The 404177-nt window shown below is 59.0% G+C and carries 360 protein-coding genes, 7 tRNA genes, 1 pseudogene and 2 riboswitches (1 of these 370 cut by a window edge); of the genes and pseudogenes, 139 read left to right on the top strand and 229 right to left on the bottom strand.

Annotated elements, in window-relative coordinates; genetic code table 11:
- The 5 genes from AC2D8U_RS08630 to AC2D8U_RS08650 all read left to right on the top strand — a co-directional run.
- Window positions 1–2720: the 3' portion of an amidohydrolase family protein gene (locus tag AC2D8U_RS08630; RefSeq protein ID WP_484618633.1), read on the top strand. The gene continues 298 nt to the left of window position 1, outside the view; the window shows 2720 of its 3018 coding nt (coding positions 299–3018); its start codon lies off the left edge, out of view; its stop codon occupies window positions 2718–2720.
- Window positions 2721–2735: 15 nt separating this feature from the next.
- Window positions 2736–3986 carry an amidohydrolase family protein gene (locus tag AC2D8U_RS08635; RefSeq protein ID WP_484618634.1) on the top strand — a complete coding sequence of 417 codons (1251 nt, stop codon included), beginning with the start codon at window positions 2736–2738 and terminating at the stop codon, window positions 3984–3986.
- Between the two features lie 51 nt (window positions 3987–4037).
- Window positions 4038–4397, top strand: a complete 360-nt coding sequence (gene rcsF, locus AC2D8U_RS08640; protein WP_484618635.1) for an Rcs stress response system protein RcsF — start codon at window positions 4038–4040, stop codon at window positions 4395–4397.
- On the top strand, window positions 4394–5089 hold the full coding sequence (tsaA, locus tag AC2D8U_RS08645) for a tRNA (N6-threonylcarbamoyladenosine(37)-N6)-methyltransferase TrmO (RefSeq protein ID WP_484618636.1): 696 nt from the start codon (window positions 4394–4396) through the stop codon (window positions 5087–5089). The genes rcsF and tsaA overlap by 4 nt, the downstream gene beginning before the upstream one ends.
- A gap of 70 nt (window positions 5090–5159) precedes the next feature.
- Entirely contained in the window at window positions 5160–5729 is a 570-nt protein-coding gene (locus AC2D8U_RS08650; RefSeq protein WP_484618992.1) for an acyltransferase, read from the top strand.
- A 36-nt stretch (window positions 5730–5765) separates the two neighbouring features.
- Here AC2D8U_RS08650 and AC2D8U_RS08655 read toward each other — a convergent pair whose 3' ends face one another.
- Entirely contained in the window at window positions 5766–7358 is a 1593-nt protein-coding gene (locus AC2D8U_RS08655; RefSeq protein ID WP_484618637.1) for a CHASE domain-containing protein, read from the bottom strand.
- A gap of 175 nt (window positions 7359–7533) precedes the next feature.
- Between AC2D8U_RS08655 and AC2D8U_RS08660 the strand changes: the two genes are divergently transcribed.
- A complete protein-coding gene (locus AC2D8U_RS08660) occupies window positions 7534–9249 on the top strand; it encodes a proline--tRNA ligase (RefSeq protein WP_484618638.1) in 1716 nt (571 codons plus the stop codon).
- A 159-nt stretch (window positions 9250–9408) separates the two neighbouring features.
- Window positions 9409–10530, top strand: a complete 1122-nt coding sequence (locus AC2D8U_RS08665) for a patatin-like phospholipase family protein (protein WP_484618639.1) — start codon at window positions 9409–9411, stop codon at window positions 10528–10530.
- Between the two features lie 30 nt (window positions 10531–10560).
- Here AC2D8U_RS08665 and AC2D8U_RS08670 read toward each other — a convergent pair whose 3' ends face one another.
- The 19 genes from AC2D8U_RS08670 to rpsB all read right to left on the bottom strand — a co-directional run bounded on the left by AC2D8U_RS08670 (window position 10561) and on the right by rpsB (window position 33105).
- Entirely contained in the window at window positions 10561–12504 is a 1944-nt protein-coding gene (locus tag AC2D8U_RS08670; RefSeq protein WP_484618640.1) for a cation:proton antiporter domain-containing protein, read from the bottom strand.
- Window positions 12494–13852 (bottom strand): tRNA lysidine(34) synthetase TilS, encoded by a 1359-nt coding sequence (gene tilS, locus AC2D8U_RS08675; RefSeq protein ID WP_484618641.1) that lies wholly within the window; start codon window positions 13850–13852, stop codon window positions 12494–12496. The genes AC2D8U_RS08670 and tilS overlap by 11 nt, the downstream gene beginning before the upstream one ends.
- Window positions 13849–14808, bottom strand: a complete 960-nt coding sequence (gene accA, locus AC2D8U_RS08680) for an acetyl-CoA carboxylase carboxyl transferase subunit alpha (protein WP_484618642.1) — start codon at window positions 14806–14808, stop codon at window positions 13849–13851. Before accA ends, tilS begins: the two co-directional genes overlap by 4 nt.
- 35 nt (window positions 14809–14843) lie before the next feature.
- The gene (gene dnaE, locus AC2D8U_RS08685; RefSeq protein ID WP_484618643.1) at window positions 14844–18341 is read right to left on the bottom strand and encodes a DNA polymerase III subunit alpha; all 3498 of its coding nucleotides are present in this window, start codon (window positions 18339–18341) and stop codon (window positions 14844–14846) included.
- A gap of 130 nt (window positions 18342–18471) precedes the next feature.
- Complete coding sequence (gene rnhB / locus AC2D8U_RS08690; RefSeq protein ID WP_484618644.1) at window positions 18472–19050, bottom strand: ribonuclease HII; 579 nt, start codon at window positions 19048–19050, stop codon at window positions 18472–18474.
- Complete coding sequence (gene lpxB / locus AC2D8U_RS08695) at window positions 19047–20294, bottom strand: lipid-A-disaccharide synthase (RefSeq protein WP_484618645.1); 1248 nt, start codon at window positions 20292–20294, stop codon at window positions 19047–19049. Before lpxB ends, rnhB begins: the two co-directional genes overlap by 4 nt.
- Entirely contained in the window at window positions 20278–21048 is a 771-nt protein-coding gene (gene lpxA, locus AC2D8U_RS08700) for an acyl-ACP--UDP-N-acetylglucosamine O-acyltransferase (RefSeq protein WP_484618646.1), read from the bottom strand. The genes lpxB and lpxA overlap by 17 nt, the downstream gene beginning before the upstream one ends.
- 4 nt (window positions 21049–21052) lie before the next feature.
- Entirely contained in the window at window positions 21053–21502 is a 450-nt protein-coding gene (gene fabZ / locus AC2D8U_RS08705) for a 3-hydroxyacyl-ACP dehydratase FabZ (protein WP_484618993.1), read from the bottom strand.
- 21 nt (window positions 21503–21523) lie between these two features.
- A complete protein-coding gene (gene lpxD, locus AC2D8U_RS08710; protein WP_484618647.1) occupies window positions 21524–22558 on the bottom strand; it encodes a UDP-3-O-(3-hydroxymyristoyl)glucosamine N-acyltransferase in 1035 nt (344 codons plus the stop codon).
- 3 nt (window positions 22559–22561) lie between these two features.
- The gene (locus AC2D8U_RS08715; RefSeq protein ID WP_484618648.1) at window positions 22562–23065 is read right to left on the bottom strand and encodes an OmpH/Skp family outer membrane protein; all 504 of its coding nucleotides are present in this window, start codon (window positions 23063–23065) and stop codon (window positions 22562–22564) included.
- 49 nt (window positions 23066–23114) lie between these two features.
- On the bottom strand, window positions 23115–25607 hold the full coding sequence (gene bamA / locus AC2D8U_RS08720) for an outer membrane protein assembly factor BamA (RefSeq protein ID WP_484618649.1): 2493 nt from the start codon (window positions 25605–25607) through the stop codon (window positions 23115–23117).
- 31 nt (window positions 25608–25638) lie between these two features.
- The gene (gene rseP / locus AC2D8U_RS08725) at window positions 25639–26982 is read right to left on the bottom strand and encodes a sigma E protease regulator RseP (RefSeq protein WP_484618650.1); all 1344 of its coding nucleotides are present in this window, start codon (window positions 26980–26982) and stop codon (window positions 25639–25641) included.
- On the bottom strand, window positions 26982–28172 hold the full coding sequence (gene ispC / locus AC2D8U_RS08730; RefSeq protein ID WP_484618651.1) for a 1-deoxy-D-xylulose-5-phosphate reductoisomerase: 1191 nt from the start codon (window positions 28170–28172) through the stop codon (window positions 26982–26984). The genes rseP and ispC overlap by 1 nt, the downstream gene beginning before the upstream one ends.
- Before the next feature lie 3 nt (window positions 28173–28175).
- Window positions 28176–29036, bottom strand: a complete 861-nt coding sequence (locus AC2D8U_RS08735; RefSeq protein WP_484618652.1) for a CDP-archaeol synthase — start codon at window positions 29034–29036, stop codon at window positions 28176–28178.
- A gap of 142 nt (window positions 29037–29178) precedes the next feature.
- Window positions 29179–29925 carry a polyprenyl diphosphate synthase gene (gene uppS, locus AC2D8U_RS08740; RefSeq protein WP_484618653.1) on the bottom strand — a complete coding sequence of 249 codons (747 nt, stop codon included), beginning with the start codon at window positions 29923–29925 and terminating at the stop codon, window positions 29179–29181.
- Between the two features lie 92 nt (window positions 29926–30017).
- Window positions 30018–30575: a ribosome recycling factor gene (gene frr / locus AC2D8U_RS08745; protein ID WP_484618654.1), complete on the bottom strand. Its 558-nt coding sequence runs from the start codon at window positions 30573–30575 to the stop codon at window positions 30018–30020.
- A gap of 30 nt (window positions 30576–30605) precedes the next feature.
- The gene (gene pyrH / locus AC2D8U_RS08750; protein ID WP_484618655.1) at window positions 30606–31331 is read right to left on the bottom strand and encodes a UMP kinase; all 726 of its coding nucleotides are present in this window, start codon (window positions 31329–31331) and stop codon (window positions 30606–30608) included.
- A 69-nt stretch (window positions 31332–31400) separates the two neighbouring features.
- A complete protein-coding gene (tsf, locus tag AC2D8U_RS08755; protein WP_484618656.1) occupies window positions 31401–32273 on the bottom strand; it encodes a translation elongation factor Ts in 873 nt (290 codons plus the stop codon).
- Between the two features lie 103 nt (window positions 32274–32376).
- A complete protein-coding gene (rpsB, locus tag AC2D8U_RS08760) occupies window positions 32377–33105 on the bottom strand; it encodes a 30S ribosomal protein S2 (RefSeq protein ID WP_484618657.1) in 729 nt (242 codons plus the stop codon).
- 268 nt (window positions 33106–33373) lie between these two features.
- On the opposite strand from rpsB, the gene map reads away from it, so the two are divergent.
- The 3 genes from map to dapD are packed head-to-tail and all read left to right on the top strand — an operon-like array spanning window position 33374 to window position 37617.
- Window positions 33374–34168, top strand: a complete 795-nt coding sequence (gene map / locus AC2D8U_RS08765; RefSeq protein WP_484618658.1) for a type I methionyl aminopeptidase — start codon at window positions 33374–33376, stop codon at window positions 34166–34168.
- A 32-nt stretch (window positions 34169–34200) separates the two neighbouring features.
- On the top strand, window positions 34201–36774 hold the full coding sequence (glnD, locus tag AC2D8U_RS08770; protein WP_484618659.1) for a [protein-PII] uridylyltransferase: 2574 nt from the start codon (window positions 34201–34203) through the stop codon (window positions 36772–36774).
- A gap of 18 nt (window positions 36775–36792) precedes the next feature.
- Window positions 36793–37617, top strand: coding sequence for a 2,3,4,5-tetrahydropyridine-2,6-dicarboxylate N-succinyltransferase (gene dapD, locus AC2D8U_RS08775; protein WP_484618660.1), 825 nt, complete (start codon window positions 36793–36795; stop codon window positions 37615–37617).
- 79 nt (window positions 37618–37696) lie between these two features.
- Here dapD and AC2D8U_RS08780 read toward each other — a convergent pair whose 3' ends face one another.
- The 4 genes from AC2D8U_RS08780 to AC2D8U_RS08795 form a co-directional block, all read right to left on the bottom strand.
- Window positions 37697–39124, bottom strand: coding sequence for a PTS transporter subunit EIIC (locus AC2D8U_RS08780; protein ID WP_484618661.1), 1428 nt, complete (start codon window positions 39122–39124; stop codon window positions 37697–37699).
- The gene (locus AC2D8U_RS08785; RefSeq protein WP_484618662.1) at window positions 39124–39597 is read right to left on the bottom strand and encodes a flavodoxin; all 474 of its coding nucleotides are present in this window, start codon (window positions 39595–39597) and stop codon (window positions 39124–39126) included. Before AC2D8U_RS08785 ends, AC2D8U_RS08780 begins: the two co-directional genes overlap by 1 nt.
- A 198-nt stretch (window positions 39598–39795) precedes the next feature.
- Entirely contained in the window at window positions 39796–40548 is a 753-nt protein-coding gene (truC, locus tag AC2D8U_RS08790; RefSeq protein ID WP_484618663.1) for a tRNA pseudouridine(65) synthase TruC, read from the bottom strand.
- Window positions 40545–40874, bottom strand: coding sequence for a YqcC family protein (locus tag AC2D8U_RS08795; RefSeq protein WP_484618664.1), 330 nt, complete (start codon window positions 40872–40874; stop codon window positions 40545–40547). The genes truC and AC2D8U_RS08795 overlap by 4 nt, the downstream gene beginning before the upstream one ends.
- A 105-nt stretch (window positions 40875–40979) precedes the next feature.
- On the opposite strand from AC2D8U_RS08795, the gene AC2D8U_RS08800 reads away from it, so the two are divergent.
- Window positions 40980–41990 carry a DUF3549 family protein gene (locus AC2D8U_RS08800; RefSeq protein ID WP_484618665.1) on the top strand — a complete coding sequence of 337 codons (1011 nt, stop codon included), beginning with the start codon at window positions 40980–40982 and terminating at the stop codon, window positions 41988–41990.
- 4 nt (window positions 41991–41994) lie between these two features.
- A complete protein-coding gene (locus tag AC2D8U_RS08805; protein WP_484618666.1) occupies window positions 41995–42405 on the top strand; it encodes a DUF3301 domain-containing protein in 411 nt (136 codons plus the stop codon).
- A gap of 1205 nt (window positions 42406–43610) precedes the next feature.
- Here the strand turns inward: AC2D8U_RS08805 and AC2D8U_RS08810 are convergent.
- On the bottom strand, window positions 43611–44243 hold the full coding sequence (locus AC2D8U_RS08810; protein WP_484618667.1) for a GNAT family N-acetyltransferase: 633 nt from the start codon (window positions 44241–44243) through the stop codon (window positions 43611–43613).
- A 78-nt stretch (window positions 44244–44321) separates the two neighbouring features.
- Here AC2D8U_RS08810 and AC2D8U_RS08815 point away from each other — a divergent pair, with 78 nt between their 5' ends.
- Complete coding sequence (locus AC2D8U_RS08815) at window positions 44322–44552, top strand: DUF2789 family protein (protein WP_484618668.1); 231 nt, start codon at window positions 44322–44324, stop codon at window positions 44550–44552.
- 2 nt (window positions 44553–44554) lie between these two features.
- Here the strand turns inward: AC2D8U_RS08815 and AC2D8U_RS08820 are convergent, their stop codons facing one another.
- Window positions 44555–44938, bottom strand: a complete 384-nt coding sequence (locus AC2D8U_RS08820) for a DUF3192 domain-containing protein (RefSeq protein WP_484618669.1) — start codon at window positions 44936–44938, stop codon at window positions 44555–44557.
- 158 nt (window positions 44939–45096) lie between these two features.
- Between AC2D8U_RS08820 and AC2D8U_RS08825 the strand changes: the two genes are divergently transcribed.
- From AC2D8U_RS08825 to exaC, 3 genes are all read left to right on the top strand, one after another.
- Window positions 45097–45390 (top strand): hypothetical protein, encoded by a 294-nt coding sequence (locus AC2D8U_RS08825; RefSeq protein ID WP_484618670.1) that lies wholly within the window; start codon window positions 45097–45099, stop codon window positions 45388–45390.
- Between the two features lie 69 nt (window positions 45391–45459).
- Window positions 45460–46242 carry a Zn-ribbon-containing protein gene (locus AC2D8U_RS08830; RefSeq protein WP_484618671.1) on the top strand — a complete coding sequence of 261 codons (783 nt, stop codon included), beginning with the start codon at window positions 45460–45462 and terminating at the stop codon, window positions 46240–46242.
- 80 nt (window positions 46243–46322) lie between these two features.
- Window positions 46323–47843 (top strand): acetaldehyde dehydrogenase ExaC, encoded by a 1521-nt coding sequence (gene exaC / locus AC2D8U_RS08835; RefSeq protein ID WP_484618672.1) that lies wholly within the window; start codon window positions 46323–46325, stop codon window positions 47841–47843.
- Window positions 47844–47890: 47 nt separating this feature from the next.
- Here the strand turns inward: exaC and syd are convergent, their stop codons facing one another.
- Window positions 47891–48523 carry a SecY-interacting protein gene (syd, locus tag AC2D8U_RS08840; protein ID WP_484618673.1) on the bottom strand — a complete coding sequence of 211 codons (633 nt, stop codon included), beginning with the start codon at window positions 48521–48523 and terminating at the stop codon, window positions 47891–47893.
- A 67-nt stretch (window positions 48524–48590) separates the two neighbouring features.
- Between syd and queF the strand changes: the two genes are divergently transcribed.
- The 4 genes from queF (at window position 48591) to AC2D8U_RS08860 (ending at window position 52709) form a co-directional block, all read left to right on the top strand.
- Complete coding sequence (gene queF, locus AC2D8U_RS08845) at window positions 48591–49445, top strand: NADPH-dependent 7-cyano-7-deazaguanine reductase QueF (protein ID WP_484618994.1); 855 nt, start codon at window positions 48591–48593, stop codon at window positions 49443–49445.
- Between the two features lie 221 nt (window positions 49446–49666).
- Window positions 49667–51019 (top strand): prephenate-dependent tRNA uridine(34) hydroxylase TrhP, encoded by a 1353-nt coding sequence (trhP, locus tag AC2D8U_RS08850; RefSeq protein ID WP_484618674.1) that lies wholly within the window; start codon window positions 49667–49669, stop codon window positions 51017–51019.
- Window positions 51020–51022: 3 nt separating this feature from the next.
- Complete coding sequence (locus AC2D8U_RS08855; RefSeq protein ID WP_484618675.1) at window positions 51023–51274, top strand: YfhL family 4Fe-4S dicluster ferredoxin; 252 nt, start codon at window positions 51023–51025, stop codon at window positions 51272–51274.
- 133 nt (window positions 51275–51407) lie between these two features.
- Window positions 51408–52709, top strand: a complete 1302-nt coding sequence (locus AC2D8U_RS08860) for an anaerobic C4-dicarboxylate transporter (protein WP_484618676.1) — start codon at window positions 51408–51410, stop codon at window positions 52707–52709.
- Here AC2D8U_RS08860 and AC2D8U_RS08865 read toward each other — a convergent pair.
- Window positions 52704–54833, bottom strand: coding sequence for a methyl-accepting chemotaxis protein (locus AC2D8U_RS08865; protein ID WP_484618677.1), 2130 nt, complete (start codon window positions 54831–54833; stop codon window positions 52704–52706). The genes AC2D8U_RS08860 and AC2D8U_RS08865 overlap by 6 nt on opposite strands.
- A 109-nt stretch (window positions 54834–54942) precedes the next feature.
- Complete coding sequence (gene ubiT, locus AC2D8U_RS08870) at window positions 54943–55323, bottom strand: ubiquinone anaerobic biosynthesis accessory factor UbiT (RefSeq protein ID WP_484618678.1); 381 nt, start codon at window positions 55321–55323, stop codon at window positions 54943–54945.
- 133 nt (window positions 55324–55456) lie between these two features.
- On the opposite strand from ubiT, the gene ubiU reads away from it, so the two are divergent.
- Both ubiU and AC2D8U_RS08880 read left to right on the top strand, forming a co-directional pair.
- On the top strand, window positions 55457–56452 hold the full coding sequence (gene ubiU, locus AC2D8U_RS08875) for a ubiquinone anaerobic biosynthesis protein UbiU (protein ID WP_484618679.1): 996 nt from the start codon (window positions 55457–55459) through the stop codon (window positions 56450–56452).
- A 10-nt stretch (window positions 56453–56462) separates the two neighbouring features.
- Window positions 56463–57359 carry a U32 family peptidase gene (locus tag AC2D8U_RS08880; protein ID WP_484618680.1) on the top strand — a complete coding sequence of 299 codons (897 nt, stop codon included), beginning with the start codon at window positions 56463–56465 and terminating at the stop codon, window positions 57357–57359.
- Window positions 57360–57363: 4 nt separating this feature from the next.
- On the opposite strand, the gene AC2D8U_RS08885 is transcribed toward AC2D8U_RS08880, so the two are convergent.
- The gene (locus AC2D8U_RS08885; RefSeq protein ID WP_484618681.1) at window positions 57364–58035 is read right to left on the bottom strand and encodes a hypothetical protein; all 672 of its coding nucleotides are present in this window, start codon (window positions 58033–58035) and stop codon (window positions 57364–57366) included.
- Window positions 58036–58248: 213 nt separating this feature from the next.
- Here AC2D8U_RS08885 and AC2D8U_RS08890 point away from each other — a divergent pair, with 213 nt between their 5' ends.
- Entirely contained in the window at window positions 58249–59784 is a 1536-nt protein-coding gene (locus AC2D8U_RS08890) for a methyl-accepting chemotaxis protein (RefSeq protein WP_484618682.1), read from the top strand.
- 132 nt (window positions 59785–59916) lie between these two features.
- Here AC2D8U_RS08890 and AC2D8U_RS08895 read toward each other — a convergent pair whose 3' ends face one another.
- From AC2D8U_RS08895 to metA, 8 genes are all read right to left on the bottom strand, one after another.
- The gene (locus tag AC2D8U_RS08895) at window positions 59917–61062 is read right to left on the bottom strand and encodes a flagellin (protein WP_484618683.1); all 1146 of its coding nucleotides are present in this window, start codon (window positions 61060–61062) and stop codon (window positions 59917–59919) included.
- A gap of 311 nt (window positions 61063–61373) precedes the next feature.
- The gene (locus AC2D8U_RS08900) at window positions 61374–62159 is read right to left on the bottom strand and encodes an SDR family NAD(P)-dependent oxidoreductase (protein ID WP_484618684.1); all 786 of its coding nucleotides are present in this window, start codon (window positions 62157–62159) and stop codon (window positions 61374–61376) included.
- A 3-nt stretch (window positions 62160–62162) separates the two neighbouring features.
- Window positions 62163–63065, bottom strand: coding sequence for a 3-hydroxyisobutyrate dehydrogenase (gene mmsB / locus AC2D8U_RS08905; protein ID WP_484618685.1), 903 nt, complete (start codon window positions 63063–63065; stop codon window positions 62163–62165).
- Window positions 63062–64189: an enoyl-CoA hydratase/isomerase family protein gene (locus tag AC2D8U_RS08910; RefSeq protein ID WP_484618686.1), complete on the bottom strand. Its 1128-nt coding sequence runs from the start codon at window positions 64187–64189 to the stop codon at window positions 63062–63064. Before AC2D8U_RS08910 ends, mmsB begins: the two co-directional genes overlap by 4 nt.
- A gap of 41 nt (window positions 64190–64230) precedes the next feature.
- A complete protein-coding gene (locus tag AC2D8U_RS08915) occupies window positions 64231–65388 on the bottom strand; it encodes an acyl-CoA dehydrogenase family protein (RefSeq protein WP_484618687.1) in 1158 nt (385 codons plus the stop codon).
- A gap of 101 nt (window positions 65389–65489) precedes the next feature.
- The gene (locus tag AC2D8U_RS08920; protein ID WP_484618688.1) at window positions 65490–66983 is read right to left on the bottom strand and encodes a CoA-acylating methylmalonate-semialdehyde dehydrogenase; all 1494 of its coding nucleotides are present in this window, start codon (window positions 66981–66983) and stop codon (window positions 65490–65492) included.
- Between the two features lie 60 nt (window positions 66984–67043).
- On the bottom strand, window positions 67044–68228 hold the full coding sequence (locus AC2D8U_RS08925) for a thiolase family protein (RefSeq protein WP_484618689.1): 1185 nt from the start codon (window positions 68226–68228) through the stop codon (window positions 67044–67046).
- Window positions 68229–69183: 955 nt separating this feature from the next.
- Window positions 69184–70119 (bottom strand): homoserine O-succinyltransferase MetA, encoded by a 936-nt coding sequence (gene metA / locus AC2D8U_RS08930; RefSeq protein ID WP_484618690.1) that lies wholly within the window; start codon window positions 70117–70119, stop codon window positions 69184–69186.
- Window positions 70120–70258: 139 nt separating this feature from the next.
- Between metA and AC2D8U_RS08935 the strand changes: the two genes are divergently transcribed.
- The 3 genes from AC2D8U_RS08935 (at window position 70259) to AC2D8U_RS08945 (ending at window position 72378) form a co-directional block, all read left to right on the top strand.
- Window positions 70259–70984: an SDR family NAD(P)-dependent oxidoreductase gene (locus AC2D8U_RS08935; protein ID WP_484618691.1), complete on the top strand. Its 726-nt coding sequence runs from the start codon at window positions 70259–70261 to the stop codon at window positions 70982–70984.
- A 120-nt stretch (window positions 70985–71104) separates the two neighbouring features.
- Window positions 71105–71995, top strand: coding sequence for a CAF17-like 4Fe-4S cluster assembly/insertion protein YgfZ (gene ygfZ, locus AC2D8U_RS08940; RefSeq protein WP_484618692.1), 891 nt, complete (start codon window positions 71105–71107; stop codon window positions 71993–71995).
- A 185-nt stretch (window positions 71996–72180) separates the two neighbouring features.
- Window positions 72181–72378 (top strand): DUF4250 domain-containing protein, encoded by a 198-nt coding sequence (locus AC2D8U_RS08945; protein WP_484618693.1) that lies wholly within the window; start codon window positions 72181–72183, stop codon window positions 72376–72378.
- 26 nt (window positions 72379–72404) lie between these two features.
- Here AC2D8U_RS08945 and AC2D8U_RS08950 read toward each other — a convergent pair whose 3' ends face one another.
- From AC2D8U_RS08950 to prfB, 7 genes are all read right to left on the bottom strand, one after another.
- Window positions 72405–73010, bottom strand: a complete 606-nt coding sequence (locus tag AC2D8U_RS08950) for a glutathione S-transferase N-terminal domain-containing protein (protein ID WP_484618694.1) — start codon at window positions 73008–73010, stop codon at window positions 72405–72407.
- Window positions 73007–73750, bottom strand: a complete 744-nt coding sequence (locus AC2D8U_RS08955; RefSeq protein WP_484618695.1) for a ferredoxin--NADP reductase — start codon at window positions 73748–73750, stop codon at window positions 73007–73009. Before AC2D8U_RS08955 ends, AC2D8U_RS08950 begins: the two co-directional genes overlap by 4 nt.
- 102 nt (window positions 73751–73852) lie before the next feature.
- Entirely contained in the window at window positions 73853–75100 is a 1248-nt protein-coding gene (locus AC2D8U_RS08960; RefSeq protein WP_484618696.1) for a dicarboxylate/amino acid:cation symporter, read from the bottom strand.
- Between the two features lie 384 nt (window positions 75101–75484).
- Complete coding sequence (locus AC2D8U_RS08965) at window positions 75485–77140, bottom strand: VRR-NUC domain-containing protein (RefSeq protein WP_484618697.1); 1656 nt, start codon at window positions 77138–77140, stop codon at window positions 75485–75487.
- 144 nt (window positions 77141–77284) lie between these two features.
- Window positions 77285–78538, bottom strand: coding sequence for a hypothetical protein (locus tag AC2D8U_RS08970; RefSeq protein ID WP_484618698.1), 1254 nt, complete (start codon window positions 78536–78538; stop codon window positions 77285–77287).
- Window positions 78539–78897: 359 nt separating this feature from the next.
- On the bottom strand, window positions 78898–80397 hold the full coding sequence (lysS, locus tag AC2D8U_RS08975) for a lysine--tRNA ligase (RefSeq protein ID WP_484618699.1): 1500 nt from the start codon (window positions 80395–80397) through the stop codon (window positions 78898–78900).
- A 26-nt stretch (window positions 80398–80423) separates the two neighbouring features.
- A protein-coding gene (prfB, locus tag AC2D8U_RS08980; RefSeq protein ID WP_484618700.1) for a peptide chain release factor 2 occupies window positions 80424–81522 on the bottom strand; the annotation gives its coding sequence in 2 pieces (ribosomal slippage) (window positions 80424–81446 and window positions 81448–81522; 1098 coding nt in all).
- Between the two features lie 235 nt (window positions 81523–81757).
- Here prfB and AC2D8U_RS08985 point away from each other — a divergent pair.
- Entirely contained in the window at window positions 81758–83626 is a 1869-nt protein-coding gene (locus tag AC2D8U_RS08985) for a methyl-accepting chemotaxis protein (RefSeq protein ID WP_484618701.1), read from the top strand.
- Between the two features lie 37 nt (window positions 83627–83663).
- Here AC2D8U_RS08985 and AC2D8U_RS08990 read toward each other — a convergent pair whose 3' ends face one another.
- The 4 genes from AC2D8U_RS08990 to AC2D8U_RS09005 all read right to left on the bottom strand — a co-directional run bounded on the left by AC2D8U_RS08990 (window position 83664) and on the right by AC2D8U_RS09005 (window position 88302).
- Entirely contained in the window at window positions 83664–85037 is a 1374-nt protein-coding gene (locus tag AC2D8U_RS08990; RefSeq protein WP_484618702.1) for a hypothetical protein, read from the bottom strand.
- The gene (locus tag AC2D8U_RS08995) at window positions 85034–85420 is read right to left on the bottom strand and encodes an SET domain-containing protein (RefSeq protein WP_484618703.1); all 387 of its coding nucleotides are present in this window, start codon (window positions 85418–85420) and stop codon (window positions 85034–85036) included. The genes AC2D8U_RS08990 and AC2D8U_RS08995 overlap by 4 nt, the downstream gene beginning before the upstream one ends.
- A 212-nt stretch (window positions 85421–85632) precedes the next feature.
- The gene (locus AC2D8U_RS09000; protein WP_484618704.1) at window positions 85633–87513 is read right to left on the bottom strand and encodes a methyl-accepting chemotaxis protein; all 1881 of its coding nucleotides are present in this window, start codon (window positions 87511–87513) and stop codon (window positions 85633–85635) included.
- 258 nt (window positions 87514–87771) lie between these two features.
- Window positions 87772–88302: an RNA polymerase sigma factor gene (locus tag AC2D8U_RS09005; protein ID WP_484618705.1), complete on the bottom strand. Its 531-nt coding sequence runs from the start codon at window positions 88300–88302 to the stop codon at window positions 87772–87774.
- Between the two features lie 441 nt (window positions 88303–88743).
- Here AC2D8U_RS09005 and AC2D8U_RS09010 point away from each other — a divergent pair, with 441 nt between their 5' ends.
- Both AC2D8U_RS09010 and AC2D8U_RS09015 read left to right on the top strand, forming a co-directional pair.
- Window positions 88744–90882: a phosphatidylinositol-specific phospholipase C domain-containing protein gene (locus AC2D8U_RS09010; protein WP_484618706.1), complete on the top strand. Its 2139-nt coding sequence runs from the start codon at window positions 88744–88746 to the stop codon at window positions 90880–90882.
- 507 nt (window positions 90883–91389) lie between these two features.
- On the top strand, window positions 91390–92556 hold the full coding sequence (locus tag AC2D8U_RS09015; RefSeq protein ID WP_484618707.1) for a Ca2+-dependent phosphoinositide-specific phospholipase C: 1167 nt from the start codon (window positions 91390–91392) through the stop codon (window positions 92554–92556).
- Between the two features lie 436 nt (window positions 92557–92992).
- Here the strand turns inward: AC2D8U_RS09015 and AC2D8U_RS09020 are convergent, their stop codons facing one another.
- Both AC2D8U_RS09020 and AC2D8U_RS09025 read right to left on the bottom strand, forming a co-directional pair.
- Window positions 92993–95686 carry a TonB-dependent receptor gene (locus tag AC2D8U_RS09020; protein ID WP_484618708.1) on the bottom strand — a complete coding sequence of 898 codons (2694 nt, stop codon included), beginning with the start codon at window positions 95684–95686 and terminating at the stop codon, window positions 92993–92995.
- A gap of 431 nt (window positions 95687–96117) precedes the next feature.
- Window positions 96118–98253, bottom strand: coding sequence for a metallophosphoesterase (locus tag AC2D8U_RS09025; RefSeq protein WP_484618709.1), 2136 nt, complete (start codon window positions 98251–98253; stop codon window positions 96118–96120).
- A 328-nt stretch (window positions 98254–98581) separates the two neighbouring features.
- Between AC2D8U_RS09025 and AC2D8U_RS09030 the strand changes: the two genes are divergently transcribed.
- The 4 genes from AC2D8U_RS09030 (at window position 98582) to serA (ending at window position 102644) form a co-directional block, all read left to right on the top strand.
- Entirely contained in the window at window positions 98582–99115 is a 534-nt protein-coding gene (locus AC2D8U_RS09030; RefSeq protein ID WP_484618710.1) for a glutathione peroxidase, read from the top strand.
- 128 nt (window positions 99116–99243) lie between these two features.
- A complete protein-coding gene (locus tag AC2D8U_RS09035; RefSeq protein ID WP_484618711.1) occupies window positions 99244–100695 on the top strand; it encodes a coniferyl aldehyde dehydrogenase in 1452 nt (483 codons plus the stop codon).
- Window positions 100696–100700: 5 nt separating this feature from the next.
- Window positions 100701–101273: a TetR/AcrR family transcriptional regulator gene (locus tag AC2D8U_RS09040; protein WP_484618712.1), complete on the top strand. Its 573-nt coding sequence runs from the start codon at window positions 100701–100703 to the stop codon at window positions 101271–101273.
- A gap of 138 nt (window positions 101274–101411) precedes the next feature.
- Window positions 101412–102644 (top strand): phosphoglycerate dehydrogenase, encoded by a 1233-nt coding sequence (serA, locus tag AC2D8U_RS09045; protein ID WP_484618713.1) that lies wholly within the window; start codon window positions 101412–101414, stop codon window positions 102642–102644.
- Between the two features lie 376 nt (window positions 102645–103020).
- Here the strand turns inward: serA and ompW are convergent, their stop codons facing one another.
- Window positions 103021–103650: an outer membrane protein OmpW gene (gene ompW, locus AC2D8U_RS09050; protein WP_484618714.1), complete on the bottom strand. Its 630-nt coding sequence runs from the start codon at window positions 103648–103650 to the stop codon at window positions 103021–103023.
- A gap of 182 nt (window positions 103651–103832) precedes the next feature.
- Between ompW and AC2D8U_RS09055 the strand changes: the two genes are divergently transcribed.
- Window positions 103833–104726 carry an aldo/keto reductase gene (locus tag AC2D8U_RS09055; RefSeq protein ID WP_484618715.1) on the top strand — a complete coding sequence of 298 codons (894 nt, stop codon included), beginning with the start codon at window positions 103833–103835 and terminating at the stop codon, window positions 104724–104726.
- A gap of 140 nt (window positions 104727–104866) precedes the next feature.
- Here AC2D8U_RS09055 and AC2D8U_RS09060 read toward each other — a convergent pair whose 3' ends face one another.
- The 4 genes from AC2D8U_RS09060 to AC2D8U_RS09075 form a co-directional block, all read right to left on the bottom strand.
- On the bottom strand, window positions 104867–105274 hold the full coding sequence (locus AC2D8U_RS09060; RefSeq protein ID WP_484618716.1) for a YbaY family lipoprotein: 408 nt from the start codon (window positions 105272–105274) through the stop codon (window positions 104867–104869).
- 108 nt (window positions 105275–105382) lie between these two features.
- Window positions 105383–106744: an alanine/glycine:cation symporter family protein gene (locus AC2D8U_RS09065; RefSeq protein WP_484618717.1), complete on the bottom strand. Its 1362-nt coding sequence runs from the start codon at window positions 106742–106744 to the stop codon at window positions 105383–105385.
- 152 nt (window positions 106745–106896) lie between these two features.
- Window positions 106897–106985: riboswitch (glycine riboswitch) on the bottom strand.
- Window positions 106986–106987: 2 nt separating this feature from the next.
- A riboswitch (glycine riboswitch) is annotated at window positions 106988–107091 on the bottom strand.
- A 101-nt stretch (window positions 107092–107192) separates the two neighbouring features.
- A complete protein-coding gene (locus AC2D8U_RS09070; protein WP_484618718.1) occupies window positions 107193–108050 on the bottom strand; it encodes an acyl-CoA thioesterase domain-containing protein in 858 nt (285 codons plus the stop codon).
- A 77-nt stretch (window positions 108051–108127) separates the two neighbouring features.
- Window positions 108128–109033, bottom strand: coding sequence for an SDR family NAD(P)-dependent oxidoreductase (locus tag AC2D8U_RS09075; protein ID WP_484618719.1), 906 nt, complete (start codon window positions 109031–109033; stop codon window positions 108128–108130).
- 199 nt (window positions 109034–109232) lie between these two features.
- Here AC2D8U_RS09075 and AC2D8U_RS09080 point away from each other — a divergent pair, with 199 nt between their 5' ends.
- The gene (locus AC2D8U_RS09080; protein ID WP_484618995.1) at window positions 109233–110114 is read left to right on the top strand and encodes a 1,4-dihydroxy-2-naphthoate polyprenyltransferase; all 882 of its coding nucleotides are present in this window, start codon (window positions 109233–109235) and stop codon (window positions 110112–110114) included.
- Window positions 110115–110293: 179 nt separating this feature from the next.
- Here AC2D8U_RS09080 and AC2D8U_RS09085 read toward each other — a convergent pair whose 3' ends face one another.
- A complete protein-coding gene (locus tag AC2D8U_RS09085) occupies window positions 110294–112213 on the bottom strand; it encodes a propionyl-CoA synthetase (protein ID WP_484618720.1) in 1920 nt (639 codons plus the stop codon).
- Window positions 112214–112405: 192 nt separating this feature from the next.
- On the opposite strand from AC2D8U_RS09085, the gene AC2D8U_RS09090 reads away from it, so the two are divergent.
- The 10 genes from AC2D8U_RS09090 to AC2D8U_RS09135 all read left to right on the top strand — a co-directional run bounded on the left by AC2D8U_RS09090 (window position 112406) and on the right by AC2D8U_RS09135 (window position 121109).
- Window positions 112406–112798, top strand: a complete 393-nt coding sequence (locus tag AC2D8U_RS09090; protein ID WP_484618721.1) for a MerR family transcriptional regulator — start codon at window positions 112406–112408, stop codon at window positions 112796–112798.
- Between the two features lie 10 nt (window positions 112799–112808).
- Entirely contained in the window at window positions 112809–113966 is a 1158-nt protein-coding gene (locus AC2D8U_RS09095; protein ID WP_484618722.1) for an isovaleryl-CoA dehydrogenase, read from the top strand.
- A gap of 20 nt (window positions 113967–113986) precedes the next feature.
- Window positions 113987–115594: a carboxyl transferase domain-containing protein gene (locus AC2D8U_RS09100; RefSeq protein ID WP_484618723.1), complete on the top strand. Its 1608-nt coding sequence runs from the start codon at window positions 113987–113989 to the stop codon at window positions 115592–115594.
- A 97-nt stretch (window positions 115595–115691) separates the two neighbouring features.
- Window positions 115692–116495: an enoyl-CoA hydratase-related protein gene (locus tag AC2D8U_RS09105; RefSeq protein WP_484618724.1), complete on the top strand. Its 804-nt coding sequence runs from the start codon at window positions 115692–115694 to the stop codon at window positions 116493–116495.
- Complete coding sequence (locus tag AC2D8U_RS09110; RefSeq protein WP_484618725.1) at window positions 116492–118447, top strand: acetyl/propionyl/methylcrotonyl-CoA carboxylase subunit alpha; 1956 nt, start codon at window positions 116492–116494, stop codon at window positions 118445–118447. The genes AC2D8U_RS09105 and AC2D8U_RS09110 overlap by 4 nt, the downstream gene beginning before the upstream one ends.
- Window positions 118444–118563, top strand: a complete 120-nt coding sequence (locus tag AC2D8U_RS09115) for a biotin/lipoyl attachment domain-containing protein (RefSeq protein ID WP_484618726.1) — start codon at window positions 118444–118446, stop codon at window positions 118561–118563. The genes AC2D8U_RS09110 and AC2D8U_RS09115 overlap by 4 nt, the downstream gene beginning before the upstream one ends.
- Complete coding sequence (locus tag AC2D8U_RS09120; protein WP_484618727.1) at window positions 118560–118679, top strand: biotin/lipoyl-containing protein; 120 nt, start codon at window positions 118560–118562, stop codon at window positions 118677–118679. The genes AC2D8U_RS09115 and AC2D8U_RS09120 overlap by 4 nt, the downstream gene beginning before the upstream one ends.
- A gap of 112 nt (window positions 118680–118791) precedes the next feature.
- Complete coding sequence (locus tag AC2D8U_RS09125) at window positions 118792–119715, top strand: hydroxymethylglutaryl-CoA lyase (RefSeq protein WP_484618728.1); 924 nt, start codon at window positions 118792–118794, stop codon at window positions 119713–119715.
- Window positions 119716–119727: 12 nt separating this feature from the next.
- Window positions 119728–120447, top strand: a complete 720-nt coding sequence (locus AC2D8U_RS09130) for a CoA transferase subunit A (RefSeq protein WP_484618729.1) — start codon at window positions 119728–119730, stop codon at window positions 120445–120447.
- 2 nt (window positions 120448–120449) lie between these two features.
- Window positions 120450–121109: a CoA transferase subunit B gene (locus tag AC2D8U_RS09135; RefSeq protein ID WP_484618730.1), complete on the top strand. Its 660-nt coding sequence runs from the start codon at window positions 120450–120452 to the stop codon at window positions 121107–121109.
- Between the two features lie 98 nt (window positions 121110–121207).
- Here AC2D8U_RS09135 and AC2D8U_RS09140 read toward each other — a convergent pair whose 3' ends face one another.
- The 6 genes from AC2D8U_RS09140 to AC2D8U_RS09165 all read right to left on the bottom strand — a co-directional run bounded on the left by AC2D8U_RS09140 (window position 121208) and on the right by AC2D8U_RS09165 (window position 130346).
- Window positions 121208–123322 carry a tetratricopeptide repeat protein gene (locus AC2D8U_RS09140; protein ID WP_484618731.1) on the bottom strand — a complete coding sequence of 705 codons (2115 nt, stop codon included), beginning with the start codon at window positions 123320–123322 and terminating at the stop codon, window positions 121208–121210.
- A gap of 228 nt (window positions 123323–123550) precedes the next feature.
- On the bottom strand, window positions 123551–124696 hold the full coding sequence (locus AC2D8U_RS09145; RefSeq protein WP_484618732.1) for a flagellin: 1146 nt from the start codon (window positions 124694–124696) through the stop codon (window positions 123551–123553).
- A gap of 308 nt (window positions 124697–125004) precedes the next feature.
- Window positions 125005–126150 (bottom strand): flagellin, encoded by a 1146-nt coding sequence (locus tag AC2D8U_RS09150; protein WP_484618733.1) that lies wholly within the window; start codon window positions 126148–126150, stop codon window positions 125005–125007.
- Window positions 126151–126453: 303 nt separating this feature from the next.
- Window positions 126454–127710: a glutamate-5-semialdehyde dehydrogenase gene (locus tag AC2D8U_RS09155; RefSeq protein WP_484618734.1), complete on the bottom strand. Its 1257-nt coding sequence runs from the start codon at window positions 127708–127710 to the stop codon at window positions 126454–126456.
- Window positions 127707–128828, bottom strand: a complete 1122-nt coding sequence (proB, locus tag AC2D8U_RS09160; protein WP_484618735.1) for a glutamate 5-kinase — start codon at window positions 128826–128828, stop codon at window positions 127707–127709. Before proB ends, AC2D8U_RS09155 begins: the two co-directional genes overlap by 4 nt.
- Window positions 128829–129056: 228 nt before the next feature.
- Entirely contained in the window at window positions 129057–130346 is a 1290-nt protein-coding gene (locus tag AC2D8U_RS09165) for an NCS2 family permease (RefSeq protein WP_484618736.1), read from the bottom strand.
- A gap of 88 nt (window positions 130347–130434) precedes the next feature.
- Between AC2D8U_RS09165 and AC2D8U_RS09170 the strand changes: the two genes are divergently transcribed.
- Window positions 130435–130581, top strand: a complete 147-nt coding sequence (locus AC2D8U_RS09170; RefSeq protein ID WP_484618737.1) for a hypothetical protein — start codon at window positions 130435–130437, stop codon at window positions 130579–130581.
- Between the two features lie 525 nt (window positions 130582–131106).
- Here AC2D8U_RS09170 and AC2D8U_RS09175 read toward each other — a convergent pair.
- A complete protein-coding gene (locus tag AC2D8U_RS09175; RefSeq protein WP_484618738.1) occupies window positions 131107–132627 on the bottom strand; it encodes a M17 family metallopeptidase in 1521 nt (506 codons plus the stop codon).
- 207 nt (window positions 132628–132834) lie between these two features.
- Between AC2D8U_RS09175 and AC2D8U_RS09180 the strand changes: the two genes are divergently transcribed.
- Entirely contained in the window at window positions 132835–134304 is a 1470-nt protein-coding gene (locus tag AC2D8U_RS09180; RefSeq protein ID WP_484618739.1) for an aminoacyl-histidine dipeptidase, read from the top strand.
- 54 nt (window positions 134305–134358) lie between these two features.
- On the opposite strand, the gene AC2D8U_RS09185 is transcribed toward AC2D8U_RS09180, so the two are convergent.
- From AC2D8U_RS09185 to dinB, 6 genes are all read right to left on the bottom strand, one after another.
- Window positions 134359–134931 carry a GNAT family N-acetyltransferase gene (locus AC2D8U_RS09185; RefSeq protein ID WP_484618740.1) on the bottom strand — a complete coding sequence of 191 codons (573 nt, stop codon included), beginning with the start codon at window positions 134929–134931 and terminating at the stop codon, window positions 134359–134361.
- On the bottom strand, window positions 134928–136649 hold the full coding sequence (locus AC2D8U_RS09190) for a sugar phosphorylase (protein WP_484618741.1): 1722 nt from the start codon (window positions 136647–136649) through the stop codon (window positions 134928–134930). Before AC2D8U_RS09190 ends, AC2D8U_RS09185 begins: the two co-directional genes overlap by 4 nt.
- Window positions 136646–137869, bottom strand: coding sequence for a glycosyltransferase family protein (locus tag AC2D8U_RS09195; protein WP_484618742.1), 1224 nt, complete (start codon window positions 137867–137869; stop codon window positions 136646–136648). Before AC2D8U_RS09195 ends, AC2D8U_RS09190 begins: the two co-directional genes overlap by 4 nt.
- Before the next feature lie 10 nt (window positions 137870–137879).
- A complete protein-coding gene (locus tag AC2D8U_RS09200; protein ID WP_484618743.1) occupies window positions 137880–138674 on the bottom strand; it encodes an HAD-IIB family hydrolase in 795 nt (264 codons plus the stop codon).
- 289 nt (window positions 138675–138963) lie between these two features.
- Window positions 138964–139371: a hypothetical protein gene (locus AC2D8U_RS09205; protein WP_484618744.1), complete on the bottom strand. Its 408-nt coding sequence runs from the start codon at window positions 139369–139371 to the stop codon at window positions 138964–138966.
- A gap of 139 nt (window positions 139372–139510) precedes the next feature.
- On the bottom strand, window positions 139511–140545 hold the full coding sequence (gene dinB / locus AC2D8U_RS09210) for a DNA polymerase IV (protein ID WP_484618996.1): 1035 nt from the start codon (window positions 140543–140545) through the stop codon (window positions 139511–139513).
- A 302-nt stretch (window positions 140546–140847) separates the two neighbouring features.
- Between dinB and AC2D8U_RS09215 the strand changes: the two genes are divergently transcribed.
- Both AC2D8U_RS09215 and AC2D8U_RS09220 read left to right on the top strand, forming a co-directional pair.
- Window positions 140848–141369 (top strand): GNAT family N-acetyltransferase, encoded by a 522-nt coding sequence (locus tag AC2D8U_RS09215; RefSeq protein ID WP_484618745.1) that lies wholly within the window; start codon window positions 140848–140850, stop codon window positions 141367–141369.
- A 537-nt stretch (window positions 141370–141906) separates the two neighbouring features.
- On the top strand, window positions 141907–142269 hold the full coding sequence (locus tag AC2D8U_RS09220) for a hypothetical protein (RefSeq protein WP_484618746.1): 363 nt from the start codon (window positions 141907–141909) through the stop codon (window positions 142267–142269).
- A 242-nt stretch (window positions 142270–142511) separates the two neighbouring features.
- On the opposite strand, the gene nqrM is transcribed toward AC2D8U_RS09220, so the two are convergent.
- The 14 genes from nqrM to AC2D8U_RS09290 all read right to left on the bottom strand — a co-directional run bounded on the left by nqrM (window position 142512) and on the right by AC2D8U_RS09290 (window position 156692).
- A complete protein-coding gene (nqrM, locus tag AC2D8U_RS09225; protein WP_484618747.1) occupies window positions 142512–142757 on the bottom strand; it encodes a (Na+)-NQR maturation NqrM in 246 nt (81 codons plus the stop codon).
- A complete protein-coding gene (locus AC2D8U_RS09230; protein WP_484618748.1) occupies window positions 142754–143800 on the bottom strand; it encodes an FAD:protein FMN transferase in 1047 nt (348 codons plus the stop codon). Before AC2D8U_RS09230 ends, nqrM begins: the two co-directional genes overlap by 4 nt.
- Before the next feature lie 24 nt (window positions 143801–143824).
- Window positions 143825–145048 carry an NADH:ubiquinone reductase (Na(+)-transporting) subunit F gene (gene nqrF / locus AC2D8U_RS09235; RefSeq protein WP_484618749.1) on the bottom strand — a complete coding sequence of 408 codons (1224 nt, stop codon included), beginning with the start codon at window positions 145046–145048 and terminating at the stop codon, window positions 143825–143827.
- Between the two features lie 34 nt (window positions 145049–145082).
- Window positions 145083–145691, bottom strand: coding sequence for an NADH:ubiquinone reductase (Na(+)-transporting) subunit E (gene nqrE / locus AC2D8U_RS09240; RefSeq protein WP_484618750.1), 609 nt, complete (start codon window positions 145689–145691; stop codon window positions 145083–145085).
- A gap of 9 nt (window positions 145692–145700) precedes the next feature.
- A complete protein-coding gene (locus AC2D8U_RS09245; protein ID WP_484618751.1) occupies window positions 145701–146330 on the bottom strand; it encodes an NADH:ubiquinone reductase (Na(+)-transporting) subunit D in 630 nt (209 codons plus the stop codon).
- A complete protein-coding gene (locus tag AC2D8U_RS09250; RefSeq protein WP_484618752.1) occupies window positions 146323–147102 on the bottom strand; it encodes a Na(+)-translocating NADH-quinone reductase subunit C in 780 nt (259 codons plus the stop codon). Before AC2D8U_RS09250 ends, AC2D8U_RS09245 begins: the two co-directional genes overlap by 8 nt.
- Window positions 147095–148321, bottom strand: coding sequence for an NADH:ubiquinone reductase (Na(+)-transporting) subunit B (locus tag AC2D8U_RS09255; protein WP_484618753.1), 1227 nt, complete (start codon window positions 148319–148321; stop codon window positions 147095–147097). Before AC2D8U_RS09255 ends, AC2D8U_RS09250 begins: the two co-directional genes overlap by 8 nt.
- On the bottom strand, window positions 148321–149664 hold the full coding sequence (locus tag AC2D8U_RS09260; RefSeq protein WP_484618754.1) for a Na(+)-translocating NADH-quinone reductase subunit A: 1344 nt from the start codon (window positions 149662–149664) through the stop codon (window positions 148321–148323). Before AC2D8U_RS09260 ends, AC2D8U_RS09255 begins: the two co-directional genes overlap by 1 nt.
- 437 nt (window positions 149665–150101) lie before the next feature.
- Window positions 150102–152234, bottom strand: a complete 2133-nt coding sequence (locus tag AC2D8U_RS09265; protein WP_484618755.1) for a TonB-dependent receptor family protein — start codon at window positions 152232–152234, stop codon at window positions 150102–150104.
- A 342-nt stretch (window positions 152235–152576) separates the two neighbouring features.
- Window positions 152577–153086 (bottom strand): S-ribosylhomocysteine lyase, encoded by a 510-nt coding sequence (gene luxS, locus AC2D8U_RS09270; protein WP_484618756.1) that lies wholly within the window; start codon window positions 153084–153086, stop codon window positions 152577–152579.
- A 73-nt stretch (window positions 153087–153159) separates the two neighbouring features.
- The gene (locus tag AC2D8U_RS09275) at window positions 153160–154260 is read right to left on the bottom strand and encodes a TRAP transporter substrate-binding protein (RefSeq protein ID WP_484618757.1); all 1101 of its coding nucleotides are present in this window, start codon (window positions 154258–154260) and stop codon (window positions 153160–153162) included.
- Window positions 154261–154274: 14 nt separating this feature from the next.
- Window positions 154275–155642 carry a TRAP transporter large permease gene (locus AC2D8U_RS09280; protein WP_484618758.1) on the bottom strand — a complete coding sequence of 456 codons (1368 nt, stop codon included), beginning with the start codon at window positions 155640–155642 and terminating at the stop codon, window positions 154275–154277.
- Entirely contained in the window at window positions 155639–156181 is a 543-nt protein-coding gene (locus AC2D8U_RS09285) for a TRAP transporter small permease subunit (protein WP_484618759.1), read from the bottom strand. The genes AC2D8U_RS09280 and AC2D8U_RS09285 overlap by 4 nt, the downstream gene beginning before the upstream one ends.
- A gap of 229 nt (window positions 156182–156410) precedes the next feature.
- Window positions 156411–156692 carry a MerR family transcriptional regulator gene (locus AC2D8U_RS09290; RefSeq protein ID WP_484618760.1) on the bottom strand — a complete coding sequence of 94 codons (282 nt, stop codon included), beginning with the start codon at window positions 156690–156692 and terminating at the stop codon, window positions 156411–156413.
- A gap of 231 nt (window positions 156693–156923) precedes the next feature.
- Between AC2D8U_RS09290 and AC2D8U_RS09295 the strand changes: the two genes are divergently transcribed.
- Entirely contained in the window at window positions 156924–157472 is a 549-nt protein-coding gene (locus AC2D8U_RS09295) for a nucleotidyltransferase family protein (RefSeq protein ID WP_484618761.1), read from the top strand.
- A 275-nt stretch (window positions 157473–157747) separates the two neighbouring features.
- Here AC2D8U_RS09295 and rsgA read toward each other — a convergent pair whose 3' ends face one another.
- From rsgA to AC2D8U_RS09310, 3 genes are all read right to left on the bottom strand, one after another.
- Window positions 157748–158833, bottom strand: coding sequence for a ribosome small subunit-dependent GTPase A (gene rsgA / locus AC2D8U_RS09300; RefSeq protein WP_484618762.1), 1086 nt, complete (start codon window positions 158831–158833; stop codon window positions 157748–157750).
- Between the two features lie 101 nt (window positions 158834–158934).
- Window positions 158935–159447: a GNAT family N-acetyltransferase gene (locus tag AC2D8U_RS09305; protein ID WP_484618763.1), complete on the bottom strand. Its 513-nt coding sequence runs from the start codon at window positions 159445–159447 to the stop codon at window positions 158935–158937.
- 71 nt (window positions 159448–159518) lie between these two features.
- A complete protein-coding gene (locus tag AC2D8U_RS09310) occupies window positions 159519–160697 on the bottom strand; it encodes a MerR family transcriptional regulator (protein WP_484618764.1) in 1179 nt (392 codons plus the stop codon).
- 655 nt (window positions 160698–161352) lie between these two features.
- Here AC2D8U_RS09310 and AC2D8U_RS09315 point away from each other — a divergent pair.
- Entirely contained in the window at window positions 161353–161775 is a 423-nt protein-coding gene (locus AC2D8U_RS09315; protein ID WP_484618765.1) for a hypothetical protein, read from the top strand.
- A 716-nt stretch (window positions 161776–162491) separates the two neighbouring features.
- On the opposite strand, the gene AC2D8U_RS09320 is transcribed toward AC2D8U_RS09315, so the two are convergent.
- The 4 genes from AC2D8U_RS09320 to AC2D8U_RS09335 form a co-directional block, all read right to left on the bottom strand.
- Window positions 162492–163592: a S41 family peptidase gene (locus AC2D8U_RS09320; protein WP_484618766.1), complete on the bottom strand. Its 1101-nt coding sequence runs from the start codon at window positions 163590–163592 to the stop codon at window positions 162492–162494.
- An 852-nt stretch (window positions 163593–164444) separates the two neighbouring features.
- Window positions 164445–166853, bottom strand: a complete 2409-nt coding sequence (locus AC2D8U_RS09325; RefSeq protein ID WP_484618767.1) for an ABC transporter permease — start codon at window positions 166851–166853, stop codon at window positions 164445–164447.
- Window positions 166846–167538: an ABC transporter ATP-binding protein gene (locus AC2D8U_RS09330; RefSeq protein ID WP_484618768.1), complete on the bottom strand. Its 693-nt coding sequence runs from the start codon at window positions 167536–167538 to the stop codon at window positions 166846–166848. Before AC2D8U_RS09330 ends, AC2D8U_RS09325 begins: the two co-directional genes overlap by 8 nt.
- 12 nt (window positions 167539–167550) lie before the next feature.
- Window positions 167551–168816, bottom strand: coding sequence for an efflux RND transporter periplasmic adaptor subunit (locus AC2D8U_RS09335; RefSeq protein ID WP_484618769.1), 1266 nt, complete (start codon window positions 168814–168816; stop codon window positions 167551–167553).
- 216 nt (window positions 168817–169032) lie between these two features.
- Between AC2D8U_RS09335 and AC2D8U_RS09340 the strand changes: the two genes are divergently transcribed.
- Together AC2D8U_RS09340 and AC2D8U_RS09345 are read left to right on the top strand one after the other, a co-directional pair.
- Complete coding sequence (locus tag AC2D8U_RS09340; RefSeq protein ID WP_484618770.1) at window positions 169033–170430, top strand: sigma-54-dependent transcriptional regulator; 1398 nt, start codon at window positions 169033–169035, stop codon at window positions 170428–170430.
- Entirely contained in the window at window positions 170420–171733 is a 1314-nt protein-coding gene (locus tag AC2D8U_RS09345; protein WP_484618771.1) for a sensor histidine kinase, read from the top strand. Before AC2D8U_RS09340 ends, AC2D8U_RS09345 begins: the two co-directional genes overlap by 11 nt.
- A 246-nt stretch (window positions 171734–171979) precedes the next feature.
- Here the strand turns inward: AC2D8U_RS09345 and AC2D8U_RS09350 are convergent, their stop codons facing one another.
- Window positions 171980–172276, bottom strand: coding sequence for a BolA family protein (locus AC2D8U_RS09350; RefSeq protein WP_484618772.1), 297 nt, complete (start codon window positions 172274–172276; stop codon window positions 171980–171982).
- 13 nt (window positions 172277–172289) lie between these two features.
- Window positions 172290–172913: an alpha-ketoglutarate-dependent dioxygenase AlkB family protein gene (locus AC2D8U_RS09355; RefSeq protein WP_484618773.1), complete on the bottom strand. Its 624-nt coding sequence runs from the start codon at window positions 172911–172913 to the stop codon at window positions 172290–172292.
- Between the two features lie 38 nt (window positions 172914–172951).
- Here AC2D8U_RS09355 and AC2D8U_RS09360 point away from each other — a divergent pair, with 38 nt between their 5' ends.
- The 5 genes from AC2D8U_RS09360 (at window position 172952) to AC2D8U_RS09380 (ending at window position 177173) form a co-directional block, all read left to right on the top strand.
- Window positions 172952–174073 (top strand): methyltransferase, encoded by a 1122-nt coding sequence (locus AC2D8U_RS09360; RefSeq protein WP_484618774.1) that lies wholly within the window; start codon window positions 172952–172954, stop codon window positions 174071–174073.
- Window positions 174074–174141: 68 nt separating this feature from the next.
- Window positions 174142–174705 carry a YajG family lipoprotein gene (locus AC2D8U_RS09365; protein ID WP_484618775.1) on the top strand — a complete coding sequence of 188 codons (564 nt, stop codon included), beginning with the start codon at window positions 174142–174144 and terminating at the stop codon, window positions 174703–174705.
- 10 nt (window positions 174706–174715) lie between these two features.
- Window positions 174716–175309 carry a peptidylprolyl isomerase gene (locus AC2D8U_RS09370; RefSeq protein ID WP_484618776.1) on the top strand — a complete coding sequence of 198 codons (594 nt, stop codon included), beginning with the start codon at window positions 174716–174718 and terminating at the stop codon, window positions 175307–175309.
- Between the two features lie 9 nt (window positions 175310–175318).
- The gene (locus tag AC2D8U_RS09375) at window positions 175319–175642 is read left to right on the top strand and encodes a DUF4156 domain-containing protein (protein ID WP_484618777.1); all 324 of its coding nucleotides are present in this window, start codon (window positions 175319–175321) and stop codon (window positions 175640–175642) included.
- Window positions 175643–175760: 118 nt separating this feature from the next.
- Entirely contained in the window at window positions 175761–177173 is a 1413-nt protein-coding gene (locus AC2D8U_RS09380) for an AmpG family muropeptide MFS transporter (RefSeq protein WP_484618778.1), read from the top strand.
- Between the two features lie 199 nt (window positions 177174–177372).
- On the opposite strand, the gene AC2D8U_RS09385 is transcribed toward AC2D8U_RS09380, so the two are convergent.
- Complete coding sequence (locus tag AC2D8U_RS09385; RefSeq protein WP_484618779.1) at window positions 177373–177948, bottom strand: sugar O-acetyltransferase; 576 nt, start codon at window positions 177946–177948, stop codon at window positions 177373–177375.
- Window positions 177949–178088: 140 nt separating this feature from the next.
- On the opposite strand from AC2D8U_RS09385, the gene AC2D8U_RS09390 reads away from it, so the two are divergent.
- On the top strand, window positions 178089–179042 hold the full coding sequence (locus AC2D8U_RS09390; RefSeq protein ID WP_484618780.1) for a LysR family transcriptional regulator: 954 nt from the start codon (window positions 178089–178091) through the stop codon (window positions 179040–179042).
- 133 nt (window positions 179043–179175) lie between these two features.
- On the opposite strand, the gene AC2D8U_RS09395 is transcribed toward AC2D8U_RS09390, so the two are convergent.
- Window positions 179176–179661 (bottom strand): YajQ family cyclic di-GMP-binding protein, encoded by a 486-nt coding sequence (locus AC2D8U_RS09395; RefSeq protein WP_484618781.1) that lies wholly within the window; start codon window positions 179659–179661, stop codon window positions 179176–179178.
- A 97-nt stretch (window positions 179662–179758) separates the two neighbouring features.
- Between AC2D8U_RS09395 and AC2D8U_RS09400 the strand changes: the two genes are divergently transcribed.
- On the top strand, window positions 179759–180127 hold the full coding sequence (locus tag AC2D8U_RS09400; RefSeq protein ID WP_484618782.1) for a VanZ family protein: 369 nt from the start codon (window positions 179759–179761) through the stop codon (window positions 180125–180127).
- Complete coding sequence (locus AC2D8U_RS09405; RefSeq protein WP_484618783.1) at window positions 180112–181008, top strand: ketopantoate reductase family protein; 897 nt, start codon at window positions 180112–180114, stop codon at window positions 181006–181008. Before AC2D8U_RS09400 ends, AC2D8U_RS09405 begins: the two co-directional genes overlap by 16 nt.
- Before the next feature lie 53 nt (window positions 181009–181061).
- Here AC2D8U_RS09405 and sigZ read toward each other — a convergent pair whose 3' ends face one another.
- Entirely contained in the window at window positions 181062–181595 is a 534-nt protein-coding gene (sigZ, locus tag AC2D8U_RS09410; RefSeq protein ID WP_484618784.1) for an RNA polymerase sigma factor SigZ, read from the bottom strand.
- Between the two features lie 395 nt (window positions 181596–181990).
- Between sigZ and AC2D8U_RS09415 the strand changes: the two genes are divergently transcribed.
- A complete protein-coding gene (locus AC2D8U_RS09415; protein WP_484618785.1) occupies window positions 181991–183193 on the top strand; it encodes a MalY/PatB family protein in 1203 nt (400 codons plus the stop codon).
- A 72-nt stretch (window positions 183194–183265) separates the two neighbouring features.
- Here the strand turns inward: AC2D8U_RS09415 and AC2D8U_RS09420 are convergent, their stop codons facing one another.
- The 5 genes from AC2D8U_RS09420 to pomA form a co-directional block, all read right to left on the bottom strand.
- Window positions 183266–183871 carry a peroxiredoxin C gene (locus AC2D8U_RS09420; protein WP_484618786.1) on the bottom strand — a complete coding sequence of 202 codons (606 nt, stop codon included), beginning with the start codon at window positions 183869–183871 and terminating at the stop codon, window positions 183266–183268.
- A gap of 266 nt (window positions 183872–184137) precedes the next feature.
- Complete coding sequence (gene aroG, locus AC2D8U_RS09425; RefSeq protein ID WP_484618787.1) at window positions 184138–185190, bottom strand: 3-deoxy-7-phosphoheptulonate synthase AroG; 1053 nt, start codon at window positions 185188–185190, stop codon at window positions 184138–184140.
- Between the two features lie 182 nt (window positions 185191–185372).
- Window positions 185373–186827, bottom strand: a complete 1455-nt coding sequence (gene thiI / locus AC2D8U_RS09430) for a tRNA uracil 4-sulfurtransferase ThiI (RefSeq protein WP_484618788.1) — start codon at window positions 186825–186827, stop codon at window positions 185373–185375.
- A gap of 174 nt (window positions 186828–187001) precedes the next feature.
- Window positions 187002–187943 (bottom strand): flagellar motor protein MotB, encoded by a 942-nt coding sequence (locus tag AC2D8U_RS09435; protein ID WP_484618789.1) that lies wholly within the window; start codon window positions 187941–187943, stop codon window positions 187002–187004.
- Between the two features lie 5 nt (window positions 187944–187948).
- The gene (gene pomA / locus AC2D8U_RS09440; protein WP_484618790.1) at window positions 187949–188713 is read right to left on the bottom strand and encodes a flagellar motor protein PomA; all 765 of its coding nucleotides are present in this window, start codon (window positions 188711–188713) and stop codon (window positions 187949–187951) included.
- Window positions 188714–188902: 189 nt separating this feature from the next.
- On the opposite strand from pomA, the gene xseB reads away from it, so the two are divergent.
- Genes xseB through dxs form a run of 3 tightly spaced genes read left to right on the top strand, consistent with a single transcriptional unit; the run spans window position 188903 to window position 191909 of the window.
- Entirely contained in the window at window positions 188903–189136 is a 234-nt protein-coding gene (xseB, locus tag AC2D8U_RS09445; protein ID WP_484618791.1) for an exodeoxyribonuclease VII small subunit, read from the top strand.
- Between the two features lie 2 nt (window positions 189137–189138).
- Window positions 189139–190020: a (2E,6E)-farnesyl diphosphate synthase gene (ispA, locus tag AC2D8U_RS09450; RefSeq protein WP_484618792.1), complete on the top strand. Its 882-nt coding sequence runs from the start codon at window positions 189139–189141 to the stop codon at window positions 190018–190020.
- Between the two features lie 23 nt (window positions 190021–190043).
- Window positions 190044–191909 (top strand): 1-deoxy-D-xylulose-5-phosphate synthase, encoded by a 1866-nt coding sequence (dxs, locus tag AC2D8U_RS09455; RefSeq protein ID WP_484618793.1) that lies wholly within the window; start codon window positions 190044–190046, stop codon window positions 191907–191909.
- Window positions 191910–192258: 349 nt separating this feature from the next.
- Here the strand turns inward: dxs and AC2D8U_RS09460 are convergent, their stop codons facing one another.
- Window positions 192259–192873 (bottom strand): transglycosylase SLT domain-containing protein, encoded by a 615-nt coding sequence (locus AC2D8U_RS09460; RefSeq protein WP_484618794.1) that lies wholly within the window; start codon window positions 192871–192873, stop codon window positions 192259–192261.
- A gap of 330 nt (window positions 192874–193203) precedes the next feature.
- Here AC2D8U_RS09460 and AC2D8U_RS09465 point away from each other — a divergent pair, with 330 nt between their 5' ends.
- Window positions 193204–193824 (top strand): LysE family translocator, encoded by a 621-nt coding sequence (locus AC2D8U_RS09465; protein WP_484618795.1) that lies wholly within the window; start codon window positions 193204–193206, stop codon window positions 193822–193824.
- Between the two features lie 241 nt (window positions 193825–194065).
- Here AC2D8U_RS09465 and AC2D8U_RS09470 read toward each other — a convergent pair whose 3' ends face one another.
- The 6 genes from AC2D8U_RS09470 to AC2D8U_RS09495 all read right to left on the bottom strand — a co-directional run bounded on the left by AC2D8U_RS09470 (window position 194066) and on the right by AC2D8U_RS09495 (window position 200356).
- Window positions 194066–194473 (bottom strand): hypothetical protein, encoded by a 408-nt coding sequence (locus AC2D8U_RS09470; RefSeq protein ID WP_484618796.1) that lies wholly within the window; start codon window positions 194471–194473, stop codon window positions 194066–194068.
- 23 nt (window positions 194474–194496) lie between these two features.
- Window positions 194497–196056 carry a glutamate--cysteine ligase gene (gene gshA, locus AC2D8U_RS09475; protein ID WP_484618797.1) on the bottom strand — a complete coding sequence of 520 codons (1560 nt, stop codon included), beginning with the start codon at window positions 196054–196056 and terminating at the stop codon, window positions 194497–194499.
- Between the two features lie 75 nt (window positions 196057–196131).
- The gene (locus tag AC2D8U_RS09480; RefSeq protein WP_484618798.1) at window positions 196132–198972 is read right to left on the bottom strand and encodes a M16 family metallopeptidase; all 2841 of its coding nucleotides are present in this window, start codon (window positions 198970–198972) and stop codon (window positions 196132–196134) included.
- A gap of 23 nt (window positions 198973–198995) precedes the next feature.
- Window positions 198996–199433, bottom strand: a complete 438-nt coding sequence (locus tag AC2D8U_RS09485) for a YqaA family protein (RefSeq protein WP_484618799.1) — start codon at window positions 199431–199433, stop codon at window positions 198996–198998.
- Entirely contained in the window at window positions 199430–199870 is a 441-nt protein-coding gene (gene nsrR / locus AC2D8U_RS09490; protein ID WP_484618800.1) for a nitric oxide-sensing transcriptional repressor NsrR, read from the bottom strand. The genes AC2D8U_RS09485 and nsrR overlap by 4 nt, the downstream gene beginning before the upstream one ends.
- 96 nt (window positions 199871–199966) lie before the next feature.
- Window positions 199967–200356, bottom strand: coding sequence for a hypothetical protein (locus AC2D8U_RS09495; protein ID WP_484618801.1), 390 nt, complete (start codon window positions 200354–200356; stop codon window positions 199967–199969).
- A 141-nt stretch (window positions 200357–200497) separates the two neighbouring features.
- Here AC2D8U_RS09495 and AC2D8U_RS09500 point away from each other — a divergent pair, with 141 nt between their 5' ends.
- Window positions 200498–200671, top strand: a complete 174-nt coding sequence (locus tag AC2D8U_RS09500; protein ID WP_484618802.1) for a hypothetical protein — start codon at window positions 200498–200500, stop codon at window positions 200669–200671.
- 2 nt (window positions 200672–200673) lie between these two features.
- Here the strand turns inward: AC2D8U_RS09500 and AC2D8U_RS09505 are convergent, their stop codons facing one another.
- The 14 genes from AC2D8U_RS09505 to recA form a co-directional block, all read right to left on the bottom strand.
- Window positions 200674–201804 (bottom strand): sodium ion-translocating decarboxylase subunit beta, encoded by a 1131-nt coding sequence (locus tag AC2D8U_RS09505; RefSeq protein ID WP_484618803.1) that lies wholly within the window; start codon window positions 201802–201804, stop codon window positions 200674–200676.
- 8 nt (window positions 201805–201812) lie between these two features.
- Window positions 201813–203609, bottom strand: coding sequence for a sodium-extruding oxaloacetate decarboxylase subunit alpha (gene oadA / locus AC2D8U_RS09510; RefSeq protein ID WP_484618804.1), 1797 nt, complete (start codon window positions 203607–203609; stop codon window positions 201813–201815).
- On the bottom strand, window positions 203606–203851 hold the full coding sequence (locus AC2D8U_RS09515) for an OadG family transporter subunit (RefSeq protein WP_484618805.1): 246 nt from the start codon (window positions 203849–203851) through the stop codon (window positions 203606–203608). Before AC2D8U_RS09515 ends, oadA begins: the two co-directional genes overlap by 4 nt.
- 583 nt (window positions 203852–204434) lie before the next feature.
- Window positions 204435–204511, bottom strand: a tRNA-Arg gene (locus tag AC2D8U_RS09520).
- 153 nt (window positions 204512–204664) lie between these two features.
- A tRNA-Arg gene (locus tag AC2D8U_RS09525) sits at window positions 204665–204741 on the bottom strand.
- Window positions 204742–204799: 58 nt separating this feature from the next.
- Window positions 204800–204876 (bottom strand) — tRNA-Arg (locus AC2D8U_RS09530).
- A 58-nt stretch (window positions 204877–204934) separates the two neighbouring features.
- Window positions 204935–205011: transfer RNA gene (locus tag AC2D8U_RS09535), tRNA-Arg, on the bottom strand.
- A gap of 78 nt (window positions 205012–205089) precedes the next feature.
- A tRNA-Arg gene (locus AC2D8U_RS09540) sits at window positions 205090–205166 on the bottom strand.
- A gap of 4 nt (window positions 205167–205170) precedes the next feature.
- Window positions 205171–205260, bottom strand: a tRNA-Ser gene (locus tag AC2D8U_RS09545).
- A 215-nt stretch (window positions 205261–205475) separates the two neighbouring features.
- Window positions 205476–205673, bottom strand: a complete 198-nt coding sequence (csrA, locus tag AC2D8U_RS09550) for a carbon storage regulator CsrA (protein ID WP_484618806.1) — start codon at window positions 205671–205673, stop codon at window positions 205476–205478.
- Window positions 205674–205775: 102 nt separating this feature from the next.
- Entirely contained in the window at window positions 205776–206996 is a 1221-nt protein-coding gene (locus AC2D8U_RS09555; protein WP_484618807.1) for an aspartate kinase, read from the bottom strand.
- An 11-nt stretch (window positions 206997–207007) separates the two neighbouring features.
- Complete coding sequence (alaS, locus tag AC2D8U_RS09560; RefSeq protein WP_484618808.1) at window positions 207008–209629, bottom strand: alanine--tRNA ligase; 2622 nt, start codon at window positions 209627–209629, stop codon at window positions 207008–207010.
- A 146-nt stretch (window positions 209630–209775) separates the two neighbouring features.
- Complete coding sequence (locus AC2D8U_RS09565; protein WP_484618809.1) at window positions 209776–210231, bottom strand: regulatory protein RecX; 456 nt, start codon at window positions 210229–210231, stop codon at window positions 209776–209778.
- A gap of 9 nt (window positions 210232–210240) precedes the next feature.
- The gene (recA, locus tag AC2D8U_RS09570) at window positions 210241–211284 is read right to left on the bottom strand and encodes a recombinase RecA (RefSeq protein WP_484618810.1); all 1044 of its coding nucleotides are present in this window, start codon (window positions 211282–211284) and stop codon (window positions 210241–210243) included.
- A gap of 149 nt (window positions 211285–211433) precedes the next feature.
- Between recA and mutS the strand changes: the two genes are divergently transcribed.
- Window positions 211434–214019 (top strand): DNA mismatch repair protein MutS, encoded by a 2586-nt coding sequence (mutS, locus tag AC2D8U_RS09575; RefSeq protein WP_484618811.1) that lies wholly within the window; start codon window positions 211434–211436, stop codon window positions 214017–214019.
- Window positions 214020–214086: 67 nt separating this feature from the next.
- On the opposite strand, the gene rpoS is transcribed toward mutS, so the two are convergent.
- From rpoS to rlmD, 13 genes and pseudogenes are all read right to left on the bottom strand, one after another.
- Entirely contained in the window at window positions 214087–215082 is a 996-nt protein-coding gene (gene rpoS / locus AC2D8U_RS09580; protein ID WP_484618812.1) for an RNA polymerase sigma factor RpoS, read from the bottom strand.
- 76 nt (window positions 215083–215158) lie between these two features.
- Window positions 215159–216013, bottom strand: a complete 855-nt coding sequence (locus AC2D8U_RS09585) for a peptidoglycan DD-metalloendopeptidase family protein (RefSeq protein ID WP_484618813.1) — start codon at window positions 216011–216013, stop codon at window positions 215159–215161.
- Between the two features lie 56 nt (window positions 216014–216069).
- Window positions 216070–216708, bottom strand: coding sequence for a protein-L-isoaspartate(D-aspartate) O-methyltransferase (locus AC2D8U_RS09590; protein ID WP_484618814.1), 639 nt, complete (start codon window positions 216706–216708; stop codon window positions 216070–216072).
- Entirely contained in the window at window positions 216705–217451 is a 747-nt protein-coding gene (gene surE, locus AC2D8U_RS09595) for a 5'/3'-nucleotidase SurE (protein ID WP_484618997.1), read from the bottom strand. The genes AC2D8U_RS09590 and surE overlap by 4 nt, the downstream gene beginning before the upstream one ends.
- 216 nt (window positions 217452–217667) lie before the next feature.
- Window positions 217668–218657: pseudogene (gene truD, locus AC2D8U_RS09600) on the bottom strand (tRNA pseudouridine(13) synthase TruD); the annotation flags it as partial.
- Complete coding sequence (gene ispF / locus AC2D8U_RS09605) at window positions 218650–219123, bottom strand: 2-C-methyl-D-erythritol 2,4-cyclodiphosphate synthase (RefSeq protein WP_484618998.1); 474 nt, start codon at window positions 219121–219123, stop codon at window positions 218650–218652. The pseudogene truD and the gene ispF, both read right to left, overlap by 8 nt.
- A 14-nt stretch (window positions 219124–219137) precedes the next feature.
- Window positions 219138–219821, bottom strand: a complete 684-nt coding sequence (ispD, locus tag AC2D8U_RS09610) for a 2-C-methyl-D-erythritol 4-phosphate cytidylyltransferase (RefSeq protein WP_484618815.1) — start codon at window positions 219819–219821, stop codon at window positions 219138–219140.
- A 24-nt stretch (window positions 219822–219845) separates the two neighbouring features.
- Entirely contained in the window at window positions 219846–220130 is a 285-nt protein-coding gene (gene ftsB, locus AC2D8U_RS09615; RefSeq protein WP_484618816.1) for a cell division protein FtsB, read from the bottom strand.
- A gap of 219 nt (window positions 220131–220349) precedes the next feature.
- A complete protein-coding gene (gene eno / locus AC2D8U_RS09620; RefSeq protein ID WP_484618817.1) occupies window positions 220350–221645 on the bottom strand; it encodes a phosphopyruvate hydratase in 1296 nt (431 codons plus the stop codon).
- A gap of 67 nt (window positions 221646–221712) precedes the next feature.
- A complete protein-coding gene (gene pyrG / locus AC2D8U_RS09625; RefSeq protein WP_484618818.1) occupies window positions 221713–223350 on the bottom strand; it encodes a CTP synthase in 1638 nt (545 codons plus the stop codon).
- Window positions 223351–223481: 131 nt separating this feature from the next.
- Complete coding sequence (gene mazG / locus AC2D8U_RS09630; protein WP_484618819.1) at window positions 223482–224285, bottom strand: nucleoside triphosphate pyrophosphohydrolase; 804 nt, start codon at window positions 224283–224285, stop codon at window positions 223482–223484.
- Window positions 224285–226480, bottom strand: a complete 2196-nt coding sequence (gene relA / locus AC2D8U_RS09635) for a GTP diphosphokinase (RefSeq protein ID WP_484618820.1) — start codon at window positions 226478–226480, stop codon at window positions 224285–224287. The genes mazG and relA overlap by 1 nt, the downstream gene beginning before the upstream one ends.
- An 18-nt stretch (window positions 226481–226498) precedes the next feature.
- Window positions 226499–227860, bottom strand: coding sequence for a 23S rRNA (uracil(1939)-C(5))-methyltransferase RlmD (gene rlmD / locus AC2D8U_RS09640; RefSeq protein WP_484618821.1), 1362 nt, complete (start codon window positions 227858–227860; stop codon window positions 226499–226501).
- Between the two features lie 88 nt (window positions 227861–227948).
- Here rlmD and barA point away from each other — a divergent pair, with 88 nt between their 5' ends.
- Together barA and AC2D8U_RS09650 are read left to right on the top strand one after the other, a co-directional pair.
- On the top strand, window positions 227949–230651 hold the full coding sequence (gene barA / locus AC2D8U_RS09645) for a two-component sensor histidine kinase BarA (protein WP_484618822.1): 2703 nt from the start codon (window positions 227949–227951) through the stop codon (window positions 230649–230651).
- Window positions 230652–230662: 11 nt separating this feature from the next.
- Entirely contained in the window at window positions 230663–231271 is a 609-nt protein-coding gene (locus tag AC2D8U_RS09650; protein ID WP_484618823.1) for a YjaG family protein, read from the top strand.
- 123 nt (window positions 231272–231394) lie between these two features.
- On the opposite strand, the gene AC2D8U_RS09655 is transcribed toward AC2D8U_RS09650, so the two are convergent.
- The gene (locus AC2D8U_RS09655; RefSeq protein ID WP_484618824.1) at window positions 231395–232651 is read right to left on the bottom strand and encodes an amino acid permease; all 1257 of its coding nucleotides are present in this window, start codon (window positions 232649–232651) and stop codon (window positions 231395–231397) included.
- A gap of 28 nt (window positions 232652–232679) precedes the next feature.
- The gene (trpR, locus tag AC2D8U_RS09660) at window positions 232680–232970 is read right to left on the bottom strand and encodes a trp operon repressor (protein WP_484618825.1); all 291 of its coding nucleotides are present in this window, start codon (window positions 232968–232970) and stop codon (window positions 232680–232682) included.
- Between the two features lie 375 nt (window positions 232971–233345).
- On the opposite strand from trpR, the gene AC2D8U_RS09665 reads away from it, so the two are divergent.
- The 6 genes from AC2D8U_RS09665 (at window position 233346) to AC2D8U_RS09690 (ending at window position 240247) form a co-directional block, all read left to right on the top strand.
- Window positions 233346–234134: a PHP domain-containing protein gene (locus AC2D8U_RS09665; RefSeq protein ID WP_484618826.1), complete on the top strand. Its 789-nt coding sequence runs from the start codon at window positions 233346–233348 to the stop codon at window positions 234132–234134.
- A gap of 387 nt (window positions 234135–234521) precedes the next feature.
- Window positions 234522–234860, top strand: a complete 339-nt coding sequence (gene hpf, locus AC2D8U_RS09670) for a ribosome hibernation-promoting factor, HPF/YfiA family (protein ID WP_484618827.1) — start codon at window positions 234522–234524, stop codon at window positions 234858–234860.
- A 222-nt stretch (window positions 234861–235082) separates the two neighbouring features.
- Window positions 235083–236975: a chorismate mutase gene (locus AC2D8U_RS09675; RefSeq protein ID WP_484618828.1), complete on the top strand. Its 1893-nt coding sequence runs from the start codon at window positions 235083–235085 to the stop codon at window positions 236973–236975.
- A 173-nt stretch (window positions 236976–237148) separates the two neighbouring features.
- Window positions 237149–239128 (top strand): SDR family oxidoreductase, encoded by a 1980-nt coding sequence (locus tag AC2D8U_RS09680; RefSeq protein ID WP_484618829.1) that lies wholly within the window; start codon window positions 237149–237151, stop codon window positions 239126–239128.
- Between the two features lie 11 nt (window positions 239129–239139).
- Complete coding sequence (locus AC2D8U_RS09685; protein WP_484618830.1) at window positions 239140–239640, top strand: DUF2505 domain-containing protein; 501 nt, start codon at window positions 239140–239142, stop codon at window positions 239638–239640.
- 1 nt (window position 239641) lies between these two features.
- Window positions 239642–240247 (top strand): TetR/AcrR family transcriptional regulator, encoded by a 606-nt coding sequence (locus AC2D8U_RS09690; RefSeq protein WP_484618831.1) that lies wholly within the window; start codon window positions 239642–239644, stop codon window positions 240245–240247.
- Between the two features lie 33 nt (window positions 240248–240280).
- On the opposite strand, the gene AC2D8U_RS09695 is transcribed toward AC2D8U_RS09690, so the two are convergent.
- From AC2D8U_RS09695 to ffh, 12 genes are all read right to left on the bottom strand, one after another.
- Window positions 240281–241201 (bottom strand): alpha/beta hydrolase, encoded by a 921-nt coding sequence (locus AC2D8U_RS09695; RefSeq protein WP_484618832.1) that lies wholly within the window; start codon window positions 241199–241201, stop codon window positions 240281–240283.
- 10 nt (window positions 241202–241211) lie between these two features.
- Complete coding sequence (locus AC2D8U_RS09700) at window positions 241212–242636, bottom strand: wax ester/triacylglycerol synthase family O-acyltransferase (protein ID WP_484618833.1); 1425 nt, start codon at window positions 242634–242636, stop codon at window positions 241212–241214.
- 31 nt (window positions 242637–242667) lie between these two features.
- Window positions 242668–243021 carry a phasin family protein gene (locus tag AC2D8U_RS09705; RefSeq protein WP_484618834.1) on the bottom strand — a complete coding sequence of 118 codons (354 nt, stop codon included), beginning with the start codon at window positions 243019–243021 and terminating at the stop codon, window positions 242668–242670.
- A 26-nt stretch (window positions 243022–243047) separates the two neighbouring features.
- A complete protein-coding gene (locus AC2D8U_RS09710) occupies window positions 243048–243482 on the bottom strand; it encodes a phasin-related domain-containing protein (protein WP_484618835.1) in 435 nt (144 codons plus the stop codon).
- 198 nt (window positions 243483–243680) lie between these two features.
- Window positions 243681–243956, bottom strand: coding sequence for a polyhydroxyalkanoic acid system family protein (locus AC2D8U_RS09715; protein WP_484618836.1), 276 nt, complete (start codon window positions 243954–243956; stop codon window positions 243681–243683).
- 30 nt (window positions 243957–243986) lie between these two features.
- A complete protein-coding gene (gene tyrA, locus AC2D8U_RS09720; protein WP_484618837.1) occupies window positions 243987–245123 on the bottom strand; it encodes a bifunctional chorismate mutase/prephenate dehydrogenase in 1137 nt (378 codons plus the stop codon).
- Window positions 245123–246199: a 3-deoxy-7-phosphoheptulonate synthase gene (locus AC2D8U_RS09725; RefSeq protein WP_484618838.1), complete on the bottom strand. Its 1077-nt coding sequence runs from the start codon at window positions 246197–246199 to the stop codon at window positions 245123–245125. Before AC2D8U_RS09725 ends, tyrA begins: the two co-directional genes overlap by 1 nt.
- A gap of 629 nt (window positions 246200–246828) precedes the next feature.
- On the bottom strand, window positions 246829–247176 hold the full coding sequence (gene rplS, locus AC2D8U_RS09730) for a 50S ribosomal protein L19 (RefSeq protein ID WP_484618839.1): 348 nt from the start codon (window positions 247174–247176) through the stop codon (window positions 246829–246831).
- Between the two features lie 30 nt (window positions 247177–247206).
- Complete coding sequence (trmD, locus tag AC2D8U_RS09735) at window positions 247207–247953, bottom strand: tRNA (guanosine(37)-N1)-methyltransferase TrmD (protein ID WP_484618840.1); 747 nt, start codon at window positions 247951–247953, stop codon at window positions 247207–247209.
- Window positions 247954–247969: 16 nt separating this feature from the next.
- The gene (gene rimM / locus AC2D8U_RS09740; RefSeq protein ID WP_484618841.1) at window positions 247970–248500 is read right to left on the bottom strand and encodes a ribosome maturation factor RimM; all 531 of its coding nucleotides are present in this window, start codon (window positions 248498–248500) and stop codon (window positions 247970–247972) included.
- 23 nt (window positions 248501–248523) lie between these two features.
- Window positions 248524–248775, bottom strand: a complete 252-nt coding sequence (gene rpsP / locus AC2D8U_RS09745; RefSeq protein ID WP_484618842.1) for a 30S ribosomal protein S16 — start codon at window positions 248773–248775, stop codon at window positions 248524–248526.
- 168 nt (window positions 248776–248943) lie between these two features.
- Window positions 248944–250311: a signal recognition particle protein gene (gene ffh / locus AC2D8U_RS09750; protein WP_484618843.1), complete on the bottom strand. Its 1368-nt coding sequence runs from the start codon at window positions 250309–250311 to the stop codon at window positions 248944–248946.
- Between the two features lie 238 nt (window positions 250312–250549).
- Between ffh and AC2D8U_RS09755 the strand changes: the two genes are divergently transcribed.
- Entirely contained in the window at window positions 250550–251338 is a 789-nt protein-coding gene (locus tag AC2D8U_RS09755) for a cytochrome C assembly family protein (protein ID WP_484618844.1), read from the top strand.
- Window positions 251339–251434: 96 nt separating this feature from the next.
- The gene (locus AC2D8U_RS09760; RefSeq protein WP_484618845.1) at window positions 251435–252703 is read left to right on the top strand and encodes an HlyC/CorC family transporter; all 1269 of its coding nucleotides are present in this window, start codon (window positions 251435–251437) and stop codon (window positions 252701–252703) included.
- 64 nt (window positions 252704–252767) lie between these two features.
- Here AC2D8U_RS09760 and acpS read toward each other — a convergent pair whose 3' ends face one another.
- The 11 genes from acpS to rpoE all read right to left on the bottom strand — a co-directional run bounded on the left by acpS (window position 252768) and on the right by rpoE (window position 261608).
- Window positions 252768–253160 carry a holo-ACP synthase gene (acpS, locus tag AC2D8U_RS09765; RefSeq protein WP_484618846.1) on the bottom strand — a complete coding sequence of 131 codons (393 nt, stop codon included), beginning with the start codon at window positions 253158–253160 and terminating at the stop codon, window positions 252768–252770.
- A complete protein-coding gene (pdxJ, locus tag AC2D8U_RS09770; RefSeq protein WP_484618847.1) occupies window positions 253160–253894 on the bottom strand; it encodes a pyridoxine 5'-phosphate synthase in 735 nt (244 codons plus the stop codon). The genes acpS and pdxJ overlap by 1 nt, the downstream gene beginning before the upstream one ends.
- A complete protein-coding gene (recO, locus tag AC2D8U_RS09775; RefSeq protein WP_484618848.1) occupies window positions 253872–254591 on the bottom strand; it encodes a DNA repair protein RecO in 720 nt (239 codons plus the stop codon). Before recO ends, pdxJ begins: the two co-directional genes overlap by 23 nt.
- A complete protein-coding gene (era, locus tag AC2D8U_RS09780; protein WP_484618849.1) occupies window positions 254578–255483 on the bottom strand; it encodes a GTPase Era in 906 nt (301 codons plus the stop codon). The genes recO and era overlap by 14 nt, the downstream gene beginning before the upstream one ends.
- A complete protein-coding gene (gene rnc / locus AC2D8U_RS09785) occupies window positions 255480–256157 on the bottom strand; it encodes a ribonuclease III (protein WP_484618850.1) in 678 nt (225 codons plus the stop codon). Before rnc ends, era begins: the two co-directional genes overlap by 4 nt.
- Entirely contained in the window at window positions 256154–257071 is a 918-nt protein-coding gene (gene lepB, locus AC2D8U_RS09790; protein WP_484618851.1) for a signal peptidase I, read from the bottom strand. Before lepB ends, rnc begins: the two co-directional genes overlap by 4 nt.
- 3 nt (window positions 257072–257074) lie before the next feature.
- Window positions 257075–258868: a translation elongation factor 4 gene (gene lepA, locus AC2D8U_RS09795; protein ID WP_484618852.1), complete on the bottom strand. Its 1794-nt coding sequence runs from the start codon at window positions 258866–258868 to the stop codon at window positions 257075–257077.
- A 154-nt stretch (window positions 258869–259022) separates the two neighbouring features.
- Entirely contained in the window at window positions 259023–259460 is a 438-nt protein-coding gene (locus AC2D8U_RS09800; RefSeq protein WP_484618853.1) for a SoxR reducing system RseC family protein, read from the bottom strand.
- A gap of 12 nt (window positions 259461–259472) precedes the next feature.
- Window positions 259473–260414, bottom strand: coding sequence for a MucB/RseB C-terminal domain-containing protein (locus AC2D8U_RS09805; RefSeq protein WP_484618854.1), 942 nt, complete (start codon window positions 260412–260414; stop codon window positions 259473–259475).
- A 6-nt stretch (window positions 260415–260420) separates the two neighbouring features.
- Window positions 260421–261029 carry a sigma-E factor negative regulatory protein gene (locus AC2D8U_RS09810; protein ID WP_484618855.1) on the bottom strand — a complete coding sequence of 203 codons (609 nt, stop codon included), beginning with the start codon at window positions 261027–261029 and terminating at the stop codon, window positions 260421–260423.
- Window positions 261030–261608: an RNA polymerase sigma factor RpoE gene (rpoE, locus tag AC2D8U_RS09815; RefSeq protein ID WP_484618856.1), complete on the bottom strand. Its 579-nt coding sequence runs from the start codon at window positions 261606–261608 to the stop codon at window positions 261030–261032.
- A gap of 195 nt (window positions 261609–261803) precedes the next feature.
- On the opposite strand from rpoE, the gene nadB reads away from it, so the two are divergent.
- The gene (gene nadB / locus AC2D8U_RS09820) at window positions 261804–263414 is read left to right on the top strand and encodes an L-aspartate oxidase (protein ID WP_484618857.1); all 1611 of its coding nucleotides are present in this window, start codon (window positions 261804–261806) and stop codon (window positions 263412–263414) included.
- On the opposite strand, the gene AC2D8U_RS09825 is transcribed toward nadB, so the two are convergent.
- The 6 genes from AC2D8U_RS09825 to nhaA form a co-directional block, all read right to left on the bottom strand.
- Window positions 263401–263832 (bottom strand): protein YgfX, encoded by a 432-nt coding sequence (locus AC2D8U_RS09825; protein WP_484618858.1) that lies wholly within the window; start codon window positions 263830–263832, stop codon window positions 263401–263403. The two genes, nadB and AC2D8U_RS09825, sit on opposite strands and share 14 nt — an antisense overlap.
- The gene (locus tag AC2D8U_RS09830) at window positions 263810–264091 is read right to left on the bottom strand and encodes an FAD assembly factor SdhE (RefSeq protein WP_484618859.1); all 282 of its coding nucleotides are present in this window, start codon (window positions 264089–264091) and stop codon (window positions 263810–263812) included. Before AC2D8U_RS09830 ends, AC2D8U_RS09825 begins: the two co-directional genes overlap by 23 nt.
- 33 nt (window positions 264092–264124) lie before the next feature.
- On the bottom strand, window positions 264125–265318 hold the full coding sequence (locus AC2D8U_RS09835) for a Bcr/CflA family multidrug efflux MFS transporter (RefSeq protein ID WP_484618860.1): 1194 nt from the start codon (window positions 265316–265318) through the stop codon (window positions 264125–264127).
- Between the two features lie 66 nt (window positions 265319–265384).
- Window positions 265385–266296, bottom strand: coding sequence for a transcriptional activator NhaR (gene nhaR, locus AC2D8U_RS09840; protein ID WP_484618861.1), 912 nt, complete (start codon window positions 266294–266296; stop codon window positions 265385–265387).
- A gap of 17 nt (window positions 266297–266313) precedes the next feature.
- Window positions 266314–266691 (bottom strand): hypothetical protein, encoded by a 378-nt coding sequence (locus tag AC2D8U_RS09845; RefSeq protein WP_484618862.1) that lies wholly within the window; start codon window positions 266689–266691, stop codon window positions 266314–266316.
- 21 nt (window positions 266692–266712) lie between these two features.
- Window positions 266713–267882 carry a Na+/H+ antiporter NhaA gene (nhaA, locus tag AC2D8U_RS09850; protein WP_484618863.1) on the bottom strand — a complete coding sequence of 390 codons (1170 nt, stop codon included), beginning with the start codon at window positions 267880–267882 and terminating at the stop codon, window positions 266713–266715.
- Window positions 267883–268324: 442 nt separating this feature from the next.
- Here nhaA and AC2D8U_RS09855 point away from each other — a divergent pair, with 442 nt between their 5' ends.
- Window positions 268325–269176: a thymidylate synthase gene (locus AC2D8U_RS09855; RefSeq protein ID WP_484618864.1), complete on the top strand. Its 852-nt coding sequence runs from the start codon at window positions 268325–268327 to the stop codon at window positions 269174–269176.
- A gap of 72 nt (window positions 269177–269248) precedes the next feature.
- On the opposite strand, the gene lgt is transcribed toward AC2D8U_RS09855, so the two are convergent.
- The 3 genes from lgt to rppH all read right to left on the bottom strand — a co-directional run bounded on the left by lgt (window position 269249) and on the right by rppH (window position 272914).
- Window positions 269249–270043: a prolipoprotein diacylglyceryl transferase gene (gene lgt / locus AC2D8U_RS09860; RefSeq protein WP_484618865.1), complete on the bottom strand. Its 795-nt coding sequence runs from the start codon at window positions 270041–270043 to the stop codon at window positions 269249–269251.
- Between the two features lie 91 nt (window positions 270044–270134).
- Window positions 270135–272378, bottom strand: a complete 2244-nt coding sequence (ptsP, locus tag AC2D8U_RS09865) for a phosphoenolpyruvate--protein phosphotransferase (RefSeq protein WP_484618866.1) — start codon at window positions 272376–272378, stop codon at window positions 270135–270137.
- Window positions 272375–272914 carry an RNA pyrophosphohydrolase gene (rppH, locus tag AC2D8U_RS09870; protein ID WP_484618867.1) on the bottom strand — a complete coding sequence of 180 codons (540 nt, stop codon included), beginning with the start codon at window positions 272912–272914 and terminating at the stop codon, window positions 272375–272377. The genes ptsP and rppH overlap by 4 nt, the downstream gene beginning before the upstream one ends.
- A gap of 623 nt (window positions 272915–273537) precedes the next feature.
- Here rppH and mutH point away from each other — a divergent pair.
- Both mutH and AC2D8U_RS09880 read left to right on the top strand, forming a co-directional pair.
- Complete coding sequence (gene mutH / locus AC2D8U_RS09875) at window positions 273538–274206, top strand: DNA mismatch repair endonuclease MutH (protein ID WP_484618868.1); 669 nt, start codon at window positions 273538–273540, stop codon at window positions 274204–274206.
- Window positions 274207–274393: 187 nt separating this feature from the next.
- Window positions 274394–275437: an adenylate/guanylate cyclase domain-containing protein gene (locus AC2D8U_RS09880; RefSeq protein ID WP_484618999.1), complete on the top strand. Its 1044-nt coding sequence runs from the start codon at window positions 274394–274396 to the stop codon at window positions 275435–275437.
- On the opposite strand, the gene AC2D8U_RS09885 is transcribed toward AC2D8U_RS09880, so the two are convergent.
- From AC2D8U_RS09885 to AC2D8U_RS09895, 3 genes are all read right to left on the bottom strand, one after another.
- Entirely contained in the window at window positions 275385–276290 is a 906-nt protein-coding gene (locus AC2D8U_RS09885) for a hydrogen peroxide-inducible genes activator (protein ID WP_484618869.1), read from the bottom strand. The two genes, AC2D8U_RS09880 and AC2D8U_RS09885, sit on opposite strands and share 53 nt — an antisense overlap.
- A 52-nt stretch (window positions 276291–276342) precedes the next feature.
- Entirely contained in the window at window positions 276343–276978 is a 636-nt protein-coding gene (yfbR, locus tag AC2D8U_RS09890) for a 5'-deoxynucleotidase (protein WP_484618870.1), read from the bottom strand.
- Between the two features lie 80 nt (window positions 276979–277058).
- Entirely contained in the window at window positions 277059–278432 is a 1374-nt protein-coding gene (locus AC2D8U_RS09895; protein ID WP_484618871.1) for an ATP-binding protein, read from the bottom strand.
- Window positions 278433–278619: 187 nt separating this feature from the next.
- On the opposite strand from AC2D8U_RS09895, the gene AC2D8U_RS09900 reads away from it, so the two are divergent.
- Both AC2D8U_RS09900 and queG read left to right on the top strand, forming a co-directional pair.
- Entirely contained in the window at window positions 278620–279618 is a 999-nt protein-coding gene (locus AC2D8U_RS09900) for a DUF4097 family beta strand repeat-containing protein (RefSeq protein ID WP_484618872.1), read from the top strand.
- Window positions 279619–279645: 27 nt separating this feature from the next.
- The gene (gene queG / locus AC2D8U_RS09905; protein ID WP_484618873.1) at window positions 279646–280776 is read left to right on the top strand and encodes a tRNA epoxyqueuosine(34) reductase QueG; all 1131 of its coding nucleotides are present in this window, start codon (window positions 279646–279648) and stop codon (window positions 280774–280776) included.
- Between the two features lie 3 nt (window positions 280777–280779).
- On the opposite strand, the gene AC2D8U_RS09910 is transcribed toward queG, so the two are convergent.
- On the bottom strand, window positions 280780–280989 hold the full coding sequence (locus tag AC2D8U_RS09910) for a dodecin (protein WP_484618874.1): 210 nt from the start codon (window positions 280987–280989) through the stop codon (window positions 280780–280782).
- A gap of 168 nt (window positions 280990–281157) precedes the next feature.
- Between AC2D8U_RS09910 and AC2D8U_RS09915 the strand changes: the two genes are divergently transcribed.
- Together AC2D8U_RS09915 and AC2D8U_RS09920 are read left to right on the top strand one after the other, a co-directional pair.
- Window positions 281158–281562: a (deoxy)nucleoside triphosphate pyrophosphohydrolase gene (locus AC2D8U_RS09915; protein ID WP_484618875.1), complete on the top strand. Its 405-nt coding sequence runs from the start codon at window positions 281158–281160 to the stop codon at window positions 281560–281562.
- A gap of 121 nt (window positions 281563–281683) precedes the next feature.
- Entirely contained in the window at window positions 281684–282583 is a 900-nt protein-coding gene (locus AC2D8U_RS09920; protein WP_484618876.1) for a 1,4-dihydroxy-2-naphthoyl-CoA synthase, read from the top strand.
- A gap of 48 nt (window positions 282584–282631) precedes the next feature.
- Here the strand turns inward: AC2D8U_RS09920 and AC2D8U_RS09925 are convergent, their stop codons facing one another.
- The 4 genes from AC2D8U_RS09925 to AC2D8U_RS09940 all read right to left on the bottom strand — a co-directional run bounded on the left by AC2D8U_RS09925 (window position 282632) and on the right by AC2D8U_RS09940 (window position 287052).
- Entirely contained in the window at window positions 282632–283756 is a 1125-nt protein-coding gene (locus AC2D8U_RS09925) for a PilT/PilU family type 4a pilus ATPase (protein WP_484618877.1), read from the bottom strand.
- Between the two features lie 105 nt (window positions 283757–283861).
- The gene (locus AC2D8U_RS09930; RefSeq protein WP_484618878.1) at window positions 283862–284554 is read right to left on the bottom strand and encodes a hypothetical protein; all 693 of its coding nucleotides are present in this window, start codon (window positions 284552–284554) and stop codon (window positions 283862–283864) included.
- Between the two features lie 179 nt (window positions 284555–284733).
- A tRNA-Gly gene (locus tag AC2D8U_RS09935) sits at window positions 284734–284807 on the bottom strand.
- Between the two features lie 82 nt (window positions 284808–284889).
- Entirely contained in the window at window positions 284890–287052 is a 2163-nt protein-coding gene (locus AC2D8U_RS09940) for a S46 family peptidase (protein WP_484618879.1), read from the bottom strand.
- A gap of 216 nt (window positions 287053–287268) precedes the next feature.
- Between AC2D8U_RS09940 and AC2D8U_RS09945 the strand changes: the two genes are divergently transcribed.
- Window positions 287269–287901: an esterase/lipase family protein gene (locus AC2D8U_RS09945; RefSeq protein WP_484618880.1), complete on the top strand. Its 633-nt coding sequence runs from the start codon at window positions 287269–287271 to the stop codon at window positions 287899–287901.
- Here AC2D8U_RS09945 and AC2D8U_RS09950 read toward each other — a convergent pair.
- Entirely contained in the window at window positions 287877–288113 is a 237-nt protein-coding gene (locus tag AC2D8U_RS09950; RefSeq protein ID WP_484618881.1) for a YgjV family protein, read from the bottom strand. The two genes, AC2D8U_RS09945 and AC2D8U_RS09950, sit on opposite strands and share 25 nt — an antisense overlap.
- Before the next feature lie 164 nt (window positions 288114–288277).
- Between AC2D8U_RS09950 and AC2D8U_RS09955 the strand changes: the two genes are divergently transcribed.
- Complete coding sequence (locus AC2D8U_RS09955; protein WP_484618882.1) at window positions 288278–289072, top strand: NRDE family protein; 795 nt, start codon at window positions 288278–288280, stop codon at window positions 289070–289072.
- On the opposite strand, the gene AC2D8U_RS09960 is transcribed toward AC2D8U_RS09955, so the two are convergent.
- Both AC2D8U_RS09960 and AC2D8U_RS09965 read right to left on the bottom strand, forming a co-directional pair.
- Window positions 289069–289758, bottom strand: a complete 690-nt coding sequence (locus tag AC2D8U_RS09960) for a pseudouridine synthase (RefSeq protein ID WP_484618883.1) — start codon at window positions 289756–289758, stop codon at window positions 289069–289071. The two genes, AC2D8U_RS09955 and AC2D8U_RS09960, sit on opposite strands and share 4 nt — an antisense overlap.
- A 102-nt stretch (window positions 289759–289860) precedes the next feature.
- On the bottom strand, window positions 289861–290613 hold the full coding sequence (locus AC2D8U_RS09965) for a class I SAM-dependent methyltransferase (protein WP_484618884.1): 753 nt from the start codon (window positions 290611–290613) through the stop codon (window positions 289861–289863).
- A gap of 328 nt (window positions 290614–290941) precedes the next feature.
- Between AC2D8U_RS09965 and ggt the strand changes: the two genes are divergently transcribed.
- Both ggt and AC2D8U_RS09975 read left to right on the top strand, forming a co-directional pair.
- Complete coding sequence (gene ggt, locus AC2D8U_RS09970; protein ID WP_484618885.1) at window positions 290942–292648, top strand: gamma-glutamyltransferase; 1707 nt, start codon at window positions 290942–290944, stop codon at window positions 292646–292648.
- Between the two features lie 46 nt (window positions 292649–292694).
- On the top strand, window positions 292695–293138 hold the full coding sequence (locus AC2D8U_RS09975) for an SRPBCC family protein (protein ID WP_484618886.1): 444 nt from the start codon (window positions 292695–292697) through the stop codon (window positions 293136–293138).
- Window positions 293139–293277: 139 nt separating this feature from the next.
- Here the strand turns inward: AC2D8U_RS09975 and AC2D8U_RS09980 are convergent, their stop codons facing one another.
- Window positions 293278–294060 carry a ParA family protein gene (locus AC2D8U_RS09980; protein ID WP_484618887.1) on the bottom strand — a complete coding sequence of 261 codons (783 nt, stop codon included), beginning with the start codon at window positions 294058–294060 and terminating at the stop codon, window positions 293278–293280.
- Between the two features lie 123 nt (window positions 294061–294183).
- The gene (locus tag AC2D8U_RS09985) at window positions 294184–295530 is read right to left on the bottom strand and encodes a sodium/glutamate symporter (RefSeq protein WP_484618888.1); all 1347 of its coding nucleotides are present in this window, start codon (window positions 295528–295530) and stop codon (window positions 294184–294186) included.
- Between the two features lie 348 nt (window positions 295531–295878).
- Between AC2D8U_RS09985 and AC2D8U_RS09990 the strand changes: the two genes are divergently transcribed.
- The 5 genes from AC2D8U_RS09990 (at window position 295879) to AC2D8U_RS10010 (ending at window position 301666) form a co-directional block, all read left to right on the top strand.
- On the top strand, window positions 295879–296283 hold the full coding sequence (locus AC2D8U_RS09990; protein WP_484618889.1) for a hypothetical protein: 405 nt from the start codon (window positions 295879–295881) through the stop codon (window positions 296281–296283).
- Window positions 296283–296828 (top strand): class I SAM-dependent methyltransferase, encoded by a 546-nt coding sequence (locus AC2D8U_RS09995; protein WP_484618890.1) that lies wholly within the window; start codon window positions 296283–296285, stop codon window positions 296826–296828. The genes AC2D8U_RS09990 and AC2D8U_RS09995 overlap by 1 nt, the downstream gene beginning before the upstream one ends.
- Before the next feature lie 15 nt (window positions 296829–296843).
- On the top strand, window positions 296844–297134 hold the full coding sequence (locus tag AC2D8U_RS10000; RefSeq protein ID WP_484618891.1) for a hypothetical protein: 291 nt from the start codon (window positions 296844–296846) through the stop codon (window positions 297132–297134).
- 85 nt (window positions 297135–297219) lie between these two features.
- Window positions 297220–297879: a bifunctional tRNA pseudouridine(32) synthase/23S rRNA pseudouridine(746) synthase RluA gene (gene rluA / locus AC2D8U_RS10005; protein ID WP_484618892.1), complete on the top strand. Its 660-nt coding sequence runs from the start codon at window positions 297220–297222 to the stop codon at window positions 297877–297879.
- 187 nt (window positions 297880–298066) lie between these two features.
- The gene (locus tag AC2D8U_RS10010) at window positions 298067–301666 is read left to right on the top strand and encodes a S8 family serine peptidase (protein WP_484618893.1); all 3600 of its coding nucleotides are present in this window, start codon (window positions 298067–298069) and stop codon (window positions 301664–301666) included.
- A 56-nt stretch (window positions 301667–301722) separates the two neighbouring features.
- Here the strand turns inward: AC2D8U_RS10010 and asnA are convergent, their stop codons facing one another.
- A complete protein-coding gene (asnA, locus tag AC2D8U_RS10015) occupies window positions 301723–302700 on the bottom strand; it encodes an aspartate--ammonia ligase (RefSeq protein WP_484618894.1) in 978 nt (325 codons plus the stop codon).
- A gap of 164 nt (window positions 302701–302864) precedes the next feature.
- Between asnA and asnC the strand changes: the two genes are divergently transcribed.
- Both asnC and arcA read left to right on the top strand, forming a co-directional pair.
- Complete coding sequence (gene asnC, locus AC2D8U_RS10020) at window positions 302865–303326, top strand: transcriptional regulator AsnC (protein WP_484619000.1); 462 nt, start codon at window positions 302865–302867, stop codon at window positions 303324–303326.
- Between the two features lie 538 nt (window positions 303327–303864).
- A complete protein-coding gene (gene arcA, locus AC2D8U_RS10025; protein WP_484618895.1) occupies window positions 303865–304587 on the top strand; it encodes a two-component system response regulator ArcA in 723 nt (240 codons plus the stop codon).
- Window positions 304588–304885: 298 nt separating this feature from the next.
- Here the strand turns inward: arcA and AC2D8U_RS10030 are convergent, their stop codons facing one another.
- Window positions 304886–305239 (bottom strand): Hpt domain-containing protein, encoded by a 354-nt coding sequence (locus tag AC2D8U_RS10030; RefSeq protein ID WP_484618896.1) that lies wholly within the window; start codon window positions 305237–305239, stop codon window positions 304886–304888.
- Between the two features lie 164 nt (window positions 305240–305403).
- Between AC2D8U_RS10030 and AC2D8U_RS10035 the strand changes: the two genes are divergently transcribed.
- Complete coding sequence (locus tag AC2D8U_RS10035; protein ID WP_484618897.1) at window positions 305404–308769, top strand: SPOR domain-containing protein; 3366 nt, start codon at window positions 305404–305406, stop codon at window positions 308767–308769.
- A 203-nt stretch (window positions 308770–308972) separates the two neighbouring features.
- Window positions 308973–309899: a GTP cyclohydrolase FolE2 gene (gene folE2, locus AC2D8U_RS10040; RefSeq protein ID WP_484619001.1), complete on the top strand. Its 927-nt coding sequence runs from the start codon at window positions 308973–308975 to the stop codon at window positions 309897–309899.
- 417 nt (window positions 309900–310316) lie between these two features.
- Here the strand turns inward: folE2 and glnE are convergent, their stop codons facing one another.
- Entirely contained in the window at window positions 310317–313169 is a 2853-nt protein-coding gene (gene glnE, locus AC2D8U_RS10045; protein WP_484618898.1) for a bifunctional [glutamate--ammonia ligase]-adenylyl-L-tyrosine phosphorylase/[glutamate--ammonia-ligase] adenylyltransferase, read from the bottom strand.
- 100 nt (window positions 313170–313269) lie between these two features.
- On the opposite strand from glnE, the gene AC2D8U_RS10050 reads away from it, so the two are divergent.
- Window positions 313270–314178: a DUF350 domain-containing protein gene (locus AC2D8U_RS10050; RefSeq protein WP_484618899.1), complete on the top strand. Its 909-nt coding sequence runs from the start codon at window positions 313270–313272 to the stop codon at window positions 314176–314178.
- A 50-nt stretch (window positions 314179–314228) separates the two neighbouring features.
- Window positions 314229–314942 carry a potassium channel family protein gene (locus AC2D8U_RS10055; protein WP_484618900.1) on the top strand — a complete coding sequence of 238 codons (714 nt, stop codon included), beginning with the start codon at window positions 314229–314231 and terminating at the stop codon, window positions 314940–314942.
- On the opposite strand, the gene AC2D8U_RS10060 is transcribed toward AC2D8U_RS10055, so the two are convergent.
- Window positions 314918–315787, bottom strand: coding sequence for a CYTH domain-containing protein (locus AC2D8U_RS10060; protein WP_484618901.1), 870 nt, complete (start codon window positions 315785–315787; stop codon window positions 314918–314920). The two genes, AC2D8U_RS10055 and AC2D8U_RS10060, sit on opposite strands and share 25 nt — an antisense overlap.
- 227 nt (window positions 315788–316014) lie before the next feature.
- Between AC2D8U_RS10060 and AC2D8U_RS10065 the strand changes: the two genes are divergently transcribed.
- The 4 genes from AC2D8U_RS10065 (at window position 316015) to putA (ending at window position 322194) form a co-directional block, all read left to right on the top strand.
- A complete protein-coding gene (locus tag AC2D8U_RS10065; RefSeq protein WP_484618902.1) occupies window positions 316015–316692 on the top strand; it encodes a TIGR00153 family protein in 678 nt (225 codons plus the stop codon).
- A gap of 42 nt (window positions 316693–316734) precedes the next feature.
- On the top strand, window positions 316735–318003 hold the full coding sequence (locus AC2D8U_RS10070) for an inorganic phosphate transporter (protein ID WP_484618903.1): 1269 nt from the start codon (window positions 316735–316737) through the stop codon (window positions 318001–318003).
- A gap of 196 nt (window positions 318004–318199) precedes the next feature.
- Window positions 318200–318787, top strand: a complete 588-nt coding sequence (locus tag AC2D8U_RS10075) for a TIGR04211 family SH3 domain-containing protein (protein WP_484618904.1) — start codon at window positions 318200–318202, stop codon at window positions 318785–318787.
- Between the two features lie 230 nt (window positions 318788–319017).
- Window positions 319018–322194 carry a bifunctional proline dehydrogenase/L-glutamate gamma-semialdehyde dehydrogenase PutA gene (gene putA / locus AC2D8U_RS10080; RefSeq protein ID WP_484618905.1) on the top strand — a complete coding sequence of 1059 codons (3177 nt, stop codon included), beginning with the start codon at window positions 319018–319020 and terminating at the stop codon, window positions 322192–322194.
- 61 nt (window positions 322195–322255) lie between these two features.
- Here the strand turns inward: putA and AC2D8U_RS10085 are convergent, their stop codons facing one another.
- Window positions 322256–323221 (bottom strand): general secretion pathway protein GspB, encoded by a 966-nt coding sequence (locus tag AC2D8U_RS10085; RefSeq protein WP_484618906.1) that lies wholly within the window; start codon window positions 323219–323221, stop codon window positions 322256–322258.
- Complete coding sequence (locus tag AC2D8U_RS10090; protein WP_484618907.1) at window positions 323221–324834, bottom strand: ExeA family protein; 1614 nt, start codon at window positions 324832–324834, stop codon at window positions 323221–323223. The genes AC2D8U_RS10085 and AC2D8U_RS10090 overlap by 1 nt, the downstream gene beginning before the upstream one ends.
- A 101-nt stretch (window positions 324835–324935) precedes the next feature.
- Here AC2D8U_RS10090 and AC2D8U_RS10095 point away from each other — a divergent pair, with 101 nt between their 5' ends.
- Entirely contained in the window at window positions 324936–326177 is a 1242-nt protein-coding gene (locus tag AC2D8U_RS10095; RefSeq protein WP_484618908.1) for a multifunctional CCA addition/repair protein, read from the top strand.
- A gap of 47 nt (window positions 326178–326224) precedes the next feature.
- Here AC2D8U_RS10095 and AC2D8U_RS10100 read toward each other — a convergent pair whose 3' ends face one another.
- The 3 genes from AC2D8U_RS10100 to folB are packed head-to-tail and all read right to left on the bottom strand — an operon-like array spanning window position 326225 to window position 327888.
- Window positions 326225–327019, bottom strand: a complete 795-nt coding sequence (locus tag AC2D8U_RS10100; protein WP_484618909.1) for an undecaprenyl-diphosphate phosphatase — start codon at window positions 327017–327019, stop codon at window positions 326225–326227.
- Between the two features lie 24 nt (window positions 327020–327043).
- The gene (gene folK / locus AC2D8U_RS10105; protein ID WP_484619002.1) at window positions 327044–327535 is read right to left on the bottom strand and encodes a 2-amino-4-hydroxy-6-hydroxymethyldihydropteridine diphosphokinase; all 492 of its coding nucleotides are present in this window, start codon (window positions 327533–327535) and stop codon (window positions 327044–327046) included.
- Window positions 327535–327888: a dihydroneopterin aldolase gene (folB, locus tag AC2D8U_RS10110; RefSeq protein ID WP_484618910.1), complete on the bottom strand. Its 354-nt coding sequence runs from the start codon at window positions 327886–327888 to the stop codon at window positions 327535–327537. Before folB ends, folK begins: the two co-directional genes overlap by 1 nt.
- A gap of 119 nt (window positions 327889–328007) precedes the next feature.
- On the opposite strand from folB, the gene plsY reads away from it, so the two are divergent.
- Window positions 328008–328604 (top strand): glycerol-3-phosphate 1-O-acyltransferase PlsY, encoded by a 597-nt coding sequence (gene plsY, locus AC2D8U_RS10115; RefSeq protein ID WP_484618911.1) that lies wholly within the window; start codon window positions 328008–328010, stop codon window positions 328602–328604.
- 138 nt (window positions 328605–328742) lie between these two features.
- Here the strand turns inward: plsY and tsaD are convergent, their stop codons facing one another.
- Window positions 328743–329765, bottom strand: a complete 1023-nt coding sequence (tsaD, locus tag AC2D8U_RS10120) for a tRNA (adenosine(37)-N6)-threonylcarbamoyltransferase complex transferase subunit TsaD (RefSeq protein ID WP_484618912.1) — start codon at window positions 329763–329765, stop codon at window positions 328743–328745.
- Window positions 329766–329947: 182 nt separating this feature from the next.
- Between tsaD and rpsU the strand changes: the two genes are divergently transcribed.
- The 4 genes from rpsU (at window position 329948) to rpoD (ending at window position 334412) form a co-directional block, all read left to right on the top strand.
- Complete coding sequence (gene rpsU, locus AC2D8U_RS10125) at window positions 329948–330163, top strand: 30S ribosomal protein S21 (protein WP_298441470.1); 216 nt, start codon at window positions 329948–329950, stop codon at window positions 330161–330163.
- A gap of 2 nt (window positions 330164–330165) precedes the next feature.
- The gene (locus tag AC2D8U_RS10130) at window positions 330166–330609 is read left to right on the top strand and encodes a GatB/YqeY domain-containing protein (protein WP_484618913.1); all 444 of its coding nucleotides are present in this window, start codon (window positions 330166–330168) and stop codon (window positions 330607–330609) included.
- Window positions 330610–330704: 95 nt separating this feature from the next.
- Complete coding sequence (dnaG, locus tag AC2D8U_RS10135) at window positions 330705–332483, top strand: DNA primase (RefSeq protein WP_484618914.1); 1779 nt, start codon at window positions 330705–330707, stop codon at window positions 332481–332483.
- 99 nt (window positions 332484–332582) lie between these two features.
- Window positions 332583–334412 (top strand): RNA polymerase sigma factor RpoD, encoded by a 1830-nt coding sequence (gene rpoD / locus AC2D8U_RS10140; RefSeq protein WP_484618915.1) that lies wholly within the window; start codon window positions 332583–332585, stop codon window positions 334410–334412.
- 98 nt (window positions 334413–334510) lie between these two features.
- Here the strand turns inward: rpoD and AC2D8U_RS10145 are convergent, their stop codons facing one another.
- A complete protein-coding gene (locus AC2D8U_RS10145; RefSeq protein ID WP_484618916.1) occupies window positions 334511–335308 on the bottom strand; it encodes a crotonase/enoyl-CoA hydratase family protein in 798 nt (265 codons plus the stop codon).
- A 105-nt stretch (window positions 335309–335413) separates the two neighbouring features.
- Between AC2D8U_RS10145 and AC2D8U_RS10150 the strand changes: the two genes are divergently transcribed.
- Genes AC2D8U_RS10150 through AC2D8U_RS10160 form a run of 3 tightly spaced genes read left to right on the top strand, consistent with a single transcriptional unit; the run spans window position 335414 to window position 337832 of the window.
- A complete protein-coding gene (locus tag AC2D8U_RS10150; protein ID WP_484618917.1) occupies window positions 335414–336376 on the top strand; it encodes a response regulator in 963 nt (320 codons plus the stop codon).
- Between the two features lie 2 nt (window positions 336377–336378).
- Window positions 336379–337344, top strand: coding sequence for a sensor domain-containing diguanylate cyclase (locus AC2D8U_RS10155; RefSeq protein WP_484618918.1), 966 nt, complete (start codon window positions 336379–336381; stop codon window positions 337342–337344).
- Window positions 337341–337832 (top strand): GNAT family N-acetyltransferase, encoded by a 492-nt coding sequence (locus AC2D8U_RS10160; RefSeq protein WP_484618919.1) that lies wholly within the window; start codon window positions 337341–337343, stop codon window positions 337830–337832. Before AC2D8U_RS10155 ends, AC2D8U_RS10160 begins: the two co-directional genes overlap by 4 nt.
- A gap of 38 nt (window positions 337833–337870) precedes the next feature.
- On the opposite strand, the gene AC2D8U_RS10165 is transcribed toward AC2D8U_RS10160, so the two are convergent.
- Both AC2D8U_RS10165 and chrA read right to left on the bottom strand, forming a co-directional pair.
- The gene (locus AC2D8U_RS10165; protein ID WP_484618920.1) at window positions 337871–338032 is read right to left on the bottom strand and encodes a hypothetical protein; all 162 of its coding nucleotides are present in this window, start codon (window positions 338030–338032) and stop codon (window positions 337871–337873) included.
- 44 nt (window positions 338033–338076) lie between these two features.
- Window positions 338077–339246 carry a chromate efflux transporter gene (chrA, locus tag AC2D8U_RS10170; protein ID WP_484618921.1) on the bottom strand — a complete coding sequence of 390 codons (1170 nt, stop codon included), beginning with the start codon at window positions 339244–339246 and terminating at the stop codon, window positions 338077–338079.
- A 151-nt stretch (window positions 339247–339397) separates the two neighbouring features.
- Between chrA and AC2D8U_RS10175 the strand changes: the two genes are divergently transcribed.
- The 5 genes from AC2D8U_RS10175 to AC2D8U_RS10195 all read left to right on the top strand — a co-directional run bounded on the left by AC2D8U_RS10175 (window position 339398) and on the right by AC2D8U_RS10195 (window position 345425).
- On the top strand, window positions 339398–340780 hold the full coding sequence (locus AC2D8U_RS10175; RefSeq protein WP_484618922.1) for a sensor histidine kinase: 1383 nt from the start codon (window positions 339398–339400) through the stop codon (window positions 340778–340780).
- Window positions 340777–341409 carry a winged helix-turn-helix domain-containing protein gene (locus tag AC2D8U_RS10180; RefSeq protein WP_484618923.1) on the top strand — a complete coding sequence of 211 codons (633 nt, stop codon included), beginning with the start codon at window positions 340777–340779 and terminating at the stop codon, window positions 341407–341409. The genes AC2D8U_RS10175 and AC2D8U_RS10180 overlap by 4 nt, the downstream gene beginning before the upstream one ends.
- A gap of 123 nt (window positions 341410–341532) precedes the next feature.
- Window positions 341533–342939, top strand: coding sequence for a sensor histidine kinase (locus tag AC2D8U_RS10185; protein WP_484618924.1), 1407 nt, complete (start codon window positions 341533–341535; stop codon window positions 342937–342939).
- Window positions 342936–343583 (top strand): winged helix-turn-helix domain-containing protein, encoded by a 648-nt coding sequence (locus tag AC2D8U_RS10190; protein WP_484618925.1) that lies wholly within the window; start codon window positions 342936–342938, stop codon window positions 343581–343583. Before AC2D8U_RS10185 ends, AC2D8U_RS10190 begins: the two co-directional genes overlap by 4 nt.
- Window positions 343584–343733: 150 nt before the next feature.
- The gene (locus AC2D8U_RS10195) at window positions 343734–345425 is read left to right on the top strand and encodes an Ig-like domain-containing protein (protein ID WP_484618926.1); all 1692 of its coding nucleotides are present in this window, start codon (window positions 343734–343736) and stop codon (window positions 345423–345425) included.
- Window positions 345426–345534: 109 nt separating this feature from the next.
- Here the strand turns inward: AC2D8U_RS10195 and AC2D8U_RS10200 are convergent, their stop codons facing one another.
- From AC2D8U_RS10200 to AC2D8U_RS10210, 3 genes are all read right to left on the bottom strand, one after another.
- Window positions 345535–345996: a hypothetical protein gene (locus AC2D8U_RS10200; protein WP_484618927.1), complete on the bottom strand. Its 462-nt coding sequence runs from the start codon at window positions 345994–345996 to the stop codon at window positions 345535–345537.
- Window positions 345997–346226: 230 nt separating this feature from the next.
- The gene (erpA, locus tag AC2D8U_RS10205; RefSeq protein ID WP_484618928.1) at window positions 346227–346577 is read right to left on the bottom strand and encodes an iron-sulfur cluster insertion protein ErpA; all 351 of its coding nucleotides are present in this window, start codon (window positions 346575–346577) and stop codon (window positions 346227–346229) included.
- A gap of 52 nt (window positions 346578–346629) precedes the next feature.
- Window positions 346630–347382: a DUF6776 family protein gene (locus AC2D8U_RS10210; RefSeq protein WP_484618929.1), complete on the bottom strand. Its 753-nt coding sequence runs from the start codon at window positions 347380–347382 to the stop codon at window positions 346630–346632.
- A 62-nt stretch (window positions 347383–347444) separates the two neighbouring features.
- Here AC2D8U_RS10210 and AC2D8U_RS10215 point away from each other — a divergent pair, with 62 nt between their 5' ends.
- The 7 genes from AC2D8U_RS10215 (at window position 347445) to AC2D8U_RS10245 (ending at window position 355629) form a co-directional block, all read left to right on the top strand.
- Window positions 347445–349115, top strand: coding sequence for a chloride channel protein (locus AC2D8U_RS10215; RefSeq protein ID WP_484618930.1), 1671 nt, complete (start codon window positions 347445–347447; stop codon window positions 349113–349115).
- Between the two features lie 529 nt (window positions 349116–349644).
- Window positions 349645–350589, top strand: a complete 945-nt coding sequence (gene pyrB / locus AC2D8U_RS10220) for an aspartate carbamoyltransferase (protein ID WP_484618931.1) — start codon at window positions 349645–349647, stop codon at window positions 350587–350589.
- A 13-nt stretch (window positions 350590–350602) separates the two neighbouring features.
- Window positions 350603–351067 carry an aspartate carbamoyltransferase regulatory subunit gene (pyrI, locus tag AC2D8U_RS10225; protein WP_484618932.1) on the top strand — a complete coding sequence of 155 codons (465 nt, stop codon included), beginning with the start codon at window positions 350603–350605 and terminating at the stop codon, window positions 351065–351067.
- A 242-nt stretch (window positions 351068–351309) separates the two neighbouring features.
- Window positions 351310–352599: a glutamate-1-semialdehyde 2,1-aminomutase gene (gene hemL, locus AC2D8U_RS10230; protein WP_484618933.1), complete on the top strand. Its 1290-nt coding sequence runs from the start codon at window positions 351310–351312 to the stop codon at window positions 352597–352599.
- A gap of 160 nt (window positions 352600–352759) precedes the next feature.
- The gene (locus AC2D8U_RS10235) at window positions 352760–353587 is read left to right on the top strand and encodes a hypothetical protein (protein WP_484618934.1); all 828 of its coding nucleotides are present in this window, start codon (window positions 352760–352762) and stop codon (window positions 353585–353587) included.
- A 339-nt stretch (window positions 353588–353926) separates the two neighbouring features.
- Complete coding sequence (locus AC2D8U_RS10240; RefSeq protein WP_484618935.1) at window positions 353927–354484, top strand: hypothetical protein; 558 nt, start codon at window positions 353927–353929, stop codon at window positions 354482–354484.
- A 257-nt stretch (window positions 354485–354741) separates the two neighbouring features.
- The gene (locus tag AC2D8U_RS10245) at window positions 354742–355629 is read left to right on the top strand and encodes a 5'-methylthioadenosine/S-adenosylhomocysteine nucleosidase (protein ID WP_484618936.1); all 888 of its coding nucleotides are present in this window, start codon (window positions 354742–354744) and stop codon (window positions 355627–355629) included.
- 104 nt (window positions 355630–355733) lie between these two features.
- Here AC2D8U_RS10245 and AC2D8U_RS10250 read toward each other — a convergent pair whose 3' ends face one another.
- Together AC2D8U_RS10250 and AC2D8U_RS10255 are read right to left on the bottom strand one after the other, a co-directional pair.
- Entirely contained in the window at window positions 355734–357338 is a 1605-nt protein-coding gene (locus AC2D8U_RS10250) for a methyl-accepting chemotaxis protein (RefSeq protein WP_484618937.1), read from the bottom strand.
- A gap of 181 nt (window positions 357339–357519) precedes the next feature.
- Entirely contained in the window at window positions 357520–357921 is a 402-nt protein-coding gene (locus AC2D8U_RS10255; protein WP_484618938.1) for a hypothetical protein, read from the bottom strand.
- Between the two features lie 430 nt (window positions 357922–358351).
- Between AC2D8U_RS10255 and AC2D8U_RS10260 the strand changes: the two genes are divergently transcribed.
- Together AC2D8U_RS10260 and AC2D8U_RS10265 are read left to right on the top strand one after the other, a co-directional pair.
- On the top strand, window positions 358352–359704 hold the full coding sequence (locus AC2D8U_RS10260) for an ammonia-forming cytochrome c nitrite reductase subunit c552 (RefSeq protein ID WP_484618939.1): 1353 nt from the start codon (window positions 358352–358354) through the stop codon (window positions 359702–359704).
- Window positions 359705–359794: 90 nt separating this feature from the next.
- The gene (locus AC2D8U_RS10265; protein WP_484618940.1) at window positions 359795–360208 is read left to right on the top strand and encodes a hypothetical protein; all 414 of its coding nucleotides are present in this window, start codon (window positions 359795–359797) and stop codon (window positions 360206–360208) included.
- Window positions 360209–360255: 47 nt separating this feature from the next.
- Here AC2D8U_RS10265 and AC2D8U_RS10270 read toward each other — a convergent pair whose 3' ends face one another.
- On the bottom strand, window positions 360256–360636 hold the full coding sequence (locus tag AC2D8U_RS10270; RefSeq protein ID WP_484618941.1) for a hypothetical protein: 381 nt from the start codon (window positions 360634–360636) through the stop codon (window positions 360256–360258).
- A gap of 592 nt (window positions 360637–361228) precedes the next feature.
- Between AC2D8U_RS10270 and AC2D8U_RS10275 the strand changes: the two genes are divergently transcribed.
- Complete coding sequence (locus tag AC2D8U_RS10275) at window positions 361229–361723, top strand: NlpC/P60 family protein (RefSeq protein WP_484618942.1); 495 nt, start codon at window positions 361229–361231, stop codon at window positions 361721–361723.
- Window positions 361724–361795: 72 nt separating this feature from the next.
- Here AC2D8U_RS10275 and AC2D8U_RS10280 read toward each other — a convergent pair whose 3' ends face one another.
- Window positions 361796–363421: a methyl-accepting chemotaxis protein gene (locus AC2D8U_RS10280; protein WP_484618943.1), complete on the bottom strand. Its 1626-nt coding sequence runs from the start codon at window positions 363419–363421 to the stop codon at window positions 361796–361798.
- Between the two features lie 256 nt (window positions 363422–363677).
- Between AC2D8U_RS10280 and AC2D8U_RS10285 the strand changes: the two genes are divergently transcribed.
- The 3 genes from AC2D8U_RS10285 (at window position 363678) to AC2D8U_RS10295 (ending at window position 367256) form a co-directional block, all read left to right on the top strand.
- Window positions 363678–364427, top strand: a complete 750-nt coding sequence (locus tag AC2D8U_RS10285) for a ribonuclease H family protein (protein WP_484618944.1) — start codon at window positions 363678–363680, stop codon at window positions 364425–364427.
- Between the two features lie 295 nt (window positions 364428–364722).
- Window positions 364723–366198: a glutamate-cysteine ligase family protein gene (locus AC2D8U_RS10290; RefSeq protein ID WP_484618945.1), complete on the top strand. Its 1476-nt coding sequence runs from the start codon at window positions 364723–364725 to the stop codon at window positions 366196–366198.
- Window positions 366195–367256: a M14 family metallopeptidase gene (locus AC2D8U_RS10295; RefSeq protein WP_484618946.1), complete on the top strand. Its 1062-nt coding sequence runs from the start codon at window positions 366195–366197 to the stop codon at window positions 367254–367256. Before AC2D8U_RS10290 ends, AC2D8U_RS10295 begins: the two co-directional genes overlap by 4 nt.
- Here the strand turns inward: AC2D8U_RS10295 and AC2D8U_RS10300 are convergent.
- Window positions 367253–369490, bottom strand: coding sequence for a patatin-like phospholipase family protein (locus tag AC2D8U_RS10300; protein ID WP_484618947.1), 2238 nt, complete (start codon window positions 369488–369490; stop codon window positions 367253–367255). The two genes, AC2D8U_RS10295 and AC2D8U_RS10300, sit on opposite strands and share 4 nt — an antisense overlap.
- A gap of 151 nt (window positions 369491–369641) precedes the next feature.
- On the opposite strand from AC2D8U_RS10300, the gene AC2D8U_RS10305 reads away from it, so the two are divergent.
- On the top strand, window positions 369642–370103 hold the full coding sequence (locus tag AC2D8U_RS10305) for a ferritin-like domain-containing protein (protein ID WP_484618948.1): 462 nt from the start codon (window positions 369642–369644) through the stop codon (window positions 370101–370103).
- Between the two features lie 80 nt (window positions 370104–370183).
- Here the strand turns inward: AC2D8U_RS10305 and AC2D8U_RS10310 are convergent, their stop codons facing one another.
- From AC2D8U_RS10310 to AC2D8U_RS10325, 4 genes are all read right to left on the bottom strand, one after another.
- Entirely contained in the window at window positions 370184–370729 is a 546-nt protein-coding gene (locus tag AC2D8U_RS10310; RefSeq protein ID WP_484618949.1) for a hypothetical protein, read from the bottom strand.
- 187 nt (window positions 370730–370916) lie between these two features.
- Complete coding sequence (gene gndA / locus AC2D8U_RS10315) at window positions 370917–372428, bottom strand: NADP-dependent phosphogluconate dehydrogenase (protein ID WP_484618950.1); 1512 nt, start codon at window positions 372426–372428, stop codon at window positions 370917–370919.
- A gap of 894 nt (window positions 372429–373322) precedes the next feature.
- The gene (locus AC2D8U_RS10320) at window positions 373323–374156 is read right to left on the bottom strand and encodes an MOSC domain-containing protein (RefSeq protein ID WP_484618951.1); all 834 of its coding nucleotides are present in this window, start codon (window positions 374154–374156) and stop codon (window positions 373323–373325) included.
- Between the two features lie 2 nt (window positions 374157–374158).
- Window positions 374159–375088 (bottom strand): LysR family transcriptional regulator, encoded by a 930-nt coding sequence (locus AC2D8U_RS10325; RefSeq protein WP_484618952.1) that lies wholly within the window; start codon window positions 375086–375088, stop codon window positions 374159–374161.
- An 83-nt stretch (window positions 375089–375171) separates the two neighbouring features.
- On the opposite strand from AC2D8U_RS10325, the gene AC2D8U_RS10330 reads away from it, so the two are divergent.
- On the top strand, window positions 375172–375630 hold the full coding sequence (locus AC2D8U_RS10330; RefSeq protein WP_484618953.1) for a PACE efflux transporter: 459 nt from the start codon (window positions 375172–375174) through the stop codon (window positions 375628–375630).
- Between the two features lie 122 nt (window positions 375631–375752).
- Here AC2D8U_RS10330 and AC2D8U_RS10335 read toward each other — a convergent pair whose 3' ends face one another.
- The 5 genes from AC2D8U_RS10335 to AC2D8U_RS10355 form a co-directional block, all read right to left on the bottom strand.
- On the bottom strand, window positions 375753–376028 hold the full coding sequence (locus AC2D8U_RS10335) for a helix-turn-helix domain-containing protein (RefSeq protein ID WP_484618954.1): 276 nt from the start codon (window positions 376026–376028) through the stop codon (window positions 375753–375755).
- Between the two features lie 24 nt (window positions 376029–376052).
- Window positions 376053–376436, bottom strand: a complete 384-nt coding sequence (locus AC2D8U_RS10340; protein ID WP_484618955.1) for a PAS domain-containing protein — start codon at window positions 376434–376436, stop codon at window positions 376053–376055.
- Window positions 376437–376913: 477 nt separating this feature from the next.
- Entirely contained in the window at window positions 376914–377663 is a 750-nt protein-coding gene (locus tag AC2D8U_RS10345; RefSeq protein WP_484618956.1) for an SDR family oxidoreductase, read from the bottom strand.
- 85 nt (window positions 377664–377748) lie between these two features.
- Window positions 377749–378210, bottom strand: a complete 462-nt coding sequence (locus tag AC2D8U_RS10350) for a YaiI/YqxD family protein (protein ID WP_484618957.1) — start codon at window positions 378208–378210, stop codon at window positions 377749–377751.
- Window positions 378211–378230: 20 nt separating this feature from the next.
- Window positions 378231–378974, bottom strand: coding sequence for a cyclic nucleotide-binding domain-containing protein (locus tag AC2D8U_RS10355; protein WP_484618958.1), 744 nt, complete (start codon window positions 378972–378974; stop codon window positions 378231–378233).
- A 192-nt stretch (window positions 378975–379166) separates the two neighbouring features.
- Between AC2D8U_RS10355 and AC2D8U_RS10360 the strand changes: the two genes are divergently transcribed.
- Window positions 379167–379781, top strand: coding sequence for a hypothetical protein (locus tag AC2D8U_RS10360; protein WP_484618959.1), 615 nt, complete (start codon window positions 379167–379169; stop codon window positions 379779–379781).
- A 99-nt stretch (window positions 379782–379880) separates the two neighbouring features.
- Window positions 379881–380759: a mechanosensitive ion channel family protein gene (locus AC2D8U_RS10365; protein ID WP_484618960.1), complete on the top strand. Its 879-nt coding sequence runs from the start codon at window positions 379881–379883 to the stop codon at window positions 380757–380759.
- Window positions 380760–380818: 59 nt separating this feature from the next.
- Here the strand turns inward: AC2D8U_RS10365 and AC2D8U_RS10370 are convergent, their stop codons facing one another.
- The 6 genes from AC2D8U_RS10370 to dusA all read right to left on the bottom strand — a co-directional run bounded on the left by AC2D8U_RS10370 (window position 380819) and on the right by dusA (window position 385758).
- Window positions 380819–382279, bottom strand: a complete 1461-nt coding sequence (locus AC2D8U_RS10370; RefSeq protein WP_484618961.1) for a catalase — start codon at window positions 382277–382279, stop codon at window positions 380819–380821.
- A gap of 330 nt (window positions 382280–382609) precedes the next feature.
- Window positions 382610–382990 carry a hypothetical protein gene (locus AC2D8U_RS10375; protein WP_484618962.1) on the bottom strand — a complete coding sequence of 127 codons (381 nt, stop codon included), beginning with the start codon at window positions 382988–382990 and terminating at the stop codon, window positions 382610–382612.
- 96 nt (window positions 382991–383086) lie between these two features.
- Window positions 383087–383596 (bottom strand): hypothetical protein, encoded by a 510-nt coding sequence (locus tag AC2D8U_RS10380; protein ID WP_484618963.1) that lies wholly within the window; start codon window positions 383594–383596, stop codon window positions 383087–383089.
- Window positions 383597–383958: 362 nt separating this feature from the next.
- Window positions 383959–384195 carry a PspC domain-containing protein gene (locus AC2D8U_RS10385; RefSeq protein WP_484618964.1) on the bottom strand — a complete coding sequence of 79 codons (237 nt, stop codon included), beginning with the start codon at window positions 384193–384195 and terminating at the stop codon, window positions 383959–383961.
- Window positions 384195–384569, bottom strand: a complete 375-nt coding sequence (locus AC2D8U_RS10390) for a hypothetical protein (protein WP_484618965.1) — start codon at window positions 384567–384569, stop codon at window positions 384195–384197. The genes AC2D8U_RS10385 and AC2D8U_RS10390 overlap by 1 nt, the downstream gene beginning before the upstream one ends.
- A gap of 214 nt (window positions 384570–384783) precedes the next feature.
- A complete protein-coding gene (gene dusA / locus AC2D8U_RS10395; protein WP_484618966.1) occupies window positions 384784–385758 on the bottom strand; it encodes a tRNA dihydrouridine(20/20a) synthase DusA in 975 nt (324 codons plus the stop codon).
- Between the two features lie 290 nt (window positions 385759–386048).
- Between dusA and AC2D8U_RS10400 the strand changes: the two genes are divergently transcribed.
- The 3 genes from AC2D8U_RS10400 to AC2D8U_RS10410 all read left to right on the top strand — a co-directional run bounded on the left by AC2D8U_RS10400 (window position 386049) and on the right by AC2D8U_RS10410 (window position 391888).
- Window positions 386049–388514: a penicillin acylase family protein gene (locus tag AC2D8U_RS10400; RefSeq protein WP_484618967.1), complete on the top strand. Its 2466-nt coding sequence runs from the start codon at window positions 386049–386051 to the stop codon at window positions 388512–388514.
- Between the two features lie 226 nt (window positions 388515–388740).
- Window positions 388741–390546: an AMP-dependent synthetase/ligase gene (locus AC2D8U_RS10405; protein WP_484618968.1), complete on the top strand. Its 1806-nt coding sequence runs from the start codon at window positions 388741–388743 to the stop codon at window positions 390544–390546.
- A gap of 238 nt (window positions 390547–390784) precedes the next feature.
- Window positions 390785–391888, top strand: coding sequence for a phosphoribosylaminoimidazolesuccinocarboxamide synthase (locus AC2D8U_RS10410; RefSeq protein WP_484618969.1), 1104 nt, complete (start codon window positions 390785–390787; stop codon window positions 391886–391888).
- A 110-nt stretch (window positions 391889–391998) separates the two neighbouring features.
- Here AC2D8U_RS10410 and AC2D8U_RS10415 read toward each other — a convergent pair whose 3' ends face one another.
- From AC2D8U_RS10415 to AC2D8U_RS10465, 11 genes are all read right to left on the bottom strand, one after another.
- Window positions 391999–392241 carry an HP1242/YdcH family protein gene (locus AC2D8U_RS10415; protein WP_484618970.1) on the bottom strand — a complete coding sequence of 81 codons (243 nt, stop codon included), beginning with the start codon at window positions 392239–392241 and terminating at the stop codon, window positions 391999–392001.
- Between the two features lie 127 nt (window positions 392242–392368).
- The gene (locus AC2D8U_RS10420) at window positions 392369–392857 is read right to left on the bottom strand and encodes a GNAT family N-acetyltransferase (protein WP_484618971.1); all 489 of its coding nucleotides are present in this window, start codon (window positions 392855–392857) and stop codon (window positions 392369–392371) included.
- A gap of 51 nt (window positions 392858–392908) precedes the next feature.
- Window positions 392909–393907 carry a murein tripeptide/oligopeptide ABC transporter ATP binding protein OppF gene (oppF, locus tag AC2D8U_RS10425; RefSeq protein ID WP_484618972.1) on the bottom strand — a complete coding sequence of 333 codons (999 nt, stop codon included), beginning with the start codon at window positions 393905–393907 and terminating at the stop codon, window positions 392909–392911.
- Window positions 393904–394875 carry an oligopeptide ABC transporter ATP-binding protein OppD gene (gene oppD, locus AC2D8U_RS10430; RefSeq protein ID WP_484618973.1) on the bottom strand — a complete coding sequence of 324 codons (972 nt, stop codon included), beginning with the start codon at window positions 394873–394875 and terminating at the stop codon, window positions 393904–393906. The genes oppF and oppD overlap by 4 nt, the downstream gene beginning before the upstream one ends.
- Window positions 394876–394884: 9 nt before the next feature.
- Window positions 394885–395790, bottom strand: coding sequence for an oligopeptide ABC transporter permease OppC (gene oppC / locus AC2D8U_RS10435; protein ID WP_484619003.1), 906 nt, complete (start codon window positions 395788–395790; stop codon window positions 394885–394887).
- A gap of 10 nt (window positions 395791–395800) precedes the next feature.
- On the bottom strand, window positions 395801–396727 hold the full coding sequence (gene oppB, locus AC2D8U_RS10440; RefSeq protein ID WP_484618974.1) for an oligopeptide ABC transporter permease OppB: 927 nt from the start codon (window positions 396725–396727) through the stop codon (window positions 395801–395803).
- Window positions 396728–396775: 48 nt separating this feature from the next.
- Window positions 396776–398398, bottom strand: coding sequence for an ABC transporter substrate-binding protein (locus AC2D8U_RS10445; RefSeq protein ID WP_484618975.1), 1623 nt, complete (start codon window positions 398396–398398; stop codon window positions 396776–396778).
- A 413-nt stretch (window positions 398399–398811) separates the two neighbouring features.
- Window positions 398812–399243, bottom strand: coding sequence for a secondary thiamine-phosphate synthase enzyme YjbQ (locus AC2D8U_RS10450; RefSeq protein ID WP_484618976.1), 432 nt, complete (start codon window positions 399241–399243; stop codon window positions 398812–398814).
- 98 nt (window positions 399244–399341) lie between these two features.
- A complete protein-coding gene (gene alr / locus AC2D8U_RS10455) occupies window positions 399342–400418 on the bottom strand; it encodes an alanine racemase (RefSeq protein WP_484618977.1) in 1077 nt (358 codons plus the stop codon).
- Window positions 400419–400421: 3 nt separating this feature from the next.
- The gene (gene dnaB, locus AC2D8U_RS10460) at window positions 400422–401831 is read right to left on the bottom strand and encodes a replicative DNA helicase (RefSeq protein ID WP_484618978.1); all 1410 of its coding nucleotides are present in this window, start codon (window positions 401829–401831) and stop codon (window positions 400422–400424) included.
- 373 nt (window positions 401832–402204) lie between these two features.
- Window positions 402205–403431 (bottom strand): hypothetical protein, encoded by a 1227-nt coding sequence (locus AC2D8U_RS10465; protein ID WP_484618979.1) that lies wholly within the window; start codon window positions 403429–403431, stop codon window positions 402205–402207.
- Window positions 403432–404177 lie beyond the last annotated feature (746 nt).

Raw genomic sequence — 404177 nt, forward strand, 5'->3', positions numbered from 1 at the left:
AATACGGCATCCACAGCGAATTTGACTATCCCGATAGCAGTCAGCCGATATACCAATATCAACGCCCTGGGGCATTTCACCCCAATCCCGCCATTCACAGTGAACAAAACTGGTCTGAACATTTCCTGGCCGACCCTCAGCAAGCACAGGACTGGCTCGACAATGGCTTTACCTCGGTACATAGCGGCGGTCAGGATGGCCTGTTTCGAGGGCAGGGGTTTGTCACCTCACTTGCCCCCGTCGATCCCCAGCGTCTCATCTACCAAAATCTCAGTGGCCATTGGCTCTCCTTCGACAAGGGCAGTTCACCGGTCGAATACCCCAAGTCGCTGATGGGCAGCATCGCCCTCATACGCCAAACCTTGAACGATGCCCGCTGGCACCAGCAGCAAAGCCAGAAACCAGGCCATCGCCAACAGCCCGGCCTGACACCATTGGCGGACTTCGACGAGCAGCCTCTCTGGTTTGCCAGCCAGAGTCTGCTGGATCATCACAGGGCCCTGACCCTGTTTGACGAGTTTGGTGCCAAGCCCATCTTGCTGGGCACTGGCCTGGAGTTTGAGCGGCTCGCCCCCCTGCAAGCCCATCAAGCCCAGTTGATCCTGCCCCTCTACTTTGCAACCAAGCCTCAGCTAGACAACCCGGATGACGCACTGGACCTTACCCTGACTCAACTTCGTCATTGGGAACGCAGCCCAGGCAATGCCGCCGCCGTGGCCGAGGCCGGGCTGAGTTTTGCCCTGACCCAACACGGGATAGACGCCAAGGAGTTCTGGCCAAGGCTGCGCACCGCCATGCACCACGGCCTCAGCCCCGAGCAAGCGCTGGCCGCCCTGACGACCACGCCAGCAAGGATGCTGGGACTGGAGCAGGAACTGGGCCGTCTGGCGCCAGGCCTTCGCGCCGATCTGGTGATCAGCCGAGGTGATCTCTTCACCGATGGCACCCTCAAGGGCCTGGTACTGCAGGGTCGGTATCATCCATCGAATGATGCCAGACCCGATCCGCTCAGTGGTGAGTACGCCCTCACTCTGGAGGAGCATCAACCACTGCTGGTGCTGTTTGAAGAGGAGGGAGAGCTGGTAGGCGCCCTGGAGCAGGGCGAAGCGCGCCTGCCTCTGCAGCGTTTGACCACAGATGCCGACGGCCTGCAGTTTTTGGCCCAAATGGATGCTTTAGGTTACTCAGGGATCAGCCAGTTTCGACTGAGGCGACAGGGTGACGACCTGGTCGGTGAAGTTCACCTGCCCGACGGCAGGGTGCTGCCCCAACGTGCCCGCTACCAAGGTCAAACAGAGACGCCAGTGACCCAGACCGAGTCCACTCCCCGCCCTTATCGGTCTCGGCTCACCCGGCCCAATGTCGCTTTCGGCCTGATGGAGCAGCCCAAGGCGAAAACCCAGATGATCCGCAACGCCACAGTGTGGACATCAAGCGATGCCGGGATCCTGGAGAACACCGACGTACTGCTCCAAGAGGGACAGATCCAGGCGATAGGCACCGATCTTCCCCTCCCACTGGCGGCCGAGGAGATAGACGCCAGCGGCCTGCACCTGACAGCAGGGATCGTCGACGAGCACTCCCATATCGCCCTACAGGGGGGCGTTAACGAGGCCAGTGATAACATCACCTCAGAGGTGCGCCTCGGCGACGTGCTGGATCCCAATGATATCCATATCTACCGGGCCCTGACCGGTGGGGTAACCACGGTCCAGCTGCTGCACGGCAGTGCCAACCCCATCGGCGGCCAATCGCAGATCATTAAGCTGCGCTGGGGCGAAGATCCCGAAGGGCTCAAGTTCCGCGAGGCACCAGCCACCATCAAGTTTGCCCTGGGGGAAAACGTCAAACAATCCAACTGGGGAGACCATTTCACCGAGCGTTTTCCCCAGACCCGTATGGGCGTTGAAGCCCTCTATGGTGACGCCTTTCAGGCGGCACGGGAGTATCGTCAGGCACAGACGAATTACCAGCAACTGCGTCGCAGTCAAAAACGCACGACCCTGGCTCCTCGCCCCAACCTGCGGCTGGACGCGCTGGCCGAGATCCTCGAAGGAAAACGCCATATTCATGTCCACTCCTATGTGCAATCGGAGATCCTGGCCCTGCTCGATCTGGCCCAGGCACTGGATTTTAAGATTCAAACCTTCACCCATGTGCTAGAGGGCTACAAGGTCGCCCCCGAGTTGGCCCTGGCTGGCACGACGGCCTCCACCTTTGCCGACTGGTGGGCCTATAAGTTTGAGGTCTATGATGCCATCCCGCAGAACGCCTGCCTGATGACCGAGCAGGGGATCCTGACCAGCATCAATTCCGACAGCCGGGATCTGATCCGCAAACTGAATCAGGAGGCCGCCAAATCCATGATGTACTGCAATATGCCAGCAAAGCAGGCCTGGGACATGGTCACCATCAATCCGGCCAAACAACTGAAGGTGGATCATCTGATCGGCTCCATCGAAGTGGGCAAGCAGGCAGATCTGGTACTCTGGGACGCCAACCCTCTCTCGGTCTACGCGCGCGCGCGAACCACCTGGGTGGACGGCAAGATCTATTTCTCCCGTATTCGGGATCAGCAAGAGCGCCTGGCCACCGCCGCCGAGCGAGCAGCGTTGATCCAGAAAGTGCTCGAGGATGACTCTCCGATCGTTCAAGGAGAGTCTCTGAGTCCCCCGCCGACCCCGGCCTGGCATTGTGACAGCCTCGCCCACCGCCACTGATCAAGGAGGATCACCATGCGATGCCTATTCACCCTGCTGTTTGGCTTAATAACCGCGACCGTCCAGGCCGACTCCCTCATGCTGCGCAACGCTACGGTCCACACCGGCGAACAGATCCTGGCGCAGACCGATGTGCTGATCCAGGGCGACACCATTATGGCCGTAGGCAGAGAGCTGCCCCTGCCCGATAACGTCCCGATCGAAGATCTCAGCGGTCAGCACCTTTACCCCAGCCTGATTGCCCTGACCGTCCAACTGGGCCTGGCGGAGATCGATATGGTACGTAGCACGGTGGACAGTGCCGAAACCGGTGCTATCAACCCACAGCTGCGCGCAGCCACCGCCTTCAACCCCGATTCTGAGATCCTGCCCACCCTCAAGGCCAACGGCATCGGCTATGCCCAGATCACCCCGGTAGGAACGCAACTGGCAGGCCAATCCGCCCTGCTGGCGCTCACGGGCTGGAACCTGAGGGACATGCTGCGCGAGGCCGACACCGGCATACACCTCTACTGGCCAGATCCCAGGCGGCCCCAGGGCAACGCACAAGATCCAAAGGAGATACGCGACGGCTACTTGCAGGCGCGCAGGGATCTGGAGGCCATCTTTGCCGATGCCCAGCGTTATCGACAAGCACTGACGGCGGATCCCACCACGCTCCGCGACAGTCGCTGGCACGCCATGCTGCCCCTGCTTCGGGGCGATATGCCCCTGTATGTTCATGCCCAGGACAAGCGTCAAATTCAGGATGCCTTGATCCTAACCGAACAACAGGGGCTGAAAATGATATTGGTAGGTGGCTACGATGCCTATCTGTTAACCGCAGCCCTGAATGATGCCGGCGTCAGCGTGATCTATACCCACACCACGGATCTGCCCAGGCGTCAGGATGATCCCTATGATCTGCCGTTTCGGATCCCCGCCATGCTGCATCAGGCAGGGGTGCCATTCGCCCTGGCCTGGCCTGGAAGTTGGGAAAGCCGTAACCTCTCCTTCGCCGCAGGACAGGCGGTGGCCTACGGCCTTCCCAAAGAGATCGCCGAAGCCGCCATCACCCGGATCCCGGCACAGCTACTGGGGCATAACGAACTGGGACGAATCGAGCCCGGTGCCAGGGCCAGCCTGATCGTCAGCCGAGGGGATCTGCTGGACATGAGCCAGGCCGGGGTAACCCGCATGTGGCAAGATGGCGTTGAAGTGGATCTGCAAAATCGCCACAGCCGCCTCTACCGCAAGTACCGGGGACGCCTTCGGCCACAGCAGTAAAGCATAAAGGCTGGTACAATCTGACTATTATTCCAAGCTTGATAGATCCTTATGCGCCTGCTTCCCATAGTGCTCCTGCTGCTGACCGGCTGCAGCAACAACTTCAGTGTCTCCAGTAACCTGGATCCGGACAACTTCGATGGCTATTTTGCCGCAGGAAGGGTCAAACTGCTGGACGAGATACCGGCCAATGCCACACTGCTGGGCCTGGTCGAAGGGCAAAGCTGTCAGGCCGGGCCACAGTACCCCACCCCAACCCCAGAGGAAGCGCGCACGGACATGCGCCGAAAGGCGGCACAAAAGGGTGCCAATGGCGTCTACCTTGAGCTGTGTACCGAGTTGGAGCCCGGCGATCAGGGCTGCCTCGCCCTGATGGTGTGTTACGGTCAGGCCCTGGAGTTACCCCAATGACCCTGGCGATTGAGCCGATAGCCCTGTGCCGCTCCCCTTACAAACAGAAATTTGCCATCCCCCGCCAACCCAACCTGGTACCCGCTGCCATTGGTCGGCTCGAACTGCTGGGGGAGTGCAACCGGGCCGAATGTCTGCGCGGCCTGGAGCAGTTTTCGCACCTCTGGCTCCTGTTTGCTTTCCACGAAAACCTGGCACAAGGTTGGAAACCCACGGTGCGTCCTCCGCGTCTCGGCGGTAATACCCGCATTGGTGTCTTTGCCAGCCGGGCCACCTTCCGTCCCAACGGACTGGGCATGTCCGTCGTAAAACTTCATCGGATCGGACAGGAGGGCAAACAGCATTTCGTTGAGGTGGCCGGATTGGATCTGCTCGACGGTACCCCGATCTACGATATCAAACCCTATATTCCCTATTCAGATTCGGTCCCCGAAGCCATAGGTGGTTACGCCGCCGAGGCCCCGGCTCCTATGCCAATGCGGGTGCTTGCCCGGGCCGAAGAGGCCATGGCGTCAGCGGAACGCGCCCATCCCGGCTTCACCGCTCTGGCCGAGCAGGTGCTGGCCCAGGATCCGCGCCCGGCCTACCAAAAGGAAGCCGGACGCGAATACGGGGTGCAACTGCACGACAGGGATCTGCGCTGGCAGGTGATCGACGACTGCAACTGTGTCACTGACGTGGCTAAGCTCTGACGGGAACCCGATGGTGAGTGACGACACACTGCAGCGTTACCGCGCTCAGCACCAGAAGCGCCTGGCCTGGATGCCCTGGCTTTACTACCGATTGAAGGCCAAACACCTCAGTTGGGCCAAACCCTGGCAACAGAGCTTGCAGGCAGAATTGTGCGCCCTGGAAACCGTGCAATTTGGCACCGACTGCTTTATTGCTCCGGATCTGGCCCTGTTCGCCGAGCCCGGCCGGGACATCACCTTTGGTGATCGCTGCATGATCGCCGCGGGCTGCTTTATCCACGGTCCCATCCGCTGTGGCAATGAAGTCAGTATTAACCATGGATGCAGCCTGGATGGCGGACGGGCAGGGATAGAGATCGGCGATCAAACCCGTATCGCCCATGAGGTTTCCATCTACGCCTTTAATCACGGCATGGCCCTGGATAAACCCCTCTATCAGCAAGGGGTCGATTCAAAAGGCGTACGGATCGGCAGGGATGTCTGGATCGGGGCCCGAGTCGGGATCGTCGACGGTGTCACCATCGGGGACCATGCGGTGATCGGCATGGGCAGCGTGGTCACCCGGGATATCCCCGCCTACGCCAAGGTCGCGGGCAATCCCGCTCGGATCATCGGCGACCGACGGGACGAGCCGGGCTAAGGCTGCGACGCTCTGGCGATCGGCAAGGCTCGCCCGTTATATCTCCTGTGGTTCCACAACCTTCAGGCTGGGCTTGTCGCCATAACACACCACCCGGTTGCGTCCATCGGCCTTGGCCCGATACAGGGCTTGATCCGCCAGCTCAACGAGATGCTGCCGCTCTCCCTTTCCCCCAGGGATCAAGGTGGCGACGCCAATGCTGATGCTCACGATCCCAAGCTCCCCGCCAAATTCGTGCCGGATCTGTTGAGACAGCACCGCCTCACACAGGGCACCGCCGAGCACCGCCATGTTTTCCGTGCATTCTGGCAGAAGCACAGCAAACTCCTCACCACCATACCTGGCCAGCAGATCCTTGGGCCGATTCAACCTCTGACGCAGTGCTTGGGCGATGCTGCGCAATGCCTGATCCCCTGCCCGATGACCATAGTTGTCGTTGTAAGCCTTGAAGTGATCCACATCCAGTAACATCAGGCACAGCGGCCTGCCAGAGCGACAGCCCGCCTCCCACTCATGTTTAAGCCACTCATCAAACTGCCGCCGATTGGCGACCTCGGTCAACCCATCGGTCAGCGACAGATGCACCAGCTGCCGATTGGCCTCATTCAACTCCTCGGTACGTGCTTCCACCAGTTGGCTGATCGCCTCCTGACGACGCACCAAACTCAAGACAATGAAAGTGATCAGCACAGTGGCCAGGCAGCCGCCAATCCCGAGGATGTAGGCCATATAACTGATCTGCTCGCTGTAGAAGTGGGGTTGTGGGCGCGCTTTCAGACGCCAATGGCGGCCACCGATCGCCGGCAGGGAGACATCCACCTCATGGGCACGCATGCTCTCGTCAAAAGCCCCGATGGTCATCAATTCATTGCCATCGGCCGAGTCATCCAGCAGACGATAGTCCACCAAACTTTGCTCCCGGCTAAAAAAGCTCGATGCCAACATATCCTCGATACGAAAAACGCCAAGGACAAATCCTTTGAGCAGAGAGCGGCGCTGCTCCAGAGTGCTAGGTTGCTCCCCATAGATAGGGACCAGTACCAGTACGGCATTTTGCACGGCCAGATCCTGCACCAGCTGTATTGACTCGCTGACCACGATCTCCCCCCCGTCCCGACCCCGCAGCAAGGCCGCCAAGCGGCGGGGCTCCGATCCCAGATCAAAGCCAAACGCCTGCTCATTGGTGGCCATCGGCGCAACATAATAGACGGGGAAATACCACTTGCGGGCTCGGGCACGAACCAGGGCATCATGCTGCAGTTCGGTAAAGACAAAGGATGGGTATTGGCCGTGCCACGCCTGCTCCATCGCCTGACGCTGCTCATGGCCAATTTTCGGCACCCACTCCAGCGCTTTAATCTCGCGCTTGCGAGCCAGGATCCCTTCGGCCACTCGGCCAAACTCTTCCGCGGTCACCTCATCGGAGCCCTGAAACAGTGCGGAGATCTGATAGAGCGAATTGAACGCACTGGTGATCCGCCAGCCCAACACATCCGCCTGGGAGTGGACCAGTTGATCGAGCTCTTCATCCAGCATGCTGTGCTCGGTGAGGTAGATCCGCTGTGCCAGGGCGAGGACTAATCCCCATCCCAGTACGACAGCGAGAATAAAAAGAACCAGACGACGCATCGCTTCCTTGCCCGCAGAATCTCGTAACTATCGTCAAAGCCTAGCTATTTTAACAATTAACCGCCAATTGTTTGTCCAGGGAAAAGCCCGCCCCCGGCGCTGTTTCGGCATAGACTTGTGTTTCTGGGCTGATAAAATAGTCGGCTGAATTTTTTCCCTAGGTGAATGACAGCAAATGCGTACCAGTCAAACCCTGGTCTCCACTTTGAAAGAGACCCCTTCCGACGCCGAGATCGTCAGCCACCAGCTGATGCTGCGCGCCGGCATGATCCGCAAACTGGCCTCCGGCCTCTACTCCTGGCTGCCCTCCGGCCTGCGCGTCTTGCGCAAGGTGGAGAACATCGTGCGCGAAGAGATGGATCGCGCCGGTGCGGTGGAAACCCTGATGCCTGTCGTTCAGCCTGCGGATCTGTGGCAGGAGACCGGCCGTTGGGATGACATGGGGGCAGAAATGCTGCGCCTCAAAGACCGTCACCAACGTGATTTCGTGCTGGGTCCAACCCACGAGGAAGTGATCACCGACATCGTGCGCAATGAGGTGAAGTCATACAAACAGTTGCCGATCAACCTGTATCAGATCCAGACCAAGTTCCGCGACGAGCGCCGTCCCCGCTTTGGTGTGATGCGCGCCCGGGAATTCACCATGAAGGACGCCTACTCCTTCCACCTGGATCAGGCCACCATGGACGTGACCTACCAGTCCATGTACGCCGCCTACTGCCAGATCATCGAGCGCATGGGGCTGGCCTACCGTCCGGTACTGGCCGACACGGGTGCCATCGGTGGTAGCCATAGTCACGAGTTCCAGGTATTGGCTCAAAGTGGCGAAGACGCCATCGCCTACAGCACAGAGAGCGACTACGCCGCCAACATCGAGAAGGCCGAAGCGCTGGCCCTGGGTGAGCGCGGTGAGCCGACCATCGAGATGACCCTGGTGGACACGCCGAACGCCAAGACCATCGATGAGCTGGTCGAGCAACACGGTATCGCCATCGACAAGACCGTCAAAACCCTGATCGTCAAGGCCTCCGATGAGATCGAGGCCGATCTGGTGGCCCTGATGGTGCGTGGCGATCACGAGCTCAACGAAGTGAAGGCGGAAAACCTGCCGCAAGTGGCCAAGCCGCTGACCTTCGCCACCGAGGAAGAGATCCGCGCCGCCATCGGTGCCGGCCCTGGCTCCCTGGGCCCGGTCGAACTGAAGCTGCCCTTGATCGTCGATCGCTCTGTGGAAACCCTGAGCGACTTCGGTGCCGGTGCCAACATCGATGGCAAGCACCACTTCGGCATCAACTGGGAGCGCGATGTGGCACTGCCAGAAGTCGCCGATCTGCGTAATGTGATCGCCGGTGACAAGAGCCCCTGTGGCCAGGGCACCCTGGAGATCGCCCGCGGCATCGAAGTGGGCCACATCTTCCAGCTGGGCACCAAGTACTCCGAGTCCATGAACGCAACCGTGCTCAACGAGCAGGGTAAAGCCACTCCGCTGATCATGGGCTGCTACGGCATTGGGGTGTCCCGCCTGGTGGCTGCCGCCATCGAGCAGAACCACGACGATCGCGGGATCATCTGGCCGGATGCGATCGCCCCTTACCAGGTGTCCATCATCCCAATGAACATGCACAAGTCCCATCGCGTGGCTGAGCTGGCCGAGAAGCTGTACACCGAGCTGAGCGCCGCCGGCATCGAAGTGCTGTTTGACGATCGCAAGGAGCGCCCGGGCGTCATGTTTGCCGATCACGAACTGATCGGCATTCCCCACAACATTGTCATCGGCGAGCGCGGTATCGACGCCGGCAACATCGAGTACAAGTCCCGCCGCAGTGGTGAGAAGTCCGATGTCGCCATCGATGACGTGGTGAGCTTCATCCAGCAGCAACTGGGCGCCTAAAGCACCGACTTGCCCGCATCAACCGGCCCTCGTGGCCGGTTTTTTTATATGCCTTCCCCGGCTTGGGTTCCTCCCGTCCCTGCCCGTTCTCTTTTCTTCTGCGTGGAACTTGCCCATACTCAAAGAAAATCAGTTGCTTGAGCAGGAGCACAGAGAACCATGGAGCAACAGGAGCGCAACCGGTTTGGCCTGCAACTGAGCGGCGGTGGGGCCCGCGCCGCCTACCAGGTTGGTGTATTGAAAGCGGTGGCCCGTTTCTATCCGCGCAACCACGGGCTACCCTTCCCCATCCTCTGTGGCACATCGGCCGGTGCCATCAACGCCGCTTCTCTGGCCTGCTACGCCAGCTGTTTTCACCTTGGCGTCCGCAAGCTTGAATATATCTGGCGCCACTTTCGCACCGAGCAGGTTTACCGGGCCGATCCCGGCGGGATCAGCCGCCAGCTGTTACGCCTGGTCCGGCGGCACCCGCAGCAGCCACCCAGCCTGTTTGATAACCGTCCGTTGAGGCAGCTACTAGAGACGATCATTCCCCTGGAGCGGATCGACAATCACATCGAGCAGGGCTACCTGAGGGCCATCACGGTCTCCGCTACCCGCTACTACCAGCCCAGCTCCGTGAGTTTCTACCAGGGAATGCCTGCCATCGTGCCCTGGCAACGCGCCCGACGCTTTGGTCAACCCTGTCAGCTCAGCATCGATCACCTGCTCGCCTCCTCCGCCATTCCCTTTATCTTCCCCTCGGTTCGCCTGGCCAACGACCATTATGGTGATGGCTCGGTGCTGCAGATGTCTCCCTTGAGTCCCCCCATTCATCTGGGGGCGGAGAAGATCCTGGTGATCAATCTGGACAGCCCGCACCGGACCTTGCCCCTGGAGGTACGACGTCGTGCCCCGGACAGCAGCGATCTAGCGGGTCATATGCTCGATACCATCTTTTCCGATACCCTCAATTCCGATCTGGAACGGCTGGAGCGGATCAACCGCAGCCTGACCCTGATCCCGGAAAAACAGCGTCGCAGTCAACCCTTGAAACTGATCGAGACCCTGGTGCTCAAGCCTTCCAAGGATATTGATGTCATCGCCCGTCGGCACTATGCCCAACTGCCTCTGGCGGTGCGCTGGATGATGAAGGGGATTGGGGTCGATGGGGAGAGCGAGTCCAGCCTGCTCAGCTACATGATGTTTGAGTCCAGCTACTGCCAGGAGCTGATCGAACTGGGTTATCAGGACACCCTGGCACGTCAGGGCGAACTCTTGCACTTCTTTAGGCTGAACTAGGCGATGCTCCGACGCCATCGCCCTACGCCTTCAATCTCCTTCTAGGAGACGCCGCTCCGCCCGCTCCATTTTAGTCGGCGGCCCCTGTAACAGCAGCACATCACCGGCCCGTAACTGCAGCTCCTCACTCAACTCCAGGCGGTGCTCATCCCGGCGCACCGCTTCGATGCTGATCTGCCAGTGGCCCAGGGAGATCTGCTGTAGGGGGCGTCCCACGGCCCAGGCTTCGGTGGTCAGGACCACGGCATGCAACTGCTCCGGTGTGAACTCTTCTCCACTGAAGAAGCCATGCAGCGTCCGGTAGTGGCGGCGACGCTCCCGCTCCAACCGCTTGAGGATAATGGGCAGGGGAACATTGAGTCGATGCAGCACCTGAGAGACCAGCATCAGGCTGCCCTCCAGAGATTCGGGGATCACCTGATCTGCACCGGCACTGCGCAACGCCTCAAGCGTGGTGTCATCCCGGGTACGCACCAGCACCGGCAGGTCCGGTGCCAGGTTTCGAATGCAATCGAGCTGGTTGAAGATGGTGCGACGGTTGTCATAGGTGATCACCGCCATCTTGGCCCTTAGGATCCCGGCATCCTTAAGGATCTCCCCCCGGCGCCCGTCACCAAAGATCACGGGCTCTCCCCCGCCCCGGGCTTCTCGCACCCGTACCGGATCCAGATCCACCGCCTGGTAGGCGATCCCCTCCCGCCGCAGGAAACGGGCCAGGGTCTGCCCCACCCGACCATAGCCCAGCAGCAGGACGTGATCCCCCAGGGTGGTCGGCTCGTGCACCTGGCCATTGCCCGTCATGCGCTCCCCCCCACCGAGCACGCCCTTGGCCAGATCGATGCAGCGATTGATCAGGGTCGGAGCCAACGCCATGGAGAGCACCCCCACCACCACCAGCAAATTGGCCAGCGTGGGATCCAGCACCTGCCAGGTCAGTGCCAGGCCGATCAGGATAAAACTGAACTCGCCGATCTGGGCCAGGCAAAACCCGGTGGCCAGCGCATCCTTACTCTTCTCACCGATCCACATCGCCATCAGTGCTACCAGCACCGCCTTGGCGAGCATAATGCACGGCAACAAGATCAGCAGCAGCCCCCAGTGTTGGGCCACCAGAGAGAGATCCAGCAACATCCCCACGGAGACAAAAAAGACCCCCATCAGTAGATCGCGAAACGGTCGAATATCTGCCTCCAGCTGCTGGCGATACTGACTCTCCCCCAACAGCATGCCTGCCAGAAATGCGCCCAGTGCCATGGAAAGACCGAGCCACAGGGTGATAAAACCGGTGGACAGGGCCACCACCAGAGTGGTCAGCACAAACAGTTCATCGGAGCGAGTGCTGGCGATCTGATCGAAGATCCTGGGCAGCAGGTAGCCACCGGCCCACAACAGGGCGGTAAACACCGCCCCGGCTTTGAACAGGGCCCAGCCCAGCTCCAGCAGCAGGGCACCGCCCTCCTTGTCCGAACCCAGCAAAGGGATGGCGATCAGCAGGGGGATCACCGCGAGATCCTGAAACAGCAAAACGGAAACCGAGAGCTCCCCATGGCGGCGGTTAAGCCAACCCAACTCATCCAGTTGTTTCAGGACGATGGCCGTCGATGAGAGGGCAATGGCAGCCCCCACCACGATGGCAGCGCGCAGTTCAACCCCCAGTGCCAGGGCGATAAGGCCCGCCAATGTCCCTGTGATCAACACCTGGGCCGATCCTAGACCAAATACCCGGCTGCGCATCGCCCAGAGCCTGGGCAGGGAGAACTCCAGGCCCAGGGAAAACATCAAAAATACGATCCCAAGCTCAGCCACCAGGTGGATCTGATCCGTCGTCAACCAAGCCAGCCCCTGGGGACCAGCCAGCAAGCCCAGGCCCAACCAGGCCAGGATCACCGGCAGGCCCAGCCGCCGCGTGACCCACAGAGCCACAATGGCCATCACCGCCAGCAACAACCCCAAACCTAACCAGCTATCCAGCATTCAGGGATCCTCTTCCTTGATCATCAATGCGCTCAGGCAACCAGCCCACGCCCTGCTCCGTCACCGCCGACTGCTCCAGCCACAGCCCCAATGCTGCGACGACGGTGTCATCGTAACAAAGCAGCGCAACCCGATCCCGCTGCCAGGGCGGGATCCCGTATTCCTGCCACAACTTCTTCAAACTGCGCGACCCGCTGCGCCCGGCCGGTTGCAACCGCGTACTGCCGGGCAAACCATAGCGCACCCATACCCTCTGCCCGGGTTCGGGCAATGCGATCCTGGGGCCCTGCTGACACGTTCGCATTTGCCAATGCTCGCCGTTGGCCAATGGTTGAGCGCCCCACTCCTCCCGGGGCGGTAACCCGGGACGCTGCGCCGCCAGCAGATAGATCCCATCCCGGTAACGCCGCAGACGATGAGAGGCCCAGTCGATCTGCGGTGCCCCATCTTCCCGGGCACTCCACAGCTGGGCCATCTGTACCAGCTGGGCCCGGCTGGGCATCAGGGCCCCCTGGCTGGCCAACCAGAAACGCAACAGGTTGTTGCGCCGGGCCAGGCTCAGGGAGGCACTCGCACTCACACTCAGGCCACCACAGGGCAACCGAGCCCGGCTCAGATCCGTTTGTGCCAGCTCATCACACAACTGCTGCTGCTCGGCACACAGCTCGGCACTGCGGGCCACATTGGCCTTAAAACCGGGCCATCGCGCCTGTAACTGGGGCAATACTTGATGGCGCAGAAAATTGCGATCGAAACGGGGATCCCGATTGCTCTCATCCTCGACATGCTCCAACGCCAGGGCGTGTGCCGCCGCCTCGATCTCGGCGCGTTCGAAGCCGAGCCAGGGGCGCAGCAGGGTACCGGTTGCAAAAGGCGTGGCGCTGGGCATGGCAGAGAGCCCCTTGGGCCCGCTGCCCCGCTTAAGCGCCAGCAGCAGGGTCTCCGCCTGATCATCCAGATGGTGCCCGGTCAAAAGCAGATCCTTTGGACCCATATGCTGGGCAAAGATCCGGTAGCGGGCGGTGCGCGCCGCTGCTTCGATGCTGATCCTGGGGCCGCTCTCCAGGGTCGCCCGCACCACGGTCAGGGGCAAACCCAGCCGCTCGGCGCTACGGTGACAGTGTGCCACCCACTCATCGGCCCGCTCCGACAAGCCGTGATGCACATGGAGCAGTCGACAGGAGTTTTCAGGGTGAGCGTGCTGCCAACGCACCAGCAGGGTCGCCAGCAACTGAGAGTCCACCCCACCCGAATAGGCTAACCATACTCGAACGCCGTGGTTCCCATTGAATGCCGTATCGAGGGCAGAAAAAAGCGCGGCCTCTAGCCGCGCTGTTTCGTTACTCATCGGCAGTAGCCGTAACCCATCAGGCGCTCATAGCGCTGGGCCAGCAGGGTATCGATGTCCATCCCCTGTAGCACGCCCAGGTCATCCTCGAGGCGGGCCTTGAGATTTGCCGCCATCCCCTGAGGATCCCGGTGCGCGCCCCCCATGGGCTCACTGATGACATTATCCACCAGACCCAGCTCGTGCAGACGGGCTGCGGTGATCCCCATCGCCTCGGCAGCCAGTGGCGCCTTGGCGGAGTCCTTCCACAGGATGGAGGCACAGCCTTCCGGTGAGATCACCGAGTAGGTGGAATACTGCAGCATGTTCACCCGATCACCGACGCCGATGGCCAGGGCGCCGCCAGAGCCACCTTCACCGATCACGGTACAGATGGTCGGCACCTTCAAACCGGACATCACCAGCAGGTTCTTGGCGATCGCCTCGGACTGACCGCGCTCCTCGGCACCGACGCCCGGGTAGGCCCCTGGGGTGTCGATAAAGGTGAAGATCGGCAGCTTGAAGCGCTCGGCCATCTCCATCAGGCGCAGCGCCTTACGATAACCTTCCGGGCGCGGCATGCCGAAGTTACGACGGATCTTCTCCTTGGTATCGCGACCTTTTTGCTGGCCGAGCACCATTACGGGCTGACCGTTGAACCGGGCGGTACCGCCGACAATGGCTTCATCGTTGGCGTAGGCGCGATCCCCGGCAAACTCATCGAACTCGGTAAACAGCAGATCGATGTAGTCCTGGGTATAGGGACGCTGCGGGTGGCGAGCCATCTGCGATACCTGCCAGGGCTCCAGATCGGAAAACACTTTGCGGGTCAGCGCTTCGCGCTTCTCTTCCAGTGCTTGGATCTCCTTGGCCAGATCCATATCCAGATCGCCGTTCTCGGAGACGTTACGCAACTCCTCGATCTTCGCCTGCAGCTCAGCTATCGGCTGCTCAAATTCCAAAAAATCCAGACTCATGTTCCTACTCGCAGCTTAGGGGCTGGCCTGCCCCTTTAAAATGTTAATGTGATCCGATCCTGCCCCAGCAGCTTCTCCAGCCCCTGCAGCAGGTCATCGCCGGGCACCACCCGGTAACGATCACCCAATTCGAAGACACCGTGTGCACCCGGTCGCTGATACTGCACCTGTACCGGGCAGCCACCATTGCCGTGTTCACCTATCAGCGACTTCAGCTCAGCCAAAATCTCCGGCTGAGCCTTAGATTGATCCAGTTTCAATACCAGGGCTTTGGCATATCGCTCTCGCGCCTGGCCGATATCCAGCACCTCTTTGGCAGACATTTTATTGCCGCCGCTGAACTGATCAAAGCTGACCTCTCCCTCAACCACCAGAATATTGTCTGTTCCGATAAGATCCTGATATTTTTCCACCCCTTCGGAGAATAACATGACTTCCAGGCGGCCGGACTTATCGTCGATGGTGAAGATCCCCATCTTACTGCCGCGCTTGGTGATCATGATGCGCGAGGCGATCACCAGACCGGCGGCACGAATACTCTTGCCGCGTCCCGTGGGGCTTACATCCTTAAGGCGGCTGGATGTGAATTTCTTTAACTCTTTAAGGTATTGATTGATCGGATGACCGGTCAGATAGAGGCCCAGGGTCTCCTTCTCTCCATCCAGCCATTGCTTGTCCGGCCAGGCTGGCACCTTAACGAAGGAGTGATGCGCCTCATCCGCATCGGGCGTCAGAGAGCCAAACAGGTCATCCATACCCTGGGCAGCATTACGGGCGTTCTGGGCTGCGGCCTTGATCGCCTCTCCCAGGGTCGCCATCAAGGTCGCTCGATGGGGCGCACCATCGGGCAGGCGCGGCCCGAGATTGTCCAGAGCACCCGCCAGGATCAACTTCTCGATGGTGCGACGGTTCACCTTCTTGAGATCAACGCGATCGCAGAAGTCGAACAGATCGGTGAAGTTGCCGCCCTGCTCCCGGGCTGCCAGGATCTCCTCCACCGGGCCTTCACCCACGCCCTTGATGGCACCAATGCCGTAAACGATCTCCTCCGCCTCGTTAACGTTGAACTTATACAGACCCTGGTTCACATCCGGCGGCAGCACCGGCAGTCCCATGCGGTTGCACTCATCGACCAGGGTCACCACCTTATCGGTGTTGTCCATATCTGCCGACATCACCGCCGCCATGAAATAGGCCGGGTAGTGAGTCTTCATCCACAGGGTCTGATAGGAGACCAGGGCGTAGGCGGCGGAGTGGGATTTGTTAAAGCCGTACCCGGCAAACTTTTCCACCAGATCGAAGATCTTCATCGCCAACTCGCCGTCGATGCCGTTATCGACGGCCCCCTGCTCGAAGGTGGCCCGCTGCTTCTCCATCTCCTCGGGTTTCTTTTTACCCATGGCCCGGCGCAACATGTCGGCGCCCCCAAGGGTGTAACCGGACAGGACCTGGGCGATCTGCATCACCTGCTCCTGATAGAGGATAATCCCGTAAGTCGGCTCCAGGATCGGCTTGAGAGATTCGTGCTGCCAGGTGGCATCCGGGTAGGAGACCTCCTCCCGGCCATGTTTACGGTCGATAAAGTTATCCACCATGCCCGACTGCAACGGCCCCGGCCGGAACAGGGCCACCAGGGCGATCATGTCCTCGAAGCAGTCCGGCTTGAGCCGGCTGATCAGCTCTTTCATGCCGCGGGATTCGAGCTGGAACACCGCCGTGGTTTCCGAGCGCTGCAGCAGATCGAAACACTTCTGATCCACCAGGTTGATACTCTCGATCCGCACCGGCTTCTTGCCCGCCTTCTCCAGCGCCGGATTGAGCATATCCAGTGCCCACTGAATGATGGTCAGGGTTCGCAGCCCGAGGAAGTCAAACTTCACCAGACCGGCGGTTTCCACGTCGTTTTTATCGAACTGGGTCACCGGGTTCTTGCCTTCGTCATCGCAATAGAGCGGGGCAAAGTCGGTGATCTTGGTGGGCGCGATCACCACGCCCCCTGCGTGTTTGCCGGCGTTTCGCGTGGTGCCCTCGAGCTTGCGACAGATGTCGATCAGCGCCTTGACCTCCTCATCGCCGTCATAGCTCTCCTGCAGCTGAGGTTCAACGTCAAAGGCCTTTGCCAGGGTCATACCGGGATCCCCCGGCACCAGCTTGGAGATCCGATCGACGAAGCCAAAGGGATGACCCAGTACCCGACCCACATCGCGGATCACCGCCTTGGCCGCCATGGTGCCGAAGGTGATGATCTGAGACACCGCATCGCGGCCATACAGTTCGGCGGTGTGATCGATCACCTCATCCCGCCGATCCATACAGAAGTCCACATCGAAATCGGGCATGGAGACCCGCTCCGGGTTCAAGAAACGTTCGAACAGCAGATCGTATTCCAATGGATCCAGATCGGTGATCTTCAGTGCATAGGCCACCAGAGAGCCGGCCCCCGAGCCCCGCCCGGGTCCTACCGGAATGTTGTTGTCCTTGGACCACTGGATAAACTCCATTACGATCAAGAAGTAACCTGGGAATCCCATGTTGTTGATCACTTCCAGTTCGATCTTCAGGCGCTCGTCGTACTCGCCCCGCACCTCGGCCCGTTTGGCCTCGTCCGGGAAGAGGAACTCGAGGCGCTCTTCCAGCCCCTCCTCCGACACCTTGACCAGGTAATCCTCGATCTTCAGATCCCCGGTGGGGAAATCCGGCAGGAAGTATTCGCCCAAACGCACCTTGACGTTGCAGCGCTTGGCGATCTCCACGCTGTTTTCCAAGGCCTCGGGGATGTCCTCAAAGAGGATCTCCATCTCTTCGGCGCTGCGTAGATACTGTTGATTGGAGTAACGCCGTGGTCGGTTGGCATTATCCAGGGCAAAGCCATCGTGGATACAAACCCGGATCTCGTGGTTATCGAAATCCTCTGCCTCCTTGAACACCACCTCATTGGTGGCCACCAAAGGCAGATCCCGCTCGGTGGCCAGGGCCACGGCCTCATGGAGATAGGTTTCCTCATCGGGGCGGCCGGTGCGGATCAGCTCCAGGTAGTAGCGGTCGGCAAAGTGGGTCTCATAGAACCCCAGCATCTCTCTCGCCAGGGCATGGTTGCCCTTCACCAGCAGCTTACCCACGTCCCCCTCGCGACCGCCGGAGAGCAAGATCAAGCCTTCGTTGTACTTCTCGAGCCAGGCTTTATCCAGCACCGCCCGCCCGCCGACATGGCCACGAAGATAAGCCTCACTGATCAGCTCGGTAAGATTCGCGTATCCGGTATTGTTCATGGCCAAGGCGGTGATCCGGCACTGCTCATCCCCCAGCTCGGGCACCAGCATCCAGAAGTCGGCCCCGATGATCGGCTTGATCCCGCTCTTATGGGCGCCACCGAGAAACTTAACCAGGCCACAGAGGTTGGTCTGATCGGTCAGCGCCACCGCTGGCATCCCCAGCTCGGCGACCGCCTTAACCAGGGGACCTGTCTTCATCAGGCCATCCACCATGGAAAAGTCGGAGTGAACCCTGAGGTGAACAAATTTCGGATCGGTCATGAGTAACTCTTTTGGTTCCCCCCAGCCAGCACCGGCATGGGAAGGCAACAAAGGGCGCAGTGCGCCCTTAATCAATTCGATGTGATACTTGTACCTGTGTCAGGCAGCAAGATCACGGCACTATCGCCGGCTAAGCTTCCAGGCCCAGCGCCCGCCGCACCGGCTTAAAGCTGGTTCGATGCTCGGCAATGGCACCGTGTTCAGCCAAGGCGGCCAGGTGATCTTTGGTGGGGTAGCCCTTGTGTTTGGCAAACCCATACTGAGGGTAACGACCATCCAGCGCCACCATCTCGGCATCCCGCACCACCTTGGCCAGGATGGAAGCGGCGCTGATCGCCGGCTCCTTGTCATCCCCCTTGATCAGCGCCTCGGCGTCAATCCCACCAAAATCGGGACAACGGTTACCATCCACCCGAACCAGGGTCGGCGTCAACCCCAGCCCGGCGACCGCGCGCTGCATCGCCAGCATGGTGGCGTGGAGGATATTCAGCTCGTCGATCTCCGCGACACTGGCCCGTGCCACGCACCAGGCCAGCGCCTTCTCCTGGATCTCTCCATAGAGCGCATTGCGTTTTTTTTCCGACAACTTCTTCGAATCCGCCAAGCCCTCGATGGGATTATTGGGATCCAGGATCACCGCCGCAGTGACCACATCGCCAACCAGGGGACCACGGCCCACCTCGTCGACACCGGCAATCAGTTGAGTCATGCTTCGCCTTTCTTAGATTCAAGGCCGTCCTGGCCATTGGGATCGGTACTGCTCCCTGCCTGATCAGCGTCTACCGGGCACAGAGCCAGGACGGCGTCGGCGGCACGCTCGGATGCATTACAGCGGATCTGCTCATGCAGCTGAGAGAAACGCTCAACCAGCGCGCTGGGATCCAACGTCAATTTCTGTTCGACCTCGGCCACCACCTTATCGACGGTGCAATCATACTGCAGCAGCTCTGGCACCAGATCTTCACCGGACAGCAGGTTCGGCAGTGCGACCCGATCAACCGACATCATCGCCTTGGCAATATGATAGGTCAGGGTCGACACCTTGTAGGCCACCACCATGGGCCGTTTCACCAGCATCGCTTCCAGGGTCGCCGTGCCGGAGGCCAGCAGGATCGCATCGGACGCCGCCATCACCTCCCGGGAGCGGCCATCCACCAGCACCAGCTCCGGCGGCTCACTCATATCATCCAGCAAGGCCTGCCACTGACTGCGCCTGTGCTCGTTGGCCAGGGGCACCACTATGGTCAGATCCGGCAGGCGCCGCTTGAGCTCGGCAGCCGCCTCGAGAAAGACCGGGCCGATACGGCTCATCTCCCCCCCGCGACTGCCCGGCAGCATGGCCAGCACCTTGCCTGCCGCTGCCAGCCCCAGTGCCTGGCGAGCGGCCTTCGCATCGCTCACCATGGGGATCTCATCAGCCAGGGTATGGCCGACGAACTCACAGCTGACCTGGTAACGATCGTAAAAAGCCTTCTCAAACGGCAACAACGCCAAGACCTGGTCCGTCGCCGCATCGATCTTAAAGATCCGTTTCGGCCGCCAGGCCCACACCGAGGGACTGACATAATGCACCGTGGGAATGCCAGCGTCTTTGAGATCCTTCTCCACCCGCAAGTTGAAGTCCGGCGCATCAACGCCGACAAAGACATCCGGCTTGAGTGCCGTCAGGCGCTCAACCAGTTGTTTCTTGATCGACAGCAGCCGGGGCAAACGGCCCAGTACCTCCACCAGGCCCATCACCGCCAGTTCCTCCATGGGGAACCAGGAATCGAGCCCCTGCTCGATCATCAGGGGACCGCCGATCCCCACCAACTGGGCATCCGGGTAGCGGGCACGGATCGCCTTGAGCAAACCGGCACCTAAAATATCGCCGGAGATCTCTCCGGCGACGATGGCAATGGTCAATGGGCGCTTAGCCAGTGGCAGACCATCCACCTTAACGCACGATCCCACGACTGGATTGCTCAACGAAATCAGCCATTAGGGAGACTTCCGGATGCTCGGCCGCCATCGCCTTGAGCTGTGGCAAGGCCTCAGCCGTGGTCAGGCCGCTGCGGTACAGCACCTTATAGGCCCGGCGAACCGCTAAAACGGCCTCCTTGGAGAAGTTGCGTCGCTTAAGACCCTCACTGTTGATGGCCCGAGGTGCCGCACTCTGGCCGGACACCATCACATAAGGTGGCACGTCTTGCAGCACCAAAGAGCAGCCTGCGGTAAAGGCATGGGCGCCAATATGCACAAACTGGTGAACCCCGGTCATGCCGCCAAGAATGGCATAATCATCCACCTTCACATGACCTGCGATGGAGGCGTTATTGGCCAGGATCACATGGTCGCCAACAACACAGTCATGGGCCACATGGGTGTAGGCCATAAACAGGTTATCGGATCCGATCTTGGTCAAACCTTCATCCTGTACCGTGCCCCGGTGAACGGTACAGCACTCGCGAAACACGTTGTTGTCACCGATCTCAACTCGAGTGGGTTCACCCTTGTACTTTTTATCCTGGCACTCCTCACCGATGGAGGAGAACTGGAAAAATTTGTTGCCCTTGCCAATTTTACAGGGGCCCTTGATCACCACATGAGAGGCAATCCAGGTATCGTCCCCGATCTCGACATCGGCACCGATGTAGGAAAAGGGCCCAACCGTCACGTTGTTTCCCAGCTTGGCATCCGGGTGGATCACAGCATTGGCATCAATCACGTCGTCAGATCTCTCGTTTGGCACACATCAGATCGGCACTGCAAACCACCTTGCCATCCACCAAAGCACGGGCAGCAAAGAAGCCAATACCACGGCGTTCTTTCACCGCTTCGACTTCCAGCACCAGGGTATCCCCGGGTACTACTGGAGATTTGAAACGGGCATTATCGATCCCGGCGAACAGGTACAGGCTGTTGTCGGACTTGCCATGGGTTTTAAACGCCAAAATGGCCGACGCTTGCGCCAAGGCTTCCAGGATCAATACACCCGGCATCACCGGCATATTTGGGAAGTGCCCCGGGAAGAAGGGTTCGTTGTAGGACACATTCTTCAACGCTGTCAGTTTTTCGCCCGGGGTATAGTCCAGCACGCGGTCCACCAGGACAAAGGGGTGGCGGTGTGGCAGGTAGTCCAGGATCTCCCGGATCTCCATGGTGTTCAGTTGCTCTGACAAAGCGGTTACCTCAGGCATCAATCAATCATCTTCGCTGGCCTGCTTAGCCAGCTGTTTTTCTAAAGTGCGAAGGCGACGGTACATGTCGTCAAGTTGACGCACTCGCACACTGTTCTTGCGCCACTGCTTGGCTTCCTGCAATGGCGGGGTTGAGGCATAAAGCCCCTTGTTTTTTAGGCTGCCGGTCACGCCGGACATGCCGGAGATATGGGTGCCATCGGCGATCTCGATATGGCCAGCAACGGCACTGTTGCCCCCCATGATGCAGTACTTACCTACCTTGGTACTGCCCGCGATCACGGTGGCACCGGCAATAGCGGTATGCGCACCCACCACGACGTTGTGGCCAATCTGCACCAGGTTGTCGAGGATCACGCCATCCTCGATGATGGTGTCATCCAGCGCCCCGCGATCGACACAGGTATTGGCACCGATCTCGGCGCCATCGCCAATGACCACACGGCCCACCTGGGGGATCTTGACCCAGCGCCCCTTATCATTGGCATAACCGAAGCCATCGGAACCAATAACGGCACCGGAGTGCAGGATGCAATCCTGGCCCAACACAACGCCATGGTAGAGAGTAACATTGGCCCACAAGCGGCAGTTGGCACCGATGCTAACACCCAGGCCGACAACACAACCTGAACCGATCTGCACGTTATCACCGATCACGGCTCCCGCCTCGATCACCGCATTGGCACCGATACTGACGTTGTCCCCCAACTGGGCGGACTCATGGATCACTGCACTGGGGTGGACCCCCTCAGCGGTGGCCGGTGTGGTATCCAGCAGGCGAGCAACCAGGGCAAATCCCATATAGGGGTTGTCCATGATCAGGGCATTGCCGTCGTAGCCTTCAGCATCCTGCTCAGACAGGATCACGGCTCCGGCCTGAGACTGGCCCAATTGGCTACGATATTTGCTGTTGGCCAGGAAAGCGATGTGATGCGTTTGGGCTTGTTCTAACGTCGCGACACCCTCGATGAGGGTGTCGCCATTGCCCTGCAGGCGGGCGCTCAAGGCGTCCGCCAACGTTGCCAGGGTCATGCTCATGAATTAGTTGCCTTTGGTCACTGCTTCAAGAACTTTAGCAGAGATGTTATGCGCTTCATCGGCAAACACCACGCTACGGGCTTCCAGGATAATGTCGTAACCGTCGGCTTCGGCCACGGCATTGATCGCATTTTGCACCTGCATCAGAATGTTACGCTGTTCGTCGTTCTGACGCTTCTGCATATCCTCTTCCAGCGCCTGCCCCTTCAGCTGCAGATCAGCCTGCAGGGACTGACCCTTACGCTCCATTTCGGTCTTCTGTGCATCGGTCATCAGGGCCGCATCTCTTTGCATCTTCTCGGCCAGTTCCTGCAACTCCTGCTGCAGTTTCTGGACGGAAGCGATGCGCTCGGCAAAGTCCTGCTCCATGCGCTGGCCAATCGCTTCGCGCTCAGGGTGTTGAGCCAGGACGGCGCCCATGTCGATCACGGCAATTTTTTGCGCTGCGTGGGCTGCGGGTACCAGGGTCGCCAGCAACAAAGCGGCAGTCGCGATTACTTTTTTCAAGGTCTTGCTCCTATTGCAATTCATTTTTGTTCAGACGGACGGCGTTCGATCAGAAAGTCCGGCCGATATTAAAGGTAAAGACTTCAGTCCGGTCACCATCGTACTCCTTGAGCGGCCAGGCCAGGCTGAAGACCATAGGGCCCATCGGCGAGATCCACTGGATCGACAGGCCGTAAGAGGCACGGAATCGTCCTGGATCGGAGTAATCCTGCAGCTTATCAAATTGGTTTTCCGGCAGGAACCGATAGAAATCGTAATCAAACTCCGTGTCCCAAACATTACCGGCATCCACGAAGAAGGAGGTGCGTACCGTGTTGGCATAGGCCTCATCCAAGAATGGCGTCGGCACGATCAACTCGGCACTCAGGGTGCCAATGGCGTTGCCCCCCACGGAGCGAGCATTATCCACCGAGATGGTGTCCGGGTTTCCGGGCAAGCCACATCCGCCAATATCGCCCGGCAGAGGAATACAGGGAAGATCATCACTCACCAGATAGAAGGCTCGAGGGCCCACCGAGTTGGTGCGGAAACCACGCAGGATGGTGGAGCCACCGGCGTAGAAGTTCTCCCAAAACGGCATGATCTGATCGTGTTCAACCCCATTGTTATCGTAGGTGCCGTAGCCATTGCCATAACCCAGTCGCCCTCGGGTCAGGAACACCCAGCGATGGTTATTACTCAGCGGCATATAGAAACTGGTATCGAAATTCAGCTTGAAGTACTGGTTGTCACTGCCCGGTACCGTGGTCTTGCCGCTCAACCTCTGGTTATTCCCTGCGGTGGGGAACATTCCCCGGTTCAAGGTGCTGCGACTCCAGTTGGCATTGAACTCGAAATTATCGAACGCCAGGGTATCCGCCCCGTTGCCGCCATAGATATTCTGAAACTTCAGAACCTGCTGATATGGAGACACTTCGGACAGTTCGTTGTGGCGGTAACCGACACCGACGCCAAGGCGGTTGTATTCATTCAGCGGCCAGGAGAGATCGAACGCCACCCCGTAGGAATCGTTCTTATAGGATTCCAGGTAGTACTGATCCGCATCAAAGGCCGACCAGTAGACGCTGCCACCGGCGCTCACCCCATGCTTGGTAAAGTAGGGATCATGGTAAGAGAGGTTAACGTTCTTGGAATAGGAGTTGGTATTAACGTTGATGCCAACATTGTTACCACTGCCCAGGAAGTTGGACTGAGACAGGCCCAACTGCAGACTCAGCTTGCTTTCGGTACCGTACCCCACACCAAAGGTAAAGGAGCCGGAAGGCTGCTCTTTCACCTGGTAGGCCACATCCACCAAGTCATCCGAGCCAGGTACCGGTGTCGTCGTAGACTCGACGGTTTCAAAGAAACCCAACCGGTTGAGACGCTCCTTGGAGAGCTCGACGTTACGGCTGTTGAGCCAGGTCCCCTCCATTTGGCGCATCTCTCGACGCAGGACCTGATCTTTGGTCACATGGTTACCGCTGAAGTCTACCTTGCGTACATAGATACGCTTGCCCGGATCGACATTGATGTTGAGGGTCACCTCGTTGGTCTCATCGTTGATGTCGGGGTAGGTCGTAACTTGTGGGTAGGCATAGCCAAAACGGCCCAGGAAGGTGCTGATCATCTCCTCGGAGAAGGTCACCTGGGCACCATTGTAGAGGGCACCCTCCTTTAACGGCACCAGACGCTCCAGGATCTCACGTTTGTCCAGCAGTTCACCGGTCAGGTTCACATCCTTGATGGTGTATTGCTCACCTTCATCAATGTTCACCGTAACGTACAGCCCCTTCTTATCCGGGGTCATGGCCACCTGAGTGGAGTCCACCCGGAAGCGGATGTAGCCGCGATCCTGATAGTAGGAGGTCAGGGTTTCCAGGTCCCCTTCCAGCTTCTGTTTCTGGTAACGACGATCCCCAAACAGATCCCACCAGGCCTTGTAATCTTTCAGCTCGAGACGGCCGATCAATTCGTCGTCCGGAAACACCGTATTACCGACAATGTTGATCTGCTGGATATCGGCCGCATCGCCCTCCTTGAACTGGAGCTTCAGCTCCACCCGGTTACGGGGAAGGTTGACGATCTGGGCCTCGACCTTGGCGTTGTATTTCCCAACGCCATAGTAGAAGTCCTGCAGACCCTTTTCGATCTCGGTCAGCAGGGTGCGATCCAGGGGTTCGCCCACCTTAACGCCGGAGCTGTTAAGGCTCTCCTGCAGCTGTTCGTCTTTGATGTCCTTGTTGCCATCGAGCACGATGTTGGAGATGGTCGGGCGCTCGCGCACCGTCACCATCAGGGTTCCACCGTCCCTGTGTACCTGGACGTCATCAAAGTTGGAGGAGCGGTACAGAGATTTGATCGCCTGCTGCAGAGAAACGGCATTGAGCTCGTCTCCGACCTTCACGGGCAAATTCAACAACGCGGCCCCTAAAGCAACCCGCTGCAATCCCTCAATTTTGATGTCTTCTACGACAAAAGGCTCGAAGCCTGCCGCCTGGCTTACCCCACTAAAGGTCGCCCCGACAAGCAGCATCGACGCCATGATTTTATTTAGTCTCATAGACGCGATTTTTTGTTTTTCCCTGAAGTCCCTAAAGTCGGGCAACATCGTTGACAATGGCGATGGACATCAACAACAGAAGCAGCGCCGAGCCGATCCGGAAACCGATCTCTTGTGCCTTTTCAGGCACGGGTTTACCGGTGAAAAGTTCAATAAAGTAATAGAGTAAGTGACCACCATCAAGTACCGGAAGCGGAAACAGGTTGATGATCCCCAAATTGACACTGAGTAAGGCCAAAAACCCGAGAAAATAGACCAGGCCGACCCCGGCACTGGCCCCGGCCCCCTGGGCGATGGCAATAGGCCCCCCAAGGTTGTTGAAAGAGAGGTCACCCGTGATCAGCTTACCAAAGGTTCCCAGGGTCAGGGTGGTCAACTCCCAGGTGCGGCTCACAGCCCGCACCAGAGATTCACCCACACCGTAATGCAGCTCAACCCTGTAGGCCTCAGGCCAAGGCTCCCGGAGCGGTGCCACCCCAAGCTTGCCCACCAGTTGCCCCTCTTCCAGCACGCTGCGTGGTGTCACCACCAGTTGCAAACGCTCTCCGTTGCGTTCGACCTCAAACTCCAAAGCTTGTTCCGGCGAGCCGGAAACTTTGCTGACAAAGTCATCCCACTCCAGTGCGACGCCATCCACTTGGGTGATGCGATCATCCACCCGCAAGCCGGCAGCGTAGCCAGCCCCTTCCTCATCGACATAGGCCAATTGGGTGGTGATCTTGGGCGTCCACAAATTCAATCCGAGACTGGTCGTCAGGGGTTCCTTGTCGGGATCGACCTGCCAATCCTGAGTGTCCAGGACCAACTGGGAGGCACGGCCCTGTAGTTCATAGGTCAGGGGGATCCGCTCGGCGCCAATCTCGGCCGCCAGGGCAAAATTCAACGCTTCCCAGTCCAGCGTCTCCCGACCATTGACCGAGGTGATCACCGCGCCACCAGGCAACCCGGCCTTGGCGGCAATAGAATCAACCTGAGGCGTCGACATGACAGGCTTAACCGAGGGAACCCCGGCCAGAAACATCACATAAAAGAGGACAATGGCCAAAGCAAAGTTGGCCAGTGGACCCGCCGCCACCACGGCGATACGTTGCCCAACCGGCTTGCGATCGAAGGCCTGCTCTTCCATGCCGGCAGGCAGATCGTCCACCCGCCCGTCAAGCATCTTAACGTAGCCCCCCAGGGGGATCATGGCGATCACATATTCGGTACCATCGGCCCCGACACGTCGCCAGATCGGCTTACCAAAGCCGATAGAGAAACGTTCTACCTTGACGCCACAGCGCCTGGCCACCCAGAAGTGACCAAACTCATGTACGGTAACCAGGAGCCCCAGGGCAACCAGAAAGGCCCCCAGGTTCCACAAAAATCCAAGCATTAACGTCCTCGCTTGACCCAATCGCTGGCGAGCGTTCGAGCCTGGGTATCCAGATCGGACAAGGCATCCAGTGCCGTCCTGGCGGACAAGTCCGCGTGGTCCAGACAGTACCCGTTTACCCGGGCAATGTCACTAAAGCCGATGCGTCGAGAGAGAAATGCCTCGACCGCTATCTCATTGGCCGCATTAAGCACTGTGGTGGCCTCCTGACCCTGATGGCAGGCTGCAATGGCCAGCTCCAGGCAGGGGTAACGGCGCAGATCCGGTGCTTCGAAGCTCAACTGTCCGACCTTGAAAAAGTCCAGAGGTTCCACGCCAGCCTGGATCCGCTGTGGATAGGAGAGTGAATGGGCAATCGGCGTTCGCATATCCGGCTGTCCCATCTGGGCCAATACCGAGCCGTCTTTGTACTGCACCATGGAGTGGATCACGCTTTGCGGATGGATCACCACCTGGATCTGCTCGGCGCTGGCATTGAACAGCCAGCGCGCTTCCACATACTCCAGCCCCTTGTTCATCATGGTGGCGGAATCGACGGAGATCTTACGCCCCATGGACCAATTGGGATGGGCGCAGGCCTGCTCCGGAGTAATGGTATCGAAACTGCTCAGATCCCGAGTACGAAACGGCCCGCCAGATCCCGTCAGTAGCAGATGGGAGATCCCGTGGCCAGCCAGATCACAGTGCCCCAGGTTCTGCTGTACCGACTCGGGCAGACTCTGAAAGATAGCATTATGTTCAGAGTCCACCGGCAACAGGGTGGCACCACTCCTTGCAACCGCATCCATAAACAGCTGACCGGAAACCACCAGGGCCTCCTTATTGGCCAACAGGATCCGTTTACCCAGTTTGACCGCGGCCAGGGTCGAGGCCAAACCTGCTGCACCCACAATGGCCGCCATGACGGTATCCACCTCGGGCAGCGAGGCCATCTCCACCAGGGCGGCTTCTCCGGCATGCACCTGGGTTGACACCTTGCCATGCAGGGCTTCCCGCAGCGCCAGGGCCGCCGACTCATCCACCATCACCGCATGATCCGGTGCCAAGTCCAGGCACAGCTTGGCCATCGCCTGATGGTTACTGTGTGCCGTCAGCACACAGGCTCGATAGAGATCGGGGTGCCGCCGCATCACATCCAGTGTGCTGGTGCCGATAGAGCCGGTGGCACCGAAGATCGCCACATTTTGCATCCGTTACATCCCAAACAGCAGGTAGAGGAGGGCAAAGACCGGCATTGCCGCCGTCACGCTGTCGATGCGATCCAACACACCACCGTGACCGGGCAACAGGCGACCACTGTCCTTGATGTTGGCCGCACGCTTGAACATGCTCTCTGCCAGATCGCCCAAGGCGGAGGCAAAAGCGGTCACCATTCCCAGGATAATGGCTTCTACCAGGCTCAAGGACTCCAGCATCTGCCAACCCACCAGGCTGAGCACGATACACACCAACATGCCACCCATCAGCCCTTCCCGGGTCTTACCCGGGCTTACCTGCGGGATCAGCTTGTTCTTGCCCACGGACTTACCGACGAAATAGGCACCGGTATCCGCCCCCCAAACCAGCAGCAACACAGCCATGACCAGCCAGGCACCGTCGATCCCGCCGCTCAGTTCGGCAGGCATCCCCTTAAGCGCCAGCAGGGCGGCAAAACAGGGCAGCAGAGTCAGCTGGCCAAACAGAGATTTGAGTGCCGGACTCTGTTGCCAGTAACGACTGCTGTGCGGGAAAGTCAGAACCAGCAGCAAGGCCAGCAGCCACCAGATCCCACCAAGGGCCAACAGGCCAAAATAGAGTGGATGCAACTGGGTGCCTACCCAAACCATCTCGCTGGGAACCAGCAAAAGCAGGGCGACAAGCAACACGGCCATGGCCGCACCATACACCCATTTTGCCTGGGCGATACCGGGCAGCACAAAGGCCCCCCACTCCCGTCCCGCCAGCACAATAACCAGCGCCAAAGCAATGGCAAATCCAGCCAGCGGCAGCATAAAGATCCCCGCCAGGGCCACAGGTAACAGCAGCAGTGCCGTCAGAATACGTTGCTTAAGCAAACAAAACCTCGATCATTCTCAATTGGGTAGGGGGCCCGCCGTTACAGTGTAGGGCGTTTCGGACCCGCCGTGATTCCATGATGTGTTGTAGTGTCAGTGCAGGCGCCCTGTTTTGACAACCTGCCTGTGATCCCAAACCGGATCACACACTAACCTGGGCACCGGTCTTCCCAAACCGGCGCTGGCGACTGGCATAGGCATCCAGCGCTTGGTTGAAGGCCTGATCGGAGAAATCCGGCCAGAGCACATCGGTAAAGTGAAGTTCACTGTAGGCGCACTGCCACAACAGGAAATTACTGATCCTTTGTTCGCCCCCGGTACGGATCAGCAGATCCACCTCGGGCAGTTCGGCCAAACACAGCAGACGCCGCATCATGGCTTCATCGATCTCATCGGCACGACAGTGACCTTGCTCGACCAATGAAGCCGCCTTTTGGGCCGCCTGCACCAGATCCCAACGGCCGCCATAATTGGCCGCGATGTTCAAGATCAGGCCATCACAGTCGGCGGTCGCCGCTTCGGCATCGCGGATCCGTTGCTGCAGTTTAGGCTCAAAGGCGCTGGTATCACCGATCACGCGCAAACGGACATTGTTGCTCTTAAGCAACTTCACTTCACGACGCAGTACGGTGGTAAACAGGCGCATCAGCAGGGCCACTTCCCGAGCAGGGCGTTGCCAGTTCTCGCTTGAGAAGGCAAACAAGGTCAGGGCTTCCACCTCAGACTCGCGACACAGGCGTACCACTTCCCGCACGGATTTGACTCCGGCACGGTGGCCTACGACCCGCAGTCGGCCCTTCGCCTCAGCCCAACGCCCGTTGCCATCCATAATGATGGCGATATGGCGGGGCCGTGCTCCCTCACTTTGTCCTGATCTCGTCTCAGACATGGATAGCGTCCCGCAAATCATCTTTTAAATACACAAACGCCGCGTAGGATACCACTACACGGCGTTTTTTCTAAGCGACAGGCTATGAATGATTAGACTTCCATCAGCTCTTTTTCTTTGTCTGCGGTGATCGCATCGATCTCTTTGACAAACTTGTCGGTCAGCTTCTGAATATCATCCTCGCCACGACGCGCATCGTCCTCAGAGATCTCTTTCTCTTTTTCCAAAGACTTGATGTCACCATTGGCATCACGACGGATGTTACGAACGGCTACACGACCATTTTCCGCTTCACCACGCACCACTTTCACCAACTGCTTACGACGTTCCTCAGTCAGCGGCGGCAGTGGGATGCGCAGAACCGCACCGGCAGAGGAGGGGTTCAGCCCCAGATCTGAGCTCATGATCGCCTTCTCGACGGCCTGGATCAGGGACTTGTCGAATACGGTCACTGCCAGGGTACGGGAATCTTCGGTGGTCACATTCGCCACCTGCTTCAGCGGGGTGTCGGCACCGTAGTAGGAAACGGAGATGCCATCCAGCAGGCTTGGGTGGGCACGACCGGTGCGCACCTTGGCCATCTGAGTACGAGTGGCTTCCACACTTTTCGCCATGCGGGTTTCTGCGTCTTTTTTGATCTCGTTAATCACGGGATATCGTCCTATAGCTTGATATGGGTCTTATTCGCTGATCAGGGTGCCAAGTTTTTCACCCATCACCACACGGCGCAAGGCGCCTGGCTCGTTCATGTTGAAGACCATGATCGGCATTTTGTGGTCGCGGGCCAGAGTGAAGGCGGACAAGTCCATCACTTTCAACTCTTTTTCCAGCACTTCTTGGTAGCTGAGCTTATCATATTTCACCGCTTCCGGGTTCTTAACCGGATCATCGGTGTACACCCCGTCTACCTTGGTCGCCTTGATCACGACATCGGCTTCAATCTCCACACCACGCAGACAGGCTGCGGAATCTGTAGTGAAGAAGGGATTTCCGGTACCGGCGGAGAAGATCACCACACGGCCGGACTTGAGCAGGCTGATCGCTTCCGCCCACTGGTAATTGTCACATACGCCGTTCAACGGAATGGCGGACATCAAACGGGCATTCACATAGGCACGGTGCAGCGCATCGCGCATCGCCAGGCCATTCATCACGGTGGCCAACATACCCATGTGATCGCCCACCACGCGGTTCATACCGGCTTCTGCCAAGCCTGCGCCACGGAACAGGTTACCACCACCAAGAACCAAACCTACTTGGACGCCCAGTTCGACCAGCTCTTTGACTTCCTGAGCCATACGGTCAAGGACCTTGGGATCGATTCCGAACCCTTCTTCGCCCATCAGGGCCTCACCGCTGAGTTTCAGCAAAATTCGACGAAATGCAGGTTTTGGATTGGTGCTCATAATATTTAAATCCTGGTGCTAAAAGACCGCAGCGGCTGCTGCGGTCTGAATTTTGGAACAAGTCAGCAATTATTGCTTAGCCGCGGCTACCTGGGCAGCAACTTCAGCAGCGAAATCGACTTCTTCTTTCTCGATGCCTTCACCCACTTCCAGACGTACGAAGTTGATGACGTCAGCGCCTTTCTCTTTCAGCAGCTGACCAACGGTCTTGGACGGATCCTTAACGAAAGGCTGGCCGGTCAGGGAAACCTCACCGGTGAACTTGCGCATACGGCCTTCAACCATCTTCTCGGCAATCTCTTTTGGCTTGCCGGAGTTCATGGCGATCTCAACCTGGATCTCACGCTCTTTGGCAACCACCTCTTCGGAAACGTCTTCTGGCTTCACGAACTGAGGGGAGCACGCAGCAACGTGCATGGCGATGTCTTTAGCCAGCTCTTCGTCACCACCGTTCAGTACGGCAACAACACCGATTTTGCGACCGTGGATGTATGCACCCAGGTTGTCGCCTTTCACGATCTCGGAGCGACGAACGTTCATGTTCTCACCGATCTTGGCAACCAGTTCGGCACGAACGGTGTCAACGGTGGAGTCGTTCATCGGGGCGGCACGCAGCACTTCGATGTCGGTGATCTCACCGGCCAGAGCGATATCGGCAACGCCGTTCGCCAGCGCGTTGAAAGACGCATCCATGGCTACGAAATCAGTTTCGCAGTTCACTTCAACCATCGCAGCAACACCGTCGTTTTGCTTGATGATGATCACGCCTTCAGCGGCAACACGGCCCGCTTTCTTGGCGGCTTTAGCCAGACCAGACTTACGCATGTTCTCGATGGCCAGCTCGATATCACCGTTGGTTTCTACCAGGGCTTTCTTACAATCCATCATGCCAGCGCCAGTGCGCTCGCGCAGTTCTTTTACCAGGGAAGCAGTTACTGCCATTGTCATATTCCTCAAGACAAATGTCTGATTTAGAAAAAGGGGCCCTTGGGCCCCAATTTAACCAAAAAATCTTGGTACTCTGGGGGGATAAACCCGGCCCAAATTACTCGGCTTCTACGAAACCGTCTTGCTCAGCTTGAACAACCAGATCTTGACCACGGCCGTCTTTAACCGCTTGAGCCACTGCACCGGTGTACAGTTGGATCGCGCGGATGGCGTCGTCGTTACCCGGTACGATGTAGTTCACACCGTCTGGGTTGGTGTTGGTATCAACGATAGCAACAACTGGGATACCCAGGTTGTTGGCTTCTTTGATGGCGATGTGCTCGTGGTCAGCACCGATCACGAACATTACGTCCGGCAGACCGCCCATGTCCTTGATACCACCCAGGGACTTGTCCAGCTTGGTCATTTCACGAGTGCGCATCAGCGCCTCTTTCTTGGTCAGCTTTTCAAAGGTGCCGTCCTGAGACTGAGCTTCCAGATCTTTCAGACGCTTGATGGACTGACGAACGGTTTTCCAGTTGGTCAGCATGCCGCCCAACCAACGGTTGTCAACGAAGAACTGGTCACAGCTCTGAGCCGCTTCTTTAACCGCCAGGCCTGCTGCGCGCTTGGTACCAACAAACAGAACTTTACCGTTCTTGGAGGCAACGTTGCTGATGAAAGCCAGGGCTTCGTTCATCATAGGAACGGTGTGTTCCAGGTTGATGATGTGAACCTTGTTACGAGCACCGAAGATGAACGGCTTCATCTTTGGGTTCCAGTAACGGGTTTGGTGACCGAAGTGCACACCGGCCTTCAGCATGTCGCGCATGGAAACAGTAGCCATGATAATTCTCTCTTAAATTTGGGGTTAAGCCTCCACGTACTCCATAGTCCGACCCCGAAGGGCACCCCGCACTATGTGCCGGTACGTGTGTGGTTTATGAGTTAACTTTAACGATATAATGACGCTCATTACGTCAAGCCAGACCGGACGAGCAACGCCGCCTGGAATGTGCCGGACACAGAGAGTCGGCGCGCTTTATACCATAATGCGCCGACGAGCTCAAATCCCCAGAGCACGGCAACGTCCATCGAACTGAAAGAGTAGACCAATGAGTATCGTCATCAAGACCCCAGAGCAGATCGAAAAAATGCGTGTGGCGGGCCGCCTGGCCGCCGAAGTCCTTGAGCTGATCGCACCGCACGTGCAAAAAGGGATCAGCACCGAGGAGCTCAATCAGATCTGTCATGACCACATCACCAAGGTGCAGGGGGCCATTCCAGCCCCGCTCAACTACCACGGTTTTCCCAAGTCCACCTGCATCTCCATCAACGAGGTGGTGTGTCACGGCATTCCGGGGCACAAGAAGCTCAAGGAAGGGGACATCGTCAACATTGACATTACGGTGATCAAAGATGGCTACCACGGTGACACCTCTAAGATGTTCATCGTCGGCAACACCTCACCCCGTAACAAAAAACTGGTCGAGATCACCCAGCAAGCCCTCTACGCAGCCATTAACACTGTCAAGCCCGGCGCTTGCCTGAGCGAAATTGGCGCCGCCATTCATCCCATTGCGGATCAAAACGGTTTCTCCGTGGTTCGTGACTTTTGCGGCCACGGGATCGGAGCCGAGTTCCACGAGGAGCCGCAGATCGTCCACTACCGCAATAAGGCCACGCTGGAGCTGAAGGCGGGCATGTGCTTCACCATCGAGCCGATGATCAATGCCGGCGACTACCGCTGCAAAGTCAGCAAGAAAGACGGTTGGACCGCGACCACCAAAGATGGCCAGCCTTCCGCCCAGTATGAACACACCCTGCTGGTCACGGAGGATGGCTGTGAAGTCCTGACCTGGCGTGCCGAGGAAGAGGGAAAACTGCCCCAGATCATTCGTCACGCTTAATCCGAGTTTTGTCTGCAGTTCGAGGTCTAAGGATGGACAATCAACAACTAGTCACCCACAGCAAGGCACAACTGGCCTCGCTGGATCAGCAACAGCTGAGTCAGTATTACGATGGCGAAGCAATTGGCGTCCTGCTGGGCGCCCGAGCCAGTGCCATTGATGCCCTGTTGCAGAGTCTTTGGCAACAGTTGGGGCTGGATCGCCTCCCGCTGACCCTGCTCGCCGTCGGCGGCTATGGTCGGGGGGAACTGCATCCGCGCTCCGATATCGATCTGCTGATCCTCACCGCCGAGCAACTGACGGCGAGCGAGGAGGAGCGACTGGTGCAATGGCTTACCCTGCTGTGGGATGCCAGACTGGAGATCGGCCACAGCGTCCGTACCGTCGATGAAACCCTGACTCAGGCCTTGGGAGATATCACCATCGCCACCAACCTGCTGGAATCCAGGTTGTTGTGTGGTGATGTCCACCTCTACCAAGATCTGCAGCAACGCCTTCAGCAACCAGAGTTCTGGCCCAGTGCCGAATTTTTCCAGGCTAAGTACGATGAGCAGAAGGCGCGTCATGACAAGGCCACTCCGTTTGATCTGGAGCCCAACCTCAAGTCCTGCCCGGGAGGACTGCGGGATATCCAGACCATCACCTGGGTCGCACTGCGCCACTTTAAGGCGAGTTGCCTGGCAGAGCTGGTCAGCCACGGCTATCTGACCCCCGAAGAGCTGGAAGAGCTCAATACCTGCCGGGACTTCCTCTGGCGGTTGCGTTTCGCGTTGCATACGGTGGCCGGTCGAGCGGAGGATCGTCTGTTGTTTGATTACCAACGGGACGTTGCTGGCCTGATGGGTTATAACGACGCCACCCAGTTGGCGGTCGAACAGTTGATGAAGCGCTACTACCGCACAGTACGGGCAGTGCGTGAGCTCAATCAGATGCTCCTGCTGCTGTTCAAACAGGCTACCCTCGGCCGGGGTGCCCTGCCCGATCGCCAGCGCCATACCGAGCTATTTGACCGCCGCGGCCACTATATCGAGGCGCGGCACGATGCGGTTTTTGCCCAACCCGAGCATATTCTGCAGCTGTTTCTGGATGCGACTCAGCACCCGGAGATCGACACCATCTCCGCCTCCACCCTGCGACTGCTGCGAACGGCACGTCGAGCACAGGTCAGACCCCTGGCGGACCTGCCCGAGTGCCGTAAACGCTTTATGGCAATCCTGCGTCACCCCCATGGTTTTAAGGCACTGTCCCTGATGCACCGTCATGGCATTTTGGGCGCCTACCTCAAACCCTGGCAGCAGATCACCGGTCAGATGCAGTTTGATCTGTTTCACGCCTACACGGTGGATGAGCATACCCATCGCCTGCTGCAGTTTATCGAGCGCTTCTCCAGTCCAGAGCATAAAACCATCTTCCCCTTGGGCAGTGTGCTGATCGATCAGCTTCCCAAGAAGGGCCTGCTGGTGCTGGCCGCCATCTTCCATGATATCGGTAAAGGGCGAGGAGGCGATCACAGCGAATTGGGGGCCGAAGAAGCCCTGCGATTCTGCCAGCAACATGAGATGAACGAACACGATGGCCGTCTGGTTGCCTGGCTGGTCGAACAGCATCTATTGATGTCGGTGACCGCGCAACGGCGGGACATCACGGATCCCCAAGTGATCGAGACCTTTGCCGACAAGGTCAAAGACCAGATCCAACTGGCCTATCTCTACTGTCTGACGGTGGCGGATATCTGCGCCACCAACGATTCACTGTGGAACAACTGGAAAGGCTCCCTGCTACGGGAACTCTATCACGCCACCCGGGAGCGTCTGCTCAACGGCATGGTGGTGCCGGTCGATAGCCGGGCCCGGATCCGCGAACATCAGGCTAAGGCCCGTAATCAGCTATTGCGCCAAGGCTTCGACCCTGATCAGATCGGTGCCCTCTGGCAACGCCTGTCCGCGGACTACTTCCTGCGCTTTACCCCGGCACAGATCCAGTGGCACAGCGAGCACCTACTGTGTCAGCCAAACGAGCCCTATCAGGTACAGCTCTCGGTACATACCACCCGGGGCGGCACCGAGTTGTTCGTCTATGCCCCGGACAGCCCGGGTCTGTTTACCCGGGTAATGGCCGTTTTGGATGCAAAGAAGCTCTCGGTACATGATGCCCAGATCTTCACCACGCGAGACGGCCACGCCCTGGACAGCTTCGTGATCCTTGAACATGACGGCACCCCGGTGCAAAATCCCTCCCGCATTGCCAGCATCCGCAAAAGTTTGTTGCAAGCACTGCGAAGGGAATCCACTCCGAGCCGAGCCCTGCGCCCGCTGCCCCGTCGACTGCGCTCCTTTAGCGTACCGACCCGAGTGAAATTCCTCAGCAGCCAACGCAAGCGCAGCTCAATGGTCGAACTGGTCACACTGGATCGACCGGGCCTGCTGGCCCAGATCGGCCAGGTATTCGAACAATGTGGTATTGAGGTCCAGGCGGCGAAGATCACAACGGTCGGCGAGAAGGCGGAAGACTTTTTCCTGCTCACCACCGCATCAAGCCAGGCCCTCAGTCCCAACGAACAAGTCCAACTCCAGCGCGCCCTGTGCGATGCGCTGGAGCAGGCATAACCCTTTAAGGAGTCCTACATGACCGAACTGCAACAACGCATCGAAGCCGCATTTGAACAGCGTGCCGAGATCACCCCGGCCAACGCCGATGCCGCCCTGGTGGCCGACGTCCAGCGTGCTCTAGCCCTGCTGGACAGCGGTGAAGCCCGTGTCGCCGAGAAAGTCGACGGTCAGTGGGTCGTCAATCAGTGGCTAAAAAAAGCCGTACTGCTCTACTTCCGCCTGTTTGACAATCAGGTGATCGAAGGCGGTGAAACCCGCTTCTTCGACAAGGTCCCTATGAAGTTTGCCGGCTACGATGACGCCCGCTTCCGTGCCGAAGGGATGCGTGTTGTCCCACCAGCCTCCGTGCGCCAGGGTGCCTTTATTGGTAAAAACACCGTGTTGATGCCCTCCTACGTCAACATCGGTGCCTTTGTCGATGAAGGTACCATGGTCGATACCTGGGCCACCGTTGGCTCCTGCGCCCAGATCGGTAAAAATGTCCACCTGTCTGGCGGCGTTGGGATCGGTGGCGTTCTTGAGCCACTGCAGGCCAACCCCACCATCATCGAAGACAACTGCTTTATCGGTGCTCGCTCCGAAGTGGTTGAAGGGGTGATCGTCGAGGAGGGCAGCGTGATCTCCATGGGCGTGTACATCGGTCAGAGCACCCGGATCTTCGATCGCGAAACCGGCGAGATCCACTACGGCCGTGTACCTGCGGGCTCCGTAGTTGTTTCCGGTACCTTGCCCTCCAAGTGTGGTACCTGTGATCTGTACGCAGCCATCATCGTTAAGAAGGTGGATGCCAAGACCCGTGGCAAGGTCGGCATTAACGAGTTGCTGCGCAGCGCCGAATAAACCGGGATCCCAAAAAAACGCCTCCAGATCTGGAGGCGTTTTTTTTGCTTTCACAGCCCAACTGCCCCGCTCCCTCGGCTCAAACGGGATTCTTAGCGATCGCCTGTTGCAACCTGGCTCGCAGGGTATCAGCCTGAGGGCCCACCACCAGTTGTACGCCCTCCCCATGGCGGATCACCGCCTTGGCCCCCAGTCGCTTGAGCAAGCCAGGATCCAGTCGTTCAGGATGGTACAGCGACAGACGCAACCGGGTCAGGCAGGCATCCAGTGTTTTCAAGTTATCGCCCCCTCCCAGTGCAGCAAGCACGCTCTCCAAAGGGGCCCGGGCAAAGCGTGCCTTATGTTTACGACTCCGGCCTGGTGTTAGCAGGCCATAACGAACGATGGCCCAACGAAACAGCAGGAAATACCCCAAGGCGTAGAACGGACCGAGCCACAAGAGGTGTTCCGCCTCGCGGCTCAGATGCCAATAGAGGGTGAAATCGATCATTCCCTGGGAGAACACCATGCCATGATGCACTCCCACCGCCATGGTCAGGAGATAGGCCAGCCCGGTTAACAGCGCATGGAGCAGAAACAGCACTGGCGCCACAAACAGGAAAGCAAACTCCACCGGTTCCGTCACGCCGGTCAACCAGCAGGTCAGTGCCGCCGACAGCATGATCCCCCCAGTCTGTCTCCGCTGCCTGGGCTCGGCGGTATGCCAGATCGCCAACGCCGCCGCAGGCAACCCCCACATCTTGATCAAATATCCGCCCGCCAGGTGCCCGGCATCCGGATCGCCCGCCAGGAATCGGGGGATCTCCCCCGTGACCAGATAATCACTGGCTGCCGAGTATTGCCCAACCTCGTAAAAGAAGGGCAAGTTCCAGATATGGTGCAGCCCCAAGGGGATCAATAATCTTTCCACCAGACCATACAGGCCCCAGGCCAACATGGGTTGCTGATACAAGGCCCAATCGGAGAAATGATCCAGCCCCGCCTGCAGCATCGGCCACAAGAGCGCAAGGAGACCTCCCACCCCCATTCCCGCCAGAACATTAAGCAGAGGCACTAACCTTCGGCCAGAAAAAAAGGCCAGGATCTCCGGCAACTCTGTGTCATGAAAACGCTTGTAGATCAGGCTTGTCACTAGGCCAATCAGCACGCCGCCCAGCACACCGGTATTAAGAGTCTCAAATCCCAACACCTGCTGAGTGGTCCAACCATAATGAGCCGCCAGTACCGCCATCGCCGCCAGCATGGCGCCATAGCCGGTCACCGATGCCAAGGCCGCCGTGCCATCCTGATGGCTGAAGGTCAAGGCTACCGCCACGGCAAACATCAGTGGCAGGAATTCAAAGACCGCAGCGCCGCTGTATAGAAAAAACTGACCCAGAAGGGGAGGAATAAAGGGGATGGGACTGGTCCCCAGGCCCACCAATAATCCGGCTACCGGCAGTACGGCAATAGGCACCATCAAGGCTTTACCAATCCGCTGCAGTCGGTGGAACCAGGGGGTATGCATTAATCCACCGAAACACTCAGTGGCGACAGTTGTTGCAGCCATTGGGGCAACCAGGTTAGAGCTACCCGCTCCGGCTCCATGGTTTCGATGGCATCGATCTGCAGTCGCTCACCGATCCGCTGTGCCCCTAATTCACTGAGGAGTTCATCAAACTGACGACCACCACCACAAAAAGTGTCGCCATAACTGCTGTCACCCAACGCAATCACCCCATACCTTAAACCCGGCATGTAGGGGGAACGTTGCCTAAGCTCCTCAAACTGGGTAGCAATATTATCCGGCAGATCACCGGCCCCTGTGGTCGAAGTCACCACCAGCAGAGGCCCTTCGGTCCATTTACTGAGCTGTGACACCCAGTCGTCAGTGAGCCAGCACACCTCGCAGCCCGCCGCCTTCAAAGCGACCTCGACTTCCTGTGCCACAGACTCGGCAGCACCATAAACACTGCCTACGATCAGCGCAATTGACAACATTCACACAACCCACTTGAAACTTTACTGCATCCAACTTACTGTAAGGTCCCAACGGACGCAATATGACTCTTGGGAACCCTCCGATGCAACAACGCAGCCTACGTCGCCGCCAGATCCATCGACAGGTCCATGTCCGACGTCGTGTACGTCGCAATCTCTTCTTTGTGACGGAACAGCGACAGGCCGCCCCGGTGCCACTTAATCGTCCAAAGCCCTGATCCGATACTTTTCAGGCTCCAAAGGCCAGCCAAACCGCTCCAGCAGCGGCTGCCACTGCGCCTCCAGTTCACACTCAATCCACATCGGCTCCCCGGTCACCGGGTGAGTAAAGCCCAGCGCTTTGGCCACAAGCCAAAGGCGTTGAAGCCCAAACTCATCCCGATACAGCTTGTTGTGATGGCGACAGCCGTGAGTAGTATCACCGATGATGGGGTGTCTCAGGTGTGCCATATGTCTGCGCAACTGGTGTTTACGCCCCGTTTGGGGTTCCAACCGTACCAGGGTGTAGCGAGCACTGGGATAACGGCTGACCGGAATGGGCAGTTCAGCGTAACGCAGCGGTTGATAATGACTTATCGCATCCTGGGCAGGCTTATCCTTATCGGCATGCTTGTCAGCAATGTCATCCAGCTCCTCTTTCAGAGGGTAGTCCAGCACCCCGCCCTCATTAAGGTACCCCCGGCACAATGCCAGATAGGTCTTCTTAACCTCATGGGCAGCAAATTGCTCTGATAGGGCCCGTGCCACCTCTGCACTCTTGGCAAACAGCAGCACTCCCGAGGTCGGCCGGTCCAGCCGGTGAACCGTAAAAACATGACAGCCAACCCGATCCCGAGTCATCTGCATGGCAAACTCCGTTTCCCTGCGAGCCAGCCAGGTTCGGTGAACCAGCAACCCCGATGGCTTATGCACCGCCACCAGATGTTCATCTTCATGCAGGATGGTGATCATGATCGTGTCCCTTGTGCCAATACTGAGTCCAACTCCGCGATCTTACCGATCACCGCTAAACACTCTGGGCGCTGGCCAAATACCTCTTCCGCCATAGGGAGGATACAGACCTGAGTCGGCAGAGCCTCTCCGGCCGCCATCATGGTCCGCAAACGGGGCAGGAGCACAAACTGCAACCACTGCTCAAAAGTGAGGGTATCAACGCAAAAGGGAAGACGACTGGCCAACGCCTTAGGACTCGGCTGACCCTCCTGCCACAGATCGGCATCCTGCATCAATTGCTCAAGATCCGACAGGATCCGGGCCACGGCACTGAGATCGTGCATAATTTCTCCGGTTGGAAATGCTGGGCCCGGGATCATACCATCGCGCTGCAGTCCCCCCTATAATGGTTTACCCCCGACATCCTGAGCCCCAAGGCCACTGAGTTCATGGAAAGCATCACCACATTAGATCAGTTTCTGGTCCAGGCTGGCACCCAATACCAAGTGTATGAACTGGGCCGCCGAGTTACCCCATTATCTTCCCAGCTTTTCCAACAATTTGAAGCCGGGACGCTGGCCTATCCTTACCCCAGAGCCAACCACGCCTGGCTGGGAGTGGTGTTCTGGCAGCCTGGAGAGCCGCACTTTGTCTGGTTTCTCAAACTGCCACTGGATGAGCAGGGATTAATCCGTCCGGCAGCTCGCAGCCAGTTTCTGCAGATGGTGATGGATGCCCTGGGACAAAACCCGGCAGCGCCATTAGGACAGGAACAGCAGGAGCGGCTGAACAACAACCCGTTCACCTTTACCCCGGCAGAAGAAAAAATGGCGGTGTTCCACGCTCTCACCCGTCAACATCTGGTCCAGCCCCCCAGCGCTCACTTCGACAGGGTACAGAGTTACCTTTGCGGCGAACGAGAGTGGGATCAGTGGCAAGATCTTGGGCTGCAGGGGATGGCCGATCAGGTCTGCCGCGCCCAACCGTCCGAAGGCCCTCAGATAGCAGGTGCAATCGCAGCGATGCCCTATGGCCCGCTGCAAGCACTGGCCAGCGTCACTGAACATACCACGCAGTCAGACGTCGTCGCCGATGCCTGGCTCAAACGTGCCCAAACCACCCCTAACCCTCAAGAGCGCCTGGTGGCCCTTCGGGCTTTGGCTGGCTGCCCACTGCAACGTCAACTGGGGCTCGACCTTCTGCTGAAACAGTCACACCTGGAACAAGAAGCTTTGATCGCCATTGCAGCACGCCTCTGGCAGGGCCTAGATCCACAACGGCTGAACCTTTTTCTTGAGCACCTGGCAAGCTACCCGGGCGAACTGTTCAACCGACTGTTTAGCGATCTGATCGCCATTCCCCAGCTGCGCCCGGCCTTGCTAACGAAGTTGCAAGCGGCCAAACACTCCCCTCAACTGACCCAAGCCATCGAGCTTTTGCGCCAAAGCCTGCGAGGATAACACCATGTTCAACCTGTTCGATCTCATGCTGTTACTGGCCTGTGGCCTGATCGGCATGCTGTTTTGGCAGCTCCGTCAGATCTCTGAAGCCGCTTTATTCCATGCCCAACGTCTGTGTCGACAGCGCCGCCTGCAGCTGCTCAACGTAGCCCGCCGCCGTGCTCGCCTGGGCAAACTGCCCGGCGGCGGACTGGGCTGGCACACTCGTTACGACATTGAGTTCAGCACAGATGGTCTCAACAGCCTGACCGCCCATCTGGATTTCCTCGGCAACCGGCTTAAGGACACGCAACTGCCGCTCTACCCTGAGCCCGAATGGCATGAAGCGCCGCAAAGCCATGGGCGGATCGGCATGGGGAGCTGTGGCGGTGGCAGCTGCGCCCCAAAGAGCAACTGCAAGACAGGTTGCCGATAGAAAGATCACAAACCGTCCGTTTGGATCTTAAAACAAAAAAAGAACCGCAACAGCTGCCTGTTGCGGTTCGGGGTACTACCTTTACGCTAACATCCAATGTTAAATTTGTGCTCCCTGCACCATCCTTGCGTACAACTGCTCCTTGCGCATTCCTTTAGCCGATCCTTCAGCTTCCCTGTACTCCAGTGCCCGGCTCCTGCCTCTTGTTCAACCCTGAACGCTCCACCCTGGCATCCTGCCTTTCCCTGGTGATTGCACCTTCACTGTACTGGCATCCATTCCACGATCACTTCCTGTGACCGAACACTCTCCGTCCTGGAGATCTCCTGTGTCGTCCCTGAAGATCAACGATCGAGCCTTCCAGCATCCTGCCAACAAACCTCAACCGCGATGTATCAAACTGGTTCCGACGAATAAAGTTTAGTTGAGCAAGTCCCTGGCAGAAACCACCTCAAAAACAATAGGGTCATAGGTTAATCCTAAAATGCCGCAGAGAAATCCGACTCATCCATTTAAAAACAATAGCTTACATAAACTTAGACAGTGATCGTCCGCCAACGGGATGGACTATCTCTTACAAGGCAAACAGAGATGTTAGACAGGGTTCACATCGTCTAGTACCTACAGGAAAAATACATGTATAACTTGGTGATTTATGAGCATAAAAATGGGCCGCAACCTAGGTTGCGGCCCTTTACTCTTTGTCAAGCCATCCCGCTTAAATTCGTGCCAATCCCTGGCCCGTCCCTGCGTTAAACCACAATCCTTGTCTCATCCTTGGCTGTTCCATCAGCAGTCCCTGTACCCTGGGGTACGGCCATCCTGGCTGAGGTACCTTCCTGGCCCTCTTTACCTCGTAAGAGGCTTCCATCCTTGTGGCAAAGTTCCAACTTGCCCAGACCTTCAAACCAACCCCACTCCCTGTGGTGATCGTCTCCAGTCCCTCACTCGACCGTCTGCCGACTCCTTGTCAGCGAGTCAATCCAGTAAGCGCATCAAATCCCTTGATACAGTCCATTCTAATGGGCCCCTCATGCCGTTCAACCCGGCCAGGGCACGCTGATCTCATACAGGCTCAAATAAGATGTTAAGAAAACACCTCAAGTGTTTGCAAAACTTTATATTTAACAATTAAAACACAAGCATCACCCTCAAGGCTATAAGAATTTTCCCCTCAAGAAAAAGGTCAATTTCTTACATCCGCCTCAGCCTTTGTCCCCCAAGGAAAGGTCGGTACGATACAACCGCCCCTCAACTCGCCCCACATGCACGGTTGAAACAACATCAAAACCCAGGCGCTCGAACATGGGCTGGAGCTCAGGCCAATAGATCATGGTAGCCATCGCCTCCAGTTGAGCTTCCCGAGCCGAAGACAATAATGCGCCAAGCAACGCCTCACCGAACCCCCGACGCTGATAGGTGGGGGCTATCGCGAAGAAGGGCAACAAGCCTGTTCGAGAGAGTTCCAATTGATCCAGGATCTCCTGCTCTCGCGCCATCCACTGTCGCGCACCGTGCCAGCCGGTCCCCAGTGCCATCTTCAAGCGCCAGTTCCACATTCGCCCCTGCCCTAGGGGGTACCCCTCGGTGAGCAGGCAACCGACGCCAATCAGGGTGCCCGCCAACTCCAAGCCAATGAAGCGCTGATTGTGTTGCCACAACTCCTGCAACTCCTCCCGGATCGCGGCCCGCAGACGCTGCTCATAGTTATCACTGGGGAAAATGGAACGAAAAAAGGGATCATCCCGGTAGGCATTGAGTAACACGGACGCTGCGATCCTCAAATCGTCAGCAGACAACTGGCGCACCTTAGGCTCAGCGGTGAGGGCCGGATCCATAGCAGGACTCCCTTAAAAACTTGATCTCTACAAACATCGGTCAAAACTTAACCCAATTGCAAGTAAAGAGTGACTGAGATGGATACCACCCCAAACGATCTGACCCACCTGTTTGCCCAGCTAGGGCTGGACCCTGAAACCACAGCGGTTGATCAATTCCTTTGTGATCACAGTTTGCAACCCTACCAGACACTGGAGGAAGCGCCGTTCTGGTCTGATTCTCAAAAAGCCTTTATCAGAGAAGAAAAAAGAAGGGATGCCGAGTGGTCTGAAGCCATCGACATCCTCGATACGCTCTTACGAGGCTGAGTTTACAAGGTCACGGACTGACGAAATGCCGTGTCCCCCCAGCCGGTCACGACACCATCCTGGAACACCACTGGGGTGCATTCATCTTTACCCGTTACCCCGTCACTCTTATTGCGATGAGTACGGTAGAACAGGACTTGCACCACGCCACCCTGTTCGCGATACAGCTCGTTGTAATCCGCCGTCCCCATGATCTCACGTACCTGAGCGACCGACATGCCCAAAGCAACCTGCTCCAAATTCCGGCGGTTCTGGGTTTGCTGGGACTCCCAGCTGCCGATGCTGTCCGGCTCCCGGTGGTGCTTTCCGCCGACGGCCACCACACAACCGTTAAGCGCCGTTACTGAAACCAAAATCAAAGTGGCTGCCATCAATTTGTTTTTCATCTCAAACTTCCTGTTATCACTGGTAGAGACGAAGATTAAACACAGATCGTGCCAATTGATATTTACCTATTAATATCAGCAGGTTAAAACTATACCTTTGCTGCCCACCGGCGAATAAGGCAAACTATTGGGAAATTTCACCACACAAGGAGGCCGCCATGGAACTTGAGATCCGTGCCGCCCTGACCCGCATGGCCGAACAGGGGCTGCCCCTCACCACCGCCGTGTTAAAAAAACACACAGGCCATCAGTACCCGTTACCCATTTTGATCAATGCCTTGCGCGCCTGGAAAGCACAGCCTCAGCCGGTCAGCGCAGCCGAGATGGCCACCGAGTCAAGCTCACCAGAGCAAGCCCGGTTAGATCTCAACGGACTCCAGCAGCAACTGCATGCCCTGCAACAGGAGGTGGCTCAACTGCGTGCCGAGGTTGCCGCCCTGAAGGCCCGCTAAGCCGGTTGATTGGCGCGGCGCCATCGCCCCGCTATACTGTCGCCCCTTTTGCTCACCACCGGAGATCCCATGTTCCTTGCCGAAGTCCGTTTTGAATGCTTTGCCGACACCACCCTGACCGCGGTGGAGCGGGCCATCAATGGCCTGATGGAGGCATGGCGCCATAACGGCCAGGTGCTGGGACGGGAGTTTCCCCTGGTGCAAAACGAAGCGGAGTTTCGACTGCGGGTGATGTGTCCAGGGGAAGACAGCCTGCACAGCCGCCACAACTCCCCCTGGGCCAAAGAGCAGTTAACCGCCCTGACCGAGGCCAAACTGCTGCAACCGAGAGTCAAGCTGCTGGGCCGGGACATCAATGCCGACCACTGCGCCGAATTCGCCCCAACGGAATGGCAGGTGCTCTACACCACCTTTGTTCACAGCTGCTCACCGATCCGAGATGGCAATACTTTTCAGCCCGTCCCCCTCTATAAGCTGCCCGCGACTTTTAACGGCGATCACAAAGCCCTGGTGAAGTGGCAAACCGAGTGGCAAGCCTGCGACGAGTTGCAGATGGCAGGCAGCGGGGCCGTGGAATTTGCCGCCCTGAACGAGATCGCTTCGGTGGACAGCGTGCTGTTCCGTCGAGGTTGGGATCTGCGCGGTCGACTGGAATACCTGACCCAAGTTCCCACCTACTACTACCTCTACCGCGTCGGCGGTGAAAGCCTGGAGCGTGAGCGCCAACGCCCCTGCCCCCGCTGCGGCAACCCGGACTGGTTGCTCGAGCAGCCACAGCACGATCTGTTTGCCTTCAAGTGCGATGCCTGCCGGATTGTCTCCAACCTCTCCTGGGATCTGCAAAAAGGGTAACGTTCGACCAAGGTCGAATTAAGTTTCGGTGTTAACGAGCGCAGCTTGATGGTTTGCTTGCCCAACGACAAGGAAGCGTCATGATCTACGCCAAACCCGGCACCGAGGGTGCCCTGTTCCAATTTCAATCCCGCTACGACAACTACATCGGTGGTCAATGGACACCACCGGTCAATGGCCGCTATTTCGATGATCCCTCACCGGTCGACGGCTCACTGATCGCCCAGGTCGCCCGCTCCGACGGCGAGGATATCAGCCTGGCTCTGGATGCCGCCCACGCCGCCCAGCTCAACTGGGGCCAAACCAGTCCCACCGAGCGCAGTAACCTGCTGCTGAAGATCGCCGATCGCATCGAGCAGCACAGGGAAACCCTGGCCTATGTGGAGACCTGGGAAAACGGCAAGGCGATCCGCGAGACCCTCAATGCCGATCTGCCCCTGTGCATCGACCACTTCCGTTACTTTGCCGGGGCGATCCGGGCTCAGCAGGGCAGCATCGGCGAGATCGACGCCAACACCACGGCCTACCATTTCCACGAGCCCATAGGTGTGGTGGGTCAGATCATCCCCTGGAACTTCCCCCTGCTGATGGCCGCCTGGAAACTGGCTCCGGCCCTGGCGGCGGGCTGCAGCGTGGTCCTCAAGCCCGCCGAGCAGACTCCCATCTCCATCCTGATCTTGATGGAGCTGATTGGCGATCTGCTGCCACCTGGGGTGGTCAACATCGTCAACGGCATGGGAGAGGAAGCGGGTCAGGCTCTGGCCACCTCGGATCGCATCGCCAAACTGGCCTTTACCGGCTCTACGGCCGTCGGCCAGCACATCATGCGCTGTGGCGCCGAATCGCTGATCCCTGTCACCCTGGAGCTGGGGGGGAAATCCCCCAACGTCTATTTTGAAGATGTGATGGCCGAGGACGATGCCTTCTTCGACAAATGCCTCGAAGGCCTGTTGCTGGGCTTTTTCAATCAGGGCGAGGTGTGCACCTGCCCGTCGAGAGCACTCATTCAGGAGTCCATCTATCCGCAGTTTATCGCCAGGCTGCTGGAGCGGGCCAAGGGCATCCGCCAGGGCAACCCGCTGGATACCGAGACTCAGGTGGGGGCCCAGGCTTCCCAGGAGCAGTTTGATAAGATCCTCTCCTACATGGAGATCGCCCAAAGCGATGGGGCCGAATTCCTGCTCGGCGGTCAGGCCGCCGACGTGGGCACCGAGTTGGCCAATGGCTTCTATGTGCAACCTACCCTGCTCAAGGGGGAGAACCACATGCGGGTATTCCAGGAGGAGATCTTTGGCCCGACACTGGGGATCACCACCTTCAAGGATGAGGCCGAGGCCCTGGCCATCGCCAACGACACCAGCTATGGCCTCGGAGCTGGCGTCTGGACCCGGGATCAAAACCGGGCTCAGCGCATGGGCCGCGGGATCCAGGCCGGCCGCGTGTGGATCAACTGCTATCACCTCTATCCGGCCCACGCGGCTTTTGGCGGTTATAAAAAGTCCGGGATCGGCCGGGAGACCCACTTGAGTGCCCTATCGAACTATCAGCAGACCAAGAACCTGCTGGTCAGTTACGATCCCAACCCCCTGGGCTTTTTCTAAACGGCTGGTCGAAACGATTGCGGGGGCCAACCGGCCCCCGCAGTGCATTAGCGCTTATTACCGAGCAGATGACACCACATCTGTTTGATCCGGGCGATGAAACCCGGCTTGGTCTCAACAATCGGCTCCGGCAAGATCTCAGGCAATTTTACCCGGGGGGAGAGCCGTTCCAGCAGTTCATCGAGACTAACTGCCAACTGGCGGTGAGGCTTCTGACCTGGGATCTCCAGCCAGACGCTGCCATCCTCATTATCCAGCACCAGCATCTCCTCGCCTTCGCCCAGTAAACCGATAAACAGGGTGACCGGCTGCTTGAGCTTACGCTTCATCATGATGTGGCCGATCAGGTTCTCCTGCAGGTAGGCCACATCCTCCTCACTCCACACCTGCAACAACTCCCCCTGGCCAAAATCGGCGTCAAACAGCAGGGGGCCAGCGTAATAGGCCCCGTAGAAACGGGCCAACTGTGGATGCAGTTCCAGATCCAGGGCCTGGGCGATGTTGGCAAAATCCGTCCCAGGCTCCTGGGCTACCGCCTGCCACAGGGCTCGTCCCTCGCTATCCCTGCCCTTGAGCGCAGGTCCACCTTCCGTTTTATCACAGGCGGGCAGGTGACCCAGGCTTCGCTGCCAGGCCTGTTGATGGCGTTCGATAAACTGGGAAAGGACGGAAGCGGACATGAATGGACTCTTTAATGAACGAAATACGGTAAACTGGTCCGATATTGTGCCACGAATTGAGACGCTCATGTCACACCACGATCCCTATCAGGGCGCCGATGCCCTCTCTGGCCTGACCCTGGGCCAGTCCACCCAATACAAAGATCAGTATGATCCGGCCCTGCTGCAAGCCGTCCCCCGCAGCCTAAACCGGGACGCCATTGCGCTGACCGACACCTTGCCCTTCCACGGCGCCGATCTGTGGACCGGGTTCGAACTGTCCTGGCTCAATGCCAAGGGCAAGCCCCAGGTGGCCATCGCTCATTTCCGTCTGCCCGCCACCAGCCCCAACCTTGTGGAGTCCAAGTCGTTCAAACTCTACCTCAACAGCTTCAACCAGACTCGCATCGACTCGGTCGAGGCCTTGACCGCCATGCTGAGCCGGGACTTGTCCGCCTGTGCCGGCGGTGAAGTCGAGGTCAGCCTGGTGCTGCCCAAAGCGTTTTCCCAGCAGCCGCTGGTGGAACTGGAGGGGGAGTGCATCGATGAGCTGGATATCGAGGTGGACAACTTCGAGTTTAATCCCGAGTACCTGGCCGACGCGGCCCAAGGTGAAAGGGTTACCGAAACCCTGCGCAGCGATCTGCTCAAGTCCAACTGTTTGATCACCTCCCAGCCGGACTGGGGCAGCGTGATGATCCGCTACCAAGGCGCACAGATCGACCGGGAAGCCCTATTGCGCTACCTCATCAGTTTCCGCCAGCACAACGAATTCCACGAGCAGTGCGTGGAGCGGATCTTTATGGATCTGAAACGCTATTGCGGCTGCGAAAAGCTGACGGTCTACGCGCGCTATACCCGTCGCGGTGGCCTGGACATCAATCCATTCCGCTCGGATTTCGAACCGGTACCGGACAGCAACGCCCGCCTCGCTCGACAATAACCGTTGCGGTGGCTGAAAGCCCCCTGGCTGCGCTCAGATCCCCGTCGGCCACACACCAGACCGACAACTGAGCGCTCCCAGTAACCCAATCGCCTGGCGACTCGATGCCAGGTACAGGGGGGAACGGGGGGAACCGCACCGCCGCGTAACTTGTCTACATTTGCAACAGGGTCGGGCCAGCAGTAGAATGCCCGCCGCACCAAATGCCCCCGAGGACTCCCATGTTGAAACCCGAACTTCTTTCCCCCGCAGGAACGCTGAAGAATATGCGCTACGCCTTTGCGTATGGCGCCGACGCCGTCTATGCCGGCCAGCCCCGTTACAGCCTGCGGGTGCGTAACAACGACTTTAACCTCGAAAACCTGGCCACCGGGATCGAGGAAGCGCACCAGTTGGGGAAAAAGCTTTATGTGGTCTCCAACATCTCTCCCCACAACGCCAAGCTGAAAACCTTTATTCGCGATCTCACGCCCGTGGTCGAGATGAAGCCGGATGCCCTGATCATGTCCGATCCCGGCCTGATCATGATGGTAAAGGATCAGTGGCCCGATCTGCCGATCCACCTCTCCGTACAGGCCAATGCCATCAACTGGGCCTCGGTCAAGTTCTGGCAACGCCAGGGGATCGAACGGGTGATCCTCTCCCGGGAGCTGTCCCTGGATGAGATCGAAGAGATCCGCATGCAGTGTCCTGAGATGGAGCTGGAGGTGTTTGTCCATGGCGCCCTGTGCATGGCCTACTCCGGCCGCTGCCTGCTGTCGGGCTACATCAACAAGCGCGATCCCAACCAGGGCACCTGCACCAACGCCTGCCGCTGGAAATACGACGTACACCAGGCCAAGGAGAACGAAGCCGGGGATGTGGTCGCGGTGGATCCCACCCTGGGTGCCGGTAAGCCGTCGAATGAAGTGGTACTGCTGCAGGAGGCCAACCGACCGGGCGAATACATGCCGGCGTTTGAAGATGAGCACGGCACCTACATCATGAACTCCAAGGATCTGCGTGCCATCCAGCACGTGGAGCGCCTGACCAAGATGGGCGTGCACTCGCTCAAGATCGAAGGTCGCACCAAGAGCTTCTACTACGTCGCCCGCACCGCCCAGCTGTACCGCAAGGCGATCGATGACGCCGCCGCTGGCCGTCCGTTCGATCCCAGCCTGCTGGCGGGCCTGGAGTCCCTGGCCCACCGGGGCTACACCGAGGGGTTCCTGCGCCGCCATACCCACGACAGCTACCAGAACTACGATTACGGCTACTCCGTCTCCGACAAGCAGCAGTTTGTCGGCGAATTCACCGGTGAACGCAATGGCCAGGGCCTGGCCGAAGTGCTGGTGAAAAACCGTTTCGAAGTGGGCAACAGCGTCGAACTGATGACCCCCCAGGGCAACCTGAACCTGAAGCTGGGTCATATTGAAAACCGCAAGGGCGAAAGCGTCGACGTGGCCCCAGGCAATGGACACACCATGTACCTTCCGGTCGCCGAGGAGCTGGATCTGTCCCACGCCATCCTGATGCGCAACCTGGACAAGGGCCAGGATACCCGCAACCCGCAGGCCAAGGCGGAGAAGGCGTAAGTTATGGCACTGAAGATCCTCGACACCTGCATCAACTGCGACATGTGTGAGCCTGAGTGTCCCAATGCCGCGATCACCATGGGTGAGGAGATCTACGAGATCGATCCGGACCGCTGCACCGAGTGCGTCGGCCACTACGACAAGCCGACCTGTGTCAGCGTCTGTCCCATCGACTGCATCGATCCGGATCCGGAGCATGCCGAAGATCCCGACACCTTGATGGCCAAGTTTTTGATCTTAACAGGCAAAGCCTGATCCAAACTGGCCATAACCGGCAATTGGCAACCATACTTCGAGGGCGCATGCACAGCATGCGCCCTTTTTGCACCTCTGGTGAGCTAACAGCTCATGGCTATCAGCTTTTAACTGCCACTATCGAGGAGACACCATGGTCTGGCTGGAACTACTGATCGTCTTGCTTGCCATCGTCCTGGGTGCCCGCCTGGGCAGCATCGCCATCGGCTATGCCGGGGGGCTGGGGGTCCTGGCCCTGGCGGTGATCGGCACGCCCCCGGGAAAGATCCCGGTGACGGTGATCCTGATCATCATGTCGGTGATCGCCGCCATCGCCGCCATGCAACTGGCCGGTGGCATGACCTATCTGGTTCACCTGGCGGAGCGTCTGCTGCGCCGCCATCCCCGCCACATCACCTTCTGGGCCCCTGTCGTCACCTACACCATGACCCTGCTGGCGGGTACAGGTCATACCGCCTTCTCCACCCTGCCGGTGATCACCGAGGTGGCCAAAGAGCAGAGGATCCGCCCCTCACGCCCCCTCTCCATCGCCGTGGTCGCCTCCCAGATCGCCATCACCGCCTCGCCGGTCTCCGCCGCCGTGGTCGCCCTCGCCGCCATGCTGGAGCCGGTGGGGATCAGTTACCTGCAGTTATTGATGATCACCATTCCCACCACCTTTCTGGCCTGCCTGGTGGCCGCCTTCGTCGCCGATCGCCAGGGTGTGGAGCTGCTGGACGATCCCGTCTACCAGCAGCGACTGGCGGAAGGGTTGATCATTGTGCGCAATGCCCGTACCGAGCCCCCGCTGCCCCCAGGGGCAAGGCGCTCGGTCGGGATCTTCGCCCTGGCGATCCTGGCCGTGGTCAGCTACGCCACCCTCACCAGCCCGGCACTGGGACTGGTGGAGGTTCCCCTGTTGGCTCGGGACCAGGCCATTATGGTGATGATGCTCACTGCGGCGACGGCCATCGTCTACAGCTGCCCTATCGAGCCTGAGCTGATCGTCAACCAGTCCACCTTCAAGTCCGGCATGAGCGCCTGCATCTGTGTTCTGGGGGTCGGCTGGCTCGGCGACAGCTTTGTCTCGGCGCACATCGAGGAGATCAAGGCCCTGGCGGGTGATCTTATTCAGGCTCGTCCCTATCTGCTGGCCATTGCACTGTTTTTCAGTTCGATGCTGCTCTACTCCCAGGCTGCAGCCACCATCGCCCTGTTTCCTGCCGCCATCAGCCTGGGCGCACCGCCCCACGTTCTGGTCGCCTCCTTTGCCGCCGTCAGTGCCCTGTTTGTCCTGCCCACCTACCCCACCCTGCTGGCCGCGGTGGAGATGGATGACACAGGCTCGACCCGGATCGGCAAATATGTCTTCAATCACCCCTTCCTGCTGGTTGGTCTCACCGCCATTTCCGTGGCCGTGGCACTGGGGTTTGTCTGGGGCGAACTGCTGCTATAAAGGATCGCGCACGGCCGAGTCACGCGTTGACAAAACGAAGCGATCAACCTGGCTATCCAGTCGAGCAATGGCATTACGGACAATGGAGGTACGCCGGCTCAGCTGGGCAGCGCCCAGGACCAGATCCTCACAGGATTGCTGAGCCTGCTGCGCCGTCTCGGCATGGTTCTGGCTGCTTTGCGCCAGCGAGGACATGGCCGCAAACAATCCCTCGGCGGTCTCACTGAGTTGACGATTAGACTCGCCGTCATCGTCCTGTTCAGCCCCCTGATCCACCGCCTGCACGCCCCGCTCCATCGACAATACGGCCGCCTCAGACTCCTGTCGCAGGCGTTCCATGATGGTACCGATATGACAGGCCGCCTCTGAGGTTTTCGTCGCCAATTGGCGCACTTCCCCCGCCACCACGGCAAATCCGCGTCCATGTTCACCGGCCCGGGCCGCCTCAATGGCAGCATTGAGTGCCAGCAGGTTGGTCTGAGAAGTGATATTGCCAATCAGCTTAACGATGTCATCAATCTGCCCCATCTGGGCATTGACCTGCTTCACACTATGGGAAGAGCTTTGCACTATCGCTTTAACCGACTCAGTGCTGGCCTGGGCCTGTTTATGCTCCTGCTGTGCCCGGATCACCGCCTCCCGCATCTGAGCCTGCATCTGGTGTGCACTGTCAGTGGCCTGGCCGATATCACCGTACTGACGATCGGACAGGGAGAGCAGGGCCTCGATGGCGCTGGTTGTCTGCTGAGTCGATTCATCGACACGCTGGCAGCGCCGCACCATCGACTCGCTGGCCTGTTTCACTTCGTTGGACGCCCAGACCATCTGTCCCATGGCCCCCTGCAGGTTGTCGATCAAGCTGTTGATCCAACGCCCCAGCTCTGCCGACTCATCCTGGGCCTGACTCGAGCGCGTCACCCTCTGGGTCAGATCACACTCCCCCTCCGCGATCTTCTGTAGCACTGAGGTCATCTCAGTTAACTGGCTGGCCAGGGGGCGAAAGGCCCAGAGATGTAATCCCACACTGGCCAGCAGCAACATCAGCAGGACCACCCCAACGGCACCACCGCTCCCCAAACTGAGGCTCTGCATCAGCCACAAAGAGAGCATCATGGTCAGTCCCATCGTCAGAGTGGCCCGTTTCAACAGGGTATGAGCCAGCGAGCGATGACGGTACACCTCCTCGAGATCGGCCTCACACATCATCCCCCAGCGGTCCGGTGAGCCGGGCAGGGTAAAGGTGATCCCCTTTCCGATCACGGGGATATGCCGATAATCCGAATAGCCTGGATATTGAACAAACAGATTCTGCCCCTTGGCGATGGTTTCCCTTACGCCGGGATGCAGTTGGCCGGTTGCCGGATCAGTAAAACGGAGCTCGAGCTCGGTATGGGCGCAGATCTGTACCCGGCCCCACTGAGTGTGGATCCCGGACTTGAGGTTTTCACCATGGCTAAAGGTACTGTCCTCAAAGCGAGAGCGGGATAACGCCGTGCCGGGCAAAATGCTGGGATCCAACTGGGACTGAACCATAAACACATAGTTGTCGCCGGATTCCGGGTAGATATGGCCCGCTTCTCGCTGGATCAGATCCCCCAGCACATCATTAGGCACCCGCGCACACAAACAGCCCTGCTCTGAGGGCAGGGGCAAGTAAAACATCAAGGTGACGGCATCGTGAAAGCGGGAGCTGGACGGCCCCAGCGCCAGGGTCCTGGGATCCACATAGGGGCCATGCAGAAACGGGCTCTCCAGGCCACGACGGACCAGGGTAGAGGGCAGAGGAGGAGCGGCCCCGGTTGCACTGGTATGGCGCACCTCTCCACTGGCATCGACCAGAAACAGTTCACTGATGTCACCGGCTCGACCACACAACTGGGCCAGGGTTTCGCCCTGCTCCGCTTCCGGCTTGCTACCCAGATAGAGGGCGGCATCCTGGAGAAACGCCCACTGGCTTTCGGCCCAGCCTTGCAAGAGCCTCACCCGATTGTGGGCAAAGCTGTCAAAGCTCTGCTCCAGCAGGGGGATACGATGACGATTAAGCCAGCAGGCTTTGCCCAGCTGCCACTTGCCACTTGCTCCAAAATAGGGCAACCAGCCCCGTTCCTGTGCAGATAAATGCATGTTTTTGCTTCCTTTCTTATTCTTGTTTGACCTAAGAAAACAGGCAAAAAACAGGCCAACTCCCTCTCTTTGCTCCCTCAGCCGCGCTGCGGCAAGCCGAGCCTGGCCATCAGTGACGACACAGGGGCAGGGAGAGGGGATACCGCCCCAACAGGCTTTTCACCTCCAGGGCCAATTCTGTGTCCCCCTCCATAGCCAGTTTGCGTTGGAAAAACAGGGCATCGCCATCCGCCCTGCCCAGCCCCACCTGGAGCAGGGCCGGCACAGAGCCGCTCAACTTGGCCTGGGCATGACCATCGGGCCAGTTCAGGGTAAGACGGCCCTGCTCTAACCCCAGCTGGAGGGGCCAGGGCAGACCGAAAGCCCCAAGCTCGACGGCTCGCCCATTAAGAAAATCCATCTCCCCGGCATCGATGGCGACGGCAAAGTGCCGCTGCAAAAAAGGGAGCAGAGTCATACGCAGGGGAGTCAAAGGCGGTTGCACGTTCACAAATTTCCTAATTTCAGTGAGTTATGTAGAATAATAACCAAGTGGTCGAATAAAATACCCGCACCACATCAAGAAATCACTTCACCGGGACTGATAAAGTTTACCGGCCCATAACAAGAACAGCACCTGACTCATGGAACTCCTTGCCCCCGTTGGTACCCCGGCAGGCCTCGCGCCCACCCTGGACGCCGGCGCCGACGCCGTCTACGTCGGCCTCAAAGACGACACCAATGCCCGCCGCTTTGCCGGGCTGAACTTCACTCCGGATCAGTTGGCCGACGCCGCGGCCCTGTGTCGCCAGCGCCAGCGCCAGCTCTATGTGGCGATCAATACCTTTCCCCAACCGGGCCAGGAAGCACGCTGGCATCGAGCCGTCGATGCCGCCGCCCAGTCCGGGGTCAGTGCGATCATCCTGGCCGATCCCGGCCTGCTGGCCTATGCCGCCAGTCACCATCCAGATACCGAGCGTCACCTGTCGGTCCAGGCCAGCGCCGCCAACCTGCCCAGCCTCGAGCTGTTCCACCGGGAGTTTGGGATCACCCGGGCCGTCCTGCCGCGGGTGCTGGACATCCTGCAGATCGAGCAGATCGCCAGCGCATCACCGGTAGAGTTGGAGGTGTTTGCCTCAGGTAGTCTATGTGTCATGGCGGAGGGGCGTTGCCAATTGTCCACCTGGGTCAGTGGCCAATCCCCCAACAGCGGGGGGGCCTGCTCACCGGCCAGTCAGGTGCAGTGGAAAGAGGGCCCTCAAGGCCGCGAAGTCCGCCTCGGCGGTGCCCTGCTGGACCGGGTTCCGCCTGGCCAGCCAGGCGGCTACCCCACGGTCTGTAAAGGCCAATACCTGATCGACGGTGAAGCCCAGCACCCCATCTCCAGCCCTTGCTCATTGTCGACGCTGCCTCTGCTGCCCCGCATGGCCAAGATGGGGATCACCGCCCTGAAGCTCGAGGGACGCCAGCGCAGTCCCGCCTACAGTCAGCAGATCACCCGGGTCTGGCGCCAGGCGATCGATCGCCTGGTACAGGATGGGGAAAGTTACCGCTGTGATCCCCGTTGGCAGGAACAACTGCGCCTGCTCTCCGAGGGGCAGACACTGACCACGGGTCCATACCTGTCCGGCTGGCAATAAGGGGATCGCCATGACACACACCATCAAATTGAGCCTGGCCCCAAACTGGTGGCCCATGACGCGACAGCAGCAATACGATTGGCTCGACCTGGCGAAAGTCAGTCCTGCCGAGCGTATCTATCTGGGAGAAAGCGTCTGCAGCCTGCGGGACCGGCTCGCCCCACGTACCCTGCTCGAGCAGGCACAAAAGCTCACTGACAGTGGCAAGGAGGTGATCCTGACGAGCCTCAGCCTGGTGGCTTCCAAGAAAGATCTGGCCCTGCTGCAGGCCCTATGTCGCCAGGATCGGTTCGCCATCGAAGCCAACGATATGGCGGCCGTAGCATTGGCCCGCCAGTATCGCCTGCCCTTTATCGCCGGTGCCGGACTGAATATCTACAACCTGGATGGGATCCGCTGGCTGCTCAAACTGGGCATGACGGGTTATCAACCTCCGCTGGAGATGGCAGCTCAGACTCTGGCAACCCTGATGGAGCAGTGCCAGAGTGCTGGGATCCGTGAACGCTTCAGCCTGGAGCTCATGGGCTATGGCCGCCCGCCTCTGGCCGTCTCGGCCCGGTGTGCGACCGCCCGGGCTGGCGGTCGTAACCGCCAACGCTGTGAGACCCTGTGTCAGCAGACGGGGGCTCAGATCGCGCACACTCTTGAGCGGCAACCCCTGATGACTCTTAATGGGGTGCAGATCCATGGCCATGAAGCGATGGATCTCCTGGGGGAACTTGCCCTGTTACGACAACTGGGCGTGGACTGGCTGAGGATCGATCCCGGCCCCGAGGGCGCACAACCCTGGTTGGCCGATCTGCACCGGGCACTGGCGGAGTCAGCCGACGCCTATACCCCACCTCAACCTGGGGTCCGTCACTTCTGGCAACGTCAGGCCGGGGAGGTTGCCCTGTTTGGAGATTGAGCCTTCATAGCTGGCTTCGGCGCTGTATCAGGACCAACACGTAGAGCAGCCAGATCCCGACAAACAGCACCAACAGCCAGCCCGTCAGGGCTGGCCACCAGATCCAGGGCCGCTCGGTGCCAAACAGGCCGTAGGCGTAGCGATCGGTCAATACCAGTTTCCGCTCGGGATCCAGCAACAGGGAGAGGGCACAACCGGCAGCGGCCAGGGCAGGCAAGACCCCCCAACGAGGTGGGATCTCAGTGAGAATGGCAAAACAGTAGAGCACGGCACAGATCGGGGTCATGACATACAACGCCGTCATGGCGTAACTGTGCAACATGCCCACGTTCACTGGAAACAAACCACAGGCTGACAGACTTAACGACAGAAGGATCCCGGACAGGTGCAAAGAGAGTGAAATGGGTGCACTGCGCCGGATCCAGCCTCGGGAGCTGAAACTGATCACCAGAGCCAAGCCACCAAAGAACAGCCCACCATTGACCAGCACCGCCAAAGGCGATGATCCATAGCGCCCCAGCTCCGACAGGGTATGGGTCAGAAAACTAAACTTCTCCCCCGCTTCCCCCCGATAGGCCCAGGCCGCCAATATTGAGGGCAACACCAACATGGTGAGCCCCATGATCCCGACCCGGTTAGCCAGGCGCAGCAGAAATTGATCGTCCGTCACCGCCATGGTGCACCACTTTCCTCTCGGCAGTAAATTTTACAACGCTCTACTGTATCGCCGCCCCGGGAAAAACACAGCCTTTTCTCCCAAATAGTGCGCTTTCCCCACTCGGACCATGGCACATGGTGCATGCACAAATCGAAAAACGAGATCCCAGACGGTCTTTTTGATATTTTGAGAGCCTGATCAAGGCCTGTGGTGACAATGGACGGAATTCACATGAGCGCAAAAAGACGCAAGGGAGAGATCCTGGTTGGAGAGGAGCAGGAACTGGTCTCAACAACGGACCTGCGTGGTTACATCACCTACGCCAACCGGGATTTCATTGAAGTCTGTGGCTACAGTGAAGCAGAGCTGGTGGGTAAGAATCACAATCTGGTGCGTCACAGGGACATGCCCAAGGCCGCCTTTGCCGATCTCTGGGATCGATTGAAGCAGGGGCAAGCTTGGCGCGGCGTCGTCAAAAATCGAGCCAAGGATGGTCGTTTCTATTGGGTCGATGCCTTCGTAACGCCCATCTTTGAAAATGGCCAGATCACTGGTTATCAATCGGTTCGACGCAAACCCAGCCGTACCCTGATCGCCAGGGCTGAACACCTGTATGGGCGTATCCAACAGGGAAAAACACTGCCAAGGGAGTGGAGTCTGGCACTGCGTCGCGCCATCGCCATTGGCGCCTGCAGCGGCATTTTGGCCTTGGGGATGATAGTGATCTCCCCCTGGATTGCCCTGCCGGCCAGCGTAATGATGCTGCTTTGTATCGGCTTGTTCTATAACGAAGCGGTCAAGGTTCCGCGAACTCTGGATGCACTGCAACGACGCTATGACAGCGTCAGTCGACGAGTCTACTCAGGTACCGGCAGTGCCAGTGTTCTGGAGTTCCAACTGCTGTTAGATCAGGCCAAGATGCAGGGGGTGCTGGGCCGCAGCGCCGACAGTGGCCGGCGCCTGTCCAGCTCCGCCGATGCACTGGTGGGGATCGCCCACCAGACACGGGATGGCATCGATCAGAAACACCACAGATTGGAGCAGATCGCCGCCGCCGTCGAACAGATGAACGCCACCATTGGTGAGATCGCCAGCCATGCTCAAGGCAATTCAGAGCGGATCCACAAGACTTCACTGCACTGCCAGACGATCCAGTCAGAGATGATGGACAGCTCTTTGCAGATCCGGGAGTTAGCCAGCTCCGTAGCAACCGCGGCCTCCCGAGCTGGTAGCCTGCATCAGGAAGCCAATCGGGTGGCCGAAGCGATGAAGGAGATCGATGGCATCGCCGAGCAGACCAACCTGTTGGCGCTCAACGCCGCCATCGAGGCGGCCCGGGCCGGCGAGCAAGGGCGTGGCTTCGCCGTGGTCGCCGACGAAGTTCGGGCCCTGTCGAGTCGGACCCAGCAGGCCACCACCGCCATCCAGTCCAGCGTTCAGGGCATGAACGAGACCCTCTCCTCCTGGGTGGTTCAAATGCAGCGTAACAGCGAGCAAGCGGGCTCCTGTGCCGAACAGGCACACCAGGGTGCCGATCAGGTCGCCCAGATCTCTCAGCAGGTCCAGGGGGTCGAGTCTTCCGCCGTACAGACCGCCGTCGCCGCCAAAGAGCAACGCCAGGCCGCCGCAGAGATCGCCCACAATATCGACGGGATCACCCAACTGACCCACCAGGTACTGCAGCAAGCCGAGCTGGTAGAAAGCACCGCCGAAGATCTGCAGCAGGAGGTCGCGGCCCTGTCTCAGCTGCATCGAACCTTTGGTTAGTGACCCGCAACAAAGCACGGCAGGGAACTGCTGACCGCTGACCGCTAACCGCTAACCGCTAACCGCTAATAGCTACTCGTCCCCCATGCAAAAGGCCACCTTTCGGTGGCCTTGGTCGTTACCCTTTTCTGCTTACAGCAGGGAGAGGGCCAGCTGAGGGATCTGGTTGGCCTGGGCCAGCATGGCGGAGCCGGACTGCTGCAGCACCTGGTTCTTGGTCAGCTCGGCGGTCTCCTTGGCGAAATCCACGTCCTGAATACGGCTGCGGGCGTCGGAAACGTTCACCTGGATGTTGCCCAGGTTGTTGATGGTGTGAGCAAAACGGTTTTGTACCGCCCCCAGCTCGGCACGCCCGTCATCGAGCTCAGAGATGGCATTATCAATGGCCATCACTGCCGCCTGGGCCCCCGCCGCAGAAGTCAGATCCAGGGCGCCGATGTTGTAGGAGTCATCTGCCCCCACAGTCAGGGATCCGGCAGAGGTACCGCCAGTGATATCGAGATCCGAGGTGCCGGTGCCATTGTTGGTGATGGAGCCAGCCATCACGACATTGCCATTGTCATCCAGAGCGGCTGCCACATCCAGGTGGCTGAGTTCGGCGTTGATGGCATCCACGATCCCTGCCGCATCCGAGACGCCAGCCAGGGAGACGGAGATGGTGCTTGCCGCACTGGTGGCATCGGTATAGGTGAACTCCAGATTGTTAGAGCTGATCAAGGTGGCCACGTTAGACGCAGCTACCACGGTCCCTGAAACCGCCTTGCTCTTATCCAGATCGGCGGCACCGATGGCATCCAAAGAGAGGGAGATGGTTTCGTTGGCGTAGGAGCCCACCTGAAACTGCTTGGTACCATAGCTGCCATCCAGCAACGTCTGGCCACCGAAGGAGGTGGTGTCGGAGATCCGGGTCAGTTCGTCCTGCAGGGCTACCATCTCTTTCTGGATGGAAGCACGGTCCTCGGCGGAGTTGGAGCCGTTGGCGGACTGCAGGGAGAGATCCCGCATCCGCTGCAGAATGTTGCTGGACTCCTGCATCGCCCCTTCGGCGGTCTGGGCAATGGAAACCCCATCGTTGGCGTTGCGCATCGCCACATCCAGACCACGGACCTGGGAAGTCAGACGGTTGGAGATCTGCAGACCGGCCGCATCATCCTTGGCGGAGTTGATCCGCAGACCAGAGGAGAGGCGCTCCATGCTGGTTTGCAGGTTGGTGTTGGAAGTGTTCAGGTTGCGCTGGGCGCCCATCGAAGTGACATTGGTGTTTACTGTGACAGCCATTGCTAAAATCCTCTTTCTGCTGATGGCCGTACCTTAGGGTATTGGCCGTTGTTCCACTCTCCCCCTTAGATATCGCCTCCGCTCGAGATTGCTTTAACACTTTTTTGATCCTTTCTTAATAACCACAAGAGAGCACCGAATCGCGGCCGATATACAACCGCCTCGCACAGCAAGATCCACCCGCAAAACAAGAGGGCATCAGCCGAGGTCTCTCCCCGTTGTACTCGCGAGCAAGATATGACACTACAAAGACCGTCGAGTCGATAAGAAAAAAGATCACATGTCATTAACAGGGCAAAGCAAACTTCCGCTTAAAGTCGAAGCCCTCCGTCGATCTCAAACACCCGCCCGCTGAAGTAATCGTTTTCGATGATGTGTTGGACTGCAAAGGCGACCTCGTCGGGTTCTCCTATACGGCCCAGAGGAACCCTCTGGGCCAAGCGTTCCAGTGCCTCGGGTTTCATCGATTGCGTCATCTCCGTGGCCACGATGCCCGGGGCAATGGCACCGGTGCGAATGCCATAACGAGCCAACTCCTTGGCCCAACTGACGGTCATGGCTACCACAGCAGCCTTGGAGGCCGAATAGCTGGTTTGGCCCATATTGCCCGCACGGGCCAGGGAGGAGATGTTGATGATCACCCCCCGGCATTGCCTGGCCTTCACCTGTGCCCCAGCCCTTTCGGCCATCTGCGCGGCCGCCTCGCGGCCACAAAGGAAACTGCCGGTCAGGTTCACATCGATCACCGACTGGAAACGGCTGAGGGCCAACTTCTCCTGCACTACGCCTTCCTTAACCTTGATCAGTAAGCCATCCCGCAATAGCCCAGCATTGTTGATCAGCACGTCCACGCCTCCCAGATCGGCGGCAATCGCAGAAAACACCGCTTCCACTTGCTCCTCCTGGGTAATGTCCAGCGGATAGCCAAATGCCTGCACCCGCTCCCGTTGAAGTTCACTCACCGCCCAGGCCAGGGCATCTTCATTGACATCGAGCAGGACGACTTTGCCCCCCTGTGCCCCCAGGCGACGAGCCATGGCCATCCCCAGCCCTCCGGCACCGCCGGTGATCACCACCACTTTGCGATCCAGCTTCATGGGCTATTCCTTAGTGCTTAAGAAAGTTTCAAAGATGGAAGAGAAGTCTTTCTTGCCTTCGCCTCGACGAGCATGCTGACGGTACAACGCCGTGGCCAGGGACCCCATGGGCGTGGCACTGTGACTGGCCGCCGCCGTGTCCATGGCCAACCCCAGATCCTTCACCATCAGATCCACCATAAAACCGCCCTGATAACCCTTACTGGCAGGCACCTCGTCCATCACCGTGGGACAGGGGTTGTACTTCTCCAGGGCCCAGTTACCTCCGGAGCTGACCTTCATAATGTCCGACAACACCTTGGGATCCAGGCCATGATCCCGGCCCAGCTGCAGCGCCTCGCTGGTGCCGATCATCAGTACCGCCAGCAGCATATTGTTGCAGATCTTGGCGATCTGGCCGGCACCCGGGCCGCCAGCATGGAAGATGTTCGCCCCCATGTCCGCCAGCACAGGACGCGCACGCTGGTATCCCGCCTCACTGCCGCCACAGATGAAGGTCAGGGTGCCTGCCGCCGCCCCGGCGGTCCCTCCTGAGACCGGCGCATCGACGAACTCCAGCCCCGCCACCGAGGCCGCCTCATTAACCGCCAGGGCACTGGCGGCATCGATGGTTGAGCAGTCGATCAGCAAGGTATCTGGCGCAGCCTTGGCAATGAGCCCGCGACCTGACTCCTCCCCAAGATATAGCTGGCGTACATGCTCGCCCGCCGGCAACATAGTGATCACCACTTCGGCTCCGGCTACCGCGCCACAACTGGTGTGGCAGGGGATCGCCCCTTGCTCGGCCAACTGATGAATGAGCGCCCCGTTGAGATCAAACACCCGAACGGTGTGGCCCGCCTTCACCAGGTTGCGTGCCATGGGGGCTCCCATATTGCCCAGGCCGATAAATGCAATCGTACTCATACTCCCTCCTCTGAGAGTGACGCCAGGGGGTGCTGATCGAACGGCGAGGTGTGAACCCTCGCCATCACCTCCGCCCCGATCTGATCCAGCTCGGTATAACGCCAGTGCGGCGCCCCATCTTTGTCGATCAGCCGGGCACGCACCCCTTCGACAAAATCCCCCAGCTGTGCCAGGCGAACCGCCCAGATCAGCTCCTGCTGGAACGCCTGCTCCAGGGTAAGATCCGCGCAGGCCGTGAGTTGATGCCAGATCAACTGGGCCGTCAGGGGACTGCCTGAAGCAAAGGTGTCCCGCGCTCGACACAACCACGCCTGCTCACTGTGTAAGCCGCTAAGTCGCTGGACCACCTCAACCAGGCTGTCCCCCGCCATCAGGCTGTCGATCAGCCCCTGATGTTCATGCAGGGTACTGGTGGCCATGGCGCCCCTGTCCTGCTCCTCAATACCCCTCAGATAGCTTGACAGCAGATCATGGTTGGCCAACACATCATGGTGCCAGCCCAGGGTGGTGAGCGCATCAAGCAGGCTATGACGGCGCGACGCACTGACACAGAGATCCGCCAGGCCCACGTAACGAGCATCGGCCCCGTTCATGCTGTACCCGGTCAGGGCCAGAAAGCGGCCGCAGTAGCCCGGCATGCGATTGAGGAACCAGGTCCCCCCCACATCCGGGAAGAGGCCAATGGTGATCTCCGGCATGGCGATGCGGGAGGTGTCGGTCACCAGGCGATGACTGGCCCCGGCCATCAAGCCCAGGCCGCCTCCCATGACGATCCCGCTGCCCCACAGCACAATGGGTTTTTGATAACGGTGGATCAGATGATCCAGCCGATACTCCCGGCTGAAAAAGGCCTCCACTTCGTCGCTGAGTTCACCGGAATGGGCGCAAGCCACGTTATAGATGGCCCGAATATCGCCCCCGGCGCAAAACGCCTTGTCACCGGCCCCTTCCAGCCAAACGCAAACGATCCGCGGATCCGACGCCCACGCCATCAACTGCTCGGTGAGGCTGTCGACCATGGCCAGGGAAAGGGCATTCAAAGACCGCTCATTGTTGAGGGTGGCAACACCAATCCTGTGGCCACTGTCCGTCTCTAGGGTACGATAAAGTACGGGTTCGCTCATGGACTCTCCTTTGTATTCGCCGTGGGCTCTATGCGCTTGTCCTAACGGATTGGAGCCGAGGCATCATCGAGCAACCGGCGCGCCACGATCAGGCGCATGATCTCATTGGTCCCCTCCAGGATCTGATGCACCCGGAGATCTCGAACGTGACGCTCAAGCGGATACTCTCGAATATAACCGTAGCCCCCATGGATCTGCAGCGCCTCGTTGCACACACGAAACCCCACATCGGTGGCAAACCGCTTGGCCATGGCGCAGTAGGCGCTCTTTTCCGCATCCTCCCTGTCCAGCTTGAACGCCGCCAACCGCACCAACTGACGAGCCGCCACCAACTCGGTGGCCATATCCGCCAGCTTGAACTGCAGGGCCTGAAACGCCGCCAGTGGCTTGCCGAACTGCTGCCGCTCCTTCAGGTAAGTCGTCGCCCGGTCCAGTGCCGCCTGGGCCGTTCCCAGGGAGCATGCCGCGATATTGATGCGCCCCCCATCCAGCCCCTTCATGGCAAAGGTGAATCCCTGCCCTTCCCGGCCAAGTAAATTGGCCACCGGCACACGCACCTGCTCAAAGATCACCTGCCGGGTCGGCTGGGCATTCCAGCCCATCTTCTCTTCGGCTTTACCATAGAGGATCCCTTCGGCATCTGCCGGTACTGCGATGGCGGAGATCCCCTTAGGGCCGGGCTCGCCGGTACGGCACATCACCAGCAGCAGATCCGTCTCGCCAGCGCCGGAGATAAACATCTTGCTGCCACTGATCACATACTCATCGCCTTCGCGCACCGCCTTGGTGCTCAGGCTGGCCGCATCTGAGCCACTGCCGGGTTCAGTCAGGCAGTAGGAGGCCAGCTTCGCGCCAGTGGTTAGCCCCTCGCACCAGAGGGCTTTGAGCGCATCGCTGCCCCAGCTGGCCACCATCCAGGTGACCATATTATGAATGGTCAACATCGCCGTGGTCGCGGTACAGCCGGCGGACAAAGCTTCGAAGATCAAAGCGCTGTCGAGCCGGGTCAGACCCAGGCCGCCCTCGGCCTGCGGTGTGTAGAGGCTGCAGAACCCCAGCTCACCGGCCCGCTGGATCACCGCCTTGGGAAAATAGTGGTCTTTATCCCAGGCCGCCGCATTGGGGGCTAACTCTCCCTCGGCAAACTGGCGGGCGAGATCGACAAAGGCCAGCTGTTCATCGTTCAAATCAAAATTCATGCTCGCTCCTCAAGGTCAGTGAGAGCACTACTGCCAGTGCCGGCATCGCAGAAGACTGACTCCCCTTGTACGCCCAGCCCCCTGTGCTCACTGCGCCAATGCTATTTCAAGGCGATGGTCAGGTTCTGCCCATCGACGATGCCACTCTCGGGCCAGCGTGCCGTCACCGTCTTGGTCTCGGTATAGAAGCGAACCGCCTGCTTGCCGTAGGCGTGCAGATCACCAAAGAAGGAGTTCTTCCAGCCGGTGAATGAAAAGAAAGGCAGGGGGACCGGGATGGGTACGTTGATCCCCACCTGGCCCACCTCGATCTCGTGCTGGTACTTGCGCGCGGCAGCGCCGGAGTTGGTGAAGATGGAGGTGCCGTTACCATAGGGACTGGCGTTCACCAGGGCGATGGCATCGGACAGACTCGCGACCGTCATGCAGCACAGCACGGGACCGAAGATCTCTTCCCGGTAGATCCGCATATCGGTGGTGACATCGCGAAACAGCGTAGGCCCCACCCAGTTGCCGGCTTCAAACCCCGGCACGGTAAAGTCAGAGCCATCCACCAGACAGGTCGCCCCCTGCTCCTTGCCCGACTGGATCAGCGCCAGCACTCGGGCCTTGGCCTGGGGGTTGATCAGGGGGCCAAAGCCCGCGTCGGGATCGTCCCACAAGCCGGGGCGGACCTTGGCCACCTCGGCGGCCACTTCGCTGATCCACGCCTCACTCTTTCCGACAAACACCGCCACGGAGATCGCCATGCAGCGCTGACCCGCAGCCCCCACTGAAGCCCCGACGAGTTGGTTGATCACCGTCTGCTTATCCGCATCCGGCATGATCACCATATGATTCTTGGCCCCGGCAAATGCCTGGACCCGTTTTAGATGATCGGTACCGGTTTTATAGACGTGCTGTCCAACGGGCACAGAGCCGACAAAGGAGATCGCCTTGATCTGGGGGTGAACCAATAGATGATCCACCGCCTCCTTGCCACCGTGCACCACATTGAGCAACCCCTTGGGTGCCCCAGCCTGTTCAAACAGTTCGGCCAGGCGCATTGGCGTCATGGGATCCTGCTCGGATGGCTTGAGCACAAAACCGTTTCCGCAGGCGATGGCCATGGGAAACATCCACAGGGGGATCATGGCGGGGAAATTAAAGGGGGTGATCCCGGTACACACCCCCAGAGGCTGGATATAGCTGTAGCTGTCGATCCCCCGAGCAACATTCTCCACCGTCTCGCCCATCATCATGCTGGCGATGTTGGCCGCTTGCTCCACCACTTCGATCCCCCGCCAGACATCGCCCTTGGCATCCTCAAGGGTCTTACCTGTCTCCTTGGCAAGGAGGGTGGCCAGCTCTTCGTGATGCGCCTTAAGCAGATGCTGATAGCGCAGCATCACCCGGGCCCGTTCGGAAACGGCGACCTCCTTCCACTCCCGCTGTGCGGCGGCAGCGGCAGCCACTGCCCGGTGGATCTCGCCTTCGGTGGCACACGTGAGCTGGGCGATGGGGGTGTTGTTGGCAGGGTTGGTGACGGTGATCACCGCCGAACCTGTACCGGCCGTGTACTCACCGCCGATCAGATGATGGATCTGTCTTGTCATCTTTTTTCTCCCAGAAAAAACGCCGGATCCGGGGTGCAGCCCGATCCGGCGGTGACCCTGTTACACCAGCTCGATGGCCATCGCGGTGGCCTCACCTCCGCCGATACACAAAGACGCCAGGCCGCGCTTGAGGCCGCGGGCCTGCAGGGCGTGGATCAGACTAACCAGAATTCGCGTGCCAGAGCAGCCGATGGGGTGGCCCAAGGCACAGGCGCCGCCATTGACATTAACCTTGGCGCTGTCCAGCCCGAGCTCAGAGATCGCCAGCATGGTCACCATGGCAAAGGCTTCATTGATCTCAAACAGATCCACCTCGTCTACGCTCCACTCTAACTTGTTCAGCAGCTTGTTCACCGCGCCAACCGGGGCCAAGGTAAACTCAGAGGGCTCCTGACTGTGGGTGCTCTGCCCGACGATCTTGGCCAACACAGGCATGCCATTGGCTTCGGCATAGGCCTGAGTGGTCACCACCACGGCAGCGGCGCCGTCGGAGATGGAGCTGGAGTTGGCGGCCGTGATGGTGCCATCTTTGGCAAAGGCGGGACGCAAGCTGGGGATCTTGTCGGGACGGGCGTTACCGGGTTGCTCATCGATGGCAACCGTCACCTCACCCTTGCGGGTTTTGATGGTCACCGGCTCGATCTCCGCCTCAAAAGCCCCGGCTTCGATGGCCGCATTGGCACGCCGCAGGCTCTCCAGCGCATAGGCATCCATCTGCTCTCGGGTCAGGCCAAAGGCATCCGCCGTTTTCTGGGCAAAACCACCCATGGCACCGCCGGTGTAAGCATCTTCCAGGCCATCAAACATCATGTGATCCAGCACCTGGCCGTGACCCATGCGCAGGCCGCCCCGGGCCTTATCCAGCAGATAGGGGGCCCCGGACATGCTCTCCATACCACCCGCGACCACGACCTCGGCGCTACCAGCCTTGATCAGATCATGGGCCATCATGACGGTCTTCATGCCAGAGCCGCACACCTTGTTGACCGTGGTGGCACCCACAGACAGGGGCAGACCTGCCCCCAGCGTTGCCTGACGGGCGGGCGCCTGGCGCAGACCCGCAGGCAGCACACACCCCATCAGGACTTCATCGACCTGCTCGCCGGCGATCCCGGCCCGTGCTAGGGCAGACTTGATCGCCGTAGCCCCCAGCTCGGTGGCCTTTACTGCACTCAGGCTGCCCTGGAAGCCCCCCATGGGGGTCCGGGCCGCCGCTGCGATAACAATAGCTGCTTCCTTAGCCATTCCTACTCTCCAATGTAAATCAGTTGTTATGAGCGTACTTCAAATGTGACGTTTACGGCAACGTAAACCCTCTGCCTGCACCGCAGAGAGTTGATTGACCAGGTGTCACCTCTTCGTGACAGTTTCCTGCCGGTCTGGGAGGAGCCGGGCAGGAAACTCAGGGAGAGGATCAGCGGTGCAGATGACAACACGATGGCGACCGTGCTGATCCGACCAGTCTTGGCCCTCTCCATCTCTATTGAGACAGTATTATCAATAACATACCAATATAAGTTCGTCTCGCATAAGTGGTAACAATCGGTCGATAATTGCTCTGCAGCTTTAAGGCGAAGATCTCGGGAATCTACGCAGCTTTCCCCAAGGAACCCTTGACTCCTTCGAGAAGACGATGGACGACGGCATGATCCGCTGAGATCTCTGAGTCCAGCCATTCCGCTCCTCACCTGACTGATCAGCAAGCTGTTATTGACCCTGCAATGCCTTACGTCCAACACCAAGCGGCTCCATTGCGCAACCCGCTACATGACCCACACCCTTAGAAAGTTTCCATTGCTCTTCAAAACCATTGACCGACTGGCTGTCAGGTAAAGGCGATTGAGGTATTACGGGCTGGCAGATAAATGACAAGCAGATGTGGACGGGAGCTATGCTGCCGAAGGCGGGCTGTCCAACAAGCATGAATAAGATGGAAAGTCACAGCCTGTGGGGCGAAAGCTGACAATGGAGCTTAGGCATAATGGGGATTGGCGCGGCACAAGGAGCATCCCGTCAGGGCAAGGGCTCAAAGCCCTTACCCCCTGAAAACCCTTTAACCGCCAGGACAGGCCACTGACTAGCCGATCACCTAAGGCACGGTTTCGCTCAACCTCACCTTCGGCACACCAGGCCGTCTTGGGCCAGGCCCTTTTACAAACACAGGGGCTCCGCAGACAGAAAGGCTCAGGAAGGCCCCCCGTTACTCCCAGGGGGTCATCGCTTCCATGTCGTTCAGATCAAACGGCGTCTGCTGGTAGACGTAGTAGTTAAGCCAGTTGGAGACCAGCAAGGCACCATGAGCGTGCCAGCGGGCGTGAGGATTACGGGTCGGATCATTCTCTGGAAAATAGTTTTGCGGCACCTTGGGCTGTAATCCCGCAGCCAGATCACGTCGGTACTCATCCTGCAGCGTGGTGCGAGTGTATTCAGGATGACCGGTGACAAACAGGTTACGGTTGTTGTTACCGACCACCAGGTAGGCCCCTGCCTGATCCGACTCAGCTAAGACTTTGAGATCCGGGTGGGCCTTGAGTTTGTCGAGAGAGACCTGGGCAAATCGGCTGTGAGGCACCCAGAACTCGTCATCGAACCCCCGCAAAAGGGGAATATGCTCATGCACGCGCTGATGCTTGAACACGCCGGAGATCTTTTCATCCCTTAAATAACGCTTAAGCCCGTACAGGTGGTACAAGGCGGCGTGGGCAGCCCAACAGAGGAAAAGAACCGAGGTGGCATGCTGCTGGGACCAGTCGATGATGGCCCGGATCTCATCCCAATAGTTAACGTCCTCGAACTCCAGATCCCCCAGGGGAGCGCCGGTAATGATGAGGCCATCATAATTGGTCTCTTTAACCTCGTCGAAATCCCGATAAAACGCATTCATATGATCGCACGATGTGTGCTTGGAAGGACGGGAATGGATCCGCAACAGCTCCACATCCACCTGCAGTGAGGTGTTTCCCAGCAACCGAAGCAGCTGAGTTTCCGTTTCAATCTTGTTCGGCATTAAATTGAGGATCAAGACCTTCAGCGGACGAATATGCTGAGCCAGCGCCCGGCTCTCAGACATCACAAAAATATTTTCCCCACGCAATATCGCGGACGCGGGCAAACTATCGGGCACTTTAACTGGCATGCAAACTCCTCCTAAGTTCAGAAGACATTAGTTATATCAAGACATCTGGACGTCTACAACCCCGGATGTCTGTTACCTGACTTGTTCGCCTCGGTCGGGATCACTATCATCCAGTGATCGCAATAGAGGGAAACCCACCATGAAACAACTGAGTGCCATCATTATCGGCGCCAACTCCGGCCTCTCCCAGGCGCTCGCCATGCAACTGGCCAAAGACAAGGTGCGCCTCGGCTTGATGGCAGCAGACATCGACGTCCTGGCACCGCTGAAGCAGGCCCTCGGGCCAGAAACCGAACTGGTCAATATCGACATTTTCGATCCCCAGGCGAGCCGGGCTGCCTTCGACGCTCTGTGGGAAACCCTCGACGGACCGGCCCTGGTTGTGATCAATACCGCCGCGTCCGGCCTGGATCTGTCCCTGCCCTACGCCCTGGATCGGCAGATCAACGCGGTCAATGTCGAAGGTTTCACCGCCCTGGCCAACGCGGCCTTTAATAAGATGGTCGAACAGAAGTATGGCCAACTGGCTGCCCTGACCTCCATCGCGGGCGAACGAGGCGGCCCCCAGACCGCCTTTCATGCTTCCAAGGCCTACCAGCAAAACTATCTCCAGGGGCTGCGTCTGCACGCGCAAAGGCTGAAACTGCCTATCACCATCAGCGACATCCGCCTGGGTTATATCGACAAGATGCAGGGGCGGGGCAGCAAGGCCTGGGGGGCCCCGTTGGAGAAAGTCGCCAGTCAAGCCGTTAAGGCCCTAAAGCGAGCCAAGCCCACCGTATACGTCACTCGACGCTGGCGCCTGATCAGTTGGTTAACCCGGCTCCTGCCGGAATTCATCTATAACCGACGAAAGTACAAATAAGATCGGAGCAAAGTCGGATCTGCGTTATCGGACCGAAACCACAAAGCCGATGACGCAAGCCCGTGAAACACGCTAAGATCGAGCGCTATCGATAGACGGACGTTTAAGGTTGTGACCCAAGTGACCAAGCCTACTCTTATTCCCCTAAGCTCACTGGGCGTGCTACGCGCCCGGGGCGATGATCGCCAATCCTACCTGCAGGGACAGTTGACCTGTGATCTGATCAAGTTACCCAGCAACGAGTGGCACTTTGGTGGCCACTGCGATCCGAAAGGCAAACTGGTCGCCGCGTTCCGTTGGCTGCATTACGATGACTCGATCCTGCAGCTGCTCCCCGAAGATCTGCTTCCGGTGGAGCACACGGCCCTGGGAAAATACGCCGTTTTCAGCAAAGTGACGTTCGATGACGCCAGCGCTGACTTTGCCCTGTATGCCCTCATGGGGGAAAGAGCCACTGCTCTGCTGGCCGATTGGCAGGGAGAAGGCAACCTCAAGCAGCATGGTGAGCTGCGAGCCCTGATCGATGCTGACAGGGCGATCCTGCTGTGCCCCGCTGATACCGCCCTGCCCGATCTCATCGCCACCCTGCCTCGCGGCGAAGAAGCTGACTTTCTCGCCAGTGAAGTCAGTGCTGCGCGTCCCTGGATGGGTGCCGAACACAGTGGCGAGTTTGTCCCTCAAATGCTCAACCTGGATGCCCTGGGGGGGCTGCAATACGACAAGGGGTGTTACCTAGGGCAGGAAACCGTGGCGCGGATGCACTTTCGCGGAGGCAACAAGCGAGCCCTGTATGTCCTCAGCGGCCCCGCTACGCAGGCGGAGACCCTGGAACTGCAGATCGGTGATAACTGGCGTCGTGCTGGTACCATCGTTGCGCGCCAGACCGTGGGCAACACCCTGTGGTTAACCGCAGTACTGAGCAAGGAGTTGGAAGCGGACTGTCGATTCCGACTGGGAGACAGCGAAATGCTCCTGCAGCCGCTGCCCTATCCGCTCTACGGGCAGGCCTAAAGAGGGCGGCCACTGAGCCGCACCCTTGACTCAGACTCTCCAGGGACCCCTTGCTTGGTGGTTGTCCTAAACCCTCTCAATCATCCGCTTGGGCCTACATCGATGGGCACAGGGATGACAAACTTTCCCTTGCCGAGTGACGCTCAAGCAACAACACTGAGGGAAAGTCATGACAAGGAGCAGGTATGGAGATCACGCGACCCGACCGACTGGACCCACAAATACTGCTGGGGATCGTCAACGAAAAGCTGCGCCTGGGCAGCGGTAACCTGGCCGATCTCGCTGCCGAACTGGAGATCGACAGCTTGGCACTGGAGCAACGCCTCTCCGCCATCGGCTTCCACTACCACAGGGACTGCAACCAGTTCCGCCGAACGGGCTAAAGCGCAAAACACCCAAGGCCCAAAACTTAAGGGGCCGGCACTGCCTGTGTCGGTGCGGTGATCTCGGCAATGGGTGTACGATGGGAGTCCAACCAGGGCGCCAGCTGAGGCGCCCAGCTTCGCCAGGGCAGTTCGGGATGACGAAAATCCAGATACTCAAGCAGCGCTAACAAACGCAACTCGAGTACCGGTGGTGTCACCTTTCGTTGGCCCCAGTCCCGCTCAGCCTGACAGAGTCCTATCTTCAAGGTGTCCACATGGCGCTGCCGCCATACGGGGGAGCCGCTACCCTCGAGCTCCCGACCCTGCTCTACCTGCAGGGCCACCGCCGCATCGGTCAGGCCCAGCAGCAGGGTATCGAGTTGAAGCAGGCCCCAGTTACCCGCCATAAACCGGTGAAGTTCGCCACCACCGTAACGATCATCGAGATACCGACCGATCAGTTGGCTGTCGTAGAGTGGGCCTGCATCGGTCAACAGACAAGGGATCTTACCCAGGGGGTTACTGCGCCGAAGCAGGGGCTCCTGTTCGAAGGGATCGACCAGGATCTCCTCACAGCAGATCCCAAGCTGGCGCACGATCATACGGATCACCCGAGCAAACGGGGAAGTTTCAGAGTAATAGAGGATCACCAGTATTTCTCCATGGTGATCTGGCCGGGTGTCCGGCGCAGATTTTTACGCAACCCCATCCCTTCCAGCACCGCCAGAGTTTCTCGGATCATATCTGGGTTACCGCAAATCATGGTTTGACTGCGGGCCGGTTTGATCGGCACACCCACCTTCTCTTGAATAGCCCCCTGGGCAAGAAGTTGGGGGATCCGGCCCTGCAATGCGCCCTCGAAGGGCTCTCGACTGACAATGGGTACAAAGTGAAAAGCATCTGGGTGCGCCTGCTCTAGTGCTCGGATCGGCTCAAGGTAAGCCAGATCCTCACCATAACGTACGGCATAAACCAGGATAAATCGCTCATAACGATCCCAGCAATCTTCACTGTGGAGGATGGACAGGAAAGGGCCGACGGCAGTCCCCGTGGCGAACATCCACAGCTCCCGCCCGGCAGGCACCTCATCCAGGGTCAGGAACCCACTGGGCCTGGGCGTCACCATCACATTATCACCCACCTGAAGATCCTGCAGGTGAGGCGACAACTGCCCCTCCTCAACATTCACCGCCAGGAACTCCAATATGGGCTCGTGGGGAGGATTAACATAGGAATAGGCCCGCTGCACCCGCTCGCCATCCTGTTCCAATGCCAGCTTGCCAAACTGACCGGCAACAAAAGGCTCAACCTCTGCGTCCACCTTGAGCGTAAACAGGCGGTCATTCCAATCGATGCGTTCCACTACCGTACCCTGGATCCAAGTGCTCATGCCTATCCTCGCTGACTGTTCCTTATACAGTAAGCATACGCTCCCGGCAGAAAAAGAAAAACCCCGCTTAAAAGCGAGGCTTATTCATCACAAGGTGGAGCGTCAGGCGAGGCTGGCCTGCTTGGCAGTGGCCCGGGTTTCGCTGCGATCCACCATGGTAACCACGGCCGCATCGCCGACCACATTGGTGGACGTCACAAACATATCAATGATGCGGTCAACGGCGATGATCAGGCCAAACGCGGCTTCCACCGGCAACCCCATCTGGTGGATCAATACGCCGATCATTACAGCACCGCCACCAGGCACACCACCAGCTCCCACGGAGAGCAGGAATACCGCCGCGATCAGTGCTGGCAGCTGCTCCATGGTGATCGGCACATTAAACGCATTAGCCAGGAAGAAGGCGGCAATGGTGATGTAGATGGAGACCCCACCCATGTTCATGGTAGCGCCCAGGGGTACCCCGAAGCCCGCAGTAGCCTGGGACACACCCAGCTTCTGGGTCAGGGTCCGCATGGTCACGGGAATGGATGCGTTGGAACTGGCACAAGAGAGGGAGAACATCATCTGTTCGCGGGTCTTGCGACGGAACTCAGCTGCCGAGATATCGGTCGTCATGCCCACGACCAGAGGGTAAACCCCAAACAGCCAGATCAGCAGCAGGGCCACAACCAGCCCGATGTAGCCAGCAACCGAGACAAACGTAGCGGCTTCCAGGGTTGCCCCCAGTTTCAGCATCAGGGCGAACACACCGTAAGGGGCCAGGCTCATCACCAGAGTAATGGCCGTCATCATGATCTTGTTGGCCTTGCGGAACGCATGACCAACACCGTCCATCTCACTGCCCAGCATCTTGAGAACAAAACCCAGCATCAGGGCCATAAAGATGATCTGCAGCATATTGCCAGACGCGAAGGCCGCCACAGGATTACGGGGAATGATATCCATGATCAGCGCCGAGATACTCGGCAACTCGGTCGCACTGATGGCCAGTTGGTCCACCTGAGGCAACACGACACCAGTGCCCGGACGCAGGATCAAAGCCACCACAAGCGCCACGCCGATCGCCAGGATGGTGTTGACGATATAGAGCCCAAACGTCTTGCCCCCCAATCGACCAAAGCTTTGCAAATCAGGCAGTTGAGAGATTCCGCTGACGATGGAGACAAACACCAGGGGAACCACCAGCATCATGATCAGGCTAACAAACATGCCGCCTGCCATATCGGCCAACCCTACCAGAGAGGTCAGCAAGGGCGCATAATCGAGCCACTGCAGGCCAGCACCGAGCAAAAGCCCGGCAAATAGCCCAATGAATATTTTTTTCGACAGTGAGTTAGATGGCATTTTAATTCCTATTTCACGGAGCGGGTGGCACAAACATCCCTTGGCCCTAGTCGCTGGCTTGATCCCTGCCAGTCTTCTTGTTTGAAGCCAGATGATTGTACTGGCATCCCGACACCTAAGGCAGCACCTTTTTTTCAACCGAAAAAAGTGTTACCGCCGGAAAAACAACCAAAACACTAGATAAAAATACCGCCAAAATCAGGAAAAGCAGAATAACCCACCAACAATTGGCGGGAGTGCAACACACAACCCCAATTGAGACAAGAGTCACACCCCTGCATCTTGTGACCACTTCACCCCCAAATGTGACAAACAACAAGGCAAATAGTCCACCAAATGAGATAAAAGTAGCGAACTAAACCAAAATAAGGTAGCCCAGCAATGCTATGAACTGCACTCTTCTGAAGCTTTGAGCCCTGTTGCAGGTTTGCTCTCCAGTTGTAACACCCAGGCCGATTGGCCACTGGCATTGAGGATCTCCAACCAGCGACGCTGATTGTCCCGCAAACGATCTCCCGGCCCCTTGATCTCCACCCAGTGCACCCCCTCATCGTTGCACACCAAGAGATCGGGCATGCCCGAACGGTTTTGCCGCAAATCAAACAGCAGGTGGCGGATCAGCGCGACCCAGGTCGCTCCCCCAATCCGCGTCGCAGCCATGCACAGCAACTCGCGGCTCAGGCGTTGAGGCTGCAGCAAGGTACAGCGCAACGAAGCGTAGCGCTCAAAGCAAGAGAGCAGTTCACGGACGAAAATGGCCTGGGGCAGGCTGGCCCACCGAGCCAACGCCCGTTCTATCTCCCTGTAGCGACGGGCTACAAACAAGGGATGAAACAGATCCAGCGGCCCAGACTGAAAAGGCTGCACAAAGGCACCGGGCAGGGGAGCAAAGATCACTGGCCAAAGGATCAATGCCGCAATGCCTGGGATCAGGCTGTTTTCGCAATGCCAAGCCACTTGCCCTTGTGCAACAAGCGCCTTAACGATCCTGCTCTCAACGGAGCCCTTTCCCTCGGGCAGCCGGCCTCGACGCACGGGGGGTTGGTAAAGCTCGGGCAACGCCAATGCCAAGGGCCGCTTCCGCCGCAACCGTCCGAGAAAACGCAGACCCAGAGCACGTTGCGCCTCCGTTTCCGGCCGAGCCCATAGCGACAGTGCCAATGCCAAGGCCTCATCATACCTCTGTGTTCCATACAACAGCCGAAGACGACGCTCCCGGCCCAGCTCATTGTGGCACTGACGCAGCCAATGCAACGCCTTGTCCCATTCTCCCTGACGCTCCCACTGTCGTGCCAGCTGTGCCAGCAAGGCCTGGCGATACCGCTCCAGGGTGGCATTCCTCTGGGGCTTGGACAGCAGAAGGAGATCCTTGTCCTGAGGCACATCGCCTTCACTCCAGCGCTGAGCCAAAGCGACCATAGCAAGATAGTGCTCACACTCGGCCGGCTCCTTAAGAGGAAAGTCGTTATAACTCAGTGAAGTAGAAACATAAGCCTGTGCGCCGATATCGGCCAAGACAAACTCGGTCAGGCTCTGCCGGGCATTGGCAAAGAACAGCAGTTGCAAACGCATCAACATCTCCCGCCCCTGCAGCGCCACCAACTCCCCTGGGGGCTGGGGCCACCACTCGTGCCATCGGCGGGCTGGCAGCCTTTCCAACTCTGTCTGCATTTCCCCCTTGCGCTGAGACCGAGTCCCGGACAAAACCGGAAGCCGTTTCAGCTCCGACAGCGACAGGTACGCCGCCATCTCACGTCCACAGAGCCGGGGCGCAGGCCTTAATAACTTTGTAGCAAAGAGTTGGGAGAGGGCTTCATCCCGATCGAGGATCTCGGCATAAGCCAGTTGCTCGGTACGAAAATAGGGGCCCTTGCGTCCCAGCAGGCGCAGATAGAGGCACAGGGCAGGAACCGGCAAAGACTCCAGTTTCTCCAGCCAGAGCGTCAATTCAGCCCCCATCAGGTGGCGACGATAACGGCGAACATGCTCGGCAACAGCGAGAAAGTGGCGGCGATAGTAGTCTGGCGGCAGTGGCAGCATGGTTCCCCTTCGAGCTCAACGACGCTAAGCCCGGCTCATTGACACCGGACAGAGAGGACAGTATGCCAAAGTTCAAAGAGGATGCGGCTCTCGCCGCTCAAAAGGGGTCAGCCGGTATTGAGGAGCCGGTCAGAGAAGTGGGCGCTACAGCGCCAGGGGAAGCGCCTCATCCTGGTTCATTGCCGCTTCCGATGACCCAATTTCAAGATCGTCGAGTACTAAGGCGTCAGGCTCGACCCTCTCCATTTCTGGAGCACCGACTGTTGCCTCACCCTGTGTTTGGTCGAGCGCCTGCTGGCTACCTTGAACTGAGACACTCTGCTCCACAGGCTTTGGCTTTATGGCACTTTGCTGCTTCGCTTCCGGCTCTCCGTCGGCGCGCTCCTCCAGAGTCCTCATCATATCACTCGGTACTGGAGCAATAACCGGTGGCGATTCATGGCGTTGTAACGCCTCCTGCAATAACTGTAACTGCTGCTGCAAAGGGAACTCACGAATGTCCTGCATTGCCAGGCTTTTTGCCAACTGAGCGATCTGGCTCTCCAAGGCCAAAAGATAGATCTCTCGTCCCGCCTTATCTTGATTGTCGAGCTGCTGCAGATCATTTCCCAGATGATGGGCATGGGCCACGGCAAAGCGAGTCGCCTCGGCCTGTCGGGCAATCTCTTCAAGCTCCCGAGGCGTCGACTCAATAAAGGCCCAGGACGACTCCAGGATCGCTTGCGCACGCTCGAAAGTCTGCGGTGCGCTCTGATCCAACCCCTGCCCCTTGAGCGCCCCCAAGGACTCACGATGGGGCGTCAAGTAGAGGTTACGCACCGTGGTAACCTCCAGCACATGCTGTTGTCTCAGCAGATCCGGCTTGCCACTGCGCACCCGGGAAAGACGACCGGATGCAACGGCATCAACCAACCCCTTCAGACGCTGGTCGAGATGTTGATATTGACTGGCATGCATCTCATCCGCCCCCAGGGAGCGCAACACATCCCGATTGGAAAACGCTTCGTCGAGGTGTTCCAGCGCCTGCTCTCGCACTGCCTGAGCCTGCTCAAAAGCCTTTTCCGCATCCTGCAGCGCATCCTCGGCCGCCTGCAAACGGTTTCGAGTGCTGAACACCCCTAGGCGCTCGAACATGCGCAACGGCTCTGTAGAAAACAGCTGGTACTGGGCCTGGGCATCCCGCAAGGCATCTCGACCTCGACGCACTGCCGAGGTGGCAAACCACGCCAGATCATCATCCTGAGCCAAAGGCTCCAACTGCGCGATCCGTCCCGCCACGTCCTCCACCAACGCCTGTTGCTGATCCACGGTCTGCTCCAGCTCAGCCTGGGATGGGCCACTGGCACACCCGGATAACAGGATGGCAAGGAGACAAAGGGGGAGTAGCAAGGATCTCACGGGCAAGAATACTCAATCAAAAGGCTCTGGGATGGCCCAGTCTACTCATTGCGCCCTCCAGGCTCCAGCCCGGATCGCAATTTGCCGATCTTGATCGGGCATTCTCGTTAAATCGTTCGCAGCATTCCCTAAAAGGCACTTCGTTATCTATGCCACTCTCTCCTTAGGTTATGGAAAACAATGAGATAGTTATGAAAATGCCTTCGAAGGCAATACTTGCTCCGACTCGATCTCCTCTGCCATAGATGAAGAACACTCGATTTCCCGTGCTCCTCCTTCAAATCGAGCTAATGCCAATGCCTTAAAGATGCATAAAAAAAGCCCGCATCTGCGGGCCTTTTTAAACAAAGAGCGGATCGTTAGCCCTGCGGGCGCATCGCCGGGAACAGGATCACGTCACGAATGGTGTGGGTGTTGGTAAACAGCATCGCCAGGCGATCGATACCAATGCCCTGACCCGCCGTTGGCGGCAGACCGTGCTCCAGTGCCGTGATGTAGTCTTCGTCAAAGTACATCGCCTCATCATCACCGGCATCCTTGGCATCCACCTGGGCCAGGAAACGCTGCTTCTGATCTTCGGCATCGTTGAGCTCGGAGAAGCCGTTGGCCACTTCGCGGCCGCCGATGAAGAACTCGAAGCGATCAGTGATGAAGGGGTTGTGATCATTACGACGAGCCAGCGGTGAGATATCCGCCGGGTACTCGGTGATAAAGGTCGGCTGGATCAGCTTAGGCTCGGCGGTTTCCCCGAAGATCTCCTCCAGCAACTGGCCACAGGTCCAGAAGGACTCGACGTAGATATCCAGTGACTTGGCGATGGCAACCATGGTGTCACGATCCTGCACCTTGTCGTAGTCCAGTGCCTGGATCTCGGCATGATCCGGATTGTACTGCTTGATCGCATCCAGCATGCTCAGACGCGGATACTTGCCACCAAACTCAACGGTTTCATCGCCGTACGGCATCGCCGTGGAGCCCAGGATCTCCTGTGCCACGGTGGACAGCATCTCCTCGGTCAGATCCATCAGGTCGTTATGATCCGCGTACGCCATGTAGAACTCCATCATGGTGAACTCGGGATTGTGACGCGGTGACAGGCCTTCGTTACGGAAGTTGCGGTTGATCTCGAACACGCGATCGAAACCGCCGACCACCAGACGCTTGAGGTACAGCTCAGGGGCGATACGCAGGAACATCTGCTGATCCAGCGCATTATGATGGGTGATAAACGGACGGGCGGACGCGCCGCCAGGGATCACCTGCATCATCGGGGTTTCCACTTCCATGAAGTTCTTGGACTCCATAAAACGGCGGATCCCGGCGACCAGCTTAGAGCGGATCTGGAAGGCACGACGGGAGTCTTCATTGACGATCAGATCCACGTAGCGCTGACGGTAACGTTGCTCCTGATCGGTCAGGCCGTGAAACTTCTCAGGCAGGGGGCGCAGCGCCTTGGTCAGCAGCTGGTACTCACCCATGTCCACGTACAGATCGCCCTTGCCGGACAGGTGCAGCTGCCCCTTGATGCCGATGATGTCACCGATATCCAGGCCGCCGATGGCTTTCAGTTCTTTCTGTACGTCTTTGGAGGCATAGCCCTGAATACGGCCGGAGACGTCCTGGATCGCCAGGAAGGGACCACGCTTGGCCATAATACGACCGGCGATGGAGACAATGTGTCCCGCTTCCGCCAGCTCTTCTTTACTCTTATCGCCGAATTCCGCCTGCAGATCCGCCGCCTGATGGGTCGGGCGCCAGGTGTTGGGGTGACCGTTGGCATCACAACCTTTGCGGATGGTATCCAGCTTGGCGCGACGCTCGGCGATCAGCTTATTTTCGTCTTGTACTTTATCTGTCATTTCAATCAATCCTAACGGGCCGCTCTTTACAGACCGGACTTGAGGCTGGCCTCGATAAAGCGATCCAGATCGCCGTCCAGTACCGCCTGAGTGTTGCGAGTCTCTACACCGGTGCGCAGATCCTTGATACGGGAATCATCCAGCACGTATGAGCGGATCTGGCTGCCCCAGCCGATGTCGGACTTAGCGTCCTCGGCGGCCTGCTTCTCGGCATTCTGCTTTTGCAGCTCCAGCTCAAACAGCTTGGCTTTCAGCTGCTTCATCGCCTGATCTTTGTTCTTATGCTGAGAACGCTCGTTCTGACACTGCACTACGGTGTTGGTCGGCAAGTGGGTAATACGCACCGCAGATTCGGTGGTGTTAACGTGCTGACCACCCGCCCCGGAGGCACGATATACGTCGATCCGCAGCTCCGCCGGATTGATATCGATGGCGATGTTGTCATCCACTTCGGGGTAGGCAAAGGCGGACGAAAACGAAGTATGGCGACGGCCACCGGAATCAAACGGGGATTTACGCACCAGACGATGCACGCCGGTTTCGGTACGAAGCCAGCCGTAGGCGTACTCGCCCGAAATTTTCACCGTTGCCCCTTTAATGCCGGCAACATCGCCGTCGGAAGCCTCGATGATCTCGGCTTTGAAGCCCTTGGCTTCGGCCCAGCGCAGGTACATGCGCAGCAGGATATTACACCAATCCTGTGCCTCGGTACCGCCGGAGCCAGCCTGCAGATCCAGGTAGGCGTCATTGGCATCCTGAGGGCCAGAGAACATGCGGCGAAACTCCAGTTTGGCCAGCTGGGCTTCAAGCCCCTCCAGCTCAGACTGGGCTTCGACGAAGCTGTCCTCGTCTTCCTCTTCCACCGCCAGCTCAACCAGCTCGCCAACGTCTTCCAGACCCTGATCCAGGTTGTCGATGGTTTCGACCACGGCTTCCAGCTCGCTACGCTCACGGCCCAGCTTCTGAGCCCGCTCCGGCTCATTCCATACGTCGGGCTGCTCCAGCTCCGCGCTTACCTCTTCCAGACGCTCTTTCTTGGCATCATAGTCAAAGGTACCCCCTAAGGAGCTCTGTCCGCTCAGACAGATCCTTGATGCTATTCAGCACCGGATTGATTTCGAACATGGGAATCCTACTTCGAACAATTGAAAACGTGACAACGCAAACGGGAAATTTTAACTGAAATCGACCCGTCATGCACAGCTCAGAACCCGAACAATGCGCACAAGTTTTCGCCAATCACATCACGTTCCCATGAATCTCCCTCAAGTTTTGCCTCTTGCCACCGATAAGAGGTCCAAATAATCGCTCGGCGCCATGCGAGCCAACCTTGCCCCTCCCAGAATTAAGATCCCTAGTGATGCGACTACACTCTCTGAAATACAAGATTGCTGGTGCCGTCGGCTTTCTGATGATCCTTGGCGTCACCACCGTGACCCTGCTCTCCTATCGAAACGATGTTCAGGCACTCCAGCACCAGATAGACCGTGAAACCCATGCCTACGGTAGCCAGTACGTGGCGAAAGCCAGCCAGTGGTTGGCCGGCCAGCAAGCCATTATTCGCGCCCTGAGTCATCAGGGCGGTTTGGCACCCGAGGGGAGCCTGGCCCTGGCTCTGGAGGCCGGTCAGTTTGAATCCGTCTATTTTGGCCGGGATGACGGTGCCATGTTCGATGCCGACACCAGTCTGGATCTGAGCGAGTATGATCCCCGCCAGCGCCCCTGGTACCAGCAGGCCAAACAGGCGGGTAGGCCGGTGATCACCGCCCCCTACCTGGATCTGGAGTACAACATCCTGGTCGTCACCCTGGCCTTCCCTGTGGAACGTGGCGTCTATGGTGCCGATCTGGCGCTCACCACCCTCTCTCAAGACCTCGCCTCCCTGTCGCTGCCTGCCCAGGGCGACGCCATGTTGCTCGACAAGGCGGGAATGATCGTGGCGCACTCCGATCCCCAGTGGAGTCAACAGCCCCTCCATCGTCTGGACCCCAACCTCCATACGGCCCAGTTGGCCCAACTTCATGGCCGCGACACCCTCACCTATGTGCCATTGAACCAAGGCGGCTCGGCGGGCCTGTGGAGCGCCCCGGTGCCCGGTACCGAGTGGTCACTGGTCCTGATGCTGGATCAGCACACCCTCCTGGCCCCGATCAGGGCCCTGACGGTGAAAAAGGTGATCACCAACTACGCAGCCCTGGCGATGGTCCTGGGGATCTTGCTGTGGCTGGCTGGACGCCTGACGGCCCCGCTCCGGCAGGTCTCCGGCGCCCTGGCTCAGATCGCCGATGGCGATGCGGATCTGACCCTGCGCCTGGACATCAAGCAAAAGGATGAAGTGGGCCAACTGGCCAGCCACTTCAACCGCTTTGTCCAGAGCCAGTCCAAGCTGATCAGCCATCTGCGTGATGTCGCGGCCGAGGTGGAACAGGAAGCCGAAGCCACCGCAAACGGCAACCGGGAAGCCAGCGGCGCACTGGGGCAGCAGCAGAATCAGCTGCTCCAACTGGCGACCGCCATCACCCAGATGTCTCAATCTACCCAGGAGATCGCCCACCATGCCGAGCAGACCGCGGCGGCGGCCCAGCAATCCAGCACCCGCTCCGAGCAGGGTAAAAGCCTGGTCAAGGAGAGCAGCGATACGGTGATCGCCCTGGCGGGCGAGATCGGAGAAGCCACCGAGGTGGTGGAGCAGCTCAATGACCACGCCCAGTCCATCTCCGGGATCCTGGCCACCATCCAGGGTATCGCCGAGCAAACCAACCTGCTGGCGCTCAATGCGGCCATCGAGGCGGCGCGGGCGGGGGAGCAGGGCCGAGGCTTCGCCGTGGTCGCCGACGAGGTGCGTCTGTTGTCCCAGCGCACCCAGCAGTCCACCGAGGAGATCCAGCGCACCATCGAAACTTTGCAGGCCAGCACCGACAGCGCCGTCAGCCAGATGCGTTGCAGTCGCACCATGGCAGATAAGAGTGTCGACGCCACCCAAGAAGCCAACCTGGCCCTAGCAGAGATCACCGAAGTGGTTGGCCTGATCAGCGACATGGCGACCCAGATCGCCACCGCCGTCGAGGAGCAGACCCAGGTGTCTGCGGAGATCCACAACAATACCACCGTGGTGGCCAACGTCAGTCGCGAATTAACCGGTCAGACCGAACAGCGTCAACAACAGGCGGACCGGCTCAAGCAGCGTGCCGATGAGCTTAAATTTGAGATCGGTCGCTTCCGGATCTGACAAAACGGGTCCCGACGAGCGGGACCCGCTTCATCCCTCAACCATCACGCCGAAGTAAACTGCGAAAACGGAAGTTCTTCACCTTGTAGATCCAGATCAAGATCCCCGCATTAACCGCGACCAGGATCAGAGGAAGGTAGAGGTGGAAATTGTACAAACGGTTTTCCCCCAACAGGGAAAACTCCTTGGGCACCTGGAACTGCACCAGCATATCGAAATAGTCCTTGAAGAAGCTGACGATGGTCAGCATCTGGATCAAGGTGATCACGAACAGGATATTGGATTGTCTAAGACTCAGTGACTGGATGCTGTAGCTGACTTTCCGCTCGACAAAGTCCTTGTTGATCGCCATCGAGCGTTCCAGCTCTGCCTCGTCATTATCCAGGGACCAAAACCCTTCAATATAAACAAAGGACTGATGCAACCAGGGCTTCAAAGCGCTCTTATATTGCATCTTGCGAACGATCCCTATCTCGTACGCCATCACCAATGAATCGAACTTGGCCGATTGCTCTCGAAGGCGACCGTTGGACACATCAGCAGACAAGCCGACCAGGGATTTAACCAGGTAATCTTTGTAAAACCTCATTATAAACCAATAGCTTTGCTGAAATAGCATCAAGGGAACCAGCATCTCTCGCTCGTGCGGAGTCAAGCCGCAGACGCTGGTATAACTCCAGCCATAATGCACCAGATGCAAAGAGGAACTGTCCAGGGAAAATTTTTCCCCCTTGTGCTCTCCCTCCTCCAGTCGATGGATCGTCAATAACGACTCAGGCTTCTCAAAATCGCGCCATGGTCCATAGTTGGTCATGATGTGCGCCGTGTTCTCAGGAATGCTTAGCTGCTCAGCCAGCACAGGTTTATCCAGCAAGGTGGCCAGAAAGCTAGCCACCTGCTTTTTGCACACCAACTGGCTCCCAGCCAGCCAGTCTCGTCCCTGGGCGTCATTGCAAAGACTGCGGATCAGGCCGGGTAATTCTTCCACCCGCTGCCACTGAGGATCCGCGTCATCCTGGAGCTCGAACGCGACATTCAACACAATGGAGAAAGTGGTTTTGTTGATCAGCACCAGATCATAACTGCAATGGTGAAGGTACTGGCGCCAATCTCCGGCCAACTGCTGATGAAACCGTTCCCCCAGCAGTTGATGCAGCTCTGGCAGTTGCTCTCGGCTGTTGAGCAGCAAAAAACGAATATCGATAAACTGCCCCTGGGTTTCATTCTCCAGAGCGCCGATCCAGTCATAGGATGAGGAGGGGAGCGTGGCCAAATCAAGGTGTGAGGGCAGCGCCGCCAAGGCTTCCGCCCCATTGAGCAGAGGGAAGATCGCCAACCATAATTCATCCTCCAGCCGCAATGGCTGGATCACCTTGATGTGGATACGATTGTCTGTCTGAGAAAGCGTCATAGATAGCTGGCTCCATGCATCTGCCAATACGCCTCAGGTAAGGGCTCATCACGATAATCCAGGGTCAACTCTTCACCCGGCTCAATGGCCTGACGTGCCAGGATCTCCATCGACTCACGCTGAATCTTGAGATTTGGGGTACGACTGTGATTGATGAATCCGTACTTGGTCCGGATCGCCCTGAGCAACAACATATCCCCGGGCAGGGCATTCCACTCATACTCGATGGCGAACCGGTCATCCCAGGGGATCTTCTGCCCATCGAGCCGGCCCAGCACCCGTCCCGGCTCGATGGGCCGCTTGGCAAAGAGTCCTTGTCCATGGATAGGGCTCGGCTGGATCTCACCCGCCTCTATGTTATCGACCACGTACTCGCGATGCATTCCGCTCTCCCTGTCTGAATCCCTAGAAAAACTTCATGCTAATGAGGCATCTATCAAAAGTCACCTGGTTCCCCTATCGGGCTTAGCGATATCGAAGTGCCCTGCCGCAATCTCCGTACCTTGAACAAGCCAAGGGTACCCGGCTAGCGCTGCTGCTCCCCCAGGATCAAAAAACCCCCGCGAATGCGGGGGCTGTAGGTCAATGCAAACGTTCAAAGACGGAACTGACTGATCCGCTCGTTGAGCGTACTGGCCTGATCCAACACCTTGTTCGCATGCTGCTGGCCCCCGTCTGCGGCACCACTCAAGGCCTGACTCACATCTGCGATCCCCGTGATGGAACGGTTGATCTCGCCGGCGACCTGGGTCTGCTCCTCCACGGCCGTGGCGATCTGTGCCGCCATATCCGAGATCATCTCCCCGGCCTGGGCGATCTCATCCAGTGCCCGATTAGCCGCTTCCGTATCCGCCACACTGTTGTGAGCCAAAGCCTGGCTGGATTCCATCTGCTTCACCGCACTTTGTGTAGTGGCCTGCAAAGTTTCGATGGTGCGCTGGATCTCCTCGGTGGACTGCTGGGTGCGCTGGGACAGCAGGCGCACCTCGTCGGCGACCACGGCGAAGCCTCGACCCTGCTCGCCCGCCCGCGCCGCCTCGATGGCCGCATTGAGCGCCAGCAGGTTGGTTTGCTCGGCGATCCCCTGGATGGTGGCCAGGATCCCGGAGATGGACTGGGTATGATCCCTCAGGTCATTGATGATGGTCATCGCCTGCTCAATCTCCTGGGCCAGATGCTGCACCGTACCGCCGCTCTGGTTCACCGTCTGCTTACCCTGCTCCGTACTCTGAGCCGTCTGCTGGGCTGCAGTCGCCGTCTGCTCGGCATGACGGGCGATCTCCTGGGTCGACTGGGTCATCTGGGTGATGGCGGTCGCCAACTGGCCAATCTCTCCCCCCTGCTGCTCGATAACCACCGCAGACTGTGCCGCCGTATCCAGGCTCGACTGCGCCCCTTCGGTCACCACGCCACTGATCTCATGGATCCCCAGCATCAGCTTATGTTGATTGTCGATAAAGCGATTGAAATGGCCCGCCAGTACTCCCAATTCATCCTGCCGGCGACTCTCCAGCCTCTGGGTCAGATCCCCCCGACCATCGGCAATCGCCTCCAGCGCCGATGACACCTCCTCCAAAGGACGCAGCAGACGCCCCATCAGGAAATAGAGCAAGCCGATGATCAGCAAGAGGCCAAAGGAGATAACGCCAATCCGTGCCTTTAAACGATTGACCACAGGTGCCATCAAGGATTCTTTGTCCAAGATCATGACCAGTGACCAGTCCAGTCCCGGTACCGGTGCGGCAAACACGTAACGCTCCCTCTGGTCTTGCCTGAAGGTCACGGTCAGCAACTGCTGCTGCCGTATCGCCTGGCGCAGCAGCGTCAGATCCAGCGCGCCATCGAGACGATGCAGAGGCTGGTGGCGCAGTTGCGCCTCGGGAGCCGTCACCAGGGTTCCGTCGTTCATCATCATCAGTGCCATTCCGGCTCCGGGTAACTGGACACTGGCGATATCGTGCTCCAGCTCCTCCAGGGACAGATCACCGGCCACAACACCATGGCCCACCGGCTCAGCCAGGGTGATCACCATCTGGTTGTACGCCAGATCCAGATAAGGGGGGGTAACGATCGGTCCGCCCTGGCGCATGGCCTGCTGGTACCAGGGACGTGTCCGGGGATCATAGCCCGTGCGATCGATCGCCGGATCCGAATCCAGCATGGCGCCATCCGCCTGCCCCAGGTAGGTAAGCTCAAAGTCGCCGGCAGTCTGGGCAAGCTGCAAACTCTCCAGCGCGTTACTGCCCATATGCTGACCCAGGGCATGGATCACCTGCTGACGATCCGTCAGCCAGTCCTCAACGTTATGGCCAAGTTGCTCCGCCAGTGCCAAGGTTTCCCGCAGCAACTGTTGTTCAGTGGCCTCATACTCCCGGTCGATACTCCAGAAAGACAGGCTAAGAACGGTCAGCATCATCAAGCCACCCACGGCGGCGACAATACGGTATTTCAGGGATAGGGCAGAAAGATTAATCATGGCAAGGTCTACAAATTAGCGATAAGCCAAAGCAGCGACCAAAAGCCTTCAGTTCTGACCCGAGATACAACATTTATGATTCAAATCAAATAAATAACATGGAGATCGAGACCCAGGAGTAGGTATGAAAGACCGCTAGGCCTCAGTAAACCTCAGCGACCTCAATCCGAACCGATCCCAGCCACCGGAGCAAGGCTTGTGGCCAGCACAGTTCCTATTACGGCAGTGAATACGGGCCGCAGGGCCTGCCTCAATCCATTAGTCCCTCCGCCTTTGACGGCACAGGCTCAAGGCCGCAGACAGGTATCGGTTTACCTGAAACCGGGAGATCTTCAATCGATGGCCAATCTCCTCATGGGTCATGCCATCTCGCTTGCGAAGCAACAGGACGGCACGCTGGAGCGGCGTCAACGCCTGCAACCGCTGCATAAGATCCGCAACCTCGAAGCTGGCTTCCATGCGCCGGGAAAAAGCATCGTCGATCAGGATCTCACTGTCCATCTCGTCCAAGCTGAACGCCTGGGGACGGTGAGATCGGCTTATGTGCATCTCCTTCACCAGATTGGCCGCTATGGTCATCAGGTAAGCCTCAGGTTTCTCTATCCGCTCAGGTTCAGGGATCCGGTACAGCCTCAAAAAGGCCTCCTGGGCGATATCACTCGGCTCCACGCCATCCCCCACCCGGGTCCGCAAAAAGCGCAATAACTTGGGCTGGCAGGTCCGAACCAGCGCCTCAATATCCCAAACCGCCGACTCAGAGTCGGCAATTCGACCTCGAAATACAGACACAGGCATGCTCACAAAAATCGCCACTTCACTCGAAGGAAGTGTTTAGCGAGGTAAAGTCAGGTGGGCAAATGTATCTGAAATGTGTGACGTTTTTGTGGAATGTTGGCGTTTCCAAACAAAGCCTGCGACCGCCAGGTTCGAACTGATGAAAATGCCCCCTGAAGAGCTCCAGCCAGTCGGACCGATCCCTGGCTGAACGAAGCTTTTTAATGCTCGACGGCAAACCCCGTATCTCACCGGCCGAGTGCCCTTCTCCCCTGCCATCCGTCGATAAACCCACCGCTCTCCTGGTGACCGGTGAAGGCCCCGGCACCGACGACCCTCGCGCCGAGATGAAGTTTTCATTTCACATCAGCCAGCTTTCTTCCGTGATCCCCTCTAATAGAGAGTGACCGCCGGAGTGCGCCGTCACCTTCACTTCACTCAAGGAGGAGTCAGATTATGATCCACTCACGTTACCTGCTTGGCCTGCTTGCGCTCTGCGCAACCCATGCCTGGCCCAGCATTCCGCCAAAAGAGCAACGCCCGCAAGATCAAGATCTGGTGTGCGTCTACAGCGAAAAAAACTTCGAGGGAAACGAGCTGTGTTTTTCCAGCAGCATCCCGGATCTAACCCAGCACTCAGGCTGGAATGACCAGATCTCGTCAATTCGACTCTACGGAAACTTGGGGATCCGAGCCACCGAACACGTTAATTACTACGGCCATGCCACCCGAATCTATCAGGATGCCGCTGAATTCTACCTGCTTAACAACGCCATCAGTTCCATCGAGGTGTACCAAAAACCGAAGGATTACTTCTGCTTTTATACCCACCTGGGCTTCTATGGCACCCCGGTCTGCTATGACGCCGGGGCAGAGCGCGCAAACCTGGCCACTCAGGCCGGTGGTATAAACAAGGATATCGACGGCGTCTTTATTGTTGGTAATGTCGAGTTGGATCTCTATCAATACGGCAATTACAGCGGCTCGAAAAAAACGATCACACGCAGTGTGGGCGATCTGGGCAGCTGGCGAAACACCCCCTCCAGCTTCAAGTCCCGAAATAAGATCACCCCCAAACCCGGTTACATCGAGGTGATGAAGCTGCAAAATGAGGTGGCCAAGCATGCACGCCTCTACGAAGGAAACTGGCTGGGCACCCACAACTCTTACTCCAGCCCCAACTACTACTCGGTGCCATCCGGCGCCAACCAGTGGGGAACCATGAGCGAGCAGATGGACGCAGGGGCTCGGCATATTGAACTCGACCTGCATAACGGTTACCGGATCCTTCACACTCCCGACGGTCTGCTGTTCTCAAACGGCACCTCAGCCGAGCGGATCGTCGCCGAACTGAAAAACTGGCTCCATGCCAACCCGAATGAGTTCCTTTTCATCAAACTGGAAGTGCATGCCACGGACATCGTCCAACGCTGGTTCGAAACCCTGCTCAAACACACCTTTACCAATTGGCTCTATCAGAGTGGCAACAATTGCGCCGCCGCCCCAGCTCACCTGACGGTGAAAGATCTGCTGGCAGAAGGGACAAGGGTCTACCTGTATAACAATGCCGACTCCTGCCTGAGCATCCCCAACACCATGCACCCCAGGGTAGCATCCGACTGGAAACACGATCACGACTTCAACGCCGGCTGCCCCGGGTTTGCTCCCGATCTCGGTGCTGGCGCTTTCAGCCACACTCTGGAAGATCGCCGTTCCCCCTATAACAAGAGCATGCCTGAAAAGCAGATCCTGTCCGCCCTGCAGTGTGGGCTGAACTACGTTGGCAGGGACCACCTGAGCTATAACGACAAGAGCTTTTTTAACGCCTCAACTTATCTGCACGATCCCTCCCTCGACACTTTTTCTCCTCCGAGCAGTGACCACTACGGGGCACTGGAGATCCGTCGCTCACTGGAGGGAAGGGTGCAGTTCAGACCCGGCATGGACGGCAGCCGGACACGCCGTGCGGTTTGTAAAGATGAGCAGGGGCACATGTTTGTCACGGCTTCGACCACCCACTTCCACCAGGCTAACGCCGCCTGCCGCAATGAGGGCGGCCCCGGAGCCTTTTTCTCCCTCCCCAACAACGCACGCGATGTAAAAAGCCTCAGCCAGGGCTTTGCCGATGGCACCCTGCTCTGGGTCAATATGAGAGGAGATAACGGACGCTGGCAGGTCGGTGAACAACCACGCCTGAAAGGAAACTGGAGCCAGATCGTCAGTCAAAAAACCGGCAAGTGCCTGCACGTCAACCCTTCGGCGAACTGGAAGCTGGAAACCCGGGCCTGTTCAGATACGAGCGCCTACCAGCGCTTTATCTACGACAGCTTTGCAAGGCAGATCCGCCTGTACCACTACGACTACTGCCTGGATGTCTATCAAGGCAAAAACCTGAAGCAGCAACCGATCCATGCCTACTACTGCCACCAGGGCGCCAACCAGCAGTGGACACTGGATGAGGGCAGGGAGCGGATCCGCTCCAGTCTGTCTGGCACCTCACGCTGCATGGACGTCGATCAACAAAAGAACGATGAGATCACCCTGTGGGACTGTCATGACACCAGCCTAGATCAGCGCTTCAGCCACAGCCTGTAACGTCCCACCCCAAGCCCCCTCTCTTGAAGAGTGCCAGGTTCGCACTGAGTGCCGAACCTGGCGAGCGATTGTCCGGACAGCGCTTCATCGGCATCAACCGCCGATATATGAAACTTTGGTTTCAATCTGCACAACTTGCCGAAGCTCACCACTCTTTCCAGAGGTAGGCGCAAAACCGCAACGGCTTAAAAGAGCCCGGGGCGCCTCTCCAATTCCGTCTCTGCAGGTAAGATCATGTCAGTTCTCCGTCGGCGTAAGGCCGATCCGGCTCTGCCGAAAGCCGCCATCAAGGTCGCTGTTCAGAGCCTCTCCTCCGTGGCTTTGTACGAGCGGTTTGCCGATCGGTACCAGTGCCTCAGCCACCGGTACCGATCGGCCGAGCACTCTCCAGCATTCGGGCCGAAGGCGGCTCCAAGCCAGCCTCGATGCCCCGATGCGACACTCCCTTTTTCGTGTATTACTCAACCGGCCGTTCAGCGGCGCGTCTTTTATATATGGAGTTTTCTGATGCGATACCAACACGGCGTTTGTCTCCTACTCATTAGCCTGCTGCTGGCGGGCTGCCAAAACCGGGTGCCAGAACAACAGGGTGAGATCCAGGGGGCGGTGGGTGCACTAAGGCTCAACCAGATCCGTTACATCACGACTCACAACGCCTATCATCAGCCCCTGTCCCCCCAGGAGGAGCAAGCCTATTACCACACGCTGCTTGCCAGCCTGGGGGAGGAGCAGGCGCTGCGAACGGTGCGCAGATACCAGTACCGTCATTCCACCCTCACAGCCCAATTGGAGATGGGGATCCGCAGCCTGGAGCTGGATCTCCTTTACGATCCCGAAGGAAACCGCTATGGCGTGCCGACACTGCATCAACAACTGGCCCAACAGGGAGAGCCTCTGGCCCAGCCCTATGATCCCGAGGGGAAGTTAAGCCAATCCGGATTCAAGGTGATGCACGATGCCGACACCGACTTTCGCAGCAGCTGCCTGCTACTGAGGGACTGCCTGAGCGAGATCAAGGCCTGGTCCGATGCCCACCCGGATCACCTCCCCCTGGCCCTGCAGTTTGAGGGTAAACCGTGGCGCAGCCCTGACGGTGACCAACACTTTGCTCGTTCCCAGTGGCTGGCGGCCGAGCAAGCGGTGCTGGCCCACTTTCCCCGCTCACAACTGCTGGCCCCACGAGACGTACAGGGCACCTACGACAGCCTCGAACAGGCCATTGCAGCCCAAGGCTGGCCGAGCCTGGGAGAGCTCAAGGGCAAGGTGTTTATCTCCTTGATCTGGCCGGCGCCCAGCATGGCCAGCTACGCCGAGCTGAGCCGGACTCACCCGAACCAGGATCCCCTGTTCTGGGTGTTCAGCGACCTCGACGCCCCCCATGCCTTTACCGGTCTGGTGCGCTACATGCGTGACCATCAGCAAGCGGAGCAATCTCGTGACGCGATCACTCAGGGGCAGCTGCTGCTGGGTGTCGCCGACAGTGGGCTGGTTGAGGTGCGCAGCGGCGACACCGCACGGCGCGAACAGGCGCTGATCCAGGGCGCTCACTTCATCTTTACCGATGCCCCCGTGCCCATCGAGGGTCTGAGTGACTACCAAGTGCGCTTTGATAACCGTCAAGGCTATGTGGACTGCCATCCCCTCACCTTTGAAGGTACCTGCCCGATCCAATAAGCGGGCCAGCCACCAAGGCATACCGGCTTGCGCCGGCTCGGCGGTGAGCGCATCGTTCTCACCGAGCCGGCGCGAGTGGGGCAATCGCAACAAACCGCGACAAACCGCGGCAAAACCATCCCCCTTTCCTCGCCCCCTGCCTCGCCAAATATCGGCCCCCCTGCCCTCTGGCAACGCTGGGGCTCCCACAGGATCCAATGCTCAAAGACACATCGCAGCTTTTGAGGCACCACTTCGCAGCAGATCCGGCAAGGGCAAACGGAGCCCATCACCGTATGGAGCAACATGAGGCAGGGTGAATCGCTGCCACTGAGCGCAACCTAAGCGACCACATCCTGGTTCTGACCGCACCTGTGCATTTCACCTTTCGACTGAGAGCAGAGGCAAAAAAAGCCCCGCCGGAAACCGGCGGGGCTTTGATTCATCAAGCCTCAGCTCAGAAACGATAGGTCAGGCCAACCGCATAGTTGCGGCCGCTGGTAGCCGTGGAGATAGCCCGACCATCGGTCTGCAGGACTATCGCCTCATCCGTCAGGTTGGTGGCTTCAAATGCCAGCTTAACGCGCTCGGTCAGGTTGTAGTGGGCCTTGAAATCCACAAACAGGGTATCGTCATAGCCCACCACCTCGTTACCCGCGCTGCCTGAGCCGATGATGTACTCATCCCGATAGGCGCTGGAGATCCGTGCGCCAAAGTCCTTGGTCTCATAAAACAGGGTAATGTTATTGGACCACTTGGAGAGCCCAGGAGGAGTCACTATGGTGGCGGTGCCGCCAGGATAAATGGTCGCCTCACCGTCGGCATAGGTCAGGTTGACGTTCATACCGGTATTGGCCAGCAGACCCGGCAGGAAATCGAAGATCACCTGACTGGAGAGCTCCACGCCCTGGACATAAGCATCATCGCTGTTCACCGGCTTGGTGATGGTGAAGGTGGTGTCACCATCGTAACGGGGATCCGAGTCCAACAGGTGCAGCGGATAGCCGGTATCCTTATAGGCCATCTGCTCGGTATGGTTGACGATAAAACCTTCCATATCCTTGTAGAACACGGAAGCTGCCAGCGTCACGGAATCGCCATAGTACTCCAGTGCGGCATCAAAGGAGTCCGCCACAAAGGGATCCAGCCCAGGATTACCGGCGACAATGCTGTTGTCGGCCACGGTGATGCTGGCCGCAGCACGAATGCTGCCCAGATCCGGACGAGAGATATTACGGTTGGCCCCGAAGCGCAGCAGCGTCTGCTCATTGAGCTCGAACACCAGGTTCAGGCTGGGCAGGAACTTGCCGTAATCGTTTTCGAAGCGAACATATCCAAGCTCCCCCTCGTTACCGGGAACCTCCCCACTGGAGATCTGCTCGGTCCTGAAATACCGTCCGCCGACGTTACCGCGCACCGGGATGCTGCCCAGCTCGGCCCTCCAGTTGTATTGCAGATAGGTCGCCCAGGTGCCCTCCTCGATCTCATAGGCGGTACCGGGGCGGTTGTGGGAGCTATCCAGCTGGCGACTGATGATCCCGTTGGCTTCCAGGATCTCAAAGATCGCACCGTTGTTGCCGATCACATAATCCTGCTCCATGGGAATGTCGGTCAGCATAAAGAGGTCTTTGACCCGTTCATTGTACGGCTGCAGGCCATCAACCCGATCGCGCCGCTCCCAGCCACTGTTCTCGTACTGCTTGTAATGCACCCCAAAATCGATGCTCTGATCCAGGCCAAACTCGTAGTTGAAGTCCAGCTTGGCCGTGCTGTAGCTGTTGTCGATGGCGTCCTCACGGGCGTCCGCACGGAACAGATGGTACGCGCTGGTGTCGGTCACATCGTAGCCAAAGTCATAGCTTGCCCCCGGACCCCGGCGCCAATCGAAGGTCACATTATGATCGGTGGACTCCAGGAAGATCTTGTCGTGGGTCGGAGAGTGGTACTCCGACTGGGAGTACCCCAGCAGCAGGTTGGCACTGAGACTGTCGGTCAGCCACGCCTTGCTGTTCCATGAGAACTGGCTGAAAGTGGACTCGCTGTAGTTTTTCTGGGACTCGGTGCGCATGTCCATATTTTCAAACTCGGCATAGGCCAGACCGCCACGGCCATCAGTGATCGCATCCACCAACACAGCGTCACCCGGGTTACCACCGGCCAGGGAGTTGGTGCCAGCCATGGCCAACTGATAGTGCACCCGGTCATTGGAGAAGGTGCCGTAGAGGATATCCAGGTCCATCGCCAGGCGATCGCTTGGCTGCCACTGAAAGGCGGCGGTCAGCCCCAGACGCTCTCGCGTGTTGCCCCAGCTGCCGATGTTGCCCCCCTGAGGCACAAACAGCTCTCCGGCAAGCAAGGCGTCACGGATCTCAGGATCCACATCGGGGCCAATATTTTGCTCCTGAAACGGAATGCTGTTCATCCAGCCCCAGACGGCATTGCCCATCTCGACGGTTTCGATCTCGGAGTAGGCCACGGAAAACAGGGCGCCAAAGTCGCCCCACTGATTGGAGATCAAACCAGCCAGACGCGGCCCGGTGTCCTGGGTCAGATCGTTGTACAGGCCCTTGACACTGAGCGCCCCCTGCCAGCCTTCATCGGCATAGTCGAACGGCTTGGCCGTGTAGAGATCCACCGTACCGGCGATCCCCCCTTCGTCCATCTGGGCATCTGTGGTCTTGACCACATCGATTCGATTAAACAGCTCAGAAGCAAACACGCTGAAGTCAAAATCCCGGGTCCGGCTGGCACCACCACGCTGATCATTGCCCGAGTCGGTGGTAAACAGCGCCTCCATGCCGTTGAGGCGGGTCCGGGTAAAGTTCGGTCCGAGACCACGCAGGGAGATCTGTCGACCCTCGCCTGCGTCCCGCGAGATGGAGACGCCGGAGATCCGCTGCAACGACTCCGCCAGGTTCAGATCCGGAAAGTCACCAATATCTTCCGACACTATGCTCTCCTGGGTACCCGCGGCATCACGTTTGAGGGCCTGGCTGTACTTGAGGCTGCTGCGATAGCCCTTGACGCTGATCACTTCGATATTCTCATCCCTCTGCTCGCCGGATCCGGCAAACACAGTCGCACTAAAAGAGGCAGTAACAAGACCGGTAATGGCAGCGGCAACTGCAGCACTCACCTGATTGAGCTTCATGGAACGTCCTTTTCGATTTTTTAATTAAATGGTGCGATCCCGCAATCTCCCTCCAGACTCGAGCGGAGAACCGCCAGCCTAAAACGAAGATGCGAATCGACCTGCACTACCGAACAAGACACCCGTAACAGGAAAAGTTGCGCAGATTGCAACCAAAGGTTCACATATTAACAATCAAGCAAGATTCGGATGCTCAAGCACCTCCCTTTTCCGGTCGGTGCGACGCCAGTGAGCGGGACTCACCTGTGTCCCCCAAACCGCACACGATGGAAAAGAGTCAGCCCGACGGTAAGCCGGGCTGTTCAGAGGGAGGGAAGGGTCTCACTGAGCGCATGCGTTCCCGCACGACACAGGATTGAATGCCGGGCCAGACGCCAGATTGTGCTGCTCAAACAGTCATCCTGTGGGCTTCCTCCTGCCCCCCTTGGCTTTCATCGGCGCTTCACCCGCTGTTCACTCAGATCCGTGAGCGTCCCAGCGGCCATATCGATACGAAAATGATCCGACGCTTCGCCACTGGCAAAGCGCTCCAGAATGGCAAGCAGGCTGGTAAAGCGCTGCTTGAACAGGTCGCCGACCCGCTGATGAGGGGCGACAACCACCTCGGGGGCAATCTCGTGCTGCATAGTGGCCAGCGCCTCCGACAGCAGGCGGTACTGCTGCAGCCGCTCAAACTCGATATCGCGAAACGCCAGTTCATCGGCGTTGCGCAGTCGATAGAAATCCACCGCCAGCGCCATCCCATCCCACTCTTTTAGCGCACTCAGCTCCCAGCCCTGCAACTTGGCCAGCCGGTGGGCCCGGCCAATGGCTGCCGCCCAGTCATTGAGGAAGGCCATCAGTTTGAGATCATCGGCAGCACAGTCGCTGACGCCCAGATCCATGAAGGTCACCACCGCCTGCAGCTCACATAAGGACACATCGGTACGCAGCTGCGACAGGATCAGCATGGAGCGACCATCCAGGCGCATCAGCATCTCCCGCAGCGCCTGTGGCCACTCCTCGGGCAGAAAGCGCAGACGGGTCAGCTCGCGAATGTGCCAATCGGTCAGCTCATAGTAGCTTCGGGCCGACAGGATCCCCCGATCCCAGATCGGCTCACTGCCCGTGGCCAGCAGAAAGTCATGCTCCTGCTCATAGTGCTCAAACAGTTCGTCGAAGCGCGGCACCTGCTCAATCACCACGGTCTCCACCTCCACCTGGCCGCCCGGTGCAAGGGTTAGCAGCTTATAGGCCGGCACATACCCGGCCAGTGACGGCGCCTGGATATTAAACAGGGTGTGTTCACGGCCATGGATCTGATAACGCTTCACCCCGGTATCATTAAAGTGCATATGGCCACCGACGTGGACCGTCAACCCTGTCATCGCCAGGGCACGGCTGGTGTCAGCCTCAGGTTTGCGCTGCAGTTGGAAACTGCCCTCGCCAAACAGATCGGCGATCGTCTCTGAAGCCCCGTCGTAAAAGTCGGTCATGGGGAAGTGGCTAAAGGCGATCACCGTCTTGCCCTGTTCGGAGGCTCGAGCGGTGACATCGGCAATCCAGTCGATCACCTGCAGCTTGTGGCTGAGCATCTTGTTGTAGCCCGCATTGCCTGAGCCATCATAGTCATTGGGATCCCCCTCCCCCCGGCCGTCGGCCTTGGGCAGATAGACATTGGCGTCAATGGCCAGCAGCCAGAGCCCGGGCACCGGCTCCACCAGGTAGCTGGCGTCCGGTACTCGGGAGCAGGCCGAATAGTGAGCCATTCTGTAATCTCCGCCTGTGCCCTCGTGGCAGATCTCATACTGACGGCGCTCAAATGCCGCATCGGCCATGGCCGCCTCGTAACGGTAACCGCCATCGCGCAGGGCGGGATCGCTGTAGGGGGTCTCGAAATAGTGGTATTCGGGCTGAGGATAGAAGCCGTGGGGGCCGAGGATCGCCATGATCTCGGCATAGCCCCACTCCTTGACCTCCTCTGAGCAGAGGGTGGGCAAGCTGCCCGGGCCAGCCAGCTTTGACCACTCCCCGCTGTAGTCCTCGCACTCGGCCACCGCGCCTCGGCTGAAGATCCGCTGAGCCTGGCCGCCCTCCCCCAGGTAATCGGGCTTACCATTGGGGCGGGCAAAAGGGCGGACCGGATCGTGATTGCCCGGCGCGGCAAAGAACACCAGGCCATGCTCGGCGGTGTAACGATCCAGCACCTTGGCCAATCCCCGGAGATGCACCGGCTGACCATCGTCGCTGAAGTCTCCCGGCAGCGCCACATACTTCACCCCGCGCGCCACCACGTCATCCAGCGCCGCCAGCAGGGCAAAGTAGTTCTCATTAAACAGCCGGGTGGAGGTGAGCTGGCTGAGCATGGTCCGTATGGTCGCCCCCTGACCACTGTGGCGATTGGCGAGCCCGGCAAAACTGCCATCGGCAAAGTTGCCATAGACATCGTGAAAGTGGATATCTGGCATAAAAGCCACCTGTACAGATTCCATCAGGGGTGCGGAAACCTGGGCTTTAGGGGCCGGCTCACGGCTGCATTGAACCAGGAAAGCAGCCGCAGCCAAGGGCAGGATATAACGCAGGAACATGAAAACAGCCTCGAGTGAGAAAAGCGAAGAAAGTAATGCAAAAAGCTTTCAAAATAATGACTTGAACATGTCAGTAAGAAAAACCAGGCAGCTTTGCAGGAAAGACGCGACCCTCTCCGCCTCTTACCCTTCCGCTCACCCAGCCCTGATCTGCGACGACGCCAATCCCCTTGCCGGCCTGGAGAGTGAGAGCCCATAAAGGCTCCCATCGGAGTTGGCCACCATTGTCCGCCACGCTCGGACCTGCCATAGTCGACCTGACGAGGGTGTGAACCACAAGGTCACAACCCACGTATAGGAAAAGGATAAATCACACGGAGTGTCCCCCATGAAGCCCTGGTTGACTTTCACCGCCCTGCTGCTCATTCACAGCCCCCTGGCCGCCCAGTGCCCGGACTGGCTCAACACCGAAAAACGTCGACTGCACGCCAAGGAGAATGTCGATCTCTGCAGCCTGACCGAAGGAAAGGCCGTGCTGATCGTCAATACCGCCAGCCACTGTGGCTTTACCCCTCAGTTCAAACAACTGGAGGCCCTGCATCAGGAGTACGGCCCTCAGGGCCTGGTGATCCTCGGCTTCCCCTCTGACGATTTCTTTCAGGAGGCCGACGAGGAAGCCGAGACCGCAGAGATCTGCTACAAAAACTACGGGGTCAGCTTCACCATGCTGACCCCGATCCCGGTGCGCGGCAGCGACGCCGACCCCATCTTTGCCGAATTGGCCCGCCAAGGCGGGGCCCCAAAATGGAACTTCTACAAGTACTTGGTAGACAGCAACGGACAACTGGTGGACTACTGGTCTCCCCGCACCAAGCCCGACGACAAGGCGATCACCCAGGCGATACAACAACAGCTGAAGTAACGTGACTCAGGGCCAGCCGGCACCGCCCTTGCACTCACAGGGAAAAGCCGCTAGCTTCTGTTCAAAATGCGACCGACTAATCAGTCGGTTTCATTATCCTTAAATGGATGCAACCAGAGGAAGCCGCAATGAGTCAGCCCCAACCCAGTGAACTCGCCATAACAACGCCCGTTGCCCCGATCGCGGACGACCTAAGTGCCCTGCTGGCCCGTCAGCGGCAGGCCTTTCGCGATCTCCCCATGCCAACGCTGGCTGAACGCCTGGACAAGCTGGAGCGGTTGCAGCAGGGGCTGGTCAAACACCGGCAGGCTTTGGCCGATGCCCTGAGTGCGGATTTCGGCTATCGCAGCCCGTTCGACTCGGTCATGGCCGATATCCTGCCCTGCCTCAACCAGATAAAGTACACCCGACGCCAGCTTAAGCGCTGGATGAAGCCATCACGTCGCAAAGCGGGTCTGATGCTGGCCCCGGCCAAGGTAGCGGTGCACTATCAGCCGTTAGGGGTGGTCGGCATAGTCGTCCCCTGGAATTTTCCCGTCTACATCGCCCTCTCACCCTTGATCACCGCCTTGGCGGCCGGTAACTGCGCCATGATCAAGATGTCCGAGTTCACTCCCGCCACCAATGCCATCCTCAAATCCATGTTATCTGAGCTGTTTGAAGAGGCGGAAGTCGCGGTCGTCGAGGGGGAAGCGGAGCGCGCCGCCGCTTTTTGTGCCCTGCCATTCGATCACCTGATCTTCACCGGCTCCACCGCCGTTGGCCGCCATGTGTTGCGGGCGGCCGCCGATAACCTGGTGCCCGTGACGCTGGAGTTGGGGGGCAAATCACCGACCCTGATCGCCCCGGATATGGAGATTGAGGACGCCATCGGCCGGATCATCTGGGGCAAAAGCCTGAACGCTGGACAGATCTGCGTAGCACCGGATTACATCCTGCTGCCCGAAGGCAAACAGGATGCCTTCATCCAGGCCTATCGCGACCGGTTTGCCCGCCTCTACCCGGACGGACTGGCCAGCCCGGACTACAGCTCGGTGATCAACACTCGTCAATACCAGCGACTGCTCGACACCCTGGAAGATGCCCGGGCTCAGGGCGCAAGGATCACCCCTGTGTGCACAAGGGCCCAGGATGATGACAATCACCGCCTGGCACCGCACCTGTTAACGAACGTTCACGACGGCATGCGCGTCATGCAGGAGGAGATCTTCGGCCCCCTGCTGCCCATAGTGACCTATACACACATCGACGAGGCCCTGGCCTATATCCAGGCACGGCCTCGGCCCCTGGCGCTCTACCTGATGAGCTTCGATCAGGCGCTGCAACAGCGGGTCCTGACGCAAACCCATGCCGGTGGCGTCACTTTCAACGATACCCTGGTCCATGTGGCAGCAGAAGATGCCCCCTTCGGTGGAATAGGCCCGTCGGGAATGGGCCACTACCATGGCTTCGAAGGGTTCCAGACCTTCTCCAAGGCCAAAACCGTCGTCAGCCGGGGGAAATTCAACGCCGGTGCCCTGGTGCATCCCCCCTATAACACCTGGCTGCACCGCCTGCTGGTGAAACTCCTGGTGCGCTGACAAGCATGGCCAGCAAGAAACAACGGATCCTGGACACGGCCCTGCTGTTGTTCGTACAGCAGGGGATCGAAGCCACCGCCACCGCGCAGATCGCCCGAACCGCCGGGGTGGCGACCGGCACCCTGTTTCACCACTTCCCCAGCAAGGCGGTGCTGGTCGAGCAACTGCATCGCGAGATCAAAATCCAGTTGGCAGACACCATGGCAGAGGCATTGGCACTGAGCCCGGCTGCCCCATTGCAACTCCAGGCCCGCCAGGTCTGGCAACGAGCGCTTGACTGGGCACTGGCCCATCCCCAGGCCCTGCAATTTGTCGGACAGCTCTACCACAGCCCGGCGCAGGATCCCGCCCTGCCGAGGCAGACCATGGCCGAGATACTGGGCTTCATTCCCCGCCTGTTGATACAGGGCCAGCAGGCAGGCCAGATCAGTCCCATGCCGATAGATCTGCTCCTGGCCCTGTGTCAGAGCCATTTTCTCAGCGCCGCGACGTTTTTTATCCAGGCACCGGACAAGGCCGAACTGGCCGATTATCGCGATGCCGCCTTCGACAGCCTGTGGCGCCTCCTGAGCCCCTGAATCGGCCACTGAAGAGGGGTCCATCTCGATCCCATATGTATAAATTACTGCTTTAAATACATCGATGTAACGGTCGATCAAAATCACATAAAATCGGGTATTCTGGGCGGCTCTTTAGGGAATTGAGAGTCGCTGTCCATGAACCAGTTATCGCTGCACAAAGATAAAATCAACGTTCTGCTGCTGGAGGGGGTCCACCCCCGTGCCCGTGAAGTGTTCGTCAACGCTGGCTACAACAACGTTGAGGTATTGACTGGCTCGCTGTCTCAGGAGGAGTTGAAGGAGAAGCTACGCAACGTCCACTTCGTCGGGATCCGTTCCCGTACCCAGTTGACCGAAGAGGTGTTGGCCGGAGCCCAGAAACTGGCCGGGATCGGCTGTTTCTGTATTGGCACCAACCAGGTGGATCTCAACACCGCTGAACTGGCGGGCATCCCCGTATTTAACGCCCCCTTCTCCAACACCCGCTCCGTGGCTGAACTGGTACTGGGTGAGATCCTGCTGCTGCTGCGCGGGATCCCGGAAAAGAATGCCCTGGCCCACCGGGGTGTCTGGAAGAAATCCGCTTCCGCCAGCTATGAGGCCCGCGGCAAGGTGCTGGGGATCATCGGCTACGGCCACATCGGCACCCAGTTGGGGGTCCTGGCAGAAAGCCTGGGAATGCGCGTGGTCTTCTATGATATTGAAAACAAGCTGCCTCTGGGCAACGCCCAGCAGATCAATACCCTGGAAGCCTTGCTGGGTCAGGCCGACATCGTCAGCCTGCACGTACCGGAAACCCCGGATACCAAGAACATGCTCGCTGGCCCCCAGTTGTCCGCCATGCGCGATGGCAGCATCCTGATCAACGCCTCCCGGGGTACCGTGGTGGAGATCCCTTCCCTGTGCGAGGTGCTGGCCAATGGCAAGCTGGCCGGTGCCGCCATCGATGTGTTCCCGGAAGAACCCAAGTCCAACAACGAGGAGTTCTTCAGCCCGCTGCGGGAGTTTGACAATGTCCTGCTGACCCCCCACGTCGGCGGTTCGACTCAGGAAGCCCAGGAAAACATCGGCATCGAAGTGGCCTCCAAGCTGGTCAAGTACTCCGACAACGGTTCCACCCTGTCGGCGGTGAACTTCCCAGAGGTATCCCTGCCCCTGCACCGGGATTGCTCCCGCCTGCTGCACATCCACCGCAACGTGCCCGGCGTGCTGAACCAGATCAACCAGGCGTTTGCCGCCAAGGGGATCAACATCAGCGGCCAGTACCTGCAGACCACTGCCCAGATCGGCTATGTGGTGATGGACGTGGAAACCGAGTACGCCGAGGAAGCGCTGGCGGAGATGAAGCAGATCCCGGGCACCATCCGTGCCCGCACCCTGCACGGCTAAACCGGCTCGCTTGGTAACAACAAAGCCCTCCAGATGGAGGGCTTTTTGTTTTTATGCTTTCCAACCTCGGTACCCGGATAAAGCCTGGGTTCTAGGGAATCGCCTAGGTCCTAGGAAAGCGCCTGGGTTCTAGGAAAGAGCCTAGGTTCTAGGAAAGAGCCTAGGTTCTAGGAAAGAGCCTAGGCTCTAGGAAAGAGCCTGTGCCTTGATGCTCTACCTAGTACCCAGTACCCAGTACCCAGTACCCAGTACCTAGCACCTAGTACCTAGCACCTAGCACCTGCTCTTCCTAGTATCCAGCACCCAGCACCTAGAACCTAGAACCTAGAACCTAGAACCTAGAACCTGCCCTTACTAGCACCTGGTACCTGGCACCTCAGAACTTGTAACCCACAGAGACCATGTAGACCCAGGGATCGATGTCGGTCTTGATCGATTGCTGAGCCCCACCGAGCTTAAAATTCACATCGGTACCGATATCCAGGTACCAGACCGAGGCGTTCACCAGCCAGCTGTCATTCAGCTGGTAGTCCAGCCCGGCGTGGGCGGCAAAGCCAAAAGAGGTGTCCAGATCCAGATCGGTCAAGGCTCCCCCCAGATCATTAGTGAACTTCTCATCGAAGAAGAGCGTCATATTGACCCCGGCGCCGACATAGGGGCGCAGGGCGCTGTTGCTGCTGCCGAAGTAGTACTGGGCCATCAGGGTGGGCGGCAGGTGTTTGAGCTTGGCAATATTCCCCAGTCCCGGCAGGCTCACCTTATGGCTGAACGGGGTGGCTGCCAGCAATTCCACACCAAAGTTATCCGTGTACATATAGGCAAAGTTGAGTCCCAGCTGGGTATTGTTATCCACCCCAAACTCCCCGTTACCGGCCACATCTTGGGAGCTTTCATCGGGAGCCACGGTGGCCGAGCCGGCGCGGACAATGATATCTCCGGCCTGGTGGGCCAGGGCGGGCAGGGTAACGGCAGCCAGGATGGCGGCAGACAGCAGACGCAGTTTCATATCTTCACTCCATGAATCGGGCGCATCACATGACGCAGCACATTAAATACGCCCCTACCCTATTCTCCATAGCGACTTCAACTATTGATTAAGAACAAGTTTTTGCGACGAGCATCACGCCAAAGGGGATTTACCTGAGGCAGATCAAATTTTATCCTTGCAGGGACCCTAAGGAGGGGCTTATGAAGAATGCACAACTGCAGGGACTGACCTTGTCACGCTTTGTCGCCGGCTACTGGCGCCTGATGGAGTGGGGGATGACCCCCCAGCAGCGACTGGCCTTTATCGAGGGACACCTGGAGCTGGGGATCAGCAGCTGCGATCATGCCGACATCTACGGTGATCACCAGTGTGAAGCCGCCTTTGGCGAGGCATTGAGACTCAAGCCCGGGCTGCGCCACCAGTTGCAGCTGATCAGCAAATGCGGGATCTGCCTGCCTGGCAGTCAAGGGTACGATCTGCCCCACTACAACACCAGCGGCGGCCATATCCTGAACCAGGTCGAGCAAAGCCTGAGTCAGTTGGGGACCGATTACCTGGATCTCTTGCTGATCCATCGGCCCGATCCCCTGATGAATGCCGACGAAGTCGCCCAGACGTTCGAGCGCCTGCACCGTGATGGCAAGGTGCGTCACTTCGGTGTGTCCAACTTTACCCCGTCCCAGTTTCAGCTGCTGCAGTCACGCTTGAGCCTGCCGCTTGTCACCAACCAGATCGAGATCTCCCCGCTGCAGATGCACCCCCTGCACGACGGCACTCTGGATCATCTGCAACAGCATAGGATCCGCCCAATGGCCTGGTCCTGTCTGGGTGGCGGCCGACTGTTCAGTCCAGCGGATCCCCTGGCGCGACGGATCCGCCAGGAGTTGCAACAGATCGCCGGTGAGATTGGGGCCGCTGGCATCGACCAGGTGCTCTACGCCTGGCTGCTGGCCCTGCCCTGTGAGCCACTGCCGATCCTCGGCAGCGGTAAACTCGAGCGCCTGGCCCAGGCCGTTCAATCCTGTCAGTTAAGCCTCACCCGGGAGCAGTGGTTCCGGATCTGGGTCGCCGCCAGCGGCCATGATGTACCTTGAACCTGACGGTTAGCTGACAGCTGACAGTCGTTAGCCAGATAAAACAAAGCCCCCGAGTACGAGGGCTTTGTTGCTTTCGGGCTTTGGCTTTTGCTCTGGCTCTTAGCTAGTAACTCATCGCTAAAAACTAAAAACTGCTCTCAATCCACCGCTTCCACCAATACCGTGGTGTTGAATACGCCGTTGTTGATCACCGGGAACGGTCGCTGGGTTCGCAGCAGGGTCGCGTTATTGATCCGTACCGCCGCCCAGACGACATAATTGGCCCTGGGATCCACCCTCTCCTGAGGAATGGCGAAGAAGAAGGGCACCGGTAACTTGGCCACTTCGTAATCTCTTTGCTCCAGGATCACCCCGGGATTATCGGCATCGATCACCGCCACCAGGATGCTGGAGTTGGCCGGCAGCAGGCTCGCCTCCTTGAAGGTCACCACACCGCTGACGCGGACATATTGCTCCCTGGGCTCCTCGACCGTGACGCAGGCGCTGATCATCGCCGCCATCACCCCCAGCAGGGCCAAACGGGCGACAACAATAACCTTTTGCATATTCTTATCCTTCCAGTCTTGTTGCCACCTGTTATATCAACTGCTTGAAAGGGCGACAAGCCCGGCTCTCTTTAGCTGAGATCTCGCCCACTCCTTGCCACGGCTGTTTTACTGAGCTTCAGCCGGCTGACCCTGCCAATTCAGGCCAGCCAGGTACTCTCGGGTGTCGGCAATGATCTCTTTACGCAACAGCAGCAGGGCAATCAGGTTCGGCACCGCCATCAGGCCGTTGACCACGTCGGCCAGCAACCAGATCATATCCAGGTGCAGCAGCCCCCCCATCGCCACCAGGGCAACGAAGACCCAGCGGTAGGGCTTACGCCCCTTTTCACCGGCCAGGAACAACACGGCACGCTCACCGTAGTAGCACCAACCCAGGATAGTGGTAAAGGCAAAGAACAACAGGGCAATGGTCACCACCTTCTCGCCAATAAAGGCGGACAGGCCACTGGCAAAGGCGGAGGAGGTCATGGCCGCACCTGCGGCTTCCCCCTGCCAGGCGCCGGTGAGCACCAACGCCAGGCCGGTCAGGGTACAGATGATCAGGGTATCGAAGAAGGGACCGGTCATGGACACCAATCCCTGCTCCACCGGCGACTTGGTCTTCGCCGCAGCCGCCGCCATGGGAGCACTCCCCAGGCCCGCCTCGTTGGAGAAGACGCCGCGGGCGATCCCCATCTGAATGGCGTACATCACGGTTGCACCGGCAAAACCACCCCCGGCGGCCACCGGGTTAAAGGCGCTTTCCAGGATCAGGGCAAACGCCGCCGGAACGGCACTGAAGTTCAGGCCTACCAGGGCCAGACACGCCAGCACATAACCGATGGCCATGGTGGGAACCAGGGCACTGGCTACCTTGGCAATGCGTTTCACACCACCGATGATCACCGCACCGACCAGCAGAGTCAGCACCACCATGGTGAGGTTACGGGGTACCGAGAAGGCAATCTCGGCGCCATCGACGATGGCGTTCACCTGGGGGAAGGTGCCGATCCCGAAGAAGGCCACCATCAGGGCAAACACGGCGAAGATCTTGGCCAGCCACATCTGGCCTGTACCCTTGGCGATGTAGTACATGGGGCCACCGACCTTTTCGCCACGCTCATCGGTTTCCCGGTATTTCACCGCCAGCATACACTCGGCGTACTTGGTGGCCATGCCAAACAGGCCCGCCATCCACATCCAGAACAGGGCACCGGGGCCACCCAGCTTCACAGCCGTGGCGACACCGACGATATTCCCGGTACCTATGGTGGCGGCCAGGGCCGTACACAGGGCCGCGAAGCGACTCACATCACCCTGGGCATCGTCTTTGCGAAACATCAGTTTGAGGGCCAACGGCAACTTGAGTAACTGGATCAACCCGAGGCGGGCGGTGAAATAGATCCCGGTGCCGACCAGGAGTATGAGTACCGGCGGTCCCCAGACCCAGGAGCTTAGGGTATTAAGAATGGATTCAATGGCTTGCATAATGCGTTTCCCTCAAGTGTGACAACATAACAACACAAAGAGGAGAAACCATGATGGACCAGGCCGACGGGGATCCCGCCTGCGCCTGCGGTTAAAGCAGCAGTGCAGCAACGGCCAGCACCGACGTCGTAATGAGCGCCGGCCGTCTGTCACCTCTGTCCTTTTGCCTGAGCGTTTCACGCCGTTCACGGGGAACGGCACTTGCGCCTTCGGCGTCCAAATCAATGGATCTCTCCAGAGGCTCGTCCAGTATCAGTCCTCGTCAGCCTAGGCTGACACCTGAAAGATTTACTTCTTCGGTGGGCGTAACGTCATTCGACGCCGTGCCTCTCTCCTGATACCTTCATCCGAGTTTCTTAGGCCTCAACCTAAGAGCCGAAAATACTAACAAAAAAAACGATGCTCTAACGCACCGTTTTCCGTTCCAGTTCACACTTCGGTAACCCAGTCAGTTGCGATAGCGGATCAACCCCTCCTGCTGCGCACTGGCGACCAGGTCTCCCTGCTGATTAAAAAACTGGCCTCGGACCAATCCGCGGGCATTGACCGTCGTGGGGCAGTCGATCTGAAACAGCAGCCAGTCATCGAAACGGAATGGCCTGTGGTACCACATGGCATGGTCGATGGTTGCCAGCTTAAGTCCGGGCGTGAAAGGGGTCATGCCGTGGGGCTTGCAGGCCGTAGCCAGGAAGTTCAGATCCGAAGCATAAGCCATCAGGCAACGATGGATATGCGGCTCGTCCGGCAAGGGCTGATTCGCTCGCATCCAGACCTGGCGTACCGGCTTGGTGTCTCGACCCATCTGGCGTGGATCCTCCACCACCCGAACCTCGATGGCCAGGTTCTCCAGAAATTTTTCCACCAGACTCGGCGGCAACTTGTCCCGCATCATCTCGGTCAGCTCCTGCTGGCTGGGGTAGACCAGGGGATCCGGTGCCTGCGGCATCGCCGTTTGATAGTCCAGGCCAGGTTCCGGTGCCTGAAAGGAGGCCGTCATAAAGAAGATGGGGCGACCGTGCTGGATCGCACTCACTCGACGAGCACTGAAGCTGCCCCCGTCACGCAGGTTCTCGACATCATAGATCACCGGCAACGACAGATCGCCGGGACGCAGGAAATAGGAGTGAAAAGAGTGCACATCCCGCCCCTGGGGAACCGTTCCCTGAGCCGCTGACAGCGCCTGCCCCAACACCTGACCACCAAACAGATGGCCGAACCCCAGATCCTGGCTTTCGCCCCGGTACAGATCATCATCCAGGCGCTCCAGGGTCAGCAGATTGACCAGGCGCTGTAACACTTCAGACATGCATACACTTCCAAAAAAACGTGAGAACGCCATACGCTAACGCCCTCTGAGTTGAATTGCCAGCCCTGAGCTCGCTGTCAATGGCGTTGCCGCCCCAGGGAGCGGACAATCAGTTGCAGGCGGGCACGGAAGCTTGGAAAGGTTCTCGACTTGGGCATCTGTTTCAAGCGCTTCCATTCCTGCACATAGCGCTCTGGTCGTAGCTGCGACATGGGCAGGTACAGCCCCTCAGTTTCCTGCATGGAAGCCAGGGATACATGCCCACCGCCCGCCAAGACGATCTCCCCATTCGGGGCCTGCTCCGACAACAGCCACAGCAAGGGGGGAACAATGAGATCCGGGGTCATCTCATCACTGCCTTCGGGCAGGGTAAAGTTGCGCGTCAACCGACTGTAGCAGGAGGGACACAAGGCATTGACCCGGATCCCATCCTGCTCACAGGTACGGGAAAGGCTCTGCATCAGGCCCAGGTTGGCATTATTGGCCGCGGTATAACCGATCAGCCGTTCATCCCCGTAGAGGGAGGAGAACGCCGAGGTGATCAGCACCCGACCACTGCCCTGCTTCTGCATCTGTGGCCAGACCGCCTGAACGGTTTCCAGGGTGGCAAAGTGGACCAGCTCCATCTGCAGGCGATAATCCTCACTGCTTGAACCCAGGCCATCCTGCTCCAATAGCGTTCCGGCATTGCACACCAGGCCATCGATACGGCCAAACTGCGTAACGGTTTGCGTGATCAGGCGCTCCAACTCGGTCCGATCCCGCACATCCAGGCAGTGACCAATAGCCTCGCCCCCCATATCCTCAATCAAGTCGACCACATCGTGGACAAACGTCGGATCCCGCCCCTCACCGCGCCGATCGCAACCAAGATCCACCGCCACGATACGGGCCCCCCGGGCGGCCAATGCCAAGGCATAGGCACGCCCCAGTCCCCTTCCCGCTCCGGTGATCAGAATGACTCGATCTGAGAATTTGAGCATCCCTGCCCCCTAACAGTTTTTGACTTGTTTGCAACCTTCTCTCAACAGGGCGAAATTTACTGTGATCTATCAACAAAAACAATGCATTCAATAGCGATTTCGGCGTGACAAGGATCCCCCTCCCCGGCGAGCAAAAACGGGTACAATATGCCCATTGATGAGCCATTCCAAACAGGATCCCCCTGTCTCCACCATGAAAATGAACTACTGGATCATGGCGATCCGCCCTCGAACCCTGCCCGCCGCCATCGGTCCACTGCTGCTGGGCAATGTGCTGGCCCATGCCCATGGCACCTTCACCTGGGCCATTGCGGCCAGCTCCATGCTGTGTGCCATCCTGCTGCAGATCGGGGTCAACCTGGCCAATGACTATTTCGATTTCAAAAGTGGCGTCGATACCGATCAGCGCCTAGGGCCTACCCGAGTCACCCAATCCGGCCTGCTCAGCCCCACCGAGGTACGCAATGCCATGATTGGCTCGCTGTTCGCGGCGGTATTGGCGGGCCTGTACCTGATCGTCGTCGGCGGCTGGCCAGTGGCAGCCATGGCGGTGTTCGCCGTCACCGGTGCCCTGTGCTACTCAGGGGGTCCCTACCCCATGGCCTCCCACGGCCTGGGTGAGATCGCCGCCTTCATCTTCTTTGGCCTGCTGGCCGTGGTCGGGGTCTACTACATCCAGGTGGGTGAGGCGGCCCCGACAGCCTGGCTACTGGCCAGCACCGTTGGCCTGTTCAATGCCGCCATCATGCTGGTCAATAACACTCGGGATATTCGCACCGACGAAGAGGCTGGCAAGCATACCCTGGCGGTTCGCATCGGCCAGGAGCGGTGCCGTCGGCTGTACCGGGCGTTGGTGATGCTGCCCTACCCCGTATTGATGCTGATGTGGCTGCTCGGCCCCCTGCCTGGTGTGGTGATCCTGCTGGCCGGCTGCTCCTTCCCCATGGCCAGGATCCTGGCGGCAGAGTTTGCCCAAACCGAGGGAGCCGCCCTCAACCCCCTGCTGGGTAGCACCGCCAAACTCACCCTGCTCTACAGTGTCCTGATCTCCCTCGGCCTACTCATCGCCGAGTTAGGCTAGTCATTAATCAGGCCCACAAAAAACACCGCACCCTGAAGAAGGTTGCGGTGTTTTTTTATTGGGCTCAGAGCCTAAATCATCGTGCCGAACTGTGTGACACCCGAGCAACGGTGAGTGCTCTCAGGTTTGGGGAGCTGGGCGCTTAGATCCTAAGAGGATCGATCTAGGCCAACCAGGCTTTACGCTTCCACCTGGGCATGACCATACCCCATGCGATTCAATGCGCCACGCACCAGATCCAGGGTGGTGGGATCCTCTATGGTGGCGGGCACCACATACTCCTGGCTGTCGGCGATCTTGCGCATGGTGCCCCGCAGGATCTTGCCGGAGCGGGTCTTGGGCAATTTGCTCACCACGGAAACCAGCTTAAAGGCCGCGACCGGACCGATCTCGGTGCGCACCAGGGCGATCAGCTCGTCATACAGCTGCGCTTCGGCCAGGTCGACGCCCGATTTGAGCACCACCAACCCCAGAGGCACCTGGCCCTTGAGCTTATCGGCCACCCCGATCACCGCCACCTCGGCCACCGCCGAATGCTGAGACAACACCTCCTCGAAGCGACCGGTGGATAGCCGGTGGCCCGCCACATTGATGATGTCATCGATGCGACTCATGATGTAGAGGTAACCGGCCTCATCCTGGTAACCGGCGTCGCCCGTCAGGTAGTAGCCCGGGTAACGCTCCAGGTAGCCCGCATGGTAGCGGGCATCGTTTTGCCACAGGGTAGGCAGGGTGCCCGGCGGCAGAGGCAGCTTCACCGCGATGGCACCACTCTCCCCCGCGGCCACCGGCTCTCCCGCCTCGTCCAGCACCTCGACCTGGTAGCCGGGTACCGCCAGGGCGGGCGAGCCGGGTTTGATCGGCATCGGCTCGACCCCCATCAGGTTCGCGCAGATCGCCCAACCGGTCTCGGTCTGCCACCAATGATCCACCACGGGCACGCCCAGTTGTCCCGCCGACCAGTTCAGGGTATCGGGATCACAACGCTCGCCAGCCAGGTAGAGTGCTTTGAGGCTGCTGATGTCGTACCGTGCCAGATATTCGGTCTGCGGATCTTCCCGCTTGATCGCCCGCATGGCGGTGGGTGCGGTAAAGAAGCTCTTGACCCGGTACTGCTCGATCACCCGCCAGAAGGCACCGGGATCCGGCGTCCCCACAGGCTTGCCCTCGTACAGCACGGTTGTGGCTCCCACCAGCAGCGGCCCGTACACGATGTAGGAGTGCCCCACCACCCAGCCCACATCGGAGGCCGCCCAAAAGCAGTCCCCCGGCTCGATGTCGTAGATCGCCTTCATGGACCAGGCCAGGGCCACGGCATGACCCCCATTGTCCCGCACCACCCCCTTAGGGGTCCCCGTCGTGCCCGAGGTATAGAGGATATAAAGTGGGTCCGTCGCCGCCAACGGGACACAGGGGGCTGGCTCAACGCCTTGCTGGGCCTGGTACCAGTCCAGATCGCGGCCAGGCAGCAGATCCGCTTCGCACTGCATCCGTTGCAGGATCAGGCAGCCCTGGACGGCATGGGTTGCCAGGCTCAGCGCCTCATCCAGCAAAGGCTTGTAGGGCACCACCCGGCCCGGCTCCACCCCACAGGAGGCAGACAGCACCAGCTTAGGCTTGGCATCGTCAATGCGGGTCGCCAGCTCGGCAGCGGCAAAGCCGCCAAACACCACGGAGTGGATGGCGCCTATACGGGCACAGGCCAGCATGGCGTACACGGTTTCCGGCACCATGGGCATGTAGATCACCACCCGATCTCCCTGGGTTACGCCCATCTCCCTCAGGGTACCGGCCAGTTTTGCCACCTTGGTTTGCAACTCGCTGTAGCTGATCCCATAACGGGTATCGGTCACCGGGCTGTCGTAATGGATGGCGATCTGTTCACCCCGGCCCGCTTCGACATGACGGTCCACCGCGTTGTAACAGGTGTTGAGCCGAGCGCCTTCAAACCAGCGATACAAAGGCGCAGCACTGTCATCCAGCACCCGGTCCCAGTCCCGCTCCCAGTGGATCCCTTGGGCCGCATCCGCCCAGTAGCCCGCTGGATCCTGCTGAGCCTGCTGCTGCAGTGCTCGAGTCTTATCACCCACCTGTGCCATACCCGCTCCCCTGTGCTGTCCTGCTGATGGAATGGGCTCATTTCTAGCACAGGGCAAAAAGTGACCACATTAGACCTATGGCTATCCATCCTGAATGGCACTCGGAAAAAGTGAACAGAACGTCACAAACTTTACCTTTACGTAAACTTCCATTATGTTTTTGACATGCTTCCACTTATGAATTGAATCACCATGCCTGAGCGTGCCACCACCTACTCCATCAGCGAGTTGGCCCGAGAATTTGATATCACCACCCGCAGCATCCGCTTCTATGAAGATCAGGGCTTGCTCAAGCCTGCGCGTCGAGGCCAGACCCGGATCTACAACCTGCAGGACAGGGTCCGGCTTAAATTGATCCTCAGAGGGAAACGCCTGGGGTTCTCCCTGGCGGAAACCGGCCGACTGTTTGAGCTGTACGACGCCGATCGCACCAGTCGCCAGCAACTGCATACCATGCTCAGCCTGATCGAAGAGAAGAAACGAGATCTGCAGCAGCAGATGGATGACATCAAGGTGGTGATGATGGAGCTCTCCTCGGCGGAAGAGCAGTGTCAGCAGGCGCTGCGCGCCTTAAGCCAGGATTAGGGGTCACACCATGTACATCAATCCCTTCAACTTTGGCCTGGGCGAAACCCTGGATCTGCTGCGCGACAGCGTACGCGATTTCGCCCAGGGGGAGATCGCCCCGTTAGCCCGTCAGATAGATAAAGACAACGCCTTCCCCGATGCACTCTGGCCCAGGCTGGGAGCGATGGGCTTGCTGGGCGTCACCGTCTCGGAAGAGTACGGCGGCGCGAATATGGGCTACCTGGCCCATGTGCTCGCGATGGAGGAGATCTCCCGGGCCAGCGCCTCGGTGGGCCTCTCCTACGGCGCCCACTCCAACCTGTGCGTGAACCAGATCTTTCGTAATGGCACCCCGGCCCAGCGGGCCAAGTACCTCCCCGGCCTGATCTCTGGCGAGCAGATCGGCGCCCTGGCCATGAGTGAGCCCGGCGCGGGCTCGGATGTGGTGTCGATGAAACTGACCGCCCGCCGCATGGGCGATCGCTACATCCTGAACGGCACCAAGATGTGGATCACCAATGGTCCGGATGCCGACACCTGCGTCGTCTACGCCAAGACCGATCCCAAAGGGGGGACCAAGGGGATCACCGCCTTTATCGTCGAGCGGAGCTTCCCCGGCTTTTCCCAGGCCCAGAAGCTCGACAAGCTGGGGATGCGTGGTTCCAACACCGGGGAGCTGGTGTTTCAGGAGTGCGAAGTGCCCGCCGACAACGTACTGGGGGCCCAAGGAGACGGAGTCCAGGTACTGATGAGTGGGTTGGATCTGGAGCGCGTAGTGCTCTGTGGTGGCCCGCTGGGGATCATGGCGGCCTGCCTGGATATTGTCCTGCCCTATGTCCAGCAGCGAGAGCAGTTTGGCCAGGCCATCGGCCAGTTCCAGCTGGTGCAGGGCAAACTGGCCGATATGTACACCCGGGCCAATGCCGCCCGCAGTTACGTCTACGCCATGGCGGCCGCCTGTGATCGCGGCACGATCAGCCGCAAGGATGCCGCCGGGGCGATCCTCTACAGCGCCGAGCTGGCCACCCAGCTGGCTTTGGATGCCATCCAGCTGCTCGGCGGCAACGGCTACATCAATGACTATCCGACCGGTCGATTGCTGCGCGATGCCAAGCTCTATGAGATCGGCGCCGGCACCTCGGAGATCCGCCGCTGGCTGATCGGCCGAGAACTGATGAGCGAATAAGCGGGCACAAGGAGCGCCAAGTGAGCCAGATCCCTTCCCATTACAAGGCCACGGATCCCACCAACCAGGCCCGTCACCAGGCCATGAGCGCCCTGGTGACCGATCTGCACGACACTCTGGCGACGATCCTGCCCGGCGGCCCCAAAGCGGCCCGGGACCGACACACCGCCCGGGGTAAGCTGTTGCCCAGGGAGCGGGTGGAGCGGCTGCTCGATCCGGGTGCCCCCTTCCTCGAGATCGGCCAGATGGCCGCTTTTAAGGTGTATGAAGAATCGGTTCCCGCCGCCGGCGTGATCGCCGGGATCGGCCGGGTGAGCGGCGTCGAGTGCATGATCATCGCCAACGACGCCACGGTCAAAGGCGGCACCTACTATCCCCTAACGGTGAAAAAACACCTGAGGGCCCAGGCGATCGCCGAGCAATGTCACCTGCCCTGTCTCTATCTGGTGGACTCGGGGGGGGCCTTCCTGCCGCGCCAGGACGAGGTGTTTCCCGATCGGGATCACTTCGGCCGGATCTTCTTCAACCAGGCCCGAATGTCAGCCCTGGGGATCCCCCAGATCGCCGTGGTGATGGGTCTGTGCACCGCCGGGGGCGCCTATGTCCCGGCCATGGCGGACGAATCCATCATGGTGCGGGATCAGGCCAGCATCTTCCTGGCGGGGCCGCCCCTGGTCAAGGCGGCCACCGGCGAACAGATCAGTGCCGAGGCCCTGGGCGGCGGCCGGGTGCATACCGAGATCTCCGGAGTCGCGGACCACCTGGCCGACAACGACGAACACGCCCTGCAACTGGCTCGCAGTGTGGTGGCCCGGCTCAACGGGCACCAGCGTGGCCCCCTGCACCCGGCGCCGATCAAGCCGCCACGCTACGACGCCAGGGAGTTATACGGCATTGTCGGCACGGACCTGAAAAAACCGTTCGAGGTACGGGAGGTGATCGCCCGCCTGGTGGACGACTCGGCATTTGACGAGTTCAAGGCCCGCTACGGCACCACCCTGGTGTGTGGCTTTGCCCGACTGCACGGCTACCCGGTGGGGATCCTCGGCAACAACGGGATCCTCTTCTCCGAGTCGGCACAGAAAGGGGCGCACTTTATCGAGCTGTGCTGCCAGCGCGGCATCCCCCTGCTGTTTCTGCAGAACATCACAGGCTTCATGGTGGGACAGAAATATGAGCATGAAGGGATCGCCAAACACGGCGCCAAGCTGGTCACCGCCGTCGCCTGCGCCAATGTGCCCAAATTCACCCTGGTGATCGGCGGCAGCTATGGCGCCGGGAACTACGGCATGTGTGGCCGGGCTTTTGAACCTACCCTGATGTTCAGCTGGCCCAACGCCCGAATATCCGTGATGGGGGGCGAACAGGCCGCCAATGTGTTGGCTCAGGTCAAACAGGATCAACGAGCAGCCCAAGGCGAGCCGTGGCCCGATGCCGAGCAGGCGGCTTTTAAGGCCCCCATCCTTGAACAATATGAACGCCAGGGCCATCCCTACTACGCCTCGGCCCGCCTGTGGGACGACGGGATCATCGATCCCGCCCAGAGCCGAGACGTCCTGGGGTTGGCCCTCTCCGCCGCCAATAACGCCCCGGCTCGGGAAACCCGCTTCGGTGTGTTTCGAATGTAGGGATCTCTGATAGCTGATAGCTGATAGCTGATAGCTGATAGCTGATAGCTGATGGCTGATAGCTGATGGCTGATAGCTAAGATGAAAAGGACACTGGATGACGTACGAGACCATCAAGGTGCAGCAGCAGGGCCGGATCGCCCGACTCACCCTGGCCCGGCCACAAAAACACAACGCCTTCGACGCCGGGATGATCGCCGAGATCACCCAGGCCCTGAGCCAGTGGAAGGATGCGCCCCCGAGCCTGCTGGTGCTGAACGCCGAGGGCAGGCACTTCTGCGCCGGGGCCGATCTGGCCTGGATGAAAGCCCAGGCCACTCTGAGCGATAGCGATAACCTGGCAGACGCCCAGCGCCTGGCTCAAATGCTTGATCTCCTCTACCACTTCCCGGCGCCGGTACTGGCCTTGGTGCAGGGCGCGGCCTATGGCGGCGCCCTGGGACTGGTGGCCTGTGCCGACATGGTGCTGGCCAGTCGCGGGGCCCGCTTCTGCCTGTCCGAAGTCCGCCTGGGTCTCATTCCCGCCACCATCAGTCCCTATGTCAGCCGAGCGATCGGCCCCCGACAGCTGCGGCGCTATGCCCTCAGCGCGCAACCCATGGATGCCGATACCGCCCTGAGCCTGGGCCTGGTGCATCAGCTGTGTGATGATCTCGATGCCGACGGCCAGATCCTGATCGACCAACTGCAACACAACGGCCCCGAGGCACTGCGCGCCTGCAAGGCTCTGCTGCTGGCCATCGAGGAGCGGCCACTGGATCCCTCCCTGAGCCTGGAGACCGCTCAATGGATCGCCCGGGTGCGCGCCGGCAAGGAAGCCCAGGCCGGCCTGGCGGCCTTCTTCGACCAGCGCCCGCCCCCCTGGCAGAAGGAACCAGGAGGGTCGGAGGAATGCCAATGAGCCTGAGTAAAGTCCTGATCGCCAACCGGGGGGAGATCGCCTGCCGGGTGATCCGCACCTGTCGACAACAGGGGATCTCGACCGTCGCCATCTATTCTGATGCGGATCGCCACAGCCTGCATGTCCAGCAGGCGGACGAAGCCTTTCGCCTGGGCCCTGCCCCTGCCAGTGAGTCCTACCTGCGCGGCGACGTCATCCTTGAGATCGCCCGGCAATCCGGCTGTGATGCCATCCATCCAGGCTACGGCTTCCTGTCGGAAAATCCCGATTTTGCCCGGGCCTGCGAAGCGGCCGGGATCACCTTTATCGGCCCCCCCGCCGAGGCCATCGACAAGATGGGCTCAAAGAGCGCGGCCAAAGCGATCATGCAGGACGCCGGGGTTCCCATGCTGCCGGGCTACCATGGGGATGATCAATCCGACGCGCGCCTGGCCGAGGAAGCAACCCAGATCGGTTACCCCCTGTTGGTCAAGGCAGCCTTTGGCGGGGGGGGCAAGGGGATGCGGATCGTCGAGTCCGCCGAGGCCCTGCCTGCCGCCCTGGCCAGCGCCCGGCGCGAAGCCCAGTCCGCCTTCGGCGATCCCCAGCTGCTACTGGAGCGCTACCTGGAAACCGCCCGCCATGTGGAGGTGCAGATCTTTGCCGACCGCCACGGCCACTGCCTCTACCTGTCCGATCGGGACTGCTCCATCCAGCGCCGCCACCAAAAGGTCTTGGAGGAAGCCCCGGCCCCCGGCCTGTCCAACCGGCTACGCCAGGCGATGGGGGAGGCCTCGGTCCGTGCCGCCCAGGCCATAGACTATATTGGCGCCGGCACGGTGGAGTACCTGCTGGATCCCCAAGGCCGCTTCTACTTTATGGAGATGAACACCCGACTCCAGGTCGAACATCCGGTGACTGAAGCGGTAACCGGGCTGGATCTGGTGGCCTGGCAGTTGGAGGTAGCCAGCGGCGCCCCCCTGCCCCTGCAACAGGCGCAGATCTGCCCCCGGGGCCATGCCATCGAAGTCCGCCTCTACGCCGAAGATCCCCAGCGCGACTTCCTGCCCGCCAGCGGTACCTTGGCACAACTGGACTGGCCCGAATCCTCGCCCGGGGTGCGGATCGAGACCGGCGTTCAGGCGGGGGATGAGATCAGCCCCCACTATGATCCCATGATCGCCAAGATCATCGCTCAGGGCGATGACCGTGATCAGGCGAGGGTGCGACTGGTCCAGGCCCTGCGTCAAACCCGCCTGGCCGGGGTGATCACCAACCTCAGCTTCCTGCGCCATATTCTGCAGCACTCGGCCTTTCAGGCTGCCGAGCTGAGCACTGGCTTTATTCCCCGATATGAGGAGGAGCTGCTGGCCCCACCTCAGGACCGGGAGCTGGCCGCCTGCGCCTGTGTCCTGCGAGGGCTCCACGACTCCCATGACAAGGCACTGGCCATGCCCCTGGGCTGGCGTCTCAATGCCCCGGCCCGGGTGCGCCAGGTGTTGGAAGATGAGCACGGTGAACGCTATGAGATCCAGCTCACCCAGGACGCCGAAGGCCCCTGGCGAGATCAACAGGGCCGCCGCCTGATCTGGGTTTATGCCGAGGGTGAGTTGTGCCTGGAGTGTGACGGAACCCTGTTGCGCTGGCCCTTCCAGCGTAGCGATGACGACGCCATAACGGTGCAGTTGAGTGATGGTCCTCTGCGCTTCCACCCCTATCGCTATCGGCCCGACCAGGATCAGGCCGATGCCACCAAGGCCCTGCAGGCGCCGATGAATGGCACCCATATTGCCAACCTGGTGTCGGTCGGCGAGCGGGTCAGCAGCGGCACGCCCCTGGTGGTCATGGAAGCCATGAAAATGGAATACACCCTCACCGCCCCCGTCGATGGAGTGATCACCGCCTTGCCCTTTAACAGCGGCGATCCCCTTGAGGAGGGAACACCTTTGATCTCGATGGAAGCTAGCCGATGAATGCCGAATACACCCTCAACGCCCCCGTCGATGGGATGATCACCGCCTTGCCCTTTGACAGCGGCGATCCCCTCGAGGAGGGAACGCCTTTGATCTCGATGGAAGCGAGCCGATGAATGCCGAATACACCCTCACCGCCCCCGTCGATGGGGTGATCACCGCCTTGCCCTTTAACAGCGGCGATCCCCTTGAGGAGGGAACACCTTTGATCTCGATGGAAGCTAGCCGATGAATGCCGAATACACCCTCACCGCCCCCGTCGATGGAGTGATCACCGCCTTGCCCTTTAACAGCGGCGATCTCCTTGAGGAGGGAACACCTTTGATCTCGATGGAAGCGAGCCGATGAGGCCACGCCATGTCAGGATCGTCGAGATGGGGCCCAGGGATGGACTGCAACATGAGCAGACCGTCTCCCTGGAGGAGCGTATCGCCCTGGTGGAAGCCCTCTCCCAGACCGGCCTGACCCAGATCGAGGCGGGCAGTTTTGTCTCCCCAAAGTGGGTGCCACAGATGGCGGACAGCGCACAGCTCTTTGGTCGGATAGGTCGACAAAAAGGCGTTTGCTACAGTGCATTGACCCCGAATCTGCAAGGATTCGAGGCGGCGCTTGCCGCCGGAGTGGACGAAGTGGCCGTGTTCGGTGCCGCCTCTGAGACCTTCAGTCAGCGCAACATTCACTGCTCCGTGGCCGAGTCTCTGAACCGGTTCAAGCCGGTGATGAGCGCCGCCAGCGATGCCGGCATACGGGTCCGGGGCTATGTTTCCTGCACCCTGGGCTGTCCCTATGAAGGCAGTATTGCCCCGGTTCGAGTGGCCGAAACGGCCCAGCTCCTGTATCAGCTGGGCTGTTATGAGATCTCCCTGGGCGACACCATAGGCACGGGCACCCCGGACCGTGCCGTGGCCATGGTGCAAGCCGTCGCCAACCATGTCCCCATGGACAAGCTGGCGCTGCATTTTCATGACACCTACGGCCAGGCCCTGGCCAACGTGGCGGCCTGCCTGGAGCTGGGCGTCGCCACTGTGGATGCCTCGGTAGCCGGGCTGGGGGGATGTCCCTATGCACCGGGGGCCAGCGGCAACCTGGCCACGGAAGATCTGATCTACCTGCTGGACGGCCAGGGGATCCGCCACGGCGTCGATCTGGATCGACTGATCGCCGCCGGCCAGATGATCTGTGATCGACTCGGCCGCGCCAACGGCTCCAAGGTCGCCCGGGCTTACCAGGCGAAACGAGGCAGGCAATGCCCGCCAACCCCATCCTAAGGGAGGAACCCAATGTCCGGTTTTGACAAAGTGGTCCACAGCTATGAACAGGCGATGAGCGGCCTTACCGACGATATGACCGTCATCGCCGGCGGCTTTGGCCTGTGTGGTATTCCCGAGGGCTTGATCGCCCAGATCCGGCGCATGGGCACACGGGGCCTGATCCTGGTATCGAACAACGCGGGAGTCGATGACTTTGGCCTGGGTCTGCTGTTGCAGCAGCGCCAAGTCAAAAAGATGATCGCCTCCTACGTGGGGGAGAACGCCCTGTTTGAGCAACAGCTGCTGTCCGGCGAGTTGGAGGTGGAGTTGACCCCGCAGGGCACCCTGGCGGAGAAGATCCGCGCCGGTGGGGCCGGCATTCCCGCCTTCTATACGGCGACCGGTTACGGCACCCCGGTGGGTGAGGGCAAGGAGGTCCGGGAGTTTGGCGGCCGCCACTATATCCTGGAGGAGTCCATCACCGGCGACTTTGCCATCGTCAAAGGCTGGAAGGCGGACCGCTTTGGCAATGTGATATACCGCCACACGGCGCAGAACTTCAATCCCCTGGCGGCGACGGCGGGACGGATCACGGTTGTGGAGGTGGAGGAGATCGTCGAGCCCGGCGAACTGGAGCCTGGCGCCATCCACACCCCCGGGATCTATGTCGACCGGGTGATCCTGGGCCAGTTTGAAAAGCGCATCGAAAAACGCACGGTTCGCACCATGCAGCCGGGAAAAGGAGCATAACCATGGCACTGACCCGAGAACAGCTGGCCATGCGGGTGGCCCAGGAACTCAAAGATGGCGACTACGTGAATCTTGGGATCGGCATTCCCACCCTGGTGGCCAACTATGTGCCCGAAGGGATCCAGGTGATGCTGCAGTCGGAAAATGGCCTGTTGGGCATGGGCCCCTTCCCCACAGAGGAGGAACTGGATGCGGACATGATCAACGCGGGCAAGCAGACGGTGACCGCCATCCCCGGCGCCGCCATCTTTCACTCGGCGGACTCCTTCGCCATGATCCGCGGTGGCCATGTGGATCTGACCGTGCTGGGAGCGTTCGAGGTGGATGTCGAGGGTAATATCGCCTCCTGGATGATCCCCGGAAAACTGGTCAAGGGGATGGGCGGGGCCATGGATCTGGTGGCCGGCGCCGACAACATCATCGTCACCATGACCCACGCCGACAAACACGGCAACTCCAAACTCTTGCCTCGCTGCACCCTGCCGCTGACGGGCAAGGGTTGTATCCATAAGGTGGTGACCGATCTGGCCTATCTCGAGATCCACGACGGCAAGTTCCACCTCAAAGAGCGCGCCCCCGGCGTCAGCGTCGAGGAGATCGTCGCCAGGACCGCCGGCGAATTGGTGCTCCCCGCTCACGTTCCGGAAATGCGGTTCGACTGAGTCACTCACACCCCATGGGGACAGAAACGCAAGCGGGCCATCATGGCCCGCTTGTTGCCCTTAACGGCTCATCCCCTAGCGGCTCAGCCCCTAACGGATCACCCCGGAAAGTCCCGCCGGATCTGCGCCACCATGGCATCGACCACAGGCTTCTTATCCTCCATCATCGGAGGATACTCGAAGAAGTACTCGCGGTTTTCCTCGCGGCTCCCACCAAAGTAGGTGGTGGGTCTGCTGAAGTCGCTCTCCTCACTCCAGGCGTACAGCACGTAAGTCGGCACATGGGCGGCAATGGCCAGACGCGCCACCGCCGTGGTCGGGGTGAACACCAGATCCAGCGCCTGACACACCGCCGCGGTGGCGGCAAAGTCGTTTTTCAGGTCCAGACCGTCCAGTTGCACCACCTTGAATCCGGTAAGTTTCTCCAGCTTCTTCAACTCTTTGCGACAATCGCCATACTGCAGGTTGTAGAAGGTGGCATTCGGAAACTGGCGCATAAAGTGGGCCAGCTCATAGAGATCCAGATAGTGGACATTACGCTGGGCACTCAGGTTGCCCGAGCGCCAGGAGAGGCCGATCTTCAGCTCCCCGCCCTGCTTGGCGGCCGCGACCTTCCCCTGCCAATGGGATGCCAGCGACTCCGGCGAACGGATCCAGGGGGCAATCCAGCTTTGCCCGGTCTCGCCAAACTGGTGCTGCTGAATGCTGCCCATCAGCAAGAAGCTGTCACACAGTTCTAGCGTCTCGGCTGGTACCTCGCTCATCAGGCTGACACAGTTGGGGGGCACGGGCACCGGGATCACAGTGGGGAAGGCCGCCAGGATCAGGGGCACCAGGCGCTCATCACAAACGTAGTGCACCTGGGCGCAACGAGGCACCAGGTAGGCCAACGCCCCCAGGTACATCAGCTCATCCCCCACCCCCTGCTCCCGAAGCACCAGGACCCGGCCATCGCGGCTCTCTGGACGCCAAAGCGGCAGGGGAAAGCCCTCTGGGGCCTTGAAGCGCTTGCCCAGATCTAAGCCGGTTTCATGGTTGTCGAAGTACTCCGCCCACTGATGACGCGCCCGCTGCAGAAAAGAGCGGTTCCAGCGGATCTCCTCCGGCTCATAACCCAGGGCCAACAGCTGCTCCAGGCCCTGCTCATACTCGGCGATCGCCCCCATGCGATAAAGCACCACGGTTCGATACACCTGCAACATGCGAACTCGGGCCGCGTGGTCCACATTGGAGCCCAGGGCCTGCTCCAGTAACCGGCGCGCCTCCAGCAACCCTTCCGGACTGTAGTTCTGCTTCACATGCATCTGCTGATAGAAGGCCTGGGCTTGGAAGAAATCGGTATCGCCATCAGCGCCAAAGAGCCGGACCATCTCCTTCACCGCCTTGAGCGCCCCGGCATACTGGGCCTGCTCAATGGACATGGCCAGGTAGAGGGTTTCGATCTCGCGGTGGCGCTGCTTGTAGCGACGACGATACTGGGCGCAGTGGCTCAGCCCCTTTTCAAACTGCTGGCTCTTAAAGCACAGGCGGATCAACAGCAGATTGGCCTTAAGGCTGTCCGGATGTTGATCCACCAGCTTCTGCGCCTGGTAACTCGCCTCGGTGATCTTTTCCTGCTCAAACAGGCACACCGCCAGGCGAAACAGGGCCTCGGGCTCGTCCCGCTGGATCACCAGAACGGTATTGAGCAAGTTCACCGCCAGCTCATACTGCTGGGCGTCCATCAACTGATCCACCGCCTCCAGGGTCTGCTGGATCTCGCCATCCATGGGCGCCTGGGTAGCCTGAGTCTGGGCGACGGCCTGCCTGGCCTCACGCACCGTACTGCGCTCTCCCAGGGCCTGGGCGATCTCGGCGCGGTACTGCAGGGCGGTTTCATTCTCCGGCAACTGGGCGAGCAGCTGATCGTTGATCTGACGGGCTTCGAGGTTCTTTCCCTGGGCCATCAGCACCTGGACCAGGGAGAGGATATTCTGCCCATCCCCGGGATCCAGCTCATTGATCCGGCGCAGTCGGGCCTCACACTCGGCATAACGCTGCTCTTCAAAATCCAGCACCGCCAGCACCTGCAGCACCTGGGTATGATCCGGCAGCTTCTGCTGCACCGACTCGAACAGGTGACGGGCGGCGCTTCGCTCGCCCTCTTGGTAGCGCTGTACCCCAAGCTCAAAAGCCTGCTCCAGGGTCATATTGGTTTGGGTCTCTTGCGACATGCTTCGTCCTAGTGCCTGACTGACAGGAATAAGTTCGAGTATGCTGCAAGTATTGCGCCAGAGTTTGGGCCCTCGGCTTAGCGCCGTTTAGGGCTGATGAGTCGGCCAAAGCGGCAACCCCGCGCCGCTATGCCTCAAAAACTTGCCGCCCAGGATGCATAAAGCCCACCGGGAAGTCCCGGTGGGCTTTATCGACGGGCCAAGTGCCGAAAATCGGCTAGGCACAGATCACAGCAGGGAGAGGGCCAGCTGAGGGATCTGGTTGGCCTGGGCCAGCATGGCGGAGCCGGACTGCTGCAGCACCTGGTTCTTGGTCAGCTCGGCAGTCTCTTTGGCGAAATCCACGTCCTGAATACGGCTGCGGGCGTCGGAAACGTTCACCTGGATGTTACCCAGATTGTTGATAGTGTGGCTGAAACGGTTCTGCACCGCACCCAGATCCGCACGGCTATCGTCAATCTGGGAGATGGCGCTGTCGATCGCCTTCACCGCCGCCTGGGCGCTGGCATTGCTGGTCAGGTCCAGGGTGCCAATATCGAAAGAGTCATCCGCCCCCACCGTCAGAGTACCTGCACTGGTGCCTCCGGTGATCTCCAGATTAGACGCCCCGGTACCGTCATTTTCGATGGAGCCAGCCATTACCACATCACCGTCGTCATTAAGCGCTACGGCGACATCCAGATCTTTGAGACCGGCATTGACCGCATCCACCACATCCGCGGCATTCTTGGCATCGGCCAGATCGATGGCGATCACATTATCGACCCCTTCGGCATCGGTAAATGTGAACTCCAGATCATTGGCGGCGATCAGGCTGGCCACGTTGGCATCAGCAACCACAGTGCCGGACACATCCTTACCCTTTGCCAGATCACCAGCTGCGATGGATCCCAAAGAAAGAGCGATGGTTTCGTTGGCGTTGGAGCCCACCTGGAACTGGCGGGTGCCGTAGCTGCCGTCCAGCAGGTTCTGGCCACCGAAGGAGGTGGTGTCGGAGATCCGGGTCAGTTCGTCCTGCAGGGCCACCATCTCCTTCTGGATGGAGTCACGATCTTCCTGGGAGTTGGAGCCGTTGGCGGACTGCAGGGAGAGATCCCGCATCCGCTGCAGGATGTTGGTGGACTCCTGCATCGCCCCTTCGGCGGTCTGAGCGATGGAGATCCCGTCGTTGGCGTTGCGCATCGCCACGTCCAGGCCGCGAACCTGAGAGGTCAGACGGTTGGAGATCTGCAGACCGGCAGCATCATCCTTGGCGGAGTTGATGCGCAGACCGGAGGAGAGGCGCTCCATGCTGGTTTGCAGGTTGGTGTTGGAGCTGGTCAGGTTGCGCTGTGCACTCATGGAGGTCACATTGGTATTCACGGTTACAGCCATGGGCGTATTTCCTTATTGTGGTAAGACTTCGGGACGCCTCGGCCAAAGCCGGCCACCGCTGCTGACGCAGCCACATCCCCTTTACACCCGGCTTTTCGGCACCAGCTTCAGCCTCTTAAGAAAAAAATGCAGAAACTCCCCGACTTTTACCTCGGTTCAACACGGCCCCAACCCAATGGCAAGAAATCCACCAAACCCAACACGAATTGCGATCACGCCGGTAACCAGGAAAGGATGCAAAAAGAACACCCCCAAGGGGCCAAGCCCGATGGGGGTGTGTTAAGGGGGTAAAACTCGGCGCAGTACGCTTACAGCAGGGAGAGGGCCAGCTGAGGGATCTGGTTGGCCTGGGCCAGCATGGCGGAGCCGGACTGCTGCAGCACCTGGTTCTTGGTCAGCTCGGCGGTCTCCTTGGCGAAATCCACGTCCTGAATACGGCTGCGGGCGTCGGAAACGTTCACCTGGATGTTACCCAGGTTGTTGATGGTGTGGCTGAAACGGTTCTGCACCGCACCCAGATCCGCACGGCTATCGTCGATCTGGGAGATGGCGCTGTCGATCGCCTTCACCGCTGCCTGGGCGCCAGCGGCGGAGGTCAGATCCAGGGTGCCAACGTCATAGGAGTCGTCTGCCCCAACGGTCAGGGTGCCAACTGAAGTACCAGCAGTGATCGCCAGGTTGGAGGCCCCGGTGCCATCATTTTCAATGGAGCCAGCCATCACGACATCGCCGGCATCATTCAGTGCCACGGCCACATTCAGATCTTTCAATTCCGCATTAATGGCATCCACCACATCGGCCGCATCACTGGCGTTGCTCAGATCAACCCCAATGGCGGTGGCAGCGCCGTCCGCATCGGTAAAGGTGAACTCCAGGTTGTTGGAGCTGATCAGCGTGGCCACGTTGGCATCGGCGATCACAGTACCGGACACATCCTTACCCTTGGCCAGATCCCCGGCGCCGATGGCATCCAGGGAGAGGGCGATGGTTTCGTTGGCGTTGGAGCCCACCTGGAACTGGCGGGTGCCGTAGCTGCCGTCCAGCAGGTTCTGGCCACCGAAGGAGGTGGTGTCGGAGATCCGGGTCAGTTCGTCCTGCAGAGCCACCATCTCCTTCTGGATGGAGCCGCGATCTTCGGCTGAGTTGGAGCCGTTGGCGGACTGCAGGGAGAGATCCCGCATCCGCTGCAGGATGTTGGTGGACTCCTGCATCGCCCCTTCGGCGGTCTGAGCGATGGAGATCCCGTCGTTGGCGTTGCGCATCGCCACGTCCAGGCCGCGAACCTGAGAGGTCAGACGGTTGGAGATCTGCAGGCCGGCGGCATCGTCCTTGGCGGAGTTGATGCGCAGACCGGAGGAGAGACGCTCCATGCTGGTTTGCAGGTTGGTGTTGGAACTGTTCAGGTTGCGCTGAGCAGACATTGAGGTGACGTTGGTATTTACCGTTACAGCCATGATGTTACTTCCTTAAGAGTGTATACAACGGAGTAAGTGCTACGAACGACGCCTCAGCCGGCATCTCTTACCCTTACGCTCACTGTTTCGGCTTGTCACCAACCTTCTTTAATCAAAAATGCGATCTTTTTGTCACTTTCCACCAACGACCACAATGAGTTACGTTCACATCCCTGTGGCTAACCCCAAATCACCTTGCGCCCCGGATCCCCGCGAGGGCAACTCGCACCTGTGTCACCTGCCGCCAGGTACAAAAAAAAGGAAGGGGCTCCCCTTCCTTTTTCGCTCGTTCAAACCGAACAATCAGCTGCGCGCGGTGTAGTGCCCCTGGCCGATCCACTTGTAGGTGGTCAGGGCATCCAGCCCCATGGGCCCCCGGGCATGCAGCTTCTGGGTGCTGACCGCCACCTCGGCGCCCAGACCAAACTGGCTGCCATCGGTGAAACGGGTGCTGGCATTGACGTACACGGCCGCCGAGTTGATGGCAGCGACGAAGCGCTCGGCGGTGGCGATATCATCGGTAAGGATGCTCTCGGAGTGCTCACTGGAGTGGGCACGGATATGGGCGATCGCCCCCTCCACGTCCTCCACCACCTTGATCCCCAACACCAGCGCCAGCCACTCCTGGCTGAAATCCTGGTCGCCGGCCGGTTGGGCCGCTTCCCCCAGGATCTCCTTGGCCCGAGGGCAGGCCCGCAGCTCGACGCCCAGATCCGCCAGCCGTTGCGCCAGCTCGGGCAGCAGGACCTCGGCGATCTGCTCATGCACCAGCAGGGTATCGAGGGCATTGCAGACCGTGGGTCGCTGCACCTTGGCATTGATCACCAGATCGGCCACCTTGTCGAGCTGCGCGGCCTTGTCGACAAACATGTGGCAGATCCCGATCCCGCCGGTGATCACCGGAATGCGGGACTGCTCGACACAGAGACGGTGCAGGCCGGCACCGCCCCGGGGGATCAGCATATCCACATGGCTGTCGAGTTGCAGCAGGGCGCTAACCAAAGCCCTATCCGGGTTATCGATCAACTGAACCGCCTCGGTCGGCAGGCCGCAACTGGCCAGGGCGGCATGGATCGCCTTGAGCAGGGCACGGTTGGAGCGCACCGTCTCCTTGCCACCACGCAAGATCGCGGCATTGCCGGTCTTGAGTGCCAGCACGGCCACATCGACGGTCACATTGGGACGGGCCTCGTAGATCACCCCCAGGACGCCCAGAGGAATGCGGCGACGGGAGAGACGCATGCCGTTATCCAGCAGTTGGCTTCCCAACTCCTGGCCGACCGGATCGGCCAGGGCGATCACCGTGTCGATATCGGCGCAGATCGCCGCCAGGCGCTCCGGCGTCAGCAGCAAGCGATCCAGCATGGCGCCGGTGAGGCCCGCCGCCTCGGCGGCGGCCATATCCTCGGCGTTGGCGGCGAGGATCGCCGCCTGATCGGCCAGCAGCTGATCGCGGATCGCCACCAGCAGCGCATTCTTGTCTTGTGCCCCCAGGCCCAGCATGGTGTAGCTGGCTGCCCGGGCGGCTTGGCCCATGGCCAATAAAGGGTTGTCCGTCATAACACCACCAAATCGTTTCTGTGGATCACCGCCGGCCCGTAGCTAAAGCCCAGGAGGGATCCGATATCACTGGAATGTCGCCCCTTGAGGCGCTCAATGTCGCTGGAGCCGTAGCGGCTGATCCCCCGGGCCACCGGCGCCCCATCGGGGCCGGTCAACAGCAGGGTGTCGCCCCGGACAAACTCGCCTTCGACCGAGATCACGCCCTTGGCCAACAGGCTGGAACCCTTTCGACACAGGGCGTCCACCGCACCGGCATCCAACCTCAGGGTACCGCAGGGCGGCGGACCGGCCAGGATCCAGCGCTTGCGACCATCCAGGGCACAGCCCTGTGGCACAAACCGGGTACCCAGGGCTTCACCCTGGCACAGGCGCTCGATCACCCCTTCCGCATGGCCACTGGCCACCACGGTCTGGATCCCGGCGCGCATCGCCACATCCGCCGCCTGCAGCTTGGTCGCCATCCCCCCGGTGCCCAGGTTCGTGCCACTGCCTCCGGCCAGGGCCCGCAGGGCATCGTCGATCTGTGCTACCTGGGGGATCAGCTTCGCCTCCGGGTTGCCTCGGGGATCCGCATCATACAACCCCTGCTGATCGGTCAGCAGCAACAGGGTATCCGCCTGGGCCAGCAAGGCCGCCAGGGCAGACAGGTTGTCGTTGTCCCCCACCTTGATCTCGGCGATGGCCACCGCATCGTTTTCATTGATCACCGGAATGATGCGGTTATCCAACAGGGCCTGCAGGGTATCCCGGGCGTTGAGGTAACGCTCCCGATCGTCCAGATCGGCCCGGGTCAGCAAGATCTGACCCACATGCAGGCCATAAAGATTAAACAGGTTTTCCCAGGCCTGGATCAGCTGGCTCTGGCCCACGGCGGCCAGCATCTGCTTGCTGGCCAGGGAATCGGACAGCTCAGGAAAGCCCAGATGCTCCCGACCGGCGGCGATGGCCCCCGAGGTCACCAGGATGATCTCCACGCCCGCCTGGTGCAGGCGGGCCATCTGCCGAACCAACTCCACCATATGGGCCCGATCCAGCTTCGGACTCCCGGAGGTGAGCACACTGGTGCCCAGCTTCACCACGACGCGGGACGGCCGTGTGGGCAAAGTGTTAGCCATAGTTTATCGCTCTTTCAGTTTGATCCCTCAAAGTTACCCGCAAAGCCGCTCAAAACCTAGGGCACGACCCAGTTTTATCCCTCATAAGATAATAATTATTTGATCTGAGTGCCCCGCCAGCTCACACAGCACAGCCATTGCAGGTGCGAAAGTCATAAAAAAACGCCGCAGGGTATGCCCCTGCGGCGTCTTGCTCGAAAGCCGATAACTTTCCTGGCGTAAAGGCCCTTACAGGAAGGCGTACTTCAGGATAAAGCCGATGGCCAGCACGGCAACCGGCAGGCTGATCTCGCGGTGACGACCGGACAGCAGCTTCACCGCGGCGTACGTGATAAAGCCGATGGAGATCCCGTGGGCGATGGAGAAGGTCAGGGGCATCATGATGGCGGTTACCACAACCGGGGCCGCCTCGGTCAGATCATCCCACTGAACGTTCACCAGGCCGGACATCATCAGGATGGCCACGTAAACCAGGGCACCCGTGGTGGCGTAGGCCGGAACCATGCCCGCCAACGGGGAAAGGAACAGACAGGCCAGGAACAGCAGACCCACCACCACGGCGGTCAGGCCGGTACGACCACCGGCGGCGACGCCTGCGGTGCTTTCCACATAACTGGTGGTGGTGGAGGTGCCCATAAAGGCGCCCGCCAGGGTGGCGGAGGAATCAGCCAGCATGGCGCGGTTGGCGCGAGGCAGGCGCCCCTGCTCATCCAGCATGCCGCCACGAGAGGCCACGGCCACCAGGGTTCCTGAGGTATCGAACAGGTCAACAAAGAGGAAGGCGAAGACCACGGCCACCATGGACACTTCCAGCGCCCCCATGATGTCCAGCGCAGCGAAGGTCGGCGCCACAGACGGTGGCATGGAGACCAGCCCGGTGTACTCGACCTGGCCAAACAGCAGGGACAAGGTGGTGATCGCCAGGATGGACAGCATCACCGCGCCCTTCAGGCCAAAGTGCACCAGGGCGATGATCAGTACAAAGCCCAGGGCCGCCATGGCGGGACCGAAGGCGGTTACGTCACCCAGACCCACCAGGGTGGCCGGGTTGGCCACGATGATCCCGGCATTCTTCAGGCCGATCAGGGCCAGGAACAGGCCGATACCGGCCGCAATGCCCAGGCGCAGGGCCACTGGGATGGCATTCATCAACCACTCTCGCACCTTAAGCAGGGAGAGCAGCAGGAACAGCACACCGGACAGGAACACGGCCCCCAGGGCGGTCTCCCAGCTGTGCTGCATATCCAGCACCACGGTGTAGGTAAAGAAGGCGTTCAGGCCCATACCCGGAGCCAATGCAATGGGATAGTTGGCAACCAGGCCCATCACCATACAACCGATAAAAGCCGCCACACAGGTGGCAACAAACACGGCACCATGATCCATGCCGGCGTCCGCCAACATCGGCGGGTTCACAAAGATGATGTATGCCATGGTCAGGAAGGTGGTCAAACCGGCAATCACTTCCTGTCGCACGCTGGAGCGGTTCTCGTTGAGCTGAAACAGCTTTTCTAGCATTTTGAGACCTTTTGTCGTCTGATTTTCTTGTAGGGTTTATGAGTTTTTTTCAGCCAAGGCGGGGCCTAGGGCGGAATGGGGCGGCATTATGAGCGCTTTTTCCAGCCCAAGCCAGAAGTGGATTAAAACCAACAGAAAACACAGCGATTTTTTTATAGAACAATGGGTTCACGTCTCAAATAATAAAAAATCCCATCCCAAAGCAAAAAAAAACGCCAGCAAAATGCTGGCGTAAGGAAGAGAATTTCTTTAAAACCGAGCACCCCAAAAACGGACGCTCAAAAGGTTGATAGCGCAGTTACGACGAGGTCTTCATAGCAAACACGATACCCTTGCTCCAAGAAGCGCAGTACCAGGTGTTATACAAAGTCACGTCGTAGGAAAACGGATAGTTCATGCGTTACTCCAGAAAAAGGTAAAAAGATGACAAAAATCCGAAGGTGCGGTTCCCTGGCGCAAACTCGGTTCCATGGAGTCATCGATACTCAGTTCCTTGGAGAGGCAACGTCTTCCTGACAAGCACAGTGTCGACAGCGGGTTGTCTGTTGACGGTTGCTAATGTACCAAAATGTAGTTTTATTACAAGCCTGGATGACGATTTTTTACGTAAATTCCACTTTTTGACGGTAAAACCCTTCCTGGGTGGATTAAAGTTACATAAATCGAACAAGTGTTGAGCGTTTTCGACCAGGGCAGTTAAAGCCGGGGGAAACAGCCGCTCGACCAAAAGCCAACGGATACCCAGTGATGACCATAAGGTTCAATGATCCAGCAGTTGAGCCAGCAGGGTGGCCACGGGAACCGCCGTGGGCTTGCCATAGAGGGGATCCCGGGATTCCACCGCACTGCCCGCGATATCCAGATGCAGACAAGGAAGGGGCTTATCACTGCCCAGACCATGTTCCTCAAAGCCACCGGCCTGCAGCAAAAATGCCATGGGGAACTGGTGGCCCCGGGCGATATTGACCGAGGCACCGTTGTTGGAGGAGAGCAGATCTTCCGACGGCGAACGAGCCTTCACCTGAGCAAAATCCTCCCGGCGCAGGCGTGACAACTCGAAGGGCTCGCCCCACTGCTCCGAGATCGCCTGCAGCTCCCCCCCCAGCGCCTGCTCCCGAGCCACCGCATTCTCGATCACCGCACTGTAGGGACCATAGCTGCGCACCACGTGGCCGGTCAGCGTGGCCAGAGAAAAAATCACCGGATCGGGGACCTTAACCGCCTCCTCTCGAAGATGAGAGAGCAGATCGGCCAGCACCAGGCGCCCCTCCGCATCCGTATTACCGATCCGCACCCGCTTGCCAGAGTGACCCGTGATGATCTGATCCGGGACTATCGCATCGCTGCCGATGCTGTTACGGACCAGCCCCAACTCAGCGACGACTCGGATCCCTTTGGGCTTCAACTGGGCCAGCGCCACCATCAAACCGGCAACCGCCGCGGCTCCGCCCTTATCTCGACTCATGCCCGCCATGGCCCCGCCAATCTTGAGATCGGCCCCACCGGTATCGAAGGTGACCCCTTTCCCGGCCAGGAACCAGTTGCGGGCAATCACTCCCTCCCCCGCATATTCCAACCGCACAACCCTGGGCCGGTGGCGTTCGATCCCCGCAGAAGCCTGGCCCACCGCCCACAGCAGAGGGTACTCCTGTTGCAGTTGCTTGGTGTCACTAATCACTTCGATGCGCACAGCAGTGTCATCAAACAGGTTCTGGCAGTACTCGGCGAAGGCCGGGGGGGCCATCTGCTCCGGATCGCCCCCGCACAGATCCCGGGCGGCAATGCGCCCCATCTCCAGGGCGTTGGCCCGGGCGCTATGCTCCAGCCCCAAGATCCCCAGCACCAGCTCAAACCCGTCCGCATCAAAGGGCCGGTAGATCTCCTGTCCGACTCCCAGCATTGCCACCGCCATTGCCTCGCTGTAGCGCAGCGCGTCAGTGACTTCATCCACAATCACCAGCGGGCGCCGGGCACCGGCCCTCAGCGCCAATCCGATCCCGGCCGCCCCCGCCTCGGCGAAACGTCTGACATCCTCATAGTCGCCGTCCAGATCCCCGGTGGGCGCCAACACCAGGCGCCCACCGGCCAGTCCGGGGGCCAACAACATCACGGCTTCTCGGCCGATACGACGGTCCAGGCTGGCGGCGTGTTGGATGAGTTGACGCACCTCGGGATACGCCGCCAGCTCGAAACCGTCGCCGATCACCACCAGGGCATCCCAATCCCCCTGCCCAAACAGGGCATCCCGCTCCCCAACCGCCTGCCAGACTATTTTGCTCATCACTCTAATCCCTTAAGTTCAAAACCATGATCACTGCCTCAACATAGCAGTTTGCGTGTCGACAGGGCCATGGAATGAAACGGCATTACCCGCACTGCACCGCTCGGACAGCGCTTAATTAGTCGCCCTTGGGCCTGTGCTACACTGGCGCCCACTCACACTTGGTACTGATGCAGACGCGCAGCGGCGCGCAACAAGGAGCCTGCTATGTCCACCTTAAGCACCCTCTCCCCCCAAGGCCTGTGGCAATGGTTTGACACCATCTGCGCCATTCCCCACCCCTCAAAAAGGGAGCTTGCCCTGAGGGATCATATCCAGCAATGGGCCGAGCAAGCGGGGATCGCCAACCAGCTGGATGCGGTGGGCAACCTGATCCTGCGCAAACCCGCCACCGCCGGTCGTGAACGGCAAAAAGGGGTGATCCTGCAGGCCCACCTGGATATGGTGCCGCAGAAAAACTCCGGCACTGCACACCGTTTCGATCGGGATCCGATCCAGCCCTACATCATCAGTGAGAGCGATGGTGACTGGGTCACCGCCCGAGACACCACCCTGGGTGCCGACAATGGTATCGGCATGGCCTCGGCCCTGGCGGTATTGGCCGCCGACGATATTGAGCACGGCCCCCTGGAAGTGTTACTGACCATAGATGAAGAGGCGGGCATGACCGGGGCGTTTGGCCTGGAAGCCGGGCTGCTTGAAGGGGAGATCCTGATCAACACCGACTCCGAAGAGGAGGGTGAGGTGTATATGGGGTGCGCCGGTGGCATCGATGTGCAGCTGGAGCTACCCATCGTCCGAGAATCGGTTCCAGCAGGTTACCAAACCGTCGAACTGGCCCTCACCGGCCTCAAGGGGGGGCACTCCGGGGTGGATATCCATACGGGTCGAGGCAATGCCAACAAGCTGCTGGCCCGTTTCCTCTTTGGCCACGCCGATGAACTGGGCCTGCGCCTGGTGAAGATCCAGGGAGGCTCCCTGCGCAACGCCATCACCCGTGAGGCCTATGCCACCGTGGCCATCGCCCCCGACCAGCGTACCAGGCTGGAGCAGTTGGTTACCCACTACCAGCAACTGCTGCAGAACGAACTGTGTGCCATCGAAACCGAACTGGCATTTACCCTGCAACCGGTGGACGATGCCGACAGCGTGTTTGATCGCCTGGCACAAGGCAAGCTGCTGGCCCTGCTGCACGCCACCCCCAACGGCGTGATCCGCATGAGCGACGCCTTCCCCGGTGTGGTGGAAACCTCCCTCAATATGGGCGTGGTCAAGACTCAGGAGCAGGGCGTCCAGATCTTGTGCCTGATCCGCTCCACGGTCGATTCGGGCCGGGCCATGGTGGTCAACATGCTCCAGGCGGTGGCCCAACTGGCGGGGGCGAATTGCTCCGACTCCGGCGCCTACCCGGGCTGGAACCCGGATCCCAGCTCACCTGTGATGGCGGTGGTAAGAGAAACCTACCAGAGTCTGTTTGGCACCCTGCCCAATATCCAGGTGATCCATGCCGGCCTGGAGTGTGGCCTGTTCAAGGAGCCCTACCCACACCTGGACATGGTCTCCATTGGCCCCACCATCCGCTTCCCCCACTCCCCGGATGAAAAGGTCCAGATCGAGTCCGTGGGCAAGTATTGGCAGTTGCTGTTGGCCGTGCTCAAGGCGATCCCGACCCGGTAATCCAGCCTCTCGTTTACCATAAACACCTGGCCCCGCAACTGCGGGGCCAGGTGTTTAACCTTCAAAGTCCATGGTTCCGGACTCAATCAGCCGCTCATAAAGAAGATAGGGGCCCTCCCTGTCCTGCAGCCTGGCCTTGAGCCTCAGTCCCGTCTTCTCCAGTACGCGAATGCTGGCAAGATGGTCCGGATCGACACTGGCCAGGATGCGGCGACACCCATGACCCACCACCGCCAGCTCCACCAGCAAGTGTGCCGCCGCCGTGGCCAATCCTCGCCCCCAGCAATCGGGGGACAGCACAAATCCCAGCTCCGCTTCGCTCCCCGGGATCAGGGGGGACAGGAAACCATGACCCAGGGGCGCTCCGGTCCGATCCTGAATTTGACAGGCTTCTCCCGCCTGTTGGCCCGCCAGGATCCGCTCAAACAGGCGCTGTGCCTCGGCCTGCGTCTTGCTTCCACCGATCCGAGCCATCGCCCGTTCGTTCGCCATCAGGGCAACAAAAAATGCCCTGTCCCTGTCTCGGTATCGCCCTAACCTTACCAATACGAGCCATCCCTGCCTGAAGCCATGCGAGGAATTATAATACCTTATCAATAACTTGAGTCGAGTTATGACGCTTGTCACAGGTTACTCAGCCACAGGCTCTGGTAAGGCGCCAGCATCAGCTCAGCCTCAAGCTCCCGCGGTTCCCCACCTTGCAGCAGATCCCGCCACCCGGCCTGCTCAATCAGGTTCAGTGAATCCAGCGCCAATCGCTGAGGCCGAGGTGTAACATTATGAATGGCAAAGATGCTCTGCCGACGATCCTGGCTCTGACGCCAGAACCCCAACAGGGCATCGCCCAGCTGCAAGGTATATTGCGTGGCATTGGGGTGAAAGGCGGGCTGGGCTCGGCGGATCGCCAGCATCGCCTTCATCCCGTTAAACACCTGGTAATGGTGGCTGTCCGGATCTTGAAGCAGAGACTGCAACCTGGGGTAATCCCACTTGTGCCGGTTGATGTGGCGATTATGGTTGCTGTGGGCCACCCGCTCCTGATCGTTTGGCGTACCCAACAGTGAATGGATATAGAGGGCCGGGATCCCCTCTATGCCCAGCATGATGGCGTGGGCACAGAGGAATCGGGCCAACTGGTGATCGTCCTCGCCTGCCCGCGTGCCCTTAAGGGCATCCCACAGGGCAATGTTGATCTCATAGGGCGCCCGCTGGCCATTGGGCTTGTCCCGCCAGGAGATCCGCCCGCCGAAACGCTCCATGGCGGTGAGCAGCTCGGTCGTCTCCTCTTCGCTGAGGATCCCCTCCACCGGGCGCAGGCCGATCCCGTCATGGGAAGCGATAAAGTTAAAGTAGGCGGTGCCATTATGGGCCGGTGGCAGGGTCATCAGCCAGGTACGCAGATGACGGCAGTGGCCCGTCATCAGGGTGTGCAGCAGCAAAGGCGGCAGGGGGAAGTTGTAGATGGCGTGGGCCTCGTTGCCATTACCGAAATAGGCCAGGTTCTCCCGACTGGGAATATTGGTCTCGGTAATGATGATGGCATCGGGCCGCTGATGCTCCACCAGCAGGCGCAACAGCTGGACCAGGCGATGGGTCTGAGCCAGGTTGATGCAGCTCGTTCCCGGGATCTTCCAGACAAAGGCCACCGCATCAAAGCGGAACACCCGCACCCCCTGCTCCAGGTAGAAGCGCAGGATGTTCACAAACTCCACCAGCACTTCGGGATTCGTGAAGTTCAGATCCACCTGATCCGGACTGAAGGTGCACCAGACGTGGCGCTCACCGTCCAGGGTCTGCACCGCCGTCAGCAGGGGCGAAGTGCGCGGTCGCACCACATCGCTGAGATCGGCCTTAGGATCGCCCTCGAAAAAGTAGTCCCGGCCCGGATCTTTCCGCTGCTTATAGTTCTCAAACCAACCACTGCGGGCGGAGCAATGATTGATCACCACATCCGCCATCAGATCGAAACGGCTGGCGATCTCCCGGATCTGGGGCCAGTCTCCCACGCCCTGGTTGACCTGGTAATAGTCGATGACGGCAAAGCCATCATCCGAGCTGTAGGGAAAAAAGGGCAGAATATGCACGCCACTGAGGTGCTCAGCCAGATAGTGGCCCAGGAAGTGGTTAAGGTTTTCCAATGGCAGGTGGCTGTCCGACAGCAGGCTGTCGGCATAGCTGATCACATAGGCATCCCCTTCGTCCCAGTGGTTGCTGAAAGGCACCGGCTCCGGTGCACCAGGGATCAGGCGCATGGTGTCGCAGAGTCGCTGGGCCAGGGCGGCGCTATCCATAGTGGGGTACAGGCACTCCAGATGCGTCTGGAGCCGGCCAGTCACGCCACTCATGCCCCCAGCTCCTGGTGGTCCGCCTCCACCGCGTCCTTGAGCCGTTCAAATACATCCGGCATCGCCGAGAGCACTCGACTCCAGCTGGGGACGAACGGCGTCTCCATGGGGTTATCAAGGAACTGATTGCCCGCCTTGATGATGTTCTCGGCAAACAGCTCCACCGCCTTCTCCTCCTTATGGATATCCAGCTCCAGGCCATTGATCACCGCATCGTTGCGATAGGTCTCGATAAAGTCGAGGGCGATGCGATAGTAGGTCGCCTTGATGGTGCGCAACACCCCGGGACTGAACACCGTCCCCTGCGTCGCCAGCTTGCGGATCATCGCCTTGGTGATGTCGATGGACATCCGCGACAGGCCGCCACTTTCGTCACCGGCGGACAAGTCCTGATGCTTATGATCATAGGCATCGGCGATGTCCACCTGGCACAGGCGATTGGTGGCATAATTGCGCTTCATCTCAGCCAATACCCCGATCTCCAGCCCCCAGTCACTGGGGATCCGCAGATCATTGAGCACATCGAGGCGGAAAGAAAACTCTCCGGCCAGTGGATAGCGGAAGCTGTCGAGGAACTCCAGGTAATCCGACTCCGGCACAATCTTCTTCAATGCCCGGATCAGCGGCGTCACCAGCAGACGGGTGACCCGGCCGTTGAGGGTACCGCCCGCCAGACGGGCATAAAAGCCCTTGGCAAACTCATAGTTAAAGCTGGGGTTGGCCACCGGATAGATCAGCCGGGCCAGCAAGCTGCGATCATAGGTCAGGATATCGCAGTCATGGAGGGCCAGGGCTTCGACCTTCTGGGTGGCCAGGGCGTAACCGAAGCAGTACCAGACGTTACGGCCTTTACCGGGCTGATCCGGCGCCAGTCCCCGCTCTTGCAGCTCGGCATCCAGGGCTCGCAGCCTGGGGCCATCGTTCCACAGCACCCTGTGGTGTTGGGGCAGCGTCGAGAAAAACTTCAGCGCATGGACATACTCCTCCCGGCTGGCCCGATCCAGACCTATGATGATCTGCGACAGATAGGGCACCTGCTCCAGCTCTCGGACGATGGCCGGCAGCGCCGGGGTCTGCAGCTCCGAATAGAGGGAGGGCAGCACCAGCCCCAGGGGCCGACGCTGACTGAAACGATACAACTCCGCCTCCATCTCGGCCACCGGCCGACGTGACAGGTTATGCAGGGTGGTAATGATGCCGTTCTGGTAGTAATCCGCCATGACGCTCTCCTTATTGAGTCAGTTCCAATCGCTTGCCGATCGCCTCGCTCCAGCCCTTCGGCCCGCAGGCCTGGGTCCGGATCACGTTATTCTGGCCACTGAGCTCCAGCCTGGGACTCACGGGGGAACGCACGCACACCGCCACATCCGCCGCTTCCAGCATGGCCAGATCGTTTTGGCTGTCTCCCAGGGCAACCACTTGCGGGGTGCGGCCCCAGAGTGTCTGGTAATGGCTCACCAGCCAGCGGGTGGCGCGTCCCTTGTCCGTATCCCCCAACAGATGGATAAAGCGGCCGCCTCTAAGCAGTCGCCAGCCCTGGGCCCGAACCCGGGACTGGAAATGTAAAAAGGCGTGCTCCGTGTCCTGCCACACCAGGGGCTCACTGTAATCGCGGCGCAGGGCCGAAGCGGCCTGTGTCAGGCTCAGCCCTGTCTGTTCGGCCACCTGGGCCTCGCTCCAATCGGCAAATCCCGCAAAACGGTAGCCCTCCTCCTCGCGAAGCTTGGCCAACCAGGCAACTAGCGCCGCACGCTCGCACCCTAGCACCTCAAGCCGTGGGTCCTTCCCCTCCTCCGCCGGCAACCAGATCGCCGATCCATTCTCCACCACCAAAGGAGCCTGCAGCACCAGCTCTTCGGCCAGCGCCTGGCTCTCCTCCAAGGTCTTGCTGGTATTGATGATCACCGGGATCCCTCGCTCGCGACAGGCCCGAAGGGCTGGCAACGCCGGTGCATAGCCATAATCGTGGTGATCCAGTAGGGTGCCATCGAGATCGGTGACGATGATCCAAGCTGCAGTGTTCATAAGGGTTCCTGTCCGTGGTGGCCACCAACCTGGTCCCACCCACTAAACCAATACACAGCAAGGAGTGGGCCAAAGGGGCAAGCCCCCCCCCGGCGTTTCTTAGCCGGAAACGGGTTCTTTTGCGCACAATAAAAGGGCAGCGCTCGCTCAAGGAGCGCACCATCTTGGTGCAAGCGGTCGCAAAGAAGATGAGAGTAGGTTGAGCGTAGCGAAGCTCAACATTAGGTAACGACGCCCAGGGGCGCCAACTCGGCGCCCCCATGCAGGCTAAACCAGGCGATGAAACGCCCTAGATCAGCCCCTTGTCCTTGACGGCCTGGCGGTTGTACTCCAACACCACCTGCTCGACAGAGAGATCCGGGGCCTGTGCACAGCGCTCGATGATGTGACTGCGGCGAGCCCGGTTACAGCTTTTCACCATCTCTCCCCCCTTCTCCTTGCCAAAACGCCACATCAGGTAATACATGGCATTGTTATCGGCGTAGATCACCAAACGCTCCAACTTGGCTGCGTCCCCGGCGTAATGGTTGAGAGTCCGGCAATAGGTTTTCTCCCCGATATAGTTATCAAAATAATCCACATCGCGCAGGGGCTTGGCCTGAGTAAACATCACGCCAAGCAGGTACAGCACGCCACCGACCAGGATCAACATGGCGCTGGCGGTGAGCAACTGGCGGTAACGGCTCTGGATCCTCATAACGGCCTCCTTGGCTTACCTCGGGGCGCACGCGGCAGGGCCCCTACCATTTCAGCCTAGAAGGCCCCCAGGAGCTCGTCTTGACCCGGATCAATGAACGGGATTCTGATGCCATAACCCGCCCGTACTGTGCAGGGGCTCACAACAGACTGAGCTGAGGAGTCGAGGTTTCGGCCAGGCTGACGCTCACCCCCACCAGACGCACGCCCTTGCCCCTTCCCCTCAGGTACCCGGTATGCAACAGGGCCGCCAGCTTGGCGGGATCCAGCGTACTGCCCGGACAGGCCACCGTGGTCTGTTGAAAATCACTGAATTTCAATTTGACGTTCAACCCTTTAAACGGCCGCTCACCCAAGCGACGGGCGAGTTCTGGCAACAGCTCCAGCAAGATCTCCAGGCAGGCGGACTCGTCTCTAAGATCCTGAGATACCGTGGTCTCCACGCCCACGGATTTGCGTACCCTGTGAGTTTGCACCTGCCGAGGATCTATCCCCTGGGCGCGCTGATGCAGCACGGGGCCAAACTTGCCCAGCCACTGGACCAACTGCTCCGGCGACTGCTTGAGTACATCCGCCCCGGTGTGCAGGCCATGCTCGGCCAGGCGTTCGGCGGTGCGAGGGCCGACACCGGGGATCTTGCGCAATGACAAACCGGCGGCAAACTCGGCGCATTGCTCCGGCAGGATCACGCACTGACCGTTGGGCTTGTTCTCATCGGAGGCGATCTTAGCAAGGAACTTGTTGGGCGCGATGCCAGCGGACGCCGTCAGGCCCGTCTCCGCCAGGATCTCGGCGCGGATCTGCTGGGCCATCAGGGTGGCACTGCCCCGACAATGGGGACTGTCGGTGACATCGAGGAAGGCTTCATCCAGGGAGAGGGGTTCAATCAGTTCGGTATAACGCTCAAATACCGCCCGGATCTGGGCACTGACCGCCTTGTACACCGACATGCGCCCCGGCACCAGCACCAGGTGCCGACAGCGCCGCAGCGCCTCGCTGCTGGGCATGGCGCTGCGCACGCCATACTTGCGCGCTTCGTAGTTACAGGTGGAGATCACCCCGCGGCTGTTGGCGGGGCCACCCACCGCAATGGGTTTATCCCGCAACTCGGGAAAATCCCGCATCTCCACAGCGGCAAAAAAGCAGTCCATGTCCACATGGATGATCTTGCGCAGCCCCTGCTCCATTGGCCTCACCACTTAACTGTATAAATAAACAGTATTCTACCATAGAGATCCCTCAGGCCAAGCGTCCTGATCTCCAGCACCGAGCTCGGATCACTTTCCCTTGAAGCGGTTCATCGACACTTTGCGCGTGAACACATCCCATGAAGGGGCGCACTAAGCCGTCCCGTTCTTGCCGAGGTGACGGCGGAGCACTAAGATACTCAATCCCGGCACCCTACACAAAACGCTTTCCTAACAAAGGGATAGCTTAACACCTAAGTGCCTACCCCTACCCTTATCAGGAGAGTAACGTGGAATTTCGGCTCGCTGGCTATTCGGATCACCTCAGCATCGCCCAACTGCATACGGCCAGCTGGCAACAGGTCTATCGAACCATCCTTACCGACGCCTACCTCGATCAGCGCCTGTCCCAGGATCATCGAGATCACTGGGCCGGCCAATTGGGAGCCGATAACCCTGAACTCTGGACCCTGCTGGCAATAGATGGCAAGACACTGGCCGGCTTTATCTGCATTCGGGCCAACCAGGATCCGGAGCTGGGCCATTACCTGGAAAATCTGCATATCGGCGCCCACTACCGGGGCCAGGGACTGGGTACGGCATTACTTGAGCAGGCCACCCACTGGTTGCAGACCCACCAAACGGAGGGGCCACTCTACCTTCACGTCCTGGCGGACAATAATAACGCCATCCGTTTCTATTCGGCCCTGGGGGCCCAGCAGATCAGGGAGAGCCTGTGGGACGCCCCCTGCGGTACCCGCGTCCGAGAATACATCTACCAGTGGCCCGCGATCTCTTCCCTATGCCGATAGCCCCAAGGGGCGGCCGCATTTTTCCCGGCCGCCCCTGCCTGCAGCGCAACTTGGCCTGCAAAAGCCCTGACCGCTGATCCGTATGGAACCAGCGCCCTGGCTCCCCCCTGGCTTCCACTCCCCACCTCCGATGGCAAGGGTGCCACAATGCCTCGTTGCCGGTGATGGCCCAGCCAACGCAAAACTGACATGCCCCGCCATTGGAGTGGCCTATGACACTTTGATGATTCCCGCTGCCCCGCGCCCGTAACGGCCAATTCAGGCATCAAGCTCGACCTGTTGCCTTCACAATCATCCGAGCAAGCGGTCTCATTCCAAACGCGCGTCCCCCCTCAAACCGACCCTGACGCCAACGCCAATATCAAGGCTGAAAACTGCACTTACACTGCCTTGAGTCATGACTGCCACAAACCACAAGCTACTGTTTTAATTTTTAAAATTGTGAAGTGGTGGCTTTCTGTAACCGGATGCTCCCCGTCATAATTTCCTCACGGCTACCACGACAGAAACAATAAAAATAAAAAGGACACGGCATCAATGACAACTCAACTATGGAAGGCCCCGCTGCTCATCATAATGAGCCTCGGCTTAACCGCCTGCGCAAGCCTGCAAGGCAGTGTGATGCCAATGGCAGACGGCGAATATCACTCATTTGCCAGCGCCGAATCGGAACTTGAGGTATACCAGATCCTGAGAAACGACGCTCTATTGACCTGCAAACAGGCGGGAATGAACCGATTTGTCGTCACCACTCAACAGCTCGAATCGGATGCGACGCAAATACCTGAGATTGAAACCAGCAACAAGTTTCTCAACTCAGCCTTGGCCTTTGCGGCCGCACAACACGAGCGAAGACGGGCATCTGAGTTCCACCTTAAAACCGTGTTTACTTGCCAATAACTGGGGAACGGCATCTAGACGCGTGGGAAAAGGGGCCTGGCCTCTTTTCAATTCAATCCAGTCGGTGCTGGAGGGTACGCTTTAAACGGGATGAGCCGCCCCGTCTATCACAATGCGATCAATACTCGCGCTCGATTGATTGACTCAATAGGTAGGTCGCACCTGAACCGCAACAGGTTGCTGAGCGCTTATCCACACAACAAAAAACCGCCCGAAGGCGGTTTGTTTGTTTATTTTGAGCGTTACAGGATCCGGTCGGACCCAAAACGGGCACGGCGCGCCGCTTCCGCTTCCTGCCGGGCGGCCTCTTTCGCCATCTTGGCCTTGCGCTTGTCGCAGGGCTCGGGGCAATCGCAGGCTTTCTCGATGCCGATCCCGCCAAGGCCGCCGCAAGAACCGCTGATGGTCTTGCGCTTGATCAGATATCCCACGGACATCATGAGGATCACCGCCAGCATCAGGACAAAGGTGGCAATAAAGGTGGTCATTGAACAGGCTCCTGTAGAAACGGACGATACGCACTGGAATAGATCACTTCATACTCCCCTTCGACGCTTTTTTCAATCAACATCACCGGCAGAGACTCACGTTCAGCCAGTGCCAGGGAGTCTTCGGTGCCCATTACGATGAAGGCTGTGGCCAGGGCATCCGCCGTCATCGCCGAGTCATCCAGCACGGTGGCAGACGCCAAACGGGTGTTGACCGGCTCGCCAGTGCGAGGATCCAACAGGTGGGAGAAGCGCCGACCATTCTCCTCAAAGAAGTTGCGATAGTCCCCTGAGGTGGCGATGGCCCGATCTCCGGGCTCGATGATCTGAGCCACCTTTCGGCCGTGCGTATCCGGCAGCTCGACGGCGACACGCCAGCGCTTGCCATCGGGTTTAAACCCGCGCAACCGCAGCTCGCCGCCGATCTCCACAAGGTAGTTTTCGATCCCCCGCTGCTCAAGCAACTCGGCCACCGCATCCACGCCATAGCCCTTGGCGATGGACGCCACGTTCAGGGTCAGGCCAGGCTGTGATTTGCTGGCCATCAGCCCCTCCAGATGGAGATGGGTCATCCCGGTATGGGCCATCGCCTCGGCGATGGCCTCGGCACTGGGCGCCCGCTCAACCCGACCATCCGGACCAAATCCCCAGAGATTGATCAAGGGGGAGATGGTGATATCCAGCGCCCCCTCGGTCAGGTCGTGCAGCCGCTTGGACTCATGCAGCACTGCAATAAAGTCCGGGTCCAGCCGCATCGGGGTGTCATAGTGATGATCGTTGAACTGACTGATCAAGGAGTTCCTGCGCCAGTTGGACATGGAATCGTTGATCTGCTCCAGCCGGGTATCCACCGCCGCCTGAACCAACTGGGGCTGTTGTGATCCCGGATCGGAAACCCAGGAGATGTGGTAGCTGGTGCCCATGGTACGCCCACTGATGGACTCAACGCTCGCCTGTGGGGCACAGCCACAGAGAACAAGGGCCAGCCCCAGAGGGGCCAGCCACTTTACCCACGCTTGGGGCAAAAGGGTTCGATACGACATGAACGCTCTTTTTAATTTATGAAATTAACCGCCGAAATCATCCAGCAGAATGTTTTCATCTTCAACCCCTAGTTCCTTAAGCATGTTGATCACGGCGGAGTTCATCATCGGTGGCCCACACATGTAGAACTCACAATCCTCGGGGGCTTCGTGCTCCTTGAGGTAGTTCTCATACAAGACATTATGGATAAAGCCGGTATAGCCTTCCCAGTTGTCTTCGGGTTGCGGATCCGACAGCGCCACATGCCACTGGAAATTGTCATTGTCCGCCGCCAGGCCATCGAAGTCCTCTTCGTAGAACATCTCCCGCTTGGAGCGAGCTCCGTACCAGAAGCTGATCTTCCTCTTGGAGTTCAATCGCTTGAGCTGATCAAAGATATGGCTGCGCATGGGTGCCATGCCCGCACCACCACCGATAAACACCATTTCGGCATCCGTATCCTTGGCGAAGAACTCGCCGAAGGGGCCGGAAATGGTGACCTTGTCACCCGCCTTGAGGCTCCAGATGTAGGAGGACATCTTACCGGCTGGCAACGACAGGTTGTTGGGTGGCGGCGAGGCGATCCGCACGTTGAGCATGATGATGCCATGCTCTTCCGGGTAGTTGGCCATGGAGTAGGCGCGGATGGTTTCCTCGTCCACCTTGGACTCGATATCGAAGAAGCCAAAACGCTCCCAATCCGGCCTGTACTCGTCCGGGATATCAAAATCCTTGTACTTCACATGGTGTGCTGGCGCTTCAATCTGAATGTAGCCGCCGGCACGAAACGGCACGGACTCGCCATCTGGGATGGCCAGCTTAAGCTCCTTGATGAAGGTGGCCTTGTTGTCGTTGGAGACAACCGTACACTCCCACTTCTTGATGCCGAACACCTCTTCCGGCAACTCGATATCCATATCGCTCTTGACTGCCACCTGGCAGGCCAGGCGACAGCCCTCTTTGGCCTCACGCTTGGTGATGTGACTCTGCTCGGTGGGCAGGATATCGCCACCGCCAGACTTCACATTGACGCGACACTGACCGCAGGAACCGCCACCGCCACAGGCGGAGGAGATGAAGATCCCCTCACCCGCCAGGGCCCCCAGCAGCTTGTCGCCCGGGGTGGTAGAGATCGCCTTATCGGGATCGCCGTTAATACTGATGGTGATGTCACCGCTGGCCACCAGCTTGGATTTGGCGAATAAAATCACCAGAACCAGAACCGTGACGATGGCGGTAAACATGGCTACGCCGAGTACAATTTCCATCGACTTATCCTTTAACTTCTTCTATTACCGCCGCTTACAGCGACACCCCGGAAAACGACATAAAGCCCAGTGCCATCAGGCCTACGGTGATGAAGGTGATCCCCAATCCCCGCAAACCCGCCGGTACGTCCGCATACTTCATCTTTTCACGCAGCCCCGCCAACAACACGATGGCGATGGCCCAGCCGGTTCCGGCCCCCAGGCCGTAGACCACGGACTCGCCGAAGCTGTAGTCCTTCTGCACCATGAAGGAGACTGCACCGAAGATGGCACAGTTCACCGTGATCAGCGGCAGAAAGATCCCCAACGCGTTGTACAGTGGTGGGAAATACTTATCCAGGATCATCTCCAGGATCTGCACCAGGGCGGCGATCACCCCGATAAAGGTGATGAACTGCAAAAAGCTCAGATCCGCACTGGGCAGACCGGCCCATGCCAAAGCGCCCGGGGCCAGGATGTTCGCGTAGATCAGCTGGTTCACCGGCACCGCCAGGGTCAGCACCACCACTACGGCAACCCCAAGACCAAAGGCGGTGGAGACCTTCTTGGACACCGCCAGGAAGGTACACATGCCCAGGAAGAAGGAGAGCGCCATGTTCTCGATAAAGACGGCCCGTACAAACAGGCTCAGATAATGTTCCATGTTCTCTCCTTACTCCTTCGGCTCAACTTGATCCGGCTTCCAGGTGCGCAGGCCCCAGATGATAAAACCGATCAGGAAGAAGGCACTGGGTGCCAGCAACATCAGGCCATTGGGCTGGTACCAGCCCCCCTCGGAGATCTTGGGCAGGATCGCCACACCAAACAGGGTGCCCGAGCCGAGCAACTCGCGGAAGAAACCGACGGTCAACAGGATAAAGCCGTAGCCCAGGCCGTTGCCGATCCCGTCCAGGAAGCTGGGCAGCGGTGCACTCTTCATGGCATAGGCTTCCGCCCGCCCCATGACGATACAGTTGGTGATGATCAGGCCGACAAATACGGTCAACTGTTTGGCGATGTCGTAGGCAAACGCCTTGAGCAACTGATCCACCAGGATCACCAGAGAGGCGATCACCGTCATCTGCACGATGATCCGCACACTGTTGGGGATATGGTGGCGCATCATGGAGATGAACAGGTTGGAAAACGCCGTCACAAACATCAGCGCCAGGGTCATCACCACGGCGGTTTGCATGGTGGTGGTCACCGCCAGGGCGCTACACACCCCCAGCACCTGCAGGGCGATGGGGTTGTTAGCAAAGATCGGTCCGATCAGGACCTGCTTGAGCGATTGATCAGCCATTGTTCAGCTCTCCTTCGCGAACTTTCTCGATAAAAGCGGCATAGCCTTGGTCGCTGAGCCAGTAGTTGAGGCTGTTGTTGACGCCATTGGAGGTCAGGGTGGCTCCGGACAGGCCATCCACACCGTGGAGATCCCCGGCCGATGCACCGCCTTTGACCACTTCGATGGCCAGTTGTCCTTGCTCATCGAACAGCTTCTTGCCCACCCATTGCGCCTTCCAGCGCGGGTTTTCCACCTCGGCACCCAGTCCTGGGGTTTCCCCCTGGTCGTAGTACACCAGCGCCTTGACGGTATTCATGTCAGGCTCCAGGGCCAGGAAGGCATACATGGTGGACCAGAGACCATAGCCGTGAACCGGCAGGATCACGGTTTCCAGCGCCCCGGCCTCATCCTTGACCAGATACACCACACCGTAGTTGGCACGCCGCCCGATGGAGGCGATGTCCTTGGCGGGTTTGATGGAGTTAGCGGGATCTCGAGAGACCATGCTCACATCGTAACTGCGCGCGTCGATCTGGGGCAGGAACTCACCGGAGTCATAGCTCACCACCCGGGCATCGATGTACTGGGCAAAGACCTCGGGAGCATTACCCTCTACCCGCTCCAGCAGACCTGCGGCTTCCAGCACATAACGCTGGGTATCCCGCTCCTTGTTCAGCTTCTGTCGATCCTTGAGGGAAACTGCGGCACCGGAGACCACCAGGGAGCAGACCAGACACAGGCCGATCACCACTCCAAGGGTTTTGCCAAAGGTATCGTTTGATTTAGACATTGCGAGCGATCCTCCGCTTGATATTGGCCTGTGCCGTCAGGTGATCGAAGATCGGGGCCCACAAGTTCGCGAACAGAATGGCCAGCATCATCCCTTCCGGGAATGCCGGATTGATCACCCGGATCAACACCACCATCACGCCGATCAGCGCACCATACGCCCACTTGCCCTGGTTGGTGAAGGAGGCGGAAACCGGATCCGTCGCCATAAAGAACATGCCGATGGCAAAGCCGCCGGTCACCAGGTGCCAGGTCCAGGGGACGTGGAACATGGCGTTGGTATCCGAGCCAATCAGGTTAAACAGTGAAGCCGTGGCGATCATGCCCAGCATCACACCGCTGACGATGCGCCAGGACGCGATGCGGGTGTAGATGATCACCAGACCGCCCAATGCCAGCGCCAGTACACTGGTTTCACCCACAGAGCCCGCCACGAAACCGAGGAAGGCGTCCTGCCAGGCCGGATCGGCGAAGGCGGCGTACCAGGCGTAATTGGCAAACTCGAGGGTGCCGGCCTGGGCTTGGCTGAGCAGGGTAGCACCGGAAAAACCATCCGCCGCGACCCAGACCAGATCCCCGGAGATCTCCGCCGGGTAGGCAAAGAACAGGAAGGCCCGTCCGGCCAGGGCCGGGTTAAGGAAGTTACGCCCGGTGCCGCCAAACAGCTCCTTGGCCACCACCACACCGAAGCTGATCCCCAGGGCCACCTGCCACAAGGGGATGGTCGCAGGCAGGATCAGGGCAAAGAGGATGGAGGTCACGAAGAAGCCTTCGTTGATCTCATGCTTACGCACCGTCGCAAACAGCACCTCCCAGAAGCCCCCCACCGCGAAGGTGACCGCATAGATGGGCAGGAAGAAGCAGGCCCCGTAGGCCATCAGGCCCAGCAGGCCGGTATCGGCACTCAGCTGGCCACCCAGCAGCTCGTAGAGACCCACCTGCCACACATCCGGGGTAGCAAAACCCGCTGCCAGTGCATCCTGAGCCTGCCAGCCAACGTTGTACATGCCAAAGAACATGGCCGGGAACAGGCAGAGCCAGACGCTGATCATCATCCGCTTCAGATCGATGTTGTCGCGGACGTGGGTGCTGCCCTTGGTGGTCAATCCCGGGGTGTACAAAATGGTCGCGGCGGCTTCATAGAGCGCATACCACTTCTCGTATTTGCCGCCTTTTTCAAACTGCGGCTCAATACCCTCAATAAATCGCTTAAGACTCATTAGCCTTCCCTCTCGATGATCTCAAGGCAGGCGCGCAGCTCGGCACCATAGTCATACTTACCCGGGCACACGAAGGTGCACAGCGCCAGATCCTCTTCATCCAGCTCCAGGGCACCCAGCTGTTGGGCCGTGTCGGTGTCCCGGGCGATCAGATCCCGCAGCAACAGGGTCGGCAGGATGTCCAGCGGCATCACCCGCTCATAGTTGCCAATCGGCACCATGGCCCGATCCGAACCGCCGGTGCTGGTGGTCATGTTGAACAGCCGGCCTGGGCTGAAGTGGGACAGGAAGGTGCGGGTCAGGGAGAACTTGTTGGCGCCGGGCATCACCCAGCCAAACAGCTCCTTTTCATCCCCTTCGGCCACGGCGGTGATCTGCAGGTGATAACGCCCGAGGAAGCCATGCACCCCCTCGGAAGTGCGACCATGCAGGGCCGAGCCCGAGATGATCCGGACATGGCTCTGTGACAGCTCGCCAGCGGTCAACTGGGCCAGATCGGCTCCAACACAGGCCCGCACCAGGCGAGGACGCACCACCATGGGACCCGCCAAAGAGATCACCCGGCGGCTATCGAGCTTGCCTGAGGTAAACAGGGCGCCGATGGCAATCACATCCTGATAGTTGATGCTCCACACCTGGCGCCGGGCACTGACCGGCAACAGCTTGTGGATATGGGTCCCGGCCAGACCGGCCGGGTGCGGCCCGCTAAACCCTTGCGCCTGGACACCGCTCAGTTCATGGCCCGGCAGGGGCTCGCCCCCGTCCTGGCACAAAAAGACCTGCCCTTCGGTCAGGGCGGTCAGTACCATCAGGCCATGACGGAGATCATCCGGCCGCTCGGCGATCACGACCCTGGGATCCGCCGCCAGCGGATTGGTGTCGATGGCCGTAACAAAAATCCCGGCCGGACGCGTGTCCAATGCCGGGATCCTGGAGAAGGGACGAGTGCGCAATGCCGTCCACAAACCACTCTTGACCAGATTGTCCTGCACCTGCTGGGCGCTCAGGGAAGACAGTTGTTGCGCGTCATAGGCGCTGAAGTGGGTTTCATCGTCGCCATCAATGTCGATGACTACCGACTGTAATACGCGCTTGGCGCCACGATTGATCTCGCTGACGGTGCCACTGGCGGGCGCGGTGAAGATCACACCGGGGTTTTTCTTATCTTCGAAGATCGACTGACCTTTCTTGACCCGGTCGCCCACCCGCACTTGCATCGTGGGCCGCATGCCAATGTATTCCTCACCTAAAATCGCCACGCGAGAAATAGCGACGCCATCCTTGATGACTTGTTCCGGCCCACCCGCCAGGGGCAGATCCAATCCTTGCTTTATTGTAATCATACTCACATGCACTGCTTTTACTGGGGAAGTCCACCATGAGGCGCTGGATCCCATTCGACCCAGCCTCATTTGATACCTTTCTCAATTCCGCCACCTTTGCACAAAAGCGCAAACTTATAGGAATTTTGCGACCTACATCACGGCGGCTCGGGCGCATCATACCGCAAAGGCTCAAGGTCATCTATGAAAAATGGCATTACCTTTAGCCAAACCTGGGCATATGCGAAAAAACCCGCAAATTGCGGGCAAAAGTTCAGCAAAAGTGGAGAAAATATCTCAATCACGGGCGCATTATCATGAACCAAGTCCAGCAACAGCCACCCGTGAATCTACCTCATACCATCAAGAACACGGCTTTTTGTGACCTTGGCTCAGGTAGGTCACCAAGATGACAAAAAGGCGGCCAGTTGCCGCCTTTTTCTTTATTTAATAGCCATTTAGAAGTCTATCTGATAACCAATAACAGCACTGCGCGGTTTGCCGGTCTGAATGCCGCCATGCACCCGAGTGGCGACATAGGTCTCATCCAGCAGGTTATCCACCGTGACATAGATCCGCTGACGCTCATCGAGCCGGTAGTGGGCAGACATGTCCATCACCCAGCGGGAGGGGATCTGGGCCTCTAAAGCGCTGCTTCCCGTACCGGTCAGCACGTCGGACTGATAGCGTCCCAGCAGGTTGATCTCCCACTGCGCCCCGGCCACACCGGCGTTCAACTGCAACAGGTTTTCCGGCACGTAGGGGATCGCGTCACCGGAGAACACCTCACCATATATGTCAGATTCGAACGCGGTCAGGAACTCGGTATCCGTGTAGGTGTAGCGTGCCCCCATGGGCCAGTGCAGGCCCGCCAGCTCAGGGCGCCAGTCCGCCGACAACTCCAGGCCTTGGGTTCGCACCTCACCAAAGTTCTCCTGATCACCTATGTTGCTCAGATCACAGCCCTGTGCCTCGGTGCAGTTGCCGTGCAGGTTGTCATAATCCGAGAGGAAGCCGATCGCCTCCAGCGCCAGGGTCTCGTTACCGTAGCGCACCCCGGCTTCATAGTTCCAACTCTCCTCTTCCCGGGCCTGGTTATTGCCCGGTGACGGGGGGGCAAACCCTTTCTGCACCCCAGCCAGTACCACCCAGTCGCCCAACTGGTAGGTCAGCCCCAACGCCGGCATCAGGCCATCCACGCTGTTCTTACGCACCGCCGCATCACCACTGCGGCCAGGGTCAGCCTTGCCCCAATCTTCCCGCAGGGTATCGATACTCTCGTAACGTACCCCGGTATCCACTTTCAGATCCCCAAACACCAGCTCGGCGGCAATAAAACCGGACCAGGCGTCGGCGGACTCGATGCGGTTGGAGTCCGTACCCGGGATCCCGGCCTCAATCAGGCGCATCCGCTGATCCGTACCCAGTTCATAGGTGTCCACCCATTGGAAGCGATCCATCTCATCTTCGTGGTAGCGCACGCCGACAGTGATGGCGTGCTCTCCCAGCTGTTTGCGAGCCTCCGACTGGATCCCCCAGGCGGTGTAGTCCCGGTTGTTGGCCTTGACCTTGACCTCCTGGGGCAGGCGCTGCTCGGGATCCTTGTCCCACTCTGCCGCCTCGGCAAAGCCACTGCTGCCGGTCTTGTACCAGTTACGGGCAAATTCGTTGTAATACACCGCCGAGTTCAGCTCCCAGGTGTCGCTCAGGCGGGCATAGTGGTTGAGCTGGTAACCCTGGCGATCCGCATCCATGTTGTCTTTCTGGCTGGCGCTGTAGCGCTGGAAGGGATCGGCCTTAAAGTCCTCATCGGTGATCCCCAGGTAGGTTTCATCCGAGGTCTCGTCGGCATAATGCAGCTTGAGCTGAACCTCCTGGTAGATGGCGGCGGACGCATCGCTGCGCCAGCGCAGCTTGGCCATCAGATCGTCCTTATCAAAGCCCGTGTCCTCTCCGGTGCCATTGATGGTTCGAAAACCATCCGCCTGGTAGTGATACCACTCCACCAGACCGGACCACTGCTCGTTGCCACCGCCAGCCCAGCCATGGGCCTTGAGATAATCGTCGCTGCCATAGGCCAGGTTAACGCTGGCCGCATTCTCGTCCGGGATCTGACGGGAAACCAGGTTCAATACACCCCCTGTGGTCCTTGGTCCGTAACGTACCGCCGAGGTGCCCTTAAACACCTCCACCGCCTCCATTCGGCCTATGGTGGGAAAGTAGTAGGCCGCCGGAGACGCGTAGGGAGCGGGAGCCACCAGCACACCATCTTCCATCACGGTGATCTTCTCATTGCGGCTCGAAGGGGCACCACGCATACCGATGTTCGGACGCAGGCCATAGCCCTCCTCCTCGGCCACATACACACCCGGCACCGCCGTCAGCACCCGCATCACATCGGTGTAATCAAATTTCTCCAGTGTCTCGGCACCCAGGTACGCACCGGAGCCGGGGGTGGTCTTTACCGCCTCCGTATCACCAAAGATGGTGATGCTTTCCAGGTTACGCTCGGGGGCCTCGTTGGCGGTGGCAGGCAGAGTGATCAGGACGGCCAGGGCGGCCGCAGTCAGGCGAAAAGGGGGCAAAACCATGGGGCTCTCCATAAACAACAATAGATTTGATAATCATTATCACTTCGATTGCGAAGAAGTTAACCATAGCACCAAAATAAGATCAACCTCATCAATACAAATTCATTACATTGATGTCAGGGGGGCCTCAGGATTGTATGAGAAAGGCACCTTCGCGGGTGGAAGGGAAGCATCAACGATGCATAGGCGAATCAAAGGGGATGTCGGCCTGACAAGTCGAACACATAGCATGCCTTGCCCGCTTCAGAGTTACCGAAGCCACGGGGTGTGCCCCATCTTGAGGCCAGGCGAGAAACCAAAAAAAGGGCACCCGAGGTGCCCGTCTGATCCGCCAAGAAAGCTTTACAAGCCTTTGAGTTGCGCTTCGCTCAGGGCCAGCTCTTCGTTGCGGTTGATGCGGATCCCCTGCTCCAGGATCTCCTGGGCGATGGCCTGGGCCTCGGTCAGGGAGTGCATCTCATAGGTGCCGCACTGGTACTCGTTGAGTTCAGGGATCTCCTCCTGGCTGCGCACCTTCAGCACGTCCTCCATGCTGGCGCGCCAGGCATCGGCCACCTCAGACTCCGCCGGAGTACCGATCAGGCTCATATAGAAACCGGTACGGCAGCCCATGGGGGAGAGATCGATGATCTCCTGCTCGCCCCGGTTCAGGTGATCCCGCATAAAGCCGGCAAACAGGTGCTCCAGGGTATGGATCCCCCGCTCACTGAGGATCGCCGCGTTGGGGATGCAGAAACGAAGATCAAACACCGTGATGGTGTCTCCCTTTGGGGTCACCATGGTCTTGGCCACCCGGACTGCGGGGGCCTTCATCTGGGTATGATCCACGGTAAAGCTGTCGAGCAATGGCATGGGTTTCTCCCTCTATACGTCTAGCCATCTAAAACACATCACATTACCCCCGCTCCCTTTACGGGTCAATGCCCTAGGGCTGGAGCAGCTGATTGTAGGCGTCCTCGCTGATACTATGGTAGCGCCGCACTCCCTCCTGATAGCTTTGATAATGCTCCAACACCTTTTTCAGGGTGGGATCTTTCTCGGCCTGTTGCGCCATCACCTGCTCCGAAGCCTCGCGCAGAGCCACCAGCACCTCTTCGGGCCAGCGACGCAGCTCCACACCGTGTTCGTTCACCAGGGCATCCAGGGCCGTCACGTTACGACTGGTGTACTCGTCGAGCATGTCCTGATTAACCGCCTGAGCGGCAATTTCCACAATCGCCTGCAGATCGTCCGGCAGGCTCGCCATGGCATCCTTGTTGACCAAAAACTCCAGGGTGGTCCCCGGCTCATGCCAACCCGGGTAATAGTAATATTTCGCCGCCTTATGCAGGCCAAACGCCAAGTCGTTGTAGGGACCGACCCACTCGGTGGCGTCGATGGCCCCGGTCTGCAGTGCGGTAAACAGCTCCCGCCCCGGCAGGGTCACGGGCACTCCCCCCAGGCGGGCCAGCACCTCACCACCCAGGCCGGGCAGACGCATCTTCAGCCCCTTGAGATCCGCCAGCGAATGGATCTCCTTGTTAAACCAGCCCCCCATCTGCACACCGGTATTGCCACCGGCCAGGGGCAGCAGGTTAAAGGGCGCATACACCTCGCGCCACAGCGCCATGCCCCCTCCATAGTTGAGCCAGCCATTCATCTGTTGAGCGTTCATGCCAAAGGGGATGGAGGTAAAGATCTGGGATGCCGGCGCCTTGCCCTTCCAGTAGTAGGACGCACTGTGGCCCATCTGGGCCGTCCCGGCAGAGACGGCATCAAACACCTCGAAGGCCGGGACCAGATCGCCGGCCCCATAAACGGTGATCGTCAGTCGGCCACCGGACATCTGGGTCACCTTCTCGGCAAAACGCTCTGGCGCCATGCCCAGCCCAGGAAAATTCTTGGGCCAGGAGGTCACCAGTTTCCACTCATGGTGCACCGCTTCGGCCTGCACCGACCCAGCGTTGTCACTGCCGCCCTGGGGCTGACACCCCAGCAAGAGCATGCCTGTCCATACCAGTAGCCACTGGCCAATCCTTGTTCCCATGGTGCGCTCCTCCATCAAAATCCGTAGATCTGCTCCGGCAACCAGGTGGCCAGACTCGGCCACAGCGCCAGCAAACCCATCATCAACAACTGAATGGCGATAAACGGCATCACCCCTCGATACAGCGTGGCACTGGTCAGCTCCGGCGGCGCCACGCCGCGCAAATAAAACAGGGCAAAGCCAAAAGGCGGGGTCAAAAACGAGGTCTGCAGATTCAGTCCCAGCATGATCCCCAGCCAGATAGGATCCAGCCCCAACATCAATAAGGTGGGTGCCACCATGGGCACCACCACGAAGGTGATCTCGATAAAATCCAGGATAAAGCCCAGCAGGAAGATCACCGCCATCACCAGCAGCGTCGCCCCCACCACTCCGCCAGGCAGGTCCACCAACAGAGCATGGATCAACGCCTCGCCCCCCAGACCCCGAAAGACCAGGGAAAACAGCGCCGCGCCAAAGAGGATCATAAACACCATGGCGCTGATCCGAACCGTCTGCTCCAGCGCGCCCACCAAGGCTTGCCAACTCAGTTGGCGTCGGGCCAACGCCAGCACCAGGGCACCGAACGCCCCCACAGCAGCCGCCTCAGTGGGAGTCGCCAGCCCCATCAGGATGGAGCCCAGCACCAGGAGGATCAGGCCGATGGGGGGCACCAGCGCGACTCCCAGGCGTCGGGCAAACCGGGCATCGAAGCGCACCGGCGCACTGGGGGCAAAATAGTCCGGTTTGCGCCACGCCAGCCAGATCGTATAGCCCATGTAGAGCGTCACCAACACCAGGCCGGGCAACAGGGCGCCGGCAAAGAGATCCCCCACGGACACGGTCCGGGGCGAAAAGCTGCCCATCTTCAACTGGGCCTGCTGAAAGGCCGAGGAGAGCACATCCCCCAGCAACACCAGGGCGATGGACGGAGGGATGATCTGCCCCAGGGTCCCGGTGGCACAGATCGCCCCGGCGGCGTAGCCCGGATCATAGCCTCGGCGCAACATGGCCGGCAGAGAGAGCAGTCCCATGGTCACCACCGTCGCTCCGACGATCCCGGTACTGGCCGCCAACAGGGTCCCCACCAGCATCACGGACAGGGCCAGCCCGGCCCTCAGTCCAGAGAACAGCTGGCCCATGGACTCCAGCAGCTGCTCAGCCAGGCGCGAGCGCTCCAGGATCACCCCCATCATCACAAACAGGGGCACCGCCATCAGGGTCTGGTTATTCAAAATGCCATAGAGGCGGTTGGGCAGCGCGCCCAGGTAGGCCGTGTCCAGATGACCGGTCAAGGTGCCCAGACCGGCAAACCACAGGGCCGTGCCCGCCAGGGCAAAGGCCACGGGAAACCCGGTGAGCAACACCAGGCAGACACAGAGAAACAGCAGCAGGGCCATCATCGCCCGGCCCCTCCCTTGCGCTCCCCACCCCAATGAGCCCTTCTTAGCTGAGAGAGATTACGCCCCAGCTCCGCCAGCGCCTGCAGACCCAGGGTCAGCACCAGCCCAAGAATGAGGGATTTTTGCAGATAGACCAGACCCAGACCACCGGCTTCCACCGAGCCCTCCTGACGCAGCCAGGCCACCCAGACATAGGTCCAGCTCTGCCAGGCGATAAAGGCCAGGACCGGCAACAACAGCAGCAGCGTTCCGAGCAGATCGATCCAGGCCCGCCGCCGCGCCGTCCAGTCACGATAGAAGATATCGACCCGCACATGCCCCTGATGCTTGAGGGTAAACCCCGCCCCCAGGGTAAAGAGGGTGCCATGCAGATAGAGCACACTCTCCTGCAACGCAATGGAGCCCAGCCCAAGGCCATAGCGCAGCGCCACCACCAGCACCGCCAGCAGCACCATCACCAGCATCAGGTAGGCACACAGCCGCCCCAGCCAGTCGCTGAAGCGGTCGATCCCTCTCACCAGCCATGGAGTGTGTGCCATATCGCTCCCGATCCAATTCACTCAAGGAAGCATAATTAACCATTTGATAACAAACAAATGCAAAATGACTCCTTGGCCAAGCCGCCCCATTCAACCCAGCTTGAACTCCCCCCTGGGCAGATCTGTCTCTATGCCTTTCGCAACACCATCAGCAGGTAGGAGAAATGGCCCTCAAAGCGGTCGAGGACAGTCAGTTCCCGGCACAGATCCGCAACAGCCCGAGAGCCGGTCAGCTCAGGCTCCAGAGCATCGAGGCGCTGTCGCAGCGGCCGGGTATCGGCCTGCCAATCCTCCCCACCAGGCGTGCGTCGATCACTCGATAGCCCTGCTCTTCACACTGGGCCGGGCGGGCCTGGGCCGTCTGCAGATCCGGCTCAGTACCCCGCTCCGTTAACTGGTGACACTCATTGAGACTCAAGGCACCGGCGTGCAACGCCTGGTTCAGGATCAGACGCCGCAGATCGTCGTCGTAATAGCGGTAGCCGTTGTCGGCCCGCCGTTCTCGCAGCAAATCCAACTTTTCGTAAAAAGCAGGGTCGAACGAGCCAGGTCGGTACGACGGGCCAGTTAGGAGATCCGGTACATCTCTCAGTGCTCCGAGCGAACAAAGTGACAGGACAAAGTGTAGAGTCATAGACAGAGCAAGGTGCCGGCCGGAGCCCCCTTTCGCCGTAGCGAACAGGCAGGGATCGGATAAGATAGGCACCGAGCGACAAAAGCCACCTCACACCCGCAGGAAAAGATGGAAAGACTGATCGCACTGATCAAACAGGATCCCCTCCGACTGGAGGCACTGGAATGTGTTCGAACGCTCCAGCTGCCTCAATGCTATCTGGCCGCCGGGTTTGTGCGTAACCTCGTTTGGGACCAGCTGCACCAAAAGCCCATCCCCACGCCGCTCAATGACATCGATCTGATCTATTTCGATCCCGACGGCGCCCCCGACGCCCACAGTGAGATCCAAGCCAGACTCTCGGCACGAATGCCGGGGCTCAACTGGCAAGTGCGAAACCAGGCCTTGATGCACCGAAGAAACGGTGACAGGCCCTACACAAGCACTCAAGATGCCATGAGTTTCTGGCCGGAGAAGGAGACTGCGGTCGCCATCCGCAAAGTCGATGACCGATACTTCGAATGCACCAGCGCCTTCGGCTTTGACTCCCTGTTTGCCCTGCAACTGACCCACAACCCCAAACGCCCCCGCCATCTGTTTGAACAGCGCATCGCGTCAAAGCAGTGGCTCAGCCACTGGCCAAAGCTCACCGTCGTTCCCCCAACTGCGGTGGGCTGACGACAGGCCCTTTTAGCTCGGATTTTCGTTCTGATAATCGGCCATGCCTTCGCCACGGTGGTGTCCTGAGATCATCAATTTGGCTAACCACGATACCCGGAGGGCCCTAGCACGCCTTGTCGGGATACGCTTTGTGTGGCTCAGCAACTGCTTGCCAATGTCCTACACCGTCGACAAACCGAAAAACGCCGATGATGGCCCGCGTCATCGGCGTTTGGATTGAACGGTGCCGCGTCGGGCAGTGCCGCGTCGGGCGGCACCGCGAGGCTGGCCACTCAGCCTTTCTTAAATCGGCGCGCCTGAGACTGGGTCGCGTTGATGTGCTTCTGAAACGCCTTATCCTTGGCGCGCTTCTGCGCCAGCGTGGCGCTGTTGAGTGCCTGCTCACGCATCAGTTTCTGGAAGCTGGTCAAACGGCGCGGTTCCAGCTCGCCGCTGTCGATGGCGGCCTGTACCGCACAGCCCGGCTCATTGCCGTGCTGACAGTCGCCGAAGCGGCACTGCTCGGCCAAAGCGGCAATATCGCTAAAGGTGGCATTGACGCCCTCATCGCAATCCGCCAGTTGCAGCTCGCGCATTCCCGGCGTGTCCAGCAGCAGCCCGCCCTGTGCCATGGGATGCAAGGAGCGCCCGGTGGTGGTGTGGCGGCCCTTGCTGTCGTCCTCGCGAATGCCGCCGGTTTCCTGCACTGCCCCGCCCAGCAGGGTGTTGACCAGAGTGGATTTGCCGACGCCGGAGGAGCCCATAAAGGCGACGGTTTGGCCGCTGCCGCACCAGGGCAGCAGTCTGTCGATCTGTGCCGCGTCCAGGCCATTGATGGTTTCCACCATCAAAAGCGGGTCCAGCCTCTGCACCTGGCGTTTCATTGCGTCGGGATCGGCGCACAGATCGGCCTTGGTCAGCACGATCACCGGCTCGGCATCGGCTTCGTTGGCCAGGCTCAGGTAACGCTCGACCCGGCTGAGGTTAAAGTCGTCGTTGAGTGACATGACGATAAACAGGGTATCGACGTTGGCGGCGATCAGCTGCTCTGCGACTTTTCTGCCCGCCGCCTTACGGCGAAACAGGCTCTGGCGCTCCAGCAAGCACTCAAACCGGCCTTCGGGGTAGAGCAGCAACCAGTCACCGACCGTGATGGCGGGCATGTTGGGATTGAGCTCGAGATCCTTCGGTCCCTGCTCGCCCAGCAGCTCCAATCGATTGCGATGTTGGGCCACGACCCGCAGGGCGGGAAAGTCCCACTGCTCTAGCGTCACTTGCTGCCCGAAGAAAGGACGCCAACCCAGCTGTGCCAGTGTCAGGACCTTAGACGCCGGTTCGTTACCGCCGTCGGTCGTTATATTGCTGTGATTTGGACACATGGTTGGTTTTCCTTTGATCAAGCAGGGGGTGCAAGAATTGGCCTGAAAGTTGGCTATCCGCGCAGCGGCGTGATCGGGCGTCTCAATGGTCAGGCGAAGCGCTAGGCCCCAAAGGCCGAATGGTACGCCACCGCGCCGCTGGGCAGCGGTGTAGCGCCTTGCAGCGACCGAACCAAAAAGTACTCTGCCGGGACGCCCGGCAGCGTCAGGTTGGCATCAACGGCAAAGCCAAAGCGGGTGTAATAGCCTGGCTCCCCCAGCAAGACCACACCGGCGGCGCCGAGGGTTTTCAGCTGTGCTAGGCCTGCCTTGATGAGCTGGCCGCCGATCCCCTCGCCTTGACGCTTCGGGCTGACGGATACCGGCCCAAGCCCGTACCACTTCGTTTCCACGCCATCGATGGTGACCGGCGAAAACGCGATATGGCCGACGATGCCGCTGTCGTCCTCTGCCACTAAGGACAGGGTCAATGCGCCCTGCTCGCGCAGGCGCTGGATGATCCGATGCTCCGTGGGTTTGGCACCCGGCGCATGGTGTGGGTGATCTTCAAAAGCCTGGTAGGTGAGGCGTTCAATGATTGGATGATCGGCGGCGGTTTCGGTGCGGATCTGCATGGTCTGTCTCTCTATTCTCTATTCTGGGCGTGGGGAGCGGGGAGCGCTGTCGCCCGCTTCCACGGCTGTTGTTAGACCGAGCGGCTCTTTTGCAGCACGAAGATCTGATAGCCAAACTCGCCCAGATGATCGCGGTAGATGTTCAGCTCGGTTTCGATCTCGGTCAGCGCAGCAGAGCCGCTCATCTCAGGCCTCAGCTGCGCGACGCGCTTTGCCAGCGGTCCGGCGTAGTTTTGCCAGGCGGTGTCACTCAGGGCGAAGCTGTCCAGTACGGAGTAACCGGCGGCCTGGGCCTGGGCCGTGCGCTGGGAGACCGTGGTCATGTCCGGGTAGTCTTGTTGCCAGAACGCCTTGGCGGCGTCGCTTGGTGTGTCGGTCAGCCACACCAGATCGCTCAACACCAGGACGCCATCCTCTTGCAACAGCCGACGCCACTGCTCGAAGGCGTTGTTGACGCCCATGATGTAGGCGCAGCCTTCGGCCCAGATCAGATCGAAGCTGGCATCCTCGAAGGGCAGCTCGGTCATGCTGGCCGCGACGGCTTGGATCCGTTCGACGATACCCGCCTGCTCGGCGCGCTCGCTGAGGCGATCCAATGCCGCTTGCTCGTTGTCGACGGCGGTGATCTGTGCCTGAGTGTGGGCCGCCAACAGTGTGGTGGCGATCCCCTTGCCACAGCCAATTTCCAGCAGGCGCTGCGGGGTGTGAGGCACTTTAGCCAACGCGGCCAGCGTGTCGTGCTCTGAGCCTGGGCCCCAGCGGTCCAACGTCTCGAAGACGCGCATAAAGTCCGCCATGTACTGTTCGTGTTCGTTCATGTCTTTGGATAACCATTTCACTCTCAGCGCCTCTTTCTCCGTGAAGCCCTGAGCGATTAACCATTGCAAGTGGGCGTCCGGCGCCACTTCATCTACCGACTGATGCCACGCTTTAAGATCGCCCTCACCCAGCAGGGCGGACAGCAACTGGCGGGATCGCTGCTTTTGGGCGATCTCCTGATCCAGCTGCTGCAGGCGCTTAAGCAGCAGCGCCCGATCGATCTTACTGCTCAGGCAGGCCTGGCACTCATCCAGAGTCAGTCCGCCGGCCTGCAGCTTGAGGATCAGCTGCAAGCGCTGGGCGTCCTGCTCGCTGTAAACGCGATAGCCGTTGGCCTGACGTTTGCCCTGGATCAGCCCTTTCTTCTCGTAATAGAGCAGAGCGGTGCGGGACAGGCCGACCAAGGCGGCCAGCTCTGAGATCCGGTACATGGGGTTCTCCGTATGCCAGCATCATTGTCTGTGTGTTGCACTGTAAACTGTAAAGCGATAGACAGGTCAAGGCCGATTTTAGTTGTTTTGATTGGACCGTCACTGGCCTGCCTGGCCATGGGATCAAAGCCGGGGCTGCGTAAAGTCGACTGTGCTCACCAAGGGCGCAGGCGTGGAGAAGTGGTGGGACGCTCAGAGGTAGCGGGCGCATACGCACTCAGATGGGCACATCAGCGCCTTAGGCTTTGACTCCCTGCTTGCCCTGCAACTAACCCACAACCCCAAGGCCGCCGGTTTGAGCAGCGCATCGCGTCAAAGCAGTGGCTCACCCACTGACCAAGACTGACCGTCATGCCCCCCACAAGCCCATCGTGGGACACCTGACCCACTCCTTGGCACAGACTCGGTACGGTTAGCGGCCAAGAGCAAACGCAAGGTCCTAAGATCGCTGCGCTGCTAGGTTCTAGGAAGAGCCAGAGCAAAGGGCCGGTTGGTAGCCAAGAGCGGTCACTTGTGACTTCAACGAACCTAACCCATTGTACCCATCAGGCCCTGCCGGTGGAGGAGTTGATGAGGTACGGGGAGAGCCGTGCAGGGTTTGACCTGAATGCGGTTTTAATACACTCTCGGATTTCATTTCAAGGAGGAAATACAAATGCGTAGCATCTTTACCCTGACATTGGTGGCTGGCTTACTCCTGCCTTCGATATCGTTCGCGTGTGGGGACCGCCCGGTCATAGGAACCAAAAAAAGTGACGGTACCAAGATCGGCATATTTCTGCCTAAGTCGCTGATGGAGAGCACGCGCACCTGGCAGCCGGAGGAGGGGGATCCGCCTTTAAGCGTGAGCGAAGCCTACAACCTCGTCGAGGATTGGGGGAGAGTACAGTACGCACGTTTCGATGGCGTTTCGATCCGCTCGATCAGTCTTCGCTCCTATTGGTGCTCTGGTCGCACCGCTCATTGGTATTATTTGTTTGATATTTCGCCAGTTGTCGATGGTAATGCGCTTTCAGGAAGCGGGAATTGGGCCGCAGTGCTGTTTGACGGAACCATTATTGGCCCAGAGGAATATTGACGTAGCCAAAGGCCGGGAGCCTTGCTCTGCGTGGTGTGACCAAAGACGGCAGAGTTCGAGGTGACCAGAGGCAGACCAAAGGGGTCAAGTTCGTTTGGTCCGGCTCCGAGTCTATCAACGGCCGGTGTGGGGCGAGTTGAGCCCCATACCCTATTGGCCAAAAGCCTTTAGGCTTGGGTATTTGTCAGGTGAGCAAACAGCCGTAGGTCAGGCGAGCGCTCTTTTCGCGTAACCTGACACTGAGATCTCGAACCGATCTCGTGGTCCGTGCGATGAGCGCCGCCTAGGTGCTAGGTGCTAGGAAGAGCAAGAACGAAGGGCAGGAAAGGCGTCAATTCCGCTCGTTCAGTTCGAATAAAATGCCTGCCGCAGGCTAGGTTAGCGAGCGCTCTTTTCGCGAAACCAGCCCCCTACGTAGGGGGGCTTAGCGAAGCGTAAGCCACCGTTACCCGTGCCCATACTGCGTATTCGATAGGCGACGATCCCATTTGGTGAAGCCGGTAGGTTACGCCGCTGCGCGGCTAACCTACCCTACGAAGCTCGACATCTGATAATTGGCCGGTGTGTGGCGAAAGCCGCCCCCAGAGCAGGATGGCCCACCCTGTATCTTCGCTGACTTCGAGGCAGTGAAGGCAAAGGGGTATCCAGAGGGAGCTGGCCCCTTGCTCATGTAAAGAGATACCCGGTACGCACAGAAAACTGACTCTGACCCCACTTTAATTACGGAGCGAGCCCCCCTCTAGCCAGTTGCGTACCCGCTCGACTTCCAATTCAGGAGTCCCGGATTCAGGCAAGTATATGTCCGGGGCGATCCCCGCTAAATCCACCGGCGCATCAGGGACCCTAAGACTCCTGGATGTGGCAAAGAAGAGTTCCCGCTGCCCGGAAGGCATGATCCAAGGCATGAGATTTGAGTAATCCAAAGAGCCCAGGGTATTCCGGCCCACAATTTTGACTGAGAAGCTTTGCCTGACATCCAACACAAACTGCTCACACGAACTTCCGCATCGACCGCCGGTCAACACAGCCACCTTTTCCGGCTGCACGTCCACGGGTTCCACGGAATGGTACTGCAGAAAGTCACCCTTTACGGAGACAAAATCGCCGGTTTCGACTGTCCCCAATTGCTCCAGCACCTCATCGACATATGCCACACATGCCGGATCATTACCGACGAATCGTGCGCAAACGTGTTTTAAGCCAGCAATCACGGCCGGAGTCGACAGGAATTCCTGGGAGACTTGAGCAACTTCACCATGGGTCAGGTAAGGAAGCAGGGGCGCGTAGCTGGAATCCGACCCCCCACCATTACTCCTGACATCGATGATCCAGTTGGGATGCCGGGTGAGAAGTTCCTGCTTTTCATCAATGAGTGTCTTCAGCGCCTCACCCTGTTCATGCCGAAACCCCGGTAGGGTGAGCAGCAGGGTATCCTCAGACAGTGAGGTAACTGAAGGTAGATCTTGGATAGCCTCTCGATGCCACTGATCCATGTTGGCGGCGTCTTGGTGTAGCGGAGACAAACTCAGATGCACTGATCGCCAGGCGCGTAAGTACTTGCGTATGATCCGATCACATTGAAAACGATCGGTGACCAATTCGGCTTCTTTTTGGGCTCTGTTCAACGCTCTACGGAAGTGAGCTTCACCTTTATGCTTAAGATGCTCTCGGGCACCAGTGTCGTTCTCCAACATAAATTCTGGTAAGGCCGCCAGATCGGTTTGGCACTCAGAGGGATGATCTATTCTCTCGTGCTCATCTGCAGCGACGTTCCAGCTTAACGCGGAGAGAAGTATCAATAGGCGAAACTTTTGCATTTATTTCGGTTGGTTACGGGGGTCTATGGCAATGTTATTGGCTGTTAAACCTCAAACAAAACCTAACACCAAAGAAAGCGAGAATGCGCAGACTTCCCATAATTCATTGAGCAGCGTCACAAGGCTCAAGGGATCAAAAGGTTCAGATGCCCAGTGCTCCCTGCGGGGCCGAAAATAGCCCCAGTCTGTTTCCCCTAACCTGATCTCACCGGAGTAAGTTGACTCTGACCCCACTTACCTTCCACTTATCTTGAGATCCGGGCCCGGTCCGGCAATGTCAGATCACGCCGCTGCGCGGCTGATCTAACCTACAAAGCCAAGCCCCGTCTCCGCGCTTCGTGCTTCGTGCTTCGTAGGTTAGCTTAGGGACGCAGTCCCGTAAGCTGACTGCTTTGGGCTCGATTTGGAAACTGACATCGCGAACCGTAGGATCAGAGTGAGTTGAAACTGGCGAATGACAATACAATATTGTGGCGAAACCAGCCCCCAGCACCGGATTTTCCCCGTCTCTTAGCCTATTTCGAGGCCGCTCCTGTACTCCCCTATACCCGCGGCATTGAGGGATCCCTGCCCGGCAGACTGCACTGTTCACTAAACTCCGTGCTCATGCGTTAACGCCAATCCAAACAAAACCTCCAAACAGCGCCGCCGCGGTGAAGGCAAAAGGGGGGTGTCAGGGGGTGAAGCCCCACTCTCCTTAACGAGCTAAATTGCCGTCGCCAACGCGACAAACCAGCTTTGGGAATCACAGAAAGCTCACCGCGCCAGCTATTTGCTCTTTCGCCAACCGAGGTTGCGGCAGGTTACGCCGCTGCGCGGCTAACCGTGCCCTACGAAGCCTAGAGCTGTGCTTTATTCGTCCCGCAAGATCAGCGCCGGGCGCTGGCGGGCGGTGTTGAGTGCCAGCCCGGAAACCGTCGCGACGGTGATGGCCAGCACCACCAGCGTTGCGGCGGGGAACCACCACCAGGCCAGCTCGACTCGGTGCAAAAAGTGCTCCAGCCAGCGGCTCAGGCCCCAGTGAGCCAGCGGCCAGGCCAACAGGCTGCCCAGCGCGACCAACAGCACGAACTCTTTGTTGATCAACGCGATGATGCTGGCGTAACTGCCGCCGAGCACCTTACGCATGGCGATCTCCTTGCTGCGGCGCTCACAGCTGAAGGCGGCGAGGCCGAACAGGCCGATGCAGGTGAGGCCGATGGCCAGAGTGGCAAAGCTGAGGAGCAGAGCCTGATGACGGCGCTGATCGTCGAACAGGGCCTGATATTCGCTGTTGAGGAAAGTCATATCGATGTTCTGCTCAGGAGCCAGGCGCTGCAGGATTGAGCGCAGATTATCGAGCTCGGTCATACTGATCCCCGGCTGCAGATGAAGCAGGATCTGCGCATTGATGAGATAATTTAACGAGTGAACAAAGAACATGGGTGCGTTGTCTCTCAGGCTTGGCCCCTTTATGTAGTTGTCGACGACACCGACGATGGTACCCATTATCTCGTCACCGAAACCTACCGGCTGCCCGATAGCATTCTCTGGTTGGCTAAAGCCTGCCAGGACGCTGGTCTCGCGGTTGATAAGCACACCCACAGTTTTGGTTTCCGGGTTATAGCGATCTGCGCTGAACTCGGTGTCAAAGTCACGTCCGGCAAGCAATGTAAGACCCAAGGTTTTTACTAGGTCTTCACTCCCCATCTGCATACCCACGTTCTCCAGTTCCTTGCCTTGCAGTTGGATATGGCGATACATTTTGAAATCTTCCGTTGGGCTTTGGTCAACAAAGGTCCAATGCTGTACTAACCCGCTCGCCGTGAGTTGGGTATCGATGGTATCACGCTGACCCAGCACCTCCTTAGGCAGTTGCTTGACGACTATGCGCCCATTCTTGTCGTAGCCCAAAGGCTGGCTCTGCATGAACGTCTGTTGGGCATGCAGGCCTCCACAGCCAATCAATAGACCGATACTGATGGCGCTTTGCAGACCAATAAGGGCCTTGCGCAACCTTATCGCCCCTTGACCGACCATCATCTCGCCAGACAGCACCCGGGCGGGCTTAAAAGCGGACAGATAGAGTGCCGGATAGGCACCGGCTAGCAGGCCTATCAGCAGGATCAGTCCTACCAGTAAGATCCCAAAGTCACTTGCATAGGTGAGACTCAGCTGACTATTCATCAGTTGATTAAATAGGGGAAGGCCGATCTCTACCCAAGCACAGGCAAGTAGGGCAGCCACGGCGGTCAGCAAAACCGCTTCGAGAAGAAACTGGGCCGCCAACTTTCCCCGGCTGGCCCCCAGCGCCTTGCGTACCCCCACCTCTTTGGCCCGCAATCCGGCCCGGGCGGTACTCAAGTTGACAAAGTTGAAGGCGGCAATGGCCAATACGGCCAGGGCGAGTCCCATGGCGACTGAGACCGCCTGGGCTGAGCCATTACTTTTCATCTCGAACATCAACGCCGAGAGCAGGTGGATATCGGTCAGTGGTTGCAACTCCAGCCGCACTGGAGCCTGATTTTGAAAGCCAACCTCGGCTAGCCAACGGCTCAATTCCGCACTTAATTGCTTCAGATCAGTACCTGGAACCGGCCTCATGTAAGTATACCCAGCACTCGTTGTAAGGCTATCCAGAGAGTCCCCCATGACCGGACGAAGGGTATCCTGGCTGGTCAACGCATTGATCACCAAGTGGGTGTTAGCCGGCAGATCGGCGAAGACGGCGGTGACACTCAGCACCCTCTGGCGCCAGAGTAGGGTTTCGCCGAGGACATCGCGGTGACCGAACAGACGCACAGCCTCCCGCTCTGACAGGGCGATCTGGTTGGGTTTGGTCAACACCGTGGTGAGATTGCCTTTAAGGATCTCTAGCGCAAAGAACTCTAGGAATGAGGGATCAGCCCCGTAGAACGCATCGATCTGAAAGGGCATGTCACCCAATTTAAATAAGTTGTTGGGTACTGATGTGCGAATGAGGGAAGTCATCGCAGCGATCTCTGAACGGTCCGTTAAGCGTTGCGGCAGGCTGGTGGGCGTAGCGGCGATAGTGGCGTCTAAGGAGCCATAGTGCTGAACCAGCCTATAGCTGCTTTCCACATTGGGATGAAACTTGTCATAGCTCAACTCAAAGCGCACCCAGAGCAAGATCAACAGAGTCGCGGCCAGCCCAACGGACAGCCCCAGAAGATTCAGGCCAGTGTGCAGCTTCTGCTTTAGCAGCGCCCGACTGGCGGTGGCCAGGTAGTTGCCCAGCATGGCAAAGGATGAACTACGCATAACGCTTCACCTCGGCAGGCAAGTCCGCGACGATCTGGCCATCACGCATCCGCACGGTACGGGTGGCGTAGGCGGCGTCTTCCTCCGCGTGGGTCACCATGATGATGGTGGTGCCGGCGCGGTTGAGCTCGCACAGCAGGTTCATCACGGCTTCGGAGTTTTCTGAGTCGAGGTTGCCGGTGGGCTCATCGGCCAAGATCAAGGCCGGCTGGATGATCAGCGCGCGGGCCACGGCGACCCGCTGCTGCTGACCGCCGGACAGTTGCTGGGGCAGGTGCTCCCGGCGATGGGCGATCTGCATCTGCTCCAAAATGGCTTCTACTCGCTGCTGCCGCTCCTTGCCCGGCACGTTCTGATACAGCAGCGGCAGTTCAACGTTCTGATAAACAGTTAACTCATCGATCAGGTTAAAGCTCTGGAACACGAAACCCAGGTGGGTCTTGCGCAGTTTCGCCAGGGCCTTTTCGCTGTGGTTGGCGATGTCCTTATCGTCGAACCAATAGTGGCCGGAGCTGGGGCTGTCCAGCATCCCCAGCACATTGAGCAGGGTGGATTTACCGCAGCCCGAGGGGCCCATGATGGCCACGAACTCGCCCTTGTTGACGGTCAGGTTGATGTTGTTGAGAGCGGTGGTCAGTACGCTGTCAGTGCGAAACTGACGGCTTAAGTTGTCCAGTTTGATCATGAGTCCGTTCCTTTACTGGGTAAGCTGAAGTTGCTGAAACTCTTGCAGGTTCTGATAGCTGGAGATCACCACTTGATCACCGGCCTCAAGGCCTGAGAGCACTTCCAGGTGGCTGCCGCTCTGGCGCCCAAGGCGGATCTCCCGGCGGGTGGCGGTCTTGCCGTTGTCGTCCATCACAAAGATCCAGTGGCCGCCGGTGTGGTGGGTGAAGGCCCCTTTGGGCAACACCAGGGCGTGGCTGCTTTCGTTTTCCATCATCAGGGTCAGCGACAGGGTCTGGCCGCGGCGCAGGCCTTGTTCGGCGCTGTCGTCCATGAAGTCCAACTCGATCTCAAATTGCCCATTGCTGATCCGCCCGGAGATCTTGCTGACCACCAGCTCGCGGCGCTGGCCGTCGATCTCCGCCCAGGCGCCCATGCCGTTGGCCACCTGGCTGAGGTAAAACTCATCCACCATGGCGCTGAGCTTGAAATCGCCGGAAAGATCCAACTGACCCAAGCGAGCGCCCCGCCCCTTGGACTCCCCCTGCTCCGCTTCCAGCGCGCTGAGAAAACCATCGGCGGGGGCGGTGATGGTCAGCCCCTCCAGGTTCTGGCGGGCCACCTGCAGGTTGGCGGTGAGCATCTGCGTACTCTCCTCCAATTGGCGGATCTGCTGCTCCCGCAGCGCCTTGTCCTGGGACTGCTTGGCCAGCACCAGCTCGCGGCGGGTCTGGTAGTAGGCCAGGGAATCGCGGATCTGATCGATCGCTTCAGCAGAGACAAAGTCCGAGGCCTTGAGCTGCTCGTACTGGCGGATCTGACGAGACAGGGTGCGGATCTGGTGATCGATCTCCAGCAGCTGGGTGCGGATATTGAGCCGCTCGGTCTCCATCGCCATGCGGGTATTGGACAGGTTATTGAGCTGCTCCGCCACGTCCGCTTCCCGGCTCATCACGTTCAGTTGCAGGCTGGAGTTGGACAGCACCACCAACGGCTGGCCCTTAGTCACCATGATCCCCGGCTCCACCAGACGCCGCTCCACCCGACCGCCTTCGATGGCATCCAGGTAGATGGTGCGCCGGGGGACCACGGTGCCGCGCAGCGAAATGGACTGGGCCAGGGTGTCCTGGGTAACGGTGACCAACTGGACACTGTCCATCGGCAGGGTCAACCGCTTGCCGCCTGGCGCGCTTTGAAAAGCTCGGGCGCTGGCCAGGGCCAAGATCACCATGGCCGCGGCGATAGCGGGCTTGGCCAGGCGGCGAAGCAGTGAAGGTTGAGCGATCTGTGTATCCATTGTCTTGGCTCTATATCATCCGTGTCTGATGATATAACAGCGAAGGGCGTGCCAACTTTTTAAGTGCAATAAAAACAGCAGGTTAACTTCTTTGGCGAGTTGGCGAGCAAGATCAGGTGTTCACTATCGAACACTCAGGTGTCCGAATTTGAACAGTTGGAAATTCAATGCGTTGCATTAAGATAGGGAGCAATAACCCCTTTTTGAGACGCCAAGATGACCCGCCGCCTTTCGCCCGGCCCCAGCAAAGTACTGGTGGTGGACGACAACCCGGATATCCTGATCGCCGCTCGTATGGTGCTCAAGCGCCATTTCGCCCAGATCATGGTGACGGAAACGCCGGACAGCTTGCCGGTGATGATGGCTGAACATCAATTTGAGCTGGTACTGCTGGACATGAACTTCCGCCGGGATCAGGCCAGTGGCGAGGAGGGCATGGCCCTGCTGGCCCAGCTGCGCCGCGACCATCCGCGTACGGCGGTGGTGATGATGACCGCCTATGGCGAGCTGGAGCTGGCGGTGCGGGCGATGAAAGCCGGGGCGGCGGACTTTGTCACCAAGCCTTGGGATAACGATCGGCTGCTAGCCACCGTGAAGGCAGCCGATCCATCGATGAGCGCCGGGCAGGACAAGAGCGTACAATCTGTGACGCCCGCCAGTCCCAGTACGGAGCCACAGAACCGCCTTCTGGGTCAAAGTCCGGCGATGCAGCGGGTGATGGAGACCATCAAGATGGTAGCGCCGACCGAGGCCAATGTGCTGATCCTCGGGGAAAGCGGCACCGGTAAGGCGGTGGTGGCGGAGGCGATCCATGCCCACTCCGTCCGTGCGGTTGGTCCCATGATCAGCGTGGACATGGGCACCCTGAGCGACAGCCTGATCGGCTCCGAGCTGTTTGGCCACGTCAAAGGTGCTTTTACCGACGCCAAGTCGGATCGGACCGGACGCTTTGAAGCGGCCCGCGGCGGCACCCTGTTTCTCGATGAGTTGGGTAACCTGCCCCTGCCCCAACAGAGCCAGTTGCTCAGCGCCATTCAAAATCGGCAGATCCAGCCGGTCGGCAGCAATCGCACCACCGACACCGATATCCGTCTGGTGTGCGCCACCAACGACGATCTGGATGCACGGGTGGCGGCAGGAAACTTCCGCCAGGATCTGCTCTACCGCATCAACACCGTGGTGATCCAGTTGCCGCCGCTGCGTGAGCGTCAAGAGGACATCCCCCTGCTGGCCGATCATTTCCTCCGACTCTATCAGCAACAGTACGGCCGCCCCGAACACGCGCTGACCTGCACCGATCTCGCCCAGCTGCAAGCCTATCCCTGGCCGGGTAACGTTCGGGAACTGGCCCATGCCATGGAGCGACTGGTGATCCTCTCAGGCAATGGCGCGCTGAATGTGTCACTGCTGGATCTGAGTGCTCCATCATCGGCCCAAGCCCCCCAGACAAAAGCCGCCGACGTGGATCTGGACAGCCTGGACCTGGCTGCGCTTGAGCAGTTGGCCATCGAAAAGGCCCTGCATGGCCATCAGGGCAACATCAGCCGCGCCGCCAAAGCCCTAGGACTGACCCGCGCCGCCCTCTATCGACGGATGGAAAAATATGGACTCTAACGGTAAGGCAAGAGTCGATCGAACGCTGCTGTGGGAGCAGTTGGGGCTGGTCGCCCTGGTGGCGACTGGCGTTGTCCTGGCAATGCTGACGGAGTACATCATGCCCTTGGTGTTGTTAATGGGGCTTGTGCTCCTGCTGTTGTGGCAGATGCAGCGCCGGGCCAGGCAGGGGCGGCGCAGCCAGAGCCAGTGGCTGGCTGCCGCGCTGGCGGGGGATCTGCCCTTGGCGGAGATCGGCGATAGTTCGGTAGAGCGCCAGATCGAACGCCTCAAACAGCGCAATGAGAACCACCAGATCAAAGAGGAGCAACAACGGCTGTTTCTCAATGCCATCCTGCAGCATCTGGATCTCGCCGTACTGGTACTGGATGAGCAGGGCCATATTGTGCGCCACAACCGTGCCTGGCTTGCCCTGCTGGGCCGGCAAAGTCCTACGGATCTGAATGGCCTGCCCGATGACGCCACACCGCTGCGCCGCTGGCTGGCGGAGCGGTCACCCACGCCTAGAGCCTTGCTGCATTGGCAGCACAAATCGCTGCTGGCCTGCCTAAGTCGCTGTCAGATCCAGGGACAGTCGCTACGGGTGATCACCCTGCAGAGCATTGCCGATGAGCTGGCGGCCCAGGAACAGCGCGCCTGGCAGCAGATGGTGCGGGTGCTGACCCATGAGATCCGCAACTCCATCACCCCCATCGCCTCCTTGGCGGGGACGGCGCGAACCCTGGTGTCGGGGGAGGAGGGGCTGGATGACGAGGACCGGGCAGATCTGGCTCAGGCATTGGCTACTGTGGAGCGTCGGGCCCGAACCCTAGGTGGCTTTATCAACGACTACCAGCAACTGGCTCAGTTACCCAAACCTAAACGGACGCTTGTGAATGTGGACGGGTGGCTCAATGAAGGCTTGGCCCTGATGCAAAGTGAACTGACAGGGATCACCCTAGAAGTGCGCATTGCTGAGGGACTGAACCTGATGGCGGATCGAACCTTGCTGGATCAGCTATTGATCAATCTGCTGCGCAACGCTGTCGAAGCCGTAAGAGGCCAGACGAGCCCCAAGATCGTTCTGCAGGCACTTAGGGATAAGGAGAGCCGGATATTGGTTGAACTGAGGGATAACGGGATCGGAGTGGTCGAGGAGGCCGAGGCGAACCTGTTTGTGCCCTTTTTCTCCACCAAGCAAGGCGGTTCAGGGATCGGCCTGAGCCTGGCACGACAGATCATGCAAGCCCACGGCGGTGAGATCTATGCTGGCAATTGCCACGAACCAGAACCAGGTTTCATGGCCGCCCTACGTTTCCGCTAAGGCCAGCATTCTGACAAACCTTTTTACCTGAGTGCCATTTCCCCAACCTCGGCGCAGTCTGGACGGTGAGCAAATGCCCCACACAGGGCTTTTGCAACACGTTGAGCTTCGCTGCGCTCAACTCCAACCTACGACCGGTGTGTGGCGAAACCAGCCCTTCGCAGGGGTAGTTAGTGAACCACGAAACCGCTTATGCCGCAGGCATCCGCACCATCGGGGAGGCTACCGAAGAAAGAGCAATAAAGCTCAGCTAACGCAGGAGGGGGTTCGCGGGGCACCGCCCTGCTCGGCCCACTCGGTTGGGGTGTAGGTGTGCAGCGCCAGGGCATGCAGGCTGCCCGCCAACTCATCCGCCAGCACGGCATTCACGGCGCGGTGCCGGGCCAGCAGGCGCTGGCCGTCAAACTGCTCGGCGACGACGATCAGCTTGAAGTGGCTGTCCTCACTGCCGCCCCGATGCATGTAACTTTCGTTGATCACTTCGATATGGCTGGGGGCCAGGGCCTGGGTGATCTTCTGCTCAATGATCTGCTGCATGGACATGATGGGCTCCTTGTTAACCTTTGCCGCCGGTTATACCGGGATCCGGATCACAATGAAAGCCCGGGATCACCGCACGGAAGGTCAGGCTGATCCGCGCCTGGGTGACGCGCTTGCTGGCGTTGAGGCCATGCCAGACGCCCGGGGCCAGCCACAACAGGCTGCCCGGGGCCAGCAACACTGGGGTGGAGCCGGTGCGATCCCAACGCAGACGCAGGGTGCGCGGTGCCCCCAGTGACAGGATCGCCAACTGGGGATCGGCGCCCAGCTCCGGCTCATTGTCCCTGTGCCAGCCCATCTTGTCGGCCCCGTCCCGGTAGCGGTTGGCCAGCACGGAGTTGAAGTGCCAGTGACCAAACCGGTTGAGCCGGGCCATCAACCGGCTCAATGCCTCGGGCAGGGGCAAGGGCTCCAATAACCCTCCACTGTATCGATAGTGACAGTTCACTTCGCCCAGAAAGCACTGCTGTCGGGGGATGGGGTGGGTTTGACCAAAGAGGGTCAGGCTGGGCCGGGACCAGGGCAGGCCCAGCAACAAAGGCCAAAGTTCCGCCTGTTCCTCCTCACTGAGCCAACGGGGCCAGTGGCGCGCCAGCAATCTTCCGCTAGGATCATCAATACGCTGTTCAATTCGCCTCATCTTTGAGATCATTCCTCTTTTTGCCAGATCCCATCGCCATGACTGAGTTTACCGTCAACGACACGCCGCTGCGCCTCGAACGCTTTCCGCCCCAGCTCGACGATCCCCTGAGAGCCTGGGACAGTGCCGACGAGCTGATGGCCACCGCCCATCAACTGCCGGGCGGCGCCCTCTGGGTGCTCAACGATCACTTCGGTGCCCTGGCCTGCGCCCTGACCGCCGCTGAGCCTGAGCGTGAACTGCACTGGGTCAACGACTCCTTTGTCAGCCACCAGGCACTGGAACAAAACCGCGATCTCAATGAGCAGCCGCCGGTAGCGTCTGTCTACCGAGATATCGCTGAGCTTGAGGCCCAGGGTACGCCGGCCGGGGTGCTGATCAAACTGCCCCGCAGCCTGCGCCTGCTGACCGCACAGCTGGATTGGCTCAACCAGCATCTGCCCGCAGGCACCCCTGTGGTGATCGGCGCCCGGCAGAAAGACATGCCCAGCACCCTGCCCGATCTGACCCGTCAGCTGCTCGACGATGTGCACCCCTCCCGGGCGGTGAAAAAAGCCCGCCTGGTGCATGGCCAGCTTTCCGGCCGCAGCAGTGGCATGGATCCCGTCCTGGCGTGGCACTGCGAGGAAGTCGAGCAGACCCTGCGCAACTACCCCAACACCTACGGCAGTGCCCGCCTGGATCTCGGTGCCCGGGCCCTGCTGCCCCATATCGCCGATGCCATTCCCGCCGGCGGCAAGGTAGTGGATCTGGGCTGTGGCAACGGCGTACTGTCCCTGGCGGCACTCAAGGCGGATCCCGAGTGTGAAGTGCTGGCCGTCGACGAATCCTGGCATGGCCTTAGGGCCTGTGAGGACAATACGGCTGAATTCGAAGAGCGGATTGAGCTGTTGTGGAACGACTGCCTGTCGGATGTCGAAGGGGGCAGTGCCGATCTGGTGCTGTGTAACCCACCGTTTCACCAGCAGCAGGCGGTGACGGATCATATCGCCTGGCAGATGTTCCGGGATGCCCGCCGAGTGCTGAAGATGGGGGGCAAACTGCTGGTGGTCGGCAATCGCCACCTGGGCTACCACATCAAGCTGACCCGGCTGTTTGGCGGTTGCACCACCCTCGCCTCCAACGCCAAGTTCGTCATTCTTGAAGCACAAAAGCGCTGATCTTTATCCCCTTTTCCCCACCGCAGGATCTGTTATCCTGCGGTCATCATGGTTTTATGAACGTCATTATGAAAACACGTCTATTTTCCGTCCTGGCCTTACTTGCCGGGCTCGCAGGCTGCGCCAATACACCACAAACCCTGGTTCTGTCCCCCCTGGAGCCCCTGGTCCAACATAAGATCAGCACACCCGCCAGCATTGCCCTGAGCAGCGTCGATCTGCGCAGTGAAACCTACCTGGCCCGGATAGAACGAGACGGCGACGCCGCGACCCTGATCGGTGCCAACAGCAACCCTCGCCAACTGCTCGAGCAGGGGCTGGCCGACGGCCTGGAGCGCATGGGATACACCTTGCGGGCCAATGGCGATGTGCAGATGGAGCTGAGCCTGGAACGCCTGCGCATGGACGTTGAACAGCTGCCCATGAGCCATAAGGCACAAAGCACCCTGATGGCACGACTGACCTTGCGCAAAGATGAGCAGAAGCTGGTCAAGCGCTACCAGGCCCGAGGCGAGTTCAAAGGGGTACTGGGCGCCGATGCGGCCAAGCTGGAGCGTGAGATCAATGACCGCCTAGCTCAACTGCTGGGTGCCATCCTCACCGATCAAGAGCTGCATCAGTTTATTCAGTAAGGAGAAAGCCGTGACACGGACGTTTTGCCTGTTATTGGCCCTGTGCCTGCCCGCCATAAGCTGGGCGAAGGCCGAACCGGATCTTCGGATCCAGCCGAACAACCTGTTTCCCCAGGTGCAGCTGGAAACCAACCTGGGTACGCTCGTCATCGAACTGGATCGCAGCCGGGCCCGCCTCACCGTGGACAACTTCCTGACCTATGTGGTGGACGGTGTCTACGACGACACTCTGTTTCACCGGGTGGAACCGGGTTTTGTGGTCCAAGGCGGCGGCTACAAGTCCGACTACAGCTACCTGCCGCAAAACGACCCCGTGGTGAACGAGTCGGGCAACGGCCTGAGCAACCAACGCGGTACAATCGCCATGGCGAGAGGCCTTGGGGCCCACACCGCCACCAACCAGTTCTATTTCAACCTGGATGATAACGAAGGGCTGGATCCGGGCCGACGCTGGGGCTACGCAGTGTTTGGCGAGATCATTGAGGGGATGGAGGTGCTCGACCGAATGGGTGAGGTGCCCACCGATTACAACGACGCCATCGGCGCCGCGACGGTCCCCATGGTACCTCTGCGCCTGCTCAAGGCCCGGCTCCAACCGGAATAGGACAACGTCATGCAACGACGCTACGGGCTCCTCGCCGGGCTGCTTTTGGCCGGCTGCACCGTCACCCCCAGGTTACCCGACGCCGACAGGGTGACCATGGTGTTCGACAATGCCGCCGTCACCGAGCGCTGCCAACGGCTGGATACCTGGGTCGGCTCGGAAGGACACTGGTACAGTTACTGGTTTATCAGCAACTTTGATCTGACCACAGGGGCCCTTAACCAGCTGCGCAACCACGCCGCCAACATTGGAGGTAACCTTGTGGAAATCAAGGACAAATTGGCTTTCGAGACCTCGGTAACCTACGTCGGTCATATCTACTCCTGCCCCTAAGCCGTACAGGTTCGGCACGGTGGTGCCGCTATAACCCAAAGAGAAGCGGGTTGTGCTCCGCTTTCCCGGCCCGTTAAGCTGGGATCCATCATCGCCAACTTGGAGACGCCCCTTCGCAATGCTCAGCCCAACCCTGACCGATAAACTCGGTGCCCTGAAAGTGTACGCCCACAAACGGGTGCTGACCCTGCTGGCCCTGGGCTTCTCCTCCGGCCTGCCCCTGGCGCTGGTGTTCGGCACCCTGTCGTTCTGGCTGCGCGAGGCAGGCATCGAGCGGGCCACCATCGGCTTTATCAGCTGGGTGGCCCTGGCCTACAGCATCAAGTTTCTCTGGGCCCCCCTGGTGGACCGCCTGCCCATCCCTGTGCTCACCCGGGTGCTGGGCCGACGACGCAGCTGGCTGCTGCTGTCCCAGCTCACCCTGGCGGCCGGGCTGGCCTTTATGGCCCAGATGGATCCCCAACTGCAACTGACGGCTCTGGTGAGCCTGGCCCTGGCCGTGGCCTTCGCCTCCGCCACTCAGGACATCGCGGTGGACGCCTTTCGCATCGAAGCGGCCCCGGAGAAGATGCAGGCGGCCCTGGCCGCCGCCTACCAGATGGGCTACCGCCTGGCGATGATCTTCTCCGGTGCCGGCGCCCTGGCCATCGCCGCCTGGGCCGATCCCGATCCCAACGCCTACCGGGTCGAGGCTTGGCAGGCGGCCTACTGGGCCATGGCCGCCAGCATGGGGGTGGGGATCCTCGCCACCCTGCTGACCCACGAACCCCAGGTGGACCGCTCCAGCGCCGAGCAGGCACAGCAGGACTTTCTCAACCGTTTTGCCCACCTGCCCCGCCCCCTGGCCCGCTTCCTGGCCTGGGGCTACAGCGCCGTCGTCGCCCCCTTCGTCGATTTCTTTGGGCGCTTCGGTAAACAGGCCCTGTTGATCCTGGCGCTCATCGCCTGCTACCGGATCTCCGATATCGTCATGGGAGTGATGGCCAACGTGTTCTATGTCGACATGGGGTTCTCCAAGGCGGAAGTGGCGGCGATCTCCAAGATCTACGGGGTGATCATGACCCTGCTCGGCGCCGCTGCCGGTGGCGCCCTGGTGTTTCGCTACGGCACCATGAAGATCCTCTTCATCGGCGCCATCCTGGTGGCCGCCACCAACCTGCTGTACGCCGTCCAGGCCCAGGTGGGCTACCATCTTGGCCTGTTGACCCTGGTGATCGCCGCCGACAACTTTGCCGCCGGGATCGCCACCTCAGCCTTTATCGCCTACCTGTCGAGCCTGACCAACCTGGCCTACTCCGCCACCCAATACGCCCTGCTCTCCTCCATGATGCTGCTGTTTCCCAAGTACGTGGCGGGCTTCTCCGGCGTCATGGTGGACGCCTGGGGCTATACCCACTTCTTTATCGCCGCCAGCGCCATGGGCCTGCCGGTGCTGCTGCTGATCCTGCTGGTCAACCGCCAGGCGCTGCGGGAATCGGCGCCTGCCACACAGCAGAAGGCGCCAGCGACCGGCACCGACAACGTCCCCTGATCCCGCCGATAGCGTAACCAGAACAAAAAAACGCCCGGCCCCTTTTCTCATCAAGGGCGCCGGGCGTTTTTGCATCTGGTGTCGTGCTGTAGCGTTTGCTAGCAGGGCGAAGTCCGCCCCAGCACCTAGAGTCTGCTCTTAATACGATTGGTATAACTTAACCGCGGAAGTTCTCAAGCTGGAGTGCTGATGATGACATCTACCGACCGCACTCTTCCACACTTTCCCCCATTTCTAAACGGCGAACACACCGGGCCGGTGAACCCGCCACCAGAGTCAACGGTTCGACATCCCGGGTCACCGTTGAGTTGGCGGCAATGACCGCGCCTCGACCGATAGTTATACCTTGGGTAATCACTACACTGCCGCCGATCCAAACATCATCTTCCACCACGATGGGTCGACAAATGGTCTGCCAGTTGCGCCGTTGACGATGGTCGAGTGAATGGCTGGCGGTATAGAACTGACAGTTGGGGCCCACCATCACATTGCGTCCCAGAGTAATGCGAGCCCCATCGAGCATGGTAACCCCCATGTTCAGGAAACTGTGCTCCCCCATCTCAATGTGACGTCCAAACTCGCAATAGAACGGCGGCGTGATCCAACAGCCCTGCCCCAAAGTCATCAATGATCGGAGCTCCTGCTGCGCCTGGTCGACACTAACAGCATGGTTGATTTGTTGTAGGGCCTGATAGGCCAGGTGCTTGATTTCTTTGATATAGGAATCACTTCCATCGTAACCCAAACCCGCCAGCATCTTTTCGTATTCGGTCATAACACCCACTCTAAAGTACCCCAGGGAAGAGTATCATTCCTCCCGGTTCTGGCACCCAGTGTAGGACCACAGAGATATTGGAACTAGTGAATAGATATCATGTATGATTTTCTTATGGGGAATAACATGGCCTGAGTTTGATGTCGTTTGAACAACTGTCTCGTCTCGATTTGAACTTGCTCGTCTGCTTGCATGCACTGTTAGAACAGCGCAGCGTGACCAAAACTGCCCGAAAACTAAACCTAAGTCAGTCATCCATCAGCAAGAGCCTGGCTCGATTGCGTAGCCAGTTTAATGACCCACTGTTTGTCAGATTGTCCCATGGACTGGAACCCACCCCCTATGCCCGCAATCTCGCGGCGCCATTAAAGCAGTTACTCAGTGCAATAGAAGCCCTGACGCAGCCAGGGGAGTTTCAACCCAACCGCAGCGAGCGCTGTTTTATGCTGGCCATGGTCGAAAGCATGTACCCGCTGCTGCTGCCTCATTTTTTGGTAGAGCTGCACACCCAGGCGCCGTCCATCACTCTTGACGCCCAAACGTGGAAAACAGACAGTTTGGAGCGCCTGCGGCGGGGTGAGTTGGACTTTGGCATTACTGGTAAGGACATCCACATTCAGGATGCTCGCCGTACTTTGTTGCCGCCTAAAGACATTATTTGCCGTGAGCTGTATCAAGATCGGCTTTGCTGCTTAATCAGAAAAGAGCACCCACTGCTGAACCAACCCTGGGGAGAGGCGCCCTATCTGGCAGCGCGCCACGTTCAAGTCCGCTGTGATGTTCAGGAGCACTGGCTGCTAGATCTCAAACTGGCTGAGCAGCAAAAGCATCGTACGCTCACCATGCACGTGCCTGACTTCAACAGCGCCGCCAGCATTTGCAGTCATACTGATTTACTCCTTACCGCCCCGGGTCGCTATGCCCGTCATATTGCTGCAACACTGAATTTGGAAATACTTCCGCTTCCCGTCCCACTGCCGGCCATCTCCTACACCCTGTTTTGGCACCAACATCATGAAAATGACCCAGGCCATCGCTGGATGCGGGAGCTGATTTTGTCCCGTTGCCAACCCCTGGCAAAAGAAGCGCCCTAAATACAGAAAAGCAAAAATAAAAACGCCCGGTCCCTTTTCTCATCAAGGGCGCCGGGCGTTTTCACCTTTCGAGCACGCGCATTTCGCTCTTAGCTTGTCACTCGCAGCTTGCAGCTTAAAGCTGTCAGCTTACTCAATCGCGGAAGTTCTCAAACTGCACCGGCTGGGCCAGCTCTTCGCCCCGCAGCAGGGCCATCACCGCCTGCAGATCATCCCGTTTCTTGCCGGTAACCCGAACCTTATCGCCCTGAATGGAGGCCTGCACCTTCAGCTTGGCGTCCTTGATCAGCTTCACCAGTTTCTTGGCAAAGTCCTGCTCAATGCCCTGTTTAAACACGGCCTGACGGGTCACGGTCTTGCCGGACAGGATGGGCTTACCCTTAAGCTCCATCGCCTTGGCATCGACGTTACGCTTGGCCAGCGTGCCACGCAGCATGGTTTCCATCTGCTGGATCTGGAACTCGGCTTCCGCCTTGATGGAGACCACCAGATCTTTCATCTCGAAGCTGGCTTCCACGCCCCGAAAGTCAAAGCGGATCTCCAGTTCACGGTTGGCATTGTCCACCGCGTTCTTCACTTCCACGGCATCCACTTCAGAGACAATATCAAAAGACGGCATTACACCCTCCGGATCAAATAATTAAACTGGCCCAAGTGTACCCCATCCGACAAGAAAAGGGTGACAGCAAGCAGCGCACTTGCTTAGGATAATGGCCATGCTGGATTTTATTTTACAACCCAATGCTGCTCAGCGCCGACTGGGCCAGGGCTTATTGTTACTGGCCTTAGCCATCGTCTCCTACCTGGTGTTTTCCCGCCCCGGGTACGGTCAGCCCTTTCCCCATTTTGATAAGGCCGCCCACTTTGGCGCCTTTTTCGCCCTGGCGGCCCTGCTGCAATGGGCCAGTAACACCCGGCCAGGCTGGCAACTGCTTCTGCTGTTTGGCTATGCGGTGCTGATCGAGGCGATCCAGTCGCGTCTGCCCTATCGCAGCGCCGATCTGGCCGATCTGATCGCCGATATGGCCGGAGCCATCAGTTTCTATCTCTGCCTGCTGGGGTTGCGCCAATGGCAGCGGCGGTAGGGATCCTCGGCGCCGGGGCTATCGGCCAACTGTTGGCGATGCAGCTGGCGCATCAACGTGTTCCGCTCCGCCTGTTGCGCCGCCCCGGCGTGAACCCGGCCCAGCGGACCCATCGACTCGAAAACCGACGTGGGACCCAACTCGAATACGCACTCACCACCCACCCATCAGATCGGCCCTGCCCACTGCAGTCACTGCTTGTCACCACCAAGGCCATCGATGTCCAGCAGGCCCTGGCGCCGGTACTGAGCTGGTTGCCCGACTGCACCCCCATCATCCTGCTGCACAATGGCATGGGCCCCCAGCAGGCGCTGCTGGAACAGTATCCAAACCGTCAGTGGTGGTGGGGCACCCTGACCGATGGCGCCTTGCGGCTGGACCGACATTCGCTGCGCCACACCGGCAATGGCATGCGCCAGGCCGGTTGTGCCTCACCCTCCTCCCACGCTTTCCCTAAAGTGTTGCAGCGACTCGGCTTCAGCCAAAGCCAGCGGATCGAGTCATTGCTATGGCAGAAGCTGACCATCAATGCGGTGATCAACCCTCTGGCGCTGCGTGATCGCGTCACCAATGGCGCCCTGCTGGCACCCGAGTATGACGCCGTCATTGCATCACTCTGCCAGGAGCTGGCTCGGCTTGGCCACCGGCTCGGCTTCGATGAACCCGCGCAGCAGATACAAAAACGCGTATTGGCCGTCGCCCGCGCTACCGCGACCAACCGTTGCTCCACCCTGCAAGACGCCGATGCCGGACGCCCCACCGAACTGGAGGCCATTACCGGCTACCTGTTGCGCCAGGCCGATCAGCAACGCCTCGCCCTGCCGACGCACCATGCCCTGTGGCAACAACTGAGTGCTCAGCCTGAGCTCGAGCCGGCCTGATCCCTCAGCGCAGAGTACTTAGTACTTAGTACTTAGCACTCAGTACTCAATACTCAGCAACGACGCTGCGGATCCTTGGGCTCATAGCCCACCACACCGCCCCCACTCACCTCGATATCGCAACAGGCGGTCAGCTGCTCCCTCAGCTTGACCCGGCCCCGCTGCACCCGGCTCTTGGCGCCGGACAGGGAGAGGCCCAGCCGGTCGGCGATCTCCCGCTGAGGGATCCCCTCCAACTCGGCCATCACCAGTGGGACCCGGTATTTTTCCGGCAGCTCTTCGATCAAGGGCCGCAGACACTGGGCCACTTCCTGATGGGCCCGCTCACCGGGATCCTGCTCTTCGGCAATCAAGGTCTCCGGCAGCTCCTCCACCGGCCGCTGACTGCGGTAGTGATCCATGATAGCGTTGTGGGCGATGCGATAGAGCCAGCCTTTGAGGCTGCCTTGCGCCTGTAGCTGGTGCAGCTTAGTGCTGGCCTTGATGTACACCTCCTGCAGGATGTCATCCACCACGGCCGGTTGATCCACCCGCTTATTGATATAGCCGCGAAGCTGAGCCTTGTGGGATTGCCAGTGGGAAAGCATGGGGGCCTCTGTGTTTTTCTGCGCAAAGAGTGAGAGACGGAGGCGCGGCGAAAAAGACGCAGATTGGATCCGTTCACCGGGTTCCCGGCCCTCCACTGAGCATAGCGCCTCCCTGGGGTATTCCGTCCCCCCGCCAGGCGAATGCCCAGGCCCTGGTTCCGACAGGCTATATCCCTGTGTTCTGCCCTCCGGGCACCATCAAACGATAGGCGCCTTAGCCCAAGATTGAGCCGTGCATCAGGCAGATAGCCAGGCTGACGACCATCGATGACAAGGCAAGGCACCAAAACCTTGCGTCCCCGAGCCTGGATCTCCGTCTTAACTCCATCACCACACTTTCGGCTCGCCGCGCCGACGCGCGCAGCAGATCCGGATCCTTATTCCCAGGATTTGCCATGTCCCAGTTTTCCGTGTCCCCATTTTCCCCTGTGGCCCCCGAGGGCCAACGCGATGACTTCATCAAGCACGATCCCAATATGCTCGGCCAGATCTACGGCACCACCAAGGTCCAGCCCTACTGGGTCGCCGATATGGATTTCCCCGTCGCCCGGCCCATCACCGAAGAGCTGCAACGCCTGGTAAACCGTGGCGTGTATTCCTATGAATTTGCCTCCTCGGCGATCCATCAGGCGATCAGCCAGTGGTATGACAAACGCCATCAGCTGATCTTAGATCCGGCCCATTTCGCCACCGCCCCCGGTGTCCTCAGCGGACTGTCCGTGCTGCTGCGTGAGCTGTCCGCCCCCGGCGATGGCGTGCTGATCCAGACCCCGGCGTACCATCAGTTTGAAAAGCTGATCAACGCCGCCGGCCGCACCGTGATCACCAATCCGATGCACATCGAGCAGGGCCAGTACCGCTTTGATCTTGAGGATATGGAAGCCAAGATCCGCCAGCACGACGTCAAAGTCCTGCTGCTGTGCAACCCCCACAATCCCACAGGCCGCGTGTGGCAGCGTGAAGAACTGGAGCAGGTGGTCGAGATCGCCCGGCGCTATGATCTGCTTCTGGTGAGCGACGAGGTCCACTCGGATATCCTCTATGGCGATCACCGCTTTACCAGCCTGATCAGCCTGGGCTATGAGCGGAGTGTGGCCCTGCTGGGCTCCCCGGCCAAGACCTTCGGCATGCACAGCATTGCCAACGGCTACCTGTACAGTGATAACCCTGAGCTGCTGAGCAAGCTCAAGCACGCCCTGGGCGGCATGTACCTGGATCACGGCAACGCCTTGACCACCTTCGCCACCATCGCCGCCTACGAGCAGGGCGAGGCCTGGCTGGATGGCATGCTGGCTTACCTGGAGGAGACGGTGGACTGGATCCAGGCCTTCGTCGCCGAGCATCTGCCTCAGGTGATCCTGTACCGCCCGGAAAGCACGTATCAGATCTGGTTCGATCTGTCCGGACTGGATCGGGACGACGACGCCCTCAAGGCACTGTTGGCCGAGCAGGCGGGCATGGGTCTGACCCCGGGCACCTGGTTTGGCCGGGATTTTGCCGGGCGGCCGGGGCAGTATCAGCGGCTCAACATCGCCACCGCGCGGGAGACGATTCAGGCCTCCTTCCGGCGCCTGGCTGACGCGGTTTCCAGTCGATAAGGCTAAGCCCGGAAACAACAACGCCCCCATCCGAGGATGGGGGCGTTTTCATGGTTTGCCGAGGCGAGACGCTTACAGCGCGTCGCTGTTCTCAGCCAGGAAGCGGGCGACGCCGTCCGGGGACGCGTCCATACCCTTCTTACCTTTTTCCCACTGAGCCGGACACACTTCGCCGTGCTCTTCGTGGAACTGCAGCGCGTCGATCATGCGCAGCATCTCGTCCACGTTGCGACCCAGGGGCAGATCGTTCACTACCTGGTGACGGACCAGACCTTCCTTGTCGATCAGGAAGGAGGCGCGGAAGGCCACACCGGCTTCCGGATGCTCAACGTCGTAGGCCTGACAGATCTCGTGCTTCACGTCGGCGATCAGCGCGTAGTTGACCTGACCGATGCCGCCGTCTTCGATCTTGGTGTTACGCCAGGCGTTGTGGCTGAACTGGGAATCGATGGACACACCGATCACCTCGACGCCGCGGCTCTTGAACTCTTCGATACGCTTATCGAAGGCGATCAGCTCTGACGGACAGACGAAGGTGAAATCCAACGGGTAGAAGAACACCACGGCCGGTTTGCCTTCGATGCGCTCGGCCAGGTTAAAGTTTTCGATGATCTCACCGTTGCCCAGTACCGCAGCTGCTGTGAAATCCGGTGCCTTACGGCCAACTAATACGCCCATTATCAACTCCTGTTAGATTCAAGTTTCAATCTGTAAATTCTTTTGATTAACCGCTGGCTAACCGATGGAGCAAGAATACCTGGCCACCGCCACTTGGGCTAACCTGTTGTCTCTATTCAGGCAATTGATAAAACCGATGCCGCCGACGATTGTTCGTAACGGGGCCGCAGTAGCGAAGAGGTTTCTCGAACTGGGCGAGGCCGGAGGCCGGAAAAAGCGCAAAAAGCCGCCCGGAGGCGGCTTCGGCTCATCAAGGGGATACCGCCTTAGCGACGGGCCTGGACGGCTTTCGCCAACTGCCCAAGCAGCGCAGCGCTGTCATCCCAACCGATGCAGGCATCCGTGATGCTCTGACCGTAATTGAGGGCCTTACCTTCGACCAGATCCTGGCGCCCCTCATTGAGGTGACTCTCCACCATCACCCCCATGATCGCGGCATTGCCTCCGGCAATCTGCTCACAGACATCGGCACCGACATTCATTTGGCGCTGAAACTGCTTCTCGCTGTTGGCGTGGCTGAAATCGATCATCACATTGGCGCGCACACCAGCACTGATCATCTTATCAATCACGGGGGCCACGTGCTCGGCAGCATAGTTGGGGCCCTTGTCGCCACCACGCAAGATGATGTGGCAATCTTCGTTGCCCGTCGTCTCCACGATAGCGGAGTGACCGTACTTGGTCACCGACAGGAAGTGGTGAGATGCGCTGGCGGAACGGATCGCATCCAGGGCAATCTTGATGTTGCCGTCGGTACCGTTTTTAAAGCCCACCGGACAGGAGAGGCCGGAAGCCAGTTCACGGTGAACCTGAGACTCGGTGGTACGGGCGCCGATGGCCCCCCAGCACATCAGATCGGCCAGGTACTGTGGCGTGATCATATCGAGGAACTCACCGGCGGTGGGCAGCCCCATATCGTTCAGCTCCAACAGCAGCTTGCGGGCCGCCCGCAGGCCGTCATTAATGCGGAAGCTGTCATCCATACCGGGATCATTGATCATCCCCTTCCAACCCACGGTGGTGCGAGGCTTTTCGAAGTAGACCCGCATTACGATCTCCAGGCTGTCCTTGTACTGCTCACGCAACTTGACCAGGCGCTGACCGTACTCAATGGCAGCCTGGGGATCATGGATGGAGCAGGGACCGATCACCACCAGCAGGCGAGAGTCTTCACCATTGAGGATCTTGGCAATGGCGTTACGGCCGGAAAACACGGTGTTGGCCGCCGCTTCGGTCGCAGGAAAACGCTCGAGGATCGCTACCGGGGGCAGCAGTTCCTTGATCTCGTTGATACGGACATCATCATTGCGGTACGGCATGGGGGTAATTCCTTGTTGTGCGTTTTTAAATCAAACTCCACCCTACCACACTTCCCTGGGACCTTGGCCATCTATACGGCCCTTTCCGGTCGTTTTTTTTACCAATTCTTCTGTGGTCGGATCACTCCGAGATCAAAAAAGGCGGATCCGAACCGGACCCGCCTTTAACAAACCATAAGCCCTTAAGGACGGTAGACTTTCACATTGCTGTGGCCCTGCTCCTGCAGGTAGAGTGCTTGAAGCTTGCTCATCACCCCACGATCGCAATAGAGCAGGTAGGTCTTGTCCTGGGGAAGGGTCTCAAACTGGCTGGCCAGCTTGAAGAAAGGCAGGGTAACCACCTGGTTATCGGCCAGCGAGAGGGGGCTCTCCTCCTCCTCCTCCGGTGCCCGAATATCCAGGATGACTTCCCCGGCTCCCGGCTCGGCGACGGTTTCCATCTCAACCTTCTCGGTCTTACCAACCTTGGCCAGATCCCGGATATCGATACACTGGGTCTGCTCGACCACCCGATCCACCAGATCCTCGGAGAACTTTTGCTCCTCCGCCTCAATCTTGGCCAGGATGGCTTTCACCGTCGGCTTTTGCGAGATCACGCCACAATACTCCGGCATCACTTCGGCGTAGGGCAGCGTACCTATCTCACGAGACAGATCGATGATCTCCTGCTTATCCCAGGTGATCAGTGGACGCAGGATCACCTTGTCCGTCGCTCGATCGATCACATTCAGGTTCGTCAGGGTCTGGGAAGAAACCTGGCCCATCGCCTCGCCGGTAACCAGCGCCGGTATATCGAAACGATCCGCCAGCTTGCCTGCCACCTTCATCATCATCCGCTTGAGCACGACACCCATCTGGCCGTTATCGATCTTCTCGAGGATCTCCTCGACCACGGGCTCAAAGGGTACCGAGAGGAAACGCACCTTGTGAGAGTTGCCGTATTTGCTCCACAGGTAGTACGAGACCTCCTGTACTCCGCGTTCATGCTCGGCACCACCGAGGTTGAAGAAGCAGTAGTGGGTACGGGCGCCACGCTTGATGGTCTGGAAGCTGGACACGCCGGAGTCAAAGCCCCCGGAGATCAGGCTCAATACATCTTCCTGGGTCGCGATGGGGAAGCCGCCGAGTCCCTGATGGCGATGGGCCACCAGGTAGGCCAGATCCTCTTCGATCTGGATATTGATGGTCACGTCGGGGTTCTTAAGCTGAACCCCCTTGGCCTGGGTGTTCTGGTTGAGACCACCGCCAACGTAGCGCTCCACATCCAGGGAGCTGAATTCATGCTTACCGGAGCGCTTGACCCGAACGCAGAAGGTTTTGTCCGCCAGGGCGTCGGCAAACAGAGGCAGGGTGGCTTGGTAGATATCGTCAATGCTGTCGAAGTGATGCTGGGTCACTTCCAGGAAATGGGCGATCCCCGGGATACAGGCAAGGCGTTCCACCAGGGTATCGCGCAGCGCCGGATCCACCGCGCGGCAATTCACCACGATATGGTCCCAGTTGAACTTGACCTTGATGTTCTCATCCACCTTGCGCAGTACATTGCGGATGTTGGACACCAACAGCTTGGAGAAACGGATCCGCACCGGCTTGGACTTGATCATCACTTCCGGGTGCAGTTTGACGATAAATTTCATGTTATGCCTGTCACTGCCTGATAAAGGCGCGGGAGTATACCCCAGGCCGCGCCCCTGGGCGAGTCTCGTCCATTGACATTGATGGCTCGATCCCCGATGCCCCCAGACGACGCGCCTGGGCGAGTCTCCCGAGCATAGAACTCCGGCCAGCGGGGCGCAATGCAAGCGGTCCGGTTAGGGGGTTACCGTCAGAGGATCGGACTCCTTGGCCTTACCCTGTTCGATGGCGATCTCCACTCGGCGGTTGGCCGCGCGCCCCTCCCAGGTGTCATTACTTTGCAGGGGGCGGCTGTCCGCCACACCGGAGAGGATCATCCGGTTTCCTTCGAAACCTTCAACCGCCAGCATCTCATGGCCCACGGCCACGGCGCGCTGAGCCGAGATATCCCAGTTGGAGCGATACAGTTCGTTGCTGATCACCGCATTGTCCGTGTGGCCGGTCACCGTGATGATCCCTGGCACGTCCTTCAGCAGCTCCCCCACCCGATGGATCACCGGACGGAAACGGGGCTGAAGGAAGGCAGAACCGGCAGGAAAGACCCCCTTTTCGCGGATCCGAATGATCAACTGCTGACCCAGAGCCTCGACCTCGATCGCCCCATCCAGGATCTGATCTTCCAACTGCTGCGCCACTTTTTTCGCCAATTCGTCGATATGCTGGGCACTCGCAGGCTCCTGGCGGCGCTCCTGCCCTTGCTGGGTCTGAGCCATGCGGTTGGCACTCTGATCCGATGTACCACCACGACTGTTACCACTCTGGCTCTGCTGCCCCCCCGCCTCATCGCTCTCCCCGGGCTGAAAATTCAGCGCATCCTGAGTGAATTCCACCGTCTGCTGCTGGATCACATCCAGCGGGGTCGGTTCGGGTCGGCCGGGGCGAAACTCCCGGGCGATCACCGAAGTGCCGCGGGGAATGTCCTTGGTATCTACCTGATTCTGCACACCGAAGGCGTACTTCATGGAACCGGCGATCTGCTTGAACTTGAGCACATCCATTTCAGAGAACGCCAGCAGCAGAACGAAAAAACACATCAGCAGGGTCGCCAGATCGGCAAAGGTCGCCATCCAGGCGGGGGCGCCTGCGGAGACTTTTTTCTTGGGTGCTAACTCCGACATAACCGTCAGTCCTCGGTGGTGTCGATAGCCCGCTGCTTTTCACGCAGGTAATTCTTCAGGAAACCATCAATGACCCGTGGGTTCTGGCCATCCTGGATCGCCAGGACCGCATCCATGATCAGGCGCCGATTGAGCATCTCCTCCTGCATCCTCAGCTCCAGCTTGTCGGCAATGGGCAGGGCGATCATGTTGGCAATGATTGCCCCGTAAAGGGTGGTCAACAAGGCCACGGCCATGGCTGGGCCGATGGTCTTGGGATCGTCCATGTTGTTAAGCATGGCCACCAGGCCGATCAGGGTACCGATCATCCCCATGGCGGGGGCGACGTCCCCCAGTTTGCGGAAGACTTCGATGCCCAGGGTATGGCGCTCTGCCGTCAGGCCGATGTCTTTAACCAGGGTGTTGCGCACCACTTCCGCGTCATGACCATCCACCAGCAGGCCGATCGCCTTCTTCATAAAGGCGTTGTTGACCTCGGCCTCCTCCAGAGCCAGGAAGCCCCCTTTGCGCGCCGAGTCGGCCATGGTGACCGACTGTTCGATCAGGGACTCGGGCCGATCCAGTTTGAAGGCAAACGCTTTCGCGGCGATCTTCACCGAACCCAGAAACTGACCCAGGTTAAATTTCATCATCACCACGAACAGTGATCCCAGCACCACGATCAGGACACTGGCTACATTGAAAAAGATGGTGACATCGCCACCCTGCACCATCGCCATGATCACGAACGCAAAGGCGCCAATCAAACCGATTAAAGTTGCCAGATCCACATGGGCTCCTAACTACAAAGACTGATATCGGTCGAGGACAGCTGACCGAGAGAAAAACATGCTCTTATTCTGCTTATCGGGCACAAGGCTCGCAACCTTAAGCAAAAATTCTTCCGCCAAGGCCCATCGCATTGAATCTGACCGGGCAAAACAGTACCTTTGGCCCCTAAATCGGACGGGAGCAGCAACGTGGCGAAGAAACCGGAAAACCTAAGCTTTGAAGAAGCCTTGCAGGAACTGGAACAGATTGTGAGTCAACTGGAGCAGGGAGATGTTCCATTGGAACATGCCCTGAAGCAGTTTGAGCGCGGTATTGGCCTGGTACGGGCCAGTCAGGGCAAGCTGGATCAGGCTGAGCAACAGGTTCGGATCTTGAGCCGCTCTCCCGCCGACGAGCTTTCCCCCTTTCCGACCGAGGAGTAAACATGCGATCCCTGGTCCACTACCAGGAGCGGGTCAACCGCTTCCTGGAGAATACCTTTGATCAGCTCGAGATCTCCGAGCCCCGCCTGCTCGAAGCGATGCGCTACGGCACACTGCTCGGAGGCAAGCGCGCCCGGCCCTTCCTGGTCTACGCCACCGGCACCCTGCTGGGGGCCGACGAGGAAACCCTGGATCCCCTGGCCGCGGCGGTGGAGTGCATTCATGCCTACTCCCTGATCCACGACGATCTGCCGGCCATGGATGACGATCACCTGCGCCGGGGCCAGCCCACGGTGCATATCGCCTTTGACGAGGCCACCGCCATCCTCGCCGGCGACGCCCTGCAGGGACTGGCCTACGAGCTGTTAACCGAATGCCCTCTGCCCGCCGAGCTGGAAGGCAACCGCATCGCCATGCTTCGCACCTTGGCCCGAGCCTCGGGCTATAACGGCATGTGCGGAGGGCAGGCCATCGACTTGGCCAGCACCGGACAAAGTATCGATCTCGGCACCCTGGAGCGCCTGCACAAGCTCAAGACCGGCGCCCTGATCCGTGCCAGTGTCGAGCTGGGCTGCCTGAGCGTGCCAGAGTTGGCCGAGGAGCACTTCCTCGCCCTGCGCACCTTTGCCGAGAAAATTGGTCTGGCATTCCAGGTCCATGACGATATTCTCGACATTACCGGTGATACCGAACAGCTGGGCAAACCCCAAGGCTCCGATCTGGAAGCCGACAAAAGTACCTTCCCCGCTCTGCTGGGACTGCAAGGGGCCCGTGATGCAGCGCAGAGTCTGTATCAAGACGCACTGACAGCACTGTCGCAGTTGCCATACAATAGTGAACAATTAGAAGGTTTCGCTCGTTACATCATCGAGCGCAACCAATAGCAAAAGACATAGCGGATCCTTGAATGAGCCAGACCCTGTCTGATTACCCGCTGCTGAGCCAGGCCAATCTGCCTGATCAGCTGCGCCAGCTGCCACAAGATCAGCTGCCCCCACTGGCGAACGAAGTTCGCCAGTTTTTGCTGCAATCCGTCAGCCGTTCCTCCGGTCACCTCGCCTCGGGCCTGGGTACGGTGGAGCTGACCCTGGCCCTGCACTACGTCTACAACACTCCGTTTGATCGTCTGGTTTGGGACGTGGGTCACCAGGCTTATCCCCATAAGATCCTGACTGGCCGTGCCGAACGACTCCATACCATCCGCCAAAAAGACGGGCTGCACCCCTTCCCTTGGCGCGATGAAAGCGAATATGACACCTTCAGCGTTGGCCACTCCAGTACCTCCATCAGTGCCGCCCTGGGGATGGCCATTGCCGCCGATAAAGAGGGCGCAGGTCGCCGTGTGGTCGCGGTGATCGGTGACGGTGCCCTGACCGGAGGCATGGCGTTCGAGGCGCTCAACCACGCCGGTGATATCCACAAGGATATGCTGGTGATCATCAACGACAACGAGATGTCCATCTCGGAGAACGTGGGTGCCCTCAACAACCATATGGCCCGGATCCTTTCCGGAAACCTCTACACCTCCATCCGTGAAAGCGGCAAGAAGGTGCTGGGCGCCATGCCACCGATCAAGGAGCTGGCCCGCCGGGCCGAAGAGCACCTGAAGGGGATGGTGGTACCAGGTACCCTGTTCGAAGAGCTGGGCTTTAACTACATCGGCCCTATCGATGGCCATGACATCAATGGTCTGGTGGACACCCTGCGCAATATGCGCAACCTCAAGGGGCCGCAGATCCTTCATGTGATGACCAAGAAAGGGAAGGGTTACCAGCCGGCGGAAGAGGATCCCATTGGCTATCATGGAGTCCCCAAGTTCAACCCGGACGAGTGGAAACTGCCCAAATCCGCCCCAGGCAAGCCCACCTTCTCCAAGGTGTTTGGCGACTGGCTGTGCGACATGGCCAGCGAAGATCCCAAACTGATGGCGATCACCCCGGCGATGCGCGAAGGCTCCGGCATGGTCGAGTTCTCTCAGCGGTTCCCCGAGCAGTACTATGATGCGGCGATCGCGGAGCAGCATGCCGTCACCCTGGCGGCGGGCTTTGCCTGTGAGGGGCTCAACCCCGTGGTAGCGATCTACTCCACCTTCCTGCAGCGGGCCTATGATCAGGTGATCCACGATGTGGCGATCATGAACCTGCCGGTGATGTTTGCCATCGACCGCGGTGGACTGGTGGGGGCCGATGGTCAGACCCATCAGGGCGCCTTTGATCTCGCCTTCCTGCGTAACATCCCCAACCTGACGGTGATGGCCCCGGCGGACGAAAACGAGTGTCGTCAGATGCTCTATACCGGGCATACCCACAACGGCCCGACGGCGGTACGTTATCCTCGTGGTAACGGCATGGGTGTGCACATCGAGTCCGAGATGACCGCCATGGAGATCGGCCAGGCAGAGATCCGCAGGCAGGGCAAGGGGCTCGCCATCCTCAGCTTCGGCACCCTGCTGCCCTATGCCCTGGAAGCCGCGGAGCAGTTGGATGCCACCGTGGTCAACATGCGCTTCGTTAAGCCGTTGGACCATGACATGGTCAAGCGGATGGCCCAAAGCCACGACGGCCTCATCACCCTGGAGGAGAACGTGATCCAGGGGGGAGCCGGCAGTGCCGTGCTGGAGTCCCTGGCACAGCAAGGGCTGGCGAAACGGGTACTGCAACTTGGCCTGCCCGACCGCTTCGTCGAACAGGGCACTCAGCAGGAGATGCATGCCGAGCTGGAGCTTGATGGCCCCGGGATCGTCAAGCGCGCCAAGGCCGCCTTTGGGCTATAACAGCAGGATCGGGCTTCGCCCTGCTAGGAAAAACCAAACGCCGCAGCGGTTTCCCGCTGCGGCGTTTTTGATTTGGAGCTGTAGGTTAGCTTAGCGGCGCAGCCGCGTAAGCTGACGATGACACAACAACCTTTTCGCGGCAGGTTACGCCCGCTACGCGGTCTAACCTGCCCTACGAAGCTGCCAGGAAAGAGCCTGGGCTCTAGGGCGGGCCTCGCCCTGCTAGGAAAAACCTAAGAGCTAAAAGCTAAGCAAAAGAGCGGTTCAAGCAGGTCGTCGCAACTCTTGCTCTTAACCTAGAACCCAGCAGCGCAGCGGTCCTGGCCCCCAGAAGCGAAGCGCCCTGCCCTTACCCGAAGAACAAGCGCCAAAGCCAACTGCGATCCAGCTCTTCCTTACACTGACGATACTGGCCGGCGTAACGCTTGGCGCGCTCATCCACTCGCTTGGAGACCTGGATCAGCCAGGGCTTCTGATTGTAGGTTTTACGCTTATAGCCGCCCCACCCTTCGTGGTAGTTGAGGTACTGGTTGTAGGCATCCCACTTGGACACTCCGTTGACCGCATGGCTCTTATAGATAAACCAGCCCATAAAGTCATGAGCATCGGCAAAGTTGGTGCGCCGTGCGAAAGTCCGGTTGTTCTCCTTGACATAGTCCCCCCAGGTCAAGGTCTTAACCTGAGCATAACCGTAGGCCGTGGAGGCTCGCCCGACGGGGATAAACCCCAGCCAATACTGCATGGGCGGGCGGGCGTTGTGACGAAAGGAACTCTCCTGGTACATCATCGCCATGGGGACATGGACAGGCACGCCCCATTTTTGCTCGGTGTTCTTGGCGGCTTTGTACCAGTGGCGATTCTCCTTGAAAATATTACAGAGGTTCTCGGGATCCTTGGGTGGCGGTGTGGCACAGCCGGTCATCAAGAGCACAGCCCCCAGGAGAATGCCTTTCTTAATTCTCATCACGTTGTTTTTTAAGTCTTAAAAATAAATTAGAAAAATTTTGCCCTGTTCGGGAACTTAATGGAAGACGATACAGTCCTAATAGTGAACCGATTCAATCGTTCATCATTATCCTCCTTTATTCGGGAACCTGACTCAGGCAGGGGTTCCCGATTTTTTTTGCCTTTTTCCTCCGCTACCCCGATCGCAAAAAACGATGGGATCTTGCACTCCATCCGGTTCGCAGTTAAACAAGCGACACCTTACCGTGGTTTTGGCATTCCCACCCTTTACAGACGACCGACGCGCTGCTTAAATGCGCGCTTTTCAAACCGACCCTAAATTAGACTGATGTCCCCTGAGCTGTATCTGGTCTACCTGACAACCGTTGTGATACTGCTGGCCGTTCCTGGCCCCATGACGATGATGACCCTCTCCACCAGCGTGCGTTTCGGTCATAGCCGCGCCCTGTTTACCGTCCTCGGCTCCAACATCGCCGGAATGATCCTGATGATCCTGTCCGCCACCGGGATCGGTGCCCTGATCTCCGGCCAGCCTGTGCTCTATGAAGCCCTTCGCATCGGCGGCGCAGCCTACCTGATCTGGTTAGGGATCGGTGCCCTGCGAAGCCGGCCTGAGGCCATGGGCAAAGGCTCCTTCGAACAACAGGAAGGCGACCGCGGCCGCCTGTTTCGTAAAACCTTGATGGTGGGATTAGCCAACCCAAAGGGCCTGGTGTTTTTCGCCGCCCTGTTTCCCCAGTTCATTCGGCCGGATCAGGATCTGAATACTCAGCTCCTGCTTCTCTGCCTGACCTTTACCCTGGTCGACTTTATCATCCTGAACCTGGTTGCCCTGGGGGGCTGTCGCCTGGCCAACAAACTGGCCAGCGCCAGCGCACAAAAGCACTTTAACCGTGCCTGTGGTTTTGTCTTTATCGGCCTTGGGTTATCCATGGGAATGGCGGGCTAAATCGCTGACGCTCAGATACAAAAAAGGCCCGTCAGGGCCTTTTTTTGGTTCTTCGCACTTTAGCGGGGAATACATACAACAGCGTATGGTCCAGGTATCCGTCTGCATCGAAGTCCGTTTAGGGGCGCCAAGACGCTAGCCCCTACCTGAGAGCGGCTTTTTCTTGAACAAAAAAATACGTTTGTGAATAAGCTCCCCACAGATCCGCGATGAACCATTTTCATTGCTTGGTTCGCCGAGATCAGGGCTTGGTCGGCAGACGGCACTCCACGGCGATCTGTTTCCACACCACAGGCTGCCAATAGCCATCCGCGACCTCTCCATGCTGGGGGATCAGCTGAGCTGCCAGGTGATAACGCTGGTCCGCCTCGACCGTCAGCACCATATCCCGGTAGCTTCGCTGCCCAAGTGGCACCGTCAGACGAGGATCATCGATAAACTCCATCAGGCGAAGTTGGTACTCTCCCGGAGTCAGGCGATACCCGGGGCGGCTGATCACATTGGTATCGCCGATCCGGGTGATCACCACCTTATGCAGCCCGCTGTCCGGGCTGGGCATGGCAAACACCGCCAATTCACCACAATGGCTTTGCGATTTGGGCCCGAGGGCACACCCGGACAAGATAAACAGGCCCAGCAGGCTACTCATCCGGCCCCTGGGCCAGCCGATACTCACTTCGCCTCCTGACGGGCGAAATAGTCGGCCAGGAAGTCATCAAAACTGCCCTGATCAGCCGCTTCAAGCCGCTCCTGTTGACGCAGTGAATCGGCACTGGCCTCATGCAGACTCTCTTCACTCAACAAAGCGTAATCGCGCTGTGCTATCCACTGGCGATGTCGAGCCGCCAAATCACAGGCCCAACGTCCATGGCCCTGTGCCAGGCTCTGGGAGAGCACACGAGCGGACAGGGTCTGCTCAGGATCCGTAACTGCGCCCTGCCACTGTGCCAGGGCCTGGCGGTAACGTTCATCCCCATGAGCACGATCCAGTACCTCGGCCAGGGAGTGCCAGCGATCAAACAACTCCCCCAGCCAAGTCGCCAGGGCCACCGATTGACCCTGGCGTTGCAGTCGCTTACCCGGGCGGCGGCCATCCAGTATTACCGCCTCAAAGTTGTCTTTATTTTCAGCCACGTTCGCTGCATCCAGCGGCGGCGTATCGCACAGCAGTCCATCAAGCAGGAAGAGATCCAACAACAAGATCTGGTCCCGACCGATCCCGAGCGGCTCGTATGGATTCACATCCAGGGCCCGTACCTCGATGTATTCCACCCCCCCACGCTCGAGGGCCTGAGTCGGGGTTTCTCCAGACCTGGCGGTGCGCTTGGGCCGGATCGGAGCATACAGCTCATTCTCGATCTGCAACACATTGGCGTTGAGCTGACGATATTCGCCATCCTGGCGCACGCCGATGGCGGCGTACTCTTCGGACGGTAGGCGGATAGCCCGCTTCACATCCCGCACATACTCATCCAGCGAGTTAAGACTGACCGACAGCGCATCCTGAGCCTTATTGGTGTAACCCAGATCGCTCATACGCAGCGATGTGGCATAGGGCAGGAACAGGGTGCCCCCCGCCTGTTCAAACGGCAAGGCATCAGTCCTGTCCCCAAGGAAGGAACGGCACAGGGAAGGAGAGGCACCAAACAGATAGGCCAATACCCAGGCATGGCTACGAAAATGACGCAGCAGGCCGAAATAGCGCGCCGAGATCTCCGCTTGATCATCCTTGGCAATGCCCAGGGCCGGCCACAGGGCATCGGGTAGGGAGAAATTAAAGTGTACCCCGGCGATCGCCTGCATCTTGGCCCCGTATCGGTGCGACAGACCCACCCGATAGGTGGTCTTCATGCGACCGATGTGGGAACGACCATATTGAGCGATCGGGATGGACTGCTCGCCATCGAGGAAACAGGGCATGGACAGGGGCCAGAAGCACTGGGAGGGGAGCTGAGTCACCACAAATCGGTGTACATCGGCCAAGTGATCGAGCAACTGATCAGGATCCTGATACACGGGGGTGATCAGTTCCATCAGAGATTCACTGAAGTCCGTAGTGATCCAGGGGTGGGTCAGGGCTGCCCCCAGAGCAACCGGATGGGGATCCTGTGCCAACTGGCCCTGCGCATCGATCCGCAGCGCTTCACGCTCGATCCCACGATTCAACTGGCTCAGTGCCGACTGCCATTGGGGTTGGGCCAACTGGGCAATGGCCTGTTTATAAGCGCTCAATATGCGTCTCTTTTACTGAACAACGGGCGACATGCTTGCCGCCCGCCACTGGGTCTTTTAGGTATAGACGACAGTTTACAGAGTTATGAGATGTACGTCATACCCTAAGGCGCGCAATCGCGCTTCGTTGCTGGCTTTATCACCAACCACCAGGATGATCATCTGGCTCAGATCCAGCTCCCGTTTTGCCAGTTGGGCCATCCCGTCCAGATCAACCGTGGCAATTAGCTGGCTTTGCACCGAAACATAGTCCTCACTCAATCCATAACGCTGCAATTTCCCAAGGAAACGCGCCTTCTGAGCAGGCGTTTCAAACTTGAGGGCATCTCGCTGAGCGATGGAGGAGCGCATAAAAGCCAGCTCCTCGGCACTCATCCCCTTGTCCGCAAAGCGAGTGAGCTCATCAATAAACTCCTTAACCGAGTCAGCCGTGGCATCGGCACGGACACTGGCAGAGGCGACAAACTGACCCAGCTCCTTGCCACCACTGAAGCCGCTGCGAGCACCATAGGTGTAGCCCTTGTCCTCCCTCAGGTTCAGGTTGATACGGCTATTGAACGCGCCCCCAAGGGGATAGTTCATCAAGCCGGCCAGGAAGTAGTCGCCAGTGGCATCAAAAGGCAGGGCACGCTTACCGATACGGATCACCGACTGGGGGGCGCCAGGCTTATCCAACAGGTAAATCACGGGGCCCCCTAACTCTGGCATGGGCGCCAACGCAGGCCAGGGAGTGGCACCGCCCTGCCAGTCAGCGAGGAAAGCCAGTTGCTCCATGATCTGCACTTGGGGCAGATCCCCTACGACCACCATGGAGGCGTTACCGGCCTGAAACTGCTGCTGGTAAAATGCCTTCACCTGCGCCAGCGTCAAGTTGGCAACCGTCTCGGGCAAACCGCCCACTGGCACGCCCTGAGGATTATTGGCGCCGTACATCAACTCACTCCAGGCGGTGCTGGCCAGCCAGTTAGGGTCGTTGGCCTGATGGGCCAGGCCCTGCAACTGCTGCTCCTTAATACGGGCAAAGTCACCGGGATCGAACGCACTGTGCCATAACCGCTCCTTGAGCAGCGCCAGGGTTGGGGCCAGGTTGCGACTGAGGGCACTGACACTGACATAGAGCCTATCCGCCCCGGCCGAAACGCCGATCCGAGAGCCCAGCTTTTCCAGCTCCTCGGCAAACGCCGCCGTGGTGAAACGCTCGGTGGACTCCCCCATCATGGCAGCAGTAAGCTGGGCCAGGCCGGCCTGTTCCGGTGACAGCAGACGGGCTCCCCCTTCAAGGGCGATCAGGATCTCTACCGTCGGGGTTTCACTGGATTGGGTGCCGATCACCTCGATACCATTGCTCAACTCACTGCGCCACAGGCTCGGCAACACCACCTGAGGATTGGCGCCCGCTGGTGGCACCTGGCTGCGATCAAACCCGTCGTCGATCTGCGGCTGTTGCACTGCTTCTGTGGTGGTCGGCAGGATTGGCAAGACCAGGGGGGCCGGTGTCCAGTTATCCTCGGCAGCAATCAAATCACCTTGTCCCTGAGGCACCACACTCATGATCACCGCAGGCTTGCCCTTGATATAGGTTTCAAAGACCCGATTCACATCTTCGGCGGTCACCGAGCCATAACGCTCCAACTCCTCCCCGATCAGGTTGGGATTATCGAAAAACGTCTGGTTATAGGCCAGGGTGGTCACCTTGCCCTTGACGCTCTGCAAACCATAGAGGGTATTGGCCTCATGCTGCACCTTGGCCTTGAGCAGATCATCCTCGGTGACTCCACGCTGTTCAAATTCGGCAATGGAGCGACGGATCATCGCTTCGATCTCGGCCAGCTGGGGTGTTTTCCCCGGATTGGCCAACGCCAACAGGGTAAATTCACAGGCCAGCTCGCGACAGGGGTGGGACACCTGAGCCTGTACCGCATGCCCTTCCTGCACCAGATTCTTGTAAAACAGCGACGTTTTGCCGCCACCTAGGATCTGTGCCAACAGATCCAGCGCGGCTTCATCTTCGTGCCGGGCATATACCGTGGGATAGGAGAGATAGAGCAGGGGCAGATGAACCCTGTCCTCCATGGAGAGATAACGGTCGGCGTCCAGATGGGCCGGCTGCTTGGGATCCCCAGTCACTTCGGGACCTCGGGGGATCGATCCGAAATATTTCTCGACCCAGGCCAGGGTTTGATCGACATCGAAGTCACCCCCTATGGTCAGGGTGGCATTGTTGGGACCGTACCAACGCAGGAAGAAACGGCGCAGATCCTCGACCGTGCCCCGCTCCAGATCGTCCATCCAGCCGATCACCGGCCAGGAGTAGGGATGGTCCTGGGAGTACATCGCCTGCCCCACCCGTTCACCGAGGCGCCCATAGGGACGGTTATCAACCCGCTGGCCCCGTTCATTCTTCACCGTGTCCCGCTGGTTTTCAAAGGCCTCTTCGGTCACTGCCGGCAACAAAAACCCCATGCGATCCGCTTCCAGCCAGAGGATCTTCTCCAACTGGTTGGCCGGTACAGTCTGGAAGTAATTGGTGCGATCCGAGTTGGTCGTGCCGTTGAGGGTGCCACCGGCCTCGGTGATCAAACGAAAATGCTCGTTATCCCCCACATGGGCCGACCCCTGAAACATCATGTGCTCGAAAAAATGGGCAAAACCCGACTTGCCCAGTTCTTCCCTCGCGGAGCCAACATGATAGGTGACATCCACATGGACCAGGGGATCGGAGCCGTCCGGATGCAGCACCAGAGTCAGGCCGTTGGCCAATTGATATTTCTGATAGGGGATCACCAGGGTATCGGCGCTGGCGTCAACGGTTTCCAGCAGGGTGATCCCCGTTGGCACGGTGGACTGGCGAAGGGTACAGCCGTGCAACCCGACCGCCAAGACGGCGGCAACCGCCGCAGTTTTCCATTGGAACATCACTCTCTCCCCGTACCTAGGGTTCAGGCGCCGCCGAGCAACCCCAGAGTCATCAGGGCCACCATCAGGTAACGCAAAAACTTGCCAATAAAGATCAACAGGGTACTAAATAGTGCGGAAAAGCGGAACCAGCCCGCCAACAGGGGGATGGCATCCCCGACGATGGGTAGCCAGGCCAATAGCAACGACCAGACCCCATAGCGCTCGACCCAGCCCAGCACTCGGGTTTCTCTGCCCGACAGCATCTGTTGAGGAGTTTTACGACGATGGGCATAGCGGCCAATCAGGTAGCTGGTCATGGAGCCCAGGGTGTTGCCCACGGTGGCCACCAACAGCAGGGACAGGAGCGCCACTTCCCCCTGATTCACCAAGTAGGCGAGGATCGCTTCGGAGCCGCCAGGGGCAAGCGTTGCAGCAATAAAAGCGGAGGAGAACAGGCCCCAGAGGGTGAGACTCATCATGCGGGTTGTTCCGGCGTGATCGCCAGCAGGGCAATCAGCTCGGGATTCTCGCTCAACATATCGGCCAAGGTGTATTGATCCAGGGTTGCAAGGAATGCCTCGGTGGCCTCTTTAATCACGCTTTTTAACCGGCAGGCCGGCAGTATATGGCACAGCGGACTGGCACAATCGATCAATTGCAGGGGTTCCAGGGCACGCACTACGTCGCCCAGACGGATCTGCTCCTGGGGCAGCGCCAGACGGATCCCCCCTTTTTTCCCCCGCACCGTCGTAACAAAGCCAGCGTGGCCAAGCTTATTCACCACTTTAACCATATGGTTTCGGGAGACCCCATAGAGTTCGGTGACGCGAGAGATACTGGTAAGCTCGCCCTCTGGCAGGGTCCCTAAATAGATCAGGGCCCGAAAGGCAAAGTCACTGAAACTGGTTAGTTGCACGATTGATTTCCTCCGTGCGTCATTGTACCCATTTCCCCGCCTTCAAAACAGGCAGTTCAAACACACCTTTATCACGATTCGAGTGACCCAGGCGCTTTAATACACGCCCTGGCAGCGTTTCGCGCTGATCAGTAGCGGTGCCGGCGCGTCAAGACCTTCATACAGATGGCGATAGCGCAATCCGGCATCCAGGCGCTCACGATAATAGGCGCTACCGCAATAACTGTGCAGCATCGCCTCCCGGTGATCCTCCACCACCGCCCCAAAAGGACTGGCGTGGGAAGACTCTACGGCCCGATACCAAATGGTCATCTCACCGTTTTTATATTCAGCTCGAAGAAAGTTGGGATTCTGGCTCTGACCGACGCCCCGGTTTAGCTCCCGGGCGAGATGGCGACTCTCTTTATCCAGCCACTCGGGCAGGGTTAATCCCCAGAAGGCCGAGGCCGTCATCGGCAGGGCAAGCAGCAACAGGTAAGGCTTCATCAGTCCCATTTTTCAGCATGAAAAACGGGATCCTAACCGACTCGCAGACGATGCGATGTGATCCTGCCGAGGCTTTCCACAGGCTGGCATCCCAGGTCGGCACAGGCTAGAGTAAAAGGGTGAAGGAATTTGGATAAAACAATGATTGCAAGACTATTTTTAGTGCCTATCCTGCTTAGCCTTGGCTGGTACTTGTACCTGCAGATGCACGGCTACAGCCTGAAGAAAGGGCAGCAGGGGTTTGTTTACATCTTCACCCTGTCTGCTGCCCTGTGGGCCTTTATGTTGCTGATGATGTGGCTCACCAGCCCCTAGGTTCAACCCACCATTGCCAGCAAGACACCGGCCGCGACGGCACTGCCGAGCACACCGGCCACGTTCGGCCCCATGGCATGCATCAGCAAGAAGTTTTGGTCGTTGGCCTCCAGGCCCACCTTGTTTACCACCCGGGCGGCCATAGGAACCGCAGAAACACCCGCCGCACCGATCAACGGATTAACCGGTTGCGCACTGATCCGGTTGAGCAGCTTGGCCATCATGACGCCGGCAGCGGTGCCAATCGAGAAGGCCACGGCACCGAGCACCAGGATCCCCAAGGTTTCCACCCGCAGGAACTGATCCGCCGACAGCTTGGAGCCCACGGCCAGACCCAGGAAGATGGTCACTATGTTGATCAGCTCATTCTGAGCAGTCTTGGAGAGACGGTCGACGACCCCGGCTTCCCGCATCAGGTTACCCAGACAGAACATGCCAACCAGAGGCGTAGCTGCAGGGAGGAACAGGATCGTCGCTCCCAACACCAGCAGGGGAAACAGGATCTTCTCCCGCTGGCTCACTTCCCGTAATTGCGCCATCTTGATCTCGCGCTCCTCGGGCGTGGTCAACGCCTTCATGATGGGCGGCTGGATCAAGGGCACCAAAGCCATGTAGGAGTAGGCCGCTACGGCGATGGCCCCAAGCAGCTCCGGTGCCAGACGAGAGGCGAGGAAGATCGCCGTCGGACCATCGGCACCACCGATGATCGCAATGGCCGCCGCATCCTTCAGGGTGAAATCAAATCCGGGGATTGCATTCAAGGCGATGGCCCCGAGCAAAGTCGCAAAGATCCCAAACTGAGCCGCGGCCCCCAGGAACAGGGTCCTGGGGTTGGCGATCAGCGCACCGAAGTCGGTCATAGCACCGACGCCCATAAAGATCAGCAGCGGAAAGACCCCGCTCTTGATCCCGATCTCGTAAGCGTAATAGAGCAGACCACCGGGCTCGGTAAAACCGGCGGCAGGAATGTTCGCCAATACGGCACCGAAACCAATCGGCACCAACAGCAGGGGCTCAAATTTCTTCGCAATGGCCAGGTAGAGGAGGATCCCCCCCACTACCATCATCACGACTTGGCCCAACTCGAAATTGGCGATCCCGGTGGAGTACCAGAAGTCCTGAAAACCTTCCATCTTTCCCCCTACACCAGGCTAACCAGATCGGCACCGACGGTGACACTATCACCCTCTTTCACGTGCAGATCTGACACCTTGCCGGCTTGAGCAGCCCGGATCTCCGTCTCCATCTTCATGGCTTCGAGGATCAGGACCACTTCCCCTTTGGCGACTTGCTGACCCGGGCTTACCGGGATCTTAAAGACATTACCGGCCAAGGGGGCAGTCACCTTGCTGGTCGCAACCGAGCTTGGCGCGCTTGGCGTAACGGGGGCAATTGGCGCAACAGGCGCTGCTGAAGCAGCAGGCACGACGGTTTCCAGCGTGCCGGCTGCGCCCACCTCAACATTAAACACCTGACCATCAACGCGAACCTGATAGCTGGCAGCCTCTCCCTGGGCCGGTTGGCTCGCCGGGGCCTGAGGGGCCGTCTCGCCGGTTGGAGCCGGCTCAAAGGCAGACGCATCGCCACGGTGCTTCAGGAACTTGCGTCCAATCTGAGGGAACAGAGCATAGATCAGTACATCGTCAACGGGCTCATCGGCCAGAGGGATCCCCTCGGATGCAGCCAGTTGCTGCCACTCTTCGGTCAATCGAGCAATCTCAGGCGCCAGGCGATCGGCCGGACGTTCAGTGATCACTTCCCCCCCTTCCAGCACGCGCTCCTGAAGCTGGGCATTAACCGGGGCAGGCGTGGCACCATACTCCCCCTTCAACACACCGGCCGTTTCCTTGGCGATACTCTTATAGCGTTCGCCGGTCAATACGTTGATCACCGACTGGGTGCCGACAATTTGAGAGGTGGGGGTCACCAGAGGAATGAAACCCAGATCTTCGCGAACTCGCGGGATCTCAGCCAGTACTTCGTCAAGGCGATCCGTTGCCCCCTGCTCCTTGAGCTGGTTTTCCATATTGGTCAGCATGCCACCGGGCACCTGAGCCTTCAGGATGCGTGCATCGACTCCTTTAAGGGCCCCTTCAAATTGAGCGTACTTGGTGCGCACCTGGCGGAAGTGTGCGGCAATCCCTTCGAGTTTGACCGGGTCCAGGCCGGTATCGCGCTCTGTTCCCGCGACCATGGCCATCACGGTCTCAGTTGCGGTGTGCCCATAGGTCATGCTCATGGAGGAGATGGCGGTATCCAGCACGTCAATGCCGGCATCGATCGCCTTCTGATAGGTCGCGGTCGACAGGCCCGTCGTGGCGTGGCACTGCATGGCAATCGGTAACTGAGTCTGATCTTTCAGTGCTCGGATCAACTCATCGGCCTCGTAGGGGCCAAGCAAGCCGGCCATATCCTTGATGCACAGCGACTGACAGCCCATCGACTCCAACTCCTTGGCCATGGTCAGCCAAGTATCCAGGTTGTGTACGGGAGAAGTCGTAAACGACAGGGTGCCCTGAGCATGTCCGCCAACCGCCGTCACCGCCTTGATCGCAGTCTTCAGGTTGCGCACATCGTTCATCGCATCGAAGATGCGAAAGACTTCCACACCGCTGTGATAGGCACGCTTAACAAAGGTTTCCACCACATCGTCCGCATAGTGACGATAACCCAACAGGTTTTGGCCCCGCAGCAACATCTGTTGGGGCGTCTTAGGCATGGCCTCTTTCAGTGCACGGATCCGGTACCAGGGATCTTCGCCAAGATAACGAATGCAGGCATCGAAGGTTGCACCTCCCCAGCTCTCCAGTGACCAGTAGCCGATCTGATCCAACTGTTCAGCGACCGGCAACATATCATCCAGACGCATGCGCGTCGCGAGCAAGGATTGATGGGCATCGCGCAATACGACGTCGGTTAAGGCGAGCGCTTTAGTCATGATGTTTTCCCTTCATTAGCACGGTGTTGGTGGATGGCAGCACCAATGGCAGCCAAAATTTGTGGTGATAACGATGCCGCCGTAGCGGCGGGCGTTTCCACCTCACTTCGAGGGGTTGGCGCACAGGCCAAAGCCAAGATGCGCAGACCTCCCACCAGTAAAGAAAGGAAGAGGAAGACCAGTACCATACCGGTCAGCATTACATTCGCCGCATCAAGCAGCTGGGGCAGCAAGGTATCCATACTCGGGCACTTTTATCGTTATCGTATAAGGGCATCGATATTCACACAGGTGGAATAAAAATGTCAAAACCATGACGCGTGAACATTGGTTTTACCACTAACACGGTGATTTACTGATAAAAGATATTCATGACACCTGCGGTTTTAAATTGGTAAGACCAAGTAAGGGCCATGTTTACGCACAAGAAGTGAATAAGAAGCCACTCCAGCCCGCTTGATGCTGACAACCAACAGGTGATGGCAAAGTGTCAAGGCGCAGGATGCAACCCTACTGATGAATCAAGATGCAGTGCAGTAAACTGCCTGGCAGCACCCAGCCAGGGGATTGCGCAGAAAAATGCGAGCAAAACGGGATCTCCCGAATCTGAAATGGCCGGAGGACGCTTTGCATAAGGAAGGAAACGATTGAAATAGAGAGAGCGAACGGTTGTAGAACGACAAAGCCCCAACCATTTGGTCGGGGCTTTGTGATAATGCGCGTCCGGGAGGGCAAAGGCGGAATCCGCAAGCAAAAAGTTTTACTTGCGCCGCCTGAGCGCCGAAGCGCTCCGCGCGAAGGCCGACAATCCGACCGTCTAAAATATGGCGCGTCCGGGAGGATTCGAACCTCCGACCGCCTGGTTCGTAGCCAGGTACTCTATCCAGCTGAGCTACGGACGCGCAGGCTTAACAGTTTAGCTCCGTTAAATGAGCCGCTGATACACAGCGATAAAGAAAATGGCGCGTCCGGGAGCAGCAAGCAAAAAGTTTTGCTTGTGCCGCCTGAGCGCCGAAGCGCTCCGCGCGAAGGCCGGAAATCCGACCTCAAAAATATGGCGCGTCCGGGAGGATTCGAACCTCCGACCGCCTGGTTCGTAGCCAGGTACTCTATCCAGCTGAGCTACGGACGCGCAGGCTTAACAGTTTAGCTCCGTTAAATGAGCCGCTGACACACAGCGATAAAGAAAATGGCGCGTCCGGGAGGATTCGAACCTCCGACCGCCTGGTTCGTAGCCAGGTACTCTATCCAGCTGAGCTACGGACGCGCAGGCTTAACAGTTTAGCTCCGTTAAATGAGCCGCTGACACACAGCGATAAAGAAAATGGCGCGTCCGGGAGGATTCGAACCTCCGACCGCCTGGTTCGTAGCCAGGTACTCTATCCAGCTGAGCTACGGACGCGCAAAACTTTCTTTAAGGGGGGGGTCTTCGTCCGATGAAAACCAAGAGGCCGCGCTAGGCGCGGCCTCTTGCAAAATATGGCGCGTCCGGGAGGATTCGAACCTCCGACCGCCTGGTTCGTAGCCAGGTACTCTATCCAGCTGAGCTACGGACGCGCAATGGCGGTGAGGGAGGGATTCGAACCCTCGATAGGGATTAACCTATACGCCCTTAGCAGGGGCGCGCCTTCAGCCACTCGGCCACCTCACCGTTGTTTCGGGGCGTATATTACGACCTGACGAAAATAAGTCAAACCCTTTTTCTCCGCCCAACAGACTGTTCGGCGGCTTTTTCACCAAGTTGTTTTCAATGCCATCACTTCGCACAAGAAAGCGTCAAAAAGCAGCATTATTCAACCGAACGACAGGAGGGAGCGAGCAAAAGGGTGAGACAAAAAAACCGGCGCAGTGCGCCGGTTTCTCGGATCAGAAGTTACCGCTAGGAGTACTCCCGCCTTCTTTTTCCGCCTGGATCCGCATGTAGATCTCTTCACGGTGAACGGAAACCTCTTTCGGTGCATTAACACCGATACGAACCTGGTTTCCTTTCACACCCAATACAGTCACAGTGACTTCGTCACCGATCATCAAGGTTTCGCCCACACGGCGAGTCAAAATCAGCATTTGTTTGCTCCTCTTTATCTAACTCATTCCGCAGCGGCGGTAGAATCTTATAGCGGTATTATAAAGTTAGACCAGATTAAATCTATAGCCACCCGTGAGGATTTACTCATCAATGGCTAATTCAAAGGCGTTATGGAGACTGCGTACGGCTAGCTCCAAGTATTTTTCATCGATGGCGACAGAGATCTTGATCTCCGACGTTGAGATCAGCTGAACACTGATCCCCTCACTGCCCAGCGTCTGAAACATGCGGCTTGCCACACCAGTATGGTTCTTCATTCCCACTCCGACAACCGAGACTTTGCATAAGTCATGGTTTGTCCTCAAGGTTTTGACTCCCAACCGAGTGCTCACCGGCTCTATCAAGGTACAGGCCTGGGCACAATCGTTACGGTGAACCGTAAAGGTAAAATCGGCCTTACCATCCCCTGTGGTCGTGTGCACGATCATATCGATGTCGATGCCTGCATCGCCGATAGGCGTGAGGATCCGAGCGGCCACATTGGCTTCATCCGGTACGCCAACCAGGGTAATGCTGGCTTCGTCCCGAGTAAAAGCAATTCCCGACACTGCCGGTGCATCCATAATCGACTCCTCATAGGTGATCAGCGTACCCGCTCCGTCCTGAAAACTGGAAAGCACCCGTAATGGCACATTATATCGGCCCGCGTACTCCACCGAGCGGATCTGTAACACCTTGGCGCCGAGGCTGGAAAGTTCCAGCATCTCCTCAAACGTGATGGTATCCATCTTACGGGCCCTGGGCTCAACCCGTGGGTCCGTCGTATAAACACCATCTACATCCGTGTAGATCTGGCACTCATCGGCCTCTAACGCCGCCGCTAGGGCCACCGCAGTGGTGTCAGAGCCACCTCGCCCCAGGGTCGTTAACGCCTGGGCCGGGCAGCGCCCCTGAAAGCCAGCAACCACGGGCACCACCCCCTCATCGAGCAGTTGCCGTACCACTTCGGGCACCACCGTTTCGATGCGGGCGCGGCCATGACGCCCGTCAGTCTGGATCCCGGCCTGATCCCCCAGCAGAGGCCGTGAAGGGATCCCCCGCTTCTGCAGAGCCATGGCCATCAGGCTGATGCTGATCTGCTCGCCAGTGCTGATCAACATATCCAACTGTTGAGGCTCAGGCTGTGCCGAGATCTGCTTGGCTAACCCAAGCAGACGGTTGGTTTCACCGGCCATGGCCGACAACACCACCACGAGCTGATCCCCCGCGCGATAGGCCCGGGCGATCTTATCGGCAACGGCCTCGATACGGTCCATCGTCCCGACCGAGGTGCCCCCAAATTTTTGAACAAATAGTGCCACGCGGGCTCCGATTACAGCTTGTCGGTCAACCAGGTTTTGGCCGATTCCAGGGCCGCTGGCAATGCCGAGGCATCGGTGCCGCCAGCCATCGCCATATCGGGACGACCGCCGCCTTTACCGCCCACCTGCTGTGCGACCAGATTCACCAGCTCTCCGGCTTTGACCTTACCGGTCAGGTCTTTGGTCACACCGGCAATCAGCCCAACTTTGCCACCGGCCACGTTACCCAGCAGCACAACGCCACTACCCAGCTGGTTTTTCAGATCATCCACCATGCCACGCAGCGCCTTGCTGTCGGCATTCTCCAACTGACTTACCAATACCTTGGTCCCGGCAATCTCAATCGCCTGGTCGGCCAGGTTTGCCGATGCGGCAGTGGCCAGTTTCTGTTTGAGCTGATCCAGTTCTTTTTCCAGCTGGCGGTTACGATCCAGCAGGCCCTGTACCTTAGAAGCGACGGAAGCCGCATCTCCCTTAACCAGCGCCGCGGTTTTCACCAGTTCAGATTCCTGGCCAGACACATAAGAAAGGGCACCGGCTCCGGTCACGGCCTCGATACGACGCACACCTGCCGCAATCCCGCCTTCGGAAACAATCTTCATAAAGCCGATATCGCCGGTGCGCTCGGCGTGGGTACCGCCACACAGCTCGATGGAGTAATCCCCCATGGCCAGCACACGAACTTCGTCGTCGTACTTCTCACCAAACAGTGCCATGGCACCGCGGGCCTTGGCGGCGTCGATGTCCATCAACTCGGTATCGATGCTGTGGTTGGCACGGATCTGCTCGTTCACCTGGGCTTCTACCGCCGCCAGCTCTTGTGCACTCATCCCTTCCAGATGGGAGAAATCGAAACGCAGGCGATCGGCCATCACCATGGAGCCTTTCTGGTTAACGTGTTCACCCAACACGTTGCGCAGGGCGGCATGCAACAGGTGCGTGGCAGAGTGGTTCAGTCGGATCCCGGCACGACGCTTAGCATCGACCTTGGCCTCAACGGTATCGCCTTTGGCAATGGCACCGCTGAGTAGCTTACCTTTATGGGTAAAGGCCTTGCCTACCTTGGTGGTATCCATCACCAGGAAGCGGCCTGCCTCGGTGATGATCTCACCGGTATCACCGGCCTGACCACCGGACTCGGCATAAAATGGGGTTTGGTCCAATACCAGCAGGGCTTCGCGATCATCGGCCAACTGGTCGGTTACTTCCCCTTCCACGTAGATCCCGACGATCTGGCCGGTTCCTTCCGTGGCATCGTAACCGGTAAACTCGGTTTCACTGTCGATGGTCAGCACCTTGGAGTAGTCCACACCAAAGTTACCCGCATCACGCGCACGCTGACGCTGGGCTTCCATCTGAGCTTCAAAGCCCGCTTCATCGATGGTAAAACCGCGTTCGCGGGCCACATCGTTGGTCAAGTCCGCCGGGAAACCAAAGGTGTCGTACAGCTTAAAGACAGTCTCACCGTCGAGCTCCTTGCCCTCCAGCTGATCCAGCGCATCGCCCAACAGGGCGATGCCACGATCCAGGGTACGAGCGAAGTTTTCTTCTTCGATCTTCAATACCTTTTCAACCATGGCCTGCTGCTTCTTCAGCTCTTCACCGGCACTGCCCATGGTGTCGGCCAGTTCACCCACCAACTTGTAGAAGAAGGTATCTGCGGCGCCCATCTTGCGACCATGACGGATGGCGCGACGAATGATCCGGCGCAGCACGTAGCCGCGACCTTCATTGGAGGGCATCACACCATCGACAATCAGGAAGGCACAGGAGCGGATGTGATCGGCCACCACACGCAGAGACTTGTTATCCAGATCAGTGGCACCGGTGATTTCCGCTGCCGCCTTGATCAGGCGTTGGAAGATATCGATGTCATAGTTGGAGTGGCCGCCCTGCATGATTGCGGCGATGCGCTCAATCCCCATGCCGGTATCCACGGCCGGCTTAGGCAGCGGCTCCATGGTGCCGTCAGCATGACGGTTGAACTGCATGAATACGATGTTCCAGATCTCGATAAAGCGATCGCCGTCCTCTTCCGGTGTGCCTGGACGGCCGCCCCAGATCTCCTCGCCATGATCGTAGAAGATCTCGGTGCAGGGACCACAAGGGCCTGTATCGCCCATGGTCCAGAAGTTATCGGATGCGTACGGGGCGCCTTTATTGTCACCAATGCGGATCAGGTTCTCAGCCGGAACCCCCATCTCCTGGGTCCAGATCTCGAAGGCTTCATCATCGGTCTCATAGATGGTGACGCACAGCTTCTCTTTGGGCAGCTGCAGAACCTCGGTCAAAAAGACCCAGGCATACTTGATGGCATCACGCTTGAAGTAGTCGCCAAAGCTGAAGTTACCCAGCATTTCGAAAAAAGTATGGTGGCGGGCGGTAAAGCCAACGTTCTCGAGATCATTATGCTTACCACCGGCACGCACACAGCGCTGAGCGCTGGCAGCACGCACATAGCTGCGCTGCTCGGCCCCAAGGAAGCAGTCCTTGAACTGGTTCATCCCCGCGTTGGTAAACAGCAGGGTGGGATCGTTGTGAGGAACAAGGGAGCTTGAAGGCACCACTTCGTGGCCCTCTTTTCGGAAATACTCCAGAAACGCTTCCCGGATCTCGGCGGTAGTCATGTGCATACGGTCATCCTGATAAACTGACGATTGCCGGACGCAATGCTGCGCAGCGCGGCGATACAAACGGCCAATTATATCCGCATCCCCCCCCTGCAAACCAGAGCCACGGGGCACTCTGCCACCACTTAGGCGTCTTCCCAGTCCTTTTTTTAGTCTGGGGGAGACAGGGCGTACTGGATCTGCTCCCGATCAAAGCCACGATACGCCAGATAGCGTTGCACCTTCTGCCGCTGTTTGAAGTCAGTCGGCAGGGACTCACCAAACTTGCGTGCCCGGCAATCCCGGCACAGTTCAAACCAGTCGATCTCCTCCTGTGCCAGTGCCGCCTTGATCAGGGCCTCCTCCACCTGTCGCTCTTTGAGCTCAGCGCGCAGGCGCAACGGGCCCTTACCGCCCTGACTGCGGTAACGAACAAAGGCCAGGGCAAAGCGACCATCATCCTGATAACCCAGCTCTATCACCCGCTCAATGGCCGCCTCGATCTCCACCAACAAAAAACCGCGGTGTTGAAGCTTTCGCTTCAACTCTCCGCGGCTGTGATCACGGCGGGACAGGAGTCCCACCGTAGCGGCCAGTGCGCTCTGACCCTGCTTGGGTTTACGCACCGGCGTTGATTAGGACAGTTCCGGTGCGTCTTCCAGCACCTCGTCCTTATCGTCGGCGGGTTTAGCCGCCACCAGCAACTGCTCTCGCAGCAAGCCTTCGATCTCGTCGGCGATGGCCACGTTTTCCTTAAGGAAACGGATGGAGTTGGCCTTACCCTGACCAATCTTCTCACCCTTGTAGCTGTACCAGGCACCGGATTTTTCCACCAGCTTCTGCTTCACACCCCAGTCGATCAGCTCACCATGTTTAGAGGTGCCTTCACCGTAGAGGATCTGGAACTCAGCCTGCTTAAATGGCGGTGCGACCTTGTTCTTCACCACCTTCACCCGGGTTTCGTTACCCACCACTTCATCACCATCCTTGATGGCACCGATACGGCGGATATCCAGACGCACGGAGGCGTAGAACTTCAGGGCATTACCACCCGTAGTGGTTTCCGGTGAGCCGAACATCACACCAATCTTCATCCGGATCTGGTTAATGAAGATACACAGGGTGTTGGAGCGCTTGATGTTGGCGGTCAGCTTACGCAGCGCCTGGGACATCAGACGAGCCTGCAGGCCTACGTGGGAGTCTCCCATCTCGCCTTCAATCTCCGCCTTCGGCGTCAGGGCCGCCACGGAGTCAACGATCACCACATCAACCGCACCGGAGCGAACCAACATGTCACAGATCTCCAGCGCCTGCTCACCGGTGTCCGGCTGGGATACCAGCAGCTGATCCACATCCACGCCCAGCTTGGCTGCGTAGATGGGATCCAGTGCATGCTCAGCATCAACGAAGGCGCAGGTCTTACCCTGCTTCTGGGCTTCGGCAATCACCTGCAGAGTCATAGTGGTTTTACCGGAGGATTCCGGGCCGTAGATCTCAACGATACGACCGTAAGGCAGACCGCCAATCCCCAGGGCGATGTCCAGGCCCAAAGAGCCGGTAGACACGGATTCGATATCCAGGGTGGTCGCATCGCCCAGGCGCATGATGGAACCCTTACCAAACTGCTTTTCAATCTGACCGAGCGCGGCACCGAGCGCGCGTTTTTTGTTCTCGTCCATTCCTAGCTCCAAGGTGGCGATACGATTTGACTTAATTGTGGCTAGTATACTGTACAATCATACAGTATCAACCCTGTGCGGAAAATTCCGTGTGGATCGGTGCAGGTCCTGGGCTTTGCGGTATCATAGGCGGTTTGCAAAAACCGATTATGGGAGTCCCCGTGGCCAAGCTCAAAAGCGCCGATCTCAGCCAGCACACGCCGATGATGCGTCAGTACCTCACCATCAAAGCCGAGCACCCGGACGTGCTGCTGTTCTACCGGATGGGGGACTTCTATGAACTCTTCTTCGACGACGCCAAGCGTGCCTCCGAGCTTCTGGACATCTCCCTGACTGCCCGTGGCCATGCGGCCGGCGATCCCATTCCCATGGCTGGGGTGCCCTATCATGCGGTTGAGGGCTACCTGGCACGCCTGGTCCAGCGCGGTGTCTCCGTCGCCATCTGTGAGCAGATCGGCGATCCGGCCACCTCCAAGGGGCCGGTCGAGCGTAAGGTCGTGCGGATCATCACTCCCGGCACGGTCACCGACGAGGCCCTGCTCGAGGAGCGCCGCGACAATCTGTTGGCCGCCGTGTATGAACTGCGGGGGCAGTACGGCTACGCCACCCTGGATATCGCCTCGGGCCGGTTTACCGTCAATGAGCTGGAAGACGACGAGGCCCTGGCGGCCGAGCTGCAACGCACCCATCCAGCCGAGCTGCTCTACCCCGAGCTGTTCCCACGGATGGATCTGCTGGAAGGATTCAAGGGCCTGCGCCGTCGACCGGAATGGGAGTTTGAGATCGGCACCGCCCGTAAACTGCTCAATGACCAATTTGCCACTCGGGATCTCAGCGGCTTTGGCGTCGAACAGGCAGAGCGTGCCCTGTGTGCAGCCGGGTGCCTGATGCAGTATGTCAAGGATACCCAGCGTACCGCACTGCCTCATATCCGCAGCATCATCAAGGAGCAGGATGGCCACCATATCGTGCTCGATGCCGCGACCCGCAAGAACCTGGAACTCACCCAGAACCTTGCCGGTGGGCTGGATAATACCCTGGCCTCGGTGCTGGACACCAGCGCCACGGCCATGGGCTCACGCCTGCTCAAACGCTGGCTCCATCAGCCACTGACGCAGCGTAGCGCCCTGGAGGAGCGATTCGAGACGGTTGCGGGGATCAAGGAGAGCGGACTCTATGTGGAGCTGGCCGAAACCCTCAAGCCAATCGGCGATCTGGAACGGGTACTGGCCCGCCTAGCGCTGCGTAGCGCCCGCCCTCGGGATCTGAGCCGGTTGCGCCAGGCCCTGGGCCAACTGCCCCAGCTGCAGGCACTGTTGACCGAACTGTCCGGCCGAAAGGTCGGAAACCTGGCAAACCGGATCAGCACCTTCCCCGACCAGCTCGAGTTACTGGAGCGGGCGATCTGCGAAAACCCACCGGTTGTGATCCGCGATGGCGGGGTGTTGGCCGAAGGCTACAATGCCGAACTGGATGAACTCAGAGCCCTCTCCAAAGGCGCCACCGACTACTTGGGCGAACTGGAGCGAAGAGAGAAAGAGCGCAGCGGGATCGCCACCCTCAAGGTCGGCTACAACAAGGTACACGGCTACTTTATCGAGGTCAGCCGGGCCCAGGCCGCCCTGGTACCCGCCGACTATATTCGCCGCCAGACTCTGAAGAATACCGAGCGCTTTATCGTCCCCGAGCTCAAGGCGCACGAAGATAAGGTGCTCAACAGCCAGAGCCAGGCCTTGGCACTGGAGAAACGACTGTACGAAGAACTGTTCGATCTCCTGTTCCCCGCCCTGGCAGCCCTGCAGGAGTGTGCCTTTGCCTGTGCCGAGCTGGACGTCCTGCAAACCCTGGCCGAGCGGGCCGAGACCCTCAACTACAGCCGCCCCCAATTAAGCGAACAACCCGGGATCGCCATCGACGGCGGCCGCCACCCGGTCGTCGAGCAGGTGCTCAAGGAGCCCTTTATCGCCAATCCGGTGCACCTCTCGCCACAGCGTCGCATGCTGATCGTCACCGGTCCCAACATGGGGGGTAAGTCGACCTATATGCGTCAGACGGCCCTGATCGCCCTGATGGCCCATATCGGCAGCTTTGTACCGGCAGAGCATGCCGTGTTGGGGCCAATCGATCGGATCTTTACCCGCATCGGCGCCTCCGACGATCTGGCCTCGGGCCGTTCCACCTTTATGGTGGAGATGACCGAGACCGCCAACATCCTCAACAATGCCACCCGCCACTCCCTGGTACTAATGGATGAGATCGGCCGAGGTACCTCCACCTACGACGGACTCTCTCTCGCGTGGGCCGCGGCGGAGCATCTGGCCACCCAGATCCAGGCACAAACCCTGTTTGCCACCCACTACTTTGAGCTGACCCAGCTGCCACAACGGATGGAAGGGGTGGTTAACGTGCATCTGGATGCCATGGAACATGGCGATACCATCGCCTTTATGCACGCGGTGCAGGAGGGACCAGCCAGCCGCAGCTACGGTCTGCAGGTCGCGGCCCTGGCAGGAGTCCCCAAGCCTGTGGTGCAAGCCGCCAAGCAGCGCCTGGCTCAGCTGGAGCAACAGGAAAACAGCGGTCAGAGCGCGAGTCTGCCGAGCTGTGAACAGCTGCCACTGCTGCCTGAGTCTCACCCGGCAATGACGGCGTTGGAGCAGATCGATCCCGACAGCCTGACCCCGCGCCAGGCCCTGGATCTGCTCTACAGCCTGAAAGCCAAGCTGGACGGCTAACCGCTCATCCGTATGATGCAAAAACGCCGTCCCCAAAGGGACGGCGTTTTTTGTTGCACCCATAGGCCTAAGCCTTAAACAGGGCCTCAACCGACAGCCCCTGAGAGCCAATCAGCTCCCGCAGGCGGCGCAGGGCTTCAACCTGGATCTGACGGACCCGCTCCCGGGTCAGGCCGATCTCACGCCCCACATCCTCCAGCGTCGAGGGCTCATAGCCCAACAGGCCAAAGCGACGGGCCAAGACTTCACGCTGCTTGGAATTCAGTTCATCCAGCCAGCGCACCACCGAGTCCTTGATGTCATCATCCTGAGCCCGAACTTCGGGACAGACCCGATCATCGTCGGCGATCACATCGAGCAGCGCCTTATCGGAATCGCCACCAATGGGAGTATCCACCGAGCTGATCTTCTCATTGAGCTTGAGCATGCGGCTGACATCTTCCACCGGCTTATCGAGCTTCTCGGCGATCTCCTCGGCCGTGGGTTCATGGTCCAGGCTGTGGGCCAACTCGCGCGCAGTGCGCAGATAGACATTGAGTTCCTTGACCACATGGATCGGCAGACGAATGGTCCGGGTTTGATTCATGATGGCCCGCTCTATGGTTTGGCGGATCCACCAGGTGGCATAGGTCGAAAAGCGGAATCCCCGCTCTGGATCAAACTTCTCCACGGCTCGGATCAAACCCAGATTGCCCTCTTCAATCAGATCCAGCAATGCCAATCCCCGATTGTTATAGCGGCGGGCGATCTTCACGACCAGGCGGAGGTTACTTTCGATCATTCGATTGCGGGATTTAGCACAATCCTTCTGCGCCCGTCGGGCGTAATAGACCTCTTCCTCCGCCGTCAGCAGCGGCGAAAACCCAATCTCGCTCAGATAAAGCTGAGTGGCATCCAGGTTCTTCTGCAGGTCATCCTGGACCAGTTGGTCAATATTGGAACTGCTCTCTTTACTTTGCGGCCCACGCTGGCTAGCGATCTCGCTCGAGGTTCCCACAACCCCATCGCTAACACGTAAATCAACTGCAGCCATATCATCAAACGCGTTGTTTTTCAGATTCATTGGCGGATCTCCCAGTTAATCCCAAACCATCATTCGGTGTTCACAGTGTTACCTCCCTGACTGACTACCGTCTCCCCTATCGGCGGGGCAAATAACGCATGGGGTCGACTGACTTGCCTTTATAACGGATCTCAAAATGGAGCATGCTGCGCTCCGCATCGGTACGACCGACTTCCGCTATTTTTTGACCGGCACTGACCTGTTGTTTTTCTGACACCAGAATCTGCTTATTGTGGGCGTAGGCACTTAAGTAATCGTCACTGTGTTTGACGATGATAAGCTTGCCATAGCCTCGCAAGGCACTTCCGGCATACACCACGCGACCGGGGGCGGTACTGACCACGGGCGTTCCCTCCGCCGCGGCGATATCCAAACCCTTGTTCCCCTGCTCAGCGGACGAAAAACCCCGGATCACTTGTCCGGTGGTTGGCCATTGCCAGCGGGAGACGGTCGCGGGTAAAGCTACCTGCTCATGTGTCGTCAAAGGTGCTTTTTTGTTAGCAGACTGTAAAGACACACTCTCAGCATAACGAGGCTGAGACTTGGGATCAACCATTGATTTTTGTTGTTTTTGTGATCCTGTCGCAGGGCTTTGTGCTGTTACCCCTATTCGTACTGGGGTTACTGCGTTTTTCACCGGTGCGGAAGCGCGAGGCTTGGCGGGCGGCGTAAGGCGCAGGGATTGACCCGGAAAGATCCGGTAGTTCCCATCCAGGCCATTCCACTGGGCCAAAGAGCGAAAGTCCTTGCCCGAGGCAAACGCAATCGAGTACAGGGTATCGCCGGACTGAACCGAGTAGGAGCTTCCTGTGATGCTGCCGGGTGTGCGGTCACGGAAGGTCTTTCCCGTGTGCAGAGTGGCCACCGGCGCCGGGGGCTGAGACAAAGAGCAAGACGCCAGCGTGCATATCGCCAGGCCTATCACGCTCATTCGGGTCCATCTCCCCCACATCCTTCTCATTGTAAAATCCTGCCTTTCTGCACGCGCTACTCGGTCGCCCCTTTGATCAACGGAACAAAACGTACGGCCTCAACATCTTCACTGGTAAAGCGATCGCCTCGCCGGGTCACAACCCTGAGCACCTGAAACGCTTCACCCACGGGGATCACCAGGCGGCCGCCTTCGACCAGTTGCTGAAGCAGAGCCGGCGGGACTTCACTGGCGGCGGCGGTCACCAGGATCCCGGCAAATGGCGCTTTGCTCGGCCAGCCCTGCCAACCATCCCCGTATTTAAAGGCAATATTATGGAGATCCAGTTGCTTTAAGCGACGCCGAGCCAGGATCTGTAAACTCTTGATCCGCTCAATCGTACACAATTGCGGCACCAGACTGGCGAGAACCGCCGCCTGGTAGCCCGAGCCCGTGCCCAGCTCCAACACAGGCCCTTCGGGCAGGTCTTCCAGGAGCAGTTCGGTCATCCGCGCGACAATATAGGGCTGTGAAATGGTTTGCCCGGCACCGATGGGCAGAGCAGTATTTTCCCAGGCACGGCTCCCCAGCGCCCCCTCAACAAAATTCTGTCTGGGGATCCGCCCCATGGCCTCCAGCACCCGAGGGTCCTGGATCCCCCCTTGACGTAACTGCTGCACGAGCCGGCCGCCGTAGCCCTGGGTCATGGTATTCATAGTTTCTCGATCCATCCTTGCAAGCTGGTGAGCTGATCATGGGCGGTCAAGTCCACCTTCAGCGGTGTGATGGAGACATAGCCATTGGCCACCGCATGGAAATCTGTCCCCTCACCGCAATCCTGCTCCTGACCCGGAGGCCCCAACCAGAAGATCTGACGCCCGGCGGGATCCGTGGTGCGGACCATGCCCTCGGATTTATGGCGATTACCCAGGCGAGTCACCTTGATCCCCTTGATCAGTTCCAGCGGCAGATCTGGCACATTGATATTGAGGATCTGCTCTTTGGCCAGGGGACTCTTCTTAAGCCCCTCGACGATCTGCCGGGTGATCTCGGCCGCCGTATCATAATGCTTGAGTTCTCGCCCAACCAAAGACACGGCCAGGGTCGGCAATCCCAGGTGACGCCCCTCCATCGCCGCCGCCACGGTCCCAGAATAGATGGTGTCATCGCCCAGATTGGCACCGGCGTTGATCCCGGAGACCACCAGATCCGGCTCTCCCTCCATCAACTCTCGGATCGCCAGGTGGACACAATCCGTAGGCGTACCATTGACCTGGATATAGCCATTATCCAGAGTCTGGACCCGCAAAGGGTTGGTCAGGGTCAGCGAGTTGGACGCACCGGAGCAATTACGATCCGGTGCCACGGTCACCACCTTGGCCTCATCGGCCAACGCCTCGGTCAGTGCCCGGATCCCCGGCGCATGGACACCGTCATCGTTACTGACAAGAATTTTCATCCTCTCGCTTTTTCTAACGCTTTGCTCACCCATATCAACGGCTTGCGTTGACGGTATCCGGCCGTGCGGTTCATCCTCGGCGCCAGGCACTAGGGTTACCTCCTCCATGGCCGATTGAAGCTCCTTCGCAGCAGGGCGACTGTCTGGGGTGTCCCTAACGTCATAGGGGGCTGGCTCAAACGCCTGGGCATCGCGATAATCCACCAGCTCCCGCAGGATGCTGGTGGCAAAGGCACCGGCAGGCAGGATGAACTCCAACCACAACAGTCCCTCCTCAACCCAGTGCTTTAGGGCGTCGGGTTTAAGCAGCAAACGACGTCGCTCCGGCTGCATGCGGGCCGAAGCCAGCCCTTCGAGCAATGCTGGCCATGATGCGACGACCGAATTCTCGTATTGCGCCGCGGCACCGTCACTGCCGCCCCCTCCATCACCAAACAGGGGGGCCGACAACGCGATATCTTCCTCAATCAGGCGGGCCATATGCTCCGCATCCCACTGCTGGGCAACAAAGAAGCTATTTGTGCCGCTGAGCATGACCGCCTCCCCGTCAATCGGAGTCAGACCGTGCTTCGCCAAGCGGTCGGAGACGACCTGGTTAAACAGAAAGCTGCGCGCTGCGGACAGATAGATACTGCGCTTATTGCGATCTTTGACCTTGCGGCCGGCAAACATCTCAGCGGCCCTTTGGACATTCATGCCATTGTGACCAAAGCGCTGCTCGCCATAGTAATTTGGCACCCCCTGGCGGATCTGCGCCAGTCGCGGCCCCAGTGCATCCAGATCGGCGACACCGGCGACGGCGATGCGAAACTTGTTGCCCAGCAAGGCACCGGTGCGCAACTTCTTCAAGGTGCGGTCGGACTCCAGAATCGTCAACTGGTCGCTGTTGAGCTCACTCCAGTTGGGGGTGATCTTGCCGGGGATGCGGACGCACAGCCACTGTCGGGTGACACCATGCTTGTCTTTCAGGCCCGCCCAGGAAACATCCTTCACCGGCACGGCGGCAAACTGGGCCAGCATTTTCGCCACCTGATGCGTGGTCAGGCCACGTTTTTCAACGTGGATCAGGTGATTTTCACCCTCACCATCGGGGCGAAATGGCAAGATCTCGTCCACCTGAAAATGTTCGGGCAGATTTCGGATTGTCCCTTCCTGAGAGGGTTTGCCATACAGGTAGTGCCACTGGGGCAGGGTGTAATCAGTCATATTGCAACAACACCACCGCTTCGGTGGCGATCCCCTCTTTGCGGCCGGTAAAACCGAGTTTTTCTGTGGTGGTGGCCTTCACGTTGACGTTGACCAGCTCTGTGTCGAGATCGGCGGCAATATTGAGCCGCATCGCCTCGATATGGGGCGCCATCTTGGGCGCTTGGGCAATGATGGTCACATCCAGGTTGCCGATGCGATACCCCTTGGCTTTCACCTGGTCAAAACAGTGACGCAGTAACACCCGACTGTCGGCACCTTTAAATGCCGGATCCGTATCGGGAAAGTGATGACCGATATCCCCAAGTGCGACGGCCCCCAGCAGGGCGTCACTGATGGCGTGCAGCACCACATCACCGTCTGAATGTGCCAACAGACCCTGTTCGTAGGGCACGGCAACCCCTCCCAGGATCACCGGGCCTTCGCCGCCAAATTTATGTACGTCGAACCCATGTCCGATCCGCATCATCGCAGCCTCCTTCAGGCCAGAAACAGTTGAGCCAGACGCAGATCGTCCGGGTGGGTTACTTTGATATTGTCCGGGCGCCCCGTGATCAGGGCGGGTCGCCAGCCGAGCCGCTCCATGGCCGAAGCCTCGTCGGTGATCTCAGCCCCTTTAGCCTGGGCATCACACAAGGCACGATACAGCTCCTGAACCGGAAACAACTGGGGAGTCAGGGCATGCCACAAGGCAGCGCGCTCAACCGTGTGATCGATCCGGCCCTCATCATCGGCCCGTTTCATGGTATCCCGCACCGGAGCTGCCAGGATAGCCCCCTGCTCATCGCATCCATCCAGCAACTTATCGATATCGCCGCCGGTCAGACAAGGGCGCGCCGCATCATGGACCAGGGCCCAGGCATCCGCCTCATGGATCGCGGCCAGGGCCAGGCGCACAGAATCCGCCCGTTCACCGCCACCATGGACTAGGGTCAAGCGAGGATCCTGCGCCTCAGGCAGTTGGGCAAAATGCCCATCCTCAGGGCCGATGGCGACCACCACCCGGGCGATCCTGGGATGGGCCAACAGGCGGGACAGAGTATGGGACAGGATGGGACGGCCGTTCAGGGGCAGATATTGCTTGGGCAGATCACCACCCATGCGTTTGCCGACGCCGGCGGCGGGTACCACGGCCACCACCGTGGCCCGGGGGTCAAGTGACATTGAACACTCCAAGGGGAAAATACATCAAGGCTGAGGGGGGCGGCGGATCACGCGGTAGAACTGCTCGTCGGGACGGATCATGCCTAATTCATGCCGAGCCCTTTCCTCTACCGCATCCAGGCCATCACGCAGATCATCGATCTCGCGGCGCAATAGCATATTACGCTCCTCCAACTGGGTATTGCCTGCCAGCTGGCGCTGGATCTGCTCATTAAGCCGCACCACTTCATGCAGGCTGTTCTCTCCGAACCACAACCTGTACTGAAGTACACACAGCAAAACACACAACAGGGCCAGCAGGATCCGCATAACTCAAGCCTCTTTCCAGAATAGGGGGATCTTGGCTTAAGGCCGGGGAAAAGAAAAGACGTTCAAGCCAGTTGGGGGAAAATATCTCTAATAAGCAGGGATTAGCGGTCGACGACTCGCCTTTGGCATAAAACCAAAGGCAAACGGCTGAACAGGGCAAGCCGTCGCAAGGATCAAAAAAGGCCGCCATTTGGCGACCTTTTTCATCAGCTCAGGCGATTAGGCCTGACCTTTTACCTCGGCACGGCCGCGGTAAGGGGCTTTGTCACCCAGCTGCTCTTCGATGCGCAGCAGCTGGTTGTACTTGGCAACACGGTCGGAGCGGCACAGGGAGCCGGTCTTGATCTGGCCAGCCGCAGTACCTACCGCCAGATCGGCGATGGTGGCGTCTTCGGTTTCACCGGAGCGGTGAGAGATCACGGCGGTGAAGCCCGCGTCTTTGGCCATCTTGATCGCTTCCAGGGTTTCGGTCAGAGAACCGATCTGGTTGAACTTGATCAGGATGGAGTTACCGATGTTGTTTTCGATACCACGGGTCAGGATCTTGGTGTTGGTTACGAACAGATCGTCACCCACCAGCTGGATCTTGTCACCCAGGATCTGGGTCTGGTATGCCCAGCCGTCCCAGTCGGACTCGTCCAGGCCATCTTCGATGGAGATGATTGGGTAGTCTTCAACCAGCTGCGCCAGGTAGTCGGAGAAACCGTTGGCGTCGAAGCTCTTGTTCTCGCCGGACAGAACGTACTGGCCGTCTTTGTAGAACTCGGAAGCCGCACAGTCCATGGCCAGAGTCACGTCGTCACCCAGCTTGTAGCCAGCCGCTTCAACCGCTTCTTTGATCACGGCCAGCGCATCGGCGTTGGAAGCCAGGTTAGGTGCGAAACCACCTTCATCACCCACAGCGGTGTTCAGGCCTTTAGCAGACAGAACCTTCTTCAGCGCGTGGAAGATCTCGGCACCCATACGCAGACCTTCGCGGAAGGTAGGCGCAGAAACAGGCTGGATCATGAACTCTTGAATATCAACGTTGTTGTCGGCGTGCTCGCCACCGTTCAAGATGTTCATCATTGGCAGAGGCATGGAGTACTGACCCGCAGTACCGTTCAGCTCAGCAATGTGGGCGTACAGTGGCATGCCTTTGGCAGCCGCAGCGGCCTTGGCAGCTGCCAGGGAAACAGCCAGGATGGCGTTGGCGCCCAGCTTGTCTTTGTTCTCGGTACCGTCCAGATCGATCATGATCTGGTCCAGGTTTTTCTGGTTCAGAGCATCTTGACCCTTCAGGGCAGGCGCGATCAGATCGTTGACGTTAGCAACGGCCTTCAGTACGCCTTTACCCAGGTAGCGGGACTTGTCGCCGTCACGCAGTTCCAGCGCTTCACGGGTACCGGTTGACGCACCAGACGGGGCGCAAGCCATGCCTACGAAACCGCCTTCCAGGTGAACTTCAGCTTCTACAGTTGGGTTACCGCGAGAGTCCATTACCTCACGACCCAGTACTTTAACGATGTTAGCCATCATGGTTTCCTCAGTTTTTAAAAACACAGAAAAGCCGGACCGTGTGGTCCGGCTTCCCTTATTCGAATTATTTTAGTTCGCCCTTGGTGTGCTCACCGGCGGCTTTGACAAAGCCTTCAAACAGCGGGTGACCATCACGCGGCGTAGAGGTGAATTCCGGGTGGAACTGACCGGCCACGAAGAAGGGGTGAGTCGGGATCTCGATCATTTCCACCAGCTTCTTGTCCGCGGACAGGCCAGAGAATACCAAGCCAGCCTTCTCCAGTGCATCACGATAGTTATTGTTGACTTCGTAACGGTGACGGTGACGCTCGATGCAAGTCGCGTTGCCGTACAGTTCGCGCGCCTTGGTGCCTTTGACCAGGTGACACAACTGGCTGCCCAGTCGCATGGTACCGCCCAGATCCGAGGTCTCGGTGCGCTCCTCAACCTTACCGTCAGCGTCCAGCCACTCGGTGATCAACCCCACCACCTGATGCTCGGACTTGCTGTCAAATTCGGAAGAGTGTGCCCCCTTGAGCCCCGCAACGTTGCGGGCATATTCAATCAGTGCCACCTGCATCCCCAGGCAGATCCCGAAGTATGGCAGGTTATTCTCACGGGCAAAGCGGGCGGCCTGGATCTTGCCTTCCACGCCACGCTCACCAAAACCACCAGGCACCAGGATCCCATCAATGCCTTCCAACGCTTCTACGCCTTTGGCTTCCACATCCTGAGAGTCGATGTACTTGATGTTCACCTGCAGGCGGTTTTTCAAACCGGCATGCTTGAGGGCTTCGTTGACGGACTTGTAGGCATCCGGCAGTTCGACGTACTTGCCGACCATACCGATGGTCACTTCACCGGTCGGATTGGCTTCCTGATAGATCACATTTTCCCACTCGGCCAGATCGGCTTCCGGGCAGGTCAGGCCGAAACGTTGAACGAAGGTTTCGTCCAGGCCTTGAGATTTCAGCAGGGCCGGGATCTTGTAGATGCTGTCCACATCCTTCATGGAGATCACCGCACGCTCAGGAACGTTACAGAACAGGGCGATCTTCTTGCGCTCGTTGGCCGGGATGGCACGATCGCTACGACACACCAGCACGTCAGGCTGGATACCGATGGAGAGCAGCTCTTTCACGCTGTGCTGAGTTGGCTTGGTTTTCACCTCACCGGCGGCGGCCAGGTAGGGCACCAGCGTCAGATGCATAAACATGGCGCGCTCACGGCCCAATTCGACCGCCAGCTGACGCAAGGCTTCCAAAAATGGCAGAGACTCGATGTCACCAACCGTACCGCCCACCTCGACGATGGCCACGTCATGACCTTCGGCACCGGCCAGTACACGCTCTTTGATGGCATTGGTGATATGCGGGATCACCTGGATGGTGGCACCCAGGTAGTCACCACGACGCTCTTTGCGCAGTACGTCGGAGTAGATCCGACCCGTGGTGAAGTTGTTACGCTGGCTCATCTTGGTACGGATGAAGCGCTCGTAGTGACCCAGGTCCAGATCGGTTTCGGCACCGTCTTCGGTAACGAACACTTCACCGTGCTGAGTGGGGCTCATGGTGCCTGGATCCAGGTTGATGTAGGGATCCAGTTTCATCATGGTAACGTTGAGGCCACGTGCCTCCAACAATGCAGCCACAGAAGCGGCGGCAATACCTTTACCCAACGAGGAAACCACCCCGCCCGTAACGAAGATATAGTTAGTAGTCATGCTGAACCTGAGAAAGTTGGGATTTTTAACCGCGCTGAATTACCACGTTATAGCAGGTAATTTGGCGACCAATAGGACGGGCGTGCATTCTAGCAAAGCCCGGCGCCTTGAACAATCACTTCAAATGCGGTTCAGGCCCCTTTTTCGAGCCGTTTAACACTCTGCCAAAAGGCCTCAAGCTGCTCAAGGCCTGCTTTGTTGATCGGGATCCCATGTTCGTAACAAAGTTGTTCCACGCCACTGAAGCGCCGTTCGAATTTTTTGTTAGCCTGACGCAGCGCCTGCTCGGGATCCACCTTGAGGTGACGGGCCAGATTCGTGACGGCAAAGAGCAGATCGCCAATCTCCTCTTCGACGGCGGCCTGATCGGGCACCGCCTGCAACGCCTCCTCCAACACTTCGTCCAGTTCCTCACTAACCTTACCGGCCACCGGCCCCAGGGTGTCCCAGTCGAAGCCCACGGTCGCGGCACGTTTCTGCAGTTTGGCGCTGCGAGAGAGGGCGGGCAAATTGAGCGGCACATCCGCCAGCACGCCATGACGCGCTTTGCCTGCCCGTTCGGCGGCTTTGGTGCTTTCCCAGTTCGCCTTGAGCGCCCATTCATCCGTCAGGTCCACCTCGGCAAACACATGGGGATGGCGCCGCTCCAGTTTGGTGCAGATCCGTCCGACAACATCAAGAAAATCAAAACGCCCCTCCTCCTTGCCTAACTGGGCGTAAAAAACGACCTGGAACAGCAGGTCTCCCAACTCGTCAGGCAGATCATCAAAGTCGCCCCGTTCGATGGCGTCGGCCACCTCGTAGGCTTCCTCCAGAGTGTGAGGCACGATGCTGGCGTAAGTCTGCTTACGATCCCAGGGGCACCCCTGCCGTGGATCACGCAATCGCGCCATGATGGCGAGCAGACGCTCAATGGGATCGGTCGGTAATGTCATTACAATCGCCTTGCTTCATGGACACCGTCCAACTGACTCAGGCGGGAGAGGATCCGCCCAAGGGACTCCATATTGTAGAGCTCCATCTTCAGTTCAATGGCGGCGGTCTGTTGCTTGGTATCAGAGTGACTGCGCATCTCCAGCACATTGGATTTCTCATTGGCCAGCACCGTGGTGACGTCTCTCAGCAGACCGCTACGATCATTGGCCACGACCCGCACCGTAACACTGTATCCGCCACTGTAAGACTCACCCCAAACCACTTCAACGCCACGCTCGGGATGCTGATTGAGCAGGTTGGCCAGCTGTTCACAGCCTTCACGGTGAACCGAGACGCCCTTGCCCTGGGTGATGTAACCCTGAATGGCGTCTCCCGGCAAAGGCTGACAACAATTGGCAATGTGGGTCAGCAGGTTGCCCACCCCATTGACCTCTACATGCCCCTGTTTCTTGGGCTTACTCGGCGCGGGTTTGGCCAGCAGATCTTCCATCGCCTGGGCTTCATCAAACTCCTCGCGGGACAGCTTGCTTTGCAGATGGTTGATCACCTGAGTCAGGCGCACATCCCCGCCGCCGATGGCGGCCAGCAGATCCTCACAGGTGTGCAGGTTAAAGCGCTCATGAGCGTTTTTGGCGTCACTGAGCTTCATGCCCACCTTGGCCAGTTCGGCCTCGAGCATCTCTCGACCCGCAGCGGCGTTCTTGTCCTTATCCTGTGACTTGAACCAGGTATGGATCTTGGCTCGGGCCCGACTGGTATGGATAAAGCCGGCATTTGGATTAAGCCAGTCACGCTTGGGGTTGGGCTCCTTAGCCGTCAGGATCTCCACCCGTTGGCCGGTCTCCACTGGGGTGGTAAAGGGCACGATACGGCCATCGATCTTGGCACCGATGCAACGGTGGCCGACCTGGGAGTGGATGTAGTAGGCAAAGTCCAATACCGTGCTGCCGGCGGGCAGATCGATCACGTCGCCCCGAGGGGTAAACACATAAACCCTGTCCTCAAACACCTGGGAGCGGATCTCCTCCACCAGGTTGCCGGATTCCACCACATCCTCCTGCCAAGCCAGGATCTTGCGCAGCCAGTTGATCTTCTCCTCGAAGCCTCCGGCCTTGCCGGTACTGCCCTCTTTGTACTTCCAGTGCGCCGCGACGCCCAGTTCGGCATCCTCGTGCATCTGCCGGGTACGGATCTGGATCTCCACCGTCTTGCCCTGAGGGCCCATCACCACGGTGTGGATAGACTGGTAGCCATTGGGCTTGGGCGTGGCGACATAGTCGTCAAACTCTTTGGGCAGGTGGCGCCACATGGTGTGCACCACGCCCAGAGCACCGTAGCAGTCCTGCAATCGTTCGGCGATGATCCGCACCGCCCGCACATCAAACAGCTCTTCGAAGGTCAGATCCTTCTTCTGCATTTTGCGCCAGATGCTGTAGATATGTTTGGGACGGCCATATACCTCGGCGCGGATCCCCTGCTCGTCCAGTTCGTTCTGCAAGCCACCGACAAAGTTGTCGATATAGCTTTCCCGATCGATCCGCTTACCATCGAGCCAGCGGGCGATCTCCTTATAGGTCTGTGGATGCAGGTAGCGAAACGCCAGATCTTCCAACTCCCACTTGAGCTGACCGATCCCCAGGCGATTGGCCAGCGGTGCGTAGATATCCCGCACTTCCCGAGCCAGGATCACCCGAGTCTCTTCATCGGCATTCTTGACTTCCCGCAGCAGCACTACCGCTTCCGCCAGCTTAATCACCACGGCACGAACGTCTTCCACCATGGCCAGCAGCATGCGCCTGAGATTGTCCACCTGGGACTCGCCGGGTGCTCCCTGGCTGCGTAGCGTGCGGATCGCCACCATCACCTGAACCGACTGCACCAGGGCAGCCATCGTTGGTCCTTCCCGCTCCTCAAGCTGCTCGAGTGTCAGCAGACCATCATCAACGAAGACGTAGAGCACACTGGCTCGCAGGGTATCCAGATCCATATTCAGCGGCAGCAGGATCTCAACCATCTCACGGGCGCGCATCAGGCGCGCTTCGATATGGGCCGGATCGTCACAGGGCAACTGCTGACAGAATTGATAGGTGGCCGACAGCGCTTCGCGTTGGCCATGATTCAGATCCAGGTTGTCCAGCCATTGAGCCAGAGCCAGGGGGACGTCCCCAAAATGAATGTGTCGTACGGATACCATGTGGCGCGGCCCTCCTCCCTACGTCGCCGGCGTGATCTGGGATGACGGCACAAACAGTGCCATCGATTCCAGATGGTGAGTATGAGGGAACATATCCACCAGTCCAAGTTTAATCAGCGTATAACCCTGCTCTGACAAGGCTTTGGCGTCTTTGGCCAAGCTCAGGGGATCACAGGACACATAGAGGATCCGTTTCGGAGCCAATGGCTTCATCCATTTCAACACGCCAAACGCACCGGCCCGAGCCGGATCCAGCAACACCCAGTCCACCTGGCGGGCCCAGGCCGCATCCGGCGCATCACCATTGAGGTCGGCCGCATGGAATTCGACATTCTCCAGGCCCAGCTCGCCAGCCCGCAAGCGGGCCCGTTGGACCATGCTCTCAACCCCCTCTACACCGACAACTTTATGGCTCAGCGGTGCCAGGGCGAAACTGAAGTTGCCGCCGCCACAGAAAAGGTCCAACCCCGTTTCCGATTCAAGGGGCGCGATCCAGGCCAAGGCCTGATCGATCATTGCCCGGTTGACCCGATCGTTAACCTGAAAAAAGTCTCCGGGCAGGAAGGCCGGCGCTCCTCGCCCCTCACCGATCCCATAGTGCAGGGGCTCAGGCGTTCGGCCCTCCAGATCTTCCAGACCCTGGTCGCCCAAAAGCCACAACCGGCAAGCATGGGTCTGGGCCCATTGACTCAAATGCTGGCGCGTTGCTGCATCGACCTGAGTCAGGGTCCGCAGCACCACCAGTGCGCCCTCATCGGCGAGCATCAGATCGATGTGTCCCACATGGCGAGCCAGAGGCAGTGGGGACAGCAGGGCCTGAAGTGGGGCAATCAGCTCACTGAGCGGCTCAGCCAGGACCGGGCAGGCATCAATACCGATCAGCCGGTTACTGCCTTCCTGTCGAAAACCCAGCAGCAATTCGCCCTTTACCACTCGGGCCCCCAGGCGCGCCCTGCGGCGATAATGCCAATCGGGACCGATCACAGCGGGCTGCTCGGCCTGGGCCAGGACTTGGTTCGCCTGGCCTCCTCGATGTTGCAGCAGGGTCATCAGCGCATCCTGTTTGAACTGGCGCTGCGCTTCGGGCTCGGCGTATTGCAACTGGCAACCGCCACAGCGGTCAAAATAGCGACAGGCTGGCTTGATCCGTCCTGGGTGATCGGACAGGCGCTTCACCACCCGCCCCTGGGCGAAACGGCTTTTGCTCTTGTCCAGTTGCACCCGGGCCCGCTCGCCCGGGAGCAGATCCGGCACAAACACCACCTTACCCTGATGGCTGGCAACCGCCTTGGCCTGATGATCCAGAGACTGGGCCTCGACCTCGATAGTAGTCGGCAACGTCTTAGTTTTCTTGGACTTTGGGGAATAAAACTGGGCCATGTTCGCTCGGTTGATTACAATAATGGGATCGACACCGGCACCTCAGATGGGGCCGTCAAAGGAGAACATTTTCCCACACATGAAAACGGTGACCAAATACAGTCTGCGCACCTGGGTGATGGTTCTCGCCCTGGCCCCAACCATGTTGGTGGGCTTGATGCTCGGTGGCTACTTCACCTCCAGCCGTTTTTCCGAGCTGGAAGCCACCCTGTTGCGTCAGGGCACCAATATCATAGAGCCCCTGGCCATCGCCTGCGAGTATGGGCTGCAAAGCAACAATCGGGAATACACCAAGCGACTGATCGATCAGGTTCACCGCCACAATGCCGGTCTGATCCAAACCATCGCCGTTTTCGATAATCAAAACCAGGTGCTGGTCAGCAGCCGCTACCAGAGGGATTTCGAACTGATCCGCATGCCGGATAACCTGGATTTCAACGAGGGGCTCCAACTGGAACATTTTGGCGATACCCTCGTCCTGCGCGCCCCGGTGATCCAGGAAAGCCTGCCCAGTGGTAACGAGCCTGGCCCCCGCACCCAGCTTGGCTATGTGGCGGTGCAACTGAACAAGCACGAGGCCTTGCTGGAGCAATATCGGGCTGCCGTAGCCGCTTTTATCATCGTCCTGATCGGCGTCCAGTTGAACCTGCTGTTCACCTTTCGGCTGCTGAAGAATGTCACGGCCCCCATTACCGCCATGGTACAAGCCGTCGCCAAGATCCGGGAAGGCAAACTGGACACTCGGCTGCATGGCGATCTGATCGGTGAATTGGATTCTCTGAAACGGGGGATCAACGCCATGGCGGCCTCGTTGGCCGAGTACCATGATGAGATGCAGCAAAACATCGATCAGGCCACCTCAGATCTGCGCGAAACCCTGGAACAGATCGAGATCCAGAACGTAGAGCTGGATATCGCCAAGAAGCGCGCCCTGGAAGCGAGTCGGATCAAGTCGGAATTCCTCGCCAACATGAGCCACGAACTGCGCACGCCCCTCAACGGCGTGATCGGCTTTACCCGCCAGCTGCTCAAGACCCCACTGCACGATAACCAGAAGGACTACCTGCGAACCATCGAGCGCAGTGCCACCAATTTGCTATCGATCATCAACGATATCCTCGACTTCTCCAAACTGGAGGCGGGTAAAATGGTGCTCGACAACGTACCCTTTGCCCTGCGGGATGCCGTCGATGAAACGCTGCAGTTGCTCAGTGGCAGCGCCTATGACAAAGGTCTGGAGATGGTCGTGACCATTGGCGAACGCGTCCCTGATGCCCTGTCCGGAGACGTCATGCGGATCCAGCAGGTGCTGACCAATCTGGTGGGCAACGCCATCAAATTCACGGACGCCGGCTGCATCCAGCTCACCCTGGATCTGGCTGATGAAACCGCTGAACAGATCACCCTTAGGGGGGAAATCACCGATACCGGGATCGGCATTGCCGATGAACAAAAGCCCATGCTCTTCCAGGCCTTTGGCCAAGCGGACAGCTCCATCACCCGACGCTTTGGTGGAACCGGCCTGGGCCTGGTGATCACCAAGCGTCTGGTTAACCAGATGGACGGGCAGATCGGTTTCACTTCGCAACGCGGTCAAGGCTCCACCTTCTGGTTTACCCTGACGATCGAGAAGAGCGTGTTCGCCATCGATGATCCCCTGATGACGGACCGACTGATCGGCGACTCGGTGGCGATCCTCGAACCCCGTCGTCACAGCCGTCAGGCTCTGGTCGCCCTGCTACGGCAGTGGCAATTGAATGTGGTAACGCTCGACAGCCTTGCTCCCCTGCTGGCACAGGATGCGCCCCACTATACCCACCTACTGCTCAGTGCAGACCACTTATCCGGACCAGACGTGCTTGCCGAACTCAATGGCAGTAATGCGGTGGTCATGGTTGAAGGTACCGCCCCTGCCTGGATACAGGAGCAAGTCGGGGCCGGTCAACTCAAGCTGCTGGCCATGCCCCTCTCTGCCCGGCGGCTGTGTGATGCCCTGAGCCTAACCCCCCTGGCCCAGCTGCCAGCAACGCCGACTGCCGCCCCGACGCCACCAAGCAAAGCCGTCATCAGGCCACTGACGGTGCTGGCCGTGGACGACAATCCCGCCAACCTCAAGCTGATCGCGACCCTTTTGGGTGAAATGGTGAAACGGGTGGACACGGTCTCCGGCGGCAAGGCAGCCATCGAGCACTGTCAGCGCCAGCGCTATGACACCATTTTTATGGATATCCAGATGCCGGATGTCGATGGCCTGCTGGCCACCCAGCAGATCCGTAAAGACTCCCTGAATCGACATACACCCATCATCGCCGTCACGGCCCACACCCTGGCCGATGAGCGGGACAAGATCCTGGGCTCGGGCATGGATGACTGTCTGACCAAACCCATCGATGAACAGGGGCTGGCCCAGGTATTACACCGCTGGAGTCCCACCACAGGAGGCCAGGAGCCAGGCCTGGTGGACTGGAGCATGGCCCTGTCCCAGGCCGGTGGTAACGCCGAGCTTGCCCGGGAAATGCTTGGCATGCTGGTCGAGAGTATTCCTCAAACTCAGGAGACACTGGATCACGCGCTGGCATTAGGGGAAAATGACGCGCTTTTGCGTTGCGTGCACAAACTCCACGGGGCAACCTGCTACTCTGGAGTACCGGCACTGCAAAAGATCTGCGCCCAGATCGAGTCCGCCCTCAAGCAGGGCTGTGACATGACGGACCTGGAGCCGGAGATCCTGGAGTTACAGGATCAACTTAACCAAGTAGCCAACGCCGCCCGTCCCTATCTGGCGGCCTGACAGGAACTCCAATGACTGCCAAAACCGGTTTTTTCAACCGTATTAAAGCCCTCAACAGCAAGCAGCTGACCCTGTTTGCTGTCGCACTGTCCGAGCGAATGCTGCCCAACTACCTGTTATTTGCACAGATCACCGAACAGGAAGACAGCCAGAAAGCCAGTACCATCCAGGATATGCTGTGGCAGTCGTTGTACAGCCGGGATATCAAGCTCAACTATGAGCGGATGCTCGATCAGCTCGAGGCGCTGATGCCGGATCAGGAGCAACACGACTTCTATGGCGTCTACCCAGCCACCGATGCCCTGATGGCCCTGTCCACCATCCTGACCGCACTGCAGCAGAAAATTGATACCGATCTGATCAATATTTCCAAGCTATCCAGCAGCACCGTCGCCGCCTTTATTGAGGCCGGTGATCTGCCGGATGGCCTGGAAACCGAAGAGGCGCTGGACGACTTTATCTTTGCCCACCCCTTGATGGCGGACGAGCGTGAGATCCAAAACCAGTTGCTAGAGTGGGTGGAAGAACTGGAGAAGATCGATCCGGAAGCGGTCAAGGCGTTGCGTAAAGAGCTGCGAGACAGTGCCGTCTCCAACATTGGCGTTACCCTGGCGGAGTGAGCCTGGCCTGATGGTATGGTCGGCCTAAGCGGCTATGCCGCTAAGCTGACCTCTGAAATGGATCAAAAAACGCCGCCCCGATGTTCCTCGGGGCGGCGTTTTTTCTCAATGCGTTAGTGAGGCTTAGCCAAACTTTGGCAACAGGCCCATCAGGTGAATGATCTCCACCAGTACCGCCAGCACACCGAAGCCCAGCACGAAGTCCAGGCGGAGCAGACCACCAGAGGTCATAAAGCCGTTGTCGACCTTGCGTTTACGCAGCACTCGAGCCATCAGGGCTGGCAACACCAGGACGAACACCGAAGCCGCGAGCGCGGCAAAACCTATGGCCCTGATAAAGCCATGGGGCATCGCCATGCACAATACCAAGGCTGGCAGGAAGGTGATGGAAGCGGCCTTAAGGGAGCTTTGCAGGCTGTCATCCAGCTTGAGGACGTCCTTGATCAGATCCTGCAAACCCAGGGCGACACCGATAAAGGAGCTGGCCAGCGCCAGGTTACCAAACAGCATGAGCGCCGCTTCCACGCCGGAAACATCCGTAGACTGACCCACCGCACTGATCAAGGTGGCGACATTGCCCCCCTGAGCGATCACCTCGGAAAACTGATCCCGCGGCACATTGCCCATGATGGCCAACTGCCAGACCACGTACACCAGCATGGTCAGCATGGTGCCGCACAGCAGCGCCAGACGCACCCGGCGGGGATCCTTGTTGTAGTGCTTAACCAGCGAGGGAACCGTCCCGTGAAAACCAAAGCTGGTAACCAGTACGGGGATGGCAATCCAGATGTAAGGTAAGGACTCCCCCAACGGCATCGCCGGGAACAGAGTTTCGGCGGAAGCGTTACCGGTCAACAGGGACGTAGAGCTGAAAAAGGTCAGCACCATACCACCGAGCATAATGGTGGAAACGCGATCCACCGCCCGGGAGCCTGCGATCACGACCGTCGCAAGGACCAGGGTAAACATCAGTGCAGAGCCGACATGGCCGATCTCCAGGCCAAAGGTATTCCCCAAGGTCTGCCCTACCACGGAGCTGCCGCCGGAGATGTAGGCATAGGTCAGGATAAAGCAGACGAAGGCCACGGTGCCGGTCGCCAGAAGCTTACCCACTTTACCCAGGGTATCCTCGGCAATGGTGGCGTAGCTGGCGCCTTCCTGATAATTCAAGCTGGCTTCCGTCAAATACAAACTGGAGCTGTAAGCGCAAAACCAGACCAGGACCATCATGGCCATGGAAACCGCAAACCACATGCCAGCACTGTACACCGGCAAGGCAAACATCCCAGCCCCGATGGAAGTTCCGGCCACGATCATGGCCCCACCGAGGATCCCCGGTGCCTTTTTGCTCAACTGAGCACTGGCGGTAATCTCAGACATCTGTCTACTCCGAGTTATTTATTGTTATCTATCTGGACACGCCAAGCATGCGGGCCAATGCCTCATGCTCGTCACTGTTCATGGTTTTGAGGTTATTAGAGGCACGGGTGATAGTGGCGATACTGATCCCCAGCTCCGCAGAGATCTGACGTTGACTGCTTCCACCCATCATCAGTGCACGAAACACCGCCAGGCGACCGGCGATGGAATGCTTCTCATCGTGGCTCAGCAAGGCTCCGAGCAGGGTGCCAAGATCTTTATCTGAGTTTTGCTGTGCCATCAGTTGAAGCAACTCATTCCAGCGGGTTTCCGCCATCATCATTCTCCGATTTGCCGTAATGGCTGCGCAGTACACCATTACACAAGTACGGGCACCACGGGCAAACGGATAAAGTGGGATCGGCCGCACACTCTCCAGCAAGATTTCGCTGCATCGACCGGAAAAATGAGTGTTATTGCATCACGATCGCCGAAACTCCCCCTTTAACCTTGGCCTCGCTGGCGCCCGCTTTTGCCCCCTGTGCCCAGCACCAAGATCAGGGACACCTGCGCCATAGGATGGCCTTCGGGACGCTTAACCGGCTTACCCTCCGCTGCCCTTTACCTTGGATTAGGATGATCACTGAGAGCGTCGTGGTAATTTCTTTGTGATGGGAGATAATTGACGCTTGACCCAAGAGCGAGGCCGCCCCCGATGCAGATCCTGACCGACACCCATGCTCATACGATCGCCAGCACCCACGCCTATAGCACGGTTCAGGAGTTGATCCAGGCCGCCAAGGCTAAGGGGCTGCACGCCTTCACCCTGACCGATCACGCTCCTCCCATGCCTGACTCTCCTCATTTCTGGCACTTTATTAACATGAGGGTGATCCCCAGGGTGGTCAATGGCCTCGCCGTACTGCGAGGCATGGAAGCCAATATTGAAGCCACGGGCGTCGTGATCCCGGAGCGGGTTCGAAACAGTCTGGATCTGATGATCGCCAGCTTCCATGAACCGGTATTTGCCCCGACGGACCGCTTAACCCATACCAAGGCGATGATCGCCGCCATCGAGAGCGGCCACTGCCAGATCATCGGCCATCCGGGCAATCCAAACTATCCCATCGAAGTGGACCCTGTGATCCAAGCCGCCAAGGCCCATAACGTGCTGCTCGAGATCAACAACAGCTCCTTCAACCACTCCCGGACAGGCAGCGCCGAGCACTGTCGCCACCTGCTTGAGCGGGTCGCCCACCACAACTGGAAAGTCAGTTTTGGCTCAGATGCCCACATCAGCTATGCCCTGGGGACTTTCGAGCAGGCCATAGCCCTGGCCCAGAGCATCGATTTTCCCGAATCACAGATCGTCAACGCATGCCCACACCGACTCCTGGCCTTTCTCGGCGAGCACGGCAAGGTCGTCGCACAGGAGTTAGCCCCCTGGTTGGCGACACTGCCAACGGAAAGGGAAAGAAACATCAGGACAGGGAACATTGATTGAGTCTCTATGGCTCGCTCCTGGGCGGTCTGACGCGTCATCAAAGCGAAGCGGAAGAACCTCATTCCGTTGCAGCAGAGAAAAAGCGAAGCGGAAGAACCTTATTCCGTTGCAGCAGAGAAAGGGAGTCGAACGATATAGAGCGGTCAGGGGAGGCACGGCGGTCATGAGCTGGCCAAGAGCCGCGATACGGGGTCAAGTTATCCCATCCAATATCCCGCCGTTTTGAGTGAAAAACAACCCTTTGAACACTCTTTTATGCGCCAGATCGCTTGTCCGTTCAATCTCTGGCCAGACACACCATTCTGTGACAGAAATCACTTTCCCCACCCCGGATGCAGCGCTAACCTGAAACCGAAGTTAAAAAAAGGTCAACAAAGGGGAACCTGTATGCATGTAGAGATCACCAGCAAATCCGTTGCCATCACCACCCCCATGAAGAATCGCGTACAAAGCTGCATCGATAAACTTCTCCGCCATAACATCGACGTCATCAAGACCCACGCGGTCATTACCCAGGAGGGGAACACCTTCCATATTGAAGCCAAGGTCAACACCAACGTCGGTCAGCTTTTCGCCAGCGGACAGCATGAAGATCTCTATGTCGCCATCAACCAGATGGGGCAGAAGTTGGAGCGCCAACTGAACAAGCTAACCCATAAGGAAGCCACCCGCCGCCACGACCACACCAATGTCCTGGCCGCCAGCGAAGAGGAAGCCGTCGCCTAAGCACGACAGCTCGGACCACCGCCCGTCAACCCTGATGGGCGGCGTTTGCCCTTGACAGGCGCCGCCGCCAGCCAGTACGGTGACGGCACTATGAAGAATTGCTTTGCTGAGTTTATGTTTTTTATTCGCTTCCCCTAGTTGGAGGCGGTCTTCGCATAGTCACAGCGAAATCCGAAAGCCTCCCACCACTGGGAGGTTTTTTTGTATTGGAAGGATCGCATCATGACCCAGGAACACCCACTGGAACCCATACGCAGACAGATCACCGCGTTGGATCGGCAACTGCTGGAACTGCTGGCCCGCCGCCGCGAACTGAGTTTGGACGTCGCCCGCACCAAAGCGGACGTCACCAAGCCGGTGCGTGACAGCGAGCGAGAAAGTGCCCTGCTGACCCGTCTGGTGGCCGAAGGAAGGGCCCTGGGGCTGGACGGCCAATACGTTTCCCGGCTCTTTCACGCCATCATCGAAGATTCGGTCCTGCGCCAGCAAGCCTGGTTCCAATCCCAGCACAATCCCCAGGACCAGACCCAGATCCGGGTCGCCTACCTGGGGGCCAGGGGCTCATACAGTTACCTGGCCTGTCATAGTTATTTCGGACGCCGTGACGTTCAACTCAAGGAGTTGGGCCAGGAGAGCTTCGATGCCATTATCGAAGCGGTTGAGCAGGGCCAGGCCGACTATGGGGTACTGCCCATCGAAAACACCTCGTCAGGCTCCATCAACGAGGTGTTCGATCTGTTGCAACACACTCACCTGCACATCGTCGGTGAGACCACCGAGTCCATTCCCCACTGCGTACTGCTGCCCGAGGGCACTCAGATGGATCAGGTAGAGCGGGTCTTTGCCCACTCCCAGGTACACACTCAGTGCAGCCGTTACCTGGCCAATCTCAATGTCCAGCAGGAGTACTGTGCCAGCAGCGCGGAAGCGATGCAGCGAGCCGCCAACAACCCGGGCAGTGCCGCCCTGGGCAGCGAACGGGGTGGAGCCCTGTATGGGCTGACGGTCCACCAGCGCAACATTGCCAACCAGCCCCGCAATGAAACCCGCTTTATGGTGGTGGCGCGCAAAGGGGTCGACGTGCCCCCCCAGGTGCCTGCCAAAACCACCCTGCTGATGGCCACGGGTCAGAAGCCCGGCGCCCTGGTCGAAGCCCTCGCAGTCTTGAGGGATCACGGACTCAACATGACCAAACTGGAGTCCCGCCCTATCCACGGCAATCCCTGGGAGGAGATGTTCTACCTGGATATCAGTGGCAACGTACGCCACGACAATATGCAGGCCGCCCTGCGTGAACTGACCCGGATCACCCGCTTTGTCAAAGTGCTGGGCTGCTACCCCTGTGAGACCGTGCTGCCCACCGAGCTGGACAGTCAGGCGCTGGCCAATGATCCGCGTCTGACTCAGATCGCCGATCTTCACAGCCGCGAACACAAGGACGAGTCCACTCAGATCCGATTGGGCCATCAGGTGCTGGGCGATGGCAGTTTCCTGGTGCTGGCCGGCCCGGTCGACGGCAATGCCCAGGCCTTACAGGAGTGTGGCCGAACCCTCAAGGAGTACGGAGGCGCTGCCTTATGGGGTGGACAGGAGAGCAGTGACACCTGCTTGGAAGCCGCGGCACACACGGGCCGCGATCTCGGCTTGCCCGTGATCGGTGAACTGAGTCAGGCTGATCAGCTACCCAGTGTCTCTGCTCAGTGCGATCTGCTGCGGATCCCCCCCCAGAGTATGACCGATAGCAAATTGCTCAGCGCCGCTGGACAGAGCCAGCGCCCAGTGATCCTGATGCGCCAGGCGGGTGCTTCTGGCCCGGCGTTACTGAAGGCGGCTGAGACCATCTTGGCAAAGGGCAATCAACAGGTGATCTTGTGTGAGCCGGGACAGTTGAACGATGGCCAGCCCCAGTTGGATCTGGCCATGGTCGCCTGGCTCAAACAGCATAGCCACCTGCCGGTGCTTATCGCTCCCAGCCTGACTGCCGATGCCCTGCCCCTGGCGGAGGCCCTGCTTCAGGGTGCCCGGGCCGCCGGGGCCGACGGTGTACTTCAGCCATTGGATGAGGCATTCACCCCCTCCCTGCTCGCCCCATTGATGAGCCAACTCTACCGTTAACCCTGTTCGTCTCGACGCCCCCTCCTTGGGGGCGTTTTTCTACCTACCCCAATCCACTGGTGACTAATTGATCCGAAGCAAGCTTTCATCGATTACATTTTGAACTCCCGCCGGGCTCAGTCAGAATGGGTAACTGGACGGACCAGATATGCAGATCGAGGAGGCAGGACGCCATGGGCTACTTCATTACCGGTGCAACCGGGTTTATCGGGCGCTTTTTACTCGCCAGGCTGGCACGGCGTGATGGCACGCTGTTCTGCCTGGTGCGGGGCGAAAAAGGGGCCGACCAATTGGATGCGATCGGCCGCACTCTGGCGTTGTCCCCGGGCCGCCTGGTGCCGATACAGGGCGATCTCACCCAGCCTGGCCTGGGTCTCAGCGAGGCCGATCTGGACAGGATGCAGGGCCAGATCCAGCATCTGTATCACCTGGCTGCCATCTATGATCTCAATGCCAGCGCCGACAAACAGGTGGCCGCCAACGTCGACGGCACCAAGCACGCACTCGACGTCGCCAAACAGCTGCAGGTAGGCTGCTTTCATCATGTCAGCTCCATCGCCGCGGCAGGCCTCTATCGGGGCACTTTCACCGAGTCCATGTTCGAGGAGGCGGAACAGCTCGATAACCCCTACTTCCTGACCAAACACCTGGCGGAAAAGGCGGTACGCGATGGTTGTGCCGTGCCCTTTCGGATCTATCGTCCCGGCATCGTCGTGGGTGACTCCCGGACCGGCGAAGCGGACCGAGTGGATGGGCCCTACATGGTGTTCAAACTGATACAGAAGTTAAGGGATAACCTGCCCAAATGGGTCCCCCTGCTGGGACCGGAGGGGGGGCGTCTCAACATAGTGCCGGTCGATTTTGTTGCCGATGCCATGGATCACCTGGCCCATGCCGATGGCCTTGATGGCCGTTGCTTCCACCTGACGGATCCCAATCCGATGCGCAGCGGTGAGGTGATCAACCTGTTTGCCCAGGCAGCCCATGCCCCGCAGATGGCGTTACGGCTCAATACCCGTTTGCTGGATCTCCTGCCCCGCCACTTGCTGCAGATGGCGATGAACTATCCTCCGGCTCGCCGGATCACCAGTGCCATCCTGGAGGAGTACGGCCTGCCCGAGGCTGCACTCAAGCTGCTCAACTACCCAACCCGCTTCGATTGCCGTGAAACCCAGGCTGAACTGCTCAAGGGTGGGATCCAGTGCCCTTCCCTGGCCAGTTATGCCCCGACCCTGTGGGATTACTGGGAGCGCAAGCTGGATCCCGAACTGGACATCAACCAATGCCTGTGTGACAAGTTGCGCGGCAAGACGGTGCTGATCACCGGTGCCAGTTCGGGGATCGGGCTGGCCACGGTCAAGAAGCTGGCGCGCTGCAGGCTCAAGGTCTTGATGGTGGCCCGGGAGCCGGAGGCTTTGGAGCAGGCCTGCGGCCTGGCTCGGGAGTTGGGCGCCGATGCCCACTGCTGCACCGCCGATCTCACCATCGAATCCGATGTCGAACGTCTGCTGGGCTGGATCCACAAGGAACATGGAGGCGCCGACGTGCTGATCAATAACGCCGGTCGCTCCATCCGTCGCTCGGTCAGTGATGCCAAGGATCGCTTCCATGACTTCGAACGCACCATGGCGATCAATTACTTCGGCGCCCTGCGCCTGACCCTGGGAGTCCTCGGTGAGATGGAAGCGCGGCGCAGCGGTCATATCATCAATATCAGCTCCATCGGAGTACTGACCAACGCCCCGCGTTTCTCCGCCTATGTGGCGTCCAAGGCCGCCCTGGACGCCTTCAGCCGTTGTGCTGCCTCGGAGTATTCAGACATGGGGATCCGTTTTACCACCATCAATATGCCCCTGGTCAAGACGCCGATGATCGCTCCCACCAAGCTGTATGACGAGGTACCGACCCTGGTGCCGGACGAAGCCGCCGATCTGGTGGTCAAAGCGCTATTGCATCGCCCCAAGCGGATCGCTACACGCCTGGGGATCCTCGGTGCCACCCTGCATGCGATCACGCCCAAACTGGCGGAGATCATTATGAACACCTCGTTTCGCATGTTCCCGGACAGTGCTGCACAGGGTGAGTCCACCACACTGGCGAGACGTCAGGAACAGATCAACCTTGCCGCCCTGATGCGCGGGATCTACTTCTAAGGAGTCATGCCATGCAAACCCTGAAACTGATCCACGCCTACCCCTGCAGCGCCGAACGCCTGCTGGCGCACTTTATTGAGCCTGACAGGATCAAGGAGAAATACGAAGCCTTGGAAGCCAGCAAGGTGCTGCTTCGGCAGAGTCAACACGACGATGAGAGCTACCGCCTGAACACGAGCCGTGAGGTGCTCAGTCAGATCCCTGCCGCCCTGCGCTCGCTGCTGGGCCAGCGTAACCGGATCGAGCAAACCGAGCTCTGGCATTTGCCCGTTGGTGGCCCCTACCTGTGCCGCCTCAGCATCGAACTGCCCGGCGTACCTATCCGGATCCAGGGCACGCTCTGCCTCCAGGATACCGAGCAGGGCTGTGAAAATGTGGTGCAACTGAGCTTCAAATCGGCCCTGCCCTTCGTCGGTGGTAAGCTGGAAAAGTTTGCCTTTGACGACAGCCAACGCCTGATCGAGCAGGAACGTGGCTATTTGTTGAGCGCCTGCCAAGCCGAGGTAAGCTGAGATGGGTACCCGGGAACGGATCCTGGACGCCAGCCTGACGCTGTTTAATGACGCCGGCGCGGCCAGGATCACCAGCGTCGATATCGCCGAACATCTGGGGATCAGCCCGGGCAACCTCTATTACCACTTCCGCGGTAAGGAGGAGATCCTCGCCGCCCTGATGGCCGAATGCGAACTGGCACTGGGCAGGCTTATTCACAAGATCCGCACCGACGAGTTGACGCCCAAAGAGTACGATCCCCTGCTCCACTCCGTGTTGCGGATCTGCCACCACTTTCGTTTCCTGTTTCGTGATCAGGAGGCATTTCGCTTTGCCCAGGGACGGATCCCGAGAAAATGGTTAAGGCTGATCCAGAAGCTGCGTCAGTTTGGCCGCACCCTGCTCGCTGGCATGGATGAGATCCAACCTTTGGGGCTGTCACCGCCGTTGCGCGATGCCCTCGCCGACAGCCTGATGCTGACGACCCTGGGTAGCCTGAGTTATGACACGGTACTGGATGGTGAGCTTGATGAGCAGACTCGGGTGCGCGACGGCGTTACCCGCCTGGCGCTGTTACTGGCCCCCTACCAGCACCCCGCGGTCGCCAGGTTGACTATTGAGGAGTGACAGGCAGGCAAAGGGTTCCAAGTGTCAGCCAGACTAGCCCAAGGGATGGGGCCGAGTGTAATGACGAATAAAGCCGGCCATCCGATCGACCGCTTCCTTGGCCTCCGGCAACTGGTAGAACAGGGGAAAGACATGGGCCATACCGGGCCAGATGGTCAGATCACTCTCCCCTCCAGCCCGGCGCAGCCGGGCCACCAGACGCACCGAGTCATCCTGCAGGATCTCCAGGGCGCCTACGTGGATCATCAGGGGAGGCAGCCCATGCAGTTCCCCGTAAACGGGCGAGACCAGGGGATCGCAAGGCATATGGCCATTGAGATAGGCGTTGCGCATCAGCAGCAAGGTGCCCAGATCAAAGAAGGGATCCAACTCCCGCAGCAAAAAGGCGGACTCACCATTGAGTGCCATATCCAGGGCAGGAGACAAGAGGATCGCCGCAGCTGGCAGGGGTAACCCCTGCTCCCTCGCCTGCAGCATGGTGGTGAGCACCAGGTTACCCCCCGCAGAATCCCCCGCCAGGATGATCTGACCCGGGACCATCCCTTGCTCCAGTAGCCCCTGGTATACCCAGAGACAGTCTTCCACCGCCGCCGGATAGGGAAACTCGGGCGCCAGGCGATAATCCACCATCAATCCTCGGGCCTGACACATCTCGGCCAGCCGTCCCAGGAAGGCACCATGGATATACGGGGTTCGAAGACAAAATCCGCCGCCGTGCAGGTAGAGGATCACCGTGTCACCCGCCGGGTTTCCTGTGCTCACCCAGTCACAGGGAACTCCTCCGATCCGATCGCTGATGGTCTCCAGTCCCTGGGGGGGCAGAATATAGCTGCCCAGGCGCTCCAGCTCCGCCAAGGCACTGCGCAGGCTGTAGACGTCATCGCAGCGGGAAAGGCGACTGCGTATAACGCTAAACAGCAACTTGTTTAGTGCCTTAGAGCGCCAGCTAGGCATGGTCTACTCCTCAGTTCTCGTCGTTGACGGCCCGACTCTCTAATACAGAGCTCAACGCCTGCAAAGCTTCCTGCTCCAACTCGGCCAAAGCCTGTTCCAAGTGCTCCGCAATCGCTTCGAACCCCGGCAGTGAACGTCGGCAGCAGATCAAACCAAAATGCATCTGGCCGGCATAGCTGAGCAGGGTCACGTTCAGTGTCTGGCCCGGCAGGAGCAGGGACAGCGGGAAGATCTGCTCTACCTTGGCCCCCATAAAGTAGAGGATCTCTTTCGGACCATGGACGTTGGAGATCAGCATATTGGTCGCCGGAGGCAGGTAATGATGCAGGCCCAGGCGGCCGGCGGCTAATGCCAACCCATTGACCACGATGGAGTATTGGTAGTAGGCGTCCGGCGACAGATCCAGCGCCTCCTGTTTGATCCCTGCCGTACCATCACGGATCGCCTTCAGTCGTACCAGGGGAGGATCGTCACAATGGCCAAGCTCCACCAAGCCCAAACTGATCTTATTACAGGCGGTATTGATGTTGTCATCCTGACGCAGGTTAATGGGCATCAGGGCTACCAGGGGCTTATCACCCTGCCAGTTGTGTAATTGCAGATAACGCTGCAGTGCCATATCACACACCGTCAGCATCACATCATTGGTCGTACTGCCAGTGAGCTTGGCCAGGCGAGAGAAACGACGCAGCGGCAGGCTGCACAAGGCCACGGTACGGGCCCGGTCCGGGCTGACATTAAATGGCGTACGGGGGGCGGTAAAGGGGATCTTCAACCGGGTCGGTGCCAGATCGGCGGCATTGAGTGCCAGCTTACCGGCCAGCTTGGCCAGCCCAACACTGGCTCCAAGTTGACGTCGCCACAGTGCCGGTTTGAGCAGGGTGGCCAACAGGGAATCACGGGCTTGTCGGGCGGTGGCATCCTCATCTTCACTGCCTTGCCAAAACAGGGTGGCTACGCCATCGGGCTCGGTGCTGCAGCTGCGGGCAAACAGCTGAGAAGCCCGAACCCCGTCGGCCAGAGCATGATGCATCTTGAACAACACGGCGACCTGACCGCCAACGAGGCCATCAATCACCCAAAGCTCCCATAATGGGCGACTGCGATCCAGCCGATAGCTGTGGATCCGGCCCGCCAGCTCCAGCAACTGGTGCATATCTCCCGGACCCGGCAGGCTGGAGTGGCGAATATGGTAATCCATCTCCACCTGTCGTGCCGCGCGCCAGTGAGGCAAACGGGTCAGCCCCCAGTGCAAGACACTGTTGAACGGTGCCCGCACCGGGCCGCTGGTTTTCATCTGCTCGACCATCCGACGGCCGAAGCCGATGCGGGACGCCTCCGGGGGTGTCAGCAAGACCAAACCGCTGATATGCAACGGTGTCGCATCGCTTTCGAACAGCACGAAACCCAGATCCAGCAGAGATAAATTGGCCATCGGCCCTCCTTGATTTCAACGCTCCCCTTGCCTATTCCTTGGCAAGTTTCTCAACCGCTTGAGTCAGCTTATCAAGCTTATCGTTAAGCTCCTCAATCCGTTGTGGATTCACACCACTGAGTCGGCTGAACAGGGCCTGGACTCGCTGCTCGACATTGCGATTGGCGTTAGCCACCTGCTTATCGATGCTTTCCCGGGTTTGCGCCTCGATGGCACGCCCTTCGTCTACCAGGGTGTCGAAGGCTGAGGTCCCCTCCTGCTCGAGCTGCTTGGCTTCCTCAAGGCTCTTGCTATAGACCCCAAGGCCAGCCAACCAGATATTTCGAGCCATCTGCTCGCTGTCACCCAACCAGGCTTGTGCTTTGTCACGGATATCGGTGTTCATACACTCCTCCTTGCGCCGTGGGGCGCTCAGCTATCTTTGGCAGCGACCTTGCGAGTCCGACGTGCTGCCGGTTTCTTGGCTTCCACCACTTCCACCGGAGCCACAGGCTTTTCCGCCTTCGCTTCGGCCAGCTGATCGACCACACGAGTCAGTTGATCCAGCTTGGCATCCAGTTCATCCAATTGACGGGGATCCAGTCCGGTGAATTTTTGCACTCGGCTATTGAGTTGCTGCTCCATCGCCTGGGTCGTCTGCTCCTGAGCGTCCTTGAGTCGGGTCTTGGTCTGTGCTTCCATCTCCCTGCCCCGCTCTACCAGTTCATCCAACCAGGTACGGGACTTCTCAGACAGCTGATTCAGCTCTTTGGCCCCCTTGGCATAGGCACCCAGGCCAGCCAGCCAGATCTTGCGGGCCAACGCTTCCTGTTGTTCAACTTGGGATTGGTAATCGCGGTTTGACATGACGTCCTCCTTCACTTCGATCCGGGCGCAGTATGCGCTTCCCTGATCTCAGTCTATGGAGGTGGGCTAGAAAGGGCTTTCTAAAGGGGCGGTGGGAATTGACCCTGATCAAATGGGGCAATGTTTTTGCATCGAAACGTTTGCGAAGCTGGGCTACTGAAGCCTGCTCCCTTGAATGGCAGGCCTTTGGGCTTGGCCCTAACCCAGCAGCTCATCGAGCCGGCGCTCGATGGCGGCATGGATCCCCCCCGCCAGGGGGCGCAATAACAGCCCCAATTCCAGGGTGATCACCAGGTGGTCGGCGGCCGCGACCAGGCGGCCATGGGCACCGGAGCGGCGAAACACCAGCTCAGAGCCACTCCACTGGCAGTGCAGGGCATATTCCTGCTCCAGGGAGTGGGCCACCTGGTCCACCAACTGGCGCAGAGAGGGGGGATCGAGCCGATGCCCCCGTTCGATATGGATCTTGGCCATGAAGCCTCCCGTCACTGCCCTTTCCACACCTTAGCCGCTGCGGCTGTCATTGGCCACCATCAGCATATTGGCACTCTCACTGCGAAACTGCTCTGCAAAGTCGCCAAACCAGTCTGCCACCTCGGCAAAACTGTTGCAGAATCCGGCCTTATCGCCGGCCTCCAGCATGGCCAACGCCTCCTGATAGCGAGCCAGGTAGTGTCGGGCCCGGGCAAGCGCATCGGGCTGGGCGAAGATGATGTCCGCATAGAGGCTGGGATCCTGGGCAAACAACCGCCCGACCATCGCCAGCTCCAATCGATAGATGGGGGAGCTGAACTGCAGCAACTGCTCGATATCGGCATGCTCCCGCTTAAGATGGAGGCCGTAGACAAAGGCGGTAAAGTGGCGCATCGCCTGCACCAGTTGCATCGCCTGATCGTGCTCCGACGCCGGCGCCTCGTGCAGACGGGCCCCCCAGATGGTGATCTGTTGCAGCAGCCACTGGTAGTTAGCCTCGTCCCGGCCATGACACACCACCACGACCTGCTTAGCCAGGCTGGCAACATCGGGGCCGAACATGGGGTGCAGTCCCAGCACCGGGCCCTGGTGGGCCTTGAGCATGGCCGCCAGAGGGGCCTGCTTGATGGAGGTCAGATCCACCAGCAAACAGTCCGCGGGCAGCTTCGGCAAACGCTCGATGACCTCACAGGTGATCTCTATGGGTACGGAGATCACCACCACCCCGGCACCGTCAAGCAACTGAGGGGCTCGTTCCCAGTCCTCCTTATCCAGGATCCGCACCTCGTAACCGGACAGGGTAAAGAGCTGGGCAAACAGGCCACCCAGCTTGCCCGCACCGCCGACGATCACCACAGGACCCAGCTCCGGTGCCACCCGCTTGAACCCCACGTCCTTCTCCGAAACGTAGGACTCCCGCATCACACGGCGCAGCAGATCCTCGATCAGCTGGGGAGGGATCCCCATCGCTTCGGCTTCGGACCGCCGCTTGGCCAGCATGCTGGCTTCACGGGCGGGGGCGTAGATCGGCACCCCCTCCCTGTGCTTGATGGTGCCGACTTCCGCAACCAGATCCAGGCGGCGACGCAACAGCTGCAACAGCTCCTGATCGACGGCGTCGATCTTGACTCTCAGTCCATCCAGGGCCTTACTGCTTGGCTCCGCCATCACGCCTCCTCAAACCGGGTAGGCAGCTTCGGGGCCAGTGCCTGGGCACCCACCCGCAACAGGGACTCGGTCGTGCTCCAATCGATGCACTTATCGGTGATGGAGAGGCCGTACTCCAGCTGTTCCCTGGGCAGATCCGAGCTCTGGTTACCCTCTTTGAGGTGGCTCTCCAGCATCATCCCGATGATGGAGGTATTCCCATCCATGATCTGATGGAACACGTTTTGCGCCACCAGAGGCTGGCGGGCGTGGTCCTTGCTGGAGTTTCCATGACTGCAATCCACCACCAGGCGGGCATTGAGCCCATGCTTGTGCAGCGCCGCCTCGGACAGGGCCACATTCACCGAATCATAGTTCGGCTGCTTGCCCCCCCTCAGGATCACATGACCATCCGGGTTCCCCTGGGTGGTCAGCAGGGCCACCTGACCGTTTTTATTGATCCCCATAAAGCGGTGGCTGTGCGAAGCCGCCTGCAGCGCATTGATCGCCACATCCAGCTTGCCATCGGTGCCATTCTTAAAGCCCACCGGCATGGAGAGGCCGGAAGCCATCTCGCGGTGTGTTTGGGATTCCGTGGTGCGAGCGCCGATGGCAGACCAGGAGAAGAGTTCACCCAGGTACTGGGGACTGATGGGATCCAGGGCTTCGGTGGCCACCGGCAACTCCAGCTCTGCCAGCCAGATCAGCAACTCACGCGCCTGGCGCAAGCCGTTTTCGATGTTGAAGGAGCCATCCATATCCGGATCGTTGATCAGCCCCTTCCAGCCCACCGTGGTGCGCGGTTTTTCAAAGTAGACCCGCATCAGAATGTAGAACTGCTCACCCAGCTCATCATGGAGTTTCTTCAGCTTCAGGGCATACTCCTTGGCCGCCTCCACGTCGTGGATGGAGCAAGGGCCGGTGATCACCAGCAAACGGCTGTCACGCTTATGAACAATATCGGCGACCTGACGGCGTGCATCCAGGATATATCGATACGCCTTGTCCGACAGCGGCAACTCGCTTTTCAGCTGTGCCGGCGTGCTCAGTACGCGTTCGGAATCGATATGGATGTTATTAATGCTGTCCTTGTGCACTTGAGGCCTCGTTATCTTCACTTCACGCCGCCCTATCGCGGTCTGCAGACCAGCTTGCCAAGCATGGCAACTTATGTAAACAGGGATTTAGACTATCAATAGGCACAAAAGGCTTATAAAAGACAATTTCGCCTGGATATGAGGCACCAGGTGCTAGGGAACAGGGAAAAGCGGGGAACAGGTGACAGGTGACGGGTGACAGGTGACGGGTGACAGGTGACAGGTGACAGGTGACAGGTGACGGGTGACAGGTGACAGGTGACAGGTGACGGGTGACGGGTGACAGGTGACAGGTGACGGGTGACAGGTGCTAGGTGACAGGTGCTGGGTGCTGTGTGCTGGGTGCTAGGTCGAGCAGCAAAGCAGCGGTTTTCCTGGAACCTGGGCTTTATCCCCAGTACCTGGGCTTTATCCCCAGTACCTAGGCTTTATCCCTAGTACCTGGGCTTTATCCCCAGTACCTGGGCTTTATCCCTAGTACCTAGGTTTTATCCCTAGTACCTAGGCTTTATCCCTAGTTCCCAGGCTCTTCCCTAGTATCCAGGCTCTGCCCTAGGGCTTTTCCCAAAACAAACAAGCCCGCCATAAAGGCGGGCTTGTAAGACTGTACTAATCTCGGAAAACCGATCTTAGTTCAGACGCTCACGGATACGTGCAGACTTACCGCTGCGCTCACGCAGGTAGTACAGTTTGGCACGACGTACGCGACCGCGACGCTTAACAGTGATGCTTTCTACCAGCGGAGAGTGAGTCTGGAACGCACGCTCTACGCCTTCACCATTGGAGATTTTACGTACAGTGAACGCAGAGTGCAGACCGCGGTTACGCTTAGCGATAACCACGCCTTCGAAGGCCTGCAGACGAGTCTTGTCGCCTTCGGTTACACGTACCTGAACAACGACGGTGTCACCAGGGCCAAAGGCCGGTACGTCGCTCTTCAACTGCTCTTGTTCAAGCTGCTTGATGATGTTGCTCATAATCTTCTCATCCTAGATATACTGAAAACTCTAACGTTTCACCTGTGTATCGGTGACATACTCTGCAAGCAATTTCGCCTGCTCGTCAGTCAGAGCTAGGTTATTTAAGAGTTCCGGCCGCCGCTCCCAAGTCCGTCCCAGGGACTGCTTGAGGCGCCATTTCCGAATCAATTCATGGTTGCCGCTCAGCAACACTTCCGGTACCGCCTGCCCCTCCAGAACTTCCGGACGGGTATAGTGGGGACAGTCCAGCAGGCCATCCGAAAAGGAGTCCTGCTCTGCCGAGGCCGCTTTGCCCAACACGCCGGGCACCAAACGGGCCACCGCGTCGATCAAATTCATGGCCGGCAGTTCACCGCCACTGAGGATGTAATCACCAACGGACCACTCCTCATCCACTTCGGCTTCGATAATGCGTTCGTCGATACCTTCGTAGCGACCACACACCAGCACAACGCGCTCATAGGTGGCCAGCTGCTCAACCCCAGACTGGGTCAGCTTGCGGCCCTGGGGGGACAGATAAATCACCTTGGCCCCTTCCCCCGCCTCGGCTCTCGCCGCGCGGATCGCCTCACGCAAAGGCTGTACCATCATCAACATGCCCGGTCCGCCGCCATAAGGGCGATCGTCCACGGTGCGATGGCGATCATGGGTGAAATCCCGAGGATCCCACATCTTAACCTGAAGAATGCCGTTTTTCACGGCCCGACCGGTTACCCCGAAGTCTGTGATAGCACGAAACATCTCAGGGAAAAGGGTGACAACCCCTAGCCACATAGACAGCTCCTTGCGATCAGAAACTCGGATCCCAGTCGACTTTAATCTGTTTTCCAGGCAGGTCCACCTCGAGGATGAACTGCTCGGTGACAAACGGAATCAAACGTTCCCGCTTGCCGAAGGCATCGTTACCCTTGGCTTTCACTTCCAGCACGTCATTGGAGCCGGTTTCCAGGATCCCGGTCACCTCACCCATGTCGTAGCCTTTGGCGTTCACCACGCTGCAACCCACTAAGTCACGCCAGTAGAACTCGTCTTCCGGCAACTCGGAGAGCTGCTCAGGCAGGATGGCAATGTCGGCGTTAATGTACTGCTCGGCCAGGTTGCGGTCATCGACCCCTTCCAGCTTGCAGACCACACCTTTACCGTGTTGGCGCCAGTTGGCCACCTTCACTTCCTGCCACTGCCCCTGGAACATAACGCGCCAGGGAGAGTAGTCAAAGATACCCTCTTGTGCGTCGGTAAAGGCATTGACCTTCAGCCAACCGCGGATCCCGTACGCCGCACCGAGACGGCCGACGACGATTAAGTCCTGGGAGTTGGTCATGTGTTTGCCCTACCTAAGCCTGATTAGGCAGCCGCTTTGCGGGCGTCCTTGATCAGGGTAGCAACGCGGTCAGATACGCCGGCGCCCTGTGCGATCCAGTGATCAACACGAGACAGGTCCAGACGCAGCTTTTCAGCTTGACCAGTTGCGATTGGGTTGAAGAAACCCACTTTTTCAATAAAACGGCCGTCGCGCTTGTTGCGGCTGTCCGCTACAACTACAGAGTAGAACGGACGCTTTTTCGCGCCACCGCGAGCCAAACGAATGGTTACCATACGGTTTACATCCTCTAATGGTGTTCAATAAAACAGGGGCCGCAGAACGGCCCCAAGGTAGAAAGCCCGCCGATTTTACCTGAACTCGCGCTCAATGCAACCGATCGGGATAATTCATCGCCACCCGACCGCTAAGTCTAGCCAGCGGTCGGGGGTCTGACAGAATTTTTATCGCGGAAACTTCATCCCAGGAGGCATCATGCCACCCATGCCACGCATCATCTTCTTCAGGCCGCCGCCCTTCATCTTCTTCATCATCTTTTGCATCTGGGTAAACTGCTTAAGCAACTTGTTCACCTCCTGGATGTTGGTGCCGGCACCGGCGGCGATGCGCTTCTTGCGACTGCCCTTGATGATATCCGGACGGGCCCGCTCCTTCGGCGTCATGGAGTTGATGATCGCCTCCATCCGCTTGGTCATCTTGTCATCCTGCACCTGGGCCAGGGCTTCCGGTGGCAACTGACCCATGCCTGGCATTTTCTCCAGCATGCCCATCATGCCACCCATGTTGTTCATCTGCTGCAGCTGGTCGCGGAAATCAACCAGGTCAAAGCCTTCACCTTTCTTGAGCTTGGTGGCGAGCTTCTGCGCCTGCTCCTTGTCGACCTTGGCCTCAACCTCTTCGATCAGGGAGAGCATGTCCCCCATACCAAGGATCCGGGACGCCACCCGATCCGGATGGAAGGGCTCCAGGGCATCGGTTTTCTCACCGACACCGAGGAATTTGACTGGCTTACCGGTAATGTGACGAATAGAGAGGGCGGCACCGCCTCGAGCGTCACCATCCACCTTGGTCAGGATCACCCCGGTCAGTGGCAGGGCTTCATCAAACGCCTTGGCCGTATTGGCCGCGTCCTGACCTGTCATGGCATCGACGGTAAACAGGGTTTCGATGGGCGAGATGGCCGCATGCAGCGCCTTGATCTCTTCCATCATCGCCCCGTCGACATGGAGTCGACCTGCGGTATCGACGATCACCACATCGATGAATTTCTTCTTCGCTTCGGCGATGGCGGCCTTGGCAATATCCACCGGCTTTTGCTCGATACTGGAGGGGAAGAAGGTCGCCTCGACGTCAGCGGCCAGAGTCTCAAGCTGCTTGATGGCGGCGGGACGATAGACATCGGCACTGACCACCATGACGGATTTTTTCTGACGTTCCTTAAGGTGCTTGGCCAGCTTGGCTACGGAAGTGGTTTTACCCGCCCCCTGAAGGCCCGCCATCATGATCACCGCCGGTGGCTGGGTTGCCAGGTTCAACGCTTCATTGGCTTCCCCCATGGCCGCTTCAAGCTCGGTGCGAACGATTTTAACGAACGCCTGGCCCGGCGTCAGGCTCTTGCTGACTTCGGTCCCCACGGCACGTTCACGCACCTTCTTAATAAAGTCCCGCACCACCGGCAGGGCAACGTCCGCCTCCAACAGCGCCATGCGTACTTCACGCAGGGTGTCCTTGATGTTGTCTTCGGTCAGTCGACCGCGACCGCTGATGCTTTTCAGCGTCTGGTTAAGACGCTCGGAGAGATTCTGGAACATCGCCTGTGCTGTACCAATTAAAGAAACAAGCGCCCATTATAGCGACACCCGATCCCCGACCACAATGGCACCCGCGTCCAGGCTCAGGGTCAGCATCGCAGACTGCGCGGAATCCTGCCTGGATCACATCTGGCACCATTGGCCCCCTGCGCAAAGGGTTAACCCCATGATAAGCTGTCAGTAACACCTGATACACCGCCACCAAAGGCCGTGTCCACATTTTGCGAAAAGGGATCACATGGAGTTATTCGCTGTTTTGGCGATCTTGGGGTACGTCATCGCCTTCGCCCTCTTGGCCTCACGCATGCTGCACCCGGACGGTCCAGACCGCCGCAAGATCACTCTGGTAGCGGCCATCGCCCTGGTTGGTCACGGGATCGCCCTGGCCGATGCCATGCTGTTGAAGAACGGCCAAAACTTCAGTCTGACCAACACCCTGTCGATGGTGGTGCTGATCATCACCCTGGCGATCACCGTCATGCTACCTCGTCTCAAGGTACTGGTGGTGGCCCCGGCGGTTTACGCCTGCGCCACCCTTTCGGTGGCAGGCCTGTGGTTGCTGCCGCCCCAGTACATCACCCACTTCGAAGCTCAGCCTGCGGTCCTGATCCATGTGTTCCTTGCCATGGTGGCCTATGCAGTGATGCTGCTGGCCGCCCTCTATGCCCTGCAGCTGGCCGGGATCGATCGCCGCCTCAAGGATCGGCAACTGATGCTGACCAGCAACCTGCCACCGCTGATGACGGTCGAAAAGCAGCTCTACCACTTTATCTGGGTCGGCTTTATTCTGCTCTCCGCCGGCCTGCTGACCGGCTGGCTGTTCCTGGACAACTTCCTGGGGGACGGCAAGGGCCACAAGGCGCTGCTCTCCATGATCGCCTGGGCCGTCTACGGCGCCATGCTGCTGCAGCATCACCTGCGGGGCGTGCGGATCCGCACCGCCGTCGCCTACAGCCTGCTCGGCGCCACCCTGCTGACCCTGGCCTATTTTGGCAGCCGTGTGGTTAAAGAGCTGATCCTAAGGTAAATTTGGCCCCAAATCGCCGACGAACCCCGTCCGACTTGACAGCGGGCCGGGTTCGCCGTTTCATTGGAGCTCCTTGTTGTCATTTGAGATCCCGCGTTGGACGCCATAGCCACCAGTAGTTTATTCCTGCTCCTCGCCCTGTTGATCGTTATCTCCGCCTTCTTCTCCGGTACGGAAACGGCGATGATGTCGTTGAATCGCTACCGCCTGCGCCACCTGGCCCAACAGGGCCACAAGGGGGCCACAAGGGCCGACCGGCTCCTGCAACGGCCGGACCGGCTGATCGGCCTGATCCTGATCGGCAACAATCTGGTTAATATCCTTGCCTCGGCCATCGCCACCATCATCGGCCAGCGCCTGTTCGGTGACTGGGGGATCGCCATCGCCACCGGTGCCCTGACCCTGGTGATCCTGATCTTCGCCGAGGTCACCCCCAAGACCCTGGCCGCGCTCCATCCGGAGAAACTGGCCTACCCCAACAGCCTCATCCTCAAGCCCATGATGAGCCTGTTTTACCCCCTGGTCTGGCTGGTCAACCTGATCAGCAACGCCCTGCTCCGCCTACTCGGGGTTCACCACGCCCAGGGTAAGGGCGATCACCTCTCCGCCGAAGAGCTGCGCAGCGTGGTCCACGAGGCCGGCGCCATGATCCCCCGGCGCCACCGGGAGATGCTGGTCTCCATCCTGGATCTGGAGAAGGTCACGGTGGAGGACATCATGATCCCCCGGGCCGAGCTCTACGCCATCGACATCAACGACGACTACCGGGCCATCATCCGTCAGCTCACTCACAGCCCCCATACCCGGGTCCTGCTCTATCGCGACAATATCGACGATGTGGTGGGCTTCGTACATCTGAGTGACGTCCTGCGCCTGCTCACCAAGGAAGGCCAGAAGGAATCCGATAAGGGCACCCTGCTGCGGGCCGTGCGGGAGATCTACTTTATCCCCGAGGGCACCCCGCTCAATGTTCAGCTGCTCAAGTTCCAGCGCGCCAAGGAGCGGATCGGCCTGGTGGTCGACGAATACGGTGATATTCAGGGGCTGGTGACCCTGGAGGACATTCTGGAAGAGATCGTCGGTGACTTCACCACCGGCCTGCAGACCCCGCCCAGCGAGGACATCAGCCGGGAGGCCGATGGTAACCTGCTGGTGGATGCCAGCATCACCCTGAGGGATCTCAACCGGGAAACCGGCTGGAAGCTGCCGACCGACGGGCCCAAGACCCTCAATGGACTGATCCTGGAGCAGCTGGAGGAGATCCCACCGCCGGGGACCGGCCTGCACGTGGCCGGTCATCAGATGGAGGTGGTCGAAGTGGCAGATAACCGGGTGAAGTCGGTGCGGATCCAGCCGATGGGGTAAGAGCAGCGGATAGCTAACAAAAAACACCGTCCGAGGACGGTGTTTTCGTTTATCAATAGCGCGCTCAGCGCTCTAGGATCACCGTAGCGACCGCATAGTGGCGCTCATCGGACAGGCTGACATGGCAGTGCTGTCCACCCAGGGCTGCCAGGCGATCGGCGGCGCCGCCACTGAGGCGTAGCTTGGGCGCGCCCCATTCATCGTGACCCAGCTCGATATGCTGAAACGACACGCCGCGACCAATGCCGGTACCCAGGGCCTTGGCCGCTGCCTCCTTGACCGCAAAGCGCTTGGCCAGAAGGCGAGATGGCTCCTTGTGTCGGGACCACTCCTCCCGCTCATTTGGGGTCAGGATCCGTTCGGCAAACCGCTCGGCCCCCTCCTGGCCATTGCGCGCGCACCGCTGGGCGATGCGCTCGATCTCCACCACGTCGGTGCCCAGGCCGATGATCGCCATCAGATCCCCTGCCGCGCTTCCTGCATCAAGCGCTTCATGGTGCTCACCGCAGGGCCGAGCCCCTCGATGGCCGCACGGGCGATGATGGCATGGCCGATGTTGAGTTCATAAAACTCGGGAATGGCGGCGATGGGCTTGACGTTGTGGTAGTGCAGGCCATGGCCGGCATTCACCACCAACCCCTTGCCGGCGGCATAGCGCGCCCCTTCGGCGATGCGGGCCAATTCGGCGGCCTGTTCGGCGTCGGTTTCGGCGTCGGCATAGGCACCGGTGTGGATCTCGATATAGGGCGCGCCGCTGGCTACCGCTGCGTCGATCTGCGCCTTATCGGCATCGATAAACAGGGAGACCTTGATCTTCTTGGCCGCCAGGCGAGTCACCGCCGCCGTGATCTTGTCCAGTTGACTCACCACATCCAGGCCGCCCTCTGTGGTCAGCTCTTCCCGCTTCTCCGGCACCAGGCAGACGTAGGCCGGTGCGGTCTGCTCGGCAATGGCGAGCATCTCTTCGGTAACCGCCATCTCCAGGTTCATTCGGGTCTTCAGCGTCTGTGCCAGCAGTGCCACGTCACGATCGACAATGTGGCGGCGATCTTCCCGCAGGTGGATGGTGATCCCATCGGCACCGGCCATCTCCGCAACGGCGGCGGCGTGAACCGGATCCGGGTAGTCGGTGCCCCGAGCCTGGCGCAGGGTGGCGATGTGATCAATGTTAACGCCCAGAAGAATGCTCATGTCGTCCTCGTTGTTTCTGAAATAGCGTCCGGCTGTGCAGCGGTTTGCTGCCCAACAGCGGAGTCAATACGGTACGCACCAGATGCTTGGCCTGGCGCAGCTGAAGCGGCTCATGTAACTGCTGAGCCTGCCAGTTCAGCAGGGTTGCCCCCGAGTAGCCCGTACCATAGACGGGCAGAAAGCCGGTTTTAGAGCGCCAAGCGTAATTCTGTTCGCTATTTATATCAACGCCTTGCGCATCCTGTAATAACTGAGGCAGATGACCCGCACCCTGCAACAGGGCAAGCTCAAAATAGCGCAGGGTCGGCTGCAGCGGTTGCTCTGAGGCCAGGGCGACCAGAGCCTGATGGTAGGCATCAAACACCCCCTCCAGGGGTTGACCCTCCTGGAGCAGGCGCTGACATAACTCGTTGAGGTAGAGGCCGGCAAACAGCTCGTCGCCGGTCAGGGGCAGGGGCAGTGAAGGGGCGTCCAGCTGAGCCAGGGTGCGCAGGCTGGAGTGGCCGGTCAACCCCACCAGCAGGGGGCGAAAGGGCTGCAGTTGCGCCTTCTTCGCCGCCCCGCTGCGGCCACCGACGCGGGCGACGGCCGCAGTGCGGCCGTGATCCTCGACCAGCAGATCCAGCAACAGGCTGGTTTCCCGGTAGGGCCGGGCGTGCAGTAAGTAGCAGCGGAAGAGCGGCTCAGTCGTCGCCATAACCCAGGCTGCGCAGTGCCCGCTCGTCATCCGCCCAACCGGACTTCACCTTGACCCAGGTCTCGAGATACACCTTGGTGTCAAACAGCTCTTCCATGTCGATGCGCGCCTGCTGACCAATGGTTTTGATCTTCTCGCCCTTGTTGCCGATCACCATCCGCTTCTGGCCTTCGCGCTCCACCAGGATCAAGGCATTGATATGGAAAATGCCCTTCTCGTCCGCGGCAAATTGCTCGATCTCCACATTCAGCGAATAGGGCAGCTCGTCACCGAGGAAACGGATCAGCTTCTCACGGAGGATCTCCGCCGCCATAAAGCGCTGGCTGCGATCCGTAACATAGTCCTCGGGGAAGTAGTGGATGCACTCGGGCAGCAGCTCCTGGGCCATCTTGATGATGGCTTGCGGATCATCCCCTTTACCCGCAGACATGGGGATGATGGCATCAAAATCGAACTGGCTTTGCAGCCACTGCAGATGGGGCATCAGCTCGGCCCGGTCTTTCACCTGATCGATCTTGTTGACCACCAGAATGGTTTTCCGACCGCCGGAGCCACGTTTGATCTTGTTGAGCACCATCTGATCATCTTCGGTCCATTTGGTGCCTTCCACCATCATCACCACCATCTCCACATCACCGATGGAGCTGGCCGCCGCCCGGTTCATCAGGCGGTTGATGGTGCGCTTTTCCTCTTTGTGCAGCCCTGGGGTATCCACGAAGATGGTCTGGTAGGCGCCTTCGGTGTGGATCCCCATGATCCGGTGCCGAGTGGTTTGCGGCTTGCGGGAGGTGATACTGATCTTCTGACCCAGGATCCGGTTCAGCAGCGTGGACTTGCCCACATTGGGACGGCCGACGATGGCGACAAAGCCGCAATAGGTGGTTTCGCTCATTGGATCAATAACTCCAGGGTTTGAGCCGCGGCTTCCTGCTCGGCCTTGCGTCGTGAACTGCCTTTGCCAATCACAGGATCGGCCAGGTCTTCCACGGTGCAACGCACGGTAAAGGTTTGATCGTGGGCATCCCCTTCCACGGTGATCACCGAATATTCCGGCAATGCTTTCTTACGCCCCTGCAGGTACTCCTGCAGACGGGTCTTAGGATCTTTCTGCCGGCTGCCCGGCTTGATGGCATCGAGGCGTGACTTATACAGTGCCAGGATCAGGGGCTTCGCCCGCTCGATCCCGCCATCGAGGAAGACGGCACCGAAGATCGCTTCCACCGCATCGGCCAGGATCGACTCCCGGCGAAAACCACCGGATTTCAACTCGCCCGGCCCCAGGCGGATCACCTCGGACAGCTGCAGCTCACGCCCCAGCTCCGCCAGGGTCACGCCCTTAACCAGGGTCGCCCGCATTCGGGTCATGTCCCCTTCGGTCACCCGGGGGAAACGCAGGTAGAGATCCTCGGCCACCACCATCGAGAGGATGGCATCACCCAGGAACTCCAGTCGTTCGTTATGCTGCCCGGCGGCACTGCGATGGGTCAGTGCCAGTGCCAGCAGCTTTTCATCCTTGAATCGATAATCCAGTGCATCCTGCAAACGGTTCAGGTTCGCCTGATTCACTCGAGGCCTCCAATCCGGTTAAAGCGGACGCCAGTCGGTACCCACTTGGGCAGCCAGCTGTTGGCGCCACGCTCAAATTCAAAAGACATCCAGATAAACACGGCCTTGCCCACCAGCAACTGCTCATCGACAAAGCCCCAGAAACGGCCATCCTGGCTGTTATCCCGGTTATCACCAATAGCAAAGTACTGCCCTTCGGGCACGATCCACTCACCCACTTCCGTACCGCTCTGCTGGTAGTAGTAGGGGGTCGGCTCAGGCTGCATCGGGTTGACCAGAATATCGTGGGTCACCTCTCCCAGTACCTCGCGGTGACGCTCCATGGCGATCGCTCCATGGTTGAACTCTCCCCGATTCACCGGGGCACGGTTCACCTTACGCAGCGGCTCACACGCCTCCCCAGTGGGGCAGGCTGGCTGGATGTACAACTCTTTGTTCAGGTAGATCACCCGGTCACCGGGCAGGCCCACGATCCGCTTGATGTAATCGATGCGAGTGTCCTGGGGGTATTTAAAGACGGCCACGTCGCCCCGTTTCGGCTGCCCGGTTTCCACCAGGGTCTTGCGCCAGACCGGATCCTTGATGCCGTAGGCATACTTCTCCACCAGGATAAAGTCGCCCACCAGCAGGGTCGGCATCATGGAGCCCGACGGGATCTGAAACGGCTCATACAAAAAGGAGCGCAGGATCAGCACCGCGGCCAGCACAGGGAAGACCGCATGACAGTTTTCGGCAATGGCCCCCTCCCGCAGGACGTTGTGACGAGCTTCCTCGTCCAGATCCACCTTGGGATCCGCTTCGAGCGTCGCCAGCTCCGCGACCCGCTTGGGCCGCAGAAGATAGTGATCGAAGGCCCAGACCAGTCCGGTGGCCAGGGTCAACAGCACCAACAGGTGCGAGAACAGGGTTGCCATGAATTAACTGTCTCCGACTTTCAAAATGGCCAAGAAGGCTTCCTGGGGAACTTCCACGTTGCCCACCTGCTTCATCCGCTTCTTACCCTCTTTCTGCTTCTGCAACAGCTTCTTCTTCCGGCTCACGTCACCACCATAACATTTGGCGGTCACGTCTTTACGCAGTGCCTTGACGTTGCTACGAGCAATAACATGGTTGCCGATCGCCGCCTGGATGGCGATATCGAACATCTGGCGGGGGATCAGCTCTCGCATCTTCTCCACCAACATGCGACCGCGGTACTGGGCATTGTCCTTGTGGGTGATCATCGCCAGGGCATCGACCCGATCGCCGTTGATCAGCACATCCACCCGCACCATGTCCTCTTCCTGGAAGTGAACAAAGTTGTAGTCCAGTGAGGCATAGCCACGGCTGGTGGATTTCAGGCGGTCGAAGAAGTCGAGCACCACCTCGGCCATAGGCAGATGATACTTCACCGCCACCTGGTTGCCGTGGTAGGTCATGTCCTTCTGTACCCCCCGCTTCTCGACACATAGGGTGATCACATTACCCAGGTATTCCTGCGGCACCAGAATGTTGGCTTCGCAGATCGGCTCGGCGATGGTTTCAATGCTGTTGATCGCTGGCAGGCCGGAGGGGTTGTCCACCATCACCACTTCACCGTCGGTCTTGGTGACCTTGTAGATCACGGTCGGCGCGGTGGTGATCAGATCCAGATTGTATTCGCGCTCCAGGCGCTCCTGGATGATCTCCATGTGCAGCATCCCGAGGAAGCCACAGCGGAAACCAAAGCCCAATGCCGCGGAGGTTTCCGGCTCGTAGAACAGGGAAGCGTCGTTGAGGGACAGCTTGGCCAGGGCATCCCGGAAGGCTTCATAATCTTCCGAGGAGATGGGGAACAGACCGGCATAGACCTGAGGCTTCACCTTCTTGAAGCCCGGCAGGGCTTCGGTGGCACCGTGCTTGGCGTGAGTGATGGTATCGCCCACTGGCGCACCGTGGATCTCCTTGATCCCGCACACCACCCAGCCTACCTCGCCGCACAGCAGTTCGGTCTTGTCGACCTGCTTCGGGGTGAAGATCCCCAGACGATCCACGCCCCAAACCTGACCGGTGGACATGATCTTGATCTTGTCGTTCTTCTTCAGCTTGCCGTTTTTGATGCGAACCAGAGACACGACGCCCAGGTAGTTATCGAACCAGGAGTCGATGATGGACGCCTGCAGCGGCGCATCCGGATCCCCTTCCGGTGCCGGGATGTCTTTGACGATGCACTCCAGCACGTCTTCGATACCGATCCCTGTCTTGGCGGAGCAGCGCACCGCTTCCATGGCATCGATCCCGACGATGTCTTCAATCTCTTCGGCAACGCGATCCGGATCCGCCTGGGGCAGATCGATCTTGTTGAGGATCGGCAGGACTTCCAGGTCCATCTCAATGGCGGTGTAACAGTTGGCCAGGGTCTGGGCTTCTACGCCCTGACCGGCGTCCACCACCAGCAGAGCCCCCTCACAGGACGCCAGGGAGCGGGACACTTCATAGCTGAAGTCCACGTGACCCGGGGTATCAATGAAGTTCAGTTGATAGGTTTCACCATCCTTGGCCTTGTAGTCCAGAGTCACACTCTGGGCCTTGATGGTGATACCACGCTCACGCTCCAGATCCATGGAGTCGAGGACCTGGGCTTCCATCTCACGCTCGGAGAGGCCGCCACAATGCTGGATCAAACGATCGGACAGGGTCGACTTGCCGTGGTCAATGTGGGCGATAATCGAAAAATTTCGGATGTGCTTCATCGGTGCCGCTACTTCGCAAAAACTAAAGGTGAACGTCAATCGTACTCACTATGTGGGACCAGGGCCGGGGATCTTGGCGACACCAGCGCTTAGACCACATGGTGAGTGCGATCGGTATAAGGGGAGCGATTTTAGCGGATTTTTGTCCGCCGGGCTATGCGCCCGCTAACGGCTTGCCCAATTCACCGAGGATAGTCAAAGGCCGGGGTTGGCGCGCGGCCCATCGGCGAGCCAGAAGGAAGCCGCCTATCCCGCCGGCCAGGGACGCCAGGATCACCCCCCCTTCATCAACAAACAGCCGGGTTCCGGCCAATGCCGCCAGGATCCCCAACAGCAAAGGCAGCAGATAGACCGCGGCCGAGATCCGCAACAGATCCTGCTCGGCGATCCCCACCCGCAATTGGGTGCCGGTCGGGTAGCTTTTGTTACAGGGCAGGGTGACACGGTTCTCTTTCGGTGCCAGGGCCTTGGCCAGGATCCCGGTGCCGCAATCATCGCCTTGTTCACAATGGCCACACGCACTTTGACTGGTCCAGCTAAGGACCAGCTCACCGGCGTGACAGGCTTCGACTCTGGCAATGGCTTCAATCATGGCATCGACTCTCTACTTGGCGGGGTAGATATTTTCCGCCACATTGGCCAAGGCTTCCACTGGCATTTTACCCACGGCCACCACTTCCACTTCACCATGAATGGCCGAAGCCAGGGCAAGGCCGTTGTTGGCAGTGACATTGCTGGGCATCTGTACTCGGCCCACCAGGCCAATATAGACAGAGAAATCCGCCAGGCCATCACTGACTGAGATGTACTCGACCGGTTCATTGAGACCCAGCAGCATATGCTGATCGTAATGAGCTACCTTGAAGCCTGCCGGCAACCAGCCGAAACGCCAGCGCTGTGGCTGCGACGGGTGGGGGGCCTGCATCACTTCCGGCCAAGGCCTGGCACTCAACTCCTCAAGCAGAGGCGTCGGCTGATCAAACCCATGGGCTTCGATCACCAGCAACTGCTCCAACAGGTTATTGTCCGGATCCAGCATATCGACCCTCAGGGGCAGGGCCGTGTTCAGATCAAGCCAGACCCGGTACTGAAAACGATAGTGATCGGAAGGCACGATGCGGATCAACTGAGCCGTCTGGCCCGCCACACGGTTACGCCCCCCCTCGACAAAGCGATAATGGGGCTGCAATGAGGCGATCCCGCCGGCAAAGATCCCGGGAAACAAGCCTGGGATCCGATCACTGCGCACGCTGTAGGGCTGAACATCGTGTTCGATAAAGGAGACCTTGTCACCGATCCGAATGGCACTCTTAACGGGTCCATTGAGGTGCTCAAGCAGCGCCACCTGACGCCCGGCGATCACCCCGTGGTGGTAACGTAGAGCGCGGATCTGGTCCCGCTGCATCTGCACCAGGGAGAATTGGAAATGGGTGTCGTTGAGGGCCCGCTCCATGCGCTGCAGCCAGGGCAGTGCGGTGCTGGGCTCGGCCGCCTGGACCATGGGAGCCATGATCAGGGCGGCCAGCAGGAAGAGTTGTCGAAACAAGATGGGTTAATCCTGTACGGTGGCTGTGTCCACCACGATACCATTTAATCGCTGCTGCAGGAGATGGTCACGCAAAAACGCATTGGCACGGCGCTGCTGCTCATGGGCTTCCCGCTCTGCCTGGAGTTGCTCCTGCTGCTGTTGCACCCCCATACCGGGTACCGAATAGCTGACCGGCGTTGGCGCGCCAAGGAGCGGTGTCGTCTGCAATACCGGCACCGGATTATCCACCACCTGCTGCGAACCATACTGCTGTACGCCCACCACGGCGATGGCGGCAACACCGGCGGCAATGGCGTATTGACCAAACTTTTGGCTCCATGCCATCAGATTCGCCGGTACGGCAAAACGGCGCTTAGCAGCTTGAGGGGCCAAAACCACGGGCTCGGCCTCCAGGGCTTTAGCCACCTTATCGGCGATCCCCAGATCCAGACTGGCTGGCAGCTCTCCTCGCATGGCATCACCGATCAGGTGGTAGCGATGCCACTGCGCCTGGAGTTGGGGATCCGAGCCGATCTGCTCAAACAGATCTTCCTGACCATCGACACACGCAGAAACCTGTTCGCGTTTTTCAGTCACCATAATCACCTTACGTTTCACTTTCCCAGCGCCCATTCAGCGCTCCATCAGTGGATGGATCTTCTTATCGATCGCTTCCCGGGCTCGAAAGATCCGGGAGCGGACCGTGCCCACAGGGCAATCCATCACGGTTGCGATCTCTTCGTAACTCAAGCCTTCCAGCTCACGAAGGGTGATCGCCACCTTCAATTCTTCCGGCAGACTATCAATGGTGTCGAACACCGCCTGCCGTATTTCATCAGACAACACCTGACGCTCTGGCGTTGCCACATCACGCAGTGCATCGGCACCGTCGTAAAATTCCGCTTCCTCCGCATCCACATCGTTGGCCGGGGGACGCCGCCCCATGGACACCAGATGGTTCTTTGCGGTATTCACCGCGATGCGGTACAGCCAGGTATAAAACGCACTCTCACCACGAAAATTCGGCAAAGAGCGGTAGGCTTTAATAAACGCCTCCTGGGCGACATCAGCCACATCGCCCGGGTTCTTCACATAGCGACTGATCAGGTTGGCCACCTTGTGCTGGTATTTCACCACCAGAAGGTTAAACGCCTGCTTGTCACCCTGCTGAACGCGCTCGACCAGTTGTTGGTCATTTACCGACTCACTCACTCGAGAGGGCTCTCCTACTAACTTACTGATTTTTAGTCCACTCGTATCAAGCGCACTACTTCAGACTGCGGTTACCAAAAAAAGTTCGTAATAAATTATGATCTGCCGCACAAACTCGGATCCCCTGGGGGGATTGGGACTTTGGACGATTCAGGAGTACCATACGCCAACCATTAAAAAAAAGCATGACATCGAATGGATCAAGGGCTTGAACACCGTGCCGACGTACTGGTCATCGGCAGTGGTGCCGCCGGGCTAACCCTGGCACTGAAACTCGCAAACCACGCCAAGGTAACAGTGATCGCCAAGAGCACGCTGAAAGACGGCTCAACTTACTATGCCCAAGGCGGGATCGCCGCCGTGTTTGACGAGCAGGACACCATCGACTCCCACGTCGAAGACACCCTGATCGCCGGTGCCGGACTGTGTGACCGCCGCGCCGTGGAGTTCACCGCTCAGGAGGGCCGTACGGCGCTGGAGTGGCTGATCCGCCAAGGCGCCGCCTTCGACACCGAAACCGATAGCGATGGCCAGAGCCGTTACCACCTGACTCGCGAAGGGGGCCACAGCCACCGGCGGATCCTGCATGCGGCAGATGCAACCGGCAAAGAGGTGCAGCAAACGCTGCAGCAGCAGGCTCGCAGCCATCCCAACATTCAGGTACTCGAGCGCTTTAATGCGGTGGATCTGATCACCAGCTGCAAGCTCGGCCTGGCCGGTGAAAACCGGGTCGTAGGTGCCTACATCTGGAATCGAGAAAAAGAACTGGTCGAGATGGTCCAGGCCCCCTACGTGGTGCTGGCCACAGGCGGCGCGTCCAAGGTGTATCAATACACCTCCAATCCCGATGTGGCCTCCGGAGATGGGATCGCCATGGCCTGGCGCGCTGGCTGCCGGGTCGCCAACATGGAGTTCAACCAGTTTCATCCCACCTGTCTGTACCATCCCCAGGCACGCAATTTCCTGCTGACCGAAGCCCTGCGGGGCGAAGGTGCCCTGCTGCGCCGCCCGGATGGCAGTCGCTTTATGCCCGAGGTCCATGAACGGGCCGAACTGGCTCCCCGAGACGTCGTTGCCCGCGCCATCGATTACGAGATGAAGCGCCTGGGGGCCGACTGCATGTATTTGGACATCAGCCACAAACCGGCCGATTTTGTCAAAAAACACTTCCCTACCATCTACGAGCGCTGCCTGGACCTTGGGATAGACATCACCACGGAAGCGATCCCTGTCGTGCCCGCCGCCCACTATACCTGTGGTGGCGTGATCACAGATCTGAACGGGTGTACCGACCTGCCCGGCCTGTATGCCATTGGTGAGGTTGCCTACACAGGCCTGCATGGCGCCAATCGCATGGCCAGTAACTCTCTGTTGGAGTGTCTGGTGTTTGCCCGGTCGGCGGCACACCAGATCCTGCGTCTGCTCGATACCCACCAACGCCCGAGCGTTCCGCCTCTGCCAGCCTGGGATGACAGCCAAGTGATCGACTCCGATGAACAGGTGGTGATCAGCCACAACTGGCATGAATTACGCCTGTTTATGTGGGACTACGTGGGAATTGTTCGCACCGATAAACGGCTGCAACGCGCACTGCGCCGGGTCGAGATGCTCAAGGCGGAGATCCACCAGTACTATGCCGACTTCAAGATCAGCAATGACCTGCTGGAGCTGCGCAATCTGGTTCAGGTCGCCGAATTGATCATTCGAAGCGCCATGGCACGTAAAGAGAGCCGAGGCCTACACTACACCCTGGATCATCCTCACTCCCTAGCGGATCCCAAACCCACCATCCTCACTCCCCGTTAAGCCGCTGCCGCTGTGCCGCCAAAATATGGCGGCACAGCCGGCGCCAGTGGGCCTCATCAAAGCTGTCGGCAAAACACCAGTGCCAGAGCCTGTCGCCATCACAACGCACAGACATAAGCACGATACCGGGCAGCAGCCGACTGCGCCCATCCAGCTCAAAATGCTTGCCGCTGGACAGCCAATAGCCCCGCCCCTCCCCGTCCAGCACAAAGGCGGGACGCTCAACCAGATCACGGCTTTGAATCACTTGATACACCAAGGCAAACGCTAAGCCCCAACGCAGCAATTGCCAGCCCAAAGACAGGGGCTGCGGCCAGATGAACAGGGTCAGCAACAGAGAGAGCAAGCCCGAGACGATGAGGGCTCGGGCAAGATGGGATGGCGCGGGATGAAAACTATCGGTTAGAAGTTCGGACATTGCGCTCAATGTTGGCAGCCAAGATCCTGGCCACCATCTCGGCCAGTGCCGGGTCCGCACAGGATTCGTGCCCCATAAACCAGGCAAACAGCTCGGGGTCGTCACAGCTGAGCAGGCGCTCGAAGGTCTGTTGTTGCGCTACCGATAGGGATGAATAATCGTGCTCGACAAAGGGTTCAAGCAATACATCCAACTCCAGCATGCCTCGTCGACATGCCCACTTTAATCGCTTAACGGCCGCATTTTGCCCTGTTGTCATCTTTATTCTCCTTGGGGGATCGTTGCCGATCGCTTATCTGCTCCCGAGTCTATCACGACGTGCCCACAGATAGATCCCACCCGAGCTTAAGGCAAAGATCGTCATGGAGAGTACCAGCGGCAGGGGCGTGCCGCTGTGACCCAGGCTGATCGCCACGCCAGCCAACGCTCCACCGGCAAAGCGCATGCAGCCCCCCAGCGCAGCGACGGAGCCACTGATCCGCGGAAGCTGTTCCAGCGCCAATCCGGTCGAGTTGGCCGAGATCAGGCCAATGGGGCCAAAGATCATCATCACCGGCAGCACAATGGCGGCCAGGGTATCGATGCCCGCCAGGTGCAGTCCCAGCAGCAGCAGGGCACCGGCACCGGACAGAGAGAGCCCCAGCTGCAGCATGCGCTGCGAGCCGAGACGGGCAACATAACGGGCGTTAAGGCTGGTCACCACCATCATGGTCAAGACGTTCAGGCCAAAGAGGTAGCCGAAGTTTTGCGGCGCCACACCGAAATATTCGATGTAGACAAACGAAGCGCCGGTGACAAAAGAGAACAGGGCACAGGAGGAGAAGATCCCCACCAGCAAATACCCCATACAGTGCCGATGGCTGAGGATCTGCCCATACCCTTGCAATGCACTGCGCACCCCCAACGGCGGCCGCCCTTCCGGCGCCAGAGTTTCACCGATCCGATACCAGAGCACCAGCATCAAGACCACCCCCAGGATCGCCAGCAAAAAGAACAAGCTGCGCCAGCCGAGCACCAGCAACAGGTAACCGCCCAACAAAGGCGCCGCCAAGGGCGCCAGGGCCATCACCAACATGGTAAAACTGACCGCCCGGGCAAATTCGTCGCCGGCAAACAGATCCCTCATCATGCCCATTAACACTACTGAGCCACCGGCCCCCCCCAGGGCCTGTAAAGTCCTAAAGATCAGTAATTGATCAAGATCTTGGGCCAGGGCGCAACCCAGGCTGCCCAGGGAAAATAACCCCATGCCAAACAGCAGGATAGGGATCCTGCCTATACTGTCGGTCATCGGACCGTAGAATAGCTGACCGAAGGCAAACCCCAGCAGGTAAACGCTGACACTTAGCTGCACGCGCTCAACCGGCACGGCAAAGCTCTCCGCCAGCGCGGGGATCGCTGGCAAATACATGTCGATGGCCAACGGGGTCAAGCCAGCCAAAGCCCCGAGCAGGGCGATCAGAAGGGAGTAGGAGGGACGGGACACGGTACGGCTCAAAGGGAAACAATGAGCCTTAGGATCTCCCGTAACCTCAGGTTGTGCAAGCCCTAATCATTCCTGGGCGATCCGCTCGGCCTCGCCACCGGAGAAGAAGGGAGAGAAATCCGAGTCCAACATTCGCCGCACCGCCGGATGCTGGATCATGCGTTCGGCGAACATCACATGGTACTCCTCCTGCACCTCCTCGGTCTGGCCGATCAGGACAAAACCCCGGCCCAGGATCTCTTCTCGGTACAGGGTGGGGACCACAAATACGCCCTTGCTCAGATGGGCAAAGGCTTTCATCATCGCCGCATCGTCGAACTCACCCATGATGTTGGGCGCCAAGCCAATCTCATCAAACCAGCGCAGCAGCTGCTGACCCAAGGCGGTTTTACGATGTGGGATCAGAAGTTTGGCATCGGACAAGTTGGCCGGAAAATCCCCTTCCAGTGCTTCGCTCGCGACGAAGCTGATCCCACACTGCCCCAGCTTTTTACTCAGGATCTCCGGGTATTTGAGGGATTCAGAATCACTGCCTGAGAGCACAATATCCAGCTTATGCTGAGACAGGCGCTCGATCAGGTCCTGATCGCTGGACTCGAAACAGTTGAGGTGGATGGACCCATCGTCGGGTACTACGGAGAGCAGAAGCCTGCTGGCCAAGGACTTGGACAAGGCATCTGAGGTGCCCACTTCAAACAGGATCGAACTGTCCTGATTGTAATTAAGCAGATCCAGCATTTCATAGGAAAGGCTGTACATCTTGTCGGCATAGCGAAACACCAGCTCCCCCAACTCTGAGGTGACCAGTTGGCGTCCCTGGCGCTTGAACAACTTGCCCCCAAGGCGTTGTTCGAGCTGACGGATCTGGCCCGTCACGGTTTGCGGAGTCAAAAAAAGGGCCTCAGCTGCTTTCGCAACCGACCCTTTTTTGCGGACCATCCAGAAATAATACAGATGGTTATAGTTTAAATGAGCCATTGTTCATTCCAATCGCCTTAACGGCAATACATCAACTCGGCCAGTGCCTGCTGTAACTCGGCCTGGGTGCTGATCAGCCCCTTGACCAAGAGTTCGTTCATCGCCAGCACCATCTGATCACGCTGCGGCAAACTCTGCTCGCAGTAGGCTCTGTGAGCCTGCTCAAAACGGCGTCCCCCCCGATACTTCAAGGCACGCTCAGACAGGGTTTCCGTAGCCAGGGGGGCAGGATGATTCAGCCTGCCCATGGCCAACGCCCCATCGATGATCCCCTCCAGGTAGCTCATACAAGCGACTCCTCGAGGTTCATCGGCACACTGGGCCAGGTTGATGTCATTCGCCCATGCTGGCGACAGCGTCGCCAGCATCAACAGCAATCCAATTGCTTTACTCATAATCCCTCACAACTTTTTGTCTTACTTCGGTTCCGGCAGACTCGCCTTCAGGAAGAAGTAACCGATGACTGCTGCCAGAGCAGAGCCCATCAGGATCCCCAGACGCGCCAGATCATTGTATGCCGTCGCATCGACCGGGAAGGACAGGGAAGCGATGAACATGGCCATGGTGAAGCCAATAGCACACAGCATGGACACACCGAACAAACCTTTCCAGTCCATACCTTCCGGCAGGGAAGCAATCTTAAGTTTGATCGCAATCCAGGAGAAGCCCATGATCCCGACCGGCTTACCGATCAGCAGGCCCAGGGCAATACCCAGCGGCAGAGCGGCAGTCAGATCACTCAGAGACATCCCAGACAGGCTGACCCCGGCATTGGCAAAGGCGAAGATCGGCAAGATCACGAAGGAGCTCCACGGATGCAGGGCATGCTCCAGGTGCTCGCTCGGACAGTGGCCGTGCTCATCTTTCTTCAACGGAATGGTGAAGGCCAATACCACACCCGCCAAGGTCGCGTGCACACCGGACTTGAGTACGGCTACCCACAATACCAGGCCGATCAACATGTATGGAGCCAGATCACGCACACCACGACGGTTGAGCATGGTCAGGGCCACCACAGACGCTGCCGCGACAGCCAGGCTGGCCGCAGAGAGAGAATCGCTGTAGAACACGGCAATGATCAGGATTGCCAGCAGGTCGTCGATGATGGCCAGGGCCAGCAGGAAGATCTTCAGCGCAGCCGGAACCCGGCTTCCCAGCAGGGCCAGAACACCCAGGGCAAACGCGATATCGGTTGCTGCCGGGATCGCCCAGCCATTGGCCGCGATTGGATCGGACATGTTCAGGGCAAAGTAGATAGCGGCTGGAGCCACCATGCCGCCAATGGCAGCAAAGGTCGGCAGCGCCGCTTTGTCTTTGCTGGACAAGGCACCTTGCAGGAGCTCACGCTTCACTTCCAGACCGATCAGCAAGAAGAAGAAGGCCATCAGCAGATCGTTGATCCACAGTAGTGCTGTTTTGTCGATATCCAGCGCACCAATCCGCACTTGAACCGGCGTATTCAGGAACGCATCATACAGGCCATCCAGTGGCGAGTTCGCCAACACCATGGCAAAGGCCACGGCGATCATCAGCAAGATCCCGCCAGACGACTCCTGGCTCAGGAAATTCTTAATTGCGTGTTTCATACACTTCTCCAAGGAATAACAGGAGGAGTGTAGTCAGAGACATACCACTTAGAAAATCGTTTCTATCTCAAACATTACTCGGTTTTTCCGAATTGAGGGAAAGATCACGCTTTGTAATTCCTCTAACGGAAAGAGATTCTTCATCTAACCCAATAAAAACACACGCATTTGTAACTCACGGTTCACGGGCCAGAATACGATGCCATTACCACCATCATTTTCCAACCCACAAACACAGCCAGCTCTCTCTTTTTCCCAAGTGGGCAGTTTTCTCGCTCTGTTGAGAAAGGTTCTGGCTGGCAACCTGCCTCTTCATCAAGCAAATATCCTCAGAAACAACAGGTTTACAAAGCCCCAAGCTCCTCTGCGTAGAAGGCCGCCAATTGAAATCAAAGGCCAGGCTGATACCATGTGCCGATCGCAAAGAGGAGAAGGTAAAAAGATGAGGCAGTATCTGGATCTGTGCCAACGCATCGTCGACGAGGGCGTATGGGTGGAGAATAAGCGTACTCAAAAACGCTGCCTGACGGTGATCAACGCCGATCTGACCTACGATGTCGGCAATCAGGAGTTTCCCCTGGTAACGACACGAAAGAGCTTCTGGCGCTCCGCCATCGCCGAGATCCTCGGTTATCTGCGCGGCTATGATAACGCAGCCGACTTCCGTCAGTTGGGCACAAAGACCTGGGATGCCAATGCCAACGATAATGCCGACTGGCTCGCCAACCCGGTGCGCAAAGGCGAAGATGACCTGGGCTTGATCTACGGCGCACTGGGTCGCTCCTTTCCCAAACCGGATGGGGGCAGTGTCGATCTGCTCCGCCAGATCATCGACGATCTGTCCAATGGCATCGATAACCGGGGTGAGATCCTCACTTTCTACCACCCGGGAGCCTTCCATCTGGGCTGCCTGCGCCCTTGCATGTACAGCCATCACTTCTCTCTGTTGGGTGACACCCTGTACCTCAACAGCACCCAGCGCTCCTGTGACGTGCCGCTAGGACTGAATTTCAATATGGTGCAGGTCTATGCGCTGCTGGCACTGGTTGCCCAGATCACCGGCCACAAGCCCGGCAAGGCCTACCATAAGATCGTCAATGCCCACATCTACGAAGACCAACTGGAACCGATGCGAGATCTGCAGCTAAGGCGCGAACCCTTTGCTCCACCCCGGCTCATCATCAATCCCGAGATCCGCTCCCTCGAAGATCTGGAGACCTGGGTCACCCTGGATGATTTCGCGGTTGAGGGGTATCAGCACCACGAGCCTATCCAGTATCCCTTTTCCGTCTAACACAGAGCCAAAGAGCCCGCGCAATGCGCGGGCTCTTCTCTTCACCTAAATGCCTGGCCCTCAGGTGTCCAGCTAACCTTTGATCGCCTTGCCCTTTGGCCGAAGCATCAGGTAGCCGCCGAAGACCAGCATAGGCACAGTGAGCAACTGGCCCATGGTCATGCCCAGATACAAACTCATATGGGCATCGGGCTGACGGAAGAACTCGACGATGAAACGGGAGATCCCATATCCCACCAGGAACAGCCCCGCGACCGCACCAGGTTTATCGGTGCGCTTGGCAAACCACCACAGGGCGGCAAACAAGATGACCCCTTCCAGGAACCCCTCATAAAGCTGGGAGGGATGGCGGGGCAAAGGACCGGCACCCGGGAACACGAATCCCCAAGGCATCTCCGTCGTGCGCCCCCAGAGCTCACCGTTAATAAAGTTGCCAAGCCGACCCAGGCCCAAGCCGATTGGCACCACAGGCGCCACCAGATCGGCTACCTGCCAATAGGTACGCTTTTGCCGCCAGGCGATGTACCCCATGGCGACGATCACACCAAGTAAGCCCCCATGGAACGACATGCCACCGTCAGTGATGCGGAACAGGTAGAGGGGGTCTTGTACCAGCCACTGCCAGCCATAGAAGAAGACGTATCCTAAACGCCCCCCCAGGACCACCCCGAGGAAACCATAGAACAGCAGGTCGGATACCTGATCCCGGGTCCAGCCCGAGCCGGGCTTGTCGGCGTGACGATTGAGCAACCAGAGGGCCGCCAGGAAGCCCAGCAGATACATCATGCCGTACCAGCGCAGCGCCAGTGGGCCAAGTTCAATGATCACAGGATCGATATGGGGAAATTGAAACCAGGGTTCAGACATGCAGAGCCTTGAGCAAAAATCGACATAAATTAAGGTCCCTAGGATAGAGAGATCGGGGATCCCGAGCAACGCCTAGGAAGCAATGACGACACTATCTGGTCGGACGGTCGACGAAAGGCAGCAGTTTGACCAGAAGCGGCTGTGCCAACTCTTCTCGCAACCGGGTCCGCACCGCCTGACCATCGGCAGCGTTGAGCAGGGCTTCTCTCAGGGAAGAAAGTTGGCTCAGATCCAGGTGCCGAACCAGGTAGTGAACCGCCCCCAGGGCGTGGCTGTTCATGCTGAGACGACGATAACCCAGGGCCAGCAACATCAAGGCCCCGCTGACCTCGGAAGCCAATTCTCCACACAAACCCAACTGGCTGCTGGGGCACTGCTGAGCCACCCTGTCCAGTGCGCCCAGTACGGCAGGATGAAAAGGATCGTACAATTCACCCACCTGGCCATTATTGCGATCCACGGCCAGCAGGTATTGGGTCAGGTCATTGCTGCCAACCGAAACAAAATCCAACTCCGTCATCCAATGACCCAATTGGAAGACGGCGGCGGGCACCTCCACCATGATCCCCAGCGGCGGCGTTCGGATCTCCTGTCCCAGCTCCTCGCCCAGCTCGCGTATCGCCTGGTCCAGCAAGCGGCGACACTGACGGATCTCATCCAATTGAGAAACCATGGGTACCATGATCTGCAGATTCCCCAACCCCAGATCGGCCTTAAGCAGGGCCCGCAGCTGGCACAAAAACAGCTCGGGATGATCCAACGAGAGCCGCACGCCACGCCACCCGAGAAAGGGATTGTCCTCGCGGATGGGCAGATAAGGCAGGGGTTTATCTCCGCCCACATCCAGGGTACGGATCATCACGGGCTTGCCCTTAGCCCGACTCAGGAGCTGCCGATAGAAACGCTCCTGCTGCTGCTCAGTGGGAAAGTGATTGAAGGACATAAACAGGGCTTCGGTGCGCAACAGGCCGATCCCTGCCACCGCTTCGCTTTGCAACAACCCCTCCTCGGGGTGAAGATCGGCATTGAGCTGCAGGGCCACCGTCTGACCATCCAAGCTCCGACAGGGCTGATCCAACTCCTGTTGCAGATCCGCCTGTCGCCGCTCCCGGTTACGCTGGATCTGTCGATAGCGGGCCAACAGCCCAGGCTCGGGATCGAGCCAAAACTGACCGCCCAGGGCGTCGACCAGCAGCGGCTGTCCGTCGAGTTGGTCCAGTCGAGCGCCATCGACGGCCACCAGCGCCGGGATCCCCATCGCCCGCGCCAGGATCGCCGCATGGGAGTTAACCCCGCCGCGCAAGCTGATGATCCCGGCCAGGTACTGGGGCGGCACTTCCGCCAACATGGTGGCAGTGATCTCCCGGTCCACCAGGATCACCGGAGCTTCCCAGTAACGGTCGGTTCCGCCGGGCCGAGCCAACTGCTCCAGGACACGCTGTCCCAGATCCCGGATGTCACTGGCCCGCTCCTTAAGGTAATCATCCTCCATCGCCTCGAATCGACCGATGGTTTCCAAAACGACCTTGCATACCGCCGTCTCGGCACTCCATCCGCGTTCACAGCGCCTTTGCAGCGCCCCCTGCAGAGTCTTATCCGACAGCAGCATCTGGAAACTCTCGAAGATCTGCAGGATCTCTTCCCCCAGCTCCTCATCCATCCGAGCCGACAGGGCCTCAAGCTCATCCACGGTCCTGAGCAACGCCTGTTGCAACCTTGGCCACTCCCGTTCGGCAAACTCACTGCGTCGAGCGGGCTGATCCAGGGCAACCCGGGGGCGCGCCAGGCAGGCACTGGCGATGGCGATCCCCGGCGCAGCGCTCAGGGCCCGGAAGTGTTTTTGTCTCTGGGTAAAGGTTCGGGTCAGGGCCCTTTCCCTGAGCTCTGGGGCAAGCTGAGAGGCCAGGGTGATCACGAAGGATTCCTCCTCCTCACTAAACTGCCGAGCCACACGTTGCTGGACCACCAGTACCCCGACCAGATTGCGTCGATGATTCAAGGGAACAGCCAGGAAGGAGAGGAAATCGTCTTCCTCGGCCAATGCGAGGCGTTTAAAGGCGGGATGATTGGGGGCGTCGGCCAGATTCAGGATCTCCTCTCGCTGAGCGACGGTCCCGACAATCCCCTCTCCGATCTTAAGCCGGACCCGCCCGACGGCATCGGGGGACAAACCATCTGTCGCACACAGCACCAGGCCATGTTCATCCTGCAGGTATAAGGAACAACAATCCGCCTCCAGTGCGCCTTTGGTCAGACGAACGACCTCCTCCATCGACAACTCGACGGAGGAGGCCTGACTGACCCGTTGGACGATATGGCGCAGCGTATGGATCATCGGTTGCGACGGCGACGGCGATGGCGCGGCGCCTCTTGCCTCTCTTTTTGAGCCTGGGGTTGTCCCCACAAAGCCGTAGGGACAAATTCACTGAGTACCTTACGGTAGACCTCTCGCTTAAAAGAGACCACCTGACGCACAGGATACCAATAGCTAACCCATCGCCAATCATCAAATTCTGGGTGTCCAGTGGCTCCCAGATTGATTCGGGACTCTGAACTTTGGATCTGCAGTAGGAACCATTTCTGTTTTTGACCGATGCATACCGGCTTGCTGTCCTGACGGATCAGGCGTTTAGGCAAGCGGTATCGCAACCAGGAGCGACTGCGGGCAAGGATCTTTACATCCTCTTTCTTCAGGCCCACCTCTTCATACAGTTCCCGATAGAGCGCCTGTTCAGGGCTTTCACCCTCATTCACGCCGCCCTGGGGAAACTGCCAGGAATGTTGGCCGTATCGGCGCGCCCACAAAACCTGCCCCTGTCGGTTACAGATGATGATCCCGACATTGGCCCGAAAGCCGTCGTTATCGATCACAAGCTTATCCGGTAAAATTCGTAACTTGTTGGGATTGTTCCACAAACCCCCAGCGGCAGCAAACACCGTCCTGCACCCGCTGCGGGCAAAGTTATAAACAGAAGATATCCACCGACTCTGTGGATAACCAGGTGCATAACCCTGTTAATTAATCCCTCACGTCAGTTTATTCCCATTTTTCCTCACCAAAAGCATCTTTGAACAACAAAAATGACCATCAAAAACAATGACTTGGCGCCAACAACATTCCAGCTCGAGGAAAAGAGAGTAAATCGTCGTATTTTTGACCCGTCAGAAAAATCGCCATTGAAGCTGGATCGATGCCGAACTTTATCCACAATCCATGCAAAAGTGGGCCATAAGTTATCCATTCAATCCCCTATGTTGACCACTTAATGCCAGTTATCCCAATATCTTGTGGATGAGACTGTGAATAATCCCAAGAAAAAGCACAACATCGGTGAACAACTCTTAGAGAACAACCGGCCAGATCAATAAAAAGTGCTCCAAAAACAGGCACATAAGAAAGAGTCCGCACTGTTGATAATTATAAAAAAACCATCTGTGCAAATTTTCACCAACTCGACTGGAGTCCACTCACTCCCATCCCTATAATGCCCACCATGCAGATCACGCCCCCACAAACCATCGACCAACTCCTCGCCCGGGCGCACCAGATTGCCGGTTGGCAACTGGGTGAACTGGCCCAAAGCCTGGGGATCGAAACGCCCAAAGATCTCCGCCGCCACAAGGGTTGGTCCGGTCAATTACTGGAACTTTGGCTGGGCGCGACTGCAGGCTCCCGTCCGGAGCCGGACTTTCCCGAGTTGGGCGTGGAGCTAAAGACCATCCCGGTGGACAATAAAGGTGCCCCTTTGGAATCCACCTTCATCTGCGTCTGCCCCCTGACTGGATTACATGGCCTGCGCTGGCAGGACTCCGTGGTCTACCACAAACTCTCCCAAGTACTTTGGATCCCGATCCAGGGAGACCGCGCCATTCCCCTGGCACAACGTCAGATCGGCATGCCCCTGCTGTGGCAACCGGATGATCAAGAACGCCAGCAGCTACAACGAGACTGGGAGGAGCTAACCGAACAGATCGTGCTGGGACAGGTTGAACAGGTCACGGCCCATCAGGGCGAAGTGCTGCAACTGCGCCCCAAAGCCGCCAATCGTCAGGTCCTTACCGAGGGAATTGGTCCTGATGGCGGCCGATTCCAAACCCGCCCTCGAGGCTTCTATCTACGCAGTCGGTTCACTCGTGCCATTTTGCAACGTCACTATCTTTGATCCAGATCGGCTTTTTTCCCCCATTGGCGGCATTGATCACTGGATGATTCCCCGTCAATTGATTAGAATCCGCGACGAGAGTCCAGCATCTTTCCACTCAATCAGAGCAACACAGCAGTAGCCCATCTTGCAAGCAGGTCATGAACTAAGAAAATTCGCCTTCGCCGTGGTCGCTTGGACCCTGGCCATGGGTGTCTTCGTCTCCTTCCGCTACGCCCAAAATCCCGGCAGTACCACCTGGGTGGCCACGGGTGCGGACATGGTGACCCTGAGCCTGTACCTAGGCACAATCTTGGGTTGCCTGCACTGGCTCTCCAACCTGATCAGCGCCACCAGTCCGATCCGGCGCATGAGCTACATGGTGATCGTCACCTTCAAAGGCTTATTCCTGCTGATCGGGGCCCTGTTGCTAATAAAAATTACTTTGTGGATCAATACCTGGACCCCTGCGCCTCATCTTGATCTGGAGTACAACCAACTCACCCAGAGCCTGCTCAATAGCCCCTCCACCCAGTCTCTGGTGCTTTACCTAGTGTGGGTACGCCTCTGCCTGGCGTTCCTGGAACAGATGGTCCTGCTGGTCGGCCAACGCAACCTCATCAATATGGGACTGGGGAAATATCACCGCCCTCGTCAGGAGCACAGAGTCTTCCTGTTTCTCGATATGGTCGGCTCTACCGCCCACGCGGAGGCACTGGGCGATTATCGGTTTAGCCGGTTAGTACAGGATTGCTTCGATCTGCTGTCACGCTGCGTGCAGCAGCAAAGGGGAGAGATCTACCGCTACATCGGCGACGCCGTCATGATCAGCTGGAAGATCAATCCCGCCCAGGACATGGAGCGTCCCCTCAACCTCTATCACGAGTTTGTCCAGATGCTCTACTGGAACCGTCACTACTTCCAGGAGCAGTACGGCTTTCTGCCCCGCTTCAAGGGGGCCGTACACGGCGGCAAAGTGATGGCCGCCGTGGTTGGGGTCAACAAACAGGAGATCAGTTACTTCTCCGACGTACTCAACACCCTGGCCCGACTGCAGGACCAGTGTGGCCCGCTGAAGAAAAACCTCCTGCTCTCCGGCCAGATCCAGGCCCGACTCAACGCGCAGAGCCAGTACCAACTGGAGGCCATCGGCCCCATGCGGCTCAAAGGAAAGCAGCACGAGATCGATGTCTATGCGGTTACCCCTCCTTCGCTGGCAGCAGAGATTGGATCATCTGTCCCAAGGTCCTAAAGGTACGAAGACGACTCGAGGTCTGGCGCCAGACTAAGCCGATCTCCCGATAGGGTGCCTCACCCGGCGGTTGGTACACCTGCAGTTCGGTACCATTGAGGATCCCCGCATCGATTGCCATCATCGGCAGGAAGGTGGTGCCCAGCTTGGAGTCCACCATCTGCACCAAGGTGTGCAGGCTGGTCGCCGCAAAAGGGTTAATTTTGTTGGTATTCTTCATCGAACAAGCACTGATCGCATGGCCGGTAATGCAGTGCTCACGCTGCAACAGGAAGATGCTTTCATCGGGCATGGTCTCGTACTCGATGGTCGATTCCACCGGTTGATCCCTGTGCGCCACCATCTTGAAGGGATCGATCCCCACCGACATGCTGTGAAACCCACTGGTGTCCACCGGCAATGCCAGCAGCAGCAGATCCAGCTCGCCACTGCCCAGGGCCGCCATCAGATTCTCTGTCGTGTCCTCGCGCAGTAACAGACTCAAGCCCGGAAACTGCGCCGAAGTTTCCTTAACCACTCGATTCAGCAGGAACGGGGCAATCGTCGGAATACAGCCCAGGCGAATGGTTCCCGCCATCGGCTCACCGGCACTTCGGGCCAGATCGGTCATCTCCTGAACTTCTGCCAGCAGATGGCGCGCACGCCCTACAACCTCTTCCCCCAAGGCGGTAAACATAAACGACTTGTGATCCCGTTCGATCAGCTGCCCTCCGAGTTGCTCCTCGAGATTCTGGATCCCGGAAGAGAGTGTCGATTGACTGACGTGACAGGCCTTGGCGGCACGGTTGAAGTTCTGCTCCCGCTGCAACTGCACCAGGTAATACAAGTTCTTCAGGCTCGGAAGCTTATTCATAGAAAATCCGATTAGTATTGCTGAGTTTATGCGTTTATCTCACATTATGGCTTCAGCCGTCCCGATCCCGGTCACAGATCTTGTTTTTTTCGAATGCCGCCTCCACCAGGTCATCAATGGTCATGTGAAACGCCGGAACAAACTGGGCCATGAACCAGGCCACCTCGGGCAAAGTATCAATGTATGGTTGGAGTGCGGCCAGCACCTTACGTTCCGTCCCCTCAAACTCCGTATTGCCGGCGCGCAGCTCCGACAACGCCTTGGTGTAAGCCGACAGAAGGTCCGCCGCCTTGACGAAGCGCGCCAGTTCATCCTCTTCATGACCGATCAAGGGTTCATAGCTGGGCCGGAGAGCGGCGGGGATCGTACCCAGCATCAAATCAGAGGCGATCGCTTCCATCTCCCGGCACAGCTCCAGCATTCGGGGTGCCGAGTACTTAACCCCGGAGTTCACATCCTCAGTCAGCACCTCGGGCGCATCATGAAACAGGGCCGCAACGGCCAGGCGATTTTCATCCAGTGGGGGCAGTTCGACAAAGACTCGATTGCGGATCACCCCCAGGGCGTGAGCAAACAAGGCCACCTGAAAGCTGTGCTCCGCCACATTCTCGGCCCGGGTCGGATTGGACTTGCCCCAGCGATGAACGTTCTGCATGCGGGATAATAAAGCAAAAAAGACAGGCTGCATCCTCTCCTCCTGAGATCTCGACAACAGGCCTTTCCTTAGCCTATCACGGACCTGGAAGCTGGCCAGTGATCCCCGCTTGTTTAGAGTGCCTGCTCGCGGTTCTCTGGGGGGGGACAGCTCTGGGTCAAGGGGAGCCGCAACTGCAACTTAGTGCCTCCCAGGGTCAAGCTTTGGCCACGCTGCAGGGAAAATCCATAATGGCGCACTATCCGCTCCACCAGGGCAATGCCACTGTCCTGAGCCTTGCCGTACCCCCAGCTTGCCCCCAAGCCGGTCTGTCCCAAGTTAAATTCGCCCTGCTCGGCAAAACACAGACGGGCATGCGTACCAGCACAGTGAAGGCTGAGCACGACGCGACCACGGCGAGGGCTCTTCCGGATCATGTATTCCAACAGGGAATCGAGCAGCACTTCAAGGACAATAGGCGGCAGAGTGATCTGGCAGGGGTAGCCCTGCTCCTGATGCTCCAGGAGCACCCCTCGCTTAGCCGCCAAGGGCTGCAACCTCTGCACACAACGGAGCAGCTCTGGCTCCAGAGGCAGGCTCGGCAGTTGGGGAACGCCGTCGTTTTCAAGCTCAATCAACAAGTGACGGTGCTGCAGTTGACGGCGACTCTTGCTGATCAGGTAACCGGCCCGGATCCGACCAAGCTCTCCCTCCTGCAAGGCCACATCCAGTTGTTCCAACTGCTCCATCACCTTGTCGATGGTCTCTCGACTGCGCTCCAGTTCCCGCTCTCGTTTGCCCTGATAGTGAGCCAGTTGGGATTGGTGCGCCCGGTAAACCCGCTCCAGTTCTTGAGGCAGCGCTCCCCTCTGACTTTTGCTCAGGGCCGCACCTTGATGCATCAGATCCGCAAACCGACCAAGCGGACGCGTTCCGACAAACGCCCCCACCCCCGCCAGCAGAATCAGCAGAAGAAGTCCCACCAGGCCATAGCCAGGGTCAATCAGTTTCGCCCAGGTTAGTTCAGAGGGCAGCTCCGCAGGATAGGCCAACTGAAGCCAAACATCGTGGGAGACCGCATAAACCGTAAAGGTGCGCCAAAGTGTATCGTCGATCCATTGCTCGCCAAATCCACTTTGCAACATCGTCATCGGAGTACAATCGTCCTGGCTGTTGGCCAGCAAACACTCCCCCTTGAGCCAGACCTGCCCCAGCACAACCACTGGCTGGAGCGATTGACTGCCTTGAAAACGCCAACCATAGCGCCCCACATCCCCCTGCTGGCCAAATGTCGTGAGCGCACTCTTTAGCATCTGCTCATCCGCCATTTCCGACTGGAAACTCTCCATGACCGCCAGCAGGCTCTGGCTGCGCTGAGCGATCGTGCTATCCAGCACCTGCGCCATGCCATCAATGCCATTCCGGTAGGCAAGCCCTAGCCCGCCCGCACTACAGAGCAACATCAGTAACATAAGCAAAACAAAAAGCTGCATGCGCATCGACTTCATTGCCTACCGCCCTGGGAAATGCGAAAAATCAGGTCAGTTTGCCAGCCATTCTCGAAACGGACCAGAGAGACCGATCACCTTTTCTTGACTCAATGTTCCCAAAGGCACATTTCCTTGGGGTTTCGAACCTTGCACAGGGCCGTTACACTCATTTCGACGGCCCCAGCTCCACCAGCGAGAGGGAAACATGTTGAAGCCAGCCCCGCGTACCATCACCAGCCCCACGTTTGGGCCCATGAACTGGTTTAGGACCGCGGGACAGATCGCCCGACGCATCCTACTGCTGTCTCTGCTCAGCCAACCCCTGGCCGCTCAGCCCTTGGAACGCACCCTGGAGTGGAGCGATAACCTGCCGATCCGGATCGAACTGCCCCGGGGACAGCTCCTGCTCCAGGGGAGTGATGACTCACAGTTGCGCCTAAGCGGCACACTGGATCAAGCCGCCATCGAGTTCCAGTTCGAGCGTCAAGAAGCCCAGATCCTGCTCAAGGTTGTTTTGCCTCCCTATTGGAATCGCCACCAGGATGCCACGACAACCAGCCGCTTTACCCTGATCCTGCCACGAACCGCAAAGGTTTGGGTCGAAGGGAGCAGCACAGAGATCCTGGCGCGAGGCCTGACTCAGATGGAAGGCGACACCGTCAGTGGTGAAATAGCTCTCAGCGACAGTGAAGGAGAGTTCCGCTTAAGCACCACCAGCGGCGCACAACGATTCAGCGCCGTCCAGGGTACGCTGTGGGCGCAAAGCATCAGTGGCAATATCGAACTGAACGACAGCCAGGGGCAGTTTCACTTACGCAGTGTTAGCGGCGGCCTTAGGGTTCGGCAAAGTGGTGGGGCTCTGGAGCTGGACACCCTGTCCGGCACGGTAGACGCCAAACTGCTCCGGCTCGATGCTGTCACGCTGCACACCGTCAGTGGTGATCTCGATCTAGGCTGGCAAACCAGTGGCGCCGAGCTCAGCCTGATGGCAGAAACCGTCAGTGGCGACATTAGGCTGAGCCATCGTCGGCATACGGGCTATGCAATGGATCTCCAAACCGGCTCAGGAGGCCGGATCCACAACCGCTGGACATCCACCTCTCCCAGGCAAAATCAGTACAGCGGAGGGCACTCCCTGCAACAGCCCGGCAAGGGACAGATCCTCCTAAGAACAGTCACTGGGAGCCTGTCACTGGAGCCTTGAGCCAAACTCCATGCTACCCTTGCGCCCATGAACGCTATACACACAGACTGGGTAAGCTTCGCTGCCCGGCTCAAACAACAAGCCAGCGAAATGGGGTTTGGTGCCGTCGGCATCGCCGATCTGGATCTCGAGGCCGAACGCCCACGGCTGCAGGCCTGGCTCGACCAACAATTTCACGGCGACATGGACTATATGGCCCGTAATGTGGCCATGCGGACCGACCCAGGCCAACTGTATCCAGGCACCCTCAGGGTGATCACCGTCGCCCTGGATTATCTTCCTGCCGGCGCCGGTTTTGCCCAGACGCTCAAGGCTGGGGAGCTCGGCTATATCTCTCGTTACGCCGGGGGCCGTGACTACCACAAGCTGATGCGCAACCGGCTCAAGAAGCTGGGCGAGTGGATCCGCCAGGAGGTGGCGGATTGCGATTTCCGCCCCTTCGTCGATTCCGCCCCACTGCTGGAACGGCCGCTGGCCCGAAACGCGGGCCTGGGCTGGATCGGCAAACACTCACTGCTGCTCAACCGCAAAGCGGGAAGCTGGTTCTTCCTGGGAGAACTCCTGGTCAACCTGCCACTGCCGATCGATCAACCAAACCAGGGAGACTGCGGCAGCTGTAGTGCCTGCATCACCGCCTGTCCGACCCGCGCGATCGTAGCCCCCTATGTGGTGGACGCCCGGCGCTGCATCTCCTACCTGACCATAGAATCCGATGGCCCGATCCCTGAGGCTTTGCGCCCGGAGCTGGGAAACCGGATCTATGGTTGTGACGACTGCCAGCTGGTGTGCCCCTGGAACCGCTCGGCGCCCCTCTCCGGCGAAAGCGATCTCCAGATCCGCCCTGCCCTGCAACACCCCAAGCTATTGACCCTGTGGCAATGGGACGAAGCGACCTTCCTGAAACAGATGGAAGGCTCTCCCATTCGCCGAATTGGCTATCGTCGATGGCAGCGTAACCTGGCGGTCGCACTGGGCAATGCTCCCAGCAGTGAGGCCATCATCGCCGCCCTCACAACCGGCCTGGGTCGGGTCGATGCCATGGTGGATGAGCATATCCACTGGGCGCTGGCCCGTCAGCAGGGATCCCAGGCAAGCCCGGACAGACGCCAGCAGCGGCTGATCCGCATCGTGGAAAAGGGTCTGCCTCGGGATGCTTGAAACCTATGAGGGGTTAAGGGTAAATCCGACCTTGATGGTCACCTGCCAGTGAGCCACTTTGCCATCCTCTATATGGCCCCGAGTCTCGACCACCTCAAACCAGCGCAGGTGGTTCAACGTTCGGTGCGCGGTGGCAATGGCGTTATTGATGGCGTCATCAGAGCTGAGGGTGGAGGAGCCGGTCAGCTCGATCTTCTTGTAGGTATGGGACATGGTGTTCTCCAATAGCAAGCTCACAGTATAGCCAGCGCACTGCGGCGGGTCGGGTCAGCCACACTCGGTCATCCGCCGCTCCTGAGAAAAAGGCGCCGTTCCTGAGAAAAAGGCGCCGTCCCTGTGGCTCCAGTGCCTAGCGATTAGAATGAAACCAAAGGAAAAAGTATGATCCTAGATGTCGCGGCCGCCGTGCTGCTGGATAACAACCGGGTACTGATCGCTCGCCGCCACCCCGACACGAGCCAAGGGGGTCTCTGGGAATTTCCAGGAGGAAAGATCGAGTCCGGCGAACAGGCGGAGCAGGCGCTGATCCGCGAGATCCGCGAAGAGCTCAGTATCGAGATCAGTGTCGGCCGGCACCTGGCAACCAGTCGGCATCACTATGGCGAGGGCCAAAGCGGAAAAACCGTGCATCTGCATGGCTACCTGTGCCACTGGATCCCTCAGACAATCCGGCTCACAGGCAGTCATGACACCTTTACGTGGCAGGAGCCATGCAAAGTAGACCGCACCACCCTGGCGCCCGCTGACCTGCCCCTGCTTGATGCCCTGATCCAAGGGTTAACCTGATCTGGCGGCCCGAGCGACTCACCGGAAAGGGATCGGACCCCAACATCGGCGGGGAAGGGATTGACGATGGCGTCACAACTACCTAGCCTTGCGCCATACCCTAATCATCAGCAGAGGCCCCATGACTCAGACCGCGTCCGATCCCTTCAACCCAGAACTTTGGGACACAGTCCCCGGTTTTGACTTCGAGGATATTACCTACCACCGAGCCAAAGATCAGGGCACGGTGCGCATCGCCTTCGACCGCCCGGACTGCCTCAACTCCTTCCGCCCCAAAACCGTCGACGAACTGTATACGGCGCTGGATCACGCCCGTCAATGGTCCGATGTTGGCTGTGTCCTGATCACAGGAAACGGACCTTCCAAGAAGGGCCAATGGTCCTTCTCGGCGGGCGGGGATCAACGGATCCGTGGCAAGGATGGCTACAAGTACGAAGGTGAACAGGGGCAGGCCGATGTCGCTCGTATGGGCCGACTGCACATTCTCGAAGTGCAGCGCCTGATCCGCTTTATGCCCAAGGTGGTGATCGCCCTGGTGCCGGGCTGGGCGGTCGGCGGTGGCCACAGCCTGCATGTGATCTGCGACATGTCCCTGGCCTCCAAGGAACATGCCATCTTCAAACAGACGGATCCCGATGTGGCCTCCTTCGACTCCGGCTATGGATCCGCCTACCTGGCCAAGATGGTGGGACAAAAGCGCGCCCGCGAGATCTTCTTCTGTGGCTTTAACTATTCCGCCCAGGAAGCCTATGAGATGGGCATGGTCAACAAGGTGGTGCCCCACGCCGAACTGGAAACCGAGGCCCTGCGCTGGGCAGCGGAGATCAACAGCAAATCCCCCACCGCCATGCGGATGCTCAAATACGGTTTCAACCTGCCGGACGACGGCCTGGTGGGGCAGCAACTGTTCGCCGGGGAAGCCACCCGCCTGGCCTACGGTACGGCGGAAGCCCAGGAGGGACGGGATGCCTTCCTGGAGAAGCGCGATCAGGACTTCTCCGACTTCCCCTGGCACTACTGAGTAGTGACCAGACAGCCCGCCAAACGGCGGGCTGTTTCACTTTTGCACTCAGTAAGGTTCGGAGTCGGACAAAGGCGTCAACGACAAGCCATCATGCTGTCCCCTGGCCACACCATCATCCGCCAGCTTTAAGGCCAGCTTCACATTGGTGGCCGAATCCGCGTACTTCAACGCCGTCTGCTCGCTGATCCGACCGGCCCGAGCCAGGGACTCCAGCGCCGAATCAAAAGTCTGCATTCCCAGCTCCCTGGACTTCTCCATCAATGCCTTAAGCTCCCCCGTCTCGCCACGTTTGATCCGATCCCTGACCGTCAGCGTGCCCAGCAGGATCTCCACCGCCGCACAGCGTTTACCATCCTGGGTCGGCACCAATCGCTGGGATACGAATGCCTTGAGGTTGTTGCCCAGATCATTCAGCAACTGATGTCGGCGGTCCTCAGGGAAGAAATTGATGATCCGATCCAGCGCCTGGTTGGCATTATTGGCATGCAGGGTGGAGATCGCCAGGTGGCCCGTTTCGGCAAACGCCAAGGCATGCTCCATGGTCTCCCGATCCCGGATCTCCCCAATCAGGATCACATCCGGGGCCTGTCTCAGGGTGTTCTTCAACGCCGCATGGAAGCTCCGGGTATCAACCCCCACCTCTCGCTGGTTGATCAAACAGCCCTGATGCTGGTGCACATACTCCACCGGATCCTCAATGGTGATGATGTGCCCCTCGCTGTGACGGTTGCGGTGATCAATCAGGGAAGCCAGGGACGTGGACTTCCCCGAACCGGTCGCACCGATAAACAACACCAGGCCCCGCTGGGTCATGATCACCTCTTTGAGCACCTCGGGCAGGCCAAGATCCTCGAAGCGCGGGATCTCGGTCTTAATGTTCCGCGCCACAATCCCCACGACATTGCGCTGGCGAAAGAGATTGATGCGAAAGCGCCCAACCCCTTCCAGGCTGATCGCCAGATTCATCTCAAGATCCCGCTCAAACCCTTCGCGCTGTTCGGCGTCCATCACCTCATTGGCGATCTGCGCCAGGGCCGCCGCATCCATCGGGATCTGTGTCAGCCGAACCAGTCGCCCCTGCACCTTGGCCGTGGGCGGCGCCCCGACCGTCAGGTACAGATCCGAACCGTCCTCATTGGCCAGCCAGGCCAGCATCGCTTCAAACTCCATGGCGCTCTCCTCACCCCCTGTGGTCCCTTCAGTCTGTCCACCAGCGGACAGAAACGCAAACAAAAGGGCAGCCAAATGGCTGCCCTGCTCTGTGCTGTGTGTGACTTACTTGGCCAGGCCAGCTTCTACCTGGGCCACCAACTGGGCCACCCGATCGCAATCCGGCGCCAGGGTATTGCCGTAAGCCTCCAGTGCCATCCAGTAGAAAGCCAATATGCGGAAGCGATTTTCCAAGACCACATCACCAAAATCCATCTGAGCGATGGCGTGGTTTGGATTGGCCTCCTGCACGGCGCGCAACAAACGCGGATCCAGATTACGGGGATCGACCAGCAGGCCATCATCAATGGTATGGAAGGCATTGATCTCGCCACGCTGCGCGTCGCTCAACAAGGGAGAAAGCCCTTCGCCACGGCGTCGAGTATCTTCAAGCAGCAAGTTGATCTGCATGAGGTTTAGCTTACGCGCTACATCATTGGCGGCAAACAGCGCCTGCTGGAAAGGGTGCAGAGTCTGTTCGAAGAATGCCTCGCTTTGCGCCCGCTCTTCGGGGCCCGTCGCCTGGTTGTAACACTGGTTGTTGATCAGCACCGCCTCAAATGCTGCGGTGAGGGTTTCATTATCACTGAGATAAAGATGATCAAACTCGGCCGAAGCGGTCAATTCATTGAGTTTGTCCTGAGCATGCTGCCACTGGGCGGGAAGGGCTTCATCGGCCCCACTGCAACCTACCAGGGCGCCACACAGGGCCAGTGCAGCCAAAGGGAAGCGAACCAACCCATTGTATTTGTTTTTCATATCGTCCCGTTTCGATGACTGTAAACAGAGTTCAAGCGAGTATAGCGACGGCCAAAACGAAAAAAATCCATAACGGAACATTCTGCGAGCCAGATCTTGGCGACTTTACCTTGCTGTTGTTCCTTGACACTGAGCACACAAAAAACCCCACACCTGAGGTGCGGGGTTCTTCAAAAATCTGGAGCGACCAGCGGGAATCGAACCCGCGTCATTAGCTTGGGAAGCTAAGGTAATACCATTATACGATGGTCGCGCTGTGCAGACACCTTACTGGGTTCATCGCCCCCTTGGCAAGGTCCCCAGATCCGATTGCCGCTTGTTTGAGCGATTTGCCTTCACTCTCCCACCAGGCTCATCTCTGCCAGCAGATTTTCTGCACCATCGAGCTCCTGCATCACCCAAAGGATGTAGCGGCTGTCGACATGGATCGAGCGGGCGAAGGCATCGTTGAAATCCCAGTCGGCAATAATGCTTTCATAGACCCCATCGAAGAGCAATCCCACCAACTCCCCTCGACGGTTCAGCGTCGGTGAACCTGAGTTCCCCCCCGTACTATCCAGATCCGACAGGAAGTTCACCGGCACGGACCCCAGCTGTGGATCGGCATAGCCACCGTAATGCCGGTCTCGGATCCGTTCAAGCTGGCTTGCCGGCGCATCAAAGGGCTTCTGACCGGTCGCCTTTTGTGCCAGCCCCTCCAGTGTGGTAAAGGGCTTGGCAAGCATACCATCCCGGGGCGAATAGCCCTGTACCGTGCCATAGGTCAGCCGCAGGCTGGAGTTCGCATCGGCGTATACTGCCCGTCCCTGGCTCCTTTGATAGGCGATGATCGCCGCCATGTAGCGAGGACGCAGCTTAAGCTGTTCACCCCGGATCCGCTTCTGCTCTTGCTCCCGGGCCATCACACGAGGAAAATCGGCCACGGCAAAGCGAATAAAGGGATCGGCACTGCGCTCAAACGCCTCAGGGCTTTTCTCCAGCCAAGCCAGGCGTGCCGCCTCATCACCCAGTTCGGTCGTGGCGTACATGCTGTCGAGCTTGTCAGACAAGGCGGACGGTTCGAAGGTGCCGCTCAGGCCAAAGACCCGATCGATCACAGGATCCCGTTCGCCATCGGGTAACCGGGCATAGCGCCCCAACAGATAGGCCAAGATCGTCTTGTCCACCATGGGATCGTAACGACGCTGCATCCGTTTCACCGTCGCCTCAATCGTCTCCCAGTCCCGCTCCTGATAACCCGTTTCACGCTCGGGATCCGACTTCTGCTTCTCCCTGGCCAGGCGATAGAGCTTCGCGGCACTGGCGCTCGCCTGGACATAGCGCAGGTAGCCCAGCAGCAGATCCCGCTCCATATGGGCCCACTCCTCGGCGATCAGGCTGTCGAGGGCCCCTCTCACATGCTTGAACGCGGTGATTCGCTCAGGATTTTGTTCAACCCAGCGCCACAAAGCCTGCTCCCGAGCCCCTTTGGCCGGGCCAAACCCCGTCCTGACATAGCTCTCCACCAGGCTTTGATAATTTTTGGCGTAGTTGGCCAACCCCGCCAGAGTGCCTTCGTACTTGATCCGCGCGCCGGAACCCGCCTCGGAGCTCTGTTGGATCACCTCTATGAGGTCGTTACGAAGATCCCGTGCCAGAGGATAGAGCTTCTCGAAATAGAGACGCACCTCCTCGGCCGTCCGGTAGCGATCCGTCGTGCCGGGGTAACCCGCCACCATCACAAAATCCCCCTCTTTCAGACCCGCCCGGGAGATCTTCAGAAAGCGTTGCGGCTCATAGGGGACGTTGTTCTCGCTGTAGGGAGCCGGCTCGCCATCCGGGCCCACATAAGCCCGGAAGAAGGCAAAATCACCGGTATGGCGGGGCCACATCCAGTTATCCACATCCCCACCATACTTACCAATGGACAACGCCGGTGTATAAACAAGCCGCACATCCTGGATCTCCCGCTCCTTGATCAGGAAATAACTGGCACCATGGTGAAAATCAGACACCTTGCATCGATAGGGCCCTCCCGCCTCACAGGACGCCACCAGGGCTTTGCGTCGACGCTCTACCGCCCGAAAGTAATCGGCACCGGCCAGATCGGTAGAGAGACCCACTATCACCTCGTCGGTGACTTCACGCATGGACTCGGTGATCCAGATCTTATAGCCAGGAACCGGGGCTTTCTCTTCAACCCATTTCTTCGCCAAAAACCCCCTTTCCAGGATGTTGTCCTGCTCGGTCGCGTGATAGGCGATGGCGCCATAGCCACAGTGGTGGTTGGTTGCTATCAGCCCCTTGGGCGATACAAACGAGGCAGTACAACCACCGAAGTTGATCACCGCATTCATGGGAAAGGCATTCAGATCCGCCATCGAAGCAGGATCGAGCTCCAACCCAAGCTCGGTCATGTGTGCACCTATTGCCGGCAGTTGATGCGGCTGCCACATCCCTTCCACCGCCTGTGCTGAACTTCCCAGCATCACCAGCAGTGGCCAAATCCACTTTGTCATTCTTGGCTCCATTAGCGTCTCAGGCCCCACAGCCCAAACGATGCCGACAGTAACACAATGTAAATGAGTGGTTAACCGGATGGTTTGCCCCTTGTCTTTCGCTAGGGGTCCAGTACGTGCACAAAGGTGCACGCCAATCAGATGATCCAGATAGAGGGACTGGTGCCCTGTGCGTCCCCCTGATAGGCTGACGCTACGCAACCCAAGGAGGGCCCGATGCCCAAACTGATCCTGCTGCACGGCCTGTACATGCACGGAGCCATCATGTGGCCACTGGCCCGCAAGTTGACGCAACTGGGCTGGGATACGGAGTGCTTGAGCTACAACACACTGGCCATTGAGCCCGATGCCCTGTTCGATCGGATCCTGCAGGCCCTTCCCTCGCAGCAACCCGCCTACTTGCTGGGCCATAGCCTAGGTGGCGTCATGCTCTATCACTTGGCCCATCAACGTCCCCTCCCTCAGGACAGTCGCATCGTCACTTTGGGCAGCCCACTCCAGGGCGCCATGCTGGCGAAACGTCTGGCCCAGTGGAATCTGGCGGGAGTGATGGGGAATGCAGGGGAAATTGGCCTGCTGCGCGAAGAACCGGCCGAATGGCATAGTGCCGTGCCGTTAGGCAGCTTGGCAGGCAGTACCGGACTGGGAATGGGAACCCTGTTAGGCGTCGGCGGGGCGGACAGTGATGGTACCGTGCTACTGACGGAGACCCAGATAGCGGGGATGGCGGATCACATTAGCCTGCCGGTCACCCATACGGGCATGCTGCTGTCACAGGCCGTGGCGGAGCAAGCGGATCACTTCCTACGCCACGGCCGCTTCCATCAATCGGCCTGCTCGAAACCGTAGATCCGCCACAGGTAGTAAATATTGATACAAACGATAAAGCCATTGACCAGAGCCACCGGGTAAGCGGCTATCGCCATGCCGTAGGCAACGAAGAGGGCTGCACCCGCCATATTCCACCAGCGCAGTTTTTTGATCTCGGACATCATGAGTGAGATGGCAACCAGCAGGGAAGCAGCATAGCCGACCCATTCCCAAAGCAAAGCTGAATCCATATTATTCTCCCGGTTGTGAATACAAATCACCGGCAAGTGTAGAATAAAGGAGTCACCCACGACTGAGAGCTGACCCGCAAAATGTGAACCAAATGATTTCAGCTTGTGTCAGGACCCAACTGTCGGCAACAATAATTCAAACAGTTCGCTCTAAGGTTCACACCATGTGCCTCGTCGCATTTTGCTGGCAACCGAGCAGTCCTCATCCTCTCATACTGCTGGCCAACCGAGATGAATTCTACGATCGACCAACTCAGCCAGTACACACCTGGCCTGATGTTCCTGTGCTGTTTGCGGGTCGGGATAGCCGGGCTGGCGGCACCTGGATGGCCCGCCATCAAGATGGACGATGGGGCCTGCTGACCAACTACCGAGAAGTTCCAGCGCTCAGCGGGCCCAGTCGCGGCAGTTTGATCCCCGCTTACCTCACTCAAACCAAAGGGGCCAGGGAGTACCTGCAGCAGCTATTACCCGAGGCTCATCGGTATCCGGGGTTCAGCCTGTTGCTGGGAGATCGGCAAGGGATCCATTACCTGAGTAATCGCGAAGGACAGATCCGGACCCTGACGCCGGGGCTGTATGGGCTGTGTAATCGACTGCTTGATACCCCCTGGCCCAAACTTACCCGCCTCAAGCAGCGCTTGGCTCAGACAATGTCTGCTTCCCTCGACCCCAGGGTATTGCTGGCTTTGCTGCAGGATCCACAACCCGCCTCCTGGGCACAGCTACCCGATACCGGGATCGGAGCCGAACGAGAGCGGACCCTCTCCTCCATCTTCATACAAAGCCCGGACTATGGCACCCGAACCTCGACCCTGTGGCTACAAAATCGTGATGGTGCTCTGGACTGGTACGAACGCCAGTTCAACGCTCAAGGGCCGCTGAGCGGCGTGCAGCACCATCACCTGCTCCCTGGTCACGCACCATTTAGCGTCACTCAATGTCCGGCAGAGCTCTAACGAAATGACGCGATCTCAGCCTCGCTCAACGGCCGCCATTCACCCGGCTCCAGGGTCGGATCCAGCTCGACACCGCCAACGGACTCTCGATGGAGTGCCAACACCTTGTTATCCAAGGCAGCAAACATACGCTTAACCTGATGATATTTCCCCTCACTGATGGTCAGCAGAACTTCGGTATCCGTGATCCGTTCCAGTTGGGCCGGTCGGGTCAGTCCATCCTGATGCAGCTCTACCCCCTGGGCCAATCTCTGCTGAGCATCGGAAGCCAAGGGACGATCCAGCCAGACTCGGTAGCGCTTGTCACATTGGCGTCGCGGTGAGGTGATCTGGTGGCACCACTGACCATCTTCGGACAGCAACACCAAACCCGTGGTATCCACGTCCAGGCGACCGGCGATCCGCAACCGATCCACCTTGGGCAGATCGATCAGTTTCAGTACCGAGGGATAGAGTTCATCAATATTAGAGCAGAGGAAATCGGCCGGTTTATGCAGCATCAGGTAGCGGGTCGGGATCAAACCGACGGCTTCTCCACGCCACAGCACCTCGGTCGATTCCTCCACGGAGAATTTAGGATCTGTGATCACCACACCGTCACACTGCACCGCACCGGCTTTCAATTCTCGCTTGGCCAGGCTGCGGGTCAGCTCCGTGCAGCCTGTCAGGTATTTATCCAGACGCATAACTCGTACCGAAACAAAAAGGGCCGGCATTATCCCTCTTTTTACTCGGGGTTTCCCCTCTTTTCGCTCCTTGGCAAAGGCTGGCCAACCCAGGGATAGGGCTCAAAACCGCTTCGCCGAAACGCTCTTGGGCCTGTGTATCAGGTACAGAAGGTTACTGTGTCTCGCGCTGAGGGCCCCGAAACTCATCAGGCTGATCGTGAGCTTGACGGCCTGGATCAACCAGCGCGCCGGCCCTTGCCCGGCACGCCCATAACCATCCCCATATTCCCCCAGCAACTCCAGGCGGGCCCGTTCGCAATGGCGACGCAGGCCCTGTCGGGAGATCACCGGGTGATAAAACGTGGGATAGGGCGTACAGCCGGGTTGCCCCGCATCTTTCTTACCGAGGACACGGCGGTAATAAAATAAGTGAAACCAGTAGGGCGTGCGCTTGGCGAGGTAGCCATAGACCGACTCCGGATCCGGCACCTTAAGCACCATCAGTCCCCCAGGGCGCAGCCAGCGACTGAACCGCTCCATCACCAGATCGGCCCGCTCGATGTGCTCAAGGACAAAAGCGCAATAGATGATATCAAACTGCTGCTCGGGCAACTCGATCTCGGCCAGATCCCCCAGCAGGGCCAGGTCCAGATCCTTCTGCTCCCGCTGCCGACGCATCAGGGCATGGGGATCCTTATCGACCCCAGTCAGCTGAAATGCCACATCGCCCAGATCGACACACCAGCGCTTACCGCACCCCGCTTCGAGGATCTCTAGGGGGCGATCAGGACAGAAGCGTTGACGGATCTCCGCCGTAATGATGCTTAGTTCATCGGCGGGTTCAGCCAGAAGCTGCAATGGAGTTTCAGACATGATGTGACAACCTTTTCTATGATTAGGCCCATATCCTCCCTGGACAATAACAACGTCGAACCTTAAAGCTTAAGCGAGTCACCCGGTTCATCAACCCAATGGCCCAGTTAGGGCCTAATCCCCTCCCTAACAAACAAAAACAATAGAGCAGCCCGAAGGCGTTGGATAAATCAAAGTATACATTCGTGCGCCTTTTACACGCCCGAAGTCAGCCGGGAGTGCCTTCCCTGCCAATCTCGGCTCTACTCCAAATGGGCGTATTACCCAGCCTGAGAACGTCATAGCCTGTCATCAAGATGACGATCAATCTCGCCCCTGGAGCCAACCGATGCCCCCGATCAACCGAACCCTTATCCCCCTGATCCTGATCATTGAACTATGCCTGCCACTGTGGGCCGGCCAGGGCGCGGTAGCTTCCCCCGATGAACATGGCCGGGATGCGGCCATGCTCATCCTCTCCCAGGGAGGCAACGCCATCGACGCCGCCGTGGCCATGGGGTTTGTCCTGGCCGTCAGCTACCCGGAAGCCGGCAACATCGGCGGCGGCGGCTTTATGACTCTCTGGTTCGATGGCAAACCCTACTTCCTCGATTATCGGGAGGTCGCTCCCCAGGCCGCCCACAGGGATCTCTACCTGAATGAGCAGGGTGAGGTGATCCCGGAGGCCAGCACCCTAGGTGCCCTGGCCGTAGGAGTCCCCGGCTCGGTGGCGGGCCTGTGGCAGGCTCACCAGCGCTTTGGGCGCCTCCCCTGGCATCAGGTCCTGGCGCCAGCGATCACTTTGGCCCACGAGGGTTTTGTTCCCGACCCCCAACTGCTGCGCCGCCAGCGTTCGGCCCTCAAGCAGTTTTCCGGCCGCACCAATTTTGCCGAGCACTTCGGCGAACTGAGCGCCGATCAACACTTTACCCAGCCGGCCCTGGCCCAAACCCTGAAGCGGATCGCCCAGCAAGGAAGAGAAGGCTTCTATCAGGGAAAAACCGCCGAGTTGCTGGTAGCCCAAATGGCCCGCTCCAATGGCCTGATCACCTTGAGTGATCTGCGTGGTTACCAGGCCAGATGGCGTCAACCTGTCCGTTTCGATTGGCAGGACAAGCAATTGATCTCCTCACCGCCGCCCAGCTCAGGCGGTTTTGCCCTAGCCCAGTTGCTGGGTCTCAAGGCACTGCGCAGTGCCGACTTTGCCGGACAGGCGGTCAACTCGGCCCAGTACGTGCACCTGATCGCGGAGATCGAAAAACGGGTCTTTGCCGATCGGGCTCAGTATCTTGGGGACCCGGACTTTTTCGCCGTCCCCATTACCCAGTTACTCGACAGTGACTACCTGGCGCGTCGCGCCAAGGCGGTCGATGCGAACAAGATCAGTCCGACCCCGGCTGTCCAGCCCGGCCTGGAGTCTCCCCAAACCACCCACTACAGCGTCGTGGATCAATGGGGCAACGCCGTCGCCACCACCACGACTCTCAATCTCAACTTTGGCAGCGGCGTCGTAGTGGAAGGTGCTGGCTTCCTGCTCAACAATGAGATGGATGATTTCTCCGCCAAACCTGGGGTGGCCAACGCCTTTGGAGTGATCGGCGGAGAGGCCAACGCCATCGCTCCGGGTAAACGCATGCTCTCCTCCATGAGCCCAAGCCTGCTGATCAAGGATAATCAGGTGGAGATGGTGATCGGCACGCCGGGCGGCTCCACCATCTTCACCTCCGTGTTCCAGGTGCTGACCAATGTCTACGACCACAAAATGTCCCTGAAAGAGGCCGTGGCGGCTCCCCGCTTTCACCACCAACTCTGGCCTCAAGATGAGATCCGAATGGAACCCTATGCCCCGCTGGCCGAAACGGTGCAACAAAGGTTAAGGGAGAGAGGCTACCACCTGACACTGCAGAGCTGGGATCTGGGGGACATTCAGGCGATCCAGCGTCAGGGAGCAGGCTGGCAGGCGGTCGCGGACCCTCGAGGGCGAGGAGCGGCGGCACACCTCAACGGGGTAGCAGGCTCCGCCGCAATGGAGCTGTCCGAGGAGGTTGCTCCCTGAGCCACTCCCCTATACTAGAAACAGGTACCTAAACAAAGAGTCCACCATGCGCTACCAGTGTCAGGTGCTGATCGCCCTGCCCCGGGAACGTGTTGTTGCCCTGTTTGATAACCCGGATCATCTGCCACGCTGGCAACCGGATCTGCTGCAAATTGAGCCCCTGGAAGGCGTCCCTGGCCAACCCGGCTCAAGCTGCCGTCTGCTCTACCGCAAGGGCCCAAGGGAGATCCAGGTCCTGGAAACCGTGATCGAACGAGCGCTGCCGGAGCATTTTTGTGCCACCTACCAAAGCGACACCCTGACACTGCGCAGTGACAACCACTTTATCGAACAGGGTCACCAAACCCTTTGGCAGCAGGACAACGAGATCCAGCTGCAGGGCTGGCGCAGCCTGATGCGCCTGATCCCCTGGTACTTCTCCGCTCGCGGCCACGCCAAGATGCAGCGCTTTAAAGCCTTCGCCGAGCAGAAGCCATCCAAAGAAAAATAGCTGTCGTCCAGACCCGGCCTTAAGGGCAAACCTGCCGCCCTCAAGGCCGCCATCCCCGATCTCAGATCCCAAGCGCCCAGCCTCCCAAATCAGGGAGCACTCACCGTTCATCGGATATCGCACAATTGGGCACGAGTAGTTAGGCGTTTACCGTCTGTTTGCCTTCCATCTCATCAAACAGGATCTGCAGCTGCTGGGTCAGCTTGTGCCTGGGAGCCAGGCTGATCAAGGGCTGCTGCAGCTGGTGGGACTCACGCATTTTGACGGAAGCACCGAGCATCGACTCAAACACCGGCAGCTCACGGGCCCGAAGATCCGCCACCAGCGCCTTGGGCAGCCTAGCCTGCGGATTAAACTGGTTCACCACGATCCCCTCCAGTTGCAGTCCCGGATTGTGATCCCCCTTAAGCTCAAGCAGATTATCCAGCAGACGCTCAATCGCCTGGGCGGAAAAACTGTCACAGTCAAAGGGGATCACCACGGAGTCGGCGGCGATCAGCGCCGACTTGGAGTAAAAATTAAAGTTGGGCGGAGTATCGATAAAGATCCGTTCAAACTCCTCGGAAAGTCCATTCAGGGCCTCCCTCAGTTTGAAGATCTTATAGCGGCTCTCCAGATCTCGCTCCAGCGCAGCCAACTGTTCGGAAGCCGGCAGCAGGCAGAGGTTGTCCCACTCGGTGTCGTAGACGAACTCCGTCGGCGACTGGGGACGACTGAGCCAGCCAACGGTTTGTCGAAACAGATCCGCCACCGTCGGTTTCCCCTCCTCCTCACGAAACCCCAGGTAGTGGCTGCTGTTACCCTGCACATCCAGATCCACCAGCAGGGTCTTATACCCCGCAGCCGCGCTGATCGCCGCCAGATTCACACTGAGGCTGGACTTGCCGACGCCCCCCTTCTGATTAAACACCACCCGTTTCATCAAACCCCCTCCTTGGTGAAATTTCCTCCAACCAAGGTACGGGATCCCGCCTCGCCACTCCAGCATAAAAAACGCGGTGCTGATCAGCACCGCGTTGAACTTCCATGGAGTGAGCGCCAGGGCTCAGGCTAACGCCTTATGGGCCAGACCATGGCGTCCCCAGAGGGTAAACCAGATGGCAGCGATCACCGCCACATACAGCCACATGCCACCGATGGCCAGGTGGGCCATCCCCTGCATCATCAAGATAGGCACCAGGGAGATGATCACCATATCGGTAATGGAGCCTGGTACATAGGCGATGGCGTAGTCATCCAGCACCTTGGCGCGCATCTTGGGATCGATGATCCGCAGCAGGGCAATCCCCATACCTACGGTGCCCGTCAGCCAGCCCCAGGAGAACACCGCCTTCTCAAACCAGTTTTCACCAAAGATCCTGGGGGCCACCACCAACACCAGAAATAGGTTAAATGCCAGGCCGATCAGGACGATGGCAATCAGAGGCAGCGCATAGTTGAGCAGGATGGTGACCTTGATGGCGGCGATCCCGAATACAATCAGAAAATCCGTGGCCGATCCGGTCGCGTGCTGGAACAGGCGATCATCAAAGTAGTCACTGCCCTGAGTGCGTTTGAGCACCAGGCGCGTCAACAGGCCCAGGGCAAATGCGGTCACAAACGCCGGTACCTGTACCATCTCATGGAACTGGGACAGAAACACCGCACTGTGCTGCCCCACGACGGTCACCAGCAGGATCAGCGCCCCGTGCATCGCCAGTGTATCGATGGAGGTGGCAGAGACACTGCTGCGCCCCACGCTGTCTTGCTCCTGACGGGGCACCAGGCCACGGCGCTGCACCTCGCTCATCGCCTCGAAGCGACTGAAGTCCTTGATCCAGCCTCGCTTGAGGCCATAGTGCAACAGCGCCATACCGCAGAGAATGGAGGCGAAGATCCCCACGGTCGCCGTGGTCAGGGCCAAGGTCAGGGCATCTTCCCAGCCCTGCCCCTGCAGGCTCTCTCCGACCACCACCCCGGTGCCATGGCCCCCCATAAAGCCGGCGGACAACACCAGGCCAAAGGCCGGCGGCAGATCGGGCCAGACCAAGGCCATCAGGGCCAGGCCGGCCATGGCGGCAAAAGCCCATTGGCTGACGGTGGCGATCTGGTTAAAGGCCCACAAGGTACCGGCACGGCGCATCAGTACCTGCATCGAGGGAAAATCGGTGGCCAGACCCAGACAGGCAAACAGCGCCACCGTCAGGACCGAGGCATTACCAGCAAAGCCAGGGCTCCAAGGCAAAAGATCGACACCGGATGGCCCCAAGGCCAAGGCCAACATGCCGGCGATTAAAGCCGCGGGCAGATACAGTCGCTGAAAAAAGACAAGGTTGGCTCGAAGCCACTTGCCGATCAGCAGCAAGCCGCCAGCAATACCAAAATCGGTGAATAAGTCCCAGTTGCTGAGCATTCAAACCCCTTTTTCCTATTCAACGGCCACGTTTGCCGAAGATTTCTGCAAAAAGGCGGGATCCTAACCCGACGGGCACCACCGAGTCAGAATTCAGTTCACAATTCTCCAACCCGGATGAAGCCTCCCTGACTCCTCATCATTGACTGGACCATAACAGAGCCAGCATCGACGCCAAGAAACCTCGCCGGGCGGTACTTCCGTGACGAGAACAGGCAGATCGTAAGAGATACTGACAACTGAGCGCATTCACCGACAAACTCCCGAGCACCTCCTGGCCTCCCCTTCGGGTTGCGTCTCAACCACCGGCTCGTCACAATCCCCCCATTCCCCTTCTGGAAAATCATGATGAACCAAGCCATTTCTGACCAACGTTTTTACCTGCTGCGCCTGAGCAAAACGACCCTGAGGGCACTGCATGTCCTGGGGATCTGCGGCGCTGCCGGGGGTTTTATGCAGGGACTGGATAGCGAGCTGTGGCGAACCTGGTGGATCCTGGCCATGAGCAGCGGACTCCTGCTGATGCTGTGGGAGGTGATCCGCGCCCCCTTGTGGCTGGTCCAGCTCAAGGGGATCGGCACCCTGGCGAAAGTGCTGCTGCTGGCCCTGTGCTACCCCTTCCCCGCTTTGGCCCCCTACCTGTTTGCCCTGCTGATCCTGGGATCGGTCTACCTGGCCCACGGTCCGTCACAATTCCGCCACTATTCGGTATGGCACCGCCGAGTACTGAGAGGCAAGGAGATCAAAGGCTGATGCATGCCCGCAGCGCCCCCAACCCCCTGCTGATGGATCATCTGGCACACTTTAAAGCGCTGCCTTCGGCTCCAATACTGGATCTGGCCTGTGGCCGTGGCCGCCATGGCCTGGTACTGGCCCGGCGTAACCAGCCGGTGTGGTTCTGCGATCGAGACCGGCAGGCCCTGGCCCATGTACAGGCTCAGTTAACAAAGCAACGCTGGCCCGGCGTGCTCTGGCATAAGGATCTGGAAAGTGACCCCGCTCCCCTGGGCCAACGCCGCTTTGCCGCCATCCTGGTGTTCAACTACCTGCACCGCTCCCTGCTTCCCCAACTAAGCCAGGCCCTGCTGCCCGGTGGCCTGCTTATGTACGAAACCTTCCTGCGCCAGCAAGCCGACATCGGCCGCCCCCGCAATCCGGATTTCCTCCTGAACCCGGGTGAATTGCAACAAGCCTTTGCCAGTTGGGATACGATCCTCTACCGTGAAGGAAGATGGTCACAGCCGGAGCGCTACAGTGCCCAACTGCTGACCCGCAAACCGCTGGAGTCGGCCAATTAAGTAGAGGAATACAGGATGTTGCACTGGTACCCCAGCCATTACCGCATTGGCGCCGCCCCCTTGATCACCCTGGCCATGGTGGTGATCGCCCTGCTCGCCCGCGCCCTGCATCCCGGCTCCGCACTCTTTATCTGGCCCCTGTTTGCCACCCTGCCCCTCGTAGCCCTTTTGCACCTCTACCTGCTGATCGACGACGACACCATGGAGCGGCTCGACGCCCTCTTCTATGCCCTGGTCCACCTGCCCCTGGCCTTCGTGATCTGGACCTTTTCCCTGATCTACGCCAGTGGTGGCAATCTGCTCTGAGCGATCCCGCTTTGACGCTCGCCCCCTTGCATCCGCTCAAGGGTTAACCTATCGTGTGCGCCCGCGAAAACACGTGAGCAGCCGTATGACCGACTTTATCTACAATCCGCCGACTGAGCCCTTCCTTGAGATCCTGTACCAGGACAAAGACATAGTGGTGATCAACAAACCGGCTGGCCTGTTGTCGGTACCGGGACGGGATCCGGCTCACCATGATTGTGCCCTCAACCGGGTACGCAGTCAGTTCGAAACCGTGTTCGATGTCCACCGCCTCGATATGGCCACCTCAGGGATCCTGGTATTTGCCCTGCGCAAGAATGCCGAGCGAGAGCTCAAGCGCCAGTTCCGCGACCGGGAAACGGCCAAGACCTACCTGGCCCGGGTCTGGGGCCATCCCAAGCAGAGTGAGGGAGAGGTGGATCTACCGCTGATCTGCGACTGGCCGAATCGCCCCAGACAGATGGTGTGCTTCGACAATGGTAAACCCTCCCAGACCCAGTACCGGGTGCTGTCTCAGGATGAACACTCCTCACTCATGGAGCTGACCCCCATCACCGGGCGCTCCCACCAGCTACGGGTCCATATGCTGGCCCTGGGCCACCCGATCCTGGGCGATGCCTTTTACGCCGAGGGAGAAGCCCTGGCGGCAGCAGACCGCCTGCTGCTGCATGCCCACAAGCTGTCCTTTGCCCAGCCCTACTCGGGCGAGCCCCTGAGCTTTACCGCACCGCTCCCCTTCCGCTGACAGCCCGGCAACAGCCCAATCACTCAGAACCACTTTTCGCCCGGAAAGTGGTTCTGTTTTATTCCAACCCAGCGATTCATTTCTGCTGAAGCTCAGAGTAAGGTACGCAGGTGTGTTATCCACAGGAACGTGACCATCCGGAATGAGGGTTATCGTGGATATCAGTCTTCACATGGAAAGGATCACAATGAAGATAAAACCCTGGCTTCTGCTCACTCCGAGCCTGCTCCTCAGCGCTGCCGTCGCCGGCCCTCTGCCGACCGATCCGGCCGCCTACAGCGCAGAAGTCCTCTCAGTACAGCATCACTATGCGCCCGTGCAACGTCATGCCACCACCGGGCAGCCCCGTTACCTGGTCAAGTTAACCGGCGCCTCCATCGCCCAACGTCAGGCTCATCTTGCCGCCTCGGTGACGACCACAGGCCCCTCAGGGAACAGGAGAATCGATCTGTCTGCAGGGCCAGTGACTCAGTACCGACATCAGCTGCTCAGTGAGCAAGCCCAGTTTCGTCGCGCCCTGAACCAGCACCTGGGCAACGCCAAGGTGGGTCGCCAGTTTCAAACCCTGCTCAATGCGGTGGAGATCCGCGGCCAGGATCTCTCCATGGCCCAGCTCGCGGCCCTACCTGGCGTCACCGCCGTATACCCGGATCGCCTCTACCATACTCAGACCGATCATTCACTGGATCTGATCAACGCCCCGGCACTCTGGCGCCAACTCAAGGGACGCAGCCAGGCGGGCCAGGGCGTGCGGATCGCCATCATCGATTCTGGGATCGACCCAGAGCACCCCATGTTCTCGGGGGAGGGGTTTCCATCGCCAACCGGAGTGCTGCCCAGCGACGACTACTGCCACATCACAGACCCAAGCTTTTGCAACAACAAGCTGGTCGTCGCCCGCTGGTCCCAGCCGACCATAGAGATCTGGCATGAGGAGCACCTCAGCCCCCGGGGCTTCAACGGTCACGGCACCCATGTCGCCGGGATCGCGGCTGGCAACCCTGTCGCTGTGGTCAATGCCGCCGGGGAGCGCATGACACTCTCCGGCGTCGCCCCCGGTGCCCAATTGATGAGCTACAAGGCTCTCTACGCCCCCGCCAGCAACCCCAACGGGGCAAGCGGCTCAACCCTGATGCTGCTCGAAGCCCTGGAGCACGCCGTCAACGACGGCGCCGATGTGATCAACAACTCTTGGGGAGGGCAGCCAGGGCAGGATCCCGCCTTGTCCCCCTTCCGGGAAGCGCTGGAGGCCGCCGAGGCTGCGGGGATCGTCGTGGTTTCCGCCGCTGGCAACGACGGCAATGGCGGTGATCCCCAGACCATTGGCTGCCCGGGCTGTATCGAGTCCGGGATCACCGTGGCCAACACCACCCATGGGCGCTTCTTCGCCCATGAGATCCAGATCGGTCGCCTCAGCGGGCTCCTGGCCATCGAAGGCAGCGCACCGATCCGGATCCGTGACGAGATCCAGGGTCCAGTGATCGCCAGCCAGAACCTTGATGCCAGCAATGTCACAGGCTGTGCGCCTTTTGCCAGCAAGGCTTTCAACAAGGGCATCGCCCTGATCCAGCGGGGCAGCTGCAGCTTTCAAAACAAGGCCGATCATGCGGCCGCCGCAGGCGCCCAAGCCCTGATCGTCTATGACAACCAGCCCGGCAGCCCCACCATCATGTCTCTCGACAGGGCAAGCCTCCCCGCCGTGATGATCAGCCGAAGTGCCGGCCAAGCCATCCTGGCGGAGCTTGCCGCCAGCACGCCAACCCTGACCATCTCAGCCAGCCCGCAACGGCTGATCGACGCCGAATTTGCCGACAACCTCGCTTCCTCCAGCTCCCGGGGACCCAATGGCAACCCCAATATTCTCAAACCCGATATCGCCGCACCGGGCAGCCGTATCCTTTCCGCCATGACAGCGGAAGATCCCAGTGCCAATGGCAGCCAATTTGTCGCCCTGACCGGTACCTCCATGGCCAGCCCCCACGTTGCCGGGGCGGCGGCCCTGCTTCGACAGCAACACCCGCTATGGAGTGCCCGAGCCATCAAGACTGCGCTCACCTCCAGCGCCAAGGCAACCGGACTGACCAAGGCAGACGCCAGCACGGCGGCGGATCCCTTTGATGTGGGCGCGGGGCGCCTGGATCTGGCCCGTGCCAGCAGCGCCACACTGACCTTCGACAAAGCCTCTTACGCCAATGCCAGCTGCATTACCGGCTGTCAATTTCGGGTCGTGGTTACCAACCGGGGTGAACGTCCCCAGTCACTGACACTCAGCGCCAATGTCGACCAGGCCAACACCGACGTTTCCCCCGGAATCCTGGATCTGGCCGCAGGTGCCTCCGCCGAGATCCGCGTAACAATAGATCCTACCTATGCGCCAAAGGGAGAATGGCTGTTCGGCCAGTTGCGCCTTGAGGGCCAGCAGGCCGCTCATCTGCCCCTGGCCATCCTGCCCACCCTGTCTGCCGATCTCAGCACCCTCAGTGTCTGGAGCGAGCAATCTATCCAGTCCTACGGCCAACCCGGTCGTTACCACGCCCAATTCAACAACCAGGACTTTGACGATGTCGTCTCCCTGTCTCTGTCGCTTCCGGACAACCTCGCCCTGGTCCAGGACAGTGCTCAGTTCCACCTCCTGGGGGGCACAGAGCTGGAGCAGGAGCTCGATCCCATCAAAGGTGAACTGGCTTGGCGTGGCCGGCTGGAAAGGCCCGAGCTTTCCCTTGCCACAGACAGCTTCCACAGCCTTGCCAGCCAGGCCAGTGCCGAAAACCGGCTACCCTGCGCCGGTCATTGCGATGAAATCGCCTTCGAACTGACGGTTCCCACCTTTAGCTTCAACGACAGGGAGTACAACCAGCTCACCGTTTCCAGCAACGGTTTTGTCCTCGCTGGCCGCGGCAACGCTTCGGGGAGCTACCTGAACTCGCCACTGCCCGACGCCACCGCCCCAGGCAACCTGCTCGCTCCCTTCTGGACCGATCTCGTCCTGCCCGAGGACACCGACGAGTTGCCTGGCTCCCTACATGCCTACCCGATAGGCGGAGATTCCGGATATTTCGTGATCGAATGGCGAAACGCTCAACGCTTTAATGACCCCAAAGGCTATCGGTACAGCTTTGCCGTCCTGCTGGGGCTAGGCACGAACAAAGGCGACAACCGATTCCACTACTTCGCCCTGGATCCTCTGCCTGCCATGCTGACCATAGGCGCTCAAAACAGTCAGAAAAGGGTTGCAGCGCAACACTACTACAACGGCTTGGGTGAATCCCCCCAGGCCGGAGAAACCCTGGCGCTGACCGATATCCAGGGAGGCTCGGTCACCCTGTCTTTGGACCTTACCGCCAAAGGCTTAAACTTCGCTCACGATGTTATGGCCCAAACCCTGGAAGAAACCCCGGTGATCCTGAGGCTCCTGGATCACGACAGGGAGCCCAAACTCGTTCCACTGCTCTTTACTGCCACCCATCAAACCACGACCCTCGACGCCCTCCACCTGGCTCAGATCCGTGCTCCTGAGCCGACCGCACTGGAGATCACCACGCCGCCAACTCAAGGTACCCTGGTGATCAATGCCGATCTGACGGTGGAGTACACCCCCGGCAAGGACTTCTTTGGCACGGACCACTTTCACTATCGGACCCTGGCTCCCCTGGGCCAAGTACTGGGTGAGGCCCAGGTGACGATCCAGGTGGAAAACGTCGATGAACCCAGCAAGGGAAGCTCAGGCAGCCTCGGCTACCCACTACTGATACTGCTGCCCCTGCTCTGGCGTCGACGCCGCGGCTAACCCCAGCAACAACAAAAACGCCAGCCCCGAGGGGCTGGCGTTTGATCAAGCCATCATCAGAGTCGGAGCTGACAATCGTCCGACCACACACCACACTGAACTTCTCCAATATGGGCTCGACCCAACAGCAGCATTAACAAGCGGGACTGCCCTATACCACCGCCAATGCTCTGGGGCAGCTCTCCGCGCAGCAACGCTTGGTGCCAGGGCTGCTCCAGGCTAGCCTCCTGCTGAGCCAGCTTACTCTGACGAGCCAGGGCCTGGGCATCCACCCGGATCCCCATGGAAGACAGCTCAAATGCATCCTGCAACTGTGGGTGCCATACCAGCAGATCTCCGTTGAGACCCTGGCCCTGCTCACAACTGGTACTCCAATCATCGTAATCCGGTGCCCGGCCGTCATGGGGCTGGCCATCAGCCAGTGCGCCGCCGATCCCGATGATGAACACCGCCCCCTTCTCGGCACAGATCGCCCTCTCCCGGGCATCGGCATCCAGCTCAGGGTAACGCTGACGCAGCTGCTCGGCATGGATGGTAAACAAGGCGTCGGGAAGGTGGACATCCAACTCGAAGGTCTCGGCCAGGGCCGCCTCGGTCGCCTTGATGCTCTGCCAGATCCGCTCGACCCGCTGCAACAGGCCCCGTTGGGTGCGTTCACCGGCTGGCAAGACCGCTTCCCAATCCCATTGGTCAACATACACAGAGTGCTTCGGCCCCAGAGTGTCTTCATCGGGCCTCAGGGCTTTCATCTGAGTCAGGATCCCCTCTCCCTGACCAAATCCATACCGGCCCAGGGTTGCCCGCTTCCATTTCGCCAGGGAGTGCACCACCTCAAAGCGCTTACCCGGCAGCGCCTTCACCGCCACAGCCACCGCCTGCTCATGACCGGAGAGGCCATCCTGGATCCCGCTCCCCTGCTCACACAGCATGGGCGCCTGTACTTCCAGCAGCCCCAGGTTTTGGCACAACTGCTGACTGAAATGGGCACGGGCAAACTGGATCTGGCGCTGGGTCTGAATGTAACTCTGTTTCATGGCGTCCTCGCAAAACGGGCGATTTGAGATTGCTTTATTGGAAGGCATTCTTTCGCCCAACACGCCCCATTTCAATAGATCCAAAATCAAAAGCCAGTATGATGTTTTGAATCAACACCAAATAGGAGGTTTTTCCAATGAAGCATCATAAAAAGGACGAAATGATGGAGCCAGAACATCGAATCGACAATCTTGATCGAAATTTGCTCACCGCCCTGCAACAGGACGCCCGGGTTCCCTACGCCGAACTGGCAAAACGCTTCGGTGTCAGCGCCGCCACCGTGCATGTGCGAGTCGAAAAGATGAAACAGGCCGGGATCATCACAGGTGCCCAGGTACTGCTAGCCCCACGCCAACTGGGCTATCAGGTCTGCTGTTTTATCGGCATCAATCTCAAGGCAGCCGGGGACTATCCGGAAGTGCTGGCCCGACTCGAAGCCCTGCCCGAGGTGATCGAGGCCTACTATACGACGGGGCACTACAGCATCTTCATCAAGTTGATGTGCAAAAATATCGATGCCTTGCACCGCTTGCTGGTGGATCAGATCCAGTCCATCGAGCAGATCCAGTCCACCGAAACCCTGCTGTCGCTAAGCCAGCCCATAGCCCGTCAGATCCAGCCTTGAACCGGCGGCGGGAAACCCCATGTTCGATGGGGCCCAGGGCAAAATGCCAACACGGCGAACACTTCCCCCTCAATCATGGCTACGACACTTAAGCGGAGACTCGGCACTTTGTTAATTTTACCCGGGTGGATCACAACTTAATGCAAGTCATTGTTTAAAATATGGCTTCGCTATTCCAGCTGAGTAGAATGGCGTGCCGGTATGGTGTCGAAGGATCTGATCAGCCAGCCCAATAGTGAACGATTAGAAGCACTAAAGTTTGCTTGTGAGTAGGACTCAACAATTGTGATCGGGATAGCAGAACTGGCAACCCGTTAACAAAAATTGGACAACTGTTGACCCGTTTTAGGTATTTTGTTCGCATTCCTGGCCCCAACCTGTTTTTTGGTGCCAAACTTGGAACTAAACAGCCTAAAGTGGCAAACAAGCACTGAGGCTGAATGTGGCATCAAAAGGGACTTTGCCTATCCTTAACGGCGCATCCATCGATGCCTGCGCCAAAACTCCAGTGTTGAATAGCGCTTTTTAGGTAGCCCAAATGCAAAATCCGCACATCCTCATTGTCGAAGACGAAGCAGTAACCAGTAATACCCTTAAGAGCATCTTTGAAGCCGAAGGGTACAACGTGACCGTGGCCGTTGACGGCGAAGAGATGCACACCGCCCTGAAGACCAACAAAGTCAGCTTGGTCATCATGGACATCAACCTGCCAGGCAAAAACGGCCTGTTGCTGGCGCGCGAACTGCGCGAAAAAGACGATATCGCCCTGATCTTCCTGACCGGTCGCGATAATGAAGTGGACAAGATCCTGGGTCTCGAGATCGGCGCCGATGATTACATCACTAAGCCGTTCAACCCGCGTGAACTGACCATTCGTGCCCGCAACTTGTTGAACCGTATCGTCAATGCTTCCAAGCAGAACGAAGAGAAACCTCAGGTGGAGTACTATCACTTCAACCAGTGGACTCTGGAGATCAACAGCCGCTCCCTGATCAGCCCAACTGGCGAACCCTTCAAGCTGCCGCGGTCCGAATTCCGTGCACTGCTGCACTTTGTGGAAAATCCAGGCAAGATCCTGTCTCGCGCCGATCTGCTGATGAAGATGACCGGCCGTGAGCTCAAGCCACACGACCGTACTGTGGACGTAACCATCCGCCGCATCCGTAAGCACTTCGAAAGTCACCCGGAAACACCGGAGATCATCGCCACCATCCACGGCGAAGGTTACCGCTTCTGTGGTGCCCTGGGCGACGAGCAGTAATCGCAGCGTTTAGCTGTCAGCTCGCAGAATAAAGACCGCCTCGGCGGTCTTTTTTGCGTTTGGTGCTAGGTGCTAGGCGCCAGGTGCCAGGTGCCAGGTGCCAGGTGCCAGGTGCTAGGTTCTAGGCGCTAGGTGCTAGGTGCTAGGTGCTAGGTGCTAGGTGCTAGGTTCTAGGTGCAAAGTGCTAGGTTCTAAGCTTTACCCTAGCACCCAGGCTTTACCCTAGAACCCAGGCTTTATTCCTAGAGCCCAGGCGCTTGCCTAAACTTAGGCTCGATACCAGGATCTAAACCCGCTCTCAGCCCTTCGCCTGCAGGTAGGCCTTCAGGGCCTCGACATCCTCGGCCATATGGGCCTGGATCGCCTCGAACCATTCGCCATGCTGGGCGGGCCAAGCCGGTTCGTCACCACACTGCAGCAACTGGGACAACTGCTGGATCCGCTTGAGCCCAACCGAGCCCGCAGCGCCCTTGAGTTTATGTGCCTCACTGGTGATCCTGTCCTTATCACCGGCCTGTAGGCCTTGAGCGATGGCCGCGACATATTCCGGCCCCATCTGCTCAAACAGCACCACCGACTTCAGCAATATCGCCGGCCCGATGGCGGCACAGTACTGGTCCAAAGTACCGGTATCCAGCTGCTCATTGTTCATCCACTTTCTCCCACCCAAGACGGGTTATCTTGTCGTTGTTGTATCCCCCTATCATACGAGTTTTTCATCGGTCGACAAAAGCACCCAAGGTCACTGTGTAAGCAATTAATTAATGGTATCCTTTCCCGCTAAAACCGGATTCTCTCAACATTTAAAGTGGAAAGATGCGAGCTGTCACCTTAGCTGTTTTAGGTGCGCTGATCTGCGCCCTGCCTCTCCGGGCAGGCGAGATCGCCCTCCCTGCCGATTCAGTACAGACCTACACCCTGTTCAGCCAGGGTCAGCAACTGCCCCAGCCCCTGGTGACCTACCGTATCGGTCAGCGTCACCTGGTTCCCTTGCAGGCCCTGAGTGCCGCCATTGGCCTGGATATTCGCGTCGATCCCAAGGGCACCAGTGCGACCGGCTGGATCAACGGTGAAAACAGCAACTTCCTGTTAGATCTACAGGTCGATGAAGCCCGCCGTGGCTTCCAACGCTTCGAGATCGATCCCGGGCTGGACTGGGGCCGCGATAGCGCCGATCTCTATCTCGATGCCGAACTGATCCAGACCGTGTTGCCCCTGCAACTGATGTTCCACACCCAGTCGGGCCGACTGAACGTCAGTAGCGAATATCCTCTGCCTGCCCTTGAGCAGCTGCAGCAGCAACAAGCCCACCAGGCCAGCCTTGGCCAGCAACAAAATTTCCACAGTGGCGGGCTGGATCCCCTGCACCCCCACGAATACCAAGAGTTTTCCACCCCGACGGTACTGGGCTTCGCCAACAGTGCCCTGATCGGCGACGACCTCCTGACCCAGGAATACCGCCTCGGCGTGATCGCCACCGGTGATCTGGCAGAGCAAAGCTATGAGTTCAACTACACCAAACTGGCCAACGAGCGCAGTGAATACCGCCTGCGGGTCTCCCGGGATCTGGGGGATCTCAGCGAAAGCCTGCCCTTTAACCTCGGCCAGTATCAGGCGGGGGATCTGACCCAGTTTGGCGACAACCTGATCGGCGGGATCAACGAAGGTCTGGGGTTTGCCCTTGGCAATCTGGGACAACAGCGCTTCGGCGTCACCAGCCTGGAGGGCAATGCCCCTCCGGACTGGCAGATCCACCTCTATCGCAATGGCGTGCTGCTGGGGATCTCCCAGGCCGCCAGCTCGGGCCGCTATCGTTTCGAAGATGTTCCTCTGCTCGAAGGCAGTAACGTGTTCGAGATGCACCTGTTTGGCAACAATGGCGAGTACCACGTCCGCCGTCAGACCGTCGAAAACCAGCGCGCCCTGGGCCGCGGTGAATTCGGTTACCAGGCCCAGTACCTGGACAACACCCGCTTCACCTTCAATCGCCTGGAGGAGCAGGAGGTGGCACAGCTGGGGGCCCAACAAAGCCTGAGCCTACGGGCCAGCTATGGCCTGACCCACAACCTGGATCTTGGGTTGAGTTATCAGCAGCAGAAGCTCAAACGCGAAGAGTGGGGTAAGGTCGACTTCCAAGACGTCAACTACTTTGGCATCAACCTAGGGCTGGACCTGTTCGGCACCCGACTGCAGTTAGAAGGGCTCAGCGATGACCAAGAGCATCGTGGCTACTTCGCCGGTTTAAGCCGGGGCCTGGGAACCAATCACCAGATCCGCGCCAGCCATCGTCACAATGGGGAACTGCAAGCCGATCGTCAGGCACAAGATGACACCCCGCTGCGCAACGAGTCCGAGCTGTGGCTGGAGGGCCAGACCTGGCGCATGGGAGGCTGGCAATACGGTTTTGGGGGAAGTTGGCGGGATCCCCTGGACGATGAGGACGGTTTTGGCCGCTTCGAAAACCGCCTTTCAACCCAACTGGGACCGGTGCACTTCACCCACCACTACTACTATGACGCCCAGTACGACACTCGTCTGGAGCGGCAAAGCGGGGAGGTGTTGCTGACCACCATGGGCAATGGCTGGAGCCTGTCCAGCCAGGTGGACTACCAGTTCGGATTCGGCGTTACCGACATGGAAAGCCGGATGCGCTGGCGTCCCTGGATGGATATCTATAACCAAACCCTGATCTGGTACGACAAGGAGCCCGGGCGCAAGAGTCGCTCCGGGATTGGTCACGAAGTCGCCTACCACTATCGCTGGCTCACGGTGGGCCTGCAGGGGGCCATCGACACCCGGGGCAACTGGCAGTTCAATACCACCGCCACTTTTTCCTTCAACCACAATGACCGCCGAGGCGAGTTGGATCTCACCGAGGCACGCCCCCAGGTTGCCGACGTCCTGGTCCGGCTCTTTATCGATGGCAACAATAACGGCCGTTTCGATCGGTCCGATAAGCCCTTGACGGGGATCACCATCGATACCGCCCCAAGCTGGCCCAGGGACGTATCCGACGACATGGGCGAGGTCCTGCTGCGCCAGGTTCCGGCCCAGAACCGTTACCAGATCAGCATCGATCCCCGCATGCTGCCGGAAGGCCTGGTGCTCAGGGATGGGCCGGTCACCGTGATGCCGTTGGCGGGCCAACGTAACGAAGTCGCCCTGGCACTGGTCAGGGTGACTCAGGTCCAGGCCCGCTTACAAACACCAGATGGTACCCCCATTGACGCGCTCCCCCTGGTACTGACCGATCTGGACAGGCGTCCCCTGACCCGCTTACGCAGTGATGAGCACGGCCGGTTCGACATCGAACTTAAGCCGGGCAATTACTACCTGATCCCAGATGAGCGGCAGATGCAGGCCCGCGGCCTGCGCAGCCCTGTGCCCGTCTACCCGCTCAATATCGGCGGCGACGGCGCACAGCGCGACGAGTGGATCATGGAGCTGCTGCCCCTCTCCGGCACACAGGTGGCGAACCCGTCGGCCCCGGCTAAGCCCGTGGTTCCAGAGCCGGTCACGGTTCCGGCGCCCAACGCTCCTTTACCCGGCAGAGTCAACCGAGCGGACAGCCTGCCGGAAACCCGAGCGGCACTGGCACGCATGAGTGACGATGACTTCGTGCTGCAGTTGGCCGCCGCACGCACCCCCTTCGATCTCACCGCGCTTCGCCGCCAGCATCCGGGTCAATCCCTGACCCAGGTGCGCGTCATGCGCGGTGGGGCTCCCATGCACCTGCTGCTGGCCGGTCAATACCCCAGCCGCCCATCGGCCCAGCGCGCGGGCCGCACCACGCCAACGGCTCTGAGTAATGGCACTCCCATGGTGCGCCGAGTGGTGGATCTCAAGCGGGAAAGCCTGGATCCCATCGAGGCAAGTCCCGCCCAATCCGCCCCAGCAATCCGCCCCTCGGCCCCGGCCCCCGAAGCCGTACCGGGGGACTGGCTCAGCCACCAGCCTCCGCAACACCTTACCTGGCAGTTGGCCGCCGCACGCTCAAAACAAAGCGCCCAGGCCTTTATTCGTCAGCACCAGCTGGACGGCGTCCAGGTGATCCACAAAGATGGCTGGTACCAGGTGGTATGGGGCAGCTTTGCCGATCGGGACCAGGCCTATGAGGCCTACGAGGGGTTGGGTAAGTCCCTGCCCAATCCCTGGCTGCGCCCCATTAAGGCCCTGCGCTGAGTCCAGGCCGCTCGTTTGAGCGGCCTCCCCCTTTGAGAGGTTGCCAAGGCGCATGGGCTGCGCTAGAGTGCGCGGCGAAATTACGTTCAACACAAAGCCTATGGACTCGTTCGTTTTTTCTGAATGAGTGCTGGATCACGGCGTGGTATAATTCGCGCCTAATTGAAGTATCAGGGTCGTGACCGATGACAGAGAACCCTTCCGTGCCAACCCTTATGCCAGACGTGGCCAGCAGCGCCAAGGCCCAGATCAGCGGCACGCTGGATTGGGTGGGCATGAGCGAGATCGAGCTCCCGCTCACCGTTAAGACCGATGCCGAACCGCGCCAGATCAGTGCCCGAGTCGAAGCGTTCGTCAACCTCCCCAAGGCCCATGCCAAAGGGATCCACATGTCCCGCCTCTACCTGGCGCTGGACAAACTCTCGTTGTCTGACACCTTGAACCTGCAGAGCCTCAAAGCCCTGCTGGAAGAATTTATTCAGACCCACGAAGAGTTGTCGGATCAGGCGTTCGTAAAGTTCCAGTTTGACTACCACATGCGCCGTCCCGCCCTGCTGTCCGGCAATGAAGGGTGGCGAAACTACCCGGTCACCCTGATCGGGCGCCTCGACCAGGGCCAGCTCAACCTGGAGCTGGAGGTGGAAGTGGCCTACTCCTCCACTTGTCCTTGCTCCGCAGCACTGGCCCGCCAGTTGATCCAGGAAGCGTTTGAGCACCAGTTCCACGGTGAAGAGCAGATCGACGCCGAAGTGGTACACCGCTGGCTGGGCACCACCGCCGGCGTGGTGGCCACTCCCCATAGTCAGCGCTCCCTGGCCCAGGTTAAGGTGCGCCTGTCCGAGCAGGACGAAGCCTTGCCGATCAAGGCCCTGGTGGATGCCATTGAAGACGCCCTCAAGACCCCGGTTCAGGCCGCGGTTAAGCGCGAGGATGAGCAGGAGTTTGCCCGTCTCAATGGTCAAAACCTGATGTTCGTCGAGGACGCGGCCCGTCGCCTGAAGTTTGCCCTGGACGAGCAGTCCCAGCTCAAAGACTTCTGGCTTCGGGTGAATCATCTGGAAAGCCTGCATGCCCATGACGCGGTGGCGGTCGCCACCAAGGGGATCGACGGCGGTTACTCGCCCTGCTGAGCCCCGCTCTGCGTACCAAAACGGGAAGCCAATGGCTTCCCGTTTTTGTTTTCTGCGATGGGAAACCCAGGAACACTGGGCAGCAGAACAAGGCGTTCCGAGCAGGTTCCAGGTTCCAGGTGCTAGGTGCTAGGTGCTAGGTGCTAGGTGCTAGGTGCTAGGTTCTAGGTGCTAGATTCTAGGTGCTAGGTGCTAGGTGCTAGGCGCTAGCTTCTAGGTGCTAGGTTCTAGCAGGAGCCTAACCTGCTTTTCCCTAGTACCTGGGCTTTTCCCTAGTACCTAGGCTTTTCCCCAGTACCTAGGCTTATCCCCAGTACCTGGGCTTTTCCCCAGTACCTGGGCTTTTCCCTTGTACCTGGGCTTTTCCCTTGTACCTGGGCGCTTCCCCAGTACCTGGGCGCCTCCTCGGGCGCGTCGCTAAGCGTCCCCTTCCATCATCTGCTGCCAAAGCACAGCCACCCCTTCGCAACGAGGGGAGCGCTCCTCAATAGGGACCGGACCACTATGATCCGCCAACACGCGGTGGTGGTTGGCATTGCGCAACTCGATATAGGTTTCACTCAACAGATCGGCCTGCTCCGGTGTCAACTTATCTGCCATCAACGCCGACTCCAGGATCCGCACGTTATCGGACCAGGTCGCCAAGGTCGGAGCCTCGTGGGCCAGGCCCAGTACCAGATACTGGGTCATGAACTCGATATCGGTGATCCCGCCGTGGCCCTGTTTCAGGTCGAAAAGATCCGCACTGCTCTTATCCAGGTGATCCCGCATCTTCTTTCGCATCGCTACCACGTCCTGGCGCAAGGTCTCGGGATCCCGCGGTCGACACAGTACTTCCCGGCGCAAGCGGGCAAAACGGCCGGCGAGCAGATCGTCCCCATAGATAAAGCGGGCCCGCACCAGGGCCTGGTGCTCCCAAGTCCAGGCATCATCACGCTGGTAGTCCTCAAAACCTTCGATGGGACTGACCAACAACCCACTGGCACCGGATGGCCGCAGGCGCATATCCACCTCGTACAGCACACCGGAAACGGTCCGGGTCGCAAACAGGTGGAGCACACGTTGGGCCAACTTGATGTAGAAGTGGCCATTGTCGATGCTCTTGCGCCCGTCAGTATGACCTCCCTGCCCTTTATGCAGGAACACCAGGTCCAGATCCGACCCATACCCCAGCTCAAGGCCACCGAGCTTGCCGTAACCGATCACCGCAAAGCCACGCTCCCCCTCATCCAGTCCGGAAGGAGTGCCATGGCGTTCACTGATCTGCTGCCAAGCCAGATCCACCACCTTTTCAATCATCGCCTCGGCCAACCAGGAGAGGTGATCGCTGACCTTCATCACCGGCAGGACTCGAGTGACGTCAGCCGCCGCGATCCGCAGCAACTGGGCCTGCTTAAACTGGCGCAGTGCCTCCATTTGCTGCTCCAGATCTTCCTCCGGCACCCGCAACATAAACTCGCGAAGTTCGGCGGCATAGCCCTGAGACGGCAGCGGCTGATACAGGGCCACGGGATCGATCAGCTCATCCAGCAAGATGGGGTAGCGCGCAAGCTGTTGGGCGATCCAGGGGCTGGCCGCACACAGGGTCGTGAGCTGACGCCGGGCACCGGCCTTCTCCAGTAACAGTTCCAAATAGGTGGTACGGCTAAGGATAGGGGTCAGGACCGTCATCATTCGACGCCAGATCACCGCCGCTTCCCCCTGGCGGACCAGCTCCTGCAGCAGCAGTGGGATCAACTTATCCAGCGCCTCCCTCCCCCGGGGGCCTATGCGGCGGCGGCCAAACTCCACCTGGGCTTCTTGCAGCAGGGGCCAAAGCGCCGGATCCAGCCCCTGCTCCTCGAGCAATGCGGCACCATCCAGGCTGCCACTGTCGTCCTGCCACAATAGCGGCAAGGCGCCCAGATCCGCCTGTTCGGATGGCGCATCGCCAATGGTGTCGCGAAAGACCTGGTGGATACCGGCCATGGCGGCCTGGATCGCCTGCCAAAGCTGGTCGGCATCGTCATAACCCATGGCCAGCGCAAGTCTCAGGCGGTCGCCCTCATTGTCCGGCAACAACTGGGTTTGTTGATCTCCCAGGGCCTGCAAGCGGTTCTCCACTGCCCGAAGCAAACGGTACCCCTGCTCGAGTTTTTGTCGATCCAGGTGGCCGATCAGGCCCAGTCGATCCAGCTCAGCCAGTGCCGGCAGCAAGGCCTGCCCCCGCAGCCCCGGCTCTCGTCCCCCGCGGATCAACTGATGGCTCTGCACCACAAACTCCACCTCGCGGATCCCGCCAGCCCCCAGCTTGATATTGCCCATCACGGCCTGGCGGCGTAATTGAGTCTCGATCAGTTCCTTCATGCGGCGCAGGGCATCGATGGCGGAATAGTCCAGGTAACGACGGTAGACGAAGGGCCGCAGCAAAGCATTCATCTGCTCGGATTCAGACTCAGAGGGGCCCATCAGGCGGGCCTTAACCATGGCATATCGCTCCCACTCACGCCCCTGCTCCTGGTAGTAATCCTCCATCGCCGCCAGCGACACCACCAGGGGACCGGCCTCACCAAAGGGACGCAATCGCATATCGACCCGGTAGCAGAACCCATCTACGGTCAGCTGGGACAGCAGATTGATCAGTTTCTGCCCCAGACGGATAAAGTACTGCTGGTTATCCAGCTCCTTGCGTCCCCCCCGGGTGCAACCGTGCTCCGGGTAGCCAAAGATCAGGTCGATGTCCGAGGAGAAGTTGAGCTCGCCGCCCCCTAACTTGCCCATCCCTAGCACCAGCAGGCGCTGAGGTTCGCCCTCGTGACTGTGAGGTAACCCCCAGACAGGTGCTTGCAAGGTTTCCAGAAAATCCCGAGCCGCGATGATGCAGCTCTCGGCCAAGGCCGAAATGTGGGCCAGGGATTCCTCCAGCTCTCCCAGGTTGAGCAGATCACGTGCGGCGATCCGGCACATCTCGCGATTGCGGTATCCACGCAATGCGGCGGCCGCCGCCGTTTCGTCGGCACACTCGGCCAGCAGGGCATCCAGCTCGGGTCGATAGGCTTGCAGCCTCTGTGTCCGCTCCAGTTCCCCCCCGACAAACAGTGCCTCAAGCCACCGAGGTTGACGAACCAGCACATTGCCGGCGAATTCCGACAGGGCCAGCAAACGCCACAGCCGTTGCCGTCCCTCCTCGTCGATCTGCTCCAGGATCGCTTCGGGCAGTCGCTGCCACTGGCGCAGGGCCAACTCGGCCAGTTCTGCGCTGAGCTTGTTGTCTTGAGGTTGGCTGGTCATAATGTAACGTCCTGTTTACTCAGTTGAGTTCGCGCACACTTTACCATACCCAGGGACAAATTCTTGCCTGAGCGCACGACCGACAAGGAGGGAGCAAAACATGATAATTCTGCAGTGGGTGGAGCGGCTCAACGAGACTCTTGCCCTGCTCCAGCTCACCCTGGAACTGCTCCTGGCCCTGGGCCTGTTTGTGTTGGCTCGCTACAGCCATGGATGGTTTGCCGGGGTCAACAGTACCGCCGAGTTGGCCGAACGCGACAATATCGCCTTTGGGATCAGTGTGGCGGGCGGCGTACTCGCCCTGGCCGTCGTCCTGTCCGGGGTCTTCCGCCTGCCCTACAGTGGCACGCTGCCTTTGCGTCTACTGTGGATGTCGGGATTGGGGCTCGCCGCGCTGCTGCTGATCCGCATCGGTCGCTGGTGGTACGACAAGTGGGGGCTCAACCGGATCGATAAACGCACCCAGATCCTACAAGGCAGCCTGGCCGTCGGCCTGGTGGATGCGGCCGTGGCCATAGCCATTGCCATGGTGCTCAAGGGGATGCTGTTGTGGCTGGGCACCCTGAGTGTGGCGGCTCTGCCCCTATTGGTGTTTAACTTCTTCATCGCCCTCAGCTTCCTGGTTCTGATCACCCGCATCCTGGAGTGGCGTTACCGCCGTCACAATCAGGGCGGCAGCCTGCAACAGGCCCTGGCCCAAGATCATCGCCCCGTTGCCCTGCGTCATGGCGCCTACCTCCTCGCCTGTGCCCAGGTGATCCAGACCGCGGGGCATTTTCAGCCCTACCAGCCGCAGATGCCGATCTTCACCCTGGCGGCCTGGCTCGGATGGGCCACCCTGGGTATGGGGCTACTGATCCTGCTAACGTCCCTGCTAAGGCGCCTGGTGCTGGCCAGGGTCCATATCAACATCGAAGTGGAACGGGAAAATAACGCCGGGATCGCGGCCCTAGAGGGCGCCCTGGTCTTTGCCACCGCTTATCTACTCAGTCAATTACTGCAACCATGAAAAAGAGCCCTCCCCTTCCCTCGCTGCTGACACCGAAAGAGTTCGGATTGATGCTGCTCTCATTGATTGCCGTCGTCGTCGTGCTGGTGATCGCCTTCAGTGAGCCCGATGCCGAAGTCACCCGGGTACTGACCATGGTTGATCTTATGATCTGCCTGATCTTTATCACTAACTTCTTCTACGACCTGGCCCGAAGCCGAGACCGTAAACATTACCTGCGCACCCACTGGATCGATCTGGTTGCGTCCATCCCGGCCATTGAGGCCCTGCGCTACGCCCGGATCTTTCAGGTATTGCGCGTCTTTCGCCTGATCAAGATGAGTCGTTCAATCTTGATCCCCCTGCTACGACAGCGGCAGGAAACCACCCTGACCAGCCTGATGTTGGCGATGATCACCATCATCACCCTGGCATCCGTGCTGATCCTGCTGGTGGAAGATGGTGCGCCGGGAGCCAATATCGATTCCGCCGAATCGGCACTGTGGTGGGCGCTGATCACCATCTCCACCGTCGGGTATGGCGATTACTATCCCGTCACCCTTGGCGGGCGGATCATCGCTTCCGTGGTGATCCTCACCGGGGTCAGCTTCTTTGGCGTGGTCGCCGGCTTCCTGGCTTCACTCTTTGTCAGCCAGGATGCCCAGGAGCATGAGGGGGCCAGGTTGGAGCAATTGGAAGCACAGCAGGCGGAATTACTGATGGAGATCCGCCGGCTTCGCGAAGAACTCACACGGCGCGATCAGGCCGATTCGGATAGCAGCTGAGTCAGCAACATCAATTGGCACAAACCATAACGGCGATCCGTCAGAAGCTGCTGTAGCCGCTCCCGCGTCAAAGGTTCGCTGACCAGGAAATCCGCCCCCTGAGTTTGTGCCACCTCCTCGAGTACCCGCGCCAGGGGCGCCAGTGCCGAGTCGTCTCCGGCCAGCAGCCGCTCCTCATTGCGTTGCCAGGCCTGCAACCGTCCTTCCGCGCAAGCGGGCCACTGGTGGCGCACCTGCGGCTTCGGAGAGAGTCCCGCCAGGCGATAGCCGCGGGCGGCTTTGGAGTCCAACCCCAGCCTCAGCGGATGCGCCTGAGCCAGGGCCTGGGCCAGATCCAGTAACAGGGACGGCTGTCCCCGAATCAGCTCCAGCTCCAGCTCTGCCAGGGTGTCCTCCTCTCCATTGGCGGCGATACTGCCCCGATCCAGCGCCAGCTCGATCTCGCCATCCCCATGCACAATGCGGCCGCTTTCCCGGGTGAAGTCAGTAGAAAACAGGGGGATCAGCTGTTGCTGCCAGAGGTTTCGCTGAGTCTCGCTCCATAGTGAATCAGGAAATAGCGCCAGATCCGGTGTATCCCGCTCAACCATCACATTGTACTCCGGCCTGGCGTGGAGGCCGCCCACGACCCGGCCCGCAGTCTTCAGAGTCTGCTCCCGCTCCTTGCCCACACGGCGGATCCTCAGGCCCATATCCTGGCGCCGCAAAGCCAAGTCCCGAGTATCAAAGTAACTATTTCCCAATTCTTTGCGCTCAATCACGTCCAATTCTGAGAGCACAGGACTGTTCGCCAGTGAGGACAGCCCGGAGCCATCATTGAGCAACAGCTTGATTTCTATCTCCACACTCCCTCCATTTTTCATAATAAATTCATGGCCTTGTAATATAAGTGACACGGTGTCATATAGCTGTCATATAAGTGAAATACCGTACGCACAATTCCAATGTCGTGGCTTCTGACACGGTTTGGATACACTATGCTCTTAATTGCACAAGAATACGTGTTGCGGTTCTGCTCCATGTGAGTATGATCCGCTCGCCGAATTAACAGGCTCCAACAGGATAGAAGGTCATGCCGGTAAACTTTTTGGGCGTTTTCGCCAAGTCACCGATCAAACCGCTCGAGCAGCACATTGACAAGATCCAGGGCGCGGCTCAACAGCTGCTGCCATTTTTCGATGCCGTCCTTGCCCAGGACTGGGAGAAGGCGGCTGAATTGCAACAAGGCGTAAGCCGACTGGAGCGGGAAGCGGATACCCTCAAGCACGAGATCCGCATGAGTCTGCCCAGTGGGATCTTTATGCCCGTCCAGCGTACCGACCTGTTGGAGATGGTGACTCAGCAGGACAAGATCGCCAACAAGGCCAAAGATATCGCCGGTCGTGTGATCGGTCGTGAGATGGCGATCCCCGCCCCGATGCAGGAAACCTTCATCGCCTATGTCACCCGCTGTGTTGACGCGGTTAACCAGGCCCACAAGGCCATCCACGAACTGGATGATCTGCTGGAAACCGGTTTCCGAGGACGCGAAGTGACCCTGGTCGAGGAGATGATCCAGGAGTTGGATCGGATCGAAGACGATACAGATTCCATGCAAGTTCAATTGCGTCGCCAACTGTTTGAGATGGAAAAAAGTCTCAACCCCATCGACGTGATGTTCCTCTACAAGATCCTCGAATGGATCGGTGATCTGGCAGATCTGGCCGAGCGCGTTGGCGCCCGACTGGAACTGATGCTGGCTCGCAGCTAACTCAACCTCCCAATAAATAGGTTTCCTTAACAAGGTTTTACCATGGTAGAAGTACTGGTAAGTAATGGCCACTGGCTCATTTTAGCCGCGGCATTGTTTGGTTTTTTGATGGCTTTCGGTATTGGTGCCAACGACGTGGCCAATGCCATGGGCACCTCCGTAGGCTCCGGCGCCCTGACCATCAAGCAGGCCATCCTGATTGCAGTGGTCTTTGAATTCGCTGGCGCCTACCTGGCGGGTGGCGAAGTGACCAACACCATCCGTAGCGGCATCATCGACGCAAGCTACTTCACCCATCAGCCAGAGCTGATGGTGTACGGCATGATCTCCGCCCTGTTGGCGGCGGGTTTGTGGCTGGTTGCCGCCTCCTGGCTGGGCTGGCCGGTATCCACCACCCACTCCATCATCGGCGCCATCATCGGCTTCGCCGCCGTCGGTGTGGGCAGCGATGCCGTTGCCTGGGGCAAAGTGGGCAGCATCATCGGTTCCTGGGTTATTACCCCGGCGATCTCAGGCTTTATCGCCTACCTGATCTTCCAGACCGCTCAAAAGCTGATCTTCGATACCGAACACCCGCTGGAAAATGCGAAGCGCTACGTGCCCTTCTACATGGGGTTTGCCGCGTTCGTGATGGCTCTGGTTACCGTCACCAAGGGGCTCAAGCACTTGGGCCTGAACTTCTCTACGCTGGAAGCCTACGCCCTGTCCCTGGCCATCGCCTTCGTGATTGGTCTGGTCGGTAAGTTCGCCATCGGTCGCCTCAAGTTTGATGCCAAAGCCGACCGCGACACTCAGTTTGGCAACGTGGAGAAGGTGTTTGGGATCCTGATGATCGCCACCGCGTGTTGCATGGCGTTTGCCCATGGCTCCAACGACGTGGCCAATGCCATTGGTCCTCTGGCTGCCGTGGTGACCATCGTCCAGGCGGGCGGTGAGATCCCGGACAAGGCGCCGCTGGTCTGGTGGGTACTGCCTCTGGGTGCTATCGGTATCGTGGCCGGTCTGGCCATCCTGGGTAAACGCGTGATCAGCACCATCGGCACCAAGATCACCCACCTGACCCCAAGCCGTGGTTTTGCCGCCGAACTGGCCGCGGCCTCCACCGTGGTGATCGCCTCAGGCACCGGCCTGCCGATCTCCACCACCCAAACCCTGGTGGGTGCTGTACTGGGTGTGGGCATGGCCCGCGGGATCGCCGCCCTGAACCTGGGCGTGGTCCGCAATATCGTGGTGAGCTGGGTCGTGACCCTGCCTGCCGGTGCAGCCCTGTCTATCCTGTTCTTCACCATCATTCGCACCATCATGAGCTAATGAGATGAACACACCAAGGGGACCCTCGGGTCCCCTTTTTGTTGCCCACAATCGAACAAGATTCGACTTGTCACCCGTCAACAAACCGATGTCTACATCAATTTTGCAATGAAGAGTCGATTTTCCCACGTTTAAGCCTTGTCTCCTCCGGGTCGATCTCCTAGCATGGGTTCCCCACAACACGGGTTAAAGAATTATGTTAAAACGCATCTCCGCCCTGCTGCTGTGCCTAATGGCGATCAGCAGTCCGGGTATGGCAGCGGACGCGAAGAATATTGTCTCGGAAGACATCTATATCTATCTGCAAGCGGGTCCGAGTACCCAGTTTCGCATCCTTGGCAGCGTCAAGGCCGGCGAGGCTCTGACCTACCTGAACGAACGTCAGGGCGATTACTCCAAGGTTCGTGACAACCAGGGGCGCACCGGTTGGATCCGGACCGAGTTCCTCAAGTCCGGCCCCGGCTTCCGCACTCAGGTGCCTAAGCTGGAAAAGGCTTTGGCGGACACTCGTGCCAAGCTGACCGAGGTCACTGCGGAGCGAGATGAGCTGCTCTCCAGCACCGGTGAGCAGCGTCAGGCCAATGCTAGCGCTCAACGCCAGTTGGACAGCGTCAGCGCTGAGAATGAGCGTCTGAAGAAAGAGGTCAGCACCCTCAAGAACAACGAGCGCTTCGTCTGGCTGAGCCAGGGGGGCGCACTGGCCGGTGCCGGCCTGCTGGTGGGCTTTATTATCGCTTACCTGCCACGGCCTAAGCGTCGCCGCAAAAACGACCAATGGATGTAATCTGCCATCGTTCGTGACAAAAACAGGCCCAAGTGGCCTGTTTTTTTGTCTCTGCCCTACCGCCTCCTGTGTCGTTTGCTTTCCACACCCTTTCATCTTCATCGAGCCACCTCCCCGCCCCTCTCCTGGCCTAAGCTCACACTTTGCCGGTACACTGTGCGCCAGTTCAAAAGGGATATTGTATACAAAATAAGGATGGCCGCTGAATCGGCCACCATAAGGGAGCCGCCATGTTTAAAGCCAGCCAGGTCCTTAAGCCCCAAGAGCAAGACAGCCAGAGTCTGTTTGCCCAGATCACCGACAACTACGGTGTCGAAGAGTCCGACTACCTGCAGGAGCTGATCAGCCTGGTTCCCACTGATGAGGAAGCGATCACCGCCGTGACCGAGCGGGCCCACGCCATGGTGGCCCAGGTGCGCCAGTTCGAAAAGAAAGGGCTGAGCATAGGGATCGATGCCTTCCTGCAGCAATACAGCCTGGATACCCAGGAGGGGATCATCCTGATGTGCCTGGCCGAGGCCCTGCTTCGCATTCCGGATCCCGCCACCGCCGATGCCCTGATCGAGGACAAACTCTCCGGTGCCGATTGGCGCCGTCACCTGAAGGCCAGCGACTCTCTGCTGGTCAACGCCTCCACCTGGGGGCTGATGCTGACCGGCAAACTGGTTCAGCTGGACAAAGGCACGGACAGCGAGCCGGCGGGACTGCTGGCCCGCCTGGTCAATCGGATGGGAGAGCCGGTGATCCGTCAGGCGATGTACACCGCCATGAAGATCATGGGCAAGCAGTTTGTTTTGGGGCGGGACATTGGCGAGGCCTTGAGCAACAGCGAAGAGAACCGCAAGCTCGGCTATACCCACTCCTACGACATGCTTGGCGAGGCGGCGCTGACCGCCGATGACGCAAACAAATACTTCGACGACTACTGCCTGGCGATCAAGGCACTCGGGGCACAGGCTTATGATCTCAGCCAGGCGCCCCGTCCCACCCTCTCCATCAAGCTGTCGGCCCTGCACCCACGCTATGAAGTGGCCAACGAGGCTCGAGTCCTCAGTGAGCTCAAGGAAACCGTACTCAGGCTGATCACCCTGGCCAGGCCACTGCAGGTTGGGATCAGCATCGATGCCGAAGAGGCGGACCGGCTCGAACTCTCCCTCAAACTGTTCGAAGCCCTCTACCGAGCCCCCCAGACCCAGGGCTGGGGGCTGCTGGGTCTGGTGGTGCAGGCCTACTCCAAGCGGGCCTTACCGGTACTGGTGTGGCTCAATGCCCTGGCCGCCGAGCAGGGGGACGAGATCCCCCTGCGCCTGGTCAAAGGGGCCTACTGGGACAGTGAGATCAAATGGTGCCAGCAGGGGGGCAGCGAAAACTATCCGGTCTTCACCCGCAAGGCGGGTACCGACATCTCCTACCTGGCCTGCGCCCGCTACCTCTTGTCCGAACAGACCCGGGGAAAACTCTACCCCCAGTTTGCCACCCACAATGCGCAGACCGTCGCCAGCATTGAGTACATGGCCGGCGATCGTGCCATGGAATATCAACGCCTTCACGGCATGGGCCAGGAGCTGTACGACAGCCTACTTCAGGCGACGGACTCACCCCGGCCAAGCGTGCGTATCTATGCGCCGGTGGGTGCCCACAAAGAGCTGCTGCCCTACCTGGTCAGGCGCCTGCTGGAAAATGGCGCCAACACCTCCTTTGTCCATAAACTGGTGGATCCCAATACCCCCATCGACCAGCTGGTGCGCCACCCCCTGCTCACCCTGCAGGACGCCCCCACCCTGGCCAATGACAAGATCCCCCTGCCTCCGGCCCTGTTCGCCCCGGCGCGACGCAACTCGCAGGGACTGAACCTCAACATTCACTCCCAGGCCGCACCCTTCTTCGCCAAGCTGGCCCAGCTCTCCCCGCAAACCTGGCAGGGGGGCCCGTTGATCGGCGGAACTCTGCTGACCGAGGGCCCCAGTATCGATGTGCACAACCCAGCCCGGCGGGAAGATCGTGTCGGTCGAGTCTGTTTCACCTCTCCCGAGCAAGCCGAACAAGCGCTGAGGCGAGCGAAGGCCGCCTTCCCCGCCTGGAATGCCAAGCCCGTCAGTCAGCGCGGCCAAATACTGGCAGGTCTGGCGGATCGACTGGAGCAGCACAGGGAGGAGCTGATCGCCCTGTGCACCCGGGAGGCGGGCAAGGGGCTGCAGGATGGGATCGACGAGGTGCGCGAAGCCGTGGACTTCTGTCGTTACTATGCGGTTCAGGCTCAAGCTTTGATGGACAAACCCCAGGTAATGCCGGGTCCCACTGGCGAGCGCAATGAACTGAGCCTGCAGGGGCGGGGCGTGTTCCTCTGCATCAGTCCCTGGAACTTTCCCCTGGCGATCTTCCTGGGCCAGGTGGCCGCTGCCCTGATCACCGGCAACAGCGTGCTCGCCAAACCCGCCGAGCAGACCAGCCTGGTGGCCCTACGGGCCACTCAATTGGCCCATGAGGCGGGCGTGCCGGTGGATGTATTGCAACTGCTACCGGGCAGCGGGGCCAAACTGGGCCCCCTGCTGACCGCCGATGAACGGATCGCCGGCGTCTGTTTTACCGGCTCCACCGCCACCGCCAAGGCAATCAACCTGAGCCTGGCGGCCCGGGACGGTGCGATCGTACCGCTGATCGCCGAGACCGGTGGGCAAAATGCCATGGTGGTGGACTCCACCGCCCTGCCTGAGCAGGTGATCACCGATGTGCTCCATTCCGCCTTCCAAAGCGCCGGCCAACGCTGTTCGGCCCTGCGAGTGCTCTATGTGCAAGACAGCATCGCCGAGCGGATCGTCACCCTGCTTCGGGGTGCCATGGCACAGCTGCATGTAGGGGATCCTGGCCATTACCGAACCGACGTGGGTCCTGTGATCGACTCGAACGCCAAAGCCCAGCTGATGGCCCACATCGAGCGGATTGGTCACGAGGGCAGGTTGATCGCCCAGGCGCCACTGAGCGCCGAATGCCAGCAAGGTCACTTCGTGCCGCCCACTGCGGTGGAGATCGATCATATTGAACAGCTGGATCAAGAGCACTTCGGCCCCATCCTCCACCTGATCCGCTATCGGGCTGACCAGCTCGATGAAGTGATCGCCCAGATCAACAGCACCGGTTTTGGCCTGACCCTGGGGGTACACAGCCGCAATGAGGGCCGCGCCCTGGCGATCGCCGCCGCCGTCAACGCCGGCAATGCCTACATTAATCGCAATCAGATCGGCGCCGTGGTCGGTGTACAGCCCTTCGGTGGCCAGGGCCTCTCCGGTACGGGCCCCAAGGCCGGTGGCCCCCACTATCTCACCCGTTTTGTCACCGAAAAGACCGTCAGCAACAACATCACCGCCATCGGCGGCAACGCCACCTTATTGTCACTCGACGAGCACTAGGCCAAGCAAAGCGGCGCCCCAGGGGCGCCGCTTGCTCTTCACGATCTTAGGCCGCAAACCGTCAGATACTGCCCAGGGCCGGAATGCGAAAACGCTGCTGATCCATCTCCAGTACGATCTCGTTGGGCAGGATCTCAGCTATAAACAGGCCAGGCGCCGCTTCATCTCCCTCCTGCAGCTCCCGACCATTGGCGCGTAACCAGCGCTTATCCGGCTGGCTGGCATAGACATGGGCGGTCACCGTCAGATCCGGCAACCGCTTCTGAAACGCCCAGGGCATCTGTCCCAACTTGGGGATGGACGCCACATCGGCTTGCGCCTGCGCCGAGAAGCTGCCCTGCTCCGTCGCTCGCTGGCGCGCCTGGCCAGTGGCCACCGCACGCTGTGCCTGCTCCAAGCTCTGCTGAAGCTCGAAGCTCAAAGACTCCGGCTCGGGTTCAAGCTGTCCAGCAGACGGCTCCGACTGAGTCTGAGATGGTGGCACCTCTAGCTCACCGCGAAACTCCGCCAGGGCCGACTCAAAGGCCGCCACCAGATCCGGATCGCTCGCCGACTCGCTGCCCCCGGCCATGGGTTGGCTCGGTTCCTCGGTGGAGGTGGGCTCTCTTTGCACTGTCGCCCACTCCCGCTCCACCACCACGGGCAGCTCGGCCAGCGGCGTCGGAACCAAGGCCTGGGGCTCCTCAACCGGCATCGCCTCCGATGGCGTCACGGTAACCGGCGGCGGCATGCTGATCCTCTGCGCCAGCCGGATAGGACCCTGGTCATCGAGGGCTGGCACCACAGTCACCGTTGGCGCCGGGGCAACGGCGGCGGGCGCAACCTTAGCACTCACCGGCAGCGACCACGGCATGGCCCAGCTCAACCAGCCGAACAGGGCGCCCAGCAGGGCGCCCAAGGGGGGCAACAGCCAGATAGGACGAAAACGGCGCTCGGGAGCCAAAGTTGGCATGGCCACCATGGGATCCCCCGACTCTGCGGCCTGGGCGTGGCGCTGGCGACCGGCGGCCTCCATAAGGATCGACATTAGCTGGCCTCCTGGCTGATGAAAGGGGAGCGTTGCAAACGAGGACCATCCTCACCGCCAAGCACACTCAATCGGGTCAAGGTCTGACTGCCCGCCAGGCCATCCGCCTTCAGGCCGTTGGCCTGCTGAAAACGGCGCAGCGCCTCCACCAGTCCCGGATCGAACGATCGCAACAACCGGGCCGGTCGCTGCTGCAGCGCCGCCAGACGATTCTCCAGCCACTGGATCTGCGCCAGGGGGGACTGTGAGCCGATCAACTTGGGCAGTGGGTCCCCCGGCCGCCATAACAGGGTAAAGTTGCCTTCAAAGGCCTCGATAAAACGGGTGTGATTGAGCCACAACCTCTGCTCTCCCAGTTGTATCAACCACTCCCGGGCGGCCCCGTCATGGGCCAGCAAGGTCGCATACTGCCGACGCCCCAGCTCGTCACGCAACTGCACCATGGCCGGCCGATCCAGGCTCAGCAACTGCTGCCAACTGCCGGAATCGCTCAGGCAGGCCAGCCCCAGCATCCTGGCAGCCTCACAGGGCGCGGCGGCAGGCAAAGGCTGCTGCCAATGATAAAACAGCCCCTGCATGGCGCCCAGCTCAGTGCTTGACCAGTCCGCCAGACGCAACGGCCTGGCCTCACTCTTGGCCTCCACCTGAATGTCAGCACGAGTCTCAGCACGAGTCTCAGCACGAGTCTCAGCAATGGATGACACCGGCAGTTCGTATGCCGGTGCCAGGCTCCGCACGACGAAGAAGGCCAGGCCCGCCGACAGCGCCCCCGCCAACCACCAGGGCCAGCGTCGCTGTCGAATGGGGGCCAGATCCAGCACCTCACGAGCGGCGACCTCCATCTCCCGGGCTCCCAGCATCGGCTTTTGCCGGGCATAGCCCCCCATCAGGGCCCGTTCGCAGATCAGATTGATGATGCGCGGCACCCCACCGCTGAGGCGATGCAAAGCCTTGACCGCCGAAGTCCGGAACAGGGGCTGGGCCCGTCCGGCAACATGCAGGCGATGGGCAAGGTAATCCGCCACTTCGCTGCGCTCCAGTGGCAGCAGGTGGTAACGGGCGGTGATCCGCTGGGCCAACTGGCGCAGCTCCTGACGGCGCAACAACGCCTGCAACTCTGGCTGACCAATGAGGATCACCTGCAGCAGTTTGCGGGTGTCGGTCTCCAGGTTGGTCAGCAAGCGCAACTGCTCCAGCACCTGGGGTTTGAGGTGCTGAGCTTCATCGATCACCATCAGGGTCTTGCGTCCTGCCTGATGGTTGGCCAGCAGAAAGGCGCTGATCCTGTCGGTCAGTTGCTTCAGGGTCGGATCGGGATCGTAGACGATCTTCAGCTCGTCACACAGGGTGGCCAGCAGCTCCAGCTCGGTCAGGGCCGGATTGAGGATAAAGGCCACGTCCGTGTCGGCGGGCAGGTTGGCCAGCAGGTTGCGCGACACCGTGGTTTTACCTGTGCCCACTTCGCCGGTCAGCAGGACAAAGCCGCCGTTTTCATTCAGGCCATAGAGCAGGTGTGCCATCGCCTCCCGGTGACGGGGGCTGAGAAACAGGTAAGCCGGATTCGGCGCAATGGAGAAGGGGCTGTCATTAAGCCCGTAAAAGCCTTTATACATGGGAAAAAAGAGCCGTGGCTTCGATGCGCTCAAGGTACGGCTATCCCCTCTCCTTGTCAAAACACGGGTATACTCCAGTTCGGTATTTTGGGAGAGAGTCAGTGAAGATCTATCTTGTCGGCGGCGCGGTCCGCGATCAACTGCTGGGGTTACCGATCAAGGATCGGGACCATCTGGTGGTGGGCGCCAGCATCGAGCAGATGAAAAACCTGGGCTATCGCCAGGTGGGTAAGAGTTTCCCGGTGTTCTTGCACCCGAAGACCGGTGAAGAGTACGCCCTGGCCAGAACGGAGCGGAAAACCGGCTTAGGCTACGGTGGCTTTGACTTCGATGCCGCCCCCACGGTCACCCTGGAGGAGGATCTGATCCGCCGGGATCTGACCATCAATGCCATGGCGCTGGATGATCAGGGCGAGCTGCACGATCCCCACGGCGGCCGAGCCGATCTGGATGCCCGGATCCTGCGGCATGTCTCCCCGGCCTTTGTGGAAGATCCCCTGCGCGTGCTGCGGGTGGCCCGCTTCGCCGCACGCTTCCACCCCCTGGGGTTTACCGTCGCCGAGGAGACCCTGGAACTGATGCAACAACTCACCGAAAGTGGCGAGCTGGATCATCTTAGCCAGGAGCGGATCTGGCAGGAGACCGAGCGCGCCCTGGCCGAGCCCGCCCCACAGATCTACTTTCAGTTGTTGGATCGTTGCGGGGCCCTGGCCTGTGTGTTTCCCGAGCTGGCCGCCCTCAAAGGTGTGCCTCAACCCGAGGCACACCACGGTGGACTGGACGCCTGGCAGCACACCCTGCGGGCGCTGGCGCAGGCCGCCACCGAGCAGGCCGAGACACCGATCCGTTTTGCCGTACTGACTCATGATCTGGGCAAGGCGCTGACCCCGGCAGAGCAGTGGCCCCGCCATATCGGCCATGAGCGAGCAGGCCTGGTGCCTTTACAGAGGCTTTGTGAGCGATTACGGGTACCTAACGAGTATCGGGATCTGGCCCGGCAGGTGTGTGTCGAACACCTCAATATCCACCGTGCTCTAGAGCTTAAGCCCGCCACTGTGCTGCGTCTGCTGGACCGTTGTGATGCCTGGCGCAAGGCCGAGCGTTTCGAACAGACCATCCAGGCCAGCCGACTCGACGCCATCGGCCGCCCCGGTCGCCAGGAAGAGAGCTATCCGGCCGCCCACTACCTGCGCCAGGCCTTAACCTGTGCCCTGGCGGTGGAGGTCAAGGCGGTGGTGGCCGACGGTTATAAGGGGGCGGCGATCCGCGACGAACTGGCCAAGCGCCGGTTACAGGCTCTTACCGAATTCAAGCGGCAGGCCAACAGCCACACCGGCGACTAGAGACAAAAACGGCAGCCCTAGGGCTGCCGTTGTACTTTTGCGCTTCGTTAAACAAAGAAGGCAAACAGAATGGCCGCCAGAGCCAGTCGATAGACCACGAAGGGGAACAGGCCCATTCGACCAATAGCCTTCAGAAACAGGTGAATACAGGCATAGGCCGAGACAAAAGCCACCACCAGGCCGATCAGCAGCGGCGTCCAGTCCACCGGCTCAGGGTTCTTCAGCAACCCCAAAGACTCATAACCGCTGGCCGCCAGGGTGATGGGGATGGACAGCAGGAAGGAGAAGCGGGCCGCAGTGAGTCGAGTCAGACCCAGCAGCAAGGCAGCCGTGATGGTCGCACCGGAGCGGGAGGTTCCCGGGATCAGCGCCAGGGCCTGGGCCAGGCCAATCATCAGCGCCAGTTGCCAGGTAATGTCGGTAAACTCCTTGCGCTCGGAAGCGGTGGCATCGGCGAACCACATCAGCAGGCCAAAGCACAAGGTTGTGCAGGCGATCACTGTGGTCGAGCGCAGTTCGGTGGAGATGATGTCACTGAACAGCAAACCGGCGAAACCAGCAGGCAAGGTGGCCAGGATGATCAGCCAGGCCATGCGGCTGTGCTCATTATGATGGCCCGCCAGTGATCCCGCCCAGTTAAGCAGCAGATTGGCCACATCCTTGCGGAAATAGATGATCACGGCGGCCAGGGTGCCGGCATGGGTCATCATATCGAACGCCAGCCCCTGATCCTCCCAGTCCAGCAACTGAGCCGGCAAGATCAGGTGGGCCGAGCTGGAGATCGGCAAAAATTCGGTTAGGCCTTGGACAATGGCCAAGACAATGGCCTGGATCGGATCCACGATAGCTTTCCTTGTTAACTCAGTTTACGACTCTGGCCAGAAGAATTCGGTCGGCCACAGTTTTTGGACTTTGGGGTGATCCTGCCACAACTGCGCCAGGGTTACTGTGACCCCGGGGACAATGCCATCAGGCCACAGCTGGGACAGGGGCCAAAGGACGAAGTCGTTGTGGAAGATCTCCGGCCGGGGCAGTTCGACCGGCTCGGCACACTGCACATCCCCATACAACAGCAGATCCAGATCCAGGGTCCGGGAGGCAAACTTCTTGGCCCCCTTGATGCGACCATGGGCCAGCTCGATGCGCTTGAAGCAGGCCACCACCTCACCAATCGACATGTCGGTGTAGGCTTCAGCCACCAGATTCAGGAAATTATCCCCTTCAAAACCCACCGCCTCACTCTCATACACGGTGGAGATCCGCACCCGATCAAACGCCTTTGCCAGATCATCCAGACCATTGCGGATATGGGTAGGGGCATCGATATTGCTGCCCAAGCTGATAAAGATCCGCTCCATCATGCCTTCCGCTCGATGCACACACCCACGGTCAGGGCATTCTTTACAGCCCCGGGCTTGGCCACCCGCACCCGCACTGCCGGTGCATTAAACTGCGTCAAGATCAGTGCGGCGATCTTCTCTGCCACGGTTTCCACCAGCTCATGGGGCGTATCCTCCACCAGGGCGGTGACCGCCTTGGAAACCGTGTCGTAACACAAGGCATGCTGGTAATCGTCCGCGGCGGCGGCCGGCCGGTTATCCCATGTGATCCTTAAATCGATCAGCAAACGTTGTCTGATCTGCTTTTCCCACTCGAACACGCCGATCACGGCTTGGCATTCGAGCCCTTCGATAAACACCTGGTCGGTCATGTGTTGTCTGGCGCTCCGGCTAAGGGTCGGATACCCTAGGTTAGCTTCGTTCACGTGCATTCCACGCGGATAAGGCGACGGATAATAGCCTAACTGATGATGGAAAAAAATCGCCGCCCATGACCCCCCTGACTCTGCTCCTGTGCACCCTCGCCTACCTGCTGGGCTCGGTCTCGAGTGCGATCCTGATCTGTCGGCTGCTTCAGCTGCCGGATCCTCGTGAGCACGGCAGCGGCAATCCAGGGGCCACCAATGTCCTGCGCCTGGGGGGCAAAGGCGCGGCAGTCATGGTCCTGTTGTTTGATGTGTTAAAGGGAACTCTACCCGTGTGGGGGGGGTACTTTCTTGGCCTGTCGCCACTGGCCCTGGCGGCCGTGGGGCTCGCAGCAACCCTGGGTCATATCTATCCCTGTTTCTTCGGCTTCAAGGGCGGTAAGGGCGTAGCCACGGCATTTGGCGCCGTGGCCCCCATCGGCTGGGACATGACCGGCGCGGTCTTACTCACCTGGATCCTGCTGGCCCTGGGCAGCCGTTACTCCTCTGTGGCCTCCATCGGCACGGCGTTGCTGGCCCCGATCTATGCCTGGCTGTTCAAGGGGCAATACGCCCTCTCCGTCGCCCTGGTGTGCGGCCTGATCCTCTATCGCCACCGTGCCAACATGTTGCGCCTGTGGCGGGGTGAAGAGCCCAAACTCACCGACAAGAAGTTGAAGTAGGTCAGGTTAGGCGCGCTCTGTTACTGATCAGCGCGCTGGCTCCATGAGCCGTAACCTGACATTGCCCAACTCGACATTACCCCAAGTAAAAGCCGCCGTTTCCCTTAGGAGACGGCGGCTTTTTGGTGCGAGTATGCTTTAGGCCAGCTGCTGCCCCGGCGCATTCAGCTGATCCAGGGGCCAGCGTGGCACCCCCTTGACCGCCAGGCTCTCCCCTTCACCGGCCTTGAGCCGCTGCATGCCAGCATAGGCGATCATGGCACCATTATCGGTACAAAACTCGGGACGAGGATAAAACACCTCACCGCCCCGCTTGCTCATCAGGGCTTCCAGTTGCTCACGCAGGTGTCGGTTGGCACTGACACCGCCGGCGATCACCAGGCGATCCAGCCCCGTCTGCTCCAGCGCACGGCGGCACTTGATCGCCAGAGTATCCACCACGGCATCCTCGAAGGCCCGAGCGATGTCCGCCAGGGCCGTCTCATCGTGAGCGGCCAGGGTATTGGCAGCGAAGGTCTTCAGGCCGGAAAAGCTGAAATCCAACCCGGGACGATCACACATGGGACGAGGGAATTTAAAACGACGGCTGTCGCCCTGCTGGGCCAGCTTCGACAGCAGGGGGCCACCGGGGTAATCCAGCCCCATCAGTTTGGCGGTCTTATCGAACGCTTCACCTGCGGCATCATCGATGGACTCACCCAGCAAGGTGTATTGGCCAATGCCATCGACCCGGGCCAACTGGGTATGACCACCGGAGACCAGCAACGCGATGAAAGGAAACGCCGGTGGCGTTTCCTCCAGCATGGGCGCCAGCAGATGGCCTTCCATATGGTGCACCGCAATGGCGGGCACATTCCAGGCATAGGCCAATGCCCGCCCGACGCAGGCGCCCACCAACAGGGCCCCAACCAGGCCCGGACCTGCGGTGTACGCCACCCCATCGATATCGTCCCGGGTCAACGAGGCCTTGGCCAAGGCCTCATTGATCAAAGGCAGGATCTTGCGAACATGGTCTCGAGAGGCCAACTCGGGCACGACTCCGCCGTAATCCGCATGCAATTTCACCTGGCTATAGAGGGTGTGGGACAACAACCCCTGCTGATCATCGTAAATGGCCACGCCAGTTTCATCACAGGAGGTTTCGATCCCCAGAATGCGCATGCTAAACTCTCTCGTCATCATCAAAGATGCGCAATTCTAGCGCCGCCGCTCGCCAGTGGCCAGTCTTCGCCGCACCGGACTTTACAAGTACCGTGCTATCGGAGTAGAATTTCGCACCATTTTGAATTGAGGCTGCTCAAAGATTGACCAGCCCTGAACCGAAAGTATTTCGAGGAAAACCGATGCCGGTAATTAAAGTCCGTGAAAACGAACCTTTCGACGTAGCCCTGCGTCGTTTCAAGCGCTCTTGTGAAAAGGCAGGTATCCTGTCTGAAGTGCGTCGTCGTGAGCACTACGAGAAGCCGACCACCGTTCGTAAGCGCGCTAAAGCTGCTGCTTCCAAGCGTCAAGCCAAGAAACTGGCTCGCGAAAACGCACGTCGCACTCGCCTGTACTGATCATGACTCTCATCGAGCAACTCAAGGACGCCATGAAAGTGGCGATGCGAGCCAAAGAAAAGGCTCGCCTGGGTACCATCCGCCTGGCACTCGCTGCAATCAAGCAGGTGGAAGTGGACGAAGCCAAAACCCTCAGCGACGATGAGATCATTGTGGTGTTGACCAAAATGGTCAAACAGCGCCGTGACTCCATCAAGCAATACGAGGAGGCTGGTCGTCCTGAACTGGCGGAGATCGAAGCGGCTGAAGTGGTTGTACTGCAGGAGTTCCTGCCACAACAACTGAACGCCGAAGAGATGGAAAAAGCGGTTGCGGACGTTATCGCCGAATCCGGTGCCAGCTCGATGCGTGATATGGGCAAAGTGATGGGCTTGCTGCAAGGCAAGCTTCAGGGCCGAGCCGACATGGCCGAAGTGGGCAAGATCGTTAAAGCCCAGCTCGGTTGAGTCGCCATCCCGATCACACCAACAAGCCGTGCCTGATGCACGGCTTGTTTGTTTGTGGTACACAGAATCGTTCCAAATAGTCAGGGTGAGTGTCAGTGGCCGGTCGGATCGCCAGAGAGTTTATCGATCAATTATTGTCGCGCGTCGACATTGTCGAGCTGATCGATGGCCGAGTAAAACTGAAAAAAGCGGGTAAGAACTACCACGCCTGCTGCCCGTTCCATAACGAAAAAACCCCCTCCTTTACCGTCAGCCAGGATAAACAGTTCTATCACTGCTTTGGCTGTGGTGCCCATGGCAATGCCATCGATTTCATCATGGAATACGATCGCCTGGAGTTCCCCGATGCCATCGAGGATCTCGCCGGGCAAATTGGCATGGAGGTGGTGCGCGAAGCCCCCAACTCAGATTTTCGTCGCGACGGTCAAAACCCCCGCCCCGCTCCAAGACCTAAGGGCGGCAGCGATGATCACTACAGCCTGATGCAATGGGCCGCCCAGTTCTATCAGCAGCAGCTACGCCAGCACCCGGATAAAGAGCGGGTGATCGAATACATCAAGGGCCGCGGCCTGGACGGTGACACGGTGCAGAAATTCGGCATCGGTTTTGCGCCGCCGGGCTGGGACAGCCTGATGTCGCAAAAGCGCGGTGATAACCGGGCCATCCACCTGCTGGCCGAGTGTGGCATGTTGATCGAGAAGGAAGGCACCAATCGTAAATACGATCGCTTCCGTGAACGCCTGATGTTCCCGATCTGGGACCGCCGGGGCCGGGTGATCGCCTTCGGTGGCCGGGTACTGGGAGAGGGCACGCCAAAGTACCTCAACTCGCCGGAAACCCCGATCTTCCACAAGAGTCATGAGCTTTACGGCCTCTATCAGGTTCGGCAGGCCCACCGCAGCCCGGAGCGGGTACTGGTGGTCGAAGGCTACATGGATGTGGTGGCCCTGGCGCAGCAAGGCATCGACTATGCCGTTGCGTCTTTGGGCACCTCCACCACGTCTGAGCATATTCAGCTGCTGATGCGCACGGCGCAAAATGAAGTGGTGTGCTGTTACGACGGTGACAGGGCTGGCCGCGATGCCGCATGGCGGGCGCTGGAAACCGCCCTGCCCATGCTCAAAAGTGGCAAAGCATTGAAGTTCATGTTCCTGCCCGACGGGGAAGATCCCGACAGCATGGTGCAAAAAGAGGGCAAAGAGGCGTTCGAAGCACGGATCGCCGAAGCGATGCCGCTCTCCGACTACCTGTTTAGCCATCTGAGACAGCTTTCGGATCTCTCCAGTGACGAGGGCAAGGCCAAGTTCATTGCCCAGCTCAAGCCTCTGATCGAGCAGATCGCCGACGAGGTGCTGCGGGAAACTCTGCTGCAGCGGCTGGAGACCGAACTGGGCTGGGGGGCCCGTAAACACTTTCGTTCCCCACCCCGAACCGGTCAGCAACCCCTGAGCAAGGCCCAGCGGGGGCGAGGCACACCGGTACGCCAGGCCATAACCCTGCTGCTCAGTGCTCCGGAACTGGGCTATGGCCTGGAACCCCAGACTGCCGTGCTCAACCTGGATCTCAAGGGAATGCCCCTGTTGCGCCAGCTGCTGGATCTGTGCCGCGCACAGAGCCTGACCACAGCCCAGCTACTGGAACGTTTTCGTGATACGCCGGAGTACGACGTACTGCGTAAACTGGCAGGCACCGAATTTGAAGTAGATCAAAACAAACAGCAAGAATTTGCTGATCGGCTCAAGGAGTTTAATTTGCGCTTTCTTGAGCAACTTTTGGCCCAAATTGAGGCCAAAAGTCGTATACACCCGTTAACGGCGGAGGAAAAAGCCCAGCTTTTGCACCTCCACCAGGCCATAGCGTCGTTCAAGCAGTAGCCTGAGGCTAGCGGTAAATTGCTAAAACCGTTATAATTGGCTATTTGCGCGTCACCGGCCGCTTATCCCACAGTTTTTAACCTTAAGTGGATGATATCAATGGATCAAACTCCGCAGTCGCAACTTAAGCTCCTAGTCGCCAAAGGCAAAGAGCAAGGCTACTTGACGTACGCCGAGGTGAACGATCACCTGCCATCGGATATGGTCGATTCCGATCAGATCGAAGATATTATCCAGATGATTAACGACATGGGCATCAAGGTCTTTGAATCCGCTCCGGATAAAGACGAACTGATGATGTCCGAGGATGCCACCGACGAAGATGCTGCTGAAGCCGCTGCGGCCGCCCTGGCCAGCGTTGAAGGTGAGCTCGGTCGCACCACCGATCCGGTCCGCATGTACATGCGGGAAATGGGTACCGTAGAGCTTCTGACCCGGGAAGGCGAAATCGTCATTGCCAAGCGCATTGAGGATGGCATCAACCAGGTTCAGTGCTCGGTTGCCGAGTACCCCGCCGCCATCGGCCTGCTTCTGGAGCAGTGGGACCGCTATGAAGCGGAAGAGATCCGTCTTGCGGAGATCATCTCCGGCTTTATTACCGAAGAAGACGAAGCCCCAACGGCGACCCACGTCGGCTCCGAACTGTCCCAGGAAGAGCTGGACAGTGAAGACGAAGACGAGGAGGACGACGACGAAGACGAGGAGGAGACCAACACCGGTCCCGATCCGGAGCAGGCCAAAGAGAAGTTTGACGCCCTGCGTCAGCACTACGACCTGGCTCGCCAAGCCTCCGCCGAGCACGGTAGCGACTCCCTCGAAGTGGCGATGATCGTCACTAAACTGTCCGAGCTGTTCAAAGAGTTCCGCCTGGTACCCAAGCAGTTCGACATGCTGGTGAGCAACATGCGCACCATGATGGATCGCGTTCGGGTGCAAGAGCGTCTGATCATGAAGCTGTGTGTGGATCAGGCCAAGATGCCGAAGAAGAACTTTATGAAGGTCTTCGCTGGCAACGAGTCTGATGAAAGCTGGCTGAATGCGGAGATCGATGCTGGCAAGTCCTACTCTGCCGCCCTGGCGACTCAGCAGGAAGAGCTGTGTCGTTGTATCGCCAAACTGCAATCCGTGCAGCAAGACACCGGCCTCTCCATTGCCAAGATCAAGGACATCAACCGTCGCATGTCCATCGGTGAAGCCAAGGCTCGCCGTGCCAAAAAGGAGATGGTGGAAGCCAACTTGCGTCTGGTGATCTCCATTGCCAAGAAGTACACCAACCGTGGCCTTCAGTTCCTGGATCTGATCCAGGAGGGCAACATTGGTCTGATGAAGGCGGTAGACAAGTTCGAATATCGTCGTGGCTACAAGTTCTCGACCTACGCGACCTGGTGGATCCGTCAGGCCATCACCCGCTCCATTGCGGATCAGGCCCGAACCATCCGGATCCCGGTCCACATGATCGAGACCATCAACAAACTCAACCGGATCTCCCGCCAGATGCTGCAGGAGATGGGCCGTGAGCCCAACCCGGAAGAGTTGGCCGAGCGCATGCTGATGCCGGAAGACAAGATCCGCAAGGTCCTGAAGATCGCCAAAGAGCCGATCTCCATGGAGACCCCTATCGGTGACGACGAAGACTCCCATCTGGGCGACTTTATCGAGGACACCACCCTGGCGCAGCCGATCGACTCCGCTACCTCAGAGAGCCTGAAAATGGCCACCAACGAGGTACTGGCTGGCCTGACCGCGCGGGAAGCCAAGGTCCTGCGGATGCGATTCGGTATCGAAATGAATACCGACCACACCCTGGAAGAGGTGGGTAAGCAGTTTGACGTGACCCGTGAGCGGATCCGTCAGATCGAAGCCAAGGCACTGCGTAAGCTGCGTCACCCGTCCCGCTCCGAGATCCTCAAGAGCTTCCTCGACGAGTAAGCCTTCGAACGCGAGGACTTGTCGCGACCGGTTATCAAAACCCCCGGCCAACCCCGTTGGCCGGGGGTTTTTGTATGCCCGGAAGAACGTCGAAGCCGCTACCAGCGTCCTCGTGGACGATACACCTTCTCCTTACCCTGGGCCCGTTCGGCGGCGATCTTCTGATTAGGTCCCAACAGCAGCCGCCATTGGCTCAGGGTTTCTGCCGCCAGCATGCGTCCCTGCCCCGGAACTCCATGACGACGGAACAGGCGTTTGGTTGCTGCCAAGGCATCGGGCGAACGGGTCATCAAGATCGCCATCTTATCTTTGGCCAGTGTCAGGGGATCCTCCGCCACTTCAGTGATCAATCCCAGGCTCAGGGCATGGCGACCATCGATCCGATCGGCACTCATGGCCAGCCAGAGGGCCTGATCCTGGAATAACTGCTCACGCAATGCCAGATTCCCCCCCATATCTGGCACCAGGCCCCAGCGCCCCTCCATCACAGACAGATCCGCGTCAGGGTGAGCAATACGAAAATCGGCACCCAGGGCGATCTGCAGTCCACCGCCCCAACAGCGTCCCTGGATCACGGCGATCACCGGGACGGGGAGGGCCCGCCAACCTGTGCACACTCGCTGAGCCAGGTTGGCCTGACCCGGCCACCATTTCCACAGCAGACGCACGGCCTGATGCGGCTTGGCCATCACCGAACCGACATCCAGGCCGGAACTGAAATCCTCTCCCGCTCCGGTGAGGATCACTCCCCTCAGTGCCCGCTGCCGGGCCAGTCGTCGCTGAACCGAGACAATGGCCTGGAACATAGAAAAATCCAGCGCATTACGCTTTTGGGGCCGATTGAGGCACACCCAGGCAATCCCCTCCTCAAGCCGACAAGTAACCCGCTCCTCCATCTTTCCTCTCCTTCCTTCCACGGTTCACCGTCATTTCATGACAACACTCTGAAACTACAATAGAATCCCAAAGAAAGTCAGGATTATCTTTGGGAGGCAGGACGCTTGACCCTTAACGTACTGATCTGTGACGATTCCAGCATGGCCCGCAAACAACTGGTGCGCAGTCTTCCCAAGGATTGGGATGCGCAACTGCAATTTGCTCAGGATGGCCAGGAAGCCCTGCGCCAGATCGCCAATGGACCTGTCGAACTGCTGTTCCTCGATCTCAATATGCCGCAGATCGATGGCTATGAAGTCCTTCAACGTCTGCAACATTATGCCAGGCGCCCCAAGGTGATCGTGATCTCTGCCGATATCCAGCCTGAAGCGTTTCGTCGCGTCATGGATCTCGGTGCCTTGGCGTTTATCAATAAGCCTATCGCTCCAGGCCGCCTCGAAGCCACCCTCAAACAGTTCCGACTCTATCGACACGGCGCACTGCACCCGCCAGCACAACCCGAATTCGAGCCCGACGACGCCCTGCGCGAATTGTGCAATGTGGCTATGGCGCGGGCGGCTGCCAACATGTCCCAGGTCTTGGGCACCTTTATCGAATTACCCATTCCCAAACTACGCCGTCTGCTAGCCAGCGAGTTGGAGATGTTGCTGGCCGCCTCATTTCAAGATCCCCAACTGCTGGTCCTGTCTCAGGGCTTTATCGGCAACGGGATCAACGGCGAGGCCCTGTTGCTCCTGCAAAAAGGGGGATACGACACCATGGGGCGGCTGATGGGCCTGGGTCCCATCGACTCGGAGCAGGCCCGGCTTGAAGTACAGATGGATACCGGCAACCTGCTGTTTGCCGCCTTCCTGACGGGCCTGGGTGAACAGTTGGAGATCCCCTTCTGTCAGAGCCACCCCGTACTCTTGCGTGAGGCTCCGGCGTTTAGCTTAGAGCAGCAAACCTTGGCGGTAGAGATCAGTTATCGACTGCCACAGCAACAGATCCTCTGCGATCTCTTGCTGTTGCTGCCCCACTCCAGCCTGCCCCGGTTGGAGAGAAGTTTGCAGTATCTGATGGAGTAAACGTGGAACAAAATGACTTTGCCCAATTGCACTGGCTGACCCAGTTGCTACAGGGGATAGAGGTAGGGCTGGTGGTGATTGATCGGGATTACCGGATCCAGCTGTGGAACGGTTTTATGGAAAACCATTCAGGCCGTTCTGCACAGGAGCTCCATGCTCAGTCACTGTTCGACCAATTTCCCGAGCTGCCTCAATCCTGGCTGGTGAGCAAGCTGGAGGCGGCCTTCCTGCTAGAGAGTCGCAGCTTTACCGTCTGGGAGCAGCGCCCCTGGGTGTTCCCCTTTGCCAATCCCCGGCCGATCACCGGGGGCTTGCCCATGATGTACCAAAATATGACGATCCAGCCACTGACCAACAGCAAGGGGGAGATCAGCCATGCCGCCCTGCTGCTCTACGATGTCAGTGTCCAGGCCCAGGACCGTCAGCAACTGGCCTCGGCCAACGCCCGACTCGAGCAGTTATCCCAGATCGATGCACTCACAGGACTGGCCAACCGACGCCAATGGAACCGGGTGTTGGAGCAAGAATTCCAGCGTTGCCGACGCTACCAGCCACAAAGCAGCCTGATCTTGCTCGATATCGACCATTTTAAACGAGTTAACGATTCCCTGGGGCACAGTGTGGGGGATCAAGTGCTCAACGAGCTGGGCCGACTGCTGAAAGACAGCCTGCGCAAAACCGATATTGTCGCTCGCTACGGGGGGGAGGAGTTTGCCATCCTGCTGACCGAAACCTGTCCAAACGCGGGAGAGCAGTTGGCCCAAAGATTGCGCACTGCGGTGGAAGCGCTGCGCTTTTCCTTTATGCCTTCGCTGAAGATCACTATCAGTCTCGGCCTTTGCCCCTATAATCACGCCTTGGAGAGCACCCAACAATGGTTCGAATTGGCGGATCAGGCGCTCTACCTGGCCAAAGATCAGGGCCGCAATCGCCTGATCTGCATTACCCCAACAGGATCATCGGATTGACTCTACTCATTCGTCCTTACCAGGACCACGACGCCACCGCCATCTTAGCGATCTACAATCACGCCATCGTGCACCACAGCGCCACATTCGAAGAGGAGCCACTCAGTCTAGAGTCCCTGAGCGAGCGCTTGCGCAAGATTGCCGCCACATACCCGATTCTGGTGGCACAGATTGGCGAGGAGGTGGTGGGCTATGCCTATGGCAACCAGTACAAGCCTCGCAGCGCATTTCGCTTTTGTGCCGAGATCAGCATCTACCTTGCCTCAGGCCACCAGGGAAAAGGGGTGGGCCAAGCCTTGACTCAGAGGTTGTTGGAAGTGTTGACGAGACAACGGATCACTCAAGTTGTCTCGGTGATCACCAGCCCCAACCCCGCCAGTGAAGCAATGCACCGAAAGCTCGGCTTTACCCACTGCGGCACCTTGAAGGCCGTGGGCTACAAGTTTGAACGCTGGCACGATGTGGGGCTTTGGCAGAAGGCACTCTAGAGCGGAGCTAGGCCCAAAAGCCTGGCTCCCAAAAAAAGTTAAGGTGGCAACAGGTGGGTGCCACCTCCCGCCAACTGATCCGACAAACGCCGACCAAACCCCTGCCGTCGCTGTGTCTGATAACTGTCCCAGCGCAGCTCAGCCCGACGATCGACATTTCGACGTCGCTGGTGTGCTCGGCGCTCCTGAGTCTGTGTCATATCCCCTCCTTAATCGGCAAAGCGATAACTATAGTCGGCACTCACTAAAGCGTCAGTACCAAGCCCCAGTGGAGCAGGAACGTCAGCATCAGCAAGGTCACGATCAGCCCCAGAATAGGCCAGCCTCGTCCCCGCAGCAGGTAGAGGCCAACAATCACCAGGGCCATATCTGCGGCGCTCACAACCGCACTGGTAAACACGGGCTGGTACAGGGCGGAGAGCAGCAACCCCACCACGGCAGCGTTGATCCCCGCCGCCGCCGCTCCGATCCGAGGGCGTGAAGCCAGTGCCTCCCAATAGTGTAAGCAACCCAGCATCAGCAAGATCCCCGGGAGGAAAATGCCCAAGGTCGCGATCATCGCTCCCAACAAGGGTTGGTTCGGTGCCAACTCCGCGCCGAGGAAGCTGGCCAGGGTAAAGACCGGCCCGGGGACCGCCTGAGCCGCCGCATAGCCCGTCAGGAAGCGATCGGCACTCATGGCCTCCCCCACAGTCTCCTGCAACAGGGGCAACACCACATGACCCCCACCAAACACCAGGCTGCCGGTCTGAAAAAAATCGGCGAAGATCCTGTGTAGGCCGTGACTGGCTGGCCACAAGGCCACCAGCAGGGCGAGCGCAAACAGCAGCAGAGGCGCCCGTTTCAGGCGTCCGCTGATCACAGGGCGCTGCTCCTGCGGGAAGCGACTGGCGATCAGTCCGGCCACCAGCAACACCAGACACTGGATCCACAGACTGGGAAACAGCAGCAGGGCCACCGCACTGCCGCTGGCCAGCGCCCAATGGAGGGCGTTCGTGCAAAAACGCCGGGCCATGCCCCATACGGCATCGGCGACCACCACCACGGCCAACAGCTTAAGGCCATGGATCAACACCTGTATCAGGGGCAAGGCCAGCATCTGGGCACTGATCATGGCCAGGGCAAACATCAGCCCAAAGGAGGGCAGGGAAAAACCGAGGAAGGCCGCCAGCGCGCCGGTATAGCCACCACGGCGGTAGCCGATGGCACAACACACCTGGCTGGAGCCCGGCCCGGGCAGGAACTGGCTCAGGGCCACCATACGGGCAAAGCTGTCATCGTCGAGCCAGCGATCCCGCTCGACAAATTGCCTGCGATAGTAGCCGATATGGGCGGCCGGACCACCGAAGCTGACACAGCCCAAGGCCAGGAAGCGGAAAAAGAGGGAGACAAAAGGACGCAAGGGATCACTCATACTGTATTGTTGTGCGCAGATACCCTAGATCTTAGGTGTATCGTCGAACGAGTCTTGCGAATATTTTTTATCAAGACAGAGAAAGCCTTTTACCCCAGGATCAGGCTGCCCCCACTTCGGGCGCTCGCTGAACAGGCCACCGTGCGACACAATGGAAACACTGCTGCTTTTTACCATCTACCTGATCTACGGCATGGCATTTTTTGCCATCGGGATCGCCATCGTGTTCCGCGATCTCAAGCGCAGTCGCCTTGCCCTTGCCGGTGCACTGCCTGTCCTGGCGGGCTTCGGCTTTCTCCACGGTCTGCATGAATGGTCCGAACTCTATCTGATCCTGTTTGCCGACAGTCTGAGCGGCACCGCCTGGCTTCCCCTGTTTAAAACCCTCAAACTCTGGCTCTCCTTCCTGCCCCTGGGCTGGTTCGCCTGGCGAATGCTGCCCCTGACGGGCTGGTCCAGGCAAAGGACGATCAAAACCGGGATCCTGCTTCTGCTCACCCTGTTCGTGCTGGATCTCTGGACGCGCGCCGGACTGCAGGCCTGGCCGCTGGATCCGGCCCAGTCCACCACCCGGATCCGCTGGCTGTTTGGCCTGGGCAGTGCCGCCCTGGCCGGTTGCGCCATCATCGGCTATAGCCGCCAGCTCGATGCCCAAGACCAACCCGCCGCCGGACTGGCACTGACCGGCTATGCCCTGATCGCCTATGGCCTGAGTACCAGCCTGATCACCATAGAGCAGGGCGTCTGGGTTCCCCTGGTGCGCACCGCCTGCGCCTGCGCCATATTGATCACCCTCTGGCGCACCCTGGAGATCTTCGATCGCGAGCGTCACAAGCAGATCGAGGCCAAGCTGTCCCAGATCCTGCAACACGACAAGCTCAGGGAGATGGGCCAGCTGACCGCCGCCATCGCCCATGAGGTGCGCACCCCCCTAAGCAGCGCCCTGATCAGCACCTATCTGCTGGAGAAACAGCTCACCGATAATGCCGACGGTCAGAAGCAACTGGCGCGGATCCGCCAGAGTATCGAGCGGGCCGATCACATCAGCCAGGAGCTGCTTAACTACGCTCACCAGCGGGATCCCCGCTTCCAGGCGATGGATCTGATCGATCTTATCGACTCGGCCACCACCCTGATGCAGCACCGCTTCGACGACGTTCAACTGCGCCGTGCCCTGCCGGAACACCTGCCCATCTGGGGGGATCCCGCCCTGCTCGAGCCGGTGCTGACCAACCTGCTGGGAAATGCCCTGGATGCCCTGGCCAGCGCCCCCAGCGAAGAGCGCCGGCTCAGCCTCGAGGCCCGGGATCTGGGGCCGGTGATCGAACTCTCGGTGATCGATACGGGACCAGGCATGGCCCCCCAGACACTGCAAAGAGCCACCGAGCCCTTTTTTACCACCAAGGAGAGCGGCACCGGGCTGGGACTGGCACTGAGTCGACAGATCCTGCTACAACATGGCGGTTCCCTACGCCTGGAAAACCGCTCTCCCGGCTTTGCTGCCACCCTAACCCTACCCAAGGAGCAAGCATGACCCTGTCGCTGTTGCTGGCTGAAGACGATACCTCACTGCGGGAGATCCTGACGGAAGCCCTGGCCCTGGAGGGCTTTACCGTCACCCCCGCCTCCAGTGCCGAAGAGGCGCTGGATCAGGCCGAACACGATCACTTCGATCTGGCCCTGTTTGATGTGGTGATGCCGGGGATCTGCGGGATCGACGCCATCGCCCAACTGCGTCGGCTGCACCCCCATATCGGCATCGTCCTGACCACCGCCTACGCCACGGTGGACGGTGCCGTCGACGCCATGAAAAAGGGGGCCGATGAGTACCTGACCAAGCCCTTCCATCTGCCAACCCTGGCGATGATCCTCAAGCAGGTACACGCCAAGCGGACCCCAAGAACACCGCAGGAGGAGCGGCTCAACGATGAGATCTTCAGCGCCATGGCCAACCCCATCCGCCGGGTGGTGATGCAGCAGCTCAAGCTCCACCGCAAGATGAAGTTCATGGACTTATGCCGGGTGGTGGGCATTGAAGACCACACCAAATTTAACTTCCACCTGCGCCAGTTGGTGCGCTGCGGCCTGGTCGACAAGGACGAAGAGAAGATCTACTTCCTCACCGCCAAGGGGCAGGAGATCCTGGCCCGCATGCTCAGCTAGCATGCCCCAGCCCCCAGCGTCCCCCCGACACATCCAATAGGTAATGCCCAGTCGAGCTCACAGACGCCCCGAAGGAAAAGCCATAGACTGCTAGAAAAAACAAAGGACTTAGACCGTTCACCGATGGATCCCCTGCTGCTTTTTAACGTCTACCTCTTCTATGGGCTGGTGTTCTTCACCATCGGCTGCGTGATCGCCTTTCGCAACCTTCGCCTGAGTCAGCTGGCCATCGCCGCCGCCCTGCCCGCCATGGCGGCCTTCGGCTTCACCCACGCCTTCCACGAATGGTCCGAACTCTATATCGAACTGATGGCTCCCCATCAGTCGATGCGCTGGCTGCAGGAGATGGAGGCCGTCCGGGCCATCAAACTCTGGCTCTCTTTCGTCGCCCTGGCCTGGTTCGCCTGGAAGATGCTGGGGATCATCCACTGGCCCCACGTGCGCTGGGTTCGCTGGGCCACCGGCGTGGTCCTGCTGCTCTATCTGGCCCACCTGCTGCTCAGTGCACGCAGCCTGCCCCAGCCCGAGTACCTCTCCCTCGCCAACAGCCTAACCCGACTACTCTTTGGCCTGGGCGCCTCCGTCGTCGGAGGCCTGTCGCTCATCGTCTACGCTCGCCAGCAGAGCAGGCACAACCGCCTGGGCGCCGATTACTTTGCCTACTGCGGTCTGGCCCTGATCGCCTATGGGGTAGCCGCCGGACTGATCCCCACCCAACTGGGGCTCTGGGTCCCCGTGTTGCGCACCCTGTGTGCCCTGGCCGTGCTGATCGCCCTGTTCCAGGCGCTGAAGATCTTCGATCAGGAGCGGGAGGAGCAGATCGCCCACCAGCAGCGCCAACTGATCCGCGGCGAGAAGTTGCGGGCCATCGGCGAGCTCGCCTCCGGGATCGCCCATGAGATCAAGACGCCCCTCAGCTACGCCAGTCTCAGTTGTGATCTGCTGGAGAAGCATCTGCCGCCAAGCTCCGCCGGATCCCACCAGCTCTCCCGGATCCGCCGCGGCCTGAAGCGGGCCGATCACATCAGCCAGGAAGTGCTGCATTTTGCCCGTACCTCCAGGGCCCCCCATCGTCCCGTCGATCTGGCCAGCAGCATCCACTCGGCACTGGAGCTGATGGCCCACCGGCTGCGGCCCTTTACCCTGGAGAAGCGGATCGACAGCGGCCTCTGGGTAAAGGGGGACAGCATCAAGCTGGAAGAGGTGATCATCAACCTGATCACCAATGCCATTGAGGCCATCGAAGCCATCGAGGGCACCCAGGGCCGGGATGATCAGCACAAGCTGGAGATCCTGGCCTGCCGCCAGGACGACCGGATCCTGGTCGAGATCCGGGATCATGGCCCGGGACTGGATGAGGTCGCTCAGCAGAACGCGCTCAAACCCTTTTACACCACCAAGGCCGAAGGCACGGGCCTGGGCCTGGCCATCTGCCAGCAGATCACCCAGGCCCACGGGGGCGAACTCACCCTCGCCAATTGGCAACACGGCCTACAGATCACCCTGCGACTACCGAGAACCTGTCCATGACATTAAACCTGCTACTTGCCGAAGACGATCAGGAACTGCGCGAAACCCTGGAAGAAGCCCTCTCCGAGGAAGGTTTTACCGTGGTGGCCACCGACAGTGCCGAGCAGGCACTGGAAGCGATAGAGCAGCAGGCGTTCGATGTTGCCCTGCTGGATCTGGTGATGCCCGGTATGAGTGGGATAGAAGCGATCACCGCGTTGCGTCGCCAGCAACCGGATCTCGGCGTGATCCTCACCACCGCCTTCGCCACCGTCGATACCGCCGTCGACGCCATGAAAAAGGGGGCCAATGAGTTTGTCTCCAAGCCCTTTGATCTGACCACCCTGGCCACCACCATCCGGCGGATCCAGGCCCAACGTCAGCCCCAACCCAGACTCGACGGTGACCATGCGGACAAGATCTTTTCCGCCCTGGCCAACCCCATTCGCCGGCAGACCCTGTTGGAGCTCAAGCGCCACCGTCAGCTGCGCTTTATGGATCTGTGTCGGCTGCTCGGCCTGGAGGACCACACCAAGCTGAACTTCCACCTGCGTCAGCTCAGGCAAAGCGAGCTGCTGCAGCAAAATGTGAACAAGGTCTACTCCCTGACCCAAAAGGGCCAACAGATGTGCCAATTCCTGCTGGAAAGAAACGAGGAAAAATAGATTTATTTCAATGGCTTACTTAGATCGTGGGAAGAATACTTCTCAGAACCGCGTTACCGGGTAAGCCCCCTTCTCTGGAAGCTGTACGGGTTCTTTTTGGATACTTAGCCTGCTTATAAAAAGACGTATAAACGTCGCAGGAGAATGATGATGACCTTCCAAAAACAGACCCTGGCACTGGTGATGGGAACCCTGTTCCTGACCGCCTGTGGCAGCGACAGCAAAGACGACAACACGCCCCCACCTGTGAATACTCCGCCGGTGGCCGAGGACAGCAGCCGCATCACCGAAAGCAATATTGCGCTGACCATCAATCCGATGCTGCACGCCAGCGATGCCGACCAAGGCGATGTGTTGACCCTGAGTAATGCCACCGTGGACAACGGCAGCGTCACGACCGAAGGCGATCGCATCCTGTTCAACCCTAAAGGGTTTGTCGGGGACGCCGCCATCCAGTACACCGTCAGTGATGGCACTGATGAAGCCACAGGTACCATCACAGTCACCGTCAATGAAGCCATCTTCGCCGGAAGCCAAAGCTGTCTGGGTTGCCACGAAGCGATGGATCCCGATACGGTTGCCCATCAGAAGCATGGCCATAACTTCAAGATCATGCAGATCGCCAACGACGAAGCGCCTGTCTTCCCCTACCACGACGTAGAAGGCGCATTGGAGCAGATCGACAACAATGGCAACCCAACCGATAACGTTTTGGGTACCCCAAACAGCTACGCCGACATCAGTTATACCTCCGGCGGCTACGGCTGGAAACTGCGCTGGATGGATGCCGACGGCTATCTGGTGACTGGCGCCCAGGCCCAGCACAATCTCCATGCCGAAGCACTGGGGCTGGACGATCAGATCATGTCCAACTACAACGCCGGCTCCGTCAACAAGCCGTGGGATTGTGGCCACTGCCACACCACCGGCTGGAAGCCCTTCGATGAGACCCTCAATCCACAGAAACAGGACGACCTGCCTGGAGTCCACGGCACCTTTGTTGCCGCCGGTGTCCAATGTGAAGCCTGTCACGGCGCTGGCCTGGCCCATGCCCAAAGCGGGGATCCTGAGCTGATCACCCGTAATGCGGCGCCGCGCACTAGCGAGTCCCTGCAAAGTGAGACCATGGGCTATGGCGAGGCGCTGCACTGCGCCGAGTGTCATACCCGCGACGGTGATCGGACCCATGCCAAGGGCTATGAGAGCTCCTTTAACAAGGCCGTTTCGGCCGCCCTGGAAGCCGGTGAGATCACGCAGGAGGTTGCTGATGCCGCCCCCGAGTATGGTGCCCGAGTGATGGTCCGCAGTGGCCTGCCACGTCACCATCAGACCCACGATGAGTTGATGGCGATCGACCCCGATACCTTCGAGATCACCGGTAAGCACTACACCAAGTTCCCGCTCTACTACGGTGCCGAGAACGCCTGTGCTATCTGTCACGATACCCACAAGTCCACCCTGAACCAGGATGAAGCTATCCATCAGGGCGCAGTCAAGGCCTGTACCGACTGTCACAGCGGCGACCATGCGGTTGAGTTCAACTCCACCCTGCACGCAGGCTTAGAGTGTAAGACCTGTCACATGCCGGAAGTGGTGAAGAACGCCACCTCAGGCTATGTCACCGGTGACGGCAAAGCGACCCAGGAACTGCGCGGTGATATCCGCATCCACACCTTCGCCATCGACCTGCACGACGCACGCGGTCAGTTGGTGGATGCTGAGGCCAAGGACACCCATATGTACCCCTACCTGCAGCAGGGCTTCGCCTGTGGTCAGTGCCACAGCGAGTCTGACGACTACGCCCAGAAGCTGCTGGATAACCACGGCACTATGCACAAGTAAGGCTATGCCTCCCAGCAAATAACCAAGCGGCCCATCGGGCCGCTTTTTTGTCCAGATAATCCACTCGGGCGCAGGCAACCCTGCCCTCAACGCACCCTAGGCTATTCGCTCACGGCCCCAAGAGCAGCAACTCATCGCGCAGTTCGGCCAGCCGCAGTCGCTCCCGGTGCAACTGCTCCAGGCTAGGAACAATGCTCTGAGGCAGGGCATCATTGGCCACACTGGCTCGCCGCTCAAGCTCGGCCACACGCACGCCTTGCTGATCATACTGGGCCCGCAACCAAACCAGCCGATGGGCCACGCGATCTTCTGACAGTGCCACCGACTGAGTCGGACCGGTCACCGGCCGTCCCCCCGACTCCCGCTGCCAGACCGCCAACAACATCGACAGTGCAATCAACAGAAACGCCGCCACCGCCAGGGTATCGCGCACTTCGCGCCACACCCAGGTCCAGTCCACCCTGGGCAGGGAAAAACTCCGCCGCCAACGGAGCCTGCCATACCATCCCGGTCGTTCTCGACCATAGTGATTGCCGTGCCGTTCAAAGCCATGCCCGATTGCTTTTCCCATGCTCCTGCCCGTCCATCTCCGTTCCAGGGCGCGACAACCGCTCCCAGATCCGTCTGTAAAAGAAGATGACCAAGCGCTGACTGTCCACCAAAGCACAGGCGCAAATCGACAAGCCACTCATTTGCAGTACGAGTTACAGTGCAACAAAGTATGTCTGACGGCCCCACGCAAAACGCCCGGCAATGCGGAAGCACTGCCGGGCGTATCAATCGCGGATCAGATTGGGTACGTCAGATGGAGAAGGAGGCTCCACAACCACAGGTCGAGGTGGCATTCGGGTTGCTGACGAAGAAGCGACTGCCCTCCAGCCCCTCGGTGTAATCCACCTCGCCGCCCACCAGATACTGCAGACTCATGGCATCCACCAGCAGGGTTACCCCCTCTTTCTCTATGGTGAAGTCGCCTTCATTGACCTTCTCATCGAAGGTAAAACCGTACTGGAAACCGGAGCAACCGCCACCAGTCACGTACACGCGCAGTTTCAGTTCCGGATTTTCCTCCTCCAGCAGCAGCGCCTTCACTTTGGCGGCAGCCGCATCGGAGAACTCAATCGGCAGGGCTTGTTCAACGGCAGCAGTCATGATTACCTCTCAGTCTTTGACCGGGGGATTATCCAATACCCGACTAAAGCATTCAAGCTTTCTCCTTCAGGCGCATCAGCACCTGGGCACTGACCAGATCGGTAAACAGGTAGCGGCTCTCGGTTCGGGCAGCACTCTGACCGTTACCGGCTGGCAGCCGGATCTGCACCGTCAGGCGCTCAGGGTAAAACCCATCCGGCAGCACGAGCTCTTCATCAAGCTGCTGGAAATAACGGAAAGAAAACGCCATTTGGCTCGCCTTCCCATCGGGTTTGACGGTCACACTGTGGGAGCGACCATTGAGGCTGCCGTCCATCACCAGGGTTACATCGCCCCGGGCAAAGCGTTTCTGCACCTTCTGCTGGGTCAACACCAGGCGCAGACGAAAACGCTGGGCACTGGCGGTTTCATCCAGCACCAGATCATGAACAAACACACCATCGGCGGTTTTCTCCGGGGCCATGATGTTGCGATAAAATGCCAACTCCCGCTCCAGCTCGTTAAGCTGATCACGTTGATGCGCCATCAAGGCGCGGGTCTCCTGCTGGCTTTGCTGCTCCATCTTCAGCTCGAGCTGCAGTGCGGCCCGATCTCGCTCCAATTGCAGCCGCTCGCTTTGCCACTCTTTCTGGGTCATGCTCAGCTGTGCCAATGCACGAGCCCGCTCAAGATCCACCAGGAAACGCAACCCATAACCGGCAGCCAGGGTCACCAGCAAAATCAGCAACAACACCCATCCTCGGGGGTTGAGGCGCCGTTCAAAATGAGCCAGTGCGTGGGCACGGTGTCGTATATATTGCATCATGTTGGTTTTCTTAGAATTACAGGTGATAAACTTGCCACAATTGGCCTCTAAACACTGTCGACATGATCACTGAGCACAAATTTCGCCTGTCCAATCCCCGCATCAGCCTGCAATTATGCGTGCTGGCACTGCTTGTGGGGATGTTGGCGAGCGGCTTCATTGTCCTGTTTCAGTTGGCCATCAATGGCTTGCAGGCACTGCTCTGGGTCGAGTCGAACGATTTTACCCAGCTGCCGCTGTGGATGCGAATCGCATTGCCCATTACCGGTGCCGCCGTGATCCACCAGTTGATCCGCCACTCCAAGGCGGCCTACCGCCGCATGGGGATCGCCTATGTGATCCACAGGGTAAAGTGTTTCTATGGCCGGATCCCGCTCGGCTCCGGCGTCAGCCAGTTTTTTCATGCCGTGGTCGCCCTGGCCTGCGGCTTCTCCGTCGGCAAAGAGGGGCCCGCGGTCCACATCGGCGCCTCCGCCGCCACCATGGTAGCCAAGAAGTGGGAACTGCCCGATAACACCATGCGGATCCTCTCCTCTTGCGGCATAGCGGCCGGGATAGCGGCGATCTTTAACACTCCCCTTGCCGGCGTGCTGTTCGTCCTGGAAGTGGTCTTGAGGGAGTACAAGATCCATTATTTCCTGCCCATCATGATCGCCGCCATCACAGGCTCGGTGATCTATCGGGCCGTGTTCGGTGAACATCATATCTATGAGCAGCTGGATCTGCTGCGCATGCCCCTGGAGCAGTACCCCACTCTGCTGCTGTTTGGCCTGGTACTCGGTGCCGTTGCGGCCCTGTTTAACCATGCCCTGCTGCACACCACCCGTCGCAGTGCGCACTGGCCCCTCTGGCTCAGATTTGCCCTGGCCGGGATCATCACCGCCTCCGTTGGTGTCCTGCTGCCCGGCGCCCTGGGCGGCGAAAATGGCGTGGTTCTATTGGCCCACAGCAAGGAGATCAGCCTGGGGCTGATCTTCGGCCTGCTGGCGGGTAAAGTGGTATTGACCATCGCCGCCCTGGGCCTGGGGATCCCCGGCGGGTTGATCGGCCCCCTATATGGGATCGGCGCACTGCTCGGGGCCCTGCTGGTGTTGATCCTGACTCCCCTCCTGCCCCAGGTCGGCGAATATCAGAGCCTCTACGCCGCCATCACCATGACCGCCATGATGGGGGTCTGCCTCAATGCCCCCCTGGCATCCCTGCTGGCTCTGGTGGAGCTGACCGATAACGCCAGCGTGATCGTGCCCTTCCTGCTGGTAGCTCTGCCCGCCTTCCTGCTGGCCCACCAGGGACTGGGCGCCCGGGCCATCTTCCTGCATCAGCTTGAGATCATGGGGCTGCCCTATAAGGTCCCCCCACTGGAAGAGGCGTTGCAGAAAACCGGGGTACTGGCGCTGATGGACAGGGATCTGGTGGCGGTACGGCCGGATCTGCCGCAACAGGAGCAGTTGACTCTGCTCAAACAGGCCGAGGGCCACCGTCTGCTGATCCCAATCGATGAGGGGCAGGCACTGATCACCCTCCACGACGACTTTGCCGATCGACAAGGGAGCCCATTGAAACAGACGCCCCTGGAGGGGCTGCCCGACAGCGCGACCCTGGCCGAAGTCTACCGGCTGCTTGAGCCCAAGCGCACCGGCATGGTTTACATCTACCACAACGACAAGCAAACGCCTGTCGGCCTGATCAGCTGGGCCATGTTGCATCGCTATTTTCGAACCGGCGAAGCCTGAACGGCCGCCTTGGCCAAAAGCCCACGATAACCTTGGCCCGCACACACTTGGCTTGGATCAGCCCGCGACTCTGCCCTGGGCCAACGGGCGCTTCCCCGGCCAACAACTTATGCCAGACACGGGAATACCACTGCATTTTGTGCCGGACAAACCGCATTGTACGAATTTCCCTCGAAACTCACGAAACCCGCACCTGCAACAAATCATTAACCTTCATCCCGCCGCCGGAGCAGTGCAAAGCGCTCCTCCTTTCCCCCTTTGCAAACAACAATTAATTAACACTTTGTTCTGAAGTAAATTCTTGCCCTCTGTGCCTCTTGCACCTGAGTCAGATGGGGGTATAATCCACCGAAAAATCGACCATCGAAGGATGAAAAATGACCACCCTTGTCGACTGTCACACCAGTCTACATTGCCGCATCTCGGCGGGTTGGCCCGTTATTTCCGTAAGATGGTAAAAAGCCTCCTGATCCAGGGGGCTTTTTTTCGAGAAAAATTTGTACCTACAGGCCTCGAGGGAAGACACGTTATGACGAATTCGTTATACCGCAAGCACATCATCTCCATTCCGGAACTCAGCCGTTCCGAGCTGGAGCTTATCGTCAAAACCGCCGGAGTGTTAAAGGCCCAGCCCGACCCCACCTTGCTCAAAGACAAGGTGATCGCCAGCTGCTTTTTCGAGCCCTCCACCCGCACACGCCTCTCCTTCGAGACCGCAGTGCAGCGCCTGGGCGGCAGTGTCATCGGCTTTGACAACGGCGGCAACACCTCCCTGGCCAAGAAGGGCGAGACCCTGTCCGACTCCGTCCAGGTGATCAGCTCTTACGTGGATGCCTTCGTCATGCGCCACCCTCAGGAGGGCGCAGCCCGCCTGGCCACCGAATTCTCCAACGGCGTGCCGATCATCAATGGCGGTGACGGATCTAACCAGCACCCCTCGCAAACCCTGCTGGACCTCTTCTCCATCTATGAAACCCAGGGACGGTTGGATAACCTCAACGTCGCCTTCGTCGGTGATCTCAAATATGGCCGCACCGTCCACTCCCTGACCCAGGCCCTGGCCAAGTTCGACAACATTACCTTCTACTTCATCGCCCCGGATGTGCTGGCGATGCCGGACTACATCTGTGAAGAGTTGGATGCGGCGGGGATCAGCTACCGGATCATCAACAGCATCGATAAGGCGATCCCCGAGCTGGATATCCTCTACATGACCCGGGTACAGAAGGAGCGCTTCGACGAGTCCGAATACGCCCACGTCAAGTCCGCCTACATCCTGACGGCCGAAGTGCTAAAGGGTGCACGGAACAACCTGAAGGTCCTGCATCCCCTGCCCCGCATCGATGAGATCACCACGGATGTCGATGCCACGCCCTACGCCTACTACTTCCAGCAGGCGGAAAACGGGATCTACGCTCGCCAGGCCCTGCTGAGCCTGGTACTCAACGAACAATCCAACGTCGATCCCCAATAAAGGAGCCACCAAGATGACCAAAGACAACAAGCTGCTGGTGGAAGCGATCCGCAACGGTTCGGTGATCGACCACATTCCCGCCCACAGTGGCATCAAGGTACTGCGCCTGTTCCAGCTGCATAAGTCGGAGAACCGCATCACCATCGGCCTGAACCTGCCCTCCTCGGAAGCGGGCCACAAAGATCTGATCAAGATTGAAAACGTCTTTATCGATGAAGATCTGGCCAACCAGCTGGCCCTGCTGGCTCCCAACTGTACCGTCAACCAGATCGAAGAGTACCGGGTGACCCGCAAGCTTCAGCTCTCCCTGCCGGATCAGATCCGTGGTGTGTTCCAGTGCCCCAACAGCAACTGCATCACCCATGCCGAGCCTGTGGCCACCCGCTTCACCGTGGCCGCCAAAGGCGACGACATTCGCCTCAAGTGCCACTACTGTGAAAAGGCGTTCTCCCGGGAGATCATGACCGAGCGTCGCTGATCGTCAGCCGCGCCTTGCCTTCAACGCCTCCGCCAAACGGGGGCGTTTTGTTTCAATGCCATCCCCCTGTTCACCCTAGATTTTCACCCACCCTGTGATCCTTCCCCTTGATCAACCCCGTCACAAAATGCCACCCTCCCCTCACTGGATAACAACCTTGGGTGCATGACGGTACAACAGTTGGCACTCAAGGCAACGCATTCTCACCGGCCCGGCCGGTAGACAAGGATCAAGGACCCCCAATGACTCGCAGCGAATCTCTGTTTGAACAGGCCCAACAAACCATCCCCGGCGGAGTGAACTCCCCGGTCCGTGCCTTTAAAGGTGTGGGCGGCACGCCCCTCTTTATCGACAGCGCCGACGGTGCCTACCTTATTGATGTCGACGGCAAAAAGTACATCGACTATGTCGGCTCCTGGGGCCCGATGATCCTCGGCCACAACCACGACACCATCCGTAACGCGGTGATCGAAGCCGCCCACAAGGGACTCTCCTTCGGCGCCCCCACCGCCGCCGAGGTGGAGATGGCCAACCTGGTGTGCAAACTGCTGCCCAGCGTCGATCAGGTTCGCATGGTCAACTCAGGCACCGAAGCCACCATGAGCGCCCTGCGCCTGGCCCGTGGCTTCACCGGTCGTGACAAGTTCATCAAGTTCGAAGGCTGCTATCATGGCCACGCCGACTGCCTGCTGGTGAAAGCCGGCTCAGGCATGCTCACCTTTGGCGAGCCTACCAGTCCGGGCGTCCCTGCCGACTTTGCTAAGCACACCCTGACCGCCGACTACAACGATCTGGCCAGCGTCAAAGCCCTGTTTGAATCCAATCCGGGTGAGATCGGCGCCATCATCCTGGAGCCGGTGGCCGGTAACATGAACTGTATCCCACCGGTGAAGGGCTTCCTCGAGGGGCTGCGCGCCTTGTGTGATGAGCACGGCGCCCTGCTGATCATCGATGAGGTGATGACCGGCTTCCGCGTCTCCCTCACCGGCGCCCATGGCTACTACGGCGTCACCCCGGATCTGGTGTGCCTGGGTAAGGTGATCGGCGGCGGCATGCCGGTGGGCGCCTTCGGCGGTCGTGCCGAGGTGATGGCCCACCTGGCCCCCAACGGCCCGGTTTACCAGGCCGGTACCCTGTCCGGCAACCCGGTCGCCATGGCCGCCGGCCTGGCCCAGCTGGAGGTGCTGCAGCAGCCCGGCCTGTATGAGGAGCTGTCCGCCAAGACCGAGCGCGTGGCCAAGGGCCTTAAAGCCGAAGCGGACAAGGCTGGCGTGCCCATGGCGATCAATTATGTCGGCGGCATGTTCGGCTTCTTCTTCACCGAAGAGCAAGAGATCACCTCCTTCGCTCAGGTGACCCGCTGCAACATGGAGCACTTCAAAGCGTTCTTCCACGGCATGCTGGAGGAGGGGATCAACCTGGCGCCTTCCGCCTATGAGGCGGGCTTCCTCTCCATGGCCCACTCCGATGAGGACATCGACGCCACCATCGCCGCCGCCGGGCGCGTACTGGCCAAGATCGCCGCGGTCTAAAGGCTATTCGCAACAGGATCCTCAAGGCCCCGCAAGGGGCCTTTTTGTTGCGGCTTCCACCGAAACCATCCACCAAGCATTGATCCAGATCATGCCTTCGTCGCCCACAGCCCTCTCCCCTACCTAGACTTAAAGGATCCTCTCGAGATAGGAGGTTTTGATGATGCGTCATACATTAGTCTGGTTCCTGGCTGTCGGACTGATGGGCTGTGGCGGGGGTGACTCCGACGGCTCAAACGGTTCAGGGAGCCCAACGAACCCCACTCTCACTGCGGCAACCAGTGGGGTGTATGCGGGAACCGTCGGCCCCTTGGCCGATCCCTACATCACCCTGGCGTTGATGGCGCCTGACGGTGAGATCCAGTCCTTCAGTATCAAAGAGAGCCTGGATGTCGACTTTGCCTTGGGCGAATACGCTGCCAACGGCAGCAATGGTGAGCTGCAAGCCCAGGGGCGCCTCTATGGCTGTCTCTACGACAATTGCCTGTGGGAGCAGGTCCAGTTCCAGGCCCAGTTACGGGGCGGTCGCTGCACGGGCAACATGATGCGACAGGGGATGGGCCAGCAACAGGCCCTCGATCTGCAGCGGGATCCACTTAGCGACAACCAGTACTCCCTCTCCCAGATGGCGGGGGCCTGGTCGGCCGATGGCCTGATCGATCTCACCATGGACGGGGCCGGGCAATTCACCGGCATGGATATCCAGGGCTGTGTCATTGACGGCACATTGACCGAGATCGACCGTGTCGCCAACCTGTTCAGGATCCAACTGCAGTTGCGGCAGTGCGCCCAGACCGACGAAGCGTTCAGTGGCTTGGCCTTCTTCTTTAACGATGCCGACGGCCTCAACCTGATGGCCCTGACCATGAGCAGCACACTGCCCTACCCCCTCACAGTCTGGCGCTCAACGAGCAACACAGATGCGCCCCAAGCCAGCGGGCCCAAGGCAGCCATCAAGTCCCTGTTGCAAAGGCAAGCCACTCCCTGACCCCCAAAGGCCCCCATGGGGCCTTTCTCGTTACCCCAACTTGGCTGGCGCCAAGGATTGAGCCCAGGCAGCACACGGACAACGGCCCCGGCCTAAATCCTCAAACAGGCTCCCCTTCAACCGGGCAAGCCCCAACCCAAACCAATGCCCCTATTAAAGAGCGAGAAATGCCCTAGGTTCTGCGGTCAGAGCTCCACATTATCAGCAGGACCTCAAACACACTCGCGCATAGGGTTTGAGGTAATGCCGTTCTGCACACCTTAAGAAATGCTACAAACAAAACAACTGGTTAACACGCTCTGATGGCGCGCCAATAGAGCATACATGGAGTGTAAGGCAATGCGGAAGTTGATCGTAATGGCCCTGTTCGCGGGTCTGGCAGGTTGCGGCGGTGGTGGCAGCAGTTCATCCAACAATGAGAGTAACGGCAGCAGTGACGGTGGCAGCAACACCAAGCCCACCTTTACTCTGGCGCAAAGTGGGGTCTATGCCGGTGTCGTCACGGGCGGCAGCAGTGAACTGAACGGTAGCGGTAGTTTTGATATCACACTCGCCACGGATGGCCGTTTTTCCGGGCTGGGCCTGGATGGCTGTGTGCTGAGTGGGAAGCTCACCCCTCATTCGGGTGTCAACCTGTTTACCGTCACCCTGAGCGCGACTCAATGTGTCTTCGAACAGGAAACTTTCCAGGGGCTGGGTTTCATGTTCGAGGATGAAGACGGAACCAACCTTCTAGCCTTGACCACCAGTGACAACCTGGCCCTGCCAATAGTGATCTGGAACGGTCAGCCCTCTGCCGCCAGCAAGGCATCCAGCGTCGCGACAATGAGCGAAGAGTCTATGGGACGGTTCAAACAGCAGTTGTCGACAAACTCCTACCCAGTACTTCGTTTCTAGTGTCAGATCTCCGGCAAGCGCACCGAAAAGCATCAGCCAGGTGAGCCGCCGGGTTCACCACCGCGAGCAAAACGATCAGACAAGGCCCCGACACGGGGCCTTGTACTTTCCTACAACTCAAAGCCGAGAGACGCGACCTCCCCAAAAGACTTTCGGTTTTCCTCAAACGCTATTTCTGTTACGTTAGCGCGGATTTTCCGTGGCGAACTCAAGCCTCCCAGGAAAACAAACATAAAATCAAACAGATAGAGAAAAACATGTTTACCCTGACCCCGTTGAAAAATGCCGCCGTGGCGCTGTGTGCGCTGATGGCAGCCTTTGTTGTCTCAGCAAGCCCGATGAAAAGCGTTTCCGTTCCAGGAAACAGTGCCCCGCTTCAACCGATCCTGATCCAGGGCCCCATGCCCATCGAAGCTCAGCACTTTGCCGCCAAGCTGGACGATGTGCGCATCGAGCACACAGGTAACTTTAGCTTTTACATCGGTACCCTGGATGGCTACCCGGTGATCGTTTCCAAGACAGGTAAAGGTGTCGAGAACACCGCTGCGGCCACCGCCATCGCCATCGAGCGCTACAAGCCGCGCGCCATCATCAACCAGGGCACCTCCGGCGGCCACGATCCCTCCCTGCATGTGGGTGACATCGTCCTGGGCAAGCGCGCTGTTAACTACAGCAGCATGAAGACCCCGTTCAAAAAGGCGGGCGAAGGCTCCGACCCTATGAGCTGGATCCCCATGGACGTAATGGCGTCCGAAGGCAGCGCCGGTGAAGGCGAAGGCGCCGCCGACGCGGAAAAGATCCGCTACTACGAAGGCAGCCCCGAGCTGCTGGCCTCTGCCCGTGCCGTGAAGGGTAAGTACACCCGCGGCAAGGTGGTTGAAGGCACCCTGGGTGGCGCCAACTTCTGGAACAACGAGCTGGACCGTATCCAGTGGATCCACGAAAACTTCGGCACCAGCGTCGAAGAGATGGAAAGCTCCTCCGCCGCCATGATGGCCGAAGCCTACCAGGTGCCCATGCTGGGGATCCGCGTGCTGTCCAACAACATCACCAATGCGGGCAAGTACGATCCAAGCACCGCCGATGACTGCCAGGAGTTCGTTCTGGAAGTGGTCAAACACTACATCTCGACCATTCAGGGCTAAAACGGTTAGCCAGATAGCGGAGCCTCTCTATCGAGTACGATTCCAGGGGCACCGCCGAGTCTTGCCACTAAGGCATGAAAAAGGCCCCGCATGGGGCCTTTCCTTTATCTCGCCATCGGCATACTCCGGTGTGTTACCTCGCCTCCCTGTTGCAACAACTGACGGCAACTCTGCTCGATGGCACGGGAAGCCTGGGTGAGCTGGCTGAGTTGATCCTGACGTTGGCGGTAGGAGTGATGCACGGTATCCAGGTGGGCACTCAACTGGGCCAAGGCCTGACGCTGCTGCTCCGTCGCGGTTGCGGTATAACTGGCCCCCATCTCCACACCCTGCACCTCCTCGGAGATCCCCTGGAACTGAGTCACGATGCACTGGATCTGCTCGACGAAGCGGGTCAATCTGTGTGTTTCCTCGGTCACCTGGTGACGACTGTGCTCAACCCCACCCTGCAGGCGTTCAATCGTCTTGCCTATCTCCACGGTTGCCTCCTGGGTGCGCACTGCCAGGGTTCGCACCTCGTCCGCCACCACGGCGAAGCCCCGCCCCTGCTCCCCGGCCCGGGCCGCCTCGATGGCCGCATTGAGCGCCAACAGGTTGGTCTGATCGGCAATGCCGTTGATGGTCTCCAGTACCGAGGCGATCTCCTCGGAGTGGGCATGAAGCCCCTCGGTCATCTGCTGAGTCTGCTGGCTCTGCTCAATCAGAGTTTGAGCTACCTGACGCACCCCTTCGAGCTCCTCACTGCTGTCCTGGATCTTCGCGCAGACCCGCCCGGTTCCTAGGGCCCCTTCACCGGCCTGCTCTGCGACCTGGGCCACGGTGGTCGCCAACTCCTCCACCGAAGCGGCGATCTCGCTCATGGCCCGCTCCTGATCCGACAGGCTGGCTTCTGTCTCCCGACTGATCCCGGTCAGATTGCCGCCCTGCCGCTCCAAGGCCTCGGCAGCCTGGACAATCCCTTCCTGCCGTTGCTGCTGTACGGTGATCAGCCCATTCAGGGCCCGGGCCAGTTTATCCAGCTCGTTACTCCCCTTCACCTCCAGCGCCTGTTCCCGGCTGCCCCCCTGGCTCAGTGCCTTAATCGTCTCGGTAAAGCGCGCCAACCGTCCCGACAGGTAAGCGGGCAACCACCAGGCCACCAGGGCAAACAGCCCCAGACACAGCAGAGTCAGCACCAAGCTTTGCTTCTGAGCCTGCTGGCGCAGGGCACTCGCTTGCACCTCTGCCGCCTGCTGCAGTCGATCAAAGGCGCCCTCGGTATCGTCCAGCCAGTTGCGGCCCTGAGCAAACGCCACCGATAATGCCGTCGCCTCGACGGGCTCTCCGGCAACCCTGGCCCGACTCAAACGCTGATACTCGGCAATGGCTTGTGGGAAGCGGCCCAGTTGCTGTGCCAGGGGGTCCGGCACCAGCAAGGTCGCGGCCTCGGCGGTCCGCTCCAGTGCCTGAGCCAGGTTAGCCGCCACCTCCTGGTTTGGCGTTCGGTCCCCTTCGGACACCAGGTTGGTCACGCGAAACAGCGACTGGTAGAGATCCCTGTCCGCCTCCAGCACTAGGCGTTTGGCCTGGGCCAATTGCCGGCTCTGATAGATAAAATGCTGCTCCAGCTGTTGTGCTCGCCACCCCGCATTGAGGGCCACGGCGACACAGAGCAAGGCGAGAAAGAGTACGGCCAGGCGCACCCGCCCACTTAAGGTTTTGACTAGCACGGCGATATCCTCCCTGATCCTCTCCACCCATCCTGATGAAGAACCGGCCATGTACGCGACTCAGTAAGCGTAGATGGGATCCCCTTAATGGGGGAGCAGCCCATGAAAAACATCAGAAAAACATCAGAAAAACAAAGCCCGCCATGAGAGGCGGGCTTTGTTGTGAATATGCTCAGGAAATTCAGAAGGCGTAACGCACGCCGATCCCCAGATCCAGCTCAAACTTGCTGTCATCAAAATCCAGACCCGGAGCCAGGAACATCATCCCGTCCCAACCCGGCGCAAAGGGCAGCTCCAGACCCAGGGGGACCCGCACGCCATAGCCGTGATCCCAGCCAACAAAGCCGCCGACCCCCACATTCCAGTTAAGCGGGATCCCGTCAAGATCCGCCAGCCGACCGCGGCGCAGCAGGTAATCGGCCGTGACGCCGTCATTGCCGATAAAGGCGTTGATCCGCTGATTGAACTGGAACATCACCCCCAATCCCTCATCAGCCCCGAAGCCCACCTTGATGCTGGCGTGAGCAGCGGTAGAGCCCAATAACATCAAGGCACACAGCCCACGAATAACCATGCTTCTCATCGAATATTTTCCTCTGTGACACTCGCCCAGACTCGGCGAATATGACTCATCAAACCGCCCCACCCTACCGCCGGGCCCGACGGCGGTCAAATTCACTGTTACCAGCATGTCATTACACAGGCGACCAGACCGGCCATCGACTGCAGCAAGGGAGAATACGTACAGCCCCCTATAACGCCTCCAGTCCCCATCTCTCCCGGAAGACCCAATACAGCACACCCAGTGAGGGTTGTGCAAATAATCCCCAGCCGTGATCCCGCTCAGCCCCCCACTTGGCTCAAGGAAAAATAATGTCATCCCGGTTACCCCAAGGAGCGAACCAACTCAATATTTACCACCAAAAACATACACTTAAGATGCTCTTTTAGGAAATGCCTCGTATCCTGTCTCCATTCGGCCGACGTTGTGAGCCGAATAAGAGGATGATGAGATGATGAAAAAGTTAACCCTGGCGATCGCCGTCGCCACCCTGAGCCACAGCGCTTTGGCAAAACCTGTGCAGTCCGATAACCAAGCCTGGAAAGAGCGCTTCCCGGCACAGTACGCCTCCTGGGCCGAAACCCAGGACACCGACACGGTGATCGATCTGCTGGAAGAGAATCCGAACCTGGTCGTCCTGTGGGCCGGCTATGGGTTCATGAAGGATTACAAGAAGGCACGTGGCCACCAGTTTGCCGTGACCGACGTTGCCCAGACCCTGCGCACCGGTGCCCCCATGGGCAATGCCGACGGCCCGATGCCAGCCTCCTGCTGGTCCTGTAAGACCCCGGATGTGGCCCGTCTGATCGACGAACATGGCGAAGGCGAGTTTGCCAACAAGAAGTTTGGTGCCTGGGGGCACGAGATCTCCAACGCCATCGGCTGTGCCGACTGTCATGAAAGTGGCAGTCCCAAGCTGACCCTGTCCCGCCCCTACGCCGAACGCGCTATGGTCTCCGTCGACATGCCGTTCGCCGAGCAGGATCGTAAAATGCAGGGCTCCCAGACCTGCGCCCAGTGTCATGTGGAGTACTACTTCGACGCCAGCAACGACAATACGGTGAAATTTCCCTGGGACAAGGGCCTGACCGCCGAAGACGCCGAAGCCTACTTCGATGCCAAGGGCTTTTCCGATTGGACCCATGCCATCTCCAAGGCGCCCATGCTCAAAGCACAGCACCCGGAATTTGAAACCTGGGCCACCAGCGTGCATGCCGACATTGGCGTAACCTGCATCGATTGTCATATGCCCAAGGTGACCAACGAACAGGGCCGCAAATTCTCCAAGCACAACGTGGGCAACACCATGGACAACTTCGAGGCGGCCTGCTCCTCCTGTCACGATAGTCAGTCCGAGATGGAAGCCCAGCTCAAAGCCAACAAGGCTAAGATCGCTGCGGAGAAAGATAAGGCGGAAGCCATCATCGTCCGTGCGCACTTCGAAGCGGGTGCCGCCTGGGATGCCGGGGCCAGTGAGACCCAGATGCAGCAGGCGTTGCAACACATCCGTCATGCCCAGTGGCGCTGGGACTTCGGCATCGCCTCCCACGCCATTCATGCCCACAACCCGGGCGAAGCCTTGCGTCTGCTGGCCTCCGCACAGGAGCTTGGCCTCAAGGCACAGGCCGAGCTGAAGAAGGTGTTGGACAAACAGGGCGTGAAACAGCCCGTGGCACTGCCGGATATCACCAGCAAAGACAAGGCCCATGCCGTGGTTGGCTTCGATCGCAAGGCCGATCAGGCGGCTAAAGATGCCTTCCTGCGCGACCGCGCCAAGGCCAAGTGGAACACCCCACTCAAGTAAGTTCTTACTTACCCACTACGCCCGGCCAAGTGCCGGGCGTTTTCATATCTGCGCTATGCTCATTAACAGGTTCAACAATGGAGAGATGCCATGCGAAGACTCATCCCGCTTTTAGGCTTGGTGGCCCTGGTGGCCTGCAGCGAACAGCAGCAACAGGACACTCAGGAGGCCATAGAGAAAGCCAAACAGGAGGCCGCCGAACTCAGCGAGCAGGCCAAAGAGGTGGCCAACGAGGGCTACGGCGCGGCCAAAGAGGTCGTTGAGCAGGGGCAGGAGGCCGCAGCCGATGCCTATGAAGACACCGCAACCCGCGCAGGGGAGGCCTACAACGAAGCCGTTGAACGTGCCGACGAGCTGGTCGAGCAGGGCAAGACGGCCATCGACAGCAGCCTGAATTCGCTGCAGGAGGAGGCACAGTCTCAAGTCGAAGAGGCCGATACCGCGGCAGAGAAAGCCAGGGAAGCCGCCGAAGCCGAACTGAAGAACCTTCCCGACGGGCACTAGCCCTCTCCTGACGAAGCTGGCGTTGTGAACGCCAGCTCAGCAACAACTCAGCGCAGGCTGAAACTGTCACCACCGTAATAGAGTGACATCTTATCACCACGACGCAGGCGGCCTGGCATCAGACCCTCATTGAAGCGGGTGTGACGATCATAGTGCCAGCGGGTTTTGTGGCGATTGCCATTACGATCGACGATCAGCAGATCAGCCTTGTAGTTGGGATGATTGCGCACAAAGATCGCCTCAACCTGGACCTGGGATTGACCCTCATGCATCACCACCGCCTGGCAGGCATCAGCCAGCCCCGGAGCCTGTGCCAGGCTCGCCTGGGACCATTGCACATCGGCACAATCGGCGGCATAAGCAGGAAGGGAGAGTAGCGCACTGGCCACGACGACAGGGACACACATAAAGCGTAATTGATGTTTCATCTCAAACTCCTCGATGAATCCATCCGGTGCCACCCTAAGGTGGCTCCGAGCGACAACCACACCGCATCAATTCGATGCGGTCAGAATCCCACTCCGGGCACCCATGCTCCGCTCTCCCTGATCAGGCCCTGGGCCCCAGCATCGGTGGTCATCTCCAAGTGTAGAGCCTCCACTGCCGGTCGGTACTCAATCCACCGCGCCCGGATCCACACCGCCTCTGTCATCGCCAGACACCATCCAGAGAAATGGGCCGTCGCACGGCACAAAGCCGTGACGCCCCGGCACCGGGAAGGGATCCCCATTCGTCACTGAGCCAAGTTTCAGGAGTTCGCGATAACAGAGCCCCAAGTGAGGTGCTAGGAAGGCGGGCTGCAATAACAAGCTGGGCGAAGCAAGCGGCGCTGGGCCTCCCTGCTGTCCGGGCCAGAGAATTTGCGAGCCTTGCAGAGACAAGGGCTGAACTCAAGCTTCAAGGGCTGATCAGCGCCCACGTCAAAGTCGTAATCAGGATGAGGGGCGAACTCAATTCAATTCCGGTTGCGGTCGCTGATCTTAACGGGCCAACCCTGTATCCTGCTCCGGAGTTATCACGATGAAGATGGTTATGTTTCGCCCACTCTCCCTGCCCTTCCTGCTCTTGGCCCTGCTGCTCACGGGCTGCGCCCAGGCACCAGCGCCCACCAGCAGCGCCCCCAGTTACAACAAGCCCCAGGGCTCCGAGGCGATCAGCCAGCGCCTGATGCAGCAACACAGCGACTGGGCTGGCGTTCCCCATCGCCTGGGCGGCACCAGTAAACAGGGCGTGGATTGCTCCGCCCTGGTACAGCTCACCTACCGGGATCACTTCGATCTGCTCCTGCCGCGCACCACGGAGCAGCAGGTCCAGCGGGGCGTGGCGATCTCGCGTCAGGAGCTGCGCCCGGGGGATCTGGTGTTTTTCAAAACCGGGGCCAATGTCCGCCATGTCGGCATGATGGTGGACACCGTGAGTTTCCTCCATACCTCCTACAGCCGCGGAGTCATGTTGTCACGGATGGATAACCCTTACTGGGCGGCCAACTACTGGCAGGCACGGCGAGTACTCTAAGGCCAGCCCAATGCCCCCGGACTCGGCTGGCCCATTGAGGCCTTTCTTGCAAGCGGCGAAGCCTAGGGCACCTCACGCCAGTTTAAACTGGTTCACAGCCCGCTCCAGACTCTGCGCCAGGGTATGCAACTGGGCCACCGAGTCTGCCGTGGCTCCGGCCACGCCACTGTTGCCCTGGGCTTTTTCGGCGATATTGCCGATACGCTGAGACACCTCATTACTGGCATTGAGCTGTTCGGCCAACGCCCGACTGACCTCATCGATGATATGCCCCAGATCCACAGAGGCTTCCTGCAACTCCCGCACCGCCTGCTCCAGCTCGACGCTCTGCTCCAGCCCCTCATGGACACTGGAGGCCACCTGGCCCATCTGCTCCACCACCTGTGTCGTGCCCCCCTGGATCTGGGTCAATGAACCGGCGATCTGACCGGTCGAGTCCGAGGTCCGCTCCGCCAACTTGCGCACCTCGTCGGCCACCACGGCGAAGCCTCGACCCTGCTCCCCCGCCCGGGCCGCCTCGATGGCGGCATTGAGCGCCAGCAGGTTGGTCTGCTGCGCCACCTCCTCGATCACCGTGACTATGGTCTGGATCTCCGTCGCCTGGCCATCCAGCGTCGACACCAGGGCACTGGACTCAGTCACCTGCTCAGACACCTGCTTCATGCTGGTGGCACTCTCCACCATGGAGGCGGCGGTGCGTTCGCTCTTGGCCCCCGACTGCAGGGACAATTGACGCATCTTCTCCGCATTTTGGCTGATCCCGGCAATGCTTTGGCTCAATTGCTCCACACCGGCGGAGATGGCATGGGAGGCATCCTGCTGCTCCAGCGAGGCGGTCGCAATACGACCGGCATTCTCATTGAGTGTCTGGGCGCCCTGCAGCAGGGTCCCCGTGCTTTGCTGAACACTGGAAAAAGCTTCCTGCACCGCCTGCAACAGGCCATTACAGGCCCGGGCTACAGTGCCGATCTCATGCCTGTCTCTCAGGGGCAGGCGTACGGTGAGATCCCGCTGATTGTGGATCCGATCTAGTTGGTCTCTTAATTCATGGAGGGGCGTGATGATCGAGCGAGCAACCCAGTAGGATAAGCTGAGCAGCAGCAGGGAGATCAGCGCAACACTCCCCAGATTGGTCCAGGCCTGTCGCCAAAACTGGCTTTCCACCTCATCCAGGTACAGGCCGGAGCTGACGATCCAGTCCCATGGGGCAAAGTTGCGGGCGAACCCCAGCTTGGGTTTTAGCTCGGTCTCGTTGGGCTTGGACCAGACGTATTCGACATAGCCCCCCTGGGGATCCTGCGCGGCGCGGATCGCCTCCTGGAAGATGTACACCCCATTGGCGTCCTGCAGCCGAGACAGATCCTGGCCGATCAAACTGGCATCGTGGGGGTGGTAGATCATCCGCCCCTGATGATCGTACACGGTAAAATAGCCATTTTCGTCATAGCGTATCGCCCGGATCAGCTCTCTGGCCCGCTCCTGAGCCTGAGCCAGGGTGATCTGCCCGGAGTCTGCCTGGGCCTGATAGTCCGCCATCAAGGTGAGCACGGAATCCACCAGCTCCCGCGTGTCCCGCTGCCGCTCTTCCATTAACAGGGCTCTTTGGGCATAGAGACCGTATCCACTGAGCAGGCACAATGCCAGCATGGCGGTGAAGATGAGCAAGCCCAGGCGCAGGCGGATCGATAAGTGAATCATGGCGTCCTTACCCTATGTTCATGATGATTGGCCACCTTCCTGTGGCGCTTACAGTGTAATCACTGGTGACTCCAGTCTGGATACACTAACACTGTTCGTGAAACCCCTTCACCCCCCGATTGACAGATCTTCCCCGGAGAGACCAAACCGGGCAGGGATCCCCTGGCACCCGGTAAAAATTCCTCCCGCGCTTGCTCCCCCCGGATCAGCCCCTATCATAGGCCGCCAACACTCCTCTTATTTTGCGGGTCCTACCATGGCAAAAAAATTCTACGTGGTCTGGCAAGGGCGCCAAACCGGGATCTTTACCGAATGGCCCAAGGCCCAGGCAGCGGTCAGTGGCTTCGCAGGGGCCAAGTACAAGGCCTACCCCAGCCGGGAAGAGGCGATGGCGGCATTGAAAATGGGCCACCAAAAGGCCCTGGGGGCGGCCAGCCCCGTTAAGAAACCGCGTCAGACCGCCAAAGCCTCGGGGCACACCCCGCCTGACAGCGACGTCCTGATCTACTGCGACGGCGCCTGCGATCCCAATCCCGGCAACGCCGGAACCGGTGTCGCCGTCTATCTCAAAGGCGAGCTGAGCGAGCTTTGGTACGGCCTCTACAACCCGCAGGGCACCAACAACACCGCCGAACTCAACGGCCTGCACCAATCTCTGCTGCTGGCTCAGCCACACCTGGCCGCCAAGCGCAGCGTCACCGTGCTGTGTGACTCGGTCTACGCCATTAACTGTGTCAGTGTCTGGGCCGACGGCTGGAAGAAGCGAGGCTGGAAGCGGGCGGGTGGCGAGATCCAGAACCTGGCCCTGATCCAGACCATCTATGCCCTGTGGCAGGAGCTCAAGGAGCAGGTGACGCTGCAACACGTCAAGGGCCATGCCGGGATCGAGGGCAATGAACTGGCGGATCGCATGTCCATGGTGGCAGTGCAACAAGGGGAAGGCGGCTGGGTCCGCTATCCGGGACCCTTCGATCTTAAGGCCCTGCTGGCGATGCGGGCTGGCTAACCCAAAGAGATCGACAGAGGGAGTCCGGCGGCTCCCTCTTTTTGACCCCAAACTCCCCATACTCCCCATGACGCATCGAGGGGAGGCCGAGGCCAATAGATCCGCTTGGCAACTCCCCGGCTCACTGTGCTCATGCTGCGAGCGAGCGCTCACCCCAGATCCGCCATGTCACTCGCTATATAACCCCAGCGGTTCCTAAATTCTCCTTTTTGATCAGCGCAATATTTCAGCGAACCATGGCAGTGTGCGCGGGATCGGATATGATGAAAGGATCAAGGCCAAGGAGAGGATCGCGATGGGACAGCGACTCGAGCATAGCCAAACTCGTGAAATGGATTTCACCCGTACCACCGAGCGACTCGACAAAGAACTGCAGATCCTTGGGGAACTGTTAGCCCAGCCGGGCTGGGGGAAGGGCCCCATGACCCTGGGCGCCGAACTGGAGCTGTATCTGACCACTCCTGAAGGCCGCCCCAAGATGTTCAACCGTCAGTTGCTGGCCGCCGCCGGCGATCCCCTGTTGACCCCGGAGCTCAATCGCTTCAATCTCGAGTACAACTGCCCCTACACCCCATTTCGCGATACTCCTTTCTCCCACCTGTGCCGGGATCTGACCCATAAACTGCATCAGTTGATCACCCTGGGGGCGCACCATGCCTGCCAGATCAGTGCCATTGGGATCCTGCCAACCCTGCAACGGGCCGACTTCGGCCTGCCGTCCATGACCGATGAGCCCCGCTACCGAGCACTGACCCAACAACTGTGTCAGCTAAGGGGAGGACCTTTTCAGATCCAGATCAACGGCGCCGAGCCCCTTCAGTTAACCGCCGAAGACCTCACCCTGGAGGGGGCCAATACCTCCTTTCAGGTGCACCTGCGGATCCCCCCCGAGGAGTTTGCCGACTGGTACAACGCCATCCAACTGGCCACGCCCTTCGCCCTGGCCCTGGCTGGCAACTCCCCCCTGTTTCTTGGCCACAGGCTGTGGCAGGAAACCCGGATCCCCCTGTTTAAGCAATCCATCGACTCCCGCAATGTCTGCCCAACCAGCTATAAACGTCCGGCTCGTGTCTCCTTCGGCAAGGGCTATGTCCGCCACAGCGCCCTGGAGCTGTTTCGCCAGGGCGTGAGCCTGTTCCCCATCCTGCTGCCCCATTCCGGCGATATCAGCCCCAAGCCCGGCGATGGACCGGCCCTGGCAGCATTGAGGATGCATCAGGGCACGATCTGGAGCTGGAACCGCCCCGTGTACGATCCCTGCGCCGGCGGCCATCTGCGCATCGAGGTCCGCAGCCTGCCGGCAGGCCCCACCTGCGCCGATATGCTGGCCAATGTCGCCCTGCTGATAGGGCTCGCCCAGCACTTTAGGGCCGATCTGGATCGCCGGCTCGATGCCCTGCCGTTTGAACTGGCCGAATACAACTTCTATCGAGCCGCACAACACGGCCTGGATGCCCAGATCCTCTGGCCGGATCCTCAGGGGCGCCTCAAGGAGCAAGCCATCATACCCTTGCTGGAGGAAGCCCTCGATAAGGCCGGCCCGGGATTGCAGACACTGGGGATCGCCCCTTCTGAGCAAGCCACATTCATCAACCTGCTGCGACAACGTTTGGCCACCCGACAAACCGGTGCCCAGTGGCAGCTGGCGACCCTGGCGCAGTTTGAGCCCGTACTGGGCAGGCAGGCAGCCCTGGCCCGCATGTTCGCCTTCTACCAGAAAAACGCCGCCAGCGGTAAAACCGTGGCGCAATGGGAGGTGCCCACACCATGAGAATGGATCGCCTGCATGACGTTCCCCTGCCGGAGGCCGATGCCCTCGATGAGGGGCTTTGGCACTGGCTGAAGCAGCAGGAAGGGCCGGTGTGGATGACGCAACCCGGGCGAGATCCCAAGCGCTGCCGGGTGGTGGTGACCCTGCTCCACGGTAATGAGCCCTCGGGCAGTCATGGGATCTGGCATTGGCTGCGTCGAGGAGACACGCCAGCGGTGACGTGCCACTTTTGCCTGGTCAACATTCAGGCTGCCATCGCTCCACCGGGCTTTTGCCATCGTCATCTTCCCGGCCTGCCCGATCTGAACCGCTGCTTTACCGTGCCGACACCCAAACAGGCCGAACACTCCGCCTGGCAACTGAGCCAGGCCCTGCAGCAACGGATCGAGGCCGTAGCGCCGGAAGCCGTGGTCGATCTGCACAACACCTCGGGCAGTGGCCCCAGCTTCGCCGTCGCCACGGTCAACGACGAACGCCACCGCGCCCTGGCCGCCCTGTTTACCGAACGAATGCTGCTGACCGAGGTCCGCCTCGGAGCCTTGATGGAGCACACCCACCCCCAAAGCCCCATCATCACCATCGAGTGCGGGGGATCGGAAGATCCCCAGTCCAATGATGTGGCCAGCGCCGGGCTCGCCCAGTTCCTGCTAAGGGAGCAGATCCTGCAGGAACCCTCCGGGGACTGGCAGCTGGAGGTGTTGACTCAACCACTGCGCATCATGCTGCGCCCGGGCGGCACCGTTCACTACGCCGAAGCCCCCTGTGACTGGGCCGATCTCACCCTGCCGCCGGACATTGAACGGCTTAACTTTGGCTGGCTGCCAGCGGGACAGCCCCTGGGCTGGCTGGGCAGTCAGGGGCTGGACGCCCTGGAGCTGCACGATGGCACCGGCAGGCGTGCCGCTCACACCCTGCTTCGCCAGGAGGGACAGCGCCTGACACTGGCGTCCGACTGTAAGCTGTTTATGATCACCACCAATCCGGAGATCGCCGTCAGTGACTGCCTGTTTTACGCGGTACTCAGCCCAAAAACCTCGGACAGAGCGCCCGCCATCTAGAATGGCTTGCCAAAAAAGAAGTAGATGCTGTCCTGGCCCGTGTCGGCGTGACCATAGCCCAGGGCAATGGGCCCCCACCCCAGATCGGCACTGACAAACAGGCTGCCGGCGTAGATCAGATCTTCCAGGGCGATCTGATCACGCTCCAACCAGACATTGCCCGCCTCCAGTGACGCCCCCAGGTAGATGGGCCGGGTGATCCCCAGCGGCGCACCCTGCAGGTTGTAACGATAGATCCCGCCCGCCAGCGCCTTGTGGCTGCCAAACAGTGCATCCTTGTTGTAGCCCGACAGATTGAGGAATCCGCCGATGGAAACGACTCGAGAAAGGTGCAGTCCATCCTGATCCAGCCCCTGCCATTCCAGCTTGCCAATCAGGTTATGGTTGCCCCACTGGGTCGCGCCCATCCAGCGGGCATCGAAGCTCCACAACCTGGTTTCCTCCAGTCCGGGCTGGCCTGACGCAGGCAGCAGACGTGTGTGGCTGTCCAGATAGGCCAGCTGCAGGGTGAGACGCCCGCCCTGAGTGGGAAACATCGAGCTATCAAGGTGATCATACCCCAGAGACAACTGCGGCCCCTGAATATGATAACGCGCCAACTTATCACTGAGATCCTTGGGTACAGGCAGATACTCTCCATCCTCGTACAGGTAGGAGAGTTCGGCTTGCCAGCGGGGCTTCAGGTTCATGCCCAGGCCAACCTGGCTTTCGTGGCTCCTCTGATCGATCCGCCTGAGCCCATTGGCTTCGAAGCGGGTCCAACGCTGATCTTCATAGCGGTACTTGGCCCGCAGATAGTAGCGGCGCAGATCGTCCAGGGGACGATACAGCTCAGTACTGAAACGCTTGTTAGTCCCCAGGTTCAGTTCGTTACGCCACTCTATTCGGCGGTTAAACAGGTTCTTTGCGCTGTAGGCGAGATCCAGACCAAAATCGAGATCGTCTTCGAAGTTGTCTTCGAAGCGCAGCCCGAGATCGAACACATTCGGCCCCCAGCTTTTGCCTCGGGCCGTCACCACCAACTCCTGCCCCAATGCTCCCTCGATAAGCTGCATGTCGACCCGTTCAAACTCGTTGAGGGCGTAGATCCTTGCTACCGCAGCCTCCAGCCCATCGCTGTCCAGCACCTCTCCCGGTTTGAGGCCCAGGGCTTCACGGATCTCCTTGTCCCTTAGCCAGGAATCGTTATGCAAGGTGATCTTGGCCAGGCGCGGACCCGACTTCAGCAGCGCCTGCTGCCGCTGCTGCTTCGCCTGCCGATAGGCCTGATATGCCTCGTCACTCATGGATAACCCCTTCAGCCAGGGGAGATGGGTAAGGGCGACGGTTTCCCCTCGACGGACCATCGTCGGCATCAGATCAAAATCACTGGTTCCCACCCCCTCAATATCCGGCACGATCAGCAAGTCTCGCTCGGTCAATGTCGCCACCTGCTGGTCCCGGCTCAGGTTAGTCAGGTATCCGGACAGTTGGTTGAGCACATCCACCACGGAGTCCAGCTCCTCCCTGCCCAGCAGGGGTGAACCGATATCCACCGCGATCACTATGTCGGCCCCCATCTCCCTTACCAGCTGGATCGGCAGGTTATTGACCAGGCCGCCATCCACCAGCAAGCGCCCTTCGTGCTCGATGGGCGCCAGCGCTCCAGGCACCGTCATGCTCGCCTGCATCGCGGTGGCCAGATCTCCCGAGGAAAAGACCACCTCACTGCGATCCGCCAGATCCGTCGCCACGGTACGCAACGGGATGGGCAGGGTATCAAAGTCACTCACACGAGGAACAGGACCGAGGGAGCGACGGATCAGGGAGGACATGGTCTGTCCCGCCAGCGCCCCCCGGGGTAGGGTCACCTCTCCCTGGTTAAAACCCATTTTCAGTTCGATGGGATAGCTGTCGACGAACTCTTTGTCGCGAAAATTCAGGGCCTGTCGAGGCACCCCATCGGAGAAGCCGGTATTAAAGTCCAGCTGCGCCATGCGTTGTTCGATCTCGTCGGTACTCAGGCCCAGGGCATACAGGCCGGCGACATAGGCCCCCATGGAGGTGCCTGCGATCCGATCCACCGGGATCCTGTGTCGCTCCAACACCCGCAGCACACCGATATGGGCCGCACCTTTTGCCCCGCCACCGGAGAGTGCCACCCCTATGGTCGGACGCTCTGAGGCCGACAGGATCCCGACCGCACCCATGAGGCAAAAAAACAGGAGGCTCCGCCGTCGCCAAGATTGCATCATTTCTCACTTCCTGTGGATAGTGTGTTCCTAGCTGCCATTAAATCACTCTTCTCGCCCGCCGCCCAATGTTACGCACACACCCTCATCGGTGCGGCAAGCCGACGACTTATGCGCTAAACCTTGAGGTTCAATCCCTCAGGAGAAGCATCAAATGAAAGGCTCAGTAAAAAGTGCAGCCATCACACTGCTCAATCAGATCATGGAGATGGAGTTGGCTGGCGTCGTACGTTACACCCATTACAGCCTGATGGTGTTCGGTTATGGACGCATCCCCATCGTCAGCTGGCTCAAGGGCAACGCCGAAGAGAGCCTGCAGCATGCCCACAGGGCCGGCGAACTGGTCACCCTGATGGGCGGCCATCCCTCTCTGGGGATCGGCCCCCTGCTGGAGACCAAACAACACGATATTGGCGATATCCTGCGAGAAAGTCTGGCCCACGAAAAGGCGGTAGCTGCCCTCTACTACCAACTGCTCGATGCGGTGCAGGGAGACTCGGTGTTGCTCGAAGAGTATGCCAGGGAGATGATCGTGACAGAGACCCTGCATGAGGATGAAGTAGACAAAATGCTGCGACAACCGGGGGATCTTGCGGCCTTCGACTCGGAGCATTAAGACAAGGCACAGACGATGAAGCCGGAGCCTAGTGTCGATCACAGGGCAGGACACAGGGCACCCGCCCCCCTGCCCCTTTATCAGCGATTCCCCGACTCCATAGAGATGGGGACTGTGCCTTCCTCTGTGCTCATCACGACCGCATCGGTGCATACATGGGCCACAGGCTGACCCTGACGGACCAGCACCAAGCCTTGAATTGGCTGAGGCTCGTGATTGCTGATCCCGGCCCAACAGGCTTCAAATGACCAGACGATATCCCCATCCTGCCGCTGCTGCTTAAACGCTTCCCACTCCCCCTCAAGCAGCGCCAACGTCGCCCGCATCTCTTCGGCATGCTCCAACGCCTCTATGTCCACCGGCTCCCTCAAATCCCCCGGCTGCACCATAAAGGGAAGTTGAGGCCTGGGCTCCCTAAGCCTCGACAGGTTGTCTAACAACACCAGGGGCCACAAGAGTATTGTCAGAGCCAACTGGATCCCCCAACGAAAACTCAGACGCATCGGTTGGTGCCGCCATTGCTGCCAGATCTCGCTCCAAAAGCCCCCGCTCCCTTCATGGCGGGTTACGACCCACCCCAGGGGTAGCAACACCAGCCCAATCAGCAAGTACGCCGTGATCATCATGTAAGCTCCCACAAACCAGAATGATGTGCTCCCCTCTGGATCTTGGACTGCGTTTCGCTGGGGAACACTCAAGCAAGTAAAGAACGGTTTTAAGAAAGTCGCAATGAAACAGGGCGTTAATCTAAGGTGTGATAAATTGCGAAGACAAAAAAACCGCCCGAAGGCGGTTTTTTTGTCTCGATCAAGATCACATCTTAATCATGGCGCGCTCTGGTGTACCCCACTCGACGTGGTGCATCTGACCCGCGGGGGCATCGGTGCGTTCAAAAGTATGGGCACCGAAGAAATCACGCTGACCCTGCAACAGGTTTGCAGGCAAGGTCTCCAGGCGGTAGGAGTCGTAGTAACCCAGCGCTGAGCTGAAGCCACTGCAGGGAATGCCCATCATGGTCGCCTTGGCGATGGCCATACGCCAGTTCATCTGGTGTTTGGCGATCTCACCGGCAAAGAACTCATCCACCAGCAGATTGGCCAGATCGTCATTACGCAGGTATGCATCTGTGATGGACTGCAGGAAGACGGCGCGAATGATGCAGCCTGCTCGCCAGATCTTGGCAATGGCGGCAAAATCCAGGGTCCAGCCATTGGCCTTCGCCGCAGAGCGCATCAACTGGAAGCCCTGTGCGTAAGCACAGATCTTGGAGCAGTAGAGGGCATCATGCAGCTGAGCAATGATCTCACGCTTTTCCTCTTCGGAGACAACCATGCGTTCCGGTCCCACCAGCACCTTGGACGCGGCCACACGCTCACTCTTGAGGCTGGACATGGAGCGGGCAAATACGGACTGAGCAATGGTTGGAGCCGGGCTACCCAACTCCAGGGCGCTCATGGCGGTCCACATGCCAGTACCTTTCTGCCCGGCACGATCCAGGATCACGTCCACCAGAGGCTGGTCAGTGGCACTGTCCATCTCCTCAAGCACCTCGGCGCTGATCTCAATCAGGTAGCTGTCCAGCACGCCTTGGTTCCACTGGCGGAACACCGCGGCAATCTCTTTCGGAGACATGGCCAGTGCATCACGCATGACGTGGTAGGCTTCACAGATCAACTGCATATCGGCGTATTCGATGCCGTTGTGCACCATTTTCACATAGTGACCCGCACCATTAGGACCTATGTATTCGGCACATGGCTCACCCTCTTTCACCGGATTGCCCGGCTCGGCGCGTTCGATGGGCTTGCCGGTTTGCGGATCCACCTTGGCAGCGATCGCCTGCCACATCGGCTTGATGCGATCCCAGGCACGACGGTCACCGGACGGCATCAGGGATGGCCCGAAACGGGCGCCCGCTTCCCCACCGGAAACGGCGGTAGAAAAGAACATAAACAGGCCGGCGTATTTCTTTTCACGGCGAACGGTATCGCTCCACAGGCTGTTACCTGTGTCGACCACGGTATCATCCGGCCCGATCCCGGCTTCGATCAGCTTGCGGCAGACACTGTCCACTGGCGCTCCCGCAGGCACGGACAACACGATGGTACGGGGCGCTTTCACCTTGGCCAACAGATCACCGAAAGAGTCACAGCCTTGCACTCGAGCAAGGTTGTTATTTTCCACCATGTCCTGCGTCAAGACGCTGTCGACTTTGTCTTGGTCCAGATCGAACGCGGCCACCTGATAGCCGTTGTCCGCGAGGTTCAGTGTCAGGCTCTTGCCCATTACACCCAAACCAACAAAACCAATATCGCAAAGCGCCATCTGCTTTTCCCCTGAAAGAAAGTTACAACCAGTAAAATCGGGGCGGATTATACATACTGGTCTGACTGCGCGTAAGTGTGAAACCGCGTTAATTTCAGTTTTTGAGCGTTAAGTGTGAGATCTTTGAACAACTCCAGCAAAACCACCCCGAGACACCGCAAGGGATCACGATACCGCCCATTTTCCAAGACAGATCACGCGAGATGCATTGTCCCCTCACTTCAATGCACTTGCGCGGCAATAAATGCAACATTCACTCACACCTCTGCTCACAAACCTGCGCCCAGGATGCGCTCATTTGTGAAAACCTGTTCATTTAGACGCTTTCCAACAAAAATTCAGAGCCTTAACAGGGGCCAACCGATAACAACCGACATCTACCCAACCCTGGTGGTTAGGAACAAACAGGAATGAGATGGGTTCGCCATGGCCTTCCCGACGTTTCCCCGACTCTCACACCAATGAGGCGCATCCAACCAACAAGCATTGACCCAAGATAGTGTGGCTCCCACCTTGTGCTTCATTCAGCAGCAATAAGACCTGCTTAATGAAGCACACAAGCAAGGAGCAAGGAGCGAGGAGCGAGGAGCGAGGAGCGAGGAGCAAGGAGCAAGGAGCAAGGAGCAAGGCTTAACGATCATTGCCCCTAAAAGGAAACAAGAAGCCAATCCCAAAAGGGCAGAGAGGTGGGAGAGCGGGCCATTGCTCGTGCTTGTCAGGCAGAAGGGTGCTTTTTTTATGACCGGAACGATGGGAAGCCGCTCCGAATCGAGCATTTAGGGTGAGCAATGGCCCGGTCGTGCAGTGTAATGCAGATGAAATTGGGCTCACAAAACTCAGGCCATTTGTTGCATGGTAGCCTGCGAAAATGGCACAAGTTCGAGACAGGGCACGCTAAGCGACAACAACGTGATCGCCCACGCAAATGTCCTTCCCCTCTCCAAGAGAAAGTAAGGCATTGCCACCGAAATAGGCTCTGCCATCCTGGATGAGATCCATCCCCATCAAGGTCTTCAGGGGCTCTCTAGGGCTTGGCCGCTCGCCACTGACTTGATCGACCGTGATCACCGGGCAACGCTCACAGGGTTTACGGATCGCCAAAGAATAAGTGGGGTGCTGTAGCACCATAGATGACAATTCGGCAAAGGCCGGTGTCATTCCCGCCACCACTATGTTGGCGCGAAAACGCTTCATGGATACGGCCGGCTCTCCCTGTTGCTCCAGTGCCTGATTCAGACGATCCAAAGAGCCCTGAGATGCAATCAGGTAGGGAAAGCCATCAGCAAACTGGGTGTGGGCGACTTCCGGCTCCCGCAGATACTTGGCCTTGATATGACGAGGGCGTCTGGGATCGAAGCGCACCAGACGAAGGGGCTCCCCCCGGTACAAACCCAAAACCTGAGTCAACCAGACGGAGGCTTGTGCTCCCTGATCAAATGCCTGCAGATCACTGCCCCAGATCTGAACAGGAACCAGGCTCGTGAGATCTTCATACAATGGAACAGCCAGCTCAATGCCTCCACTCCTTAGCTGCAAGTGGCTACCGGTCAGCGCCGTAGTGATGCGGGCCATCCGTGGCAACTGGCGCTGAGTCACGAACCGCCCGCGCCAATCGATCACCATCCAGTGGCGATCCCAGGGCAGGCCGGTCGTCGCCAGTGTCGCCCGTTCAAGCCGGATCCCCTGCAGGGATTTCACCGGATAGGTATAGAGATCCGTAATGTGCACAATCAGCTTCCTTGGAACCCTGTGTTAGCCGCCCCGGCACTGGGCTTGGGCGGATCCGAAAAAAGGGATTTTAACTTTGTTGATAACCAATCCAGTGCTGGCCCCGGCTCGGAGCCCTTTGCCATCACCAATTCTACCGGGGCACGCCAGGCCTGGTGATCAAACTGCACGGACAGGCGAACCAGAGCACCAGAACGAAGCTCGGCTTCAACCAGGTGCAGAGGGACATAGCTCCAGCCCAACCCCTGGCGGGCCAGCTCCCGTAGCAGGTAAAAGGTATTGGTCCACCAGAGCTGAGTCGCAACCGCGGGAAAATGCGATAACCCCGCTCCATCGAAGCCCTTGACCAGCAACTGACGGTGCCGTTGCAGATCATCAATATCCGGCTCAGCCAGACTGGCCAGAGGGTGCTGTGGGCAGACAACAACGACAAAGGGCAAAGAGCCCAGATAACAGAGGGAGACATCCTGGGGCAGGGCCGTATCTGCAAACATCAGTCCCAGTTGCGCCTTTCCCGATCCCACCAGGCCTCGTATGTCGGGACTGGCAGCCGTGTGAAAATTCAGTGCCGTCGTGGGGAAGTGTGCTTCGAAATCCTGCAATAGCCCCCCCATTCCCGGCACCATCAACGCCTCATCAATGGCCAGAAACAGTTCATCCTCGTGAGCCGCCCCAATGGCCTGTACCGTCCGATCCAGATCCCGGCACAGTCCCAACATGGATTCTGCCAGTGGCAGCAACCGCCCCCCCTCCCGGGTCAGGCTGGGAGTGCGGCCGGTCCGCTCAAACAGACAGCAGTCCAGATCGATCTCCAGGTTCGCGATCCCCTGGCTGACCGCCGACTGAGCCTTTCCCAATTGTCGGGCCGCTGCGGAAAAGGATCCCAAGCGAGCGCTCAGGGCAAACATCCGCAGTTGTTCAAGGCTATACATATAAGCGCTTCTGATAGGTCCTAACTTTTAGCCATCTTAGTTTCAGATGACAATCTGGGCAAATTTCCCAACGGAGTCCCACGATGGCCCCCCCGATGCGTACCGGTGAACGCCTGCTTCACACCCTCCTGTTCGAACTGTTTGCCATGGCGATCCTGATCCCTGCCAGCATGCTCTTTACCGGCAAGGATGCAGGCACCATGACCCTGACCGCGATCCTGCTTAGCCTGATCGCCATGGTCTGGAACTATCTCTATAACTTGGGGTTTGACAAGTGGATGGGGCCCGACCGCCTCGGCCGAAGCTTGGCCATGCGCCTGGGCCATGCGCTGGGGTTTGAGCTGGGGCTGCTTGCCACCACCATCCCGCTACTGATGTGGCAACTGCAGATGGGGTTTTGGGCCGTCCTGATCCTGGATCTGGGTTTCGTCGCCTTCTTCCTGATCTATGCCCTGGTGTTCAACTGGGCCTATGACCAGCTCAGGGCCCGTCGGCTTGAAGCCACCTCACAACGCCCGCAATCAGTCCACCCTTATCCATGATCGGATAGGGGCGCAGAACTCATCCGGCCCCCTTCAAGGGACACACCACGGAGTAGGAGAAATCGCCTCCCGACTGCCGATGTCGAGTGCCTCATGACGACCCATGGATGGCAGGGGGGGACCTAGTCCTGTTGGCTCGCCTTACGCTCTCGAATCTGCTGATAGACAGTGTGGCGAGTGATCCCGAGGCGCTTAAAGACCATGGCCGTGGCCGCTTTGAGCTCAAAGATCCCGTATTCAAACGGCACCTTGGTAATCACCTTCTTCCGCCCCTTGGAGGAGATCGAACTGTCGTTGTGAACATCTCCGATGGCACGTTCAAGCGCACGTTCAATCACGACCGAAGAGCTGAGGCTCTCACTCACCGCAATACTGTTGCTGGCAAAGTCCGGCATCATGGCCTTGATGATCTCGGCAAAGGGCTAAGACGGGTTCACATTGATGCAAAACAGGCCGATGGGCCGGTCCATCTCTTCCACCAGCACCAGAGTCGTGGATTTAAACAGGGAGCCATCTTTGGCATGAGTTAGATAGTTCTTGGGAGAGACTTCGCCGGTTTGCTCAAAATGGCGCAACACCTTCAGGCCGAGATCCGTGATGGGCGCCCCCTCCTTACGCCCCGCATGACGACCATTGACGATCTTCACAAGGGATCTCTCAACGCTTTCTAATGAGTGGATCACCCCTGCACAGTGGGGTCCAATCCGATCTGCCATGGAATCGGCAAAACGAAAATAATGATGAAGGCGCTCCCTGCCTTTGTCGGTCAACTTTTCCCGTAAGGCTTCACTGACAACTGCCCCCATATCTGACCACTTTAGTGAACGATAACTATCGGCCAGCCTATGCCATCCTAGGTGTAGAACTCGAGTTATCACCGCCAAGTCGGATGAAAAGTGAGGGACAGGCTATTATCTTCCAAAAGAACTGGCGGCCATCCCTGCCTGACCCCGCCATCGATAAGACCCCAACTCACGTCATTCCTACGCGCACACAATTGAACCGTCCCGCTGATTTTTGCCTTCACTATGAGTACCGACGGTTCTTGGGACCGCCTCATTCACATCTGCTAACAAGCAATCCCCGTGAAATGTTGCCCGAACATGGCCGCCGAAAATGGGAGGATTCTCCCTGTCGAGATGGAGCCGAACTCGCTGAATTTGGATAAAAATAGGCGAGTTCGAAACCGGCCAGAGCAAACGCCAACTCTATATTCAAGCCGGATCCGGACGAAGTTCCCGATGGACCAGAGATTGGGTACTGGGCACTGCCTTTACCCGCTTTCAACTAAAACGCTTCAACACACGAAGAGGAAGGTAACGAAGGAGACACTGCACCAGCGCCCAGGGCCAAGTCGGCACATAGGCATTCGCTCCCTCTCGCTCGATCGCACGAACCAGGGCACGACAGCCGGTTTCGGTATCGACAATAAAAGGCACTTTTTCCACCTGTGCGTTGATCTCGCTGCGAATAAAGCCCGGATGCAACGTAGTGACCGCGATCGGTGAGCCCAGCAGATCCACCCGGATCCCTTCGCTTAAGCTGGTCAAGGCGGCCTTGCTGGCAGCATAGGTGGTCATCGCCCGGCGAAATCCCCGAACCGCGCTAACCGAAGAAACGGTGACCAGATGGCCGCGGTTCTGCTGTCGAAATACCGTCAGCGCCGCCTCGCACTGGGCCAGGGCAGCAACAAAGTTGGTCATGGCGGTTTGCCGGTTGGCCTCGAAATGGCCGGTCCCCAGGGAGGCTCCCTTGCCCAGTCCGGCATTGACGATCACCCGATCCAACCCACCCAATTCCTGACAAAATGCGTTGAACACGGTAAACACCTGTTCGTGTTCATTCACATCGAGCTGACGGATCACCACGCGACACTGGGGATGCCGTTGCAGGATCTCGGCCTTCAGCGCCTCCAGCCGATCCCATCGACGGGCGCACAGTGCCAGATCTCGCCCCATGCTGGCAAACTCCAGCGCCATGCCGCGCCCCAGGCCAGAGCTGGCCCCAGTGATCAAGATCCTTTGTCGAATCATCCCTGTCTCCTGACTCCCTCAAAGGGCAAAACCATTCACTTCAAGTAAGCGTAACAGCGCCCAGTTCGACAGCCCCCTTCAGCGATCAGCGCCTCGCCAGTTTCGCCAGGTAACGATCCAGTGCATTGGCAAAGGCCTGGCGCTCGGTTTGCGACAAGGGGGGTGGCCCGCCAGTCTGGACCCCGGATGCCCGCAGGGTATCCATAAAGTCACGCATGTTCAGCCGCGCCCGAATATTGTGTTCGGTATACAGTTCCCCCCGAGGGTTGAGGGCCACCGCGCCTTTAGCCACCACCTCGGCGGCCAGGGGGATATCGGCGGTGATCACCAGATCACCCGCCTGGCAGCGCCTGACTATCTCATTATCCGCCACATCGAAGCCAGCACTGACCCGCACAGCCTTAATATAGGCGGAAGGCGGCACGGGGATATTCTGATTGGCGATGAGCAACAGGGGTAACCTGGCCCGTTCGGCGGCACGAAACAGGATCTCTTTGATCACCTTGGGGCAGGCATCGGCATCGACGTATAAACAGGGAGCGGTCATAGATTCCTCGTTGGGGACGATCACAGGGGCGGTGGCAGTGCCCGGTTTCGAAGATAATACTTGAAATAATCGACACTCATCAGCCCACGCAACACCCGAGGCTTCAGGATCTGAAGGGTGCGGTACCCTTTACTGACGATACCAGCCGCCACCAACTCCCGGATCAGGCCATTGTAATACTGCCGGGTCGTTCCGATCAGCCGACACCAGGTTTCGTCACTGAAGTGGATGATTCGACGCCCCCGCAATTCGAGTGCATCGGACACCAGCAGAAGGACCAGAAAAGTGAGGTCCCGTTTATTCAGCAACTGGCGCAGCATGGCGATCTCTTCGATCCGTCGCGCCATACAATCTTGAAATCCTGCGATAAAATCCTGCAGCTCGGCACTAACGTGAAACAATTGCGCCAGGGTCGCTTCGGGCACAAAACGGCACTGGGTCACTGTCATCGCCCTATGGTTCACGGGAGCCAGCAGGAACTGGCGATTACGCCCCCGATACAGCAGATCGCCCCCCAGCAGCAAGTAGGAGATCCCATGGCTGCCGTCCACCAGGGTATACTCTCGGGCCAGGATCCCATCTTCAATCAGCAAAAGGCCGCAATAGTCGGTCTGCATGCAGAAGCTGTCCCCTTCCGCCAACTCCATAGGCCGCCCCGCTTGCCACAAGCGTTTCGCATCCGGGAGCGTGCAGCCACTGACGACCATACGCTTTAGCCAGGGATCGCAGTCGCTGATCGACGCCTGTGTCGTGTCCAAAGTCAAAAAGGAAGCCTGCCGTGCATGTCGTTTGTCATGCCTCCAGCTTAATCGCTTTGTCCGCAGCCACAGAGAGAGAAAGCCAAAACTGTCGGATCCAACCGCACCAATTGTCCGTTCTGTGACATTTCCATCCAGGCACTTGGCTTAGCCTGAGTATTCAACCCAGTTTACCCTCCCAATGAGCAAAGCCCCCTGATGGATCCTTCACGCATCGAACTGCTCAGCCTGGTTCGCTCCCGCCTCAATAAGGCCCAGCCACCGGAGTGCGCCGGGAACGGCCCATTTGGATTCCGCCCAGTGAAGCCAAGGCCAGATCTGGGTGAAGAGCTGCACCTGGTATTTCATCAGGATCCGGCCCCCATCCCCCCCCTGGAGCCCCACTCGCTGGTGATCAGTGATGCCGCTGAGCTCCCTCAGGGACAGCACATTAGGATCCGAACGGACACCCTCTGGGCGCTGATTGATGCCATTGTGCACACTTGGCTCACCGAGTTGGACGGCACACCACTCGACAATGGCTTTATTGAGCGACATGTCTACGGCTTTACCGCCGTCACCCGGGGGGGGCAGGCGCCCGAACTGACGGAAGCCCAAAGCTACCGTGGCTACCTGTTGGGCTGGCCCGACGCACAACCTAAAACGGCGGAATGGGCCAGCAAGCATACGGGTACCCCCAGCGGCACCATACGCACCCTGGCCCACAGGTTGGCCAACACCAGCTCCATGCGACTGATCGGCTCACCGGAAACCCGAATACACTGGCGCCTGCTCCCCCTGCTACGAGGCCATTTATCCGCAGGGCAAAATTAGCCAAAGCATCATTGATACATCCAAATTACTCTTTTATCTGGCGAAATCATGTTTCCCGAACCATCCTTTCAAGGCTAAGAAGCTGACAAGGAGTCCGAAATGGAAGAGGTAGAACAAAACGTCGAGCGCAGCCTGCAGATGCTCGAACAGTTCAGTGAGAAAGGCCTGGAGATGGCCATGCTCTACGGGCCAAAGCTGGTACTGGCCTTTATCGTCCTGTTTGTCGGGCTATGGTTTATTCGCGCCCTGTGTAAGGTGGTCGACAAAGCCATGGACAAGGCCAAGGTGGATCTCACCCTGCAGCGCTTCCTGTTGTCCATCATCAGTGTCGGCCTCAAGCTGATACTCGTGGTGATCTTCGCCTCCATGATCGGCGTGGAGACCGCCTCCCTGATCGCCGTACTCGGTGCCGCCGGCCTGGCCATCGGCCTGGCCCTGCAGGGCAGCCTGGCCAATTTCGCCGGTGGCGTGCTGATCCTGCTGTTCAAACCCTTTAAGTACGGCGATGTGATCGAGGCCCAGGGCTTTCTCGGCAGGGTCCATGAGATCCAGATCTTCAACACCATACTGCTGACCCTGGATAACCAGAAAGTGGTGATCCCCAACGCTCTGCTCTCCAACGGCTGCGTCAAAAACTTGTTTAGTGAGCCCACCCGGCGCGTCGATCTGACCTTCGGGATCAGCTACGGCGATGATATCGGCATCGCCAAAGAGGTGCTCGCCAAAGTGATCAGTGAAGACGAGCGGATCCTGGCCGAGCCGGGCAGCGAGATCTACGTCAGCGCCCACGCCGACAGCTCGGTTAATCTATTGGTGCGGGTCTGGGTCGATTCCGATCACTACTGGCCGGTGCATTTCGATCTGATCGAGCGGGTCAAACTGGCCTTCGATCACAACAACATCACCATCCCCTTCCCCCAGCGGGATGTGCATCACCATGGCCTGTCGGATCACCTCTTGGGTGTGGACAACGGCTGATCCTGGGCCTAAAGAAAAAACCGCCAGCATGGCGGTTTTTTCACTCAGCACACCCGTGCTCAGCTCAAGGCTTCGATGGCCGCCTTGACCCCGGACGCATAGGCCACATCGGCCTGACGGAAGTGCTCCAACATCCGCTCCTGCACCTCACTGCTGGCCTGACTCAGGCCGCCGGCGATGGTATCGAACAATGCCTGCTGCTGCCCGACATCCATGATGCGGAACAGATCCCCCGCCTGGCTGTAGTCATCCTCGACGGTTTTGTCATAGCGGGCCATGGCACCGGCCAGATCCATCGGTGGCTCGCCGGCCTGAGCCTGCTGTGTCGGGCCATTCTGGGAGTTGGGTCCATAGTTAACGGCGCCATCACTGCCCGCCGCCTGACCGTGGAAGGGACACCCGGTGCCCGCCATGGCACCGGCCCGCTGATAGTGGTTGGGCTGACTGGCATGGGGGCAGTTGACCGGCAACTGATTGTAATTGGCTCCAATCCGGTAACGCTGAGCATCGGCATAGGCAAACAGCCGGGCCTGCAGCATCTTGTCCGGCGATGCCCCGACGCCGGGCACCAGGTTGGAGGGTGCCAGTGCGGCCTGTTCCACCTCGTTAAAGTAGTTTTCCGGGTTACGGTTAAGCTCCAGGGTACCGATCTCGATCAGCGGGTAGTCCTTATGGGGCCATACCTTAGTCAGATCGAAGGGGTTGATCTGATAAGTCTCGGCATCCGCTTCCGGCATGATCTGCACCTTAACCGCCCATGTCGGAAAGTCACCATCTTCGATGCTGGCGAACAGATCCCGCTGGGCATGATCCGGATCGATCCCCTTGAGCTTGTCGGCCTGCGCATTCGACAGATTTTTGATCCCCTGCGCCGTCTTAAAGTGGAACTTCACCCAGAAACGCTCCCCCTTGGCATTCCACAGGGAGTAGGTGTGGCTGCCATAGCCGTTCATATGGCGGTAGGTCGCCGGAATGCCCCGGTCTGACATCAGCACGGTCACCTGGTGCAAGGATTCCGGATGCAGCGACCAGAAGTCCCACATCGCCTGGGGATCCTTCAGGTTGGTTTTCGGATTGCGCTTCTGAGTATGAACAAAGTCCGGGAACTTGATGCCATCGCGCAGGAAGAATACCGGCGTATTGTTGCCCACGATGTCATGATTGCCGTTGGCGGTATAGAAACGCACGGCAAAGCCACGGGGATCACGCTCCGCGTCCGCCGAGCCGGACTCGCCGCCCACGGTGGAGAAGCGCAGGAAGACTTCCGTTTGTTTGCCCACGCCATTGAAGTGGTCGGCAATGCTGTATTCGGACAGGTCTTTGCTCAGGATAAAAGTGCCATAGGCGCCGGAGCCCTTGGCGTGGACCACCCGCTCCGGGATCCGCTCCCGGTTGAAATGCGCCAGTTTTTCGATCAGTTGCCAGTCCTGCAACATCAAGCCGCCACGCGGGCCAGCACTCAAGCTATTTTGGTCATCGGCGATGGGGGCGCCGTTTTGTGCAGTCAGTCGGTTCGTCATAATGTACATCCTCATCCGAAGCACCAAGGTGCGCTTCAATCCATTGCATCAGGCCATCCCACATGGGTCAGTCCCTCCTCGATATGTGTGTATCGTATGCAGGTTCATCACAAAGTGATAACGACATTATGCGGTCCACGCGTTCGCTTTTTAAGATTAAAAGAGTGACACCTAATTGATTTAAATCATGGAGAAAGGGCGAAAACAAGCGCAGGGGAATTAAGACCAACCTGGGCAAGGGATTGTTTAATTTGATTTTTATACAACTGAAGACAAAAAAACCGCCCCATCGGGCGGCTTCTCTACTTATGGTGCGACTGCGAGGAGGAATTATTCCGCGTAGGAGGCATCCCAGTCACCGTAGTTGGCATCGCCGGCCAATACGGTGTAGTCAGGCTGACCGCCCAAGCTGGCGTTAACGATGGCCTTAATGGACTCGATCACCTGCTCCTGCGCTTCCTGCTCGGTGAAGAAGTTCACCGCGACGTGATAGCGGTTATTGAAGTAAGCAATGAACAGATCCCAACCATGTTCGATCTGCAGCTCAGTCAAGGCATCGTCCAGACCATCAAACTTCTCGATATCCCCTTCGAAGCGCAGCTCTATGCAAGTCTGGGCAAAAGGACCAATCGCAAATTTCTTTAGATGACGCGCCTTGTGGTGACGCTTTGGCTCAACGTGGAACAGATTCGGCACAGCAATAATGGACATATGAGATTCCTTCTAATAGGAGGCCGTAGATGGGCAGGAGGGTATGTCATGGCCCGAGGATCCGCAAGCTCTCCACCACTATCCTATACAAAAGGGTCAGCGGTGACACCCCATACAACTGCCATCCCGCTCTTCACTGGCAGGAAACTCGCCGGCCGTTTTTTCCATGGCGTCATTGACCACCGCAGACCAAGCCACCAGTTCATCCCCTGGCAGCTCATAACGGGCGGTGGCCATCAGCCCCTGGGAACCCATCCCGCCAATCAGGTAAGGCACGCAGTAGGTACGACGGCCGTCTCGCTGTTCGAAATGCTCCACTAGGGGACGCTCGACCGGGTAGCCGTGGAACACAAACTGAAGTGATACCAGCTCCCCGCTGGCCTCCAACTGTGCCACCGACTCAGACTCAAACTCATCCCCATCGAGACGAAAAACCTGAGTATCCGCACAGTAAGCACCGGCACGACTGTCCACGAACTCATAGGCCGCATAAAAATAGGGGGTGCCCACCACCGCGACCCGCTCAGGAGCGGAAGGTATGCGCTCCTGTGCCCAGACGCTGGTTGCCAGCAAAGACAACAGCAAGCCTGACAAATAAGGTTTCACCGGCTTCTCTCCACACGTGTTGCTTGATCAAGAAAAGCGCCATCTTCCGCCACCCCCCATACAGAGTTCAAGTAACCTATCGTCAAGAGTTGTCAGCCTGTGTTCAGCCTCCCAGCAGGGGAATACAATCCGCGCTCTGTCACTGGTGCAAGGCTGAATATTCGCCGCACAGGGTCGCCAAAGATGTAAGTTCCCTCAGGGGAAAGGAGCATCGCCTCAGCGCCAGACACGCGCCAGCAATATGACCCCCAGGATGGGTAACCAAAACCAGCCCCACCACTCACCCAACGCCACGGCCCACGGATCGGCCCAGCCCACCAAGACAATCAGGCTCAACAATAAACCCAGGAGCACTCCCCCCATCAGCGCCGCCTCCCACTCCCAAGCCCGATCAGCCCCGCAGCAAGCAGATAGAGGCACAAGAGCGCCATCGGCGCCACCAAGGCCAGGCAAACGGCCGCCAGCCGGGTGCCTCCGACGTGCCACCCCAGACGGTGTGCCAACCGGGCAATGACACCCAGCAACCATGCCGCTGGGTGGCCACTTTCCCCTTCTCTCCTAAGCCTCCTCATATTGCCCCCCTGCCCCTTCCCAAGCATTACTGATCCTGAGATTGCATTGCCAGGAGCTCAACCGGCAGAGCGGGAAAGGTAAACAGCTCCGCCGCCCTCTGCCGAACTTCTTCTCTGGCCTGTTCGGCGATCTCAGCATTGAGGCTCTCCATGGATAGGGCCAATGCCTCCTCCATGCTCTGCTCGGGCAAATTGGGGACTGAGCTGATGGACGCCCGGGCCAGATGGTGGGCATCGGCCCTTGCGGCTCGAGCGATCCCTCGCGTGGTCTGGCTGAACTCGGCCTGGAAGGCCCGATCGATGGCCTCGGCCAGGGTGATACTTTGCCCTGCCTGCGCGGTCCCTGCCGACACAGCCAAAGCGATAACGGAACAACGAACCAAAGAAGTCAACGCAGACATGGTAGTAACCTCAGTTTTCAATGAAAGACGACTAGAGGGTTTGCAGAGGACATGCCAACTTTTAGTGCTGAGCCAAAGTGCTGATTTTTAATAGTTTAATTTTTGTGGTGAGAGAGGGGCAGATACGCAGGTGGGAAGCCGGAGGAGAAAATCTGAGGATTTAGCGGAATTGACCACACCAGTGGTTAATTCCGCTACTGAGGACTTTGCTGGTTTAAGCTGCCTGCGCATCCGCTGGCAGTGACGCCAGCGCCGCCGCCAGGATCTGCGCATCGGCGCCGGGCAGGTGGGCATTCTGTGCCAGGTAACGGCGCCACTGACGAGCGCCCGGCATACCGTTAAACAAACCCAGCATGTGACGGGTCACGTGATTGGCCCGCCCACCCTGGGCGATATGACGCTCCAGATAGGGGATCATCCGTTCGACCACTTGCGCACGACTCAGGGGGGCCGAGGTCACACCATACAGGCGGCCATCGACGCCCGCCATCATATAAGGATCCTGGTACGCCTCACGGCCAACCATCACACCATCCAGATGCTGCAGGTGCGCTTCGCACTCATCCAGGCTCTTTACGCCGCCATTAACCGAGATGTTCAGATCGGCAAAGTCACGCTTGATCTGATAGGCACGATCATAATTGAGCTCTGGGATCTCGCGGTTCTCTTTTGGGCTCAAGCCTTTGAGCCAAGCCTTGCGGGCATGGATGGTGAAAATATCACAGCCCGCCTCGGCCACGGTGCCGACAAAATCGGTCAGGAAGCCATAGCTGTCCTGCTCATCGATGCCGATACGGGTCTTCACCGTCACCGGAATATCCACCACGTCACGCATCGCGGTCACGCATTCGGCCACCAGTTGTGGCTCCGCCATCAGGCACGCACCAAAGCGGCCATTCTGGACCCGATCCGACGGACAGCCGACATTGAGGTTCACTTCGTCATAGCCACGCTCGGCAGCGAGCTTGGCGCAATGGGCCAGATCCTGTGGATTGCTGCCCCCCAGTTGCAGCGCCACCGGGTGCTCCTCCTCATTGAACGCCAGGTAATCACCTTTGCCATGAATGATCGCGCCCGTGGTCACCATCTCGGTATAGAGCAGGGCTTCGCGGGAGATCAGTCGGGCAAAGTAACGATAGTGACGATCTGTCCAATCGAGCATGGGGGCAACGGAAAAGGTGCGCTTCATCGGGAACCTCGTGAGGAATTTGGGGCGGGTATTCTACAAAAGCCCGTGGCAAATGCACAGGTGATTTTTTAAGCAGCTCGAGTCCGCGCACAGTTCACCGCCAGTTCCCCCTCCAATTCAGACACAAAAGGACTTTATTTTTGCTTGCTTGATCAATATAAATAAAGTCAGAACGATGAATTATTGGGCAAAGCAGTCTCCCCTTGCAGTCTTCATCGCCCCACCGACGGCCAGGCACTGGCTGCGCGAATAACAGCCCTAAAGGGCAGGACACCCATCGGGAGAGACACATGAAGCTAGCCATACCGCTGCGCCCCCTTTCCGCCGCCATCGCGGCCATCCTGACGCTCGCCGCCTGTAACGACAACGACCAACCGCAAGAGGTGGTCGAGCCGCCTTCACTCCCAGTGCTTGCCTATGACGCCACCGTGCACCGCACTGAAGGAGGCCTGCCCCACATCATCGCCAACGACTTTGGTTCTCTGGGCTTTGGCACCGGCTACGCCGCCGCCGAGGATAACCTCTGCTTTCTGGCCGATAACTTCCTGACCTATCAAGCCAAGCGTACCATGTACCTGGGGTCCGGCGAGCAATACAGCAATATCAGCAGCGACTTCTTCTACGCCTATCTGCGTGAGATCGGCCGCTACGACGAAGTCATCGACGGTGAGATGGAAGCCCTGTTTGCTGGCTACGCGGACGGCTACAACCACTATCTGCGGCAGCTTGGTAGCGACAACCTGCCGGCCGAATGCGCAGGCGCTGCCCATGTACAGGCCATCGACGCGGACACCATCAAGGCGGTCCACCTGACCCCCTACTTCCTCCCCAACTTTAAGGGGCTGATCCTGGCGGCCGCGCCGCCGGAGATCGCTCAGGAAGGTGCTGCGCCCACGCTGGATCTCAGCCACTTCACCTTCCCGCAGCACGATCCCATGCTGGAAAATCCGCTGGATAAGGGCAGCAACGGCGTCGCCGTGGGCCGCGAACACAGCAGCGGCGCCAACAGCCTGCTGTTTGCCAACCCCCACCTGAGCTGGCACTACGACCAACGCTTCTATGCATTCCATCAGTCCATTCCCGGCGTCATGAACGTGCTGGGGGCCAATGCCATCAACCGTGCTCAGGTCGGATTCGGCACCAACGGCGACGTCGCCTGGACCAATACCGTCTCCACCTCGCAGCGCTACGGCTTTTTCCAGTTGGCGTTAAAGCCCGGCTCCCCCACCACCTACCTGGTGGATGGCGTCGAAAAAGAGATGGTGGCCACTACGGTCACCATCCAGATCCCGGACGGTCAGGGCGGCTTCTTCCCTCAGTCCCACACCTTCTACGACACCGACTATGGCCCGATGATCGGTTACTACTACCCCTGGGTGGATGGCATGGGCGTAGCGCTGAGCATCGCCGATGAAGGCGCCCGTGGCATGCAGGGCGGCACCATAGAGCAGTACCAGGCCAGCACGGTCCAGGAGCTCAAGGACGCCGCCGACCGCTCACAATCGGTGCCGGTGAATCTGATCGCCGCCGACAGCAACGGCGATGTGCTGTACGCCGATATCGGCCCTGTGGCCAATATCACCGATGGCCAGATGGCCACCTGCTGGTCACAGTTCATGCCCGGAACGTTTGACGGCAGCCGCAGCGAATGCGCCTGGGGCACGGCCGAAGACAGCGCCGCACCGGGCTTGCTGGGGGCCAGCGAACAGCCCTTCCTGTTTCGAACGGATTATGTCACCAACTCCAACTCCAGCTATTGGTTGGCCAATCCGGAAGCGCCATTAACCGATTACCGTATGGTCAGCGGCGATACCGGCACCGAGCGCAGCCTAAGGACCCGCTCCGGCCTGACCATGCTGGCCCGCAACTTCGACAGCATAGGCACCCTGACCCTGGATCAGTTCCACAACCTGATGATGGGCAACGAGCACTATGTGGGTCAGCTCCTGCGGGACGACACAGTGACTCTGTGCCGGGCCAACCCATCGGTGGATCTGGAGGGCACCCTGATCGACATTTCCTCCGCCTGCGAGATTTTGGCGGATTGGGATCTGACTGCCAACCTCGACAGCGTCGGCAGCCATATCCTGCGTGAAGCGCTCGACATCGCCAACGCCGGAGCCCGCAGCCGGGGCCTGCCAACCAGCTTCAACTACGCCGTGCCCTTCGATGCGGCCGATCCGGTCAACACGCCACGGGGTCTGGATACCGGCGACAACCCGGCGGTCCTCGCCGCGTTGGCTGGCGCGGTACAGCGGCTGACCGAAGCCGGGATCCCGTTGGACGCGCCACTGGGGACCATTCAATCGGTGATGCGCAACGACGAGGTGATCCCCATGCATGGCGGGCGTGAGAACGAAGGGGTGTTTAACAAAGTCAGCGCATCACTGCAGACCGATGGCTACTCGGATGTGGACGGCTCCAGCGCCAGCTGGGTGATGACCACGGCGTTAACCGACGACGGTCCTGTGGTGAAGGGCTTGCTGGCCTACTCCAACTCCACCAACCCGGACTCGCCACACTTTGCTGATCAAACCCTCATGTTTTCGCAAAAAGATTTCCTCGAGATCCCGTTCCATATGGCGGACGTCGAGCAGCAGGCCCTGTCGAGCATGATCCTGCAACTGGGTCCCGACGATTGTGCCAACGAAGGCTGGCAGGCCTTTACGGCACAAGCGTTTGCGGACCAGGCCAGCTGTGAAAGCCACTTTACGGACGTGGCAGAGAATCAGATCACCGATTACCTGAGCGATTGAGCCTCGCACTAAACAGCCAACACCAACAAGCCGGGGCAACCCGGCTTGTTCACACCTATCAGCCTGCCGGCGCCAAAACAAATGCCTGAAAGATCAAATCACTGACACCTGACAGGAGCGAAAGAGTGTGATCCACTGCCACTATTTGGTGCATCGGGATCACGCAAAATGTCCGGTTGCGCCTAGCATGGAATAATCACTCTAATACATAACCCTTGGAGCGCCCATGTCCGTCGATCTGGCCCCCTACCACCTTTCCCGCTTGCTGGCCCAGCAAGTGGCTACCCGCAGCGATCAGATGGCTCTGCAATATCAACGAGACGATCAGTGGCACAGCCTGACTTGGTCGGAACTGGATCGACAGGTGACGCAACTGTCTCATGCGCTGCTGGCGCGCAACGTCGCGGTTCAGGACAAGGTGGGGATCTTCAGTGCCAACAGCCTGGCCTGGGTCCAGACCGATCTGGCCATCATGCGCCTGCGTGCGGTCAGTGTGCCCGTGTATGGCACCAGCACCATCGAGCAGCTGAGCTACATAGTCAATGACGCCGAGATCGCCGTGCTGTTTGTCGGCGATCAAGAGCAGTACAATAAAGCCTGCCAGGCCGCGGCCCAGTGCCCCAGCCTGAAAACCCTGGTGTTAATGTCCGATGCCATCGCCCCGGCGGACGGCGCGGTGCCCAGCATCACCCTGGCGCAGTTGCTGGCCCAGAATAACGACGACCAGGCCGACGCGCTGGCTGCCCGCCAGCAAGATCCCCGCCTGGATGAGCTGCTGACCCTGATCTACACCTCCGGCACCACCGGCGAGCCCAAGGGCGTGATGCTGACCCATCAGAACTTTGCAGGCATAGTGCAGCAACATGAGCAGGTTGTACCGCTTACCCCAGGTACCCTGTCGCTCTCCTTCCTGCCCTTGTCCCATGTCTATGAGCGCGGCTGGAGCCTCTATGTGCTGTGCAGCGGCGGCTGTAATGCCTACGTCAGCGATCCGGCCACCGTGCAGCAAGCGATGCAGACCGTGAAGCCCGAGGTGATGTGCGCCGTACCGCGCCTGTTTGAGAAGATCCACAGCACCATCATCGGCAAAGTGGCGGGGGCGCCGCTGATCAAGCGCCTGCTGTTTCGCTGGGCACTGGATCAGGGCCGCCGTCAGTTCAAGGCGGATCAGGCCGGCCGCCAGCGGGTGAAGCTGGGCCAGCTGTATTACGCCATCGCCGACAAGCTGGTATTGAGCAAGCTGCGCGAAGCCCTGGGCGGTAACTTCAAGTTTGTTTCCGCCGGCGGCGCCCGACTGGACGACCAAATCAACGCCTTCTTCCAATACATCGGCATTCCGCTGCTCAACGGCTACGGCGCCACCGAAACCAGTGCCACGGTCAGTTGCAACCGCCTCGACCGCATCGCCACCACAGGGGTTGGCCTGCCGCTGCCGGATCTTAAGGTACGGATCGGCGAAGACGACGAGATCCTGGTCAAAGGCCCCACCATCATGCCCGGCTACTACAAGCGCCCAGAAGACACCGAGGCGGCCTTTGTGGATGGCTGGTACAAAACCGGGGATGCCGGCTACCTGGATAACGAAGGAAGGCTGCACATCACGGATCGCATCAAAGAGCTGATGAAGACCTCCAACGGCAAGTACATCGCCCCACAGCGAGTCGAGGGGATCGTTGCCCTGGAACCCTGGATCGAGCAGATCGCCATCATCGCCGACGGCCGCAACTTCGTTTCTGCGTTGATCGTGCCAGACTTTATCGCCCTGGCCGAATGGGCCAAAGCCCAGGGCCTGAACGTTACTGAGGACGCCGAGCTGGTGGCCCTTCCCCAGATTCAGGCTGAGATGGAGCAGCGTGTCATGGCCGCCCAGGCTGAGCTGGCGGGCTATGAGCAGATCAAGCAGTTCACCCTGCTGCCTCGCCCCTTTAGCATGGATCAGGGAGAGCTGACGCCGACCCTCAAGCTGCGCCGCAAAGTGATCAATGAGATCTTCGCAAAGGAGATCGACGCCATGTATCAGCGCCGCCACTGAGGTAAGGAGCCCACCCTAGCGGTGGGCTCTTTCTATTGGGCCACCACCCGTGGCCACAGACGCCAGCGAACAAAAAGTTAGCACAAAAAAACAGCAGCATAGTTTGGCCTACTCTTGAGATCTGCTATCATCCGCGCCAACGGGGATCTGGGTGCATGCACCCAAGCTAAAGAGCAATAAAACAAAAACGCCACAGTGACTCCCCGACCCTACAACCCCCAAAAACAGGAAAGTGATCATGAGTCTTGCCGACCAGGTATTGGCCGTTAACAACGATCTTCCCATCCGCACCGATCTGCCGGTGCACTCAGGTAAAGTCCGCTCCGTCTACTGGCTGACCGAAGCCGACAGCCGTCGACTGATTAAAGAGCGGAACTACGACGTCGCCAGCGATGCGCCCCTGGCCATCATGGTGATCTCCGATCGGATCTCCGCCTTCGACTGCATCTGGCACGGCGAAGGTGGCATGAACGGAGTCCCAGGCAAAGGGGCAGCCCTCAATGCCATCTCCAACCACTGGTTCCGTCTGTTCAAAGAGCAGGGCCTGGCCGACAGCCACATTCTCGATATTCCCCATCCGTTTGTGTGGATCGTGCAAAAAGCCAAGCCCGTGATGATCGAGGCGATCTGCCGCCAGTACATCACAGGATCCATGTGGCGTGCCTACACCAAGGGTGAACGCAACTTCTGTGGCATCGAACTGCCGGAAGGACTGGAGAAAGATCAGAAACTCCCTGAGCTGCTGATCACCCCATCCACCAAGGGCATTCTGGAAGGCATTCCAGGCGTTCCAGCGGTGGATGACGTCAACATCACCCGTCAAAACATCGAAGACAACTTCGAGGCCTTCAACTTCCGCAGCAAGGAGGACATCGACCGCTACGAAGTCCTGCTCAAAGAGGGCTTCGATCTGATCTCCGATGCCCTGGCCCAGCTGGACCAGGTGTTTATCGACACCAAGTTCGAGTTTGGCTACGTCACCGATGCCGCCGGTCAGGAAAAGCTGATCTACATGGACGAAGTGGGCACGCCGGACTCCTCGCGGATCTGGGATGGCCCGAACTACCGTGACGGCAAGGTGGTTGAGAATTCCAAGGAAGGCTTCCGTCAACTGCTGCTGAGCCACTTCCCGGATCCCGACATCCTGCTCAACAAGGACCGTATGGAAGAGCGCAGCGCCCTGGCCCGCGACAATGCCCTGCCCACCGAGGTGTTGATGGCCGTGTCCAAAACCTACACCGACATCGCTGAGAAGATCACCGGCGAAAAGATTGTCCTATCAGACAACCCCAAATCGGAGATCATCGCCATCCTGCGCGAGCAGTACGGCTTGATCGATTAAACCTCAAGTCCGGTTGAAACCTAAGGAGGCCGCCGGGCCTCCTTTTTTGATCAGCACAATATCTCTTGCACTAAGCACAAAACCGTTCCAGCCATCCTCCAGGGCGAGGCTTAACTGGCCGTCTGGATACGGTTAAACAGGTCATCCTTGAGTTTCAGACGCTGCTTCTTCATCCCTTCAAGCACATCGTCCGAGGCATTCTCGAGTCCCTCTTCGATCCGCCTGACCTGACGATCGATCTCATGATATTGGTTGTAGAGCGTATGGAATTGATTATCGGAGAGGTTGAGTTCCTGGATTAACTCAATGTGGGCGGGAAATTCGTTCACCAGGCTGTGGTCTGGAACTATCATCACACTTTCCTCATATTGGTGGGTCAAAACCATTGTGCCACCGGCCCAACCGCCAGTGACTTGACCTAAATCAGCAAATCATGGTTTAGCAGCTCCGAGCGCCCCCTGCCTGGATTTTTCCTCTTACCTAAGCCATGTCTCGCCTGTAGCTGTACCAGTTCGGCTCACAACTGCGCTGATCGAGCACAAAACCCAGCCCTCGCACCACCTGCTGTGAGGCAAGATTGTCGCGAGCAATACTGGCCACCACGGTCGCCAGCGGGTAGTGCCTCAACATCCCTTCGGCCGCCTCGCGAGCCAGTCCGTTGCCCCGGAACTGGGGCAGGATCGCGTACTTGAGCTCTGCATCATCCTGCCCCAAGGGGTGTACCAGGCCGCAAAAACCGATCACGGCCCGACTGGACTTCTCCACCAATGCCGACATGCCATAGCCATGACGTCGATAGTTGTTGGCCGTTACCGACAACCAATGGTGGCACTCCTGCCGATCCAGGGTACTGCCATCACCCACCCAGCGCATCGATTCCAGATCGCCGTAGACGGCGAGCATGGGTTCAATGTCATCCTCACACAGTGCCCGCACAATCAATCGGCGAGTCTCAAAAAACTCATTCACATCCATTCCTTGATAAAAAAAGGCGCCGCATTGCGACGCCTTGGTTGCTCCTTAGGCTACAGCGATATCGTAGCGCGGACAGGCGACCTCGTGGGTCCCGCCCAGGGACTGCAGCTGCGGCCGGTTCCGGCTGCAGTCATCACAAACCGCCGGACAGCGTGTCCGGAACACGCAACCTGACGGCGGACTGATGGGGGATGGCAACTCACCGGTCAACAGGATGATCTGCTTCTCCCGCTCCCCCTTGGGATCGGGCTCAGGGACCGCCGACAACAGGGCACGGCTGTAAGGATGGGAAGGGTTGCCATAGAGTTCGGCACTGCTGCCGGTCTCCACCTGGTTCCCCAGATACATCACCATGACCCGGTCTGAGATGTGCTTCACCACCGATAGGTCGTGGGCAATAAACACCAGAGAGAGGCCCATCTCCTGCTGCAGCTCCTTGAGCAGGTTCACCACCTGCGCCTGGATCGAGACATCCAGTGCCGACACGGGCTCATCACAGATCACCAGCTTGGGCCGCAAGATCAGCGCTCGGGCAATACCGATGCGTTGACACTGGCCACCGGAAAACTCGTGGGGGTAACGGTTGATCACGTTGGGCAGCAGACCGACCCGGGCCATCATGGCCCGCACTTCGTCCACCACCTTCTCCTTGCTCCACTGCGGGTAATAGTTGCGCAGCGGCTCGGCAATGATGTCCCCCACGGTCATCCGTGGGTTAAGGGAGGCCAGGGGATCCTGGAAGATCATCTGCACCTCTTTACGCAGTGCCTTCATGGCCACCGGATCATCGTGATCCACCCTTTGACCGTTAAACAGCACCTCGCCTTCGCTGATCGGCACCAGGCCGATCAGTGCCCGGGCCAGGGTGGATTTGCCACAACCGGACTCCCCCACCACACCCAGGGTCTCGCCGGCCTTCACCTCAAAAGAGACGCCGTCCACCGCTTTGAGCTGCGGCACAGGATCCCAAGGCCACTTCTGCGCCTTCTTGATGCCAAAGCGTACCTTGATCCCTTTGGCTTGCAGTAATACCTGCTGGCTCATGCTACCACCTCCGCAATATCCTTATGGCAGGCACGCTGACGACTGCCCTCGAAGTTAACCAGGGCCGGAGCCTCTTCACGACACTGGGCCGAAGCATTGGCGCAACGCGCACTGAATGGGCAGCCGGGCGGCAGGGCCATCAGGTTGGGTGGGTTTCCAGGAATGGTCGGCAGTACCTCGTCATTGCCCTCCAGGCGAGGAATGGCGGAGAGCAGGCCACGGGTATAGGGATGAGTCGGCTGATAGAACACCTGATCCGTGGTGCCATACTCCATGGTACGACCGGCGTACATCACCATCACCTTGTCACACAGACCGGCCACCACCCCAAGATCGTGAGTGATCATGATGATGGCGGTTCCCAGATCCCGCTTCAGCTCATTGAGCAACTCCAGGATCTGCGCCTGTACGGTCACATCCAGCGCCGTGGTGGGCTCATCGGCGATCAGCAACTTGGGCTGACACAGTAACGCCATGGCGATCATCACCCGCTGGCGCATCCCACCAGAAAACTCATGGGGATACATATCCATACGTTTGCGGGACTCGGGGATCTTGACCGCATCCAGCATCTTCACGCTGTGCTCAAAAGCATCCTTGGCACTCATCCCCTTGTGCAGGATCAACACCTCCATCAGCTGGGCGCCCACCTTCATGTAGGGGTTGAGCGCCGTCATGGGATCCTGGAAGATCATGGCGATCTGCTCGGCACGGATCTTATTAAGTGCCTTGGGTGGCAGGCCCAGGATCTCCTGATCCTGGAAACGAATGCTGCCCTCGGTCAGGCCATTTTTCGCCAGCAACCCCATGATGGCAAAAGCGGTCTGGCTCTTGCCGGATCCGGATTCGCCGACGATCCCCAGGGTCTCTCCCGGGGCCAGATCGAAACTGAGTTTATCTACCGCGGTGACATTACCATCCGGCGTGGTGAACTGGACATTCAAGTCCTTGACTGTCAGTAAGCTCATAACGCCTCCTTAGCGATCTTTAGGATCCAGCGCGTCACGCAGACCGTCGCCGATGTAGTTAAAACAGAACAGGGTCACCACCAGAAAAGCGGTCGGAAACGCCAGCTGCCAGAGGGCAATCTCCATGGTCATGGCCCCTTCGTTCACCAGGGCACCCCAGGAGGTGTAGGGCTCCTGCACCCCAAGCCCCAAGAAGCTCAGGAAGGACTCGAACAGGATCATCGAGGGCACCAGCAGGGAGGCATAGACCACCACGATCCCCAGGGTATTGGGCACCAGATGGCGCAGGATGATGTCTTTGGTGCGGGTGCCTGAAACGATCGCGGCCTCAACAAACTCCTTCTTTTTCAGACCCAGGGTCAGGCCGCGCACGATCCTCGCCATATCCAGCCAGGACACGGCCCCGATGGCCAGGAAGATCAGAAACAGGCTGCGACCGAAGAAGGTCATCAGCAAGATCACCAGAAACATGAAAGGGAAGGAGTTGAGGATCTCCAGGGTCCGCATCATGATGCTGTCGGTGCGACCGCCGACATAGCCGGCGATGGAGCCGTACAGGGTACCGATGGCTACTGCCACCAGGGCACCGAGGATCCCAACCATAAAGGAGATCCGTCCCCCCTCCAGGGTACGAACAAAGAGATCCCGCCCCAGAAAATCGGTGCCAAAATAGTGGCCATTGCTCAGGGACGGCGGGGAGGCCATGTTGGCCCAGTCCATCTCATCGAAGCTGTACTGGGACAGGGCCGGACCTATCACCACCAAAATGGCGATCACCGCCAGCACGCACAGGGATACCACCGCGGCGCGGTTGCGTAGAAATCGACGACGGGCATCGGCCCAGAGGGAGCGACCTTCCACTTCCAGCTCTTCAGCAAAGGCTTCGACCGCTTCATTATTTTGTTTTTGGATCATGGTCTGCATTTTAGCTCTCCACTCGAATGCGCGGATCGATCAGGCCATAGACAATATCGACAATGGCCGTAAACAGAATGGTCAAGGTGCCCACCAGGATGGTCAGGCCCAGCACCAGTGAGTAGTCACGGTTGAGGGCGCCGTTGACAAAGTACTGACCAATACCCGGAATACCAAAGACCGTCTCGATCACCACGGAGCCTGTGATGATCCCGACGAAGGCGGGGCCCAGATAAGAGACCACAGGCAGCATGGCCGGCTTAAGCGCATGCTTGAGAATGATATGCTTCATCGGCAACCCCTTGGCGTGGGCGGTGCGGATAAAGGGCGAGTGGAGCACTTCGATCATGGAGCCGCGCATAATACGGGCGATGGACGCCATATAGAGGATCGCCATGGCCGAGACCGGCAGAACCATGTACATCCAGGCACCGTCGTTCCAGCCCCCGGCCGGCAACCAGCCCAGTTTCACCGCGAAGATCAGCACCAGGACAGGCGCCAGCACAAAGGAGGGCAAAACCACCCCCACCATGGCAAGGCTCATCACCGTGTAGTCGATCCAGCTGTTTTGCTTAAGCGCCGCCACCGTCCCCAGGGCACTGCCGAAGATCACGGTAAAGATAAAGGCCACCACCCCCAGCTTGATGGAGATGGGGAAACTTTGTCCCACCAGTTCGTTGACGCTGTAATCACGGTACTTGAAGGAGGGTCCGAGATCACCCTGGGCCAGATCCTTCAGGTAGTAGAGATATTGTTGCCACATGGGTTTATCCAGGTGGTACTTGGCCTCGATGTTGGCCAGCACCTCTGGCGGCAGGTTGAAATCCCCGGTAAAGGGGCTGCCCGGCGCCGACTGCATCAGAAAGAATGACAGGGTCACCAGGATAAACAGAGTTGGGATCGCCATGGCCAGGCGACGCACCGTAAATTGAAACATACCTTCACTCCCTGCGCCGAAACGGCGCAAACTTCCTCACCCCGCCTCTTAGTGGGCGATGATGTACAGGTTCTTGGTGTAGATGGTGTCTTCGACATTGTTCATCGGATAACCCCCTACGTACTCCTTGACCAGACGACTGATCACCGACTCATACACAGGGATCACCGGCATCTCCTCGGCAATGATCTCCTCGGCGCGGGTGTACAACTTGGCCCGCTCGGTATCATCGGCGACCAGGCGGGACTGGGCCATGATGGCATCGTACTCATCGTTGGCCCACTTACCCTTGTTCTGGCCGTGATTGGAGAGCATCACATCCAGCATGGTAGAGGCTTCGTTGTAATCCCCGGCCCAGCCAGCCCGAGCCACTTCGAAGCGTCCCTGGTTACGGGTATCCAGGAAGGTTTTCCACTCCTGGTTTTCCAGTCGGACCTGCACCCCGAGCGGCTTCCACAACTGAGCGATCACGATGGCGATCTTCTTGTGGGATTCACTGGTGTTATACAGCAGGTTGATCAGCAGCGGACGCTCTGGTCCATAGCCCGCTTCCGTCATCAGTCGCTTGGCCTCGGCCATGCGCTGCTCCTGAGTCCAGGTGGCGTACTCCACTACAGGCGGCTCGAAACCGTTAACGGCGGCAGGGGTGAAGGTGTAGGCAGGGCGCTGGCCCTGACCCAGCACGTAAGTGGTCAGGGCTTCCCGATTGATCGCCATAGACAACGCCTTACGCACCCGGGGATCGTCATAGGGGGGCACCTTGGTGTTGAACTCGTAGTAGTACATGGAGAGATAGGGCGTGGTGCGGATCTCATCCGGGATCTCCTTCTTCAGCGACTTATAGTGCTCAAGGGGAATCGTCAGGGTGATATCCAGTTCACCGGCCTTGTAACGGGACAACTCGGTGTTGGGCGATACGATGGCCATATAGGTCACCTTGTTCACCACGGTGTTGGCATCGTCCCAGTAGGTGGGGCTGCGCTTGAGCACGATGCGCTCATTCACTACCCACTGATCCAGGGTATAAGCCCCGTTGGTGACCATGTTCTCCGGACGGGTCCAATGATCGCCAAACTGCTCCACCACTTTCTGCGGTGTGGGGAAAGTGTTTTGGTGGGCCAGCATGCGAACAAAGTAGGGCACCGGCTTTTCCAGGGTTACCTGGAAAGTGCGATCATCCAGGGCCACCGCGCCCAGGGTTTCTGGTGACATCTTCCCGAGGATGATCTGAGAAGCGTTGGTAACGGTGGCGATCTCCAGGTACCAGGCGTAACGAGACGCCGTGGCCGGATCGACCGCCCGACGAAAGCCAAAGACGAAATCGTGTGCGGTAACCGGATCGCCATTGGACCACTTAATCCCCTCTCGCAGATGGAAGGTAAAGGTCTTGTTGTCTTCCGAAACCTCCCAGTGGGTGGCCTGAGCAGGAATAATATTGCCGTCGGCATCCTGCTGCACCAGCCCTTCGAACAGGTCTTTGGTGATGGTGGAGCCCGTGGTGCCCTCCACTTTTTGCGGATCCAGTGAGGCTGGCTCGGAGCCATTACCCCGCACCAGCTCCTGTACCGGATGCAGTTGCGTGCCCTCTGGCACAAATGCCGCCTGTGCCATCGGCAATACCGATGCCACAAATAGGCTGAATCCCACGGCTTTGATTATGGTTTTTGCCATGTACAGCGCGCTCCCTGATTGTAATGCTCTTATTCTGAACTTCCCTATAACCTGCCCTGCTGACGCGGTGGCAGGTTAAGATTTCGTTGTCTCGTAAGCGAGTGGCGCAAAATTCGCCCAAATACTCACGCAGAATAACAAAATCTCAATACGGAAACAGAAGAGGCTACATCAACCTGATTTATGAGTAACGCCGAATAACATTATGATCGACTCCATGCCGGTTCATTTCCCCACAAAGTTCAGAGACAGGCAGTGCATGAAACCAAATCTCTCAGCAACAAGCAGTGGAAAATAAAAACATCAACCAAGGTTCGAAAGAGCACCGGGATGGGCAAAAATTAACCAAAAACTCCCTTTTCAAACCCCTTTTGTGCCAACTTCACCAGGCAAATTGACAGACGAAATTACATTCATTCGAACTGACCCTGCAGGGTGGCAATCAGGGTCCGGCCCGAGGCCCGATCCCTGTGCTCGCCAAGATAGATCCCCTGCCAGGTTCCGGTCATCAGGCGCCCCTGACTTACCGGAATGGAGACGCTGCTGCCCAGCTGGCTGGCCTTCAGGTGAGCAGGCATATCATCCGGGCCTTCGTAGGTATGGCGGTAATAGGGGGCATTCTCGGGTGCGACCTGATTAAAGTGCGCTTCGAAGTCGAGACGCACGGTGGGATCGGCATTTTCGTTGAGCGTCAGAGAGGCAGAGGTGTGCTGAATAAACAGATGCAGCAGACCCATCTTGCATCGAGCCAACTCGGGCAATTGGGCAAGCACCTCGTCATCTATCAAGTGAAAACCCCGCCGCTTGGGTGGAAGCGTGAAGTGCTTTTGAAACCACTGGGCCATGACGTTTTTCCTTTTTGTTCGATATGACCGCAGTACTGTGCCACAGCAAGACGAGAAGAAGGAAGTGTCGTGCGGTACCTGCGTCATGCTGGCCCGGATCAATCCACGTAGCGCTGGTGCACCCGGGCTGTAGTTCCACACAGTAATTCATAGGGGATGGTTTCAGCACATTCGGCGATCTCCTCCACCGGCAACCCCTCCCCCCACAAGATGGCATCGTCGCCGGTCTGAACTTGTGCATCGCCCACCTCAACCGTGATCATATCCATGCTGACCCGGCCAACCAGGGGATAGCGCTGGCCGTTTACCAGCACAGGCGTTCCGGACGCGGCATGGCGTGGATAGCCATCGCCATAGCCGATAGCGATCACCGCGACTCGGGTATCACGGCTAGCACGCCAATTTTGACCATAGCCGACCGGCTCACCGGCCTTAAGGCTCCTCACCACCAGGACCTTGGAACGCAGAGTCATCACAGGCAATAGATCAAACTGGTGCGGTCGGCCACCAACCATGGGGTTGGCACCATAGAGGGCCAAACCCGGTCGGATCCAATCACCGTGAGCATCCTCTCGGGTTAAACTTCCTGCAGAATTACACAGGCTGCGCTCACCGGGGAGTTCCTTGACCAACTGGTTGAACACCTGGATCTGCCTTGCCGTTCCCGGATTACCCGGCTCATCCGCAACGGCAAAGTGGGTCATCAGGTTAAGGGGCTGGATCACGTTGGGGCAAAGTGACAATCTCCGATAGAGCGCCGGAAACTGCTCGGGCAAGACACCGAGGCGATGCATCCCGCTGTCGATCTTAATCCACACCACCAGAGACTGGGACAAGGTGGCGCGCTCAAGCAGGCGTACCTGCTGCTCATCGTGGATCACCACGTCGAGTTGGTGACTGGCCGCCTGCTCCAGATCCTCCTCGCTGAACACCCCCTCCATCAACACCAGGCGGGCAGTGATCCCACTGCCTCGCAGGGCCAGGGCTTCCTCGATGCGAGCCAGGCCAAAACCATCGACATCATCAAGCCAGTGGGCCAGTTTGACCAACCCATGGCCGTAGGCGTTGGCCTTCACCATCGCCAGGACCTTGCTGTTGGGGGCCAAGGCGCGTAAACGCGCAATGTTATGTCTTAATGCACTGCGGCGGATCTCCGCCACCGGGGAAAAACGCATGGGTTACTCGTCGTACTCGAAGGTGGTACCGGCGTAATTATCAAAGCGGGAAAAACGTCCCTGGAAGGTCAGCGGCACCTTGCCGATGGGGCCATTACGCTGCTTACCGAGAATGATCTCGGCCAGGCCCTTTTCTGCGGTATCCGGATGGTAAACTTCGTCACGGTAGATAAACATGATCAAATCCGCATCCTGCTCAATGGAGCCAGACTCACGCAGGTCCGAGTTTACCGGCCTTTTATCGGCTCGTTGCTCCAAAGAGCGGTTCAACTGCGACAGCGCTACCACGGGACACTCGAGCTCTTTGGCCAATGCCTTAAGGGAGCGCGAGATCTCGGCGATCTCCAGGGTTCGGTTTTCAGACAGCCCAGGAACCTGCATCAACTGCAGGTAATCCACCATGATCATGGAGATCCCACCGTGCTCCCGAGCGACCCGGCGAGCGCGGGAGCGCACCTCTGTCGGTGTCAAACCCGAGCCATCATCGATGTACATCTTGCCCTGCTCCATCATCAACCCCATGGTGGAAGAGACGCGAGCCCAATCATCGTCGTCCAACTCACCGGTCCGGATCCGGGTCTGATCGACCCGACCAAGAGAGGCGAGCATACGCATCATAATCTGCTCGGACGGCATCTCCAGGGAGAAGATCAACACCGGCTTATCTTCGTTCATCGCCGCCTGTTCACACAGGTTCATGGCAAAGGTGGTCTTCCCCATGGAGGGACGTGCCGCAACAATGATCAGGTCCGAAGGCTGCAACCCGGCCGTCATCTTATCCAGGTCCGAATACCCGGTGGAAACCCCGGTTACCCCGCCACTGTTGGGGTTATTAAATAGCTGTTCAATCCGATCCACCGTCTTGTTCAGCACGGTTTTGATGTCTTCTGGTCCCTCGTTGCTGTTCGCCCTCTGTTCGGCGATCTTGAATACCTTGCTCTCGGCCAGATCCAACAACTGGGAAGAATCCCTTCCCTCGGGATTAAAGCCCGCATCGGCGATCTCGTTGGCGACCTTGATCATCTCCCGCGTCACTGCGCGCTCACGAACAATGCCGGCATACGCCGTCAGGTTGGCCACACTCGGGGTATTGCGCGCAATGTCCGACAGGTAGGGGATCCCGCCAATCGAATCCAATTCGCCGCGCTTATCGAGTTCTTCGGACACGGTCACCAGATCCAACGGATGCCCCTGCTCCAACAAGACGGACATCGCATCGAAGATCAACTGGTGGCTACGGCTATAGAAGTCCTCCTTCACCACCTTCTCGGCGACCTGATCGAACATATCGCTGTTAAGCATCAAGCCACCCAGCACCGACTGCTCCGCCTCGAGTGAGTGCGGCGGCACCTTGAGTTGATCGACTGTCACTGCATTTTGGCCGGAGCGTTGCCGACCTTGTGTTTCCGCCATGTTAAATCCGATACACTGTCGTCAAACTGAAAAGGACGGTGAAACACACCGCCCCATTAAAATCATAATAATCTAAAGCCAGAGTGTTCTGGACCAATTGTTTTACGCGCCAATTTGGCTTGGCGTGCCACCTTGCCCCCGAACCCTTGAACCCCAAGGGTCACCACCGCTCTGGGATAGAGTGGACCATTGTAACGCGTCCCGAGGCCGCCCCAAAGTGTTGCACGGTTCCAATCCATAATAAGGCCACAACCGACGCGATCCCCCAGGGCGACCAGCGAATAAAGCTGATTAAAAAGACACTGTGCAAAGCACCTAAAAGAGCGTTCAAAAAGGATTTAACGCCACGAGAGGGGGGCAAACTCGCCCAGCTTCAAAATGGCTGGCTGATCGCGACCACCAGTCCTGCATCATCCTTCGCAAACGCCATGTCCAGGCGCACAAGAACATTTTCGACCCAGAGCCGGATCCCCGCCCCCGCCGACCACTCCATGTCCCGATGCAAGGTTTCCAGATCCGGCTCATTATGAACCCGACCGGCACCGGCGAAGAACGCCAACTCATACCATGGGAAATGATATCGATTAATAAAAGGGATCCCGCCCTGCGGCTGCCACTGTGGCACCACACGGTACTCGGCACCGTAATACAGGGCACTGCGATCATGGTAGCGGGCCCCACTGTACCCCCTCAATCGGTGCCAACCGCCGAGGGTCGACTGCGAAAACCATGCAGGTCCTCCTGCCGGGTTATCACTGCCCCCCTCCCACGTTGGTAGATCTGACAGATAAGCGGTCAATGCCAGAGACTGCTGCTTAGCCCATCTCGAACGCCCCAGATCCCAGTAGTGCCTGTGCTGGGCCTCCCACCGAGTATATGCCGTACGTTGACTCCCCCCCCAGTCCCGATATATCTCGATACTCGAACTGTAACCCGCCGTTGGCGAGGGGATGAAATTGCGTGCATCATGATCCAGCCGGACGGAAAGCCCCTGAGAAACAAAATCCTTGGATAATGCATGGACCTGATGCTTTTCATAAAACGGCCTCAACTCCAGACTGGTATAAGCTTCCCGTTCAAATAAACCGGGCTCTGAGTTGGCAACCGGCAAGCCCTCGCGCAGCGTCATCGTACGCCCACCCGGCTTGCGCCCGGCACCAATAGGCAACAGATAACGCATGGAGCCTTGGAGCGTCAACTGTCGCTCCTCCCCGAAAACAACATCATCAATGCTCGAACCATGACTCCCTGCGGGCGGAGTACTGATCGCCTTACGCTCTATGTAGAGGGTCTGTTCGTTGAACTGGCCCACAAAGGTTTCCAGATCAAAATAGAGGCGAGTCTTAGGGTCGAAGGTGTAGTTAAACCCACCCAAGTAACCCACATAACTGCCATTTTCCGAATAGGCACCGACGGCAACAAGTTGAGCCCGATCCTGCCCAAATCCCTGGAGTGAAGCTGCGGCGCCAAGTGAGAAACCCATGCTGGAGGTGGTAAAGGCAATGGGTACCGCTGCATTCCTGCCCCGTTTCTGTGACTCCGTGGCGTAGGGTGAAAAGCTTGCAGCCAGCAATGTGAGAAAAAGAGAGAAACGCAGCATAAGGGCCCCATAGCGAACAGCGCAAAGAATACTGCCTTTAGTTAGTGAAGTCAGTGCTTCTCTTCCTTCAATTCAGCTCGAATTCAGCGAGCCAGCTTTTTGTTCAATCCCGGGAAAGCACGACGTCAGAAAGGCGTAGAGAGCACCTGGCCTCAAAGTAACACACCGAGATACTCTCACAGCACAGAAACATAAGTACGCTCGGAACGCCGACCGAATAACACCAAACCTAAGAATGTGTAGCTATTCCAAAGCACAGCTTCACGGCTCACCGAAGTCGAGGCGCAAGCAAGCATCGAACGATGCTCAGCATTCCAGTGAGCCGAACAGGCAGACAGGAGGGTGGCGGAGCAGATCTGTTCTGACAGCCATGGAGGGTCAAGGCAACAACCGACAGGACACCGTCACTGGAAGGTCTCGCTCGTAATATGCCAAGTCCGAACCACTTCAACCGAACAGGTCCGTAGCGGCTGGCAGGGCGAACCAAGACCGAAGCGAAGCTTCGCAGTTTGGTGAGGTGGAGACAGGATGTCGACAGGAGGGGAACACCAGGGATGGGTTGATACGCCACAAGGTTCCGGTGAGCTCCTTAGTGTTGTTCGCACCAAAGGCGCACGTACCACTGCACCGTCCACTCATTGAACTTCAGAAATGCAAAAAAGCCTGAGTCTTTCGTCGGGGACGCCTAGTCTCAGGCTTTCTGCAAATAATGGCGGGCGAGCAGGGACCGAAGCGCAGCTTCGCAG

The sequence above is a fragment of the Ferrimonas sp. YIN67 genome (assembly GCF_057219095.1).

Excerpts from the sequence above, each read along its gene's own strand:
- AC2D8U_RS08635 (WP_484618634.1), top strand. The coding sequence starts at position 2,736 with ATGCGATGCCTATTCACCCTGCTGTTTGGCTTAATAACCGCGACCGTC.
- rcsF (WP_484618635.1), top strand. The coding sequence starts at position 4,038 with ATGCGCCTGCTTCCCATAGTGCTCCTGCTGCTGACCGGCTGCAGCAAC.
- tsaA (WP_484618636.1), top strand. The coding sequence starts at position 4,394 with ATGACCCTGGCGATTGAGCCGATAGCCCTGTGCCGCTCCCCTTACAAA.
- AC2D8U_RS08650 (WP_484618992.1), top strand. The coding sequence starts at position 5,160 with ATGCCCTGGCTTTACTACCGATTGAAGGCCAAACACCTCAGTTGGGCC.
- AC2D8U_RS08655 (WP_484618637.1), bottom strand. The coding sequence starts at position 7,358 with ATGCGTCGTCTGGTTCTTTTTATTCTCGCTGTCGTACTGGGATGGGGA.
- AC2D8U_RS08660 (WP_484618638.1), top strand. The coding sequence starts at position 7,534 with ATGCGTACCAGTCAAACCCTGGTCTCCACTTTGAAAGAGACCCCTTCC.
- AC2D8U_RS08665 (WP_484618639.1), top strand. The coding sequence starts at position 9,409 with ATGGAGCAACAGGAGCGCAACCGGTTTGGCCTGCAACTGAGCGGCGGT.
- AC2D8U_RS08670 (WP_484618640.1), bottom strand. The coding sequence starts at position 12,504 with ATGCTGGATAGCTGGTTAGGTTTGGGGTTGTTGCTGGCGGTGATGGCC.
- tilS (WP_484618641.1), bottom strand. The coding sequence starts at position 13,852 with ATGAGTAACGAAACAGCGCGGCTAGAGGCCGCGCTTTTTTCTGCCCTC.
- accA (WP_484618642.1), bottom strand. The coding sequence starts at position 14,808 with ATGAGTCTGGATTTTTTGGAATTTGAGCAGCCGATAGCTGAGCTGCAG.
- dnaE (WP_484618643.1), bottom strand. The coding sequence starts at position 18,341 with ATGACCGATCCGAAATTTGTTCACCTCAGGGTTCACTCCGACTTTTCC.
- rnhB (WP_484618644.1), bottom strand. The coding sequence starts at position 19,050 with ATGACTCAACTGATTGCCGGTGTCGACGAGGTGGGCCGTGGTCCCCTG.
- lpxD (WP_484618647.1), bottom strand. The coding sequence starts at position 22,558 with ATGAGCATGACCCTGGCAACGTTGGCGGACGCCTTGAGCGCCCGCCTG.
- bamA (WP_484618649.1), bottom strand. The coding sequence starts at position 25,607 with ATGAGACTAAATAAAATCATGGCGTCGATGCTGCTTGTCGGGGCGACC.
- rseP (WP_484618650.1), bottom strand. The coding sequence starts at position 26,982 with ATGCTTGGATTTTTGTGGAACCTGGGGGCCTTTCTGGTTGCCCTGGGG.
- ispC (WP_484618651.1), bottom strand. The coding sequence starts at position 28,172 with ATGCAAAATGTGGCGATCTTCGGTGCCACCGGCTCTATCGGCACCAGC.
- uppS (WP_484618653.1), bottom strand. The coding sequence starts at position 29,925 with ATGTCTGAGACGAGATCAGGACAAAGTGAGGGAGCACGGCCCCGCCAT.
- pyrH (WP_484618655.1), bottom strand. The coding sequence starts at position 31,331 with ATGAGCACCAATCCAAAACCTGCATTTCGTCGAATTTTGCTGAAACTC.
- tsf (WP_484618656.1), bottom strand. The coding sequence starts at position 32,273 with ATGGCAGTAACTGCTTCCCTGGTAAAAGAACTGCGCGAGCGCACTGGC.
- rpsB (WP_484618657.1), bottom strand. The coding sequence starts at position 33,105 with ATGGCTACTGTTTCCATGCGCGACATGCTGAAGGCCGGTGTGCACTTC.
- map (WP_484618658.1), top strand. The coding sequence starts at position 33,374 with ATGAGTATCGTCATCAAGACCCCAGAGCAGATCGAAAAAATGCGTGTG.
- glnD (WP_484618659.1), top strand. The coding sequence starts at position 34,201 with ATGGACAATCAACAACTAGTCACCCACAGCAAGGCACAACTGGCCTCG.
- dapD (WP_484618660.1), top strand. The coding sequence starts at position 36,793 with ATGACCGAACTGCAACAACGCATCGAAGCCGCATTTGAACAGCGTGCC.
- AC2D8U_RS08780 (WP_484618661.1), bottom strand. The coding sequence starts at position 39,124 with ATGCATACCCCCTGGTTCCACCGACTGCAGCGGATTGGTAAAGCCTTG.
- AC2D8U_RS08785 (WP_484618662.1), bottom strand. The coding sequence starts at position 39,597 with ATGTTGTCAATTGCGCTGATCGTAGGCAGTGTTTATGGTGCTGCCGAG.
- truC (WP_484618663.1), bottom strand. The coding sequence starts at position 40,548 with ATGATCACCATCCTGCATGAAGATGAACATCTGGTGGCGGTGCATAAG.
- AC2D8U_RS08795 (WP_484618664.1), bottom strand. The coding sequence starts at position 40,874 with ATGCACGATCTCAGTGCCGTGGCCCGGATCCTGTCGGATCTTGAGCAA.
- AC2D8U_RS08800 (WP_484618665.1), top strand. The coding sequence starts at position 40,980 with ATGGAAAGCATCACCACATTAGATCAGTTTCTGGTCCAGGCTGGCACC.
- AC2D8U_RS08805 (WP_484618666.1), top strand. The coding sequence starts at position 41,995 with ATGTTCAACCTGTTCGATCTCATGCTGTTACTGGCCTGTGGCCTGATC.
- AC2D8U_RS08810 (WP_484618667.1), bottom strand. The coding sequence starts at position 44,243 with ATGGATCCGGCCCTCACCGCTGAGCCTAAGGTGCGCCAGTTGTCTGCT.
- AC2D8U_RS08815 (WP_484618668.1), top strand. The coding sequence starts at position 44,322 with ATGGATACCACCCCAAACGATCTGACCCACCTGTTTGCCCAGCTAGGG.
- AC2D8U_RS08820 (WP_484618669.1), bottom strand. The coding sequence starts at position 44,938 with ATGAAAAACAAATTGATGGCAGCCACTTTGATTTTGGTTTCAGTAACG.
- AC2D8U_RS08825 (WP_484618670.1), top strand. The coding sequence starts at position 45,097 with ATGGAACTTGAGATCCGTGCCGCCCTGACCCGCATGGCCGAACAGGGG.
- AC2D8U_RS08830 (WP_484618671.1), top strand. The coding sequence starts at position 45,460 with ATGTTCCTTGCCGAAGTCCGTTTTGAATGCTTTGCCGACACCACCCTG.
- exaC (WP_484618672.1), top strand. The coding sequence starts at position 46,323 with ATGATCTACGCCAAACCCGGCACCGAGGGTGCCCTGTTCCAATTTCAA.
- syd (WP_484618673.1), bottom strand. The coding sequence starts at position 48,523 with ATGTCCGCTTCCGTCCTTTCCCAGTTTATCGAACGCCATCAACAGGCC.
- queF (WP_484618994.1), top strand. The coding sequence starts at position 48,591 with ATGTCACACCACGATCCCTATCAGGGCGCCGATGCCCTCTCTGGCCTG.
- trhP (WP_484618674.1), top strand. The coding sequence starts at position 49,667 with ATGTTGAAACCCGAACTTCTTTCCCCCGCAGGAACGCTGAAGAATATG.
- AC2D8U_RS08855 (WP_484618675.1), top strand. The coding sequence starts at position 51,023 with ATGGCACTGAAGATCCTCGACACCTGCATCAACTGCGACATGTGTGAG.
- AC2D8U_RS08860 (WP_484618676.1), top strand. The coding sequence starts at position 51,408 with ATGGTCTGGCTGGAACTACTGATCGTCTTGCTTGCCATCGTCCTGGGT.
- AC2D8U_RS08865 (WP_484618677.1), bottom strand. The coding sequence starts at position 54,833 with ATGCATTTATCTGCACAGGAACGGGGCTGGTTGCCCTATTTTGGAGCA.
- ubiU (WP_484618679.1), top strand. The coding sequence starts at position 55,457 with ATGGAACTCCTTGCCCCCGTTGGTACCCCGGCAGGCCTCGCGCCCACC.
- AC2D8U_RS08880 (WP_484618680.1), top strand. The coding sequence starts at position 56,463 with ATGACACACACCATCAAATTGAGCCTGGCCCCAAACTGGTGGCCCATG.
- AC2D8U_RS08885 (WP_484618681.1), bottom strand. The coding sequence starts at position 58,035 with ATGGCGGTGACGGACGATCAATTTCTGCTGCGCCTGGCTAACCGGGTC.
- AC2D8U_RS08890 (WP_484618682.1), top strand. The coding sequence starts at position 58,249 with ATGAGCGCAAAAAGACGCAAGGGAGAGATCCTGGTTGGAGAGGAGCAG.
- AC2D8U_RS08895 (WP_484618683.1), bottom strand. The coding sequence starts at position 61,062 with ATGGCTGTCACAGTAAACACCAATGTCACTTCGATGGGCGCCCAGCGC.
- AC2D8U_RS08900 (WP_484618684.1), bottom strand. The coding sequence starts at position 62,159 with ATGAAGCTGGATCGCAAAGTGGTGGTGATCACCGGCGGTGCCGGAGGG.
- mmsB (WP_484618685.1), bottom strand. The coding sequence starts at position 63,065 with ATGAGTACGATTGCATTTATCGGCCTGGGCAATATGGGAGCCCCCATG.
- AC2D8U_RS08910 (WP_484618686.1), bottom strand. The coding sequence starts at position 64,189 with ATGAGCGAACCCGTACTTTATCGTACCCTAGAGACGGACAGTGGCCAC.
- AC2D8U_RS08915 (WP_484618687.1), bottom strand. The coding sequence starts at position 65,388 with ATGAATTTTGATTTGAACGATGAACAGCTGGCCTTTGTCGATCTCGCC.
- AC2D8U_RS08920 (WP_484618688.1), bottom strand. The coding sequence starts at position 66,983 with ATGACAAGACAGATCCATCATCTGATCGGCGGTGAGTACACGGCCGGT.
- AC2D8U_RS08925 (WP_484618689.1), bottom strand. The coding sequence starts at position 68,228 with ATGGCTAAGGAAGCAGCTATTGTTATCGCAGCGGCGGCCCGGACCCCC.
- metA (WP_484618690.1), bottom strand. The coding sequence starts at position 70,119 with ATGCCAGTTAAAGTGCCCGATAGTTTGCCCGCGTCCGCGATATTGCGT.
- AC2D8U_RS08935 (WP_484618691.1), top strand. The coding sequence starts at position 70,259 with ATGAAACAACTGAGTGCCATCATTATCGGCGCCAACTCCGGCCTCTCC.
- AC2D8U_RS08945 (WP_484618693.1), top strand. The coding sequence starts at position 72,181 with ATGGAGATCACGCGACCCGACCGACTGGACCCACAAATACTGCTGGGG.
- AC2D8U_RS08955 (WP_484618695.1), bottom strand. The coding sequence starts at position 73,750 with ATGAGCACTTGGATCCAGGGTACGGTAGTGGAACGCATCGATTGGAAT.
- AC2D8U_RS08960 (WP_484618696.1), bottom strand. The coding sequence starts at position 75,100 with ATGCCATCTAACTCACTGTCGAAAAAAATATTCATTGGGCTATTTGCC.
- AC2D8U_RS08965 (WP_484618697.1), bottom strand. The coding sequence starts at position 77,140 with ATGCTGCCACTGCCGCCAGACTACTATCGCCGCCACTTTCTCGCTGTT.
- lysS (WP_484618699.1), bottom strand. The coding sequence starts at position 80,397 with ATGACAGATAAAGTACAAGACGAAAATAAGCTGATCGCCGAGCGTCGC.
- AC2D8U_RS08985 (WP_484618701.1), top strand. The coding sequence starts at position 81,758 with ATGCGACTACACTCTCTGAAATACAAGATTGCTGGTGCCGTCGGCTTT.
- AC2D8U_RS08990 (WP_484618702.1), bottom strand. The coding sequence starts at position 85,037 with ATGACGCTTTCTCAGACAGACAATCGTATCCACATCAAGGTGATCCAG.
- AC2D8U_RS08995 (WP_484618703.1), bottom strand. The coding sequence starts at position 85,420 with ATGCATCGCGAGTACGTGGTCGATAACATAGAGGCGGGTGAGATCCAG.
- AC2D8U_RS09000 (WP_484618704.1), bottom strand. The coding sequence starts at position 87,513 with ATGATTAATCTTTCTGCCCTATCCCTGAAATACCGTATTGTCGCCGCC.
- AC2D8U_RS09010 (WP_484618706.1), top strand. The coding sequence starts at position 88,744 with ATGATCCACTCACGTTACCTGCTTGGCCTGCTTGCGCTCTGCGCAACC.
- AC2D8U_RS09015 (WP_484618707.1), top strand. The coding sequence starts at position 91,390 with ATGCGATACCAACACGGCGTTTGTCTCCTACTCATTAGCCTGCTGCTG.
- AC2D8U_RS09020 (WP_484618708.1), bottom strand. The coding sequence starts at position 95,686 with ATGAAGCTCAATCAGGTGAGTGCTGCAGTTGCCGCTGCCATTACCGGT.
- AC2D8U_RS09025 (WP_484618709.1), bottom strand. The coding sequence starts at position 98,253 with ATGTTCCTGCGTTATATCCTGCCCTTGGCTGCGGCTGCTTTCCTGGTT.
- AC2D8U_RS09030 (WP_484618710.1), top strand. The coding sequence starts at position 98,582 with ATGAAGCCCTGGTTGACTTTCACCGCCCTGCTGCTCATTCACAGCCCC.
- AC2D8U_RS09035 (WP_484618711.1), top strand. The coding sequence starts at position 99,244 with ATGAGTCAGCCCCAACCCAGTGAACTCGCCATAACAACGCCCGTTGCC.
- AC2D8U_RS09040 (WP_484618712.1), top strand. The coding sequence starts at position 100,701 with ATGGCCAGCAAGAAACAACGGATCCTGGACACGGCCCTGCTGTTGTTC.
- serA (WP_484618713.1), top strand. The coding sequence starts at position 101,412 with ATGAACCAGTTATCGCTGCACAAAGATAAAATCAACGTTCTGCTGCTG.
- ompW (WP_484618714.1), bottom strand. The coding sequence starts at position 103,650 with ATGAAACTGCGTCTGCTGTCTGCCGCCATCCTGGCTGCCGTTACCCTG.
- AC2D8U_RS09055 (WP_484618715.1), top strand. The coding sequence starts at position 103,833 with ATGAAGAATGCACAACTGCAGGGACTGACCTTGTCACGCTTTGTCGCC.
- AC2D8U_RS09060 (WP_484618716.1), bottom strand. The coding sequence starts at position 105,274 with ATGCAAAAGGTTATTGTTGTCGCCCGTTTGGCCCTGCTGGGGGTGATG.
- AC2D8U_RS09065 (WP_484618717.1), bottom strand. The coding sequence starts at position 106,744 with ATGCAAGCCATTGAATCCATTCTTAATACCCTAAGCTCCTGGGTCTGG.
- AC2D8U_RS09070 (WP_484618718.1), bottom strand. The coding sequence starts at position 108,050 with ATGTCTGAAGTGTTACAGCGCCTGGTCAATCTGCTGACCCTGGAGCGC.
- AC2D8U_RS09075 (WP_484618719.1), bottom strand. The coding sequence starts at position 109,033 with ATGCTCAAATTCTCAGATCGAGTCATTCTGATCACCGGAGCGGGAAGG.
- AC2D8U_RS09080 (WP_484618995.1), top strand. The coding sequence starts at position 109,233 with ATGAACTACTGGATCATGGCGATCCGCCCTCGAACCCTGCCCGCCGCC.
- AC2D8U_RS09085 (WP_484618720.1), bottom strand. The coding sequence starts at position 112,213 with ATGGCACAGGTGGGTGATAAGACTCGAGCACTGCAGCAGCAGGCTCAG.
- AC2D8U_RS09090 (WP_484618721.1), top strand. The coding sequence starts at position 112,406 with ATGCCTGAGCGTGCCACCACCTACTCCATCAGCGAGTTGGCCCGAGAA.
- AC2D8U_RS09095 (WP_484618722.1), top strand. The coding sequence starts at position 112,809 with ATGTACATCAATCCCTTCAACTTTGGCCTGGGCGAAACCCTGGATCTG.
- AC2D8U_RS09105 (WP_484618724.1), top strand. The coding sequence starts at position 115,692 with ATGACGTACGAGACCATCAAGGTGCAGCAGCAGGGCCGGATCGCCCGA.
- AC2D8U_RS09110 (WP_484618725.1), top strand. The coding sequence starts at position 116,492 with ATGAGCCTGAGTAAAGTCCTGATCGCCAACCGGGGGGAGATCGCCTGC.
- AC2D8U_RS09115 (WP_484618726.1), top strand. The coding sequence starts at position 118,444 with ATGAATGCCGAATACACCCTCAACGCCCCCGTCGATGGGATGATCACC.
- AC2D8U_RS09120 (WP_484618727.1), top strand. The coding sequence starts at position 118,560 with ATGAATGCCGAATACACCCTCACCGCCCCCGTCGATGGGGTGATCACC.
- AC2D8U_RS09125 (WP_484618728.1), top strand. The coding sequence starts at position 118,792 with ATGAGGCCACGCCATGTCAGGATCGTCGAGATGGGGCCCAGGGATGGA.
- AC2D8U_RS09130 (WP_484618729.1), top strand. The coding sequence starts at position 119,728 with ATGTCCGGTTTTGACAAAGTGGTCCACAGCTATGAACAGGCGATGAGC.
- AC2D8U_RS09135 (WP_484618730.1), top strand. The coding sequence starts at position 120,450 with ATGGCACTGACCCGAGAACAGCTGGCCATGCGGGTGGCCCAGGAACTC.
- AC2D8U_RS09140 (WP_484618731.1), bottom strand. The coding sequence starts at position 123,322 with ATGTCGCAAGAGACCCAAACCAATATGACCCTGGAGCAGGCTTTTGAG.
- AC2D8U_RS09145 (WP_484618732.1), bottom strand. The coding sequence starts at position 124,696 with ATGGCTGTAACCGTGAATACCAATGTGACCTCCATGAGTGCACAGCGC.
- AC2D8U_RS09150 (WP_484618733.1), bottom strand. The coding sequence starts at position 126,150 with ATGGCTGTAACGGTAAATACCAACGTCACCTCAATGTCTGCTCAGCGC.
- AC2D8U_RS09155 (WP_484618734.1), bottom strand. The coding sequence starts at position 127,710 with ATGACGGACAACCCTTTATTGGCCATGGGCCAAGCCGCCCGGGCAGCC.
- proB (WP_484618735.1), bottom strand. The coding sequence starts at position 128,828 with ATGGCTAACACTTTGCCCACACGGCCGTCCCGCGTCGTGGTGAAGCTG.
- AC2D8U_RS09165 (WP_484618736.1), bottom strand. The coding sequence starts at position 130,346 with ATGCTAGAAAAGCTGTTTCAGCTCAACGAGAACCGCTCCAGCGTGCGA.
- AC2D8U_RS09170 (WP_484618737.1), top strand. The coding sequence starts at position 130,435 with ATGAGCGCTTTTTCCAGCCCAAGCCAGAAGTGGATTAAAACCAACAGA.
- AC2D8U_RS09175 (WP_484618738.1), bottom strand. The coding sequence starts at position 132,627 with ATGAGCAAAATAGTCTGGCAGGCGGTTGGGGAGCGGGATGCCCTGTTT.
- AC2D8U_RS09180 (WP_484618739.1), top strand. The coding sequence starts at position 132,835 with ATGTCCACCTTAAGCACCCTCTCCCCCCAAGGCCTGTGGCAATGGTTT.
- AC2D8U_RS09190 (WP_484618741.1), bottom strand. The coding sequence starts at position 136,649 with ATGAGTGGCGTGACTGGCCGGCTCCAGACGCATCTGGAGTGCCTGTAC.
- AC2D8U_RS09195 (WP_484618742.1), bottom strand. The coding sequence starts at position 137,869 with ATGGCGGATTACTACCAGAACGGCATCATTACCACCCTGCATAACCTG.
- AC2D8U_RS09200 (WP_484618743.1), bottom strand. The coding sequence starts at position 138,674 with ATGAACACTGCAGCTTGGATCATCGTCACCGATCTCGATGGCACCCTA.
- AC2D8U_RS09205 (WP_484618744.1), bottom strand. The coding sequence starts at position 139,371 with ATGAGGATCCAGAGCCGTTACCGCCAGTTGCTCACCGCCAGCGCCATG.
- AC2D8U_RS09220 (WP_484618746.1), top strand. The coding sequence starts at position 141,907 with ATGACAACTCAACTATGGAAGGCCCCGCTGCTCATCATAATGAGCCTC.
- nqrM (WP_484618747.1), bottom strand. The coding sequence starts at position 142,757 with ATGACCACCTTTATTGCCACCTTTGTCCTGATGCTGGCGGTGATCCTC.
- AC2D8U_RS09230 (WP_484618748.1), bottom strand. The coding sequence starts at position 143,800 with ATGTCGTATCGAACCCTTTTGCCCCAAGCGTGGGTAAAGTGGCTGGCC.
- nqrF (WP_484618749.1), bottom strand. The coding sequence starts at position 145,048 with ATGGAAATTGTACTCGGCGTAGCCATGTTTACCGCCATCGTCACGGTT.
- nqrE (WP_484618750.1), bottom strand. The coding sequence starts at position 145,691 with ATGGAACATTATCTGAGCCTGTTTGTACGGGCCGTCTTTATCGAGAAC.
- AC2D8U_RS09245 (WP_484618751.1), bottom strand. The coding sequence starts at position 146,330 with ATGGCTGATCAATCGCTCAAGCAGGTCCTGATCGGACCGATCTTTGCT.
- AC2D8U_RS09250 (WP_484618752.1), bottom strand. The coding sequence starts at position 147,102 with ATGTCTAAATCAAACGATACCTTTGGCAAAACCCTTGGAGTGGTGATC.
- AC2D8U_RS09255 (WP_484618753.1), bottom strand. The coding sequence starts at position 148,321 with ATGAGTCTTAAGCGATTTATTGAGGGTATTGAGCCGCAGTTTGAAAAA.
- AC2D8U_RS09260 (WP_484618754.1), bottom strand. The coding sequence starts at position 149,664 with ATGATTACAATAAAGCAAGGATTGGATCTGCCCCTGGCGGGTGGGCCG.
- AC2D8U_RS09265 (WP_484618755.1), bottom strand. The coding sequence starts at position 152,234 with ATGGTTTTGCCCCCTTTTCGCCTGACTGCGGCCGCCCTGGCCGTCCTG.
- luxS (WP_484618756.1), bottom strand. The coding sequence starts at position 153,086 with ATGCCATTGCTCGACAGCTTTACCGTGGATCATACCCAGATGAAGGCC.
- AC2D8U_RS09275 (WP_484618757.1), bottom strand. The coding sequence starts at position 154,260 with ATGGGAACAAGGATTGGCCAGTGGCTACTGGTATGGACAGGCATGCTC.
- AC2D8U_RS09280 (WP_484618758.1), bottom strand. The coding sequence starts at position 155,642 with ATGATGGCCCTGCTGCTGTTTCTCTGTGTCTGCCTGGTGTTGCTCACC.
- AC2D8U_RS09285 (WP_484618759.1), bottom strand. The coding sequence starts at position 156,181 with ATGGCACACACTCCATGGCTGGTGAGAGGGATCGACCGCTTCAGCGAC.
- AC2D8U_RS09295 (WP_484618761.1), top strand. The coding sequence starts at position 156,924 with ATGGAAAGACTGATCGCACTGATCAAACAGGATCCCCTCCGACTGGAG.
- rsgA (WP_484618762.1), bottom strand. The coding sequence starts at position 158,833 with ATGTGTCCAAATCACAGCAATATAACGACCGACGGCGGTAACGAACCG.
- AC2D8U_RS09305 (WP_484618763.1), bottom strand. The coding sequence starts at position 159,447 with ATGCAGATCCGCACCGAAACCGCCGCCGATCATCCAATCATTGAACGC.
- AC2D8U_RS09310 (WP_484618764.1), bottom strand. The coding sequence starts at position 160,697 with ATGTACCGGATCTCAGAGCTGGCCGCCTTGGTCGGCCTGTCCCGCACC.
- AC2D8U_RS09315 (WP_484618765.1), top strand. The coding sequence starts at position 161,353 with ATGCGTAGCATCTTTACCCTGACATTGGTGGCTGGCTTACTCCTGCCT.
- AC2D8U_RS09320 (WP_484618766.1), bottom strand. The coding sequence starts at position 163,592 with ATGCAAAAGTTTCGCCTATTGATACTTCTCTCCGCGTTAAGCTGGAAC.
- AC2D8U_RS09325 (WP_484618767.1), bottom strand. The coding sequence starts at position 166,853 with ATGCGTAGTTCATCCTTTGCCATGCTGGGCAACTACCTGGCCACCGCC.
- AC2D8U_RS09330 (WP_484618768.1), bottom strand. The coding sequence starts at position 167,538 with ATGATCAAACTGGACAACTTAAGCCGTCAGTTTCGCACTGACAGCGTA.
- AC2D8U_RS09335 (WP_484618769.1), bottom strand. The coding sequence starts at position 168,816 with ATGGATACACAGATCGCTCAACCTTCACTGCTTCGCCGCCTGGCCAAG.
- AC2D8U_RS09340 (WP_484618770.1), top strand. The coding sequence starts at position 169,033 with ATGACCCGCCGCCTTTCGCCCGGCCCCAGCAAAGTACTGGTGGTGGAC.
- AC2D8U_RS09345 (WP_484618771.1), top strand. The coding sequence starts at position 170,420 with ATGGACTCTAACGGTAAGGCAAGAGTCGATCGAACGCTGCTGTGGGAG.
- AC2D8U_RS09350 (WP_484618772.1), bottom strand. The coding sequence starts at position 172,276 with ATGTCCATGCAGCAGATCATTGAGCAGAAGATCACCCAGGCCCTGGCC.
- AC2D8U_RS09355 (WP_484618773.1), bottom strand. The coding sequence starts at position 172,913 with ATGAGGCGAATTGAACAGCGTATTGATGATCCTAGCGGAAGATTGCTG.
- AC2D8U_RS09360 (WP_484618774.1), top strand. The coding sequence starts at position 172,952 with ATGACTGAGTTTACCGTCAACGACACGCCGCTGCGCCTCGAACGCTTT.
- AC2D8U_RS09365 (WP_484618775.1), top strand. The coding sequence starts at position 174,142 with ATGAAAACACGTCTATTTTCCGTCCTGGCCTTACTTGCCGGGCTCGCA.
- AC2D8U_RS09375 (WP_484618777.1), top strand. The coding sequence starts at position 175,319 with ATGCAACGACGCTACGGGCTCCTCGCCGGGCTGCTTTTGGCCGGCTGC.
- AC2D8U_RS09380 (WP_484618778.1), top strand. The coding sequence starts at position 175,761 with ATGCTCAGCCCAACCCTGACCGATAAACTCGGTGCCCTGAAAGTGTAC.
- AC2D8U_RS09385 (WP_484618779.1), bottom strand. The coding sequence starts at position 177,948 with ATGACCGAATACGAAAAGATGCTGGCGGGTTTGGGTTACGATGGAAGT.
- AC2D8U_RS09390 (WP_484618780.1), top strand. The coding sequence starts at position 178,089 with ATGTCGTTTGAACAACTGTCTCGTCTCGATTTGAACTTGCTCGTCTGC.
- AC2D8U_RS09395 (WP_484618781.1), bottom strand. The coding sequence starts at position 179,661 with ATGCCGTCTTTTGATATTGTCTCTGAAGTGGATGCCGTGGAAGTGAAG.
- AC2D8U_RS09400 (WP_484618782.1), top strand. The coding sequence starts at position 179,759 with ATGCTGGATTTTATTTTACAACCCAATGCTGCTCAGCGCCGACTGGGC.
- AC2D8U_RS09405 (WP_484618783.1), top strand. The coding sequence starts at position 180,112 with ATGGCAGCGGCGGTAGGGATCCTCGGCGCCGGGGCTATCGGCCAACTG.
- sigZ (WP_484618784.1), bottom strand. The coding sequence starts at position 181,595 with ATGCTTTCCCACTGGCAATCCCACAAGGCTCAGCTTCGCGGCTATATC.
- AC2D8U_RS09415 (WP_484618785.1), top strand. The coding sequence starts at position 181,991 with ATGTCCCAGTTTTCCGTGTCCCCATTTTCCCCTGTGGCCCCCGAGGGC.
- AC2D8U_RS09420 (WP_484618786.1), bottom strand. The coding sequence starts at position 183,871 with ATGGGCGTATTAGTTGGCCGTAAGGCACCGGATTTCACAGCAGCTGCG.
- aroG (WP_484618787.1), bottom strand. The coding sequence starts at position 185,190 with ATGCCGTACCGCAATGATGATGTCCGTATCAACGAGATCAAGGAACTG.
- thiI (WP_484618788.1), bottom strand. The coding sequence starts at position 186,827 with ATGAAATTTATCGTCAAACTGCACCCGGAAGTGATGATCAAGTCCAAG.
- AC2D8U_RS09435 (WP_484618789.1), bottom strand. The coding sequence starts at position 187,943 with ATGTCGGAGTTAGCACCCAAGAAAAAAGTCTCCGCAGGCGCCCCCGCC.
- ispA (WP_484618792.1), top strand. The coding sequence starts at position 189,139 with ATGCGATCCCTGGTCCACTACCAGGAGCGGGTCAACCGCTTCCTGGAG.
- dxs (WP_484618793.1), top strand. The coding sequence starts at position 190,044 with ATGAGCCAGACCCTGTCTGATTACCCGCTGCTGAGCCAGGCCAATCTG.
- AC2D8U_RS09460 (WP_484618794.1), bottom strand. The coding sequence starts at position 192,873 with ATGAGAATTAAGAAAGGCATTCTCCTGGGGGCTGTGCTCTTGATGACC.
- AC2D8U_RS09465 (WP_484618795.1), top strand. The coding sequence starts at position 193,204 with ATGTCCCCTGAGCTGTATCTGGTCTACCTGACAACCGTTGTGATACTG.
- AC2D8U_RS09470 (WP_484618796.1), bottom strand. The coding sequence starts at position 194,473 with ATGAGTAGCCTGCTGGGCCTGTTTATCTTGTCCGGGTGTGCCCTCGGG.
- AC2D8U_RS09480 (WP_484618798.1), bottom strand. The coding sequence starts at position 198,972 with ATGTTCCAATGGAAAACTGCGGCGGTTGCCGCCGTCTTGGCGGTCGGG.
- AC2D8U_RS09485 (WP_484618799.1), bottom strand. The coding sequence starts at position 199,433 with ATGATGAGTCTCACCCTCTGGGGCCTGTTCTCCTCCGCTTTTATTGCT.
- AC2D8U_RS09495 (WP_484618801.1), bottom strand. The coding sequence starts at position 200,356 with ATGAAGCCTTACCTGTTGCTGCTTGCCCTGCCGATGACGGCCTCGGCC.
- AC2D8U_RS09500 (WP_484618802.1), top strand. The coding sequence starts at position 200,498 with ATGATTGCAAGACTATTTTTAGTGCCTATCCTGCTTAGCCTTGGCTGG.
- AC2D8U_RS09505 (WP_484618803.1), bottom strand. The coding sequence starts at position 201,804 with ATGGAAGGTTTTCAGGACTTCTGGTACTCCACCGGGATCGCCAATTTC.
- oadA (WP_484618804.1), bottom strand. The coding sequence starts at position 203,609 with ATGACTAAAGCGCTCGCCTTAACCGACGTCGTATTGCGCGATGCCCAT.
- AC2D8U_RS09515 (WP_484618805.1), bottom strand. The coding sequence starts at position 203,851 with ATGGATACCTTGCTGCCCCAGCTGCTTGATGCGGCGAATGTAATGCTG.
- csrA (WP_484618806.1), bottom strand. The coding sequence starts at position 205,673 with ATGCTGATTTTGACTCGCCGTGTGGGCGAAACCTTGATGATCGGTGAC.
- alaS (WP_484618808.1), bottom strand. The coding sequence starts at position 209,629 with ATGCACATGACTACCGCCGAGATCCGGGAAGCGTTTCTGGAGTATTTC.
- recA (WP_484618810.1), bottom strand. The coding sequence starts at position 211,284 with ATGGACGAGAACAAAAAACGCGCGCTCGGTGCCGCGCTCGGTCAGATT.
- mutS (WP_484618811.1), top strand. The coding sequence starts at position 211,434 with ATGGGAGTCCCCGTGGCCAAGCTCAAAAGCGCCGATCTCAGCCAGCAC.
- rpoS (WP_484618812.1), bottom strand. The coding sequence starts at position 215,082 with ATGAATCTGAAAAACAACGCGTTTGATGATATGGCTGCAGTTGATTTA.
- AC2D8U_RS09585 (WP_484618813.1), bottom strand. The coding sequence starts at position 216,013 with ATGAGCGTGATAGGCCTGGCGATATGCACGCTGGCGTCTTGCTCTTTG.
- AC2D8U_RS09590 (WP_484618814.1), bottom strand. The coding sequence starts at position 216,708 with ATGAATACCATGACCCAGGGCTACGGCGGCCGGCTCGTGCAGCAGTTA.
- surE (WP_484618997.1), bottom strand. The coding sequence starts at position 217,451 with ATGAAAATTCTTGTCAGTAACGATGACGGTGTCCATGCGCCGGGGATC.
- ispF (WP_484618998.1), bottom strand. The coding sequence starts at position 219,123 with ATGCGGATCGGACATGGGTTCGACGTACATAAATTTGGCGGCGAAGGC.
- ispD (WP_484618815.1), bottom strand. The coding sequence starts at position 219,821 with ATGTCACTTGACCCCCGGGCCACGGTGGTGGCCGTGGTACCCGCCGCC.
- ftsB (WP_484618816.1), bottom strand. The coding sequence starts at position 220,130 with ATGCGGATCCTGCTGGCCCTGTTGTGTGTTTTGCTGTGTGTACTTCAG.
- eno (WP_484618817.1), bottom strand. The coding sequence starts at position 221,645 with ATGGCTAACATCGTTAAAGTACTGGGTCGTGAGGTAATGGACTCTCGC.
- pyrG (WP_484618818.1), bottom strand. The coding sequence starts at position 223,350 with ATGACTACTAACTATATCTTCGTTACGGGCGGGGTGGTTTCCTCGTTG.
- mazG (WP_484618819.1), bottom strand. The coding sequence starts at position 224,285 with ATGACATTACCGACCGATCCCATTGAGCGTCTGCTCGCCATCATGGCG.
- relA (WP_484618820.1), bottom strand. The coding sequence starts at position 226,480 with ATGGTATCCGTACGACACATTCATTTTGGGGACGTCCCCCTGGCTCTG.
- rlmD (WP_484618821.1), bottom strand. The coding sequence starts at position 227,860 with ATGGCCCAGTTTTATTCCCCAAAGTCCAAGAAAACTAAGACGTTGCCG.
- AC2D8U_RS09650 (WP_484618823.1), top strand. The coding sequence starts at position 230,663 with ATGACTGCCAAAACCGGTTTTTTCAACCGTATTAAAGCCCTCAACAGC.
- AC2D8U_RS09655 (WP_484618824.1), bottom strand. The coding sequence starts at position 232,651 with ATGTCTGAGATTACCGCCAGTGCTCAGTTGAGCAAAAAGGCACCGGGG.
- trpR (WP_484618825.1), bottom strand. The coding sequence starts at position 232,970 with ATGATGGCGGAAACCCGCTGGAATGAGTTGCTTCAACTGATGGCACAG.
- AC2D8U_RS09665 (WP_484618826.1), top strand. The coding sequence starts at position 233,346 with ATGCAGATCCTGACCGACACCCATGCTCATACGATCGCCAGCACCCAC.
- hpf (WP_484618827.1), top strand. The coding sequence starts at position 234,522 with ATGCATGTAGAGATCACCAGCAAATCCGTTGCCATCACCACCCCCATG.
- AC2D8U_RS09675 (WP_484618828.1), top strand. The coding sequence starts at position 235,083 with ATGACCCAGGAACACCCACTGGAACCCATACGCAGACAGATCACCGCG.
- AC2D8U_RS09680 (WP_484618829.1), top strand. The coding sequence starts at position 237,149 with ATGGGCTACTTCATTACCGGTGCAACCGGGTTTATCGGGCGCTTTTTA.
- AC2D8U_RS09685 (WP_484618830.1), top strand. The coding sequence starts at position 239,140 with ATGCAAACCCTGAAACTGATCCACGCCTACCCCTGCAGCGCCGAACGC.
- AC2D8U_RS09690 (WP_484618831.1), top strand. The coding sequence starts at position 239,642 with ATGGGTACCCGGGAACGGATCCTGGACGCCAGCCTGACGCTGTTTAAT.
- AC2D8U_RS09695 (WP_484618832.1), bottom strand. The coding sequence starts at position 241,201 with ATGCCTAGCTGGCGCTCTAAGGCACTAAACAAGTTGCTGTTTAGCGTT.
- AC2D8U_RS09700 (WP_484618833.1), bottom strand. The coding sequence starts at position 242,636 with ATGGCCAATTTATCTCTGCTGGATCTGGGTTTCGTGCTGTTCGAAAGC.
- AC2D8U_RS09705 (WP_484618834.1), bottom strand. The coding sequence starts at position 243,021 with ATGAACACCGATATCCGTGACAAAGCACAAGCCTGGTTGGGTGACAGC.
- AC2D8U_RS09710 (WP_484618835.1), bottom strand. The coding sequence starts at position 243,482 with ATGTCAAACCGCGATTACCAATCCCAAGTTGAACAACAGGAAGCGTTG.
- AC2D8U_RS09715 (WP_484618836.1), bottom strand. The coding sequence starts at position 243,956 with ATGGCCAAGATCCATATCGAACGGGGGCATCGGCTCGATCCCCCCTCT.
- tyrA (WP_484618837.1), bottom strand. The coding sequence starts at position 245,123 with ATGGCGGAGCCAAGCAGTAAGGCCCTGGATGGACTGAGAGTCAAGATC.
- rplS (WP_484618839.1), bottom strand. The coding sequence starts at position 247,176 with ATGAGCAACATCATCAAGCAGCTTGAACAAGAGCAGTTGAAGAGCGAC.
- trmD (WP_484618840.1), bottom strand. The coding sequence starts at position 247,953 with ATGTGGCTAGGGGTTGTCACCCTTTTCCCTGAGATGTTTCGTGCTATC.
- rimM (WP_484618841.1), bottom strand. The coding sequence starts at position 248,500 with ATGACCAACTCCCAGGACTTAATCGTCGTCGGCCGTCTCGGTGCGGCG.
- rpsP (WP_484618842.1), bottom strand. The coding sequence starts at position 248,775 with ATGGTAACCATTCGTTTGGCTCGCGGTGGCGCGAAAAAGCGTCCGTTC.
- ffh (WP_484618843.1), bottom strand. The coding sequence starts at position 250,311 with ATGTTCCAGAATCTCTCCGAGCGTCTTAACCAGACGCTGAAAAGCATC.
- AC2D8U_RS09755 (WP_484618844.1), top strand. The coding sequence starts at position 250,550 with ATGGAGTTATTCGCTGTTTTGGCGATCTTGGGGTACGTCATCGCCTTC.
- acpS (WP_484618846.1), bottom strand. The coding sequence starts at position 253,160 with ATGGCGATCATCGGCCTGGGCACCGACGTGGTGGAGATCGAGCGCATC.
- pdxJ (WP_484618847.1), bottom strand. The coding sequence starts at position 253,894 with ATGAGCATTCTTCTGGGCGTTAACATTGATCACATCGCCACCCTGCGC.
- recO (WP_484618848.1), bottom strand. The coding sequence starts at position 254,591 with ATGGCGACGACTGAGCCGCTCTTCCGCTGCTACTTACTGCACGCCCGG.
- era (WP_484618849.1), bottom strand. The coding sequence starts at position 255,483 with ATGAGCGAAACCACCTATTGCGGCTTTGTCGCCATCGTCGGCCGTCCC.
- lepB (WP_484618851.1), bottom strand. The coding sequence starts at position 257,071 with ATGGCAACCCTGTTCTCGCACCTGTTGGTGCTGTTGACCCTGGCCACC.
- lepA (WP_484618852.1), bottom strand. The coding sequence starts at position 258,868 with ATGAAGCACATCCGAAATTTTTCGATTATCGCCCACATTGACCACGGC.
- AC2D8U_RS09800 (WP_484618853.1), bottom strand. The coding sequence starts at position 259,460 with ATGATTGAAGCCATTGCCAGAGTCGAAGCCTGTCACGCCGGTGAGCTG.
- AC2D8U_RS09810 (WP_484618855.1), bottom strand. The coding sequence starts at position 261,029 with ATGGGCGCTGGGAAAGTGAAACGTAAGGTGATTATGGTGACTGAAAAA.
- nadB (WP_484618857.1), top strand. The coding sequence starts at position 261,804 with ATGGATCAAGGGCTTGAACACCGTGCCGACGTACTGGTCATCGGCAGT.
- AC2D8U_RS09825 (WP_484618858.1), bottom strand. The coding sequence starts at position 263,832 with ATGTCCGAACTTCTAACCGATAGTTTTCATCCCGCGCCATCCCATCTT.
- AC2D8U_RS09830 (WP_484618859.1), bottom strand. The coding sequence starts at position 264,091 with ATGACAACAGGGCAAAATGCGGCCGTTAAGCGATTAAAGTGGGCATGT.
- nhaR (WP_484618861.1), bottom strand. The coding sequence starts at position 266,296 with ATGGCTCATTTAAACTATAACCATCTGTATTATTTCTGGATGGTCCGC.
- AC2D8U_RS09845 (WP_484618862.1), bottom strand. The coding sequence starts at position 266,691 with ATGAGTAAAGCAATTGGATTGCTGTTGATGCTGGCGACGCTGTCGCCA.
- nhaA (WP_484618863.1), bottom strand. The coding sequence starts at position 267,882 with ATGAAACACGCAATTAAGAATTTCCTGAGCCAGGAGTCGTCTGGCGGG.
- AC2D8U_RS09855 (WP_484618864.1), top strand. The coding sequence starts at position 268,325 with ATGAGGCAGTATCTGGATCTGTGCCAACGCATCGTCGACGAGGGCGTA.
- lgt (WP_484618865.1), bottom strand. The coding sequence starts at position 270,043 with ATGTCTGAACCCTGGTTTCAATTTCCCCATATCGATCCTGTGATCATT.
- ptsP (WP_484618866.1), bottom strand. The coding sequence starts at position 272,378 with ATGATCCATACGCTGCGCCATATCGTCCAACGGGTCAGTCAGGCCTCC.
- mutH (WP_484618868.1), top strand. The coding sequence starts at position 273,538 with ATGCAGATCACGCCCCCACAAACCATCGACCAACTCCTCGCCCGGGCG.
- AC2D8U_RS09880 (WP_484618999.1), top strand. The coding sequence starts at position 274,394 with ATGGGTGTCTTCGTCTCCTTCCGCTACGCCCAAAATCCCGGCAGTACC.
- AC2D8U_RS09885 (WP_484618869.1), bottom strand. The coding sequence starts at position 276,290 with ATGAATAAGCTTCCGAGCCTGAAGAACTTGTATTACCTGGTGCAGTTG.
- yfbR (WP_484618870.1), bottom strand. The coding sequence starts at position 276,978 with ATGCAGCCTGTCTTTTTTGCTTTATTATCCCGCATGCAGAACGTTCAT.
- AC2D8U_RS09895 (WP_484618871.1), bottom strand. The coding sequence starts at position 278,432 with ATGAAGTCGATGCGCATGCAGCTTTTTGTTTTGCTTATGTTACTGATG.
- AC2D8U_RS09900 (WP_484618872.1), top strand. The coding sequence starts at position 278,620 with ATGTTGAAGCCAGCCCCGCGTACCATCACCAGCCCCACGTTTGGGCCC.
- queG (WP_484618873.1), top strand. The coding sequence starts at position 279,646 with ATGAACGCTATACACACAGACTGGGTAAGCTTCGCTGCCCGGCTCAAA.
- AC2D8U_RS09910 (WP_484618874.1), bottom strand. The coding sequence starts at position 280,989 with ATGTCCCATACCTACAAGAAGATCGAGCTGACCGGCTCCTCCACCCTC.
- AC2D8U_RS09915 (WP_484618875.1), top strand. The coding sequence starts at position 281,158 with ATGATCCTAGATGTCGCGGCCGCCGTGCTGCTGGATAACAACCGGGTA.
- AC2D8U_RS09920 (WP_484618876.1), top strand. The coding sequence starts at position 281,684 with ATGACTCAGACCGCGTCCGATCCCTTCAACCCAGAACTTTGGGACACA.
- AC2D8U_RS09925 (WP_484618877.1), bottom strand. The coding sequence starts at position 283,756 with ATGGAGTTTGAAGCGATGCTGGCCTGGCTGGCCAATGAGGACGGTTCG.
- AC2D8U_RS09930 (WP_484618878.1), bottom strand. The coding sequence starts at position 284,554 with ATGAAAAACAAATACAATGGGTTGGTTCGCTTCCCTTTGGCTGCACTG.
- AC2D8U_RS09940 (WP_484618879.1), bottom strand. The coding sequence starts at position 287,052 with ATGACAAAGTGGATTTGGCCACTGCTGGTGATGCTGGGAAGTTCAGCA.
- AC2D8U_RS09945 (WP_484618880.1), top strand. The coding sequence starts at position 287,269 with ATGCCCAAACTGATCCTGCTGCACGGCCTGTACATGCACGGAGCCATC.
- AC2D8U_RS09950 (WP_484618881.1), bottom strand. The coding sequence starts at position 288,113 with ATGGATTCAGCTTTGCTTTGGGAATGGGTCGGCTATGCTGCTTCCCTG.
- AC2D8U_RS09955 (WP_484618882.1), top strand. The coding sequence starts at position 288,278 with ATGTGCCTCGTCGCATTTTGCTGGCAACCGAGCAGTCCTCATCCTCTC.
- AC2D8U_RS09960 (WP_484618883.1), bottom strand. The coding sequence starts at position 289,758 with ATGCGTCTGGATAAATACCTGACAGGCTGCACGGAGCTGACCCGCAGC.
- AC2D8U_RS09965 (WP_484618884.1), bottom strand. The coding sequence starts at position 290,613 with ATGTCTGAAACTCCATTGCAGCTTCTGGCTGAACCCGCCGATGAACTA.
- ggt (WP_484618885.1), top strand. The coding sequence starts at position 290,942 with ATGCCCCCGATCAACCGAACCCTTATCCCCCTGATCCTGATCATTGAA.
- AC2D8U_RS09975 (WP_484618886.1), top strand. The coding sequence starts at position 292,695 with ATGCGCTACCAGTGTCAGGTGCTGATCGCCCTGCCCCGGGAACGTGTT.
- AC2D8U_RS09980 (WP_484618887.1), bottom strand. The coding sequence starts at position 294,060 with ATGAAACGGGTGGTGTTTAATCAGAAGGGGGGCGTCGGCAAGTCCAGC.
- AC2D8U_RS09985 (WP_484618888.1), bottom strand. The coding sequence starts at position 295,530 with ATGCTCAGCAACTGGGACTTATTCACCGATTTTGGTATTGCTGGCGGC.
- AC2D8U_RS09990 (WP_484618889.1), top strand. The coding sequence starts at position 295,879 with ATGAACCAAGCCATTTCTGACCAACGTTTTTACCTGCTGCGCCTGAGC.
- AC2D8U_RS09995 (WP_484618890.1), top strand. The coding sequence starts at position 296,283 with ATGCATGCCCGCAGCGCCCCCAACCCCCTGCTGATGGATCATCTGGCA.
- AC2D8U_RS10000 (WP_484618891.1), top strand. The coding sequence starts at position 296,844 with ATGTTGCACTGGTACCCCAGCCATTACCGCATTGGCGCCGCCCCCTTG.
- rluA (WP_484618892.1), top strand. The coding sequence starts at position 297,220 with ATGACCGACTTTATCTACAATCCGCCGACTGAGCCCTTCCTTGAGATC.
- AC2D8U_RS10010 (WP_484618893.1), top strand. The coding sequence starts at position 298,067 with ATGAAGATAAAACCCTGGCTTCTGCTCACTCCGAGCCTGCTCCTCAGC.
- asnA (WP_484618894.1), bottom strand. The coding sequence starts at position 302,700 with ATGAAACAGAGTTACATTCAGACCCAGCGCCAGATCCAGTTTGCCCGT.
- asnC (WP_484619000.1), top strand. The coding sequence starts at position 302,865 with ATGGAGCCAGAACATCGAATCGACAATCTTGATCGAAATTTGCTCACC.
- arcA (WP_484618895.1), top strand. The coding sequence starts at position 303,865 with ATGCAAAATCCGCACATCCTCATTGTCGAAGACGAAGCAGTAACCAGT.
- AC2D8U_RS10030 (WP_484618896.1), bottom strand. The coding sequence starts at position 305,239 with ATGAACAATGAGCAGCTGGATACCGGTACTTTGGACCAGTACTGTGCC.
- AC2D8U_RS10035 (WP_484618897.1), top strand. The coding sequence starts at position 305,404 with ATGCGAGCTGTCACCTTAGCTGTTTTAGGTGCGCTGATCTGCGCCCTG.
- glnE (WP_484618898.1), bottom strand. The coding sequence starts at position 313,169 with ATGACCAGCCAACCTCAAGACAACAAGCTCAGCGCAGAACTGGCCGAG.
- AC2D8U_RS10050 (WP_484618899.1), top strand. The coding sequence starts at position 313,270 with ATGATAATTCTGCAGTGGGTGGAGCGGCTCAACGAGACTCTTGCCCTG.
- AC2D8U_RS10055 (WP_484618900.1), top strand. The coding sequence starts at position 314,229 with ATGCTGCTCTCATTGATTGCCGTCGTCGTCGTGCTGGTGATCGCCTTC.
- AC2D8U_RS10065 (WP_484618902.1), top strand. The coding sequence starts at position 316,015 with ATGCCGGTAAACTTTTTGGGCGTTTTCGCCAAGTCACCGATCAAACCG.
- AC2D8U_RS10070 (WP_484618903.1), top strand. The coding sequence starts at position 316,735 with ATGGTAGAAGTACTGGTAAGTAATGGCCACTGGCTCATTTTAGCCGCG.
- AC2D8U_RS10075 (WP_484618904.1), top strand. The coding sequence starts at position 318,200 with ATGTTAAAACGCATCTCCGCCCTGCTGCTGTGCCTAATGGCGATCAGC.
- putA (WP_484618905.1), top strand. The coding sequence starts at position 319,018 with ATGTTTAAAGCCAGCCAGGTCCTTAAGCCCCAAGAGCAAGACAGCCAG.
- AC2D8U_RS10085 (WP_484618906.1), bottom strand. The coding sequence starts at position 323,221 with ATGTCGATCCTTATGGAGGCCGCCGGTCGCCAGCGCCACGCCCAGGCC.
- AC2D8U_RS10090 (WP_484618907.1), bottom strand. The coding sequence starts at position 324,834 with ATGTATAAAGGCTTTTACGGGCTTAATGACAGCCCCTTCTCCATTGCG.
- folK (WP_484619002.1), bottom strand. The coding sequence starts at position 327,535 with ATGGAGCGGATCTTTATCAGCTTGGGCAGCAATATCGATGCCCCTACC.
- folB (WP_484618910.1), bottom strand. The coding sequence starts at position 327,888 with ATGACCGACCAGGTGTTTATCGAAGGGCTCGAATGCCAAGCCGTGATC.
- plsY (WP_484618911.1), top strand. The coding sequence starts at position 328,008 with ATGACCCCCCTGACTCTGCTCCTGTGCACCCTCGCCTACCTGCTGGGC.
- tsaD (WP_484618912.1), bottom strand. The coding sequence starts at position 329,765 with ATGCGCATTCTGGGGATCGAAACCTCCTGTGATGAAACTGGCGTGGCC.
- rpsU (WP_298441470.1), top strand. The coding sequence starts at position 329,948 with ATGCCGGTAATTAAAGTCCGTGAAAACGAACCTTTCGACGTAGCCCTG.
- AC2D8U_RS10130 (WP_484618913.1), top strand. The coding sequence starts at position 330,166 with ATGACTCTCATCGAGCAACTCAAGGACGCCATGAAAGTGGCGATGCGA.
- rpoD (WP_484618915.1), top strand. The coding sequence starts at position 332,583 with ATGGATCAAACTCCGCAGTCGCAACTTAAGCTCCTAGTCGCCAAAGGC.
- AC2D8U_RS10145 (WP_484618916.1), bottom strand. The coding sequence starts at position 335,308 with ATGGAGGAGCGGGTTACTTGTCGGCTTGAGGAGGGGATTGCCTGGGTG.
- AC2D8U_RS10165 (WP_484618920.1), bottom strand. The coding sequence starts at position 338,032 with ATGACACAGACTCAGGAGCGCCGAGCACACCAGCGACGTCGAAATGTC.
- chrA (WP_484618921.1), bottom strand. The coding sequence starts at position 339,246 with ATGAGTGATCCCTTGCGTCCTTTTGTCTCCCTCTTTTTCCGCTTCCTG.
- AC2D8U_RS10175 (WP_484618922.1), top strand. The coding sequence starts at position 339,398 with ATGGAAACACTGCTGCTTTTTACCATCTACCTGATCTACGGCATGGCA.
- AC2D8U_RS10180 (WP_484618923.1), top strand. The coding sequence starts at position 340,777 with ATGACCCTGTCGCTGTTGCTGGCTGAAGACGATACCTCACTGCGGGAG.
- AC2D8U_RS10185 (WP_484618924.1), top strand. The coding sequence starts at position 341,533 with ATGGATCCCCTGCTGCTTTTTAACGTCTACCTCTTCTATGGGCTGGTG.
- AC2D8U_RS10190 (WP_484618925.1), top strand. The coding sequence starts at position 342,936 with ATGACATTAAACCTGCTACTTGCCGAAGACGATCAGGAACTGCGCGAA.
- AC2D8U_RS10195 (WP_484618926.1), top strand. The coding sequence starts at position 343,734 with ATGACCTTCCAAAAACAGACCCTGGCACTGGTGATGGGAACCCTGTTC.
- AC2D8U_RS10200 (WP_484618927.1), bottom strand. The coding sequence starts at position 345,996 with ATGGGAAAAGCAATCGGGCATGGCTTTGAACGGCACGGCAATCACTAT.
- erpA (WP_484618928.1), bottom strand. The coding sequence starts at position 346,577 with ATGACTGCTGCCGTTGAACAAGCCCTGCCGATTGAGTTCTCCGATGCG.
- AC2D8U_RS10210 (WP_484618929.1), bottom strand. The coding sequence starts at position 347,382 with ATGATGCAATATATACGACACCGTGCCCACGCACTGGCTCATTTTGAA.
- AC2D8U_RS10215 (WP_484618930.1), top strand. The coding sequence starts at position 347,445 with ATGATCACTGAGCACAAATTTCGCCTGTCCAATCCCCGCATCAGCCTG.
- pyrB (WP_484618931.1), top strand. The coding sequence starts at position 349,645 with ATGACGAATTCGTTATACCGCAAGCACATCATCTCCATTCCGGAACTC.
- pyrI (WP_484618932.1), top strand. The coding sequence starts at position 350,603 with ATGACCAAAGACAACAAGCTGCTGGTGGAAGCGATCCGCAACGGTTCG.
- hemL (WP_484618933.1), top strand. The coding sequence starts at position 351,310 with ATGACTCGCAGCGAATCTCTGTTTGAACAGGCCCAACAAACCATCCCC.
- AC2D8U_RS10235 (WP_484618934.1), top strand. The coding sequence starts at position 352,760 with ATGATGCGTCATACATTAGTCTGGTTCCTGGCTGTCGGACTGATGGGC.
- AC2D8U_RS10240 (WP_484618935.1), top strand. The coding sequence starts at position 353,927 with ATGCGGAAGTTGATCGTAATGGCCCTGTTCGCGGGTCTGGCAGGTTGC.
- AC2D8U_RS10245 (WP_484618936.1), top strand. The coding sequence starts at position 354,742 with ATGTTTACCCTGACCCCGTTGAAAAATGCCGCCGTGGCGCTGTGTGCG.
- AC2D8U_RS10255 (WP_484618938.1), bottom strand. The coding sequence starts at position 357,921 with ATGAGAAGCATGGTTATTCGTGGGCTGTGTGCCTTGATGTTATTGGGC.
- AC2D8U_RS10260 (WP_484618939.1), top strand. The coding sequence starts at position 358,352 with ATGATGAAAAAGTTAACCCTGGCGATCGCCGTCGCCACCCTGAGCCAC.
- AC2D8U_RS10265 (WP_484618940.1), top strand. The coding sequence starts at position 359,795 with ATGCGAAGACTCATCCCGCTTTTAGGCTTGGTGGCCCTGGTGGCCTGC.
- AC2D8U_RS10270 (WP_484618941.1), bottom strand. The coding sequence starts at position 360,636 with ATGAAACATCAATTACGCTTTATGTGTGTCCCTGTCGTCGTGGCCAGT.
- AC2D8U_RS10275 (WP_484618942.1), top strand. The coding sequence starts at position 361,229 with ATGAAGATGGTTATGTTTCGCCCACTCTCCCTGCCCTTCCTGCTCTTG.
- AC2D8U_RS10280 (WP_484618943.1), bottom strand. The coding sequence starts at position 363,421 with ATGATTCACTTATCGATCCGCCTGCGCCTGGGCTTGCTCATCTTCACC.
- AC2D8U_RS10285 (WP_484618944.1), top strand. The coding sequence starts at position 363,678 with ATGGCAAAAAAATTCTACGTGGTCTGGCAAGGGCGCCAAACCGGGATC.
- AC2D8U_RS10290 (WP_484618945.1), top strand. The coding sequence starts at position 364,723 with ATGGGACAGCGACTCGAGCATAGCCAAACTCGTGAAATGGATTTCACC.
- AC2D8U_RS10295 (WP_484618946.1), top strand. The coding sequence starts at position 366,195 with ATGAGAATGGATCGCCTGCATGACGTTCCCCTGCCGGAGGCCGATGCC.
- AC2D8U_RS10300 (WP_484618947.1), bottom strand. The coding sequence starts at position 369,490 with ATGATGCAATCTTGGCGACGGCGGAGCCTCCTGTTTTTTTGCCTCATG.
- AC2D8U_RS10305 (WP_484618948.1), top strand. The coding sequence starts at position 369,642 with ATGAAAGGCTCAGTAAAAAGTGCAGCCATCACACTGCTCAATCAGATC.
- AC2D8U_RS10310 (WP_484618949.1), bottom strand. The coding sequence starts at position 370,729 with ATGATGATCACGGCGTACTTGCTGATTGGGCTGGTGTTGCTACCCCTG.
- gndA (WP_484618950.1), bottom strand. The coding sequence starts at position 372,428 with ATGGCGCTTTGCGATATTGGTTTTGTTGGTTTGGGTGTAATGGGCAAG.
- AC2D8U_RS10325 (WP_484618952.1), bottom strand. The coding sequence starts at position 375,088 with ATGTATAGCCTTGAACAACTGCGGATGTTTGCCCTGAGCGCTCGCTTG.
- AC2D8U_RS10330 (WP_484618953.1), top strand. The coding sequence starts at position 375,172 with ATGGCCCCCCCGATGCGTACCGGTGAACGCCTGCTTCACACCCTCCTG.
- AC2D8U_RS10335 (WP_484618954.1), bottom strand. The coding sequence starts at position 376,028 with ATGATGCCGGACTTTGCCAGCAACAGTATTGCGGTGAGTGAGAGCCTC.
- AC2D8U_RS10340 (WP_484618955.1), bottom strand. The coding sequence starts at position 376,436 with ATGGGGGCAGTTGTCAGTGAAGCCTTACGGGAAAAGTTGACCGACAAA.
- AC2D8U_RS10345 (WP_484618956.1), bottom strand. The coding sequence starts at position 377,663 with ATGATTCGACAAAGGATCTTGATCACTGGGGCCAGCTCTGGCCTGGGG.
- AC2D8U_RS10350 (WP_484618957.1), bottom strand. The coding sequence starts at position 378,210 with ATGACCGCTCCCTGTTTATACGTCGATGCCGATGCCTGCCCCAAGGTG.
- AC2D8U_RS10360 (WP_484618959.1), top strand. The coding sequence starts at position 379,167 with ATGGATCCTTCACGCATCGAACTGCTCAGCCTGGTTCGCTCCCGCCTC.
- AC2D8U_RS10365 (WP_484618960.1), top strand. The coding sequence starts at position 379,881 with ATGGAAGAGGTAGAACAAAACGTCGAGCGCAGCCTGCAGATGCTCGAA.
- AC2D8U_RS10370 (WP_484618961.1), bottom strand. The coding sequence starts at position 382,279 with ATGACGAACCGACTGACTGCACAAAACGGCGCCCCCATCGCCGATGAC.
- AC2D8U_RS10375 (WP_484618962.1), bottom strand. The coding sequence starts at position 382,990 with ATGTCCATTATTGCTGTGCCGAATCTGTTCCACGTTGAGCCAAAGCGT.
- AC2D8U_RS10385 (WP_484618964.1), bottom strand. The coding sequence starts at position 384,195 with ATGCTTGGGAAGGGGCAGGGGGGCAATATGAGGAGGCTTAGGAGAGAA.
- AC2D8U_RS10390 (WP_484618965.1), bottom strand. The coding sequence starts at position 384,569 with ATGTCTGCGTTGACTTCTTTGGTTCGTTGTTCCGTTATCGCTTTGGCT.
- dusA (WP_484618966.1), bottom strand. The coding sequence starts at position 385,758 with ATGAAGCGCACCTTTTCCGTTGCCCCCATGCTCGATTGGACAGATCGT.
- AC2D8U_RS10400 (WP_484618967.1), top strand. The coding sequence starts at position 386,049 with ATGAAGCTAGCCATACCGCTGCGCCCCCTTTCCGCCGCCATCGCGGCC.
- AC2D8U_RS10405 (WP_484618968.1), top strand. The coding sequence starts at position 388,741 with ATGTCCGTCGATCTGGCCCCCTACCACCTTTCCCGCTTGCTGGCCCAG.
- AC2D8U_RS10410 (WP_484618969.1), top strand. The coding sequence starts at position 390,785 with ATGAGTCTTGCCGACCAGGTATTGGCCGTTAACAACGATCTTCCCATC.
- AC2D8U_RS10415 (WP_484618970.1), bottom strand. The coding sequence starts at position 392,241 with ATGATAGTTCCAGACCACAGCCTGGTGAACGAATTTCCCGCCCACATT.
- oppF (WP_484618972.1), bottom strand. The coding sequence starts at position 393,907 with ATGAGCCAGCAGGTATTACTGCAAGCCAAAGGGATCAAGGTACGCTTT.
- oppD (WP_484618973.1), bottom strand. The coding sequence starts at position 394,875 with ATGAGCTTACTGACAGTCAAGGACTTGAATGTCCAGTTCACCACGCCG.
- oppC (WP_484619003.1), bottom strand. The coding sequence starts at position 395,790 with ATGATCCAAAAACAAAATAATGAAGCGGTCGAAGCCTTTGCTGAAGAG.
- oppB (WP_484618974.1), bottom strand. The coding sequence starts at position 396,727 with ATGTTTCAATTTACGGTGCGTCGCCTGGCCATGGCGATCCCAACTCTG.
- AC2D8U_RS10445 (WP_484618975.1), bottom strand. The coding sequence starts at position 398,398 with ATGGCAAAAACCATAATCAAAGCCGTGGGATTCAGCCTATTTGTGGCA.
- AC2D8U_RS10450 (WP_484618976.1), bottom strand. The coding sequence starts at position 399,243 with ATGGCCCAGTGGTTTCAAAAGCACTTCACGCTTCCACCCAAGCGGCGG.
- alr (WP_484618977.1), bottom strand. The coding sequence starts at position 400,418 with ATGCGTTTTTCCCCGGTGGCGGAGATCCGCCGCAGTGCATTAAGACAT.
- dnaB (WP_484618978.1), bottom strand. The coding sequence starts at position 401,831 with ATGGCGGAAACACAAGGTCGGCAACGCTCCGGCCAAAATGCAGTGACA.
- AC2D8U_RS10465 (WP_484618979.1), bottom strand. The coding sequence starts at position 403,431 with ATGCTGCGTTTCTCTCTTTTTCTCACATTGCTGGCTGCAAGCTTTTCA.